This window comes from Streptomyces sp. NBC_00876, from assembly GCF_045207435.1.
Lineage (GTDB): Bacteria > Actinomycetota > Actinomycetes > Streptomycetales > Streptomycetaceae > Streptomyces.
The window spans coordinates 1,659,345-2,120,717 of the sequence record NZ_CP108800.1 but is presented as its reverse complement, the minus strand read 5'-3'; the positions used below and the strand labels follow the sequence as shown (position 1 = coordinate 2,120,717).

Here is a 461,373-nt window from a genome sequence, read left to right as displayed (position 1 = left end):
CCGCCAGGACGCTCGCGAACATGCTGGAGTCGGTGGTCGGTGACGAGGAGGGCACCGGAACGAAGGCCAAGATCCCCGGCTACCGCGTCGCGGGCAAGACCGGTACGGCCAACCGAGTCGATCCGGTACGCGGCGGCTACCACGGCTACACCGCCTCCTTCGCCGGTTTCGCCCCCGCCGACGACCCCCAGATCACCGTCTACTGCGCGATCCAGAACCCGACCAAGGGCAGCTACTTCGGCGGCCAGATCTGCGGACCCATCTACAAGCAGGTCATGGAATTCGCGCTGAAGACGCTGCAGACCGCACCGTCCGGCAGCGAGCCGGCCAGGCTGCCGGTGTCCTTCGAACCCGGCGAGTGAACTCGCGGAGACCACCAGTGACAACCATCACCCCCGATCCCGGGAACCGGAACGGCGACCCCCGCACCCCCGCCCCCTCACTTCGCGACAGGCCGGGTGCGCCCGGTACGCTCACCGCCGTGCCCCACGCCGAACAGTCCCGAACCACCCAGAAGGACGCGTCTGTGAACTACCCGGGAGCGCCCCGCCCGGATCGGCTGCGGCCGACCTCCCTCGGTGAACTGGCAGCCCGGCTGGGAGCCCGGCCACCGGTCAGCGGCGAAGTCACCGGCATCACCCACGACTCCCGGGCCGTTCGCCCCGGAGATCTGTACGCGGCCCTGCCGGGCGCCCGGCTCCACGGCGCCGACTTCACCGCCCAGGCGGCCGGCCTCGGCGCGGCCGCGATCCTCACCGACCCCGCGGGTGCCGAACGTGCCGCCGCCACCGGACTCCCGGTGCTGGTCACCGAGGACCCGCGCGGCCGGATGGGCGAACTCGCCGCCGAGATCTACGGCCACCCCGGTACCGGTCTCCTCCAAGTCGGCATCACCGGAACATCCGGCAAGACCACGACCGCCTACCTCATCGAGGGCGGCTTCCGCGGCGCCGGACGCGACACCGGTCTCATCGGCACCGTCGAGACGCGGATCGGCGACGAACGCATCAAGTCCGAGCGCACCACACCCGAAGCCACCGATCTGCAGGCCCTGTTCGCCGTCATGCGCGAACGCGGCGTGGACGCGGTGACGATGGAGGTCTCCAGCCACGCCCTGATGCTCGGCCGGGTCGACGGCTGCGTCTTCGACGTCGCCGTCTTCAACAACCTCAGCCCGGAACACATGGAGTTCCACTCCGGCATGGAGGACTACTTCCAGGCCAAGGCCCGGCTGTTCACCCCGCAGCGCAGCAGGCAGGCCGTCGTCAACTACGACGACGAGTACGGCCGCAGGCTGGTCACCGAGGCCTCCGTCCCGGTCACCACCTTCTCCGCCGAGGGCCATCCGGACGCCGACTGGCGGGCCGAGGACGTCGAGGTCGGCCAGCTCGGCTCCACCTTCACCGTCGTCGGACCCAAGGACGAGCGGGCCACCGCCAGGGCCCCGCTGCCCGGCCCGTTCAACGTCGCCAACACCCTGGCCGCGATCGTCACCCTCGCCGTCGCGGGCATCGACCCGCAGACCGCGGCCGACGGTGTCGCCGCGGTGCCCGGGGTGCCCGGCCGGCTGGAGCGGGTCGACGCCGGACAGCCGTATCTCGCACTCGTCGACTACGCGCACAAGACGGACGCCGTCGAGTCGGTGCTGCGCTCACTCCAGAAGGTCACCGAGGGCAGGCTGCACATCGTCCTCGGCTGCGGCGGCGACCGCGACACCACCAAACGCGGCCCGATGGGCGCGGCCGCGGCCCGGCTCGCCGACACCGCGGTACTGACCTCCGACAACCCCCGCTCCGAGGACCCGCTCGGCATCCTCGCCGCCATGCTCGCGGGCGCCGCCGAGGTGCCCGTGCACGAACGCGGCGACGTCCTGGTCGACGCCGACCGGGCCGCCGCCATCGCCGCGGCGGTCGGCCGCGCCGGACCCGGCGACACCGTCCTGATCGCCGGCAAGGGCCACGAGCAGGGCCAGGACATCCACGGAGTAGTACGCCCCTTCGATGACCGCGTGGTCCTCCGAGAGGCCATCGAGCGGTCCCTGGGGCACGAGAGCGCCACCCACCGTGCCCCCACCCACGAGAACAACAGTCAGGGATGACCAAGTGATCGCCCTCTCCCTCGCCGAGATCGCCGAAATCGTCGGCGGGCAGTCGTACGACATACCGGATCCGGCAGCAACCGTCAGCGGGCCAGTCGTCATCGACTCCCGGGAAGTGAAGCCGGGCAGCCTCTTCGTCGCCTTCACCGGCGAACGGGCCGACGGCCACGACTTCGCGCAGCGCGCCGCCGAGGCGGGCGCGGCAGTCGTCCTGGCCGCCCGTCCCGTCGGCGTCCCCGCGATCGTCGTCGACGACGTGGTGGCGGCGCTCGGCGCCCTCGCCCGTGCCGTCGTCGAGCGCCTCGGCGCCACCGTGGTCGCCCTCACCGGGTCCGCCGGCAAGACCTCCACCAAGGACCTCATCGCCCAGCTCCTGGAGCGCAAGGGCCCCACCGTCTATCCGGCGGGCAACCTCAACAACGAGATCGGCCTGCCGCTCACCGCACTGCGTGCCACCGGCGAGACCCAGCACCTGGTCCTCGAAATGGGCGCCCGCTACATCGGCGACATCCGCTACCTCACCGGCCTCGTCCCGCCGCGGATCGGCCTCGTCCTCAACGTCGGCACCGCCCACATCGGCGAGTTCGGCGGCCGCGAGCAGATCGCGCAGGCCAAGGGTGAGATGGTCGAGTCCCTCCCCGTGGACGGCGTCGCCGTCCTCAACGCCGACGACCCGCTCGTACGCGCCATGACCTCCCGGACCAAGGCCCGGGTCCTGCTCTTCGGTGAAGCCGCGGATGCGGACGTACGGGGTGAGAACGTCCGGCTCACCGAGGACGGCCGCCCCGCGTTCAGGCTCCACACACCCACCGGGTGCAGCGATGTGACCATGCGCCTGTACGGTGAGCACCACGTGTCGAACGCGCTCGCCGCGGCCGCCGTCGCCCATGAGTTGGGCCTGTCCGCAGACGAGATCGCCGTGGCGCTCTCCGAGGCGGGCACCCTCTCCCGCTGGCGCATGGAGGTCACCGAGCGTCCGGACGGCGTGACGTTCGTCAATGACGCCTACAACGCCAACCCCGAATCCATGAGAGCCGCGCTGCGCGCGCTGGCCGCCATGGGGAGGGGACGGCGTACCTGGGCGGTGCTCGGCCCCATGGCCGAGCTCGGCGACGCCTCGCTCGCCGAGCACGACGCGGTCGGACGGCTCGCCGTCCGGCTCAACGTCAGCAAGCTCGTCGCGGTCGGGGGCAGAGAAGCCTCCTGGCTGCAACTGGGCGCATACAACGAGGGTTCGTGGGGTGAGGAGTCGGTGCATGTGTCCGACGCACAGGCTGCCGTCGACCTGTTGCGCAGTGAACTGCGCCCGGGAGACGTCGTGCTGGTGAAGGCGTCCCGGTCAGCCGGCCTGGAGCAGGTCGCCGTGGCACTGCTGGAGAACGCGACCGAGGGCGAGGTCGCCGGCCGATGAGGCAGATCCTCTTCGCGGGGGCCATCGGGCTCTTCCTGACCCTGGTCGGTACCCCGCTCCTGATCAAGCTGCTGGCCCGCAAGGGATACGGGCAGTTCATCCGGGACGACGGCCCGCGCAGTCATGGATCGAAGAAGGGCACGCCCACCATGGGCGGCATCGCCTTCATCCTGGCGACGATCATCGCGTACGTCCTGGCGAAGGTGATCACCGGCGAGGACATGCGCTTCTCCGGCGTACTGGTCCTCTTCCTGATGGCCGGCATGGGACTCGTCGGCTTCCTCGACGACTACATCAAGATCGTCAAGCAGCGCTCGCTGGGCCTGCGCGCCAAGGCGAAGATGGCCGGCCAGCTGATCGTCGGCGTCGCCTTCGCGGTGCTCTCGCTCCAGTTCGCCGACGCCCGCGGCAACACCCCCGCCTCCACCAGGCTCTCGTTCGTCGAGGACTTCGGCTGGTCGATCGGCCCGGTGCTGTTCGTGCTCTGGGCGCTCTTCATGATTCTGGCCATGTCCAACGGTGTGAACCTGACGGACGGTCTGGACGGCCTCGCCACCGGTGCGTCGGTGATGGTCTTCGGCGCGTACACGTTCATCGGGCTCTGGCAGTTCCAGGAGTCCTGTGCCAACGCGGCCACCCTCACCAACCCGAGCGCCTGCTTCGAAGTGCGAGATCCGCTCGACCTCGCGGTCGTGGCCTCCGCGCTGATGGGCTCCTGCTTCGGCTTCCTGTGGTGGAACACCTCGCCCGCCAAGATCTTCATGGGCGACACCGGTTCGCTCGCCCTCGGCGGCGCCCTCGCCGGTCTGGCGATCTGCTCCCGTACGGAGTTCCTGATGGCGGTGCTCGGCGGCCTCTTCGTGATGATCACGATGTCCGTCGTCATCCAGGTCGGCTCGTTCAAGATGACCGGCAAGCGGGTCTTCCGGATGGCACCGCTCCAGCACCACTTCGAACTCAAGGGGTGGTCCGAAGTCCTTGTCGTGGTCCGCTTCTGGATCATCCAGGGCATGTGCGTGATCGTCGGCCTCGGCCTCTTCTACGCAGGATGGGCAGCCAAGAAGTGAGCAACGTGGACTGGCAGGGCAAGCACGTCACGGTCGCCGGACTCGGAGTCTCCGGGATCCCGGCGGCCCGGGTCCTGCACGGCCTCGGCGCCGTCGTCACCGTGGTCAACGACGGTGACGACGAGCGCTCCCGCGGTCAGGCCGCGGAGCTGGAGGCGCACGGCATCACCGTGCGCCTCGGCGACGGGGCCACCCTGCCCGCGTCCACCGAGCTCATCGTCACCACCCCGGGCTGGAAGCCCGACAAGCCGCTCTTCGCCGCAGCCGCCGAGGCGGGCGTCCCCGTCTGGGGCGACGTCGAACTCGCCTGGCGGCTGCGCGGACCCGGCGCCGCGCCCTGGCTCGCGGTCACCGGCACCAACGGCAAGACCACGACCGTACGGATGCTCGCCTCGATCCTCGAGGCGGCCGGGCTGCGCACCGCCGCCGTCGGCAACATCGGGGTCTCACTGCTGGACGCGGTCCTCGGCGAGGAGACGTACGACGTCCTGGCCGTCGAGCTCTCCAGCTACCAGCTGCACTGGTCGCCCTCGCTGCGCGCCCACTCCGCGGCCGTTCTCAACCTGGCCCCCGACCACCTCGACTGGCACGGCTCCATGGCGGCGTACGCCGCCGACAAGGGCCGGATCTACGAGGGCAACACCGTCGCCTGCGTCTACAACGTGGCGGACCGCGCGACCGAGGACCTGGTGCGTGAGGCGGACGTCGAGGAGGGCTGCCGGGCGATCGGCTTCACCCTCGGTCCCCCCGGCCCCTCCCAGCTCGGAGTCGTCGACGGCATCCTCGTCGACCGCGCCTTCGTGACGAACCGGCAGAAGCAGGCCCAGGAGCTCGCCGAGGTCGCGGACGTCAATCCGCCGGCCCCGCACAACATCGCCAACGCGCTGGCCGCGGCGGCACTGGCCCGCGCCTTCGGCGTGAAGCCGGCCGCGGTGCGCGACGGGCTGCGGGCCTTCCGCCCGGACCCGCACCGCATCGAGCACGTCGCGGACGTCGCCGGGGTCGCCTACATCGACGACTCCAAGGCCACCAACACGCACGCCGCCGAGGCCTCCCTGGCGGCCTACGACCCGATCGTCTGGATCGCCGGCGGCCTGGCCAAGGGCGCCACGTTCGACGAGCTGGTGACCGGGTGTGCGAAGCGCCTGCGGGGCGTCGTACTGATGGGCGCGGACCGGGCCCTGATCCGCGAAGCCCTCGCGCGACACGCGCCCGAGGTCCCGGTGGTCGACCTCGACCGGACCGACACTGGGGCGATGTCCGAGGCGGTCCGCGAGGCGGCACGGCTCGCCCGGCCGGGAGACACCGTACTGATGGCCCCGGCCTGCGCCTCGATGGACATGTTCGTCAATTACAACAAGCGGGGCGAGGCCTTCGCGGACGCCGTCCGCGCACGCGCCGCCGAGAGCGCCTGACGGGCCCGGCCTCCGCGCCGTACCGTCCCGGAGCACCGGGTACGTACGGCTGTGCCGGGGCCCCGGGCCCCGGCACCGGAGCCCCGGGCACGAGCAGTGGAGGGGACAGGGACCATGCCTGCCGAAGAGAGCCCTGCCGCACGCGGCAGGGACCGCTCGTGGGCGACCTCGGCGATCAGCCGGTCGCTCCATCCGCCCCTCCTCGTGGCCGGGGGCGCACCCGTACCGGACGGCGTCGCCCTGCGTGTCCGGCCGGCCGCCGGCTCCCGGCGCCCCCCGGCAGCACGCTCCCGGACCGCCGGCAGCCCCCGCAGCCCGCGCGGCGGAGGTGCCCGGCGGCTCTACGAGCAGGCACGCCGGGCCTGGGACCGCCCGCTGACGGCGTACTACCTGATCCTGGGTGCCGGGCTCCTCATCACCGTGCTCGGCCTGGTGATGGTCTACTCCGCCTCGATGATCAAGGCTCTGGAGCTCGGCAAGCCGGGCACGTACTTCTTCCGCAAGCAGTTCCTCGCCGCCGTCATCGGGGCCGGGCTGATGGCGATCGCGGCCCGGATGCCGGTCAAACTGCACCGGGCGCTGTCCTACCCGCTGCTGATGGGCACCGTCTTCCTGATGGTGCTGGTCCAGGTGCCGGGGATAGGGATGTCGGTCAACGGCAACCGCAACTGGCTCTACCTGGGCGGCCCCTTCCAGCTCCAGCCCAGTGAGTTCGGCAAGCTCGCCCTCGTCCTGTGGGGGGCCGACCTGCTCGCCCGCAAACAGGACAAGCGGCTGCTGGCCCAGTGGAAGCACATGCTCGTGCCGCTCGTCCCGGTCGCCTTCATGCTGCTCGGGCTGATCATGCTCGGCGGTGACATGGGCACTGCGATCATTCTCACGGCGATCCTGTTCGGACTGCTCTGGCTGGCCGGGGCTCCCACCCGGCTGTTCGCCGGAGTCCTCGCATGCGCCGGTCTGATCGCCTTCCTGCTGATCAAGACCAGTCCGAACCGGATGTCCAGGCTCGACTGCATGGGCGCCAGCGAACCCGGACCAGGAGGCTCGTGCTGGCAGGCCGTGCACGGCATCTATGCTCTGGCATCCGGCGGCTGGTTCGGATCCGGGCTGGGTGCAAGTGTGGAAAAATGGGGCCAACTACCCGAACCTCACACCGACTTCATCTTCGCCATCACCGGGGAGGAACTGGGGTTGGCGGGGACGCTGTCGGTACTCGCCCTCTTCGCGGCTCTAGGCTATGCGGGTATCCGCGTGGCCGGACGCACGGAGGACCCCTTCGTGAGGTACGCAGCGGGAGGTGTGACCACCTGGATCACGGCTCAGGCCGTGATCAACATCGGTGCGGTGCTCGGCCTGCTGCCGATCGCCGGTGTCCCGCTCCCGCTGTTCTCCTACGGGGGGTCGGCCCTGCTGCCGACCATGTTCGCTGTCGGGCTGCTGATCGCGTTCGCGCGAGCGGATCCCGCAGCGAAGGCGGCCCTGGCCATGCGGAGGCCCGGGGTGAGATGGAAGACGATGAGACGGCGCGTCAAGAAGCGTCCGTCCGGAGAGCGGTGAATTTCGGTGCATGTCGTACTCGCCGGTGGGGGGACCGCCGGCCACATCGAGCCCGCGCTCGCCCTCGCGGACGCCCTGCGCAGGCAGGACCCGAGCGTGGGAATCACCGCTCTCGGCACGGAGCGCGGACTCGAGACCAGGCTCGTACCCGAGCGGGGGTACGAACTCGCCCTGATCCCTGCCGTACCGCTGCCGCGCAAGCCCACCCCTGAACTCATCACCGTCCCGGGAAGGCTGCGAGGCACCATCAAGGCGGCCGAGCAGATCCTGGAACGCACCAAGGCCGACTGCGTGGTCGGCTTCGGCGGCTATGTGGCGCTGCCCGGTTACCTCGCCGCCAAGCGCGCCGGAGTGCCGATCGTGGTGCACGAGGCCAACGCCCGGCCGGGCCTGGCCAACAAGATCGGTTCGCGGTACGCGCACGGGGTCGCCGTCTCCACCCCCGACAGCAAGCTGCGCGGTGCCCGCTACATCGGCATCCCGCTGCGCCGCACCATCGCCACCCTGGACCGGGCCCGGGTCCGTCCGGAGGCGCGTGCGGCCTTCGGCCTCGACCCCAACCTGCCGACGCTGCTGGTCTCCGGCGGTTCGCAGGGCGCCCGCCACCTCAACGAGGTCGTCCAGCGGGTCGCCCCGCTGCTGCAGCGCTCCGGCATCCAGATCCTGCACGTGGTCGGCCCGAAGAACGAAATGCCGCGCGTCGACAACATGCCCGGGATGCCGCCCTATATCCCGGTACCGTACGTGGACCGGATGGATCTCGCGTACGCCGCGGCCGACATGATGCTCTGCCGCGCGGGTGCGATGACCGTCGCCGAACTCTCCGCCGTGGGGCTGCCCGCCGCCTACGTCCCGTTGCCGATCGGCAACGGCGAACAGCGGCTCAACGCCCAGCCGGTGGTCAACGCCGGCGGCGGCCTGCTGGTGGACGACGCGGCGCTCACCCCCGAGTGGGTGCAGGGCAACGTCCTTCCGGTGCTGTCGGATCCGCACCGGCTGTACGAAATGTCCCGCGCCGCTGCCGAGTTCGGCCGCCGGGACGCCGACGATCTGCTGGTCGGCATGGTGTACGAGGCGATTGCCGCACGCAGAGGCGCGTGAGGCGGACGGGTCCGGGGGCGGCGCCCCCGGACCCGGCGTAAGGAGCGAGCGTGGCCGGACCGACGACCGCCCAGCGCGGGGCAGGGCAGCAGGAGGGCACCGCGGACCGCCCGCCGCGCCCGGGTACCGAAGGGCGCCGGATGTCCCGGCGCACCCTGCTGATCGTGATCGCCGCCGCCGTGCTGCTGCTCGGCTCCGGCGCCGTCTGGGCGCTCTACGGCTCGTCCTGGCTCCGCACCGAACAGGTCCGGATCACCGGTGTCGACGTGCTGACCCCGGCCGAGGTGGAGACCGCGGCGGCGGTGCCGATGGGCGCCCCGCTCGTATCCGTGGACACCGATGCCATCGCGGACAGATTGCGCCAGAAGTTGCCTCGTATCGACTCGGTGGATGTCGTACGGTCATGGCCGCATGGCATCGGACTTAAAGTGACCGAACGAAAGCCGGTCCTGTTGGTGAAGAAGGGCGCGGAGTTCATCGAAGTGGACGCCAAGGGTGTCCGCTTCGCCACGGTGGACAAGGCGCCCGCGCACGTGCCGCTGCTGGAGCTGACCACTGACCGGTCGGCGAGCCTGCGTCGTTTCGGCAGTGACCGGCTGGTGCGTGAGGCGGTCCGGGTCGCGGGTGATCTCCCGGGCGTCATCGCCAGGGACACCCGGGTCGTGCGGGTCACCTCGTACGATTCGGTCTCCCTGGAACTCACCCGGGACCGTGAGGTGATCTGGGGAAGTGGTGAAGAAGGCGCGGTGAAGGCGAAAGTCCTCACCGCTCTCATGAAAGCTGCCCCCAAAGCGGGACACTTCGACGTGAGTGCACCCACCGCTCCTGCGGTGTCGGGTAGTTGACGCACATTTGGCCTGGCCAGCACCCTGGTTGGTCAGCGCTACGGGTGATCACATAGGGTGAAAAGAAAAACGGGAGGTTCGGCGTGTTCGTTGAACGTGCGCCACTTGTCGACTTAGTGTCCTGTTCGGAAGAGTCCATGAAGCAGACACACTGGTAACCCTAAACTTCAACGTTAGGGTTCGGGTCGGCGTCCGGACCGTCCCAATCGGCATCCGTCGTCGCGGCGGGACTACCGCCAAGCGACGACACGTAACTCGAGGCGAGAGGCCTTCGACGTGGCAGCACCGCAGAACTACCTCGCAGTCATCAAGGTCATCGGTGTCGGCGGCGGTGGTGTCAATGCCATCAACCGAATGATCGAGGTCGGTCTCAAGGGCGTCGAGTTCATCGCGATCAACACTGATGCGCAAGCCCTGTTGATGAGCGACGCCGACGTCAAGCTCGACGTCGGCCGTGAACTCACCCGCGGCCTCGGCGCCGGGGCGAACCCGGCCGTCGGTCGCAAGGCGGCAGAGGACCACCGTGAAGAGATCGAGGAGGTCCTCAAGGGGGCCGACATGGTCTTCGTCACCGCAGGCGAAGGTGGTGGCACCGGAACCGGTGGCGCACCCGTCGTCGCCAACATCGCACGCTCGCTGGGCGCCCTGACGATCGGTGTGGTCACCCGCCCGTTCACCTTCGAGGGCAGGCGTCGCGCGAACCAGGCGGAGGACGGCATCGCCGAACTCCGCGAAGAGGTCGACACCCTCATCGTCATTCCCAACGACCGACTGCTGTCCATCTCGGACCGCCAGGTCAGCGTGCTCGACGCGTTCAAGTCGGCGGACCAGGTCCTGCTCTCGGGCGTCCAGGGCATCACCGACCTGATCACCACCCCGGGTCTGATCAACCTCGACTTCGCCGACGTCAAGTCGGTCATGTCCGAGGCCGGATCGGCGCTCATGGGCATCGGCTCGGCCCGCGGCGACGACCGCGCGGTGGCCGCTGCGGAGATGGCGATCTCCTCACCGCTCCTGGAGGCGTCCATCGACGGCGCCCGAGGTGTCCTGCTCTCCATCTCCGGCGGCAGCGACCTCGGTCTCTTCGAGATCAACGAGGCCGCCCAGCTGGTGAGCGAGGCGGCGCACCCCGAGGCCAACATCATCTTCGGCGCGGTCATCGACGACGCCCTGGGTGACGAGGTACGGGTCACCGTGATCGCTGCGGGGTTCGACGGCGGACAGCCGCCGGCCCGCCGGGAGAACGTCCTGGGTGCCAACTCCGCCAAGCGCGAGGAGCCGGCCCCGCCGGTCCGGGCCGCCGAGCCCGTGCGTCAGTCGGGCGGACTGGGCTCCGTGCCGCTGCGCGAGGAGCCCCCGGTCCAGGCCGAGCCGGTTCAGGCGGTCCATGAGAGCCACCTGCCGCCGGTGTCCCCGCCGCACGTCCCGCCGGCCCGTCCCTACCAGGACTCCCAGGCCGAAGAGCTGGATGTCCCGGACTTCTTGAAGTGATAGATCCGCATCACGCAGTGAGCTCAACGGCTTCTGTTTCTTCGCAGGGCGGCGCCCACTTCTCCTTCACCGACAGGTGGGGCGGAGTGAGCGCCGCTCCGTATGCGGAGCTCAACCTCGGCGGCGCGGTCGGTGACGACCCCGCCGCCGTTCTCGCCAACCGGGAACGTGCCGCGCACGACCGCGGACTCGATCCGGCGCAGGTCGTCTGGATGAACCAGGTGCACGGGCGGGACGTCGCCGTGGTCGACGGTCCCTGGGGCGACATCCCTGAGATTCCCGCCGTGGACGCGGTGGTGACCGCGCGGCGCGGGCTCGCGCTCGCCGTACTCACCGCCGACTGCACCCCCGTGCTGCTCGCCGATCCGGTCGCCGGAATCGTCGCCGCGGCGCATGCGGGCCGGCCGGGGCTGGTGGCCGGAGTCGTGCCGGCCGCGGTCGCGGCCATGGTCGAGCTCGGCGCGGACACCTCCCGGATCACCGCCCGCACCGGGCCGGCCGTCTGCGGGCGGTGCTACGAGGTTCCGGCCGCGATGCGGGACGAGGTCGCGAACAGCGTCCCCGGCTCGTGGTCCGAGACCAGCTGGGGAACACCGGCGGTGGACGTCACCGCCGGAGTCCACGCCCAGTTGCAGGCCCTCGGGGTCACGGACCGGCACATGTCGCCCTTCTGCACCCTTGAATCGGGCGACCACTTCTCGTACCGACGCGACCGCACCACCGGGCGGCTCGCCGGATATGTCTGGTTGGACTGATAGGGCATGACGGACCGTAAGGAACAACTCGCCGCAAATCTGGCACAAGTGGAGGAACGCATTGCTTCCGCCTGTGCCGCCGCCGGTCGCAAGCGGGAGGAGGTGACCCTCATCGTGGTCACCAAGACCTACCCCGCGAGCGATGTGCGGATCCTGAGTGAACTCGGTGTCCGCCATGTCGCGGAGAATCGTGACCAGGATGCGGCCCCCAAGGCCACTGCATGTGCGGATCTATCCCTCACCTGGCACTTTGTCGGCCAATTGCAGACGAACAAGGTTCGTTCTGTGGCGAGTTATGCCGATATCGTGCAGTCGGTGGACCGTACGAAGCTGGTGACCGCCCTTTCGGCGGCGGCCGGCCGCGGTGGTCGTGAGCTGGGGTGTCTCATTCAGGTCGCACTCGACGCGGAGAGCGGCGAGCGGGGGGAGCGCGGCGGTGTCGCACCCGACGGGATCGAGGAGTTGGCCGACGCGATCGCGGCCGCGCCCGGACTGCGGCTGAACGGCCTGATGACCGTGGCCCCGCTGGCCGGACCGTTCGCGGGGCGGCAACGGGCGGCGTTCGACCGGCTGATGGAATTCTCATCCCGGCTGCGCGGGAACCATCCGGCTGCGAACATGGTCTCTGCAGGGATGAGTGCGGACCTCGAGGACGCGGTTACGGCCGGAGCGACACATGTGCGCGTCGGTACTGCGGTACTCGGAGTCCGACCCGGGCTCGGGTAACGTCGCCAAGCAAGTCGGACCACAGCAGAAAATATGGTCATTACCGCCCATGGCGGGCAGGCCACAGTGGATCGCGGGCACTTGGCGACAGATGCCGATCCACCACAGAGCGGAGGACTCAGAGCATGGCCGGCGCGATGCGCAAGATGGCGGTCTACCTCGGCCTCGTGGAGGACGATGGGTACGACGGTCCGGGGTTCGACCCCGACGACGAATTCGAACCCGAGCCGGAGCCCGAGCGCGACCGGCGCCGGCATCAGCCCGCGCATCAGGTGGAGCGGGACGAACCGGTGCGAGTGGTACAGCCGCCGGCGCAGCGGGAGCCGGTGCAGATCCCGGCGGAGCGAGAGCGACCCGCCCGGATCGCCCCCGTGGCATCCATCACACCTGAACGCCCGAACATGGAGAAGAACGCACCGGTGATCATGCCCAAGGTCGTGTCCGAGCGGGAGCCCTACCGGATCACCACGTTGCACCCCAGGACCTACAACGAGGCCCGTACCATCGGGGAACACTTCCGTGAGGGCACTCCGGTGATCATGAATCTCACGGAGATGGACGATACGGACGCAAAGCGACTTGTCGACTTTGCCGCGGGACTCGTCTTCGGTCTCCATGGCAGCATTGAGCGAGTGACGCAGAAGGTGTTCCTGTTGTCGCCTGCTAACGTCGATGTCACGGCGGAGGACAAGGCCCGCATCGCAGAGGGCGGATTCTTCAACCAGAGCTGAGAACACGACACCGGGAACAACCCGGCCGCGAGGCCGGAGCTACGAGAGCCAGGGGAGAGGGAAGCGCGAGGATGGGCGTCGCACAAAGTGTTGTCTACATCGCGTTGATGTGTTTCCTCATCGTGCTGATCTTCCGGCTTGTCATGGACTACGTCTTCCAGTTCGCACGTTCATGGCAGCCGGGCAAGCCGATGGTGGTCCTTCTCGAGGCCACTTACACGGTCACCGATCCACCGCTCAAGCTCCTGCGGCGGTTCATTCCGCCGCTGCGTCTCGGGGGCGTGGCACTCGACCTGTCCTTCTTCGTTCTGATGATCATCGTTTCCATCCTGATCAGCATCGTGATCAGGTTGTGAGCGATACGGTCTTGCCGACTGCCGACGACTACGTAGAGGTGAAGAAGAGATGCCGCTGACCCCCGAGGACGTGCGGAACAAGCAGTTCACGACGGTCCGCCTCCGAGAAGGCTATGACGAGGACGAGGTTGATGCCTTCCTCGACGAGGTCGAATCGGAGCTGACCCGCCTGCTCCGTGAGAACGAGGACCTGCGCGCCAAGCTGGCCGCCGCCACGCGTGCCGCCGCGCAGAACCAGCAGCAGCAAGGTATGCGCAAGCCGGAGCCGCAGGACCGGCCCGGCGCACCCGTGCCCGCCGCCATATCTGGTCCGCCGGTCCAGCAGCAGCCCCCGCAGATGGGTCCGCCCCAGCTGCCCGGTGGTGCTCCGCAGCTGCCCGCCGGTCCCAGTGGCCACGGTCCCCAGGGTCCGCACGGCCCCGGTCCGCAGGGCCCGCACGGCCCCGGCCCGATGCAGGGCGGTCCCATGGGTGGCCCCATGGGCGGTGCCATGGGCGGTGCCATGGGTGGCCCCATGGGCGGCCACAACCCGCAGCAGCAGCAGATGCAGCAGATGCAGCAGCCGCCGCAGATGCAGCAGCAGGGCCCCGGTGGCGACAGCGCCGCGCGTGTCCTGTCCCTGGCGCAGCAGACCGCCGACCAGGCGATCGCGGAGGCCCGTTCCGAGGCCAACAAGATCGTCGGCGAGGCGCGCAGCCGCGCCGAGGGCCTGGAGCGCGACGCACGTGCCAAGGCGGACGCCCTGGAGCGGGACGCGCAGGAGAAGCACCGCGTGGCGATGGGCTCCCTGGAGTCGGCCCGCGCGACGCTTGAGCGCAAGGTCGAGGACCTGCGTGGCTTCGAGCGCGAGTACCGGACCCGTCTGAAGTCCTACCTGGAGAGCCAGCTGCGTCAGCTGGAGACCCAGGCCGACGACTCGCTGGCTCCGCCGCGGACGCCGGCTGCCGCTTCGCTGCCGCCGTCGCCCTCGCTGGCTCCGGCCGGTGCCGGTGCCATGGGTCACACCATGGGCGGCAACCACGGCGGTCACGGCAACCAGCAGATGGGCGGCAACCCGTCCATGGGCGGAGGCCCGTCCTACGGCGGCCAGCAGCAGATGTCGCCGGCTATGACGCAGCCGATGGCGCCGGTGCGGCCGCAGGCGCCGCAGCCGATGCAGCAGGCGCCGTCGCCGATGCGTGGGTTCCTGATCGACGAGGACGACAACTGAGCGGTTCGCGCTCGCTGAGCGCGTAGCCGTCGGCAGGCAAAGGGCCGGGCCCCGGGGTTTCCCCGGGGCCCGGCCCTTTGCCGTGGGCGGGTGCGGCCGGGGCTGCTGCGCGGGGCTTGTCCCCTGCCCGCCCCTTCCCGTAACCGGGGCTCCACCCCGCACCCCGCGCCTCAAACGCCGGCGGGGCTGGATTCTCCCGCCCGGCCAGGCATCTTCGAGCTCCTCCGGCGATTGAGCAGCGGGGGTTCGGGGGCAGCGCCCCCGGATACGGGAAGGGCCCGGCCGGAACGTGTCCGGCCGGGCCCTTCATGTGCTGCGGGCTACTGCTCCGTCTTGCGGAGGCGGAACGTCAGGGCCAGGCCCTCGTCCTCGAACGGGGCGCCGTAGGTGTCGTCCGCCTCGCCCTCGGCGTAGTCCAGGGCCAGGACCTCGTCCGCGATCAGGGACGTGTGCTCGGTCAGGGCCTCGGCGGTCGCCGGTGACGTGGACGTCCAGCGGACGGCGATGCGGTCCGCGACGTCCAGGCCGCTGTTCTTGCGGGCCTCCTGGATGAGGCGGATCGCGTCACGGGCCAGGCCCGCACGCCGCAGCTCCGGTGTGATCTCCAGGTCCAGGGCGACCGTGGCGCCTGAGTCGGAGGCGACCGACCAGCCCTCGCGCGGGGTCTCCGTGATGATGACCTCGTCGGGGGCCAGGGTGACCTGCTCCCCGTCGACCTCGACCGAAGCGGTCCCTTCGCGCAGGGCCAGCGAGAGCGCGGCCGCGTCGGCGTTCGCGACGGCCTTCGCCACCGCCTGGACGCCCTTGCCGAACCGCTTGCCCAGGGCCCGGAAGTTCGCCTTCGCCGTCGTGTCGACCAGCGAGCCGCCTCCCGTGGACAGGGAGGCCAGCGAGGAGACGTTCAGCTCCTCCGTGATCTGGGCGTGCAGCTCGGGGGAGAGGCTCTCGAAGCCCGAGGCCGCGACCAGGGCGCGGGACAGCGGCTGACGGGTCTTGACGCCCGACTCGGCACGCGTGGCACGCCCCAGCTCGACCAGACGGCGGACCAGCGCCATCTGCGTGGAGAGGGCGGGGTCGATCGCCGACAGGTCGGCCTGCGGCCAGGTGGAGAGGTGGACCGACTCCGGGGCGCCCGGGGTGACCGGCGCGACGAGGTCCTGCCAGACCCGCTCGGTGATGAACGGCGTCAGCGGGGCCATCAGCCGGGTGACCGTCTCGACGACCTCGTGCAGGGTGCGCAGTGCCGCCTTGTCGCCCTGCCAGAAGCGGCGGCGGGAGCGGCGCACGTACCAGTTGGACAGGTCGTCGACGAACGAGGACAGCAGCTTGCCGGCCCGCTGGGTGTCGTAACCCTCCAGCGCCTGTGTGACCTGGTCCACCAGAGCGTTCAGCTCACTGAGCAGCCAGCGGTCCAGGACCGTGCGGTCGGCCGGTGCCGGGTCCGCGGCCGAGGGCGCCCAGTCCGACGTACGCGCGTACAGGGCCTGGAAGGCGACCGTGTTCCAGTAGGTGAGGAGCGTCTTGCGGACGACCTCCTGGATGGTGCCGTGGCCGACGCGCCGCGCCGCCCACGGGGAGCCGCCCGCCGCCATGAACCAGCGGACCGCGTCGGCGCCGTGCTGGTCCATGAGCGGGATCGGCTCAAGGGTGTTGCCCAGGTGCTTGGACATCTTCCGGCCGTCCTCGGCGAGGATGTGGCCCAGGCAGACCACGTTCTCGTAGGAGGACTTGTCGAAGACCAGCGTGCCGATCGCCATCAGCGTGTAGAACCACCCGCGCGTCTGGTCGATGGCCTCCGAGATGAACTGCGCCGGGTAGCGGCTCTCGAAGATCTCCTTGTTCTTGTGCGGGTAGCCCCACTGCGCGAACGGCATCGAACCCGAGTCGTACCAGGCGTCGATGACCTCGGGGACGCGGTACGCCTCCAACTGGCAGCTCTCGTGCGAGCAGGTGAACGTGATCTCGTCGATGAACGGCCGGTGCGGGTCCAGGGCGGAGAGGTCGGTGCCGGTCAGCTCGCTCAGCTCGGCGCGCGAGCCCACACAGGTGAGGTGGTCGTCCTCGCAGCGCCAGATCGGCAGCGGGGTGCCCCAGTAGCGGTTACGGGACAGCGCCCAGTCGATGTTGTTGTTCAGCCAGTCGCCGTACCGGCCGTTCTTGACCGAGTCCGGGAACCAGTTGGTCTTCTCGTTCTCTTCGAGGAGCCGGTCCTTGACCGCCGTCGTGCGGATGTACCAGGACGGCTGCGCGTAGTACAGCAGCGCGGTGTGGCAGCGCCAGCAGTGCGGGTAGCTGTGCTCGTACGGAACGTGCCGGAAGAGCAGACCGCGGTCGTCGAGGTCCTCGGTGAGCGCCTCGTCGGCCTTCTTGAAGAAGACCCCGCCGACCAGCGGCACCTCCTCCTCGAAGGTGCCGTCGGGGCGGACCGGGTTCACGACCGGAAGGCCGTACGCCTTGCAGACCACGAGGTCGTCGGCGCCGAAGGCGGGGGACTGGTGGACCAGACCCGTGCCGTCCTCGGTCGTCACGTACTCGGCGTTCACGACGTAGTGCGCGGGTGCGGGGAAGTCGACGAGCGCGAAGGGGCGCTCGTAGGTCCAGCGCTCCATCTCGCGGCCGGTGAAGGACTGGCCCGTGAGCTCCCAGCCCTCGCCCAGCGCCTTCTCGACCAGCGGCTGCGCGACGACCAGCTGCTCCGCGCCGTCGGTCGCGACGACGTAGGTGACGTCGGGGTGCGCGGCGACGGCGGTGTTGGAGACCAGGGTCCAGGGGGTCGTCGTCCAGATGAGGAGGGCCGCCTCGCCGGCCAGCGGGCCGGAGGTGAGCGGGAAGCGGACGAAGACCGAGGGGTCGACGACCGTCTCGTAGCCCTGCGCCAGCTCGTGGTCGGAGAGGCCGGTGCCGCAGCGCGGGCACCAGGGGGCCACGCGGTGGTCCTGGACCAGCAGGTCCTTGTTGAAGATCTCCTTCAGCGACCACCACACGGACTCGACGTACTCGGGGTCCATCGTGCGGTACGCGTCGTCGAGGTCGACCCAGTAGCCCATCCGGGTCGTGAGGTCGGTGAAGGCGTCGGTGTGCCGGGTCACGGACTCGCGGCACTTGGCGTTGAACTCGGCGATGCCGTACGCCTCGATGTCCTTCTTGCCGTTGAAGCCCAGCTCCTTCTCGACCGCGAGCTCGACCGGCAGACCGTGGCAGTCCCAGCCGGCCTTCCGGCCGACGTGGTAGCCCTGCATGGTGCGGAAGCGCGGGAACACGTCCTTGAAGACGCGGGCCTCGATGTGGTGGGCGCCGGGCATGCCGTTGGCGGTCGGCGGGCCCTCGTAGAAGACCCACTCGGGGCGGCCCTCGGACTGGTCGAGGCTCTTGGCGAAGACCTTGTTCTCGCGCCAGAAGTCGAGCACGGCGTGCTCCAGCGCGGGCAGGTCGACCTGGGCGGGTACCTGGCGGTACTGCGGCGATGTCATGTGCGGGCTTCCTCCGGCGGACGTGTTCCACTTCCGTCGGAGGGACGAGAACCGATGCCGGCTCCCGCGGTACCACCCTCCTTGGCCCCGGGCGTGCCCGTGGCCCCCTCATTGGGGTGCGATGCCGGTTCTACTCGCCTTGCGCCCGTGGGCGGAGCCCACTGTCCAAAGCTTTCTTCCGACGGCTCAGGGTGATCTTCACGACGCGCTCGCCCCCGGGCTCCCACCGTCCCCGGGTCGCTCCTGGCTGCGTACGACGCTACTCGTCCCATCCACGCCTCTCGCTGAGGCCAGTGTACGGGCCCCCGGGGGCGGCGGCCGACCGGTTTTCCGGCGGGCCCGGCGTGACCCGAATGGCCAGACGGGGCGTACCGGGTCCCGGAGCGGTCCGGCGGGCGGCCGGAAGGCGGATTACCGGGCGGGGAGCTGGGCACAACCGATTCAGGCGTGCGGTGATCCGGACACGGGGAGGGGCGATGCGGCGGCGTGCCCCGTTGCCGCGGGGCTGGGGCCGATTTATCGTCCCAGCACGACTCGCGAGCAAGATCACAATGCGTGAAGGGGCCGCGGCCATGGTGGCGAAGAAGACCGCCGCAGACAAGACGGCGTCAGCGACATCCACGGGCGCGGCGGCCGCCGATACGACGGGAGAGACCGGCCGGGAGACCACTTCGGACGCGGCTGCGCGGAGCGCGCCGGAGTCCGGGCCGGCGCACGCCGCCGCGCGGACCACCGCGGCGAAGAAGGGCACGAAGAAGGCCGTGAGGAAGGCTGCCGAGAACACGGTGAGCGGACCGGCGGCCGAGAAGCCTGCCAGGAAGACGGCCGGGAAGGCGGCGAAGAAGTCCGCCGCGAAGAAGACCACGGCCACGAAGACCACGGCCAAGAAGGCTTCGAAGAAGGCCGCGGACGCGGCCACGGGGGCGGCCGAGGCCGCCGAGCAGACGGGAGCCCACAAGGTGGTAGCCAAGAAGAGCGCGGCCAGGACCCGGACGGCCCGCCGGAGCACAGCGCCCGTGCCGCCGGCCCGGGTCGCGACGGCCCCGGGGGAGCTGGCCGTACGGCAGGGAGAGGACCCCTGGACGCCGGAGGAGGTCGCGGCCGCACGGTCCGAGCTCACCGGCGAGATCGCCCGGCTGCGCAGCGAGCTGGAGGCGTCGGGCGCGGCGCTGGCCGGGCTGATGCGGGACTCCGGGGACGGGGCGGGTGACGACGAGGCGGACACCGGCACCAAGAACATCACCCGCGAGCACGAGATGTCGCTCGCCGCCAACGCCCAGGAGGTGCTGGAACAGGCCGAGCGGGCGCTGGCCCGGCTCGACGCGGGCACGTACGGACTCTGCGAGATCTGCGGCAATCCGATCGGCAAGGCACGTATGCAGGCGTTCCCCCGGGCCACCCTCTGTGTGGAGGACAAACAGAAGCAGGAGCGGCGCGGCTGACCCCGCGGGTGTGTCGTACCCTCGTCCTCAGTCGGAACTAGGTTGAGGGACTCACGTGGCAGAGGCGGAGCGCATCATCGGTACGCCGGACATCCCCGAGGCTGAGGGACGCGAAGGAGCCGAGCCGGAGAAGAGCGGCGGGGCCGGGTCGCCGGACGCCGTCGCACCGGACACCGGCACGACTGCGGACGGGGACGCGGAAGCGTCGGTCGACCGGTCTCCGGCCACGCGCCGGCGCCGGATCATCCTGCTCTTCTGCGTCGCCGTGCTCGCCTATCTGCTCGACCTGGGCAGCAAGATGCTCGTGGTGGCGAAGCTGGAGCACCAGGAGCCGATCGAGATCTTCGGTGACTGGCTCAAGTTCGACGCGATCCGCAACGCGGGAGCCGCCTTCGGCGTCGGCGAGGCCTTCACGATCATCTTCACCATCATCGCGGCGACCGTCATCGTGGTGATCGCACGGCTCGCGCGCAAGCTCTACAGCCTGCCGTGGGCCATCGCGCTCGGCCTGCTGCTCGGCGGTGCGCTCGGCAACCTCACCGACCGCATCTTCCGCGCGCCCGGCGTCTTCCAGGGGGCGGTGGTGGACTTCATCGCCCCCGCCCATTTCGCCGTCTTCAATCTGGCCGACTCCGCGATCGTCTGCGGAGGCATCCTGATCGTGCTCCTCTCCTTCAAGGGCCTGGACCCCGACGGCACCGTGCACAAGGACTAGGCCACGCAAGGCATACTCGACAGGTGAGTACGCAACCCGAGGTCCGCACCCTGCCCGTACCCGATGGCCTGGAAGGCGAGCGTGTCGACGCCGCCATCTCCCGGATGTTCGGCTTCTCCCGCACCAAGGCCGCAGAGCTGGCCGCCGCCGGGAAGGTACAGGTGGACGGTTCGGTGGTCGGGAAGTCCGATCGGGTGCGGGGCGGTGCCTGGCTGGAAGTGGAGATGCCGCAGGCTGCCGCACCGGTACAGATCGTCGCCGAGCCCGTCGAGGGCATGGAGATCGTCCACGACGACGACGACATCGTCGTGATCGTGAAGCCGGTCGGTGTCGCCGCGCATCCCAGCCCCGGCTGGACCGGCACCACCGTCATCGGCGGCCTCGCCGCCGCCGGGTACCGCATCTCGACCTCCGGCGCCGCCGAGCGCCAGGGCATCGTGCACCGGCTCGACGTCGGCACCTCCGGCCTGATGGTCGTCGCCAAGTCCGAGCGCGCCTACACACTGCTGAAGGCCCAGTTCCGCGACCGGGTCGTCGAGAAGAAGTACCACGCGCTGGTCCAGGGCCACCCGGACCCGATGAGCGGCACCATCGACGCCCCCATCGGCCGCCACCCCACCCACGACTACAAGTGGGCGGTCGTCGCCGAGGGCAAGCCGTCCGTGACGCACTACGACCTGATCGAGGCGTACCGCGCCGCCAGCCTCCTGGACATCAAGCTGGAGACGGGCCGCACCCATCAGATCCGGGTGCACATGTCCGCCCACCGCCACCCCTGCGTCGGCGACCTCACCTACGGCGCCGACCCGACGCTGGCCAAGCGGCTGGGCCTGACCCGGCAGTGGCTGCACGCGGTCCGGCTCGGCTTCGAGCACCCCTCGGACGGCAGCTGGGTGGAGTTCGCCAGCACCTACCCGGACGATCTCCAGCAGGCCCTCGACCGGATCGCGGCGGAGAGCGAGTGACCGGCACCCCTGTCTCGTACACCACCCGCACGGTCACCGGCGAGCAGGACCGTGCCGCGTGCTTCCGGGTCCGCAGGGACGTCTTCGTCGGCGAGCAGAACGTGCCCGAGGAGATCGAGTACGACGCCTACGACGCCGACGCCGTGCATGTCGTCGCCGTCGCGGCGGACGGCTCGGCACTGGGCACCGGGCGGCTGCTGCACGGCCCCGCCGCGGCGGGGAAGACCGGCGGCGACCTCGCGGTCGGCTCGCTCGGGCGGCTCGCGGTGACCAGGCAGGCGCGCGGGCTCGGGGTCGGCGCGGCACTGGTCCGGGCCATCGAGGACGCGGCCCGGGACCTGGGTCTGACCGCCGTCGACCTGCACGCCCAGACCCATGCGCTCGGCTTCTACGAGCGGCTCGGCTACGCCGCCTACGGCCCCGAGTTCCCCGACGCGGGGATCCCGCACCGGGCGATGCGCCGGACGATCTGACACCCCGCCGCACTCCCCTGACCTCGGGGCTTGCGGGGCACATGGCAGGCTGAGCGTCTTGGCCGGGCCGGGACCGGGTTCGGCCGGCGCGCTCCGGAAGGCACCTCGTGGATCAAATGGCACTGCTGCTCCTGCTGTTGCTCGGAGCGGTGGTCACCGTGCCGCTCGGGCAGCGGCTCGGGCTTCCGGCGCCGGTGCTGATGACGCTCGCGGGCGCGGGGATGGCCTTCCTCAGCTTCGTACCGAACGTGGACATCCCGCCGGAGATCATCCTCCCCGCGCTGCTGCCGCCGCTGCTCTACGCCTCCGTCCAGCGCACCTCCTGGCGGCAGTTCGCGGCCAACAAGCGGCCGATCTTCCTGCTGGCGGTGGCGCTGGTCTTCCTCACCACGGCGGCCGTCGCCGCGGTGGCCAACGCGATCGTTCCCGGGCTGCCCATCGCCGCCGCCGTCGCGCTCGGCGCGCTCGTCGCCCCGCCCGACCCGGTGGCGGCCACCGCCGTCGCGGGTTCGGTCGGACTGCCGCGCCGGCTCGTCTCCATCCTGGAGGGCGAGGGCCTGTTCAACGATGTGACGGCGATCGTGCTCTACCACGTGGCGATCGCCGCGGCGGTGAGCGGTACCTTCTCGCTGCCCGAGGCATTCGGGCTGCTGTTCCTGTCCGCAGTCGTCGCCGTGGCGGTGGGCGTCGCGCTCGGCTGGCTCACCATCAAGCTCATGGGACTGCTCGGTGACGCCACCCTCCAGGTCGGCCTGACCCTGCTGGTGCCGTTCGTCAGCTACGTGCTCGCCGAGGAGCTGATGGGCTCCGGCGTGCTCGCGGTCCTGACCACCGCGCTCTTCCTCGCCGAGTACACCGCCGACGCCGACGACGTGCTCGGCCGGCTCACCGGCCGTACCTTCTGGGAGATCGTCGACACCCTCGTCACCGGTGTCGCCTTCGGACTGATCGGCCTCGAACTGCACAACGTCTTCGGGACGGCCGACGGCCGCAGACTGGAGATGACCGGCTGGGGTCTGGCGGTCGTCGCCGTCGTCGTCGGCGTCCGGCTGCTCTATCTGCTCCCCGCGACCTGGCTGGCCAAGCGGCTGCACACCCGCCGCGACGTCAGCGAGGAGATCCCCACCGGCTGGCGGGAGACCGTCGTCATGTGGTGGGCGGGGATGCGCGGGGTGGCCTCGGTCGCGCTGGCGCTCGCGATCCCGCTCGAGACGGACGACGGGAAACCGTTCCCCGGCCGCGACGAGATCGTCTTCATCGCCTTCTCCGTGATCATGGTCACGCTGGTCTTCCAGGGCCTGACCCTGCCGTGGCTGGTCCGCAAACTGCGGGTCAGGGCGGACACCGACGCCGAGGAGGCGCTCGAACGGGAGCTCGCGATCCGCGCGGCCAAGGCGGCCAGGCAGCGGTTCAAGGAGATCCAGGAGGTCGAGGAGTTCCCCGAGGAAGTGGTGGAGCGCCTCCAGCGGCTGGCCTACGACGTCGGCGCCCGGATCAGCCCCGACATGGTCGACGACGAACGGCGCGAGGCGTACGCGAAACGCGCCGAGCGGTTCAGAGCGGTCAGCCGCGTCCAGCGCGAGATGATGTCGGCCGCCCGCCACGCCGTGCTCTCCGCACGCAACGAGGCCGGCGCCGACCCCGAGGTGGTCGACCGGGTACTTCGCCAGCTGGACGTCCGCAGCCTGCGCTGACCCGCCCCCGCGCCCCCGCGCCGCCGTTCACCCGCGCGGTGCGCCGACCCGTCCGCGCGCCGCCCGCTGACGGGCAGGTGCGCGGCCCGCGCGCCCGGCGCTCAGCCGCGCCCGGTGCGTGGTGTCCTGTCCCGGCCCGCCGCCTTCTCGTCCAGGCCGCCCACGGCCGGCCACGCGTCACCCGGCGGCAGCGCCGCGGGAGCCGTCGCGATCCGTGGCAGCGCGTACGGATGATGGTCGCGCAGCCAGCCGATCAGCTGCTCCCGCACCGCGCAGCGCACCGTCCAGATGTCGTCCGCGTCCTTCGCCGTGACCACCGCGCGCACCTGGATGGTGGAGGGCGTGGTGTCGGTCACCGCCAGCGACCAGTCCCGGCCGTCCCACGCGGCGCACTCGCCCAGGACGTCCCGCAGCTGTTCACGCATCGCGGCGACCGGCGCCGAGTGGTCGAGGTGGAAGAACACCGCGCCGGTCATCTGTACCCCGCCGCGCGACCAGTTCTCGAAGGGCTTGCTGGTGAAGTACGAGACCGGCATCGTGATCCGCCGCTCGTCCCAGGTCCGGACCGCGAGGAACGTCAGCGTGATCTCCTCGATCGTGCCCCACTCGCCGTCCACCACCACCGTGTCGCCGATCCGCACCATGTCACCGAAGGCGATCTGCAGTCCCGCGAAGAGATTGCCGAGCGTGGACTGGGCGGCGACACCCGCGACGATGCCGAGTACGCCGGCCGAGGCCAGCATCGAGGTGCCGACCGTCTGCATCGCGGGGAAGGTCAGCAGCATCGCGGCGACGGCGACGGTCGTCACGATCGCGATGACCACCCGCTGGATCAGCGTCACCTGCGTCCGCACCCGCCGCACCCGTGCCGGGTCGCGGGTGTTCGCGGCGTAGCGCGCGTACACCGAGTCCACCACCGCGACCGCGATCCGCACCACCAGCCAGGCCGACGCCCCGATCAGCACCAGCGTGAGTATCTGTCCGATGCCCGTCCGGTGGTCCCTGACCAGGTCGAGGCGGGTGTGGGTGTACGTGGCCCGCAGCAGCGCCGTGGCCAGGGTCAGCTGGAACGGGAACCGGCAGCGCCGCAGCAGACCCCACAACGGGGTCTCGTGGTGCCGCCCGTCTGCACGTCTGAGCAGCAGGTCGAGCAGCCATCCCGCCACCAGCGTGATCACGGCGGTACCGCCGAGGACGATCAGCGGTCGCAGTACGTTCTCCATGCTGTCGCTCTCCATGCTCTCGATGGTCAATGGCACCATGGGCCTCATGAACATCATGCTTTTCCACTCGACGTACGGCCTGCGCCCCGCGGTGCACGCGGCCGCCGGCCGGCTGCGCGCCGCCGGGCATGAGGTGCACGTGCCCGATCTCTTCGCGGGGCACACCTTCGAAACCGTCGAGGAAGGACTGGCCTTCAAGGAGGAGACGGGCAAGGACGAGCTGCTCAAGCGGGCCGTGCTGGCCGCAGCGCCCTACTCCGAGCGCGGGCTCGTCTACGCGGGGTTCTCGCTCGGGGCGTCCGTCGCCCAGACCCTGGCGCTGGGGGACGAGAAGGCCCGCGGGCTGCTGCTCTTCCACGGCACCTCGGACATCGCCGAGAACGCGTCGGTGGACGAGCTGCCCGTTCAGCTGCACGTCGCCGACCCGGACCCGTTCGAGACGCACGACTGGCTGAACTCCTGGTACCTGCAGATCCAGCGGACCGGCGCCGATGTCGAGGTCTACCGGTACCCCGGCGCGGGGCACCTGTTCACCGACGCGGAGCTGCCGGACTTCGACCAGGCGGCGGCGGAACTGGCCTGGAAGGTCTCGATCGGCTTCCTCGCCACGCTGTGAGCACCCGAGGGGCCCCGCGCACGGAACGGTGCGCGGGGCCCCTCGGGCAGTACGGAGCGGGATCAGCCTCGGTACGCGGTCCAGCTGTCGCTCATCCGCTGCACCTGGCCGGCGGTGAACTGGTACATGCAGGAGTCGTACGTGTAGTCCATGAAGTTGTGGATCGGGTCCACACCGGTCTTGTTGGTGCAGGTGTCGCGCCCGGTCGGGCACTCGAAGGCGGCGGACTTCTCCGCGGGGGTGTCGGAGACGTAGTCGCCGTTGCCGTTACAGCCGCCCTGGAAGGTGTGGTAGAGCCCCATCCAGTGGCCGACCTCGTGCGTCGCGGTGTCGCCCTCGTTGTAGTTGGTGGCGGAGCCGCCCGGCAGCGAGGTGTCCAGGATCACCACGCCGTCCATGGACGGGCTGGAGCTGTAGGAGCTCGGGAAGGTCGCCCAGCCGAGCAGCCCGCCGCCGAGGTTGGCGGTGTAGACGTTGAGCGCGTTCTTGCCGCCCTTGCGCAGCGCCGACTTCATCGCCGACTCGGCCGATGTGTCCGGGGAGACGTTGTACCAGGTGGAGTTGTCCGTGTAGTCGGTGCCCGCCAGCGAGAACTGGAAGCCGGTGGGGGTGTTGCCGGTGCCCTGCCCGCTGTACGCGGCGTTCAGCACGCTCATCTGGCTGCTGATCTGGGAGGCGGTGAGCTTGCCCGTGGTGCCGGAGTGGATGACGTGGAAGTACACGGGGATGGTCGCGCCGGCGGCGAGCGCGGAGCCGGAGAGCCGGCGCTCCGCGAGTCTCTGCTTCATCTGCTTGTCGATGGACGCGGCCTGGGCGGTGGTGAGCTCGTTGGGGTCTGCGGCGTGCTTGGGGCCGGTGGGGCGGGCCTCGCGGGCGGTGGCGCTGCCGGGGGTGTCCGCGCAGGCCCCGGCGGATGTGGACGCGACGGCCTTGCCGGATGCGGCGGTGGCGCCGGAGGAGACGGAGAGCGGTGCCAGGGCCAGGGTTCCGGCCAGGACGGCAGTGCCGATCGCACGGTGACGCATACGCGGTGATATACGGGCAAGAGTGCGCACGGGGACTCCTCGCGGATGTGTGGGGGAAGGGATTTCCTCACCCGCCGCGGGGAGATTACGTGGGCATGTCAGATCAGCGGGAGGATCGATCCGGCCCAATCGATCCTGGTGCGAATCGGTGCAACGGGAAGAAAATCTTCCGCCCGCCGCGGAGTTTGAGATACGGACGTCATCCCCTGGGCCGTTCACACGGCCGGTGTGTCCCGATTGGATCCGTGCGGAACGCGGCCCGACACGGGACTGTCATCCGCCGACAACACGGCCCGCGATGGCCGGATCTGTACGGTGAGCGCCGGCGGAGCACACGGACGGGCAGGCGAACCCGGGTTCGCCTGCCCGTCCGACCGGGGCGGGGGCGGATCAGCCCTTCAGCGCGGCGGTGATCGCGGTGTTGAAGTCGGCCACCGTCATCGGGGCGTTCTTGTTGTCCGAGCCGGTCAGCGTCTTGCCGTCCATCTTCAGCGTCGGGGTGCCCTCGACGCCGCTGTCGCTGAAGGCCGCGGACATCTTCATCGCCCAGGCGTCGAACTTGCCGTCCTTGACGTTCTTCTGGAACGCGGCGTTGCCCTTCAGCGCGTCCACCGTGTCGGCGACCTTGATCAGGTACGAGTCGTCCTTGAACTTGTCCTCGGTCTCCTGCGGGTGGTACTTCGCGGAGTAGAGCGCGTACTTGTAGTCGAGGAACGCCTCGGGGCTCACGTCGAGCGCGGCGCCCAGTGCGCTCAGCGCGTTCTTCGAGCCCTCGCCGTTGGACGACTTGTCGCCGTCGATGAACGTGGCGCCGATGTACTTGACCTTGTACTTGCCCGCGTCGATGTCCTTGTGGACCGTCTCGCCGACCGTCTGCTCGAACGAGGCGCAGATCGGGCAGCGGGAGTCCTCGTAGAGCTCCAGGGTCTTCTTGGCCGTCGACTTGCCGAAGACGACGGTCGTGCCGTTCGTGCCCGAGGTGTTCTTCGGTGCCGTGACGTTCTTGGCGTCCTTGGCCTGGTCCCAGTGGTCGGGCTCGTTCAGCTTCTTCACGCCGTAGGCGATGCCGCCGACGACCGCGATGGCGGCGACGACCGAGACGCCGACGAGGAGCTGCCGGCGGGCCCTGTCCTTCTTGGCCTGGCGCTCGCGCTCCTCGCGCAGCCGCTCGCGGGCGGCGGACTTGTTGGCCTGGCTGTTGCGCTTGCTCATGGTCGTATCTCCGTGGTGTGCGTGGTCGTACGTCGTCAGGGACTCGGTGCTCAGGCGGTGGCGCGGGCCCGGAGCGGCGGTCCCCTCCGTCCCACGGAGTGCACGAGGAGGCGGGCGGGCGCGAGCGGGTGCGGACGGGGCGCGGGGCGCGCCGGGCGGCGGGTGCGGCGGTGGACCGTGCCGGCCACGGCCACCGCGATCAGCAGCGGCCGGAACGCCAGCAGGGCGAACGCGCCCAGCAGACCGGCGAGCGCCAGCTCCCCGCGGTGCAGCCAGGCGGCGGCGAGCAGCCCGACCGCCACATGGGCGGCGAGCAGCAGCCACGGAACCAGGGGCCCGGGGGAGGCCAGCAGCGCGGCGGCGCCGTGGCCGCCCGCGGTCACCGACGCCAGCGGGGTGCCCACCTCGCCGACACTGCCGAGCTGCGCCGCGCCCGTCCCGACATCGCCGCCGCCGCACAGCACGTCGACGCCGACGGAGCGCAGCGGGCCCGCGATCGGGCCGCCGGCCGCCCCGTAACAGAGGTGCTGGCCGGTGGTGAAGACCGTGTCGGCGGCCAGCTCCAGCGGAACCAGCAGTCCGGCGATGGCCCCGAAGCCGCGCTCCCGGCCGGCCAGCGCGTAGGCCACGGCGAAGACGGCGCCGGCCAGCACGGCGACCAGGGTCAGCGGCAGCGGGACCCGGGAGAGCAGCACATGGGACGCAGCGGAGAGCGTCACGACGAGCGCTGTGAAAAGCGCCGCGCGTACGACCCTGAGCTGCGTCCCGGATATGTCCATCGTCGAGGAGTGTCGCATGCGAACCTGTATGCGAGCCCTAAAGGAGCGCTCCCCTGTGGGAAGGCTTACAGCCCCGGGATCCGGCCGTTGCGGAAGAGGTCCACGAAGATCTGGTGGTCCGCCCGCGCCCGTGCTCCGTAGCTGTGGGCGAAGTCCACCAGAAGGTCTCCGAACCCCTCCTCGTCGGCGGCGATCGCCGCGTCGATCGCCCGCTCGGTGGAGAACGGCACGAGCGAGTGGCCGCTCTCGTCGTCCGCCGCGGAGTGCATCGTCGCCGTCGCCCGGCCGAGGTCGGCGATGACCGCCGCGATCTCCTCGGGCTCGTCGATGTCGGACCAGTCCAGATCGACCGCGTACGGCGACACCTCGGCCACCAGCTGGCCGGAGCCGTCCAGCTCGGTCCAGCCCAGCCACGGATCGGCGTGCGCCTGCAGGGCGCGCTGCGAGATCACCGTGCGGTGGCCCTCGTGCTCGAAGTAGCTCCGCACGGCGGTGTCCGTGATGTGCCGGGAGACGGCGGGGGTCTGCGCCTGCTTGAGGTAGATCACCACATCGTTCTCCAGGGCGTCGCTGTTGCCCTCCAGAAGGATGTTGTACGAGGGCAGCCCGGCCGATCCGATGCCGATGCCGCGGCGGCCGACGACGTCCTTGACCCGGTAGGAGTCCGGGCGGGTCAGGCTCGACTCCGGCAGCGTCTCCAGATAGCCGTCGAACGCCGCGAGCACCTTGTAACGCGTCGCCGCGTCCAGGTCGATCGCACCGCCGCCCTCCGTGAACCGGCGCTCGAAGTCACGGATCTCGGTCATCGAATCGAGCAGCGAGAACCGGGTCAGCGAGCGGGCGTCACGCAGGGCGCCCAGGAGCGGGCCCTCGGCGGTGTCCAGGGTGAAGGGCGGTACCTCGTCGTTCTTCGCGCCCGTCGACAGCGCGTGGATCCGCTCCCGGTAGGCCGCCGCGTAGACCCGGACGAGCTCGGTGATCTGGTCGTCGCCCAGCGCCTTCGCGTAACCGATCAGGGCGACGGAGGCGGCGAAGCGCTTGAGGTCCCAGGTGAACGGGCCGATGTACGCCTCGTCGAAGTCGTTCACATTGAAGATCAGCCGCCCGTTGGCATCCATGTACGTGCCGAAATTCTCCGCGTGCAGATCGCCGTGGATCCACACCCGGCCGGTGCGCTCGTCGAGGTACGGGCCGCCGTGCCGCTCCCGCTCCAGGTCGTTGTAGAACAGGCACGCCGTGCCCCGGTAGAAGGCGAACGCCGAGCCCGCCATCTTGCGGAACTTCACGCGGAAGGCGGCCGGATCGGCGGCCAGCAGCTCACCGAAGGCGGTGTCGAAGACCTCGAGGATCTGCTCCCCGCGCTGCGCTGCGCCGGTCTGCGTTTCCGACATTTCTGGGTGCCTCCTGGTACCTGGCGTGCATGACGACGTACATGACAAAACGGGCGGGCGTCCTCGCTCGTCCAACGCGCGACCGTATCCCGGAGTGCCCGTCGGTTGTCACCACGGAGACGTAGACTTCCACGCTGTCCCCCCTCGGAGCCCCCAGCCCGACATCCCCAGTTTTCCCGGAGGCACAGCGCCGTGACCAAGCCGCCCTTCACGCACCTTCACGTCCACACCCAGTACTCGCTGCTGGACGGTGCCGCGCGGCTCAAGGACATGTTCAACGCGTGCAACGAGATGGGCATGTCCCATATCGCGATGACCGACCACGGCAACCTGCACGGGGCGTACGACTTCTTCCATTCGGCGAAGAAGGCGGACGTGACGCCGATCATCGGCATCGAGGCGTACGTCGCGCCCGAGTCGCGCAAGCACAAGCGGAAGATCCAGTGGGGCCAGCCGCACCAGAAGCGCGACGACGTCTCCGGTTCGGGCGGTTACACCCACAAGACGATCTGGGCGTCGAACGCCAAGGGGCTGCACAACCTCTTCAAGCTGTCCTCGGACGCCTACGCCGAGGGCTGGCTGCAGAAGTGGCCGCGGATGGACAAGGAGACCATCTCCCAGTGGTCCGAGGGCCTCATCGCGTCCACCGGCTGCCCCTCCGGCGAGGTGCAGACCCGGCTGCGGCTCGGACAGTTCGACGAGGCGGTGCAGGCGGCCTCCGACTACAAGGACATCTTCGGCGAGGGCAAGTACTTCCTGGAGCTGATGGACCACGGCATCGAGATCGAGCGCCGGGTCCGTGACGGGCTCCTCGAGATCGGCAAGAAGCTCGGCATCCCGCCGCTCGTGACGAACGACTCGCACTACACCTACGCCAGCGAGGCGACCGCGCACGACGCGCTGCTCTGCATCCAGACCGGCAAGAACCTCTCCGACCCGGACCGCTTCCGCTTCGACGGCACCGGCTACTACCTCAAGACGACGGACGAGATGTACGCCGTCGACTCCTCGGACGCCTGGCAGGAGGGCTGCGCCAACACCCTCCTGGTCGCGCAGCAGATCGACACCACCGGGATGTTCGAGAAGCGCGACCTGATGCCGAAGTTCGAGATTCCGGACGGCTTCACCGAGGTCACCTGGTTCCAGGAAGAGGTCCGGGTCGGCATGGGCCGCCGCTATCCGGGAGGTGTCCCCGAGGACCGGCAGAAGCAGGCCGAGTACGAGATGGACATCATCATCCAGATGGGGTTCCCGGGGTACTTCCTCGTCGTCGCCGACTTCATCATGTGGGCCAAGAACAACGGCATCGCGGTCGGCCCCGGCCGTGGGTCCGCAGCCGGTTCGATCGTGGCGTACGCGATGGGCATCACCGACCTCGACCCCATCACCCACGGACTGATCTTCGAGCGCTTCCTCAACCCCGAGCGCGTCTCCATGCCCGATGTCGACATCGACTTCGACGAGCGCCGGCGCGTGGAGGTCATCCGGTACGTCACCGAGAAGTACGGCGCCGACAAGGTCGCCATGATCGGCACCTACGGCAAGATCAAGGCCAAGAACGCGATCAAGGACTCCGCGCGCGTCCTGGGCTACCCGTACGCGATGGGCGACCGGCTCACCAAGGCCATGCCCGCCGACGTCCTCGGCAAGGGCATCGACCTCAGCGGCATCACCGACCCGAAGCACCCGCGCTACAGCGAGGCGGGCGAGATCCGGGGGATGTACGAGAACGAGCCGGACGTCCAGAAGGTCATCGACACGGCCAAGGGCGTCGAGGGCCTGGTCCGGCAGATGGGCGTGCACGCCGCCGGCGTCATCATGTCCAGCGAGCCGATCGTCGACCACGCCCCGGTCTGGGTGCGGCACTCCGACGGCGTCACCATCACACAGTGGGACTATCCGCAGTGCGAGTCGCTCGGCCTGCTGAAGATGGACTTCCTCGGCCTGCGCAACCTGACGATCATGGACGACGCCATCAAGATGGTGAAGGCCAACAAGGGCATCGACCTGGAGATGCTCGCCCTGCCGCTGGACGACCCCAAGACCTACGAGCTGCTCTGCCGCGGTGACACGCTCGGGGTGTTCCAGTTCGACGGCGGGCCGATGCGTTCGCTGCTGCGCCAGATGCAGCCCGACAACTTCGAGGACATCTCCGCCGTCTCGGCCCTCTACCGGCCGGGCCCGATGGGCATGAACTCGCACACGAACTACGCCGAGCGCAAGAACGCCCGCCAGGAGATCACTCCGATCCACCCGGAGCTGGAGGAGCCGCTCAAGGAGGTCCTCGGCCTCACCTACGGCCTGATCGTCTACCAGGAGCAGGTCCAGAAGGCCGCCCAGATCGTCGCCGGCTACTCGCTCGGCGAGGCCGACATCCTGCGCCGCGTGATGGGCAAGAAGAAGGCCGACGAGCTGGCGAAGAACTTCGTCCTCTTCGAGGCCGGCGCCAAGAAGAACGGCTTCTCCGACGCGGCGATCAAGGCCCTGTGGGACGTCCTGGTGCCCTTCGCCGGATACGCCTTCAACAAGGCCCACTCCTCCGCGTACGGACTGGTCACCTACTGGACCGCGTACCTCAAGGCGAACTACCCCGCCGAGTACATGGCTGCCCTGCTGACGTCCGTCAAGGACGACAAGGACAAGTCCGCGGTCTACCTCAACGAGTGCCGCCGCATGGGCATCAAGGTGCTCCCGCCGAACGTCAACGAGTCCGAGTCGAACTTCGCCGCACAGGGTGACGACGTCATCCTCTTCGGGTTGACGGCCATCCGTAACGTCGGCCAGAACGTCGTGGACTCGATCATCCGGTGCCGCAAGACGAAGGGGAAGTACAGCACCTTCCCCGACTTCCTCGACAAGGTCGAGGCGGTCGTCTGCAACAAGCGGACCGTGGAATCGCTCATCAAGGCCGGTGCCTTCGACGAGATGGGCCACACCCGCAAGGGCCTCGTCGCCCACCACGAGCCCATGATCGACAACGTGGTTCAGGTCAAGCGCAAGGAGGCCGAGGGGCAGTTCGACCTCTTCGGCGGCGGTGAGGAGGACAGCGACGAGCCGGGCTTCGGGCTCGACGTCGAGTTCTCCGACATCGAGTGGGAGAAGTCCTACCTGCTGGCCCAGGAGCGCGAGATGCTCGGGCTCTACGTCTCCGACCACCCGCTCTTCGGTATCGAGCACGTGCTGAGCGACAAGTCCGACGCAGCGATCTCGCAGCTGACCGGCGGCGAGCACAGCGACGGCGCGATCGTCACCATCGGCGGCATCATCTCCGGCCTCCAGCGCAAGATGACCAAGCAGGGCAACGCCTGGGCCATCGCCACCGTCGAGGACCTGGCCGGATCCATCGAGTGCATGTTCTTCCCGGCCACCTACCAGCTGGTCTCCACCCAGCTCGTCGAGGACACCGTCGTCTTCGTCAAGGGACGGCTCGACAAGCGCGAGGACGTGCCCCGGCTGGTCGCCATGGAGATGCAGGTCCCCGACATCTCCAACGCGGGCACCAACGCCCCCGTGGTGCTGACCATCCCCACGGTCAAGATCACCCCGCCCATGGTCAGCCGGCTCGGCGAGGTGCTCAACAGCCACCGGGGTGACACCGAGGTGCGGATCAGGCTCCAGGGCCCCCGCAAGACCACGGTGCTCCGGCTCGACCGGCACCGGGTGAAGGCCGACCCGGCGCTCTTCGGGGACCTGAAGGTGCTGCTCGGCCCGTCCTGCCTGGCCGGCTGAACCACCACCCGCACACGCACGAGAGGGGCGCCCCGCGAAAGCGGGAGCGCCCCTCTCGGCTACCGGCCTGTGGCCGTACCGGAGAAGTCCGGTCAGTTGTGGCCGAAGCGCCGCTGATGCTTACGCGCAACATCGGCAGGGCTGCCCTGGGCCTGCGCCTGGGGCTGGTTCTGCGACTCGAAAGCCGTCGAACGCGCCTCCTGCGCACCGCGCTCCGACTCGGAAGCGCGATCCGGCTGGCTGCTCTGCTTGCGGTTCTTGTTCTTGGCCATGGTGTTCCTCCTAGGGGGACTCTCGGGGCCAGGACCGATGTCAGATTCACATAGCCGGATAAACACCGCATGTTGGATCATTACCGTGCGTAGCGAGGGGGTATCATGCGCCGATTTCCGGATCCGCCACGCCGATGATCGAGTTCCGGCCGTCAACCCTCGCGCGGTCGGGCAGACTCGACGGAAACCCTGAGTAGGCGGGTCCGCTCCTTTCCCCGATGACGGACCCGCTGGACCCGTTCCCGAATTCCTGGAAGAGGGTGGAACGCGTGGACCGTTGCGTCGTCCTGGTGGACGCCGGCTACTTGCTGGGCGCAGCCGCGAGTCTGCTGGCAGGAGAGCCCGCCCGTTCCCGCATCACCGTCGACCACGCGGCCCTGATCCAGGGGCTGCGCGAGCGGGCGGAGGCCGACACCGAACAGCCGTTGCTGCGGATCTACTGGTTCGACGGCGCCCCCGACCGCGTACCCCAGCCCGAACACCGCAGACTGCGGGTCATGCCCCGGGTGACGGTTCGGCTGGGGGCCCTCACCCGTAGTGACGGGCGCTGGGCGCAGAAGGGCGTCGACGCGGCGATGCACGCCGAGCTCACCGAGCTCGCCAGGAACCGGGCCTGCTCCGACGTCGTCCTGGTGACCGGCGACGGGGATCTGCTGCCCGGCCTGATGTCCGCCAAGGAGCACGGCGTCGCCGTCCACCTCTGGGCCGTCCAGGCCGCCGACGGCGACTACAACCAGTCCGAGGACCTGGTCGCCGAGGCCGATGAACGGCGGGTGCTCGACCGGGCCTGGATCACCCAGGCCGTACGGGCCAAGGAGACCAGCGGTTCCTGCGCGCCGCCGCCCGTACCGCGCCCCGAGATCGCCGCGATCCTGTCCGCGCCACTGCCCGAGGCGGCCCTCGCGGCCTCCGCCGAGCGGGGCTCTCAGGCCCAGGCGGCGGCCGCCCGCAACGGTACGTCCGCGCCGCCCGAGGAGAGTGCGGACGACGCCCCGCACAGCCACGGCGGCCGGGGCGTCCCCACCCCCAAGGACCTCGCGGGCACCCTGCGCGGCCCCGGCGCCCAGGCGGAACGGCACCCCGCCCCGCCACCCGCCACCGCGACCCTGCGCTGGTCGTCCGACCGCGGGTGGGTGGAGCGCGGCGGCCCCCTCGGCGAGCCCCCCGAGACCGCGTCCCTGCCGACGCTCGCCCAGCTCACCAGCGCCGAGCAGCGCTGGGCGGACCGGGAGGAGGACATCACGACGGTGGGCGGCGACCCTTTCGAAGTGGGGCAGGTCTTCGCCCGGCGCTGGATGGAACGGCTGCCGGAGACAGTCCACCTGCAGAAGCTGTCCACCATGTACCCCCGTATCCCGCACCGCATCGACGGTGAACTGCTGCGGTACGCCGCCCGGTTCGGGCTGCTCGCGCACAAGGACGACCAGATCGACGAGCACGACCGGTACGCGATCCGGGCCGGGTTCTGGCGCGAGATCGACGTACGGGCCGCGGCCGAGCACGCCCCGGCGGGCGAGAAGCACGCTCCGGCGGCGGACCGGATCGCTCCCGCGGCGGAGCGGCATGCTCCTGGGGCTGAGCGGACGATGGAGAAAGCGGCGGACCGGGCGGCGGAGAAAGCGGCGTCCTCTGGAGACTGAGGCCACATCCCGGCCACAGACGCTCAACCCGGCCGGTGTTTGCCGCGTTGATGTCCGATCGGTGCGGACCCGGGCGTAATGCGGGTGCCCGGACCCCGTACCCTCGTACCTCGTGAGTACGGGGACAGCACAGGCGCGGACGGCGAACGGCACCGTGTGCGCGGTGCGTGATCTGGTCAAGATCTACCCCCCGGCCCGGGGCCGCCGAGGCACGCCCGCCACCCCCGAAGTACGCGCCACCGACGGCATCAGCCTGGACGTCCGGCGCGGCGAGATCTTCGGGCTGCTCGGTCCCAACGGCGCCGGTAAATCCACCCTCGTACGACAGCTCACCGGGCTCATGCGGCCCGACTCCGGCAGCGTCGACATGCTGGGTCACGACCTAGTGCGCCACCCCGAGCGGGCCTCCCGGCTGATCGGCTACCTCGGGCAGGAATCGACCGCGCTCGACGAGCTGACGGTCGCCCTCGCCGCCGAGACCACCGGACGGCTGCGCGGACTGCCGGTACGTGAGGCCCGCGCCGAGCGTGATGCCGTCCTCGGTGAACTCGGCCTCGACGAGATCGCCGGCCGGCCCCTGAAGAAGCTCTCCGGCGGGCAGCGCAGGCTCGCCTGCGTCGCCGCGGCACTGGTCGGGGAGCGCCCGGTACTCATCCTCGACGAGCCGACGACCGGCATGGACCCCGTGGCCCGGCGCGCCGTCTGGGCCGCCGTCGACCGGCGGCGCGCCGAGCGCGGAGCCACGGTGCTTCTGGTCACCCACAACGTCATCGAGGCCGAGACCGTACTCGACCGGGTCGCCGTCATCGACCGCGGCAAGGTCATCGCCTGCGACACCCCCTCCGGGCTCAAGGAGCGCGTGGCGGGCGAGGTCCGGGTGGAGCTGGTCTGGCGTGAACAGGCACCGCTGCACCTGCCCGAGGTCGCCGCGCTGCGGGCCTTCGCCCAGGAGTCGGGGCGCCGCTGGGTGCTGCGGCTCGCGCCCGACGAGGCACGGGCGGCGGTCGCCGCGGTGACCGGTGGCGCGGCCTTCGCCGCACTCGACGACTTCACCCTGGCGACGCCGAGCCTGGAGGATGTCTACCTGGCGCTCGGCGGGGGCGCGACCAAGGGACTGGTGAAGGCATGAGCGCAACCGGTGCGGTGGCCGGAGCGGCCGCGACGCTCGCGCCGCGGGCCCGGCTGTTCCCCTCGCTCGCGGCCGTCTACCGCGCCCAGCTGTCCCGGGCCAGGGTCGCCCGGATCCCGCTGCTCTTCGTGGCGACCTTCCAGTCCGTCGGGATCATGGTCCTGATGCGCGGCGTCGTGGACGGTGGCTCCGAGGCGCGGGCCGTCGTCGCCGGATCCACCGTCCTCGTCGTCGCCTTCGTCGCGCTGAACCTGCTCGCCCAGTACTTCGGGCAGCTCCGGGCCGGCGGCGGGCTCGACCACTACGCGACCCTGCCGGTGCCGCCCGCCGCCGTGGTACTCGGCGCGGCCGGGGCGTACGCATCCTTCACCGTGCCCGGCACGGTCGTCACGGCGGTGACCGGCAGCGTGCTGTTCGGGCTGCCGATGACCCATCTGTGGGTGCTCGTCGCCGTCGTTCCGCTCTCCGGGGCGGCGCTCTCCGGACTCGGCGCCGCCCTCGGGCTGCTGGCTCCGCGGCAGGAGATCGCGACGCTGCTGGGGCAGCTGGGCATGTCCGCGGCGCTGCTGCTGGGCGTGCTGCCGGCCGGCCGGCTGCCGGAGCCGATCGGCTGGGCACGCGATCTGCTGCCTTCCACCTACGGTGTCGAGGCGCTCTCCCGCTCCTTCGACGCCCACCCCGACTGGGCGGTCATCGCCCTCGACCTCGCCGTCTGCGCCGTTGTGGGCGTGGTTTCACTGGCCGTGGCGACCTGGGCGTACCGCAGGGCGGCGGTCCGGTGAGGCGCGCCACAGGCACGCCTGGCACGATGGCACGGTGACCGCACCTCTGACGCCGCCGCACCAGCCCTCGCCCCACGACCCGTGGCAGAAGCCGCCCGGAGGGGCCGGTCCCACCGGCTCCCACAGCGCGGTCCTGCTGGAGTCGCCGCAGGACAAGGAATTCCGTAAGGATCTGCGCCGGGCAGCGGTGATCGCGGCCGCGGTGACGGTCGCCGGGCTCGTGCTCGGGCTGCTTTGGCTGTGGCTGGCGCCCAGGGTGCCGCTGGTCTCCGACAACACGGCCGTCTTCCTCAGCGACAGCGAGGGCGAGGAGGCGATCGGGGCCGACGGCACCTTCGCACTGCTTGCCCTGGCGTTCGGCGCGGTCTCGGCGGGGCTGGTCTTCTGGTTCCACCGGCGCGGCGGAATCCTGCTGGTCGTGGGGCTCGCGGTGGGCGGTGTGCTCGGGTCGGTACTGGCCTGGCAGCTCGGCACCCGGCTGGGCCCGACGGACGACGTGGTCGCCCACGCGCGCGAGGTCGGCAAGGGCGTGATCTTCGACGCGCCGCTGGAGCTCCACGCTAAGGGGGCGCTGCTGGCGTGGTCGCTGGCGGCGATGGCTGTTCATCTGGGGCTTACGGCGTTGTTCGGGCCTCGGGATCCGGAGCCGGAGTGGGGGGTGTACCACGGGGTGGGGGGTGCGCCTTCGCCTGCGCCCGCGCCTTCGCCTGCGCCCGCGCCTTCGTCGCCGCCCGGGCCGGGGGCGGGGTCGCCGCCCGTTCCGCCGACGGGGGAGTAGGGCCTGGGCGGGGCGGGGCCGCTGCGTGGGGCTTGTCCCCTCCCCGCCCCTTCCCGTAACCGGGGCTCCGCCCCGGACCCCGGTCCTCAAACGCCGGACGGGCTGGGATGGCCGGGGCGACCAGCGGGTGACGCCGGGCGGGTTGGGATGGCTGGGGATGGGCGGTCGGCCCCGCCGGTGGGCTGGGGTGGCCGGGGTTTGCTGAGATGGCCGGCGGGCCGGCGTGGGCAGCTGGCGACGCCGGACGGGGATGGGCGGCTGGCGACGCCGGGCGGGTTGGGATGGCTGGGATGGGCGGTCGGCCGCGCCGGGTGGGCTGGGGTGGCCGGTGGGTCAGGGCTTGAGGGCCGGGGGCTAGAGCCGGCCGATGTTCGCGAATACCGCGGCGGTCAGGGATGCCAGGTCCGTGGGGGACAGTTCGACCTCCAGGCCGCGGCGGCCCGCTGATACGCAGATTGTTTCGTGGGACTGCGCCGACGCGTCCAGCACCGTGGGCAGGCGCTTGCGCTGGCCCAGGGGGGAGATGCCGCCCAGGACATAGCCGGTGGTGCGTTCCGCCGCCGCCGGGTCCGCCATGGTGGCCCGCTTGCCGCCGGCCGCCGAGGCCAGGGCCTTCAGATCCAGGGAGCCCGCCACGGGGACGACCGCGACTGTCAGACGGCCGTCGACGTCCGCCACCAGGGTCTTGAACACCCGGTCGGGGGAGACCCCGAGGGCCTCGGCCGCCTCCTCGCCGTAGGAGGCCGACGCGGGATCGTGCTCGTACGCGTGCACCGTGAACGCCGTGCCGGCCGCGGTCAGCGCGACCGTGGCGGGGGTGCCGCCTGACTGGTTCTGCTTCTTCGCCTTCTTCGCCACGGGTGAGTGGCCCTCCGGTCGCTCAGTTGGGGTGGGTCGGGGCGCGGGTCAGTTCCACGGCGGGCAGCGACGGCAGGTGCCGGATGACGGCGGTCTCCGAGCGCAGGATCGTCAGCTCCTCGCGGAGACGGGTCGCGGTGTCCGGGGCCTGGAGCAGGCGCTGCTTGGCGGGAACGTCCAGTACGGCGGCCGCCGCGACCAGGTACGAGACGACGGACGGATCGTCGGGCAGGTCCGCGCCCGTGGTCAGGGAGCGTTCGCTCGCACCCGCCAGGCGCTTCTGGTAGCTGCGGAAGGCCCGCAGGACGCCTTCGGCCAGCGCACCGGCCTCGTCGCCCGGGTCCTCCTCCAGTTCCTCGAACTCGCCCGTGAGATACGGGCCGCTCGCGTCCACGGAGAGGAGCCTGACCCGGATGGTGCCGGTGGCCAGGACCTCGAAGCTGCCGTCCGAGCGCTCCCTGATCTTCGCCGCGTCGGCGATGCAGCCCACCCGGTGGAACGTCTGGACCGGGTCCGGGCCGAAACCGTCAGCCGGGCCGCGCTCCACGGGAGTGCTGACGGCCTCCGGCATTCCGGCGGCCGTGGGCGCGGTCTCACGGCCGTCGCGGATGGCGACCACGGCGAAGCGGCGCGGTTCGTCCTCATCGGTCTTCAGCAGCTCGCGCATCATGGCGCGATAACGCTCCTCGAAGACGTTGAGCGGCAGCACGAGGCCGGGGAACAGCACCGCGTTCAGCGGGAACAGGGGCAGGCGAGCGGTGGTCACAACGGTCAAGCGTAATGGCCGCGGGCCCGCTCCCGGTCGGCCCGGTGGCGCAAGGGCGTCCGGGAGGCCACCCGGAGCCGCGCGCTGTCCCGTGCGTCGAGGAACCGGCCGAGCGGATCGTCGGACACCGAGGCCCAAGGGAACGAGGCCGCATGGGGTCCGATCTGCCGGAACTGTTCCAGCGCATCGGCCCAGCGGCCCCGTACCACCAGCACGTACGCGAGCAGATTGCGCACCTCGGCCGGCCACGGGTCGCCGGGCTCGAAGGTGGCGGACAACGAGATGGCCAGATCGGCCGCGGTGTCTATCCGCTGCTCCTGTACGGAGGTGAACCGGGTGCCGGGCCCCTCGGCCAGCACGGCGAAGGCGGCCCGCAGCGGCAGCGCCTGCACCAGGGAGCTGGGCAGCGAGTCCTCGGCGGCCCGCTCGGCGAAGTCGAAGCACTCGCGGTGCGAGCCGTACCAGGCGGCGGAGAGGTACTGCAGGGCCGCGACATGGCAGCCGTAGTGGTGTGTGGAGCGCTGTATGGCCTGCTCCCACAGCGTCTCGAACGTGGTGTGCGTGGCATGGGTGCCGCGGGCGTGGTCCAGCGCGAGGCGCCAGGGCACCGGATCGCGCGGATCACCCTGGGCCGCCGCCGTGATCATCGGCCCCACCTCGCGCAGCTGCTCCGCGCGGGCGGGCGACTCCCAGGCCCGCTCGACGGCGAGCTGAGCCTTGACGAGCAGGGCGTCGGGGTCGTGCGGGGCGGCGGCCAGCCAGTCGCGGAGCCAGCCGTCCCGGTTGCGGGCGAAGGCGACGAGCCGGTTCAGATAACGGTCCCGGCTCTCCCACTCGGCGGCGTCCCGGGTGGTGGCCAGGAGTTTCGCGGCCGGTTCGTACTCCCCGAGGGCGGCGGCCACCAGCGCGGGCGAGAGCCGGTCGTCCGGGGCGTCGAGCATCACGGCATGGTCGACGGGCAACCCGGTGGACAGCTCCGGGGTGTGCCGGATCATGCGCGCGGTACGGAGCAGAGCGCGGAGGAAAGGCATGGTGCAGACCATTGAAAAGCGCTGGTGGGGGCGGCGCCAGAGGGACGCTGTGAAGCTTTGGTGCCGAGTGGATGGGTTGCCCTGGCCATGGCCAAGAAAGAGTAAAGGAAATCGGGGAAACTGGCTTGTTCCTGTCGTTCCCGGGATAGAAGGCCGGTGGTGTGTCCGGCGCCGGTGTGCGGCTGTCCGGACGAGCCCGGCCCGGCGGGAGAAGGGGCCGCCGTGCTCGGCGGCCCGCTGCCGGACCGGTCGCGGTCAGCCGCGGCGCAGCAGCCGTGAGGCGCCGGCCGCGACGGTGGTGGCCAGTATCCATCCCAGCAGGACCAGCACGGCAGCGGCCCACTGCCAGCCGCCCTCCATGCGCCAGTACCCGTCCTGGCCGAGATTGATCACCGGCACCAGCAGATCCAGGGCGTAGAGCGCCGCGTTCCACTCCGGATGCTCGTCCGCCTTGATCGCGGCCGGTTCGTACCGTGAGAAGGCCAGCGTCCCCGCCGCCCACAGCACCGCCATCCACACCGCGGCCCGCCCCGGCCGGTAGCCGTACGCCACCGTCCAGTCCTGGAGGAAGCCCCAGAGCTTCGCGGCGGGCGGCAGCGTCTCGCGCCGCCGCCGCTGCTTGGCGAGCAGCACCTCGCGGGCGTCCGCGTCCTCCCCGCTGTTGCGGAGCACGGCGGCCAGTCGTTCGTACGGCTCCGGCACGTACTCGGGGGTCGCCGCCGACACCCACTCCAGCCGCCGTGAGAGCGGGAAGTGCCCGTACGGGACGAGGTTCTCGTACACGAACCCGCCCATCGCCAGACCGCCCGGACCAGGCCAGCTCGTCGACACGTCGATCAGCGTGACGACCTTCGCGCCGTTGAGCACGACCCGGCCCCGGGCCGGACGCTCCGGGTTGAACCGCAGCTCGGGGGCGACGATCCGGCGCAGCGACAGCTCCTCGTGGGCGGCCAGCACGAAGACCGCCTTGTGCAGGTCGACCGCGTCACCGAACCGGCCGTCGTCCAGCCGCACCCCGCCCCGGCAGCGGAAGACCTGCGCGCGGGTGCCGTGGGCCGGCGTCGGGGACGTGACGATGCCGTACGGGGGAGTGGTGCCCTGATTCCCCGTGTCCACGCTGACCCACGCCTCGCTCATGTACAGCGTCCGCTCCACGCTCAGCTGCGGGGCGTTCAGCGCACGGCGTCCCTGTGCGCCGCGCAGCCGGCTGCCGCGCAGACTCAGCGAACCGCCCACCTTCGCCCCGCGCAGACTCAGCTCGCCGAGCGCCTCGATCATCTCGGCCTGGAGGTCCTGGGCGACCGTGAGCCCGTCACCGGTCAGCGCACGCCCCTGCCGGTCGGGGCCGATGTCGATCTGGTTGATCAGCAGATCCGTACCGATCTGCGCGTCCGTGAGCCGGATCCCGCGCTCGACCCTGCAGCGCGGCAGATGCAGATCGCCCTCGGTGCGCAGCCGGGCCGCCTCCAGCCGGGGCATCGCGCACCCCACCATCCGCAACGTCGTGAAGTGGCACTCCGGGAGCACCACCTCCTCGTCGAAGCGGCAGCCGGTCAGCTCCACGTACGGGTCGACGCGCCCGCCCGCCAGGTCCAGCTTCCCGGTGATCCGGATGCCCCGGAGCTTCAGCGCCGCCACCCGGCCCGGCCGGGCCCGCGGACCGCTGAGCAGCAGCCGGGCGACGACCCGGGCCTCCACACTGCGCTCGGGGCCCCAGGGGTGCGGGGCGAACGGATCGTCGTGCGCCCCGTCGCGGGCGCGCAGGTCGTAGGTGGTCCCATTTCTGAAGGACTGCCACATGCCCAGCTCGGCTGGGCTGAGGCCGTCCGGAAGATCCCCGTCGTGCGGTTCGGTCACCGAAGCCCCTTCCGCTCGGAGCCGCAATGGTCTGGTGCGCGAGAGCGAGCCGATCGCCGACGCCCTGCGACGTGCTGATCCGCTCTCTGCCGCGCGTCAGGCCGTAATCCCGTTATTCCCTCTGAGTGACCAGGTGAACGCTAATAGTCAGCCGTGACAGTGAGGGCATGTATCAGCCAGTGATACGGGCGTCCGGGCGCCGAAGGCGGTCTGAGAGAATTGCGGTGTGATCTCTCGAATCGATCTGCGCGGCGATGCCCTCCCCGAGGGCGGCGCCCTGCGCGACCTGCTGCCCCGTGCCGAGTTCGACGTGGAAGCCGCCCTGGAGACGGTGCGGCCCATCTGCGAGGACGTACGCCATCGTGGCTCGGCGGCAGTGATCGACTGGGGGGAGAAACTCGACGGGGTGCGGCTCGACTCGATCCGCGTCCCGGCCGACGCCATCACCGGCGCACTGGAAACGCTCGACCCCGCCGTCCGCGCCGCCCTGGAGGAGTCGATCCGCCGCGCCCGGCTCGTCCACCGCGAGCAGCGCCGCACCACGCACACCACCCAGGTCGTCCCCGGCGGCACCGTCACCGAGAAGTGGGTGCCGGTCGAGCGCGTCGGGCTGTACGTGCCGGGCGGGCGTTCGGTCTACCCGTCGTCCGTCGTGATGAACGTGGTCCCCGCCCAGGAGGCGGGCGTCGAGGGCATCGCCGTCGCGTCCCCGCCGCAGCAGGAGTTCGACGGACTGCCGCACCCCACGATCCTGGCCGCCTGCGCCCTGCTGGGGGTGGACGAGGTGTACGCCGCCGGCGGCTCCCAGGCCATCGCGATGTTCGCGTACGGCACCGAGGACTGCCCGCCCGTGAACCTGGTCACCGGCCCCGGCAACATCTACGTCGCCGCCGCCAAGCGCCTCCTCAAGGGCCGCATCGGCATCGACGCCGAGGCCGGCCCCACCGAGATCGCGATCCTCGCCGACGCCACCGCCGACCCGGTGCACGTCGCCGCCGACCTGATCAGCCAGGCCGAGCACGACCCGATGGCCGCCGCGGTCCTGGTGACGGACTCCGAGGAGCTCGCCGCCGCCACCGAGGCCGAGCTGACGCCGCAGGTCGCCGCGACCAAGCACGTCACCGACCGGATCGAACCCGCGCTGGCCGGCCGCCAGTCCGCGATCGTCCTGGTCAACGACCTGGAGGACGGGCTCAAGGTCGTCGACGCGTACGCCGCCGAGCACCTGGAGATCCAGACCGCCGACGCCGCCGCCGTCGCCGGCCGCGTCCGCAACGCCGGAGCGATCTTCGTCGGCCCCTGGTCGCCCGTCTCGCTCGGCGACTACTGCGCCGGCTCCAACCACGTTCTGCCCACCGGCGGCTGCGCCTGCCACTCCTCGGGCCTGTCCGTGCAGTCCTTCCTGCGCGGCATCCACATCGTCGACTACACGCGCGACGCGCTCGCCGAGGTCACCCACCACGTGGTGACCCTCGCCGAGGCGGAGGACCTCCCCGCCCACGGCGCCGCGCTCAAGGCCAGGTTCGGGTGGAAGGTTCCGCAGCAGTGACGAACAGCGACACCCCTCGCGGGACCACCCGCATCGACGACCTCCCCGTCCGTGACGAACTGCGCGGCCAGTCCCCGTACGGCGCCCCCCAGCTCGACGTACCCGTCCGCCTCAACACCAACGAGAACCCGTACCCGCTCCCCGACGCCCTCGTCGACCGGATCGCCGAACGGGTCCGCGAGGCCGCCCGCGACCTCAACCGCTACCCCGACCGCGACGCCGTCGAGCTGCGCACCGAGCTCGCCCGCTACCTCACCCGCACCGCCGGGCACGAGGTCACGCGCGCCCACGTATGGGCGGCCAACGGCTCCAACGAGGTGCTCCAGCAGCTGCTGCAGACCTTCGGCGGCCCCGGCCGTACGGCGATCGGCTTCGAGCCCTCGTACTCGATGCACGCCCTCATCGCCCGCGGCACCGGCACCGGCTGGATCTCCGGACCGCGCAACGAGGACTTCACCATCGACGTCGACGCCGCCCGCGCGGTCATCGCGCAGCAGCGCCCCGATGTCGTCTTCATCACCTCGCCCAACAACCCCACCGGCACCGCCGTCGACGCCGGGACCGTCCTCGCGCTGTACGACGCCGCGCAGGCCGCCAAGCCGTCGATGGTCGTGGTCGACGAGGCGTACGGCGAGTTCAGCCACCACGCCTCACTGCTCCCGCTGATCGAGGGCCGCCCCCACCTGGTGCTGTCGCGCACCATGTCGAAGGCGTTCGGCGCCGCGGGACTGCGGCTCGGCTACCTCGCCGCGGACCCGGCCGTCGTCGACGCGGTCCAGCTGGTGCGCCTGCCGTACCACCTGTCGTCCGTCACCCAGGCCACCGCGCTCGCCGCCCTGGAGCACACCGATACGCTCCTCGGGTATGTCGCGCAGCTCAAGAGCGAGCGCGACCGGATCGTCACCGAGCTGCGCGCTCTCGGCTTCGACGTCACCGACTCGGACGCCAACTTCGTCCAGTTCGGCCGCTTCGCCGACAGCCACACCGCCTGGCAGCACATCCTCGACCGGGGCGTCCTGGTACGGGACAACGGCGTACCGGGATGGCTGCGGGTCTCCGCAGGGACCCCGGCAGAGAACGACGCGTTCCTCGATGCGGTACGCGAACTGAAGAAGGAGCACGACGCATGACTCGCGAGGCCCGCGTAGGAAGAGTGGAGCGGACCACCAAGGAAACCTCCGTGCTCGTCGAGATCAACCTCGACGGCAGCGGCAAGGTCGATGTCGCGACCGGGGTCGGCTTCTACGACCACATGCTCGACCAGCTCGGCCGCCACGGACTGTTCGACCTCACGGTCAAGACCGACGGTGACCTGCACATCGACTCGCACCACACCATCGAGGACACCGCCCTCGCGCTCGGCGCCGCCTTCAAGCAGGCCCTCGGTGACAAGGTCGGCATCTACCGCTTCGGCAACTGCACCGTCCCGCTGGACGAGTCGCTCGCCCAGGTCACCGTCGACCTCTCCGGCCGCCCCTACCTCGTGCACACCGAGCCCGAGAACATGGCGCCGATGATCGGCGAGTACGACACGACGATGACCCGGCACATCCTGGAGTCCTTCGTCGCCCAGGCACAGATCGCCCTGCACGTCCACGTCCCGTACGGGCGCAACGCCCACCACATCGTGGAGTGCCAGTTCAAGGCGCTCGCCCGAGCCCTTCGCTACGCCAGCGAGCACGACCCGCGTGCGGCCGGCATCCTCCCCTCCACGAAGGGCGCCCTGTGACCGGCCTCAACACCGTCCTGATCCTGGTCGGCCTCTTCCTGGCCGGCGGCGTCTACTCCTTCTCGAAGCAGGGGATGCCCAAGGGCGTCATCGTGCTGCTCGGGATCGGATCCGTGATGTGCCTGGTGGCGGGCGTCATGCGGATCCAGGGACTCTGGGACTGAGGGAGCGAGCATGGACACCAAGAAGAAGGTCGTCGTCTTCGACTACGGCTTCGGCAACGTCCGGTCCGCCGAGCGCGCCCTCGCCCATGTCGGAGCCGACGTCGAGATCACCCGTGACTTCGACACGGCGATGAACGCCGACGGGCTGCTGGTGCCCGGCGTCGGCGCGTTCTCCGCCTGCATGGAGGGCCTGAAGAAGGCCCGCGGCGAATGGATCATCGGACGCAGGCTCTCCGGCGGGCGCCCCGTCATGGGCATCTGCGTCGGCATGCAGATCCTCTTCGAGCGCGGCATCGAGCACGGCGTGGAGACCGAGGGTCTCGACGAGTGGCCCGGCACCGTCGGCCCGCTCAAGGCCGACGTCGTCCCGCACATGGGGTGGAACACCGTCGAGTCCCCCGAGGGCTCCCGGCTGTTCGCCGGACTCGACCCCGAGGCCCGGTACTACTTCGTGCACTCCTACGCGGCGCACGACTGGTCCCTCGAAGTCACCAACGCCAAGATCCGTGCCCCCAAGGTCACCTGGGCCACGCACGGCGAACGGTTCGTGGCGGCCGTGGAGAACGGCGCGCTGTGGGCCACCCAGTTCCACCCCGAGAAGTCCGGCGATGCCGGCGCCCAGCTGCTGACCAACTGGATCGAGACGCTGTAATGCCGAAGCTTGAACTGCTCCCCGCCGTAGACGTCCGCGACGGCCAGGCGGTCCGCCTGGTGCACGGCGAGTCCGGCTCCGAGACCTCCTACGGCTCCCCGCTGGAGGCCGCACTGGCCTGGCAGCGCGCCGGCGCCGAGTGGCTGCACCTCGTCGACCTGGACGCCGCCTTCGGCACCGGCGACAACCGGGCGCTCATCGCCGAGGTGGCCGGCGCCATGGACATCAAGGTCGAGCTCTCCGGCGGCATCCGCGACGACGCCTCGCTCGCCGCCGCCCTCGCCACCGGCTGCCGCCGCGTCAACCTCGGCACCGCCGCCCTGGAGACCCCGGAGTGGGTCGCCAAGGTCATCGCCGAGCACGGCGACAAGATCGCGGTCGGCCTCGATGTCCGCGGCACCACGCTGCGCGGCCGCGGCTGGACCCGCGACGGCGGCGACCTCTACGAGACGCTCGCCCGCCTCGACTCCGAGGGCTGCGCCCGCTACGTCGTCACCGACATCGCCAAGGACGGCACCCTCCAGGGCCCCAACCTGGAGCTCCTGAAGAACGTCTGCGCAGCCACCGACAAGCCCGTCGTCGCCTCCGGCGGCGTCTCCTCGCTGGACGACCTGCGGGCCATCTCCTCGCTCGTCCCGGCGGGCGTCGAGGGCGCGATCGTCGGCAAGGCGCTGTACGCGAAGGCCTTCACCCTCGAAGAGGCGCTGGAGGCGGTCTCCGTATGACGGACTCCGTCAACCGCATCTCCTCCGGCGCCCCCTGGGAGGAGAAGTTCGGCTACTCCCGCGCGGTCGAGCTCCCCAACGGGCTGGTGCTCGTGGCCGGCTGTACGTCGGTGGTGGGCGGGGAGATCTCCGCCGGCAGCCCCTACGAGCAGGCCGTCACCTCCTTCGAGGTCGCCTTCGAGGCGCTGAAGCAGGTGGGCCTGAGCCGTGAGGACGTCGTCCGTACCCGGATGTACCTCACGCACGCCCGGGACACGGACGAGGTCGGCCGCGCCCACAAGGAGCTGTTCGACGACGTCCGCCCCGCCGCCACGATGATCATCGTGTCCGGTTTCGTCGACCCGAGCCTGGTCGTCGAGGTCGAGGTCGAGGCCTACCGGGCAGGTGCGCGATGACCCTCGCGGTACGTGTCATCCCCTGCCTCGACGTGGACAACGGCCGGGTCGTCAAGGGCGTCAACTTCCAGAACCTGCGCGACGCCGGTGACCCCGTCGAGATGGCGAAGCTGTACGACGCCGAGGGCGCCGACGAGCTGACCTTCCTCGACATCACCGCCTCCAGCGGCAACCGGGAGACGACCTACGACGTGGTGCGCCGCACCGCCGAGCAGGTCTTCATCCCGCTCACCGTCGGCGGCGGCGTCCGCACCCCCGACGACGTGGACAAGCTGCTGCGGGCCGGCGCCGACAAGGTCGGCGTCAACACCGCGGCCATCGCCCGGCCGGAGCTGATCCGGGAGATCGCCGAGCGCTTCGGCCGCCAGGTCCTGGTGCTCTCCGTGGACGCCCGGCGCACCCCCGCCGGCACCTTCGAGGTCACCACGCACGGCGGCCGCAAGGGCACCGGCATCGACGCCGTCGAATGGGCGCACCGGGCCGCCGAGCTCGGCGCGGGCGAGATCCTGCTCAACTCGATGGACGCCGACGGCACCAAGGACGGCTACGACACCGAGATGATCGCGGCCGTGCGGAAGCACGTGACCGTTCCCGTCATCGCCTCCGGCGGCGCTGGCCGGCTCGCGGACTTCGCGCCGGCCGTCGACGCGGGGGCCGACGCGGTCCTCGCCGCGTCCGTCTTCCACTTCGGCGATCTGCGGATCTCCGAGGTCAAGGGCGCCCTCCGGGAGGCCGGCCACCCGGTCCGCTGAGGACGTGCGGGACAGCACCGGCCGCGAAGGCCGGTGAAGTTGCCGATGTGCGCCACCGGGGTGCACCGCGAAAGTGGCGACCGCCAGAGAACAACGGCGGTTCCACGCGGTGCACCCCGAGCGGCCCCGGCAACCACGGGCCCAGGGCCCCTGCCCGGCGTGGCTCCCGCCACGACCGAGAGGACCCCCCCGTGCAGCACCTCCCCTCCGGCGAGACCTCCCCGCGCCACCGGATGTCCAGGAGCCGCTCCCGCGCCATCAAGGGCCTGCTGGCCGCCGCCGTCGCCACCGCGGGCCTGTGCACCGCACTGATGCCGGGCGCCCACGCCGCCGACAACCCCTACGAGCGCGGCCCGGCCCCGAGCAATGCGAGCATCGAGGCGAGCCGCGGCTCGTACGCGGTCTCGCAGACCAGCGTCTCCGCGCTGAGCGTCAGCGGCTTCGGCGGCGGCACGATCTACTACCCGACGTCCACGGCCGACGGCACGTTCGGCGCGGTCGCCATCTCGCCCGGCTACACCGCCTACCAGTCCAGCATCGCCTGGCTCGGACCGCGGCTGGCCTCGCAGGGCTTCGTCGTCTTCACCATCGACACCAACACCACGCTGGACCAGCCCGACAGCCGCGGCCGGCAACTCCTGGCCGCGCTGGACTATCTGACGCAGTCGAGCTCGGTGCGCACCCGGATCGACACCTCCCGGCTCGGCGTGATGGGCCACTCCATGGGCGGCGGCGGCACCCTGGAGGCCGCCAAGAGCCGCACCTCGCTGAAGGCGGCGATCCCGCTGACCGGCTGGAACCTCGACACCACCTGGCCCGAGGTCCGCACCCCCACCCTGATCTTCGGCGCGGACGGCGACACCATCGCGCCCGTCGCCACGCACTCGGAGCCGTTCTACCAGTCGCTCCCCAGCACGCTGGACAAGGCGTACGTGGAGCTGCGCGGGGCCACGCACTTCACCCCGAACTCCTCCAACACCACGATCGCGAAGTACAGCATCTCGTGGCTGAAGCGCTTCATCGACAATGACAGCCGCTTCGAGCAGTTCCTCTGCCCGCTGCCGGCGGCGAGTCTGACGATCGCCGAGTCCCGGGGCAACTGCCCCCACACCTCGTAGTCCTCCACAGGGGAGGGGCCGGACCGTGAACGGCGGTGCGGCCCCTCGCCGTTGCGGGGGCCGTGCCTCGCGCGGCCGGTCCGGCGTTGTGCGCGTGCACAGGCAACTCCGGCTCGCCCTGGGAGGATGCCCCGCAACCGGCCGGGTGCGGGGCGGTGCCGGACGCACCTCTTCCGACGTTGTTTACGCAGAAGTAACGTGCCGGACGTGACTCCATCGACGACCGTGCACAGTCCGCCCCGGCTGTACGGCCGCAGCGGTGAACTCGCCATCCTGGAAACCCTGTTGGCGCGGCTGCGAGGCGGCGACGGAGGCGCGCTGGTCCTGACCTCGCTGCCCGGCATCGGCCGCACCGCACTCCTGGACAGGGCGGCGGCCGCACACCGCGAACGGCGCACCGGCCCCGTCCTGTCCGCCACCGCCGCCCCCGCCGAGCGGCAACTGCCGTACAGCGGGCTCCACGCCCTGCTCTGTTCCGCGCCCGGCCCGCTCCCGGTGCCGCCGGACCGGGTGCTGCGCGACGGCATCACCCCCACGGAACTGCTCGTCCTGCTGCGGGAACTCGGCGCGGACCGGCCGCTGCTGGTGTGTGTGGACGACGCGCACGCCTGGGACCCCGACTCGCGCGCCGCCCTCGTCTTCGCCGCCCGCAGACTCGGCGCGGGCAGCCGTGTCGCCGTCGTGATCGGCGCCGGGGACGAGACGAGCTTCGCCGGGCTGCCCGCGCTGCGGCTCGGCCCCCTCGACGACGACGCGGCGGCGGCGCTCCTGGACCGGATCACCGACGCCACCGGCGCCGCGGACCCGGCCGACCCGGTGGTCCGCGGCGAACTGCTGCGGGAGGCGGCCGGGAACCCGCGGCTGCTCGCCGGCCTGGCCGCCCGGCTCACCCCCGACCAGCTGACCGGGCGGACCGCACTGCCCCATCCGCTGCCCGGCGGACAGGACGTCCTGGACGCGCACGCCGCACGCCTGGGCCATCTGCCGCCGGACACCCGGACGTTCCTGCTGATCACGGCCGCGGCGCAGGAGCACGAGCCGGAGGGCGCCGGCGCCGATCTCGCCCTCGTGCTCCACGCCGCCGCCGCGGCGGGCCTCGGCCCGGCCGCACCCGACCTCGCCCTGCGCACTCCGGCCGGAACCGCGGGCGCCCTCCAGCAGGCGGGCACCCGCATCCACTTCAGCCACCCGCTGCTGCGCCGCGCGGTCCTGCACCGCGCCCCCGCGCACCGCCGCCGCGCGGTGCACCGGCTGCTCGCCACCTTGCTGGCGACGGGCCCGTCCGCCCTCGGCAGGGCTCCGAGGGGCGGCCCCGCGCGGACGGTGGCGCCCGTACTCCCGGCGCTCGTCCAGCGGGCGTGCGCGGCCCCCGGGCCCGACGCCCCGCTCGCCGATGCGCTGGAGGCGGCCGCCGTGGCGCCGAGGCCGCACGCCGAGCGGGCGGCCGCGCTCGCCCGTGCCGCCGCGCTCACCGCCGACGAGGCGCTGCGCGCCGCCCGGTTCGCCTCGGCCGCCGAGCACACCCGGCTGGCCGGGGACGCCGGCCGGGCCCGTGCGCTGCTGGCCCGGATCGGGGGACGGCCCTCGCACGGCGGTGCGCACCGCGTCCGCGGGCTGCTCGCCCTGCGCGACGGGCCGGCCGCGGACGCCCGCGAGGCCCTCCTCGCCGCCGCCGCACTCCTCGCCCCGCACGACCCCCGCGGCAGTGTCGACGCCCTCCTCGGAGCCGCCGAAGCCGCCTGGGCGATGGGGGACGCCCTCGCGTACCTCGACGCGCTGAGCCGTATCCCGGCCGCCGTGCCCGACCGGGCACTCGCGCAGTACCGCGACGGCATGTGCGCCGTGCTGCGCGGGCGCATCGGCGAGGGGCACGCCCTGCTGCGCCGCTGTCTCGACGCAGCCGGCGAATCACAGGAGCCGGCCGCCCTGCTGCGCGGCGGCGTCTCGGCGCTGGTGCTCGGCGACGTCGACGCCGCCTGCCGGGCGGGGACCCGCGCGCTCGGCGCCGTACACGCGAGCGGCCCCGATGCGCTGCTGCCACAGGCCCTGGAGCACCTTGCCTATGCGGAGCTCCGGGCCGGACGGCACGCACGGGCCCGCGCCCACGCCCTGGCGGGCCTGCGCGCCGCCCGCCGTACCGGGCAGCCCAACACGGCCTCCCACCTGCACGCCGTCCTCGCGCTCACCGCCTCGGTGGAGGGCGGCCCGCAGGACTGCGCGGTCCATGCCGACGCTGCCCTGGCGGGCGCCGGACCGCACGGGCTCGCACAGGCGGCGACCCTGGCCACCTGGGCACTGGCCCGCGCGGACCTCGCGGCCGGGCGTTCGGGCGAGGCGGCGGCCCGGCTCGACCCGCTCGTGCGGCCGGGGCCCCGGCACGGGCACTTCGCCACCCGGATGCTCGCCGTTCCGTGCTTCGTCGAGGCGTCCGTCCTGGCCGGGCGTGCCGACCGGGGCAGGGGCGCGGATCCGGTCGCCGACGCCGTCGCGGAGTTCGCCGTCTGGACCACCCGCACCACCGACCCGCAGGCGCCCGCCCAACTGGCCCGCTGCCGGGCCCTGCTGGCTTCCCCGGCACAGGCGGCCGGACGGTACGAGGAGGCGCTCGCCCACCACGACCGCGCGGGCGGCGACTTCGAACGCGCCCGCACCCAGCTGCTGTACGGGGAGTGGCTGCGCCGCCGCCGCCGTACCCGGGAGGCCAGGGGGCCGCTGCGGGACGCCCTGGTCGCCTTCGAACGGTGCGGGGCCCGCGCCTGGACCCACAGGGCGAGCGGCGAGCTCCGGGCCGCCGGGGAAGCGGCGGGGCCGGCCGCTGCGGGCGGCACCGGTCCACTGGCCGCACTGACCCCGCAGCAGCAGCGGATCGCGCGGTGCGTCGCCGAAGGCGCCACCAACCGTGAGGTGGCGCTGCGGCTCTCGGTGAGCACCCGCACCGTCGACCACCATCTGCGCAATGTGTTCGCCGCGCTCGGGGTGCGTTCCAGGACCGAGCTGGCCGGACTGCTGGACCGCTGAGGGCTGCCGGCGCGGCAGTGTGCGCGGGGCCCTTGTCCGGGGGCCCGAAGCCGTGTCCGAAGCCGGGAGGTTGCAGGACCGTGATGAGAAGGACGCCGCAGACCCCTAGGTACCGACTGGGCGGTATGCCATTCTGCGGGCGTCAGGATGATTCGGTGTGCTCATGCCCAACGCCGGGCTGGGCGAACCGGAGCCGGCCGATTTCCGGAGCCGGCCGAATCCCGGTGGAGGCCGCCATGCCGCAGGTCGTACGTTCACGGGGCAGGTCGTTGCACGGGCCGCCGCCCGTCGCGCCGACGCCGCGCCGGTTCCGTTCGCTGGCCGATCGCGAGGCCGTCGCCGTACTGCACCGGGCCGCCAAGGTGCTGATCGCGGCGCTGCCGGAGCTGACGGACCGGCTCGTCGAGGCGCTGCGGGAGGAGGAACCCGCCTACCGCTCGGCGATCGAGGCCGATGCGGCGGAGATCTGGCAGGAGGTCCACCTCTCGCTGCGCCACAACGTCGGATCGCTGATCCAGCCCCGGGAGTTCCGGGACGCCGCCCACCGCACCTCGCGCCGGATCGGCGAGGTCCGGGCCGAACAGGGCCTGCCGCTCGACGCGGTCCTGCACGCCTTCCGGATGGGCGGGGCGATGGTCTGGCAGGGCCTCGTGGACGAGACCGCTCGCCGCCACCCCGACGACATCCGGCTGCTGGTCCATGTCGCGGCGGACGTCTGGAACTTCGTGGACGAGCACTGCGGCGTCGTCGCCGACGCCTACCGGCAGACGGAACGCCGGCTGGCCTGGCGCCGGGAGAACCGCCAGCGCCTCATGACGGCGGCGCTGCTGGACGGCACGGCCCAGATCGCCGAACTTCCGGACGCCGCGGCCGCGCTGGGGCTGCCGGAGCACGGCCGCTACGTGGTGCTCGCGGTCGCGACCGCCCGCCGCGCCCCGCACGGCGGCGCGCACGCGCCGATGACGCTGCCGGCGGGCACGGACGCACTCTGGCACCCGGGCTCCGACGCGGAGTTCGCCATCCTGCCGCTGACCTTCGGTGCGGGGGCGGCCGAGCCCGCCGCACCGCTCGCCGGGGCCGCGGAACCGGACGCTCCGGCCGATGCGGCCGCCGGGGACGGAAACGGGGACAGGAACAGGAACGGGGACGGGGACAGGAACGGGAACGGGGGCGGGGAATCGGAACTCGCTTCGCTGGCCGCCGGGTTGTCCGCGCCGCCGGGTGCCCGGGTCGGCATCAGCTCCGTCGTCGACGGGCTGGCCGCCGTCGGGGACGCCCGGCGCCTCGCCGAGACCGCGCTGCGGGCCTGCCCGGCCGGCGGCGGGGTAGTCCTGCTCGACGAACAGCTGCCCGCCGCCCTGGTCGTCTCGTCCCCGGGCCTCGGATCGGCGCTCGCCGCCCGGGTGCTGGGACCACTGGACCGGCTGGACCCCGCCGACCGCGACGTGCTCATCGAGACGCTCACGGCGTGGTTCGACTGCGACGGCTCGGCACCCCGGGCGGGGGCCCGGCTCTACTGCCACCGCAACACCGTCCTGAACAGGCTGCGCCGCTTCGAGCAGCTGACCGGCCGCTGTCTCACCCGCCCGTCCGACGCGGTCGAGGTCTCCCTCGCCCTGGCCGCACGCCGCCTGCTCGCCGGCTGACCCGGGCGTATTCAGTGCGACGGTCCGCCTGCTTGCCGGCTGACCCGGGCGTCCTCAGTCCGTCGGGCGTCCTCAGTCCGTCGGGCGTCCTCCGTCCGCCGGGCGGGCGGAGGATGTGCTCCCGCACAGTCCTCGGCGTTGCGGGCTGTACCGGGGCAGCGCCGCAGTCGCGCACGCTGTACGCGGCCCCGGGCGCCTGATGGCGTGACCGGCATGCCCTCAGCACTTCCGGAAACCCGCACACCTCGCGCCCGCGCCCGCGCGCACGTGGTCGCGCCCGCCGCCACCCCCCTCCCGGCCCCCCTCCCGACCCCGACCCCTGCCCCGGGACCGCGACGGTGAGCGGCGGCTTCGACGCCCGGTCGCTCGCCGTGGCCGTCTTCCTCGGGTTCGTCGCGGTGTCGCTGCTGCTGTGCGGCCTGGCGGCGGCGGACCAGGACGACCCGGAGCACTTCTACGCGGGCGGCGGCTCGGCCCTCGGGCCGGCCGGGAGCGGGCTGGCCATCGCCGGTGACTACATCTCGGCCGCCACCCTGCTCTCCACCACCGGCTCCGTCGCGCTCGCCGGCTTCGACGGCATCCTCTTCGCCGTCGCCACGGTCGCCTCGCTGGTCCTGGTCATGCGGATCCTGGCCGAACCGATGCGCCGCAAGGGGGTGTTCACCCTCGGCGACTTCCTCGCGGACCGGCTCGGCGACCCGTCCGTACGCCGCGCCCTGGGGATCACCACCCTGGTCGTCCTGGCCCCCCTGCTGCTGGTGCAACTCGCCACTGCGGGGCGGGTGATGGCCTCCGTGTTCGGGCTGCCGGACGGCGCGCTCACCAGCTGCACCGTCGTCGCCGGCGCCCTGATGGTCTGCTACTCCGCCGTGGGCGGCATGCGCGGCACCGGTCACATCCAGATCGTCAAGGTCGCGGTGGTGCTGGCCGCGGTGACCCTGCTCGCGGGGCTGGTGCTCGCCCGCTACGGCTGGAACCCGTTCGCCCTCTTCGACGCCGCGCGGCGGGGCAGCGGCGCCGGTACGTCCTACGCGCGCCCCGGTCTGCAGTTCGGCCACTCCGTCGCCGGCGCCCTGGATCTGCTCGGCTTCCAGCTCACCCTGGTCCTCGGGGCCGCCTGCATGCCGCACATCATGATGCGGCTGCACCCCCTGCGGGACAGCTGGACCGTGCGCCGCGCCACCGTCTGGGCGGCGGCCCCGGTGGCCCTTCTGTGCGCCGGCGTCGTCGTGGTCGGCCTCGGCGCGTCCGCCCTGCTCGGCCACAGGATCATTCAGGCCGCGGACCCGGCGGGCGGCACGGCACTGCTGCTGGTGACCGGGGCCCTCGATCCGGGCGCCGACGGGCCGCGCGAGTCCCCGCTGTTCGCCTTCGTGGCCTGCGCCGTGTTCGCCACGACGCTGGCCGCGGTGGCCGGGATCACCCTGGCGGCCGCCTCCTCCGTCGCCCGCGACTTCGCGGCGAAGGCCCGCCTGCGCAACGCGGTCCGGTCCGACCGGTCCGCAGGGCGCGAGATCCTCCGCGCCCGGCTGGCCGTCGTCCTGGTCGGCGCGCTCTCCGTCTGGGTGTCGACGTACACGCACAGCCGCAATCCCCAGGTGCTGCTCTCGCTCGCGTTCGCCACGGCAGCCTCCGTACTGCCGCCGGTCCTGCTGTACGCGCTGTTCCGGCCGGGTTTCAACGCGCGCGGGGTGCGCTGGACGGTCTACGGCACGCTGCCGCTGATCGCGGTCCTGATGGTGTTCTCGCCCGCGTTCTCCGGCAGCCGCATCGCGCTGTTCCCGTCCCGTGACTTCCACTGGTTCCCGCTCCAGACGCCGGGGCTGATCACGATCCCGGCCGGATTCCTGCTGGGGTACCTCGGGTCCCGTGCCGGGCAGGGGAAGCGGCCGGCGGCAGAAGGGCCGGCCCGGCGCACAACTTTTATTGCGCAATAGATATTGCGCAAGATTTCTTTCCTATCTACCGTGGAGGGCATGGCAAGCAACGAATCACGCCGGGTGTCCGACCTCGGCACGCTCAAGGCGTTCGGGCACCCCCTGCGGATGAAGCTCTACCGGGCGCTCTACATCGCCCGGCAGGCCACCGCGTCCCAGCTCGCCGAGCAGGTCGACGAGCAGGTCTCGCTCGTCAGCTACCACCTGCGCAAGCTCGCCGACCACGGCCTGATCGAGGAGGCCGGCCGGGAGGGCAAGGACGGCCGCGAGCGCTGGTGGCAGCCCGCGTCGAAGGGGCTGAGCTTCCACGACGAGGACTTCAGCGACGCGCCCGAGAAGGCCGCCACCCACACCGCCGTCAGCCGGCTCTCGTTCGACCAGCACATCGAGCTGTACCGCCGCTTCCTCGACGCGTACCGGAGCTGGTCGCCCCCGTGGCGCAAGTCGTCCTTCACCTCGGAGTACCTGGCCCGGCTGACCCCCGAGGAGCTCTCCGCGCTCGAGCGTGAGCTGCACGCGGTCATCAACCGGTACGAGGAGCAGGGCCGCGCCCGCGACGAGGCCGGCGACACGGAGAACCGCGAGAACGTCGCACTGCACATGTACGGCTTCCCGTTCCGGACCTGACCGTTCCGGACCTGACCGTTCCTGACCCGACCCGGCCTCCCGAGAGGACGAGCCCGTGACCGTCACCCTCAGCGCCACGGAAACCACCGGACGCCCCGCCCACCGTGACGGCAACGTCCTGCGCTGGCTCGGCGCCTACACGGCGTCCATGATCGGCGACAGCGTCTACTACATGGCCCTCGCCTGGGCCGCCACCCGCACCGGGAGCGCCGCGCAGACCGGACTGGTGCTCGCCGTCGGCTCGATACCGCGAGCCGTGCTGCTGCTCGGCGGGGGAGTGCTCGCCGACCGGCTCGGACCGCGCCGCGTCGTGGTCGCCGGCGACACCGCCCGCTGTCTCGTCATCCTGGGCCTGGCCGGCACCCTGCTCCTCACCTCGCCCACCGTGTGGATGCTGGTCGTCGTCGCACTCGTCTTCGGTGCGGCCGACGCCCTCTTCCTGCCCGCCGTCGGAGCCCTCCCGCCCCGGATCACCGCCGCCTCCCAGCTCGCCCGCGTCCAGGGCATGCGCGGCCTCGCCACCCGTACCGCCACGGTCGTCGGCGCCCCGCTCGGCGGCGTCGCCGTGGCCCTCGGCGGCCCGGTCCTCGCCTTCGCCGCGGCGGGCGTGCTCTTCGCCGTCTCGCTGCCGCTGCTCCTTGCCGTACGGATGAGCCCGCTGCCCGTGACCGGCACGGCCGAGGCGAAACCCGCGGGCACCGCCTGGCGCGAACTGGCCGACGGGCTGCGCCACATCCGCCGCCACCCGCTGCTGAGACCGCTCATGCTCGTTATCGCCGTCAGCGAACTCGGCTTCGTCGGACCGCTCAACCTCGGCCTGATCCTGCTCAGCGACGAACGCGGCTGGGGCGCCTCCGGCATGGGCTGGGTCGTCGCCGCCTTCGGCGTCGGCGCGGGCGCCTCGGCCCTGCTGCTCACCGTGCGCGGACGCGTCCCCCGGGCCGGACTTGTCATGTGCCTCACCGTGCTGACCGGCGCCGCGGCCATCGGAGCCCTGGCGTACGCCCCCTCCGTGCCGCTGGCCGCGGGCGTCGCGGTCTTCGTCGGGCTCTTCGTCGGCCTCGGCGGCGCGCTGTGCGGCGCCCTCCTACAGACCGCCGCCGACCCCGCCTACCTGGGCCGGGTCACCTCGGTCTCGACGCTCTTCACCCACGCCCTGTCGCCGCTCAGCTTCCCCGTCACCGGCGCGGCCGTCGCCCTGTGGGGCACCGGCCCGGTCTTCGTAGCCAGCGCCTCCCTGTGCGCGGCGGGCGCGGCGACAGGCCTGTTCCTCGCCCCGCTGCGCCGCGCGGAACTCCCGCGCTGAGCGCGCAGCGCGTCGCCCCGCATACCGTCCTACATGCCGAGCTTCGCCGTCGTCACCCGGGCGATCGCCTCCTTCTCGCCCTCCAGCTCCACCCGCGCCGCAGCCTGCCGCCCGGACGCGTACAGCAGCAGCTCGCCCGGCTCGCCGGTCACCGTCACCACCGGGGTGCCCTTGTGCGCCACCGCGGTCTGGCCGTCCGGGCGGCGCAGCACCAGCCCCACCGGAGCCTTCCGCCCCATCAGCCGCGCGGCCTTCTCCGTACGCGACCACAGGACATCGGCGAAGACCGGGTCCAGCTCACGCGCCGACCAGTCGGGCTGGGCCCGGCGCACATCCTCCGTATGGATGTAGAACTCGACGGTGTTGGCGACCTCGTCCAGCTGCTTCAGCGCGAACGGGGACATCCGCGGCGGCCCCGTACGGATGAGCTGGATCAGTTCCTCGTACGGCTTCGCGGTGAACTCGGCCACGACCCGGTCGAGCCGGTTCTTCAGGGGGCCGATCAGGGTGCCGGCCGCCGCGTCCGGCCGGCGCTCGCGCACCACCGCATGGGCCGCCAGATCGCGGGCCGTCCAGCCGTGGCAGAGCGTCGGGGCCTCCGGGCCCACGGCCTCCAACAGGTCGGCAAGCAGAAGTCGTTCGCGCTTCGCATGGGTCGACATGCCCGCCAGCGTACGACCGGCGCCCACCGTCCGCCCAGTGGACGCGCGCCCAAAGGCCCTCCGCGACCACGGCACAATGGGCACATGACCAGCACGCCCACGCCCGGCACCCCCCGGCCCGCCAGCGACCTCGACCCCGCCATCGCCGCCCGCCTCAAGCGCGACGCAGACGGACTGGTCCCGGCCATCGCCCAGCAGTACGACACCGGCGAGGTGCTGATGCTCGGCTGGATGGACGACGAGGCCCTGCACCGCACCCTCACCACCGGCCGCTGCACCTACTGGTCGCGCAGCCGCCGGGAGTACTGGGTCAAGGGCGACACCTCCGGCCACATCCAGCAGGTCAAGTCCGTCGCCCTGGACTGCGACGGCGACACCGTCCTCGTCAAGGTCGACCAGACGGGCGCCGCCTGCCACACGGGCGACCGCACCTGTTTCGACGCCGACGTCCTCCCGCTCGGACAGTAGGGTCTGCCGCCATGGACCTCGACACCTTCCGCAAGCTGGCCGTCGACCGGCGCGTCATCCCCGTGACTCGCCGGCTCCTCGCGGACGGCGACACCCCGGTCGGCCTCTACCGCAAGCTCGCGGGCGAGCGCACCGGCACCTTCCTCCTGGAATCCGCGGAGAACGGCCGCACCTGGTCGCGCTACTCCTTCATCGGCGTACGCAGCGCCGCCACGCTCACCACCCGCGGCGGCGAGGCCCACTGGCTCGGCACCCCGCCGGTCGGCGTCCCCGTCGACGGGGACCCCCTGGAGGCCCTGCGCGCCACCATCGAGACCCTGCACACCCCGCACGACCAGGAATCGGGCCTCCCGCCCTTCACCGGCGGCATGGTCGGCTACCTCGGATACGACATCGTGCGCCGGCTGGAGAACATCGGCGAGAGCGGGGGCGACGACCTGAAGCTCCCCGAGCTGACGATGCTGCTCACCTCCGACCTCGCCGTCCTGGACCACTGGGACGGCAGCGTCCTGCTGATCGCCAACGCGATCAACCACAACGACCTGGCCACCGGCGTCGACGAGGCCCACGCCGACGCCGTCGCCCGGCTCGACGCCATGGAGCAGGACCTGAGCCGCCCCGTCGAGAACGCCCCGGCCGTCCTGCCGCCCTCCGAACTGCCCCCGTACACCGCACTGTGGGGCGGCAAGGCGTACCAGGACGCGGTCGAGGACGTGAAGGAGCGCATCAGGGCCGGCGAGGCCTTCCAGGTCGTCCCCTCCCAGCGCTTCGAAACCCCGTGCACGGCAAGCGCGTTGGACGTCTACCGGGTCCTGCGCGCCACCAACCCCTCGCCGTACATGTACCTCTTCCGCTTCGAGGGCTTCGACGTCGCGGGCTCCAGCCCCGAAGCCCTCGTCAAGGTCGAGGACGGCCGCGCCATGGTCCACCCGATCGCCGGCACCCGGCACCGCGGCGCCACCCCGCAGGAGGACCAGGCACTCGCCGACGAGCTCCTCGCCGACCCGAAGGAGCGCGCCGAGCACCTGATGCTCGTCGACCTCGGCCGCAACGACCTGGGACGGGTCTGCGAACCCGGCAGCGTCGAGGTCGTCGACTTCATGTCGATCGAGCGCTACTCGCACGTGATGCACATCGTGTCCACCGTCACCGGCCGCGTCGCCGAGGGCCGCACCGCCTTCGACGTCCTGACCGCCTGCTTCCCGGCGGGCACCCTGTCCGGCGCCCCGAAACCGCGCGCCATGCAGATCATCGAGGAACTCGAACCCACCCGCCGCGGGCTGTACGGCGGCTGCGTCGGCTACCTCGACTTCGCCGGGGACTCCGACACCGCCATCGCCATCCGCACCGCACTGCTGCGCGACGGCACGGCGTACGTCCAGGCCGGGGCGGGCGTCGTCGCCGACTCCGACCCGGTCGCCGAGGACACCGAGTGCCGCAACAAGGCCGCCGCGGTGCTGCGCGCCGTGCACACGGCGAACCGGCTCCGCGGCAACTGAGACGGCCGGCACACAGGGGGCGGTCGGCCGCCGCCGGGCCGTAAGGGATAGTGGAGTACGTGAGTGCTGTCCCCGTACCCCAGCCCCGTGCCGAAGCCGCCTCTGCGCCCGACAGCGCGGGAAGCCGCCGAAGCCTGGCCGCCGGCCTGCTCCTCGGGGCAGCCGGCGCCACCGTCGTCCTGCTCGCCACCGGGCAGACCTGGGCCGAGGGCAAGGCCTCGGTGGGCGGCGGATCCCTGCCGCTGAGCGCCGACGGACAGGACGTCACCGGCCTCCCCTCGGCCCTCGCGATCGTCGGCCTGGCCGCACTCGTCGCCGTCTTCGCCGTCCGCAGCGCCGGCCGGCTCGCCGTCGCGGGACTGCTGGCCCTCAGCGGGTTCGGCGCCGCCCTGAGCGCCTACCTCGGCGCGTCCGACAGCGCCGCACTCGACGAGAAGGCCGCGCAGACCACCGGCGACAGCTCCGCCGCCATCGAAGCCCTCAGCCACACCGCCTGGCCCTACGTCACCGCGGCCGGCGGCCTGCTGATCCTGCTCGCCGGGCTGCTCGCCCTGCGCTACGGCAGCCGCTGGCCCACGATGTCCGGACGCTACGAGCGCGACGGCACCCCGCGCCCCCGCAAGGCCCCCCGCACCGCCCCGGACCCGGACCGGCCCGAGGACCTGTGGAAGGCCCTGGACCGCGGCGAGGACCCGACGCGCGAGGCATGACCCCCCAGCTCACGTCCTACCCGCACGTACGGGACAATGTCGGGGAGCTCGCAGCGAAGCGGCACCCACAGCGCCGCCGCCTCTGCGTACAGCGACCCGAGCGATACCAACAGCGCAACACCAACGAGGAGCAACTCATGGCGGGCAGCAGCCACGGACACACCCCGGCCGCCTGGACCGGTGTCATCATCGCCTTCATCGGCTTCTGCATCGCCGGCGTCTTCATGGTCGCGGCCAACCCGCTCGGCTTCTGGGCAGGGATGGCCGTCGTCCTCGTCGGCGGTGTCGTCGGTCTCGCGATGAAGGCGGCCGGCCTCGGCATGCCGAAGGAGTCGGCGGACCAGGCAGCGGCCAGGGCCCGCGCCGGACAGGCGCAGACCTCCTGAACCGGTCCTCACGACCCACCCGCGCAAGGCGCAGCCCGGTCCGGGCTGCGCCTTCGCGCGTCAGCGGCGACAATCACCGAGTGGACGCATCGCCTACTCCAGCCGCCGCTCCGCCGACGCCCGGCCCCCGGCCGGTGGCCGGTCCGCCACCGACGCCCGGCAGCCCGCCCGCGCCGGTCTTCCCGCCCGCTCCCGTCCCCGCCTCGCGGCTGCGCCGGATCGCCACGCCGGCCGCTGTCATGGCCGTCGTCGTCGGCGCCTTCGGCTACGTCGGCTCCGTCGACCCCAATGAGCCCGGCCACTACCCGGTCTGCCCGCTGCTCAGATTCACCGGCATCTACTGCCCCGGCTGCGGCGGACTGCGCAGCGCCCACGCCGTCGCCCACGGCGACATCGCGGCGGCGCTCGGCTCCAACGCCCTCGCCGTCGCCGGCTACGCGGTCTTCGCGGCGCTCTGGGTCCTGTGGACGGTCCGGGCGTTCGCCGGGCGGCCGCTGCGGATCGACCTGAAACCGCTCCACTGGTGGGGGATCGGAGCCGTACTGCTGATCTTCACCGTCGTCCGGAACCTGCCGTTCGGATCGGCGCTGGCGCCGTGAATGCCCAGGTAGTGGGACTTTCGTCCGCCGGATGCAGGCCCAACGGCCTCCTGCGGATACCATCGCCATGGCTGATCCTGTTCCCTTTTCAGTCCCACTGTCACCGTCCCGGAAGGGGGCCTCTCGCGTGAGTGTGCTCGACGAGATCATCGACGGCGTTCGCGCCGACCTCGCGGAGCGGCAGGCGCGCGTCAGCCTCGACGAGCTCAAGGAACGCGCGGCGCGCGCTCCCCAGGCCAAGGACGGAGTCGCCGCCCTGCGCGGCGAGGGCGTGACCGTCATCTGCGAGGTCAAGCGCTCCAGCCCCTCCAAGGGCGCCCTGGCCGCCATCGCCGACCCGGCCGCGCTCGCCGCGGACTACGAGGCCGGCGGCGCGTCCGTCATCTCCGTCCTCACCGAGGAGCGCCGCTTCGGCGGATCGCTGGCCGACCTGGAGGCCGTCCGGGCCAAGGTCGACATCCCGATCCTGCGCAAGGACTTCATCGTCACCTCGTACCAGCTGTGGGAGGCCCGCGCCTACGGCGCCGACCTCGCCCTGCTGATCGTCGCCGCCCTCGACCAGGAGGCCCTGGTCTCCCTGATCGAGCGCGCCGAGTCCATCGGCCTGACGCCGCTGGTCGAGGCGCACGACGAGGAGGAGGCGGAGCGCGCGGTCGACGCCGGCGCCAGGATCATCGGCGTCAACGCGCGCAACCTGAAGGACCTCAAGGTCGACCGCTCCACCTTCGAGCGCGTCGCCCCCGAGATCCCCGCCCACATCGTCAAGGTCGCCGAGTCCGGCGTCCGGGGCCCGCACGACCTCATCGCCTACGCCAACGCCGGCGCGGACGCCGTGCTGGTCGGCGAGTCCCTGGTCACCGGACGCGACCCGCGCTCCGCGGTCGCCGACCTGGTCGCCGCCGGCGCCCACCCGGCGCTCCGGCACGGACGGAGCTGACCCCACCCGTGTCCGCCGACTGTTCCGCGTTCCGCCCCCGGCCGGGCCTGCGCCCCGCCGGGGCGCGGCAGCCGCTGGGACGGGACCCGCACGCGCCGCTGGCGCGCGGCTGCCGCCCGCGCGGCTGCCGCGCCCCCGCACGCCGCGTGCACGGCCGGCGGGTGCGGTACGTGATCGGCGACGAGCCCGGTCAGGTCAACGGCATGCGATGGCGCACGGGGTCCGCGCAGTAGAGCGAGCCCCGGCCGTCGCACCCCGCCTCCCGGCGGATCCGCACGACCGCACCGCCCGGCCACGGCCGCGGCGGAGCTCCGCTCACGGCGCAATACGGTGAACCCACCCATTGCCATGCCGAGGAGCACGTCGAGATGTCGTCCGACTTCTTCATTCCGGACCCCGAGGGTCTGATCCCCAGCGCCGAGGGGTACTTCGGTGCGTACGGCGGAAAGTTCATCCCGGAGGCGCTCGTCGCCGCCGTGGACGAGGTCGCCGTCGAGTACGACAAGGCCAAGGCCGACCCGGCCTTCGCCGCCGAGCTCAACGAGCTCATGGTCGACTACACCGGCCGGCCCAGCGCCCTGACCGAGGTCCCGCGCTTCGCCGAGCACGCCGGCGGCGCCCGGATCTTCCTCAAGCGCGAGGACCTCAACCACACCGGCTCGCACAAGATCAACAATGTGCTGGGCCAGGCGCTGCTCACCAAGCGCATGGGCAAGACCCGGGTGATCGCCGAGACCGGAGCCGGCCAGCACGGCGTCGCCACCGCGACCGCCTGCGCGCTCTTCGGCCTCGAGTGCACCATCTACATGGGCGAGATCGACACCCAGCGCCAGGCACTGAACGTGGCGCGCATGCGCATGCTCGGCGCCGAGGTCATCGCCGTGAAGTCCGGCTCCCGCACGCTCAAGGACGCCATCAACGAGGCGTTCCGCGACTGGGTCGCCAACGTGGACCGCACCCACTACCTCTTCGGCACGGTCGCGGGCCCGCACCCCTTCCCGGCCATGGTCCGCGACTTCCACCGTGTGATCGGCGTCGAGGCCAGGCGGCAGATCCTGGAGCGGGCCGGCCGGCTGCCGGACGCCGCGGTCGCCTGCGTCGGCGGCGGCTCCAACGCCATCGGCCTCTTCCACGCCTTCATCCCGGACGCCGGCGTCCGCCTCATCGGCTGCGAGCCCGCCGGACACGGTGTGGAGACCGGCGAGCACGCGGCGACCCTGACCGAGGGCGAGCCCGGCATCCTGCACGGCTCCCGCAGTTACGTCCTCCAGGACGACGAGGGCCAGATCACCGAGCCGTACTCCATCTCGGCCGGTCTGGACTACCCGGGCATCGGCCCGGAGCACGCGTACCTGAAGGACATCGGCCGGGGCGAGTACCGCGCGGTCACCGACGACGCGGCGATGCAGGCGCTGCGCCTGCTCTCCCGCACCGAAGGGATCATCCCGGCCATCGAGAGCGCGCACGCGCTGGCCGGCGCCCTGGAGGTCGGCAAGGAGCTCGGCAAGGACGGCCTGATCCTGATCAACCTGTCCGGCCGGGGCGACAAGGACATGGACACGGCCGCGCGGTACTTCGGACTGTACGAAGCCGACGCCGCCGTCGAGGCGGATGCCGACAGCATCGGCGCGGAGATCGAGGGGGACGTCAAGTGAGCGGCAACATCGAGCTGTTGAATGCCACCCTCGCCGCGGCCAGGGCCGAGGACCGGGCCGCGCTGATCGCGTACCTGCCCGCCGGGTTCCCGACCGTCGACGGCGGTATCGAGGCCATCAAGGCAGTGGTCGCCGGCGGCGCCGACGTCGTCGAGGTGGGTCTGCCGCACAGCGACCCGGTGCTCGACGGCCCGGTCATCCAGACCGCCGACGACATCGCGCTGCGCGGCGGCGTGCGGATCGCCGACGTGATGCGCACCGTCCGTGAGGCGTCCGAGGCGACCGGCATCCCGATCCTGGTCATGACGTACTGGAACCCGATCGACCGGTACGGCATCGAGCGCTTCACCACCGAGCTCGCCGAGGCGGGCGGGGCCGGGTGCATCCTGCCCGACCTGCCGGTCCAGGAGTCCGCTGTGTGGCGTGAGCACGCGGACAAGCACGGGCTCGCGACCGTGTTCGTCGTCGCGCCCAGCAGTAAGGACGAACGCCTCGCCACCATCACGGCGGCCGGTTCCGGCTTCGTCTACGCCGCTTCGCTGATGGGTGTCACCGGCACCCGCGTCTCGGTCGGCGAGCAGGCCCAGGACCTGGTGCGGCGCACCCGCGCCACCACCGGCCTCCCGGTCTGCGTCGGCCTCGGCGTCTCCAACGCGGAACAGGCCACCGAGGTCGCCGGCTTCGCCGACGGGGTCATCGTCGGCTCCGCCTTCGTCAAGCGGATGCTGGACGCTCCCGACGAAGCGGCCGGCCTGGACGCCGTCCGCTCGCTGGCGGCCGATCTGGCCGAGGGTGTTCGAAAGCGCTGACACCGCGCGTAACCCGAATGGGTGGATCTGTGACCGGGGAGGCACGTGAGTGCCTCCCCGGTTCGTTGCTGCGGGTGTGAGCGAGAAGAACCAAGAGGGAAAAAGGGCCGCGCGTGACCGGCTCATCCAGCAGCGTGAGCAGGAGAAGGCGCGAGAGCGCCGCCGCCGCACGCTGATCGTCTCCGCCGCCGTGGTGGGGGTCCTGGGGCTGGCCGCCGTCGTCGGCGTCATCGCCGCGAACACCGGCGGCAAGAGCAGCAACGACACGGCGTCGGGACCCGCCGTCGCGCCGTCGGGAGCGACCGGCAAGGACAGCCTGGCCATTCAGGTGGGAGCGGACGACGCCCCGTCCACACTCACGGTCTGGGAGGACTTCCGCTGCCCGGTCTGCGCCCAGTTCGAGAACGCGTTCCGGGACACGATCCACCAGCTGGAGCAGAGCGGACAGATCAAGGTCGAGTACCACCTCGCCACGCTGATCGACGGCAACCTCGGCGGCAGCGGATCACTGAAGGCGGCCAATGCGGCGGCCTGCGCCCAGGACGCCGGGAAGTTCCCCGCGTACCACGACGTCCTCTACCGCAACCAGCCGCAGGAGTCCGACGACGCCTTCGGCGACAACGGCAAGCTGATCGAGCTGTCCAAGAAGGTCGGCGGACTCGACACTCCCGCCTTCCGCAGCTGTGTCGAGGACGGCACGCACGACTCCTGGGTCCAGAAGTCCAACACCGCCTTCCAGAACGGCGGATTCCAGGGCACTCCGACGGCCCTGCTCAACGGTGAGTCGATCTTCCCCAAGAAGGGGGACGAGCCCATCACCGTGGCCAACCTGAAGAAGTGGGTCGCCGAGGCCAACAAGGGCAAGAAGCCGGGCACGGTCACGCCCGCCCCGTCGGGCTCCTGAGCGGGGGCAACCGGGGGAATCGATGACCGGCTCGTTACCCAGACGTTGTCGGGCGGGTTGCCGTACGTCCCGCCCGGCAAGGTAGCGTCGGCGATGCCATGAATCTTGCCTACATTCCCAGCCCGTCGACCGGCGTGATCGATCTCGGACCGATCCCGCTCCGCGGCTACGCGTTCTGCATCATCATCGGTGTCTTCGTCGCCGTCTGGTTCGGCAACAAGCGCTGGGTCGCCCGAGGGGGCAGAGCCGGCACTGTCGCCGACATCGCCGTCTGGGCCGTGCCCTTCGGCCTCGTCGGCGGCAGGCTCTACCACGTCATCACCGACTACCAGCTGTACTTCAGCGACGGTGAGAACTGGGTCGACGCCTTCAAGATCTGGCAGGGCGGCCTCGGCATCTGGGGTGCGATCGCGCTCGGCGCGGTCGGTGCCTGGATCGGCTGCCGCCGCCGCGGGATCCCGCTGCCCGCCTGGGCCGACGCGCTCGCCCCCGGTATCGCCCTGGCCCAGGCCTGCGGCCGCTGGGGCAACTGGTTCAACCAGGAGCTCTACGGCAAGGCGACCGACGTCCCGTGGGCGCTGAAGATCAGCGAGGGCCCCAACCGGGTGGCGGGCACCTACCACCCGACCTTCCTGTACGAGTCGCTGTGGTGCGTCGGCGTGGCGCTCCTGGTGATCTGGGCGGACCGCCGCTTCAAGCTCGGGCACGGGCGGGCGTTCGCGCTGTACGTCGCGGCGTACTGCGCGGGCCGCGCCTGGATCGAGTACATGCGCGTCGACGAGGCCCACCACATCCTGGGCCTGCGGCTGAACGTATGGACCGCGCTGATCGTGTTCGTGCTGGCGGTCACCTACATCGTGATCTCGGCGAAGGTCCGCCCGGGCCGTGAGGAGATCGTCGAGCCCGGGGAGCCGGAGGCACCTGAGGCCACGGACTCGGTTGACGCCGGAGACGTCGAGGACGCGGAGTCCGGCAAGGACGCGGAGCCCGGTAAGGACGCGGAGTCCGCCGACGCGAAGCCGGTCGAGCCCGAGTCCGAGTCCGAGTCCGCAGAGGACGCGCCGAAGACGAACGGTCAGGCGGAAGCGGCCAAGGGCTGACGCCGACGCCGACGCACACGAAGACGAGGGGCCGCCCGGCCATGGGGCGGCCCCTCGTCACGTTGCGACGGCGCCCACCGGCGCCGGGTGTCCTCCATCGCCGGACGGGCTTGTTTGTGCAACTCAAGCCCGTCCGGCGATTGAGGACGGAGCGACCACGGGGCGCGCCCCGCTCACCGCTGTCCGGCCACCCCGCCTCCGCTCACCGTCCCCGCCCGGCGAGGGCAAGCGTGCGGTGGGCCTGGGCCACCACCGCCGCGTCGACGAAGCGGCCGTCCGGCAGGGCCAGCGCCCCCGCCTGCGCCTGTGCCGCCTCGACGATCTCCTGCGCCGCCTCGATCTCCTGCGGTGTCGGCCGGAACGCCCGCTCGATCACCGGCAGCTGCCGGGGGTGGATCGCCGCCCGGCCGAGGAAGCCGAGCGCCCTGCCGTGGGCGCAGGACGCCCACAGGCCGTCCAGGTCCCGGACGTCCGGGAACACCGACTGAGCGGGCGGTGCCAGCCCAGCCGCCCGGGCCGCGACCACCACCCGGCTCCGCGACCAGTCGAGCCCCGCGTCCTCCCGTACCCCCAGATCGGCCCCGAGGTCCGCCTCGCCCAGCGCGATGGAGTACACCTGCGGATGGGCGGCGGCCACCGTGTACGCGTGCTCGATGCCGAGCGCCGACTCCAGCAGCGGGCAGAGCGCGACCCCCGGGGCCAGCGCCGCGATGCGGTGGACGGACGAGGCGTGCGTGATCTTCGGCAGCCGCATCCCGGCGACGCCCGGCAGACCGGCCAGGGCCAGGACGTCCGTCTCGCTGCTGACCCGGACGTGGACCGGCACCGCGCCGGCGGCGACGGGTTCGGACAGGAACTCCACGGTCGCCGACCGCGCGTACTCCTTGCGGTCGGGGGCGACCGCGTCCTCCAGGTCGACGATCACCATGTCCGCCCCCGAGCCGCACGCCTTGCGGACCACGTCCGGCCGGTCACCGGGCGCGTACAGCCAGGTGAGGGGCGCCGTCGCGGTCACAGGACCCGCTCCGCCCGCAGCTCCGAGATCTCCGGCCCGCTCAGGCCCAGCTCGGTGAGGATCTCCTCGGTGTCCGCCCCGTGCGGCCGGCCCGCCCAGCGGATCGCCCCCGGGGTCGCCGAGAGCCGGAACAGGACGTTCTGCATCCGCAGCGGGCCCAGCTCCGGGTCGTCGACCTCCGTGATGGAGTCCAGGGCGCGGTACTGCGGGTCCTCCATCACGTCACGGATGTCGTGGATGGGTGCGATGGCCGCCTCCGCCTTCTCGAACACGGAGATCGCGTCGTCCCGGGTGTGCCGCGCGATCCAGTTGCCGACCGCCTCGTCGAGCTCGTCGCTGTGCTCGGCCCGCGTGGTGCCGGAGGCGAACCACGGCTCGTCGATCAGCTCGGACCGGCCCACCAGGTGCATCACGCGCTCCGCGATGGACTGCGCCGAGGTGGAGACGGCCACCCACTGCCCGTCCGAGGTGCGGTAGGTGTTGCGCGGGGCGTTGTTGCGCGACCGGTTGCCGGTGCGCGGCTGGACGTACCCGAGCTGGTCGTACCAGAGCGGCTGCGGGCCGAGCACCGTCAGGATGGGCTCGATGATCGCCATGTCGACGACCTGGCCCGCACCCGTGCGGTCCCGGCCGGCCAGCGCGGCCATCACGGCGTACGACGTGGCGAGCGCCGCGATCGAGTCGGCCAGACCGAACGGCGGCAGCGTCGGCGGCCCGTCCGGCTCTCCGGTGATCGCCGCGAAACCGCTCATCGCCTCCGCCAGCGTGCCGAAGCCGGGCCGGTGCGCGTACGGGCCGAACTGGCCGAAGCCCGTGACCCGGACCAGCACCAGCCGCGGGTTGACGGCGTGCAGCTCCGCCGGGCCCAGTCCCCACCGCTCCAGCGTGCCCGGGCGGAAGTTCTCGATGATCACATCGGTGTCCGCGGCCAGCCGCAGCAGGAGGTCCCGCCCGCCGGGGCAGGACAGGTCGAGCGTCAGATTGCGCTTGTTGCGGCCGAGCAGTTTCCACCACAGGCCGATCCCGTCCTTCGTGGGGCCGTGGCCCCGCGAAGGGTCGGGCTTGCGCGGATGCTCGACCTTGATCACCTCGGCACCGAAGTCGCCGAGCATCGTGGCACAGAGGGGACCCGCGAAGAGCGTGGCGAGATCGACGACCCGCAGCCCGGTCAGCGGTGCCGCTCCCGGGGTACTCACGCGGCGTCGATTTCGCTGCGGTACGGCATGGAGACCGAGGCGCCCGGTTTCTGGACGCAGAGCGCCGCGGCCGCCGAGGCCCAGGCGATGGCCTGCGGCACCGGACGTCCCTCGCCGATCGCCACGGCGAGCGTGCCGACGAAGGTGTCCCCGGCGCCGGTCGTGTCCACGGCGGTGACATCGGGAGCGGGGAAGTGGACCGTCCGGCTGCCCCGGGCCGCGTACAGACAGCCCTTCGAGCCGAGCGTGATGACGACGGCCGGGACCTGGCTGAGCAGGATCTCCGCCGCCGCGTGCGGCTCGGCGTGCCCCGACAGCTCGGCCGCCTCGTGCTCATTGGGGATCAGCAGATCGACGCAGTCCAGGAGTTCGGTGGGCAGTTCCTGAACGGGCGACGGGGTGAGGAGGGTCCGTACGCCCTGGGCGTGACCGGCCCGGGCCCCCTCGATCACGGCGGACAGCGGCAGTTCCAGCTGGAGCAGCAGCAGATCGGCGCCGGCGATGGCGGCGATCTCGCCGGGGCCGAGCGCGGTCACGGTGCCGTTCGCGCCGGGAATGACGACGATCGCGTTGGAGCCCCTGCCGTCGACCACGATGTGCGCGGTGCCGCTGGGCCCCTCGGCGGTGTGCAGCAGATCGGTGTCGACGCCCGAGTGCTCCAGGCTCTCCCGCAGCCGGATGCCGTACTCGTCGTCGCCGACCGCGCCGATCATCATCACGTCACCGCCCGCGCGGGCGGCGGCGACCGCCTGATTGGCCCCCTTGCCGCCGGGAATGGTGCGGAACTCCCGTCCGGTGACGGTCTCCCCGCGCTCCGGAGCCCGGTCGACGTAGGCCACAAGATCCATATTGGTGCTGCCGAGCACCGCGATACCGGTCATGGGCGGAGTGCCTCCTCATGGGTGAGCCGGTGGGTCAGATCGGCGAGGGTGTCGAAGCCGACCGAGTCGAAACCGGGGACGGACGTGGCGAGACGGTTCTTCAGCGGAGCGGTCCAGCGGTCGGGCAGCGCCCCCGGCCGCCCGGCCAGCAGACCGGCGAGCGAGCCGGCGGTCGCACCGTTGGAGTCGGTGTCCCAGCCGCCGGACACCGCACGGCAGACCGAGGTGGTGAAATCACCGTCGGCGTGGGTGAGGGCGGCGGCGAGCAGAGCCGCGTTGGGCAGCACATGCACCCAGTGATACCTGCCGTACCCCTCGTGCAGCCGGTCGACGACCGAATCGAAGCAGTCCTCCCCGCGGGCCGCCGCGATGCCGTCCCGTACGGCCCGCGCGAACCGCGAACGCGGGGGGACGACCCGCAGGCCCGCGGCCAGGCACCCGTGCACATCTGCCTCCCCGCCGGCCGCCTCGGCGAGGGCCGCCGCGGTGAACATCGCGCCGTACACCCCGTTCCCCGTGTGGGTGAGGACCGCGTCGCGGTGGGCCTGCTCCGCTGCCGCCGCCGGGTCGCCCGGATGGGTCCAGCCGTGCACATCGGCACGGATCTGCGCCCCGATCCACTCCCGGAAGGGATTGCGGTGGCGGGCGGTGTCCGGCGGCTCGATGCCGTCGAGCAGATTGCGGTACGCGATCCGCTCGGCGGTGAAGGTCCGGCCTGCCGGAAGTTCGTCGAGCCAGAGGCGGGCCAGGTCGGCGGTGGTGAAGGACCTGCCGTAGCGCTGGAGCAGCAGCACGGTGAGCAACGGGTGGTTGAGGTCGTCGTCCTCGGGCATCCCGTCGATGTTCTCGGCCAGCGAGGTGGACGCGGAACGCCGGTTCCAGGGGTAGGTGGCGGCCAGGGCCGGGGGCAGGCCCCGGGCCGTGAACCAGGTGGTCAGCGGCCAGTTGCCGGTGGCGCGGGCCAGGGCGCGGATGCCCTCCAGCGGCAGCTTCTCGACCGGCTTGCCCAGCAGACAGCCGGCGGCGCGCCCCAGCCAGGCCGCGTGCAGCCGTTCGCGGCCCACGGCTGACGGCCCGGTGCGGGGGTGCGGCCAGTGCGGGCACGCGGCCCGGATCGCGTCGAGTCCGGTGGGCTCGTCGTCCGCCAGCGGCGATTCCAGCAGGGCGAGTTCGTCCAGCAGATGCTCGGCCACCGCCCGCAGACCGGGCGCGGCCGGCGGCGCCGAGGCACCCGCACGGTCCGGGGCGGGTGAGCCGCCGGCCTCGTACCACCGGCGTGCGATGTCCCGCGCGTCCCGCCCGTCCTCGGCCGCCTGCCGCAGTTCGTGGCCGACCAGGTCCTCGGGCTGCACCCAGGTGACGCGCACCGTCGTCGTGGTCACGGCCGGTCCGCCAGCGCGGCGAAGGCGGCCTCGTGGGCGCGACGGCGGGCCGTGTCATGGGCGAACACCTCACGCGTTACGGCCGTCAGGGTCCGGGCCGGGGCGTGCAGATCGAGCCGGCTGGCCCCGGCGACCGCCGTCACCCAGTCGGCGGGGATCGCCCCCTCGCCGCGCAGCGCGCCCGCGATCGCGCCGCTCATGGTGGCGATCGAGTCGCAGTCACGCCCGTAGTTGACCGAGCCGAGGACCGCCCGGCGGTAGTCCCCGTCGGCGACGAGCAGCATCCCGAGCGCGACGGGAAGCTCCTCGATGGAGTGCAGCCGGGACGGGCGGCGGGCGCCGAGCGAGGGGGCGCGGTAGTCGGGGCCGACCGTGTCGAAGGGGGCGACGGCCTCGCGCAGCGGGGCCAGCGCCGACTCGAAGTCCCGGTACCCGACGGCCGTTTCGCACACCGCCTCGATGGCGGCGCGGGTGCCGTCCTTGGCGAGCGACAGACAGGTCTCGACCACGGTGGCGGGCGTCGCCCCGGGTACGCAGGCCGCGGCGACGGCGGCCGCGAAGACGCCCGCCGCCTCCCTGCCGTAACTCGACTGATGGGCGCCCGCCACATCCAGCGCCTCGGCGTACGCGGCCTGCGGATGGGCGGCGTTCACCAGACCGACCGGCGCCATGTACATCGCCGCCCCGCAGTTGACGATGTTCCCCGAACCCGCCTCGCGCGGGTCGACGTGGCCGTAGTGCAGCCGGGCGACGATCCACTTCTCGGCGAGGAAGATCCGCTGGAGCGGCAGCGCCTCGGCCTCCAGTTCCGGAATCCAGCGGGGGCTGGAGATCAGCTCCGGTACGAGGTGGTCGGCGACGGAGTACGCGTCGAGATGCCCGCGGACCCTCTCGTACACCCGGACCAGCGCATGGGTCATCAAGGTGTCGTCGGTGACGTGCCCGTCGCCCTTGTGGTACGGGGCGACGGGGCGGGCGGTGCGCCAGTCGTCGCCGGCCCAGGGACCGACTACGCCGGCGACCCGCCCGCCGTGGCGCGCCACGATCTGCTCCGGGGAGTAGCCCTCGACCGGACCGCCGAGCGCGTCGCCGACGGCCGCGCCGACGAGGGCGCCGGCGATCCGGTCATCGAGGGTGGGCGCCGGGGGCGTCGTGGGGGGTGCGGACCTCGTGGGCGCCAGGGGCGCGGTGGATGCCATGTCCGAATTGTCCACCCGAGGGCGCCGGTTCCGTGTCTGCCAGCAGCCCGGCGAGTTCCATCAGGTCCGTGCCCGCGAAACGGGGCAGCGCGCAGCCCGCGAGGATGCGGCAGGCCTCGCGCCAGCCGTCGGGGACAGCGGTGATGGAGCCCAGCGCCCCGGTCAGCGCCCCGGCCAGCGCGGGCGCCGAGTCGGCGACCCGGGACAGGCAGGCCGCCGATGGCACGGCCTGCGCGATGTCGCCGCGGGCCGCGGTGGCCAGCGCGAGGGCGACCGGGACGGTCTCGGCGGCGGCGATCCCGTAGCTGTAGACGTGGTCGACGATCTGATGCTCCAGCACGGGCACGAGGGCGAAGGCGCCGGCCTTCTCACCGGCGAAGTCGCGGGCGATGCGGACCGCGTGAGCGGCGTTGCGGGCGATCTCGGTGCCGTCGGGCAGCTGGGCGAGCGCGGCGTCGACCGCGGTGTCGACGTCCGCCCCGCCGAGCGCCTCGGCGATCGCGGCCGCCATCGCCCGAGCGCCGTGCACCCCGTCGCCGTCCTGGGTGTACCGCGCGTCGAACTCCGCGAGGTCGGCCGCCGCGGCGGGGTCACCGGGATGCACGACGGCCAGGACGGCGGCGCGCACGCACGCCGCGTCGTCGAAGTAGTGCGGGTTGTCGTGCCCGGTGGCGGGCGGACGGAGCCCGGCGGCCAGATTGCCGAGCCCGGCCCGGACCGAGATCCGGGCCCGCAGCGGCAGGACCGCCGACTCGACCTCGGGCGCCCGGGCGGCCGCCGCCGCGACCTCGGCGGCCAGCGCGTTCCAGGCGAGGTCCACGGCGGCCCGCATCCGGCGTCCGGGGGAGAGGCCCTGCAGCGCACCGCCTGTGGAGGCGAGCACGGTCCCGGCGGCGAACGCCGCCCATTCCGCGTCGTCGGACGGCCCGAGCCGCAGGGGCTCGGGCGGCTGGTTGAGCGCGATGGGGACGGGCAGCGTGGTCGTCGCGTTCTGCTCGGCGAAGGTGTCGAGCTCACGGGTCAGGCGCCGGGTCCACTCCGGCATCCGGGCCGCCCGGTGCCGCGCGGCCGGCCACCCGGCGGCGTCCCCGGAGGCAAGCCCGAGCAGCAGCCCCTCGATCCGGGCCCGGCGCGGTGCGGCCGCGGCCGGGCGGGCGGGGGAGAGGTCGCCGCGGTGCGCGCTCAGGTAGTCCGGGTGCGCGGTGGCGTCGGGGTGTGCGGTGGCGTCGGGGTGCACGGCGACGTCGGGGTGTGCGGTACGGGAGGCATCCCTGGCCGTGGTCATCGCCGCACCGCCGTTCCCGGGGTGTCGCTCACTCGGGGCCCCGGCCCGGGCGGACCGCCGTCCCGCTCCTCCGTCTCGTCCGGGGTGAGCAGTTCCGCGATGTCCAGGACGTGGTAGCCGCGCATCGAGGGGAGGCAGCTGCCGCGGACCGGGCCGATCGCGTCCGCCCAGTGGCGCGGGATCGCGGACGCCCCGTGCAGCGCCCCGGCCAGGGCGCCCGCCACCGCGGCCGTCGTGTCCGCGTCGCGGCCCATGTTGACCGCGGTCAGCACCGCCGTACGGAAGTCGCCGCGCGCCGCCGTGAACGCGCCGAAGGCCAGGCCCACCGCTTCCGGCGCCAGGTCCGTCCACGGGTAGCCGCCGATGACGACGGCCGAGCGCACCGCGCGCTCCATCGTGAGCCGGTCGGGGTACGGGCGCTGGGCGGCCGTCACCGCCCGGCGCAGCGAGCGCGCCGTCCAGGAGTCCATGGGGACGACGGAGAGCGCGGCGGCGATCACGGAGGTGACCCCGGCCCCCGTCATCGCGGCCGCCACCCCGGCGGCGACCGCCTGGCCGCCGTAGATGCCCTCGCCTTCGTGACTGACCCTGCCGTCCACCGCCACCAGCCGGGCCGCTTCGGCGGGGCGGCCCGCGGCGAAGACGCCGAAGGGGGCCGCCCGCATCGCGAGGCCGTCGCTCCAGGCGTGCCGGTGCTGGGCGGAGATCGGGGCGGCCAGACCCCGGCGCAGATTCTCCAGCGTGCCGCGTTCGCTGAACCCGGCGCCGCGGAACGGCCCCTCGTCCAGGTCGGCGATCCACAGGTGCCAGGCCCGCTCCACATGCGTGACGGTCAGCGCCGAACCGTGCCGGGCCAGCAGCAGCCCGGAGAAGATCGCGTACTCCGTGTCGTCGGTGCCCGCCGGGTCGTCGCTGACGAAGCCCTCGATCCGGCCCCAGCGGCGGCGGATCTCGGAGGGCCGCATGTTCTCCGCCGGGGCGCCCAGCGCGTCGCCGACCGCGAGGCCGAGCAGCGCGCCCCTGGACCGGTCGCCCGCTCCGCCCGTGGCGGCGCCGCCCTGGGCGCGGGCGGCACGCGTCGCCCCCTGCCCGCCGTCCGTCCGCGGACCTGCCGGATTTCCTGCGATCAGCTCCATCGCGTCGACCCTTCGCTCGTACCGAGCCAGTTCTCGTTCCTGTGGGATCTGTGCCACGCGGAGCCGCGACAGAGGCAGACAATCGCAACAAAAGGGCCACTCGGATGACGGTCTTCGGACAGCAAGGCAAGCCGTACCTATCCGGTTACACAGGGTGGTAAGTACGGCCTGCCTTGCTGGCGGGGGGCGTTTTTCGTGCGTACTTTCGATGGTGTCGAGCGGGGGCGGAGCGGGTGAATTCCGCCGCCGGAGTAAGGGGAGAGCTGTGTCCATCATCGAGACCGAAGCCGTACTGCACGAGGCGCACCGGGACAACCACACACACCGTGATGTGAACGGCGGCTGGCTGCGTCCCGCGGTGTTCGGTGCCATGGACGGGCTCGTCTCGAACCTCGCCCTGATGACCGGAGTCGCGGGCGGTGAGGTCTCGCACCGCACGATCGTGATCACCGGCCTGGCGGGTCTGGCAGCCGGCGCCTTCTCCATGGCAGCCGGCGAATACACCTCCGTGGCCTCCCAGCGCGAGCTGGTCGAGGCCGAACTCGACGTCGAACGGCGGGAGTTGCGCAAGCACCCCATGGACGAGGAGCGGGAGCTCGCCGCGCTCTACGCCTCCCGCGGAGTCGAGCCCGCACTCGCCCGCGAGGTCGCCCGGCAGCTGTCGCGCGACCCCGAGCAGGCCCTGGAGATCCACGCCCGCGAGGAACTCGGCATCGACCCGGGCGACCTGCCGTCGCCGCTCGTCGCCGCCGTGTCCTCCTTCGGCGCCTTCGCACTCGGCGCGCTGCTGCCCGTACTGCCGTTCCTGCTCGGCGCGGACGCGATGTGGCCCGCCGTGCTGCTCGCCCTGGTCGGACTCTTCGGCTGCGGTGCGGTGGTGGCCAGGGTGACGGCCCGCAGCTGGCTGTTCAGCGGACTGCGCCAGCTGGCGCTCGGCGGCGCGGCAGCCGCGATCACCTACGGCCTGGGCGCACTGTTCGGCGTCGCCGTCGGAGGCTGAGCCCCCGCACCCGGAACGCTCCACGGCCACGTCCACCAGCCGGTGCACGTGGCCCAGCGGCCTTGCCCGCGATTGTCGGCGGCGTCGCGCCGGCGATCGCGGGCAGGGCCGTAACGCGTGCGCCATCTGTGTGACGTACGTCCTGACCGCCGCCACTGGGCGGAACGGGCTCACGCACCGTAAAATGAGACTCTATGCAGGGCTACACATAAGTAGCCATTACTCGGCGGTTTCGTTTCCATTGCCGCCGGGCATGAGCCGTAGACACCGCAGGCAACGACGCCTGCTCTCTGCGGTCCCCCCGGGCGCCGATCCTCCGACTGCGACCCACCCTCACTGTCATCGACGGTGTCCGTATGTTGGAACGAGCTATCCGCTTCTTGAGAAGCGTCCCATCATGTAATCTGCACGAAATTTCGCAGAGGGCCAACGTCGTCCCTCGGCACTGCAAATGCCACGACGACGACGGGAGAGCCGATGCGCACCGACGCCTGGTCGCCCATGGACGGTCGCCCCGCCCAGCAGGGGATGTACGACCCCCGCAACGAGCACGACGCCTGCGGTGTCGGGTTCGTAGCCACTCTGACCGGTGTGGCCGGCCACGAGCTGGTCGAGCAGGCGCTGACTGTACTGCGCAACCTCGAACACCGCGGAGCCACCGGATCCGATCCCGACTCCGGTGACGGTGCCGGAATCCTGCTTCAGGTACCGGACGCCTTCCTCCGCGCAGAGGTCCCCTTCGACCTCCCCGAGGCCGGTGCCTACGCCGTCGGCATCGCGTTCCTGCCCGCGGACGACTCCACCGAGGCCGTCCGCAACCTCGAGAAGATCGCCGCGGAAGAGGGCCTGAAGGTCCTCGGCTGGCGCGAGGTCCCGGTCACCCCCGGCATTCTCGGCAGCGGCGCCCGCGCCACCATGCCCGAGTTCCGCCAGCTCTTCGTCTCGGACGGCGAGAGCACCGATATCGTCCTGGACCGCAAGGCCTTCGTGCTGCGCAAGCGCGCCGAGCGTGAGACCGGGGTCTACTTCCCGTCGCTCTCCGCCCGCACGATCGTCTACAAGGGAATGCTCACCACCGGGCAGCTGGAGCCGTTCTTCCCGGACCTCTCCGACAGCCGTTTCGCCAGCACGGTCGCGCTCGTCCACTCGCGCTTCTCCACCAACACCTTCCCGAGCTGGCCGCTCGCCCACCCGTACCGCTTCGTCGCGCACAACGGCGAGATCAACACGGTCAAGGGCAACCGCAACTGGATGAAGGCCCGCGAGTCCCAGCTCGCCTCCAGCCTCTTCGGTACGGAGAAGCTGGAGCGGATCTTCCCCGTCTGCACCCCGGACGCCTCCGACTCGGCCTCCTTCGACGAGGTCCTGGAACTGCTCCACCTCGGCGGCCGCTCGCTGCCGCACTCGGTGCTGATGATGGTCCCCGAGGCGTGGGAGAACCACGACTCCATGGACCCGGCACGCCGCGCCTTCTACCAGTACCACTCCACACTGATGGAGCCCTGGGACGGCCCGGCCTGCGTCACCTTCACCGACGGCACCCAGGTCGGCGCGGTCCTCGACCGCAACGGTCTGCGCCCCGGCCGCTACTGGGTCACCGACGACGGCCTCGTCGTGCTCTCCTCCGAGGTCGGCGTCCTGGACATCGACCCCGCCAAGGTGGTCCGCAAGGGCCGGCTCCAGCCCGGCAAGATGTTCCTCGTCGACACCGCCGAGCGCCGCATCATCGAGGACGACGAGATCAAGGCGGGCCTCGCCGCCGAGCAGCCCTACCAGGAGTGGCTGGAGACCGGCGAGATCGAACTGGAGGACCTCCCCGAGCGGGAGCACATCGTGCACACGCACGCCTCCGTCACCCGCCGCCAGCAGACCTTCGGCTACACCGAGGAAGAGCTCCGCGTCCTCCTCGCGCCGATGGCCCGCACCGCCGGCGAACCGCTCGGCTCCATGGGCACCGACTCGCCGATCGCCGCGCTCTCCGCCCGCCCCCGGCTGCTCTTCGACTACTTCACCCAGCTGTTCGCGCAGGTCACCAACCCGCCGCTGGACGCCATCCGCGAGGAGCTCGTCACCTCGCTGCGCTCCGTGCTCGGCCCGGCAGGCAACCTCCTCGAGCCGACCGCCGCGGCATGCCGCAGCGTCACGCTGCCCTTCCCGGTGATCGACAACGACGAGCTGGCCAAGCTCATACACATCAACGCCGACGGCGACATGCCGGGCATGAAGGCCGCCACGCTCTCCGGCCTCTACCGGGTCGGCGGCGGCGGCGAGGCGCTCGCCGCCCGGATCGAGGAGATCTGCGCCGAGGTCGACGCCGCCATAGAGGACGGCGCCCGCCTCGTCGTCCTGTCCGACCGGCACTCCGACGCCGAGCACGCACCGATCCCCTCGCTGCTGCTCACCTCGGCCGTCCACCACCACCTCATCCGCACCAAGCAGCGCACCCAGGTGGGCCTGCTGGTCGAGGCCGGAGACGTCCGCGAGGTCCACCACGTCGCGCTGCTGATCGGCTACGGCGCCGCCGCGGTCAACCCGTACCTGGCCATGGAGTCCGTCGAGGACCTGGTCCGCGCCGGCACGTTCATCGAGGGCATCGAGGCCGAACAGGCCATCCGCAACCTCATCTACGCGCTGGGCAAGGGCGTCCTGAAGGTCATGTCCAAGATGGGCATCTCCACCGTCGCCTCCTACCGCGGCGCCCAGGTCTTCGAGGCCGTCGGCCTGGACGAGGACTTCGTCGCCAAGTACTTCAACGGCACCGCCACCAAGATCGGCGGCGCCGGACTCGACGTCGTCGCCAAGGAGGTCGCCGCCCGGCACACCAAGGGCTACCCCGCCTCCGGCATCTCCGCCTCGCACCGCGCGCTGGAGATCGGCGGCGAGTACCAGTGGCGCCGCGAGGGCGAGCCGCACCTGTTCGACCCGGAGACGGTCTTCCGTCTCCAGCACGCCACGCGCAACCGCCGGTACGACATCTTCAAGAAGTACACGGACCGGGTCAACGAGCAGTCCGAGCGCCTCATGACGCTCCGCGGCCTGTTCGGCTTCAACCCGGACCGCGAGGCGATCGACATCGACGAGGTCGAGTCCGTCTCCGACATCGTCAAGCGCTTCTCCACCGGCGCCATGTCGTACGGCTCGATCTCCCGCGAGGCCCACGAGACCCTCGCCATCGCCATGAACCAGCTGGGCGGCAAGTCCAACACCGGCGAGGGCGGCGAGGACGCCGACCGGCTCTACGACCCGGCCCGCCGCTCGTCCATCAAGCAGGTCGCCTCCGGCCGCTTCGGTGTGACCAGCGAGTACCTGGTCAACGCCGACGACATCCAGATCAAGATGGCGCAGGGCGCCAAGCCCGGCGAGGGCGGCCAGCTGCCCGGCCACAAGGTCTACCCGTGGGTCGCCAAGACCCGGCACTCCACCCCGGGCGTCGGCCTGATCTCCCCGCCGCCGCACCACGACATCTACTCCATCGAGGACCTGGCTCAGCTGATCCACGACCTCAAGAACGCCAACCCGGCGGCCCGCATCCACGTGAAGCTGGTCTCCGAGGTCGGTGTCGGCACGGTCGCCGCCGGTGTCTCCAAGGCACACGCGGACGTCGTCCTCATCTCCGGCCACGACGGCGGAACGGGCGCCTCCCCGCTCACCTCCCTGAAGCACGCGGGCGGCCCCTGGGAGCTCGGCCTCGCCGAGACCCAGCAGACGCTGCTGCTCAACGGTCTGCGCGACCGCATCGTCGTGCAGACCGACGGCCAGCTCAAGACCGGCCGCGACGTCGTCATCGCCGCACTGCTGGGCGCCGAGGAGTTCGGTTTCGCGACCGCGCCGCTCGTCGTCTCCGGCTGCGTCATGATGCGCGTCTGCCACCTGGACACCTGCCCGGTCGGCATCGCCACCCAGAACCCCGTCCTGCGCGACCGGTTCTCCGGCAAGGCCGAGTACATCGTCAACTTCTTCGAGTTCATCGCCCAGGAAGTCCGCGAGATCCTCGCCGAGCTCGGCTTCCGTACGATCGAAGAGGCGGTCGGCCACGCCGAACTCCTGGACACCGACCGTGCGATCACGCACTGGAAGGCGCAGGGCCTCGACCTCAAGCCCCTGTTCTACGTCCCCGAGCTCGCCGAAGGCGCCGTCCGCCACCAGATCGCCGAGCAGGACCACGGCCTGGCCAAGGCCCTCGACAACGAGCTCATCAAGCTCGCCTCCGACGCCCTGAACGCCGACAGCGCCGAGTCCGCCCTGCCCGTCCGCGCACAGGTCGCGATCCGCAACATCAACCGGACCGTCGGCACCATGCTCGGCCACGAGGTCACGAAGAAGTTCGGCGGTGCGGGCCTGCCCCAGGACACCATCGACATCACCTTCACCGGCTCCGCGGGCCAGTCCTTCGGCGCCTTCCTGCCCAGCGGCGTGACACTGCGCCTGGAGGGCGACGCCAACGACTACGTCGGCAAGGGCCTCTCCGGCGGCCGTGTCATCGTCCGCCCGGACCGCGGCGCCGACCACCTCGCCGAGTACTCCACCATCGCGGGCAACACCATCGCCTACGGCGCCACCGGCGGCGAACTGTTCCTGCGCGGCCGCACCGGCGAGCGCTTCTGCGTCCGCAACTCCGGCGCGACCGTCGTCTCGGAAGGCGTGGGCGACCACGGCTGCGAGTACATGACCGGCGGACACGCCGTCGTCCTCGGCGAGACCGGACGCAACTTCGCGGCCGGCATGTCGGGCGGAGTCGCGTACGTCATCGACCTGAACCGCGACAACGTCAACGTCGGGAACCTCGGCGCGGTCGAGGAGCTCTCCGACACCGACAAGCAGTGGCTGCACGACGTCGTGCGCCGCCACCAGGAGGAGACCGGATCCACGGTCGCCGAGAAGCTTCTCGCCGAGTGGGACACCGCCGTGACCCGCTTCAGCAAGATCATCCCGTCCACCTACAAGGCAGTGCTCGCCGCCAAGGACGCCGCTGAGCTCGCCGGTCTCTCCGAGCAGGAGACCACCGAGAAGATGATGGAGGCGGCGACCAATGGCTGACCCCAAGGGCTTCCTGACCACCGGCCGCGAGGTCGCCGAGACCCGCCCCGCCGGCGAGCGCGTCAAGGACTGGAACGAGGTCTACGTTCCGGGCTCGCTGCTCCCGATCATCAGCAAGCAGGCCGGCCGCTGCATGGACTGCGGCATCCCGTTCTGCCACCAGGGCTGTCCCCTCGGAAACCTCATCCCCGAGTGGAACGACTACGCCTACCGCGAGGACTGGACCGCCGCGTCCGAGCGCCTGCACGCCACGAACAACTTCCCGGAGTTCACCGGGCGGCTCTGCCCGGCCCCGTGCGAGTCGGCGTGTGTGCTCGGCATCAACCAGCCGGCCGTCACCATCAAGAACGTCGAAGTCTCCATCATCGACCAGGCATGGGACCGCGGCGACGTCACCCCGCAGCCGCCCGAGCGCCTCTCCGGCAAGACCGTGGCCGTCATCGGCTCCGGCCCGGCCGGACTCGCCGCCGCCCAGCAGCTGACCCGGGCCGGCCACACGGTCGCCGTCTACGAGCGCGCGGACCGCATCGGGGGACTCCTGCGCTACGGCATCCCCGAGTTCAAAATGGAGAAGTCGCACATCAACCGCCGCATCGAGCAGATGCGCGCGGAAGGCACCAAGTTCCGCACCGAGGTCGAGGTCGGCAAGGACGTCGACGCCGCGAAGCTGCGCCGCCGCTACGACGCCGTCGTCATCGCCGCCGGCGCCACCGTCTCCCGCGACCTGCCGGTCCCCGGCCGTGAGCTGAACGGCGTGCACTTCGCGATGGAGTACCTGCCGCTCGCCAACAAGGTGCAGGAGGGCGACCTGACGGTCTCCCCGATCACCGCCGAGGGCAAGCACGTCGTCGTCATCGGCGGCGGCGACACCGGCGCCGACTGCGTCGGCACCGCCCACCGCCAGGGCGCGGCCTCCGTCACGCAGCTGGAGATCATGCCCCGGCCGGGCGAGGACCGGAACGCCAACCAGCCCTGGCCGACCTTCCCCATGCTCTACAAGGTCACCTCCGCGCACGAGGAGGGCGGCGAGCGCGTCTACTCCGTCTCGACGACCCACTTCGAGGGCGACGAGGACGGCAATGTGGCAGCCCTCCACCTGGTCGAGGTGGAGTTCAAGGACGGTAAGCTGGAGCAGAAGCCCGGCACCGAGCGGAAGATCCCGGCGCAGCTGGTCACCCTCGCGATGGGCTTCACCGGAACCGACCAGGCCAACGGTCTGGTCCAGCAGTTCGGTCTTGAGCTCGACGCGCGGGGCAACGTGGCCCGTGACGACGACTACGCGACCAACGTCGACGGCGTGTTCGTCGCCGGTGACGCGGGCCGCGGCCAGTCCCTCATCGTGTGGGCCATCGCCGAGGGCCGCTCCGCGGCGCGCGGCGTGGACCGCTTCCTGACCGGGGCCAGCGCACTGCCGGCCCCGATCCGCCCGACGGACCGTTCCCTGACGGTCTGATCACGGCACACCAAGACGTCCCGTACAACGGCGTACGGAACTGAACGCGGCGCCTGCCCGTCCCCGACCGGACGACTCGGCAGGCGCCGTGGCGCATCCCGGGGCGGTTTCCCCCGCCCCCGCAGGACCGGACCGGCGGACCGGCGGATCAGGTGACCAGAGCCAGCGCGCAGGTGGCGGCGAACGTCGCCGTCACCGACAGCACCAGCCCCGTCAGCACGAAACGCGGCACGGCGATCCGCGTCCCCTGCCGCCGGCACCGCTCGAACCACAGCAGCGTCGCCAGCGAACCCCACGGGGTGATGACGGCACCCGCGTTGACCCCGATCAGCAGAGCGAGCAGCTGGTGGTGGTTGGCCGCGGGAATGACGGCCTCGCCCGCCACGTACGCCGGAAGATTGTTCAGCACATTGGACAGTCCCGCACCCACCCCGGCCGACCGCAGCATGCCCACGAAACCGTTGTCCGACCCGAGCGCCCGCACCAGCACCTCGTGCAGCCCGTGCGCGTCGACCGTCTCCACGACCAGGAACATCCCGGGGACCAGCACCAGCAGCCGCCACGGGACCAGGGACAGCCGCAGCTCGCCCCGCCGCCGCACCGCGAACGCCGCCACCACGACCACCATCGCCACCAGCGAGGCGGACCACAGCGGCACATCCACCACCAGGATCGCCAGCAGGAAGCCGACGCACGCCACCGAACAGATCCCCAGCAGCACCCGGTCATCGGGCACCGGCACCGGGGGAGGGGTGTACCGGTCCGCGCCCCGCCGGCCGCGCCGCCAGTAGAACCCCCACAGACACAGTGCCGTCACCCCGACCGCGGCCAGCTGCGGCAGCCACATCACGGCCGCCAGACCGGCCGGCGACAGCGCCACCCGGTCCGCCGCCAGCAGATTGGTCAGGTTCGACACCGGCAGCAGCAGACTCGCCGTGTTCGCCAGCCACACCGTCGTCATCGCCAGCGGCACCCCCGCGATGCCCACCCGGCCGGCCAGCGCCAGCATCACCGGCGTGAGCAGGACCGCGGTCGTATCCAGGTTCAGGGTGATCGTGGTGAGCGAGGCGAACACCACACAGAGCCCGAAGAGCAGCGGATAACGGCCCCGGCCCGCCCGCGCCACCCACGCCGCCACCACATCGAAGACCTGGGCCCGGCCCGCGAGCTCCGCCATCACGATCACGGTCGCCAGGAACGCCACCAGCGGCCCGACGCGCCGCATCTGCTCCGCCGCCTGAGCGGAGGGCAGCAGCCCGCTCGCCACCGCGGCCACTCCCAGCACGAGCAGCCCGCCGGCCAGCCGGTCCAGCGGATGCGACCGCCGCACCAGGGCGCCCGCACGGGCGCCCCGGGCCCGCCCGGCAGAACGATCTTCGCGCATCGGCCCCGGTCAGCCCGTCAGCGCAGAGGTCTTGAGGACCACCAGCAGCATCAGCACGGCCAGCAGCACCACACACCCGGCGGCCTGGACCTGCGTACGACGCTCCGCCGGGGCGTACGCGTAGACGACGGTCACGACACCGCCGGTGAGCAGCCCGCCCAGGTGCCCCTGCCACGAGGTGAACCCGGCGGAGATCACCATCCAGATCAGGAACCCGGCCAGGAACCTGTTCACCGCCTGCATGTCCCGGCCCAGCCGCCGGTTGATGACGTAGAACGACGCCGCAAGACCGAAGATCGCCCCCGAGGCACCCACCGCGTTGTCGAACGGCGCGACCAGGTACACCAGAACCGAACCGCCCAGCGCCGACAGCAGATACAGGGCCAGATACCTGACCCGCCCCAGCTGCTCCTCGACGACCCGGCCCAGGTTCCACAGCGCGTACATGTTGAACGCGATGTGCAGCACCCCGAACGGCAGCGAACCGAACGAGGAGCCGCCCGGCGGCAGGTGCAGGAAGGCGCCGGTCAGCAGCCGGTACCACTCACCGTCCACCACACCGATCACATCGAGGCCGGGGAAGCCCCCGTCCATGTAGACGTACCTGCTGCCGTCCGGACCGGTCAGCCCGGCACCCGTCATCCCGAACCGGTCGACGATCCCCGGACGGACCAGCTCACCCAGGTACACGAGGATGTTCAGGCCCATCAGCACATAGGTGACCAGCGGCACCGCGCCCCTGGACACCGCACCGCCGAACACGGTCCGGGCCTGCCGCACCGAACGCTGCCCCTCCTTCACGCACTCCACGCAGTGATGACCGACGGCGGCCTCACGCATGCAGTCCGGGCAGATGAAGCGCTCGCAGCGGGTGCAGCTCACATACGTCTCGTACGAGGGGTGGCGAAAGCACGTGGTGGCGGCGGCCTCCATGGCCGGCTCCTTCATCAGTGGACGGGTGAGAGCGGCCTGTGGGGCGGCGGCGATCAACATAGCGAACGGCCCGGACCGGGAACCAGCCGGGTTTGGGGTCCTTCGTTTGGATCAGGCCCCGCGAGCCCGGCATGATCCGGACGCGAGACCCCGGGCCCGGGGTCCCGAACCCGTCGAGAGTGGAGAAACCCTATGACCTCCGAGGCGTTCCGGATCCTGCGGGCGGCCGGCCGGACACCGGTGGCCTGGAAGAACGGCGTGGGAACCACCCGCGAGATCGCCGCGTCACCAGGCGCCGGTACGGACGCCTTCGACTGGCGGGTCAGCCTCGCCGAGGTGGCCGGGGACGGGCCGTTCTCCGTCTTCCCCGGCGTCGAGCGCACCCTGACCGTGGTGGAGGGCGCCGGCATGGACCTGATGGTGGGCGGTGAGCATCACATCGTCGACGAGCCGTACTGGCCCCACGACTTCCCCGGCGACCTGGAGACCGACGGCCGGCTGCTGGCCGGCCCGGTCGTCAACCTGAACGTGATGTACCGCAGGGACCGTACGAGGGCCGAGGTGGCGGTGGTACGCGGCACCCTCCGGCTGACGGCGCCGGAGGGCGGTGCGGTGCTGGCCGTGGCACTGGAGGACGGTGCCGTCATCGAGGGGACGGACACCGTGCTCGGCTGCTACGACGCGGTGCTGCTGCGCGGCCGGACGCCCTGTGTCCTGCGGACGCAGGGGTACGCGGCGCTGGTCACGGTGTCGGGTCAGGAGCCGGGCACCCAGTAGCTGTGCACCTGCGAGACCGCCGGGGGCGCGGACGACGCCGGCAGCCCCTGCTTCTCGGCGACGGGCATCATGACCACGCCGAACTTGTCCATGGCCTCCTGGGACTCCCACAGGTCGTAGATCTCCAGGCCCGTTTCGGTCGGTACGCAGACGTGCGACAGGCAGCCCGCGAAGGTGTCGCCGGGCAGGGCCTGGAGCTCCGCGTTGAGTGCCTCGTACTGATCCGTCGTCATGCCCTGCAGTGTGGCCTTCATGAAGATCGCCATCTGAACTCACCTCGGGTGGGGAACCGGTCCTCCCCGCCGCCCGGACGGCGGCCTCGGTACCTTCCAGCACACCACGCCCGCGTCCGGACAGCATCCGAACGGGTGATCCGTGACGGTCCTGAGGGAATCCGGACAGGAGATGTCGGGATTCCGCAGTTCGATGACCTCATGACATCGAGTTCCTGGGCAGATTTCCGGACCGCGGAGCCGGACTTCGCCGACACCGTGCGACAGCGTTTCGAGCAGTACAAGCACCACGTCCTGGCCACCGTCCGCAAGGACGGATCGCCGCGGGTGACCGGCCTCGAAGTGGAGTTCCGGCTGGGCGAGCCGTTCCTCGGCATGATGCCGGGCTCCCGCAAGGCACGTGACCTGTTCCGCGACCCCCGCTTCGCGGTGCAGGCCAACCCGGGCCCCGACGCCGAGATGGCGGACGGGGACGTGCGGATCTCGGGACGCGCCGTGGAGGTGACCGACGCCGCCGTGCTGGCCCGCTTCATCGACGAGGTCGAACCGCCGCAGCCCTTCCACCTCTTCCGGGTGGAGCTGACCGAGGTGGTGCGCACCGGGATCGAGGGCGGCGACACCCTGGTCATCCAGGTGTGGCGCCCCGGCCACCCGCTGCACACGGTCCGCAGGGGCAACGACGACGGCTCGGTGACCACGGCCCCCTGACACCGCACGAGGGGCGGCGCCGGGGGAGCGGCACCCCCGGCGCGGGCCGGCGCCCGAGCGGCGGCGGCCGGGCGGAGAATGGGCGGGTGCCTACCAAGAAGAAGCCCCCGGTGACCCCCTCGCCCGAGCGCCGCAGCGAACTGCTCGCCACCGCCGCCGAGGTCTTCGCCGCCCAGGGATACAACGCCACGACCGTACGCAGGATCGCGGACGCGGCCGGAATGCTCGCGGGCAGCCTCTATTACCACTTCGATTCCAAGGAATCGATGCTCGACGAGATCCTCTCCACCTTCCTGAACGAACTCTGGGAGGGGTACGACGCCGTCCTGGACGCCGGTCTCGGCCCCAGGGAGACCATCGAGGCGCTCGTCACCGAGTCCTTCCGCGAGATCGACCGGCACCGCGCCGCCGTCGCCATCTACCAGAAGGAGGCCCGGCACCTGGCGGCCCAGCCCCGGTTCCAGTACCTCGTCGAATCCCAGCAGAGGTTCGAGAAGGCCTGGCTCGGCACCCTGGAGCGCGGCGTCGCCGACCTGACCTTCCGCGCCGACCTGGACATCCGTCTCACCTACCGGTTCGTCCGCGACACCGTCTGGGTCGCCGCCTCCTGGTACCGGCCGGGCGGCCGGCACAGCCCCGAGGAGATCGCCCGCCAGTACCTGTCGATGGTCCTGGACGGGATCGCCCTGCGCCCCTGACGCGGGGCGAGGGGCGAGCGACGGCGCCGCGGCCGGGTCCCGCGTCACCGAAAGCCGTCTTCGAGCGGCTCCGCGAACCGTACGGGCCAAACGCCCCAAGGGATCGCCCGGATATCCCCCGGCCGGCGGCGTGGCCTGCTCCACCGCAGGTCGGCAGATCGTGCTACGGTGGTCCGGTTGCAGTTTTGGTACCCATGAACTTTATGTGCGCCTGACGGGAATGCTTCCTCAGGCGCTTTATTGTTTTCCGGCTTTCTCCGGGTGGGGCTCAATGCGGCGACTTGGAATTCGTAAAGTGCGGATTTCCGGCACTGCACCTGTTTTAGGAGAATGACATGGCTACTGGAACCGTGAAGTGGTTCAACTCGGAAAAGGGCTTCGGCTTCATCGAGCAGGACGGCGGCGGCGCTGACGTCTTCGCCCACTACTCCAACATCGCCACCCAGGGCTTCCGTGAGCTCCAGGAGGGCCAGAAGGTCTCCTTCGACGTCACGCAGGGCCAGAAGGGCCCGCAGGCGGAGAACATCGTCCCGGCCTAATTGCCGGACGCGTACCTCGCAGCCGGGGCCCGCACCGTGACGGTGCGGGTCCCGGCTTGTGCTGTCCCTGGGAAACAACGCACATTCCCGGGCGCCACCGAGCGCCCCGCACCGGGTGCGACGAAGCACCCCGGGTGCCTTGAGCAGTCCGCGCACCGCGCACCGCGGTTCCCACCGCGTGTCCGCGCGCAGTCCCCGGAACTCCCCAGCAGTTCAGTCCCACGTAGTCCCCAGCAGTCCCACGTAGTCCCCAGGAATCCCCAGGAGGGCAATTCCGTATGACCCGCTCCGAACGTCAGGACCGTCCCGCCCGCAATCGCCCGTCGAGGGGGCGTGGCACGGCCCAGGCAAAGGCAACCGCACAGGGTTCCGGCAAGGGATCCGGCAAGGCGTCGCCCCGTCGCAGGGCCACGCCGCCGCAGGGTGAGTTCGCCCTGCCCGAAACCATGACCCCCGCACTGCCCGCCGTCGAGGCGTTCGCCGAGCTGGACATGCCCGCAGCCCTGCTGAAAACCCTTGCCGCGCAGGGCGTCACCGATCCGTTCCCGATCCAGGGCGCCACCCTGCCGAACTCGCTGGCCGGCCGGGACATCCTCGGCCGCGGCCGCACCGGCTCCGGCAAGACCCTGGCCTTCGGCCTCGCGCTCCTGGCCCGCACCGCGGGCCGCCGCTCCGAGCCGAAGGCGCCGCTGGCGCTCGTCCTCGTCCCGACCCGCGAGCTCGCCCAGCAGGTCACCGACGCGCTGACGCCGTACGCCACCTCCGTCAACCTGCGGATGGCCACGGTCGTCGGCGGGATGTCGATCAGCAAGCAGTCCGGCACCCTGCGCCGCGGCGCCGAGGTGCTCGTCGCCACGCCCGGCCGGCTCAAGGACCTCATCGAGCGCGGCGACTGCCGCCTGGACGACGTCGCGATCACCGTCCTCGACGAGGCCGACCAGATGGCCGACATGGGCTTCATGCCGCAGGTCGTCGCCCTGCTCAAGCAGGTCGAGCCCGACGGACAGCGGATGCTGTTCTCCGCGACCCTGGACAAGAACATCGACCGGCTGGTCAAGATGTTCCTGACCGACCCCGTCGTGCACTCGGTCGACCCGTCCGCCGGCGCCGTCACCACCATGGAGCACCACGTGCTCCACGTGCTCGACGAGACCGACAAGAAGGCCGTCGCCACGAAGATCGCCGCCCGCGACGGCCGCGTGATCATGTTCGTCGACACCAAGCGCGCCGCCGACCGCTTCGCCAAGCGGCTGCTCGCCAGCGGTGTACGGGCTGCCGCCCTGCACGGCGGCCGCTCGCAGCCGCAGCGCAACCGGACCCTGGACCAGTTCAAGAACGGCCAGGTCACCGCCCTCGTCGCGACGAACGTGGCCGCCCGGGGCATCCACGTCGACGACCTCGACCTGGTCGTCAACGTGGACCCGCCCACCGACCACAAGGACTACCTCCACCGCGGCGGACGCACCGCGCGCGCCGGGGAGTCCGGCAGCGTCGTCACCCTGGTACTGCCCGAGGAGAAGCGGGAGATGACCCGGCTGATGCAGGACGCCGGCATCGCGCCCCGCACCACCCGGATCAAGTCCAGCGACGAGGAGCTCACCCGGATCACCGGGGCGCGCGAGCCCTCCGGCGTCGCGATCGTGATCGAGGTACCGGAACCGACCCAGCCGAAGCCGCGCACGCGGTCCGGCGCGGGCACGGGCACCGGGACCGGCGGCGGCTTCCGCTCCGGCAGCCGGGGCCGCGGCCGGCGCGGTGGCGCAGGCGCGGCCGGTGCCGCCGGAGGCGGCAGCGCGCAGGGCACGGGCGGCGGCGCGTCCCGCGGCTCGGGCGCCGGCGGCTCCTCACGGGGTACTGGCTCCGGTGGCGCCTCGCGCGGCAGCGGTGCGGGTGGCGCTTCGCGCGGCAGCGGTGCGGGTGGCGCTTCGCGCGCTTCCGGTGCCGGTGGTACGGGCCGCTCCGGCGGCACCGGCCGCGGCGGAGCACCGTCGCGGGGCCGTCGCGCGGCCTGACGGCCGAGCCGTTCATTCTCAGCCCGTCCGGTGTTCGGGGACGGAGCGGTAATCGGGTGCGCCCGGAGCCCCGCTTCCGTCCTCAAGCGCCGGACGGGCTTGTCCGTGCCCCCGGAAGCGGTGGCACGGGCACCCCCAGCCGGGCCAGGACGTCCGCGCCGAACGCCCGCCGCAACGGATCACCCGACGCGCACCACGCGGCCGCCGCCTGACGGGTCTCCTCGTCGCCGCGTACGCACAGCGCCTCCGCCGGCACCCGCCAGTTGTCCAGCTCCGGATTCCCCGACCGCAGCGCCCGCCGCGCCAGTTCCTCGAACGGGGCCCGCAGCCCCAGCTCCGACTCCAGGACCGTGGCGATCGCACCGTGCCCCGTCTGCTGGTCCCGGCCCGCGGCCGCCCGCCCGTTCCGGACCAGTTCGACGGTCAGCGTCTCCCCGCCGTCGACGAGACTCCGGTACACCACGACCTCGTGCGCCGCCGCGTCCTCGTACAGGTCGAGCAGGCCCGCCCGCAGCTCCTGCTCCAGATCGGTCCCCAGCAGACGCCGCGCCTCGCCGAGCGCCTCCTCGACCGTCCCCTCCACCGCTCCCGCACCATGGCGCAGCAGCGCCCGTACCGTCTCCAGCGAGCCCCGCCGGGCAGCGAGCAGCAGCGGGGACTCGCCCCCGGGACCCGGCAGGCACGGGTCCGCGCCATACGCCAGCAGCACCTCGGCGGTCCGCGCATGACCGAGCCCCACCGCCCACCGCAGCGCCGTGAACCCGAACTGCTCACGCAGATCCGGCCGCGCACCGACGGCCAGCAGCGCCTCGGCCACCTCCGTGTGACCACCGCACGCCGCCCCGCACAACGGCAGATCACCCCCCTCGGGCCCACAGGCCCGGTCCGGGTCGGCGCCCGCCGCGAGAAGCAGCCGCACCACCCCCGGACGGTCCGAGACCGCCGCCAGATAGAGCGCGCTCGCACCCTCCTCGTCCACCGTCTCGGCGGACACACCGGCGCGCAACAGCCGTACGACGGCGTTCTCACCCTCGTACAAGGCGTCGAGCAGGCCCGGCCCGCCCTCCGCGCCCGCCGTCGTCGCCATCGGATCTTCCATCACAATTCGACTGTAATACGCCGCGCGCCACGGCAGGTTGCCGGTCGCGGTGCCTCAGGTGGTGCAGTCCAGCACCGTGCGGCACAACGCGCACCGGGCCCGCACCCGGCCACGGACCGGCACCCGGTTGCGCTGCTGACAGGTCGGGCAAGCGAACGCGACCCGCAGCCCGTCCCGGCCGGCCTCGAAGGTGTACGGGACCTCGGGCCCCGGGCCCGCAGCCGCGCCGGGATGATCCTGCGCGTACCGCCGGTCCCTGGCGTACCGGCGGCGCCCCGCCCAGCCCGCAGCCGTCAGCGGCGGCTGCACACTCTCCCGCAGCGCCTGCGCCCGGCCCAGGGTGTACGCGGTGTACGCCTGCGGACTGGTGAACCACGGCGAAGGATCCTCATCGAACGCGAGCGCCCGCTTGGCCAGCACGTACCCGAACTCCTCCGGAGTGAGGTAACCGAGCTTCTGGCTCGACGTGGCATCCTCCCGGAACGCGTCCAGCAACAGCCAGCCCGCCCCCAGATAGGCCGCCGCCGTATCGGTCAGGATCTCGTTGTCACGCGTCCCCGGGAACTCCAGGCCCAGCCGGTGCAACAGCACATGCGTGACCTCGTGCGACAGCGCGGCACCGATGTCCCTGCGATGCGTACGGAACCGGTCGTTCAGCTCGATGAAGTACTCCGGCCCCGCAGCCAGCTCGACACTTCCCGCATGTTCCATCGACCGGAACGCCACAACCATCCGCGCATCCGGCAGCCGCAGATGCGCCACCATCGCCCGCGCCACCCGCTGCGCACCCAGATGCAGATCATCCGCATCGGCGAACGCGGCATCGGCGGGCAGGAGACTCGGGGCGAAGCGGTGGACACCGTCGTACGACAAGCGGCGGTACAACGCCGTGATCGCCGCCCGGACCGTGGCCAGATGCGGGAAACCGTGCACCACCGGGCTGCCGTGGGGGCTGTCGCTCACGACCGAACCCCCGCTCCACGACGCTCAACTCCTCACCACTGTAACCGCAGCGGCCCCCACCGGACCTGGAGCAGACGAACGCCGCCCGTCAGGCGTGCCCCGGCGCCGGACCGCCCGTCCGCACCGGCACCCCCGGCCCCAGCTCCGCATACGGCGCCCCCGCACCCTCCACCTCCAGCACCCACACCTCGTTCACACCGTCCCGCAGCACCGGACCCGGCACATACAGCGTCCGCTGCGGGCCCGCCGCCCAGTACCGCCCCAGACAGAAACCGTTCACCCAGACGAACCCACGCGTCCAGCCCGGCAGTTCGAGCCCCGCATGCCCGGTGCCCGCAGCGCCCGCGACCTCGAACGAGCCACGGTACAGACCGGTGCCCCCGGACCCGTCGACCGGCACGAACGGCAGGGACCCGACCGCCGCCGGCTCCTCGAACGCGTCGAGCCGCAACGCCCGCGCCCGCACACCGTGCAGGAACTGCCGCTCGTGCAGCACACCCCCGCTGATCCCCTTCGGCTCGCCCAGCCGCGGCCCGTAGTTGACCCGGCCCAGCGACTCCACCCACAGCTCCACCTCGGCAGGCCCGGCCACCGGCTCCGCCAGCGTGCTGTCCTCCTCGCTCAGCACACCCCTGCGGACACCGTCCACATACACCAGTGCCAGGTCCCGCAGACCCGAAACCCCCAAGGCGTACGGGCGGCGCGGACCCGGGACGGAAACCCGGTAGCGCACCAGACCGCGATCGACCCCCAGCTCCTCGAACGTCGGCGGAACACCGGACTCCGGCTGCTCCTCGTCGCCCAGCACCTCCAGCACATCAGCGAGCGGCGCCCACTCCGACAACGCGGCCCGCACCGGCGCCAGCCCCGTGGGCTCCGGCGGCAGCGGGGGCAGCGGCCCCTCCGCGTACTTGGCCAGGACCTCACGGAACAGCCGGAACTTCTCCGTGGGCCGCCCGTACTCGTCGACCGGCGCGTCGTAGTCGTACGACGTCACCGTCGGCTGCAACTCCTGGTCCTGGACCGGACCCGAACGGTTGGCGCCCGCCCAGCCGGCGAAATTCGTCCCCCCGTGCGCCATGTAGATGTTCACCGACGCCCCGCACTCCAGGATCTCCCGCAGCGCACCCGCCGCCTGCGCCGGATCCCGTACGACCGGCGGCGCACCCCAGTGCTCGAACCAGCCGCACCAGAACTCCATACACATCAGCGGACCGTCCGGCTGATGGCGGCGCAGCACCCGGAACGCCTCCCGCGCACCCGAACCGAAATTCGCCGTGGCCAGCAGACCCGGCACGGAACCCCCGGTCAGCATGTGGTCCTCCGGCCCGTCGGAGGTGAACAGCGGAACACTCACACCGAACTCCACGAGCATCTCCGCCACCCGGCGCAGATAGACCGCATCCGTGCCGTAACTGCCGTACTCGTTCTCCGCCTGCACCATGATCACCGGGCCGCCGCGGCCGATCTGCCGCTCCGCCACCTGCGGCAGCAACTCGGCGAACCAGGCACGCACCGCGTCCAGATAGCCGGCGTCCCGCGTCCGCACCCGCCGCCCGAACCGCCCCGTCACCCAGACCGGCAGACCACCGTTCTCCCACTCCGCACAGATATACGGCCCCGGACGCACGATCGCCCACAACCCGGCCCGCTGCGCCGCGTCCAGGAACCGGCCGAGCGCCGCGACATCCCGGAACCGGCCGGGCTGCGGCTCATGGAGGTTCCACGGCACATACGTCTCGACACAGTTCAGGCCCATCGCCCGAAGCATCGCCAACCGGTGGTCCCACTGCCCCTCGTGCACCCGGAAGTAGTGCAGAGCCCCCGACAGCAGCCGTACGGGCTTCCCGTCGAGCCGGAAGTGGTCGTCCCCCACGGTGAAGTCAGCCATCGTGCTCGTTCTCTCCTGTGCGCGCGGTCCGGGGAGCACCACGCTCCGCGACCGGTACGCGAGGTATACGGCACATATGACGGAGCGGGCGAACCCGGGAGGAATGTCACGTCCCAGCCTCACCCCCTGGCGTGCGGCCGGTCCATGGACAAAGATCATGGCTGTTTGGACGCAGCACACATCACCGCTGAGCCCGCCACACCTCACCGCGGGGCGCAGCACGCATCAACACTGGACGCAGCGCACATCAACACTGGACGCAGGCACACATCGCTGTCGGGGCACGACGCGAGGACCGGGGAGCGAAGGCCGATGTACCACACCTGGATGCGCTTCTTCACCCCCAGCCCCCTCCACCACCGCCTCGGCCTGGTCTGCCTCGGAGTGGGCCTCCAGCACGGCACACTGCCGACCGTCGGCCCCCGCACCCTGGACCACCACGTGGCCGTCGTCATCAACTCGGGCAGCGGATGGTTCGCCGGACCGGACGGGCGCCGCATACCCGTCACCGGCCCCAGCCTCATCTGGCTCACCCCCGGCACCCCGCACCACTACGGCGCCGATCCGGTCACCGGCTGGGACGAAAGCTTCGTCGACTTCACCGGACCCGCCACCACCACGTACACCGAACTCGGCTACATCGAACCGGACCGCCCCCTCGTCCCGCTCGCCGACACCGCGGCACCGCGCGCCGCCGTCGGCCGGATGGTCCGCGCGGCCCGGCGCGGCAACCCACTGCTGGAGGTGGAGACCGGCGCGGCCGTCCACGAACTCCTCGTCGCGCTGCGCCGGGCCCGCGCCGACGTCAGCCCCGACGGCGACCCGGTACTTCACGCCCTGGCCCGGGACGCCTTCCAGCCGCTGTCCGTCGCCGAGCACGCCGCCCGGCACGGCATGACATCCGCCGAACTGCGCACAGCGGTGCGGCGGGGGGCGGGATGCAGCCCGAAGGACTACCTCCTCGGCATCCGGCTCGGCCGCGCCAAGGAACTCCTCGCCACCGGCGACCTGCCCGTCGCGGCCGTCGCCCGCCGCGTCGGGTACGACGATCCCGCGTACTTCTCCCGCCTGTTCGCCCGCCGCGTCGGCATGGCCCCGGTCCGCTTCCGCGAGCAGCAGGGCCGCAGCGTGCCGGGCGGCTGGAGCGACCGGGTACCGGACTCCGAGCACCCTCCGACGATCATTCCGTAGCCCGCTCGGTCTAAGCTCGCTGACCATGACCACGAGCGACATCGACGATTCCGTAGGCGCCGAACTGAACCGGCTGCGCGAGAGCATCGACAACATCGACGCGGCTGTTGTGCACATGCTCGCCGAACGCTTCAAGTGCACCCAGCAGGTCGGTCACCTCAAGGCCGCCCACCAGCTCCCCGCAGCCGACCCCGCCCGCGAGGGCCGCCAGATCGCCCGGCTGCGGCAACTGGCGGAGAGCGCCCACCTGGACCCGGCGTTCGCCGAGAAACTGCTGAACTTCATCGTGGCCGAGGTCATCCGGCACCACGAACGCATCGCGGACGAATCGGCGAACGGACCGACGGACAGCGCGTGAACGGATCCGGCCGGTCCCGGACCTTCCGCGGCGACTGAGGGTGAGCGCCCGGTGAGTGCCGGGTGAGCTCCCCGCAGGGCGCGGTCTCCTCGGCTGCGCCCCGCCACCACCGCACCCGGCAGCACGAACACCGCGCCGACGCCGCCGGCCGCCCCGCACCCGGGAATCCCACCTGCACGCCGCCCACCGCATACGGCAGCATGACCCCCATGTCCGTACTGATGCGCGATGAAGCGCAGGCCCGAGCCCAGTTCCTCGACGTACAGCGGTACACGATCGACCTCGATCTCACCGCAGGGGAGAACACCTTCGACTCCCGTACCGTCATCCAGTTCACCGCCCTCGCGGCCGGCGACACGTTCATCGAGATCAAGCCCGCCACCCTGCGCTCGATCAGCCTCGACGGACACCCCCTGGACCCCGCAGACCTCACCGAGAACCGATTCCCCCTCACCGGCCTCACCCCCGGCGCCCACGAACTCCACATCGACGCAGCCATGCGCTACTCCCGCACCGGCGAAGGCATGCACCGCTTCACCGACCCCACCGACAACGAAACCTACGTCTACACCCAGCTCTTCATGGAAGACGTCCAACGCGTCTTCGCAGCCTTCGACCAGCCCGACCTCAAATCCGTCTTCGCCCTCACCGTCACCGCCCCCGAAGGCTGGACCGTCCTCGGCAACGGCATCACCCAGCACACCGGCAACGGCCGCTGGACCCTCGCCCCCACACCCCCCATCTCCACCTACCTCGTCGCCGTCGCCGCAGGCCCCTGGCACTCCGTGACCACCGAACACGCCGGACTGCCCTTCGGCATCCACTGCCGGCGCTCCCTCGCCCCCCACCTCGACACCGACGCCGACGAAATCCTCGACATCACCCGCGCCTGCTTCGACCGGTTCCAGGAGAAGTTCGACGAGCCCTACCCGTTCGACTCCTACGACCAGGCCTTCGTCCCCGAATTCAACGCGGGCGCCATGGAGAACCCCGGCCTCGTCACCTTCCGCGACGAATTCATCTACCGCTCCGCCGTCACCGACACCGAACGCCAGACCCGCGGCATGGTCATCGCCCACGAAATGGCCCACATGTGGTTCGGCGACCTCGTCACCCTCGCCTGGTGGGACGACATCTGGCTCAACGAGTCCTTCGCCGAGTACATGGGCTACCAGACCCTCGCCGAAGCCACGAGCTACACCGACACCTGGGTCGACTTCGGCGTCGCCCGCAAGGGATGGGGATACGACGCCGACCAGCGCCCCTCCACCCACCCCGTCGCCCCCGACCCCGCCGCCGTCCCCGACACCGCGTCCGCGATGCTCAACTTCGACGGCATCTCCTACGCCAAGGGCGCATCCGCCCTGCGCCAACTCGTCGCCTGGCTCGGCGAGAAGGACTTCCTGGCCGGCATCAACACCCACTTCGCCCGCCACAAATTCGCCAACGCCACCCTCGCCGACTTCATCGACAACCTCGCCTCCGCCACCGAACGCGACGTCCACGCCTGGGCCGACCAATGGCTGCGCACCACCGGAGTCGACACCCTCACCCCCCACATCGAGGAAACCGACACCACCTGGTCCCTCACCGTCGACCACCACGGCACCCGCCCCCACCGCATCACCGTCGGCACCTACGACCACACCATCGACACCCAGTCCGGCCCCGACCGGCTCGTCCTGCGCGACCGGTTCGACACCAACATCCCCCAGAACGGCCCCACCACCCGCCCCGGCCCCCGCCCCGCACTCGTCGTCCTCAACGACAACGACCTCACCTACGCCAAGATCCGCCTCGACCCCGAATCCTGGAACACCGTCCTCGCCACCCTCTCCGGCATCCCCGACGCCCTCACCCGCGCCGTCATCTGGAACGCCGCCCGCGACATGGTCCGCGACGGCGAACTCGCCCCCACCACCTACCTCGACGCCGCCCGCACCCACCTCCCGCACGAAACCGACCTCGCCCTCCTCCAAGGCGTCCTCGCCTTCGCCGACACCCAGATCGCCGCACGCTACGTCACCCCCGAAGACCGGCCCGCCGCCCTCGCCACCCTCACCGCCCTCACCCGCGACCTCATCCGCCGCACCGAGGACGGCACCCACCCCGGCCTCCGCCTCACCGCCGTACGCCACCTCATCGACGCCGCCACCCAGCCCGACACCATCCACGGCTGGCTCACCGAAGGCACCGTCCCCGGCGGCCCCGAACTCGACCCCGAACTCCGCTGGCGCATCCTCACCCGCCTCGCCGTCCTCGGCGCCACCGACGAAACCACCATCACCGCCGAACTCGAGGCCGACCCCAGCGCCACCGGCCAGGAAGGCGCCGCCCGCTGCCGCGCCGCCCTGCCCACCCCCGAGGCCAAAGCCGCCGCCTGGCACGCCATGTTCAGCGACGACACCCTCTCCAACTACCTGTTCACCGCCACCGCCCAAGGCTTCTGGCAGCCCGAACAGACCGAACTCCTCACCCCGTACGTGCCCCGCTACTACCCCGACGCCGCCCAACTCGCCGTCCGCCGCGGCCCCGCCATCGCCGAAGCCGCCGGACGCCACGCCTTCCCCGCCTACGCCATCGACGCCGACAGCCTCCACCTCGGCGAACAAGCCCTCACCGACCAGACCCTCATCCCCGCCCTGCGACGCAAACTCACCGACCAGATCGACGACCTGAACCGCGCCCTCACCGTCCGCAACGCCTACTGACCCGCACCACCCCGCACCACCGCACCACCCAGCCCCCACACCACCGAATCACTTAGCCCCCACACCACCGCACCACCCGTGCCCGGCCCACCCTCACCCCGAGGGCAGGCCGGGCACACCCATATCCGCAGCCCCCGCGCCCCGCCCCGCACCGGCAGCCAGAAACCCCGCCTCCGAACGGCCCGCCAGGCACACCCACAACCCCGGCCAGAAACCCCCACACCCATACCACCCGAACCCCCGGCAACCCGCCCCCACCAGCCACCCATCCCCCTTTCGAGTTCAGATCACCGAGCTCACCGGCCCCGCCCCCAGAAACCCGGACAAGCTGGCGTATCCACCCGTGTGCACCCGAAGGGCCACCCACCCATGCCCACACCACCCCTCGCCGGCTCCACCACAGGCCCCACCGCCCTGCGCCCCCTCATCGACACCGTCCTCACCGCACTCCAGGAAGGCGCCCGCCGCCGCGACGGCCCCCTCCCCGCAGGCGGACCCGACACCGTCACCCACCACATGCGCACCACCCTCGACCCCGTCATCCCCGAACACGGAACCGGCGCACACCACGCCCTCGCCACCCTCATCCGCGCCCTCACCGAAGGCGCCGCAGACCCCGCAGACCCCCTCTGCGCTGCCCACCTCCACACCCCACCCCTCGCCCTCGCCACCGCCGCCGACCTCGCCGCCTCCGCCCTCAACCCCTCCATGGACTCCTGGGACCAAGCACCCGCCGCCTCCACCCTCGAAGCCGCCACCACCCAAGCCCTCGCCGCCGAGATCTACCCCCACCACCCCACACCCGACGCCCTCGTCACCACCGGCGGCACCGAAGCCAACCAACTCGCCCTGCTCCTCGCCCGCGAACGCCACGGACCCATCCAGACCATCACCGGCACCAACGCCCACCACAGCATCACCCGCGCCGCCTGGCTCCTCGGCCTCCCCACCCCCCTCACCATCCCCGCCCCCACCGGCACCATCGACCTCACCGCACTCCACGACACCCTCACCCGACACCAAGGCCCCACCCTCGTCACCGCCACCGCAGGCACCACCGACACCGGCCAGATCGACCCCCTCACCGACATCGCCGACCTCTGCACCCACCACGGCGCCGAACTCCACATCGACGCCGCCTACGGCGGACCCCTCCTCCTCAGCCCCACCCACCGCAACAAACTCAACGGCCTCGACCGCGCCCACAGCGTCACCCTCGACCTGCACAAACTCGGCTGGCAACCCGCATCAGCAGGCATCCTCGCCGTCCCCGACCACCACCACCTCCACCCACTCCACCACCACGCCCCCTACCTCAACGCCGACGACGACACCGAAGCCGGCCTCCCCGACCTCCTCGGCCGCTCCCTGCGCACCACCCGCCGCCCCGACGCACTCAAAATCGCCGTCACCCTCCAAGCACTCGGCCGCACCGGACTCGCCGACCTCATCGACCGCACCTGCGCCGCCGCCCACCACCTCGCCGACCTCATCACCCAAAACCCCACCCTCGACCTCTACGACCGCCCCACCATCACCACCGTCCTCTTCCGCCCCACAGCCGCCGACGACCACACCGTCGCCACCATCCGCCGCACCCTCCTCACCCGAGGCCACGCCGTACTCGGCCGCACCCACACCCACGGCCACCTCTGGCTCAAAGCCACCCTCCTCAACCCCCACACCACCCCCCACGACCTCAACCGACTCCTCACCCTCGTCACCCACCTCGCCACAGAACTCAAGGAAGGCAGCACACCCCGATGACCGACCGGCCCACCCCCGAAACCAACCAGCCACACGACCTCGTCGGCATCGGCATCGGCCCCTTCAACCTCTCCCTCGCCGCCCTCACCCACGGCCTCCCCACACCCATCAACGCCACGTTCTACGAACAACGCCCCGCCTTCCACTGGCACCCCGGCCTCCTCATCGACGGCGCCAGCCTCCAAGTCCCCTTCCTCGCCGACCTCGTCACCCTCGCCGACCCCACCAGCCCCTGGACCTTCCTCAACTACCTACGCACCCGCGACCGCCTCTACCCCTTCTACTTCGCCGAGCGCTTCCACATCCAACGCGCCGAATACGACGCCTACTGCCGCTGGGTCAGCGGACAACTCCCCAGCCTCCACTTCGGCCACCAAGTCGACGCCATCCGCTGGAACCCCCAACACGCCCACTTCGAAGTCGACTACACCCAACTCGACACCGACGGAGAAGCCGAAGCCCTCGGCCGCGCCCACACCCGCCACATCGCCCTCGGCATCGGCACCGAACCCCACATCCCCGAACCCCTCAAACCCCTCGCCGACGCCGGAACCGTCCCCGTCATCCACTCCGCCGACTACCTCCACCACCGACAACAACTCCTCGACGCCGAACACATCACCGTCATCGGCTCAGGACAATCAGGCGCCGAAATCTTCCTCGACCTCCTGCGCGCCCGCCCCGCCGGCCACGAAAAACTCCACTGGCTCGCCCGCACCCCCGCCTTCGCCCCCATGGAGTACTCCAAACTCGGCCTCGAACACTTCACCCCCGACTACACCCGCTACTTCCACGCCCTCCCCGAACCCGTACGCGACGCACTCGTCCCCCACCAATGGCAACTCCACAAAGGCATCGACCACGACACCATCACCGCCATCCACGACGAGCTCTACCGCCGCACCCTCCACGGCGGCTGGCCCGACGCCACCCTCACCCCCGGCGTCGCCGTACGCACCGCAGGCCGCGTCGCCACCACCCGCGTCGAACTCCACCTCGAACACACCCAGCAAGGCACCCGCACCCGCCTCACCACCGACGCCGTCATCCTCGCCACCGGCTACCGCGAACGCCCCCTCGACCAGATCCTCGACAGCCTCGGCACCCACCTGCGCCGCGACACCTCAGGCCGCCCCCGCATCGACGACCAGTACCGCCTCGACCTCGACCCCACCATCACCGGCAACATCTACGTACAGAACGCCGAACGCCACACCCACGGCGTCGGCGCCCCCGACCTCGGCCTCGCCGCCTGGCGCAGCGCCACCATCCTCAACAACCTCACCGGCACCACCCCCTACCCCCTCCCACAACGCACCGCCTTCACCACCTTCGGCCTCACCCCCCACCCCGCCATCCCCACCCAGAACCCCACCCTCACCCCCCTCGTCCAAAGCAACTGACACCCGCCCCCGGACACACCAAAGGCGGCCGCCCACCCCCCACAAGGGAAGGAGAACGGCCGCCCCACACAACACATCCACCCGAACACCGGCGAGAAAACCCACACAGCACACCGGCGGACACACCCGGCTAGAACACCGGCACACCGTCACGCGTCAGCCGCCAGTCCACCGAAGCGAACTGCGCACCATCCACCGAACCCTTCGCCTGCACCCACGAAATAATCGTGTTCCGGATCTCCTCCGAATTCGCCCACAACTGCTTCGCACCAGGCACATGCGGGAAGTTACCCCCACCACTCGCCCGGTAATTATTCACCGCCAGCACGAACTGCGCCGCCGGATCAATCGCCTTCCCCCCGAACGACAGACCCACGATCCGCGAACCATTCGGCTTCGCGATGTCGATGTCATACGTCAGACCCGACACCGCGTCATAGTTGTAATCCGGAGTACTGTCAGCGTTCGTCAGCTTCGCCGTATCCACCGGAGCACCCGCAGCCGTCTGCACGTAATACCGTGCCGAGAACTCCAGATAATCCTTGATCTGCGCACCCGTCAGCAACCGCGCCTCAAGCGTGTTCTCGAACGGATACAGACCCGCCGCATCCTTGATCGTCACATTGCCCGCCGGAATCTGCGCCGTACGCGAGAAACACGACGCCTGCGACAACACCGGCAGCGCCGCATACTCGCCACCCGCCAACGCAGCCTTCACCGTCTCCGCCTGAACGACATTGATCAGATCGATGATCGGCTCGTCCTTCCACGCCGCCTCGGCCGTCGTCATCGCCGCAGTCGACGTACCGATCACCTGGTTGACGTACGCCACAACCTTCTTGTGCTCATCCGCCAGCATCCCCGTGATCTTCGGGTCCTCAGCCACCGTGTTCGAGTTCAGCACCTGCGAACCGGCCTTCTCGACCACCCAGCGGCCCTTCTCCCACACCAGATCGAAGTCGAACAACGTCAGCCGCTGCCCCCACTTCAACGGCTCGGACAGCACAACCTTCTTACCGGTCTGCTTGTTCTCCACGAAATACTCGGGAATCTCCAGATGCGCATGACCCACCAGAATCGCATCGATCCCCGGCACCTGCTCCGCCACCAGACCCGCGGCATTCTCCACATACGGAATCTGATCACCGTACGAAGACGTCCCGCTGTTCCCCGAATGCGCCGAAACGATCACCACATCCGCGCCCATCGAACGAAGCCGCGGCACATACTTCGCCGCCTGCTCCTCCAGGCCCGGGAACACCATCTTCCCGCCCACATTCGCCTTGTCCCAGATTGCGATCCCCGGGTTCGTCAGCCCCAGAATCGCCACCTTCACATCCCGCCCGTGCGGCGTACGAAGCCTCTTGATCACATACGGCGCGAACGCCGGCCTCAACGTCTTCGCATCCAGCGCATTCGCGCCCAGCAACGGGAAGTCGCACTGCTCCTCGAACTTCCGCAGCACCGGAATCCCGTAGTTGAACTCATGGTTCCCGAGCGCCGCCGCGTCATAACCGATCGCGTTCATCGCCTGAGCCATCGGATGCACCGGCCCACGCTTCGCCGTGATCGGATCGATCTTCGCGTAGTAATACGACAACTGCGTGCCCTGGATCGTGTCACCCGCATCGATCATCAGCGTGTTGTGACGGCCCTTCTCCCGGCGCACCTGGTCCACCAACGTCGAGATCTTCGCCAGACCGACATCGTTGTGAGCCTTGTCGTCGAACTCCTTGTCCGTGAAGTAGTCCCAGTTGAAGACATTCCCATGCAGGTCCGTCGTCCCCATCACGGTGAACGAATACCGCTTCTGCGGACGCCCGTGCCCGTGCCCGTGGCCATGCGCCTCGGCCGGCACCGCGGCACCCCCCGCCATCGCCACACCCGCACCGGCCGCGGCCGATGTGCCCAGGAACGTCCTTCGGTTCAGCGGCATCTCGTCTCCCACATCTCAGTCACTCCGTGCACACAGTCCTTGTCCGCACACAACGCGCGTAGATCCCACGCACGCGCGGACAACGCGCGTAGATAATCACCCACACACCACCCCCGGCAACACCCCCAACAGGTTTCCATCCGATGACCACTCACTGTCACACCCAAGTGCCACAGTGAACCCATGACCGACACCACACAGCCCTACGGCACCCCCGACCAACCCCGCCTCGCCGTCCGCGGAGAAGCCCGCCTCCAGTTCGACCCCGAAACCGCCCGCCTCTCCATCACCGTCAGCGCCCGCGGAAAAGACCGCCGCGCCGCCCTCGAAGACCTCACCCGACGCAACACCACCGTCCTCGAACTCGCCCGCAGCTACGGAGAAGCCATCGAAGAACTCGAAACCGGCGCCCTCTCCATCACCCCCGAACTCCACCAACGCGGCCGCGACGAGAAAGTCCGCGCCTACCACGGCCGCGTCCACATCACCGCCGTACTCAACGACTTCACCGCACTCGGCGAACTCACCACCCGCATCGGCGACCTCGACATGACCCGCATCGACGGCCCCTGGTGGGCCCTGCGCCCCGACTCACCCGCCCACGGCGAAGCCCGCCGCCAAGCCGTACACGAAGCCGTCCAACGCGCCCGCGAATACGCCGCCGCCCTCGGCGCCCAACTCGCAGCCCTCGTCGAACTCGCCGACCTCGGCGCGGAGAACACCCCACCCCCCGCCTACGCCCGCAGCGCCTACGGCGGCGCACTCCCCGCACCGGCCGGAGCAGCCCCCGACGCCGCCCCCGCCCTCGACCTCGAACCCCAGCAACAGACCGTCCACGCCCAGGTGAACGCCCGATTCATCATGACCCCACCAAAACTCTGAAACCCCCACCCGAATGCTCATCCGAGCGCAACGCCGCACAATTCAACACTTGTCAATAACCCTTCACCCAAAGGTGGTTGAGCAGTCATGCGCAGCCAATTAACTACCCGTAGGTAAGGTCTAGGCTCAAACCATGCGCCGAGCAAAAATCGTTTGCACCCTAGGACCCGCCACCGACACATACGACCAGATCAAAGCCCTGGTCGACGCGGGAATGGACATCGCCCGCCTCAACCTCAGCCACGGCACCTACGCCGAACACGAAGAGCGATACCACCGCGTACGCAAAGCATCCGACGAGGCCGGACGCAGCGTCGGCATCCTCGCCGACCTTCAAGGCCCGAAGATCCGCCTCGGACGCTTCCGCGAAGGACCCGTACTCCTTGAACGCGGCGACGACTTCACCATCACCGTCGAACCCATGGAAGGCGACCGCAACACCTGCGGCACCACCTACACCGGCCTCGCCGCCGACGTCACCACCGGCGAACGCATCCTCATCGACGACGGCCGCGTCACCCTCGAAGTCACCGAAATCGACGGCCCCCGCGTCCACACCACCGTCATCGAAGGCGGCATGGTCTCCGACCACAAGGGACTCAACCTCCCCGGCGTCGCCGTCTCCGTCCCCGCCCTCTCCGAAAAAGACATCGACGACCTCCGCTGGGCCCTGCGCACCGGCGCCGACATCATCGCCCTCTCCTTCGTCCGCAGCGGACGCGACATCGAGGACGTCCACCGCATCATGGACGAGGAAGGCCGCCGCCTCCCCGTCATCGCCAAAGTCGAAAAACCCCAGGCCGTCGAGAACATCGACGACATCGTCGCCGCCTTCGACGGCATCATGGTCGCCCGAGGCGACCTCGGCGTCGAAATGCCCCTGGAACAGGTCCCGATCGTCCAGAAGCGCGCCATCAAACTCGCCAAGCGCAACGCCAAGCCGGTCATCGTCGCCACCCAGATGCTCGACTCGATGATCGACAACTCCCGCCCCACCCGCGCCGAAGCCTCCGACGTCGCCAACGCCGTCATCGACGGCACCGACGCCGTGATGCTCTCCGGCGAGACCAGCGTCGGCAAATACCCCATCGAAACGGTCCGCACGATGTCCCGCATCGTCGAAGCAGCCGAGGAGGACATCCTCGCCAAGGGCCTCCCGCCGCTCACCGAACGCAACAAACCCCGCACCCAGGGCGGCGCGGTCGCCCGCGCGGCAGCGGAGATGGGCGACTTCCTCGGCGCGAAGTTCCTGGTCGCCTTCACCCAGAGCGGCGACACGGTCAAACGCCTCTCCCGCTACCGCTCACCCATCCCGCTGCTCGCCTTCACCCCGGACCCGGCCACCCGCTCGCAGCTGAACCTGACGTGGGGCGTGGAGACGTTCCTGGGTCCGCACGTGGACTCGACGGATGCGATGGTGGCGCAGGTCGACGAGGAGCTGTTGAAGATCGGCCGGTGTCAGAAGGGTGACGTGGTGGTCATCACGGCCGGCTCCCCGCCGGGCGTCGCCGGCTCGACCAACCTGGTGCGCGTGCACCACATCGGCGAGGACGACAGCCCGAAGTAGGGGGCACGCTCAGTATTTCGGCCCGACGTGTGCATCCATGAGCGCTACGGATGCCCGTCGGGCGACGGAGATGTTGTACTCCTTGCCCGCGCGCGTGCAGTGCGTCCACTCGATGCCGAGCTTGTCGAGGGTGTCGGTGTAGAGCCGCCGGATGTCGTCCGAGACGTTGGTGAACCAGTACCGGGGGTACTCGTACCGCTTTCGCACGCCGCCGACCATCCTGGTGGTCCAGTTCATGTTCCGGCATCCGTCGGAGTGGATGAGGCCGCGGATGAAGTCCCAGGGGTGGGCGTCGACGATTTCCTGCTGCCAAGGGGCGAGGGCGATGAGGCGTTCGTGTTTTCTGCCGGGGCCGTGCTGAGGGAAGAGGCACCACAGATGCTTCGAGTACATCTTCACCTCGTGGCACCCCTTGCGGCGCACTCGGCACACGGAGTTCTCGGGGAAGACGGTGCGCATCGCGCTCTCGCACTGGTCCATGAGGCCGGGCCATGAATCGGCGCAGGTGACGGACAGGCTGGGCGTCTTCATGGCTCTGTTCTGGATGATGTGTCCATCGCCGAGGTAGAGGCCGAGAAGGTAAGCGTAGGCGGCTTGGTCCAGCTCGCCGTCGCATCGAGGGCAGAGGGAGAGATGGCGGCCGGGACACTCGCCGCGCTTGGCGCGGTCCATGTGCTTCCAATAGCTGATCGTGCCTGCCGGTACGTTCAGCTTCCGTGCCACGTCCGCGTTCCGTGCCCCACCCCGGAGGAGGGTGAGAGCTTTCTGTCGCATTTCCGTTCCGTGGAAGTTCACGCAACTACGATGGGTGATTGGACCCGACCGCATGCAACGAAAAGCGGATGTTCACGAGAACGTGAACATCCGCTTATCGGAATGGTGCCGGGTATGGGATTCGAACCCACATGTCCTTTCGGACAGAGGTGTTTGAGACCTCCGCGTCAGCCAATTGCGCCAACCCGGCTTGGCAACCGGTCAGAAGTGTACCTGGTAACAGAAGCGCAGAGCAGGTAGGTAGGCTGCTTCGCAGCAGTACCTGCCCTGAACCAAGGAGCCCCGTGACCACCCCCGAGTCGCCCCAGCCCGTCGCCGACGACGACAAGTCGCACGTCCCGCCGCTGACGACTCGCGTCGTCATCGCCGAGGACGAGGCGCTCATCCGCCTCGACCTCAAAGAGATGCTGGAGGAGGAGGGCTACGCGGTCGTCGGCGAGGCCGGGGATGGGCAGCAGGCGGTCGAGCTGGCCCGGGAGCACAAGCCCGACCTCGTCATCCTCGATGTGAAGATGCCGATCCTCGACGGGATCTCCGCAGCCGAGAAGATCGCGGAGGAGTCCATCGCGCCCGTCCTGATGCTCACCGCGTTCTCGCAGCGCGACCTCGTCGAGCGGGCCCGGGACGCCGGGGCGATGGCGTACCTCGTGAAGCCGTTCAGCAAGAGCGACGTGGTGCCGGCCATCGAGATGGCGGTGTCGCGGTTCGCGGAGCTGAAGGCGCTGGAGGGCGAGGTCGCCGACCTGTCGCAGCGGCTGGAGACACGGAAGCTCGTGGACCGGGCGAAGAGCATTCTGCAGACGGACTACGGCCTCTCCGAGCCCGCCGCGTTCCGGTGGATCCAGAAGACGTCGATGGACCGGCGGTTGTCGATGCAGCAGCTGGCGGAGGCGTTGATCGAGGACGCCGAGGAGAAGAAGCGGGCGGCGGAGTAGCCGTACTCGTACTCGTACATGAAGAAGGCCCGCGTCCCGGAGCAGAGCGTCCGGGGCGCGGGCCTTTTTCGTGTGTGCGGGTCAGTCCTCGCCGAGGTAGGCCTTGCGGACGGACTCGTCGTGGAGGAGGTCCGCTCCGGTGCCGGAGAGGACGATCTTGCCGATCTCCATGACGTGGCCCTGGTCCGCGAGGGAGAGGGCTGCCTGGGCGTTCTGCTCGACGAGCAGGATCGTGGTGCCCGAGGCCTTGAGTTCGACGATGGTCTCCATGATCTTCTGCATCATGATCGGGGAGAGGCCCATGGAGGGTTCGTCGAGCATGAGCAGTTTGGGCTGGGACATGAGGGCGCGTCCCATGGCGAGCATCTGCTGTTCGCCGCCCGAGAGGGTTCCGGCGGCCTGCTTCCGGCGTTCCCCGAGGATGGGGAAGAGGTCGTAGGCGCGCTGGATGTCCTTCTCGATGCCTGCCTTGTCGTTGCGGAGGTAGGCGCCGAGGAGGAGGTTCTCGGTGATCGTCAGCCGGGGGAAGATGTGGCGGCCCTCGGGGGAGTGGGCGAGGCCCAGGGAGACGATCTTGTGTGCGGGGATGTTGGTGAGCGGTTTGCCCTCGAAGAGGATGCGGCCGCCGATGGGTTTGAGCAGTCCGGAGAGGGTGCGCAGGGTGGTGGTCTTGCCGGCGCCGTTGGTGCCGATGAGGGTGACCACCTGGCCGGCGTCGACGGTGAAGGAGATGCCTTTGACGGCTTCGATCTTGCCGTAGGCGACGCGGAGGTCCTCGACCTCGAGCAGTGCGGTCATCGGGTGTCCTCCTCCTCGGTGGTGGTGTCCTTCGTGGTGGCGGTGGCCGTGTCGGCTTCCGCTCCGGCGACCGCTTCCGCTGCTTCGACCTCGGCGACTTCTTCGGCGCCGGGGGCGCCTTCGAAGGGGGTGCCGAGGTAGGCGGCGATGACTCGTTCGTCTCCCTGGACGACTTCCGCGGTGCCTTCGACGAGCTTTTCGCCCTGGACGAGGACGGCGACGCGGTCGCAGAGGTTGAAGATGAAGCGCATGTCGTGCTCGATGACGAGTACGGCGATGCCCTGGTCCCGGATGGCGAAGATGAGTTCTTCGGTGACGCGGGTTTCCTGGGGGTTCATGCCTGCGGTGGGCTCGTCCAGGAGGAGGAGGCCGGGGTCGCTGGCGAGGGCGCGGGCGATTTCCAGCTTGCGCTGGTCTCCGTAGGGGAGGTTGCGCGCGAGGTGGTCGGCCTTGTCCTGGAGGCCGATGAACTCCAGGAGTTCCATGGCGCGTTCGCGGCTGCCGTTCTCGGCCCTGGTGTAGCCGGGGAGGCGCAGGAGGGCTGACCAGAGGCCTTCTTTGGTTCTGGTGTGGCGTCCGACGAGGACGTTTTCCAGGACGGTCATGTTGGCGAAGAGCCTGATGTTCTGGAAGGTGCGGGCGATGCCGGCCTTGGTGACGAGGTGGGGCTTGGGGGGCAGGATGGTGCCCTTGTAGCTGACCTTGCCTTCGGTGGGGACGTAGAGGCCGGTGAGGCAGTTGAAGAAGGTGGTTTTGCCGGCGCCGTTGGGGCCGATGAGTCCGACGATTTCGCCTGCGTTGACGGTGAGGTCGACGCCTCGTACGGCGGTGAGTCCGCCGAAGCGCATGGTGACGCCGCTGGCGTCCAGGACGGTGGTCGCGGTTTTCGTGGTGGTGGTCATGGTGGTCACGCCCCCGCCTTCGCGATGCCGGCGTCGCTGTCCTGGGACTGCCGTGGTTCGGGTACGTCGATGGGCTCGTCGTTCTCGTGGAATTCGAGCTGTTTCCTGCGGTCGGCGACCAGGCCTTCGGGGCGGAAGCGCATCAGGAGGATGAGTGCGATGCCGAAGAGGAAGAGCTGGTAGTCCTGCATGAACTGCAGCTTGGCCGGGATGAGGTAGAGCAGTGCGGCGCCGACGAAGGGTCCGCTGAGGGTTCCCATGCCGCCGAGGATGACGGCGGCGAGGAGGAAGGCGGAGTTCGGGGGTACGGAGCCGGCGAACTGGTACTGCTCGGGTGTCACGGTGTAGTTGACGTGGGCCTGGACGGTTCCGGCGAGTCCGGCGAGGGTGGCGCCGAGGGCGAAGGCGAGGAGCTTGAGCCGGAAGGCGTTGATGCCCATGGCGGTGGCTGCGGTTTCGTCTTCGCGGATGGCGACCCAGGCGCGGCCGATGCGGGAGTCCCCGGAGCGGCGGAAGACCAGGACGACTACGGCGGTGACGACGAGCATCAGCAGGTAGTAGTTGGCGGGCCTGCTGAGGGTGAAGGGGCCGATTTCGTGGGTGAGTCCGAAGTCGATCCCGAAGAGGTTGAGGTCGGGGATGCTGGGGATGCCCTGGGAGCCGTTGGTGAGGTCGGGTCCGCTGTTGCCGTTGAGGTTGTTGACGGTGACGCGGAAGATCTCTCCGAAGCCGAGGGTGACGATGGCGAGGTAGTCGCCGCGCAGTCTCAGGGTGGGGGCGCCGATGAGGACGCCGAAGATCAGTGAGACGACTGCTCCGGTGAGTACGGCGGCCCAGAAGGGGAAGTGGACGCCGATGGCGGAGAGGGGTGCGCCGGAGACGAGGGCGGCGGTGTAGGCGCCGACTCCGAGGAAGGCGACGTAGCCGAGGTCGAGGAGGCCTGCGAGGCCGACGACGACGTTGAGGCCGAGTGCGACGGTGGCGAAGATGAGGATGTTCGCGCCGATGAGGGCGTATTCCGCGGTGTCCTGGGTGAAGGGGAAGCAGAAGGCTGCGGCCAGGGCTGCGGTGAGGGTGACGTTGCGGTGCTTCGTGGTCAGCGCGGTGATGCGGGCGATGAGTCCGGCCCGGGTGAGTGCGGTGAAGGTGAAGCCTGCGGTGATGAGGAAGCCGATGAACTGTTCGGATTCTTCGGTGGGGATGTCGATCCCGTAGGTGAAGAAGTACAGCGCGGCGCCGAAGGCGGCGGCGATGATGAGGATTTCGCCCCAGGCGGGGAGGGCCTTGGCGCGGCCGGCGGCGGGGGCGGCGAGGCTGTTGCGGAAGAGCTGCCAGGCGCCGGGCCGGGGTTGGTCGGCGGAGAGGGGTTCGTCGCTGGGGAGTGCGAGGGCGGCGAGGACGGCGATGAGTGCGCCGATGCCGCTGATCCAGGCTCCGGGTTCGAGGTTGACCGCGCCGCCGAGCTTGTAGGAGATCGCGCCCATGGTGTAGCCGGTGGTGCCGAGGGTGGCGAGGGCGAGGAGGCGGACGGGGCTGTTGGTGCCGCCGGGGGTGAGCCAGCGCAGGCCTCGGATGCCGTATCCGCAGAGGGTGAAGAGGAGGGTGAGGATCGCGGCTGTGAGGGTGAGGATCTGGAGGCCGCCGGGGTAGCCGGTGACGGTGAGGTCGCCGGGGAATTCGGAGGTCCAGGTCCAGGGGAGGAAGGTGCCGGTGAGTGCTGCTGCGGCGCCGACGAGGGTGGCGATCCGGGCGAGGGGGGCGGGCAGGGGGATGAGTGCTTTCTGGGTGGTCATCCGTATCACGCCCTGTCCGCGACGCGTTCGCCGAGCAGGCCCTGGGGCCGGAGCAGGAGGACGACGATGAGGAGGACGAAGGCCCATACGTCCTTCCAGGCGCCGCCGCCGAAGAGGTCCATGCCGGGGACGTCGCTCATGTAGCCGGTGGCGAGGGATTCGGCGACGCCGAGTACGACGCCGCCGAGCATGGCGCCGTAGATGTTGCCGATGCCGCCGAGTACGGCTGCGGTGAAGGCTTTGAGGCCCATGAGGAAGCCCATTTTGAAGCCGATCTGGCCGTTCTTGAGCCCGTAGGCGACGGCGGCGACGGCGGCGAACGCGGCACCGATGGCGAAGGCCATGACGATGATGCGGTCGGTGTTGATGCCCATGAGTTTGGCGGTGTCGGGGTCCTGGCTGGTGGCCTGCATGCCGCGGCCGGAGCGGGTCTTGGAGACGAAGAGCCCGAGGGCGATCATGCAGACGGGTGCGGCGATGAGGACGAAGAGGTCACCGCGTTGGATCTGGGCGCCGAAGAGGTCGAAGGCGTCGCCCTTGAACTGGGGGAAGGGGCGGTCCTTCGTGGCGTCGGGGTACCACTTCCAGATGGCCTGCTGGAGTGCGAGGGAGAGTCCGATCGCGGTGATCAGCGGGGCGAGTCTGGGGGCGGTGCGCAGGGGCCGGTAGGCGAAGCGTTCGGCTGCGACGCTGATGGCGACGGAGCATATGACGCCGCCGATGATCATGAGGGGGACGATTGCGAGGAGGTTGGCGCCGGCCGGCATCCAGAGGTACACGGTGAGTGCCCCGAAGCCTCCGATCATGAAGATCTCGCCGTGGGCGAAGTTGATGAGCTGGATGATTCCGTAGACCATCGTGTATCCGATCGCGATGAGTCCGTACATCGCGCCGAGGATGAGTCCATTGGCCAGCTGTTGCGGCAGTTCGTGCACCGCAGGGCCTCCGTGGAGTGGTTCGGATATGGCACCGCGCGGGAGCGCTCGTAGCGCTCCCGCGCGGTCTGGTGTCAGTCAGTGCGTGACCGGGGAGCTTGTTACGGCTTGTAGGCCTCGCTGAGCTTGGACGTCCACTTGCCGCCGTTGACCTGGTAGGCGGTCATCATGGTGTTGGTGGTGTCGCCGAACTCGTCGAAGGCGACGGGGCCGGTGACGCCGTCGAAGCTGACCTTGCTGACGGCTTCGAGGACCTTGGCGCGGGCGTCGTCGGGGAGCTTGCCGTCGTTGGCTGCGACGACGGCCTTGACGGCCTCGATGATGGACCAGGTGGCGTCGTAGGTGCCGCCGCCGTAGGCCTCGTAGGCGTCCTTGTATCCGGCGGTCTTGTAGTCCGCGATGAACTTCTTGGCGGACTCGAGCTCTTCGACGGGCTTGCCGACGGAGGTGGCGATGTCGCCCTGGGCCTTCTTGTTGAGCTTGATGTAGTCGGCGCTGTACATGCCGTCGCCGCCCATGAGGGGGATCTTGACGCTGTCCTTGAGCTGCTGGCTCAGGGGTGCGCCGGCGGGGTACTCGCCGCCGTAGTAGACGGCCTTGGCGCCGGACTTCTTGACCTTGGTGACGACGGCGTTGAAGTCGCGGTCGTCGGGGTTGACGTGGTCGGAGCCGGCGATCTTGCCGCCGAGTGCGGTGAACGTCGCCTTGAAGGAGGCTGCGAGACCGGCGCCGTAGGGCTTCTGGTCGTCGATGAGGTAGACCTGCTTGATCTTCGCGTTGTTGTACAGGTACTTCGCGGCGAAGGCGCCCTGGATCTGGTCCGTGGTGGCGGTGCGGAAGTAGGTCTTGAAGGGGCGCTTCTTGTCGCCGGTCTTCCAGTTGTTGCCCTGGGTCAGCTCGGTGCCCGTGTTGGCGGGGGAGATCTGGGTGAGGCCGGCGTCGTTGAGGGGCTTCTGCATCGACTGGGAGACGCCGGAGTTCAGCGGGCCGACGACGCCGAGGACCTTTTTGTTGTCGATGAACTTGGTGGCGTTCACCTGGCCGACGGAGGGCTGGGCCTGGTCGTCGAGGGCCTGGATCTCGAAGGTGATGCCCGGGACGGTCTTGTCCTTGTTCGCCGTCTTCGCGGCGAGGTCGGCGGAGTTCTTGATGCCGAGGCCGAGGGCGGACAGGTCACCGGTGGTGGGTGCGTCGACGCCGATGACGACGGTCTGGTTCTCGCCGCCGCCGCTGCTGTTGTTCTTGTCGTCGTCGCGCGACCCGCAGGCGGTGAGTGTCAGTGCTCCTGTGGTGAGCACTGTGGTGAGGATGAGCAAAGAACGGTGTCGCACGAAAGGTCCTTTCCCTGGCGCGGCCTCCTCTGCTTGAGGTGCCGTGTCGTTCGCCGGGCCGTACTGGTTGGTACAGGGCCGTGCTGCAGACGCGCCCGGCGGCGCGGTGACTGGCGGTGACTCTATGGGCAGGAAAGGGGGTCGGGGATGGGGGTGGAGCAGGATGTGACTGTCTTGTTATGCCCTTGAGCAAGGCTTGAGGTGGCTGTGTGGACATGTACGGCTTTTTACCGGACGGTGAAGTGACCGCATGCTGAGAACGTGCAGCTCTGTTAAGGGGCTTGAGCCGATCTTGGTGCTGTCGCGCGGTGGGGGGTGCGGGAGGGTGCCGGAGGGCGCGGCGGGGTGCCCGGTGCCTGCGGGGCCGGGTTGTGTGGGGTGCGTCGGGCGGGGTTCACATTGCGCACTTGTTACGCAGTGTTACTTCCGGGGTGGTGGGGTCGACGCGGTGTGGTGGGGGGCGCAGGGGGGCGTGGCTGATGAGTGGGCCACGGAACGGGTTGGGCGGTCAAGGGTGTTGGCTGCCGGTGTTGTGCAAGTTCTGTGTGTGGGGCGGGTGTTGTGCCCGGGTATGGCGCTGCCCGGCCGGATTGGGGATCCGGCCGGGCAGGTGGGTGGTGCGGGTGGTGCGGGGTCAGGGGGCGTCGGCCTTGGGTACGTCGCGGAGCAGGCAGGTGAGGCGGGCGGTGCAGACGCGTTTGCCGGTTTCGTCGGTGATGACGATTTCGTACGTGGCGGTGGTGCGGCCGCGGTGTACGGGGGTGGCGACGCCGGTGACGAGGCCGTTTCGTACCCCTCGGTGATGGGTGCAGTTCAGGTCGACGCCGACGGCGAGTTTGTGGGCGCCGCCGTGGAGCATGGTGCCGACGGAGCCGAGGGTCTCGGCGAGGACGGCGGAGGCGCCGCCGTGCAGGAGTCCGTAGGGCTGGGTGTTGCCTTCGACGGGCATGGTGCCGACGACGCGGTCCGCGGAGGCTTCGGTGATCTGTACGCCCATGCGTTCGCCGAGGTGGCCTGCGGAGAAGAGGGCGGGCAGGTCGACGCCGAGGGCGGCGTACTCGTCGATGATCTCCTGGGGGAAATTGGGTGCGGTGTGCTCGCCCATGGGTCCGGCTCCGATCGTCTGCGGTGGTGTGGCGCTGCTCTGTGTGGTGTGCACTGTTCTTATCAGACGGCTGAGCGGGCGCTTAGTGCGCCTGTCCCGGGGGGTGTCACCCGATGTTCTCGAAGCGGACCACGACGGACTTGCTGGCGGGGGTGTTGCTGGTGTCGGCGGTGGAGCCGAGGGGGACCAGCACATTGGTCTCGGGGTAGTAGGCGGCGGCGCAGCCCCGGGCGGTGGGGTAGTGGACGATGCGGAAGCCGGGGGCGCGTCGTTCCACTCCGTCCTTCCATTCGCTGACGAGGTCGGTGCGGGCGCCGTCGGTGAGGCCGAGTGCGGCGGCGTCGTCGGGGTTGACGAGGACGACGCGGCGGCCGTTCTTGATGCCGCGGTAGCGGTCGTCGAGGCCGTAGATGGTGGTGTTGTACTGGTCGTGGGAGCGCAGGGTCTGCAACAGGAGGCGGCCTTCGGGGAGTTCGGGGTACTCGACGGGGGCGGCGGTGAAGTTGGCCCTGCCGGTGGCGGTGGGGAAGCGGCGGGCGTCGCGGGGGCCGTGGGGGAGGGTGAATCCGTCGGGGTGGGCGACGCGGGCGTTGAAGTTCTCGAAGCCGGGGACGACGCGGGAGATGCGGTCGCGGATGGTCGCGTAGTCGTTCTCGAATGCTTCCCAGGGGGTGGTGGAGGCGGGTCCGAGTACGGCGCGGGCGAGGCGGGCGACGATGGCGGGTTCGGAGAGCAGGTGGGGGCTTGCGGGGGTGAGGTTGCCGCGGGAGGCGTGCACCTTGCTCATGGAGTCCTCGACGGTGACGAACTGTCTGCCGCCGGCCTGGACGTCCTTGTCGGTGCGGCCCAGGGTGGGCAGGATCAGGGCGCGGGTGCCGGTGACGGCGTGGGAGCGGTTGAGTTTGGTGGAGACGTGGACGGTGAGGCGTGCGGTGCGCATCGCGGCCTCGGTGATGTGGGTGTCGGGGGTGGCGGCGACGAAGTTGCCGCCCATGGCGAAGAAGACCTTGGCGTCGCCGTCGCGCAGGGCCTGGATGGAGCGGACCACGTCGTAGCCGTGGTGGCGCGGTGAGGTGATGGAGAATTCCTTGTCGAGGGCGTCGAGGAATGCGGGTGCGGGCCTTTCGAAGATGCCCATGGTGCGGTCGCCCTGGACGTTGGAGTGGCCGCGGACGGGGCAGACGCCGGCGCCGGGGCGGCCGATGTTGCCGCGGAGCAGAAGGAAGTTGACGACTTCGCGGATGGTCGGTACGGAGTGTTTGTGCTGGGTGAGGCCCATGGCCCAGCACACGATGGTGCGCTTCGACGCGAGAACCATGGCGAGGGCTTCTTCGATGGCGGTGCGGTCGAGGCCGGTGGCGGTGAGGGTCTGTTCCCAGTCGGCTTCGGCTGCCGCTGCGGCGAACTCCTCGTAGCCGTGGGTGTGTTCGGCGACGAATTTCTTGTCGACGGCGCCCTCGGTGCCGAGGATCATTTTGTTGAGGAGCCGGAAGAGGGCTTGGTCGCCGCCGATGCGGATCTGGAGGAACAGGTCGTTGAGGGCGGCGCCCCTGACCATGCCGAGGGGGGTCTGCGGGTTCTTGAAGCGTTCGAGTCCGGCCTCGGGCAGCGGGTTCACCGAGATGATCTTCGCGCCTGCGGACTTGGCCTTCTCCAGTGCGGAGAGCATCCGGGGGTGGTTGGTGCCGGGGTTCTGTCCGGCGACGATGATCAGGTCGGCCTGGTGGAGGTCTTCCAGGGAGACGGAGCCCTTGCCGATGCCGATGGTCTCGGTGAGGGCCGAGCCGGAGGATTCGTGGCACATGTTGGAGCAGTCGGGCAGGTTGTTGGTGCCGTATTCGCGGGCGAACAGCTGGAGCAGGAACGCGGCTTCGTTGCTGGTGCGCCCGGAGGTGTAGAAGAGCGCTTCGTCGGGGGAGGCGAGTGCGCGGAGTTCCTCGGCGATGACGGCGAAGGCGCGCTCCCAGGTCACGGCCTCGTAGCGGTCGGCTCCTTCGGGCAGGTACATGGGCTGCGTGATGCGGCCCTGCTGGCCGAGCCAGTAGCCGCTGCGGGTGGCGAGGTCGGATACGGGGTGTGCGGCGAAGAAGTCCGGGGTGACGCGGCGCAGCGTCGCTTCCTCGGCGACGGCCTTGGCGCCGTTCTCGCAGAATTCGGCGGTGTGCCGTTTGCCGCCCTCGGGCCAGGCGCAGCCGGGGCAGTCGAAGCCGTCCTTCTGGTTGACCTTGAGGAGGGTCTGCGCGGTGCGGCGGATGCCCATCTGCTGGTGGGAGATGCGCAGGCTGTGGGCGACGGCGGGCAGTCCGGCGGCGGCGTGCGGGGCCGGTCCGACGTGCGGTGCGTCCTGGACGGGGTCTCCCGTGGGCGGCTTGGTGGCCATCGTGCTCCCCTTTGAGCCGGCTGCGGGCCGGTGTGCGGTCCGCTGTGCGTGATTCGTCGCCTTCGATCCTGGCATGTGGCGGGGGAGGGCGGCCCGGCGGTGGTGGCGGCCCGGGGTTGTCGCCGGTCCGGATTGTCAGTGGTACGTGGCAGGATCGGGGGCGTGGCTGAGACGGCATCGAAGAAGACGGCAGACAACCGACCGCGCCTGCTCCTGATGGACGGGCACTCCCTGGCGTACCGGGCGTTCTTTGCGCTGCCTGCGGAGAATTTCACGACGGGGGCGGGGCAGCCGACGAACGCGGTGTACGGCTTCGCGTCGATGCTCGCGAACACGCTGCGTGATGAGGCGCCGACGCATTTCGCGGTGGCGTTCGATGTGTCGCGCAAGACGTGGCGTTCCGAGGAGTTTCCCGAGTACAAGGCGAACCGGTCGAAGACTCCGGATGAGTTCAAGGGTCAGGTCGAGCTGATCGGTGAGCTGCTGGACGCGATGCACGCGGACCGGTTCGCGGTCGACGGTTTCGAGGCGGACGATGTCATCGCGACGCTGGCGACGCAGGCGGAGGCGGCCGGGTTCGAGGTGCTGATCGTCACGGGCGACCGTGACTCGTTCCAGCTGATCACGGAGAACGTGACGGTGCTGTACCCGACCAAGGGTGTGTCGGAGCTGACGCGGTTCACTCCGGAGAAGGTCGAGGAGAAGTACGGGCTCACTCCGCAGCAGTATCCGGACTTCGCGGCGCTGCGCGGTGACCCGTCGGACAATCTTCCGGGTATTCCGGGGGTCGGTGAGAAGACGGCCGCGAAGTGGATCAACCAGTTCGGTTCGTTCGACGAGCTGGTGGCGCGGGCGGAGGAGGTCAAGGGGAAGGCGGGGCAGAATTTCCGCGATCACCTGGACGCGGTGCGGCTGAACCGTCGGCTGACGGAGATGGTCCGCGATGTGGAGCTGCCGAAGGTCCCGGCCGATCTGGAGCGTGCTCCGTATGACCGCACGGCGGTCACCGGGGTGCTCGATGTGCTGGAGATCCGTAATCCGAGCCTGCGTGAGCGGCTGCTCGCGGTGGATCCGGGCAAGGCGGAGGACGAGGCTCCGGCGCCTGCCGCGGGTGTCGAGCTGGACGGTTCGGTGCTGGGTGCGGGTGAGCTGGCCCCGTGGCTGGCCGAGCACGGCGGGGTGCCGCTCGGTGTCGCCACGGTCGATACGTGGGCGCTGGGCAGTGGCGCGGTCACCGAGATCGCGCTCGCCGCGGCGGGGGGCGCCGCGGCGTGGTTCGATCCGGCGCAGCTCGACGAGGGTGATGAGCAGGCGTTCGCGGCGTGGATCGCTGATGCGCGGCGGCCGAAGGTCATGCACAACGCGAAGAGTGCGATGCGGGTCTTCCCGGAGCACGGCTGGTCGGTCGAGGGTGTGTCGATGGACACGGCGCTGGCGGCCTATCTCGTCAAGCCGGGCCGGCGTTCGTTCGCGCTGGACGCGCTCGCTGTGGAGTATCTGGGCCGGGAGCTGGCCCCGGCGGCGGCGTCCGACGGGCAGCTGGCGTTCGGTGCGGACGACCGGGCGGAGGCCGATGCGCTGATGGCGCAGGCCCGTGCGGTTCTCGATCTCGGTGACGCGTTCACGACGCGGCTGAAGGAGGTCGGTGCGGCGGAGCTGCTGCATGACATGGAGCTGCCGACGTCGATCCTGCTGGCGCGTCTGGAGCGGCACGGCATCGCGGCGGACCGGGCCCATCTGGAGGGCATGGAGCAGCAGTTCGCCGCTGCGGTGCAGCAGGCGGTGGCGGAGGCGCATGCCGCGGTGGGCCGGGAGTTCAATCTCGGTTCGCCCAAGCAGCTCCAGGAGGTTCTGTTCGGGGAGCTGGGGCTGCCGAAGACGAAGAAGACCAAGACCGGTTTCACCACGGACGCGGACGCGCTGGCGTGGCTGGCGGGTCAGACCGAGCACGAGCTGCCGGTGATCATGCTGCGCCACCGTGAGCAGGCGAAGCTGCGGGTGACGGTCGAGGGTCTGGTGAAGACGATCGCGGCGGACGGCCGTATCCACACCACGTTCAACCAGACTGTGGCGGCGACCGGCCGGCTGTCGTCCACCGACCCGAATCTGCAGAACATCCCCGTCCGTACGGACGAGGGCCGGGCGATCCGCCGGGGCTTCGTCGTCGGTGAGGGCTTCGAGTCGCTGATGACGGCGGACTACAGCCAGATCGAGCTGCGGGTGATGGCTCATCTGTCGCAGGACGCGGGCCTGATCGAGGCGTTCACTTCGGGTGAGGATCTGCATACGACGGTTGCCTCGCAGGTCTTCGGCGTCGAGAAGCCGGCGGTCGATCCGGAGATGCGGCGCAAGATCAAGGCCATGAGTTACGGACTGGCGTACGGGCTGTCCGCGTTCGGTCTCTCCCAGCAGCTGAACATCGAGGCCGGTGAGGCGCGCGGTCTGATGGACACCTACTTCGAGCGGTTCGGCGGGGTCCGTGACTATCTGCACCGGGTGGTGGAGGAGGCCAGGGCGACGGGTTACACGGAGACGGTCTTCGGCCGTCGCCGCTATCTGCCGGATCTGAACAGCGACAATCGTCAGCGCCGCGAGACGGCCGAGCGGATGGCGCTGAACGCGCCGATCCAGGGCACGGCCGCCGATATCGTCAAGGTCGCGATGCTTCAGGTCGACCGGGCGCTGACCGAGGCGGAGCTGACGTCTCGGATGCTGCTCCAGGTGCACGACGAAATCGTGCTGGAGATCGCGGCGGGTGAGCGGGACCAGGTGGAGAAGATCCTGCGCCACGAGATGTCGACGGCGGTGCGGTTGCGGGCGCCGCTGGACGTATCGGTCGGTGTGGGCCGGGACTGGGAGTCCGCCGCGCACTGACGCCCGCTCCTGTGGGGCGCCGTCTCCTCAGTCGCCGGCCGGGCTCGTGTCCAGGGCCCGGCCGGTGACGGGCGGCTGCGGTGCGCCGGTGCTGCGCTCCCGCAGCCGCATCCACGCCCCGTACAGCACGAGTCCGGCCGCCAGTCCGGCGCCCGCTCCGAAGCAGGCGGTGGGGATGATGTCGAGCGGGGTGTCGATGTGCCCGAGGTACGCGTACCAGCGGGCGCAGCGGTGCACGATGCCCAGCAGGACGCACAGCCCGATGGCGGCGCCGGCGCACCATCGGGCCCGGCGGTCCAGGGCCGGTACGGCTGCCGGCGCCGGACGCGCACCGGCCCGGCGCAGCGCCGACACGGTGAAGCACGCGAGGACCGTGAGGGCCAGTGCCGAACTGCCGTACTGCACCAGTGTGAACACGGGGAATCCGGCGGCGTCGCCTTCCAGGACGGGTACCAGCCGTACGCCCCACCGGTCGTGGTGGGTGAACGCGTCCCAGACGACGTGCGTGGCGGCTCCGATGACGGCCGATGCGGCGAACCGCGCACCGTCGCGGAGGGGGCGCGGCCCCTGTGCGGGTGTGCGCCGTGTTCCTCGTACGCAGGCGTGCACACGCCCTTGCCAGTGCCGGGGCAGGAGCGCCACCAGCGGTTCGCGCAGCAGGAGCCACAGGGCGACCGTGGCCGCGGTGATCAGGACGTCCACGGTCAGTACGCCCCATACCGAGTGGGTGACCTGTCCGAACTCCATGGCGCCCGGGATGGCCGTATCGGCGAAGTACGTCATGTCGGGGGCGAACGAACCGGCCACGAGGGCCGAGGCGAGGAGCGGTCCGCGTGCTGTTCCGTCGCGGCGGATTCCGGGCAGTACGGCAGCGGCGTGGCTGAGCGTGAACGGCATGGGGGAAGTATGGGTGAGCTGCCGCCGCGGACCTGTGGGCCACTGGACAAGCTGTGATGCGGAACGTGAGAAACCGGTAAGAAGCGGTCCGGCCGCTGTGTTCGGGCGGCACAAGTTGCCGTAGGGTCGCCTGAGTCCAGGCGCAGGGGAGCGCGGACAGCCGACGACGGGGAGGGCCCACACGTTATGGCAGCGCAATTCGGTCGCCGACTGCGCAGAGGGGCGACCACGACCGCGGTCGCCGCTGCCGCTGTGGCGGCACTTTCCGCATCGCAGGCCCCAGGTTCACCTCTGGTCGCGTCCGACGGCGGCGACCAGCCGACCGCCGGTTCGACCCCCTCGGACGACGGCGCGGCGTCCGGCAATTCGCCGTACTTCACGGACCTGCCGCCGCTGGCGACGCCCAACAAGCCGGGTACGTCCGTGAATCTGCCGGTGACGGGCAGTGCGGAATCGGGCATACCGGCGTCGATCCTGGCGGCGTACAAGAAGACCCAGCGCACTGTCGCGGGTACGGACGCGGCGTGCCGGCTGCCGTGGCAGCTGCTGGCCGCGATCGGCAAGGTCGAGTCCGGCCAGGCCCGCGGCGGCCGTGTCGACGCGCAGGGCACCACGCTTTCCCCGATTCTGGGCCCGGCCCTCAACGGCCAGGGTTTCGCGCTGATCAAGGACACCGACAACGGTGCCTACGACGGCGACCGGACGCACGACCGGGCGGTCGGCCCGATGCAGTTCATCCCGTCCACCTGGGAGACCTGGGGTCAGGACGGCAACGGTGACGGCCGCAAGGACCCCAACAACATCTACGACGCGGCGCTCGCCGCCGGCCGGTATCTGTGCGCCGGGTCGCGCGATCTGTCGCTCGCCGCGGACCTGGACCGGGCGGTCCTGAGCTACAACCACTCGGACGAGTATCTGCGTACCGTCCGCTCGTGGTTCGCGTACTACCAGCGCGGCACCCATGAGGTTCCGGACGGCACCGGTGTCCTGCCGGCCGACCTCGGCAACGGTTCGGACCCGGGCTCCGGTCCGGACGGCTCCGGCAGCAGTCCCTCGCCTTCGCCCTCGCCGGACGGTTCGCCGTCACCGAAGCCCCCGTCGAAGCCGAGCCCGAGCCCCAGCCCCACGAAGCCCGGCAAGCCGTCGTCGCCGACGCCGACACCCGCCCCCACGCCGTCCCAGACCCTGGCCGGGGTGCAGAACGCGGGCACCGGGGAGCTGACTGCCACGGCCGGTGAGGCCTTCGCCGAGCGGATCAAGGTGCGGGCGCGGAACGCGTTCGGCGGTCCGCTCGCCAAGGTGCCGGTGACCTTCACCGTGGTCGGTGACACGGATGCCGTGTTCGAGGGCGGGAAGCGCACCGTCACCCTGGCCACCGGGACCGACGGCACGGTCACCGCGCCGGTGCTGAAGGCGGGCGAGAAGACGGGCGGGTTCACCGTGCGTGCGACCGCCACCGGCACGTCGCTGCCCGCGGTCTCCTACACCGCGACCGTCACCGCCCGGCAGGCCGACGCCATCGCCAGGACCGGTACCGGGGAACTGGCCGCCCTGCCCGGCGAGACGTTCGAGGGCATCGCGTTCGCGGCCACGTACAAGGACGCGGCCGCCGGCCGGGTCGCCGTCACCGCCACCATGATCACCGACGACGAGAAGCCGGCCGAGAACGACAAGGGCCCGTACTTCACCAACGACGAAGGGGACCCGGTCCGCACCCTCGTCCTGGCCACGGACGCCGACGGCAAGCTCACCCTGCCGGTCATCTACGCCGACGGCGCCGCGGGCACGTACAAGCTGCGCCTCACCACCGAGGGCGGCGCCACGGCCGTCATCGAGCTGACGGTCAAGGCCGCTGCCTGACCGACGCACACCGGGCGGACACCGCCCCGAACAGCCCCTTGGCCGCTGCCCGGCCAAGGGGCTGTTCTACGTGTTCTCATCTCGCGCCCCGGTTGCTACGGTGCCCCAGCCCTGACGACCCATCAGTTACACGCTCCCGGGAGGCCGAGCATGCGTGCCCTCGTCGCCGCCGCCATCGGACTGGCCGTCGCACTCGCTCTCGTGCTCACCATCAGTGCGGTGGGCGCACCACCCGGCGAGACCTCGCCCAAACCCCTGCTGACCACCGTCCCGGGCCCCAAGAAGTAGCAGTCCGCACCGAGAAGTAACCGTCCGCACCACGGAATGCGGTCGGAATGCAGAGGGAGGACACCCATGCGCCGCCGAGCCAGCCTCGTACTCCTGGCCTTCGCCGTCTTCTTCGCCGCGCTGTCGCCGCTGCTGCGCTGGTACGCGTTCCCGCGGCTCGCGAAGATCCCGCCGAACCAGTACCAGGAGACGGTGCTGGAGGCGAAGCCCGCGACCCTGCTCGACTACAGCTCCCTCAAGTCCAAGAAGGTCGACAAGATCACCATCGTGCAGACCCTCAAGGGCAATGTGGAGGAGTCGGAGAAGATCGAGCGCAGCGCGGGCCGCGATGTCGTCGTCTGGGACGCGCTCTCCTACGTCGCGGGTCCCGACGGCAAGATGGTCTCCAAGATCCCCGAGCGCTACATCTTCGACGCGCACAGCCAGGCCCCCGTCCACGCCACCGGCGAGATGGTCGACGGGGACCCGGTCAGCCGCGAGGGCATCGAGTTCAAGTGGCCCTTCCTCACCGAGAAGCGCGACTACGAGTACTTCGACGCGCAGACCCGCACCAGTTCGCCCATCCACTACAAGGGCATCCGGAACTTCCGCGGCATGGAGGTCTACTACTTCGAGCAGACCATCCCGTGGTCCGAGGTCCCCATGCCGAAGACGATGCCGATCAAGGACATCACCCCGGCGCAGATCAAGAAGATCGGTATCACCCGCTGGTACACCACCAAGCGGATGTTCTGGGTCGACCCGGTGACCGGGGCCCCGGTCAACGGCGAGGAGATCCACAAGGAGGAGCTGCGCAACGCCAAGAAGATGGGCATGGCCACGGACACCATCACCGTGTTCGCAGGACACGTGAAGATGCGCGAGGACTACGTCGAATCGATCGTCGACCTGGTCAAGTCCCAGCGGCTGCTGGTCCTGCTGCTGACCTCGTACCTGCCCTGGGGCTTCCTCGCCCTCGGCGTCGGGCTCCTGGCGCTCTCGCTGTGGCTGGAGGCGCGCTCGCGGCGGCCGGACGGACCGCAGCCGCGACCCGCGACACCCGAACCGGTGCCTACTCCCGCCTGAGCCGCGCCTTCGTGAAACGGGTCGCCTCCACCGTCGTCGGGTCCTCGGGCCACGGATGGCGCGGATAGCGGCCCCGCAGCTCCGCCCGCACCGCCTTGTAGCCCTCCCGCCAGAACGACGCCAGATCCGCCGTCACCGCCGCCGGCCGGCCGGCGGGGGAGAGCAGATGCACCAGCACCGGGACGCCGGCCACCCGGGGCGTCTCCTGGAGCCCGAACAGCTCCTGGAGCTTCACCGCGAGCACGGGCTGCGGCCCGCCGTACTCCACCCTGATCCGTGAACCGCTCGGCACCTCGATCCGCTCCGGAGCCAGCTCGTCCAGCCGGGCCGCCTCACCGGTCGCCCACGGCAGCAGCCTGCGCAGCGCCTGCCCCGCATCGATCCCGGCCAGGTCCGAGCGGCGCCGGGCCCGCGACAGCTCGGGCTCCAGCCACTGCTCGGTACGGTCCAGCAGTGCCTCGTCCGAGACGTCCGGCCAGGGCGCGCCGAGTTCGCGGTGCAGGAAGGCCAGCCGCTCCCGCAGCTGCCCGGTGTCCCGGCTCCAGCGCAGCAGCCCGAGCCCCTCCCGCCGCAGCCCCTCGACCAGGGCCTCGCGGACCAGGGCGGGTTCCGGCTGCTTCAGGGGGCGCGCCGACAGTTCGACCGCGCCGAGGCGTTCCACCCGGCGGGCGACCACGTCCCGGCCGTCCCAGCGGACCTCCTCGCCCGCGAACCGCAGATGCCCGGCGGCCAGCCGCGCCGTGTCCTCGTCGATGACGGCGGCGAGCCGGACCTGCGCGGACGCCGCGTGCGCCGGACGGTCCGCGACCGCGACGGCCAGCCACGGCGCGCTGCGCAGCCGTGAACCGTCCCGCAGCTGGGCACCCGTGCCCGACGCCATCAGGAAAGCCCCCTCGCCCCGGGCCCGCGCCACCCGCTCGGGAAACGCGAGGGCGGCGACCAGACCCACGGCGGCGTCGTCCGGACCGGATCCGCTTTCCGTGCTTTTCAGCGACGACGACAGCCGCCGCACCTCCTGGCGCCAGCGGGCCGCGTAGCCGTCCTTGCCCAGCCGTGCGGTACGCAACGCGGCGGCCAGGTCGTCACCGTAGTCCCGCGGTGGTTCCTCGCTCAGCAGCGCGACCACCTCCGCGGCCCGGCGCCCGCCGACTCCGGCCGCGCCGTCCAGCAGGGCCCTGGCCAGCCGGGGATGCAGGCCGAGACGGGACATCCGTACGCCCCGGTCGGTCACCCGCCCGTCCGGTCCCACCGCGCCGACCGCCGTCAGCACCTCGCGGGCCGCCGCCATCGCACCGGCCGGCGGCGGGTCCAGCAGCGCGAGGCCCGTGGCGTCCGGATCACCCCAGCAGGCCGCCTGGAGAGCGAACGCCGCCAGGTCGGCCACCTTGATCTCGGGGGAGGGGAACCGGGCCAGCCGCCCGTCCTGCGCCTGCTCCCAGCAGCGGTAGACCGCCCCGGGCGCCTCGCGGCCGGCCCGGCCCGCCCGCTGGCGGCCCGCCGCCTGCGAGGCCCGCACCGTCGTCAGCGCGCTCAGGCCGCGGGCATGGTCGGTGCGCGGCTCCCGGGCCAGCCCCGAGTCGACGACGGTCCGCACTCCAGGAACGGTCAGCGACGACTCCGCCACCGAGGTCGCCAGCACCACCCGCCGCCCCTGGGACGATCCCGCCAGCACCGCGTCCTGCACCGCCGCCGGGGCCCGCCCGTGCACCTGGAGCACCTCGGCGGCCACCCCGGACAGCTGACCGGCCACCCGGCCGATCTCGCCGACACCGGGCAGGAAACACAGCACGTCGCCGTCCCGTTCGGCCAGCGCCCGCCGCACCACGGAGGCGACATGGGTGAGCAGCGCCGGATCGACCCGCATCCCGTGCGGCGGCCGCACCGGCCGGACGGGCGGGGCCCACACCACCTCCACCGGGTGCGACACGCCCTGCGCCTCGATGACCGGTGCGTCGCCGAGCAGCCGTGCCCAGCCCTGTGCGTCCGTGGTCGCGGAGGCGGCGACCAGCTGGAGATCGGGGCGGATCGCCTCCCGCACGTCCAGGAGGAACGCCGCCACCGTGTCCGCGTCCAGATGGCGCTCGTGGCACTCGTCGATGATCACCGCGTCGACGCCCGCCAGCTCCTGGTCGCGCTGGAGCCGCTGGAGCAGCACCCCCGTGGTGACGACCTCGACCAGGGTGTCCGGGCCCACCACGCGCTCCCCGCGCACGGTGAACCCGACGCGCTCGCCGGCCCGCTCACCGAGCAGCCACGCCATGCGCCGGGCGGCCGCGCGGGCGGCGATCCGGCGCGGTTCGGCGACCACGACCCGGCGGACCGGACCGCCTCCGGTCAGCCCGGCCAGGACCAGCGGGACGAGGGTCGTCTTGCCGGTGCCGGGCGGTGCGCAGAGCACCGCGACACCGCGGTCCTCGAGCGCCTGCCGCAGCGCGGGCACGGCGGTGCGGACGGGCAGCCGGTCCAGGGCGTCGGTGCGGATCACGCCCCCAGTCTCGTACGGTCCGCCCCCGCCTCCCGCACCGGCCGCTGTCTCAGTCCCGTACGCAGACGAAGATCGCGGTCCCCGGGATCAGATTGCCCCGCAGCGGGGACCAGCCGCCCCACTCCTGGCTGTTCCACGCGGGCCACTCCGGCTCGACCAGGTCGGCCAGGCGGAAGCCGCCCGCCACCACGTCCCGCACCCGGTCGCCGAGCGTGCGGTGGTGCTCGACGTATACGGCCTGGCCCTGTTCGTCCTGCTCGACGTAAGGGGTGCGGTCGAAGTAGGAGGCGGCGACGGACAGGCCCTCCGGGCCGGGCTCGTCCGGGAAGGCCCAGCGGACCGGATGCGTCACGGAGAAGACCCAGCGGCCGCCGGGGCGCAGGACCCGGTGGACCTCGCGGAACACCTGGACCGGGTCGGCGACGAAGGGCACCGCGCCGTAGGCGGAGCAGGCCAGGTCGAAGGAGCCGTCACGGAAGGGCAGCACTCCGGCGTCCGCCTCGACGAGGGGGACGCCGCCGCCGATCCGCAGCGCGTGCTGGAGCTGGCGGTGGGAGAGGTCGAGGGCGACCGGGCGGGCGCCCTGCGCGGCCAGCCAGCGGGAGCACTGCGCCGCGCCGGCGCCGATCTCCAGGACGTCCAGGCCCTTCAGCGACTCGGCGGGGCCCAGCAGAGCGGCCTCGGCCTCGTCGAGCCCCTCGGGGCCCCAGACGAAGCGGTCGTCGCCCAGGAAGGTGCCGTGGTCGCTCTGGTACTCGTCGGCGTTGCGGTCCCACCAGCCCCGGCTGGCCCGGCTGCTCTCGGCCTCGCCGGCGCTCCGGCGTGTCGCCTCGGGTTCGGCCGCGTAGATCTCTTGGCTCATCGTGTCCGTCGTTGTAGTTTGCCTTCACCCCGTCGTACGCGGTACGTACCAGGGGGGATATGTGTGTACGGAACCCGTGTGTCCGGAACATCTCGGAGGCCGATGTGGCCTCGGTGAACCTGAGTTGTGCCGGGTATGGGCCGTTCCGCCCTTGGTGTGCGCCTTCGCGCATTGACCGTGCCCTGCTGCCCCCGTATGCTACAAGTTGCGCTGCGAGCCTGCGCGCCTCAGACCTAGCAGGCCGCGCTCGCATCTGTTGTATGTCCCCTCGGTTCACGAGGCGCCTCCCGTACACGGGATCGGCGCTTCCCGGGCTGTCCGGCTTCTGCAGAGGCGATACGGGCTCACGGCGTAGCAGTAACTTCGACTCACTGTCCGTACCGGAGCCCTTTCCCACATGACGAGCAGCACCGAGACCACCGCCACCACTCCGCAGGTTGCGGTCAACGACATCGGCGACGCGGACGCGTTCCTCGCGGCGATCGACGAGACGATCAAGTACTTCAACGACGGCGACATCGTTGACGGTGTCATCGTCAAGGTTGACCGGGACGAGGTTCTCCTCGACATCGGTTACAAGACCGAAGGTGTCATCCCGAGCCGCGAGCTCTCGATCAAGCACGACGTCGACCCGAACGAGGTCGTCAAGGTCGGCGACGAGATCGAGGCCCTGGTTCTCCAGAAGGAGGACAAGGAAGGCCGCCTGATCCTCTCGAAGAAGCGCGCTCAGTACGAGCGTGCCTGGGGCACCATCGAGAAGATCAAGGAAGAAGACGGCATCGTCACCGGTACCGTCATCGAGGTCGTCAAGGGTGGTCTCATCCTCGACATCGGCCTCCGTGGCTTCCTCCCGGCGTCGCTCGTCGAGATGCGCCGCGTCCGCGACCTCCAGCCGTACGTGGGCAAGGAGCTCGAGGCCAAGATCATCGAGCTGGACAAGAACCGCAACAACGTGGTCCTGTCCCGCCGTGCCTGGCTCGAGCAGACCCAGTCCGAGGTCCGCCAGACGTTCCTCACGACCCTCCAGAAGGGTCAGGTCCGCTCCGGCGTCGTCTCCTCGATCGTCAACTTCGGTGCCTTCGTGGACCTGGGTGGCGTCGACGGTCTCGTGCACGTCTCCGAGCTGTCCTGGAAGCACATCGACCACCCCTCCGAGGTTGTCGAGGTCGGCCAGGAAGTCACCGTCGAGGTTCTCGACGTGGACATGGACCGCGAGCGCGTGTCCCTGTCGCTCAAGGCGACGCAGGAAGACCCGTGGCAGCAGTTCGCCCGTACGCACCAGATCGGGCAGGTCGTTCCCGGTAAGGTCACCAAGCTCGTTCCGTTCGGTGCGTTCGTGCGCGTCGACGAGGGCATCGAGGGCCTGGTCCACATCTCCGAGCTGGCCGAGCGCCACGTGGAGATCCCGGAGCAGGTCGTCCAGGTCAACGACGAGATCTTCGTCAAGGTCATCGACATCGACCTCGAGCGTCGTCGCATCAGCCTCTCGCTGAAGCAGGCCAACGAGTCCTTCGGTGGCGACCCGGCCTCGGTCGAGTTCGACCCGACGCTGTACGGCATGGCCGCGTCGTACGACGACCAGGGCAACTACATCTACCCCGAGGGCTTCGACCCCGAGACCAACGACTGGCTCGAGGGCTTCGAGGCTCAGCGCGAGGTCTGGGAGACGCAGTACGCCGAGGCGCAGACGCGCTTCGAGCAGCACCAGGCCCAGGTCATCAAGTCCCGCGAGGCCGACGAGGCCGCTGCTGCCGAGGGCGCTGCTGCCCCGGCCGGCAGCGCTCCGGCTGCCTCGGGCGGCAGCGGTGGCGGCGGCTCGTACTCCTCGGAGTCCGCGGACAACTCCGGCGCCCTGGCGTCGGACGAGGCCCTGGCTGCCCTGCGCGAGAAGCTGGCGGGCGGCCAGAGCTGACGCTCTGACCCTCCGGCCGGTCATCGGCTGCAGTAGTGGATGAAAGTGAGGCCCGCTCCCTTCGGGGAGCGGGCCTCACTCGTTGCCGCGGCGGGCTGTTACGGGGTGACGGTGATGTTGGTCAGGCCGTTGCCGCCGGTCACCGTGTTGCTCGCATGGACGGTGGTGGGGCAGCTCGCGCCGAGGTTCGTGACGTTGACCGCGATCCGTTTGTCGCCCGTCGAGCCGGACAGGTCCGAGGCATTGCCCCTGAAGACGGTCCCGCAGCCCCAGCCGCTCTGCTGGGTGTGGGTCTCGTAGCCGTTGTTGGTCGTACGGGATCCGTGGTTGCCCTCGACCAGGACGCCGTTGCCCTTCACATCGACCCAGGAGTCGTCGTAGTTGGCGCCGGTGAGCCCGCTGCCGTCGAAGGTGTTGCCGACGATGCGCGCACCGGTGGTGCCCTCCTTGATGTCGACGTTCTCGCCGCCGACGCCCGGTCCGATGGTGTTGTCCAGGATCTGTACCCGGTCGCTCCGGTCGGAGAGGTCGCCCGCCGTGCCGACGTAGACGCCCTCACCCATGCCGCGTCCGTCGTGTCCGGTGTCGTAGATACGGGAGTTGCGGATGATGCCGTCGCTGCTGGACTTGCGGAAGTGGACGCCCTCCATGTCGAGGTCGTGCACGGTCACCGAGTCGATCACCACACCGTTGGCGCCGTCGGCCATGATGCCCTTCTGGCCGCCGGTGACGGTGATGCCCTTCACGGTCCAGTACGAGGCGCCGTTGAGGTGCAGCCCGTAGCCGCCGCCGGCGGTGAGGACCGCCGCGGCGGAGCCGGTCAGGGTGATGCGGGCCGAGGCGGTGCCGGGGACGAGCGCCTTGAAGTTGCCGGTGTACGTGCCGTCCGCGAGGTGGATCGTGTCGCCGGGAGCGGCCGCGGTGAGGGCCGACTTGAGCTGGGCGGCGGTGCTCACCTCGATGACCGTCGCGGCGCCGGCCGTGGTGGCGGAGGCCAGGGCCAGGCCGCCGGTGGCGAGGACGGTGGCCAGCAGGGCGGGGAACAGCGTGCGGGTGCGCATGGGGGTGCCTTCCCGTGAAAGGTTCAGGACGTTCTCGTACATGAATGTGGGGCGAGTGTCTGAACGTGCTGCCCAGTGACGGTAGGGACGGCGCGCGATCGTGTCAAGGTATGGACCAATGTTCCGGGGTGCGGTGGACGGGGTGAACACAGGGAAACGTGCGGGATACACGAGTAACTGATGGCCCGTAACACTCCCTTGTCAGGATCCCGGCAACCTCAAGATCCGAAGGGGAGCCGGGACATGACTCACGCTTCGCACCACTCGCCCGCGACACCGGGCGCGAGCCGCCGCACCTTCCTCCGCAACGTCGGGCTCTCCGGCGGGGCGGGCGCGATGTTCGCCACGATGGGGGCGCTCGGCCTCGCCCCCACCGCCCAGGCCGCCGGCCGCGAACCCGCCTTCCGTGCCCCCAGCAGCGGTGACTTCCACCTGAAGGGCAGAGCCGCCGCCAAGGTGGTCGTCGTGGGCGGCGGCATCGCCGGCCTCGCCACCGCCTACGAGCTCGGCAAGGCGGGCTACGACTGTACGGTCCTGGAGGCCCGCGACCGTACGGGCGGCCGCAACTTCACCGTGCGCGGCGGGGATTCCACCACCGACATCCATGGCGTCGAGCAGACCGCGCGGTTCTCCGACGGGCAGTACATGAATGCCGGACCCGGCCGGATCCCGCAGTGGATGATCACCCTCGACTACTGCCGCGAACTCGGTGTCCCCATCGAGGTGTTCACCAACGTGAACGCCAATGCCTATATCTACAACGAGAAGTCGGGCATGAAGGCCCCGGTGCGCTACCGCACCGCCAAGGCCGATGTGTACGGCTACGTGGCCGAACTCCTCTCCAAGGCCACCGACAAGGGTGCGCTGGACCGGCAGATCACCGCCGACGACCAGGAGCGGCTGCTCGAATTCCTCAAGGACTTCGGCGACATCGGTGACACGCTCGACTACACCGGCAGCCCCCGGCGCGGCTACCGCGTCGACCCCGCGGCCGCCGGGACCCCCGGCGAGGAGCTCGGCTCCGTCCCCTCCGCGTCCGACGTCTTCGCCAGCGGAGTCGGCCGCTACTTCGCCTTCGAATTCGAGTACGACCAGGCGATGCTGATGTTCCAGCCGGTCGGCGGCATGGACCGGATACCCGCCGCGCTCACCCGGGCGATAGGGGAGCGCCGGATCCGCACCGGCGCGGCCGTCACGGAGATCACCGACACCGCCCACGGCGTCACCGTCACCTACACCCAGTCCGGCCGCACCCGCAGCATCGAGGCGGACTACTGCGTGGCCGCCCTGCCGCCCAACATCCTCGCCAGGACCGCCCACAACCTGGGCCCGGCCGTCCAGAGCGCCCTCGAGGCCTGCAAGCCGTCCTCGGCCGGCAAGATCGGACTGGAGTACCGCAGCCGCTGGTGGGAGAGCGACCACCGGATCTACGGCGGCATCACCGAGACGGACATGGACCTGGCCCACATCTGGTACCCGTCCTACGGCCACCAGGGCCGGCGGGGCACCATCATCGGGTACTACAACACCGGCTCCAACGCCGACGCGTACGCCGCACTCACCCCGCGCGAACGCGAGGCGCGGGCCGTCGCGCAGGGCGTGAAGATCCACGGGGAGAAGTACCGTACGGAACTCGCCACGTCCTTCTCCCACCACTGGCGCCAGACCCCGTACCTGGAGGCCTCCTGGCACTCCCTGTCCGGCGGCCCCGACGCCCCGGTCTTCGCACCGCTCAACCAGGCAGCGGGGCGGGTCTACTTCGCCGGTGACTACCTGAGCTACGCGGACGCCTGGCAGCACGGAGCGTTCACCTCGGCCCGGAAGGCGGTCACGGCACTGCACACGCGGGTACTTGGGTAAACACCATGTGAAGGGGCACGGACGGGAATGTCCGTGCCCCCCGGGACGTTCTTCTTCAGGAACACAAGGAGGAGCGGTAACCGTGCCTGATCCGCAGAGTTTGTACGAATGGGAGCCGAAGGGCCTGGCTGTCGTCGACATGGCGCTCGCCCAGGAGTCGGCCGGCCTGGTCATGCTCTACCACTTCGAGGGCTACATCGACGCCGGTGAGACCGGTGAGCAGATCGTCGACGGCCTGCTCGAATCGCTCCCGCACCAGGTCGTGGCGCGTTTCGACCACGACCGCCTCGTCGACTACCGCGCACGGCGACCGCTGCTGACGTTCAAGCGCGACCGCTGGTCGGCGTACGAGACCCCGACCCTGGACGTCCGCGTGGTCCAGGACGCGACCGGTGCGCCGTTCCTCCTGCTGTCCGGACCGGAGCCCGATGTCGAGTGGGAGCGGTTCGCCGCCGCCATCGAGCAGATCGTGGAGCGGCTCGGCGTCCGCCTCGCGGTCAACTTCCACGGCATTCCGATGGGCGTTCCGCACACCCGCCCCGTCGGCATCACCCCGCACGGCAACCGCACCGACCTCATGCCCGGTCACCGCAGCCCGTTCGACGAGGCGCAGGTGCCCGGCTCCGCCGAGGCCCTCGTCGAGTACCGCCTGATGGAGGCCGGACACGACGTGCTCGGTGTGGCCGCCCATGTGCCGCACTACGTCGCCCGCTCCGCCTACCCCGACGCCGCGCTCACCGCGCTGGAGTCGATCACGGCCGCGACCGGACTGGTCCTGCCGACCATCGCCCACGCCCTGCGCACCGAGGCGCACCGCACGCAGACGGAGATCGACCGCCAGATCGACCAGGGTGACGAGGAGCTCGTCTCGCTGGTGGAGGGCCTTGAGCACCAGTACGACGCGGTGGCGGGAGCCGAGACCCGCGGCAATCTGGTCGCCGAGCCGGTGGACCTGCCGTCCGCCGACGAGATCGGCCTCGAGTTCGAGAAGTTCCTGGCCGAGCGCGAGGGCGACGGCTGAGCCCGGCCGGACCCGCTTTCCGTACCGCCGGGCGGCGGGCACCAGGGTCTTCCGTTCGGATCAGGCCGGATCGGGCCCGGCATGAGCCGAACGAGAGGCGCTAGGCTGCCGGCCATGCTGAAAGTGGGTCTGACCGGTGGTATCGGCGCCGGCAAGAGCGAAGTGTCCCGGATGCTCGCCGGCTACGGAGCCGTCCTCATCGATGCCGACCGGATCGCCCGCGAGGTCGTCGAACCCGGCACCCCCGGGCTCGCCGCCGTCGTCGAGGCGTTCGGCACCGGCATCCTCACCCCCGAGGGCACGCTGGACCGGCCGAAACTCGGCTCGATCGTCTTCGCCGACAGCGAGCGCCTCGCCGTCCTCAACGCGATCGTCCACCCGCTGGTCGGCGTCCGCTCCGCCGAGCTGGAACGCGCCGCGGGCCCCGATTCCGTCGTCGTCCACGATGTGCCCCTCCTCGCCGAGAACGGCCTCGCCCCCCTCTACGACCTGGTCGTCGTGATCGACGCGGCCCCGGAGACCCAGCTCGGCCGGCTCGTCACGCTGCGCGGGATGACGGAGCAGGAGGCGCGCGCCAGGATGGCCGCGCAGGCCACCCGGGAGCAGCGGCGCGCCGTCGCCGATCTGATCATCGACAACGACGGGCCGATCACGGCCCTGGAACCGCAGGTCCGCTCGGTGTGGGCGGAGCTGACCCGGCGGGCCGCGGCCGGCTGATCCCGGGCCGGAACACCGGCGGCCGGGCAGACGTTCACCTGACGGTGGACGAAGGAAGGATGCGACCGTGCCCGAGAGGAACCCCGAAACACACGTCATCGACTTCCGCGCGGCCGAGCAGCTGCTGGCCGCACGAGACCCCCGGGGTGCCGTGCAGCTCCTCGACTCGGTGATCGCCTCCCACCCGGAGAACACCGCCGCCCGGCTGCTGCGTGCCAGGGCCTTCTTCGCTGCGGCCCAACTGCGCCCTGCCGAGCTGGAGTTCGAGCTCGTGCTGGAGCGGGAGCCGGACAACGCGTTCGCGCACTTCGCGCTCGCCCGCACCTTCGAGCGCTCCGGCAGTCCGGAGCGGGCCACGCGCCACTTCCGGCTGGCGGCCGCGCTCGACCCGAACCCGGAGTACCTGAAGGCGGCCCGCTTCGATTCGGAGGGCTGAGCGGCTCCCGCGCTCAGTGCCCGTACCGCCCTCGTCCCCCGCGATCCGGCGCGTACGGCGGGACGGAGCGGCCCGGCTGGTAGTGCGCGCCCTGGTGCAGGTGGTGGACGATCACGGTCAGATCCACCAGGACCAGCACGAGGAGCACTCCGCAGGCCGCCGCCCACCCCGGCCGGCCGCTCAGTGTGAAGGCCGTCAGGCCGAAGACGGCCCAGGCCAGGCCCCATAGACTCAGCCAGAGCCGCATCCGCAGCGGACTGCGGGCGGTCGTGGGTTCATTGCCGGTACGCATGGCGATCGCCTCTCCTACCAGCATGGACCCGCGACGGCGCGCGTGCGGCGATCCGACGGGAATCAGTGGGGGGCGGGGCCGTGAACGGCACAGCATCGAGGGACGTCACAGTCCGCAGGGCCCGGGTCCGCGGGTGTCTGCTGGGCGGGGCGATCGGGGACGCCCTGGGCAACCCGGTGGAGTTCCTGTCCCTCGCCGGCATCCGCCGGGCGCACGGGGAACAGGGCGTCCAGGGGCTCACCGCCGACGAGGACGGGGCGGTCGGACGCGTCACCGACGACACCCAGATGACGCTCTTCACGGCCGAGGGGCTGATCAGGGCGCACTCCCGGGCCATGTCCAAGGGGATCGGCGGCGCCGAGACGGCGATCATCAAGCACGCGTACCTGCGCTGGCTGGACACCCAGAACCATCCCGCGCCGCCGGCCCGAGGAGGGGACGACCTCGTCCGGACCGGATGGCTCAGGCAGCAGCCCTGGCTGTACGCGCGGCGGGCCCCCGGAAACGCCTGCCTGACCGGCCTCGCGGCCGGGCACACCCCCGACCCGAGGGGCCCGGTCGGCGAGCCGGGCCCCGTCAACACGGGCTCCAAGGGCTGCGGCACGGTCATGCGCTCCGCACCCTTCGGGCTGACCGGCGGGTCGGCGGCCGGGAGCTTCGCGCTGGCCGCCCGGTGTGCGCGGATCACCCACGGCCACCCCACCGGTGCCTACGCCGCCGGGGCGCTCGCGGCGGTCGTCACCCATCTGCTGGAGGGCGACTCCCTGCCGGGATCGGTCCTGCGCGCCATGGACCTGCTGGCCCGCCACCCCGGGCACCAGGAGACGACCGCCGCCCTGCGCGGCGCCGTCGAGCTGGCCGCGCAGGGCGCGCCGAGCGCCGAGAAGGTGGAGTCGCTCGGCGCGGGCTGGGTGGCCGAGGAGGCCCTGGCCATCGCCGTGTACTGCGCCCTGGTCCTGCCGGAGGCCGGCCAGGTCGGCGAGGCGCTGCTGCTCTCGGTCAACCACTCGGGCGACAGCGACTCCACCGGCTCGGTCTGCGGCAATCTGCTCGGCGCCCACCACGGCGACGTACATCTGCCGCCGTCCTGGCTGGTGCTCACCGAGGGGCGGGCGGTCATCGCCGAGGTGGCCGACGACCTGTCCCTGGAGTTCGAGCACACGGTCGATTGGCCGGAGGGCCGCTACCCCGGGTGCTGACCGGGCGGGCGGGTCAGCCGGTCAGCAGCTTGGCGCGCAGCGTCTGCACGGTCGCCGCGTCGAGCTTCAGCCCCTCGCGTACATACGTGTCGAAGTCGCCGTAGATGTGGTCCACCTCGGCGAACGCCGCGCGCAGCCAGCTCAGTTCGACGGCCTGCGGGTCGCCGGTGTACTGGTTGCTGGCGAGGAAGTCCGCCTCGACGGTGGCCCGCGGCACGCCGAGGAGGGTGAGCAGGACGGCGGTGCCCCAGCCCGTGCGGTCCTTGCCGGCGCTGCAGTGGAAGACCGTGGCGCCAGAGGTGTTCGAGGCGACGGCGGTGACCAGGTCACGGAACGCGTAGTCGGCGCCCACGAAGTTGACCATGAACGGGTAGCCGATGGACTGGCCCAGGTCGGAGGAGCCGGAGAAGAGTCCGGCCGCGACGGCCTCGGCCAGCGTCATCAGGGCCGAGTCGTGGAAGCGGATGCCGTGGCTGAGCGAGACGACGTCGGCGACCCGGTACGTGACGCCCGCGGGCAGCCGGTCGGGGTCGTCCTTGCGTTCCTGGGCGTTGCGCAGGTCCACGTCGAGGGTGAGGCGCTGGGAGGTCAGCCGCTGCTGCTCGGTGTCGGTGAGGCTGCTCAGCTTGTTGGAGCGGTAGACCAGGCCGGAGCGCACCCAGTGGCCGTCCGTGGTGCGGTAGCCGCCGATGTCACGGAAGTTGCGGGCGGAGGCCAGACCGAGGGAGCGGTCGGCGACGACGAGGGGGCTGCCGCCGTCCGGGACCAGCCGGAAGTACCAGCGCCCGGCCTCCGGGAGCGTCCCGGCCGGGACGCTCAGCGAGCCGGTGCCGGGGGCCGTGCCGAGCGCGATCCCGGTGGTTGCGTCGGGCGAGGTGACCGCCGTGACGGTCACCGAGGCGGCCGGTGAGGCCCAGGTGAGGGTGTGGCCGCCGTCGGCCGCGCGCACGGCGCCGGCGGAGGTGAACGGGACCGCGGCCTGCGCGGTGGCCGAGGCGGCGGGCGGTGCGGCGAGCGCGGACGGGGCCAGTGCCGTACCGGCGAGGAGGGCGGCCGCGACGGCTGCTCCGGCGATGCGGTGCGTACGCATGGTGCTCCTTGTCTGTTCCCCGCGGGGAGTCATGCCCTGCGGGGAGGGGGGTGTCAGGAGGTGGGCGTTGCGGTGCAGGGGGTGGTGCCGCAGACATTGATGACACGGCCGGTGGTCAGGAAGGTGGCCTTCTGCTGACGTGCGGCGGACGAGTTGCGGGGATCCTCGTGCGGGTCGTGCCCGTACGCGGGCCCGGCGGGCGGGGTGTTGGTCAGCGGGGGTGTGGGGGTGCCGCTGTCCCAGACGGTCATGGCCGAGCCCCGGTAGGGAAGTCGACCGGGCCCGGTCCGGGGGATGCCCCAGTACGGGACGGTGTCCGGGCTCCGTCCTGCGGCGAGCGCGGGGGACAGCAGCCGGGCGCCGATCGTGCGCGCCTCCACATCGGCGGCCGCGTTGGCGACCTGGTGGTCCCCGTAGGCGATGTGGAGCAGTACCTGGTGGTGGTCGGTGAGGTGGTTCGCGTACGCGTTCGTCTCACCGCGGTCCCACACCATCTGGAACAGCTGGAGGACGAGCTGCTGGCGCAGCTTGTCCGGGTAGGCCACGTCCAGGACCTGCTGGAAGGGCGCGAAGTCGGCGCTCCGGTTGAGGAGCAGCCCGTAGTTCATGGCGGTGACGCCCAGTACCCCGCGCCGGATGTCGGGCGAGGCGGCGACCAGGGCGCCGCCGAGGATGCCGCCCTGGCTGTTCCCGTCGTACGCGAGCGCGTGCCGGGTGTCGACGAGCGGGCGGCCGTCGGCGGTGCGGAACGCGGGGTCGGTGCCCAGGCCCTCGGCGTGGATCAGGGCGCGGCCGAGGAACAGGGCGTTCAGCATGCCCTGTTCGCTGCGTTCGGGGACGGCCGGGAAGAGGTTCGGATCGGCGAGCGCGGTGAGGACGACGGGGATGTCCTCCTTGGCCATGCCGGCCCAGTCCGTCGCGCAGAACGTGAAGTTGTGCTCGGCGGCCATGTCCTTGACGTTGCCCGCGCCGACCTCGGAGCGGGAGCCCAGCAGCCCGTGTCCGTAGAGGGAGGGGTGGGAGGGGGTGCGGAAGGCGGAGCGCGGGATCTCGCAGCGGAAGGCGGCGAGCTGGGTGTTGAGGGGGAGCCGGCGCGGTACGCCCTCGCGGTCGCGGTTCAGGACGGAGCCGGGCGGGCCGCCGGGCAGGTTCAGATAGCTGGGTACGGTGATCTGCCCCGTCACCTCGCGGGCGATCCGGGCGTCCTGGTCCGCGGTGAAGTCCGTGACGCCGGTGACGGCGAAGGCGGGCGAGCGGTCACGGAGGCGGCGCAGCGCGTCGTCGCGGATGGCGAACAGGTCACCGGTGAGGCTGCGGGTGGACGCGACGGTGAAGTCCCAGGCCAGGTTGAGCCCTTCGGTGGTGACCCCGGCCCGGCGCAGGGCCTTGAGGGCGGGGCGGAGCCGGTCCTGGCGGGCGCGCAGCGGATCGTGTGCGGGAAGCCGCTTGCCGGCGACGGCGGCGAACGGGGCGGCTGCCGGGATCGTGCGGCCCGCGGCGTCCTTGAGACGGCGCAGGGCCACGGCGTAGTGGTGGCCGTCGTGGAAGTTGCGGGCGGGGTGGATCAGCAGGGCCCTGCGGGCCGGGTCGGTGGCGTTGGCGTCGGGTTCGGCCCAGTACGGCCACCGCTCACCGGTGGTGGTGTCCAGGAGGACGACCGGGGCGTCCCGGTCGAGGGAGCGGCCGATGCCGGTGAGCGGGGCCGCGCCGGTCGCCGGCAGGTCCAGGCCCGGCACCTGGGCGATCAGGGCGGAGCCGGGGGAGAAGCCGTCGGACCGGTTCCAGGCGGCCGGGTCGATGGGCAGCCCGGTCACGGGGCGGGGCAGCACGGCGGCGGCGAAGTCCACCCGGCGGCCCGTGCCGGTGTCCGGGTCCGGCCGGGTGTACCAGTCGTTGGGGAACGGCAGCAGGCACTCGGCGGGTGCCAGCGGGTCGCAGCCCCGCCCCAGCGGGTGGCCCGTCGCGGCCGCGTGGGCGGGCGGGGCGAGGAGGGCGGCCGCACCGAGCGCCGCCGCGAGCACTCCGTGGAGGAACCGCTGCCGCACGGGTCAGCTCCCCTGGAGGTGCGCGCCGATGATGCGGGCGTAGTTCTCCTCGCCCTGCCGGTTGGGGTGCAGCGGGGCTGCCGCCGCCGTCGGTACGTACCCTTCGAGCCACCTGTCCGACGGCGCCCGGCAGGAGTCGTGGCCCTTGCTCGGGGTGGCGAGGTCGATGTACTCGGCGCCGTGCGCGGCACTCTGCTCGGCGATCACCGCGTTCATCCGGTCGACGCTGCCCTGGAGGAAGTCGGCGTCCACCGGGAGCACGGGCTGCAACGGCCAGCAGCCGCCCGGCTTGATGTAGAGCCCGTAGCCCGTCACGATCACCCGGGCCTGCGGTGAGCGCTGGTGGATTCCGTCCAGTACGGCGGCCATCCGGGGCGCGAACTCCGCGATCCGCTGCCCCACCTGGTCCACCCCGCCCTCGTTGTACCTCTCCTTGCACGGGGTGGCGTTCGGGTCGAGGGTGGTGCAGTTCTGCGCGATGCCGACCAGACCGGTGTCGTTGCCGCCGATCGTCAGGGTCACCAGGTCGGTGTCCGCGCGCAACGCGTCGAACTGCGGCGGCACCGACCCCATCGGGATGTCGAGCAGGGACAGCGACTGCTTCTCCGTCATGTGCTTCGAAGCGGCGCCGCTGCAGGTGACGTCGCGCAGCGAGGCGCCGGTGCTCGCGGCCAGTTCGTGCGCGTAGTTGTGCGTGGAGCGGCCGCACGCCACCGGGCCCGTGATGTCCGGGATGAGGGGTCCCGAGGCCATCGAGTCGCCGAGTGCGACGTACGACAGGGGGGCGCCGTCTGCCGCCCAGGCGCTGGAGGCTCCGGTTCCGACGGCGAGTCCGGCCAGGGCGAGCGCCGCGACCGATCCTCTGACGGTCCGACAGAATGCTTTGCTGCGCGACGAGTTCACGACTGCTACCTCCGATTGTGGGGGAGAGGTGAGGCATGGCGGGTGTCGCCGGTCATCATGCAGACTCGAACGCCGTCGTTTAACTGGTGGGTAACGCAGACTTCCGCGGGGGCTTTTGTGACGCATGACAAGGAGCGGACCGTGGTGAGGGGCGGACACGGGGGCCGCAAGGCCGGCGGGCAGCGGCCGCTGCGCATCGCGGGCCGCCCGGTGGCGGCCCGGCTGCGGGCCCGCGTACCCGCCCTGACCACCCGTGTCGTGGCCAGACTGCTCAGTGATCTGCCGGTCTACGCGGAGCTGCCCCACGAGGAGATCGCGGGCGACATCGCGGATATCGTCCAGCACAATCTGCGGCTCTTCGCCGATGTCGTCGAACACCGCAGATCCGCCACCGACGCCGAACTCGCCCAGCAGCGCGACTCGGCGGCCCAGCGCGCCGAGGAGGGCGTCCCGCTGGACGCGATCCTCACCGCGTACCAGGTGGGCATCGCGATGTGCTGGGAGGAGACCGCCCAGGACGCGGACCCCGGCGACCTCGCCGTCGTCCTGGAGATCATGAACCGCATCATGGTCCTCCAGCAGCAGCTGACCTCCGCGGTGAGCGGGGCGTATCTGGAGGCCCGGAAGATCCTGGACAGCCAGGAGCACGGCGGCCGGCACGCCCTGATGGCCGCCCTGCTGACCGGTGAGGACCTGGACCGCTTCACCCGGCGCACCGGTCTGCGTCCGGCGGGCCGGTATCTGACGATGGCGCTCGCGCTGGCCCCGCACGACGACGAGGTGGGCCAGGGCCCGGGCTCCGGCGCGGGGGTGGCCGCCCGCCGCAAGATCCGCCGTATCCGCACGGCCCTGGACCGGTTCGCCGGGACGCCCGCGCTGACGGCCCTCGACGCGTCAGGCGGCACGGTCCTGCTGCCCGTCGCCGAGCCGCCGCCGTGGAGCGGGCCGGGCGGGCTGTGCGAACTGATCGCCGAGGCGACCCGGGCGGCGGGGGTCCCGGTCACGGCGGCGGCGGAGACCGCGGAACCGGCGGCGGTGCCGGCCGCTGTGGCCCGTAACGCCGAGATCGTCGACCTCGTCGCCCGCACCGGACGGGCCCCAGGCCTGTACCGGCTGGACGACGTCCTGCTGGAGTACCAGCTGAGCAGGCCCAGCGAGGCGCTGCACGGGCTCGCGCGTCTCCTGCACCCCCTGGAGGCCAAACCGGAACTGCTGCACACACTGGAGACCTACCTCGGGCACGGCCTGGACCGCCGGGCCGCGGCGGCGGCGCTGCACGTCCACCCCAACACCGTCGACTACCGCATCCGCCGCATCGACCGGCTGACGGGCCTCTCGCCCGCCCGCCCCGCCGACCTGCAGCACCTCTGCGCGGCACTGGTCGCGCGCCGCTCGGTGTAACGGCCAGGGAACGGCGGGTGCACGCGGTTCGTTCGGCCGTACATGAGCGGACAACTGGTGCGTGAGGGCTATTCAGGGACGGGACCCGGCGCGATCACCCCGGACGGCTGCGCGGTCGAGCTGTACACCCGGCTGGCCGTGGGCGACGAACCGGACGTGATCGCCGGGGCCGTCCCCGCGGGGTCGGGCATCCTGGAACTGGGCTGCGGGGCGGGCCGGGTGACGCATCCGCTGATCCGGCTCGGCTTCGACGTCACCGCGGTGGACGAGTCGGCGCAGATGCTGGAGCGGGTGCGGGGCGCGCGGACGGTGCGCAGCCCCATCGAGTCCCTCGACCTGGGGGATGAGACCTTCGACGTGGTGATGCTGGCGTCGTTCCTGGTGCACGCGGGTGATCACCGGGTGCGGGACGGGCTGCTGCGGACCTGCCGGAGATACGTGCGCGACGGCGGCACGGTCCTCATCCAGCGCGAAGGGGAGGGCTACCACACGGACCTGCCGCGCGAGCGCGTCCACCCGGCCGGGTACACGACACGGATCGTCTCTTCGGATCCGGCCGGCGACGGGGTGCGTTCGGTGCGGGCCGAGTACGACTTCGGGGACGCGCGGTGGACGCAGACCTTCCTCGCGCGGCCGCTGTCGAAGCAGCAGTTCGAGGGGCACCTGGACGCGGCGGGTCTGCGGGTGGAGCGCTACCTCACGGACGACGGCGTCTGGGTGCGGGCCGTGCCCGCGTAGCAGGCCCGCGGCGGCCGGACCGCGGACCCGCTGTCACCGCGCGCGTCTCCACGGTCGCGGAACGCCGGATCAGTGGACGGTGGTGAAGCTGCGCCAGGGCAGTGCGGTGGGCGGGTTGACGTCGGTGAGCGTGGTGGCGAGATACGTCGTTCCCGGGCCGGTGCAGTTGCGTGTGCGGTAGAGGACGATGTCGATCAGGGTGCCGTTGGCCACTGCCTTGGCACCCAGGGGGAGCAGATGGCAGCCCTTCACCGAGGGGCTGTTCACCATGATCACGGCGTCCCGCTCGGTCGTGTACGTGACCGGGCCGACAGCGGTCCGGCCGAGGCCCGAACAGCCTGCGACGGTGAGGGTCAGGAGCGCGGCCTGGGCGGCGATGCCGAGACGGCGGCGTCGGTGGTCGATCACGGGCATGGGCGGGTCCTCGTCTGTCTCGTCCGGCTCATCCGTACGCAGTCCCTCACGTCACCCCGTACGCCACGGAGGTACGTGCTGACGCTGGTCACCCTGCCCGCTCCCGGCAGGCCCGGCATCCGGGAGTCGGCCGGGCGGGGGACAGCGGGCCGGCGCGTGGTTCGACCGGTGTCCAAATCGGGCATAACGTGGTAATAGCGCTCATTGAAGCGTGAGGCAGTAGTTCCGGTGTTTCCGGCTGGCAGGGGGCCGTCATGGTCCAGGAGCTCTTGATCGCAGTGGTTGCCGCGGTGTCGGCGGGTGCCGTGTACACGGCGGCGGCCGCCCGGGTCGTCAAGCAGTACGAGCGGGGTGTGGTGCTCCGGCTCGGCCGGCTCCGCAACGATGTGCGCCCGCCCGGATTCACGATGGTGCTCCCCGGAGTCGAGCGGCTGCGCAAGGTCAACATGCAGATCGTGACCATGCCCGTGCCGGCGCAGGACGGGATCACCCGGGACAACGTCACGGTGCGGGTGGACGCGGTCATCTACTTCAAGGTGGTCGACGCGGCGAGCGCGATCGTCGAGGTGGAGGACTACCGGTTCGCCGTCTCCCAGATGGCGCAGACGTCGCTGCGTTCGATCATCGGCAAGAGCGATCTGGACGACCTGCTCTCCAACAGGGAGAAGCTGAACCAGGGCCTGGAGCTGATGATCGACAGTCCCGCGGTCGGCTGGGGCGTGCAGATCGACCGGGTCGAGATCAAGGACGTCTCCCTGCCGGAGACGATGAAACGTTCGATGGCCCGCCAGGCGGAGGCGGACCGTGAGCGGCGTGCCCGGGTCATCAACGCGGACGCGGAGCTCCAGGCGTCCAAGAAGCTGGCCCAGGCGGCCGCGGAGATGTCCTCCCAGCCTGCCGCGCTGCAGCTGAGGCTCCTGCAGACCGTGGTGGCGGTGGCGGCGGAGAAGAACTCCACGCTGGTGCTGCCGTTCCCGGTGGAGCTGCTCCGCTTCCTGGAACGGGCCCAGCAGCCGACGGCCCCGCAGCAGCCCGCGGAGGCGGTGCGGCCGGCGGAGGCGGTGCAGCAGACCGGGCCGCCCGCACCTCAGTCGCCCGAGTCGTCTCAACCGCCTCAGTCGCCTCAGTCGCCCCCGTCGTCTCAACCGCCTCAGTCGCCTCAGTCGCCCCCGTCGTCTCAGTCGTCGAACGGGACGGCACCCGTGCCGCCCGTGCCACCTGTGCCTTCACCGGTCCAGCCGTCCGCGTCGTCGGCGTCGGTCGCGTCCCGTGCCGGACGCAGGACGCCCGCCGCGCCCGCGGCTTCCCGCAAGCCCCGTCCCGGCGGTTCGAAGCCGCTCGCCCGGCATTGACCCGGCATTCAACCGACCACGCCCCGGCCGCACTGATCCGATCACGCCCCGGCCGCTGCCGGCCCCCGTACGAGTTGCGGGCACGGCGGCGGCCGGCCCGCTGTCAGAGCCCCCGCCTAGACTCACGAGTCAGAGGGTTCCCGTGCTGATCAGCCACGGAGGACCGAAGACGCGGGGGCCCAGGACCAGGGCCCGGACGGGAAGGGGAGGGGCCGGTGAGCATCGCACCGTCGCCGCGGGACACTGCCGTCGGCCGCCTGCTGCGCTGCGCCGCCGTTTTCCTGCCCGCCGCGCTCCCGCGCGAGGGGCGTATCGCGTTCTGGGACCCGGAAGGGCACCCCCTTCCGGACCCCGCCGACCTGTGGGGCCCCGGTCCCGCCGGGGACGGGGAGGTGGACGGATCGGGTGTGCGGGTCTCCGGGATCACGGTCGTGCGGCGCCACGGGGAACAGGGCGGCGTACGCCGCGGCGATGTGCCCGCCCTGCTGCTTCCCCTGACCGAGGCCGTGCCCCTGCTGGCCCGTGCCAGGCACCTGCGGTCCGCCCACCCCGCCACCCGGTGCTGGGGCGCCGCCGCCCTGCACGCGCTCCATCTGGTGGCCCGCGGCCGGATGCTCCCCGGGCTGACGGCCGACGACCACGACGCCTGGCGGGCCGGGCCGCGCGACGCCGAGGACATCGCCCACCTGCGTGCGGTCGCCGCGGCCATGCCCCCCGAGGGGCACGCGGTCCCCGTCCCGGACCGCACCCCCCTCCGCCTCCCCGACCCCGAGGCGCTCATCGGCTCCTTCCTCGACGCGGTGGCCGACACCCTGCCCCGCACCCCCGCCGCGGCGTTCGCGATGGGGGCGCCCTTCGCGGCCGCCGGGGCCCAGCACCTGCCCGGAGCCCGTGAGTGGGCCGTGGAGGTGGCGTCCGGGCTCGACGCGGGCGTACGGGTCTCGCTGCGCCTGGACCTCTCCGCGTACGAGCTGTTCGACACCGCCGGGTCCTCCGGCCCGGCCGAGGACCCCGGCGAGGACGCTTCCGCCGCCCCGCGGCATGCCGCCGCGGCCATCACCCAGGTGCACAGCCTCGCCGACCCCACCTACGTCGTCGACGCCGCCGCCCTGTGGAACGGCGCGGCGGGCGAGCCCTTCGGCCCGCGGGCCAGGATCGACGCCGTGCTCGCCCTGCGCCGCGCCGCCCGCGTATGGCCCCCGCTGGAGCGGCTGCTGGACCAGCCCGTCCCCGACGTACTGGCGCTCACCGAGGACGAGTTGTACGAGCTGCTGAGCGATGCCGGGGCGCGTCTCTCGGCGGCCGGGGTGAGCGTGCACTGGCCCAGGGAGCTCGCCCGTTCCCTCACCGCGGCGGCCGTCGTACGGCCGGCACCGGGATCGGCCACCGACGGCACCTCGTTCTTCGACGCGGAACAGCTCTTCGCCTTCAACTGGCAGCTCTCGCTGGGGGACCAGAAGCTCACCGAGGCCGAGATGGACGTGCTCGCCGAGGCCCACCGGCCCGTGGTGCGCCTGCGCGACCAGTGGGTCGTCGTCGATCCCGCGCTCGTGCGCAAGGCGCGCAAGCGGGAGCTCGGGCTGCTCGACCCGGTGGACGCCCTCGCCGTCGCACTGACCGGCAGCGCCGAGGTGGACGGCGAGCAGGTCGAGGCGGTACCGGTCGGCGCGCTGGCCGAGCTCCGTAACCGCATCGTCGAGGACGACACCCTCATCGCGCCCCCGCCCGGCCTCGACGCCACACTGCGCGACTACCAACTGCGCGGACTGGCCTGGCTGGACCGGATGACGTCGCTGGGACTGGGCGGCTGCCTCGCCGACGACATGGGCCTCGGCAAGACGATCACCCTCATCGCCCTCCATCTGCACCGCGCCCACCCCGCGCCCACCCTGGTCATCTGCCCCGCCTCCCTGCTGGGCAACTGGCACCGGGAGGTCAACCGCTTCGCCCCCGGCGTCCCCGTGCGACGGTTCCACGGCGCCGACCGCACCCTCACCGGAACCGACGGCGGCTTCGTCCTCACCACGTACGGCACGATGCGCTCCAGCGCGGCCGAACTGGCCGCCCACAGCTGGGGACTGGTCGTCGCCGACGAGGCACAGCACGTGAAGAACCCGCACTCCTCCACCGCCAGGGCGCTGCGCACCATCCCGTCCCCGGCCCGGGTCGCGCTGACCGGTACCCCCGTGGAGAACAACCTCTCCGAACTCTGGGCGCTGCTCGACTGGACCACGCCCGGACTCCTCGGCCCCCTCAAGGCGTTCCGGGCCCGCCACGCCCGGATCGTGGAGAACACCGGCACGGCAGCGGGCCTCGCCAACGACGAAGCGGTGGAGCGGCTCTCCCGGCTGGTCCGTCCCTTCCTGCTGCGGCGCAAGAAGTCCGACCCGGGCATCGCCCCCGAACTGCCGCCCAAGACGGAGACCGACCACCCCGTCTTCCTCACCCGCGAACAGGCCACGCTCTACGAGGCCACGGTGCGCGAGACCATGGCGTACATCGAGGCCTCGGAGGGCATCGCCCGGCGCGGCCTGATCATGAAGCTGCTGGCCTCGCTCAAGCAGATCTGCAACCACCCCGCGCAGTATCTGAAGGAGGAGCCGACCCGGCTCACCGGCCGCTCCGGGAAACTCGCCCTGCTCGACGAACTCCTCGACACGATCCTCGCCGAGGACGGCTCGGTGCTCATCTTCACCCAGTACGTGACGATGGCCCGGCTGCTCTCCGCGCATCTCACCGCACGCGCGATTCCCTCCCAGCTCCTGCACGGCGGTACGCCGGTGCCCGAACGGGAACGGATGGTGGACCGCTTCCAGTCCGGCGAGGTCCCCGTCTTCCTGCTCTCCCTCAAGGCGGCCGGCACCGGGCTGAACCTCACCCGGGCCGCCCATGTCATCCACTACGACCGCTGGTGGAATCCGGCCGTCGAGGAACAGGCCACCGACCGCGCCTACCGCATCGGGCAGACCCAGCCCGTCCAGGTGCACCGGCTGATCGCCGAGGGCACCGTCGAGGACCGGATCGGCGAGATGCTGCTCGCCAAGCGGGCGCTCGCCGACGCGGTGCTCGGCACCGGGGAGAGTGCGCTGACCGAGCTCAGCGACCGTGACCTGGCCGACCTCGTCTCCCTCCGGAGGCCGTCATGAGCCCCCGCCCCGGCTCCTCCTTCCCGGGCCCGAGGCCCGTCGCCCGGTCCCGCCCCGGCCCCGACGACCTGCGGCGCACCTTCGAAGCGGTGCCCGCGCGCACCTCCGGCGACGACGAGCCGTTCGCGGACAGCTGGTGGGGCCGGGCCTGGGTGGAGGCGCTGGAATCCCTCTCGATGGACGCGCCCAGGCTCGCCCGCGGCCGCACATACGCGGACAGCGGGAACGTCGCCGCGATCACCGTCACCCCGGGGCGCGTCGTCGCCTACGTACACGGCAGCCGCCCCCGCCCCTACCGCGCCGAGCTCAAGCTGCGCACCCTCACCGACCCCGACTGGGACACCTTCCTCGACGCGGTCGCCGCCCGCCCCGGTCACCTCGCCGCACTCCTGGCCAAGGAGATGCCGCACTCCCTGACCGACACGGCGGCCGCCGCCGGCGTCACCCTGCTCCCCGCCGCCGACGACCTCGACCCCGCCTGTTCCTGCCCCGACCACGGCCGGCCCTGCAAACACGTGGCGGCGCTCAGCTACCAGATGGCACGCCTCCTGGACGCAGACCCGTTCGTCCTGCTCCTGCTGCGCGGCCGGGGCGAGCGCGAACTCGTGGAGGACCTGGGCCGCCGCAACGCCGCACACTCCGCACGGGAGCGGCCCGCGGCGCCCGCCGCCCCTTCCGTACCGGCGCAGGAGGCGTTCGCCGACCGCTTCCTGCCGCCGCTGCCCGCCCCGTTCCCGGCCGAGCCCCACCCGGGTCAGCCGCCCTCGTATCCGGGTCTCCCCGGCGCCCGGGACCCGCTCGCCCTCGACCAGCTCGCCACGGACGCGGCCTCCCGCGCCCACGCGCTGCTCACCACCGGCCTCGACCCGCTGGCCGGGCTCACCGCCTGGCAGGACGCGGTCCGGCTGGCCGCGGCCCGCCCCACCGCCGGACTCACCGCCACCACCCGCGCCCTCTACCGCGAACTGGCCTCCGCCACCGGCCGCAACACCACCGACCTGGCCCGCGCCGTGGCCGCCTGGCGCCAGGGTGGAGCGGAGGGCCTCGCGGTCCTGGAGACGCCGTGGGACCCCCCGGCGGGCCCCTTCGACCGGGCCCGCCCGGCCCTCGCGGCCGCCGGGTTCCCGCGCTTCCAGCCGTGGCGTAACCACCTCACCCACCCCGGTGGCGCACTCCAGCTCCGCTTCGGCCACGACGGCCGGTGGTACGGCTACGAGTCCGACCCCGGCGAGGACGAATGGTGGCCCCGCGCCGAGCCCGACTCCGACCCGGTGGGCGCGTTGCTGGAGCTCAGCGGCGGCTGACCCCGCCGGTGGTCCGGCCGTCCGGTCAGCTGTTCAGAAGCTCAGCAGCCCCATCAGGAGTACGGCGACGACGGGCAGCATGATCAGCCGCGCCTTGCGGAACGACTCGCTGTCCTGCTGCGCCGGCCCCCGGCCGGCGTCGTGGGCGGACGCCAGGTGCTCCCCGGCCATGTCGACGATCCGCCGCGGCACAGTATCGGACGGCTCGGCACCGCACCGGGCGCAAGGGCCGGCAGTGGTGCGGCAAAAACCGCTGGTGCAGGCCGTGTTGCTGTTGCTAGCTTCCTGGACGTGGCGAAACTCAATCAGATCATCGCAGTGGAGAAGGGCGTCAAGTCCAAGGCTCACCAGGACCTGACGGCGGCGCATCACGGCCTCCAGAAGGCCGGTCTGCTGGCCGGGATCTCCAGGACCTACCAGCCGAAGGACGAGGAGGGCGAGCAGCTGCCGCCCGAGTCGACCCTGGTGCAGATCAAGGCCGAGGACGTGCTGCGGGAGACCGCGGCGACCCTCACCCGCCTCTTCGACGTGACCGCCACGAAGGACTGGGCGAACTGTGCGGCCCGCGCCGATGTCTCGGTCGACGGGCGCGTCCTGGTCAGCGGCGTGCCGGTGTCGTATCTGCTCTTCCTGGAGAAGCAGCTCACGGACATCAACACCTTCGTCCGCAAGCTTCCGGTGCTCGACGCCTCCGAGGCGTGGGCCCAGGACCCCTCGACGGACTCCTGGAAGACCGAGCCCGTGCGGACCCTGCGGACCAAGAAGGTGCCCCGCAACCATGTGAAGGCGGAGGCAACCGAGAAGCACCCGGCGCAGGTCGAGGTGTACTACGAGGACATCCCGATCGGCTACTGGACGACGGTGAAGTTCTCCGGTGCGCTGCCCGCGCGACGGATCAACGAACTGCTCGACCGGGTCGAGAAGCTCCAGCAGGCCGTCAAGTTCGCCCGCGAGGAGGCCAACGGCGCGGACGTCACGGACCAGCGGGTGGGTGATGCGGTCTTCGGTTACCTCTTCGGATGAGGTGACCGACCATGGAATCCCCGGCGGCGGATGACGCGGCCGGGGTGCGCGAGGAGCGCAAAGCTGACACTGAAGTTCGTCGTGACGACGCGGTTCAAGTGGAGGTTCGAGTCCTCCCCCCGGCACTTGCGTACCTCCCGTACGGATGCGGGCCGGGGTAGCCCAAATGGCAGAGGCAGACCGCGATCAATCTCAGACTCCTGCTCCAGATTCAGCATGCGCCGCCTATCGCCGGATCAACCGGGCCCGTGCCCGTGCGCGTTGAGATGCCGGTTCGACTCCGGCCCGTGGAGCTTCGGTCCGCGGTCGTCTAAAGGCAGGACGCGGCGACATGAAACTGACACGGGACCTTTAAAAGTGCCGGCGTGCCGTACAGGCGGCAATCACAGGGCTCGGGGGCCGGCTACGCCCCCGGGCCCGCTCCCGTTCGCGGGCGTCATCCCGTGCGGTGCACCGACGCCATGACCGGCCCTCGTCCAGGAGGTCCGGGATCTCGGGTGCGAGGTGACGGTGGACCGTCGAGTCCAGGCCGTGCTCCTGCCGTGGCCCCCGCTTTCCAGTGCTGCCGCCTCGGCGGAGAAGCGTGCCGGTCACTGGCGGTATCCGGTCAGGAAGCGGCCGATGCGGCTGATCGCCGCGTCGAGATCGTCAGCGTACGGGAGGGTCAGGATGCGGAAGTGGTCGGGCCGCGGCCAGTTGAAGCCCGTTCCCTGCACGACCTGGATCTTCTCGCGCAGCAGGAGGTCCAGGACGAACTTCTCGTCGTCGACGATCGGGTGCACCTTCGGGTCGATGCGCGGGAAGGCGTACAGCGCGCCCTTCGGCTTGACGCAGGACACCCCGGGGATCTCGTTCAGCTTCTCCCAGGCGCGGTTGCGCTGCTCGTACAGCCTGCCCCCGGGCACCACCAGCTCCCGGATCGACTGCCGGCCGCCGAGCGCCGCCTGGATCGCGTACTGCGCCGGGGCGTTGGGGCACAGGCGCATGGAGGCGAGCATGGTCAGCCCCTCCAGATAGCTGCGGGCGTGCTGCTTGGGGCCCGACACCACCATCCACCCCGAGCGGAACCCGGCCACCCGGTAGGTCTTCGAGAGGCCGCTGAAGGTGAGGCAGACCAGGTCGGGGGCGAGGACCGCCACGCTGTGGTGCTCGGCGTCGTCGTACAGGATCTGGTCGTAGATCTCGTCGGCGAGCACCATCAGACCGTGCCTGCGGGCGAGGTCGAGGATGGATTCGAGGACCTCGCGCGGGTAGACGGCGCCGGTCGGGTTGTTCGGGTTGATGATCACGACGGCCCTGGTGCGGTCGGTGATCTTCGACGCCATGTCGGCGAGATCGGGGTTCCAGTCCGAGGCCTCGTCACAGGTGTAGTGCACGGCCTTCCCGCCGGCCAGCGTCGTCACCGCGGTCCACAGCGGATAGTCGGGGGACGGGATCAGCACCTCGTCGCCGTCCTCCAGTAGCCCCTGCACGGCCATGGAGATCAGCTCGGACACGCCGTTTCCGAGGAAGATGTCGTCGACGCCGACCTCGGTCAGTCCCATGGCCTGGTAGCGCTGCGCCACGGCCCGGCGGGCGGACAGGATGCCGCGCGAGTCCGTGTAGCCGTGGGCCTGCGGGAGCATCCGGATCATGTCCTGGACGATCTCCTCCGGGGCCTCGAAACCGAACAGCGCCGGGTTGCCGGTGTTGAGCCGGAGCACGCTGTGGCCCGCCTCCTCCAGGGCGTTGGCCTGCTCGATGACCGGGCCCCGGATCTCGTAACAGACCTCGTTGAGCTTGCTGGACTGGCGGAATTCCATGCGGTGCCTCCCCGACCCGATTGCGATACTTGGTTTTACCAAGCTTGGGCTTGGAAAGTCCAACAACATGTCTAGACTGCGTCGTATGCCACGTCAGCAACAGCCCGCAACCCGCCCGGTCCGCCGCCGGAGTTACGACCAGTTCTGCGCCGGCGCGCGGGCGCTGGACGCGGTCGGTGACCGGTGGACCCTGCTGATCGTCCGTGAACTGCTGGCCGGTCCCCGCCGCTACACCGATCTGCACGCCGACCTTCCCGGCGTCAGTACGGATGTCCTCGCCTCCAGGCTCAAGGACATGGAGCAGGGCGCACTGGTCACCCGCCGCAGGCTGCCGCCGCCCGCCGCCGCCGCGGTCTACGAACTCACCGAGCGCGGGCACGGGCTGCTGCCCGTCCTCGCCGCACTCGCCGAGTGGGGGGCGCCCGTGCTCGTGGAACGGCAGCCCACGGACGCGGTCCGGGCGCACTGGTTCGCCCTTCCGCTGCTGCGCGTGCTGGAGGGTGCCGTGGGGCGGGCCGGCGGGGTGGTCGATGTCCACCTCGACGAGGGGGAGTTCCATGTCCGTACGGGGGAGCGGCCGGCCGGTGCGCCGGTGTACGGGGACGGGCCCGCCGATCGCGCCGATGTGCGCATCGCTCTCGACGCCGGGCTCTGCCTCGCGCTGGGGCGCGGCGAGCTGACGTTCACCGAGGCCGTGAAGGACGGGCGGATCACGGTGTCCGGCGACGGGCCGCTGGCGATGGAGCTGCGCGGCGTATGACGGACGCCGTGGCGTGATTCGTACGGTCAACTCCTGGGTAGTGTCGGGGCATTTGGGATGTCCGGGACACTGATGCAGAGGAGTTGCCCGTGAGGTTCGGCAGAAAGCATGAGCAGCAGGGCCAGCAGGGCCAGCAGGAGAAGCAGGGACAGCAGGGGCGGAGCGAGCAGCGCGGGCGGCTGGGTAAGGCCCTCGTCGTCGGGGGCTGCGTGGCCGCGCTCGGCTTCGTACCGGCGGCGGCCGTGGCCACCCCCGGCAGCGGGGTGAGCGGCACCGTGGTCGCGGAAGGCACCTCGGTGGGCAAGCTGAAGGTGAAGGCGCCGAAGGGACGTACCGACGTCACCTTCCGCACGATCACCGTCGAGCCGGGCGGCTCCACCGGCTGGCACACCCACCGCGGCCAGCTGATCGCCGTCGTCAAGTCGGGCACGCTGACCCGCACTCTGGACGACTGCTCGGTCGAGGTGACACCGGCGGGCACGTCCTTCATCGAGCCGTCCGGGGCGAAGCACCGCCACATCGGGCGCAATCTGGGCACCGAGCCCGTTGTCCTCTGGGTGACCTATCTGCTGCCCGAGGGCAGCCCACTCTCCGACGACGCCGACGCGGTGGACTGCGGCAAGAAGAAGTGACGCGCGGCACCCGCCCTCTGGCGCCCCGGCCGGCCGCAGGGCCGCCGGGCGCCGGCCGTCAGCGGGCGAGTGTCTCCCCGTACGCGCCGAGACCGGCGCTCACCAGTCCGTCGCGGAAGGTCAGCACCTCGTACACCCGGCCGCCGATCTGGTTGCGGTAGTCGATCACCAGGGTGTCGACGCTCACCCGCACGTCCATCACCTCGAACCTGAGGTCAGGGATGAGCTCCAGCCCACGCGCCCAGTAGGCACGCAGCCCGTCCTTGCCGCGGACCGTGCCGGAGGCGTCGCCGGTGAACTGCGCGATCATGGGGGAGCTGAACGTCACGTCCTCGTGATAGTGCGTCAGGATGCGCTCCAGGTCGTGGGAGTTCCAGTCGTCCTGCCACTGGGCGGCGAACGTGCGGGCGAATTCGAGATCCATGGGCAGGACCGTAAGGGGTGACCGGCGTGGGACGCGAGTTCTCGGCAACGGGGCAGCCCGGTGGGACGGCCGAGGGCGGCGGCCGGCCGTGAGCGGGACGGAGCGGTACGGGGATCTCGGCCCGGCGCGCCGAGCCGCCCTGGCGGAGCGGATCCTGGCCGCGCTCGCCGGCCGCTGTCCCGGTTCGGAAGCGGAGCTGCGTGGCTCGCTCGCCCGGGGGACGGCCGACGCGTACAGCGACATCGACCTCGCCTGGATCGTCCCCGACGACCGCTTCGAGGACTGTGCGGCCGCCGCCGCGGAGGTGCTGGGGACGGTCCGTGCGGTCCGTTCGGTGCGCGCCGACCCGGATCTCCTCAACTCCCGCAAGCGGCGCCTGCTCTTCGTCGACTTCGACGGCCTCCCGCTCTTCTGGCGGCTCGACCTGGAGATCACCGCACGCTCCGTCGCCGGCCTGCCCGGCTACGACCAGGACAACCCGGCGGCACACGGCGACGACTGGTCGAGACCCGCCAGCGCCCTCGCCAACGCGGTCGCCGCGGTCAAGGCGGTGCTGCGCGGACAGCCGCGGACCGCGAGGGGCCTCCTGGAGCGCGGCTTCGCGCGCATCGGGGCGGCGGATGCCGTCACCGGGGACTGGGCCGGCGACATCACGCGCCTCGCCGAGGCGGCGGCGGTGAGCGAACCGGCCCTGGGCCCGCTCGCCGAACGGGTGCGGGACCTTGCCTCGGACCACCGGACGGACTTCCTCCGGCAGGCCCTGCCCGATGCCGTACGCGACCGGGTCGACGAGCTGGCCGTCCTGAGCCGCGATGTACAGGCGGTGGCACTGATCAGGGGGTGCGGCCTCGACCCCGTGCCCGGACTGCACACCTGTATGGAGCTGGTGTACCGACGACGCGTAGCGCTCGCCGACCGCGTCCCGCCACCGCCGCCGCGCGATGCGGCGGCACTCGCGGCGAAGGCCGCCGCGCTGCCCCGCCGGCCGGTGGCGTTCGAGGCCTACTGGGACGGAGATACCCAGGGCTGGGTCGTGGTGCTGGTGGCCGTCCTGGCGGAGCCCTGGCAGGACGCATGCCTGGCCTGTTTCCGGCGAGGTGAGCAGGGCATCGACGAGGTCGCGCGGACCGGGCGCGAGCTGGGGGAACGGTTCGGGGTGCCGTTCCACTTCGCGAGCCCCGAGGTGCCGGACGACAGCCTGCCCAGATGGTGGGACGGCCGTCGGTGACCGGGTTGCGGATAGCGGCCATCATGGACCTGTGCGATTCGAAGCGATCACCTGGGAACGGCTGGCGGACACGCTCGCCGCACATGCCGACGCCCTGGAGCCGGCCGACGGCGGGCCCTGGCTCAGGATCGCCGTCGACGGCGCACCGGCCGCCCGCACCGGCGAGCTCGCCGAGTCGGTCGCACAGGCACTGCGGCTGCGCGGCCGGGCCGTACTCCTGGTGTCCACCGAGGGGTTCCTGCGGCCTGCCAGCCTGCGCTACGAGTACGGCAAGCGGGACCCCGACTCGTACTTCGGCAGCTGGTTCGACACCGGGGCGCTGTGGCGTGAGGTGTTCGGTCCGCTGGAGCCGGGTGGCAGCGGCCGGGTGCTGCCCGATCTGTGGGATCCGGTGAAGGACCGGGCCACGCGGAGCCCGTACCGGCAACTGCCGGAGGGCGGAGTGCTGGTCCTGCACGGGCCGTTGCTGCTGGGGCACTGGTTCCCGTTCGACCTGAGCGTCCATCTGGGGCTGTCGCCGGGCGCGCTGAGGCGGCGCACGGAGGAGGACGAGCAGTGGACCCTGCCCGCCTTCGCCCGGTACGAGGACGAGGTGGTGCCCGCCGGGAACGCCGACGTGGCCGTGCGGGCCGACGACCCGCACCATCCCGCCTGGGCCGGGCTGCGGAAGGGCGGGTAGGCGGGCTGCCGGCCGCTGTGGGGAGCGCGCGGCGTCACTCGCCCGGCAGGGGCGGGCGCCCGCCCACCGTCATGACCGCCTCCGCTCCCGAACGGCACCCCGCCGCCATGGCCGTCGAGTCGTCGGAGCCCGCCAGCCGCGCCGCGAGGAAACCCCCGGTGAACGCGTCGCCCGCGCCGGTGGAATCCACGGCCGCCCGCACCGGCGCCGCCGGAACGCGCCCGGTCACCGTGCCCGCGGTGGCCAGCAGGGCGCCCTCCTCGCCCAGTGTCACGACGACCTGACGGACCAGCAGGCTCAACTTGGCCGCGGCGTCCGCGGGTTCGGGGAGGCCGGTGAGCAGCCGGGCCTCGTCCGCGTTGGGCAGCAGGAGATCGATGCCCTCGATCAGGGCCAGGAACCGGTCGACGCCCGCTTCGGCGAGGAACCCCGCCGAAGCCGGGTCGATGCTCACCGGGATGTTCCGCCGGCCGGCCTCCCGCAGCGCGAGCAGGGCCGTCGCGCGGCTCGTCGCGGCGAAGAGGAGGTAGCCGGAGAGATGGAGACGGGCGATGCCGTCGAGCATCGACGGGGACCAGTCGTCGGGGGCCAGGCGCAGCACGGCGCCGCTGTCGGTGAGGAACGTGCGCTCGGCGGCGGAGTCGACCAGCGCGACGACGGTGCCCGTCGGGGCCCCGTGGTCCACGGCCAGCAGGCCGCGTACCCCCGCGCGCCGCAGCAGGTCCCGGTGCCAGTCCACGGAGTCGGCGCCGACCCGGGCCACCAGCCGTACGTCCCGGCAGCCCGAACGCACCGCCCAGCAGGCGACATTGGCCCCCGCGCCGCCCGCCCGGGTCCGGATCCGGGCCGCCGTGTCCGTACCGTGGACCAGCGCCGAACCGTGCCGGGCCACCACGTCGGTGACCACGTCCCCGACGACGAGAAGGCCGCCGCTCACCGCGCCGCCCAGACGGTGGCGATCCGTGCGGCGAGCGCCACATTGCCGCGGACGGCCGCCAGATTGGCCTCCAGCGAGGCCCCTTGGGTGCCCCGCATCAGGTGGTCGAGCAGAAACGGCGTGACGGCCTGCCCCTCGATGCCGCGCTCCCGGCACGCGTCCAGCGCCTCGGCCAGGACCCGGTCGTGCAGCGCGGGATCCAGCTGTTCCTCCCGCGGTACGGGGTTGGCCACGACAAGCGCTGCTCCCGGGCCGCCGAGCGCGTCCTGGGCCGCCATGACCTCGGCGACCTCCTCCGGCGACCGCACGGTCCAGTCGACCGGCTCGCCCGAACTGCTCAGGTAGAAGCCGGGAAAGCGGTCGGTGCCGTAGCCGAGCACCCCGATGCCCAGTGTTTCCAGGCGCTGCAGCGTGGCCGGCACGTCCAGGATCGACTTCACGCCCGCGCAGACGACGGTGATGCCCGTCCGTGCCAGCAGCCGCAGGTCAGCGGACTCGTCCTGTGTCTCGGTCCAGCCCCGGTGCACACCGCCGAGCCCGCCGGTGGCGAAGACGCGCAGGCCGGCCCGTGCGGCCAGGAACGCCGTCGCGGACACCGTCGTCGCCCCGCTCGCACCCGACGCCAGCGCCGGCGCGAGGTCCCGGTGCCCCAGCTTGCGCATCTGCGGGTCCTCGGCGACGCGTTCCAGCTGGGCCTTGTCCAGGCCGACCCTGGCCCTGCCGTCCAGTACGGCGACGGTGGCGGGCACGGCGCCGCCGGACCGCACGAGCGCCTCCAGCTCCTCGGCGACCCGCAGATTGCGGGGGCGGGGCAGCCCGTGGGCGATGATCGTCGACTCCAGGGCGACCACGGGCCGGTGCGTGGCGAGGGCGGCCCGCACCTCGGCGGAGAGGACGGGCGCGTGGGCGGCGGCGTCGAGCGGCGCAGTCAGTGACATGTCCACATCCCTGTCGCGGACCGGCCGGGCTCAAACGTACGTCTGCCGGTCCGCGGTGCGTGAGTGCCGTCCTGGCCGGTACGTGTGCGGCCGCCGGAGGCGCAGGGGGCGCGAGCCGGACGAGTCGGACTTCTTTCAGCCGGTCCTGGTGACGAGACGTCCTGGAGCGGTCGCTAAGGTGACCGCCCATGACCACATTTGATCAAGCTTCTGCCTCCTTCGCCGTGCACATCCCGGACGCCGTGCTCGAGCCGGAACCGCTGGATCCCACCCAGATCGTTTCGGGCGAGCCCGAGGTCACCGGCAAGGTGCTGTGGGAGTCCGCCGACGGCAAGCAGCTGCGGGGGATCTGGCAGATCACGCCCGGCGTGGTCACGGACACCGAGGCCAACGAACTGTTCGTGGTCGTCAGCGGGCGGGCGACCGTGGCGGTCGAGGGCGGTGCCACGATGGAGATCGGACCCGGCGACGCGTGTGTGCTGCGCGAGGGCGACCGTACGACGTGGACCGTGCACGAGACGCTGCGCAAGGCCTACCACATCAGCCTGTAATTCCTCCCGGACTCCCGGACTCCAGGACTCCCGGACTCCCGGACTCCAGGACTCCAGGACTCCCGGCCTGTCGGCCTGTCGGCCCTCCTGGTCTCCCCGCCGCCCGTGGCCGGTGCCCCCGCAGCCGTGCCCCGGGCCGGTTCAGGCCGCGGCGGGGCGGGTGAGGGAGCGGCGCAGGGCCAGCGCCGCCAACGGCAGCAGCAGGCACGCGCCGCTGAGGTTCAGCCAGCCGTAGCCCGCCCGGGAGACGATCACCCCGGCGACCACCCCGCCGATGCCCGCCGCCGCGTTCATCGTGAGGTCCGACAGGCCCTGCACGGCGGCGCGGGCGGGCTGCGGCACGGAGTCGGTGAGCAGCGCCGAACCGGCGACCAGCCCCGCCGACCAGCCGAGTCCGAGCACGAACAGACCGGCCGCGGTCCTGCCGTGAGCGGCGCCCGCGGTTCCCGCCAGGAGCGCGGCGCAGGAGATCAGTCCGACCGCCAGTCCGATGACGGTGAGGCGGCCGAAGCGGTCCGAAAGCCATCCCATCACCGGCGAGAACGCGTACATGCCCGCGATGTGGCCGCTGATCACCAGGCCGATCAGCTGGAGGTCCGCGCCGTGATGGCCGAGGTCGACCGGGGTCATCACCATGATCGAGACCATCGCGGTGTGGGAGACGGCCACGGTCACCAGGGCCAGCCGGGCCATCGGCGACGCCCGCACGGCCGCGAGTCCCGCACGCAGTGAATGGTCCCCGGCCGTCCGGCTCTCCTGTGGGGCCAGCGCACGTGCCGTGAGCAGCGGATCGGGCCTCAGCAGCGCGGCGACCACGAGGGCGGCGAGCAGGAAGATGCCGGCTGCCCAGACGAACGGGCCCGCCGTCTCGGACACGGCGGTGCCCCGGAAGACCCGGCCCGCGGGAGCGGCGACATTGGGCCCGAGCACCGAGCCGATCGTGGTGGCCCAGATGACGGTCGAGATGGCCCGGCCGCGCCGGTCGGGTTCGGCCAGATCGGCCGCGGCGAACCGGGCCTGCAGATTGGCGGAGGAACCCGCGCCGAAGGCGGCCATGCCGAGGAGCAGCAGCGGGAAACTCTCCACCACGGTGGACAGCACCACGAGACCCGCGCCCAGCGCGCCGATCAGATACGCCAGCACGAGGCCGGGGCGCCGGCCCCGCGAGGTCATCAGCGCGGCCAGCGGCAGCGACAGCAGAGCCGTCCCGGCCACCGATGCGGTGGGGGCGAGGCCCGACAGCGCCTCGGAGCCGCTGACCTGGGTCGCCAGCACGGGGGCCAGGGCGATGCCGATGGGTACGCCGAGGCCGCCGAGTATCTGGCCTGCGATGAGGACGGCGGACGTCCTGCGGCGGAGTCCGGGCAGGTCGGCCGCGGTGACACGCCCGGCGGGGATCGGCCCGCCCGGGGTGTCGGAGGCGTCGAGGGTGTTGGTCACTGGCGCAGTGTGCCAGCACGTACGCATGTACGAAAATGGGGTGGGGTGATCCCCGGCCCGGGATCAGAACAACGGCTGCGGCAGCACGCCCTCCAGGGCCAGCAGCTGCCGCTTGGTCTCCAGACCCCCGCCGAAACCGCCGAGCCCGCCGCCGCTCTCCACCACGCGGTGGCAGGGCACCACGACCGGCAGCGGATTGGAACCCATGGCCGCTCCCACCGCCTGGGCCGCCCCTGGCTGCCCGACCCGCTCGGCGAGGTCCCCGTAACCGGCGACCGCACCGTACGGCACGCCCGCAGCCAGCTCGCGGAGCACCTGGCGGTTGAAGCCGCCGGTCAGCGACCAGTCCAGCTCGAGCGAGAACTCCCGCAGCGTCCCCGCGAAGTACGCCGCGAACTGGCGTATCGGCTCGGCGAGCCGGGCGGAGCCGGGTGCCTCCACGGGTTCGGCGCCGAGCCGGCCGCGCAGCTGGGCCAGCGCCCTGTCCCGTATCTCCGGGCTGGCGTGGAAGACCACGCTCACCAGCCCGGCATCGGTCGCGGCCAGCAGCAGCGGGCCGATGTCACTCCCGACCACGGCCCACTCGACAACCCCGTCGCTGTTCATGGGAACCACCGTACGACCGGCCACTGACATCGGACCGTGCAACGGTCGTGACGGCGGTCCGCGGGAGAGCCGGAAGGGCTTTCAGCGGTCCGGGTTCCCGACGGGCCCGCGGGGCCGGCCGGCCATGGCCTCGCGCACCACGTCGGGGGTGTTGGTGATGATGCCGTCCACGCCGAAGTCCGCGACCCGGAGCGCGTGCGCCGCGTCGTTGACGATCCAGGTGTTGACCCGGAGCCTCTTGTCGTGCGGCCCCTTCAGAGCGTGCACCGCGGCCACGTAGTCGTCCGAGACCGAGGTGTACGGCGGGTTGATCTGGTCGGTGAACTCGGCGTATGCGGGCAGATCGGCGACGGCCGGGGTACCGAGGAAGCCCGTGGTCACGTCCGGGCGCAGCGCGTGCACCCTGCGCACGCTGTCGGCCCCGAAGCTCTGGATCACCAGGCGGTTCCTGACGTGGCCGGGGTCCAGCCACCCCTCCTCACGCAGCACCCGCAGGGTCGCCGGCTCGATCCCCGGGTAGATCTCGGGACTCTTGATCTCCAGCAGCAGGTTCTGGCCGTTGCGGCCGATCCGGTTCAGGTACTGCCGGAGGGTGGGCACCCGGGTCCCGGCGTACTGGGGACCGAACCAGCTGCCCGCGTCCAGCCGGGCGATCTCCGCGGACGTGAAGTCCTTGACCGCCCAGGGCGCACGGTCCGGGAAGACCTGCTCGACGTCGGTGGTCCGCTTCAGATCGGTGTCGTGGATGACGACCAGCACACCGTCCCTGGTGGACTGGACGTCGTTCTCCACCCAGTCGAAGCCGAGGGCGTCGGCCTTGTCCACGGCGGCCAGGGTGTTCTCGGGCGCGTAGGCCGACGCGCCCCGGTGGGCGAGGACGAGCGGGGTGCGGGTCAGATCCGTGGCCCGGCCCCTCAGCGACCGGGCGCCGGCGGCTGTCGTGTACCGGTTCGTGACGGTGTGAGGGGTCGCCGTCGCGGAACGCCCGGCGGCGGTGGTGTCCGTGACCGGTGCAGCGGTGGTCGACATCATCAACGTGCCGGCGCCCAGCAGGGCGGCGGCAGCGACGGAGGCGGTTGCGGTGCCTGCGTACACGTGGACTCCTTGCGTCGGAGTTGGCGGACGGCCCAAGCGTTCCAGCCGCCGCCGAACGGGGATGAGGTGAAGGATGGCCACGACGTGAACGCACCCCGGGGACCGGGTCATGGGCCGCCGCCCCTGTCGATAAAATGCAGCCCTTCTGTTTGTTTGCCGGGCCTTGCGCCTTAGGGTCGTCCGAACCCGGGCTTCTGCGAAGGGCGTACTGAGGATGCACGGCACAATCGACGGATTCAGCTACGGGGCGGTGACCCCGGCCGCGGCGTTCCTCATGGCCTGCCTCGGCTCGGCACTCGGCCTGCGCTGCACCACTCGGTCGCTGCGCACCGAACGGTCCTTCAAGGCCGGCTGGCTGGCTCTCGGTGCCACCTCCATAGGCTCGGGCATCTGGACCATGCACTTCATCGCGATGGCCGGTTTCTCCGTCGTGGAGGTACCGATCGGCTACGACAAGCCGATCACCTTCGCCAGCCTCGCCGTCGCGATCGGCATGGTCGGAATCGGGATCTTCCTCGTCGGCTACCGGGGCGCCACCCGCATGGCACTGGTGACGGGAGGCACGATCACCGGACTCGGCGTGGCCTCCATGCACTACCTCGGCATGGCCGGTATGCGACTTGATGGGCAGTTCGAGTACGACACGCTCACCGTGTCGCTCTCCGTCGTCGTCGCCGTGGTGGCCTCGACCGCCGCACTGTGGGCCGCAGTCTCCATCCACGGCTTCCTGCCCAGCCTCGGTGCCAGCATCGTGATGGGCGTCGCGGTGAGCGGAATGCACTACACGGGCATGGCCGCACTCCGGGTCCATCTGCACCCCGCCGCCCTCGACGGCCGCCCCGCCGGGGAGAGCGCCACCACACTGCTCGTGCCCATGCTGATCGGCCCGGCCTGCTTCCTGCTGCTCGCCGCGGTCGTCGTGATGTTCGACCCCCTGGTGGTCATGGGCACCCCGGACTGGAACGACCCCGGTGCCCCGCAAGGGGCCGGACGGGCCCCCGGAATCCCCGCCCAGCGCCAGATACCGCGCTTCGGCACGCACGCCGACCCGGCGTCCTTCCACTCGCAGCCCCGCGACGCCGTTCAGCCCCGGGACTGGTGACCGGGACCCGGCACAGCCACTGACCGGGCCCCGTTGTCAGTGGCGGGTCGTACGGTGGTTCCATGCGGCCCGTTTCGAAGATCGAACGTTCGGTGGCGCCTTTCGAGGTCGTCAGTCCCTTCCAGCCCAGCGGCGACCAGCCCGCGGCCATCGCCGAGCTGGAGAAGCGCGTCAGGGCAGGTGAGAAGGATGTCGTGCTCCTCGGCGCGACCGGCACCGGAAAGTCGGCGACCACCGCCTGGATGATCGAGAAGCTGCAGCGCCCCACCCTGGTGATGGCGCCGAACAAGACCCTCGCCGCCCAGCTGGCCAACGAGTTCCGCGAGCTCCTGCCGAACAACGCCGTCGAGTACTTCGTCTCGTACTACGACTACTACCAGCCCGAGGCGTACGTCCCGCAGTCGGACACCTACATCGAGAAGGACTCCTCGATCAACGAGGAGGTCGAGCGGCTGCGCCACTCCGCGACCAACTCGCTGCTCACCCGGCGCGACGTCATCGTGGTCGCCTCCGTCTCCTGCATCTACGGCCTCGGCACCCCGCAGGAGTACGTGGACCGGATGGTCCAGCTCAAGGTGGGCGACGAGATCGACCGCGACCAGCTGCTGCGCCGCTTCGTGGAGATCCAGTACAGCCGCAACGACCTGGCGTTCACCCGGGGCAGCTTCCGGGTGCGCGGCGACACCATCGAGATCTTCCCGGTCTACGAGGAGCTCGCCGTCCGCATCGAGATGTTCGGTGACGAGATCGAGGCGCTCTCCACCCTCCACCCGCTGACCGGCGAGGTCATCAGCGAGGACGAGTCGCTCCACGTGTTCCCCGCCAGCCACTACGTGGCGGGACCGGAGCGCATGGAGAAGGCCGTCAGCGGCATCGAGCAGGAGCTGGAGCAGCGCCTGGCCGAGCTGGAGAAGCAGGGCAAGATGCTGGAGGCCCAGCGGCTGCGGATGCGCACCACGTACGACATCGAGATGCTCCGCCAGATCGGCACCTGCTCCGGCGTCGAGAACTACTCGATGCACTTCGACGACCGTGCCCCCGGCACCGCTCCCAACACCCTTCTCGACTACTTCCCCGACGACTTCCTCCTCGTCCTGGACGAGTCTCACGTCACCGTGCCCCAGATCGGCGCGATGTACGAGGGCGACGCCTCCCGCAAGCGGACCCTCGTCGACCACGGCTTCCGGCTGCCGTCCGCCCTGGACAACCGCCCGCTGAAGTGGGAGGAGTTCCTCGGCCGGATCAACCAGACGGTCTACCTCTCCGCCACCCCCGGCAAGTACGAGCTGTCCCGGGGCGACGGCTTCGTGGAGCAGATCATCCGCCCCACCGGCCTGGTCGACCCGGAGGTCGTCGTCAAGCCCACCGAGGGCCAGATCGACGACCTGGTGCACGAGATCCGCAAGCGCACCGAGAAGGACGAGCGGGTCCTGGTCACCACCCTCACCAAGAAGATGTCGGAGGACCTCACCGACTACTTCCTGGAGCTCGGCATCCAGGTCCGCTATCTGCACAGCGACGTCGACACCCTGCGCCGTATCGAACTGCTGCGGGAGCTGCGCTCCGGCGAGTACGACGTCCTGGTCGGCATCAACCTCCTGCGCGAGGGCCTCGACCTGCCCGAGGTGTCGCTCGTGGCCATTCTCGACGCCGACAAGCAGGGCTTCCTGCGTTCGGGCACCTCACTGATCCAGACCATCGGACGCGCGGCCCGTAACGTGTCGGGGCAGGTCCATATGTACGCGGACAAGATCACCCCGGCGATGGCGCAGGCGATCGACGAGACCAACCGCCGCCGCGAGAAGCAGATCGCGTACAACACCGAGCGAGGCCTCGACCCGCAGCCGCTGCGCAAGAAGATCAACGACATCGTCGCGACGATCGCCCGCGAGGAGGTCGACACCGAGCAGTTGCTCGGCACCGGATACCGGCAGGGGAAGGGCACCAAGGCACCCGTGCCGTCGCTGGGCATCAAGACCGGTGCCGCGAAGGGGAAGGCGGGGAAGGCCGGCGGGAGCGGACCGGTGGTCACCGACCGCCCGGCCACCGAGCTCGCCGGGATCATCGAGGAGATGACCGACCGGATGCGCGCGGCCGCCGCGGACCTGCAGTTCGAGGTGGCCGCCCGACTGCGTGACGAGGTCGGGGAGTTGAAGAAGGAGTTGCGCCAGATGCGGGAGGCGGGTCTGGCCTGACCCCGTCGCACCTGGTGTGTTGCAGGACCGACACAAAACGGCCCGGAACCTCGGCGCCGGTGGCACGACTGCGTAGGGTGCTGGAAACCGCGCAAGGACGGTTGCGGGGACAGCGGAGAGGGGACAGCGCGTGACGGTCAATATGACCAAGGGTCAGGCCATCAGCCTGCAGAAGAGCGACGGGGGGACCCTGACCGCGGTACGGATGGGGCTCGGCTGGCAGGCGGCGCCGCGCCGCGGTCTGTTCGGCTCGCGCACCAGGGAGATCGACCTGGACGCCTCGGCGGTCCTGTTCGCCGACAAGCAGCCGGTCGACGTCGTCTTCTTCCGGCACCTCGTCAGCGATGACGGCTCGGTCAAGCACACCGGGGACAACCTGGTCGGCGGCGCCGGTTCGGGCGGCGACGACGAGGCGATCCTGGTCGACCTCCAGCGGGTGCCGGTCCACATCGACCAGATCGTCTTCACGGTGAACTCCTTCACCGGCCAGACGTTCCAGGAGGTGCAGAACGCCTTCTGCCGCATCGTGGACGAGACCAACGGCCAGGAACTCGCCCGCTACACGCTGGACGGCGGCGGGCAGTACACCGCCCAGATCATGGCGAAGGTGCACCGCTCCGGGAACGGGTGGCAGATGACCGCCATCGGCACCCCGGCCAACGGCCGCACCTTCCAGGACCTCATGCCGTCGATCCTGCCTCACCTGTAGGCCGGCGCCGGACCGGCAAGGTCCGCATCGCGGTATGCGCAGCTCCCGGTGGCATCGGCCGCCGGGAGCTGCACCGCATCACAGCACCCGGCCGCACCCGGTGCCGGGCGGACCCGCACCGCACACGGACACCGCACCACACACGGACGCCGCACCGCACACGGACAACGCACCGCACACGGACACCGCACCACGTACACCACCGCATCGCGCAGCAGCACTCGTCGAGGGGACAGGGCAATGACGGCCGAGCTGGTCCGGGGGCAGAACCACACGTTGCCCCAGACCCGTCTGGAGATCCGGGTTTCGGCCGGCGCACCCGTCGTGGCCGGAGCCACGCTCGGGGACGAGCGCGGCACGGTGCGCGGTGTCGAGTGGATCGCCCACCCCGGATCGCCGCAGCTGCCGGGGCTCGAGGTGTCCAGGCAGGCCGCGGCCGACCACCGGCTCGCCGTCGACCTGGACGCCCTGCCCGATGAGGTCCACCGGGTCACGGTGCTGCTGGCCCTGCCGATGGAGGCGGGGGGTCCGACCCGGTTCGGGGCCGTCGCCTCGCCCTTCGTCGCGGTCACCGGACTCGAGGGCGCCGAGATAGCCACCTTCACCCTGACGGGCCTGGACAGCGAGTCCGCCGTCACCGCCCTGGAGCTGTACCGCAGGCAGGGCGTCTGGAAGGTCCGCGCGGTCGGCCAGGGCTATGCGGGCGGCCTCGCCGCGATGCTCGCCGACCAGGGCCTGGACCGGGCGGCCGAGCTGGCCGGTTCGATCCAGGAAGCGGTCGCCCGCGGCATGGCCCGCTCCGTGGCGCCGCCCCCGCCCCGCACCCCGGAGGGCGACCGGGTCCGGCACGCCCCGGGTCCGGCCGGTGGGCAGCCGCCCGTCCCGCCGGCGGCCGCCCCGCAGCCCCAGCCCCTGGCCGAACCCACCGCGCCCGCCGCTCCGGGGATCCCGGGCGGCCCCATCGACTACGCGCACCCGCGCCGCCAGTCCACCGCGCCCCCGCCGCCCCCGCCCGTCGCGCCGCCGGCCCGGCCCGGACAGCCCGCCCAGCCCGTCGCGGGGGATGCGACCGGCTGGTCCATGGACGAGCGCCTCTACAACCAGGTCTGGGGCATGTTCGAGGACCTGGCCCGGGCCGCCGCCGCGTACCGCAGTGCCGTCGACTTCGCCGAGTCCCGGATGGACCAGGAGCTGGAGCGGACCCTGTCCGATCCGCGCAGCCGGATCGGCGGCGCGGGCGACCGGGCCCGTGAGGAGGCCCGGGCCAAGCGCGACGAACTGACCGGCCGGGCCCGGGAGGCGCTGGACCGCGACCTCGCCCAGCTCGCCGCCGAGGCCGCCGTCGTGGAACCCGCGCTCCCCGCCTCGTACGCGGGCTGGGACAACCCCGTCTGGCACGGCTACCGTGTCCCGATGGAGATCCCCATGGCCCTGCGGATCGGCGATCTCCATCTGCCGGAGAGCGCCGCCCTGCGCATCCCGCTGCTCGTCAGGCTGCCGTTGGAGCGGGGCATCTGGATCGACAGCGGGCGCACCGCGTCCGAGGCCGCCGCCCTGACCGATGCGGACCAGCTGCGGCGCATGGCCATGGAGAGCGCGGTCCTGCACGCCGCCCGGCTGCTGGCCGTGTACCCGGCGAACGAGTTCTCGGTCCATGTCATCGACCCGGCCGGATCGGCCGCCGGGCCGCTCGCCCCGCTGGTCCGCTCCGGGGTGCTCGCGGGTCCGCCCGCGTCCGGGCCCGGGGGAGTGTCCTCGGTGCTCGCCCGGCTCACCCGGCGGGTCGACCTGGTGCAGATGGCGATCCGGGCCGGTGCGGCCGATTCACTGCCGCCCGACCTGGACCCGGCCGAGCAGTTGCTGATCGTCAACGACTTCCCGCACGGCTTCGACGACCGCGCCGTCACCCAGCTGCGCTACCTCGCCGACGAGGGGCCGTCCGTCGGCGTCCATCTCCTGATGGTCGCGGACCGGGAGGACGCCTCCGCCTACGGGCCGGTGCTCGACCCGCTGTGGCGCTCCCTGCTCCGGATCACCCCGGTTGCCGACGACCATCTGGCCGACCCCTGGGTCGGTCACGCCTGGACGTACGAACCGCCGGTCACCCCGCCGGGCAGTGCGGTCCTGGAACAGGTGCTGGCCCGGGTGGCCACCGCGCGCCGCACCGGACACCGCTGAGTAAACGACCTGGACCAACCGCCCTGACCTGCAATTTTGAAGATCCTTTACCCCTTTCTTTACCTTTCCTTGGTGTTCCCTGTACTGTTCATTGAGCGGAGGGGAGTACTCCCATACGCGACGTTCCCGTCAGTACGGACTGTGACCGGTCCCGGGGCGTCGGCCCAGGCGCGCACCCCGTGCGCCCGGGTGGAAGAGACCTCCGGCAGCGACGACGCTGATCAGTAGCCGTAGCGAACTGCCGGAGGCGCAGTGGACGTTTCATGGACCCTCTGGGCGCTGACCATTCTTGGTCTGAGCGCCCTCATCGCCGTCGACTTCTTCATCGGGCGCAAGCCCCATGACGTGTCGACCAAGGAAGCCGGAATCTGGACGATCGTCTGGATCGCGCTGGCGGCACTCTTCGGACTCGGCCTGCTCGTCTTCGGCGAGAGCCAGGCCTCGGGCGAGTTCTTCGCCGGCTTCATCACCGAGAAGTCGCTGAGTGTCGACAACCTCTTCGTCTTCGTGCTGATCATGGCGAAGTTCTCGGTGCCCTCCCACCTCCAGCAGCGGGTGCTGCTCGTCGGCGTGCTGATCGCGCTGGTGCTGCGGGCGATCTTCATCGCCGCCGGCGCCGCGGTCATCGCCAACTTCTCGTGGGTCTTCTACATCTTCGGCGCGTTCCTGATCTACACCGCCTGGAAGCTCATCCAGGAGGCGCGGGCCGACGAGGAGGAAGAGGAGTTCGAGGAGAACCGGCTCCTCAAGAACATCGAGCGCCGCTTCGGTGTCGCCGACCGGTACCACGGCACCAAGCTCTTCATCCGCAACAACGGCAAGCGCGTCCTGACGCCCCTGATGGTCGTGATGCTCGCCATCGGCACCACCGATGTGCTGTTCGCGCTGGACTCGATCCCGGCGATCTTCGGTCTGACTCAGGACCCGTACATCGTCTTCACGGCCAACGCCTTCGCCCTGATGGGCCTGCGCCAGCTGTACTTCCTGATCGGCGGCCTGCTCAAGAAGCTGGTCCACCTCAGCTACGGGCTCTCGGTCATCCTCGGGTTCATCGGCATCAAGCTGGTGCTGCACGCCCTGCACGAGTCCGGGGTGAACGTCCCCGAGATCTCCATCCCGGTCTCGCTCGGCGTCATCTGCGGCGTGCTGGTGATCACCACGATCACGAGCCTCATCGCCAACAAGAAGCAGGCCGAGGCCGATGCGGCGGTGGAGTCGGCGAAGACCGACGACGCCGCGGACAAGGGCGCCGGCATCGACGCCTGAGCCGCCTGAGCGGAGACGGGGGCCGGACGCGCGTCGCGTGTCCGGCCCCCGTCGTCGTCACCAGCCCCGGGCGCGCCACTCCGGCAGGTGCGGACGCTCGTCGCCCAGGGTGGTGTCGTGACCGTGCCCCGGATAGACCCAGGTCTCGTCCGGCAGCGGGGCGAAGAGCTTCGTCTCCACGTCGTGCAGCAGGCTCACGAACGCTTCGGGGTCCTTGAACGTGTTGCCGACCCCGCCCGGGAAGAGGCAGTCCCCGGTGAACACGTGCGGAGCGCCGTGCGGGTCGTCGTAGATGAGCGCGATCGAGCCCGGGGTGTGACCGGTCAGATGGCGGGCGGTCAGCGAGACCTGCCCGACCCGGATCGTGCCGTTGTCGTCGACGAGTACATCGGTCGGGACCGGGATCCCCTCGGCGTCGAACCGCCCGGCGTACGTACGCGCGCCGGTGGCCGCCACCACCTCGCCCAGCGCCTGCCAGTGGTCGCCGTGCCGATGGGTGGTGACGACCGAGGCGATCGAGTCGTCGCCGATCAGCTGCAGCAGCGTTCCGGCGTCGGCGGCCGCGTCGATCAGCAGTTGCTCGCCGGTGGCCCGGCAGCGCAGCAGATAGGCGTTGTTGTTCATCGGACCGACGGCCGCCTTGGAGATCATCAGATCCGTCAGCTCGTGTACGTCCGCCCGCCCGCCGACCTTGACCGCTCCGCTGTACGTCATACCTCTCAGCCTATAGCGGGGGCAGTACGGGCAGCGGCAGTCCGCCCTCGACGGTCAGGGCCGACCCGTCGCGCCGCCCGCTGAGCCAGCCGAGCAGCTCGGGAGCCGTACCGCGGACCGCGACGGGTCCGCCCTCAGCGCCGCCGCCGGTCGTCCAGGTCCGGCCCCGGTCGTCGGCCACACCCGTCGGGACGACCGCGGGGTGCCCGGCGAAGCGTTCGGCCAGGAAGTCGATCTCCCGGGCGGTGAACTCGTCCGGCAGGTCCTCCAGCTCGTATCCGATCCCCAGGTCGACGTGGTGCAGCTCGACCTCGATGCGGCGGCGGAAGGGGATGCGGGAGGCGGAGTCCGTCACGCCGTTGCGCATCGCGACCGTGCGCGACCAGTCGGCCGGGGCCGCGGCGGCGTCCACGAAGCCGGCCGCGCTCGCGGCCAGGTCGGCGAGCTGCTCCGCCTGCGGCCGGGGCGCGTCGCGCTCGATGTCGCGGTCGCGGGTTTCGCTGTCTGCGTACATGGGCCGGCCCTGGAGAACATTTACGAGCGCGTCGGCGTTACGTGAGAGGTGGGCGACGACATGACCCCGGGTCCAGCCCGGCAGGCGCGACGGTTCGGCGAGTGCCGCGTCGTCCAGTTTCTCCGTGGCGCTGAGCAGTCGGTCGGTCGCTTCACGCAGTGCGGCCAGGTCGTGCACATGATCAGTCATGGGGCCGAGCCTAGCCCCGCCACTCATTCGGGTGAAGGAGTCATCAGCCGTCCGTAAATCGAATGCGCGTGCTATACGCTCGGAGTCGAAAGCTTCGTACACCGCTGTGGCGCCCCCCATACCCTGGGACAGGGGCTCAGTTCCCCCGCTTCTCTCTAGAAAGGTGCGGACCGGCGTGGCCGACCGTCTCATCGTCCGTGGCGCTCGCGAGCACAACCTCAAGAACGTCTCGCTCGACCTCCCCCGCGACTCCCTCATCGTCTTCACCGGGCTCTCCGGGTCGGGCAAGTCGTCGCTCGCGTTCGACACGATCTTCGCCGAGGGCCAGCGGCGCTATGTGGAGTCGCTCTCCTCGTACGCCCGGCAGTTCCTCGGCCAGATGGACAAGCCGGACGTCGACTTCATCGAGGGCCTGTCGCCCGCCGTCTCCATCGACCAGAAGTCGACCTCGCGCAACCCGCGCTCGACGGTCGGCACCATCACCGAGGTCTACGACTACCTCCGGCTGCTCTTCGCCAGGATCGGCAAGCCGCACTGTCCCGAGTGCCGCCGCCCGATCTCGCGCCAGTCGCCGCAGGCCATCGTGGACAAGGTCCTCGGCCTGCCCGAGGGCAGCCGCTTCCAGGTGCTCTCGCCGCTGGTGCGCGAGCGCAAGGGCGAGTTCGTCGATCTCTTCGCCGATCTGCAGACCAAGGGGTACAGCAGGGCCAGGGTCGACGGCGAGACCATCCAGCTCTCCGAGCCGCCCACGCTCAAGAAGCAGGAGAAGCACACCATCGAGGTGGTCATCGACCGCCTCACCGTGAAGGACAGTGCCAAGCGCCGGCTGACCGACTCGGTCGAGACCGCGCTGGGCCTCTCCGGCGGCATGGTCGTGCTCGACTTCGTCGACCTCCCCGAGGACGACCCCGAGCGTGAGCGGATGTACTCCGAGCACCTCTACTGCCCGTACGACGACCTCTCCTTCGAAGAGCTGGAGCCGCGCTCCTTCTCCTTCAACTCGCCCTTCGGCGCCTGCCCCGACTGCACGGGCATCGGTACGCGGATGGAGGTCGACCCGGAGCTGATCGTCCCGGACGAGGAGAAGTCGCTCGACGAGGGCGCCATCCACCCCTGGTCCCACGGCCACACCAAGGAGTACTTCGGCCGCCAGATCAACGCGCTGGCCGAAGCCCTCGGATTCCGTACGGACATCCCCTGGGCCGGTCTGCCGCAGCGCGCCAAGAAGGCCCTGCTCTTCGGACACAAGATCCAGACCGAGGTCCGCTACCGCAACCGGTACGGGCGCGAGCGCGCCTACACCACGCCCTCCTTCGAAGGAGCGGTGCAGTTCGTCAAGCGGCGCCACTCGGAGGCCGAGAGCGACTCCAGCCGGGAGCGCTTCGAGGGCTACATGCGCGAGGTGCCCTGCCCGACCTGTGAGGGCACCAGGCTCAAGCCGATCGTCCTGGCGGTCACGGTGATGGAGAAGTCCATCGCCCAGGTCGCCGCGATGTCGATCAGCGAGTGCGCCGAGTTCCTCGGCCGGATGAAGCTGAACGCCCGCGACAAGAAGATCGCCGAGCGGGTGCTCAAGGAGGTCAACGAGCGGCTGAAGTTCCTGGTCGACGTGGGCCTGGACTACCTCTCGCTGAACCGCGCGGCCGGCACCCTGTCCGGCGGCGAGGCCCAGCGCATCCGGCTCGCCACCCAGATCGGCTCCGGCCTGGTCGGCGTGCTCTATGTGCTGGACGAGCCGTCCATCGGCCTGCACCAGCGCGACAACCACCGGCTGATCGAGACCCTGGTCCGGCTGCGCGACATGGGCAACACGCTCATCGTCGTCGAGCACGACGAGGACACCATCAAGGTCGCCGACTGGGTCGTCGACATCGGCCCCGGCGCCGGTGAGCACGGCGGCAAGGTGGTCCACTCCGGCTCGCTCAAGGAGCTGCTGGCCAACGACAAGTCGATCACCGGCCAGTATCTGACCGGCAAGAAGTCGATCGCGATGCCCGACATCAGGCGTCCCGTCGACCCCTCGCGCCTGCTCACGGTGCACGGTGCCCGGGAGAACAACCTCCAGGACATCGACGTCTCCTTCCCGCTCGGCGTGCTGACCGCCGTGACCGGAGTCTCCGGCTCCGGGAAGTCGACGCTGGTCAACGACATCCTCTACACCCACCTGGCCCGCGAGCTGAACGGCGCCAAGTCGGTGCCCGGCCGGCACACCCGGGTCGACGGGGACGACCTGGTCGACAAGGTGGTGCACGTCGACCAGTCGCCCATCGGCCGTACGCCCCGGTCCAACCCGGCCACGTACACCGGTGTCTTCGACCACGTCCGCCGGCTGTTCGCGGAGACGATGGAGGCCAAGGTCCGTGGATACCTCCCGGGCCGGTTCTCCTTCAACGTCAAGGGCGGCCGCTGCGAGAACTGCTCCGGCGACGGCACCATCAAGATCGAGATGAACTTCCTCCCGGACGTGTACGTGCCGTGCGAGGTCTGCCACGGAGCGCGCTACAACCGGGAGACCCTGGAGGTCCACTACAAGGGCAAGTCCATCGCCGAGGTGCTGGACATGCCGATCGAGGAGGGCCTGGCGTTCTTCGAGGCCGTCCCGACCATCGCCCGCCACCTGCGCACGCTCAACGAGGTCGGCCTGGGATACGTCAGGCTCGGGCAGTCCGCCCCGACGCTCTCCGGCGGTGAGGCACAGCGGGTGAAGCTGGCCAGCGAGCTCCAGAAGCGTTCGACCGGGCGCACGGTCTACGTCCTGGACGAGCCGACCACCGGTCTGCACTTCGAGGACATCTCCAAGCTGATCAAGGTGCTCTCCGGCCTGGTCGACAAGGGCAACTCGGTGATCGTCATCGAGCACAACCTCGATGTCATCAAGACCGCGGACTGGGTCATCGACATGGGGCCCGAGGGGGGCAACGGCGGCGGCCTGGTCATCGCCGAGGGCACCCCGGAGTATGTGGCCGGCGTCCCCGCCAGCCACACCGGGAAGTTCCTCCAGGGCATCCTGGACGCGGACCGGGTGAGCGAGGCGGCCGTGCCGACGGCGCGCAAGCCGGCCCGGAAGACGGCCGCGAAGAAGGCGGTCGCCGCCAAGTCGGCCCCCGCCAGGAAGACGGCGACGGCGAAGACCGCCACGGCGAAGACCGCCGGGACGGCCGCGGCGAAGAAGCCCGCGGCCAAGAAGGCGACCCGCGCGCGCAAGGCCTGACGAGACGGCCCGCCGTCCGGGCCGGACAGCGCGTAGCGACGGACGTCCCGACGGACGTCCCGACGGACGTCCCGACGGACGTCCCGACGGACGTCCCGACGGACGTCCCGACGGACGTCCCGACGGACGTCCCGAGGTGGCGGCCCCTTCCGAGGAGGCCGCCACCTTCTTGTGCCTCACCTCGCCCTGCCTCACCTCGCCCTGCCCCGCTCGCGCTGCCTCGCCCTCCGCCCCTGCCCTGACCAGGCACGATCGGGTGTGCCCGGCCCGGGCGCAGGAGCGTCCGTCTCCGCCGGTATCGTCGGTTACGTCACCGATGCCGCTGCTGCGCAGGGCGCCCCGGGCATCCCTGACACCCGCTGCCCCTCTGACCCGTGGAGACCGCATGCCCGGCCAGCCCACCGCCCGCCGCACCGTGCTGAAGGGCGCCGCTCTCGCGGGCGTCGCCGGGCTGGGAGTGGCCGCCTGCTCGACCGACTCGAAGCTCGGGCACGCCGAGACGCCGACCCCCACCGCACCCGTCGAGCTCGGTGCGCCGGACGAGGTTCCCGTCGGTGAGTCCAAGCTCTACCGCGAGCAGCGCGTCATCGTCAGCTGCCCGGCCAAGGGGCAGTACAAGGCGTTCAGCGCCCAGTGCACCCACGCGGGCTGCCTGCTGGACAGGGTCGAGAAGAACGAGGGGCACTGCCCCTGCCACGGCAGCCTCTTCGACACCACGACCGGCAAGGCCCTGCACGGCCCCGCGACCGTGCCGCTGCCCTCCGTCCCGGTCAGAGTCGAGGGCGGGAAGCTGATCGCGGGCCCCGACGCCTGACCCGGCCGCCCCCCGGCCGCCAACCGGCCCAGCCGCTCACCGCCGCGGCCGCCCACCGGCCGGCGTCACTCCCAGTCCCAGTCGATGCCGACCAGGCCGGGCCGCACCCCCTGTTCCACCAGATGCACGGTCCGGTGCCGGCCGGTGAGCGTGAGGTCGGTCCGCGCGCCGCGCGGTGCGCCCGCCGAGACCTGTGCGAAGCGCCGGCACCGGACCGGCAGCGCCTCCTCGTCGAACCGGACCTGCAGTACGTACTGCCCGCCGCCGAAGCTGAAGCCGCGGACGTACTCGACGCAGGGCCCTCCCGTACCGTCCTCGAAGCCGTAGCCGAAGAGGTACGTCTCGCCGGCCCGCAGCCGGGTGTCGAAGAGCAGCTCCGCGACCAGCACACCCGTCTCCGCGTCCCAGCGGACCCGCCCCGTCCGGCAGTTCTCCCGGGCGCCCACTTCGACCCGCGCCGGATCGCAGCCCGGATCGCCGCGGTACACGGCGAGATAGCGGTCGATGCCGTCGCGGTGGGCGCGTACGACGTGCTGTGAGTCCCGGCGCTGCATCTGGCGGCCGGGACCGATCCGTACCCGCTCCTGATGCCCCACCGTGTGCAGCCCGCCGTCCGCGGGTGACTCCATCGCCGCGAGCAGCCGCTCCACCGCACCGGACGCCTCGACCAGGGAACGGTAGGAGCGGGCCGGCGGGCGGTCGGCGTCCGTGCGGGACTCCTCGTCCTCCAGCAGCCCGAGCAGCGAGTTCCCCGGCAGCTCCAGCACCTCCTCCAGCGCCTTCACGGCCCGCAGGGACTCCGGGCGCTGCGGGCGCCGGGCGCCCTGCTGCCAGTAACTCAGGCTGGTCACTCCGACCTTGACCCCCCGGTGCGCCAGATGGTGCTGCACCCGCTGGAGGGGCAGCCCGCGCACCGAGAGCGCGGTACGCAGCGCCAGATGGAACGGGCCGGTGTGCAGCACCTGCGCCAGTTCGGCCTCGGTGTGCTGCATGGGTCCTCCAGGTGAACGTTCACGACGGGCGGGCCGTGGAGCCGCGCCGACGGGTGCCGGACCGCAGGTGGCCGGGGGAGGGCGTTCACGCACCCGCCACCGGCGTTCACACCGCGATGTTCCCCCGCATTGAAGCGTGTTGACCCGTTCCCGACAACGGTTGATGCTCCTCGACAGCGTCCGGACGCGCTCCTTGGAATCCCCGCCCCGCCCCCGCCCCGGGAGGAACGCCATGCGCAACCGAAGAGTCCGGCCGGGACGGCTGTCTGTGACAGCCGTTCTCGCCGCCGTACTGCTCGCCGCACCCACGGCGACCGCCACCGCCGCGAACCAGGACCACGGCGCCACCCGCGACCACACCGCAGTAGCGACGGGCACCTTGGCCGCCGCCCAGCGGCTGAACATCACCATGCAGGCCCAGCAGAAGACGAACTGGTGCTGGGCCGCCGCCGGCAACACCATCGCCACCTGGTTCGGCAGGAACTACACCCAGAACCAGTTCTGCAACGCCGCCTTCGGCCGCGCCCAGGGCTACGAGTGCCCCAACTCGCAGGCCTCGCTCGGCAACGTCCAGGACGGTCTGTCCTGGGCCGGCATCAATCCCGGCTCGTACGTCACCGGCTGGCTGCGCTACCCGACCGTGCAGGCCGAGATAGCCGCCGGACGGCCGGTGGAGACCCGCATCCAGTGGTCCTCGGGCGGCGGTCACATGCACGTCCTCTACGGATACGACGACGCGAACAGCTGGGTCTACTGGGGCGATCCCTGGCCCTCCAGCAACCGCTACAACTGGGCCTCGCACGCCTGGTACGTGAACAACAGCGAGTTCTCCTGGACCCACTCGCTCTACCGGATCGGGGCGTGACGGCATGACCTCCACCAGTTCCCCGGACCGATCCGCCGCGCGTACCGTGCGCGGCGCACGCCCGTTCGCCGCCGCCCTGGCCGCGAGCGGCCTGCTGGCCGGAGCCGCCCTGCTCACCGTCGCCCCGCAGGCCGCCGCGGCCACCGGCCCCTCGGCCACCCCGGCGGCCCTGGCGGCCGCCCACGAGGCGGCCACCGACCCGGCGACCCTGGACACGCTGTCGAGGTTCTTCGCCCGCGAGGGCGCGGTCACCAGGTCGGCGGCCGCGCCGCGGATCCAGGGCGCGGCCGTTCCCGTACGCACCCTGTCCGCGGACTTCGTCGCGGGTGAACCGGGAGCGCCCATCGCCGCGCTGGACTACCTGGCCAGCACGGCGGTCTCCTCGGACGGACAGAAGGCCTCCCTCTGGACGCTTCCCGAGCCGGGGAAGGACGGGAGCTGGCAGGTGGTGAACATCGCCACCGGTGACGACGAGACCCGGTACGCGGCCGAGGGCGCCCGCAAACTGCCCGGCGGCATCGTCTTCCGGGAGCCGCAGATAGACGCCTGGTACGTGCAGAAGGGCAGCCGGGTGCTCCCGCTCGACGCGGACGCCGTCCGTGCGGTCGGTGCGGACGGCACCACCCGGGCCGCCTACGGCACCCGGGTCCGGGCCGCGTACGCGGACAAGCTCCCCGGCTCCGGCTACGCCCGCGCGGGCCGGGCCGGTGGATACGGCCCCTCCGGTGCACAGGCCGGCACCGGCCGGCCCGGGCCCGCCATCGCGGCGGACGCCGCAGCGGACGCCCCCGGTGGCACCACCGCGGACACCGCTCTGACCGCGAGCTCGGCGGCCGCCGCCGTGGGCGCAGCCGCCGTACTCGCCCTCTGCGCGGTCACGGCCCTGCGCCACCGGGCCCGCCGCCGCACGACCCGGTGAGCGCGAGAGCCGTCCGCGACCGCTGACCCCGTGCTCCGGTACACGCGACGCCGCCGCGTGTACCGGAGCACGGCGCCGCCCATGAGCACACCGTGCTGTCACTGCCCGCAAGTAGGGTGGGAGACATGGCAGACCCCTCCAGCTACCGCCCCAAGCCGGGACAGATCCCCGACTCCCCGGGGGTCTACAAGTTCCGCGACGAACACCGCCGGGTGATCTACGTCGGGAAGGCGAAGAGCCTGCGCCAGCGCCTGGCCAACTACTTCCAGGACCTGTCCGGCCTCCATCCGCGCACGCGCACGATGGTGACGACGGCCGCGTCCGTGGAGTGGACCGTCGTGTCCACGGAGGTCGAGGCGCTCCAGCTCGAGTACTCCTGGATCAAGGAGTTCGACCCCCGGTTCAACGTCAAGTACCGCGACGACAAGAGCTATCCGTATCTCGCGGTCACCCTCAACGAGGAGTTCCCGCGCGTCCAGGTCATGCGCGGCGCCAAGAAGAAGGGCGTGCGCTACTTCGGTCCGTACGGGCACGCCTGGGCGATCCGCGAGACGGTCGACCTGATGCTCCGGGTCTTCCCGGTACGCACCTGCTCCGCCGGCGTCTTCAAGAACGCGGCCAGGACCGGCCGCCCCTGCCTCCTCGGCTACATCGGCAAGTGCTCGGCCCCCTGCGTCGGCCGGGTCACCCCCGAGGAGCACCGCGAACTGGCGGACGACTTCTGCGACTTCATGGCCGGCCGCACCGGCACGTACATCCGCCGCCTGGAGAAGGACATGACGGCGGCGGCCGAGGAGATGGAGTACGAGCGCGCGGCGCGCCTGCGCGACGACATCGAGGCGCTCAGGCGCGCCATGGAGAAGAGCGCCGTCGTGCTCGCCGACGCCACCGACGCCGACCTGATCGCGGTCGCCGAGGACGAGCTGGAGGCCGCGGTCCAGATCTTCCACGTCCGCGGCGGCCGGGTGCGCGGCCAGCGCGGCTGGGTCACCGACAAGGTGGAGAACGTCGACACCTCAGGCCTGGTCGAGCACGCGCTCCGGCAGCTGTACGGCGAGGAGACGGGCGACTCCGTCCCCAAGGAGGTCCTCGTCCCGGCCCTTCCCGAGGACCCCGATGCGGTCTCCCAGTGGCTGGCCGGCCGCCGCGGCTCGCAGGTCAGCCTGCGCATTCCGCAGCGCGGCGACAAGAAGGACCTGATGGTCACGGTCCAGCGCAACGCCCAGCAGGCCCTCGGGCTGCACAAGACCAAGCGCGCCTCCGACCTGACCACCCGCTCCCGGGCCCTGGAGGAGATCGCCGAGGCGCTCGGCCTGGACACGGCCCCGCTGCGCATCGAGTGCTTCGACATCTCCCACCTCCAGGGCGACGACGTGGTGGCGTCGATGGTGGTCTTCGAGGACGGGCTGGCCCGCAAGGGGGAGTACCGCCGCTTCCAGATCAAGAGCTTCGAGGGACAGGACGACGTCCGCTCGATGCACGAGGTGATCAGCCGGCGCTTCCGCCGCTACCTCCAGGAGAAGGAACGGACGGGGGAGTGGGAGGAGGGCCCGGCCGCCACCGGAGCCGTACCGGCCGACGCCGCGGCCGGCGCACCCCGGCCGGGAGCCACGGATTCCGCCGGATCCACCGACTCCGCCGAGCCCCGGGAGGACGACGGACGGCCCAAGCGGTTCGCCTACCCGCCGCAGCTCCTCGTGGTCGACGGCGGGCAGCCCCAGGTCGCCGCGGCCAAGCGGGCCCTGGACGAGCTGGGGATCGACGACATCGCCGTCTGCGGCCTCGCCAAGCGCCTCGAAGAGGTCTGGCTGCCCGATGACGACGACCCGGTGGTCCTGCCCCGCTCCAGCGAGGGCCTCTACCTCCTGCAGCGCGTCCGCGACGAGGCGCACCGCTTCGCCATCACCTACCAGCGGGCCAAACGGGCCAAGCGCATCCGCTCCAGCCCCCTGGACGCGGTCGCCGGTCTCGGTGAGACCCGGAAACAGGCGCTCATCAAGCATTTCGGCTCCGTCAAGAAGCTGAAGCAGGCGACAATCGACGAGATCTGCGAGGTTCCGGGGATAGGCCGCAGGACGGCGGAATCAGTGGCCGTAGCCCTCGCCGCGGCCGCCCCGGCCACGCCCGCCGTGAACACGGCGACAGGAGAGATCATTGAAGAGGACGACGGGGGCAGCACGACATGACTGAGCACGAACATGAACACGGGCACGACAGCACAGACCGAGCAGACGGAGCAGAGCAAGTGAGTACGGGCACCTCGATCGAGACGGGCGACAGCGCGGTGGCCATCCCCGAGCTGGTGATCATCTCCGGTATGTCGGGCGCCGGCCGCAGCACCGCGGCCAAGTGTCTGGAGGACCTCGGCTGGTTCGTCGTCGACAACCTGCCGCCCGCGCTGATCCCCACGATGGTGGAGCTCGGCGCCCGCTCGCAGGGCAACGTGGCCCGGATCGCCGTCGTCGTCGACGTACGGGGCCGGCGCTTCTTCGACAATCTGCGGGAGTCCCTCGCCGACCTGGAGTCCAAGGGCGTCACCCGGCGGATCGTCTTCCTGGAGTCGTCCGACGACGCGCTGGTGCGCCGCTTCGAGTCGGTCCGCCGCCCGCACCCCCTCCAGGGCGACGGCCGCATCGTCGACGGGATCGCCGCCGAGCGCGATCTGCTGCGCGAGCTGCGCGGCGACGCCGACCTGGTGATCGACACCTCCAGCCTCAACGTGCACGAACTGCGCGCCAAGATGGACGCCCAGTTCGCGGGCGACGAGGAGCCGGAGCTCCGCGCCACGGTGATGTCCTTCGGCTACAAGTACGGGCTGCCCGTCGACGCCGACCTGGTGGTGGACTGCCGCTTCCTGCCCAACCCGCACTGGGTCCCCGAGCTGCGCCCCTTCACCGGGCTCAACGAGGAGGTGTCCGCGTACGTCTTCGACCAGCCGGGCGCCAAGGAGTTCCTCAACCAGTACACGGAGCTGCTCCAGCTCGTCGCCGCCGGCTACCGCCGCGAGGGCAAGCGCTATGTGACCATCGCCGTCGGCTGCACGGGCGGCAAGCACCGCTCCGTGGCCATGTCGGAGAAGCTGGCGGCGCGGCTCGCCACCGAGGGGATCGAGACCGTGCTCGTGCACCGGGACATGGGGCGCGAGTGACCAGCCGCAACCTGCGTCTGCGCCGGCTGCGCAGGAGCGCCCCCGCGCTCTCCGGCCGCAAACGCGGCGCACAGCCCAAGGTCGTCGCGCTCGGCGGCGGCATGGGGCTGTCCGCCTCCCTCACCGCCCTGCGGCGGATCACCGGCGATCTGACCGCCGTGGTCACCGTCGCCGACGACGGGGGATCCAGCGGCCGGCTCCGCGAGGAGCTGGGCGTCCTGCCCCCCGGCGACCTGCGCAAGGCCCTGGCCGCGCTGTGCGGCGACGACGACTGGGGCCAGACCTGGGCCCAGGTCATCCAGCACCGCTTCCAGTCCAAGGGCGACCTGCACGAGCACGCCGTCGGCAATCTGCTGATCGTCGCCCTGTGGGAGCAGCTCGGCGACCACGTCCAGGCCCTGGACCTGGTCGGCAAGCTCCTCGGCGCGCACGGCCGGGTGCTGCCGATGTCCGCCGTGCCGCTGGAGCTCCAGGCCCTCGTCAAAGGACACGACCCGCAGCGCCCGGACGACGTGGACACGGTGCGCGGCCAGGCCACCGTGGCGCTCACCCCGGGCGAGGTCCAGTCCGTGCACGTCGTCCCGCACGACCCGCCGGCCGTCCCCGAAGCGGTCGCCGCGGTCCTGGACGCGGACTGGGTGGTGCTCGGTCCGGGGTCCTGGTTCTCCTCGGTCATCCCGCATCTGCTCGTCCCCGATCTGCTGGACGCACTGATCGAAACGAAGGCCCGCAAGGTCCTCTCGCTGAACCTCGCACCGCAACCCGGTGAAACAGATGGCTTCTCTCCGCAGCGTCATTTGGAGGTTTTGGGACGACACGCCCCTAAACTCGCCTTGGACGTGGTGCTGGCCGACGAGGCCGCCGTGCCCGACCGCGAGTCCCTCGCCGATGCCGCAAAACGGCTCGGCGCCGCGGTCGAGCTGGCGCCCGTGGCCTCACCCGACGGCGTTCCGATTCATGATCCGGAGCTGTTGGCCGCCGCGTACGACCGTATTTTTCGGATGCATGGAAGGATCGGCCCATGGCGATGACGCCAGCGGTGAAGGACGAAATCTCTCGGCTTCCCGTAACCCGGACCTGCTGCAGGAAGGCAGAAGTCTCGGCGATTCTTCGGTTCGCGGGTGGGCTGCACCTGGTGAGCGGCCGGATTGTGATCGAGGCGGAGCTGGACACCGCGATGGCGGCGCGCCGGCTGAAGCGGGACATCCTCGAGATCTTCGGGCACAGCTCGGAACTGATCGTGATGGCCCCCGGCGGGCTGCGCCGCGGTTCGCGCTATGTCGTGAGGGTGGTGGCGGGCGGCGACCAGCTGGCCCGCCAGACAGGACTGGTGGACGGCCGCGGCCGTCCCATCCGGGGCCTCCCGCCGCAGGTGGTCTCGGGGGCCACCTGCGATGCCGAGGCAGCCTGGCGCGGGGCGTTCCTGGCCCATGGCTCGCTCACCGAGCCGGGCCGCTCCTCCTCGCTGGAGGTGACCTGCCCGGGCCCGGAGGCCGCGCTCGCGCTGGTCGGCGCCGCCCGCAGGCTCTCCATCGCGGCGAAGGCCCGCGAGGTGCGCGGCGTGGACCGGGTCGTCGTCCGCGACGGCGACGCGATCGGCGCGCTGCTCACCCGGCTCGGCGCCCATGAGTCGGTGCTGGCCTGGGAGGAGCGGCGCATGCGGCGCGAGGTCCGCGCCACGGCCAACCGGCTCGCCAACTTCGACGACGCGAACCTGCGCCGGTCCGCCCGGGCCGCGGTCGCCGCGGGCGCCCGGGTGGGACGCGCGCTGGAGATCCTCGGCGAGGAGGTCCCGGAGCACCTCGCGGCGGCCGGACGGCTGCGTATGGAGCACAAGCAGGCCTCCCTGGAGGAGCTGGGCGCGCTCGCGGACCCGCCGCTGACCAAGGACGCCGTCGCCGGACGGATCCGCCGTCTCCTGGCGATGGCCGACAAGCGGGCCCAGGACCTCGGAATCCCCAGCACGGAATCCACGCTCGGCGAAGAGCTGGCCGACCACCTGGTCGGCTGATCCCGGCCCCCGCCGACGAGCCGCGGCGGGAACGAGCCACGCACCCGCGGGCGTTGACGCTGCGTAATCGGCGCAGCGAGCGGGGGAGCGCAACCGGAGGTCCGTACTCCTACTGGGGAGTACGGACCTGCGTCGTTCCCGCGGCCCTGCTCGATGTCACCCCGAGGGCTCGGGAAGGGTAGGGTCGTAGGCGGTCGGGGACATCCCATACAACTCGCCGGCGTCGAAAACCGGCGTCCTAACGAGGAGATCGGTTCGTGACGATCCGCGTAGGCATCAACGGCTTTGGCCGCATCGGTCGTAACTACTTCCGCGCGCTGCTGGAGCAGGGTGCGGACATCGAGATCGTGGCTGTCAACGACCTGGGTGACACTGCGACCACGGCCCACCTGCTGAAGTACGACACCATTCTGGGTCGTCTCAAGGCAGAGGTGAGCCACACCGCCGACACCATCACCGTCGACGGTCACACCATCAAGGTGCTCTCCGAGCGCAACCCGGCGGACATCCCGTGGGGCGAGCTGGGCGTCGACATCGTCATCGAGTCGACCGGCATCTTCACCAAGAAGGCCGACGCCGCCAAGCACATCGCGGGCGGCGCCAAGAAGGTCCTCATCTCGGCTCCGGCCAAGGACGAGGACATCACCATCGTGATGGGCGTCAACCAGGACAAGTACGACGCGGCCAACCACCACGTCATCTCCAACGCCTCCTGCACCACCAACTGTGTGGCGCCGATGGCCAAGGTTCTCGACGAGAACTTCGGCATCGTCAAGGGCCTGATGACGACGGTCCACGCGTACACGAACGACCAGCGGATCCTGGACTTCCCGCACTCCGACCTGCGTCGCGCCCGCGCCGCCGCGGAGAACATCATCCCGACCACGACGGGTGCCGCCAAGGCCACCGCCCTGGTCCTGCCGCAGCTCAAGGGCAAGCTCGACGGCATCGCGATGCGCGTCCCGGTCCCGACCGGCTCCGCCACCGACCTCGTCGTGACCCTGCAGCGCGAGGTCACCAAGGACGAGGTCAACGCCGCGTTCAAGAAGGCGTCCGACGACGGCGACCTCAAGGGCTTCCTGACGTACACCGAGGACCAGATCGTGTCCTCCGACATCGTCGGTGACCCGTCGTCCTGCACCTTCGACTCCTCCCTGACCATGGTCCAGGAGGGCAACACGGTGAAGATCCTCGGCTGGTACGACAACGAGTGGGGCTACTCCAACCGCCTCGTCGACCTGACCGTCTTCGTCGGCGACCAGCTCTGACCGTCGAACCGGCAGGCACCTCGATGTGAGCACGGGGCTCGAACAGCGCAACGCAGCGCCGTTCGAGCCCCGTCGCATGCTCCCTCGTCCTCCAAGGAGTCCAGACAGATGAAGACGATCGACGAACTTCTCGCCGAAGGGGTCGCCGGCAAGCGCGTATTCGTCCGCGCCGACCTCAATGTGCCGCTCAGCGGCACCACCATCACCGACGACGGCCGCATCCGTGCCGTCCAGCCGACCGTGGAGAAGCTGGTCGCGGCCGGCGCCCGGGTCGTCGTCGCCTCGCACCTGGGCCGCCCGAAGGGCGCCCCGGACCCGGCGTTCTCGCTGGCGCCCGCCGCCGCCCGCCTCGGTGAGCTGCTCGGGACCGACGTGGCGTTCGCCACCGACACGGTGGGCGAGTCCGCCCGCGCCACGGTCGCCGCCCTCACCGACGGCCAGGTCGCCGTCATCGAGAACCTCCGCTTCAACCCCGGCGAGACCTCGAAGGACGACGCCGAGCGTGGCGCCTTCGCCGACCAGCTGGCCGAGCTCGCCGACCTGTACGTGGGCGACGGCTTCGGAGCCGTGCACCGCAAGCACGCCTCCGTCTTCGACCTCCCGGCCCGCCTTCCGCACGCCGCGGGCGACCTGATCGCCACCGAGGTCGGCGTCCTGAAGAAGCTCACGGACGACGTGCAGCGGCCGTACGCCGTCGTGCTCGGCGGCGCCAAGGTCTCCGACAAGCTCGGCGTCATCGACCACCTGCTGGAGCGCGCCGACCGCATCCTCATCGGCGGCGGCATGGCGTACACCTTCCTCAAGGCCCAGGGCCACGAGGTCGGCAGCTCGCTGCTTCAGGAGGACCAGATCCCGGTGGTGCAGGAGTACCTCAAGCGCGCCGAGGCCAAGGGCGTGGAGTTCGTGCTCCCCGTCGACGTCGTGGTCGCCCCGGCGTTCCCCGACCTCAAGACCAAGGCCCCGGCCCACCCCACCACCGTCGCCGCCGGCGCCATGCCGGCCGGCCAGATGGGGCTGGACAACGGTCCGGAGACCAACAAGCTCTACGCATCGAAGCTCGCCGACGCGGCCACCGTCTTCTGGAACGGCCCGATGGGCGTCTTCGAGCACCCCGATTTCGCCGAGGGCACCCGGGCCGTGGCCCAGGCTCTCGTCGACTCCTCGGGCTTCAGCGTGGTCGGCGGTGGCGACTCCGCCGCCGCGGTCCGCATCCTGGGCTTCGACGAGAACGCGTTCGGACACATCTCGACCGGTGGCGGTGCCAGCCTCGAATACCTCGAGGGCAAGACGCTTCCCGGCCTCGCCGCACTGGAGGACTGACCTTTCATGACCACCCGCACCCCGCTGATGGCGGGCAACTGGAAGATGAACCTCAACCACCTCGAGGCCATCGCCCACGTCCAGAAGCTCGCCTTCGCCCTGTCCGACAAGGACTACGACGCCGTAGAGGTCGCCGTCCTGCCGCCCTTCACCGATCTGCGCTCCGTGCAGACGCTGGTCGACGGCGACAAGCTGAAGATCAAGTACGGCGCCCAGGACATCTCGGCGCACGACTCCGGCGCGTACACCGGTGAGATCTCCGGCCCGATGCTCGCCAAGCTGAAGTGCACCTTCGTCGCCGTCGGCCACAGCGAGCGCCGTCAGTACCACGCCGAGACCGACGAGGTCTGCAACGCCAAGGTGAAGGCCGCGTACAAGTACGGCCTGACCCCGATCCTCTGCGTCGGCGAGGGCCTGGACGTCCGCAAGGCCGGTGACCAGGTCGCGTACACGCTCGCCCAGCTCGACGGTGCGCTGAAGGACATCCCGGCCGAGCAGGCCGAGACCATCGTGGTCGCCTACGAGCCCGTCTGGGCCATCGGCACCGGCGAGGTCGCCACCCCCGAGGACGCGCAGGAGGTCTGCGGTGCGATCCGCGGCCGCCTCGCCGAGCTGTACTCGCAGGAGCTGGCCGACGCGGTCCGTATCCAGTACGGCGGCTCGGTGAAGTCCGGCAACGTGGCGGCGATCATGGCGCAGCCCGATGTGGACGGCGCACTGATCGGCGGCGCCGCACTGGACGCCGACGAGTTCGTCAAGATCGTCCGCTTCCGCGACCAGTGAGTATGCGGTAGCGCGGATCCGTCGTACCCTTGCGGGGGCCGAGGAGGGCAGCCTCCCGGCCCCCGTTGTTCGCACATGCAGTCAGGAATTCCGGAAAGTAGGGACCAGCCGTGATTTTGGGGTTCGAGATCGCCCTGATCGTCTTCAGCCTGCTGCTGATGCTGCTGGTGCTGATGCACAAGGGGAAGGGCGGCGGTCTTTCCGACATGTTCGGTGGCGGCATGCAGTCGTCCGTCGGCGGTTCCTCGGTCGCCGAGCGCAACCTCGACCGGATCACCGTTGTGGTCGGTCTGGGCTGGTTCGCATGCATTGTGGTGCTTGGTCTGCTCATCAAGCTGGACAACTGACCCGTCGTACGCGATTCCGGTGAGGGTGTAACTCCAATCACTGGACGCGCGTTGGGCCTTACGTAGACTGGGGCATCTTCGAGCACCATCACGCAGGGAGTTACGACCGTGGCAAGTGGCAACGCGATCCGGGGAAGCCGGGTCGGAGCGGGGCCGATGGGGGAGGCCGAGCGCGGCGAGTCCGCGCCACGGGCCCGCATCTCCTTCTGGTGCTCGAACGGGCACGAGACGCAGCCGAGCTTCGCCCATGACGCGCAGGTACCGGAGACGTGGGACTGCCCGCGCTGTGGATTCCCGGCCGGCCAGGACCAGAACAGCCCACCGGACCCGCCGCGCACCGAGCCGTACAAGACGCATCTGGCGTACGTACGCGAGCGGCGCAGCGACGCGGACGGTGAGGCGATCCTCGCCGAGGCCCTCGCGAAACTCCGCGGCGAGATCTAGGGCATCTCGTGCCTCGATAGAAGTTGTTCACCGGCCGGACACCCCCAGGGTGCCCGGCCGGAACGCTTCTGCCCTGCCGCAGCCCGCCGTTGTCCCGTCCGCCGCCCTGATCAATTAAGTTGGTGGGGCAGCGGGGAACTGCGGTTACGAGAAGAAGTGGGCTGATGTCCGGGATGAACACGCAAAGCCGAACCAGGCTCAACCAGCTGCCGGAATGGACCGCGCTGGCCAAGCACCGCGAGGAGCTCGGGGCGACGCAGCTGCGACAGCTGTTCGCGGACGATCCGGAGCGCGGCACCGAATACGCCCTGCGCGTCGGTGACCTGTACATCGACTACTCCAAGCAGCTGGTCAACGGCGAGACGCTCCGGCTGCTCCGTGAGCTCGCCGGGGCCACCGGGGTCGCCGGGCTGCGGGACGCGATGTTCCGCGGCGACAAGATCAACACCACCGAGGACCGTGCCGTCCTGCACACCGCGCTGCGCGCCCCGCGGGCCGCCGCGGTCGAGGTCGACGGCGAGAACGTGGTGCCGGCCGTGCATGCGGTGCTCGACAGGATGGCCGCCTTCTCCGACCGGGTCAGGTCCGGTGAGTGGACCGGCCACACCGGCAGGCCGATCAAGAACATCGTCAACATCGGCATCGGCGGCTCCGACCTCGGCCCGGCCATGGCGTACGAGGCGCTGCGCTCCTTCACGGACCGCTCGCTGACCGTCCGCTTCGTCTCCAACGTCGACGGCGCCGACCTGTACGAGGCCGTGCGCGACCTCGACCCGGCCGAGACGCTCTTCGTCATCGCCTCGAAGACCTTCACCACGATCGAGACGATCACCAACGCCACCTCCGCCCGCGACTGGCTGCTGACCGGTCTGAGGGCCGGTCAGGACGCGGTGGCCAAGCACTTCGTGGCCCTGTCGACGAACGCCGGGAAGGTCTCCGGCTTCGGCATCGACACCGCCAACATGTTCGAGTTCTGGGACTGGGTCGGCGGCCGGTACTCGTTCGACTCCGCCATCGGCCTGTCGCTGATGATCGCGATCGGGCCGGACCGGTTCCGGGAGATGCTCGACGGCTTCCACCTCGTCGACGAGCACTTCCGCACCGCCCCGGCCGAGGAGAACGCACCGCTGCTGCTGGGCCTGCTCGGCGTCTGGTACGGCGCTTTCTTCGACGCCCAGTCGCATGCCGTGCTGCCCTACAGCCACTATCTGTCCAAGTTCACCGCGTACTTGCAGCAGCTCGACATGGAGTCCAACGGCAAGTCCGTGGACCGGGACGGCAATCCGGTCGACTGGCAGACCGGCCCCGTCGTCTGGGGCACCCCCGGCACCAACGGTCAGCACGCCTACTACCAGCTGATCCACCAGGGCACCAAGGTCATCCCGGCCGACTTCATCGGCTTCGCCGAGCCCGTCGACGCGCTGCTGCCCGGGCTGGTGGCCCAGCACGACCTGCTGATGGCCAACTTCTTCGCCCAGACCCAGGCGCTGGCCTTCGGCAAGACGCCCGACGAGGTGCGCGCGGAAGGGGTCTCCGAGGAGCTGGTGCCGCACAAGACGTTCCGCGGCAACCACCCCACGACGACGATCCTCGCCGACCGGCTGACCCCGTCCGTGCTCGGCCAGCTGATCGCGCTGTACGAGCACAAGGTCTTCGTCCAGGGCGCTGTCTGGAACATCGACTCCTTCGACCAGTGGGGCGTCGAGCTCGGCAAGGTCCTCGCCAAGCGGATCGAGCCGGTGCTGACCGAGGGCAAGGGCGCCGAGCAGCTGGACAGTTCGACGCGCTCGCTCGTCGCCGCGTACCGCGAGCTCCGGGGGCGCTGAGCCCATGACCACGGGGGAGGGGGCGGTACGGCTGCGGGCTCCGGCCCACACGCTGGACCCGCGGGCCGTTCGCTGGTGGCGGGCGCGGTGGCTGCTGCTGACGGCGGCGCCGGTGGCGGTCCTGGCCGTGCTGGGCGCGTTCCTCGCGTCCGCCCGGTTCTGGCTGCTGCTGCCCGCCGCCGTGCTCGCGGTGCTCGGTACGGCCTGCGCCTTCCTCGTGCCCCTCTGGTGGTTCCGTACGCATCGCTGGGAGGTCACCGACGAGGCGGTGTACGTCCGCACGGGGGTGCTGTGGCAGGAGTGGCGGATCGCGCCGATGTCCCGGATCCAGACCGTGGACACCGTGCGCGGCCCCCTCGAACAGCTCTACCGGCTCGCCACCGTCACCGTCACCACCGCGTCGGCCAAGGGCGCGGTCCGGATCGAGGGCCTGGACCACGAGCTGGCCGCCGAGCTCGCCGAGCGGCTTACCCGGATCACCCAGGACATCCCCGGGGACGCCACGTGAGCACGGCGGACACCGCCCCGGACGCCACCGCCCCCGACGGCGCGGGCGACAGGGGCGGGCCCGCCCCCGTCGCCGAATGGCGGGGACTCGCCCGGCGTACGGTCCTGATCACCGCCCTCGTCACGGCCGGGGTGGCGGCCGGAGCGGCGGTGCCGACCACGCTCGGGCTCTCCGGACGGTTCGGCTTCGGGCCCGCCGTCGCCTGGGTGCTGGCGGGCGCGGCCCTCTTGATCGCCGGCAGCGCGGGCGCCGACTACGTACGGTGGCGCCGCACCCGCTACCGCGTCGGCGCCGAACGGGTCGAGCTCCACACCGGCCTCCTGCTCGTCAAGAAGCGCTCCCTGGCCCGGGAACGCATCCGCAGCGTCGACCTCACCGCCCACCTGCTCCAGCGCGTCCTAGGCCTGGTCACGGTCCGGATCGGCACCGGTGAGCACCACGGCGACGACTCCACCCTCGAACTCGACCCGGTCCTGCGCGCCGAGGGCGAACGGCTGCGACGCGCACTCCTGGAACGCGGGCTCACCGAAGCGTCCGGCAGCCACCGCGAGGGCGAACTCGTCGCGCTCGACCCGCGCTGGATCCGCTACGCGCCGGTCTCGTTCGCCGCACCCGCACTCGGCGGCGCCGCGGCCGGGGCCGTGCTGCAGGTCAGCGACTGGTTCGGGGCACAGGGCCAGGTGATCGAGTGGGTGAGCGACCGGTTCCGGGACTTCTCCCTCCCCTCCGCGGTCGTGCTCCTCGCCGTCGCCGCGACGCTCGCCGGCGCCGTCGGCGCACTGGGGCTCTGGGTCGAGATGTGGTGGAACTACCGCCTCGAACGCGAACCGGGCGGCACCCTGCGCATCCGCCGCGGACTGCTCACCTCCCGGTCCGTCTCCATCGAGGAGCGCCGGCTGCGCGGGGTCGACCTCGTCGAGCCGCTCGGTGTCCGGCTGCTGGGCGCCGCGCGGGTCGACGCCATCACCACCGGACTGGCCAAGGACGACGAGGAGCAGCACGGCGACCACAGAACCCTGCTGCCCCCCGCGCCCCGGACCGTCGCCGACGAGGTCGCGGCCGCCGTGCTGCGCGAGACGGTGTCCCCGACCGGTGTCCCGCTGATCCCGCATCCGCCCGCCGCGCGCGGCCGGCGACTGCGCAGGGCCTTCTGGGCGGTCCTGGTCCCCGTCCTGGTCCTGGCCCTGCTCGGCGCCCTGCTGACGCCCGTCCTGCTCTGGACCGCGCTCGGCTGCGCGGTCGTGGGACTGCCCGTCGGAGTGCTGCTGGCACGCGATGCGTACCGCAGCCTGGGACACGCGGTCGGCGGCGACTACCTGGTGACCCGCTCGGGCTCCCTGCGCCGCTCCACTGCCGCGCTGGAGCGGGCCGGGGTGATCGGCTGGACGGTGCGGCAGTCGTACTTCCAGCGGCGGGCCGGGGTGCTGAGCATCACCGCCACGACGGCCGCCGGAGCGGGCGAGTACACCGTGTACGACGCGGACGCGTCCGAGGGCCTCGCCTTCGCCTCCGAGGCCGTGCCGGGCCTGCTGGAGCCGTTCCTGGAGCCGGCCGGGGCGGGGGAGCGGCCGGGGGACTGAGGTCCCTCAGCCGTGCGTCGTGTCGATCACGCAGAAACGGTTGCCCTCGGTATCGGCGAGGACCACGAAGTCCGGGTCCTGCGGGTACAGCTTCCAGTCGGTCTCCACGGCGCCGAGCGCGAGCAGCCGGGCCACCTCGGCGTCCTGATCCTCGGTGTACAGGTCGAGGTGGACCCGCGGGACCTCCTGCACGGGTACGTCGCTCCGGCCCAGGGAGAGCCCGGCGCCCGGCCCCTCGGCGGGGACCAGCACCACCCAGTCCTCCGTCAGCGGCTCGCGCTCCACATAGCCGAGCGCTCCCTTCCAGAACGCCGCCGCGCGCCGTACGTCCGACGCGCCCATCACCACGCTTCCGATGTGCACCATGGGCCGAGCCTTTCACGCCGCAGGCCCGGCCCGCTCCGAGGAGCGAACCGGGCCTGTGCGCACTGTCGCTGACGGCCGCTCAGGCGGACGCCGGCGGGTACAGGGCGCGCGGCAGCCGCGAGGCCGCCGCCGCGTCCAGCAGCCACAGGGTGCGGCTGCGGCCGTAGGCGCCCGCCGCGGGGGCCTGGATCTCCCCGGCGCCCGACAGGGCGATGGCCGCGGCCTCCGCCTTGTCCTCGCCCGCCGCGAGCAGCCACACCTCGCGCGCCGCCCGGATCGCGGGCAGCGTGAGCGAGACGCGGACGGGCGGGGGCTTGGGAGCCCCGTGCACACCGACGACGGTGCGCTCGGTCTCCCGTACCGCGGGCAGCTCCGGGAAGAGCGAGGCGACATGGGTGTCGGGCCCGACGCCCAGCATCAGCACGTCGAACACCGGCACCGGGCCGTGGTCCTCCGGACCGGCGGCGGCCGCCAGTTCGGCGGCGTACGCGGCCGCTGCCGCATCGACGTCCGGGCCGTACGGCCCGTCCGACGCCGGCATCGCGTGCACCCGGGACGGGTCCAGCGGCACCGAGTCCAGCAGGGCCTCGCGGGCCTGCGTGACATTGCGCTCCGGATCACCCTCCGGCAGGAACCGCTCGTCGCCCCACCACAGGTCCAGACGCGTCCAGTCGATCGCGTCCCGCGCGGGTGCGCCGGAGAGTGCGGCCAGCAGGCCGTTGCCGTTGCGGCCGCCGGTGAGCACCACCGAGGCGTGACCGCGGGCGGCCTGGGCGTCCACGATCTTCGTGATCAGCCTGGCCGCCGCGGCCTGCGCCATCAGCTCCTTGTCGCGGTGCACGACGAGCTGGGGGACGACGCTCACTTCGACGCCGCCTTCTTCGCCGGCGCCGGCGCCGCCTTCTTGGCGGCGGGAGCGGCCTGCGCCGCGGCTGCGGCCTTGGGCCTCGCCGCTTCCCCGAGCCGTTCCACGCCGAACTTCACCGAGGACTCGTAGGTGTTGTCCGGGTCGAGCCGGCGGAGCTCCTCGGCGAGCAGCTCCGCGGTCTCCCGGCGCTTGAGCGCCACCGCGCGGTCCGGCTGTCCCACCATGGAGAGCGTGGCCAGCGAACCGTCGGCCCGGTCCAGCACGATCGTGCCTTCCGTGGTCTCCATCCGGACGGCCGTCAGACCGGGACCGCCGGACATGGTGCGCTCCACCGGCACCTGGAGCCGGTCCGCGAGCCACATGGCCAGCAGCTCACAGCTCGGGTTCTCGGACTCGCCCTCGACCGTCGCCGAGACGATGTTCACGGCCTGCTGGTCGAGCGCGGCCGCCAGCATCGAGCGCCAGGGCGTGATCCGGGTCCAGGACAGGTCCGTGTCCCCGGGGGTGTACGACTTGGCGCGCACCGCCAGTTCGTCGCTCGGGTGCTCCGCCGAGTAGGCGTCGGTGATCCGGCGCTGGGCGAGCGCGCCCAGCGGGTCCTTCGCCGGAACGGCGGGCGCCGCCTCGGGCCACCAGACCACGACCGGGGCGTCCGGCAGCAGCAGCGGCAGGACCACCGACTGGGCGTGGTTGGCGAGTTCGCCGTGGAGCCGCAGCACCACGGTCTCACCGGTGCCCGCGTCGGAGCCGACCCGGACCTCTGCGTCCAGCCGGGCGTCGCGCCGGCTGCGCGGCGAACGGCTGACCCGCTTGATCACCGCGATGATCCGCGAGGGGTGCTCGCGCGAGGCGTCGCCCGCCGACTTGAGAGCGTCGTAGGCGTTCTCCTCGTCGGTGACGATGACCAGCGTGAGCACCATGCCGATCGCCGGGGTGCCGATGGCACGGCGGGCCGACACCAGCGCCTGGTTGATCTTGCTGGAAGTGGTTTCCGTGAGATCGATCTTCATGGCCGGCGCCAGCTCCGTCCGTCTCGTGCGAGCATCTCGTCGGCCTCGGCCGGACCCCAGGTGCCCGCCGGGTACTGCGCGGGCTTGCCGTGCTTGTCCCAGTACTCCTCGATCGGGTCGAGGATGTCCCAGGAGAGTTCGACCTCCTGGTGGCGGGGGAAGAGGTTGGCGTCGCCGAGCAGCACATCGAGGATGAGCCGCTCGTAGGCCTCCGGGCTGGACTCCGTGAAGGACTCGCCGTAGGCGAAGTCCATCGTGACGTCCCGGACCTCCATCGAGGTGCCGGGCACCTTGGAGCCGAACCGCACGGTCACGCCCTCGTCCGGCTGGACCCGGATCACCAGGGCGTTGCTGCCCAGCTCCTCGGTCGCCCCGGACTCGAAGGGCAGGTACGGGGCGCGCTTGAAGACGATCGCGATCTCGGTGACGCGGCGGCCGAGCCGCTTGCCGGTCCGCAGGTAGAACGGCACACCCGCCCAGCGGCGGTTGTTGACCGTCAGCTTGATCGCGGCGAAGGTGTCGGTCTTCGACTTGGGGTCGATGCCGTCCTCCTCCAGATAGCCGGGGACTTCCTCGCCGCCCTGCCACGCGTGCGCGTACTGACCGCGCACGGTGTACTTGCCGAGGTCCTCCGGCAGCTCGACCGCCGTGAGCACCTTGAGCTTCTCGGCGACCAGGGCCTTCGGGTGGAAGGAGCCGGGCTCCTCCATCGCCGTCAGCGCCAGCAGCTGGAGCAGGTGGTTCTGGATGACGTCACGGGCGGCGCCGATGCCGTCGTAGTAGCCGGCCCGGCCGCCGATGCCGATGTCCTCGGCCATCGTGATCTGGACGTGGTCGACGTAGCTGCGGTTCCAGATCGGCTCGAACATCGTGTTGGCGAACCGCAGCGCCAGGATGTTCTGGACCGTCTCCTTGCCCAGGTAGTGGTCGATCCGGAAGACCTCGTTGGGCGGGAACACGTCGTGCACGAGCTGGTTGAGCTCCTGCGCGCTCTTGAGGTCGTGACCGAAGGGCTTCTCGATGACGGCACGCCGCCAGGAGCCCTCCTTCTGGTCCGCGAGCCCGTGTTTCTTGAGCTGCTGGACGACCTTGGGGAAGAACTTCGGCGGCACGGAGAGGTAGAAGGCGAAGTTGCCGCCCGTCCCCTGCGCCTGGTCGAGCTCCTGGATGGTGGCCTTCAGGGTCTCGAAGGCCTCGTCGTCGTCGAAGTTGCCCTGGACGAAGCGCATCCCCTGGATGAGCTGCTGCCAGACCTCCTCGCGGAACTCCGTGCGGGCGTGCTGCTTGACGGCGTCGTGGACCTCCTGTGCGAAGTCCTCGTCCTGCCATTCGCGGCGCGCGAAACCGATGAGCGAGAAGCCCGGCGGCAGCAGGCCGCGATTGGCCAGGTCATAGACGGCGGGCATCAGCTTTTTACGGGACAAATCGCCCGTGACGCCAAAGATGACCAGGCCCGACGGCCCCGCGATACGCGGGAGCCGTCGGTCCTGGGCGTCACGGAGCGGGTTGGCTCCGGGAACACCAGACAAAGTGGTCAGCCCTCCGAAGGGGCGAGGCGCTTGAGCTCTGCCTCGGTCGAGTTGAGCAGGTCGATCCAGGCGGCCTCGAACTTCTCGACGCCCTCGTCCTCGAGGAGCTGGACGACGTCGTCGTACGAGACACCCAGCTTCTCGACGGCGTCGAGCTCGGCACGGGCCTGCTCGTAGGTGCCGGCGATCGTGTTGCCCGTGATCTGCCCGTGGTCCGCGGTGGCGTCCAGGGTGGCCTCCGGCATGGTGTTCACCGTGCCGGGCGCGACCAGGTCGTCCACGTACAGCGTGTCCTTGTACGCGGGGTCCTTCACACCGGTGGAGGCCCACAGCGGACGCTGCTTGTTGGCGTGCGCCTTGTCGAGCGCGGCCCAGCGGTCCGAGGAGAAGACCTCCTCGTACGCCTGGTAGGCGAGCCGGGCATTGGCGAGAGCCGCCTTGCCCTTCAGCGCCTTGGCCTCGTCGGTGCCGACGGCGTCGAGACGCTTGTCGATCTCGGAGTCCACGCGGGAGACGAAGAACGAGGCGACCGAGTGGATCTTGGACAGGTCCAGGCCCGCGGCCTTCGCCTTCTCCAGGCCCGCCAGGTAGGCGTCCATGACCTCGCGGTAGCGCTCCAGCGAGAAGATCAGCGTGACGTTGACGCTGATGCCCTTGCCGATGACCTCGGTGATGGCCGGCAGGCCGGCCTTCGTCGCCGGGATCTTGATGAGTGTGTTCGGCCGGTCCACCAGCCAGGCCAGCTGCTTGGCCTCGGCGACCGTGGCCGCCGTGTGGTGGGCCAGACGCGGGTCGACCTCGATGGAGACCCGGCCGTCCTGGCCGTCCGTGGTGTCGAAGACGGGACGCAGGATGTCGGCGGCGTCACGGACGTCCGCCGTCGTGATCATGCGGATGGCCTCGTCCACGGTGACCTTGCGGGTGGCGAGGTCCGTGAGCTGCTGGTCGTAACCGTGGCCCTGGGAGATCGCCTTCTGGAAGATCGACGGGTTGGTCGTGACACCCACGACGTGACTCTGGTCGATCAGCTCGGCGAGGTTGCCGGAGGTGATCCGTGTGCGGGACAGGTCATCGAGCCAGATCGCCACGCCCTCGTCGGAGAGGCGCTTGAGTGCGTCTGTCATGAGAATTGCATCTCCTACTAGTCGTATAACGGCGTCAGCGCGTGACGGCCGCGAGAGATTCCCGGGCGGCCGAGGCGACGGCCTCGCCGGTGAAGCCGAACTCGCGGAAGAGGACCTTGGCGTCGGCCGAGGCACCGAAGTGCTCCAGCGAGACGATCCGGCCGGCGTCCCCGACGTAGCGGTACCAGGTGAGACCGATGCCCGCCTCGACGGCGACCCGGGCCCTCACGGACGGCGGCAGAACGCTGTCCTTGTAGGCCTGGTCCTGCTCCTCGAACCACTCGACGCACGGCATCGAGACGACGCGGGTCGGGATGCCGGCGGCCTGGAGCTCCTCGCGCGCCTCGACGGCGAGGTGCACCTCGGAGCCCGTACCGATCAGCAGGACCTGGGGCTCGCCGCCCTCGGCCTCGAACAGCACGTAGCCGCCCTTGGTCACGCCCTCGTTCGCCTCGTACGTCGGCACGCCCTGGCGGGTCAGCGCCAGACCGTGCGGAGCGCCCTTGCCGAACACCTTGGTGTAGCGGCGCAGGATCTCGCGCCAGGCGATGGTCGTCTCGTTGGCGTCGGCCGGGCGCACGACGTTCAGGCCCGGGATGGCGCGCAGCGAGGCCAGGTGCTCCACCGGCTGGTGGGTCGGGCCGTCCTCGCCGAGACCGATCGAGTCGTGCGTCCACACGTACGTCACCGGCAGGTGCATCAGCGCGGACAGCCGTACGGCGTTGCGCATGTAGTCGGAGAACACCAGGAAGGTGCCGCCGTAGATGCGGGTGTTGCCGTGCAGCGCGATGCCGTTCATGGCCGCGGCCATGGCGTGCTCGCGGATGCCGAAGTGGATCGTGCGGCCGTACGGGTCGGCCTCCGGCAGCGGGTTGCCGGCCGGGAGGAACGACGACGTCTTGTCGATCGTGGTGTTGTTCGAGCCGGCCAGGTCGGCGGAGCCGCCCCACAGCTCGGGAACGATGTCGCCGAGCGCCTGGAGCACCTTGCCGGAGGCGGCGCGGGTGGCGACACCCTTGCCGGGCTCGAAGACGGGGAGGGCGTCCTCCCAGCCCTCGGGCAGCTCGCCCGCGGAGATCCGGTCGAACTCGGCGGCGCGCTCCGGGCTGGCGGTGCGCCAGGCGGCGAAGGACTTCTCCCACTCGGCCTTGGCCTCGCGGCCGCGGTCCAGCGCCTCACGGGTGTGCGCGATGACCTCGTCGGCGACCTCGAAGGTCTTCTCCGGGTCGAAGCCCAGCACCCGCTTGGTCGCGGCGACCTCGTCGTCGCCGAGCGCGGAGCCGTGCGAGGCCTCGGTGTTCTGGGCGCTCGGCGCGGGCCAGGCGATGATCGAGCGGGCCGCGATGAACGACGGGCGCCCGGTCTCGGCCTTGGCGGCCAGCAGCGCCTTGTACAGACCCGCCGGGTCCAGGTCGCCGCTGGGCAGCTGCTCGACGCGCTGGACGTGCCAGCCGTACGCCTCGTAGCGCTTGAGGGTGTCCTCGGAGACCGCGGTCTCCGTGTCGCCCTCGATGGAGATGTGGTTGTCGTCCCACAGCAGGACCAGGTTGCCCAGCTTCTGGTGCCCGGCCAGCGAGGACGCCTCCGCGGAGATGCCCTCCTGGAGGCAGCCGTCGCCGGCGATGGCCCACACCATGTGGTCGAAGGGGGAGGTGCCGGGGGCCGCCTCCGGGTCGAACAGGCCGCGCTCGTAGCGGGCCGCCATGGCCATGCCCACGGCGTTGGCGACACCCTGGCCCAGCGGGCCGGTCGTCGTCTCCACGCCCGTGGTGTGGCCGTACTCCGGGTGGCCCGGGGTCTTGGAGCCCCAGGTGCGGAAGGCCTTCAGGTCATCGAGCTCCAGGCCGTACCCGGCCAGGTAGAGCTGGATGTACAGCGTCAGGCTGGTGTGGCCCGCCGAGAGCACGAACCGGTCGCGGCCGGTCCACTCCGCGTCGGCGGGGTCGTGCCGCATCACCTTCTGGAAGATGGTGTACGCGGCGGGAGCCAGGCTCATGGCCGTACCCGGGTGGCCGTTTCCGACCTTCTGTACGGCGTCCGCGGCGAGGACGCGGACGGTGTCCACGGCCCGCTGGTCCAATTCGGTCCACTGGAGGTCTGTGGTGGTCGGCTTGGTGCTCACCCTGAGTCAGGGCTCCTCTCCACTGTTGTAAACCGGTGGCTGTGACCGCACCGGGCGTTGTCGAGCCTACCCCCGTCCGCACCCGCGATTTCCGGCTCCTTCAAGGGTGCGGGCGGCCCGCCGAATTCGCCTCCCGTATGAGCGCCGGGCCTCACTGATGGGCCACTCCGATGAGCGTCGGGACTCACTCCTGAGGTGCTCCGAACAGTGCGCCGGCGTGCTCCTGGGCGACCGGTGGGAACACTCCGCAATACCCCCGTGACGCCCCTTCGGGCGAGCGTGTTCGCGGATGCGCCGCACTACCCCTTCGCGCCACATCAACACGACCCCACCCCCGCGAAGGACGGCCTGTCCCCAACGTCTACAGTGGTCTGGTTCGCGCAAGTCTTTACTGGGCCTTCACGCCCGGAGCTTGCTGGGATTTCTCTGTCAGGGGTGTGCGTGACGGCCGTCGAGTCCCGACCCGCAGGGGTCGCCTTGACTCCGAGCCCAGGGGGCCATCGCCCGTTCGGGGCCCGGGTCAAGGCATTCGTGGCACTGACCAAGCCTCGGATCATCGAGCTGTTGCTGATCACCACTGTTCCGGTGATGTTCCTGGCCGCTCAGGGTGTACCCGACCTGTGGCTCGTGCTCACTACCACCATCGGCGGATTCCTGTCCGCCGGCGGTGCCAATGCGCTGAACATGTACATCGACCGCGACATCGACGCGCTGATGGACCGCACGTCGCAGCGCCCGCTGGTCACCGGGATGGTGAGCCCGCGCGAGTGTCTGGCGTTCGGCATCGGCCTCGCGGTCGTCTCCACGGTCTGGTTCGGTCTGCTGGTCAACTGGCTGTCGGCGGCACTGTCGCTCGGGGCCCTGCTTTTCTACGTCGTCGTGTACACGATGCTGTTGAAGCGCCGTACCTCGCAGAACATCGTCTGGGGCGGTATCGCGGGCTGTATGCCGGTCCTCATCGGCTGGTCGGCCGTGACGAATTCGATGTCATGGGCCGCGGTGATTCTGTTCGCCGTCATCTTCTTCTGGACGCCGCCGCACTACTGGCCGCTTTCCATGAAGGTGAAGGAGGACTACGCGCGGGTCGGCGTTCCGATGCTTCCGGTGATTGCCTCCAATCGAGTGGTGGCGCGCCAGATCGTCATCTACAGCTGGGTGATGGTCGCCGTTTCGCTGCTGCTGACCCCGCTGGGCTACACCGGCTGGTTCTACACGGCGGTGGCGCTGCTGACGGGCGGCTTCTGGCTCTGGGAGGCCCATGGCCTGCAGAGCCGGGCCAAGGCCGGGGTGGCCGGGGCGAAGCTCAAGGAGATGCGGCTGTTCCACTGGTCGATCACCTATGTGTCGCTGCTGTTCGTCGCCGTGGCGGTGGACCCCTTCCTGAGGTAGCACCCCCTGCTGGACCTGCCGACGGGCGGGGAGCGTGGCCCACGCCACGGTCCCCGCCCGTCGCACGTTGATCTACCGCTCGGTAGCATCCTGTGCATGGCAGAGACGGCTGAGACCCAGCAGGTGGACGGCAAGCAGGCGGCGCGCGCGGAGCGCAGGGCGGCCAGGCTGGCCAAGCAGATCGGCGCCTTCGCGAAGAAGCACGGCGGTGCCGAGGGGCAGCTCGCCTACATCGGGCAGACGGGCACCCGCATCGTCCTCGTCGGCGAGGACGGCCGCTGGGGTGATCTGGTCGCTCCCTCGTACGCGGTCGCCGAGAGCGCCACGCAGAAGTCCGGGATCACGATGCACGACTCCTTCGACGGTGAGTTCGCCGCGAAGGTCCACACGGGTCCGTACGAGTGGACCCGGATGGCCGGCATCCAGATCGGCGGCCCGGCCGACCAGGCCTGACAGCGGCCGCGCGGGCCCGGCGCACACACGACGGCGGAGGCCGGTCGGACACCTGTCCGACCGGCCTCCGCCGTGTTGTCCCCGTTCCATGGGCGCGAGTTCTACTTAATTAGTAATTAATCTTGACTGTCTCCTTCCCGCACCGGCACGCTGTATCCAGCCCGGCGGCCGACAGCACGCCCAGAATCCGAGGAGCCGACCCGCCCCATGAACACGTACCCCCGCTTCGCCGGCAAGGTCGCCGTCGTCACCGGAGCCGCCTCGGGCATCGGCGCGGCCACCGCCGTACGGCTCGCCGCCGAAGGCGCCGCGGTGATCCTCGCGGACATCGCGCAGGATCTCGGCGAGAGCGTCGCCGAATCCATTCGCAGCGGGGGCGGCAGGGCCCTCTTCGTCCGTACGGACGTCTCCGACGAGGCCGACTGGCAGCGGGCCGTGACCGCCGCGCACGCCTTCGGACCCGTCGGCGTCCTGGTGAGCAACGCCTACACGGTCGACGTCACCCCCGCCCACGAGATGACCGTCGCCTCCTGGGAGCGCCAGCTCGCGGTCAACCTCACCGGAACCTTCCTCGGCTTCCGCGCGGTCCTGCCCGACCTGCGCGCACAGCGCGGCGCCGCGGTACTGACCTCCTCCGTCCACGCCCACAAGGGCATCCCCGGACACCCCGCCTACGCCGCGTCCAAGGGGGCGCTGCTCTCCCTGTGCGGACAGCTCGCGGTGGAGTACGGGCCCGAGGTGCGGGTCAACGCCGTGCTGCCCGGCCCCATCCTCACCGCGGCCTGGGACCGGGTGGCGGAGGAGGACCGGCGCAAGAGCGTCACCGAGACGGCCGCGGGCCGGTTCGGCACCCCCGAGGAGGCGGCCGCGGCCATCGCCTTCCTCGCCGCCGACGAGGCGTCCTACATCACCGGATCGAGCCTGCTCGTGGACGGCGGCTGGTCCGTCGTCAAGGCCTCGGCCTGACCGCCGCCGTATCCGTCCCCCAGCAGAAAGGCACCCGGACATGACGCCATACGCGCGCCGCGGAGTGCACGGCCAGACCGTGGAGACCCTCGCGCGCCGGGTCCTGAGCGGCGAGATCCCCGAAGGGGCGACACTCGACCTCGTGGCGCTCCAGGGCGAGCTCGACGTCAGCCTGACCGCCCTGCGCGAGTCCCTGAAGGTCCTCGCGGCCAAGGGGATCGTCGACGCGCGCCAGAAGCGCGGCACCTTCGTCAGGCCCCGCTCCGACTGGAACCTGCTCGACGCGGACGTGCTGCGCTGGCAGTTCGCCGGCGGCGCCGACGCCGGCGCGGAGGCGGCACTGCTGCGCAACCTCGGCGAGGTCCGCGGCATCATCGAGCCGGCCGCCGTCCGGCTGGCCGCCGAACGCCGCACCGAGGCGGACCTGGTCACCCTCGAAGCGGCGATCACCGCGATGGGCGAGCAGGAGGGCGGCGCGGCCCACGCGGTCGCGGCGGACCTCGCCTTCCACCGAGCCCTCCTCGCGGCCACCCACAACGAACTGCTGGAACGCATGGAGATGGTCATCGAGTCCGGCCTCGCCCACCGTGACGAGATCGTGCACAGCTCCCGGCACGGCGAGGACCCGGTACCCAGCCACCGGGCCGTCCTGGACGCCGTGCGCGACCGGGACCCGGCCGCCGCCGAACGCGCCATGCGGGCCCTGCTCGACCAGGCGGTCCGCGACCTCGACCGGGTACACGGCGCCGACGCCGGCGACGAAGGGGACACGGACCGATGAGGATCACACGTGATGAGAGGGATGCCGACCGGTGAAGACCACACGTGACGAGGGGAACGCGGACCGGTGAAGATCACACGTATCGAGACCTTCCTCGTCCCGCCGCGCTGGCTGTTCTGCCGGATCGAGACCGACGAGGGCGTCGTCGGCTGGGGCGAACCCGTGGTCGAGGGCCGGGCCGAGGTGGTCCGCGCTGCCGTCGACGTCCTCGCCGAATACCTGATCGGCCAGGACCCGCTGCGCATCCAGGACCACTGGCAGGTGCTCAGCAAGGGCGGCTTCTACCGGGGAGGCCCGGTCCTCTCCAGCGCCGTCGCCGGAATCGACCAGGCCCTGTGGGACATCGCCGGAAAGACGTACGGCGCCCCCGTGCACGCCCTGCTCGGCGGCCCCGTGCGCGACCGGGTCCGCGTCTACGCCTGGGTGGGCGGCGACGAACCCGCCCAGCTCGCCGAGGAGATCACCGCCCAGGTCGAGGCCGGCTTCACCGCCGTCAAGATGAACGCGGCGGGCCGCACCTCACCGCTGCCCGCCCCCGCCGACACCGCCGCCGTCGTCGAACGGGTCGCCGTCGCCCGCGAGGTGCTCGGCCCCGGCCGCGACGTCGCCATCGACATGCACGGCCGGTTCGGACCGGCCGGGGCCCGCCGGGTGCTGCACGCCATCGAGCCGCTGCATCCGCTGTTCGTCGAGGAACCGCTCCTCCCCGAGCAGGGGCATCTGCTGCCCGCGCTCGTCGGCGCCACCTGCGTCCCCATCGCCACGGGCGAACGGCTCTACGGGCGGGCCGATTTCCTGCCCGCGCTGACGGCCGGGATCGCGGTCGCCCAGCCGGACCCCTCGCACGCCGGGGGCATCTCCGAGGTGCACCGCATCGGCTCGCTCGCCGAGACCTTCGGGGTGCAGCTCGCCCCGCACTGCCCGCTCGGCCCGATCGCCCTCGCGGCCAGTCTCCAGATCGCCTTCGCCACCCCGAACTTCCTCATCCAGGAACAGAGCAGGGGCATCCACTACAACAAGGACGCCGACCTGCTCAGCTACGTCGTGGACACCGAACCGTTCCGCTTCGAGGCGGGCCACGCCCGGCGGACCGATCGGCCGGGGCTCGGCGTCACCGTCGACGAGGCCGCCGTACGCGCGGCCGACCGTGCCGGGCACGCCTGGCGCAACCCGGTCTGGCGCCACGACGACGGCGCCTTCGCCGAGTGGTGAGCGCCGTGGCGACCACAGCGCCCGGCCGGCCGACCGGCCGGCAGAAGAGGAAGGAAACCCGCACGTGGAGCTGCTGACCGCGCTGCGCACCCACCGGATCGTCGCCATCGTGCGCGGCGCCGACGCGGACGCCGCACTCAGGACCGTACTCACCCTGGCCGAGGAGGGACTCGCGCTCATCGAGGTCTCCCTCAGCGGCACGGACGCACTCGATGTCATCCGCCGGGCCCGCGCCGCCCTCGGCCCCGCCGCACCGCTCGGCGCGGGCACCGTCCTGACCGCCGAGGACGCGGCCGCGGTCCGCGAGGCGGGAGCGGACTTCGTCGTCACGCCGGCCGTCTGCGAGGGCGTCACCGAGGCGAAGCGTCTCGGGCTGCCCGTGCTGGCCGGAGTGATGACCCCGAGCGACATCGTCGCAGCGCAGCGGCTCGGCGCCGACGCGTACAAGCTCTTCCCCGCCGCACAGGCCGGCGGCCCCGGCTATCTCGAGGCGCTGCGCGGGCCGTTCCCCGACGCGCCGTTCGTCCCGGTCGGGGGAGTGGACGACGAAGCGGCCCGCGCCTATCTCGCCCGGGGCGCGACCGCCGTGGGCGTCGGCTCCCCGCTGATCGGCGACGCCGCCGACGGCGGCAGCGCCGACGCGCTGCGCGAGCGCACCCGCGCCTTCCTCGACGCCGTACGCCTGCCCGCGGCCCAAAGGCAGGGAAGCTCCGCATGACCGCGAGCACGACCCCGACCGAGCGTCCGCAGGTCCGGCCCCCGGTGGTCTGCATCGGGGAGACGATGGTTGCGCTGGTGCCGGAACCGGCCGCGCCGCTGGAGGGCGCGGATCAGCTCGGTGTACGGATCGCGGGCGCCGAATCCAATGTGGCGATGTACCTCGCCGGCCACGGGGTGCCCGCCCGCTGGGTCTCCGCGCTCGGCGACGACCCGTTCGGCCGCCGGATCCGCGGCGAGGTGGCCGCGTCCGGCGTCGACGTCAGCGGGGTGCGCACCGATCCGCACCGCCCGACCGGACTGCTGGTCAAGGACCCCGGCACCGACGGCACTCGGGTCCACTACTACCGCCGCGGCTCCGCGGCCTCGGCCCTGACCCCGGACCTGCTGGACGAGGAGGCGGTGCGAACCGCCGGGCTCATCCACCTCAGCGGCATCACGCCCGCGCTCTCCGAGGGCTGCCGCGACCTGGTGGCCGCTCTGCTGGAGCCCCCGGCCGCCGAACGGACCCGCCCGGTCAGTTTCGACGTCAACCACCGGCCCGCCCTGTGGCCGGACGGCGCGGCGCCCGGTGCACTGCTGGCCCTCGCCCGGCAGGCGGACATCACCTTCGTCGGTCTCGACGAGGCGCAGGCGCTGTGGGGCGAGGAGCTGGCCGACGCGGCCGCCGTACGGGCGCTGCTTCCCCAGCCGCGCGTCCTCGTCGTCAAGGACGGCGGGCGGGCCGCCACCGCCTTCGACGGCGACCGGGTCCACACCGTGCCCGCGCCCGCGGTCGACGTCGTCGAACCGGTCGGCGCCGGTGACGCGTTCGCCGCCGGGTTCCTCGCCGGGCTGCTGCGTGGCGAGGACACCGTACGGGCGCTGCGGCTGGGGCATCTCACCGCGGGCGCCGCGCTGCGGGTCACCGGCGACCACGGGCCGCTGCCGGACCGCGCCCGGATCGCGGAGCTGCTGGACGCGGGTGCGCAGGAGTGGGCCCGGGGCGGGTGACCGGCGGGGTCAGCCCGCGGTGGCCGGCTCCGGACGTTCGGCCGCCGGGCCGGGCACCGGGGCGACGGCCACCGGCCGCTCGCGCAGCGACAGCAGGACGCGCACCACACCGATCCACACCAGGCACGAGCCGAACATGTGCAGCCCGACCAGGATCTCCGGCGTGTCGGTGAAGTACTGCACATACCCCACCAGCCCCTGCGCCATCAGGATCAGGAACAGGTCCCGCGCGCGGTGCAGCGGGCCCACGGGCGCGTCGACGGCCTTCAGGACGAACCAGAGCGCGACGGTCAGCGCCACCACGACCCACGCCAGATCGGCGTGCAGCTGGGCGATCGTCTTCCAGTCGATCGGGATGCGGTGGACGTCGCTGGAGTCACCGGCGTGCCGGCCGGCCCCCGTGACCACCGTGCCGACCGCGACGAGCAGACCCGCCGCGACGACCAGCAGCCAGGTCAGCTGCGCGACCGCCTTGCCGACCAGCGGACGTGGCGCCTCATCGCCCTCGCGGGTCCGCTGCCAGGTGACCAGGGCGACCGTGAGCAGCGCGGTGGAGAGCAGGAAGTGGGCCGCGACGGTGTACGGGTTGAGGCCGACCAGCACGACGATGCCGCCGAGGACGGCGTTGCCCATCACCACCCAGAACTGGATCCAGCCGAGCCGGGTGAGGCTGCGCCGCCACGGTTTGGCGGACCGGGCGGCGATGATCGCCCAGCCGACCGCCGCGCACAGGACGTAGGTGAGCATCCGGTTGCCGAACTCGATGGCGCCGTGGAAGCCCATCTCGCTGGTCGCCGTCAGGCTCTCGTCGGTGCACTTGGGCCAGGTCGGGCAGCCGAGGCCCGAACCGGTCAGCCGCACGGCGCCACCCGTGACGACGATGGCGACGGCCATGACGACGGCCGACATGGCCGCACGGCGGACCGTCCGGGGGGACGGGGTCCAGCGTTCGGCGATGTACTGGAGCGGGTTGCGCAGGGCTTGAGCGACTTCGGCTCGGGTCAGCTTGGGCACGCGCACCATCGTAGGCGGCCGCTTGTGCAAGCTTTCACGAGGGGGACGAGTTGCCTGAAACGTCGACTCAGCGCAGCCGCGGGCTCACTCCCAGCGGAAGAACCTCGCCGCCGCGCCCAGTGCGAGTACCGCCCAGACCGTGAGGATTCCCAGGTCGCCCCAGGGCATCGCGGCGCCGTGCTGCAGGACGTCCCTGAGCCCGTCCGAGAGGGCCGCGATCGGCAGCAGCGCCAGTACCGACTGCACCGCGTCCGGGAACTTGTCCAGCGGCACGATGACCCCGCCGCCGACGAGCAGCAGCAGGAAGACCAGGTTGGCGGCGGCCAGCGTCGCCTCCGCCTTCAGCGTGCCGGCCATCAGCAGTCCGAGCCCGGAGAACGCGGCGGTCCCCAGGATCAGGAGCAGCAGTACGGCGAACGGGTTGCCGTGCGGCGACCAGCCCAGCGCGAAGGCGATCACCGTCAGCAGGACGACCTGGAGGACCTCGGTGACCAGCACGGCGAGGGTCTTGGCGGTCATCAGCGCCCAGCGGGGCAGCGGCGACGCGCCGAGCCGCTTGAGCACCCCGTAGCGCCGCTCGAAACCGGTGGCGATGGCCTGGCCGGTGAAGGCCGTGGACATCACGGCGAGCGCGAGGATGCCGGGGGTCAGGAAGTCGACCGACTCGCCCGAGCCGGTGTCCACGATGTCGACGGCGCTGAACAGCACCAGCAGCAGCGTCGGGATGACCACCGTCAGCAGCAGCTGTTCGCCGTTGCGCAGCAGCATCCGCGTCTCCAGCGCCGTCTGCGCCGCGATCATGCGGGGCAGCGGGGCGGCGCCCGGCCGGGGGGTGTACGTACCGGCGCTCATGCGCGCAGCTCCTTGCCGGTCAGTTCGAGGAAGACGTCCTCCAGGGTGTGGCGCTCGACGGAGATGCCGGAGGGCATCACGCCGTTCTGCGCGCACCAGGAGGTGACGGTGGCCAGCAGCTGCGGGTCGACCTGGCCGGTGATGCGGTACGTGCCGGTGGCGAGCTCGGCCGCCTCAGTACCGTCGGGCAGCGCCTTCAGCAGGGAGTCGAGGTCGAGCCCGGGGCGGCCGGTGAAGCGCAGGGTGTTCTCGGCGCCGCCGCGGCAGAGCGTCTCGGGGCTGCCCTGGGCGATGAGCCGGCCCGCGTCGATGATGGCGACGTCGTCGGCGAGCTCCTCGGCCTCGTCCATGAAGTGGGTGGTGAGGACGACGCTGACGCCGTCGGTGCGCAGTTCCCGTACGAGGTCCCAGGTGGAGCGGCGGGCCTGCGGGTCGAGGCCCGCGGTCGGCTCGTCCAGGAAGACCAGCTCGGGGCGGCCGACGACGGCCATGGCCAGGGCGAGCCGCTGCTGCTGGCCGCCGGAGAGCCTGCGGTAGGCGGTGCGGCCGCAGCCGCCCAGGCCCAGGCGCTCGATCAGGGCGTCCACGTCCAGCGGGTGGGCGTGCAGTTTCGCCATGTGGCGCAGCATCTCGTCGGCGCGGGCGCCGGAGTAGACGCCGCCCGACTGGAGCATCACGCCGATCCGGGGGCGCAGCCGCGCCGCGTCGGCGATGGGGTCGAGGCCCAGGACCCGTACCGTCCCGCCGTCGGGGCGGCGGTAGCCCTCGCAGGTCTCGATCGTGGTGGTCTTCCCGGCACCGTTGGGGCCGAGGACGGCGGTGACCGCACCGGCCGAGACCTCCAGGTCCAGGCCGTCCACTGCGGTCCTGCCGCCGTACCGCTTCACCAGGCCGCGGACCTGGACAGCCGGGCCGGAGGGGGGTGAGGCGGGCTCGCTCTTCATGGGCGGTAAGTCTAGGCAGCCGTCCGCCGCACCCCGGCCCGGGGGCTTGATTAGGTAACCCTAAGTGATCGATTCCACCCTTGATCGTTCCGGACCGTGGTTGTCAGGGCCGAGGGAATTACGCAACAATGGCGTTGTGAAATACGTTGGCGAGGCTCCGCAGGAGGAACTCGCGACCGGTGAGCGCTCGACGCGCAACCGGGTCGCGCGCTCCATCCTGGACCACGGCCCGTCCACCGTCGCCGACCTGGCGAAGCGCCTGGGGCTCACCCAGGCCGCCGTCCGCCGTCATCTCGACGCACTCGTCTCCGACGATGTCGTCGAGGCCCGTGAGCAGCGGGTGTACGGGGCGCGGACCCGTGGCCGTCCGGCCAAGGTGTTCGCCCTGACCGACTGCGGCAGGGACGCCTTCGACCAGTCCTACGACGCGCTCGCCGCGGACGCGCTGCGCTGGATCGCCGAGACCTCGGGCGATGCGGCGGTCATGGCGTTCGCGCGGGCCAGGGTCGCCGACCAGTCGGCGTCCTACCGTGCCGCGATCGAGGCCGCGGAGCCCGAGACCCGTACGGAGGCTCTGGCCAAGGCCTTGTCCGCCGACGGGTACGCTGCTACGGCGCGAAGCGCGCCGGGCCCGCAGCAGGGTGAACAGCTGTGTCAGCACCACTGCCCGGTGGCACACGTCGCCGAGCAGTACCCGCAGCTGTGCGAGGCGGAGACGGAGATCTTCTCCAGCCTCCTGGGGACCCATGTGCAGCGTCTGGCCACCATCGCCCACGGCGACGGGGTGTGTACGACGTACATTCCGCGCAGCGGCCACCCCACCCCACAGACCACCAATTCAGCATCAGCAAGCACGGCCGGGAGGAACCCCGCATGACGCTCCCTACGGAGACTGCCCACCCTGAGCTCGATGGCCTGGGCACGTACGAATTCGGTTGGGCCGACTCCGACGCGGCAGGCGCAGCGGCCAAGCGCGGCCTCTCCGAGGCCGTCGTCCGCGACATCTCGGCGAAGAAGAACGAGCCCGAGTGGATGCTGAAGCTGCGGCTCAAGGGCCTCAAGCTCTTCGGCAAGAAGCCCATGCCCAACTGGGGCTCGGACCTGTCGGGCATCGACTTCGACAACATCAAGTACTTCGTCCGTTCGACGGAGAAGCAGGCGGAGTCCTGGGAGGACCTGCCCGAGGACATCAAGAACACGTACGACAAGCTCGGCATCCCGGAGGCGGAGAAGCAGCGCCTCGTCGCCGGTGTCGCCGCGCAGTACGAGTCCGAGGTCGTCTACCACCAGATCAACGAGGAGCTGGAGGCGCAGGGTGTCATCTTCATGGACACCGACACCGCGCTGAAGGAGCACCCGGAGCTCTTCAAGGAGTACTTCGGCACCGTCATCCCGGTCGGCGACAACAAGTTCGCCTCGCTGAACTCGGCCGTGTGGTCCGGTGGCTCGTTCATCTACGTGCCGAAGGGCGTGCACGTCGAGATCCCGCTCCAGGCCTACTTCCGTATCAACACGGAGAACATGGGCCAGTTCGAGCGGACGCTGATCATCGTCGACGAGGACGCCTACGTCCACTACGTCGAGGGCTGCACCGCGCCGATCTACTCCTCGGACTCCCTGCACTCCGCGGTCGTCGAGATCATCGTGAAGAAGGGCGGCCGCTGCCGCTACACGACGATCCAGAACTGGTCGAACAACGTCTACAACCTGGTCACCAAGCGCGCCGTGGCCTACGAGGGCGCGACCATGGAGTGGGTCGACGGCAACATCGGCTCCAAGGTCACCATGAAGTACCCGGCCGTCTACCTGATGGGCGAGCACGCCAAGGGCGAGACGCTGTCCATCGCCTTCGCGGGCGAGGGCCAGCACCAGGACGCCGGCGCCAAGATGGTCCACATGGCTCCGAACACCTCCTCCAACATCGTCTCCAAGTCGGTGGCGCGAGGCGGCGGCCGTACCTCCTACCGCGGTCTGATCGAGATCGGTGAGGGTGCGCCGGGCTCCAAGTCCAACGTGCTCTGCGACGCGCTGCTGGTCGACACGATCTCGCGCTCGGACACCTACCCGTACGTCGACGTCCGCGAGGACGACGTGTCGATGGGCCACGAGGCGACCGTCTCCAAGGTCTCCGAGGACCAGCTCTTCTACCTGATGAGCCGCGGCATGACCGAGTTCGAGGCGATGGCGATGATCGTGCGCGGCTTCGTCGAGCCGATCGCGAAGGAGCTCCCGATGGAGTACGCCCTCGAGCTCAACCGGCTGATCGAGCTGCAGATGGAGGGTTCGGTCGGCTAGTAACGCCACCGACCGAGTCCCCCTGACATTTGACTGAGAAAGCGAGCACTACGACAGCCATGGCTGAGGCTCAGAACACTCCGGCGGGCTCCACCACCGCCGGCTCGATCGCGGTGGCCGCCGAGTCGACCGTCGCCACGCGCATGAGCGCGCCCCCGTCCTTCGACGTCGCGGACTTCCCGGTCCCGCACGGCCGCGAGGAGGAGTGGCGGTTCACTCCGCTGGAGCGGCTGCGCGGGCTCCACGACGGCACGGCCGTCGCCACCGGCGGCGGCGTGAAGGTCGCCGTCGAGGCACCCGAGGGCGTCACGGTCGAGACCGTCGGCCGCGACGACGCCCGCCTGGGCAAGGCCGGTACGCCGGTGGACCGGGTCGCGGCGCAGGCCTACTCGTCCTTCGAGCAGGCATCCGTCGTCACGGTCGCCAAGGAGGCCGTGCTCACCGAGCCGATCCGGATCGCCGTGCACGGCGAGGGCGGTGTGGCCTACGGCCACCAGGTCATCGAGCTGGGCGCCTTCGCCGAGGCCGTCGTCGTCATCGACCACACCGGTGACACGGTGCTCGCCGCCAACGTCGACTACGTCCTGGGCGACGGTGCCAAGCTGACCGTCGTCTCCGTCCAGGACTGGGACGAGCAGGCCGTCCACGTCGGCCAGCACAACGCGCTGATCGGCCGGGACGCCTCCTTCAAGTCCATCGTCGTCACCTTCGGCGGCGACCTCGTCCGGCTCCACCCGCGGATCGCCTACGCGGGCACCGGCGGCGAGGCCGAGCTCTTCGGCCTGTACTTCACCGACAAGGGCCAGCACCAGGAGCACCGCCTCCTGGTCGACCACAACGCCCCGCACTGCAAGTCCAACGTGGCGTACAAGGGCGCGCTGCAGGGCGAGGGCGCGCACGCCGTCTGGATCGGCGACGTCCTCATCCAGGCCAGTGCCGAGGGCACCGACACCTACGAGATGAACCGCAACCTGGTTCTGACCGACGGTGCACGGGTCGACTCGGTGCCGAACCTGGAGATCGAGACCGGCGAGATCGTCGGCGCCGGCCACGCCTCGGCGACCGGCCGCTTCGACGACGAGCAGCTGTTCTACCTCCAGTCGCGCGGCATCCCGGCCGAGGAGGCCCGCCGCCTGGTCGTGCGCGGCTTCTTCGCCGAGCTGGTCCAGCAGATCGGTCTGCCGGACGTCGAAGCCCGTCTCCTCGACAAGATCGAGACCGAGCTGAAGGCGTCGGTCTGATGGCCTTCGTCAAAGCCTGTGCGCTGAGCGAGCTGGAGGACGACACCCCCAAGCGGGTGGAGCTCGACGGCACGCCGGTGTCCGTCGTCCGCACCGAGGGCGAGGTGTTCGCGATCAACGACATCTGCTCGCACGCGAACGTCTCCCTGTCCGAGGGCGAGGTCGAGGACTGCATGATCGAGTGCTGGCTGCACGGATCGAGCTTCGACCTGCGCACCGGCAAGCCGTCCGGCCTTCCCGCGACGCGCCCCGTCCCCGTATACCCCGTCAAGATCGAAGGGGACGATGTGCTCGTCTCCGTCACCCAGGAGTCCTGAGTCACCCATGGCAACGCTTGAAATCCGCGACCTGCACGTCACCGTCGAGGCCGACAACGCCACGAAGGAGATCCTCAAGGGCGTCGACCTGACCGTGAAGCAGGGCGAGACCCACGCCATCATGGGCCCCAACGGGTCCGGCAAGTCCACCCTCGCCTACTCGCTGGCGGGTCACCCCAAGTACACGATCACCAGCGGCACCGTGACGCTGGACGGCGAGGACGTCCTGGAGATGTCCGTCGACGAGCGCGCCCGTGCCGGCCTGTTCCTCGCCATGCAGTACCCCGTCGAGATCCCCGGTGTCTCGGTCTCCAACTTCCTGCGCACCTCCGCCACCGCGATCCGCGGCGAGGCGCCCAAGCTGCGTACCTGGGTGAAGGAGGTCAAGGAGACGATGGCCGGCCTCCAGATGGACCCGTCCTTCGCCGAGCGCAACGTCAACGAGGGCTTCTCCGGCGGCGAGAAGAAGCGCCACGAGATCCTTCAGCTCGAGCTCCTCAAGCCGAAGGTCGCGATCCTCGACGAGACCGACTCCGGCCTCGACGTCGATGCCCTGCGCATCGTCTCCGAGGGCGTCAACCGGGTCCGCGAGACCGGTGAGGTCGGCACCCTGCTGATCACGCACTACACCCGGATCCTCCGGTACATCAAGCCCGACTTCGTCCACGTGTTCGCCAACGGCCGGATCGCCGAGTCCGGTGGCGCCGAGCTCGCCGACAAGCTGGAGAACGAGGGCTACGAGGCATATGTGAAGGGTGGCGCTTCCGCGTGACACAGCTGCCGGGCCTCCTCGACACCGAGGCGATCCGCAAGGACTTCCCCCTGCTGGATCGTACGGTCCACGACGGGAAGAAGATCGTTTATCTGGACAGCGCTGCGACCTCGCAGAAGCCGCGCCAGGTGCTCGATGCCCTCAACGAGTACTACGAGCGGCACAACGCCAATGTGCACCGCGGCGTGTACACGATCGCGGAGGAGGCCACGGCGCTGTACGAGGGCGCCCGTGACAAGGTCGCCGCGTTCATCAACGCGCCCAGCCGCAACGAGGTGATCTTCACCAAGAACGCCTCGGAGTCGCTCAACCTCGTGGCCAACATGCTCGGCTGGGCCGATGAGCCCTACCGGGTCGACCACGAGACCGAGATCGTCACCACGGAGATGGAGCACCACTCCAACATCGTGCCGTGGCAGCTGCTCTCGCAGCGCACCGGCGCGAAGCTGAAGTGGTTCGGCATCACGGACGACGGCCGGCTCGACCTGTCCGACATCAACGAGATCATCACCGAGAAGACGAAGATCGTCTCCTTCACGCTGGTCTCGAACATCATGGGCACGATCAACCCGGTCGAGCAGATCGTCCGGCGCGCCCAGGAAGTCGGCGCGCTGGTCTGCATCGACGCCTCGCAGGCCGCCCCGCACATGGTGCTCGACGTGCAGGCGCTGCAGGCCGACTTCGTGGCCTTCACCGGCCACAAGATGGTCGGACCGACCGGCATCGGCGTGCTCTGGGGACGGCAGGAGCTCCTGGAAGACCTGCCGCCGTTCCTCGGTGGCGGCGAGATGATCGAGACCGTGTCGATGCACTCGTCGACGTACGCCCCCGCGCCGCACAAGTTCGAGGCCGGTACGCCCCCGATCGCCCAGGCCGTCGGCCTCGGCGCGGCCGTGGACTACCTCTCGGCGATCGGCATGGAGAACATCCACCGCCATGAGCAGGCCATCACCGCGTACGCGGTGAAGCGTCTGCTGGAGGTCCCGGACCTGAAGATCATCGGTCCGGCCACCGCGGAGGACCGTGGCGCCACGATCTCCTTCACGCTCGGCGACATCCACCCGCACGATGTGGGCCAGGTGCTCGACGAGCTGGGCATCGCGGTCCGGGTCGGACACCACTGCGCACGGCCGGTCTGCCTGCGGTACGGAATTCCTGCGACGACGCGAGCGTCGTTCTATCTGTACTCCACGCCCGCCGAGGTCGACGCCCTGGTGGACGGTCTGGAACACGTCCGGAACTTTTTCGGTTAGACAGCGGCTGAGGACTGACTCGTGAAGCTTGATTCCATGTACCAGGAAGTGATCCTGGACCACTACAAGCACCCCCACGGGCGCGGCCTGCGGGACGGCGACGCCGAGGTGCATCACGTCAATCCGACGTGCGGTGACGAGATCACGTTGCGGGTGCGGTACGACGGCGAGACCATCGCCGACGTGAGTTACGAGGGTCAGGGCTGCTCCATCAGCCAGGCCAGCGCCTCCGTGCTGAACGAGCTGCTGGTCGGCAAGGAACTGGGCGAGGCGCAGAAGATCCAGGCCGCGTTCCTGGAACTGATGCAGTCCAAGGGTCAGCTGGAGCCGGACGACGCGATGGAGGAGGTACTGGAGGACGCGGTCGCGTTCGCCGGTGTCTCCAAGTACCCGGCCCGGGTCAAGTGCGCGCTGCTCAGCTGGATGGCGTGGAAGGACGCGACGGCGAAGGCGCTGTCCGAAGGGAAGACGGCATGAGCGAGAACGAGACTCTTACCACCAAGCCGGCCTCCGAGGAGGAGGTCCGCGAGGCGCTGTACGACGTGGTCGACCCCGAGCTGGGCATCGACGTCGTCAATCTGGGCCTCATCTACGGCATCCACATCGATGACGCCAACATCGCCACCCTCGACATGACCCTGACGTCCGCGGCCTGTCCGCTGACCGATGTCATCGAGGACCAGGCGAAGTCCGCCACCGACGGCATCGTCAACGAGCTCCGGATCAACTGGGTCTGGATGCCGCCGTGGGGCCCGGACAAGATCACGGACGACGGCCGCGAGCAGCTGCGCGCGCTGGGCTTCAACGTCTGAGCACCCCCGTACGAGTGTGAACGGCCCCCGGCGCGAGTCGGGGGCCGTTCGGCTTTGTTCGTCCGGCGTACGCGTGGCGTGTGCCGTCCGTTGGCACGGGAGCCGGAACCTACTCCTCGACACCACGCCGACGAGAGGTACGCCGTGCCGCATCACCTTGTCCTCCGCCACCGCCGGACCGTCGCCGCCGCGGGAGGCGCCCTGGCGCTGGCCGCCCTGGGTCTCGGCGCCCCCGCGCACGCCGCGAGCTACGGAACGCCGACGATCACCCTGTCGGCCGGCTATCTCTCCGGCGCCGTCGGCGCCACCGCCGACCCCGTCGTGACGGTCACCGTCGCGCAGAGCGGCGCCGACGTCACCGCGCTCGGTGTGGCCGCGTCCGCCAGCTCCAAGACGTCCGTCGCCGCCACCGGGGACGTCACCGTGACCGGCACCGGCGCCACCCGGCAGCTCCGCGTCGCCGCCCACGCCCGCGGCTACACCGACCTCACCATCAAGGTCACCGGCCTCGGCGGCAAGACCGCCACCAGGACGCTGCACTTCGCGGCCTCCGCCGCCGTGCAGAACGCCTCCGACACCCGCTACCTCACCGGGTCCTCCGACTCCTCGGCCGCCGTCGACGCCGGGGACGGCTACGTGGTGGTCGCCGACGACGAGTCCAACACCCTGCGCCTCTACGACCGTTCGGTCTCCGGCGCCCCCGTGCGGACCTGGGACGTCGCCTCGAAGCTGGGCGTCGACAAGGAGATCGACATCGAGGGCGCGGCCCGGGTCGGGAACACCGTCTACTGGACGGGTTCACTGGGCAACAACAAGGACGGCGAGTACAAGTCCGACCGCAACACCGTCTTCACGACGACGGTGAGCGGCTCCGGCGCGTCCACCCAGCTGACCGTCGGCGGCTCCTACAAGAAGCTCCGGGACGACCTCGTCGCCTGGGACAAGAACAACGGCAACCGCTACGGCTTCGCCGCGGGAACCGCCGACGGTGAAGCGCCCAAGCAGATCGACGGGTTCAACATCGAGGGCCTGGAGTTCGCCCCCGGCTCGACCACCACCGCCTACCTCGGCTTCCGCGCCCCGCTCGTCCCGCCGAAGTCGGGCGGCAAAGCGCTGATCGTGCCCGTCACCAACTTCGACAAGGTGGCCGGCTCCGGAGCGAAGGCGGTCATCGGCACCCCCATCGAGCTGGACCTCGGCGGCCTCAGCATCCGCGACATCCGCAAGAACTCCGCCGACCAGTACCTGATCGTGGCCGGTTCCTGGGCCGCCGACGACAACTCCGACCCGTACGCCCTCTACTCCTGGGACGGCGTCGCCGCCCACGCGCCGGTGAAGCGGCTCGACCTGCCGACCGCCGACCCGGGCGGCTGGGAGGCCATCGTCGACGTGCCGGACCTGACGGTGCCCGGCGCGCGGGCGCAGCTGATCACCGACGCCGGATCGGCGGACCTCTACGGCGACGGCACGGAGGCCAAGGACCTCGACCACGACGAGTGGAAGAAGTCCCGCGCGACCTGGTTCACCGTCAACGGCTGAGCCGGTCCGGCGGCTCTGGCCGGTCCGGAGGCTTTGGGCCGGTCCGTACGCGACCGGCCGTGCCCGCCGGACGGACCGGCGGGCACGGTCGTTGCCTCGGGCGTGCCCTACGCCGTGTACTGCGGGGGCACCGCGGCGGCCTCGGCGAGGACCGGGCCCAGGTTCTCGGTGCGGATCCGGCGGTCGACGTACAGCAGTCCGGTCACCAGCGGCGGGAACGTGGCCACGATCAGCTGGCTGACCAACTGGCCGAGCAGCAGGGCCAGTATGTAACCGCTCATGGCGACGACGACCGAGGCGGGATTGGGGTCGTCCCCCAGATTCATGGAGCCGAGCATGCCGGAGAACATGCCGAGCAGCGAGAACGGCAGCTGGATCAGATAGCTGGTGACACCCGCGATGGCGCCTGCCAGCAGGGTGATCCCGAAGATCCGCCACCAGTCCCCGCGCACCAGCCGGGAGGACCGGCGCAGCGCGGCGATGGGTCCCTGGTTCTCGAAGACGACGGCCGAGGGCGCCAGGCTGAACTTCACCCAGAGCCACGTCACCAGCGGCCCCGTCGCCAGGACGCCGATCAGGCCGATCAGGATCATGACGAGCGGGCTGCTGTCGCCGTCCATGCTGACCATGCCGATGACGAAGGCGATGAACGCCGCCCAGGCGAGCAGCAGCGGGACCATGGCGATCAGCCAGGTCAGCAGGACCGTTCCGGTCACGGCGGGCATCCGTGCCCAGGCGCGTCGCCAGACGGCGGAGAAGGTGGTCGGCCGGCCCAGGACCGCCTCCTGGAGGATCGCGGGTACGGCCGCGTACATCAGTGCCGTGGAGACCGCGAGCGCGAGCAGGCCCACCAGCGCGACCGAGCCGAAGGCGACGGCGGCCGGCACCCAGTCCTCCGAGCGCGGGTTCTCCTCGGAGCCGAGCTCCAGGATCCGGTCCAGATGGTCCGCCACGGCGGAGTAGGCGATCGCGAGCGAGGCCGCGACCACCGCAAGCGCACCGCCGTACACGGCCGCGCCGATGCCGAACAGCTGCTTGCCGTAGCGGCCCACGGTGGAGAACGCGCCACCGAGTATGTCCCCGAGCCTCAACGGCCCCAGGGGTATCACCCCGGGCTTCGGCGGCATCCAGCCCCCGCCCCAGCCGCCCCAACCGGGCTGCCCCGGAGGTCCCCCGTACGGCGCGCCCCCATAGGGACCGCCGCCCCACCCTGCGTCCTGCGCCACTGCTGCTCCGTCGGTCAGTCGATCATGAACTGGCATGTGCTGGACGGACCACGGTAGCGCCCCGCCGCCGCCCCGGTCCCGGGCGGTGCGCACCCGGCGTTGCGTACACTCGTACACATGGGATATGGACTGCTTGCCGCGGCCATCGCGGCAGAGGTGGCCGGGACGACGGCCATGAAGTACAGCGAGGGATTCACCCGGCTGTGGCCCTCGCTGATCACCGTCGCCGGCTATCTGCTGGCCTTCTCGCTGCTCGCCCAGACACTCAAGACGATGTCGATGGGGACGGCGTACGCGATATGGGCCGGGATCGGCACGGCCGCCATCGCCGTCATCGGCATGCTCTTCATGGGAGAGTCCGGCAGTCTGGTCAAGGCGGCGGGCATCGCCCTGATCATCGCCGGTGTGGTGGTCCTCAACCTGGGCGGGGCGCACTGATGGCACGGCGGTACGACCCCGAGCGGCGCGACCGGATCATCGACGCGGCGATCCGGGTGGCCGGCGCCAAGGGGATCGCCGGGCTCAGCCACCGCTCCGTCGCCGCCGAGGCCGATGTGCCGCTCGGCTCGACCACGTACCACTTCGCCTCGCTGGACGAACTGCTGATCGCCGCACTGCGCCGGTCGAACGAGAACTTCGCCACGCTCATGCGGCAGAGCCCGGCCCTCGCCGACCCGGCCGCCGACCTCGCCACCGAACTCGCCCGGCTGCTGGGGGAGTTCTTCGGCGGCGGCCGCGGCAAGGCGGAGCTGGAGTACGAGCTCTACCTCGCCGCCCTGCGCAGGCCCGCGCTGCGCCCGGTCGCGGCCGAGTGGACCGACGCCACGGCCGCGCTCCTGGCGCCGCGCACCGACCCGGCCACCGCGCGGGCCCTCGTCGCGCTGATGGACGGGATCTGTCTGCAGGTGCTGCTCACCGGCGGCGTCTACGACGAGGCGTACGCGCGGGAGATGCTGGGCCGGATCAGCGGCTGACCGCGTGGACCGGGGCCCTGCCGGGCGGGATCCAACGGCCGGAGCCGTCGCCCGGACCCCTCCCGGCCGCGTCCCGGACCGCTGACGGGGTGGCGTGGCGGGTGAGGCCGGGGGCTGTACGCGTACGAGGGGTTCGCGACGCCCGGACGCTGAGACCGGTTCGCCGGGGCGGGCCCCGGCCGGTTAGGTTCTGGTCATGACCGACACGACTTCCCCCCGTACCACCGGCGCCGTCGCCGCCGGCCTCGCCACCATCGCCGGCGACGGATCCGTTCTCGACACCTGGTTCCCCGCGCCCGAGCTCACCGCCGAGCCCGGACCGGCCGGAACCGAGCGGCTCACTCCCGACCGTGCCGTCAACCTGCTCGGCGAGGGCGCCGCCAAGGCCATCGGCGTGGACGCCCGCCGCGGGGTCGAGGTCGTCGCCGTCCGCACGGTCATCGCCTCGCTGGACGACAAGCCGCTCGACGCGCACGACGCGTACCTGCGCCTGCACCTGCTCTCGCACCGTCTGGTCCAGCCGCACGGGCAGAACCTCGACGGCGTCTTCGGCCTGCTCACCAACGTGGCCTGGACCTCGCTCGGCCCGGTCGCCGTCGACGACCTGGAGAAGGTCCGGCTGAACGCCCGCGCGGAGGGCCTGCACCTCCAGGTCACCTCGGTCGACAAGTTCCCGCGCATGACGGACTACGTCGCGCCGAAGGGCGTCCGGATCGCCGACGCCGACCGGGTGCGGCTCGGTGCGCACCTCGCCCCGGGCACCACCGTCATGCACGAGGGCTTCGTCAACTTCAACGCCGGCACCCTCGGCACGTCGATGGTCGAGGGCCGGATCTCCGCGGGCGTCGTCGTCGGCAACGGCTCCGACATCGGCGGCGGCGCCTCCACGATGGGCACGCTCTCCGGCGGCGGCAAGGAGCGCATCGTGATCGGCGAGCGCTGCCTGGTCGGCGCGGAGGCCGGGGTCGGGATCGCGCTCGGCGACGAGTGCGTCGTCGAGGCCGGTCTGTACGTCACCGCCGGTACCCGGGTCACCCTGCCGGACGGTCAGATCGTCAAGGCGCGCGAGCTCTCCGGCGCCTCGAACATCCTCTTCCGCCGCAACTCGGTGACCGGCGCCGTCGAGGCCCGCCCGAACAACGCGGTCTGGGACGGTCTCAACGACGTCCTGCACAGCAACGGCTAACCCGCGGCGAGCAGTTCCTGGTACGCCCTCCGCAGCCCGTCGGACGCCTCGCGCCCGGCGGGCTGCAGCGGTTCCCGGACCGGGCCCGCGCCCAGCAGCGCCTTCGCGGTCACCGTGCCGGGCAGCCCGGACGCCATCATCAGCTCCGTGAGCGGGGCCAGCAGAGCGTTCAGCCGCGCCGCCCCGGCGGTGTCCCCGGCGTCGAAGGCGTCCAGTACGGCGCGCAGCCGGCCGGGCACCACATTGGCCACCGTGCTGACGTAGCCCGCCCCGCCCACCGCGTACAGCGGCAGATTCAGCTCCTCGCACCCCGAGTAGTAGGCGAGCGAGGTGGCGGCGATCACCTTCGTCGCACCCAGCAGGTCGTACGAACAGTCCTTCACCGCCACGATGCGCGGGTGCTCCGCCAGCCGCAGCATCGTCTCCGGCTCGATGCGGGTGCCGGTGCGGCCGGGGATGTCGTACAGCATCAGCGGAAGGCCGGCCGCGTCGGCGACCCGCAGGAAGTGCGCCTCGACGGCGGCCTGCGGCGGCCTGCTGTAGTACGGGGTCACGACCAGCAGGCCGTCGGCGCCCGCCTGTTCCGCCTGCCGGGCCAGTTCCACGGTGTGCCGGGTGTCCGCGACCCCGACGCCCGCGATCACCGCCACGTCCGCGCCGACCGTCTCGCGCACCGCGCGCAGCAGCGCCGCCTTCTCGGCGTCGGAGGTGGTCGGCGACTCCCCGGTGGTGCCGCTGAGCACCAGACCGTCGCAGCCCCCGGCGACCAGCGCGGCGGCGTGCTCGGCGGCGGCGTCCGGGTCGAGGTCTCCGGCGGCGGTGAACGGCGTGACCATGGCACAGAGGGCGCGGCCGAAGGGGTGCGGGCGGGAGGGTGCGGGCGATGTCATGTCCGAAGTGTCGGCCCGCCGGACCGTGAAGGTCCACTTAGTTCTTCTCGGGGGGAAGGTGAAGCAGCGCTCAACTATCGGAGGGGTGGCGAGCCCGGGGCCCCCGGCGGCCGCCGCGGACCGGTCAGAGAGCGAGCTTGAAACCCTCGTGGCTCGCGGTGAAGCCCAGCGAGGTGTAGAAGCGGTGCGCGTCCACCCGGCGCTTGCCACTGGTCAGCTGCACCAGCGCACACCCCCGCCGCCTCGCCCGCTCGACGGTCCGCTCCATCAGCTCCCGCCCGAGCCCGCCGCCGCGCAGATCGGGCCGGATCCGCACGGCCTCGATCAGGGCCCGCTCGGCACCATGCCTGCCGAGCCCGGGGATGTACGTCGCCTGAAGGCACCCCACCACCGTGTCGCCGTCCACCAGCACCAGGATCTCGTTGCGCGGATCCTCCGTGATCTCGGCGAACGCCTTCTCGTAGGCCGCGTCGACGACGACCGAGGCGGGGTCGACGGCCTTCTCCTCGTCGGCGAGGAGAGCGAGCACGGCGGGCAGGTCCTGGCGGGTGGCGGTTCGCAGCATCACGCCCGGATTCTGGCACGGGGCCCGGCGCGCGTCAGTACCCGGCCAGGACTCCGGCCGCATGGCTGACCGGCACGGTATGGGTGACCCACGCATCGCCCGCGAGCAGATGCAGCAGGAACGACGTCGGCTCCGGCAGATAGCCGGGCACGTTGTCGCGCAGCGCCAGGCCGCTCTGCCGAAAGGTGCTGGGCGCCACGGCCAGCACGCTGCCCGCGAAGGCGGCGGTGACCGGACGGTGGAGATGGCCGGCCAGGACCCGGACGACGTTCGGGTGGGCCGCGACCACCTCGGCCAGCGCATCGCCGTCCGCCAGCCGCATCCCGTCCAGGAAAGGGATCCCGACCGGCACCGGCGGATGATGCAGACACACGAGGGCCGGGACTCCGGGCCTGCGGGAGAGCGCGCCGTCCAGCCACTCCAGCTGCTCCGCCCCCAGCTGCCCTCCGGGGGAGCCGGGCACCGCCGAGTCCAGGACGGTCACCGTGAGCGCCGGGCGGTCCACGGCGTAGTACACCTCCTTGCCCCCGGCCCCGCACCCGCCCACGAACGCCGTGCCGCCGAACGCGTCCAGCAGCGCCGCCGAGTCGTCGTGATTGCCCGCCACCAGATAAAGCGGCAACGGAAACCTCCCGATCACCTCACGCAGCAGGGCGTACTCCGCGGGCGTGCCCCGGTCGGCGAGATCGCCGGTGATCACCACACAGTCGGGCAGCGGGTCGAGTGCGAGCACCCGGCGCAGCGCCCGGTCGAGACCGGCCGCCGGTTCGGCGGCCAGGGCGCCGGTGGTGAGGTGGGGATCGCTGAGATGTGCCACGGAGAACGTCATCCCGCCAGCCTGCCCGCAAACGGCCGCCCGCAACATCCAAGTCGGCGGCCCGCACCACCGGCTTCGGCGGGGCGGGCCGCACGGGTGCTCAGCGGCGGGCCATGTACAGGTTGAACGCCTTGTGCAGCACCTTGTTGACCGGGTAGTCCCACTCGCCGATGTACTCGGCGGCCCGCCCCCCGGTGCCCGCCTTGAACCGCAGCAGGCCCAGCAGGTGGTTGCCCTCGTCGAGGGTGTCGGTGATGCCGCGCAGGTCGTACACGGCGGCGCCCCGCTCGTACGCGTCGCTCATCATCCGCCACTGGATCGCGTTGTTGGGCTGCACCTCGCGCCTGCGGCTGGTGGAAGCGCCGTACGAGTACCAGACATGGGTGCCGACACTCAGCATCGTCGCCGCGGAGAGCACCTCCCCGTCGTGGTGGGCGAGATAGAGCCGCATCCGGTCCGGGTCCTCGGCCCGCAGCGCGGTCCACATCCGCTCGAAGTACGCGAGCGGCCGGGGGATGAAGCGATCCCGCTCGGCGGTCTCGCGGTACAGCTCGTAGAAGACCGGAAGGTCGTCGAGGCCGCCCTCGACCACCTTCACGCCCGCCTTCTCCGCCTTCTTGATGTTGCGCCGCCACTGCTGGTTCAGCCCGCCCCGGATCTCCTCCAGCGACCGTCCGGCGAACGGCACCTGGAACACGTACCGGGGCTGCCCGGCACTGAACCCGTCCGCGTCCCCGTCCGCGCCCGGCCGCCAGCCCAGGCGTCGCAGCTGCGCCACGACCTCGGCGGCCCCCGGCTCGCTCACGTCCGGCTCGACGTCGCGCAGCCGGCCCGCGGCCGGATCGGCGATGGCCTCCTTGACCGTCTGCGCCTCCCAGCGGCGCGCGATCACGGGCGGGCCCATCCGCACCGCGAACGCCCCCTGCCCCTTGGCATGGGCCACCAGCGGATCGAGCCACCGTCCCAGATCCCCCTCGTGCCAGGGGATGACCGGGCCCTCCGGCAGATAGGCGAGATACCGCTTCACCCGGGGGATCGGCCGGTACAGCACCAGCCCGGCGCCGACGAGCTCCCCGCCCTCGAACCAGCCGATGCTCTCCGCACGCCAGTCGGGCTTCACCTCACCCCACGAGGGGACCTGCATATGGCTCGCGGAGCCCCGGCCGGCGACGAACGCCAGGTGCTGTTCCGGGGTGATGGGCTGGACCCGCAGCGACATGCGGTACTCCGTTCCTCGTCCGGTGCATCAGGCTAACGAGGACCGGGCCGGCCGAGGGCGACCTTGAGCGCGTCGCACCAACGGAGTGGCCGGAACGGACGCATCGCAGGGGTGCGCCGGGCGGGCTGCCGTCATCTTTCCGTGCGCCGGGCGGCAGGGGGCGAAATGCGTCTACGCTTGGGCCGCCTGACCCCGTACACGCCCGGTGCAGTGATTCCGGCGACCTGTACGCCCCGCACGTTTCGAGGAGAACCCCCTGATGTCCGCAGAGCGCCCCACCCTGCCGCCGGTACGGCTGCACACCGAGGCGGAGCTGGCACGGGACGCGCTCGCCGCGCCGCTGCTCGCCCGCGCCGTACGGCTCGCCCGCTGGGCCGGGCCGGACACGCGGGTCGGCGCGGGCGGCGAGCTCGTCGACGCGCAGTTGCCCGCGGCGGCCGAGCACCTCGGCCTGGCCGCGGACGAGGACGGTGCGGCGGAAGCAAGCGAGGCCTGGCGCCTCGCGGTCGACACCGGGCTCGTCGAGGTCGAGGACCCGTCCCCGGAGCAGACGGAGGGCGGCTTCGGAGCGGACGGTTCGGACGACGGCGGCTCGGATCTGGACGGTTTCGGCGAGGACACCGAGGGAACCGTCACCGTGGGCGAGAACCTCGCGCTGCTGACCGGCGGTTCGCCGCAGGACGTCCTGGCGATCTGGCTCGACGGACTCGAGGCCGCCCACGCCGATGCCACCGCCCCCGTCTTCGACGACTTCGCCGACCTCGTCGGCGAGGACGGTTCGATCGACTTCGACGCCCTGGACTGGGACCCGGAGACCGAGGCGGAATTCCTCGACGGAGTGCTCGGCAACCTCTACCTGCTCACCGTCGGCGACGGGGCGGACGGCGCCCCCGTGCCGCTGCCCGCGCTCGCCGCCTCGATGATCGTGCCCGACGACATGGGCGAGCCCACCGACGACATCCTGGAGCAGGTGTCGGACGCGATGATGCGCCTGGACGACCAGTTCCGGGTCCTCGAACCCATCGGCATCGTCGAGTACCGGCCGGTGGACGAGGCGTTGCTGGTCGAGGAGGGCGAAGAGGGCGACGAGGGCGCGGCGGCCGCCGACGACGAGGACGTCACCCGGTACGGAATGGTGAAGCTGACCCCCCTCGGCCTCTACGGCATCCGGGCCCGGATGCTGGAGGCCGGCGTGGACGCCCCGGCGATCGGCGACCTGGCGGACAAGGGCGCCGACGTCCTCCTCGGCGGCATCGCGTACTACCCCGAGGAGGCGGCCCGCGGCGAGATCGAGCTGTGGCTCGCCCGGCACGGCGCCGACGGGGCCGCCGCCGCACTCCTGGACGCGGCACGCGGCGAGGACCCGCAGGCACCGCTGCGCCGGCTGCACTGCCAGCAGGCGCTCGCCCTGGTCGGCGCGGAGGCCGAAACCGCCGTACGCGCGGTCCTGGGCGATGCGGAGCTCGGCGGACTCGCACGGGTCTGGCTCGCCGAGCGGGGCGCCGCCGACGTGCCCGCACCCTCGGAGACGATGATCTTCTGGCTCGCCATCGACACGATCGCGGCCCAACTGGAGGCGGACGGCGACCTGGACGAGCTCCAGGGCCTGGTCGAGGGACTGTCCGGCCAGCACAGCGGCTTCTTCGACGAGGCATGGCGGGTGGACCACCCGGCGACGGCGGACGTCCTGGAGGCCATGGGACGGCTGCACAGCGACAAGAAGCAGGCGAAGGACGCCCGCAAGGCCGCGTTCAAGGCCCGCTCGCGCGGCGGTTCGGCCAGCTGAGACGGGTCACCGGCGGGCGGCCGGACCAGCGGGACGGCGGCGGGCGGCCGGAAGACGCGGCCGCCCGCCGACGGGGATGTTCACGGAAGGGGTTCCCCCGAAGTCGTCCCCAGTTCAACTGATGTTGGTGCAGGGGCGGGACGGTGATCGGGCCAACAACAACCCGCCCCAGCTGCACCAGGAGTACGTGATGGCCTTCACGCGCAGGGAATTCACCAGACAGTCCGCCCTCACCGGTGCCGGCATCGCCCTCACCGGAACCGTCGCCGCGCTGGCCACCGCACCCGGCGCCCTCGCCGCCGAGGACTCGAAGCACGGCCACGACGACCATGGCCACGGACACGACGGACACGGACACGGGCACAGCCACGAGCCCGGCTACGGGCCGCTGGTCCCCGACCCGAAGGGCATACTCGCGCTGCCCGCCGGATTCTCGTACAAGGTCATCACCCACAGCGGTGTCACCAAGCTGGAGACCGGCGAGTACACGCCGTCCAACCACGACGGCACGGCCGCCTTCGAGGGCGCGCGCGGCGTGACGCTGCTGGTGAACAACCACGAGCTGAGCGGCACCCGCGCCGGCTGGGAGCACCCGGTCCCGCTCACCGACGGCCTCGTCTACGACCCGGTCGCGGCCGGCGGCTGCACCGTCGTGGAGACCCGCCGCGACGGCCGCACCGCCGAATGGGTCGGCATCGCCGGCACCTCCACCAACTGCGCCGGCGGCGCCACCCCGTGGGACACCTGGCTCACCTGCGAGGAGACCGAGGACAAGGCCGGCAAGAACGGTCTGCTCAAGGACCACGGCTACGTCTTCGAGGTCGACCCGTCCGACCGGCGCGCCAACCGTGACCCGCGCCCGATCAAGGCGTTCGGCCGGTACGCCCACGAGGCCGTCGTCATCGACCCCAAGCAGGGCCACGCCTACCTCACCGAGGACGCGTCCGGTCCCAACGGACTGCTCTACCGCTGGGTCCCGCCGCACGGCTTCAAGCACGGCCGCGGGAAGCTGCGCACGCTCGCCGACGACGCCGGTGTCCTCCAGGCCACCAAGTGCTTCGACAAGAGCGGGAAGTTCGTCGACGACCTCTCCCGGGCCACGAAGATCGGCACCGTGTACGGCGTGGACTGGGTCGACGTGCCCGACCGCGACGCCAAGACCGTCTCGGTGCGCAAGCAGTTCGGCGACAAGGACGTCACCCGCGCCCGCAAGCTCGAGGGCATGTGGTGGGGCGACGGCGGCGCCTACATCGTCTCCTCGTTCGCCCGTGCCGAGAGCCCCGTCCAGCACGACGGCCAGGTCTGGTTCTACGACCCCAAGCGCCGCACCCTGACGCTGAAGGTGCTCCTCGGCGTCAACGCCGACCCCTCCAAGGACGGCGCCTTCGACGGCCCGGACAACATCACCGTCTCGCCGTACGGCGGCCTGGTCATCGCCGAGGACGGCGAGGGCGTCCAGCACCTGTTCGGGGCGACCGAGAGCGGCCGCACCTACCCCATCGCGCGCAACGAGCTGAACGCCGGCACCGAGGCGGACCCGGAGTACAGCGAGTTCACCGGAGTCACCTTCTCGCCCGACGGGAAGACGCTCTACGCCAACATCCAGACGCCGGGCATCATGCTGGCCATCACCGGCCCGTGGAAGCGCCACTCGCGCCGGGAGCAGTAGCCCGCAGCCGTGATCCGGCCGGGGCCCGGTCCCCTCTTCGGAGGGCGGGCGGGGGCGGCGGATGACACCGGGAATCCGGCCGGGCACGCTCCGTACGCAAATGCGACAACCGCCACACCTTCGGTGGGCATTTCGGCCGCCGCGTCGCGCGCGGCGGCCCGGCCGGAAGCGGGGCAGGGGGCCGGTCGGGCCCGGAATCGCTGATTACGAATCCGGCATCAGTGGGGCCCCAGGAGCGGTCGGGCATGGCGTCGGGCGTTTCCAGGGCGCATACTCAAGGTAATGAAACAGTCAGCCGGATCCCGGCGTCACCTGCCTTCCAGTCCCTTCAACCGCCCGGCCCAGGCGGCCCCACCGGTCGAATTGTTCGATGTGGGCGACAGGGTGTCGCACGACCAGTTCGGACTCGGTCGAGTCCTTGCTGTCGAGGGCGACAACGACGCAGTGCTCATCGACTTCTCGGGGCGACAGGGGAGGATCCTGAGCCCGTACTCCAAGCTGACCAAGCTCTGAGAGAAGCGACGAGCACGCGCAGCGTCCGCCGTTCTCACCCCGCCGACGGCCTTCAGGGGCACCCGCACCAGCCGGGTGCCCCTGAAGTCGTTCCACGGCCCCGCTACAGCGACTGGGCGGCGGGCTTCACCATGCCGCGCTACAGCGACTGGGCGGCGGGCTTCACCATGCCGCGGACCGTGCGCGACTTCACGAAGTCGCCCATCGCGGTCATTTCCCACTCGCCGGAGAACTGCTTGATCAGCTTGGCCATCATCACGCCGGTCTGCGGCTCGGCGCCGGTCAGATCGAAGCGGACGAGCTCCTCGCCGGTGGCCGCGTCGATCAGCCGGCAGTAGGCCTTGGCCACCTCGGTGAACTTCTGGCCGGTGAACGAGTTCACCGTGAACACCAGACCGGTCGCCTCCGGGGGGATCCGGCCCAGGTCGACCACGATCACCTCGTCGTCGCCCGCGCCCTCGCCGGTGAGGTTGTCGCCCGAGTGCTTGATGGCGCCGTTCAGGATGGAGAGCTTGCCGAAGTAGCAGCTGTCCAGGTGGTTGCGGTTGGGCCCGTAGGCGATCACCGACGCGTCCAGGTCGATGTCCTTGCCGCGGAACGCGGGTTCCCAGCCGAGGCCCATCTTCACCTGGGAGAGCAGCGGGCGGCCGCCCTTGACCAGCGACACCGTCTGGTTCTTCTGAAGACTGACCCGGCCCTTGTCGAGGTTGATCTTGCCGGAGGCCGGGGGCGCGGGGGGCGCGGGGGGCGCCGGAGGCGCCTGGGGTGCGACGGGCGGTGCGGCCGTCACCGGGGGAGCGGCGATCCGCGGGTCCGCCGGCGGGGCGGCGGGGGCCGGGGGTGCGACCGGGGCGGCGGGCTCCTCGACGGACACGCCGAAGTCGGTGGCGATGCCGGCCAGCCCGTTGGCGTACCCCTGCCCGACCGCGCGGGCCTTCCAGGCCCCGCCCCGCCGGTAGACCTCGATGACCACGAGCGCGGTCTCGGAGCCGAGCTGGGGCGGGGTGAAGGTGGCGAGCGCGCTGCCGTCGTCCGCGTTGCGCACGGTGGCGGTGGGCTCGATGCCCTGGAAGGTCTGACCCGCGCCGTCCGGGCTCGCCGTGACGACGATCTTCTCGATGCCGGGCGGCACCGCGGCGGTGTCCACCACGATGGCGTCCGGCGCGGTGCCGCCGCCGGAGCGGTAGGTCACCCCGGAGCCCGTGGGCTGGTTGTAGAAGATGAAGTCGTCGTCGGAGCGCACCTTGCCGTCGGCGGTGAGCAGCAGGCCCGATACGTCGAGCCGCACGGGAGCGGCGACGTCCACCGTCACGCGGGCGGCGGAGAGGGGGATGTTCGAGCCGGGTGTCATAGCGGTCATGCACGGAGTAACGAATGACCCGGCTTTGCCGTTCCCTTACCTTTGGGTGGCTTCGCCCGTACGGCGGCAGCGCCGGCCGTTCAGCGGGGCCAGGTCGGCGCGTCGGTGCAGAACTGGCCGCCGAGGTGGGCGTGGTCGGGGTTGTCCGGGTCGAGTTCGCCCTGCTCGGCGATGAGCCCGGCCGCGTACGGCTCCGAGTCGTCCTGCGGCTCGTAGCCCAGCGAGCGGGCCGACGTCAGGTCCCACCACAGCCGGGTGTTGCCGGAGGAGCCGTGGATGACCGTGTGTCCCACGTTCTCGGCGGTGAGCGCGGCGTCGAAGAGCCGGGCGCCGTCGGCGGGGCTCATCCAGACGGACAGCATCCGTACGGAGGTCGGCTCGGGGAAGCAGGAGCCGATGCGCACCGAGACGGTCTCCAGGCCATGCCGGTCCCAGTACAGCTGGGCGAGATCCTCGCCGAAGGACTTGGACAGACCGTAGAAGGTGTCCGGGCGGCGCGGGGTGGTGACGGGGATCAGCGGGTCGCCGGGGAGCGGCCGGGGTGTGAAGCCGATGGCGTGATTGGAGGAGGCGAAGACGATCCGCCGCACGCCTTCCGCGAGTGCGGCCTCGTAGAGGTTGTAGGTCCCCTCGATGTTCGCCTTGAGGATCTTGTCGAACGAGGCTTCCAGGGAGATGCCCGCGAGGTGGATGATCGCGTCGACGCCCCGCACGGCCTCGCGCAGCGCCTCCCTGTCCCCGAGGTCGGCGGTGATCGCGTCCGGCTCGCCCTCGACCGGAACCATGTCGAACAGGCGGAGCTCGTATCCGTGGGCGGGGAGCAGGCCGCGCATCAGCGTGCCGAGGCCGCCGGCGGCGCCGGTGAGCAGGACGGTGCGGGGGGCGGGCATACGCGGATCTCCTCGGTACGGGGGCGGCTGCGCTCGCCGGGTCCATGGATGGGATTCACATGCGTGGACAAGTTACGGAGCGGGTGTGTGTGCGTCAAGGGGTTGTCGGGTGCCCCGGTCCTTGGTGCGGGGTTCCGTTTGTGCGGGGTTCCGTCCTCAATCGCCGGACGGGCTTTTGTGCGGGTGCCCCGCGGGGCGCCTTGTCCGGTGGGTGGGGGTGGGGCCCCTCCGGGGAGACTCCTCAAAAATGGCGTGTGCACCCGACGACGCGAGGGACCCGGGTCGTACGCCATTTTCTGCGGGGACTCCCCTGCACGTCCCCACCCGGCCGCCATCGCGTCTGCGCGCCGGCGGTAGTACTGCCGCAGACGTGGGGCGGCCGGTCCGGGGGCGTGCAGGGGAGTCCCCGCAGGACGACGAACACCGACCCGGGTCCGCTGCGTACCCGCTGAACGTTCGTCGCCTGAGGAGTCTCCCCGGAGGGGCACCGGACCCCCACCACCCGGGGAACGCGCCTCCGCGTCGCGGAGTACCCGCACCAAGCCCGTCCGGCGATTGAGGACGGAACCCCGCGCCCCGGAAAGGGGTAACGCGCCTTGACCCGTGCCGAGGCGCTGCCTTAGCGTAAAGGCGTTCACGAATATGGACGTCAATCAGAATTGTGCACGCTCAGGGAGCGCCCGTGACCTCAGCCCCACTCGCCGCCCGACTCACCGCTGTCGCCGGGCCGCTCTTCTTCCCCGTCACCGCCTACGGGCCGGACGGTTCCGTCGACCTCGATGTCTTCCGTGCGCATGTGCGCCGGGGCATCGACGCCGGAGCGGCGGCCGTCTTCGCCTGCTGCGGTACGGGCGAGTTCCACGCCCTGACACCTGAGGAGTTCCGCCTCGTCGTCGGCGCGGCCGTCGAGGAGGCCGCCGGGCAGGTGCCCGTCGTGGCGGGCGCCGGATACGGCACCGCGCTGGCGGTCCGGTTCGCGAAGCTCGCCGAGGAGGCGGGTGCGGACGGGCTGCTCGCCATGCCGCCGTATCTGGTCTTCGCCGGCCAGGAGGGGCTGCTGGCCCACTACGCGGTGCTGGCCGCCGCCACCGGGCTCGAGACGATCGTCTACCAGCGCGACAACGCCGTCTTCACCCCCGAGACCGTGGTCGCGCTGGCGCGGACGCCGGGCATCATCGGCCTCAAGGACGGCTACGGCGACCTCGATCTGATGCAGCGCATCGTCAGCGCCGTCCGTACCGGGCTGCCCGGCCAGGACTTCCTGTACTTCAACGGCCTGCCCACCGCCGAGCTCACCGGCCTCGCCTACCGGGGCATCGGCGTCACGCTGTACTCGTCTGCCGTGTTCGCCTTCGCGCCCGATATCGCGCTGGCCTTCTACCGCGCCCTGGAATCGGGTGACGATGATCTTGTCAACGCGCTGCTCGACACCTTCTACCGCCCGCTCGTCGAACTGCGCGCCAAGGGCCGCGGCTACGCCGTCTCGCTGGTCAAGGCGGCCGTCCGGCTCCAGGGGCTGGACGTCGGGGAGGTGCGCAGCCCGCTCACCGAGCCGCCGGCCGCGCACATCGAGGAGCTGGCCGGGATCATCGCGAGCGGCCGTGCGCTGCTGGAGCGCAGCGGCGGCGCCGGGGGGCGCGGGTGAGGACCTCCGCCTTCCTCTACCCCTGGGACATCGTCGGGGACCCGGACGCGGCCGCCCGCGTCGCGGACCTCGGCGTCCAGCAGGTGACGCTCGCCGCCGCCTACCACTCCACCCGGGCACTGACGCCGCGCCACCCCGTGCGCCGCGTCGTCACGGCCGGGCACGCGGCGGTGCTCTACCCGCCGGACGGTGCCAGGTGGGCGGGGCGCGGACTGCGTCCGTACGCACAGTCCTGGGTGGCCTCGGACGATCCGTTCGCCGAGGCCGCCGAGGCGCTGGCCGGTGCCGGGCTCGAGGTGCACAGCTGGGTCGTCCTCGCGCACAACTCCCGGCTGGGCGCGGAGCATCCGGACACCTCCGTGGTCAATGCCTACGGGGACCGCTACCCGTGGGCCCCCTGCATCGCGCAGCCCGTGGTCCGCGCGTATCTGGTGGACCTCGCCGCGGAGGCGGCGGTGCGCGACGGGGCGCACGGCACCGAACTGGAGTCGTGCGGCTGGTACGGCTTCGCCCATCTGCACGCCCACGACAAGGTCGCCGGCGTCGGACTCGGTGACGCGGCGCAGTACCTGATGTCGCTCTGCTTCTGCCCCTCCTGCCGGGCCGGATACGGCGCGCACGGACTGGACGCCGACGAGCTGGGCCGGGCCGTGCGCCGGGCCCTGGAGCCGGTCTGGGCGAGTACGGGCGCCCCGGAGGCGGGCTGGGCCGGTGTCGGGAAGCTGCTCGGCGCGGATCTCGCCGCCGCCACCCTCCGGTGGCGCACCGAGGTGGCCCGCGGGCTCCAGGAGTCGGCGGTCGCGGCGGTGCGCGCGGCCGCCGCCCCCGGCTTCCAGGTGCTGCTGCACGCCGACCCCGCGCCGTACCGCTGCGGTGCCAACGTGGGCGTCGACCCGGAGCACATCCTGTCCGTGGCGGACGGTGTGGTGGTGCCCTGCACCGGCCCCGACGCCGCCCGGGAGGCCGTGCTCGGCCCGTTCGCCGGACGCGGAGGCGTCCTCGCGGCCAACCTGACGGTGGTGCGGGGGATGGGTGGCAGCCCCGCCACCCTGGAGCGCGACGCGGAGCACGCGCTCTCGCTCGGTGCGGACCAACTGCGCCTGTACCACGCCGGGCTGGCTTCCGGCCCGGACCTCGAAACCGTCGCCGGAGCGCTTTCACGCCTCGGTTGACGAGGGGAGCGGACCGGTGGGGGCGAGCGTCAGCCGTCCCCGCCGGCCCGTGACCATCAGCACCGCGGTCAGCAGTGCCACCGCGCCCACCACCGGCAGCAGCACCCGGACATCCACCAGTGCGACCAGCCCCGCGCCGAGCCCCAGCGCCATCGCGTTGGGTGCGAACATCAGTGTGTCGGCGGTCGCCGACGTCCGGCCGAGCAGCGCGTCCGGGGTCTCCCGCTGCACCGCCGTCATCGCGGCGATCAGCACGCAGGGCAGGCCCACGCCGATCAGTGCGCAGGCCGCCAGCGCCACGGCGTCGTACGGCAGCGCCCGCAGCCCCACCCCCACCGCGAACACGGCGATGCCCACCGCCGTGAACACCCGCTCCGGCAGCCGCCGCAGCAGCGGCCCGGCCAGCAGCCCGATGGTGACGGACCCGGCGCCCTGCGCCACGGAGAGCACACCCGCGTACGAGGGGGAGTGGCCGAGCCTCCCGTCCACGACGGCGTACAGCGTCGCGCCGTTGAGCCCGGCGCACAGCATCGTGGCCGATCCGGCGAGCACCAGCGGCCGCAGCACCGGCGACCCCCACAGCTGCCGCAACCCGGCGGCCCATCCGTCCTGCCGGCCGCCGGCCGCCGCGGGGTCCGGCCGGCGTACCCGCAGCAGTCCGTAGAGCCCGGCGGCCAGCGCGAAGGAGAGCGCGTCCAGCAGCGCCACCGCGCCGCCCCCGAAGCGGGCGTAGAGGCCTGCGCCGGTGAGCGGGGCCACCAGCTTCATGCCCTCGTTCGCCATCATCCGCAGGCCGTTGAAGTCGCCCAGCAGCCGGGTGTCCACGGCCCGGGCGACCAGGGCCGACTCGGCCGAGTCCATCAGGACGGAGGCGCTCCCGTACAGCACGAGCACCGTGAACAGGATCCAGATCCGTCCCGCCGAGTCCACCGCGGTCAGGGCGGTCAGCAGCAGGGCCATGACGATGTTCGACCACACCAGCAGCGGCTTCCTGGGCCATCGGTCGGCCAGGGTCCCGAGGGCCGGACCGAAGAGCACCGGCAGCCAGACGGTGAAGAGGGCGAGCGCGGCCAGACTGTCCGAACCCGTCAGCGACTTGACCCAGATACCCGCCGCCAGTGACATCGCGGAGCTGCCGAATCCTGAGACGACGACCGCTGCCAGGAACAGCCCGGCCGTCCGGTCCCGCAGCACCCGCCCGGCCGCCGACCCTTTCCTCGTACCCACCGAACCTCCCTGACCTGCACGTCCGTTACGCAGTCAGGCTGGCCGCTGAGGCCCCCGCGGGGCATCGGGAGGATGCCCTACGGCGGGTGACGCGGCCGTCGGTCCCGGCGGCCGGGGTAGGGCACATGTCCCCGTTCCGCGAAGTTCTTTCGTCGGAAGCGTTGACGAAACATTCGCACCGCCTCTAGCTTCATCGCGTCGTACTTCGTACGTCATATATGAGACGCGATACGCGAGATGCGAGAGCCCTTCACCCATGACCTTTGCGCCCACCCCGATTCCGTCCCGCACCCAGTACGTGCTGGAGGCGATCAAGCACGCGATCCTCACCGCGCAGCTGAGACCAGGGCAGGCGCTCGTCGAAACCGAGCTCGCCGCACAGTTCGGGGTCTCCAAGACACCTGTCCGTGAGGCGCTGAAGACCCTCGCCGGCACCGGACTCGTCGTCATGAGCCAGTACAAGGGCGCCACCGTGCGGCTGGTCGACGCGACCATGGCCAGGGAGGTGTACGACGTGCGGCTGCTGCTCGAACCGGAGGCGCTGCGCCGCTCCGTCACCCGCAAGGCCTCGCTCGACGCGGCCCAGGAGGCCCTGGAGCGCGCCGACTCGGCCGGCGACAAGGCCGACAGGTCGCTGGCCAACCGGGACTTCCACCGGGCGCTCTACCTGCCCTGCGGCAATCCGCTGCTGGCGCGGATGCTCGACGAGGTCCGCGACCAGGCCGCGCTCGTGTCGACCGTCGCCTGGTCGGCCGTCCCGTCCTGGGAGCGGGAGGCGGCCGAGCACCGCGAGATCCTGCGGCTCGCGCTCGCCGACGACGCGGACGCGGCGGCCGGGGCCCTGCACGACCACATCGCCTCGTTCGTCCGCCGCGCGTTCCCCGACGACGAAGACGGGGGTGACACGGCGTGAACCGGCACACCGACGAAAGGCCTGTCCGTATGGACCTCACCCCGCTGAAGGCGGCCCTCGCGGATGTCGTCGCGATCCCGGTGACCCCGTTCGCCCAGGACGGGACCATCGACACGGCGGCGCACCGCGCCCTGCTGCGAAGGCTGCTCGACGGCGGCGTGCGCATCCTCACCCCGAACGGCAACACCGGGGAGTTCTACGCGCTCACCCCCGAGGAGCGGCGCACCGTCACCGAGCTGACCGTGGAGGAGGCCGGCGGCCGCGCGACGATCCTGGTCGGGGTCGGGCACGACGTGCCGACCGCCGTCGCCGCCGCCGAGCACGCCAGGGACGCCGGCGCCGAGATGGTGATGGTGCACCAGCCCGTCCACCCCTACGTCTCGCAGGACGGCTGGATCGACTACCACCGGGCCATCGCCGGGGCCGTCCCCGGACTCGGCGTCGTGCCCTACATCCGCAACCCGCACCTGGACGGGGCCTGCCTGGCCGAGCTCGCCGACGCCTGCCCCAACGTCATCGGCGTCAAGTACGCCGTTCCGGACGCGGCGCGCTTCGCCGCGTTCGCCCGGGACGCGGGCCTGGACCGCTTCGTCTGGATCGCCGGCCTCGCCGAGCTGTACGCCCCCGCCTACTTCTCCGCCGGCGCCACCGGATTCACCTCCGGCCTCGTCAACGTCGCCCCCGGTGTCTCGCTGGCCATGCTGGAGGCGCTGCGGGCCGGCGACCACCCGGCAGCGATGAAGGTCTGGGAGCGCATCCGCCGCTTCGAGGAGCTGCGCGCCGACCGGCAGTCCGCCAACAACGTGACGGTCGTCAAGGAGGCCCTGGCGTCGCTCGGCCTGTGCGGCCGCGAGGTGCGTCCGCCCAGCCGGGTGCTGCCGGAGTCGCAGCGCGCCGAGGTCGCCGACCAGATCGCGGGGTGGTCCATATGACCGGCCGCATCGCCCCTGAGGAGCTGCGCAGCCACCAGTGGTACGGCACCGACGGACTGCGCTCCTTCAGCCACCGCGCCCGCACCCGCCAGCTGGGCTACCTCCCCGAGGAGCACCTCGGCAAGCCGGTCATCGCGATCCTCAACACCTGGTCCGACATCAATCCGTGCCACGTCCATCTCCGCGACCGCGCCCAGGCGGTCAAGCGCGGTGTCTGGCAGGCCGGTGGCTTCCCGCTCGAATTCCCGGTCTCCACCCTCTCGGAGACGTTCCAGAAGCCCACCCCGATGCTCTACCGCAACATGCTGGCGATGGAGACGGAGGAACTGCTGCGCTCCTACCCCGTCGACGGTGCGGTGCTGATGGGCGGCTGCGACAAGTCGACGCCCGCGCTGCTGATGGGCGCCGCCTCCGTCGACCTGCCGGCCGTCTTCGTGCCGGCCGGGCCGATGCTGCCGGGGCACTGGCGCAACGAGGTCCTCGGCTCCGGTACCGACATGTGGAAGTACTGGGACGACAAGCGGGCCGGGCTCATCGGCGACTGCGAGATGGGCGAACTGGAGAACGGGCTCGCCCGTTCGCCCGGCCACTGCATGACGATGGGCACCGCCTCGACCCTCACCGCCGCCGCCGAGGCGCTCGGTGTGACCGTCCCCGGCGCCTCCTCCATCCCGGCCGTCGACTCCGGTCACGACCGGATGGCCGCGCAGTCGGGGTTCCGGATCGTCGAACTGGTCTGGCAGCAGCGGAAGTTGTCGGACATCCTCACGGCGGACGCGTACGAGGACGCCGTCGCCACCGTCCTCGCGCTCGGCGGCTCCACCAACGCCGTCATCCACCTGATCGCCATGGCGGGCCGCTCCGGTGTCAGGCTCACCCTCGACGACTTCGACCGGATCGCCCGCACCGTGCCGGTGCTGGCCGATCTTCGCCCCGGCGGGAAGTACCTCATGGAGGACTTCCACTTCGCCGGCGGGCTGCCCGGGTTCCTGGCCCGGCTGACCGGCGTACTGCATCTGGAGCGGCCCACGGTCGCGCACGACACCCTGCGCGAACAGCTCGACGGCGCCCTCGTGCACAACAATGACGTCATCCGGGAACGCGACAACCCCCTGGCCGACGAGGGCGGTGTGGCGGTGCTGCGTGGCAATCTCTGCCCGGACGGCGCGGTCATCAAGCACATCGCCGCCGAACCGCAGCTGCTGCGCCACACCGGTCCCGCGGTCGTCTTCGACGACTACCGGGAGATGCAGCGCACCATCAACGACCCGGCCCTGGCCCTCACCCCGGACCACGTGCTGGTGCTCCGCAACGCCGGGCCCAAGGGCGGCCCCGGGATGCCCGAGTACGGCATGCTGCCGATCCCCGACTACCTGCTGAAGCAGGGTGTACGGGACATGGTGCGGATCTCCGACGCCCGGATGAGCGGCACCAGTTACGGGGCCTGCGTGCTGCACATCGCCCCCGAGTCCTATGTCGGCGGGCCTCTCGCACTCGTCCGCACCGGTGACGCCATCACCTTGGACGTCGAGGCGCGCCTGCTCCATCTCGACGTGACGGAAGAGGAGCTGGCGCGGCGCAGGGCCGAGTGGACCCCGCCGGCCACCCGGTACGAGCGCGGCTACGGGGCGCTCTACCACGACCAGATCACCCAGGCCGACACCGGCTGCGACTTCGCCTTCCTGGCCCGGCCGGGAGAAGTGCCCGACCCGTACGCCGGCTGAACGGCCCGCCCCGACTCCGGCGCCCCGCGCTGTTCGGTATACCGAACGCCATGCGGCAAGCGCTTGCGCAGTACACGCACCTCGCTCGGCACCACCCCGCACCCCCGTACCTCCAGAGAACGGAGACGTGTCATGGCCCGAGCCGCCGCTGTGGCCACCCCGCCCAAGGTGCCCAGGCGCCGCTCCGCGAGCCCCCGCCGGCTGCCGTATCTGCTGATCGCCCCGGCGGGGCTGCTGATGCTGGGCTTCATCGCCTACCCGGTGATCAGCGTCTTCTACTACAGCCTGCAGAACTACAACGTCACCAAGCCGTGGCGGAACGGCTTCGCGGGCTTCGGCAACTTCACCCGGATCTTCACCGAGGACGACCAGTTCTGGACCACGCTCGGCTTCAGCGCCCAGTGGGTGGTCACCCAGGTCGCGCTCCAGCTCGCCCTCGGCCTCGCGCTCGCCCTGATCGTCAACCAGAGCTTCATCGGCCGCGGCGTCTCCCGCGCCATGGTCTTCTCGCCGTGGGCCGTCTCCGGTGTGCTGACCAGCACCATCTGGATCCTGCTCTACAACTCCTCGACCGGATTCAGCCGTTACCTCGCGGACGCCGGGATCGGCGACTACGGGACCTCCGTGCTCTCCGACACCGGAACCGTCTTCTGGGCCGCGACCGTCGCCGAACTCTGGCGCGGAGTCCCCTTCTTCGCCATCCTCATCCTCGCCGACCTCCAGTCCGTCTCCAAGGAGCTGTACGAGGCGGCATCGGTCGACGGCGCCGGGCGGCTGCGCCAGTTCTTCCACATCACCCTGCCCCACCTGCGGGACGCGATCATCCTGTCCACGCTGCTGCGCGGGGTCTGGGAGTTCAACAACGTCGACCTCCTCTACACCCTCACCGGCGGCGGACCGGCCGGCGAGACCACCACCCTGCCGCTCTACGTCGCCAACACCGGCATCGAGGGCCACGACTTCGGGTACGCCTCCGCGCTCACCACCGTCGCCTTCGTGATCCTCCTCTTCTGCTCGATCGTCTATCTGCGCCTGAGCAAGTTCGGAGGCGACCACAAATGACTGCCGCACTGGCCGAGAAGAACGACACCGACTCCGCGCGTGTGCCCGCCCGGAGCACTCGCCCGCCCGCCGCGCACCGACGCCGCAAGCCCGGCCGTGAACGCGCCTTCGACGACGTACCGCGCTGGCAGATCTACGTCCCGCTGGGCATCTACCTGGTCTTCACCCTCATCCCGTTCTACTGGATGTTCCTGTTCGCCGTGCGCCCCGCGGGCTCCACCTCGCTGGTGCCGTGGCCGATGACCGGCGAGCACTTCGCCAAGGTCTGGAACGAGCGCAGCTTCGCCGTCTTCTTCCAGAACAGCATGATCGTCGGGATCTGCACCCTGGTCAGCACGACGCTCGTCGCACTGGCCGGCGGCTACGCGCTGGCCCGCTTCGACTTCAGGATCAAGAACGCCTTCATGCTGGCGCTGCTCTGCTCGCAGTTCATCCCGGGCGCGCTGATGCTCGTACCGCTCTTCGAGATCTTCAAGAACCTTCAGATGATCAACTCCCTGGGGAGTGTGGTGATCGCCGAGACGGTCTTCCAGCTGCCGCTCTCCATCATCCTGATCAGCGGATTCATCAAGAACGTACCCGCCACCCTGGAGGAGGCGGCCTGGGTGGACGGCTGCTCGCGCTTCCGGGCCTTCTGCGCGGTGGTGCTGCCGCTGCTGCGGCCGGGCCTCATCGCGGTCGGCTCGTTCGCCTTCGTGCACAGCTGGAACCACTTCCTGTTCGCCCTGATGTTCCTCAGCGAGCAGGACAAGCAGACGATCCCGGTCGGCCTGAACACCCTCATCGGCGCGGACAGCGTCGACCTGGGCGCACTCGCCGCGGGCGGTGTGATCGCCGCGGTCCCCGTGGTGATCGTCTTCGCCTTCATCCAGAAGTGGCTGATCACCGGCTTCAGCGCCGGCGCCGTGAAGGGATGACCGGCATGCCGTCCCTGCCCGCCGTCCCACCCGTCCCGGTCGTCCTCGCGGGCGCCCGTGGCCACGGACGATGGCACCTGGCCAATATCCGCCGCCTCCAGCACCAGGGTCTCGTCCGGCTCGCCGGAATCTGCGAGCTGATCCCCCTCGACGACGGTGAACTCGACGCCTTCGCCGGTGAACTCCCCGAGCAGTCGGCCGACTTCGGTGCGCTCCTGGACTCCACCGGGGCCCGCGCCGCCGTCATCTGCACCCCGATCCAGACCCACACCGCACTGGCGCTCACCGCCGCCGGACGCGGCGTCCATCTCCTGCTGGAGAAGCCGCCCGCCGCGACCCGCGCCGACTTCGAACGGATCCTGGCCGGGGTACGGAACGCCGGCATCGCCTGCCAGGTGGGCTTCCAGTCCTTCGGCTCGCACGCCGTACCCGCCATCCGTGAGCTCGTGCGCACCGGAGCCATCGGCACCGTCCGGGGCTACGGCGCCGCCGGCGCCTGGGTCCGGGACGACGCCTACTACCGGCGGGCGCCCTGGGCCGGGCGGCGCCGGATCGGTGACACCGACGTCGTCGACGGGGTGCTGACCAACCCGCTCGCCCACGCCGTCGCCACCGCGCTCGAACTCGCCGGCAGCGGCACCGCGCAGGACATCGCCTCGGTGGAGACCGAACTCTTCCGAGCCCACGACATCGAGGCCGACGACACCTCGTGCGTACGCATCACCACGGCGGCCGGGATCCCGGTCACCGCCGCCGTCACGCTCTGCGCCGAACAGGCCGGGGAACCCTATGTGACCGTCCACGGCGACCGCGGCCGGATCACCTTCTGGTACAAGCAGGACCGCGTCCTCGTCCAGCGCGCCGGACACGGCCCCGAGGAGGCGGTGTACGGGCGCACCGACCTCCTGGAGAACCTCGTCGACCACCTGGTGCGGGATGCGCCGCTCCTCGTACCACCGCACCGCACCGGGGCGTTCATGGAGGTCGTCGAGGCCGTCCGGACCGCACCCGAACCGCTCGCCCTGCCGCCCGGCGCCTGGTACACCGCACCCGTGACCGGCTCCGCCACCACCCGCCGGGTGGTGCGCGGGATCGACGCGCTGGTCGCTGCGGGCGCCGAAACCCTCACGCTCTTCTCCGAACTCGGCGCCCCCTGGGCGCTCCCGACAGAGATGAGTTCACCGTGACGACCACCGCACTGCTGAGCTGCGCCGGCCGCCCGGTCGGCCGCTACACCTACCTTCCGGCCCCCGGGGACCGCCCCTACCTCCACCCGGTCACCACCCTCGGCGGCACCCCCGTCACCGAGGAGCACCCGGCCGACCACCTCCATCACCTGGGCACCTCCGTCGCCGTGCCGGACGTCGCCGGGCACAACTTCTGGGGCGGCCGCACCTTCGTCCGCGACAGGGGCCCCATCGCGCTCGACAACCACGGGGTCCAGCGCCACCTCGGCTGGAAGCTCCGCGACCCGGACGGGTTCGTCGAGGAGCTCAGCTGGGAGGCGGACGGCACCGAACTGCTGCGGGAGCACCGCACCGTCGCCGCCGCCGAACTCTCCGCGACCGCATGGGCGCTGGACTTCTCCTTCTCGCTCACCAACCGGGGCACCTCGGACCTGTCGATCGGCAGCCCCGCCACCAACGGCCGGCCGGGCGCCGGATACGGCGGCTTCTTCTGGCGCGCGCCCAAGGAACCCTCCGCGCCCGCCGTGTTCAGCGGGTACGGGGAGGGGGAGGAGGCCGTTCACGGACACGCCGCCGACTGGGTCGCGATGAGCGGCGACGGCTGGACCCTGGTCTTCGCCGGGGCGACCGAGGAGACCCGCCGGGACCCGTGGTTCGTGCGGACCACCGAGTACCCGGGCGTCGGCTCGTCCCTCGCCGCCGCCGACCGGCTCCCCGTTCCCGCGGGCGCGACGGTCGTGCGCCGGGTCGTCACCGTCATCGCGGACGGCCGGCTCGACCGGGCCACCGCCGCCGCCCACGTCCGCCGGGCGGTGACCGCGTGAGCGTTGAGGGCGAGCGCCCCTGGACCGCCGATCTGGGCGACGGCACCTACCGCAACCCGGTGCTGAACGCGGACTGGTCCGACCCCGACGTGATCCGGGCCGGCGACGACTACTACCTCACCGCCTCCAGCTTCGGCCGGGTCCCCGGACTACCGCTGCTGCACTCGCGCGACCTCGTCAACTGGACCCTCATCGGCCACGCCCTGGACCGCCTCGAACCGGCCGCCGACTTCGCCGTGCCCCGCCACGACCGCGGGGTGTGGGCGCCGTCGCTGCGGCACCACGCCGGACGGTTCTGGATCTTCTGGGGCGACCCCGACCACGGCATCCAGCAGATCAACGCCGAGTCCATCCGCGGCCCGTGGACCGCCCCTCACCTGGTGAAGGCCGGCAAGGGACTGATCGACGCCTGTCCGCTGTGGGACGAGGAGACCGGCGAGGCCTACCTCGTGCACGCCTGGGCCAGGTCCCGCTCCGGCATCAAGAACCGGCTCACCGGCCACCGGATGAGCCCCGACGGACGCGAACTCCTCGACGAGGGCAGGACCCTGATCGACGCCGACACGATCCCCGGCTGGTTCACCCTGGAGGGCCCCAAGCTCTACCGCCACGACGGGGAGTTCTGGATCCTCGCCCCGGCGGGCGGGGTGAGCACCGGGTGGCAGGGCGCCTTCCGCTCCCGGGAGTTCTTCGGACCGTACGAGGAGCGCGTCGTCCTGGCCCAGGGCCGTACCGGGGTCAACGGGCCGCATCAGGGCGGCTGGGTCCGGACGGCGGCGGGCGAGGACTGGTTCCTGCACTTCCAGGAGCGCGGGGCGTACGGGCGGGTGGTCCACCTCCAGCCGATGCGCTGGGACGCCGAGGACGGCGGCTGGCCGGTCATCGGCGACGCGGGCGAACCCGTCTCCGTACACCCCAAACCGGCCGCGCCCCAGCAGCCGGCCGCGGCCCCGGCCAGTGGCGACAGCTTCCCGGGCGGCCGGTACGGCAGGCAGTGGCAGTGGACCGCCAACCCCCGCCCCGGCTGGAGCGTCGAGCACGGCGGGGACGGGCTGCGGCTCAGCTGCGTACGGTCCGCGTACGCGCACGATCTGCGGGCCCTGCCCCACGTGCTGGTCCAGCGGCTGCCCGCCGAGACGTTCACCGCCGAGGCCGGACTCACCCTCGACAGCGAGGTGGCGGGGGCCAGGGCGGGCCTCGCCGTGCTCGGGGACGCCTTCAGCTGGATCGGCCTGGAGCGGTCGGCGGAGGGCGGTGACGGCGGGATTCGGCTCGTGCACCGGTACGCCGAGACGGTCGCCGAGCACGAACGCGACGCCGAACACAGCAGGCCGGCCCCCGAGGGCCGGGCCCGCCTTCGCGTCGAGGTCTCCCCGGGCGCCCGCTGCCGCTTCTTCGCCGACACCGGGGACGGGACCGGATGGCGGCCGTCGGGCCAGGTCTTCGCCGCGACGCCGTGGCGCTGGGTCGGCGCCCTGCTCGGCCTGTTCGCCACCGCACCCACCGGGACGGGGCCGGCCGGGACGGCCTGCTTCACCGCGTTCCGCACCACCGCATGCCCCGGCCCGGCCGGGCGTGCCCCGCAGACCACCGAACCCCCCACTCATGCGCACCGACCGAGACAACCGAGAGAGAAGAGCCGACCATGAACATCTCGAAGACGCAGCGGGGGCGTGCCGCGGCAGCGGTGTCCCTCGCGGCGGTGCTCGCCCTGACCGCGACCGCCTGCGGTGACGACGGCAGCGGGACCGGCACCGAGGGCAGCGGCAAGGGCGAGATCACCTTCTGGGACAACAACGGCGGTCCGCGCACCGCCATCTGGACCGAGATCATCAAGGACTTCGAGAAGAAGTACCCGGACATCAAGGTCAAGTACGTGCCGATCCCGATCGCGGACGTGCAGTCCAAGTACGACACGGCCATCGCGGGCGGCGGACTGCCGGACGTCGGCGGCGTCGGCACCGCCTACCTGGCCAACATGGTCTCGCAGGAGGCCCTCGACCCGCTCAACGACCGGATCAAGGACTCCTCCCTCAACGGCAAGCTCGTCGAGGGCATGGTCGCGAGCGTCAAGGACGCCGGAGGCCGGGGCGAGGACATGTACACCGTGCCGACCTCCGCCAACAACGGCGCGCTCTGGTACCGCACCGACCTGTTCAAGGCCGCCGGCCTCGAAGCACCCACCACCTGGGCCAACTTCTACAAGGCGGCCGACAAGCTCACCGACGGCAAGCACAACAAGTTCGGCTACACCATCCGCGGCGGCGCCGGCTCCATCGCCCAGGCCTTCGACGCGGCGTACGGCCAGTCCGGCATCACGGAGTTCTGGAGCGGCGACAGGACGACGCTGAACGACCCGAAGAACGTCGCCGCGCTGGAGAAGTACGTGGCGCTGTACAAGAGGACGACGCCCGCCGCCGACGTCAACAACGACTTCACCAAGATGGTCGCCCAGTGGGACACCGGCACCATCGGCATGCTGAGCCACAACCTCGGCTCCTACCAGGACCACCTCAAGGCCCTGGGCAAGGAGAAGTTCGCCGGTATTCCGAACCCGGTCGGTGACGGCGGTACCCGGGTCCAGGTCTCCAACCCGGTCGACGGCCTCGGCCTGTTCCGGTCGAGCAAGAACAAGACGGCCGCGTGGAAGTTCATCGAGTTCGCCGCCTCGCACGCCTCGAACAGCAAGTGGAACGAGTCCGCGGGCGCCATCCCGGCCAACACCGAGGCAGCCAGGGACCCGTGGATCAGTGCGGCCGAGCCCACCGAGCTCGCCGCGAAGGCACTCACCGACGGCTCCACCAAGATCGTGCAGCTGCCGTACTACCTGCCCGACTGGAACAACATCAGCAAGGCGGACAACGAGCCGGAGTTCCAGAAGCTGCTGCTCGGCAAGGTCACGGCCAAGGCCTTCCTGGACAAGATCGCGGACGAGCTGAACAAGGCCCAGAAGGAGTGGAAGGAGATCGGCAACGGCTGATCCGGCCTCCTGCCGGGCCGGCACCCCGGTGACCGGGGTGCCGGCGGCGGACCGCGCCCTGCCGAGGGCCACGTCCCGCCGCCGGCCCCCATCCCTCCTGCACTTCTCCTCCTGCACCCCGTACCGCCGTACGTCCGACGTACGGCGCCGTTACGCATCCATGAGAGAGGCAGCTTCACCGTGTCACTCACCCGCAGGCAGACCGCGGCGGTCATCGCCGCGCTGCCCCTGGCGCTCGCCGCCACCCCCGCCGCCGCGCACGGCCCCGGCGCACGCCCCCGCCCGCGCACCGTGCACATCGCGGGCGATTCGACGGCGGCCCGGAAGTATGCCGACGCGGCGCCCGAGACCGGCTGGGGCATGGCCCTGCCGTTCTTCCTCGGCCGCACCCTGGACGTCGCCAACCATGCGATGAACGGCCGCAGTTCGAAGAGCTTCATCGACGAGGGGCTGCTCGCCGCCCTGCTGGAGGACGTCCGTGGGGGCGACCTCCTGCTGATCCAGTTCGGGCACAACGACGAGAAGACCGAGGACCCGGCCCGCGGCACCGACCCGTACACCACCTACCAGGACTGCCTGCGCCAGTACGTGCGCAGCGCGCGGGCCCGCCGGGCGCTGCCGGTCCTGCTCACCCCGGTCGAGCGGCGGCGCTTCGCCGCCGACGGCACGGCGAAGCCCAGTCACGGCGAGTACCCGGCCGCGATGCGCGCGCTGGCCGCCGAGGAGCGCGTGCCCCTGCTCGACCTCCAGGCCCTCACGCTCGCCCGCTGGCAGGAGCTCGGCCCCGACGGCACGCAGGCCTGCTTCAACTGGCTGGAGCCGGGCCAGTCGCCCAACTACCCCGACGGGCAGCAGGACAACACGCACTTCCGGCCCCGCGGCGCCATCGAGGTCGCCCGGCTCGTCGCGCGGGCCCTGGTGGCCGGGCACGTACTCGCCCCGCGCGACGTGCGCCGCACCGATTCAGCGGTCCCCGACGAATGGATCACCTGGCCGCAGGCCTGACGCCGGCCGCCGCCTCCGTTCCCGCCACACCTCACCTCCTCGCCACCGAAGGATCCGCCATGCCCGCACGCATCTGTCATGCCCGCGCCATTGCTTTGGTGATGGGCTGCGCCTCCCTGGCGCTCGCCGTCACCGTCCCCGCCCAGGCCACCGGCCACCACGGCGGCATCGAGCGCGCCGTCCTCGCGAAGGGCGACGGCTGGGCGTCCGCCGAAGGCTCCACCACCGGAGGCGCCGCCGCCACCCCCGACCACGTCTACACCGTGAGCAACCGGGCCGAACTCATCGCCGCCTTCGAGGACGCGGGCGACGCACCGAAGATCGTCAGGATCGACGGCACCGTCCACGGGAACTCCGACGCCTCGGGCACCCCGATCGGCTGCGAGGAGTACGAGACCGGCGGCTACACCCTGGACAACTACCTCGCCGCCTACGACCCGGCCACCTGGGGCCGCGACGAGGTTCCGTCCGGACCCATGGAGGACGCCCGGCTCGCCTCCGCCAAGCTGCAGAAGGCCGCGGTCAACGTCTACGTCCCGTCCAACACCACACTGATCGGCGTCGGCAAGGACGCCACGGTCATCGGTGCGAGCATCCAGATCCAGAACGTCTCCAACGTCATCGTCCGCAACATCAGCTTCGAGGACACCTACGACTGCTTCCCCCAGTGGGACCCCACCGACGGGGACACCGGCCACTGGAACTCCGAGTACGACAACCTTGTCGTCTACGGCTCCGACCACGTCTGGGTCGACCACAACACCTTCGGTGACGGCGACCGCCCCGACGCCGGCCAGCCGCTCTACTTCAACGAGCGGTACCAGCAGCACGACGGGCTCTTCGACATCGTCAAGGGCGCCGACCTGGTCACCGCCTCCTGGAACGTCCTCAAGGACCACGACAAGACGATGCTCATCGGCAACAGCGACGGCGCCGGGGCGAGTGACCGCGGCAAGCTCCGCGTCACGCTGCACCACAACCTCTTCAAGGACGTGAACGAGCGCGCCCCCCGCGTCCGCTTCGGACAGGTCGACTCCTACAACAACCACTTCGTCGCCACCACGGGCAGCGTCTACGGCTACACGTACGGAGTCGGCGCCGAGTCCCGGCTCGTCGCCGAGCACAACGCGTTCACCCTCGGCGCCGGATTCGACCGGGCGAAGATCCTCAAGAAGTGGTCGGAGTCCCCGATCACCGCCGCGGACAACTACGTCAACGGCCGCAGGACCGACCTCATCGCCGTCCACAACGCGGGCGTCCCCGCGGAGCAGCTCACCGCCGGCGCCGGCTGGACACCGGCCCTGCGCAGCCGGATCGACCACCCGCGCGCCGTCCCGGCACTGGTCGACCGGGGCGCGGGAGCGGGCATCCTGCGCTGAGCGAGGACGACGAGAAGCGGTGGGCGGGCCGTCGACGGCCCGCCCACCGCTTCCCCGTACCCGGTTACCTAGTCGTACGAGAGGTCCGACGCGGAGTACTTGCAGTACGTGCCGTCCGGCCCGCTGCCCGTCTCCGTCGGCTCGTCGCCGTCGTCATTGCCCGTGTAGCGGACACACGGCTTGATCTTCCTGCTGCTGTCGCCGTGGATACGGACGGACCTCAGCGTCGCGGTGTCCCCGTAGTTGGTGTTGATCCCGACCAGGGCCTTGCCCGGCGCCGTCACATCGACATCGCTGACCGCGATCGTGCGCTTGTACTGCTTGGAGCAGTTGCCGCAGGACCGTACGAGCTTGCCGAAGTCCGAGACCTGGAACCCGCTGACGGTCAGCGTGCCCGCGCCGTTGAACTGGAAGACCTTGTCATCGGCCTTCCGGGCGCCGCCGCCGGTCACCTTGTACACGGCGCCCGACGAGGTGCCCTTGAAGGACGCGGCGTCCTCGCCGACGTCCTCCCACCACACGTTCTGGATCGTGCAGCTGCCCAGGCAGTGGATGCCGTCGGCGGCCGGCGAGCCCACGACGACGTTCTTCAGGACCGCCCCGTCGGCCAGTTCGAAGACCGGGTCCTGGTCCTCGTCCTGGCCGCCGTCGCCCAGGTCCCCGCTCCCGTAGAAGCGCTTCAGTCCGCCGTCGTACGTCCCCGAGACCTTGATGGTCGCGGTGACGGCCTGCGAACCGGAGGGCGTCGGCCAGGCGGCGGCAGCGGCGGCCGAAGGGGCCGCGCCGGCCGGCTGGACGAGGAGGCCGGTGGTGAGTGCCGCGCCGGTGAGGGCCAGCGCGGTCGTGGAAGCGGCGAACACGCGGCGGCGCCCGGTGCGCCGTGCGTGGCTGCCGTGCGGTGCGGCTCGTTTCGTCATGTCGGTGTCCCGTTCCTCGAAGGTGGGGGAGCGTTGCGCTCTTTGGTCGCCACCGCGGGGAACAAGGGTTGCCGGGTACCGCTGTCTTCTTTTCCCGGCCGGCCGCTCAGCGATCCGGGCCGAAGCGGTCGCCCACCGAGGCCCGTTCGCCGGAGGCGCGTACCGCGTGCGCGGTCACGTAGTCGCCCGTCGCGTCCCGGTCGCCCTCGGCGTGGTCGTACTGCCCGGCGAAGGTGTGCGTACCGGCCGGGACGGTCCGTCCCGCCTTCAGTGCCCACCGGTAGACGAGGTAGCCGCCGTCCTCGGTCGCCGACACCGTGAAGTCCCGCTCGGGCAGCGAGCGCCAGGAACCGGTGGTGTTCACCCCGCCGGTGAGCGCGATCCGCAGCTCCACGGTGAGCGAGGACAGCGGCTCCGTCGTCCTCAGCGTCACATTGCTCTGCGCCCAGTACGCGTTGCTGTGCGGGTCGACGACGCCGTCCGTCCACAGCGGCCCGTCCTCGGCGCGCAGTGCCCCGAGGGGCGCGGGCGGCGTCGCGGCCGCGGTGGGGGAGGACGTCACGGGGGCGGCCACCTGCTCCCCGTGCGACCCGTCCCCGCCGGTGGAGGTGACGGCGAACGCACCGACCGCCAGCACCCCGCAGACCGCCGCCGTCGCCCCCGCGACCCGCAGCCACGGCGTCACGGCGCGCGGCGGGCGTACGACCCGGGCCGGGGTGTTCCCCCCGTTCATCCCGCGCTCGACCCGGGCGAGCATCCGCTCCCGGTCGGGGCGGTGGGCCCCGGCGGCGTCCCGCAGCCGCCGGGGCAGTTCCTCGTCCTTCACTGACTTCCTCCGCTGCGCTGCGCCGCGACGGCCACCTGTACGTGCGCGGCGGGCGTACCGGGACCCAGCAGCCGCTGCAGTTCGGCGACGGCGCGCGAGGTCTGGCTCTTCACCGTACCCACGGAGATCCCGAGCACCAGCGAGGTGTCCCGCTCCGAGAGGTCGAAGGCGTGCCGCAGCACCACACAGGCGCGCTTGCGAAACGGCAGCCTGCGCAGCGCCCCCTGGACGTCGACCACCGCCGGCACATCGGGACCGTCCACCGCGTACCCGTCCCCGCCGCCGCGCGGCGCCCAGAACAGGGCGACCCGGCGGCGCTCGCGCACCGCGCTGCGGATCCGGGTCCTGGCCAGATTGGCGACCACCCCGCGCGCGTACGCCACCGGATGGTCGGCGTTCCTGACCCGGTCCCAGCGGTGCCAGAGCGCCAGCAGGGCATCGGCCGCCAGATCGTCGGCGGCATCGGCCTCACCGGTCAGCAGATGCGCCAGCCGGGCGAGTTCGGCGTAGTGGGCCTCGAAGAACTCATGGAACTCGGCGGCAGCGGCTTCGGCATCGTTGACGGGGTTGCCCACCGCTACCTCATCTCTGCGCTCGAAGTCCAAGTGCACGCGTTCGGGCTGTGTACGTTCCCGGCCGCCGCCCACGGCGAGCGGGCGGGGCGAGAGCGTACCAGCGCACCCCGGAAGCGCTTCGACACGGGTGCACCACCAGTAAGGCGTAACACGGCGAAAACCTGAAGAGCCCGGTACGCGGCGATCGGCCCGGCACCCCGGAACAGCGGGTGCCGGGCCGCATCGGGCTACCTCGCGAGGGCGGCCTTCATCATCTTCTGGGCGATCGGGGCCGCCAGGCCGTTCCCGCTGACCTCCGACGCCGCCGAACCCGAGTCCTCCACGATCACGGCGACCGCGACCTCCCGGTCGCCGGCCTTCGCGTACGAGGTGAACCAGGCGTACGGGGTGTTGCTGTTGCCCACGCCGTTCTCCGCGGTGCCGGTCTTGCCGCCCACCTCGGCGCCGTCGATCCGGGCGTTGGTGCCGGTGCCCTGCTCCACGACGGTCACCATCGCGCTGCGCAGCTGCTTCGCCGTGGACGAGGAAACGACGCGCTTCGTGTCGCCGTCCGCGAAGTCCTCCAGCGTGCCGCCCTCGGCGTCCGTCACCTTGGAGACCATGTGCGGCGCGGCCAGCTCGCCGTCGTTGGCGAGGGTGGCCGAGACCATCGCGATCTGCAGCGGGGTCGCGGTGACCTCGAACTGGCCGATGCCGGTCAGCGCCGTCTGCGCCTTGTCCATCCCGGTCGGGTACACGCTCTTCGAGGCCCGCACCGGCACGTCGAGCTTCTCGGTGTTGAAGCCGAACTTCTCCGCCATCGCCCGTACCTTGTCCTGGCCGAGATCGGCGGCGACCTTGCCGAAGACGTTGTTGCAGGAGTACTGGAGCGCCACCCGCAGCGTGGCGTTCTCGCAGGGGGCGGAGGCGCTCTCGTTCCTCAGGGGGGTGGTGGTGCCGGGCAGGGTGTACGGGACCGGGCTCTTCGTGGGCTCGTCGACCGAGCTGTACAGCCCGTTCTCCAGCGCGGCCGACGCCACCACCAGCTTGAACGTCGAACCGGGTGCGAGCGGCTGCCGCATCGCCCGGTTGATCAGCGGCTTGTCCGGGTCGTTCAGCAGCTTCTTCCAGGTGTCGCCGTCCGTCGTCCCGCTGATGGTGGACGGGTCGTAGGACGGGGAGGAGACCATCCCCAGGATCTGTCCGCTCCTCGGGTCGATCGCGACGGCGGCGCCCTTGTCGTCGCCGAGCGCGTCGTACGCCGCCTTCTGCACGTCCGGATCGATCGTCGTGATCACGCTGCCCGGCGCGTTCTGCTTGCCCGTCAGCGAGTCCAGCGGGTTCTTCAGCCGGTCGTCGGTGCCGTCCAGGACATGACTGTAGATCCCTTCCAGCTGGGTGGAGCCGTAGGCCTGCGAGCTGTAGCCGGTGACGGCCGCGTAGAGGTCGCCCTGCTCATAGGTCCGCTTGTACGCGAGGTCACTGCCCTCCGTCTTCTTCGATCCGGTGACCGGAGAGCCGGCCACGATGATGTCGCCGAGCGGCTGCGCGTACTGCGCGATCGTCTTCCGCCGGTTGTGGTCGTCGTCCGCGAGCGCCTTCGCCTGGTACGCCTGCACCCAGGTCGCCCGCCCCAGCAGGGCGAGGACCAGCAGCAGGGAGAAGACCCCCGCACGCCTGATCGTCTTGTTCATCCCGTACACCTGATCGTCTTTTTCATCCCGTACAAGGGACGTGCGGGGCGCGGCGGGCCGTTCCCGCTTGTGCCGCTTCTCACCCATTCCTCATGAAAGGACCCCGCCAGGTGTGCGCCGGTTCACCCGGGCAGGGTGAACAGCAGCTCGTCCGTCTCCTCGCCGCGCGCGTGCGCGTAGCCGTGGTCCTCGCCCGTCACGGTGAACCCGCACTTCTCCAGCACCCGCCGCGAACCCGTGTTGTCGGCCGCGGCACGCGCGTACAACGGGCGTTCCGGTACGACGTCGAGCAGCGCGCCCAGCGCGGCGGTGGCCAGCCCCCGGCCCCAGCGCGCCCGGTCGATCCAGTACGTGACCTCTCGCTCGCCCGCCGGCCCGTACACCCCGGCGCTTCCGGCCACCGCTCCGTCCGCGAGCACCGTGCGCATCACGACGGACGGGTCCGCGAGGATGCGCTGCCAGTGCGCGTCGAACGCCTGCCGGTCGCTGGGATCCTCACTGGTGAAGGCGGCCGCGCGGACCGACTCCGGGTCGGACATCCAGACGAAGAACAACGGCAGATCGGCGCCCCGTACCGGGCGCAGTGAGACGTTCATGGTCAGAGCCTCCGCGTGGCGAGAGCCAGCCGGTCGCGCGCGTCGAACAGCGCGTCCTTGACCGTCTGTTCGTGGGCCGGCGTGAGCCGGGCGACCGGCACCGAGCAGCTGATGGCGTCCCGGGCCGGGGTGCGGTACGGCACCGCGACACCGAAGCAGCGCAGCCCCAGGGTGTTCTCCTCGCGGTCCACCGCGTAGCCCTGCTCGCGGATCAGGTGCAGCTCCTCGATGAGCTTCTCCCGGTCGGTCAGGGTGTGCTCGGTCAGCGCGGGCAGCGTCTCGGGCAGCATCTTGCGGACCTGCTCGTCGCTGTGGGTGGCCAGCAGCGCCTTGCCGAGCGAGGTGGAGTGCGCGGGCAGCCGGCGGCCGACGCGGGTGAAGGGGCGCAGATAGTGCTGGGACTGGCGGGTGGCGAGGTACACCACGTTCGTCCCGTCGAGGCGGGCGAGGTGGATGGTCTCCGTGGTGTCGTCGGAGAGCCGGTCCAGGGTCGGACGGGCGGCCGCGACCACCTCGTCGCCGTCGATGTACGAGGTGCCGACCAGCAGCGCCCGTACGCCGATCCCGTACCGCGTCCCCGTCGCGTCCGTCTCCACCCAGCCCAGCTCGACCAGGGTGCGGAGCAGCATGTAGAGGCTGGACTTGGGATATCCGACGGCCTCCTGCACCGCGGCGAGCGAGTGCATGCCCGGCCGTCCGGCGAAGTACTCCAGCAGCTCCACCGTCCGAACGGCGGACTTGACCTGTGCCCCACCAGACTCGGCAACCGACATCGCGCTACGCCCCTTCCAGCCCACTTACGAAACCCTGCGACTTCTTGCCAACACCGAACGCCCGGAAATAGAGTCGCTTCATATTCACGATCAGGAACTCTGTTCAGAATACCGAACAACTTCTTCTGATGTGTGGCAGTGGAGCGGAAGGAAAAACGGTGGCAGCAGCACCAGTCTGGAGCGTCGACCCCCGCACCGGGAACCCGCGCGAGCAGGTTGCGGTGGAGGCTACAGCGGAGGAGGTCGACCGTGCGGTCCGGGCCGCCCACGCCGTACGGCACTCGCTCGCCGACCGCACGGTGCGCGCCGCTTTCCTGCGCACCGCGGCCGAACTCCTCGTCGAGGCCGGTGAGCACGTCATCGAGGCCGCGGACGCCGAGACCGCCCTCGGCCCGGCCCGCCTCACCGGTGAACTCGCCCGCACCGCAGCCCAGTTGAGGGCCTTCGCGGAGGTCGTCGACGAAGGTGCGTACCTCGACATCCACATCGACCACGAGGACGCCACCCGCACCCCGCCATGGCCCGACCTGCGCCGTTACAAGATCCCGCTCGGCGTCGTCGCCGTCTACGCGGCCAGCAACTTCCCGCTCGCCTTCTCCGTCCCCGGCGGCGACACCGCCAGCGCCCTCGCGGCCGGCTGCCCGGTCGTCGTCAAGGCGCACCCCGACCACCCCGCCACCTCCGAACTGTGCGCCGCCGTGCTGCGCCGGGCCGCGGTGCGCAGCGGGCTGCCCGAGGACGTCGTCACCGTCGTGCACGGCTTCGGGGCGGGTGTCGAACTGGTCAGGCACCCGCTCATCGGCGCCGCCGGTTTCACCGGATCGGTCCGCGGCGGACGTGCCCTCTTCGACGCGGCGGCCGCACGGCCGGTCCCCATCCCCTTCCACGGCGAGCTCGGCTCCCTCAACCCCGTCGTCGTCACCGAGGCGGCCGCCGCCGAGCGCGGCGAACAGATCGGTGCCGGGCTCGCGGGCTCGATGACCATGGGCGCGGGCCAGTTCTGCACCAAGCCCGGGTTCGTCCTCGCCCCGGCCGGCGAGAGCGGCGACCGGCTGCTGAAGTCCCTGACCGACGCGGTCAGCGACACCGAGGCCGGAATCCTGCTCGACCACCGGATGCGCGACGCCTTCCTCGCCGGAGTGGGCGAGCGGGCCGCACTCCCGCAGGTGGAGGCCCCGGTCACCCCCGGCGCCGGGGGTGAACACACCGTCGCGGCCGGCTTCCTGACCGTACCGGCGCACCTGCTCACCACCGAGGGCCCGCACGACGCGCTCCTGGAGGAGTGCTTCGGCCCGGTCACCGTCGTCGCCCGCTACACCTCCGACGACGAGATCACCGCGGTCCTGTCCCGGCTGCCCGGAAACCTCACCGCCACCCTCCAGATCGCCACCGAGGAAGCCGACGGCAGCGCCGCCGGACTCCTCGCCGCGCTCACCCCGCTGGCCGGACGCGTCCTGGTCAACGGCTGGCCGACCGGCGTCGCCGTCGCCCCCGCCCAGCACCACGGCGGCCCCTACCCGGCCACCACCTCCACCTCCACCTCGGTCGGCGCCACCGCGATCGAACGCTGGCTGCGCCCGGTCAGCTACCAGACGGTCCCCGAGGCGCTGCTCCCGCCGGAGCTGCGCGAGGACAACCCCCTGAACCTGCCCCGACGAGTGGACGGCCGCCGCGCATGACCCTGCGACTCCCCGAACTCCCCTTTGACCTGCGTCCGTTCGGCCCCGAGGGTGAGTGGGCGTACGAGAACGGCGTACTGACCGGCCGGGCGGGCGCCCGCCAGGACCGCTTCGTACCGCCGGGCGGCGAAGCCCTGGACACCGCGAGCGACGCGCCCCGGCTGCTGGGCACCGCCCCGGCGGGCGACTTCCAGCTGCTCGCCCGGGTGAAGGCCGGCTTCGCCGCCGCCTTCGACGCGGGCGTCCTCTACCTCCACGTCGGGGAGCGGGAGTGGGCCAAGATCTGCCTGGAGCTCTCCCCGGACCGCCCCACCGTCTGTACCGTCGTCACCCGCGGCCACTCCGACGACGTCAACTCCTTCGTCGTGGACGGTGACACCTACTGGCTGCGCCTGAGCCGTACCGGCAACGCCTTCGCCTGCCACGCCTCGCCCGACGGTGAGAAGTGGACCTTCGTCCGCGTCTTCGCCCTCGGCGAGCCGGAGCGGGCGGCCGAGGCATCGATCGGCTTCCTGGCCCAGTCACCGACCGGTGAGGGCTGCGGGGTGACGTTCGACCGGATCGCGTTCCGCGCGACCGGGCTCGTCGACCTGCGCGACGGCAGCTGAACGATGAGGCGGCCCCGGAGGTCAGCGATGAGGCGGCCCCGGCGGCCAGCTGGGGCCTCTCGTGCGCAGCACCCCGGCGTTCCGGGAATGGCGCCTATCCGTACCCACCACACGCTATATATGCGTCTGTGCCGGCATGAGGGCATCCAAGGCCCGCCGGCGGCCGTCGGGGGCGTGCGCGGGCCGTGGATGATCGACGATTTTCGGCCTCGGCGGTGCGGTGAGGGAACGGGACGGCCGTCCGGAGCCCGGTGGGGAGCCACGGATTCCGCGGCGCGGTCCGCGCTGATGCCGTGCGGCCCTTGTACCGCCCGCTCAGGGGCCTGTCCGGCGGCCGGCCGGGCGGCGGCGGCGGCCGGGCCGGACGGCTCGAGAACCATGATCCGATACCAGGCATACCCGGCCAACAGCACCGGCGATTTTTGGCGCACGATGTGCCATCGCGCAAAGCGGCGGGCAACTAGATTGTTCGCGGCATCACGAGACCGACCATCACCTGCCCTCTTTCGTTCACCGGCAGGGAATTTGGCAGCCAGTCAACGCGCGTGGACTTTCCTGGTGAACGCCGGGACCAGGCAGGCTGCCGGTCAGCACCACCGCGCTCGGCCGGGCTGACAGTGCTGGGCGGTCGCGGCGTTCGCAGTACTTCCTGACCCGATCCGGCTGCCGGGGATACCCCCCATGGAGCCGGCCGAGAGTATGAGGCACGTTCTGTGAAGGTTCGTAAGAGGTGGTCGAGCACCCTGGTCGCAGGGGGATTAACAGGGGTGCTCCTGACAGGTTGCGGCTCCCAGGGTGGGATCTGGCCATTCGACGAGTACAAGGGGAAAATGGTCGTCGGGATGTCCGACGGCATCCTCGCGACGGATCCGGCCTCGGGGTACGACCCGGGGTCCTGGCTGCTGTTCAACAACGTCTTCCAGTCCTTGATGAGCTTTCCGCCCGGGAGTTCCACCCCGGTGCCGGAGGCCGCCCAGGAGTGTCACTTCTCGGACGGCAGCAGGACCTACACGTGCACCCTTCGTGACGGGCTGAAGTTCAGCAACGGCAACAGCCTCACCTCGGCGGACGTCAAGTACTCCTTCGACCGGGCGATCCGGATCAACGACCCGGCGGGCCCGGCGCCGTTGCTCTCCACGATCTCCTCGATCCGCACCCCGAGCGAGGAGACCGTCGTCTTCAACCTCAAGGTGCCCGACGCGATATTTCCCAGCAAGATCGCATCCGGTGCCGGTTCCATCGTGGACAGTCACGTCTATCCCAAGGACAGGCTGCTCGACGGCGGCGAAACGGTGGGCTCCGGCCCCTACCGGCTGGACTCCATCAGCAAGTCGAAGGCCGACTTCTCGGTCTACTCCGGCTACCACGGAACCGCCGAGGTGAAGAACGCCGGCGTGACGCTGCGACTCTTCCAGGGCGACCAGCAGGCCCTCCAGTCCTCCCTGAAGAAGGGCGAGGTCGACATCGCCTACCGTGGCCTCACCGCCAAGGCGATAGCCGCCCTGGACACCTCGCCCACCGCGGGCAAGGAGGGCATCGAGGTCGTCACGGGCAGCAGCGCAGAGGTCCAGCACATGGTCTTCAACATGGACGACCCGGTGGTCGGCAAGATCGGTGTGCGCAAGGCCATCGCCTACCTCCTCGACCGCAACTCCCTGCTGAGCGAGGTCTACGAGTCCACGGCGACGCCGCTCTACTCGATCGTCCCGGCCGGCATCACCGGCCACAGCACCGCCTTCTTCGACACGTACGGCGACGGCCCACAGCTGCAGAAGGCGAAGGACGCCCTGAAGGATTCGGGTGTCACCGACAAGGTGAAACTCACCCTCTGGTCCACCCCGAGCCGTTACGGACCCTCCACCGATGACGAACTGCGGACCATCGCCAAGCAGTTGAACAAGAGCGGACTGTTCGACGCCCGGATGGAGACCGTCCCGTTCGACCAGTACGAGAAGGACATCGCCGAAGGCGTGTACGGCGTCTACGTCAAGGGCTGGGTGCCGGACTATCCCGACCCCGACAACTTCACCCAGCCGTTCTTCGGCAAGGACAACGTCCTGTCGAACAACTACAAGAACAGCGCGATCATCGACCGGATCATCCCGCAGACCTCGTCCATGACCGACCGCGCGAGCACCCGGCAGAAGTTCATCGAGCTGCAGGACATCGTGGCGCGTGAGGTGCCGCTCCTGCCGCTCTGGCAGGGCAAGCAGTACGCGGTGGCCCACGAGAACGTCCGGGGCCTTCAGAACTGCCTGGACACATCGACCGTCTTCCGGTTCTGGGAACTCACCACCGCGCCATAGAACCGGCCGGCACATGGGGAGCGGGAGAAGGCGCGTGCCCGGCCTCCTCGTTCAGCAGGGTGACGCCCGCGGCAACCGCCGGGTGGGCGCGGGCGTCACCATCACCATGATCCGAACTGCGAAGCCCGCCGATCTCGACGCCATAGTCCGCCTGCACACCGAGGCACGCGCCACCTACTACCGCGGCCACCTGGCCGAGGAGGAGTACGCGGGTGCGGAGGAGGTCGGCCGCAGCCGGGACGGCTGGGCGCGCGCCATCGGCCGGGACGACGCCACCGTGCTCTGCGCCGAACCGGACGGGACCCTCGCGGGCATCGCCGCCTACGCACTGCGCGACGGCATGATGCACCTCACCCAGCTCCATGTGTCACCGGCCCACTGGCGCAAGGGAGTCGGGAGCGCCCTGCACACCGAGTGCGTGGCCGCCTGGCAGCGGGACGGGGTGGCGCAGGCCCGGCTGGAGGTGTTCGTCCACAACACCCGCGCCCAGGCCTTCTACGCCGCCCACGGCTGGACCCCCGATCCCCTGCACCCCCGGGCGGGCACGCACGTGGTGCTGTGTCTCGCGGTGCCGGACGCCGGACTGCCGCCGCGATGAGCAGGTCCCGCTCGTGGCGCCCCTCGTAGGCCCAGTGACGCTGGGGCCCGGGTTGGGTCCTGGGGCCCATGACGGCGGCGCTCCTGTTCCCTAGCCTGAGAAGCCGTCATCCTGCCTCGGGGCAGTGCGGTGGGGGGAGCGAGACATGTCTGTGACTGGTGGCATACCCGCGTACGGGGGCGCCGGACCGGCGCCCGGAGCAGGACGGCGGGAACTGCCGCGCGCCATGGGCGCGGCCCGGATGCTGCTCCATGTCCTCCTAGGCGCCACCCTGCTGGGCGGTGCGGGCCTGTTCGGCTCCGCGCTCTCCGCCGACGCGATGGACGCCGGCACGCTCGGGCTCCTGCTGTACGGTGCCCTTCCCGGCGTCGTGGGCTGGGTGCTCTCGCGCCGCACGTGGACCGGCGGCACGCGCGTGTGGGGCGGACTGGTCGCCGTACAGGTGTGGCTGATCCTGGGCGGCGTCGCCAATGCCGCCGACGGATCGCTCCGCGGCTTCACGCAGGTGTTCCTGCCGGTCGTGACCCTGTGGTTCCTGACCCGGGCGGAGAGCCGTGCGTGGTTCCGGCTGGCGGCCGGGGAGCGTGAGGACAAGCCGGAGTTCTCGTTCGCCCACATGATCACCTGGCGCCGCGACCGGGGGCAGTCGGCCCTGGAGTACGTGGGGCTCGTCATGGTCGTCGCGGCCATCGTCGTGGCCCTGCTGCTGAGCGGCATGGGCGGCCGGATGGCGGACCGGTTCCAGGAGGCGGTCTGCTCCGTCACGGGCACGTCCTGCCCGGCCAAGGGCGGCGGCAGTGACACGGTGAACGCCGGTGACACCGCGGGCGGCACGGACACGGGCGGGGCCGACGAGGGCGCCACGGTCGTCGGCGGTGCGGACGGTGGCGCCGCGGACACCGGTGGCGGGCACGCCGGTACGGGCGGGTCATCCGGCACCGGTGGTGCCGACGGTGGCAGCGGCGGTGCGAACGGTGGCAGCGGCGGTGCGAACGGCGCGGCCGGTGGCACCGCCGACGGCGGGACCACCGCCGGCACCGGCGGCGCGGACTCCACGGGCGGTGCCACCGCCGGCACCGGCGGCGCGGACTCCACGGGCGGTGCCACGGCCGGGACGGGTGGCGCGGACTCCACGGGCGGGACCATCGCCGGGACGGGTGGCGGCGACTCCACGGGAGGTGGCGAGTCCACCGGCGGCGACTCCACCGGCGGGACGGCCGGCCCCGACGGGCCCGGCAGCGACACCTACCCCGAGACCGCAGACGAACCCGAGGCCGAGTACGACGACATCAACGCGTCCGGCGAGGACGAGGACGGCGGCGACGGCGAGGACAAGCAGGAGGACTGCAGCGGCTGGGGCTTCTTCGGCTGCGCCTGGGACCGCACCACCCAGGTCGTCAAGGGCGTCGCCGTGGACGGTGTCTGGGGCGATGTGACCGGGGTCATCGACCTCTTCAAGCCCTCGACGTGGTCCGGCATCGCCGACTACGGCAAGCAGCTCGGCAGCCAGTGGGTCGATGACTCCAAGGACGCCGGCGACAAGTGGAGCAAGGGCGACTACCTCGGCGCGATCGGTGACTGGGGCAAGGCGTCCGTCAACACCGTGGTGAAGGTCGGCGACGACATGTTCGTCGGCGACGACGTGCGCGAGCGGTGGAACAACGGCGAGAAGACCCGGGCCGTCACCGACGTGGCGTGGAACATCGGCTCCCTCTTCATCCCCGGTTACGACGTGGCCAAGGTCGTCGGCAAGACCAGCAGGCTCGGCAAGATCGGGAAGATCGCCTCCGACGTCGCGGAAGCCGCCGAGGACGCGGGCCAGGCGTCACGCAGAGCGCGCAAGGCGGCCGAGGCCGGGGACGTCGACGGCGCCCGCAAGGCGGCGAAGGAGGCCGACGACGCGGCGGACAAGGCCGAGGACACGGCCCGCAAGACCGGCTGCACCATCGCGTCCGGACCCCTGACGCGCTACGGAGGAGCAGGGGTCGCCGGGTCCGGTACCGGAGTGCTCGCGGCCGGTCCGCCCGGCCATGTGATCCTCGCCGACGACGGCTGCGACAAGGCGGCCGAGGCCAAGGCCAAGGAGGCCCGCGACCAGGAGCGCGCCGCCTGGACGGACAAGAAGCGTGCCGAGGAGAAGGACCGCGCCGCCAAGGCGCTCGCGAACAAGAAGCCGTGGCCGGAAGCCAAGCGCAACGACACCTCCGACCCGCGCAACTACAACTCGCCGGACTGGGCCAAGGACCTGAAGGACCCGGAGCTCGGCTCCGCCGACGCCGGCGACGGATTCTGGGGGAGCCGCGACCGCAACCCCAAGCCCAACTGGAAGAACGAGTCCTGGCTCCGCTACCAGGAACAGGTCACGGGCACCAACCGCGGCAAGGAGTACATCGTCGCCAACCCCAAGGAGGGCAAGCCTCCGGTGGAGTACGACGGATGGGACTCCGGCCGGCAGACGTTCCTGGAGGCCAAGAACGGCTACAAGAGCTATCTGTCGAAGGAGACCCCCGGGACGCTCACCAAGTCGGGCCGGGACAAGTTCATCAAGGAGGCGACGGAACAGGTCAGCGCCTCCGGCGGCCGCGCGGTCGAATGGCACTTCTCCGACCCGGACGTGGCCAGGGCGGCCCGTAAGGCGTTCCGTGACGAGGGCCTTCCGATCAAGGTCGTCTACACCAAGCAGAACCCGGCCACGAGCACCAGGAAGCCGGAGGCCTTCGACAGCCCTTAGCCTGGACCGCGTGCCGCTCCGCACGCGCTGCGGGCGGGACCTATGACGGCTCACAAGGTGGAGGCGGGACATGCGACGTGTGGTGCGGGGCTTCTGGGGGCCCAGGCGTGAGTCACCCCCGGAGCTCGCGGGGCGCTGGAAGACGATGCTGGACGCGCTTGCCGTACTGCTCCCGGCGGCGGGCCAGGCCCCGGCGGGCCAGGCGTGGACCTGGAGCCAGGTCCACGCCTCCGGCCGCCCCACGCAACTGCGGCCCGGGGAAGAGGAACTGCGCGCCGCGCTCCAGGCGGACCACGATTCCCCGCAGACCTCGGACGGCGCGGGACTCCACCTGGTCAGCAAGGGTGAGCCCGGCTGGGAGATCGACATCTCCGGACGCGGCGGCGGCGAATCGGAGTACGCGACCCAGGCCGTCGTGCTGACCGTCCGCTCCCCGGACGACGCGGAGGTCCCCGAAGCCGCGCTCCTCGCGCTGATCGCGGACACCTGGCAGCCGGACATCGGCGATGTCACCGACGACGACCTGCTCGACGCCCTGGAGGACGACGCCGGCTACGACTACACGCAGTCCCAGCTGTGCGTCGGCCGGCTCGGCTACCTCTCCCCGGGGCGTGCGCTGCTGGCCCCCGACGGGGTGGGCACGGCCCGCGAGGAGCTGAGCGGGGCGGGCGTACTCCTCGACATCGCACCGCCCGGGGAGACCGGCGCGGTCGTCGACGCCTATGTGAAGCTGCGCGAGGCCGGTGCGCTGGAGCCCCTGCCGCGTCCGATGACCCGGGCCGTCCTTTAGGGCCTCTCGTTCGGATCACGCCAGGGCCTCCCGTTTGGATCATGCCGGGCCCGGGAGCGCTACGGGGCCCGGGAATGCGGCGGGGTGCGGGAATGCGGCGGGGTGCGGGCGCGTTCGACGTGAGGTGCGCGGGGGTCCGCTCGCACGCCACCCGAGAGCCTGGAGAGAAGAAGAGTCATGCGCGTCGAGATCTGGAGCGACATCGCCTGCCCCTGGTGTTACGTGGGCAAGGCCCGCTTCGAGAAGGGCCTGGCAGGCTTCGCCCACCGCGACGAGGTCGAGGTGGTGCACCGCTCCTTCGAGCTCGACCCGGGGCGAGCCAAGGGCGACACCGCTCAGGTCATCGACATGCTGGCGCAGAAGTACGGGCGCACCCGCGAGGAAGCGCAGTCCATGGAGGCGAACGTCGCGGCCAACGCGCAGGCCGAAGGCCTCGGCTACCGCGCCGAGGGCCGCGACCACGGCAGCACCTTCGACATCCACCGGATGCTCCACCTGGCCAAGGCCCGCGGCCGTCAGGACGAGCTGCTGAGCCTGGCCTACCGGGCGAACTTCGCCGAGGAGCGTTCCGTCTTCGACGACGAGGTCCTGGTCGAGCTGGCCGTCGAGGCCGGTCTCGACGCCGACGAGGCGCGCGCGGTGCTCGCCGACCCGCAGGCGTACGCGGCCGACGTGCGGGCCGATGAGCAGGAGGCGTCCGAACTGGGCGCCAACGCGGTGCCGTTCTTCGTGCTCGACCGGCGCTACGGGATCTCCGGCGGCCAGCCCGCCGAGGTCTTCGCCCAGGCGCTGGAGCAGGCGTGGAAGGACCGCCCGCTGACCGCGATCGGCGGGGACGCGGCGGCCTGCGACGCCGACGGGGCGTGCGAGGTTCCGCAGACCGGCAGCAACGGCTGACCCCTCGGCCACCTGCGTTTATAAGCGTTGCTTGGGTAGCCCCCTTAACTCTTGGTAATTGACTATGAGTTAAGGGGGCTACAGGCTGGGCGCATGATGATCTCTTCGCTCAGCCGTGCGGTGGCCGCCGAGTTCGCGCCGGAGACCGCCTACCTCAACACCTCCAGCTGCGGGCTGCTGCCCCGCCGTACCGTCGACGCCGTGAGGGCGCTCGTCGAGTCGAACGCCACGGGCCGCAGGGCTGATGCGGGTGATTTCGGGGCGGTCGGCCGGGCCAGGGACGGTTTCGCGCGGCTCGCCGGTGTCGACGCCGGCCGGGTCGCTGTCGGAAGCTCCGTCACCGTCCATGTGGGCCTGATCGCCGGTTCGCTGCCTGCGGGCGCCGAAGTCCTCGCTCCCGAAGGGGAGTTCAGCTCGGTCACCAGTCCGTTCGCCGTTCGCGGCGACCTCAGGATGCGGTACGTCCCCCTGGCCGAGCTGGCCGGCGCGGTGCGCCCCGGGACCGCGCTCGTCGCTTTCTCCTCCGTGCAGTCCGCCGACGGCCGGATCGCCGATCTGGAGGCGGTGCGGGCCGCGGCCGCCGCCCACGGCGCCCGTACGCTGCTGGACGCCACCCAGTCCGCCGGCTGGCTGCCGCTGGACGCGGGGGCGTACGACTACACGGTCGCCGGCGGATACAAGTTCATGCTCTGCCCCCGGGGTACGTCGTTCCTCACGGTCACCGAGGATGCGCAGCGGTCGCTGCCGCCGGCCTTCGCGGGCTGGGTCGCCGCCGAGGACCCGTGGAACAACCTGTACGAACCGGTCCGGCGTCTCGCCGCCGACGCCCGCCGCTACGACGAGCCGCCCGCGTTCCTCTCGTACCACGGGGCCGAGCACTCCCTCGCGCTGCTGAACGAGATCGGCGTCGACACCCTCCGGGCGCACGCCACCGGTCTCGCGGCCCGCTTCCGGACCGGGCTGGCCGGGCTGGGGCACGAGGCGGTGCCCGGGGACACGGCCGTGGTCGCGGCGCCCGGACTCGGTGACCGGGCGCCGGACCTGGAACGGGCGGGGGTGATGGTCTCCGACCGGGCCGGCAATCTGCGGGCCGCCTTCCACCTCTACAACACCGAGGCCGATGTGGACCGCGCGCTGGACGTGCTCTCCGGCTGAGGGCGGCCGCCCTGCGCAGTCAGCGGTTCTCCGGGCAGTCCGCCGTCTCCCGGCAGAGGTTCTCCTCTACCCGGGCCAGCAGCCTGGCCAGCTCCTTGCGCTCACCCGTGTCGAGCCCGGCCAGGGTGTGCTCCTCCAGGTTCGTCCAGGCCCGCTCCACATCGGAGAGCAGGGCGCAGCTGTTGTCGGTGGCCTCGACCAGGACGGCCCGGCGGTCGGCCGGGTCGGGGCTGCGGCGCACGTGTCCGGACTGCTCCAGACGCTGGAGCATCTTGGTCACGGTGGACGGATCGAGGTCGACGGCCTTGATCACCTCCGACTGGCGCACCGCGCCCGAGTCCCAGAGGTACATCATCAGGAACTCCTGGCCGGGGTAGAGGCCCGCGCCCTTGAGCAGCTTGCCCGCCGCGATCCGGTGGAGCCGCGCGACCCGCGAGACGGCATGGCTGACCGGGCCGCCCCGGGCAGCGCTGGGCAGCTCGTCACAGGCGGGGTCGGACGTCATCGGGACTCCTCGGGGTGTGCGCGGACCGGCTCTGCTGCCGGGGGAAGCGGGTTTCTGCCGACTTTACCTTGGTCGGCCAATTAAATGCGCTACAGTGACGGATGTCGCAGATGCTTGGCCGACCACATATTTATGCTTGGCCGACCACATATCTCTTTGGGGGCACACCATGACCACCGCATTCGACCCGTTCGACCTGGCCGGTACACAGCTCGCCAACCGCATCGCCCTGGCGCCGATGACCCGTAACAGGGCGGGCGGGAACGGCATACCGACGGAGCTGACCGCCGAGTACTACGCCCAGCGCGCCTCGGCCGGGCTCGTCATCACCGAGGGCGTCCAGCCGTCGGCCGTGGGCCAGGGCTACCCCCGCACTCCGGGTCTGCACAGCGAGGAGCAGACCACCGCCTGGCGCAAGGTCACCGATGCCGTGCACGACAAGGGCGGCAGGATCTTCGCCCAGCTCCTGCACAGCGGCCGCATCGGCCACCCGGTCCTGCTGCCCGGCGGGCTCGTCCCCGTCGGCCCCTCCGCGATCGCGGCCACCGGGCAGGTCTTCACCGACGAGGGCGCGAAGGACTTCGTCACCCCGCACGAACTGACGGACGCCGAGGTCCGGGCCACCGTCGCCGACTTCGCGGCCGCCGCGCGCAACGCGGTGGACGCCGGCTTCGACGGAGTGGAGCTGCACGGCGCCAACGGCTACCTGATCCACCAGTTCCTGGCGCCCAACTCCAACCGGCGCACCGACGCGTGGGGCGGATCCGACGAGGACCGGATCCGGTTCGCCGTCGAGACCGTGCGCGCCGTCGCCGCCGAGATCGGAGCCGCGCGCACCGCGATCCGCCTCTCGCCCGGAAACCCGTACAACGACATCGACGAGCCCGCCCCGCAGGCCACGTACAGCGCCCTGGTGCAGGCCGTCGAGCCGCTCGGGCTCGCCTATCTGCACCTCGTCGAGAGCACCGCCGACGACCGTACGCTCACGGAGACGCTGCGCAAGCAGTTCAACGGCACGCTCGTCCTGAACCCGGCGACCGAGGGCCCGACCGGGCCCGAGGCGCTGGCCCTGGTCGAGGAGGGCGTCGCGGACGTCGTCGCGTACGGGGCGCTCTTCCTGGCCAACCCGGATCTCCCGGAGCGGCTCCGGGCGGGCGGCCCCTACAACACCCCGGACCGCGCCACCTTCTACGGGGGCGACCACCGCGGCTACACGGACTACCCGGTGCTGGGGGAGTGACACCCGGCGGCGCGGCCCGCGCGCAGGCCCTACGGCTGCGGGGCCTCCTCCAGCGGCGCCCCGTGCCACTTCCACGACGTCACGCGCTCACGGCCCGGCAGATCCGCGCGGCCGGTGGCCCAGAGCAGGACGGTCCACCGGTCCTCGTCGGCCGGGGCGTCGGGGAAGAGGCGGGCCAGGACCCGGTCGCAGAGGTCGTTCGGCGGGGTCCAGGAGAGCGACAGACCGGCGGCGACGTCGTGGGTGTGCGCGAGGGTCTCCACGATGCCCATCGCGGCGAAGCCCTCCGGGTCCGAGACGCCGTAGGAGTGGAAGGAACGGACATCGGGGGAGGCCGTCCGCACCATCGCGGACAGCAGGGCGCCGCTCGCCTCCAGGGTCTGGAGCAGCCCGGCGGTTCCCGCCTCCGGGTTCGCGAAGACCGCGTTCCAGGGGCCGCCCTCGCGTTCCGGGGCCCAGCGATAGGGAACCTCGGTGTCCAGCGGGGGCCTGCGCGGGCCGAGCTGGACGGCGTACGCGAAGAGGTCGTCGCTCAGATGCTCCACGGTCTCCCAGCAGTCCCAGGTGAGGGTCCCCGCGGGAATGTGCCAGTCCTCGGCCGGTGACCGGCCGAGCGTGTCCACCGCCAGCCGTACCGCCGACGTCACGTCGTCCGCCGTGACCGGCAGCCTCTTTCCGGTCAGCCGTGCCCGCTCGCCCGCGCTGCACTCCACGCAGAACTCGTTGCCCTCCGGGTCGGCCAGGGTCGCCCAGCCCCGCCCGTTCGGCTTGCGGTGGTCGCCGACCAGGGTGGCACCGAGGGCGAGCAGCCGCTCGACCTCCTCGTCCCGGGTGCGGTCGTCCGGCTGGATGTCGACGTGAATGCGGTTCTTGGTGCTCTTGGGTTCGGGCACGGTGACGAACAACAGGGCGGCACGGGGGGTCTCGACGAGCGCCTCGGGGTCACCGGGGAGATCGTCGTCGGCCAGGGAGGCACCCAGCACCTCGGCCCAGAACGTGCCGAGCTTGTAGGCGTCGGCGCAGTCGACGGTGACGTGATGTACGTGTGAAGTCATGGGCCTCACTGTCGCTCGATGCCCATGCCCCGGTCCAGCGGGTTACGACGGCGGCATGGGGGCGGTACTGCGCCTCCGCCCCCACCCCGCCGACGCCGCGTCAGTTTCTACTTCACCGGCGTGAAGTCGCGTGCCCCGATGAACTCCGGGCGGCGCACGGGCGCCGCGAACGGCTCCTGGGCCCTGTTCTCCACGCTGTTGAACACGATGAAGACGTTGCTGCGCGGGTACGGGGTGATGTTGTCCCCCGAACCGTGCATGCAGTTGCAGTCGAACCAGGTCGCCGAACCGGCCGCGCCCGTGAAGAGCCTGATGCCGTGCCGGTCGGCCATCCTCGTCAGCGCCCCGTCGGACGGGGTGCCCGCGTCCTGCATCCGCAGCGACTTCTTGTAGTTGTCCTTCGGCGTCTCGCCCGCGCAGCCGAGGAACGACTTGTGCGAGCCGGGCATGATCATCAGCCCGCCGTTGGTGTCGTGGTTCGCCGTCAGCGCGATCGACACCGACACGGCCCGCATGTTCGGCAGACCGTCCTCTGCGTGCCAGGTCTCGAAGTCCGAGTGCCAGTAGAACCCCGAGGCGCCGAACCCCGGCTTGACGTTGATCCGGGACTGGTGGACGTACACGTCCGAGCCGAGGATCTGGCGGGCCCGGCCCACCACCCGCTCGTCGCTGACGAGCCGGGCGAAGACCTCGCTGATCCGGTGGACCTCGAAGACCGACCGTACGGAGTCCGACTTCGGCTCGATGACCGAGCGCTCGTCGGCGCGTACCGCCGGATCGGCGATCAGCCGCTCCAGCTCGGCGTGGTAGCCGGCCACCTCGTCCGGCGTGATCAGCTGGTCGACGGTGAGGAATCCGTCGCGCTCGAAGCCCTGGAGATCCTTCACGGCGACCGGACCCGGTGCGCCCGGCGCGGACCAGATGACCGGGTCCTGGCGGGGAGTGGTCATCTCGGCGGCGCCGCGCGAGGGGTACAGGTCGGCGCGTACATCAGTGGTCATGGTGGTTCAGCCCTCCTCGGTCAGCAGTGGGTAGACACCGTTCTCGTCGTGGTCCTCCCGTCCGGTGACGGGAGGGTTGAAGACGCAGACGCAGCGGAAGTCCGTCTTCGGGCGCAGGGTGTGGTGCTCGTGCCCGTTCAGCAGGTACATCGTGCCGGGGGAGATCCAGTGCTTCTCGCCGGTCTCGTCGTCGGTGAGTTCGGCCTCGCCCTCGGTGCACAGCACGGCCTCGATGTGGTTGGCGTACCACATCGAGGTCTCCGTGCCCGCGTACAGCACGGTCTCGTGGAGCGAGAAGCCCACCTTCTCCTTGGCGAGCACGATGCGCTTGCTCTCCCAGGTTCCGGAGGCGGCCTTCACATGCCGGTCGGTGTTCTCGATGTCACTGAACGATCGGACGATCACGGTGGGTCGGTGCCTTTCTCTCTGCAACGGTGTTTCTCGGCGGGGCCGTTCGGGACGGCCCCGGGTCAGGCGGTCTCGCGGACGCAGCGGGCCAGGGTGCGCAGGCCCTCGTCCAGTTCCTCGGGGGTGATGGTCAGCGGCGGCAGCAGCTTCACGACCTCGCTCCGCGGGCCGGAGGTCTCCAGCAGCAGCCCCAGCTCGAAGGCGCGGGCGCAGACGGCCGACGCACGCTCCGGGTCGTCGAACTCCAGCCCCCACACCAGTCCGCGGCCGCGGAACCGCGCGGTGTCGTGCTCGCCGCAGATGGCGAGCAGCGCCGACTCGACCTGCTCGCCGCGGGCCAGCGTCTGCTTCTCCATCTGGCCGTCGGCCCAGTAGGCGTCGAGCGCGGCGGCGGCGGTGACGAACGCCGGGTTGTTGCCGCGGAAGGTGCCGTTGTGCTCGCCCGGCTCCCAGATGTCCAGTTCCGGCTTGAACAGGCAGAGCGACATGGGCAGTCCGTAGCCGCTGATGGACTTCGACAGCGTCACGATGTCCGGCGTGATGCCGGCCTCCTCGAAGGAGAAGAAGCCGCCGGTACGGCCGCAGCCCATCTGGATGTCGTCGACGATGAGCAGCATGTCCTGGCGGTGGCACAGGTCCTGGAGCGCGCGCAGCCACTCGGTGCGGGCGACGTTGATGCCGCCCTCGCCCTGGACGGTCTCCACGATCACGGCGGCGGGCTTGTTGAGCCCGGAACCCTGGTCCTCCAGGAGCCGCTCGAACCAGATGAAGTCGGGGACCTGGCCGTCGAAGTAGTTGTCGAACGGCATCGGCGTGCCGTGCACCAGCGGAATGCCGGCGCCGGCCCGCTTGAAGGCGTTGCCGGTCACGGCCAGCGAGCCGAGCGACATGCCGTGGAAGGCGTTGGTGAACGAGACGACGGACTCGCGGCCCTTGACCTTGCGGGCCAGCTTCAGCGCCGACTCGACGGCGTTGGTGCCGGTCGGGCCGGGGAACATCACCTTGTACGGCAGGTCCCGGGGGCGCAGGATCACGTGTCGGAACGTTTCGAGGAACGCCCGTTTGGCGGTGGTCGCCATGTCGAGGCCGTGGGTGATGCCGTCGCGCTCGATGTAGTCGATCAGCGCGCGTTTCAGCACCGGGTTGTTGTGGCCGTAGTTGAGCGAGCCGGCTCCGGCGAAGAAGTCGAGGTAGGAGTGGCCGTCCTCGTCGGTCAGCCGGGCGCCCTGCGCGCGGTCGAAGACGGCGGGCCAGCCGCGGCAGTAGCTGCGGACCTCGGACTCCAGGGTCTCGAAGACGCTGAGGGCGGGCGGGGTGATGGTCACAGCGGGTCTCCTGCGTGAGGGGGGTTGTGACGGGCGACGGCGGTGGACGTGGCTGCGACGGACCTGCTGCCCGTCGGCGCGAGTGCGTGCGACGGACCTGCTGCCCGTCGGCGCGAGTGCGTGCGACGGACCTGCGGCCCGTCGGCGCGAGTGCGTGCGACGGACCTGCTGTCCGTCGGCGCGAGTGCTGCTCAGGCGTGGAACGGGCCGATGCGGTAGAGCACTTCCGGCAGATGGGTGCCCTCGGGGAACAGCCCGCCGTCAAAGAGCACCTCGCGCTCCAGTGCCACGTCGTGGCGCTGCGCATAGGAGGTGAACAGGCGGTCCGACGCGGTGTTGTCCGGCGTGACGGTCGTCTCGACCGAGGCGAGGCCCTGCTCCGCGGCGACACGCGCGGTCAGCTCGTCCAGCAGCTTCGCCGCCAGGCCGCTGCCGCGGTGGCCGTGGTCGACGGCCACCTGCCAGACGACGAGCGTCTCGGGGCGGTCGGGCCTGATGTACCCCGTCACGAAGGCGACCGGGCTGCCGGTCTCGTCGCGGGCGACCACGGAGGTCGCCGCGAAGTCACGGCACCACAGCAGGTAGCTGTACGAGGAGTTGAGGTCCAGGACCTCGGAGTCGCGGGCAATGCGCCAGATCGCGGCTCCGTCCTCCACTCGCGGGGTGTCGATAGTGATGAATTCGCTTCGGGCACGGGCAAAATCTGCTGGTGCGGCGGTCATGCGAATTGAATTTACCCAGCAAATTCCGAAATTGCATCGACGCAGGGGGTTGGGTGGCGCGACGCTTTGTGTTATCACGCGAGCGTGCGCCCAGGCGCGAATCGGTTACGTTATCTGCCGATTTGGTCTGCATTTATCCGGCATAATGCCCCGGGTGTGGAGTCGGTCACAAGGTCGTAACTCTCGTGAGACGCAACCGAATTACCTGGTCCGAACGGCCGGGAAACTGGGGTGTTTAGCCTTCGTGAAACCGGGCAGAAGAATGCGGGGAGCTGCTCTGAATAAAGCAGCTCCCCGCATTCTTTGAATGGGGCGGAATCTATTCGCTGAGCCAGGTTTCCGAAACGGCCTTGCGGGCAGCTTCCAGATCGACCTGCCGGCCCGTATCGGCCAGTGCCGCCCCCAGAGCCGCGAGCGAGGAGAGCACCGCGCCCCGCGTCGCATCCACCCCGTAGTGATTGACCCGGATCATCTCCTTGGACAGCGCCCCGCCCCCCGCGATCAGCGGCAGCGACGGGTCGGCCGCGAGCGCCTGCGCGACCAGGTCCGCCGCGTCCACACCCTCCGGCGCCCGCAGCGTGGTCGCCACCGGCGCCGCGTCCGCCGCCTCGTGCACGTACGGGGCCAGGCCGCCGCCCAGCGCCACCGCACCGGCCCGGGTGGCCGCGGCCGCCGCGGCATGACGGGCGATCAGCGCGTCCAGGCCCTCCGCCTCGATCCGCTCCACGCAGGCCTCCAGCGCCAGCATCTCCAGCTGGGCCGGGGCGTGCAGCAGCGCCTTGCGGCCGCCGTCGATCCAGCGCTCCTTCCAGTCCAGCAAGGAGAGGTAGGAGCGGCGCGGCGCCTGCGGGTTGGCGGCGATCCGCTCCCAGGCGCGCGCACTCACCGACACCGCGGACACCCCGGCCGGACCGCCCATCGCCTTCTGCGCGCCGATCACGCACAGGTCCACGCCCCATACGTCCGGCAGCAGCGGCTCGGCGCCCACCGAGGCGACGGCGTCCAGCATGAACAGCGCCCCGTGCGCACGGACGACCTCACCGATCTCCGCGACCGGGTTGGTGTTGCCGGTCGCGGCCTCCGCGTGGACCAGCGAGACGAAGTCGATCTCCGGGTGCGCGGCCAGCGCCTCGGCTACCTGGCCGGCGGTGACGGCCGTGTGGAAGGGCACCTCGAGATCGATGACCTCGGCGCCGCAGTCGCGCAGCCAGTTGCCGAAGGTCTGCCCGTACGGACCCGTGACGACGTTCAGCGCGGTCGAACCGGGCCGGGCGCCGCCCCTGATGCAGCCTTCGAGGGGCAGGAGTGCCTCGCCCTGCATGATGACGACGTCCTGCTCGGTGGCGAGAAGACCGGCCACCCGCCGCTCGATCGCCGCGAAGTGCGCGGCGGTGAGCGGGGTCAGGTCGAGGAAGGGGTGCGTCACGGTGGTGCTCTCTTCGCGATCGGATCGGTGTGCGGCCCGGCCTGCGGACCGGGCTTGCTCCGAGAGTACCGAGCGCTCCGGGGACGGCCCGGACCCGTCCGCCGGATCGGGCGGGACAGGGCTCGGCGTCCCGTCCGCCGCCTCGTACAGTGCTGTCCATGAGCGATCACGAGGCGCCTCGGGTGCTGCAGGTGAAGGGGCGGGTACTCGTCGGACCCGAGGAGGTCAGGGACGAGCTCTGGGCGGTCGACGGCCGCATCTCGTACGAGCGGCCGGCCGGCGCGGACGACGCGACCGTCATCACCGGCTGGGCCCTGCCGGGACTGGTCGACGCCCACTGCCACGTCGGGCTCGACCACCACGGCGCCGTCGACGCGGCGACCACCGAGAAGCAGGCCCTCGACGACCGGGAGGCCGGTGCGCTGCTCCTGCGGGACGCGGGCTCGCCCGCCGACACCCGCTGGATCGACGGCCGCGAGGACCTGCCGAAGATCATCAGGGCCGGCCGGCACATCGCCAGGACCCGGCGCTACACCCGTAACTACGCCCATGAGATCGAGCCCGACGAGCTCGTGGCCTACGTCGCGCAGGAAGCGCGCCGCGGCGACGGCTGGGTGAAGCTGGTCGGCGACTGGATCGACCGGGAGGTGGGCGACCTGACCGCCTGCTGGCCCCGCGAGGAGGTCGGGGCGGCCATCGCCGAGGCGCACCGCCTGGGCGCCCGGGTCACCGCGCACTGCTTCGCCGAGGACTCGCTGCGCGACCTCGTCGAAGCCGGGATCGACTGCGTCGAACATGCGACGGGGCTGACCGAGGAGACCATCCCGCTCTTCGCGGAGCGCGGCGTCGCGATCGTCCCCACCCTGGTCAACATCGCCACCTTCCCCTCCCTCGCGCAGGGCGGCGACGCCAAGTACCCCCGCTGGTCCGCCCATATGCGCCGGCTGCACGAGCGCCGTTACGACACCGTGCGCGCCGCCTACGACGCCGGGGTTCCGGTGTTCGTCGGCACCGACGCCGGCGGGGTGCTCGCCCACGGTCTGGTGGCCGACGAGGTCGCGGAGCTCGTCAAAGCGGGCATCCCGGCCCTGGAGGCGCTGTCCGCGACGACCTGGGGCGCCCGCGCCTGGCTCGGCAGGCCCGGTCTGGAGGAAGGCGCCCCGGCCGACCTGGTGGTGTACGACCAGGACCCGCGGGCGGACGTCCGCGTGCTGGCGGCCCCGCGCCGGGTCGTGCTGAACGGGCGCGTGATCGGCTGATCCGGGTGACCCGGGCCCGGACGGGGCCGGGGTGCACCGTGTTGACCGGCAGTTACCGGGGGCCGGCCCGCTCGTTGAATCATTTCTGTCCACTCCGGCGCGATCGCCCTCCGGGCCTCCCGCGCTCGGTGAAAAGGGTGAACTCGAGGAACGTACGTGCCGGGATAATCGAATAAAGGCACGGAAACCCCCCTTTGGAGTGAACTCCCTTCAGGTGTCCGCCAGTTCACTCTCTGTGCGTAAAGATTCACGGAGTCGAGGCCACCGGTGCCCGCGATGTCCCCCATTGGACGGCGCCGGTGGCTCCATGTCTCTTGTGGGGGTTCCACCATCTTGAACAGCAACACCTTCCGCCTCGCCGCCCTGGCGGTCGCCGCCGCTCCCGTCGCCCTGCTGGTCGCCGTCCCGGCGCAGGCGACCGCCGCGACCACCACCACGACCGCGCGCGACGGGAAGGCGAGCGCGGTCGTGCTCCGTACCGCACTCGACGTCTCGCTCCTGAACAAGACGATCGATGTGCCGCTCAAGGTCACGCTCAACGAGGTGCAGGCCCCTCGCAGTGCCGAGAAGACCGCGCTGAGCGTGAAGCTCGACGGGGTGGAGGGCGGAAGGCCGGTCAGTGTGCTGAGGGCCGACGTGGCCACGGCGAGCGCGACCGTCGGCAAGCACCGCGCCGAGGGGTACAGCAATGTCGTCAAGGCGCGGCTGCACCTGCCCGGTCTGCCGCTGCTCTCGCTGGTCGAGGTGGAGCAGGTCACCTCCAAGGCGGTCTGCGAGGTGGGCCGCAAGCCGGTCGCGGAGTCGAATGTGCTGGGTCATGTGAAGGTCCTCGGCCAGCGGATCACCCTCTCCGCCGGAGGCACCACGAAGGTCTCCGTGCCGGGTGTCGGCGAGGTGACCCTCGACCTGTCGAAGACGAGCACCACCTCGCGTACCGCCGCTGCGGCAGCCCTCCAGCTGAAGGTCTCGGTCAACCCGTTCGACCTGAACGTCGCCGATGTGAAGGGAGAGGTCACACTCGCCGAGGCCACCTGCGAGACCCCGAAGAGGGGCGGCACGGGCGGCGGGAGCAACGGCGGCTCGACGGACGGGGGTTCGGGCAACGGCGGCTCCGGCAACGGCGGCTCGACGGACGGTGGCTCGGGCAACGGCGGTTCGTCCGGCGGCGGTTCGACCGACGGTGGCTCGGGCAACGGCGGTTCGTCCGGCGGCGGTTCGACCGACGGTGGCTCCGGCAACGGTGGTTCGACCGACGGCGGCAGCTCCGGCGGCTCCGGCAGCGGCGGCACTGGTGGCAGTGGTGGCTCGACCGGTGACACCGGAGGCGACGTCAAGCCCCAGACCGGCACCGGTCATGCGCCCGCCGTCGTCGACGGCGACCTCGCCGAGACGGGCAGCAGCTCCACCACGCCCTACATCGCGGGTGGTGCGGCCTTCCTGCTGGCGCTCGGCGCCGGCGCGATGATCGTCGCCCGGCGACGTGCGCAGGACTGACGCCCGGGGGAGGGAATCGGGGCCCGAGGGGGCGGCCGGGGGGCCGTAGGGGGAGAAGGGGGCGGTGAGCGGTGCTCCGGATGGGAAGCACCGCTCACCGTTCGGTACTCCGTATAGGAAGCACCGCTCACCGTTCGGTGCGGGTCACCGCCTGGTGAGCGGTGACCCGCACCTGAAGCGCCGCTCACCATTCGGTGCAGGTCACCGGACCGTGAGCGGTGACCCGCACATGAAGCACCGCTCACTATTCGGTGCAGGTCACCGGACCGTGAGCAGTGCTCCACACAGGAAGCCCCGCTCACCGCCCGGCCCGCTCACCGCCCGCCCCGTTCGCCGCCCGGCCCCGCTCAGCGCCCGCCCCGTTCGCCGCCCGGTCGGGGGTGTCACCGGCCGACCGTGGTCAGTGCCTGGAGTGCCTGGTCGAGCGCCTGCACCAAACGGTTGGTCGTCGTCCGGTCCCGCACGGCCAGCCGCAGCCACTCGGGGCCGAGCCCCGGAAACGTATCGCCGCGCCGGGCCGCGAAGCCCAGCATCCGCAGCCGCTCGCGTATCTCCGCGCCCCGCTCCAGCCGGATCAGCACGAACGGTCCCTCCGCCGGTTCCACCACGTGTATCTCGGTGAACTCCCGCAGCCCGGCGCCCAGATGGCAGCGGTCCACCACGACACGGTCCGCCGCCGCGGCCGCCTCGGCCAGCGCCCGCGGCTCCACACACGCCTCGGCCGCCGCCAGCGCCGGGGACGACACCGGCCACAGCGGCTGCGCCTCCTCCAGCCTGCGCACGGTCTCCGGCGCGGCCGCCACGTAACCGATCCGCAGCCCGGCCAGCCCCCACGTCTTGGTGAGGCTGCGCAGGACCACGAGACCCGGGATGTCCGTACGGCCGCACAGCGCCTCGCGCTCGCCCGGCACCGCGTCCATGAACGCCTCGTCGACCACCAGCGTCCGCCCCGGACGTGCCAGTCGCTCCAGTACGGCTGCCGGATGGAGCACGGACGTCGGGTTGGTCGGATTGCCGATGACCACCAGGTCCGCGTCGGCCGGTACGGCGGCCGGATCCAGCCGGAAGCCGTCCCCGGCCCGCAGCAGCACCCGCCCCACCTCGTGCCCGGCCGCACGCAGCGCCGCCTCCGGCTCGGTGAACTGCGGATGGACGACGACCGGGCGCCGGGCCGGCAGCGCGCGTGCGATCAGCACGAACGCCTCCGCCGCACCGGCCGTCAACAGGACTCGTTCCGGCGGCAGTCCGTGCCGCGCGGCGACCGCCGCACGCGCCTGACGCCCGTCCGGATAGGCGGCGAGCTCGCCCAGGGACGCGACTATTCGCTCCTTCAGCCAGGCCGGTGGGGTACCGGCCCGTACGTTGACGGCGAGATCGGTCAGATCCCGGCCCCGTCCCCGTACCTCCGCGTCACCGTGGTGCCGCAGATCGTGCGCGCCCGCGCCTGTCGCGTCGGGGCGTTCAGTGGGAGTGTGCATGACCGCCATGGTGGGGGTGGTGGTGATGGCCGTCGTCGTCAGGGTGGAAGTGCGGCTGCTGCGGCAGTCCCACCTTGTCCTCGAAGCCCGGCAGTGCGATCCGGTACACGCAAGAGTCGCAGTTCATCCGCAGATCGCCCTTGACGGCCTCCCGGTAGCGCTCCATGACCAGTTCGAGCAGTTCCTCCGCGGCGCCGATCACCTCGGCCGGCCGGACGTCGAGCTCCGGGTGGGCGGCGGCCCACTCCTCGGTCTGGTGACGCACCCGGTCCGGCAGGATCCCGGTGAAGAGGAAGTACGGCAGGACGACTATGCGCCCCGCACCCAGCTTCACGCAACGGTCCAGACCGGACGGCACATCGGGGGCGGCCAGCGAGACGAACGCCGTCTCCACACCCGCGTAGCCCCGGCCCTCCCAGAACAGCCTCGCCGCCTTGTACACCTCGGCGTTGGCGTCCGGGTCGGTGGAACCGCGCCCCACCAGCAGGACGGTCACCTCGGAACGGTCGGTGTCGCCCAGCACCTCGTCGACCCGCCGCTCCAGCACCTTCAGCAGCGCCGGGTGCGGGCCGAGCGGACGCCCGTAGGTGTACGAGATGCCCGGGTGGCGCTCCTTCTCACGGGTCAGCGCCGCCGGGATGTCGCCCTTGGCGTGGCCGGCCGACACCAGCATCAGCGGAACGGCGGCGAAGCGCTTGACGCCCCGCTCGACGAGCTCGGTCACGGCGTCGCCGAGCGGTGGCGGCGACAGCTCGATGAATCCGCCCGCGACGGGCAGCTGCGGGTTACGGGCGCCGAGTTCGGCCACGAAGTCACGGAACGCGGCGGCCCCGCCCTCGTCCCGGGTGCCGTGACCGGCGATGAGCAGGGCGGGCTGTGCGGACGGGGTGTTCACGTGTTCTCTCTCCTGATGTTCACGGGGGGTGGGACGAGGTTCGACGGGGCGGATCACGGGGCGGATCACGGGGCCGGCTCCCCGGCAGGGCCGGCCGTGGCCGACTGCCAGCGGTAGCCGCGCGGGGTGACCATGCGGCCCGCGATCTCGCGGGTGGCCGTGTTGCCGACGGTGACGACGGTCATCATGTCGACGGTCGCGGGGTCCAGCGCCGCCAGCGACGTCACCCGGCTGGACTCGTCGGGGCGCGAGGCGTTGCGCACGACACCGACCGGCGTGGCCGGCTCCCGGTGCCCGGACAGGATCGACAGCGCCTTGGGCAGCTGCCAGTCGCGGCCCCGGCTGCGCGGGTTGTAGAACGTGACGATGATGTCGGCCTCGGCCGCGGCCCGTACCCGGCGCTCGATGACCTCCCACGGCGTGTGCAGGTCGGAGAGGCTGATCGACACATGGTCGTGGCCCAGCGGGGCGCCCAGGATCGCGGCCGCCGCCAGCGCGGCCGTCACCCCCGGCACACCCACCACATCGATGTCCGCGCCCGCCTCGGCCAGCGCGGGCGACGCCATCGCGTACACACCCGCGTCACCACTGCCGATCAGCGCCACCGCATGCCCCTTGCGCGCTTCGGCGACCGCGGTGCGGGCCCGCTCCTCCTCGGCGCCGAGCCCCGATTCCAGCAGCGTGGTGCCGGGCCGCAGCAGGTCCCTGATCTGGTCGACGTACTGGTCGAGCCCGACCAGCACCGACGCCCGCCGCAGCTCGTCGCGGGCGCGCGGCGTCAGCAGATCGCGGGCCCCGGGGCCGAGCCCCACGACGGCGAGCCGCCCGCGCGGGGTCCGGCGGACCACGGCGCACGTCGCCATCGCCGCCCGCCCCTCAGGCCGCGACTTCCGCTTCGGTACGAGGAGTTCACCGCCTCCGGCGAGCGCCGCGGCCTCCGCCACCGAGGGTGTGCCGACGGCGGCGAGCGGTGCGTCGGAGGGGTGCGGCACCTGGATCCGGGCCAGCTCGTCGGCCGGGTACGTACGCAGCGGCACACCGAGTTCCGCGGCGGCGGTCACGATCCCCGGCTCCCCGGCCTTCGCGTCCACGGTCACCAGCTCCGCGATGCTCGACGGCGAGAGACCGGCCCCCTCCAGAGCGTCCCGGATCAGCCCGAGCACCTCGTCGGCGGGCGCGTCCCTGGACGCGCCGACCCCGACGGCGAGCGAGGCCGGCCGCACCACGGCCTCCCGCGCCCCGAGCTCCACGACCCGGTCGGTGAGGTGCAGCACCGCCGCGCCCTGGTTCGCCGGGCCCACGTTCGGCGGCAGGGCGGGCAACGGCCACACCGCGTCCGCCCGCAGGGCCACCGGGGCACCGTCGAGCATCGCCCGCGACACCCCCGCGACGTCCCCCTCCACGGGCAGCCCCAGCATGTCGAGACCGGGCACGCCCACCGCGTCCGTCGCCGTCGTCACGACCGGCGCCGCGCCCAGCACCTCGCCGACCGCCACCGCCAGGGCGTTCGCCCCGCCGGCGTGCCCGCCGAGCAGGGCCACCGCATGGCGCCCCGCCTCGTCGACGCAGACGACGCCGGGGTCCGCCGACTTGTCCGTGAGCAGCGGGGCGACCAGCCGGACCACGGCCCCCGTCGCCAGGAAGCACACCAGCTGCTCGCACTCGGCGAACGCCCGCCGCACGGCCTCGCGCACCGGGCCGTCGTAGACCACGGCGCGGCCGGGCCAGGCCGCGGCCAGCCGGTCGCGGGCGACGGCGCCCGCCGCCGTGGCGGAGATCAGGCCGATCACTGGATTGCTCCTTCACTTGCACGAACCGCGGGGCGGACGCCCCACAGCAGAAAGACCGGATTGGCCGCGGCGAGCCGGGTCACGTCACCGGGCAGCGGCGCCAGCCGGGACGACTGGAGCAGCACCCCTTCGGGCTCGAACCCGGCGGCGGCCAGCGCCGTACGCACCGGCCCCACCCGGTCCAGGGCCGCCACCGCGACCACCACGGAACGCCGAGCCCGCCGGGCGCACGCCGTCACGATCGCGGGCAGCTCACTGCCGCCGCCCCCGATGAACACCGCGTCGGGGTCCGCCAGATCGGACAGCACTATGGGCGCGGCACCGTGCACCGCCCGCACGTACACGCCGTGCGCCGCGGCGTTCGCCCGGATCCGCTCGACCCCGTCCGCCGTCTTCTCGACGGCCACGGCAGCCGCGCCGAGCCGCGCGCACTCCACCGCCACCGACCCCGAACCGGCACCGATGTCCCACACCAGATCACCGGTACGCGGCCCGAGCCGGGCCAGCGCCAGCGCCCGCACCTCGAACTTCGTGATCATCGAGTCGCGATGGGCGAACTCCGCCTCGTGCAGCGCCCATCCGGGCGGACCCGCGGCCGGACCCGCCACCGTCCGTACCGGAGACAGGGCCCGCGACTCGTCCAGGCACAGCACCACACTCACCGGATCCGGCCACGGGCGGGCGGCCGCCTCCCGGGGCGTGAGCCGCTCGACGCGCTCGCGCTCCGGGTCCCCGAGCGCCGTCGCGACGACCAGGGTGCGTTCCTCGCTGTGGTGCAGCAGCCCGGCCGCCAGCTCCGCGGGCCCGGCGCCCGGCCCCGTCAGCACGGCGACCTTGGGGTGCGCGAGGCACACGTTCACCGCGGTCCGCGGATCACGCCCGTGCGCGCTGACGACCACCGCGTCGTCCCACGGAACGCCCAGCCGGGCGAACGCCACGGCGATCGACGGCGCACCCGGCCGCACATCGAGCGCCGCGGGCCCGAACCGCTCCGCCAGCGCCCGCACGATCCCGAAGAACCCCGGATCCCCGGACGCGAGCACCACCACCCGGGCACCGTTCCCGGCCAGGTGCTCGCCGATCCGGTCGAGCGCCGGGGCCAGCGGACCCAGCACCACCCGCCCGGCATCCGCCGGCAGTGCGGCACCGTCCAGATGACGCCCGGCCCCGACCACCAGCGTGGCCCCGGCCAGCGCCCGGACGGCATCGGGGGAGAGCGGCGCCCCCGTCCCCGTACCGAAGACCCGGATCACGAGCCGGACCGCTGGGCGCGCAACTCGGCCCGCGCCGCCTTGTCGGCCTTGCGGTACCCGTGGAAATGCCCCGGGTGGTACAGGTGCGAACGGGTCCCCGACGCCGACAGGGCCGGGCCGACCAGGAAGAGCGTGTGCTTCCAGAGCTTGTGCTCCTTGACCGTGGCCTCCAGCGTCTCGATCGTGCAGTGCAGGATCAGCTCCTCCGGCCACGTCGCCTGGTACGCGATCACGACCGGCGTGGACGTCGGGTAGCCGCCCTCCAGCAGCTCCTGCGTCAGCTGACCGGACCGGGCGGCCGAGAGGAACAGCGCCATCGTCGTGCCGTGCCGGGCGAACTCCCGCACCTCCTCACCGGGCGGCATCGGCGTCTTGCCGCCGCCGAGCCGGGTCAGGATCACCGACTGCGCCACCTCCGGGATCGTCAGCTCGCGCTGCGCGATGGCCGCGACCGCCGAGAACGACGACACACCGGGCACGATCTCGACCGCGACGCCCAGCTCACCGCACCGGTCGACCTGCTCCTGCGTGCCGCCCCACAGCGCCGGATCGCCGGAGTGGATGCGCGCCACCTTCAGCCCCTCGTCCGCCGCACGCCGGTACACCGCGACGACCTCTTCGAGGGACATCTGCGCGGAGTCGAGGATCTCGGCACCCTCCCGGGCGTGATCGAGGACCTCCGCCTGCACCAGGCTGGCCGCCCAGATGACGATGTCGGCGTCCGCGATGGCCCGCGCCGCCCGGAAGGTCAGCAGATCGGCGGCGCCGGGGCCGGCACCGACGAACGTCACGGTGCCACGGGTGGGCGCGGCGACCGCGGCGGCTGCGTCGACTGCTTCGGACATGGGACGGGTCCTTTCGGGAAGTGACATACGGGAAGAGGGTCGTGGGCACCCGGAGATGCGCACACCGGGGTCAATCGGCTAGCAAGAGCCCATGGCGGTGTTCGTCGCGCTCGGCGCGTTCCTGATGACCCTGGCCGGCGGCTGGGTCGCCCAGCGCGTCACCGACCGCCGCCACCTGGTACTCGGATTCGCCGGCGGACTGATGCTCGGCGTGGTCGGCCTCGACCTGCTGCCGGAGGCGATCGATGCCGCGGGCGGCCTCGTCTTCGGCGTACCAGCCGCCCTGCTGCTGTTCGTGGGCGGCTTCCTCGTCGCCCATCTGGTGGAGCGTCTGCTCGCGGTACGCCAGGCGGCACACGGGGCCGGCGAGGAACGCGTACCCCAGGTCGGGCTCACGGCGGCGGCCGCGATGGTCGGCCACAGCCTGATGGACGGCGTGGCGCTCGGCGCGGCCTTCCAGGTCGGCGGCGGCATGGGAGCGGCCGTCGCGCTCGCCGTCATCACCCACGACTTCGCCGACGGCTTCAACACGTACACGATCACCAGCCTGTACGGGAACGACCGCCGCAAGGCCCTGACGATGCTGTACGCGGACGCGGCGGCGCCCGTCATCGGCGCGGCGACGACACTCCTGTTCACCCTTCCGGAGGAACTCCTCGGCTGCTATCTCGGCTTCTTCGGCGGCGCGCTCCTCTACCTGGCCGCCGCCGAGATCCTGCCCGAGGCACACCACGACCACCCGGCCCGCTCCACCCTGCTGTGCACGGTGGCCGGAGTGGGCTTCATCTGGCTGGTGGTGGGCATCGCGCAGTGACCGGCTCACAACTTGCCGCCCCGCCCGCCGTCGCGCGGCGCGGGCGCGATCAGCGTGGAGAGATACGGCAACGGGCCGTCCGCCAGCTCAGCCGCCGGCCGGATCGACTCCTCCGGCAGCCCGAGTGCCGAACCCCACACCGCGTCCTCGGTCCGCCCCGTCTCGCGCAACGCCGTGGCGACCTCCTCGGCGAGCCGCCCGAACTTGTACGCGACGACGGTCCCCGGACCCTCCAGCGCCTGCTTCAGCACCGCGGCCCCCGCCGTCACCGGCACCAGCGTCAACGGCTCGGTGCCCTCGGTCAGCACCGCACCGCTGCGCGCGGCCAGATCCTGCATCGCCGTGATCCCCGGCACCGTCACCACGGCCGTACCCGGCAACAGCTCACCGATCGTGTGCGCGAGGTACGTGAACGTCGAGTACACATTGGGGTCGCCGATCGTCGCGAACGCCACCGAACCACGCGTACGCAGCAACTCCGCGACCCGCGCCCCCGCCGCGTCCCACGCAGCCTCCCGGCGCGCCCGGTCCGTCCGCTCGTTGAGCGCGAACACGACCCGCACGACCTTCTCGGCCCCGACGTAGTGCAGCACGGTCGCCTCGGCACGCCCCCGCTCACCCGTGTCCATCACGGGCACCACGACAACGGCGGCGTCACGCAGCGCGTTGACACCCTTGACGGTCACCAGCTCCGGATCACCGGGACCGACCCCGACCCCGACCAGTGTGTTCATCCTTTGCACCTCTCCACGAATCGGCGGGCCGTTCCGGGCGCCGAAGCCCAATGCGTATGCAGATAACTCGCGTGCACGCCCTGCTGCACAAAGCCCTCGACGCGCCGCTCCGGCTGATGCATGCCCCAGGCCGGCGCCTCCCCGGCGCCGGGCTCCAGCACGGTGCGGTGGAACTCGTGCCCGCGCATCCGCGTCCCCGTAGCCGCCAGCACGCTGTCGGAGACCGCCACGGCGTCCCGGTAGCCGAGCGTCAGCCGCTCGGACATCCGGGCCCCGGCGTCCAGCACCCCGCACATCGGAAGCCCGTCGAGCGACCGCGCCAGATACAGCAGCCCCGCACACTCGGCGGCCACCGGAGCACCCGAGAGCGCCAGCTCCGCAACGGCCTTGCGCAACGGCTCGTTGGCCGACAGCTCGGACGCGTACACCTCGGGAAACCCGCCCCCTATGACGAGCCCCCGCGTCCCTTCGGGCAACGCCTCGTCCCGCAACGGATCGAACGGCACGACGGTGGCCCCGGCGGCGGTGAGCAACTCACTGTGCTCGGCATAGGAGAAGGTGAACGCGGCCCCGGAGGCGACGGCAACCACCACTTCCGGCCTCGCCGGCGTACCTTCCAGCCCCTCCAGGGCCCGATCCATCCCCTCCGGCGTGCTTTCCAGCCCCTCCGGCGTTTGAGGAGCGGGGGTCCGGGGGCGGAGCCCCCGGTTACGGGAAGGGGCGGGGAGGGGAACAGGCCCGCCGCAGGCGCCCACCGCCTCCGCCGCACTCCACACCGCACCCGGCACGGGAGGCGCGGACCGTGCCAAAGCCAGGACCGCGTCCAGGTCACACCCCGCCACCACCTGCCCCCGCATCGCCGCGACAGCGCCCACCGCATCGCCCCGCCGCTCAGCCACCGGCACCAGCCCCAGATGCCGCGACGGCACCGCCACCTGCTCGGCCCGCCGCAACACCCCCAGCACGGGCACCCCGGACTCGTCCAGGGCCTCCCGCAGCAACGCCTCGTGCCGGTCGGACCCCACCTTGTTCAGGATCACGCCGCCGATCCGCACCTGCGTGTCCCACGAGGCGAAGCCGTGCACGAGGGCCGCCACGGACCGCGACTGCGACGACGCGTCCACGACCAGCACCACCGGCGCCCGCAACAACTTCGCGACCTGCGCGGTCGAAGCGAGCTCACCCTGCCCGGACGCCCCGTCGTACAGCCCCATCACGCCCTCGACGACCGCCAGGTCGCACCGCTGCGCACCGTGCGCGAACAGCGGAGCGATCAGCTCCGGCCCGCACATGTACGCGTCGAGATTGCGGCCCGGCCGCCCCGTGGCAAGGGTGTGGTAGCCCGGATCGATGTAGTCGGGCCCCACCTTGTGCCCGGACACGGCGAGCCCCCGCCCGGCGAAGGCGGCCATCAGACCCGTCGCGACGGTCGTCTTGCCGCTGCCGGACGACGGCGCGGCAATGACCAGGCGCGGAACGTTCACCACTCGATGCCCCTCTGGCCCTTCTGCCCGGCGTCCATCGGGTGCTTGACCTTCGACATGTCGGTGACCAGGTCGGCGGCGTCCACGAGCGCGGCGGGCGCGTTGCGCCCGGTGATCACCACGTGCTGGCTGCCCGGCCGCCGGCGCAGCACCTCGACGACCTCATCGGTGTCGACCCACCCCCAGTGCATCGGGTAGGCGAACTCGTCGAGGACGTACAGCCGGTACGTCTCCGCCGCCAGATCGCGCTTGACCTGCTCCCAGCCCTCCCGCGCGGCCGCCTCGTTGTCCAGCTGCTGATCGCGCTGGACCCAGGACCAGCCCTCGCCCATCTTGTGCCAGGCGACGGTCCCGCCCTCGCCGCTCGCGCCGAGGACCTTCAGCGCGTTCTCCTCGCCGACCTTCCACTTGGCCGACTTCACGAACTGGAAGATCCCGATGGGCCACCCCTGATTCCAGGCGCGCAGCGCGAGCCCGAAGGCAGCCGTCGACTTCCCCTTGCCGATACCGGTGTGCACCACCAGCAGCGGCCGGTTGCGGCGCTGCCGGGTGGTGAGCCCGTCGTCCGGCACGGTGGTCGGCTGTCCCTGCGGCATTACGCGGCCCTCCTGCTGTAGCTCTGAACGTCCTTGACCAGCCCGGCGATCGACTCTGCCCGCAGCTCCTCGAGCGTGACGGCGGTGCCGCCCAGCTCGCCTGCGAGGCTCACCGCGAGCCCGAGCCGCACCGGCCCCGACTCGCAGTCCACGACGACGGAGGCGATGCCATCGGCCTCATGCAGCCGCGCCGCCCGCGCGGCCAGCGCCACCGGCTCCGGCCCCCCGGTGGCCCGCCCGTCGGTCACCACGACCAGCAACGGCCGCCGCGAGGGATCGCGCAGCCGCTCCACCCGCAGCACGTCATGGGCCTTCAGCAGCCCGGCGGCCACCGGGGTGCGCCCGCCGGTCGGCAGCATCTCCAGCCGCGCGGCCGCCGCGTCCACGGACGACGTCGGCGGCAGCACCACCTCGGCGTCCTTGCCCCGGAAGGTGATCAGCCCGACCTTGTCGCGCCGCTGGTAGGCATCCATCAGCAGGGACAGCACCGCACCCTTCACAGCGGTCATCCGCTGCCGGGCGGCCATCGACCCGGACGCGTCCACGACGAACAGCACGAGGTTCCCCTCGCGCCCTTCCCGCACCGCCTGCCGCAGATCGTCCCGCCGCACCACCAGCCCCCGGCCCGACCGGCCCCGCGCCCGTTGATGCGGGGCGGCGGCCTGCACGGTCGCGGCCAGATGCAGCTTGGTCAGCGCACCCTGCGGACGCCGCGCACCGGTCGTCCGCCCGTGCTCGGTACGCGCCCGGGACCGCCGCCCCGCCGCGCCCTCGCCCAGACCGGGCACGCTCAGCATCTTCGTACGGAACGGCTCACCGGCCCGCACGGGCTGCTGCTCGCCGCTTCCGCCCGTCGGCCCCTGTTCCTTCTCCCCGCCCTGCTCGGGGACGGACTGCGCGGGCGTGTCGTCGGCCCCGCCCTCGCCCTGCGGCGGCGTGTCGGGCCCGTCGCCCTCCGGCGGCCGGCCCCCGCCACCGGGCCCGTCCGGGTCCGGATCGTCGTCCTCGGAGCTGTTCTGCTCCAGCGTGTCGTCGAGCTTGTCCTCGTCGAGCCCCGGCGCGTCGAAAGGATTGCGCCGGCGCCGGTGGGGGAGCGCGAGCAGGGCGGCCTGCCGCACGTCCTCGGCGAGCACATCGGTACGCCCCGCCCAGGCGGCGAGCGCCGTGGCGGTCCGGGCCATCACGATGTCGGCCCGCATCCCGTCGACCTCGAAGGCGGCGCAGGTGGCAGCGATCTGCCGCAACGCGCCGTCACCGAGCCGTACTTGCGGCAGCAGTGCCCGCGCCCCGATGATCCTGGCCCGCAACGCGGCTTCCTCGTCGGCCCACTGGGCGGCGAAGGCGGCCGGATCGTCGTCGTACGCGAGCCGCCGCCGCACCACCTCGACCCGCAGATCGGTCTCACGGGAGGCGGCGACCTCGACGGTCAGCCCGAAGCGGTCGAGGAGTTGGGGCCTGAGCTCCCCTTCCTCCGGGTTCATGGTCCCGACCAGCAGGAAGCGCGCGGCATGCCGTACGGAGACGCCTTCGCGCTCCACGTACGAGGCACCCATGGCGGCCGCGTCCAGCAACAGGTCGACCAGGTGGTCATGGAGGAGATTGACCTCGTCGACGTACAGGATCCCGCGATGCGCGTCGGCGAGCAGCCCCGGCTCGAAGGCCTTCACGCCCTCGGCGAGCGCCCGCTCGATGTCGAGCGCCCCGACGAGCCGGTCCTCGGAGGCGCCGACGGGCAGCTCCACGGTCCGCGCGGCCCGCGACACGCCGGACCCGGCCTCGTGGGGCCCGTCGGGACACGCCGGATCGGGCGCGTCCGGGGCGCAGGAGAACCGGCATCCGGGGACGACGGCCACCTCCGGCATGAGGGCGGCCAGGGCGCGCACGGCGGTGGACTTCGCGGTGCCCTTCTCGCCGCGCACGAGGACGCCGCCGACGGCGGGGCTCACCGCGTTGAGCAGCAGCCCGAGCCGGAGATCGTCCTGCCCGACGATGGCGGTGAAGGGATAAGGCGTACTCACGAGACCTCCTTGACGAGGGCGAATCGATGCCCCTCCGGGGCACAACCCAGCCCCTCCGGCGATTGGGGAGCGGGGTCCGGGGCGGAGCCCCGGTTCGGGAAGGGGCGGGTAGGGGACAGACCCGCCACAGGCGCCACGCAACGCCCGCTCACTCGTCCCCCTCCAGGTCGCCCTCGAGCTCCAGATACGTCGCCCGCAGCCGCTCCAGCGTCTCCGCGTCCGGCTCCGCCCACAGCCCCCGCTCGGCCGCCTCCAGCAACCGCTCCGAAATCCCGCGCAACGCCCAGGGGTTGGACTTCTTCATGAAGTCCCGATTGGTCTCGTCGAACACGTACTCCGCGGACAACTTCTCGTACATCCAGTCGTCGACGACCCCCGCCGTCGCGTCGTACCCGAACAGGTAGTCCACGGTCGCCGCCATCTCGAAGGCGCCCTTGTACCCGTGCCGCCGCATGGCCGCCATCCAGCGCGGGTTGACCACCCGCGCCCGGAACACACGGTGGGTCTCCTCGCCGAGCGTCCGCGTCTTCACCTGGTCCGGCGTGGCCGAATCCCCCACGTACGCCTCGGGCGACTCCCCGGTCAGATGCCGCACCATGGCGACCATGCCACCGTGGTACTGGAAGTAGTCGTCGGCATCCACCAAGTCGTGTTCCCGCGTGTCGACGTTCTTCGCCGCCACCGCGATCCGCCGGAACGCCGTCTCCATGTCCCCGCGCGCCGCCCGCCCATCGAGCCCGCGCCCGTACGCGTAACCGCCCCAGACCGCGTACACCTCGGCCAGGTCCGCATCGCTGCGCCAGTTCCGCGCGTCGATCAGCGGCAGCAGCCCCGCCCCGTACGCGCCCGGCTTCGAGCCGAAGATGCGTGCCGTGGCCCGTCGGCGGTCACCGTGCTCCGCGGTGTCCTCGTCGGCGTGCGCCCGTACGTAGTTGGCGTCGGCCGGCTCGTCCAGCTCCGCCACCGCCCGTACCGCGTCGTCGATCAGCCCCACCACGTGCGGGAACGCGTCCCGGAAGAAGCCCGAGATGCGGACCGTCACATCGATGCGCGGCCGGCCCAGCTCGCTCACCGGCACCACCTCGAAGCCGGTCACCCGGCGCGAGGCGTCGTCCCACACCGGGCGGCAGCCGAGCAGCGCCAGGATCTCCGCGATGTCGTCGCCCTGGGTGCGCATGGCGGAGGTGCCCCACACGGTGAGGCCGACCGACTTCGGGTAGTCGCCCGTGTCGGCGAGGTACCGGGCGATCAGCGAGTCCGCGAGCGACTGGCCGACCTCCCACGACAGCCGGGACGGAATCGCCTTCGGGTCCACGGAGTAGAAGTTGCGTCCGGTCGGCAGGACGTTGACGAGTCCGCGCGTCGGCGAACCCGAGGGCCCCGCCGGGACGAAGCCGCCGTCCAGCGCCAGCAGGATGTGATCGATCTCGTCCGTCGTGCGGGCCAGCCGGGGCACGACCTCCTCGCAGGCGAAGCCCAGGACGGCGACGGCGTCAGGGAGTTCGAACCCAAGCACCTCCCGCGCCAGGCCGGCCACCGCCGAGAGCTCCCAGCCGCGTGCCTCCATGCCCTCCGCGAGGCGGCGGCACAGCTGCTCCAGCAGGTCGATCGCGTCCGCGCCCGTCCGTGCCGGGCCGTCCACCAGCTCGCTCAGCTCGGCGGGCACCTTCACGGCCGCGCCCGGCTCGGCCAGCAGCTCCTTCTCGCTGAGCCCGAAGTGTTCGGCGATGGCCGCCCGCAGACCCGGCAGCGCGTTCGCCGTACCGCCCCACACCTGCGAGGCGCGCAGCACCGCGAGGACCAGGTTGACCCGGGCCTCGTCGACCGGGCCGCCGCCCAGGATGTGCAGGCCGTCGCGGATCTGGACGTCCTTGATCTCGCAGAGGTAGCCGTCGATGTGCATGACGAACGAGTCGAAGTCGTCGTCGCCCGGCTGCGCGTCGACATGCAGGTCGTGGTGCAGCTCCGCGGCCTTGACCAGCGTCCAGATCTGCGCCCGTACCGCAGGCGCCTTGGCCGGGTCCAGGTCGCTGACCAGCGCGTACTCGTCGAGCAGTTGTTCCAGTTTGGCCAGGTCGCCGTAGGTGTCGGCGCGGGCCATCGGCGGCACCAGGTGGTCCACCACGGTGGCGTGGCCGCGGCGCTTGGCCTGGGTGCCCTCGCCCGGGTCGTTGACGATGAACGGGTAGATCAGCGGGAGTTCGCCGAGGACCGCGTCGGGGCCGCAGCCGGCGGACAGGCCGAGGCCCTTGCCGGGCAGCCACTCCATCGTGCCGTGCTTGCCCATGTGGACGACGGCGTCCGCGCCGAAGGTGTTCTCCAGCCAGCGGTAGGTGGCCAGGTAGTGGTGCGAGGGCGGCATGTCCGGGTCGTGGTAGATCGCGATCGGGTTCTCGCCGAAGCCGCGCGGCGGCTGGATCAGCACCACCACGTTCCCGAACTGGAGCGAGGCGAGGACGATGTCGTCGCCGTCCAGGTACAACTGGCCCGGCGGCTCGCCCCAGTGCTCCAGCATGGAATCCCGCATCGCCGGGTCCAGCTTCGCGAACCACTCCCGGTAGTCCGCCAGCGGCACCCGCGCGGGGGCTGCCGCGAGCTGCTCCTCGGTCAGCCACTCCACGTCGTGGCCACCGGCGTTGATGAGGCGGTGGATCAGCTCGTCGCCGTTGTCCGGGTGGCCCTCGACCCCGTAACCGGCGTCACGCAGGGCGTCCAGGACACGGACGGCGGAGGCGGGTGTGTCCAGGCCGACCGCGTTGCCGACGCGGGAGTGCTTGGTGGGGTAGGCGGTGAAGACCAGGGCGAGCTTCTTCTCGGCGTTGGTCTTGTGCTTGAGGACGGCGTGGCGCACGGCGATCCCGGCGACGCGGGCCGCGCGCTCGGGGTCGGCGCGGTAGACGGGCACCTCGTCCGGGCCCTGCTCCTTGAAGGAGAACGGCACGGTGATCAGCCGCCCGTCGAACTCCGGGATGGCGACCTGCATCGCCGCGTCCATGGGGGAGAGCGCGGCGTCCGACGCGTCCCATGCGGCCCGCGAGGACGTCAGGCAGAGCCCCTGCAGCACCGGCACGTTCAGATCGGCGAGCGCGCCGATGTCCCAGGCCTCGTCGTCGCCCCCGGCGGAGGCGTCCGACGCCCGGGTGCCGCCGGCCGCGAGCACCGTGGCGACCAGGGCGTCGGCCCGGCCGAGCAGCTCGTACAGTCCGGCGTCGGCGCCGCGCAGCGAACCGCAGTACACGGGCAGGGCGTTGGCGCCGCGCGCCTCGACGGCGTCGCACAGCACATCGACGAACGAGGTGTTGCCGGAGAGGTGGTGCGCCCGGTAGAAGAGCACGCCGACGGTCGGGCGGCCCTCGGTGAACGTACGGCTGCCGTGGAGCCCCCACTCGGGCATCTTCAGCGGTCCGGCGAAGCCGTGCCCGGTCAGCAGGACGGTGTCGGAGAGGAAGAGGGCCAGCTCGGCGAGGTTGTCCGGCCCGCCCTCCACCAGGTAGCGCAGCGCCTCGGCGACGACCCCGGCCGGTACGGACGAGTCCGCCATCAGCTCCGCGTCCGGCACGGACTCACCGCCGAGCAGCACGGTCGGGATGCCCGACGCCTTCAGGACCGCGAGCCCGTCCTCCCAGGCGCGCTTGCCGCCCAGCAGGCGGACCACGGCGACGGAGGATCCCTCGATCAGCGCGGGCAGTTCCTCCCGGGCGTCGATACGGGTCGGGTTGCCGATCCGGAAGGGCGCGCCGGAGGCGCGGGCGGCGAGGAGATCCGTGTCGGCGGTCGACAACAGCAGCACGGTGCTCAGCGGGGCGTTCGACGGGGCGTTCATGCGCGTGCTCCAGGTGCTCCGGGGGCGATGAAGGGAAGTCCTGCCGGTGCGCCCGACTCGATGAGCCGCCACAGCGCGTCGGTGTCCGCGTGTTCTTCGATGAGGTCGCCGAGGCGGTCGAGCTGTTCCTCGCGCAGCTCGGCGAAACAGGTGTCGGGGGCGGGGACGAAACGGCGGCCGGCGGCCCGCGCGATCTCGGTCAGGAAGCGGCGCCGGAACGCGTCGCTCTCCAGCGAGCCGTGCCAGTGGGTGCCCCACACGGCTCCGGAGCGGCAGCCGTCGAGACGCTGCCCGCCGCCGTCGGTGAGGAACGGCTCGCCGCCGCGCACGTCCGCGACGCCGTGATGGATCTCGTACCCCTCGACGGGGGCGCCGAGCGCCTCGCCGGCCGGCCGGGCGAGGGTCTTCTCGCGGTCGAACCGGATGCGCACGGGCAGCAGTCCGAGTCCGTCGACCTTCCCGGCGCGCGACTCCACGTCGTCCTCGATGTGCTCGCCGAGGATCTGGTAGCCGCCGCAGATGCCCAGGACGGGGCGTCCCTCGGCGGCGCGCCGCTGCAGCGCGTCGGCGAGCCCGCGCTCGCGCAGCCAGGCCAGCGCCTTCACGGTGCCGCGGGTGCCGGGCACGATGACGAGGTCCGCGTCGTGCAGTTCCTCGGCGCGGTCCACGAACCGCACCACGACGCCCGGTTCGGCGGCGAGCGCGTCGACATCGGTGAAGTTCGACATCAGCGGCACGGCGCACACGGCGACGCGCAGGATGTCCTCGCCGTGCGGCGGGGCGACGACGGACTCCCGTACGGTGCCGCGCAGCGAGACCCGCAGCCCGTCCTCCTCGTCGATGCCGAGGCCGTGGGCGAACGGCAGCACCCCGTACGTCGGCCGTCCGGTCAGGTCGAGCAGCATGTCCAGGCCGGGCTCCAGCAGGGAGACGTCGCCGCGGAACTTGTTGACCAGATAGCCGGCGATCAGCTCCTGGTCCCCGGCCGCGAGCAGCGCCGTCGTACCGAAGAACGAGGCGAAGACCCCGCCGCGGTCGATGTCGCCGACGACCACCACCGGGAAGCGTGCCGCCCGTGCGATGCCCATGTTCACGATGTCCGTGCGCCGCAGATTGATCTCGGCCGGACTGCCCGCCCCCTCGCAGATCACTGCGTCATACGTGCCCCGAAGCTGCTCCAGGCAGTCCACGACGGTGGACAGAAGCTGCTCCTGCCGGCCGCCGTGGTAGCCGCGGGCGCTCATTTCGCCGACCGCGCGCCCCATCAGGACGACCTGGCTGGAGCGGTCGCTGCCGGGCTTGAGCAGGACCGGGTTCATCAGGGCGGTGGGCTCGACCCGGGCGGCCTGGGCCTGCATGGCCTGGGCGCGGCCGATCTCGGCGCCCTCGCGGGTGACGAAGGAGTTGAGCGACATGTTCTGCGCCTTGAAGGGCGCCACCTTCACGCCCCGGCGCACCAGCCAGCGGCAGATGCCCGCCGTGACGACGCTCTTGCCCGCGTCCGATGTGGTCCCGGCGACCAGTAGTCCACCGCTCATGTCCGTCTCCGTCCAGAGAGTCGAGGTCCTGCGGTACGGGGCGCTGCGGTACGGGGCGCTGCGCCGGTGGCCCCCGGGGTGCGGGAGCCCGCGATGCGCCGTGCCGCGAGGCCGATGCCCAGGCGGGCCGCCACGCTCACGCCGAGGGCCAGCGCGTTCACCCGGCGCGACAGCCGTACGGCGCGTTCGATGTCCGCGCTCTCCACCGCCCGGCCGGTCTCCCCGTTGAGCACGGGCCGGTGCTCGACCCGGCCGCCGTAGGCGAGGGTCCCGCCGAGCCGTACGCCGAGGGCGCCCGCGAACGAGGCCTCCACCGGGCCCGCGTTGGGGCTCGGGTGCTTGGCCGCGTCCGCCCGCCAGGCCCGGACCGCTCCCCGTGGCCGCCCCCCGGCGGCCACGGCGAGCAGGGCCGTCAGCCGGGCGCCCGGCCAGCCCGCGACGTCGTCGAGGCGCGCCGAGGCCCAGCCGTAGCGCCGGTAGCGCGGCGATTTGTGGCCGACCATCGCGTCGAGCGTGTTGGCGGCCCGGAAGCCTACGAGTCCGGGGACCCCGCCCAGCGCGCCCCACACCAGGGCGCCGACCACGGCGTCCGAGGTGTTCTCGGCGACGGACTCCACGACGGCACGGGCGATCTGCGGCCCGTCCAGGGAGTGCGGGTCGCGGCCGCACAGATGCGGCAGCCGCTCACGGGCCAGGTCGATGTCCCCGGCGGCGAGCGCGCCACCGATGGCCCGGGCCTCGCGCCCCAGCGACGTACCGCCGATGACGGACCAGGTGGCGGCGGCGGTCAGGGCGACGGACGCGGCGGGGTGGCGGCGCAGCGCACGGGAGGCCAGCGCTGCGCCCCCGGCGGCGCCTCCGGCGCAGATCAGGGTGTGCAGTGCGCCCCACCCGCGGTGGTCGCGCCACAGACGGCGTTCGACGCCTGCCGCGGCCCGCCCGAAGGCGGCGACCGGGTGCCCCCTGCGGGGATCACCGAGCAGCAGATCGCCGATCAGACCGGCCGTGGCGCCGTACGCGAAAATGCGATCGGCACGCACGGTTCAGCCGGCCGTTACGCCTCGAAGGACCTTCGTACGGGCAACTGCTGGCAGAAGCGGTACAGGAATGGACGCACGGCAGGCGGGCATGACGATATGTCCTCACTCAGGGTCCGCGCCCTGGTTCGACGTGACCGGCGACGAGAGTCTCCTGGCTTCCGGATCCGCAGTTCCCCCGGTCTTCCAGCCCGCTTGCGTGGACCGTGACGTACGGGTGGGGGACTGCTCCCCGGTGACAGTGGCGGGACCGCGCCGGATTCGCACCGGCTTCCTCTGCTGTCGCCGTAATGGCTCCGGCAGTCCACCACGCTCCGCGAACACCCGTCAACTTGCCGTTGACCTGCGGCGGCGCAGTGTGCGCAGACACACATCGGGCCGGACACACACGAGGTGTGTCCGGCCCGATGCGTACGAGCGGAATGGGGCGGGTGTGGCGTCAGGCGACGATCAGATAGATGCCGTAGGCCACCGCCGCGGCGCACAGTCCGAAGCAGACGTACGCGCCGGCACGGGCCAGCATGAGCGATCCGCCCGCCGAACCGCCCTGCGCGGCCGGTTCGGGCTGCTTGGAGAGGCCGACGATGCCGAGGGTGAAGAGGCCCACCAGCGCGACGGTGGCGACGAGAGAGACGCCGAAGACGGTGCCGAGGGCGGCCCAGTCGATGTGCATGATCTGTCCTTACCGGAGGCTCTTAGACCGTGGCGGGTCGGGCCGGGTCGGAGACGGGTCCGGCCGGGGCCGGGATGGTGGCCGTGAGGTCGTGGGTGGTCTGGGCGGCCGCGGTGGGCGGCGGGCTGACGGCCGCGATGGCCGTGGTGACGACCCCCGCGGGCTCGGCGTCCGCACCGGCCGGGGCGACGTCCTCGTGGCTGACGGGCTTGCGGCGCGACAGCATCCAGATCGCTCCGGAGCCGGCGATGAGCAGCGCCGCGACGACCACGACGCCCCAGGTGCCCTGCTTGGTGAGGAGCTCGGCACCCGCACCGACCAGTCCGGCGGCCGGCAGGGTCAGACCCCAGGCGACGAACATCCGGGTGGCGGTGGACCAGCGGACCACGCCCCCCTTGCGGCCGAGGCCCGCGCCCATCACGGCGCCGGAGCAGGACTGGGTGGTGGAGAGGGAGAAGCCGAGGTGCGAGGAGGCCAGGATGACGGTGGCCGCACTGGTCTGGGCGGCGAAGCCCTGCGGCGGCTTCAGCTCGGTCAGGCCGCTGCCCATGGTGCGGATGATGCGCCAGCCGCCCAGGTAGGTGCCGAGCGCGATGGCGAGGCCGGCGCTCACGATGACCCAGACCGGCGGGTTGGAGCCGGGGGCCAGGACGCCGCCGGTGACCAGGGCGAGCGTGATGATGCCCATGGTCTTCTGCGCGTCGTTGGTGCCGTGGGCGAGGGAGACCAGCCCGGCCGAGGCGATCTGGCCGGCGCGGTAGCCCTTGGCGGTGGCCTTCCCCTGGGCGTCGCTGCGGATCTTCCCGCCGATGCGGTACGTGAGCTTGGTGGCCAGCAGCGCGGCGAGACCGGCGACGACCGGCGCGGCGACCGCGGGGAGCAGCACCTTGGTGACCACGGTGCCGCCGTCGACCGACGACCAGCCCGCGGACATCACCGCGGCGCCGATGAGGCCGCCGAACAGTGCGTGGGAGGAGCTGGAGGGCAGTCCGACCAGCCAGGTCAGCAGATTCCACAGGATGGCGCCCACCAGGGCCGCGAAGATGACCTCGGTTCTGAGCCCGTCTTCGTTGATGATCCCGCCGGAGATCGTCTTGGCGACCTCCACCGACAGGAACGCGCCTACGAGGTTGAGAACGGCGGACATGGCCACCGCTGTCTTGGGTTTGAGTGCACCGGTCGAGATGGTGGTGGCCATCGCGTTGGCGGTGTCGTGGAAACCGTTCGTGAAATCGAACACTAGAGCTGTCACGATCACAATCGCGAGCAGCAGCGTGATGTGTTCCATTTACCCAGGCAATCGTTCGACGTCAGTGGCACGTGGACCGTAGGCAATCTGGGTGAACGGAAGATGAACTGGGAAGGGCGTTGTGGTGACCCCAACCGGAGTGCCACTGCCCTGTTCGGGTGTCGGCCGGTGGTGCGATTCCGGCACAGGCCGGTGTGGGCCCGGAATCCGGGGTTCGGGCGGGCCTTCGCGGGAGGGGTGGCAAGGTGTCGCTCATCCGTTGAAAGGATCTTCGTATGAGCGAGCAGCGGCGGGATTCGATCGAACAGGCCTGGGGCGCGGTCGTCGCCACGGCCCGCAGGACAGCATCCGAGGGTCTCGTCGTCGGCACCTCCGGCAACGTGTCGGCGCGGGTCGGCGCGACCGTCCTGGTCACCCCGAGCGGAGTGCCGTACGACAGGCTCCGGCCCGAGGACGCCGTCGGCGTCGATCTGGAAGGCAACCGGGTCCTCGGCGAGCTGGCCCCCACCAGCGAGCTCCCGCTCCATCTCGCGGTCTACCGGAACACCGGCGCCGCCGCCGTCGTGCACACCCACGCGGTGCATGCCACGGCCGTCTCCACCCTGGTCGCCGAGGTCCCGTCGGTGCACTACGCCGCCGCGATGCTGGGCGGCCCCGTCCGGGTCGCCGCCTACGCCCGGTACGGCACCGACGAGCTGGCCGGGAACATGCTCACGGCCCTGCGCGACCGGACGGGCTGTCTGCTGGCCAACCACGGCACGGTCGCCTACGGCGCCACCCTCGACGAGGCGTACGACCGCACCGCCCAGCTCGAATGGCTCTGCCGCGTCTGGCTGGCCGCGAGCTCCGTGCCCGGCCGCTCCCCGGCCCTGCTGACACCGGACCAGCTGGGCGACGTCCAGGAAGCGCTGAAGGGATACGGGCAGCAGCCCGGCTGAATCAGGTCCGGACCCGGCCTCGGCCTGCCGCTGCCCGGCGGGCTCCGGCCGTGTGGGCCTCGGCCGTGTGGGCTCCGGCCGTGTGGGCTCCGGCCGTGTGGGCTCCGCACCGGACGCCCCTTGCCGTACCGCCCGCCGGACGGCCCCCTCCCCGGACGGCCCCCGTCCGCTGGCAGCGTGCGGTGGCGCCCCGGACACTGAAGCCGTGCGCCCGGCTAAAGCGACGGCAGCAGTCGTCACCACCATCCTCGGCGCCGGTGCGGCAGCGGTCGCGGCCGGCCGGTACGCCGGCGACGTCGCCCTCAAGGCGCCGTCCGGACGTCCCCTCCCCGCAGACCGCAGGCTCACCGTGCATGCGACGGCGGCCGGACAGGTCACCCTGACCCGGTCCTTCACGTCGTTGCGCCCCGGTACCTACGGACTGGTGGGCGACGACGTCCACGCCGTCGTGGGACCGGTGATCGACCAGGCCCACCAGGCCCCCGACACCGTCGTGCGCCGGCTGGAACGCGTCAGCCGCGGCACCCTGCTCCCCGGGGCCCAGGTCCGCTTCACCCCGGAGCTGTACAGCGGCGACCCCGCCACGGCCCTCGGCCTCGATTTCCGCGAGGTGGAGATCCCCGGCGAACTCGGCGGCCTGCCCGCCTGGTTCGTTCCCGGGCCCCGTGACACCTGGGTCATCACCGTGCACGGCATCGGCACCACCCGGGAACACCCGCTGAACGTGATGGGCTTCCTGCACGGACAGCAGCTGCCGGTGCTCGACCTCGCCTACCGCGGCGACGCCGGGGCCCCGCGCTCCCCGGACGGACTCTCCCACCTCGGCGAGTCCGAATGGCGCGACCTGGACGCCGCCATCCGCTTCGCCGTGCGCTACGGCGCCGAGAAGGTCATCCTGCACGGCTGGTCCACCGGCGCCTCGATGGCCCTGCACGCCTGCGCCAACTCCGCGCTCAGGGACCGGATCTGCGGCCTCGTCCTCGACTCCCCGGTGCTGGACTGGGCCACCACCCTGCGCGCCCTGGCCGCCGCCCGGGGCGTCCCGTCCGCACTGCTGCCCCTCGCCGTCCGCGCCGCCCAGGGACAGACGGGACTGCGCGGAGCCAGGCTCCTGGACACATCCCTGCCCCGGACACTGCATGTCCCGGTGCTGATCTTCCACGGCCCCGACGACACCCTGGCCCCCTGGCAGCCGTCCCGGCAGCTCGCCGCCCACCGGCCGGACCTGGTCGCCCTGCACTCCGTACCCCAGGCTCCGCATGCGGCGATGTGGAACGCCGACCCGGCCCGCTACGAAGAGACGCTGCGCCGCTTCCTCACGCCCCTGATGTGAGCCGATGTGCCGCTTCGGCCGATTGGTCCCGGCCGGTGCGGGCACCCTCCGGCACCGGCGCTCCGGGTTCCGTTTGGGCTTTCGGGCCGTCAGAGGCAAGACTGCTCCCGTGACGTCCCGTACCCCGCGCGACTCCAGGCTGCGACTTGTCCGCCCGCGACCCCTCGCCACCGCCCGCAAGGCCGTGATCACCCGGCGCACCAGGCCCGCGCCCCGCCCGCCCGAGGGCACTCCGCCCCGCGCGGAACTGGCCCGTCAGGCCAGGACCGCCCTGGCCGACGCCGTACGGATCGCCCGCTGGGCGGCCGACGGTGCGAGCCCCGGCACCCCGCCCCTGGCCGCCCAGGCCCTCGAACGGGCCGCGGCGGCGCTGGAGTTGTCCCCGGCCCAGGTGCGCTCCGGCTGGGACCGGGCCCGCCTCGCCGGACTCGTGGAACTGCACGGCGACACCGCACGGCCCGGCTGGCGGCTGCGCGCCTGGGACCGCGACGACTCCGCCGTGCTCCGCGGCTGGGTGGCGCTCTTCGACGCCTGGTCGCTCGTCCACCCCGCCCCACGGGACATCGAGTCCACCGCGGTCGCCGAGGCCGTCGAGGCCGTGCCCCAGGTGCTCTCCCTCCTCCAGCTCTCGGCCGGCCCGGTCACCGTGCCGGCCCTGCTGGACCTCCTCGGCCAGCGCGTCGCCGAACTGCACGAGGAGCGCTGCGAGGTGCCGTACGGGCCGCAGCCGCTGCCCGCCCCCACCGAGGCGCCGCCCACGGCCCACTCCGCCGACCTGGTCGCCCTCCTGCTGGACTGGGCACTGGAGGGCCTGGCCGCCGTCGGGGCGCTCACTCTCGGCCCCGGCCACGCCACCCTGACCCCCCTCGGCAACTGGGCGGTCTGGGTCAAGCTGGAACAGATCTGTGTCGCCGCCCAGAGCCCGGCCGGGAACATCGAACAGTCCGCCGCCGACATGCTGCTCGGCTGCGCCCGCCTCACCCCCGGACCCGCCCGCGCCGAATACCGCGCCTGGCTGGCCGCCCGTCCCGTCGGCAGCGCCGTCGCCGAACTGCTCGGTGTGGCCCGGGGCGAGGACGCACTGCTGCGCGGGCTCGCCTTCGAGGCACTCCGCGTCGTCGGCGCACCCGCCGAGCCCGAGGTGCGCGCCGTCGTCGCCGACCCGTCGCTGCGCCCCTACGCGCTGCTCTGGCTCGCCGAGTACGACGGAGCCGACCCCGAGGACGCCCAGGACGTCCTCAGCCGCGAGGAGGCCACCTGGCTCTGGGTCGACACCGCGGCGGCCGTCGCCGACCACGGCGAGACGGGGCTGCTGGTCCGCCATCTCGACTCGGCCGTGCAGGGCACCGTCCCGGCCCTGCTCGACGAGGTGCGGGCCGTCGGCCATCCGCGCACCGTCCAGGTCCTGGTGGCCCTGGCCGCCGCCCACCCCGACCCCGCCCTCGCCAAGGCCGTCCGCAAGGCGGCGTTCCAGGTGCACACCGGCGGCGCCTGAGCCGGCCCGCGCACCGCGCGGCGGCCACGGGCCCGGCCCGCGACCGCCGCGCTGCCGGTCCCGTACCGGTTCAGCCCGGTACCGGCTCGGTCCCGAACCGCTCGGTCCGAGACCGGTTCAGTCCGGGACCGGTCCGATGCCGCTCAGTCCGATGCCGCCCGATGCCGTTCAGTCGGATGAGCCCGGGTCGGTCGGATGAGCCCGGGTCAGTCGGATGAGCCCGGGGCGTAGGTCCCGAAGCTCCAGACATTGCCTTCCGCGTCCCGCGCCATGTAGTCACGCGAGCCGTAGTCCTGGTCGGTGGGCGGCATCAGGATCTCCACCCCGTGCTCCACGGCCCGTGCGTGGTGCGCGTCGACCTCGTCCACCACCACATAGACCCCGACCGGACCCGACCCCTGCATCGCCTCGGCGAAGATCCCCCCGCGGCCCTTGGAACCCAGCATCACGCGGCCGTTCCCGCAGGACAGCTCCGCGTGCAGCACCGTGCCGTTCTCGCCCTCGTACACCGCTTCCTCGGTGAATCCGAGGCCCTCCGTCAGCGTTCTGATCGCGGCCTTCGCGTCGTCGTACAGAATCGTCGGATAGACCGACGGAACGCCCGCCGTTGCGCCTGCCATCGCGCTCACCCCTTCTCGCGCCGCCCGTATTCCGCGCGCGCCTCGTGTGTGATCTGCGTCTCAGTCTTCCACCGGGCACTGACAACGACCTGTCCGGCGACGGCGTGCAGACGGTTCCCGCAGGTCAGCGGAAGGTGTCGCAGCCGGCCATGTCGCCGCTGCGGAAGCCGTTCGTGAACCACTCCTGCCGCTGCGCGGCCGAGCCGTGCGTCCAGGACTCCGGGGTGACCCGGCCCTGGAACCTCTCCTGGATCCGGTCGTCCCCGACCGACGCGGCGGCGTCCAGGCCGTCGCGGATGTCCGCCCGGGTGAGCTCGGTGATCAGCGGCCGTCCGGTCGACTCGTCGGGCGTGGTCGTCGCGTGGTGCGCCCAGACCCCGGCGTAGCAGTCCGCCTGGAGCTCCACCTTCACCGCGTTGCTGTTCTCGCCCGTCCGCCCGTCCTGCGAGCGGGCCAGCGTCCCCGTCTGGTTCTGGATGTGGTGTCCGTACTCGTGCGCGACGACATACGCCTGGGCGAACGGCCCGCCGCTCGATCCGAACTTCGTCCGCAGCTCGTCGAAGAAGCCCAGGTCCAGGTAGACCTGCCGGTCGCCGGGGCAGTAGAAGGGCCCCACGGCCGAGGTCGCGGAGCCGCAGGCGGTGTTGATCCGGTCGGTGAACAGGACCGTGCGGGCGTTCCCGTACGTCGCGTCGCGCCGGGCGAACTCCTGCTTCCAGTAGTCCTGCACGCTGTTGACCACCGCGACGATCCGGCAGTCGTCCTTGGTGTTGGCGTCCTGTCCGGTCCGGCAGTTCTGCTCGACCTGGGCCGCCGAGGACGCGGTGGCGGTCGTGTCCGAGCCGCCCGATGAGAGGCCGAGCTGATCGGGTCCGACACCGAAGAGCAGTCCCAGGACCAGTGCGATGACACCCGCGATCCCGCCGCCCACGGTGGCTCTGCCGCCCGGGATCCGGCTGCCGCGCACGTCCTTGACCTCGGACGTGTCCAGATCGGCGTCGTCGTCGAACTGCATGGCACCACCCTCCGCTCCGCTCGCGGCTGCCGCACAGCCCTGCGCCGAGTATCGGATAATTCACACCGCAATGCCCGTTTGTGTTCACGCTGTGGAGTGGGTACGGCGCGCTGGGCGAGCTTTCGGTAACCGCCCGGGGAGCACGCGGAAAAGTGGTTGGACACCGCCAGTAGACTGGTCCTCATGCCCATCCTCCTTGTGCGTGTGCGTGAGTAACGGCGTCGAGTCGTGAATCGCTAGCCGTTCCTCCGCCGTCCATTCCGCCCTGGAGTTTTTCCCGTGATCACCGCTTCCGGCATCGAGCTGCGCGCCGGCGCCCGCCTCCTCATCGAGTCCGCTTCCTTCCGTATCGCCAAGGGTGACCGCATCGGCCTCGTCGGCCGCAACGGTGCGGGCAAGACCACCCTCACCAAGTGCCTCGCGGGCGAGGGAACCCCCGCCGCCGGCACCATCACCCGCTCCGGCGAGGTGGGCTACCTCCCGCAGGACCCGCGCACCGGCGACCTCGACGTGCTCGCCCGGGACCGCATCCTGTCCGCCCGCGGTCTCGACGAGATCCTGCGCAAGATGCGGGAGAACGAGGAGCGGATGGCGAACGGCAAGGGCGCCACCCGCGAGAAGGCCATGAAGAAGTACGAGCGCCTGGAGACGGAGTTCCTCACCAAGGGCGGGTACGCCGCCGAGGCCGAGGCAGCCACCATCGCCGCGGCCCTCAGCCTGCCCGACCGGGTGCTCGGCCAGCCGCTCCACACCCTCTCCGGCGGTCAGCGCCGCCGCATCGAGCTGGCCCGGATCCTTTTCTCCGACGCCGACACCCTGCTCCTCGACGAGCCCACGAACCACCTCGACGCGGACTCGATCGTCTGGCTGCGCGACTACCTCAAGACCTACCGCGGCGGCTTCGTCGTGATCTCCCACGATGCGGACCTCGTCGAGACCGTCGTCAACAAGGTCTTCTACCTCGACGCCAACCGGTCGCAGATCGACGTCTACAACATGGGCTGGAAGCTGTATCAGCAGCAGCGCGAGGACGACGAGAAGCGCCGCAAGCGCGAGCGGCAGAACGCCGAGAAGAAGGCCGCGACCCTCAACGCGCAGGCCGACAAGATGCGCGCCAAGGCCACCAAGACCGTGGCCGCGCAGAACATGGCCAAGCGCGCCGACCGGCTGCTCTCCGGCCTCGAGGCCGTCCGCGTCTCCGACAAGGTCGCCAAGCTGCGCTTCCCCGACCCCTCGCCGTGCGGCAAGACGCCGCTGATGGCGGAGGGCCTCTCCAAGTCCTACGGATCGCTGGAGATCTTCACCGACGTCGACCTCGCGATCGACAAGGGCTCCCGGGTCGTCATCCTCGGCCTCAACGGTGCGGGCAAGACGACCCTGCTCCGGCTGCTCGGCGGCGCCGAGAAGCCCGACACCGGCGAGATCATCGAGGGCCACGGGCTCAAGCTCGGTTACTACGCCCAGGAGCACGAGACCCTCGACCCGGACCGCACCGTCCTGGAGAACATGCGCTCCGCGTCGCCCGACCTCGACCTGGTCGCGGTCCGCAAGACGCTGGGCTCGTTCCTCTTCTCCGGCGACGACGTGGACAAGCCCGCAGGGGTCCTCTCCGGTGGTGAGAAGACCCGGCTCGCCCTGGCGACGCTGGTGGTCTCCTCCGCCAATGTGCTCCTGCTCGACGAGCCCACCAACAACCTCGACCCGGCCAGCCGCGAGGAGATCCTCGGCGCGCTGCGCACGTACAAGGGCGCGGTCGTCCTCGTCACGCACGACGAGGGAGCGGTCGAGGCGCTCCAGCCCGAGCGCATCATCCTGCTCCCCGACGGTGTCGAGGACCTGTGGGGTGCGGACTACCGGGACCTGGTCGCACTGGCCTGACCCGTACCGGCGGGGCCGCCCCTGCCGGCCGCGTCACCCGTACCGGCCGCGTCACCCGGCCCCGGCCGCCTGTCCGGCGGCCGGATCCGGAGCCCCGGGGCCCGCTGATCCACTCGCACTGGATCATTCGGCCTACGCGTGATCCATCATCTGCGTGAGTACGTCTCGTACCTCGGCGCGGCGCCCGGCAGATACCTGCCGGGCGCACTCATTTGGTGGCCCGGCCCTCGTGCGGCCCTGACCTGGCCGTTCCTGTGGCGCGGTTCCCCGGTGCTCCCCACAGCCCCGCGGAATGCAGGATTCCGGTCGTGCCGGAGCGTGCGCGGGGCGCCAATCCGGTTGCACGGACCTTGCCGAATGGGTGGCCAGGACGGCGTCGAGGGGTGATCATGAGAGTCCAGAGCGCACTTCCCACGAGGAGGCACGGGTGGCCGAGACTCTGAAGAAGGGCAGCCGGGTAACCGGCGCCGCGCGCGACAAGCTCGCGGCAGACCTGAAGAAGAAGTACGACTCCGGTGCGAGCATCCGGGCGTTGGCCGAGGAAACCGGCCGCTCCTATGGATTCGTTCACCGGATGCTCAGCGAGTCCGGAGTAACGCTGCGGGGACGCGGCGGAGCGACACGAGGGAAGAAGGCCGCGGCGGCCTGACGGCCGTCCGCGGGCCGGGGCGGGCCGTAGGACCTGCCCCGGGGCTCACCGGTTTCGGCGGTGGCCACCCGGTCGATCGTGCGGTCGCCCGGGTGGTTACTGTTCAGTCACTTAGCTCCATGTGCTGACTGCACCCGATCCGGAGGCGCTTCATGACCTCGCTCGACTCTGTGCTCGACAAGGACGGCGTACGACTCACCGTCGACGACGCGGTTGCCACGGTGACCCTCACCAATCCGGCCAGGCGCAACGCTCAGTCCCCCGCTCTGTGGCGGGCGTTGACAGAAGCCGGACGGGCTCTGCCCGGCAGTGTGCGGGTCGTCGTGCTGCGCGGCGAGGGTGTGTCCTTCTCCGCCGGACTCGACCGCCAGGCATTCACCCCCGAAGGGTTCGACGGTGAGCCGTCGTTCCTCGACCTGGGGCGGGGCCCGGAGGCCGAGCTCGACGCGGTCATCGCCGAGTACCAGGAGGCGTTCACCTGGTGGCGCCGCAACGACATCGTGTCGATCGCGGCCGTCCAGGGGCACGCCATCGGTGCGGGCTTCCAGCTCGCCCTCGCCTGCGATCTGCGGATCGTCGCCGAGGACGTGCAGTTCGCCATGCGCGAGACCAGCCTCGGTCTGGTGCCCGACCTCACCGGCACGCACCCTCTGGTGCACCTGGTGGGGTACGCACGCGCGCTCGAGATCTGCGCCACCGGCCGTTACGTGCACGCGGCCGAGGCCGAGCGCACCGGCCTGGCCAACCTCGTGGTGCCGGCCGCGGAGCTCGAGGGAGCCGCCCGCGATCTGGCCGGCGCCCTGATCGCCGCCCCGCGCGACGCCGTCATCGAGACCAAGGCCCTGCTGAGCGGCGCCGTCTCCCGGACGTACGAGGAGCAGCGCACCGCCGAACGGGCCGCGCAGGGCCGTCGGCTGCGCGACCTGTCGGGCATGCTCGACTGAGGTGACCCCGCGCTGACCCGGCACCGGACCGGAGGCGTACCGCCTCCGGTCATGCCGTCATGCCGTCACGTCCACGGGACCCGGCGGATCCTCCGGACCCGGTTCCCCCGTCACGGCCGTGACCAGCACCGCGACCGGTGGATGCCCCTCCACCGCTTCCGCCACCGCCACCCGCACCGCGCGGGCGACGTCGAGCGCCCGGTGGCCGCCCTCCGTCGCCAGTTCGACCCGTACATGGTCCGCGCCCGTGTGTACCGCCGTGCCCAGTACCCGGGTCAGCGTCGAGACCCCCTTCACTCCGGCGGCCGCACGGCCCGCCACGCCCTCCGGCTGCGCCGGCCGGACCTCGTCCGGCTCCGGGGCGGGCCGTTCCGGAGCCGTGTCCAGCAACTCCGTCACCTGCAGATCCACCTCGGCGACCACCAGGCCCAGGCGCCGCGCGGCAGCCGTCAGGAGCGCCGAGCGCAGCGCCGCGGCGGCTACGGGCAGCGGCTGGTCCGCCGTCGCGGCCATGGTGGCCTCGATCCGCAGCGGGCCCGGCGCCAGCGCGCTCGGGGGCGACGGCACCTGAGGGGCGGGAGCGGCCTCCGTATCGGCGACGGCGATCCTCAGCTCCCCGAGCACCGGCCCGGGCCCCGGAACCGCCACCGCCCGGCGCAGCACCGCGACCGCGGCCCGTTCCGAGATCCAGGCCCCGTCCGCCGGACCGCCCAGAGGGAGCAGTCGGCCCAGCCCGAGCCGTTGGCGAACCGCAGCCGTCCATCCCTGGGCCCTGTGCGGGCCGTCAGCCGTCGTCATTGCCCCAGCCTGCCGCATCCACGGCGCGAGACGGGGCAAGCGACCTTAATCTGGGCGAGGAAGTCCAATCTGCCCCGAAGGGAAGAACGGCGATGACCGACACCCCACAGCGGAACCGGCCCGAGAACCCCGACAAGGACTCGACGGGCGGCGACAGCAGGAACAGCCCCCTGACCAAGCGCGGCGGGGGAGACCCGGCGACCCGTGGCCGTACGACGATCGCCGACGGCGTGGTCGAGAAGATCGCCGGAATGGCCGCACGTGACGTGGTCGGCGTGCACGCGATGGGCAGCGGCCTCTCCCGTACGTTCGGAGCGGTGCGCGACCGGGTCCCCGGCGGCTCCAAGTCCGTCACCCGGGGCGTGAAGGCCGAGGTCGGCGAGTCCCAGACCGCCCTCGACCTGGAGATCGTCGTCGACTACGGCGTGTCGATCGCCGATGTCGCCCGGGATGTACGGGAGAACGTTGTCGCGGCCGTCGAGCGCATGACGGGTCTCGAGGTCGTCGAGGTCAACATCGCGGTCAGCGACGTGAAGCTGCCCGACGAGGACGACGACGAGGACCAGCCCGAGCCACGTCTCCAGTAGTCCTCCCGCACCAGGCAGTTGAGGAGCACACGATGAGCATGGCTGTGGTCGGCATGGTGGCCGGCATGGCGCTCGGATTCGCCGGATACTTCGGCGGATTCGGTGCCTTTCTGCTGGTGGCCGCCCTGGGGGCGATCGGCTTCATCGCCGGTCGCTTCATCGACGGCGACCTTGAACCCGGCGACTTCTTCCGGAGTCGCGAGCGCGGCGACCGACGGCGGTGACGGCGTTGTCGGGGGCGGGCGGCCGGGTCCCGGCCGCGGAGCGGGGAGAGACCCGGATCGCCGACCGGGTGGTCGCGAAGATCGCCGCGCAGGCGGCGAAGGAGGCCGTCGACGCGCCGGCGAAGGACGCCGCCTCGCCGCGCGCCACGGTCACCGTGCACCGTGAGACCGCCCGCGTACGGGTGACTCTGGAGCTCGGATATCCCAGCGACATCGGCCGACAGTGCGGTGCCGTGCGTCGCAGGGTCGCCGAACGGGTAAAGGCGTTGGCGGGGATGGAGGTGCCCGAAGTGGCCGTACAGGTCGAGCGCCTGCACCCCTCAGGAGCGAGCCTCGCGGCCCAGGGGAGGATCCGATGACCGAGCCCCAGAACCCGGAACACACGACGCAGCGTCTGCCCACCGGCGCGACGGAACACGGGGATGTCCTCGCGCTCGACCAGTCCGCCTCGTCGGCGGCCTACGACCCCGTGCCGGCCAAGGAACGCGGTGACGGCGGTGCGGGCAGGTTCTGGTCCGCCCGCCGCATCCCGGCGGGCATCGTCGCCCTGGTGGCACTCGGCGGCTCCGGGCTGCTCCTCTACGACGTGGCGGCGGTCCGCGCCGACCACCCGGCGATGCAGTGGCGGCGCTCGCTGGCCCGCGAACTGGCCGAGCGGCCGCTGAACGACGTCTGGGTGCTGACGGGCGCCGCGGTCGCGGTGGCGGCCGGCCTGTGGCTGATCGTTCTCGCGCTCACGCCCGGACTGCGTGATCTGCTGCCGATGCGCCGCGACCGCCCTGGCGTACGGGCGGCCCTCGACCGGACCGCGGCCGCCATGGTCCTGCGCGACCGGGCCGTCGAGGTGTCCGGGGTGCAGTCCGTCCGGGTCCGGATGGGCCGCGCCAAGGTGGGGGTGCGGGCCGTGTCCCACTTCCGTGAACTCGACGACGTACGGGCCGATCTGGACACCGTGCTCTCCACGGGCATCGGCGAACTCGGCCTGGCCAAGCCGCCCAGCCTGTCCGTCCACGTCCGCCGACCGGCGAAGAAGGGGTGAGCGGAGTGATCGGGACCGTCAACCGGGTACTGCTCGGCCTCGCCGGACTGGTACTGGTCTGTGTGGGCGGCGGGGTGCTGGCCGCGGGGCTCGGCCTCTCCGTGCCGTCCTGGTGGCCGTGGTACGGCAAGAGCGACGTCCTGCTCAGCGAGGCGGACCGGGACCGCTGGCGCTCCGAGGGCTGGTGGTGGCCGGTGGTGATCGCGGTTCTCGCCGTGCTCGTGGTGCTCGCGCTGTGGTGGCTGCTGGCCCAGCTGCGCCGCGCCCGCCTCGCCGAGGTGCTGGTGGACAGCGGCGACGGCGAGGGAGCACTGCTGCGCGGCCGGGCCCTGGAGGGGGTACTCGCCGCGGAGGCGGGCGCCCTGGACGGGGTGGCCCGCGCACAGGTCGTACTGACCGGCAGGCGCTCCACCCCGCAGGCCAGGGTCCGGCTGCTGATGGAGCCGCACGCCGCACCCGACGAGGCGCTGGGCCGGCTGGCCGACGAGGCGCTGGCCCACGCCCGGGACTCCGCGGGGCTGGCACAGCTGCCCGCCGAGGTACGGCTGCGGGCGGTCAAGCACCGGGCCGAGCGGGTGAGCTGACGGGCTGTACGCATCACCGAAGGGGTCGGACGGTCCACACCGTCCGGCCCTCTCGCGTCCCGCGTCCGGGCGCGCGGCTCAGAAGCCGTGCCGGGACCCGCCGTCGACCGGCACCATGATGCCCGTCAGATACGAGGCGGCGGGCGAGAGCAGGAAGGCCGCGGTCCGGCCGAACTCCGCCGGAGTGCCGTAGCGGCGCAGCGGGATCTTCGCCTCGTTGGCCGTGCGCGAGGCCTCGGCGTCACCGGACAGGGCGTCCAGTTCCCGTACCCGGTCCGTGTCGATCCGGGCCGGCAGCACGCCCACCACCCGGATGCCCCGCGGGCCCAGCTCGTCGGCCAGCGACTTGGCGAACCCGGCCAGGCCGGGGCGCAGCCCGTTGGAGATGGTCAGCCCGGCGATCGGTTCGTGGACGGAGCCGGAGAGCACGAAGCCGATGACGCCGCCCTCGCCGAGCGCCGCGGCCGCCGCCCGGGCCAGGCGCACCGCACCCAGGAACACCGATTCGAAGGCCGACTGCCACTGCTCGTCGGTGTTGTCCGCGAGGAAGCCCGGCGCCGGGCCGCCGACGCTGATGAGGATGCCGTCGAGCCGGCCGAACCCCTCCTGCGCGGCCTCCACGAGCCGCTGCGCCACGTTCGGGTCGGCGTTGTCGGCGGCGAGCCCGACCGCGTCGGGGCCCAGCTCGTCGGCGGCCTCCCGGACGCTCTTCTCGTCGCGGCCGGTGATGATCACCTTCGCGCCGTCGCCGACCAGCGCGCGTGCCGTGGCGTTGCCCAGCCCCCGGGTCGCTCCGGTGACGATGTACACACGGTCCTTCAGTCCAAGATCCATGGCCCTATCCTGCCGTGCCCTCCCGTGCCGTGTCCTCGGCGGCCTGCGCCTCGGCCAGCGCCACCGCCGTGCCGACCAGGCCGATATGGCTGAAGGCCTGCGGGAAATTGCCGAGCTGACGCATCGCGGCGGTGTCGTACTCCTCGGCCAGCAGCCCCACGTCGTTGCGGAGGGCGAGCAGACGCTCGAAGAGTTCGGTGGCCTCGTCGGTGCGCCCCGTCATCCGCAACGCGTCCGCCAGCCAGAAGGAGCAGGCGAGGAAGGCGCCCTCGCCGCCCGGCAGTCCGTCGACCGAGGTGCCGTCGGTGCTGTAGCGGCGCACCAGTCCGTCGCTGCCCAGCTCGTCGCGTACCGCGTCCACCGTCCCGATGACGCGCGGGTCGTCCGGCGGCAGGAAACCGGTCCGGGCGATCAGCAGCGTCGCGGCGTCCAGGTCCCGGGAGCCGTAGGACTGGGTGAAGGTGTTGCGCACCGGGTCGTAGCCCTTCTCGCAGACCTCCCGGTGCACGGCGTCGCGCATCGCGCGCCAGCGCTCCGCGTCACCGGTCAGCGACGGGTCCTCCTCGAGACTGCGCACGGCCCGGTCGGCCGCCACCCAGGCCATCACCTTGGAGTGCACGAAGTGGCGGCGCTGCCCGCGGATCTCCCACAGCCCCTCGTCCGGCTCGCGCCAGGTGGACTCCAGGAAGCCGAGCAGGCTGAGCTGCAGGCTCCAGGCGTGCGGTTTGTCGTCCAGACCCGCGTCGCGGGCCAGCCGGAGGGAGTCGATGACCTCTCCGTAGACATCGAGCTGGCGCTGTCTCACCGCGGCGTTGCCGATCCGGACCGGGGCGGAGTTCTCGTAGCCGCGCAGCCACGGCAGTTCCGACTCGGGCAGTCTGCGCTCGCCCGCGAGCCCGTACATGATCTGCAGATCGGCCGGGTCACCGGCGACGGCGCGCAGCAGCCAGTCCCGCCAGGCCGCGGCCTCCTCCAGATAGCCGGCCGAGACCAGCGCGCCGAGGGTGAGCGTGGAGTCCCGCAGCCAGCAGAAGCGGTAGTCCCAGTTCCGTACGCCGCCGATCTCCTCGGGCAGCGAGGTGGTGGGGGCCGCCACGATGCCGCCGGTCGGGCCGAAGGTGAGCGCCTTCAGGGTGATCAGCGAACGGATCACGGCTTCCCGGTAGGGCCCCTGGTACTTGCAGCGGGCGGACCACTCGGCCCAGTCGGACAGGGTGTTCTCCAGCGCCTCGTACGGGTCGACGAGATCGGGCCGGGGTGAGTGCGAGGGGTGCCAGGTCAGGACGAAGGCCACCCGCTCGCCCGCGGAGACGCTGAACGAGGAACACGTGGAGAACTGCTGGCCCCAGGTCTTGACCGGTGGATCGCTGCGCAGCCAGGCGGAGTCCGGACCGGCGACCGCCACCCGGTGCCCCTGCGAGCGGCGCATCCAGGGCACGACGGAACCGAAGTCGAAGCGCAGCCGGATGACGGAGGCCATGTCGACGGTGCCGCTGATGCCCTCGACGATGCGCATCACATCGGGTTCGCGGTCGCGCTGCGGCATGAAGTCGATGACCTTGACGGTGCCGGTACGGGTCTCCCAGAAGGTCTCCAGGACGAGGGAGTCGCCCGCGTAGGCGCGCCGGGTGCAGGTGTCCGCGCCCTTGGGGGCGATGCGCCAGTGGCCGTTGTCCTCGTCGCCGAGCAGCGCGGCGAAGCAGGCGCCCGAGTCGAAGCGGGGAAGGCACAGCCAGTCGACAGAACCGTTCCTGCCGACGAGGGCCGCTGTCTGGAGATCGCCGATGAGGGCGTAGTCCTCGATGCGTGGGGTCACGTTCTGCCGTGTTCCCGAACCTGGGCCCGGCTAAGCAGTCACGGTGCGAGGAGAGGCGGGAGTCACCCCGGCGGACGCCGCCGCGGACGCTCCGTCAGGCCTTCGCGGGCTCGGGCTCCGCCGCATCGGCCTGTTCGGCGGCCGCGGCCGCCGCTGCCACCCGGTCGCGCTTCTCGCGGCGGGCCAGGACCACGTAGCCGACCGGCACACCGGCGGCGAACAGCCACCACTGCACGGCGTACGCCATGTGCGGGCCGATGGAGCCGTCGTCGGGGGACTCGATCAGCTCGGGGGAGTCGCCCTTCGGCACGGGCCCGGTCTGCTCGATGTAGCCGCCGAGCACCGGCCGGGACAGGAGCTTCGCCTGCTGGGCACTGTTGATCAGCATCACCTGGCGGTCCGGCAGGTCCGCGAGGTCCTTGATGCCGCTGGCGCCGGTCGTCTCGTCGGCCTTGAGCCGCCCGGTGAGGGTCACCTCGCCCCGGGGGGCGGCCGGCACGTCGGGGAAGGCGTGCTGGTCGTCCGCGGCGGGGACCCAGCCGCGGTTGATCATGACCGTGCCGCCGCCCTTGAGGTCGAACGGGACCAGCACATGGACGCCGATGCTGCCGTCGATGGCGGTCCGGCGCCGCACGACGACCTCGTGCTTCTCGTCGTACGTCCCGGTGGCCGTCACCGCGCGCCAGTAGTCGGAGCGCGGAACGACATGACCGGGGGAGGTGAGCGTGGACACCGAGACGGGCGCGGCCTTGAGGTTGCGCGAGATCAGGGCGTTCTGCGCGACCTTGTGCTCATGCCGGTGCAGCTGCCAGAAACCCAGCTCGATCATCGTGGGAATCAGCACGAGGGTGATGAGGGCGAGAATCAGCCACTGCCGGGTCAACAGGAAGCGGTACACCCCATGACGGTACAACTGCGTCATGGGGTGCATTGCGGAGGGGGTGGGGGAAGGGGCGCGGGGCCCGGTGCTCAGACCTTGTCGACGATGCCCACCTTTCCCTCCGCGCGGGCGCAGTGACCGCCGCAGAACCAGTGCCCGTCGACCTCTACACCCTGGCCGATGACCTGGACCCGGCAGTGCTCACAGATGGGTGCCATGCGGTGGATGGCGCAGGAGAAGCAGTCGAAGACATGAATCGCGCCCTGCGCGTGCACCTCGAAGGACATCCCGTAGTCGTTTCCGCAAACCTCACAACGTGCCATGCGCCACAGGGTGGGACGCGAGGGCGGCGGCGGGCGAGCGGCGGGCGGGCGAGTCGCCCCCGGTTCACTCCGATGACGGCGTGGGCGCCGGCACCTTCGTCGACCCGGCCACGTCCCGCAGGAGATGGGTGAAGGCGCTCTCGTCCACGATCGGGGTACCGAACGACTTGGCCTTCACCGTCTTGGACGTCGCCGCGTCCGGGTCGTTGGTGACGAGCAGGCTCGTCAGCCGGGAGACGCTCGTCGCCACGTGCAGCCCCGCCTCCACGGCCCGGTCCTCCAGCAGTTCGCGGTCGACCGAGGTGTCCCCGGAGAACGCCACCCGCATGCCCTGCATGAGGGGCTTGTCCTTGTCGTAGCGGCCGGGGTTCGGATACGGGCAGGCCGGGCGCTTGCGCGAGGGGCGCCAGCTGGTCTGCGCGCCGTACGAGGCCTGGTGGCCGATCCTCGGGGTGACCGGCGAGTCCGACCACTCGGTCAGCGGCCGGCACTCCAGCAGCGGCAGCCGCACCCCGCCCCGCGCCGCCGCGTGCAGGCTCGGGCGGAACGCCTCGGCCAGCACCCGGGCGTCGTCCAGCGCGTGGTGCGCGCGCTGCTGCACGACACCGAAGTGCGCGGCCAGCGACTCCAGCTTGTGGTTGGGCAGCGGCAGCCGCAGCTCCTTGGAGAGCGCGATGGTGCACAGCCGCTGCCGGACGGGAGCGGTGACCGAGGCCCGTGCGTACTCCCGGGCGATCATCGACCAGTCGAAGGCGGCGTTGTGCGCGACGAGGACGCGGTCGGCGAGCCGCTCGGAGAGCTGGCCGGCGATCTCGGGGAAGAGCGGGGCGCCCTCCAGGACATCGCTCGTCAGGCCGTGGATCCAGACGGGTCCGGGATCGCGCTCGGGGTTGACGAGGGTGTACCAGTGGTCCTCGACGTCGCCCTGCGCGTCCAGACGGTAGACGGCGGCGGAGATTATCCGGTCGTCCCGTGCGAGTCCGGTGGTCTCCACGTCGACGACCGCGTACCCCTGCGGGTAGGCGGTCGGCCACGGCGGTGCGGTCTGACGGTCGTCGAGCATGGTCACAGAGAATACGGGCCGCGACCGACAGTCCCCTATTCGGCCGTCATCCCCGGGCCCCCACCGGCCGGCCGGGGCCGCACGGGCCGCTACCCGCAGCCGGCCAGCAACCCCTCCACCAGCGCCCGCAGGGAGGTGACGAACAGCCGGTCCGGGTCGGCCGGCCGGGCCAGCGCGCGGGCCAGCGCCGGGTCGTCGCCGGCCGGGGAGAGCGACCACAGTTCGCCCTCGCCGGGGGACTGGACGGGGGACCGCTCCCGGTTGCGTTCGACGAGCAGGAAGCCGACCGTGTGGAACTGCACCGCCCGGACCGCCGCCGCCGCACGTGCGCCGCGCAGCCCGGCGGCGTGCACCTCGTGGACGAGCGCCTGCTGGGCCGGCAGGAACATCCGTTCAGTGAGCCCCCGTTCGTGGACCATCGCGATCAGATGCGGACGGGAGCGCAGTTCGCGGCGCAGACCGCGGGCGACGGAGACGATCCGGGCCGCCGGGGCCCGCCCGGCGGGGCGCAGGGTGCCCATCTCCTGGACGGTGCGCTCGACGAGGGCGTCCAGCAGCGATTCGCGGTTGCCGACGTGCCAGTAGATCGAGGTGACGGCGGTGCCCAGCTCCGCGGCCAGCTTGCGCATGGTCAGGGTCTGCGGGCCGTGCAGGCGCACCAGGGCCGCAGCGGCCGCGAGAACCTCCTCGCGGGTCAGCGCCGATCGCGCCACAGCTCCTCCAAGGTCCAGAACTCCGTTACACGCACGGCTATTTACCCTTCGCGGGCTCCGGTGTAACTGTGTTACAGAACCCGGCACGGACAACCGAGAAGGGTGGCACCGCATGGCACGTGTACGGTACGGCGCGCGCACCGAGGCCGAGATCGCGGCATCCCGTGAGGCCCGCTCCCGGCTCCCCGACATCTGGTCCACCGGCGTCGCCGCCGTCTGGGAGAGCGACCCCGACGCGGTGGCGGCGGTCCTCCCGCCACCCCTGAAACCCTCCGGACGCCCGCTCGTCCGGGCCAATATCAGCAAGGTCGACCTGACCGGCTACCCCCTGGGCGCGGGCTCCGTCGCCGTCGCCGCCGTCCACGACGGGCACGAGGGCTGGTATCCGCTCGTCATGCCGATGACCCACGAACGGGCGCTGACCGGTGGCCGCGAGGTGTTCGGCGAACCGAAGAAGCTGGGCGAGGTGAACGTCGAGCGTGACGGTCTGCTGGTACGGGCCTCGCTCGCCCGCCACGGCATCGCCTTCGTCGAGATCCGCGGCGCGGTCGCCGAACCGCTTCCGCTGCCCGCACCGGCCACCAAGCTCGACTTCTACTTCAAGTTCCTGCCCGCCGTGGACGGTGAGGGCTTCGAAACCGATCCCGTACTGATCCACTGCACCCGCCACGAGAAGGTCCGCAGACTGGAGCGGATCACCGGCGACGTGGTGCTGCGCGAATCGATGTACGACCCGGTCGCCGACCTTCCCGTCCTGCGCGTCGTGGACATCACCATCGGCGAGAAGACCAGCGACCAGCAGGGCCGGGCCGTCGAGCGGGTGAGTGCCGACGCGCTGCTGCCGTACGTCCACCAGCGCTACGACGACCCGCAGCAGATCCACGACGGCCCGCCGCAGGGGAGCGCGCGATGAGGCTCGAGCAGGGGCAGACCGCCGTCGTCACCGGTGCCGCGAGCGGCATCGGCCTCGCGATGGCCCGGCGGTTCGCGGCCGAGGGGCTCAAGGTCGTGCTCGCCGACGTCGAGGAGGGCGCACTCGGCAAGGCGGCCGGTGAACTGCGCCGGGAGGGCGCGCAGGTGCTGGCCGCGGTCGTCGACGTCGCCGAGCGGGACTCCGTCATGGCGCTGGCCGACACCGCGTACGACACCTTCGGCGCCGTGCACGTGCTGTGCAACAACGCCGGTGTCGGCTCCGGCGCCGAGGGCCGGATGTGGGAACACGAACCCAACGACTGGAAGTGGGCCTTCGCCGTCAACGTCTGGGGCGTCTTCCACGGCATCCAGGCCTTCGTGCCGCGCATGCTCGCGGACGGCGGCCCCGGCCACATCGTCAACACCTCGTCCGGTGACGGCGGGATCGCCCCGCTGCCCACCGCCTCCGTCTACGCGGTCACCAAGTCCGCCGTCGTCACGATGACGGAGTCGCTGTACGCCCACCTGAGGGCGGAAGAGGCCGCCGTCGGCGCCTCGGTCCTCTTCCCCGGCCCGCACATGCTGCGCACCGGACTGTGGGAGTCGCACCGCAACCGGCCCGAGCGGTACGCCAAGGAGCGCCCGCGCCGGACCCCGTACCGCAGTCTCGACCAGTGGGAGACCGCGATGAGATCGGCGGGCCAGGAGGTGGAGTTCACCCCGGTGGAGGACGTCGCCGGGACCGTCGTGGACGGGATCCGCGCCGACCGCTTCTGGATGCTGCCGGACAGCGAGCACAGCGACGGGCAGATCCGCGCCAGGTCGCAGTCGATGCTCGACCGTTCCAACCCGTCCTACCTGGAGAAGTTCGTACTCGACTGAGGAGCCGGGACCCAGCGATGACCGACGACGACCCGTACCTGATCATCTCCTCCGACTGCCACGCCGGACTCCCCACCGAGGAGTACCGGCCCTATCTGGACGCGCGCTTCCACCGCGAGTTCGACGACTTCCTGGCCGGCCGCGACCGCCGCCGCGAGGAGATGACCCGCCTGGGCGTGCGCAACGAGGCCTTCGCCGACAAGTGGTTCCACGACAACGAGGAAGGTCTGAAGGGCGGCTGGGACAGCGCCCAGCGGCTCAAGGAGCTCGACGGCGACGGGGTGGCGGCCGAGGTCGTCTTCCCCGACGCGGACGCCGTCGACAGCCGTACCGCGGCCCCCTTCGGCGTCGGTCTCGGCCTCTCCGGCGACCAGGACCCCGAGCTGGGCATGGCCGGCGCGCAGGCCCACAACCGCTGGCTCGCCGAGTTCGTCTCACAGCACCCCGAACGCCACTGCGGCGTCGCCCTGCTGCCCGTCACCGGCGAGGTGGACCGGGTCGTCGCCGAGATCCACCGGGCGAAGGAGTCCGGCCTCGGCGCCCTGATGATCCCCTCCATGTGGGTGGACAAGGCCCCGTACCACGACCGCCGTTATGACCCCGTGTGGGCGGCCGCCGCCGAGACGGGCATGCCGGTCGTCACCCACTCCGGCGCCGCGCCGCGCCACGAGTACGGCGACCACCTCGGCATCTACGTCTCCGAGGTCACCTGGTGGCCGTCCCGCCCCCTCTGGTTCCTCCTCTGGTCGGGCGCCTTCGAACGCCACCCCGGGCTGAAGTTCGGCGTCGCCGAGTCCGGCTGCTGGTGGCTGCCGAACCTGCTGTGGTTCATGGACCGGCTCTACCTCGGCGCCCACGGCGGGAAGAAACTCTCCCCGTTCGCCGAACTGAAGCGCCCGCCGCACGAGTACCTGGACCGCCAGGTGTTCATCTGCGCCACCAACACCAAACGCCGCGAGCTGGCCCAGCGGTACGAGATCGGCGTCGACAACATCCTGTGGGGAAGCGACTTCCCGCACCCCGAGGGCACCTGGCCCGACACCGGGAACTGGCTGCGCAACACCTTCCACGACATCCCCGTCGCCGAGACCCGCCGGATGCTCGGCCTGGCCGCCGCCGAGGTCTTCGGCTTCGACACGGACAAGCTCGCCCCCATCGCCGCGCGCATCGGCCCCACCCCCGCCGACCTGGGCCAGAGCGCCGACCAGGGCGCGGTCGAGGCGTCCTGGGCCCGCTCGCGCGAGGTCGGCCGGCACTGGCTGACCGACCACGACTTCCCGGTCCTGGGGGCGTCATGACCGACCGCTACACCGTCATCTCCGCCGACTGCCACGCCGGCGCCGACCTCCTGGACTACCGGCCGTACCTGGAGTCGAGGCACCACGACGACTTCGACACCTGGGCGGCGGCGTACGTCAACCCGTACGAGGACCTGGTCGCCGACACCGCCGACCGCAACTGGAACTCCGGCCTCCGCCTCGCCGAACTGGAGGCGGACGGCATCGTGGCGGAAGTCGTCTTCCCCAACACCATCCCGCCCTTCTTCCCCTCCGCCTCCCTGATGGCCCCCGCACCCTCCCGGCAGGAGTACGAACAGCGCTGGGCCGGGCTGCGCGCCCACAACCGCTGGCTCGCCGACTTCTGCGCGGCCGCGCCCGGCCGGCGGGCAGGCGTCGCGCAGATCCTCCTCAACGACCCGGCCGAGGCGGTCCGCGAGATCCGCCGCACCAAGGAGGCGGGCCTCACCGGCGGCATCCTGCTGCCCGGCGCCCCGCCGGGCTCCGGCGTCCCCGAACTGCACTCCCCGGTGTACGACCCGATCTGGGCGGTCTGCGCGGAACTCGACGTACCGGTCAACCACCACGGCGGCTCCGCCTCCCCGCCGCTCGGCGACGAACCGGCGGCCCGCGCCGTCTTCATGGTGGAGACCACCTGGTTCTCGCACCGGGCACTGTGGCACCTGATCTTCGGCGGGGTGTTCCGCCGCCACCCCGGCCTGAAACTGGTCCTCACCGAACAGGGTTCGGGCTGGATCCCGGGCGTCGTGGAGATGCTCGACTACTACCACGGCAGGCTGGTCGCGGCGGCCTCCCGGGCGGCGACCGCCGAGTCCAAGTTCGGTGCGGGGCTTGCGGACTCGATGGGTGCGCGCCCCAGTGAGGTGTGGCGCGACAACTGCTTCGTCGGCGCCAGCTTCATGCGCCCGCACGAGGTGCCGCTGCGCGACCGGATCGGCCTCGACAAGATCATGTGGGGCAGCGACTACCCGCACGACGAGGGCACCGCCCCGTACTCACGCGAGGGCCTGCGGATCGCGTACGCCGGACTCCCGCCCGCCGAGATCGCGGCCATGACCGGCGGCAACGCGGCCCGCGTCTACGGATTCGACCTGGCCGCCCTCGACCGCATCGCCGCCGGCGTCGGCCCGACCGTCGACGAGATCGCCGAACCCCTGAAGGAGATCCCGGCGGACGCGACCAGCCCCGCCTTCGCGCCGGGCGGGTCGGTGCGCGTCTGGTGACGGCGAGGAGTGAGACCATCCCCGGGTGACGGATACCCAGGCGCACCACGAACCGCACGGCAACGGGCTGGGCGCGCGGCTGAACTGGCTGCGCGCCGCGGTCCTCGGAGCCAATGACGGTGTGGTCTCCACCGCGGGCCTCGTCGTCGGCGTCGCCGGGGCCACCTCGGACCGCGGCGCCCTGCTGACGGCGGGTCTGGCCGGGCTGCTGGCCGGTTCCATGTCGATGGCGGCGGGCGAGTACGTCTCGGTCTCCACCCAGCGCGATTCGGAGAAGGCCGCGCTGGCGACGGAGAAACGGGAGCTCCAGGAGGCGCCGGAGGCGGAGCTCGCCGAGCTCACCGGCCTGCTGGAGGGCAAGGGGCTCAGCCGCGAGGTGGCCCGCGAGGCCGCCGTGCAGCTCACCGAACGCGACGCGCTGCGCGCCCACGCCGAGGTCGAGCTGGGCATCGATCCCGACGACCTGACGAACCCCTGGCACGCGGCGGGCGCCAGCTTCCTGGCGTTCACGGTGGGCGCGCTGCTGCCGCTGCTGGCCATCGTGCTGCCGCCCTCGTCGGTGCGGCTGCTGGTGACCGTCCTGTCGGTGCTCGCGGCGCTCGCGCTGACGGGCTGGTGGAGCGCCCGGCTGGGCGACGCGGCGGTGGGCCCGGCGGTGCTGCGGAACGTGGGAGGCGGAGCGGTGGCGATGGCCGTGACCTATGCGGCGGGGGAGCTGCTGGGGGCGGCGGGGGTGTGACAGGCGCCGTCTTCCACCGGGGACCCCGCTGCACGGGCCGTACGACGCCCGCACTGTCAGAATGTGCCAAATCCTGCTGACAGCACGTCTCGCATACTTGTTGGTAACAACGTCTAGTCCCCGGCCGACCTGCGGCTCTACGGTGCAGACATGCCGACGAACCTGCCCGACGTAGTGCTCTGGTCCATACCGGCCTTCGTCCTGCTCACCGTCCTGGAAATGGCCCTCCACCACTTCCACCCGGACGAGGAGGCCGCCGGGTACGAGGGGAAGGACGCCGTCACCAGCATCACCATGGGGCTGGGCAGCCTGGCCTTCGACCTGCTGTGGAAGATTCCCATCGTCGCGGTCTACACCGCGGTGTACGAACTGACACCGCTGCGCGTGCCCGTCCTGTGGTGGACCGTGCCGCTGATGCTCCTGGCGCAGGACTTCTTCTACTACTGGTCCCACCGCGGCCACCACGTCATCCGGATCCTGTGGGCCTGCCACGTGGTCCACCACTCGAGCCGGAAGTTCAACCTCTCCACCGCGCTGCGCCAGCCCTGGACCTCGCTGACCGTCTGGCCGTTCTACCTCCCGCTCATCGCCTGCGGCGTCCACCCGGCCGCGCTCGCCTTCTGCTCGTCGGCCAACCTCGTCTACCAGTTCTGGGTGCACACCGAGCGGATCGACAAGCTGCCCCGGCCCTTCGAGTACGTGCTGAACACGCCCTCCCACCACCGTGTGCACCACGCCTCCCAGGGCGGCTACCTGGACCGGAACTTCGGCGGCATCCTGATCGTGTGGGACCGGTGGTTCGGGTCCTTCACCGTGGAGACGGAGCGGCCCGTGTTCGGGCTCACCAAGAACATCGACACCTTCAACCCGCTGCGGGTCGCCACCCACGAGTACGCCGCCATCGCCCGCGACGTGCGCGCCGCGGGCAGCTGGGGCGAGCGGGCCGGGCGGGTCTTCCGGGGGCCGGGCTGGCAGCCGGCCGGGACGGCCCCGCGCGCCGCGGCCGTCCCCACCGCCACCCCCGCGCGGGAGCGCACCGGATGAGCGCCGGCCCGCTCCCGGACCGGCGGGAGCGCTGGGTACGCCCCCTGCTCGCCGCCTTCCTCGTCGCGTGCGCCGTCGACCTCGTCGGCGTCCTCGCCGGCAGCGACACCGTCCACCTCGTCGCCAAGCCGCTGCTGATGCCCCTGCTCGCCGGATACGCCGCCGCCCGGCGCGGGCCCCGGCTGCTGATCGCCGCCCTGCTCTGCGGCTGGACCGGGGACGTGTTCCTGCTGGCCGACGCCGACCTCGCCTTCCTCATCGGCATGGGCGGCTTCGCCGCCGGACACATCTGCTACCTGCGGCTCTTCGGACGGGCCCGCGGCGCACTGCTGCCCGGGATCGGGTACGCGGTCCTCCTGACGGTCTTCGTCGCCCTGATCTGGAACGGGCTGCCGGCCGGGCTGCGGATCCCGATGGCGGGCTACAGCCTGCTGCTGACCGCCATGGCCTACCGGTCCGGGGTCCTCGGCCGGTACGCCGCCACCGGAGGCGCGCTCTTCCTGCTCTCCGACGCACTGATCGCCACCGGCATCGCCGACTGGCCACAGCTTCCCGCACCCGACTTCTGGGTCATGCTCACCTATGCGGCGGCCCAGCTCCTGCTGACCCTGGGAGTGCTCGCCCCGGGGGCGAGAGGGGCCGGTGCGGTCCTCGGGGCGTACCGTGAACGGAGTATCAGCATCTGAGATCAGCAAGGACCCCCACGCATGCGCGCCACCGTCATCCACGCCCCCCACGACATCCGCGTGCAGGAGGTCCCGGACCCGGCGATCCAGCAGCCCACCGACGTGGTGCTGCGGGTCCTGCGGGCCTGCATCTGCGGCAGTGACCTGTGGGCCTACCGCGGCGAGTCCGCCCGGCAGCCCGGCCAGCGCATCGGCCACGAATTCCTGGGGATCGTCGAGGAAGCGGGCTCCGAGGTCAACGGCTTCGCCGTCGGCGACCTCGTCGTGGCCCCCTTCGTCTGGTCCGACGGCACCTGCGCCTACTGCGCCGAGGGCCTGACCACGTCCTGCCCGCAGGGCGGCTTCTGGGGCTCGGTCGGCTCCGACGGCGGGCAGGGAGAGGCCGTACGCGTCCCGTTCGCCGACGGCACCCTGGTCAAGCTCCCCGCCGCCGCGGCCTCGGACGACCACCTGCTCACCGCACTCCTGGCCCTCTCCGACGTCCTCGGCACCGGCCACCACGCCGCCGTCGGCGCCGGGGTGAAGCCCGGCTCCACGGTCGCCGTGGTCGGCGACGGCGCCGTCGGCCTCTGCGGCGTCATGGCCGCCAAGCGGCTCGGCGCCGAGCGGATCATCGCGCTCGGCCGCCACGAGGCGCGCACCGACATCGCCCGCGCCTTCGGCGCCACCGACGTCGTCGCCGAGCGCGGCGAGGCCGCCGTCGCCGCCGTACGGGAACTGCTCGGCGGCGAGGGCGCCCACGCGGTGATCGAGGCCGTCGGCACCGAGCAGTCCATGCGCACCGCCGTGGAGATCACCCGCGACGGCGGTGCGATCGGCTACGTCGGCGTACCGCACGGCAGCGGCACCGGACTGGACCTCGGCGTCATGTTCGACCGGAACATCGCCCTGCGCGGTGGCGTCGCCCCCGTACGCAGCTACATTCCCGAGCTGCTCCCCGACGTCCTGTCCGGCACCCTCGACCCGTCGCCCGTCTTCGACCTGGCCATCGGCCTCGACGAGGTTCCGGCCGGCTACAGGGCGATGGACGAGCGCACGGCGCTGAAGGTCCTCATCAAGCCGTGAGCCGGCCGGCCGCGTCCGCCCCGAGCGGGCCGGGCGGACGCGACCGGAAGTGCGGGGTCACCGCCGAGAGCGGCCCGGGCCTGCTCCGTACCGGAGACGCGGGGTGTGAGTCATTCCCACGCCACGGCACTGCGTGCCCCCTCGCGGAACAGGGTGAAGGCGGCCGGGAGGAGCGGACACGGACCGCCCCTCCCGGCCCGGTGCGGGGGTGCCGGACGGGCCGGCCCCCCGCACCGTCCGGCTACCAGCGCACCGCGTCCAGCGCGTCGACCACTCCGGCTCCGTAGAAACCGTTGCGGTTCTTGCCGCCCTCGCAGACCGCGTCGATCTTGCCGTCCTTGTCGATGTCGTACGGCTCACCGCACGCCGTGGCGTCGGCCTCGAGCGTCAGCAGGGCCTTGACCGCGGCCGCCGACGCGTACGGGTGCGTCGACTTGATCAGGGCCAGGACCCCCGCGACGTGCGGGGAGGCCATCGAGGTACCGGCCTTGTAGCCGTACTTGCCGCCCGGCAGCGTGGAGAGGATGAGACCGCTCGTCGCGGGCGGTGCGGGCGTCTGGTAGACCGTCGAGTCACCGCCCGGCGCGGCGACGTCGATGACGCCGTTGCCGTAGTTCGAGTACGAGGCCTTCAGCCCCTTCGCGCCCGTCGCCGAGACCGTCACGACACCCGGCAGCATCGTCGGGATGTCGAAGCACTGCTTCGGGTCGATCGTCCGGGTGACCGGCTCGGTGTCGTTCGGGCTGGTCGTGTCCTCGAGCGTGTCGGCCGCCAGGTCCTCGGCCGAGTTGCCGGCCGCGGCGACATTGACGGTGCCCTTGTTCTCGGCGTACCGCGTGGCCCGGGTGACCGCCTCGACGAGCGCGGCCTGGTCCGGGTCGTTCTTGCAGTTGTACAGCCACGGGTCGGTGTAGTAGCTGTTGTTGGTGACGTCGACGCCGTGGTCGGCCGCCCAGACGAAGCCGCAGACGACGGACTCGGTGTAGAAGAACCCCGCCGGGTTCGCCACCTTGATCCCGGCCACCTTCACACCCGGCGCGACCCCCGTCACCCCGATGCCGTTCTTCGCGGCGGCGATGGTGCCCGCGACATGCGTGCCGTGATCGCTCTCACCGGCCGCCGGACGCCAGGCGCCCTCCGTGGTGTCCGGCGCACCGGACACACAGCTCGCCGAGGCGCCGCGGTCGAAGTTCGGGGCCAGGTCCGGGTGCGTGTCGTCGACACCCGTGTCGATGACCGCGACCGTGACCTTCGAACTGCCCAGGGTCTTCTCGTGCGCCTTGTCCGCCTTGATGGCGGGCAGGTCCCACTGCAGCGGCTCCAGCGGATCCTGGCCCGCGGTCGCCTGCGCGGCCGCCGTCCGCTCCTGCTGCGCCGTCAGCGGCTGGTCGACCCCGATGTCCTTGGTGGCCTGCGGGACGATCGGGTTGGTACGGGTGGCGCCCGCCGAGTCGACGCCCTTCACCCGGCGGAGCGACTGCGCGAACTCCGGGTTCTGCGAATGGGCGACGATGACCCCGATCCGGTCGTAGGCGATCACCACCGTGCCGCCGGCCCGTTCTATCGCCTTGCTCACCTGCTTGACGGTGCCGTGACCGCCCCTGGTGTTGACCACGTACGACAGCTTCGGACCGTCGGTCGGCACCGCTGCCGAGGACGCGCCGTCCGCCGGTGCGGCGGTGGCGGCGCCCGTCGGCAGGAAGCCGAGCGATGCGGTGAGGGCCAACCCGACGGGCAGCGTCAGCGCGCGCGTCCGTCTGGATCCCAGATGAGCCATGGGGTCTCCACTTCATCCGTGCCGGGCGACCGGACACGGAGTGCGTCCAGTCGCGTACATGACCAGTGAAGCTATCGCTGATCATCCCGGCTCATCAATGAGTTCGGGGGAACGCGTTCGTACCGGAGCGTCCGAAGGAGTGACCGGGAGACAGCGGAAACCGCGGTGAACCGCTTCGCCGCGCGCTGCGTGCCGTTGTCAGGGGAGGCGCACCATCACCCCCCGAATCCGAGGTACCCAGTGAAATCCGTCCCCACCACCACCGCACCCGCGTCGCGAGGAGATTCCGTGGCTACCGATGCACCGCCGCCCGAGGGCAGTAAGCAGAGCGGCCCCGCCCAGCCCACCACCGAGGCGTTCGTCGCGGAGCAGGAGAGCGCGGAATTCGGCGAACTGCGCCGCTCGTACCGCTCGTTCGCCTTCCCGCTGACCATCGCGTTCGTCCTCTGGTACCTGCTGTACGTGCTGCTCTCCAACTACGCCGGCGGCTTCATGGGCACCAAGGTGTACAGCAACTTCAACGTGGCCTTCGTCTTCGGCCTCGCCCAGTTCCTCACCACCTTCCTCATTGCCTGGTTCTACTCGCGGTACGCCAACGCGAAGCTCGACCCGAAGGGCGAGGCCATCAAGTCCCGTATGGAGGCCGACGCATGAGCGCCGCGTACCACTCCCACACCGCCGTGACCCTCGCCGCCTCGTCCACCACCGAGCACCGGCCGCTGATCATCACCCTCTTCGCGGTCTTCGTCGCCGCGACCCTCGGCATCACCGTCTGGGCCGGCCGGCAGACGAAGAGCGCCTCCGACTTCTACGCGGGCGGGCGCCAGTTCACCGCCTTCCAGAACGGTCTCGCGGTCTCCGGGGACTACATGTCCGCCGCCTCGTTCCTCGGCATCGCCGGAGCCATCGCCCTCTTCGGATACGACGGCTTCCTCTACTCGATCGGCTTCCTCGTCGCCTGGCTGGTGGCCCTGCTCCTGGTCGCCGAACCACTGCGCAACTCCGGCCGGTACACCATGGGCGACGTCCTCGCCTACCGGATGCGCCAGCGCCCGGTACGTACCGCCGCGGGTGTCTCCACCATCGTCGTCTCGATCTTCTACCTGCTGGCACAGATGGCAGGAGCGGGAGTTCTGGTCTCGCTGCTGCTCGGCATCACCAGCGACGCGGGAAAGATCCTCATCGTTGCGCTGGTCGGCGTACTGATGATCGTGTACGTCACCATCGGCGGCATGAAGGGCACCACCTGGGTGCAGATGGTCAAGGCCGTGCTGCTCATCGCCGGTGCCATCCTGATGACCTTCATGGTCCTGTGGAAGTTCGACTTCAACGTCTCCGACCTGCTGGGCACCGCCGCCGAGAAGAGCGGTCACGGCGCCTCGTTCCTGGAGCCCGGACTCAAGTACGGGGCCACCGGGACCTCGAAGCTGGACTTCCTCTCCCTCGGTATCGCCCTGGTACTCGGCACCGCCGGACTGCCGCACATCCTGATCCGCTTCTACACGGTGCCGACCGCCAAGGCCGCCCGGAAGTCGGTCAACTGGGCCATCGGCATCATCGGCGCCTTCTACCTGATGACGATCGCCCTCGGATTCGGCGCCGCGGCCCTCATCGGCCCCGACGAGATCAGGGCGAAGAACCCGGCGGGCAACGCGGCCGCCCCGCAGCTTGCCGAATACCTCGGCGGGGTGGGCACCACCGGCGGCGCCGTCATGCTCGCCGTCATCTCCGCCGTCGCCTTCGCCACGATCCTCGCCGTCGTCGCCGGACTGACCCTCGCCTCCTCGTCCTCCTTCGCCCACGACATCTACGCCAACGTCATCCGCAAGGGAAAGGCCACCGAGAAGGAGGAGATGAGGGCCGCCCGCTGGGCCACCGTCTTCATCGGCGCGGCCGCGATCGTCCTGGGCGCCTTCGCCCGCGACATGAACGTCGCCGGTCTGGTGGCACTCGCCTTCGCCGTCGCCGCCTCGGCCAACCTGCCGACGCTCCTCTACAGCCTCTTCTGGAAGCGGTTCACCACCCAGGGCGCGCTGTGGTCGATCTACGGCGGTCTCGCCGCCTCGGTGATCCTGGTGCTGTTCTCGCCGGTCGTCTCCGGCAACGAGAAGACCTCGATGTTCAAGGGCGTCGACTTCGCCTGGTTCCCGCTGGAGAACCCCGGCCTGATCTCCATCCCGCTGGGCTTCCTGCTCGGCTGGATCGGCTCCCTCCTGTCGAAGGAGGAGCCGGACAAGGGCAAGTACGCCGAGCTGGAGGTCAAGTCCCTCACCGGCATCGGAGCCCACTGAGAGCAGGAATTCACGAAGGAGCGCACCTGCCGCACCCCTTCCGTCCCGCGGCCGCGTCGTAGAGTCCTACGACGCGGCCGCGCCGCTCCTCGTGGCAAACGGGCCCCTCCGCTGTCACAGGTCTCGCGTAGTCTCGAAAGAGTCAGATACCGCAACCGGGAAGTCACCGGGGGAGGGGGCCCACCATGCTCATCGACACCTACGACCGGGTCGCCACCGACCTGCGCGTCTCGCTGACCGACCGGTGCAATCTGCGCTGCACCTACTGCATGCCCGAGGAAGGCCTGCAGTGGCTGGCCAAGCCCGATCTGCTCAGCGACGACGAGATCGTCCGGCTCGTCCGCATCGCCGTCACCGACCTCGGCATCACCGAGGTCCGCTTCACGGGCGGAGAGCCGCTGCTGCGCCCCGGTCTCGTCTCCATCGTCCAGCAGTGCGCGGCCCTGGAGCCCCGCCCGAAGATGTCGCTCACGACCAACGGCATCGGGCTCAAGCGGACCGCCGCAGCGCTCCGGGCCGCGGGCCTGGACCGGGTCAACGTCTCGCTGGACACCCTGCGCCCCGAGGTGTTCAAGACCCTCACCCGCCGTGACCGGCACCACGACGTCCTGGCCGGACTCGAGGCCGCTCGCGACGCCGGGCTCACCCCCGTCAAGGTCAACACCGTCCTGATGCCGGGACTCAACGACGACGAGGCCCCCGACCTGCTCGCCTGGGCCGTGGAGAACGAGTACGAGCTCCGCTTCATCGAGCAGATGCCGCTCGACGCCCAGCACGGCTGGAAGCGCGACGGCATGATCACCGCGGGCGACATACTCCAGTCGCTGCGCACCCGCTTCGAGCTCACCGCCGAGGACGACGACGCGCGCGGCTCCGCCCCCGCCGAGCGCTGGCTCGTCGACGGCGGACCCCACCGGGTCGGCGTCATCGCCTCCGTCACCCGGCCGTTCTGCCGGGCCTGCGACCGCACCCGGCTCACCGCCGACGGACAGGTGCGCACCTGCCTGTTCGCCCGCGAGGAGACCGACCTGCGCGGCGCACTGCGCTCCGAGGCGCCGGACGAGGAGATCGCCAGGATCTGGAAGCTCGCCATGTGGGGCAAGAAGGCCGGATCCGGTCTTGACGACCCTGCCTTCCTCCAGCCCGACCGCCCGATGTCGGCGATCGGCGGCTGAGGACCCCGCACCCCGTCACACGGGCGGCGACTCCTGCGACTCCCACTCCGCCAGCGTCACCACATCCTTGAGGAAGCCCCGCACCCCCAGGAACGAGGAGAGATGCTCCCGGTGCTCGTCACAGGCCAGCCAGGTCTTGCGGCGCTCCGGGGTGTGCAGCTTCGGGTTGTTCCAGGCGAGCACCCACACGGCATCGGCACGGCAGCCCTTGGCCGAACAGACGGGGGTGTTCGCAGCGGTATCGGCCGCGGATTCGGGGAAGATCACAGGCTCAAGCCTAGGCCAGCCGCACCGGCGGCCCTCTGACGTATCCCCGCCGGAGAAATGGCGACGCCGAGCAGCCACGGGGGGAGCTGCCCGGCGTCGGTCCGTCGCTCCGACGGGGGATACGGAGCGCGTACGAAGTATGTCACGCAGACCATGGTGCGGGGCACTGGAACTTCATGATTGATCTGAGCTTTTCTTGAGCTTGGGCCCGCCGTGGGCTCAGCTGTGCTCCTGCGGATCCGGATACCGGAAGGCCTGGTCGGTCTCCGGTCCGGACCCCGCCGGACCGGCCGACGGTGCGGCATCGAGCGCAGGCCGCGTGGGGGCCGGCACGAATGTGGAGGGCAGCGAAGGGGTGTTCTCCCGCCCCGCGTTGGCGATGACGACCGCGACATAGGGGAGCAGCACGCCCAGCGCGAGCGCCACCATCGCGACATGGCGCTCCACGTTCCACAGGGCCGCCGCGGCGACCACCGAGACCGTGCGCACGGACATCGAGATGACATAACGCCGCTGCCTGCCGCGCACATCGTCCTCGAGCCCCTGGCGGGCCCCCGTGATCCGGAAGACCTCCGCACCGCTCTGCTTCCGCAACACGTCTCCACCAACCTTCCCCGAGCTCATGACGAACTGGGGGAGACCCATTCCTGCGCCGGACGCTCCCCGGACCGGACCGGATTCCACGGTACGCCCGGCATCCCGCGGGTTCGAGACCGGGGCGCGCCGCATGCGGCAGCCGGCCGCGCCGCCACACGTACGGAGGTGTCCGACATGCGGCGTACAGCGCCAGGATCGAGACTGGGCGGAACATGGGCGACACCGCGTCGCACGAGGAGGCGGCATGAGCTGGTTGTGGGCAATCATCGTGGGCTTCGTGCTCGGTCTGATCGCGAAGGCGATCCTGCCCGGCAAGCAGGAGATCCCACTCTGGCTGACGACCATTTTCGGCATCATCGGCAGCATTCTCGGCAATGCTGTCGCCACCTGGATCGGCGTCAACGACACCAAGGGCATCGACTGGACACGCCATGTGCTCCAGCTGATCGGAGCCGTGGTGGTGGTCGGTGTCGGCGACATGCTGTGGGCCTCGATGCGCGGCAGCAAGCAGAAGACCTGAACCACGGGACCACCGAACGGCCGCGGCCGGACACGCATGACGCGTGTCCGGCCGCAGTGCTGGGGGCGCTGGGGACCGCGTCACGCGGGCCCCGGGCACTGGTCCGCGCCGTCCCCAACAGGTCGGTCCAGGCGGGTCATACGCCCGGGCTCACCGAGCTCATGTTGAAGTCCGGGATGCGCAGGGCGGGCATCGCGGCGCGGGTGAACCAGTCGCCCCACTCGCGCGGCAGCGTCTTCTCGGTGCGGCCCGCCTCGGTGGCCCGCGACAGCAGGTCGACCGGGGACTCGTTGAAGCGGAAGTTGTTCACCTCGCCGACGACCTCGCCGCCCTCCACGAGATACACCCCGTCGCGGGTCAGCCCGGTCAGCAGCAGCGTCGCCGGGTCGACCTCCCGGATGTACCACATGCAGGTCAGCAGCAGGGCGCGGCCGGTCGTCGCGGCGACCATCTCCTCCAGGGACCGCTCACCGCCGCCCTCGAGCACCAGGTTGTCGATCGCCGGAGCGAGCGGCAGACCGGTCAGTCCCGCCGTGTGCCGGGTCGTCGTCAGCTGCTCGAGCCGGCCGTCCCTGATCCAGTCGGTCCGGGCCAGCGGCAGCCCGTTGTCGAAGACCGAACCGCCGTCCCCGGAGGAGTGGGCGATGACGAACGGGGCGGATTCGAGCCCTGGCGCGTTCGGGTCACTGCACAGGGTCAGCGGCAGCGGGGACAGGGTCTCGCCGAGCCGGGTGCCGCCGCCCGGTTTGGAGAACACCGTCCGCCCCTCCGCGGCGTCCCGCGCGGTCGCCGACCAGAGCTGGTAGATCAGCAGGTCGGCGACGGCGGTCGGCGGCAGCAGCGTCTCGTACCGGCCGGCGGGCAGCTCGATACGGCGCTGCGCCCAGCCCAGCCGCTGCGCGAGCTCCGCGTCCAGCTCGGCCGGGTCGACATCCTTGAAGTCGCGCGTCGAGCGGCCCGCCCACGCAGAACGGGAACGGTCGGGCGACTTGGCGTTCAGCTCCAGCGTTCCGTTCGGCTGGTCGTGGCGCAGCCGCAGCCCCGTGGACGTACCGAGGTACGTCGAGGTCATCTGGTGGTGGGCGAAGCCGTACAGCTCCCGGCCGCCGGAACGGGCCCGCGCGAAGGCGTCGCCCAGCGCGGGGGCGAACGCCGCGAACACGTCCGAGTCCGTCTCCGCGGGCGCGTCCGTGAAATCGGGGGAGGCCGGCACCCCGCTGACCAGCGGCTGCGCGTCCTCGGCCGGACCGGCCCCGCGAGCGGCGGCCTCGGCGGCCCGCACCAGCGGCTCCAGGTCCGCGGCGGTGACGGCGGACCGGGACACCACACCGGACGCGGCGCCCTCGGCCCCGTCGACCGTGGCGATGACGGTCAGGGTGCGGCCCCGGGTCACCCCGTTCGTGGTGAGCGCGTTGCCCGCCCAGCGCAGATTGGCCGACGACTCCTCGTCGGCGATGACCACGCAGCCGTCGGCGGTGGACAGCTCGAGCGCGCGCTCGACGATCTCGTACGGCTTGCTGACGCGGCTCATCGCCCGGCCTCCTGCGTCGTGTTGAGACTGCGCCTGACCGGGGGACGCCCCCCGGACCCCCGGCCGGTTCCGTGGTTGCCGCTCATCGTCCGGCCTCCTGCGTCGTGTTGAGGATGTTCACGCCTCGGAAGAGGGCGGAGGGGCAGCCGTGCGAGACGGCCGCGACCTGGCCCGGCTGGGCCTTGCCGCAGTTGAAGGCGCCGCCCAGGACGTACGTCTGCGGACCGCCGACCTTCTCCATCGAGCCCCAGAAGTCCGTCGTCGTCGCCTGGTAGGCGACATCGCGCAGCTGCCCGGCCAGCTTGCCGTTCTCGATCCGGAAGAACCGCTGGCCGGTGAACTGGAAGTTGTGCCGCTGCATGTCGATGGACCAGGACCGGTCGCCGACCACGTAGATCCCGCGCTCCACCCCGCCGATCAGATCGTCGGTGGACAGTCCGCCGGGATCCGGCGCCAGCGACACGTTCGCCATCCGCTGTACGGGGACATGGCCCGGCGAGTCCGCGTACGCGCAGCCGTTGGACCGGCCCAGGCCCGTCAGCTTCGCGATCCGGCGGTCCAGCTGGTAGCCGACCAGCGTGCCGTCCTTGATCAGGTCCCAGGACTGGCCCTCGACACCCTCGTCGTCGTACCCGATCGTGGCGAGCCCGTGCTCGGCGGTGCGGTCGCCCGTCACGTTCATCACCGGGGAGCCGTACGCGAGCTTGCCCAGCTGGTCGAAGGTGGCGAACGAGGTCCCGGCGTAAGCCGCCTCGTACCCCAGCGCCCGGTCCAGTTCGGTGGCGTGGCCGATCGACTCATGGATGGTCAGCCACAGATTGGACGGATCGACCACCAGGTCGTACGTCCCCGCCTCGACGCCCGGCGCCCGCATCTTCTCGGCCAGCAGCCCGGGGATGCTCTCCAGCTCCGCGTCCCAGTCCCAGCCGGTCCCGGTCAGGTACTCCCAGCCACGCCCGGCCGGCGGCGCGATCGTGCGCATCGAGTCGAACTCACCCGTGTTCGCGTCCACGGCGACCGCGGTGAACTGCGGATGCAGCCGCACCCGCTGCTGCGTGGTGACCGTGCCCGCCGTGTCGGCGTAGAACTTGTTCTCGTGGACGGTCATCAGCGAGGCGTCCACATGCGCCACGCCGTCCGCCCCCAGGAGCCTGCTGCTCCACTCGGCGAGCAGTCCCGCCTTCTCCTCGGCCGGTACGTCGAACGGGTCGATGTCGTACGCCGACACCCAGCTCCGCTCCCCGTGCACCGGCTCGTCCGCGAGTTCCACGCGCTCGTCGGATCCCGCCGACGCGATCACCTTCGCCGACAGCTTCGCCATGGCGACGGCCTGCGAGGCCACCCTCGCCGCGGCGTCCATCGTCAGGTCCACCCCGGAGGCGAACCCCCACGCCCCGCCGTGCACCACCCGTACCGCGTACCCCAGATCGGTGGTGTCCGAGGACCCGGCCGGCCGGGCGTCCCGCAGGCGCCATGTGGCGCTGCGCACCCGCTCGAACCGGAAGTCGGCGTGCACGGCTCCCAGCGCCCGCGCACGGGCGAGCGCCGCGTCGGCGAGCGGCCGTAGCGGGAGGGCCAGGAAGGACTGATCTACCTCATGGGGCACGGGCGGCCTCTCCTCTGCGTCACATACCCTCGGATCGTTTACGAGGCAGTGAAGCACGGCCCACGCGGCGTCGCGGTCGATTTCCGGGCGGGACGGGCGGCCGCAGGAAAGGGCCGGCGCTCCCGTCGTGTGCGGCGGGAGCGGGGACATGACTGTAGGAACCCCACAGTGCCCGGGGTAAGGCGCTGTCAGGGGCCGATTCCTCGTGAAGCGGGTGGTACCGATAGGTTTTCGAGGTACCAGACCGCTATCGAAAGGGTGATCCGTTGAGCCGCTCGGTTCTCGTCACCGGAGGAAACCGGGGCATCGGCCTCGCCATCGCCCGCGCTTTCGCCGACAACGGCGACAAGGTCGCGATCACCTACCGCTCCGGCGAGCCGCCCGTGGCGCTCACCGAGGCCGGCGTTCTCGCGGTCCGTTGCGACATCACCGACGCCGAGCAGGTGGAGCAGGCCTACAAGGAGATCGAGGAGAAGCACGGCAATGTGGAGGTACTGGTCGCCAACGCCGGTATCACCAAGGACCAGTTGCTGATGCGGATGTCCGAGGAGGACTTCACGTCCGTACTCGACACCAACCTCACCGGCACCTTCCGGGTCGTCAAGCGCGCCAACCGCGGCATGCTGCGCGCCAAGAAGGGCCGCGTGGTCCTCATCTCCTCCGTCGTCGGCCTCCTCGGCTCGGCGGGACAGGCCAACTACGCCGCGTCCAAGGCCGGTCTGGTCGGCTTCGCCAGGTCGCTGGCGCGCGAGCTCGGTTCGCGGAACATCACTTTCAACGTCGTCGCGCCCGGATTCGTCGACACCGACATGACGCAGGCTCTCACCGAGGAGCAGCGCAAGGGCATCGTCGCCCAGGTGCCGCTCGCGCGTTACGCGCAGCCCGAGGAGATCGCCGCCGCGGTGCGCTTCCTCGCCTCCGACGACGCGTCGTACATCACTGGAGCCGTCATCCCCGTTGACGGCGGATTGGGCATGGGTCACTGATCACCATGAGCGGAATTCTCGACGGCAAGCGCATCCTCATCACCGGGGTGCTGATGGAGTCGTCCATCGCGTTCCACGCCGCCAAGGTGGCCCAGGAGCAGGGCGCGGAAATCATCCTGACCGCCTTTCCGCGGCCCACGCTGACCGAGCGCATCGCCAAGAAGCTGCCCAAGCCGGCCAAGGTCATCGAGCTGGACGTGACCAACGCCGAGCACCTGGACCGGCTCGCCGGGCTGGTGCGGGACGAGCTCGGTTCGCTCGACGGTGTCGTCCACTCCATCGGCTTCGCGCCGCAGGACGCGCTCGGCGGCAACTTCCTCAACACCCCGTTCGAGTCGGTCGCCACGGCGATGCACGTCTCGGCGTTCTCGCTGAAGTCGCTCGCCATGGCGTGCAAGCCGCTGATGAGCGAGGGCGGCTCGATCGTCGGCCTCACCTTCGACGCGCAGTACGCCTGGCCGCAGTACGACTGGATGGGTCCGGCGAAGGCCGCGCTGGAGGCCACCTCCCGCTACCTCGCCCGCGACCTGGGCAAGGACGGCATCCGCTGCAACCTGATCTCGGCCGGACCGATCGGCTCCATGGCCGCCAAGTCCATCCCGGGCTTCGGTGAGCTCGCCGACGTGTGGAACACCCGCGCGCCGCTGGCGTGGGACATGAAGGACCCGGAGCCGGCCGGCCGCGGCATCGTCGCGCTGCTCTCGGACTTCTTCCCGAGGACGACGGGCGAGATCATCCACGTCGACAGTGGCGTGCACATGATGGGTGCCTGACCCTTCTCGCACCCCGGCCGCCCACCGCCTCTCCGGAGGTGGTGGGCGGCCGTTTGCCTTGCCCCGCCCGGCCTCCCGGCGCTCAGGTCGAAAACCTGGTCGATCCACCGCAGAATGTGGAGGAACCGGACTTCTGGTCAGGCTGGGGCCTGTCCGGCGGATCGGGGTCGGGCAGGGTGCGGCGTCCGGTGCGGTGCATCGCAAGGCGCCGGAACGTCCTCATAGCGGAGCTATCAGGGCGTTCCGGTGACGCGGCGAGGTGCCGTGCCGGAGGTCGTGACCCCGGCCTTGATCTGCCGGACAGGCCCTAGGGGAGGAGATCGCTGTGCACGGCACACGTCACCGAACCCGAACCCGATCCCTGCTGGCGGCCTCCGCCGTCGTCGCCGGGCTGCTCGTGCCCGCCGGTCTGTACACGGCGGGACACGTCGGCGCCGTAGGGGCGGCCGCACCTCCCGCGCCCGACCCCGAACCCTCCGGCGCCGAGTGCCGTACGGCGGTGCACGGATCCCGGGTCGTCGCCTACTGCCACAACCCCTACCCGTCCACCGACCGCGTCCAGCTGCACACCGAATGCGCCCGCTGGTGGGACATCGACGCCGACTCCGAGCCGGTCGACGTCCGCCCGGGGCGGACCGTACGGCTGGACGACCGCTGCTGGAAAGAGGTCGGCGCCGCCTGGGTCACCCACTCCGACGAGACCGCCAAGGTGCCCTGAGGTCCTGAGGCCGTCAGACCCGGTCCACCAGGCAGTTCAGCGCGTGGCTCGCGGCCTCGGCCGCGGCCGTCTCCGCGTCGCCGGCGCGGATCGCCTCGACCAGCCGCCCGTGGTCCATGTGGTTCTCCGGCCGCAGCTCATGGCCGACGTCGACCCGCAGATAGTCCCGCAGCAGATCGCCCAGGTCGGCGTAGAGCCCGGTCAGTACGTCGTTGTGCGAGGCGGCGACCACGGCCAGGTGCAGCGTCGCGTCCGCCGCCACGAACGCCTCGGTGTCCCCGGCGGCCCAGGTCTCCTCCCGTCGCCGCAGGAGCGCGTCCAGCTGCTTCAGGTCCCGCTCGGTACGCCGGGCGGCAGCCAGCCGCGCCGCCGACGACTCCAGCGTCGAGCGCAGCTCGGCCACGTGGCGCGGGTCGGCGGACGCGAACCGGCGGTGCATCACCCCGGCCAGCTCGCTGGTGGCGGCCACATAGGTCCCCGAGCCCTGCCGGATGTCGAGCAGGCCGTTGTGCGCGAGCGCGCGCACCGCCTCGCGGACGGTGTTGCGGGCCACCCCGAGCTGCTCGACCAGTTCGGGCTCGGTGGGGATGCGCGAACCCACGGGCCACTCGCCCGAGGTGATCTGGTTCCTCAGCTGGGCAATCACCTGGTCGGCGAGTGCCGAACGCCGCGGAGACGTCAGCGTCATGGTGCTCCTTGCTCGCGGGCCGGAGTGCGGGGGCCGTTCCGCCGCTCCCGGGGGGATCCGAATGATCTCAGGGGATCAGCGGAATGGACAATCAATCATCCCATGATTCTATGATGGCCCCATGCGTGACGACGAAACCTCTCCCCAGACCGTGACCCGGACGATGAGTCCGGCCACCCCGGCGGCCCCCCGCACCGGCGCTCCCGCCCCGCAGGCCGGCCCCGCGCCGTGGCTGATCCGTCTGGTCGTCGTCGGGCTCGTCCTCACCGCACTCAACCTGCGCCCCGCCATCACCAGCCTCGGTGCCCTCCTCGAAGAGGTGCGTGACGGGCTGCACATGAGCGGCAGCGTCGCCGGGGTCCTCACCTCCGTACCGCCGCTCTGCTTCGCGGTCTTCGGCATCATGGCGCCGCGCCTGGCCCGCCGCTTCGGACCCGGCGCGGTCGTCTGCGCGGGCATGGTGGCCATCGCCGCCGGCCTGGCGATCAGGCCCCTCGTCGGCGGCACGGCCGGCTTCCTCGCCGCGAGCGCGCTCGCCCTCATGGGCATCGCCGTCAGCAACGTCCTGATGCCGGTGATCGTCAAGCGCTGGTTCCCGGACCGCGTCGGCTCCATGACCGGCCTCTACTCCATGGCCCTGGCCCTCGGCACCTCGCTCGCCGCCGCCGTGACCGTGCCCATGACCGAGGCGATGGGCGGCAGTTGGAAGGCCGGTCTCGGCATCTGGGCCGCGCTCGCCGCCGCCGCGATCCTGCCCTGGATCCCGCTGGTACGGGACCGCACCGGCGCCCCCGGACAGCCCGCGGAACACCGGCAGGAGGCTCCCGCCCTCAGGATCACCCGCAGCCGCACCGCCTGGGGCCTCGCCTGCTTCTTCGGCCTCCAGGCCACCGCCGCCTACATCACCATGGGGTGGATGCCGCAGATCTTCCGTGACGCCGGGGTGTCGGCCGGCACCGCCGGAGTCCTGCTCGCGGTCACCATGGCCATGGGCGTCCCGCTCGCCTTCGTCATCCCGCGGGTCGCCGCCCGGATTAAGAACCAGGGCCCCATCGTCGTCTTCCTCGGCGCCTGCGGCCTCATCGGCTACGCCGGCCTCTACCTCGCACCGGCCGGCGGCGCCTGGGCCTGGGCGCTGCTCCTGGGCATCTCGAACTGCGCCTTCCCGCTCGCCCTCACCATGATCGGCATGCGCTCGCGCAGCGGTGCCGGAGTGGTCCGGCTGTCCGCGTTCGCCCAGTCCACCGGCTATCTGATCTCGATCCCCGGCCCGCTCCTGGTCGGCGTGCTCTACCAGCACAGCGGCGGCTGGGGGCTGCCGATCGCGCTGATGGCGGCCCTGATGGTGCCGCAGATGGTGGCGGGCATCATCGCAGGCCGGGACCGGACGATCGAGGACGAATGCTGAGATGCGAGACTGGGGCCATGTCTCCTGTGCTCGATCCGAATCCCCAGAACGGTCAGAAGAAGCTGCTCCTCGTCTTCGGAGCGATGCTGCTGATCACGGTCGTCGTCGGCATCATCGCCTCCATCGCCTCTCCGTGACACAGGGCTCCCGGCGCGATGGTGGGGCTGGCCCCACCATCCCCTAGGGGGCCAGGGTCAGGGTGAAGTGGGTGGCTTACCGGATGGGGGCGGCGCCCCCGGATCCGTAGGTTCGAGTATCGAGACCCAGCACCCACGGAGGCGGACATGCCGGCCCCTGCGCACAACCGGTCCACCCGCCCGGATACGGCCGGCGTCGATGTCCGGCTGCCGTGGTGGGCCGTCGCACTGCCCGCCGTCGCCTTCGCCGTGCTCCTCCTGCTGATCGCCGGACCGGGCCAGGCGCACGCCGCCACGGGGGATCCGGCCGTCGGCCGGTTGCTCGAGCGAATCGTGGAGCTGTTCACCCGCTGACGCCCGTCACCCGCAGTGGGGGAGCCCTCCAACACCCTGCGCCAGGTGGCACATTTCATGCGAAGCTGAGACGCATGAGCGTCGATACACCTCGCAGGATCGTCCTTCTCAGGCACGCAAAGGCGGAATGGTCGCAGGACTCCGACCATGAGCGGCCGCTCGCGGAGCGCGGCCGCACGGACGCCCCGGTGGCGGGCCGCAAGCTCGCCGACTCCGGGATCGTCTTCGATCTGGCCCTCTGCTCGACCGCCCTCAGAACGCGTGAGACGTGGAAGCTGGCCGTGCACGAGATGCCCGAGCGCCCCAGGACCGTGTACGAGGAGCGGCTCTACGAGGCCTCGCTCGGCGAGCTGATCGCTCTGCTCAACGAGACCCCGGACGATGTGGCCGACCTGCTCGTGATCGGCCACAATCCCGGCATGCACGCGGTCGCCGACGCGCTCTCGGGCGCGGCCGAGGGCGATGCCCTGGCCCGGATGGCCCGTGGCGGATTCCCGACCGCGGCGTTCGCCGTCGTCGAGTTCACCGGCACCTGGAAGAGCGTGGAGCACGGGGTCGGCAAGCTCCTCGAGTACTGGAACCCCAACGACTGACCCCGCCGGACCGGCGAAGGGCCCCGGTGCACAAGCTCCTGCTTGCGCACCGGGGCCCTTCGTGCTGCCGGGGCCGTCGCGGCCGGGGGCGGCGGATTCTCGCGGCGGCCCGGGGCGGGTATCCCTATTCGACGAGGCCGTCGGCGGCCTCGACCTCCTCGCGGGTGATCCCGAGCAGATAGAGCACGGTGTCCAGGAACGGCACGTTCACCGCCGTGTGCGCGGCCTCGCGGACGACCGGCTTGGCGTTGAAGGCGACCCCGAGCCCCGCGGTGTTCAGCATGTCCAGGTCGTTCGCCCCGTCACCGATCGCCACCGTCTGCGACAGCGGCACCCCGGCCTCCGCGGCGAAGCGGCGCAGCAGCCGGGCCTTGCCCGCCCGGTCGACGATCTCCCCGGTCACCCGGCCGGTGAGCTTCCCGTCGACGATCTCCAGGGTGTTGGCAGAGGCGAAGTCGAGCCCGAGGCGCTCCAGCAGATCGTCCGTCACCTGCGTGAACCCGCCCGAGACGACGCCCACTTGGTAGCCGAGCCGCTTCAGCGTACGGATCAGGGTGCGGGCGCCGGGCGTCAGCCGGACCTCGGAGCGGACCTTGTCCACCACCGACACATCCAGACCTGCGAGCAGCGCCACCCGCGCGTGCAGCGACTGCTCGAAGTCGAGCTCGCCGCGCATGGCCTGCTCGGTCACCGCGGCGACCTCGGCCTCACACCCGGCGTGGGCCGCGAAGAGCTCGATGACCTCGTCCTGGATGAGCGTCGAGTCGACGTCCATCACGACGAGCCGCTGCGCCCGGCGGCTCAGCCCGGCCGAGACGACCGCCACATCGACGCCGATCCCGGCGGCCTCGGTGGCCAGCGCGGTGCGCAGCGTCGCGGTCGCGGTGCCGGACACCGCGAACTCGACCGCGGTGACCGGATACTTCGCCAGCCGGAAGATCCGGTCGATGTTCCCGCCGGTCGAGGTGATCCTGGCCGCTATGGCGGCGGTCGACTCCGCGGTCAGCGGGTGCCCGAGCACCGTCACATGGGAACGTCCGTCGCCGCGGGGCCGGTTGTCGCCCGTACCGGAGATGATCTCGGCCTGCAGCTTCAGCGATTCGGCCCAGCTGTGCACGGTCGCCCGCAGGTCACCCTCGGTGGTCCCGCCCGCGGTCGGAGCGGTGACCAGGGCGCACAGGACGATGCGGCCACGGGTGACGACCTGCTCGATGTCGACGACATCGACGGAGTAGGCGGCGAGGGTGTCGAAGAGCCCGGCGGTGATTCCGGGGCGGTCCTTCCCGAAGATCTTCACGAGAAGAGTCGGTGTGTCCACGCCCTGACGTGACTCAGGGTGCTCAGGAGACGGGGAGGGCTGAGGGGGCTGAGATGCGCTCATGGTGTCCCCACCGTATCGGTCCGCGTCAGGCCCCCGGCGGCCCGTCCCGAGGACCGGACAGCCCGCCCGTTGGCACCCGGTATTCCCCTTGCGAGCGGTCTGCCGTCTCTCGTGGCCTATTACGACGGAACAGGAGCGTTTCGACCGGCCGGAGGCCCGGCCGGCCAGGTCTCGGTGCGGTCACCCTGCGCCGCCCGGCTTTCGTATCGGGGACTGCTCCTGGAATAGTTCGCCACGATGTTCAGCATCCCTAGACTCCCTGCAACGGGGGTGACTCGGGGGACAACTAGTGGGGCGCGGAGTGCCGGAACTCGTACTGGAATTGAATGGAAGGACCTGGACGCTCGATCCGTCCAGGTCGTACACCCTCGGACGCGATCCGCAGGGCGACATGACGATCGACGACGCCAGAGTGTCGTGGCGGCATGCCACGATCAGCTGGGGCGGCCACAGTTGGTTCATCGAGGACCACGGCAGCACCAACGGCACCTATGTACAGGGCCAGCGGATCCATCAGATGGAGATCGGGCCCGGGTCCACGGTGAACCTGGGCAATGCCACCGACGGGCCCCGGGTGAGTCTCAGCGGCGCCGCGGCCGGCGCCGGTATGTACAGCGGGCAGGCCGCCGCGGGCGTCAACGCGCCCGTCCAGCCGCAGCAGGCCCCGCCGTCACAGCCCCAGCAGGGCGGACCCGGCTGGCAGCAGCAGCCCGCCCAGCAGCCGCAGGCCTGGCAGAACAGCCCCCAGGCCCCGCCGCAGCAGCCCCACGTGCCGCACCAGCAGGGCATGCCACCGACGCCGCACAGCGGCGGCGCCGCGGGGGCGCCACCGGTGTACGGGGACCGCAGCCCGACCACGTTCCACCAGCTGGCCCTCGGCCGGGTGATGCGCATCGGCCGAGCGCTGGAGAACGAGCTGGTCGTCTCCGACCTCCAGGTCTCCCGGCACCACGCCGAGTTCCACGCGACGCCCGACGGCCGCTTCGAGATCCGTGACCTCGGATCCCACAACGGCACGTACGTCAACGGCCAGCCGCTCTCCAAGTCCGGTTCGGCGCTCATCGGCCCGAACGACATCGTCGGCGTCGGTCACTCGACCTTCCGGCTGGTCGGCGACCGGCTCGAGGAGTTCGTCGACACCGGTGAGGTCTCCTTCGCGGCCCGCCACCTCACGGTGACGGTCGACGGCGGCAAGCAGATCCTTAAGGACGTGTCGTTCGGCGTCCCGGAGAAGTCGCTGATCGGGGTCATCGGCCCGTCCGGTTCCGGAAAGTCCACCCTGCTCAAGGCGCTCACCGGCTACCGGCCCGCCAACCAGGGCGACGTCCTCTACGACAACCGGAACCTCTACAAGCAGTTCGCCGAGCTGCGCCAGCGCATCGGGCTGGTCCCGCAGGACGACATCCTGCACAAGGAACTCACGGTCACCAAGGCCCTCAAGTACGCGGCCAAGCTCCGCTTCCCCGCGGACACCACCGAGGTCGAGCGCCAGGCCCGGATCCACGAGGTCCTCGCCGAGCTCAAGCTCGACATCCACAAGGACAAGAAGGTCACCTCGCTCTCCGGCGGCCAGCGCAAGCGGGTCTCGGTCGCCCTGGAGCTGCTCACCAAGCCGTCGCTGATCTTCCTGGACGAGCCGACCTCCGGCCTCGACCCGGGCATGGACCGCGACGTCATGCAGCTGCTGCGCGGCCTGGCCGACGACGGCCGTACCGTCCTGGTCGTCACGCACTCGGTCGCCGAGCTGGCCATCTGCGACAAGCTCCTGGTGATGGCGCCGGGCGGCGCCGTGGCCTACTTCGGCCCGCCTGAGGAGGCGCTCAACTTCTTCGGCTACACCACCTGGGCCGATGTCTTCTCCGCCTTCGAGAACTACCGCGACTACGACTGGTCGGGCCGCTGGCGCGGTTCGCAGCACTACCAGATGTACGCCGCGGACATCGACGCCGTCGCCGCGCAGCCCGTACACATGCCGCCGCATCAGCAGATGCGTCCGCCGAAGCCGCAGGGCTGGATGACGCAGCTGTGGACGCTGATGCGCCGCTATGTGTCGGTGATCGCGTCCGACAAGGGCTTCATGGGCCTGATGGTGATCCTGCCCGCGGTGCTCGGCATCGTCAGCGTGGTCATTCCGGCCGACTTCGGCCTGGCCCCGCCCAAGCCGCCGTCCAGGTTCAACGGCGACGCCGGCACGATCATGCTGATCCTCGTGGTCGGCATGACCTTCTCCGGAGCGGCCAACTCCGTACGAGAGCTCATCAAGGAGCGGGTGATCTACGAACGGGAACGGGCCACCGGCCTGTCCCGCTCCGCCTACCTGATGTCCAAGGTGATCGTTCTCGGCGCGATCACGGCCCTCCAGGGCGTCATCATCTGCGGCATCGGCTTCGCCACCCGCGACCTGCCGGCCGAGGGCCTGATCATGCCGCCGGCCGTCGAGCTCTGCGTCACGATCATCGCGCTGGGCTACACCTCGATGATGTTCGGCCTGGTGATCTCCTCGCTGGTGAAGACCTCCGAGAAGACCATGCCGCTGCTGGTCATGTTCGCGATCGTCCAGGTCGTCTTCACCGGCATCCTCTTCCAGGTCTACGGATCGCCCGGCCTGGAGCAGTTCGCCTGGCTGATGCCGTCCCGCTGGGCCATCGCGGCCGCGGGTTCGACACTCGACCTCGCCCACCTCATGCCGCCGTGGGACCAGAAGAACCCCACGGACCTGGACCCGCTGTGGGAGCACACGGCCGGCCAGTGGGGGATCAACATCGCGGTGCTGCTGTTCCTCGGCACCATCTGCGGCTTCGCGGTCGCGCGACTGCTGCGCCGCCACGAGCCCGAGGTCATGCGCAAGTAACCGCTGTCCGGGCACACCGCACGACGCCGAAGGGCGGCACCCCCACACGGGGTGCCGCCCTTCGGCGTGGTCCGGAACGGATCAGTACGCGCTGTTGACGTTGTCGATCGAGCCGTACTTGTCGGCCGCGTAGTTGGCCGCGGCGGTGATGTTGGCGACCGGGTCGTAGATGTTCGACGGGGTGCCGGAGACGTGGTACGCGTTGAACGTGGGCTGGATGACCTGGAGCAGCCCGATGGACGGGGTGCCGTTCTGGGCGTTGACGTCCCAGCCGTTCATGGCGTTCGGGTTGCCGGTCGACTCGCGCATGATGTTGCGGTGCAGACCGTCGTACGAGCCCGGGATGCCGTTGGCGCGCATGATGGACAGCGCCTCGCTGATCCAGCCGTCCAGGTTGTTCGCGTAGACGGGGGTACGGGCCTCGGAACGGCTGGCGGCCTGGGTGGTGCGCGTGGAGACGGCCTTCTTGGCCTTCGCCTTCGAGGCGGCCTTGGCCTTCGCGGCCGCCTTCACCTTCGCCTCGTGGTGGGCCTTGGCCTTGGCCTTCTTGGCCTCGGCCTTCGAGGCGGCCTGGGCCTTCTCCTTCACGGCGGCGGCCTTCTTGGCCTTCGCCGCGTCGGCGGCCTTGACCAGCTGCTCGGCGGTGGAGTGCTGCTCGATGATGCTGGCCTGGATGGTCCTGGCCTGCGGGGCACCGGCGGCGGACGCGAAGACCACCGGGGCGGCGGAGAGTGCCTGAGGCTCGGTCTCGGCCTGGGCGTTACCCGGCACCAGCGACAAGGAGAGGGCAGCGGCGGCGACGGCGGAGATGCCGGCGACGGAGAGCTTCTGGGTCTTGTTCAGGCGACGGAGACGGCCGGGGATGCTGGACGCGGACATACAGGCTTACCTCTTCGAATCGCTGGGGTCCTCACGGAGGACGAGGACGGGAGGCGGCTTCGCATCTCCGTCGGGGACGAGTGCAATTCTTAGCGACAGCAAAATGCTGTGGCAAAGGTGTGACGTACGAAGCCGGGTAGTGGATCGCCACCGCGCTCGTACGTGACGGCCCGCGCTCATGCCCACCCCTATCGCCCTCAGGTCTCCACTAAGGCGCTTCGTAAGTGACGTGGGTCCTATGTGCGGCCTCACATCGACCGCGTAACAAGCTCACCAGTCGTTGCGTCAGCAATGCGGAGTGTGAGAATCCGGTCCATTGAAGGGTGCGAAGAGGCGTTCGGAGGGGCCGGACGGGCCTGCCGGGCCCCGCGGGCCCGGCGCGATCCGAACGAGAGGACCTAGTCCCTGCGCCCTAAGCGGAGGCCGCCGACAGGCCGATACGCCGGCGGGCGGGCCGCCGGTAGGTTGAGGCCATGAGCCATCGCCCACCGTCGGGCCTCGCAGCGGTGAGTGCCGCGCTGCTCGCCATGAGCCGGCACCTCGAGATGCGGGACGTCCTGAAGACGATCGTCGCCTCGGCCCGCGAACTGCTGGACGCCGAGTACGCGGCCCTCGGGGTCCCCGACGACCACGGCGGCTTCGCCCAGTTCGTCGTCGACGGCGTCAGCGACGAGCAGTGGAAGGCCATCGGCCCGCTCCCGCGCCAGCACGGCATCCTCGCCGCCATGCTCCACGAGGCGAAGCCCGAGCGGCTGGCCGACGTCCGCAAGGACCCGCGCTTCGAGGGCTGGCCCGACGCCCACCCCGACATGTCCGACTTCCTCGGGCTGCCCATCAGGGACGGTGACGACATCATCGGCGCCCTCTTCCTCGCCAACAAGCGCTGCCCGAAGCCCGAAGGCAGCTGCGGGTTCACCGCCGAGGACGAGGAACTGCTGTCGATCCTCGCCCAGCACGCGGCGATCGCGCTCACCAACGCCCGGCTGTACGAGCGCAGCCGCGAGCTCACCATCGCCGAGGAACGCTCCCGGCTCGCCCACGAGCTGCACGACGCCGTCAGTCAGAAGCTGTTCTCCCTGCGGCTGACCGCCCAGGCCGCCGCCACCCTGGTCGACCGCGACCCGGTCCGCGCCAAGGGAGAGCTCCAGCAGGTCGCCGCCCTGGCGGCGGAGGCGGTGGACGAGCTGCGTGCCGCCGTCGTCGAGCTGCGCCCGGCCGCGCTCGACGAGGACGGCCTCATCGCCACCCTCCGTACCCAGATCCAGGTCCTGGACCGCGCCCACACGGCCCGCGTCACCTTCGGGAGCGTGGGTGTACGGGCCCTGCCCGCAGCCCACGAGGAGGCCCTGCTGCGGGTCTCCCAGGAGGCGCTGCACAACGCCCTGCGCCACTCCGGAGCCGGGCACGTGGACGTCACCCTCGGCCGCCGCGGCAGCGGCACGGTGCTGCGGATCACCGACGACGGCTGCGGCTTCGAGCCGACGGCCACCCGCCTGGCGGGGCGACATCTGGGCCTGGTCTCGATGCGGGACCGCGCGAGCGGTGTCGGCGGGACGCTCACCGTTGAATCCGAGCCCGGCAAGGGCACGACGATCGAGATGGAGGTACCCGGTGGCTGACAGGATCATCAGGGTGCTGCTGGTCGACGACCACCAGGTGGTCCGCCGCGGTCTGCGTACGTTCCTGGAGATCCAGGACGACATAGAGGTCGTCGGCGAGGCATCCGACGGCGCCGAAGGAGTGGCCAGGACCGAGGAGCTGCGGCCCGACGTGGTGCTGATGGACATCAAGATGCCCGGCACCGACGGCATAGAGGCGCTGCGCAGGCTTCGTGAGCTGGAGAACCCGGCCAAGGTACTGATCGTCACCAGCTTCACCGAACAGCGCACCGTCGTCCCCGCCCTGCGCGCCGGCGCCTCCGGCTATGTGTACAAGGACGTCGATCCCGACGCCCTGGCCGGCGCCATCCGATCGGTGTACGCGGGCCATGTGCTGCTCCAGCCGGAAGTGGCCGGCGCGCTGCTCGCGCAGGACGGCCCGGGCACGGGTACGGGACGGGGGAGCACCCTCACCGAACGGGAGCGGGAGGTACTGGGCCTGATCGCCGACGGCCGGTCCAACCGGGAGATCGCGCGGGCCCTGGTCCTCTCCGAGAAGACCGTCAAGACGCATGTCTCGAACATCCTGATGAAGCTGGACCTGTCGGACCGGACCCAGGCGGCCCTCTGGGCCGTCCGGAACGGGGCGGCGGGCTGAACAGGCGAACGAAACACGGCGTCACCTCCCCGGCCCAGGTTTCACACTCCCGTGTGTACGTCACCCGAACGGCGCATCCTCTTTCGGCCCGGGGCGTTCTTCATGGCGTGCTGCGGCGGCTGGCCGCAGCGACGCTAGGAGGATCCTGAAGTGAAGAACCTGAAGAAGGCTGCTGCCGTCACCATGATCGCCGGTGGCATCATCGCCGCCGGTGCCGGCGCGGCCTCCGCCACCGGGCACAGCGGCGCGGGTGCCCACGGGGTCGCGGCCCACTCCCCGGGCGTGGCCAGCGGCAACCTCGTCCAGGTCCCGGTCCACATCCCGGTGAACGTGGTCGGCAACACGGTCAACGTGATCGGCCTGCTCAACCCGGCGTTCGGCAACTTCGGCCTGAACGGCTGACGCCACGCACACACGGTGATGGCGCCGGCCCGTCCCACCGGGGACGGGCCGGCGCCATCACGCCGCCCCTACCGCGCCCGCTCCTCCACATACGCGTTGTAGGCAGCGACCTGCGCCCGCCGCGCCACCCGCTCCACCGGCCGCAACGCATCCCCGCGCGCAGCCATCTCCGACGCGCTCACCGCACCGCCGTGCCCGTTCTCCTGCGCCACCGAGACCAGCAGCCCGACCCGCTGCGCCAGCTCCAGCACCCGCACCGCCCGCGGCGGATACCCCGGGGCGAGCACCTCGCGCCCCCGCTCCGCCCGCGCCCGGTACGCGTCCACCGCCGCCTCGGCCACCGGCCCGGAACCGGCCACATCGAGCCGCGACAGCACAGCCGTCGCATCCCGCAACGCCTCGGCGAGTTCCCGCTCCGCCTCACCCAGCGACGGCACATCGGCCGGCGGCGCCTCCCGCACCGCCAGGCAGTGCCACATCACGTTCACGTGGAGATCCCCGGCCGGCCCCGCCTCGCGCACCTCGGGCACCAGCCCGTACGGCGCCCCGTAGGTGACCACGGCCTCCTCGGCCTCCAGCGCCCGGGCGTTGAACTCCGCCGGCCCGCTGAGCCCCAGCGGATGCCCGGGAACCGGCAGCGCGACCCGGAAGCCCGTCACCCCCAGACCGCGCAGCCGCCCCAGGGCGAGCGTGAGACCGACCGGCCCCGCCTCGCCCGGCAGCCCCTCGACGCGGTGCACCGCGTCCTCCCCGACAATGGTGAGCGCCGCGTCGTCCGGCGACACGAGCCCGGCCAGCAGCGCGTTGCCCCAAGCGGCCAGCAGCCCTGAGCGTGGTTCCGAAAGCATGGCGACAGCCTAGGGTCTTCCGTTCGGAACCGACCCGGTCCCTGTCCTCACCCTCCCCCGGACCGGGCCCCCGGCCGGACGCGCGCGGTACGGCAACCGCGCGACGACGGGCCCAGCGCCTGAAGCGCTCGCGCAGTGGCGTAGGTTTTCCCTGGGAGCTGTGCCCACAGGCACGCGACGATCTCGAGACTGCATGGGGAGACAACGCGCTCATGAGCGATGTACTGGAGCTGGTGGACGTATCCGTGGTCCGCGACGGACGCGCTCTGGTGGACGACGTCTCCTGGTCGGTCAAGGAGGGTGAGCGCTGGGTCATCCTCGGCCCGAACGGCGCCGGCAAGACCACTCTCCTCAACATCGCGTCCAGCTACCTCTTCCCGACCAGGGGCAGCGCCACGGTCCTCGGCGAGCGGCTCGGCGGCGTCGGCACCGACGTCTTCGACCTGCGCCCCCGCATCGGTATCGCGGGCGTCGCCATGGCGGAGAAGCTGCCCAGGCGCCAGACGGTCCTGCAGACGGTGCTCACCGCCGCCTACGGCATGACCGCCACCTGGAACGAGAACTACGACAAGGTCGACGAGGACCGCGCCCGCGCCTTCCTCGACCGGCTCGGCATGACCGAGTACCTCGACCGGAAGTTCGGCACCCTCTCCGAGGGCGAGCGCAAGCGAACCCTGATCGCCCGCGCCATGATGACCGACCCCGAGCTGCTGCTCCTCGACGAGCCGGCCGCCGGTCTCGACCTCGGCGGCCGCGAGGACCTGGTCCGCCGGCTCGGCCGGCTGGCCCGTGACCCGTACGCCCCCTCCATGATCATGGTCACCCACCACGTCGAGGAGATCGCTCCCGGCTTCACCCATGTCCTGATGATCCGTCAGGGCAAGGTGCTCGCCGCCGGTCCCATGGAGACCGAGCTCAGCTCCCGTAACCTCTCCCTCTGCTTCGGCCTGCCGCTCGTCGTCGAGCACCAGGGCGACCGCTACACCGCCCGCGGACTCCCGCTCGCCTGACGATCCCCGGCCATCGGGGCGGCTCGCGCCCTGTCCGCGGGGGTGCTCACGGTCCTACGATGACCACGTGGACATCGACGCGTGGGTGTGGTGGCTGATCGGCGCGGTGGGACTGGGCATTCCGCTCGTCCTGACCGCGATGCCCGAGTTCGGTATGTTCGCCGTCGGGGCGGTCGCCGCGGCGGTCGTCGCGGCCCTCGGCGGCGGAATCGTGGCCCAGGTACTGGTCTTCGTCATCGTCTCGGTGGCGCTGATCGCCGTCGTCCGCCCGATCGCCAACAGACAGCGCGCGGACCGGCCCCGGCTCGCCACCGGAATCGACGCGCTGAAGGGCCGTCAGGCCGTTGTCCTGGAGCGCGTGGACGGCAGCGGCGGCCGGATCAAGCTGGCCGGGGAGATCTGGTCGGCCCGCGCCCTCGACGCGGAACTGAGCTTCGAACCCGGTCAACAGGTCGATGTCGTCGACATCGACGGGGCGACGGCCGTCGTCATGTGACCGAACAGCCCCCGCACCAGAGCCCGTTCTGCCAGACTCGATGTCGATCATCATGGAAACCGTGCGGCAGGACGACCGACCTGACCCACGGCCCCCCCATACCGATCACGACCTCGATCATCGCGATCCGTCGGCAACCGAAGGGCACGAGAAAACGATGCAACCGATCATCATCGTCCTGATCATTCTGGTGGTGCTCGTCTTCATCGCTCTGATCAAGACGATCCAGGTCATCCCACAGGCCAGCGCCGCCATCGTGGAACGTTTCGGCCGCTACACCCGCACCCTCAACGCAGGCCTGAACATCGTCGTCCCGTTCATCGACTCGATCCGCAACCGGATCGACCTGCGTGAACAGGTCGTCCCCTTCCCGCCGCAGCCGGTGATCACCCAGGACAACCTGGTGGTCAACATCGACACCGTCATCTACTACCAGGTGACCGACGCACGGGCGGCGACGTACGAGGTCGCGAGCTACATCCAGGCCATCGAGCAGCTCACCGTCACCACGCTCCGCAACATCATCGGCGGCATGGACCTGGAACGGACCCTGACCTCCCGCGAGGAGATCAACGCGGCCCTGCGCGGAGTCCTCGACGAGGCCACCGGCAAGTGGGGCATCCGCGTCAACCGCGTCGAGCTCAAGGCGATCGAGCCGCCGACCTCCATCCAGGACTCGATGGAGAAGCAGATGCGCGCCGACCGCGACAAGCGGGCCGCGATCCTCCAGGCCGAAGGTACGCGCCAGTCCGCGATCCTCACCGCGGAGGGCGAGAAGCAGTCCGCGATCCTGCGCGCCGAGGGCGAGGCCAAGGCGGCAGCCCTGCGCGCGGAGGGCGAGGCCCAGGCCATCCGTACGGTCTTCGAGTCCATCCACGCCGGCGACCCGGACCAGAAGCTCCTCTCGTACCAGTACCTCCAGATGCTGCCGAAGCTCGCCGAGGGCGACGCCAACAAGCTCTGGATCGTGCCCAGCGAGATCGGTGACGCCCTCAAGGGCCTCAGCGGCGCCTTCGGGAACCTCGGCACCGGCATGCCCGGCTTCGACACCAGCGGCAAGGAACGCCGCGAGGAGCCCCCGGTCGACTGACGTGTACACCCCCTCGGGCATGATCAGTGCACCAAGCACCGATCAGGCACGGGGGATCCGGCATGAACATCTGGGAGATGCTCGCGGTCTTCGCCGCGGGCATCAGCGCGGGCACGATCAACACGATCGTCGGCTCGGGAACGCTGATCACCTTCCCCGTGCTGCTCGCCACCGGCCTGCCCCCGGTCACAGCCACCGTCTCCAACGCACTCGGACTGATCCCCGGCTCCATCAGCGGCGCGATCGGCTACCGCAAGGAACTCCAGGGCCAGCGCCGACGCGTCCTCAAGCTCGCTGTCGGTGCCATGATCGGCGGCCTCACCGGCGCGACCCTGCTCCTGACGCTGCCCTCCACCGCCTTCGAGACCATCGTCCCGGTCCTGGTCGCCATGGCCCTCGTCCTGGTCATCCTGCAACCGCGCATCAGCAAAGCGGTCCAGCGCCGACGCGAACACAACGGCACCGCGGCCCGCCCCGACGGCGGGCCGCTGCTCTTCATCGGTCTGATGCTCGCCAGTGTCTACGGCGGCTACTTCACCGCCGCCCAGGGGATCATCTACCTCTCCCTGATGGGCATGCTGCTCGACGACACCATGCAGCGTCTCAACGCCGTGAAGAACGTCCTGGCCGCCGTCGTCAACAGCGTCGCCGCGCTCTTCTTCCTCTTCGTCGCGGACTTCGACTGGACGGCCGTCGTACTGATCGCGGTCGGCTCCGCGCTCGGCGGCCAGATCGGTGCCAAGATCGGCCGCCGGCTCAGCCCCACCTTCCTGCGCGTCCTCATCGTCACGGTCGGAACGGCCGCCATCGTCCAGCTGCTGCTCCGCTGACATACGGAGGCCCGCCTCCTCACGGAAGCGGGCTCCCCTACGTCACCAGGCGTACGACACCTACGCCGCGGACTGCGCCAGCCACTCCGGCAGCGCGGACCGGTCACCGGCCCCCAGCGCCAGCAGCATCGCGTCCGCCGGCGACGGCACGAACGGCTGCTTCAGCAGCGGCATCGCCGCCTGCTCCGGTGTACGCGCCGCCTTGCGGTGGTTGTCCTCGGCGCAGGAGGCCACCGTGTTGAGCCAGGTGTCCTGCCCGCCCTGGGCACGCGGCACCACGTGGTCGACGGTGCTCGCCCGCCGCCCGCAGTAGGCGCACCGGTGCTGGTCCCGGATCAGCACACCCCTTCTGGACCACGGGGCCTGTCTTCGGAACGGCACCCGTACGTACCGGCAGAGCCTGATCACCCGGGGCACCGGAATGTCCACGGCGGCACCGCGCATACGGAGATCGGGGTGCGACTGCTCGACGACGGCCTTGTCCTGCAGAATCAGCACCACCGCACGGTTCAGCGTCACCGTCGACAGCGGCTCGAAGCTCGCGTTCAGCACCAGCGTGTCCCGCATCTCGCCCACCTCCCGTGTGCCGGCCGCCCCCTGGCAGGCCCGGATCAACTCTGTCCGGACAGGCCGTGATGGACAACGCAATAAAAAATGCCCTGCCCTGATCTCTCCAAGACCAGGGCAGGGCAAACAGGGGTGGAAGCTTCGGCTTCACGCGCTCGCGGCGGGCTCCGCGTACTCACCGATCAGCTGGGCGCGGCCCAGGGTGTGGAAACGCAGGTTGAAGCCGACCGCCGCGGGAGACGCGTCGCTGTCGGGACCGAGCTTCTCGCTGTCCACCGCGTACACGGTGAACACATAGCGGTGGTTCTCGCCGGCCGGCGGGGCGGCGCCGCCGAACTCCTTCGACCCGTAGTCGTTGCGGACCTGCACGGCCCCCGCGGGCAGTCCCTCGAACTTTCCGCTGCCCGCGCCCACCGGCAGCTCCGTGACCGACGCCGGGATGTCGAAGACCACCCAGTGCCAGAACCCGCTGCCCGTCGGGGCGTCCGGGTCGAAGCACGTCACGGCGAAACTCTTCGTGTCCGCGGGGAAGCCCTCCCACCGCAGCTGCGGCGATGTGTTCCCCGCCGCGAACACCTGAGCGTCCGCGAGCACGGCTCCCGGGGCGAGATCCTCGCTCACCACGGTGAACGAGGGGACCTCGGGATGGAAGTCGTGCGGCAGCGGGGCCCTCTTCGGCTCGGTCACGTCGGCACCTCTCCTGATCGGTTCTGCTGGGGGAAGGTCTCCTTCCCTCCGACCCTAGAGCCAGTTGCGCTGCCCGCCGACCTGCGCCAGCCACTGGTTGAGGTACGCGGCCCAGTCGGTCCCCTGGAAGTCGTTCAGACCCACCTTGAACGCGCGGTACGAGTCGCTGCCCTCGCTGAAGAGACCCGGCTTCTTGTCCATCTCGAGGACGACGTCCATCTCGCGGTCGTCCGCGACGAACGTCAGCTCGACCTGGTTCAGCCCCCGGTACTGCGACGGCGGGAAGAACTCGATCTCCTGGTAGAACGGCAGCCGCTGACGGGTGCCGCGGATGTGGCCGCGCTCCATGTCCGCGCTGCGGAAGCCGAAGCCCAGCTGACCGAAGGCGTCCAGGATGGCCTGCTGCGCCGGCAGCGGGTGCACGTTGATGGGGTCCAGGTCGCCCGAGTCCAGCGCCCGCGCGATCTCCAGCTCCGTGGTCACCCCGATGTTCATGCCGTGCAGGTGCTGCCCCCCGAACATCGTGATCGGCGTCTCCCACGGGATCTCGAGGCCGAACGGCACGACGTGCACCGCTCCCGCCCGCACCTCGAACGCGCCGCCGAGGCGCAGCTTGGTGAACTCGATGTCCTGCTTGGTCTCCTGGTCCTGGCCCTCGACCTCGACCCGGGCCTGCAGACCGACGGAGAGCCCCTCGACCTGCTGGTCCACGGACCCGCCCTGGATCCGCACCTCGCCCTGAACAACCCCGCCCGGTACGACGTTGAGCTCGGTCAGCTCCGTCTCCACCGAGGCGCCACCGGCACCCATGCTCGCGAGCAGCCGCTTGAAGCCCATGTTTACTCCTCCTAGGTCCTGACCTCTACATACGCGCCATGACCGTAGTCGGTTCCCGCTAACCTCGAACGTCATGATCGATGGCAGGGACTGCACGCCGCTGACGCGGGACTTCTTCGACCGCCCCGTACTGGAGGTGGCACCGGATCTGCTGGGCCGCACCCTGGTCCGCACCACGCAGGACGGCCCGATCGCCCTGCGCCTCACCGAGGTGGAGGCGTACGCGGGAGAGGTCGACCCCGGATCCCACGCCTTCCGCGGCCGGACGCCCCGCAACAGCGTCATGTACGGACCACCCGGCCACGCATACGTCTACTTCACCTACGGCATGTGGCACTGCCTGAACCTGGTGTGCGGTCCGGAGGGCATGGCGAGCGGTGTGCTGCTGCGAGCCGGCGGCATCCTCGATGGCGCCGACCTCACCCGTAAACGTCGACTCTCGGCCCGCAATGACCGGGAACTGGCCAAAGGGCCGGCCCGCCTCGCGACGGCCCTCGACATCGACCGGACCCTGAACGGCACCGACGCCATCGCGCACCCCGGGGCCTTCCTCTCCGTACTGCACGGCACCCCACCACCCCGCGACCAGGTACGCAGCGGTCCGCGCACCGGAGTGGGCGGTGACGGAGCCACGCATCCGTGGCGCTTCTGGATCGACGGCGACCCGACGGTGAGCCCGTACAGGGCCCATGCGCCACGCCGACGGTCAACTTGACTCGCCCTTGGGGGACGCCTAATGTAGTCCGAGCCGCTTGACACGGGTACAGCTTTCGGTTCGATCCATCGGATCGCATGCCGGACAGACTCGAAGCGGCCAACCACTACCTACGACTCACCCCAGAGGGTGCGAATTTCGGCGTGCCGAAATTCAGGCCCACTGACTCGATTATGAGTAACCGGGGGAATCGGCTAAAGTAGTGAACACGCCGAAAGGGAAAGCGCGAAAGCGAATTCCTGGGAAGCAAAGCAAAACCCGCTTCGACCGGGAATCGGACACGAAAGAGTCTGATAGAGTCGGAAACGCAAGACCGAAGGGAAGCGCCCGGAGGAAAGCCCCAGAAAATGTTCTGAGGGTGAGTACAAAGGAAGCGTCCGTTCCTTGAGAACTCAACAGCGTGCCAAAAGTCAACGCCAGATACGTTGATACCCCGACCTGCTTCGGCAGGTTCGAGGTTCCTTTGAAAGTCCTACGAGGCCACTGGCCTGGTAGGCAATGCACACAGCGAGGATTCAGTGGACGACCGGTCATATTCCGACATGGTCGTTCCGCTCTCGTGGTGTCTACCCGATTACGGGAAAACATTCACGGAGAGTTTGATCCTGGCTCAGGACGAACGCTGGCGGCGTGCTTAACACATGCAAGTCGAACGATGAAGCCCTTCGGGGTGGATTAGTGGCGAACGGGTGAGTAACACGTGGGCAATCTGCCCTTCACTCTGGGACAAGCCCTGGAAACGGGGTCTAATACCGGATAACACTTTCCCTCTCATGGGGGATGGTTAAAAGCTCCGGCGGTGAAGGATGAGCCCGCGGCCTATCAGCTAGTTGGTGGGGTAATGGCCTACCAAGGCGACGACGGGTAGCCGGCCTGAGAGGGCGACCGGCCACACTGGGACTGAGACACGGCCCAGACTCCTACGGGAGGCAGCAGTGGGGAATATTGCACAATGGGCGAAAGCCTGATGCAGCGACGCCGCGTGAGGGATGACGGCCTTCGGGTTGTAAACCTCTTTCAGCAGGGAAGAAGCGAAAGTGACGGTACCTGCAGAAGAAGCGCCGGCTAACTACGTGCCAGCAGCCGCGGTAATACGTAGGGCGCAAGCGTTGTCCGGAATTATTGGGCGTAAAGAGCTCGTAGGCGGCTTGTTGCGTCGGTTGTGAAAGCCCGGGGCTTAACCCCGGGTCTGCAGTCGATACGGGCAGGCTAGAGTGTGGTAGGGGAGATCGGAATTCCTGGTGTAGCGGTGAAATGCGCAGATATCAGGAGGAACACCGGTGGCGAAGGCGGATCTCTGGGCCATTACTGACGCTGAGGAGCGAAAGCGTGGGGAGCGAACAGGATTAGATACCCTGGTAGTCCACGCCGTAAACGTTGGGAACTAGGTGTTGGCGACATTCCACGTCGTCGGTGCCGCAGCTAACGCATTAAGTTCCCCGCCTGGGGAGTACGGCCGCAAGGCTAAAACTCAAAGGAATTGACGGGGGCCCGCACAAGCAGCGGAGCATGTGGCTTAATTCGACGCAACGCGAAGAACCTTACCAAGGCTTGACATATACCGGAAAGCATCAGAGATGGTGCCCCCCTTGTGGTCGGTATACAGGTGGTGCATGGCTGTCGTCAGCTCGTGTCGTGAGATGTTGGGTTAAGTCCCGCAACGAGCGCAACCCTTGTTCTGTGTTGCCAGCATGCCCTTCGGGGTGATGGGGACTCACAGGAGACTGCCGGGGTCAACTCGGAGGAAGGTGGGGACGACGTCAAGTCATCATGCCCCTTATGTCTTGGGCTGCACACGTGCTACAATGGCCGGTACAATGAGCTGCGATGCCGCGAGGCGGAGCGAATCTCAAAAAGCCGGTCTCAGTTCGGATTGGGGTCTGCAACTCGACCCCATGAAGTCGGAGTTGCTAGTAATCGCAGATCAGCATTGCTGCGGTGAATACGTTCCCGGGCCTTGTACACACCGCCCGTCACGTCACGAAAGTCGGTAACACCCGAAGCCGGTGGCCCAACCCCTTGTGGGAGGGAGCTGTCGAAGGTGGGACTGGCGATTGGGACGAAGTCGTAACAAGGTAGCCGTACCGGAAGGTGCGGCTGGATCACCTCCTTTCTAAGGAGCACTTCTTACTCGGTTCGCCGGGTCAGAGGCCAGTACACCGGCGAGTGTTCGGTGCTGGTTGCTCATGGGTGGAACGTTGACTATTCAGTACCTGGTGGTTCAACCGGGTCGTAAGTACTGCTCTTCGGAGCGTGGAAAACGAACCGATTGGATTGCGAGTACTGGGCACGCTGTTGGGTGTCTGAAGGTATGGCCGTAAGGCTGCCTTCAAACGCCGGCCCCAGTGAACTCGCCTGTAAGGCGGGGTGATGGGTGGCTGGTCGTTGCTTGAGAACTGCACAGTGGACGCGAGCATCTGTGGCCAAGTTTTTAAGGGCGCACGGTGGATGCCTTGGCACTAGGAACCGATGAAGGACGTGGGAGGCCACGATAGTCCCCGGGGAGCTGTCAACCAAGCTTTGATCCGGGGGTTTCCGAATGGGGAAACCCGGCAGTCGTCATGGGCTGTCACCCGCTGCTGAACACATAGGCAGTGTGGAGGGAACGAGGGGAAGTGAAACATCTCAGTACCCTCAGGAAGAGAAAACAACCGTGATTCCGGGAGTAGTGGCGAGCGAAACTGGATCAGGCCAAACCGTATGCGTGTGATACCCGGCAGGGGTTGCGCATGCGGGGTTGTGGGATCTCTTTTTCATGGTCTGCCGGCCATGAGACGAGTCAGAAACCGTTGATGTAGGCGAAGGACATGCGAAAGGTCCGGCGTAGAGGGTAAGACCCCCGTAGCTGAAACATTAACGGCTCGTTTAAGAGACACCCAAGTAGCACGGGGCCCGAGAAATCCCGTGTGAATCTGGCGGGACCACCCGTTAAGCCTAAATATTCCCTAGTGACCGATAGCGGATAGTACCGTGAGGGAATGGTGAAAAGTACCGCGGGAGCGGAGTGAAATAGTACCTGAAACCGTGTGCCTACAAGCCGTGGGAGCGTCGCTGTATGTGCTTGCACATGCAGTCGTGACTGCGTGCCTTTTGAAGAATGAGCCTGCGAGTTTGCGGTGTGTTGCGAGGTTAACCCGTGTGGGGAAGCCGTAGCGAAAGCGAGTCCGAATAGGGCGATTTAGTAGCGCGCTCAAGACCCGAAGCGGAGTGATCTAGCCATGGGCAGGTTGAAGCGGAGGTAAGACTTCGTGGAGGACCGAACCCACCAGGGTTGAAAACCTGGGGGATGACCTGTGGTTAGGGGTGAAAGGCCAATCAAACTCCGTGATAGCTGGTTCTCCCCGAAATGCATTTAGGTGCAGCGTCGTGTGTTTCTTGCCGGAGGTAGAGCACTGGATAGGCGATGGGCCCTACCGGGTTACTGACCTTAGCCAAACTCCGAATGCCGGTAAGTGAGAGCACGGCAGTGAGACTGTGGGGGATAAGCTCCATGGTCGAGAGGGAAACAGCCCAGAGCATCGACTAAGGCCCCTAAGCGTACGCTAAGTGGGAAAGGATGTGGAGTCGCAGAGACAACCAGGAGGTTGGCTTAGAAGCAGCCACCCTTGAAAGAGTGCGTAATAGCTCACTGGTCAAGTGATTCCGCGCCGACAATGTAGCGGGGCTCAAGCGTACCGCCGAAGTCGTGTCATTCCAGCATGTACCCCCAACGGGGGCTGGGATGGGTAGGGGAGCGTCGTGTGCCGGGTGAAGCAGCCGCGGAAGCGAGTTGTGGACGGTTCACGAGTGAGAATGCAGGCATGAGTAGCGATACACACGTGAGAAACGTGTGCGCCGATTGACTAAGGGTTCCTGGGTCAAGCTGATCTGCCCAGGGTAAGTCGGGACCTAAGGCGAGGCCGACAGGCGTAGTCGATGGACAACCGGTTGATATTCCGGTACCCGCTTTGAAACGCCCAGTACTGAATCAGGCGATGCTAAGTCCGTGAAGCCGGCCCGATCTCTTCGGAGTTGAGGGTAGTGGTGGAGCCGATGAACCAGACTTGTAGTAGGTAAGCGATGGGGTGACGCAGGAAGGTAGTCCAGCCCGGGCGGTGGTAGTCCCGGGGTAAGGGTGTAGGCCGTGTGGTAGGTAAATCCGTCACACATTAAGGCTGAGACCTGATGCCGAGCCGATTGTGGTGAAGTGGATGATCCTATGCTGTCGAGAAAAGCCTCTAGCGAGTTTCATGGCGGCCCGTACCCTAAACCGACTCAGGTGGTCAGGTAGAGAATACCGAGGCGTTCGGGTGAACTATGGTTAAGGAACTCGGCAAAATGCCCCCGTAACTTCGGGAGAAGGGGGGCCATCACTGGTGATCCGATTTACTCGGTGAGCTGGGGGTGGCCGCAGAGACCAGCGAGAAGCGACTGTTTACTAAAAACACAGGTCCGTGCGAAGCCGTAAGGCGATGTATACGGACTGACGCCTGCCCGGTGCTGGAACGTTAAGGGGACCGGTTAGCTGACTTTCGGGTCGGCGAAGCTGAGAACTTAAGCGCCAGTAAACGGCGGTGGTAACTATAACCATCCTAAGGTAGCGAAATTCCTTGTCGGGTAAGTTCCGACCTGCACGAATGGCGTAACGACTTCTCGACTGTCTCAACCATAGGCCCGGTGAAATTGCACTACGAGTAAAGATGCTCGTTTCGCGCAGCAGGACGGAAAGACCCCGGGACCTTTACTATAGTTTGATATTGGTGTTCGGTTCGGCTTGTGTAGGATAGGTGGGAGACTTTGAAGCGGCCACGCCAGTGGTTGTGGAGTCGTCGTTGAAATACCACTCTGGTCGTGCTGGATGTCTAACCTGGGTCCGTGATCCGGATCAGGGACAGTGTCTGATGGGTAGTTTAACTGGGGCGGTTGCCTCCTAAAGAGTAACGGAGGCGCCCAAAGGTTCCCTCAGCCTGGTTGGCAATCAGGTGTTGAGTGTAAGTGCACAAGGGAGCTTGACTGTGAGACCGACGGGTCGAGCAGGGACGAAAGTCGGGACTAGTGATCCGGCAGTGGCTTGTGGAAGCGCTGTCGCTCAACGGATAAAAGGTACCCCGGGGATAACAGGCTGATCTTCCCCAAGAGTCCATATCGACGGGATGGTTTGGCACCTCGATGTCGGCTCGTCGCATCCTGGGGCTGGAGTCGGTCCCAAGGGTTGGGCTGTTCGCCCATTAAAGCGGTACGCGAGCTGGGTTTAGAACGTCGTGAGACAGTTCGGTCCCTATCCGCTGTGCGCGTAGGAATATTGAGAAGGGCTGTCCCTAGTACGAGAGGACCGGGACGGACGAACCTCTGGTGTGCCAGTTGTCCTGCCAAGGGCATGGCTGGTTGGCTACGTTCGGAAAGGATAACCGCTGAAAGCATCTAAGCGGGAAGCCTGCTTCGAGATGAGTATTCCCACCCTCTTGAGGGGTTAAGGCTCCCAGTAGACGACTGGGTTGATAGGCCAGATGTGGAAGCCCGGTAACGGGTGGAGCTGACTGGTACTAATAGGCCGAGGGCTTGTCCTCAGTTGCTCGCGTCCACTGTGTTGTTCCCGGGTTGCGAACAGTTATCGCACCGGTTGAACAGCGTCACTACTTAATTGAAAAGTGTGCTTGTTCGCTAGAACCCGATAGGGTTTCGGTGGTCATTGCGTTAGGGAAACGCCCGGTTACATTCCGAACCCGGAAGCTAAGCCTTTCAGCGCCGATGGTACTGCAGGGGGGACCCTGTGGGAGAGTAGGACGCCGCCGAACAATCTTTGAAGGACCCTTGGTCCCAGCGTTCAACGCTGGGACCAAGGGTCCTTTTTGTTTTTCCGAAGCGCGTCGGGTGTCCGGCTGCGCAAGAATGTCTGTAGTACCCGATGACAGGAGCACCACCGATGTCCACCAACTCTCCCGACGATCGTTCGGAGCGCGAGCCGCGTCGCCGGGACGGCGGTGACCGGGGCGGCTTCAGCGGCGGTCGTGACGACCGGTCAGGCGGCCAGCGTCGGGACAACGACCGCGGCGGCAACCGTCGTGACGACAGCCGGCCCACCAGTGGTGGCGGCGGTTTCCGTCGCGATGACAGCCGGCCCACCAGCGGTGGCGGCGGCTTCCGTCGTGATGACCGCGACCGGGATCGTGCGCCGCGTCGTGATGACAGCCGTGGTGGTTCGTCCAGCGGTGGTGGGTTCCGTCGTGATGACCGGGCTCCGCGTCGTGATGATGACCGTGGTGGTTCCGGTGGTGGGTTCCGTCGTGACGACAGCCGTGGTGGTTCGTCCTCCGGTGGTGGGTTCCGTCGTGATGACCGGGCTCCGCGTCGTGATGATGACCGTGGTGGGCGTCCCAGCGGTGGTTTCGAGCGTCGTGACGACCGGCCGCGCGGCCCGCGCCGCGACGACGACCGCGGCGGTTCCGGTGGTGGCTTCCGTCGTGACGACAGCCGTGGTGGTTCGTCCTCCGGTGGTGGGTTCCGTCGTGACGACAGCCGTGGTGGTTCGTCCTCCGGTGGTGGGTTCCGTCGTGACGACAGCCGTGGTGGTTCCTCTTCCGGTGGTGGGTTCCGTCGTGATGACCGGGCTCCGCGTCGTGACGATGACCGTGGTGGTTCGGCCGGTGGCTTCCGCCGCGACGACAATCGTGGTGGTTCGTCCTCCGGTGGTGGGTTCCGTCGTGACGACAGCCGTGGTGGTTCCTCTTCCGGTGGTGGGTTCCGTCGTGATGACTGGGCTCCGCGTCGTGACGATGACCGTGGTGGTTCGGCCGTTGGCTTCCGCCGCGACGACAATCGTGGTGGTTCGTCCTCCGGTGGTGGGTTCCGTCGTGACGACAGCCGTGGTGGTTCCTCTTCCGGTGGTGGGTTCCGTCGTGATGACCGGGCTCCGCGTCGTGACGATGACCGTGGTGGTTCGGCCGGTGGCTTCCGCCGCGACGACAATCGTGGTGGTTCGTCCTCCGGTGGTGGGTTCCGTCGTGACGACAGCCGTGGTGGTTCCTCTTCCGGTGGTGGGTTCCGTCGTGATGACCGGGCTCCGCGTCGTGACGATGACCGTGGTGGGCGTCCGAGCGGTGGTTTCGAGCGTCGTGACGACCGGCCGCGCGGCCCGCGCCGCGACGACGACAACCGCAGCGGCGGCTTCCGCCGTGACGACCGTGACCGGGATCGTGCGCCGCGTCGCGACGACGACCGCGGCGGTTCCGGTGGTGGGTTCCGTCGTGATGACAGCCGTGGTGGTTCCTCCTCCGGCGGTGGCTTCCGTCGTGATGACAGCCGTGGTGGTTCGTCGTCCGGTGGTGGGTTCCGTCGCGATGACAGCCGTGGTGGCTCGTCCTCCGGTGGATACCGCGGTCAGCGGGATGACCGGGACCGGGGTGGCTACCGCGGTCGCGATGACCGTGGTGGGTACGAGCGTCGGGATGACCGGGAGCGCGAGCCCATCAAGCGGCTTCCCATCCCCGAGGACGTCACCGGTCACGAGATCGACAAGGACGTCCGCCAGGAGCTGATGAGCCTGCCGAAGACCCTGGCCGAGGACGTGGCCAGGAACCTGGTCATGGTGGCCCGGCTGATCGACGAGGACCCCGAGCAGGCGTACGCGTATGCGCGCATCGCCCTGCGGCTGGCCTCGCGCGTGGCAGCTGTACGTGAGGCAGCCGGCTTCGCCGCCTACGCGACCCAGAAGTACGCGGAGGCGCTGGCGGAGTTCCGGGCGTCCCGGCGGATGACCGGTTCGGTGGAACTGTGGCCGGTCATGGCCGACTGCGAGCGCGGACTCGGCCGGCCCGAGCGGGCCATGGCCATGGCCGGAGAGCCCGAGGTGCAGAAGCTGGACAAGGCCGGACAGGTCGAGATGCGTCTGGTGGCTGCCGGTGCCCGCAGGGACATGGGGCAGATCGACGCCGCCATCGTGACGCTCCAGAGCTCCGAGCTGGCTTCGAGCGCCGTGCACCCGTGGACGCCGCGACTGCGCTACGCGTACGCGGACGCGCTGCTGGCCGCAGGACGCGAGGACGAGGCGCGTGAGTGGTTCGGAAAGGCGCTGGAGGCCGACAAGGACGGCTCCACGGACGCGTCGGACCGCCTCGCCGAGCTGGACGGGGTCGAGTTCGTCGACGCTCTCGGTGACGAGGACGACGCCGCGGTCACCGCTGCCCCGGCGCCGGTAGTCGTCGATGTGGACGACATCGGTGACATCGACGACTTCGACGATGACGAGGACGACGAGGACGAGACCGGCGAGGACGGTCCGGCCAAGGCATAACGCAGCAGAGAAGGGCGGCACCCCCCAGGGGTGCCGCCCTTTTCCGTGTCCGGGGTCAGCCGAGAGTGAGGCTGCGCAGGACCAGGCCCGTGGCCGGCTTGGGGCCGAAGGAGGTCGACTTGCGCGGCATGGTGACGCCTTGGCGGGCCAGGTCCCGGACGACTTCTTCGCGTACCGGATGCATCAGTACCGCCGTGGAGTTGTGGCGCTCCGCCTGTTCGACGGCGGCTGCGGTGTCGTGGATGTAGGCGATGTGCGCCGGGTCGTCGGGGATGTGCCAGACGTGGTCGAGGAGCGTCGTGTGCAGGACCGTCGCGTCGAGGCGCCGCCAGGCCGCCGGCCGGTCCGTCGGAACGGTTCGGGCCAGCAGGGCGTCGTCGGGGCGGTCGACCAGATGGAAGCGGCCGTCGCCCGCGAGCAGGAAGGCGTTGCCCTCGGCCGCCGCACCGGCCAGGGCGTCCAGGGCCCGGGGGAGCGGACCCTCGACGGCGCGGATCCGGAAGAGGCCGGTCAGCGCGGCGAGCGCGTCGGCGACGGGCAGTCCGTGCAGCAGCCGGTGGATGGAGCGCACCCGGAGCGGGTAGCGGGCCGTGTCGACCAGGAGGACCAGGCCGAAGTCCCAGGGGCCGGGGGCGGTGTGCTCCTGCTGGAGCCGGAGATACGTGGCCCAGCGGTGGTGCCCGTCGGCGATCAGGGCCTGATGCCGGGCCAGATCCGATCCGATCTCCGTACGGTCCGCGGGATCGGTCACTGCCCACAGCCGGTGGCTGTAGCCGTCCTCGGTGGTCGTGGCGAGCAGTGGCGGGCGGTGGATCGTGCGTTCGATGACCTGGGTGGCCCCCGTGGCCTCGTCGTCGCTGCGGTAGGTCAGCAGCAGCGGTTCGAGATGGGCCGCGGTGGTCCGCATCAGATCGGCGCGGTCCTCGACGACATGGGCCATCACGTCCTCGTGCGGGAGCACGATGCCGTCGGCGGGGGCGGAGAGCGCCAGCGCACCGACGATGCCCCGCTGCAGGATGTCGCCGTTGCGCTGCTCGTACACGTACAGGGCGGGCTCGGAGTCGGGGGCGAGTATGCCCTCGGCGAGCCAGTGGTTCAGGGTCGTGGCGGCCTGTTCGTGGCGGGCGGCCGCCGTGTCGGCCTGCGGCAGGATCAGGCGCACGATGTTGTGCGGATCCGCCGATTCGAGGTGGAGCAGCCCGTCGGGCCGTACGACGACGTCGTACGGGGGCGAGGTCACCGCGGCGAGGCTGCCGACCCGCTCGGGGACGTAGCGCAGTCCTCGGAAGGGAATCAGACGCAGTCCCTGCTCCGCCCGGCCTCTTGTGTTCATTTCTGCATCGTATGTGCGGTTCGGGGATGCGCGATGATCGGGGGAGAAGCAGGCAACGAGGAGCGCAGGATATGAGTCAGGCGAGCAGGACCAGGCCGAGCGGGAACAGCACCGCGCTGAGCGAGGCGTACGACACGGCGCTGCTCGATCTGGACGGGGTGGTGTACGCGGGCGGGCAGGCGATCGACCATGCCGTCGAGGCACTCGGCACCGCGCGGGACGGCGGGATGCACCTGGCGTACGTGACCAACAACGCGCTGCGCACGCCGGCCGCGGTGGCGGAGCATCTGACCGAATTGGGAGTGCCGGCCGAGCCCGCAGATGTGATCACTTCGGCGCAGGCCGTGGCGCGGCTGGTCGCCGATCAGCTGCCGGCCGGGGCGCGGGTGCTGGTGATCGGGGGCGAGGGGCTGCGGGTGGCGCTGCGCGAACGCGGGCTGGAGCCCGTGGAGTCGGCGGACGACGACCCGGTCGCGGTGGTGCAGGGATACGGCGGGCCCGACATGGCGTGGGGCCGGTTCGCCGAGGCCTCCTACGCGATCAACCGCGGTCTGCCGTGGTTCGCGTCCAACACGGATCTGACGATTCCGGGCGCCCGGGGCATCGCGCCGGGCAACGGGGCGGCGGTGGAGGTCGTCCGGATCGCGACCGGTGCCGAGCCGCAGGTGGCTGGGAAGCCGTTGCCGCCGATGCACCGCGAGACGGTGCTGCGGACCGGGGCGGAGCGGCCGCTGGTGGTCGGGGACCGGCTCGACACGGATATCGAGGGGGCGTTCAACGGCGGCGTGGACTCCCTGCTGGTGCTCACCGGGGTGACGGACGCGGCGCAGCTGGTGGCCGCGGTTCCCGAGCACCGGCCGACGTACATCGACGCGGACCTGCGAGGTCTGCTGACGGGCCAGCCCGAGGTGGCGCGGACCGGCGAGGCGTACGCCTGCGGTGACTGGAGGGCCTTCGTGCGCGGCGGCGAACTGGTGCTTGAGGGCGACGGGGACGCGCTCGACGGTCTGCGGGCGCTGTGCGGGGCGGCGTGGTCGCAGGCCGGGGAGGGGGCGTGCGCCCTGGACGCGGGGAAGGCGGTGGCCCGGCTCGGGCTGTAGCAGCCGGTTTTCCCGTGCCGTCGGTTCCGGTCGTCCGCCGCTGTCGGGGGTTCCGGCCGGCGGCAGAGACGGCCGGACCGAGGGCATGGGAGGGTAGGCTAACCTAACCTCGTGTTGGTTGAGAGTCCCCCGAACCCGAGCCCGGGCCCGATAGCGGCCCTGGACAGAACCGCGCCTCCCAGGCGGCATGCGGCACGAGCGGCAGGGCTCCTGGTGGCCCTGGCGCTCCTCGTACTGGTGTGCATGGCCAGTATCGCGATCGGTGCCAAGGCGCTGCCGCTCGCCGATGTCTGGCACGGACTGTTCCACTACGCGGGGAGCGGCGACGACGTCCTCGTACGGAAGGTACGGATCCCCAGGACCGTGCTCGGACTGATCGTCGGGTCCGCGCTCGGGCTCGCCGGGGCGGTGATGCAGGCGCTGACCCGTAACCCGCTGGCCGAGCCCGGGCTGCTGGGCGTCAACGCGGGGGCGTCGGCCGCGGTCGTCTCCGCCATCAGCTTCTTCGGTGTCACCTCGCTGACCGGATACGTCTGGTTCGCCTTCGCCGGGGCCGCGATCGTCTCGGTGGCCGTGTATCTGCTCGGCGGCAGCCGGTCCGCCACTCCCGTACGGCTCGCACTCGCCGGGACCGCCGTCACCGCGGCCCTGTACGGCTACGTCAACGCCGTACAGCTGCTGGACTCGGCGGCGCTGGACCGGTTGCGGTTCTGGACCGTCGGCTCGCTGGCGTCCGCGAACATGGAGACCGTCGGCAAGGTGTGGCCGTTCATCGCGCTCGGTGTGCTGCTGACCCTGCTCATCGCGCGTCCGCTCAACGCCCTGGAGATGGGCGACGACACGGCGCGGGCCCTCGGCGCCCATCTGACCGGGACCCGCGTCCTGGCGATGCTCGCCGTCACCCTGCTGTGCGGGGCCGCGACCGCCGCGTGCGGGCCGATCGTCTTCATCGGGCTGATGATCCCGCACCTGGTGCGCACCCTCACCGGGCCCGACATGCGGTGGATCCTGCCGTACGCGGCCGTGCTGTCGCCGGTGCTCCTGCTCGGCGCGGACGTGGTCGGCCGGGTCATCGCACGGCCGTCCGAACTCCAGGTCGGCATCGTCACCGCGCTGATCGGCGGGCCGGTCTTCATCCACCTCGTACGACGCAAGAGGATGTCCCAGCTGTGAACGCCACGAAGGAGACAGCGGGGACGGCCCGGCGGGTGCGGCCCATGCGGGCTGTGCGGACGGGCGGCGGGTACTCGTTCCGGATGAACGTCCGGGCGTCCCTCGTGACCGTGCTGCTCGCCGCGGTGGCGGCGGGCGCCGCCGTCGTCCTCATCGGCAGCGGCGACTTCTCGATGACCCCCGGCGAGGTCGTCACCACGCTCTTCGGACACGGCACCTTCCAGCAGGAGTTCATCGTCACCGACCTGCGGCTGCCGCGGGTACTGGTCGGCCTCCTCGTCGGTGCGGCGCTCGGTGCCGGCGGCGCCGTCTTCCAGACCATCTCGCGCAACCCCCTCGGCAGCCCCGACGTGCTCGGCTTCGGCCAGGGCGCGACCGTCGGCGCGCTGACCGTGATCATCCTCTTCCAGGGCGGTGCGACGGCCGTCGCGGGCGGTGCGGTGGCCGGTGGACTGCTGACCGGTGTCGCGGTCTACCTGCTGGCGTGGAAGCGCGGGGTGCACGGCTTCCGGCTCGTCCTGGTGGGGATCGGCGCGGCCGCCGTGCTCACCGCCGCGACCCAGTACCTCATCACCAAGGCCAACCTGGTCGACGCGACCCGTGCCGTCGTCTGGATGACCGGCTCGCTCGACGGCCGGGACTGGGCGCAGGTCTGGCCGCTGCTCGCGGTGTGCGGGTTGCTGCTGCCGCTGGTGTTCGGGCACGGGCCGGCCCTGCGGGTGATGGAGATGGGCGACGACGCCGCGTACGCGCTCGGCGTACGGGTCGAACGCACCCGGCTCGTCCTGATGGGCTCCGCCGTACTGCTCGTCGCCGTCGCCACGGCGGCCGCCGGGCCGATCGCGTTCGTCTCGCTGAGCGCCCCTCAGCTGGCACGCCGGCTGACCCGCTCCACGGGCCCCAATCTGGTGGCCGCCACCTTCATGGGCGCGGCCCTTCTTCTCGTCGCCGACTGGATCGCGCTGGACGCCTTCGGTGACCGGCAGCTGCCCGTCGGCGTGGTCACCGGGGTGGTGGGCGGCTGCTATCTGCTGTGGCTCCTGGTGTCCGAGCGCAAGGCGGGCCGCATATGAGGACCGGCACAGGTGGTGTGAGGCCGTCGCCCGCCCCTTCTTCCTCCAGTACCCCGACCAGCATCCCGACCGACTCACGGAGTACGACCATGCAGCGCCTCACCGCGGACTCGGTGACCCTCGGATACGACCAGCGGGTCATCGCGGAGAACCTCTCGGTCGAGATCCCCGACCACTCGTTCACCGTGATCGTCGGCCCCAACGCCTGCGGAAAGTCGACATTGCTGCGGGCGCTCTCGCGGATGCTGAAGCCGAGCCGCGGCCGGGTGCTGCTGGACGGTCAGACGATTCACGGCCTGCCCGCGAAGAAGGTCGCCCGGATCCTGGGGCTGCTGCCCCAGTCCTCGATCGCGCCGGAGGGCATCACCGTCGCGGATCTCGTGGCCCGGGGACGCTACCCGCACCAGGGACTGCTGCGGCAGTGGTCACCCGACGACGAACGCATTGTCGAGGAATCGATGGCGTCGACCGGTGTCGGTGAACTCGCCGATCGCTATGTCGATGAATTGTCCGGCGGTCAGCGCCAGCGTGTCTGGATCGCGATGGCGCTGGCGCAGCAGACGCCGCTGCTGTTGCTCGACGAGCCGACGACGTACCTCGACATCCAGCACCAGATCGATGTGCTCGACCTGTGTGCGGAGCTGCATGAGACGCAGGGGCGCACGCTCGTGGCCGTCCTGCACGATCTCAACCACGCCGCGCGTTACGCCACGCACCTCATCGCCATGAGGGAGGGCGAGGTCGTCGCGGAGGGGCCGCCGGGGGAGATCGTCACCGTGGAGCTGGTGGAGCGGGTGTTCGGGCTGCGCTGCCAGGTGATCCCCGACCCGGAGACCGGGACGCCGCTGGTGGTGCCGGCTGCGCGGGTGCGGGGTGTGCGCGGGGTGCGCGGTGCGGGGGTGTAGGGGGTGTAGGGGGCGGGCCCGGAGGTGGTGCGGTGCGGGTGCGTGGTCGGGCGCGTGACCTGCGGCCACGCTTTGTCCTCAAGCGCCGGACGGGCTGGATGGGTTGTCCTCAAGCGCCGGACGGGCTGGATGGGTTGTCCTCAAGCGCCGGACGGGCTTGAGTCGGGCGTCGGGCGGGCTTGAAGGGTGTCCTCAAGCGTCGGGCGGGCTTGATTCGGGTGCTGGACGGGCTTGATCGGGGCTTCGGCGTTGTTTGATTCGGTCGGTGTTGCTACAGGAGGGATCTGAGTTTCAGGAGGTCGCGGAAGCCGGCCTCCAGACGGACCCGGCCCGAGCTCCAGGCCTTGGCGAAGTTCAGTTCGCCGTCCACCATGGCCACCAGATCGTCCCCGGTCATCGCGAGCCGGATCCCGGCCCTCTCCCGGGGCGGCCCCTCGACCGTGTCCAGAACCCGGATCCGGCCGCCGGTCAGGCGCCCGGTGAACGTGATGTCCAGGTCCTTGATGTGGCAGCTGAGCGAGCGGTCCAGGGCGGCCGCGCTGCGCACGTCGCCGTCGGCCCCCGCGAGGCTGTCGGAAAGTCTGTCGAGTGCGCTGCGGCACTCCGCCATGGTCGCCATTGTGATCGACGGTACCGCAGGCCTTCGCGGTAGCGTTTCCCGCATGAGCGACTCGATTCCGGGGCCGGCGACGGCCACCGCGTCCGCGCCCGGCGAGCTGCCCGAGGACGCGCCGCAGCAACCCGCGGCGGCCCCGCCGCAGCCCGCCGGTCCCGCGCCCCTCGGTGTCGTCCGCACACCCACGGGGCACGCCGACGTGGACACGCGGCTGGAGCGTCTGGCCGATGCCGACCACCTCCCGGCGGACGGACACATCGAGGTGTACGAGGATGTACACCGTGGCCTGCGCGAATCGCTGACCGCGCTGGACGCCAGGCCCGCACCCGCACCGGTACCCGCACCGATGCCCTCGTACGACAACAGGAGCTGAACCGAACGTGGCAGGAGTGGCCCGTCGCCGCCTCGACGCCGAGCTGGTACGCCGAAAGCTCGCCCGCTCACGCGAGCACGCGAGCCAGCTGATCGCCGCAGGACGGGTGACCGTCGGCGGCAACACCGCGACCAAACCGGCCACCCAGGTCGAGACGAGCGCCGCCCTCGTCGTCACCAAGGACGACAGCGACCCCGAGTACGTCTCCCGGGGCGGCCACAAGCTGGCGGGCGCCCTCGCCGCCTTCGTCCCCCTCGGGCTGAAGGTCGAGGGGCGGCGGGCGCTCGACGCCGGGGCGTCGACCGGGGGGTTCACCGATGTGCTGCTGCGCGCCGGAGCCGCCCGTGTGCTCGCGGTGGACGTCGGCTACGGGCAGCTCGCCTGGTCGCTCCAGTCCGATGAACGCGTCACCGTCAAGGACCGCACCAATGTGCGGGAACTGACCCTGGAGGCGATCGACGGCGAGGCGGTGGACCTGGTGGTGGGCGATCTGTCGTTCATCCCGCTCGGGCTCGTGCTGCCCGCCCTGGCGCGCTGTGCGGCCCCCGACGCGGACCTGGTCCTCATGGTCAAGCCGCAGTTCGAGGTGGGCAAGGAGCGCCTGGGCGCCGGCGGTGTGGTGCGCAGCCCGGAGCTGCGCGCCGAAGCGGTAAGGGAGGTGGCCCGCCGGGCCTGGGCGCTGGGCCTGGGGGTCCGGGGTGTGACGGCCAGCCCGTTGCCGGGGCCGTCGGGGAATGTCGAGTACTTTCTGTGGCTGCGGGCCGGAGCACCGGAACTGGATCCCGCGGATGTCGACCGTGCAGTGGCGGAGGGGCCTCGTTGACGACGAATGCGGCACGAACAGTCTTTCTCTTGGCGCACACCGGCCGGCCGGCCGCGATCCGCAGCGCCGAGCTCGTCGTCCAGGGGCTGCTCCGCAGCGGCCTGGGCGTAAGGGTCCTGGCCCATGAGGCGGCCGATCTGCCGCTGCCGCCGTCCGTCGAGACCGTCACGGATGCCACGCCCGAGGCGGTGAACGGCTGTGAACTGCTGATCGTGCTCGGCGGCGACGGGACGCTGCTGCGGGGCGCCGAACTCTCGCGCGCCTCCGGCGTGCCGATGCTCGGCGTCAACCTCGGCCGGGTCGGCTTCCTCGCCGAGGCCGAGCGCGACGACCTCGACAAGGTCGTCGACCGGGTCGTCACCCGGGCGTACACCGTCGAGGAACGCATGACGATCGACGTCGTCGTGCACAGCAACGGCACCGTCGTCCACACCGACTGGGCGCTCAACGAGGCGGCCGTGCAGAAGGTGTCGCCCGAGCGGATGCTCGAGGTCGTACTGGAGATCGACGGCCGGCCGGTGACCGGGTTCGGCTGCGACGGCATCGTGTGCGCGACGCCGACCGGCTCGACCGCGTACGCCTTCTCGGCCGGCGGCCCCGTCGTCTGGCCCGAGGTCGAGGCACTCCTCATGGTCCCGATCAGCGCCCACGCGCTGTTCGCCAAGCCGCTGGTGACGTCACCGACCTCGGTGCTCGCCGTCGAGGTCCAGCCGCACACCCCGCACGGGGTGCTGTGGTGCGACGGGCGCAGGACCGTGGAACTGCCCGCCGGCGCCCGCGTCGAGGTGCGGCGCGGCGCGGTGCCCGTACGGCTGGCCCGGCTGCACCAGGCGTCCTTCACGGACCGGCTGGTGGCCAAGTTCGCGCTGCCGGTGTCGGGGTGGCGGGGCGCGCCGCACTGACCTTCGGCAGGGCTCTCGTACCGGCGGATCCGCCGCCGGGACCGCAGCCCGTGTGCGCGCGGGCCACGAAACCTCGTATGGTCATGTCCGTGTTGGAGGAGATGCGGATACGGTCGCTCGGAGTCATCGACGACGCGGTGGTGGAACTGTCACCCGGTTTCACCGCGGTGACCGGTGAGACCGGCGCGGGCAAGACCATGGTCGTCACCAGCCTGGGGCTGCTGCTCGGCGGCCGCGCCGACCCCGCCCTGGTGCGGATCGGTGCCAAGGCCGCGGTCGTCGAGGGCCGGATCACGGTGGCCGAGGGCGACGCGGTGGCGCTGCGGGCCGAGGAGGCCGGGGCCGAGATCGAGGACGGTGCGCTGCTCATCAGCCGTACCGTTTCCGCGGAGGGGCGCTCCCGGGCGCATCTCGGCGGCAGGTCCGTGCCCGTCGGTGTGCTGGCCGAACTCGCCGACGAACTCGTCGCCGTGCACGGTCAGACCGACCAGCAGGGGCTGCTCAAGCCGGCCAGGCAGCGCCAGGCCCTGGACCGGTACGCGGGCGACGGCGTCGCCGGTCCGCACGCGAAGTACGCGGCGGCCTACCGGCGGCTGCGCGACGTCGCGAGTGAACTCGACGAGCTGACGACGCGCGCCCGCGAACGCGCCCAGGAAGCCGATCTGCTGCGTTTCGGGCTGAACGAGATCGCCGCGGTCGAACCGCTGCCCGGTGAGGACACCGAGCTCGCCGCCGAGGCCCAGCGGCTCGGTCACGCAGACGCCCTCGCCTCCGCCGCCGCGCTGGCGCACACCGCGCTGGCCGGCAACCCGGAGGACCAGGAGGCCGTGGACGCGACGACCGTCGTCGCGGCCGCCCGGCAGGCGCTGGACGGGGTGCGCGCACACGACCCGGCGCTCGCCGCGCTCGCCGACCGGGTCGGCGAGATCTCCATCCTGCTCGCCGATGTCGCGGGCGAACTGTCCGGGTACGCCGACCAGCTGGACTCCGATCCGCTGCGGCTCGCGGCGGTCGAGGAGCGGCGGGCGGCGCTCACCGCGCTCACCCGCAAGTACGGCGTGGACATCGCGGCGGTCCTGGCCTGGGCCGAGGACGGCGTCGCCCGGCTGACCGAACTCGAGGGGGACGACGACCGGATCGGCGAACTGACCGCCGAACGCGACGCCCTGCGCGCCGAACTCTCCGGCCTCGGCCAGGCGCTGACCGACGCCCGGACAGCGGCCGCCGCGCTCTTCGCCGAAGCCGTGACCGAGGAACTCGCCTCCCTGGCCATGCCCCACGCCCGGGTCTCCTTCGACATCCGGCAGACCGAGGCGGCGGACGAGGCGTCCGGCATCGAGATCGGCGGACGCAACGTGACCTACGGGCCGTCCGGCGCCGACGAGGTCGAACTGCTGCTGGCACCGCACCCCGGCGCCCAGCCCCGGCCGATCGCCAAGGGCGCTTCGGGCGGTGAGCTGTCCCGGGTGATGCTCGCCGTCGAGGTGGTCTTCGCCGGTTCCGACCCCGTACCCACCTACCTCTTCGACGAGGTGGACGCGGGCGTCGGCGGCAAGGCGGCCGTCGAGGTGGGCCGGCGACTGGCGAAGCTCGCCAGGTCGGCCCAGGTCGTGGTCGTCACCCACCTGCCCCAGGTGGCCGCGTTCGCCGACCGGCAGCTGCTGGTCGAGAAGACCGTGGACGGCTCGGTCACCAGGAGCGGAGTCACCGTCCTGGAGGGCGAGGACCGGGTACGGGAACTGTCCCGGATGCTCGCGGGCCAGGAGGACTCCGAGACGGCCCGGGCCCACGCGGAGGAACTGCTGGCCACGGCTCGGGCGGACGGATAGGGACCGCCGTGCGGACGCCGGCGGGCGCCGCCGTCGCCGCGGCGGTGGCCGGAGGCGTGTACCGGGTGCTGCGGGCGCGGCCGAGGCCGGCCTGGCAGCGCACCAACTACGCTGGCCGCACCGTGGACCTGTGCGCGGGCCCGGCCGTCGCCCTGGGAGCGGCTGCCGGGGCCGCAGTCCTGCCCCTGCCCTCCCGTACCCGGAGCGCGGCTGTGCTCGCCGTGCTGGTGGCGGCCGGCTGCGGCGCGTACGACGACCTCGCAGGCGCGGACGATCCGCGCCGCGGATTCCGCGCCCACCTGAGCGCGCTGCGGTACGGCGAGGTGACCGGCGGGGCGGTGAAGCTCCTCGGGATCGGCGCCGTCGGGATCGCCGCCGGCGCGCTGATACGGGAACGCCCGGTCGACCGGCTCCTCGGCGGCGTCGTGATCGCCGGCACCGCCCACCTCGTCAATCTGACCGACGTACGTCCCGGAGCGGCCGTCGCCACCGTGCTCGCCCTCGGGGCCCCCGGCCTGGTCAGGAGCCCGCTCGTCGCCGCCCCGATGGCGGCTGCCGCGGCGATCGCGGCCGACGACCTGGGGGAGCGCACAATGATCGGGGACACCGGGGCGCACGCCCTGGGCGCCGCGCTCGGCGTCGGGATCGTCGCGGCCGGCGGACGGGCCGGGCTCGTCGCTCATGCGGCGGGGCTCGTCGCGGCGGCGGTGTTCGGGGACCGCGTCACCCGGCTCGCCGGGACGCTCGGCCGGCGCTGACCCGCCGTGCACGGGAGGCGTGGGGACAGCGGCAGTTGCGCGGGCCGCGGTCGCGTCCGCCGAACCCGCGCACGGCGTCATGGAACCGCACCGTTCTTCACCCGTGCGAGTGGTACGCCACGCCCGGTTTGTTGCGATGCGCACCGGCGTAACGGTTCAGCCGGGCCGGAACGTGCGTACGGACTGGCATCCTTGGCCATGTACATAAGGGCTGTCCCGATCATCCCCGGCGGGCGTGCGACGACGACGGCCACGGCACTGCGCCGGGCTGTCGGAACACCCGAATGCATCCAGTGTGCGGGCGTCCCTCCGCCACGCGATGCGCCGCATACGATGCCGCGCGCCGATCCACCAGGGATGACGGGACCGCCCTTACCGCCGACTCGGGAGCTCCGGGAGCCATTCAACGTGTCACAGCTGCGTACGGTCCAAGTGCTCGGCGGCGGCAGTGCGGGCAGCAGCGCCCATGTCGGCTCGCTGGCTGCCGGGCTGGTCGCCAGAGGGGTGCAGGTGACCGTCTGCGCACCGGCCGGGCTGGACCGCGCCTACGACTTCGCCGCCACGGGGGCCCGCTTCGCTCCCGTCCCCAGGCGCAGTGATCCCGCCGCGGTCGCCGCACTGCGCGCCGCCTGCGCCGGTGCGGACGTCGTCCATGCGCACGGGGTGCACGCCGCCGTTCGGGCCGCCCTGGCGCTCGGCTGCCGCCGTGTCCCGCTGGTCGTCACCTGGCACACCCGGTCCCACGTCGAGGGTGCCCGCCGCCGGCTGCTGCATCTGCTGGAGCGAAGGGCCGCCCGTGCGGCGGCAGTTGTGCTCGGCACCTCGTCGGACCTGGTCGACCGGGCCCGGCGCCGAGGGGCGCGCGACGCCAGGCTCGCGCCCCTCGCCACACCCGTGCCATGTGCGCCCGCCACCGTGCCCGACGGCAAGGTGCGGGCCGAACTCGGTGCGGTGGAGCGGCCGTTGATCGTAGCGGTGGGCAGCCTCGTACCGGATCACGGGTACGGCACACTGCTCGACGCGGCCCGCTCGTGGCGCCGGCTCGATCCCGTACCCCTGCTGGTCATCGCGGGCGAGGGACGGGAACGGGCGGCTCTGCAGCGCCGGATCAGGACCGAGGGACGGGAACGGGCGGCTCTGCAGCGCCGGATCAGGACCGAGGACCTGCCCGTCGCGCTGATCGGCAGCAGTACCGATGCCGCCGGACTCCTGGCCGCCGCAGATGTCGCCGTGCTGCCCAGCCGCTGGGAGTCCCGCTCGCTGATGGCCCAGGAGGCGCTGCGCAACGGCGTGCCCCTGGTCGCCACCGCGGTCGGCGGGGTGCCCGAACTCGTGGGCGACGCCGCGGAACTCGTGCCGTACGCGAACGCGGAAGCGCTCGCCCGGGCCGTGGCCCGGCTCCTGGGCGACCCGGCGGAACGCGAACGGCTGTCCGCTGCCGGACCTCGGCAGGCGGCGAGCTGGCCGACGGAGGACGACACGATCGCCCAGGTGCTGAGCGTGTACGACGAGTTGGTCCAGCCGCTCGCGACGCGGCGCAGCCACTGACGCGCCCCGAGGCGGCGGCCGCTACGACGCGTGGCGGCGTGCGCGCAGCGCCAGGCTCAGGGCGAGGACGGCCTGCGGATCGTCCAGGTCGGTACCGAGCAGTTCACCGATGCGGGCCAGCCGGTTGTACAGCGTCTGCCGGTTCAGATGCAGTTCGCGTGCCGTCTCCGCCTTGCGGCCCGCATGGGCCAGATAGGTCTCCAGGGTGGGCAGCAGCGGCGGGCGTGAGGTGCGGTCGTGGTCGCGCAGCGGACCGATCGCCCGCTCCACGAACGCCGCGAGATCCGGATGGTCCCGCAGCCGCCACAGCAGCAGGTCGATATCGAGGCGCCGGGCGTCGTACCAGGGCCGGTCGCTGAGCCCCTGCGCGGCCGTGGCCGTCTCCGCCGCATGCCGGAGCCCCGCCCCGGCCGCCGCCCAGCCGCCCGACACCCCGACCACGACGACCGGGGGATGGGAGCCCGCCCGCTCCAGGCCCGCCCGCTCCACCCCGGCCCGCAGCGCCGCGGCGACCCGGTCGGCCACCGCCGTGCGCTCCGTCTCCGTACGCAGCCCCAGCAGCAGCGGCACCCGGCCCTCCACGGGCCGCACCCCCAGCAGCACCGGTACGCCCACCGAGGAAAGCTCCTCCAGGACCGCGCGCGCCAGCAGTGCCCAGTTGCCGGAGGGGGAGAGCTCGGGGGCCAGTCGCATCACCACGGGCAGCAGCGGCATCTCGCCCGGTTTGAAGCCCAGCACCCGGGCCTGCGCCGGTGCGTCCTCGGGCGCGATCCGGCCCTCCGCGAGGTCGGTGAGGAAGTCGCCGCGGCCGCGCGCCGCGAGCTCCTCCTCCTGGCGGGCCTGCATCAGCACCACGGCGAGGATGCCCGCCGCCCGCTCCGCCGCCATCCGGTGCACCGGCACCAGCGGCCCGTCCACGGCCAGCAGCACCAGCCGCGCCCGTACCGAACCGGTACCCGGGCCGCCGCCCGGCACATCCACCAGCACGGCGCCGACGGGCGGCGACTCGCGGGCCGCCCGGCCGCCGCGCATCCCGTCCCACACCTGGAGCGGATCGGCGGAGACCGGACCGGACTCGGTGCCCGCCGCGTACAGCAACTGGCCGTCGGCCGTCTCCAGGAAGACCGGGTTGGCCGTGAAGTCCGCCAGGATGCCGAGCACCTGGGGTACCCCGCCGCCGCCCAGCAGCGCCTGAGTGCAGCGCCGGTGGACCTCCTCGGCCTGCTGCAGGAGCGCGTAGTGACCGTTGACGATCTCGGTGTGGATCTCCTCCGTCACCGTCACGAACGGCACCTCGCGGTGCAGCTGGACCAGCGGCAGCCCGGCCGCGCGCGCGGCGTCCACGATCGACGCGGGCAGCCTGCTGAAGCGTGGGCCGAGCTCCACCACGAGGGCGGCGATGCCGCGGTCGGCGAGCCTGCGGACGAAGGCACGCTGCTCGGCGGGGCGGGTGCCGAGTCCCAGACCGGTGGTCAGGAGCAGCTCACCGCCCTTGAGCAGCGAAGCGATGTTGGGGACCTCGCCCGCGTGCACCCAGCGCACCGTGCGGCCGAGCCGGTCGGCGCCCGCGACCACCTCCGGGAGCCCGCTGCGCAGCCCCGGCAGCTCAAGGGCGCGCTGCACGGTGATGCCGCCTTGGGATTCCACTGGCTCTGGCCTCGCGCTTCGGGGTTCGGTCGGACCGGGCCGCCGCCCGCTGCGGCCGCCCTGGTCAGGACGGTACCGGCCCGGGACCCCGGAGGCGTCGTCGGGGCGGTACGCCGTTGACAGGGCCGGGCCCCGCTGCGATCTTGAAAAACCTGTGCCGTCGAATGTCGAATGGGGAGGAATTGTGGGCGACGACGTTCTGTCGGAGGGGACGCCGGTCCCGGACGCGCCCGTGGGCGCGTTGCCCGGCCCGCTGGTCGGCGCCGGCTGGCTCGCGGAGCGGCTGGGCGCGCCCGGTCTGCTGGTGCTCGACGCCTCGGTCGGTGCGTACCGGGGCTCGGCACAGCGGATCGCGGGGGCCCGGGACTTCGACATCGACGGATCGCTCAGTGACCACTCGGGCCCGCTGCCGCACACCATGCCCGACGCCGGCCGGTTCACCGAGGAGCTGCGCACCCTCGGCCTCCACGACACGGACACCGTCGTCGTCTACGACGCGGCCGGCATCTACTCCGGCGCCAGGGCCTGGTGGATGTTCCGCGCGATGGGTTTCGACCGTGTCGCGGTCCTCGACGGCGGGCTGCCGGGCTGGACCGCCGCAGGACTGCCGACACAGAGCGCTGCGCCGTCGGCCGCGGTGCGCGGCGACTTCACGGCCCGGCCCCGGCCCGGTCTGATCGTCGGCGCCGGCGAGGTGGCGGCCGCTCTGGCCGACCCGGCGTCCGCCGTTTTCGACGCCAGGGCACGGGAACGGTTTCGCGGTACGGCCCCCGAGCCGCGCGCGGGGCTGCGCGGCGGCCACATGCCGGGGGCGGTCAACCTGCCGTTCGGCGAGATCCAGGACGGGGGCCGGATGCATCCGGCGCCCGAGCTGCGCGCCGCGTTCCGCGCCCTGGCCGGAGACCGGGAGCGGCTGTTGTTCAGCTGCGGATCGGGTGTCACCGCATGTGTCCTGGCGCTGGGCGCGGAGCTGGCCGGATACCGGGATACGGCGGTGTACGACGGGTCCTGGAGCGAATGGGGGCTGCCCTCGGGGGGCCGTCCCGTCGTGACGGAGCCGCAGAGCGGCTGAAGCGGGCCCGCCCGGCGGACCGGAACGTGCCGCGGTGACGGGTCGGCTGCGGGGCCGTCCGGCCCCGCAGCGTCGCCGTCATCCCACGTACGCCCCGCTCGCCGTCAGCCGCAGTGCCGTGTCGATCAGTGGCACATGGCTGAACGCCTGCGGGAAGTTGCCCACCTGGCGCTGGAGCCGCGCGTCCCACTCCTCGGCCAGCAGGCCCAGGTCGTTGCGCAGGGCCAGCAGGCGTTCGAAGAGCCGACGGGCCTCGTCGACCCGGCCGATCATCGCCAGGTCGTCCGCCAGCCAGAAGGAGCAGGCCAGGAACGCGCCCTCGTCGCCCTCCAGACCGTCCACGCCCGCGTCCTCGCCCGAGGTCGGGTAGCGGAGCACGAAGCCGTCCTCGGTGGACAGCTCCCGCTGGATCGCCTCGATCGTGCCGATGACGCGCTTGTCGTCGGGCGGCAGGAACCCCATCTGCGGGATCAGCAGCAGGGAGGCGTCGAGCTCCTTCGACCCGTAGGACTGGGTGAAGGTGTTGCGCTCCTTGTCGTAGCCCCGCTCGCAGACGTCGCGATGGATGTCGTCGCGCAGCTCGCGCCACTTCTCCAGCGGTCCGTCCGTGTCGCCGGACTCGATCAGCTTGATGGTCCGGTCGACCGCGACCCAGGCCATCACCTTGGAGTGCACGAAGTGCCGGCGCGGCCCGCGCACCTCCCAGATGCCCTCGTCCGGCTCGTGCCAGTGCTTCTCCAGGTACTCGATCAGCTTGAGCTGGAGACCGGTCGCGTAGTCGTTGCGGGTCAGGCCCGTCATGTGCGCGAGGTGCAGGGCCTCGGTGACCTCGCCGTACACATCCAGCTGGAGCTGTCCCGCGGCGCCGTTGCCGACCCGGACCGGGCCGGAGTTCTCGTAACCGGGCAGCCACTCCAGCTCGGCCTCGCCCAGCTCCCGCTCGCCCGCGATGCCGTACATGATCTGCAGGTTCTCGGGGTCGCCCGCCACCGCCCGCAGCAGCCACTCGCGCCAGGCACGGGCCTCCTCGCGGTAGCCGGTGCGCAGCAGCGAGGACAGGGTGATCGCGGCGTCGCGCAGCCAGGTGTAGCGGTAGTCCCAGTTCCGCGAGCCGCCGATGTCCTCCGGCAGGGAGGTGGTCGGCGCGGCGACGATGCCGCCGGTCGGCGCGTAGGTCAGGGCCTTCAGCGTGATCAGCGAGCGGACCACGGCCTCGCGGTAGGGCCCGTGGTACGTGCACTGGTCGACCCAGTCGCGCCAGAAGTCCGCGGTCGCCTCCAGCGAACCCTCGGGGTCCGGGAGCGCGGGCGGCTCGCGGTGCGAGGGCTGCCAGCTGATGGTGAACGCGATCCGGTCACCGGGGGCGACGGTGAAGTCGGAGTACGTCGTCAGGTTCTCGCCGAACGTGTCGGCGGAGGTGTCCAGCCAGACGGAGTCCGGGCCCGCGACGGCGACCGTACGGCCGTCCACCTTGTGCACCCACGGAGTGACGCGCCCGTAGCTGAACCGCATCCGCAGTTCCGAGCGCATCGGCACCCGGCCGCTGATTCCCTCCACGATCCGGATCAGCTGCGGGGCACCGTCACGCGGCGGCATGAAATCGGTCACTCTGACCGTGCCGCGCGGCGTGTCCCATTCCGATTCCAGGATCAGTGAGTCACCGCGGTAGCGGCGGCGGTCCGCCGACGGCGGCGCCTCACCCTCGGCGCGGGCCGGGCCCAGGCGCCAGAAGCCGTGCTCCTCGGTGCCCAGCAGCCCCGCGAAGACGGCGTGTGAATCGAAGCGGGGCAGGCACAGCCAGTCTGCTGTGCCGTCCCGGCAGACCAGGGCGGCGGTCTGCATGTCTCCGATGAGTGCGTAATCCTCGATGCGCCCGGCCACGTGCATCTCCAGTCGAACGGCCATGTCGCCCCGTAGGGCGCTTACTGCGGGTCAAGAGGTCGTTGCAAGGGGTTGATGTGGGGGAACCTGCGAGCTCAATACCTCGCCCGGAGCGAGTGTCCGAGCAGGATACGACGCACCCGGGTGATCCGCGCGACCCTCTCGGCAACTGGACTGAGCCGATCGAGTGGGGCGCGAGTTGCATGGGGCGATTGTGTGTGGCGAGTGTGCAGGGTGTGGCCGGAAGCAGGCTCCCTTTGTCGCTGTTACCCTGGTAGCCCGTGGACCGGTGGTCATTCCGCAACAGCAGACGAGGCCCCCGAACCGCAGCGACGGCACCTCCGGAACCTCCGGACGGCAACGCCGGTACGCACTCACGATCGCGACCACGGGAGTCCCCTTTGGCTATGCAGCCCACATCCACGACGACCAAGCACATCTTCGTCACCGGGGGTGTCGCCTCTTCCCTCGGCAAGGGTCTGACTGCCTCCAGCCTCGGTGCCCTGCTCAAGGCGCGCGGCCTTCGGGTCACCATGCAGAAGCTCGACCCGTACCTGAACGTCGACCCGGGCACGATGAACCCGTTCCAGCACGGCGAGGTGTTCGTCACCAACGACGGCGCCGAGACCGACCTGGACATCGGCCACTACGAGCGCTTCCTCGACGTGGACCTCGACGGCTCGGCCAACGTCACCACCGGCCAGGTCTACTCGCAGGTCATCGCCAAGGAGCGGCGCGGCGAGTACCTCGGTGACACCGTGCAGGTCATCCCGCACATCACCAACGAGATCAAGCACCGCATCCGCCGCATGGCCACCGACGACGTCGACGTCGTCATCACCGAGGTCGGCGGCACGGTCGGCGACATCGAGTCGCTGCCCTTCCTGGAGACCGTCCGCCAGGTCCGCCACGAGGTCGGCCGGGACAACGTCTTCGTCGTCCACATCTCGCTGCTGCCCTACATCGGCCCGTCCGGCGAGCTCAAGACCAAGCCCACCCAGCACTCGGTCGCCGCGCTTCGGAACATCGGTATCCAGCCGGACGCCATCGTGCTGCGCGCCGACCGCGACGTACCGACCGCCATCAAGCGCAAGATCTCGCTGATGTGCGACGTCGACGAGGCCGCCGTGGTGGCCTGTGTCGACGCCAAGTCGATCTACGACATCCCCAAGGTGCTGCACACCGAGGGCCTGGACGCCTACGTCGTGCGCAAGCTCGACCTGCCGTTCCGTGACGTCGACTGGACGACCTGGGACGATCTGCTGGACCGCGTCCACAACCCCGACCACGAGGTCACCGTCGCCCTGGTCGGCAAGTACATCGACCTGCCGGACGCCTACCTCTCGGTCACCGAGGCCATCCGGGCCGGCGGCTTCGCCAACAAGGCCCGGGTCAAGGTCGAGTGGGTCGCCTCCGACGACTGCAAGACCCCGGCCGGTGCCCAGAAGGCGCTCGGCGGCGTCGACGCGATCTGCATCCCCGGCGGATTCGGCGAGCGCGGCGTCATCGGCAAGGTCGGCGCCATCCAGTACGCCCGTGAGAACAAGGTGCCGCTGCTCGGCCTCTGCCTCGGCCTGCAGTGCATCGTGATCGAGGCGGCGCGCAACCTCGCCGAGATCCCCGACGCCAACTCCACCGAGTTCGACGCCGCCACCTCCCACCCCGTCATCTCGACGATGGAGGAGCAGCTGGCGTACGTCGAGGGCGCGGGCGACCTGGGCGGCACCATGCGGCTCGGCCTGTACCCGGCGAAGCTCGCCGAGGGCTCGCTGGTCCGCGAGGCCTACGACGACCTGCCGTACGTGGAGGAGCGTCACCGCCACCGCTACGAGGTCAACAACGCCTACCGCGCCGAGCTGGAGAAGAAGGCCGGTCTGGTCTTCTCCGGCACCTCCCCGGACAACAAGCTCGTCGAGTACGTCGAGTACCCGCGCGAGGTCCACCCCTACCTGGTCGCCACGCAGGCGCACCCGGAGCTGCGCTCCCGCCCGACCCGCCCGCACCCGCTCTTCGCGGGCCTGGTGAAGGCGGCCGTCGCGCGCAAGACGGGCGCAGCGGCCGACGCCACGCCGGGCAAGTAACGGCATCCCCGCAGGCGTTACGGTTGGCCGGGGTACGGGTCCTTCGAGGACACGTACCCCGGCCACTGTTATTTGCGGGAGGACGCAGATGGGTTTCCAGGACACGCCCGAGGAATGGCCGGTCACCGCGACCGTGACTCCTTTCCGGGGCAACAAGACCAGCGTCCGCACCGACGACGTGGAGATGCCGGACGGTACGGTCGTACGCCGCGACTACCAGGTCCACCCCGGCTCGGTCGCCGTGCTCGCGCTCGACGACGAGGACCGCGTCCTCGTGCTGCGCCAGTACCGCCACCCGGTGCGCCACAAGCTGTGGGAGATCCCGGCCGGGCTGCTCGATGTCCCCGGTGAGAACCCGCTGCACGCCGCGCAGCGCGAGCTCTACGAGGAGGCGTACGTCAAGGCCGAGGACTGGCGGGTGCTGACCGACGTCTACACCACGCCCGGCGGCTGCGACGAAGCCGTACGGATCTTCCTCGCCCGGAACATCTCCGAGGCGGACGGGGAGCGCTTCGAGGTCTCCGAGGAGGAGGCCGACATGGAGCTGGCCCGGGTGCCGCTCCAGGATCTCGTGCGGGGTGTGCTCGCCGGCGATCTGCACAACAACTGCCTGGTGGTCGGCGTGCTGTCGCTCGCGGCGGTGCTCGCGGGTGACGGCACCGACTCGCTGCGGCCCGCCGAGGCGCCCTGGCCGGCCCGGCCCTTCGAGGTCTGACGGACCGTCGGGGGCCGTGCGGGCCACCGCCCGCGCGGCCTCCCGCGCAGACACGCGCACACCTTCCGATCGTAAAAGATGCTGATCCGATCGGGGGACGTTCCGGTCGCGCTCCACCCGATTCGCCCACCCGTCTGAACTACGCTCTGAATGCCCTGACCGGAGTCCCGGCGGGCGACGCGTGCAGCGAAGTGGAGCGTGGCCCGTGACGGATCAGGCGGTGGACACCAGCGACCCGGCCGAGGCTGCGGGGACCGAGGAGCCGGCCGTCGTCGCACCAGCCCAATTTGTCGGGCGCGAGCGCGAGTTGAAGGAACTGCGGGCCGACATCGAACGGGCCGGACTCGACACGATGGCCGGTCGCAGGAGCGCCCGCGCCCGGGTCCTGCTGATCGCCGGACGGCCCGGTTCCGGACGCACCGCGCTGGCCGCCGAACTCACCCGCCGGCTGCTCGGTACGGGCGACTACCCGGACGGGCTGCTCCGCGTCCGGCTCACCGAAACCGGCGGCGCTCCCGTGCCCGCCGAGCGCGTCGCCCGCGACCTCCTCGAGCAGCTGGACATCGTGGGACCGCCCGGCGCGGACGCGGACGAACTGTCCGAGATGGTGCGCGAGGCGCTCGCGGTACGCCGCGCCCTGCTCCTGCTCGACGAAGCGCCCGACGCCGAGCAGGTCGACCCGCTGCTGCCGGACAACCCGGACTGCCTGGTCGTCGCCACCGCGCAGGGCCCGCTGACCGGCATCCCCGGGGTCCGGCCCTGCACCATCGGCGGCCTGGACGCGGGCTCCGCCGTCCAGTTGCTCGCCCGGACCATCGGCCAGGTCAGGATCACCGTCGACCCGCTGACGGCTCAGGCGCTGGCCGAGGAGTGCGGAGGCCAGCCCGCCGCACTGGTGATGATCGGGGGCTGGCTGGCCGCACACCCGACGGCCTCGGTCGCCGACGTCACCAAACAGCTGCGGGAACTTCCGGAGGACGGCGACCAGCCCACCGGTGCCCGCCCGCTGACCCGGGCCTTCCGGCTGGTCCACGACTCGCTGCCGCCGACCGCCGCCCGGATACTGCGCCTGCTCTCCCTGGCTCCCGCCGGACTGGCCGACGCCCACACCGCGTCGGCGCTGGCCGGCTGTTCCGTATCCGCCGCCCAGACCACCCTCGACGACTTCGTACGGCTGGGACTGCTGCGCAGCGACGAGGCGGGGCAGCCGCAGTACCAGGTGCCCGGCTGCCTCGCGGCGCTGCTGCGGGCACTGCTGGAGGACCGGGACCGCCCGGCCGAGATCCAGCTCGCCCGGGCCCGGATGCTGGAGCGCACCGTGCGCCTGCTCCAGTCCTGCCGGGCGGTCACCGAACCCGAGGGCTCCCCGGCCCGGCGCAAGCTCGCCGGGCTGCCGCGCTCGTTGCGCTTCCCCGGCCCCGAAGCGGCCGCCGCATGGCTGCGGATCCGGCGGCCCGCACTGCTCGCCTCCGCCCGGATCGCCGTCGAGGACGGTGAACTCGACACCCTGGCGCGGCGGTTGGTCGCCGCGCTGGTGCGGGCGCTGGCCGTGCACGAGGGCACCGAGGCGGCCGCGCCCGAGCTGTACGCACTGCACGGACTGGTGCTGGCCGTCGCCGAGCGGCGCGAACTGCCCCGGGAGAAGGCGGCCGCCCTGCTCAACCTCGCCGATCTGGACGCCGGGACCGGCCGTACGCGGGAGGCGCTGGCCCGCTACCGGGCGGCGCTGGACGCCGGACGGGCCGCGAAGGACCCGTACGCCACCGGGCGCGCCATGGAATCCGTAGGCGGCGCCTACGCCGAGCTCGGCGACTTCCACCGGGCCTCCGACTGGTACGGCCGGGCGCTCGCCCAGCGGCTCACCCAGGGGGACCGGGCCGACGAGGCGCGGCTGTACGGGCGGCTCGGCACCGTCCACACCTACGCCGCGCGGTACGGGGAGGCGCTGCGGAACTGGCGGGCCGCGGCGGCCGGCTACCGCAGGCTGGGCGACCTGCCCGCCCAGGCGCGGGCGCTCAGTGAGGCCGCCCGGGTCCAGGAGTACGCGGGGCGCCCGCAGGAGTCGCTGCAGACCTGCCGGGAGGCTGTGGAGTGGGCCCGGCAGGCCAAGGACCTGCGGTTGCAGGCCGCCCTGGAGCTCCGGCTGGCCGACACCCTGGACCGGCTCGGCGACCCCGCAGCTGCGGGGCTGCACCGGGGTACGGCCGACAGATTGCTGGGAGAAGAGAGCGCAGCCTACGAAATCCGTAGTGCGACGACAGAAAATTAATGCTTTGTAAGGCTAGACAGCGGGAAGCCCTTCATTAGACTGGCTCTGCCGCGGGTGTTCGCGGTGTCTCCATTTACGCTGCGTCTGTCCGGGTATGCATAGCCATGTCCGGATAACCCTCTGAATCAAGGACCGTGATCGACGTGAAGGTCGGCATCCCCCGCGAAGTCAAGAACAACGAGTTCCGCGTGGCGATCACGCCTGCCGGTGTGCACGAGCTCGTCCGCCACGGCCACCAGGTCGTCGTCGAGGAGAACGCCGGGGCCGGCTCCTCCATCACGGACGAGGAGTACGTCGCCGCCGGTGCGCAGATCCTGGCCACCGCCGACGAGGTCTGGGCCGCCGCGGACCTGCTCCTGAAGGTCAAGGAGCCGGTCGCCGAGGAGTACCACCGCCTCCGCAAGGACCAGACCCTCTTCACGTACCTGCACCTCGCCGCCTCCCGCGCGTGCACGGACGCGCTGCTGGAGTCGGGCACCACCGCCATCGCGTACGAGACCGTCGAGACCGCGAACCGCGCGCTGCCGCTGCTCGCCCCGATGTCCGAGGTCGCGGGCCGGCTGGCCCCGCAGGTCGGCGCGTACCACCTGATGCGCTCGGTCGGCGGCCGCGGTGTGCTCCCCGGCGGCGTCCCGGGCACGGCGGCCGGCAAGGCCGTCGTCATCGGCGGCGGCGTCTCCGGCTGGAACGCCACACAGATCGCCGTCGGTCTCGGCTTCCACGTCACGCTGCTCGACAAGGACATCAACAAGCTCCGCGAGGCCGACAAGATCTTCGGCACCAAGGTGCAGACCGTCGTCTCCAACGCCTTCGAACTGGAGAAGGCCGTCGTCGAGGCCGACCTGGTCGTCGGTGCCGTGCTGATCCCCGGCGCCAAGGCCCCGAAGCTGGTCACCAACGAGCTCGTCGCCAAGATGAAGCCCGGAAGTGTACTTGTCGACATTGCAATTGATCAGGGTGGCTGCTTCGAGGACTCGCACCCGACGACGCACGCCGAGCCGACCTTCATGGTTCACGACTCGGTCTTCTACTGCGTCGCGAACATGCCGGGAGCGGTGCCGAACACCTCCACGTACGCCCTCACCAACGCGACGCTGCCCTACATCGTGGAGCTCGCGAACCGCGGCTGGGTCGAGGCGCTGCGCCGTGACGCCGCACTCGCCAAGGGGCTCAACACCCATGACGGGCAGGTCGTTTACCGTGAGGTGGCCGAGGCGCACGGCCTCGGGCACGTCGAGCTGAGCACGCTTCTCGGCTGACGGGTCAACATCTCCCGTCAACCTCGTGAGTCCGGCCGGACCTTGCCGAGCAAGGTCCGGCCGGACGCATGTCGGGCCTCCCGAGGGCCCCGCGCAACTCGCCTCGAACGTAACCCTTTAACCGATTCGTGCCCCCGCGAAAAGTGTGCCCGATGGGCTGCGCACCCTTGACAGCGGGGTGTTCGATTGCCGACACATCGTGCCGGGTCCGGCGGATTGTGTTGCTGCGAACCGGTGACACGCCATAGAGTCGCCAATCGTCGGCATGGTGCCACGCTGACCTATCGATAAGTTTCCTGGTCACGTCCAAGGAGGTAAGACGACTTGTGAATGAGTCGACATTTACTCCCGGGGGTGTTCACTCAGGGATGCCTGCACGGGGCCAGAGCCCGAACGGGCTGGAGGCTGTCGGCTCCGTCGCTGTCCGCACCTTCGCCACCCACCAGCACATGACGACAGCCCCCCAGATGATGGACGGCCTACACGTGAACGCCATGGCCGGCAACGAGAGTGGCCGGGACACCGCCCGCCTCGCCGACTTCGACGAAGCGCCCAAGGGGCACTTCTACGACCCCGACGCCGAGTACGAGCCCGATCCGGAGTACGCGGCCACCCTCGCGCCCGACGCCGCCCGGCAGCGCCGCGAGCGGATCGGCCCCACGGGCCGGCCCCTGCCCTACTTCCCGATCCCGGGCCCGCTGACCGATCACGGGCCCGCGAAGATCATCGCGATGTGCAACCAGAAGGGCGGCGTGGGCAAGACCACGTCGACCATCAACCTGGGCGCGGCACTCGCGGAGTACGGACGACGCGTCCTGCTCGTCGACTTCGACCCGCAGGGCGCCCTCTCGGTCGGTCTCGGCGTCAATCCGATGGAGCTCGACCTCACCGTCTACAACCTGCTCATGGAGCGGGGCATGGTGGCCGACGAGGTCCTCCTGAAGACCGCCGTGCCCAACATGGACCTGCTGCCGAGCAACATCGACCTGTCGGCCGCCGAGGTCCAGCTGGTCAGCGAGGTGGCCCGGGAGTCCACGCTGCAGCGCGCCCTGAAGCCGCTGATGGCCGACTACGACTACATCGTGATCGACTGTCAGCCCTCGCTGGGCCTGCTCACCGTGAACGCGCTGACCGCCGCGCACAAGGTGATAGTGCCGCTCGAGTGCGAATTCTTCGCGCTGCGCGGTGTGGCGTTGCTCACCGAGACCATCGAGAAGGTCCAGGAGCGGCTCAACCCGGAACTGGAGCTCGACGGCATCCTCGCCACCATGTACGACTCCCGTACGGTGCACAGCCGCGAGGTCCTGGCGCGGGTCGTCGAGGCCTTCGACGATCACGTCTACCACACGGTCATCGGGCGCACGGTCCGCTTCCCGGAGACCACGGTCGCCGGTGAGCCCATCACCACCTACGCCTCCAACTCCGTCGGTGCCGCCGCCTATCGCCAGCTCGCCAGGGAGGTGCTCGCCCGGTGTCACGCCGAGTGAGTCTGCCCGGGGCCGACGAACTGTTCCGTACCACCGGGGGGATGGGGCTGCAGTCCTCGTCCCCCGCGGAGCGGCGGCGCAAGGCGAACGGCGAGGCCCGGGTGCCGGCTCCGGCCGGCGAGAACGAATCCGGGACCGACACGGCGGGGGAGGGCTCCGACGCCCCCGCCGGCGCGGCCCGGCCCTCGCCCCAGGAGCACTCCGCGGCGGACGCCGACGCGGGCGACTCGCGCAGCCGCGGCGGTGAGAACGACCGGGTGGCGGTGGCCGCACAGGCCGGACGCCGCCCGCAGCCGCCCTCCTCGCAGGAACCCGTTCCCGCCCCCGTCGTGCAGCAGCAGCGCCGGCGCGGTGGGGGACGCGGGGCGAACCGTCGGCCCAGCGGCCGCGAGCGCCACGACGAGAAGATCACGGTCTACGTCTCCGCCGAGGAGCTGATGGACCTCGAACACGCACGCCTCGTGCTGCGCGGTGAGCACGGCCTGGCCGTCGACCGCGGCCGGATCGTCCGCGAGGCGGTCGCCGTGGTCCTCGCGGACCTGGAGTCGCGGGGCGACGCGAGCATCCTCGTACGGCGGCTGCGCGGCCGCTGACCGGCGCGGCGCCGGTAGCCTGCCCGGGAGGGCCGCCGTCCTGCGAGCGGTCCGGCCCCTTCCCGTACGGGCCGCCGCCCGTGTCCCGCCGCACCCTGGATCTCCATGCCGACACCCGACGAGCCCGCCCGCACCTCCCGCCGCCCGCTGGGCCGCGGGCCGGGGGGCGGGCCTGCGCCCGGGGACGGCCGCGGCGCGGAGGCGGAGGGCGATGCGCCGGTCCCTGACCTTGCCGCCGGTACCGGGGCCGAGCCGCCGCGTGCCCCGGATCTGCCGGACGGGCCGGATCTCCCGGACCACCCGGATCTCCCGGACCACCCGGATCTGCCCGACGTCCCGGATCTGCCGGACGACCTTCGCCCCCCGGATGCCCCGGCCCCCGTGGCGGATGTTCCGGCCGCCGGGTCCGACGACGGGCGTTTCACCGTTCGGCTGGCGAACTTCGAGGGGCCGTTCGATCTGCTGCTCCAGCTCATCTCCAAGCACAAGCTGGATGTGACCGAGGTCGCCCTGTCCAAGGTCACCGATGAGTTCATGTCCCATATCCGGGCCATGGGGCCGGACTGGGACCTGGACCAGACCACCGAGTTCCTCGTCGTCGCGGCGACCCTCCTCGACCTCAAGGCCGCCAGGCTGCTGCCCGCCGCCGAGGTGGAGGACGAGGGGGACCTGGCGCTGCTGGAGGCCAGGGACCTGCTCTTCGCGCGGCTGCTCCAGTACCGCGCGTACAAACGCATCGCCGAGATCTTCAGCGCCCGTCTCGAGTCGGAGGGCCGGCGCTTCCCCCGTACCGTCGGGCTGGAGCCGCACCACGCCGAGCTGCTGCCGGACGTGGTCATCAGCATCGGGGCCGAGGGCTTCGCCAAGCTGGCCGTGAAGGCGATGCAGCCGAGGCCCAGGCCGCAGGTCTACATCGATCACATCCATGCCCCGCTGGTCAGCGTGCGCGAGCAGGCCGGGATCGTGGTGGCGCGGGTGCGCGCGGTGGGGGAGCTCAGCTTCCGGGAACTGACCGAGGACGCCCCGGACACCCTGACCGTCGTCGCCCGGTTCCTCGCCCTGCTGGAGCTCTACCGCGAGAAGGCCGTCGCCCTGGACCAGGACGAGGCGCTCGGCGAGCTCATGGTGCGCTGGGCCGGGGAAGAGGGCGCCGTGCCCACCGTGACGGACGAGTTCGACCAGGAGGCGCAGGACGTGCAGCAGGATGTGAAGACATGAGCGAGCAGGACGTCACCGGTTCCGCGGTCGCGGACCTCGATCTCAAGCCCGCTCTCGAGGCCGTCCTCATGGTTGTCGACGAGCCCGCCACCGAGGAACACCTGGCCAAGGTGGTGCAGCGGCCCCGGCGGGCCGTCGCGGACGCGCTCCGGGAGCTGGCCGACGAGTACACCGTGCAGCGTCGCGGTTTCGATCTCCGGCTGGTGGCCGGCGGCTGGCGCTTCTACACCCGTCCGGAGTACGCGGCGGCGGTCGAGGGCTTCGTCCTGGACGGCCAGCACGCCCGTCTGACCCAGGCGGCACTGGAGACCCTCGCGGTCGTCGCGTACCGCCAGCCGGTGAGCCGGTCGAGGGTCTCCGCGGTGCGCGGCGTGAACTGTGACGGGGTCATGAGGACCCTGCTCCAGAGGGGGCTGGTCGGGGAAGCGGGCGCGGAACCCGAAACAGGTGCGATCCTGTACAGGACGACGAACTACTTTCTGGAGCGGATGGGCCTGCGTGGCCTGGATGAGCTCCCGGAGCTCGCGCCCTTCCTCCCCGAGGCGGACGCGATCGAGGCTGAGACGCTAGAGGGTGTGCCGTCGTTCGATCCGGACGCACCGGACACCCCGGATACTCACGCAGACGACAAGACGGATTTTTGATGCGAAGCAGTGGCAGGAACAGCGGAAGCGGCAGCGGCGGCAGCAGCGGCGGCCGGAGCGGCGGCGCGGGCGGCGGCCGGAGCAGTGGCGGCAGGGGCGCAAGCGCCGGCGGCCGTGGCGCCGGCGGCAGCGGCCGGAGCGGCGCCAGGAACAACACCGGCACCGGCAGGAACAGCAACCCGAACCCGCGGGTCTCCAGCTCCGAGCGGGACGACAAGCAGGAGCAGCGTGCCCGCCGGCCCCGGCCCGAGGAGCGCCGCTACGACGTGGGCAACGACAAGCCCGGCGGCGACGGCGGCACCCGCAAGGGCCGCGGCGCGGCGGCCCGCGGCGGTGCCAAGGGCGGCCCGAAGGCGGCGTCGTCCGGTTCCAAGGGCGGCGGCCGGCGTGCCCCGTACGGCGCCCCCGCGCGTCCGAGGGAGCTCGACGCCAAGATCGAGCAGCGCAACCGCGACAGGTACGCGGACAAGCCCGAGATCAAGACGCCCAGGACGCACCCCGGTGCGGAGCAGGAGGGCGAGCGGCTGCAGAAGATCCTCGCCCGTGCCGGCATGGGCTCGCGCCGTGCGTGCGAGGAGCTGATCGAGCAGTCGCGCGTCGAGGTGAACGGCCAGATCGTCGTCGAGCAGGGCATGCGCATCGATGTCCACAAGGACGAGATCAAGGTCGACGGGCTGACCGTCGCCACCCAGTCCTACCTCTTCTTCGCGCTGAACAAGCCGGCCGGTGTCGTCTCCTCCATGGAGGACCCGGACGGCCGCCAGTGCCTCGGTGACTACGTCACCAACCGTGAGACGCGTCTCTTCCACGTCGGCCGGCTCGACACCGAGACCGAGGGCATCATCATGCTCACCAACCACGGTGAGCTGGCCCACCGTCTCACCCACCCCAAGTACGGCGTGAAGAAGACCTACCTGGCCGCCATCCAGGGCCCGCTCCCGCGCGACCTGGGCAAGCGGCTCAAGGACGGCATCCAGCTGGAGGACGGGTACGCCCGCGCCGACCACTTCCGTGTCGTCGAGAACACCGGCAAGAACTACCTCGTCGAGGTGACCCTCCACGAGGGCCGCAAGCACATCGTGCGCCGGATGCTGGCCGAGGCCGGCTTCCCCGTCGACCGGCTCGTACGGACCGGCTTCGGGCCGATCCCGCTGGGCGACCAGAAGTCGGGCTGGCTGCGCCGGCTCACCAACACCGAAGTGGGCATGCTGATGCGCGAGGTCGGTCTGTAGACCGCACGCACCCACCGCTCACGGCCCGCGGCCGGTTCCCCGCTCCCGAATCCGGATCTCCGGATTCCCGGAAGGGAACCGGCCGCGGGCCTTTCGCTGCCCTCACGCACCCTTTATAGTCAGAGTGACTATTAAGGAGGCGGGCGTGAGTCTCGCGGACATCCTCGATCCCCTGCAGCAACCCCTGGTGACGGTGCTCGACACCCCGGTCAGCTGGACCGAGGTGCTGGGCTTCGGCAGCGGGGCGCTGTGCGTCTGGCTCGTGGCCCGCCAGCACCTCGGCAACTGGCCGATCGGCATCGCCAACAACCTCTTCTTCATCCTGCTGTTCACCCAGTCCGGGCTGTACGCCGACGCCGGTCTCCAGATCGTCTTCATCGCCCTTGCCGCGTACGGCTGGTGGACCTGGACCCACGGGGGTGGGCCAGGGACGGACGGCCTGCCGGTGCGGCACACCAGCCGCACCGAGTGGACCGGGCTGCTCGTGGCAGGGGTGGTGGGGACCCTCGCGCTGACCGTGCTGCTCGACCGGGCGACCGATTCGACGGTGCCCTTCCTCGACGCCCTGACGACCGCGCTGTCACTGGCGGCGACGTACGGGCAGTGCAGAAAGCTCGTCGAGTCGTGGTGGCTGTGGATCGCCGCCGACGTGGTGTACATCCCGCTGTACGCGTACAAGGAGCTCTACCTGACCTCGCTGCTGTACGCCGGTTTCCTGACGCTGTGCCTGATCGGCCTGCGCAACTGGAGACGCGGTCTCGCCGCCCCGCACCCCGAAGCCGTGGAGGCCGTGGCGTGAAGCGCTTCGCACACGGGCTGGTCCTCGGCAAGTTCTATCCGCCGCACGCCGGTCACCACCACCTCGTCCGCACCGCCCGCGACCGCTGCGAGCGGCTGACCGTGCTGGTCTGCGCCGCCTCGGTGGAGTCCGTCCCACTGGCTGAGAGGGTCGCCTGGATGCGGGAGGCGCACCCCGACGTGACGGTGGTGGGCGCCATGGACGACACCCGGATGGATCTCCACGACCCGGCGGTCTGGGACGCCCACATGGCCGTCTTCACCGGGGCGGTGCCCGAGCCCGTGGACGCCGTCTTCACCTCGGAGTCGTACGGGGACGAACTCGCCCGCCGCTTCGGCGCCGAGTCCGTCTGCGTCGACCCCGGCCGCACGGCCTTCCCGGTCTCCGGTACGGCTGTCCGCGCGGATCCGGCCGGCTGCTGGGAGTTCCTCGAACCGCCCGTGCGTGCGGCGCTCGCCCGCCGCGTCGTCGTCCTGGGCGCCGAGTCCACCGGCACCACCACCATGGCCCGCGCCCTCGCCGGCCACTACCGGCGCCGCGGCGGAGTCTGGGCGCACACCGGCTACGTCGCCGAGTACGGGCGCGAGTTCAGCGAACAGAAGCTGGCCGGGCTGCGCGCCCGGTGGCCCCGGGCCCAGTGGGAGGACGTCGCCTTCACCACCGACGACTTCCCCGTCATCGCCGAGGTCCAGAACGCCCGGGAGGAGGAGGCGGCCCGTGCCGGGTCCCCGGTGCTCATCTGCGACACCGACTCCTTCGCCACGACCGTGTGGCACGAACGGTACGTCGGCGGCCGCAACCCGCTCGTCGAGCGGACGGCCGACCGGGTCACCCACCACCTGTGGCTGCTCACCGATCACGAGGGCGTCGACTTCGAGGACGACGGGCTGCGCGACGGCGAGGAGCTGCGTCCCTGGATGACCGACCGTTTCCGGGCCGAACTCTCCCGCACCGGACGGACGTTCATCGAGCTGACCGGCAGCCACGAGGACCGGCTGGCCAAGGCCGTCGAGGCGGTCGACGCCCTGCTCGCCGAGGGCTGGGACTTCGCCGCACCCCTTCCGGAACGGCGATGAGCGCCGCGGCCCCCGAGGGCTACGACCCGTCCGCCTTCGAACCCTTCGCGGTCACCGTCGACCTGGCCGTCTTCACGGTCCGCGACACCCGGCTGCACGTCCTGCTCGTCGAACGGGGCGAGGACCCGTACCGGGGTCACTGGGCCCTGCCCGGCGGCTTCGTGCTGCCCCGCGAGTCCGCCGGCGCCGCCGCCCGCCGCGAGCTGGCCGAGGAGACCGGGCTGACCGAGGAGACCGTCCCGGGCCTCCACCTGGAGCAGCTGCGCACCTACAGCGACCCGGACCGCGACCCCCGGATGCGCGTCGTCTCCGTCGCCTACGCCGCGCTCGTCCCCGATCTGCCCGAACCGCGCGGCGGCGGCGACGCGGCCGGTGCCCGGTGGTGGGACACCGGCGGGCTCGGCGCGCTCGCCTTCGACCACGACCGCATCGTGGGCGACGCCCGGGACCGGATCGGCGCCAAGCTCGAGTACACCTGCCTGGCCACCTCGTTCTGCCCGCCCGCATTCACCCTGGGCGAACTCCAGCAGGTCTACGAGACGGTCTGGGGCGTCGAGCTGGACCGGCCCAACTTCCGGCGCAAGGTCCTCGCCACACCCGGCTTCGTCCGGGCCGCGGAGGGGGCGCCGCGCCGAACCGGCGGACGCGGGAAACCGGCCGCCCTCTACACGGCGGGCGACGCCACCGCCCTGCACCCTGCGCTGCTGAGACCCGAAGGACGGAACACATGACCACGACCCGCACCCAGAGGGCGGCCACCGGGGCGCTGACCGGGCTCGCGCTCGGCGACGCGCTGGGTTTCCCGACGGAGTTCAACGACGTGCCGTCGATCCTCGCCAAGTGCGGGCCCTGGCGGCGGATGGAGCTGCCGAAGCCGGCCTTCGTCACCGACGACACCCAGATGACACTGGCCCTGGGCCGGGGCATCCGCACCGCCATGGACCGCGGATTGCTGACCCCCGAGCGGCTGGTGGACCCGGTGCGCGCCGAGTTCGTCGCCTGGTACCACTCGCCCGACAACAACCGCGCCCCCGGCCGGACCTGCCTGGAAGCCTGTGAACTGCTCGACGGCGACCGTCTCTGGCAGGAGGCGAGCCGGACCGGCTCCAAGGGCTGCGGCGCCAATATGCGCGTCGCACCCGTCGGGCTGGTCCCCGGCCTGAGCGAGGAGCAGCGCGCCGGCGCCGCCCAGCTCCAGGCCGCCCTCACCCACGGCCATCCGACGGCCCTGGCTGCCTCCGACCTGATGGCCCACGCGGTGTTCCTGCTCGCCCACGGCGCCGAACCGCTGGGTCTGATAGGCCAGTTGCGCTCCTATGCGTACGAGAACCGCGCTCGCTATCTCACCCGGTGGCTCGGCGACCTGTGGCGTTACACGCACGACGCCTCGCCCGAGGCATTCATCAGCCGGGGCTGGGACGAGTGCCTGGCCGCGCTGACGGCCGTACGGGACGCCCTGCGTGACCCGTCGCCGGAGACCGACCCGTGCGAGCGGACCGGCGACGGCTGGATCGCCGAGGACGCCCTCGCCACGGCCCTGCACTGCTTCCTGCTCTTCCCCGACGAACCCGTCACGGCCCTGCGCCGCGCAGCCTGCACCCGGGGCGACTCGGACTCGATAGCCTGCCTGACCGGCGCACTGGCCGGGGCGCATCTGGGGGCCGCGGCCTGGCCCAAGGAGTGGTCGGAACGGATCGAGTACCGGAGCGACCTGCTGTCGCTGGGCGCGCTCTGGGACGCTTGACCCATGCCCACGGACACCACGCACCTCCAGGACGCCGGTCTGCCGGTCACCGACCTCGGCCCGGCCCTCGCGGCGGAACGCCACCCGCTGCTGTTCGCCACGGTCTCCGGGGCGCATCTGTACGGGTTCCCGTCCCGGGACTCCGACGTGGACCTGCGGGGTGTCCATCTCCTGCCCGCCGAGGACCTCGTAGGGCTCCGCGAGCCGGAGGAGACCTGCTCGCGGATGTGGGACAGCGACGGGGTGGAGATGGACCTGGTCACCCATGACCTCCGCAAGTTCGTCCGGCTGATGCTGAAGCCGAACGGCTATGTGCTGGAACAGCTGTTGTCGCCGCTGGTCGTCCACACGAGCGCCCTGCACGCGGAACTCGTGGCTCTCGCGCCGGACGTCCTCACCCGCAACCACGCCCACCACTACCGGGGCTTCGCCGGCACCCAGTGGCGGCTCTTCGGGCGGACCGGCGAGCTGAAGCCGCTGCTCTACACCTTCCGGGCGCTGCTCACCGGCATCCATCTGATGCGCAGCGGCGAGGTGCTGGCCCATCTGCCGTCGCTGCTCACCCGGGTGCCGGCGCCGTCCTACCTGCCCGGTCTGATCACGGCCAAGGCCGAGGCCGAGCACCGCGGTGCGGACGGCGTGGACGGGGCGGTGGCGGCGGCGGACGTCGAGTCGCTGCACCGGGTGCTCGACGAGGCCCAGGCGCAATCGGGACTCCCGGACCGTGCGGGCGGGTTCGACGCGCTCCACGATCTCGTGGTCCGGGCCCGCCTGGGGCCTCTCGTTTGACCCTGACGGCTGTCCCGGGCTCAGCCGGCTGAACCGCCGCCTGTCGCCGAAGCCCGGCGGGTGCGGATCAGGAAGTCCTCGATCCGCGCCCGGTCCGGCTCCGCCGGGAGCGGGGAGCCGGTGGCCGCCGCGTCGTTCTCCGCGGCCAGCCGGGACATCCACTGCTCCACCTCGGGCCAGCCCACCTCGCCCCGCTTGACCGCCAGCAGCGCCTCGCGGTCCGCTCCCACGTCGATGGTGAGCTCTCCCGTACGCAGCAGATCCCGGCTGCTCGCCAGCAGCCGCAGCAGATGCATCGCGTGCTTCCAGCGCGGTGCCCCGTGCTGCCGCACGTCGGCCTCCAGCTTCCGGCGCTGCCCCAGCGCGTACCGGGCGAAGGTCTCGTGGGCCTGCCGCGACAGGAACGCCCCGCGCAGCGAGAGGAGTTCGCGGCCGGTCGCGTCGATCCGCTCCACCAGGGGCGAGTGCAGGCACTCCAGCACATTGGGGTTGGCCCGCAGCGCCAGCTCGCAGAACCGCTCCAGTTCCCAGGAGAACTGTTCGTCGGCCGGCCCCTCGACATGCGTCGGAGGCTTGTCGAACCGCCAGAACAGGGGGGTCGGGGCGAGGAAGACCCCGCGCCGGTCGGTGTCGCTGCCGTCGGTCGCGAGCCCGAACGCGCGCGAGCCCATCACGCACGAGTAGACCGTGTGATCGCGTACCAGAGCCTTGTCGGCGGGGGTGATCATGCGGGGAGGGTACGCGAGGGCCGGGGCGCCGGCCCGAGTGGCAGGGGCTCCGGTTCCGGCCGACACGGTCGGCGACTTCTTGTACAGTTGTCCAGGAAGTCGATACGGAAAGCCATGAGGTCGTTCACCATGCAGACCGCAGCCCAGGTGCTCGTCGCGCTCGTCGCACTGATCCACGCCTATTTCCTGGTCCTCGAAATGTTCCTCTGGGACACCCCGCGCGGCCGCAAGGTGTTCGCCACCACGCCGGAGTTCTCCCGCGAGAGCGCCCCGCTCGCCGCGAACCAGGGGCTCTACAACGGGTTCATGGCGGCGGGGCTCGTCTGGAGCCTGATCGCCGGTGACCCCGTGGCCCACCAGGCGCAGATCTTCTTCCTCTGCTGCCTCGTCGTGGCGGGCGTGTACGGCGCCGCCACCGTCAACCGCAAGATCCTCTTCGTGCAGGCCGTCCCCTCCGCCGCGGCCCTCGGGCTCGTCCTGGCGGCGGGCTGAGACGGTGGCGCCCCAGGCAGCCGCGGACAGCGGCGACCCGCGTACGGCCAGAACCCGCGGCAAGCTCCGCGCGGCGCTCCTGGCGGCCTGCGGGGAACAGCCGCTCGACCGGGTCAGCGTGTCCGAGATCGTCCGCCGCGCCGGGGTCGGCCGGGCCACGTTCTATGTGCACTACGAAGATCTGCGCGCCCTCGCCGTGGACGCCTGCGCCGAGATCGTCCGGCAGGCCGTCGACGCCCTGCACGCCTGGGACGAGGCGCCCCCGGGGCCGGACGCGCCCCCCGGCGAGCTCGCCGGTCTGCTGGGCGCCGTCCGGGACCGGGCCGAGGTCTACCGGAGCCTGCTGAACACCGGCGGCGGGGGGCCGCTCGGCGAGCTGCTGCATGAGGAGCTCCGGGCGCGCAGCGTCGCCGAGCTCCGGCTCCGGCGCCCGTCGGGCACCGGCCAGGACGTGATCGCAGGCGCCGTCGCAGGGCTGTTCACCGGCGTTCTCGCCGACTGGGTGCACGAGCGGATCGACGCCACCCCCGCGCAGCTCGCCGGCAGCGTCTGGCGGATGCTGATCGCGGTGCACTCCACCGCCGCGTCTCACGGACAGGGCGCCCAGGCAGGGGACCGGGCCACCCCTCTACGCTGAAACAGCTGAAACACAAGCGCACGAAACGGTACGGACAAGCAAGGAGCACGACGTGGCGGTACGAGCGGTCCGCGGAGCTGTCCAGCTGGAGCGGGACGAGGCCGGACACATGGACGAGCAGGTCAGCGCCCTGCTCACCGCCGTCCTGGAACGAAACAGCCTCGTCGCGGACGATTTGATCAGCATCTGGTTCACGGCCACCCCCGATCTGCACAGCGATTTCCCGGCCGCCGCCGCGCGCGGCATCGGGATCGTCGACGTCCCGCTGATCTGCGCCCAGGAACTGGACATCGAAGGGGCCATGCCCCGCGTGGTCCGGATCATGGCCCATGTCGAGACGTATCTCGCCAAGTCCGAGATCGCCCACGTCTACCTCGGCGCCACCGCCGCTCTCCGCAAGGACATCGCCCAGTGAGAACCGCCATGGTCATCGGAACCGGCCTCGTCGGCACCTCCGCCGCCCTCGCCCTCGCCGGTCGCGGCATCAAGGTCCACCTCGTCGACGACGACCCGGATTCGGCCCGTACGGCCGCCGCGCTCGGCGCCGGTACGGACGAGGCGCCCGAGGGCCGCGTCGACCTGGCGATCGTCGCCGTACCGCCGGCCCACACCGCGTCCGTGCTCGCCACCGCCATGCGCGCCGGCGTCGCCCGCGGCTACCTCGACGTCGCGAGCGTCAAGGGCGGCCCGCGCCGCGAGCTGGAGTCGCTCGGCGCCGACCTCACGCCGTACATCGGCACGCACCCCATGGCCGGCAAGGAGCGCTCGGGCCCGCTCGCCGCCACCGAGGACCTCTTCGAGGGCCGCCCCTGGGTCCTCACCCCGACCCGCGACACCGACACCGAGGTGCTCAACCTCGCGCTCGAGCTCGTCGCGCTCTGCCGCGCCGTGCCGGTCGTCATGGACGCCGACGCCCACGACCGGGCGGTCGCCCTCGTCTCCCACACCCCGCAGCTCATCTCGTCGATGGTCGCCGCCCGTCTGGAGGAGGCCGACGAGACGGCGGTACGCCTGTGCGGCCAGGGCATCAGGGACGTCACCAGGATCGCGGCCTCCGACCCGCGGATGTGGGTGGAGATCCTGTCCGCCAACCCCGGACCCGTCGCAGACGTCCTCGCCGGGGTCGCCGCCGATCTGGAGGAGACCGTACGAGCGCTGCGCGGGCTCCAGTCCACCGACGAGGACAAGCGGCGCGAGGGCACCGAAGGCATCCAGGACGTCCTGCGCCGCGGCAACGCGGGCCGGGTCAGGGTGCCGGGGAAGCACGGGGCGGCCCCCGCCTCGTACGAGGTCGTCGCCGTCCTCATCAGCGACCGCCCCGGCGAACTGGCCAGGATCTTCGCGGACGCCGGCCGGGCCGGGGTCAACGTCGAGGACGTACGGATCGAGCACGCCACCGGCCAGCAGGCCGGCCACGTCCAGCTCATGGTCGAACCGAGCGCCGCCCCCGCACTCGGCGCCGCCCTGCGCGAGCGCGGCTGGTCGATCCGGCAGTAGGGACCCGCGCCAGGCCCTTGGGACACCGGGCCGGGAGGCACTTGTCCACAGGGGTGGTCGGACCCGTCCCGGCACTCGGTAACCTTGTGCGGGGCGGGTTCACGCGTCCCGTCCCGCCCGCCCCGTGTACCAGGAAGGTGTCCACCACCGTGGAAACCGTAAGCGCCGCCGCCCGGACCGCCCCGGCCGCAGTGATCGTCGCCATCGACGGACCCTCCGGAACCGGCAAGTCCAGCACCTCCAAGGCCGTCGCCGCCCAGCTCGGCCTGAGCTACCTGGACACCGGCGCCCAGTACCGGGCGATCACCTGGTGGATGCTGAACAACGGCATCGACGTGCACGACGCGGCGGAGGTGGCGACCGCGGCCGCCAAGCCGGTCATCGTCTCCGGCACCGACCCCACCGGCCCGACGATCACCGTCGACGGCGAGGACGCCGCCGGCCCGATCCGTACCCAGGAGGTCACCTCCAAGGTCAGCGCCGTCAGCGCGGTCCCCGAGGTGCGCACCCGGATCACCGAGCTGCAGCGCGCCATCGCCGCGGGCGCGGAGAAGGGCATCGTGGTCGAGGGCCGCGACATCGGCACCACCGTGCTGCCCGACGCCGACATAAAGATCTTCCTGACCGCGTCGCCCGAGGCGCGCGCCGCCCGCCGCAGCGGCGAGGTCAAGGGCTCCGATCTCGCCGCCACCAAGGAGGCGCTGATCAAGCGGGACGCCGCGGACTCCGGCCGCAAGACCTCACCGCTCGCCAAGGCGGACGACGCGGTCGAGGTGGACACCACCGAGCTGACCCTCCAGCAGGTCATCGAGTGCGTCGTCACCCTCGTCGGGGAGAAGCAGGCCGCCAAGTGACACCGGCCACGGGGGCGCCCACGCTGCGCGGAGCAGCGGTCGGACGCGGCATCGGGATCGGGCTGATGTACGGGCTCTTCAGACCCCGGGTACTCGGCGCGTGGCGGGTACCCGCCTCCGGACCCGTCATACTCGCGGTGAACCACTCTCACAACATCGACGGGCCGATGCTGATGGGCACCGCGCCCCGGCCCGTCCACTTCCTGATCAAGAAAGAGGCGTTCGTCGGCCCGCTGGACCCGTTCCTGCGCGGAATCGGTCAGCTGAAGGTGGACCGTACGACCGCCGACCGCACCGCCATCACCCACGCCCTCGGCGTGCTGGGGGACGGCGGGGTGCTCGGGATCTTCCCCGAGGGCACCAGGGGCGAAGGAGACTTCGCCTCGCTGCGCGCCGGGCTCGCGTATTTCGCGGTACGCAGCGGGGCGCCGATCGTGCCCGTGGCCGTACTGGGAAGCACCGAGCGCCGCGGACGGTTGATATCGGCACTGCCTCCGCTGCGCAGCCGCGTCGACGTCGTCTTCGGCGAGGCCTTCGAGGCGGGCGACGGGAGCGGCCGTCGGACGCGTAAGGCGCTCGACGAGGCGACGGTGCGGATCCAGGGGCGGCTGACCGGCCACCTGGAGCAGGCCAGGCGCCTCACCGGGCGCCCTGAGTAAGACTTGAGTAGTGGACCGCGTGCTGCGTGGTCCATCGATGATGATGCAAAGAGGAACGGACTTCATGAACGACCAGATTCACTCCGGCGGCTCGGACCACGAGCACGGAGCGCTTGGCGATGCCGAGTACGCGGAGTTCATGGAGCTCGCCGCGCAGGAGGGGTTCGACCCCGAGGACGTCGAGGGTGCGATCGGCGAGGCCGGTCACGGCCCGCTGCCGATCCTCGCCGTCGTCGGCCGCCCCAACGTCGGCAAGTCGACGCTGGTGAACCGGATCATCGGCCGTCGTGAGGCGGTCGTCCAGGACAAGCCGGGCGTCACCCGTGACCGTGTCAGCTACGAGGCCGAGTGGGCGGGCCGCCGCTTCAAGGTCGTCGACACCGGCGGCTGGGAGCAGGACGTGCTCGGGCTGGACGCCTCCGTCGCGGCCCAGGCCGAGTACGCGATCGAGACGGCCGACGCCGTCGTCTTCGTGGTCGACTCCACCGTCGGCGCCACCGACACCGACGAGGCCGTCGTCAAGCTGCTGCGCCGGGCGGGCAAGCCCGTCGTGCTCTGCGCCAACAAGGTCGACGGTCAGAGCGGCGAGGCGGACGCCACCGCGCTCTGGTCGCTCGGCCTCGGCCAGCCGCACCCGGTCTCCTCGCTGCACGGCCGCGGCACGGGCGACATGCTGGACGCGGTGCTGGAGGCTCTTCCCGAGGCCCCGGCCCAGTTGTTCGGCACCGCGCTCGGCGGCCCGCGCCGCATCGCGCTGATCGGCCGCCCCAACGTCGGCAAGTCCTCGCTGCTGAACAAGGTGGCCAACGAGGACCGCGTCGTCGTCAACGAGCTGGCCGGTACCACCCGTGACCCCGTCGACGAGCTGATCCAGCTCGGCGGCATCACCTGGAAGTTCATCGACACGGCCGGTATCCGCCGCCGCGTCCACCTCCAGGAGGGCGCGGACTACTACGCCTCGCTGCGTACCGCGGCCGCGGTGGAGAAGGCCGAGGTCGCCGTGATCCTGATCGACTCCAGCGAGTCGATCAGCGTCCAGGACCAGCGCATCGTCACCATGGCCGTCGAGGCCGGGCGCGCGATCGTGCTCGCCTTCAACAAGTGGGACACCCTCGACGAGGAGCGCCGCTACTACCTGGAGCGCGAGATCGAGACGGAGCTCGCGCAGATCGCCTGGGCCCCGCGGGTCAATGTCTCGGCCCTCACCGGCCGTCACATGGAGAAGCTGGTCCCGGCGATCGAGACGGCGCTGGAGGGCTGGGAGACCCGTGTTCCGACGGGCCGCCTCAACGCCTTCCTCGGCGAGATCGTCGCGGCCCACCCGCACCCGATCCGTGGCGGCAAGCAGCCCCGCATCCTCTTCGGCACCCAGGCGGGCACCAAGCCGCCCCGCTTCGTCCTCTTCGCCTCCGGCTTCCTGGAGCACGGCTACCGGCGCTTCGTCGAGCGCCGGCTGCGTGAGGAGTTCGGCTTCGAGGGCACGCCGATCCACATCTCGGTGCGCGTCCGCGAGAAGCGCGGCCGCAACAAGTAGCCGGCCGGCAGCACCGCCGTACGACGGAGCCCCGTACCACTCGGTGAACGAGTGGTACGGGGCTCCGTCGTACGGCGGTGCTGCTGCGGTCAGGCTCCCCGGGAGCCGGGGGGCAGCGCGGGCTGGACCCGCCCCGCGTGCCGTCCCACCCGCTGCCAGGTGCCGAGACTCCCGGTGTGCGTGCCCGGGCCGCTGCCGTGCCCGGCTGTGCCGCCTGTGGTCCCCGCCCCGGTCGTGACCGCCCCACCGTGCCCCACGTGGCCCGAGCGGCCGCTCAGCGGGGCCCTGGAGCCGAAGAGCCCGGTACCGAAGCCCTGCAGCCCCAGACTCTCCTCGCCGCTCCGGTCGCCCGGCAACGCCCTGAACGACCGGCGGTACTCGGAGTACAGAGCGTCGTAGATCGGGGTGTGGGACGGGCCGCCCGATGGGTCCTGCGCGGGACGCATGGCAGGGATCGGGCTCGGACGCTGGTGGGAGGGGTCGTATGAGTGCACGTATGTGCCAACGACACCGTCGGCCGTCGGATGCGGGCCCGTCGGAGAATTAGCTGTTCGCCCAGGGTGCACGGGGCGCGCGGCCATGATCAGGTCCCGGCCAGCGGCATGGCCGCGGCGACCAGAAGCCCACCGGCCGAGGCCTTCTCCAGCGCATCGCGCAGCAGGTCCTCGCGGGGCTGCTGGCCGATCGAACCGGCCGGGGCGGCGTAGACCAGTACGGTCTGCGACTTGTTGGCCGCCGTCCGCCAGCCCTCGGTGACCTGGAGGGGCGCGTGCGCCTGCCACCAGGCCACCGGCGAGCCGCCGCCCGTGCCCGGCTGGAGCACGGCGTGCAGCTGGCCCATGGCGAGCAGGATCGACCAGCCGTGCAGCACCTCGGGGACCTGGTCCATCCGGTGGACCGGGTGGAAGCCCTGCTCCAGCAGCAGCTGGAGGAACTCGTCGCCACCGCTGCCGTCCGTGCCCGGACGGGCGATCGCCCCGGTCGGCTCGACGACCAGAGCGGGGTGGAGCTCGTCGTCGATCAGGACGAGGCCGCTGGTGATCCCGAGCACGGCCTGCTCGGACCCCGGCCGGCCCGGGCCCTCCTGCTCACTCCCGGTGATGCTGCGAACGGCTCCCTGCAGCTGTTCCTCGGCGACCTGGACGACCTGCGAGGGGATGCAGGTGGCGTGCGCGAAGGCGAGCACGGCGGTCTCGTCGCCGACGAACAGCACCGTGCTGGTGCGTTCCTGTTCGGAGTCGCCGGGGGTGCGGCAGGAGGTGCAGTCGTAACTGCCGGGGGCGTTGTCGCCGACGAGCAGCCGGTCGGCTTCGGCGTCGCCGATCTCGGCGCGTACGTCCTCGCTGACGTCGAGCATGCGCGGCACGGGTGGCTCCTCGAACTCGGTACGTGCGCCGGGCGGTTCCCGGCTCATGAAGATGACAACGGGCGATCCGCTGCCGGGGTCACGCGGGAAGGCGAACGGAATCGAACCGGGCGAGGCGGCTTCCGGAGCAGCCATCCGAGAAGTGATGAAATGTGTGGATTCCGTACGTGGGTGCATCGGCCGGGCGGCGGGGCGCGCCCCGGGCGGACGGGGGCCGCCCTCGCGCCCGCCGAGGGGGCTGCGCGGGCCCGGGACGGGGAAGGGGTGTCAGGTGCCGGAAAGCGGATGATTCGGGTTGTCCGCTATACGCCCGGACGCCCGGCGGCGGGGCGGTGCGATGGTGTGGATATCGTCACCCCGGGATAAGGGCGCAATAAGGAAGGGTGAATTCCCGATGGTGTGCCTCTTTACGAGAGGTAATTCCGGTGGGATATCGGCATGGTTCGGGAGTGGATATCACGCGCGTTCCCCGACCTTTTCCGCCCTGCTCGAGTGATCGCTTTCGGGCCTGTGTGATTACTGTGCGTCCGGTTGTGAATCGCACGTTCGGGCGAGGGAGTTCGAAGGGAACACGTGTGGTGATCCTGTGACACAAGCGTGACCGGTGAGGTACGCGAGGATGCCGTGCGGCCGGGTGGCGCCCCGGCTTCCGTCGCCGTCCGGGGCCGCCTACGGTGAGGGGTATGGCACCCATACCGTCTTCTCCCGCCCAGCCCGACGACGCCCCCGGTGCGTACGTCGGCCTCGCCGCCGAGACCGCCGAACGGCGGGCCCGCGAGCGTGGCTGGGCCACGGTCAGAGCCCTTCCGCCGGGCACGGTCATCACCATGGAGTTCCAGGGCGGCCGGATCAACTTCGAGGTCGACGGCGGTGTCGTCAGGCGCTGCTGGACCGGCTGAGGACCCGTACCGCCGCTGATGACCCCTGTGTCGCGCGGCGAAGGTCCTGACGCCCTCTCTGCCGCACGAGCGAAGGCCCCGACCGGAGTCGGGGCCTTCGCCCGTGCGGGGAGGCGTGCGTACCGTTCCTGCGGCCGGTGCGGTCAGCCGCCGGCCACCGGCCGGGCCGGAGCCGTACCGCCGCGCGGTGTGCGGTCCGCGTGCGGCGGGCGGCGGCTGCCGGCCGGGGTGACCGGGGTGCGCTCCGAGCGTGCCGGGTGGTTCTGGTGGACGGGGGGCGGGGTGTGGGCGCGCCCGCGGCCGCCCGCGACCACGGCCTGCTGGCGTCCGCCCGCCCCGACCGGCTCGAAGGCCGGGTTCCGGGCCGCCGTCTCGTCCACGGCCGGCTGTCCGACCGGTACGGGCCGAGGGGTGTCCGCCGCGACGGGGACCGGCTGTACGGGCCTGCTGCCCGGAGCCCCCAGCCGCGCCCGGGCGGCGAAGATCCAGTTCTCGGCCCGGGTGATCAGCGGCTCGACCCAGGGCAGGCCGAGCAGGATCAGCAGACCCGCCGCCCAGCCCAGGAGTACGTCGCTGAGCCAGTGCGTACCGAGGTAGACCGTCGTCAGGCCGACCCCGAGCGAGACGATCGCGGACATGGCCGACAGATACCGCCTGGCTCGCGGGGTGGCGGCCAGGTAGGCGAGGATTCCCCAGGTCACGACGGCGTTGGCGGTGTGGCCGGACGGAAATATATCGCCGCCGGCGAAGAGTTCCGCCGAGCCGATCTGGGTCGCGTAGTGCGGGCCGAGCCGGCCGAGGCCGATCTTGACCGCCCCCACCGTCACATTGAGCAGCAGCAGCGAGGCGCCCAGTGTCAGCAGGGGCCGCAGGGTGTGCTGCCGCCAGGAGCGCCAGCCCAGCCAGCAGGCGACCATGACCGCCGTGGGTCCGCGCTGGCCGAGGACGACGTAGTAGTCGAGGAAGGCATGGATCTCGGGCCACTGCTGGTACGGCCGGAAGAGCATGACCTTCCAGTCCAGGGTCACCAGCCAGGACGACATGAGCACGGCAATGACGATGGCCAGATAGAACGCCAACGTCCCGCCGAAGAGAGCGATGCGGTGACGGCTCATCCGCGGTGTCTCTATCTTCGGCGGTTCCGGCTCCCGGTCCAGACGGGCAAAGATGTCGGTACGCACCCAATCGACGTTACAGCGAGTGAGTGGGCGTCCTGGTCGATCCGGCCGCTTTGTGATGACGATGTGATGTGGACTATGTCTCAGTCCGGGCCATTTCTCTGAGTTCCCGAAGAATCCTCGGCCCCTTCAGCTCCATTTCCCGGTGCGCGTTCCGGAAGTGTATTCGGTGAGGGAAGAGGAAATGCGCGGAGTGCCGAAGTGCATTTGCCAAGCGCTCCGGGGGAGCGGAACGGACGGTGCCGGTCCGGTTACTGGACGCCTTCGCCGGGCGCCCCGCAGGAGGCCCGGACAACCCCCGGAGCCCGTTGACCGCGCGGCGTACCGGCCGGTCGTCGCAGGTCGGGGCGGTGCCCCGGAGGGGGTCGGCGCGGTCGGCCGCAGTGGCGTACGCCACACTCGACGTCGCTCCGGGCTATGACATGGGCCACGTGTGGCCCTGCCGAACTCGCGTACGCTGACGCATCACTCGCCCGTCGATGCCGGGCCCGGAGGGACAGCGGACGCTGACTCCCCGGTGGGCCCGCCGAGCGCGAGGGACCTTTTGGGAGGTAGATGCATGTCCGGGACGACCACAGCCCGAATCCGTCTGCGCGCAGCCGCCGACGGGGCCAACCGATGGGTCGTCCTGGTCGTCCTGTGCCTCAGTCTGCTTCTCGTGGCACTCGACGCGACGGTGCTGCATGTCGCCGTCCCCGCCGTCACCGAGGACCTGCGGCCCAGCGCCGTCGGACTGCTGTGGATCGTGGACGCCTATCCGCTGGTCTGCGCCTCGCTGCTGATCCTCTTCGGCACGCTCGGTGACCGGGTGGGGCGGCGGCGCATCCTGCTCCTGGGCTACGCGCTCTTCGGGGTCGCCTCCGCCGTCGCGGCCATGGCGGACAGCGCGGGCGTACTCATAGCGGCCCGGGCCATGCTCGGCGTCGGCGGCGCGATGATCATGCCGGCGACCCTCTCGATCCTCCGCCAGGTCTTCCCCGACCGTCGCGAGCGGGCCATGGCGATCGGCGTATGGAGCGCCGTCGCCGCCGTGGGCGCCGCCACCGGACCCGTCATCGGCGGATTCCTCGTCGAGCACTTCTGGTGGGGCTCGGTCTTCCTGATCAACATCCCGCTGATGGCCCTGATCCTGCCCCTCGGCCGGCTGCTGCTCCCCGAGTCGCGCGGCAGCAACGACGGCCCCTGGGACGTGTTCGGCGCGCTGATGGCCGCCGCCGGGGTGCTCGGTGTGGTCCTCGGTGTGAAGCGTGCGGGGACCGGCGAGGGGCTGCTCGACCTGGCCACGCTCGTGCCGCTGCTGGCCGGAGCCGCGCTGCTGACCGCGTTCGTCCGCCGCCAGAAGCGGCGCACACATCCGCTGGTCGACATCGGGATGTTCGCCAGGCCGGCCTTCTCCACCGCGGTGGGCTGCATCGTCCTCGCCATGCTGGCCCTGGTCGGGCTGGAACTGATCGCCGTCCAGTACCTCCAGCTCGTCCTGGACCTCAGCCCCCTGGAGACCGGCCTGCGGCTGCTGCCGCTCACCTTCGCCGCCATGGCCGCGGGTGCCACCGGCTCGTACACCCTGCGCCGGATCGGACCGCGCCGGATGGTCGGCTGGGGATTCGTGCTGACGGCGGTCGCGGTGCTGATGCTGACCGCGATGGGCCTGCACGACCGGCCGGGGCTGCTGGCGGTGTCCTTCGTGGTGCTCGGCTTCGGCCTCCAGTCCACGCTCTTCGGCGCGTACGAGTCGATGCTCAGCGAGGCGCCCGCGGACCGGGCCGGCGGGGCGGCGGCGATAGGCGAGACCTCGTACCAGCTGGGTGCCGGCATGGGGATCGCGCTGCTCGGCAGCGTGATGAACGCCGCGTACACGCCCGGCCTGGCGAAGCTCCCCGAGGAAGGCGTTCCCGCCTCGGCGGGTGCCGCCGCCGCCCATTCGCTCGGCGAGGCCTACCAGGTGGCCTCACAGCTGGGCGGGCCGCTCGGCGCCGTGCTGCGCTCCACCGCCCGGGACGCCTTCGTCGACGGGCTGCACATCACGCTGCTGGTCAGCGCCGGTCTGCTGCTGCTCGGGGCGTTCGCGGCGCTGAAGCTGCCGCGCGTGATGGAGTGCCCGCCGAAACTCTGCGAGCCCCGGGAGTCCCCGGACGGCCGCGGGGTGCCCGGTGCCCGGGATACGCAGGAGCCCCTCGGCCACCGCGATCTCCAGGGCCCGCGCGAGGTGCCGGTCCAGGAACGGCCCGAGGTGCCGCTCCGGCTGCCCGCCCGGCGCCGCCCGGCCGAGGCGACCGGCTCTGGACGCGCGGCACACTGAGTCGTAACGTCGGCACGACGCCGTAACTAACACTGCTAGTTTTCGGCTTCCCCACCGACATCGGTACCGTGCGAGCCGCCGGAGGCACTCCCTCATGTCCACCGCCCCGTCCTCGAAACTCCCGCCCTTCGACCCCCGCGACCCGATCGGCGTCGACGATCTCCTGAGCGCCGAGGATCTCGCGATCCGCGACACCGTCCGGACCTGGGCCGCGGACCGGGTCCTGCCGCACATCGCCGAGTGGTACGAGAACGGCGAACTGCCCGGCATCCGCGAGCTGGCCCGCGAACTGGGCTCGCTCGGCGCCCTGGGCATGTCCCTGCACGGATACGGCTGCGCGGGCGCCACCGCCGTCCAGTACGGACTGGCCTGCCTGGAGCTCGAGGCTGCCGACTCCGGGATCCGCTCGCTCGTCTCCGTACAGGGCTCACTCGCCATGTACGCCATCCACCGCTTCGGGTCCGAGGAGCAGAAGCGGCAGTGGCTGCCCGGCATGGCGGCCGGTGAGATCATCGGCTGCTTCGGCCTCACCGAGCCGGACCACGGCTCGGACCCGGCGGGCATGCGGACGTACGCCAGGCGCGACGGCGATGACTGGGTCCTCAGCGGCCGCAAGATGTGGATCACCAACGGCTCGGTCGCCGGGGTCGCCGTGGTCTGGGCGCAGACCGACGAGGGCAGTGCGGGCACCGGCATCCGCGGATTCCTGGTGCCGGCCGGTGCCCCCGGGTTCTCCGCGCCCGAGATCAGGCACAAGTGGTCCCTGCGCGCCTCGGTCACCAGCGAGCTGATCCTGGACGAGGTGCGGCTGCCCGCGGACGCCGTGCTGCCGGGCGTCACGGGTCTGCGCGGCCCGCTCAGCTGCCTCAGCCATGCCCGCTACGGCATCGTCTGGGGAGCCATGGGCGCCGCCCGGTCCAGCTTCGAGGCGGCCGTCGACTACGCGAGGACGCGTGAGCAGTTCGGAAAGCCGATCGGCGGCTTCCAGCTCACCCAGGCCAAGCTCGCCGACATGGCCGTCGAGCTGCACAAGGGCATCCTGCTCGCCCACCATCTGGGCCGCCGGATGGACGCGGGCAGGCTCCGGCCGGAGCAGGTCAGTTTCGGAAAGCTGAACAATGTGCGGGAGGCCATCGAGATCTGCCGCACCTCACGCACGATCCTCGGCGCCAACGGGATCTCGCTGGAGTACCCGGTGATGCGGCACGCGACGAATCTGGAATCGGTGCTCACCTACGAGGGAACCGTGGAGATGCACCAGCTGGTACTGGGCAAGGCGCTCACCGGTCTGGACGCGTTCCGGTGAACCCGGGACGGCGCGGCCGGACCGATCGGTGAGCGCCCCGCTCAGCTCTGGTTGAAGAAGCCGTCGGCCGGCCGGCCGGCGGCTTCGCCGTTGACGACCTGGGTGTCGGCGGGGGTCAGCAGGAAGACCCGGGTGGCCACGCGGTCGATCGACCCGCGCAGTCCGAAGATCAGTCCCGCGGCGAAGTCCACCACGCGCTTGGCGTCGGCGGAGTCCATGGACGTGAGGTTCATGATCACCGGGACGCCGTCCCGGAAGAGCTCGCCGATGCTCCGGGCGTCCCGGAAGCTGTCCGGGGTCACGGTCGCGATCCGCCGGCCCGTCTCCTCGGCCGCCTCGGAGACCACCCGCACCCGCGGATCGGTCACCCAGGCCTGACCGGTCCCGGTCCGTGCACCCTCGGCGTACTCGTCGTCGTCGTAGTACCGCTCGTCGTTGTCCTCTACGAGGCCCAGCCAGGCACTCGCCTTGCGCACCGATCCCATGGACGCCTCCTCTCACCGCGGTTCCTTGGCGTTCCGCATGTCTTTCGTATCCCTATGGTCGTCCATGATGCGGATCGTGCGCCAAGGGGATAGGCGGCGCGCTGGGCATTCGTGACGGTACTGGTGCAGAGGATGTGGCGATTCGTCAAGGTTCATCCTGCAAAAGGGCCCTGGGGAAAGAAAATATGATGCTCCGGTCCGTACGGGTGACATGGGGGACGTACGGGTGAACGGGCCACTCGATACGATGCACGTCGCGCACGCGCCCGAGCGCGGCGCACAGGCGAACGACTCCCGGGGGATGGCTGTGTTCGGAATCGTGAGGCCCTGCACTCACCGCTTGTCGGAAGGGCTCAGGACCGAGTGGATGGCCCATCTCTGCGGGCTCTGTCTGGCACTTCGCTCCGACCACGGACAGTTCGCCCGGATCGTCACCAACTATGACGGTCTGATCGTCTCGGTCCTGACGGAGGCTCAGACCGAGCGCACCCCCGCACAGCGGCGCACGGCGGGGCCCTGTCCGCTGCGCTCCATGCGTACCGCGCCCGTCGCACGCGGTGAGGGCGCCAGGCTGGCCGCCGCCGTCTCGCTGGTGCTGGCCTCGGCGAAGATACGGGACCACGTCGCCGACCGCGACGGTCTGTTGAGGCGGCGCCCGGTGGCCGCCGCGGCGCGCCGGGTGGCGGCGGGCTGGGACCGGGCCGGCGCGCGCACCGGCGCGCAGCTCGGCTTCGACACCGCGCTGCTCGTCGACGCCGTCGACCGGCAGACCGGCATCGAGTTGATCGCCGGGCCCGGCACCCCGCTGCTGACGGTCACCGAGCCCACCGAGACCGCCACCGCCGCGGCCTTCGCGCACACCGCCGTACTCGCGGGCAAACCGCAGAACGCCGCGCCGCTCGCCGAGGCCGGACGCCTCTTCGGACGCCTCGCGCATCTGCTGGATGCCGTGGAGGACCAGGAAGCTGACGCGGCGTCGGGTGCCTGGAACCCGCTCACCGCGACCGGCACCTCGCGCACCGAAGCCCGGCGGCTGTGCGACGACGCGCTGCACGGCGTACGGCTGGCACTGCGCGACGCGGAGTTCACCGACGGCAAGCTGGCGCACGTGCTGCTGGCGCACGAACTGCGGCGCTCGGTGGACCGGGCCTTCGCCACGGACGTCTGTTCCCATCAGGCGGGCGGTCTGCTGACCGGACGGCCTGGCGGAGCCGGCCACCCGTCAGGAGAGCCGCACACGGGGTCGTTCGGGCCACCGCCGGGCAATCCCTACGCCCCCTCGGGGCCGGGCGCGCCCTTCGGCCCGCCGCAGCCGCCGCCGGAGCCCCCGCGCGACCGGCGGGGGCTCGTCATGGGGTGCCTGGTGTGGGCGGGGCTCGCCTGCACCTGCCAGATGTGCTGCGGAACCTTCGACGATCCGTGGAGCCGCCAGCGGCGCGAGGGGCTGTGCAGTCAGTGCGACTGCGGCGACTGCTGCGATGCCTGCGACTGCTGCGGCAACTGCGGCGGTTGCTGTTCCAGCTGTGACTGCTGCGACTGCGACTGCGGGTGCGACTGCTGAGTCCCGGTCGCCGAGTCCCCGCCACGTGAGCTCGGGCGGCGAGATCTGCGAGGTCTTGATCGCGGAGTCGCGGATGCCCCACTTCTTCAGGATCCGGTCGTAGGCCGAGGAGGATTCGCCGGCCGGGACCGGACGCGCGAGAGCACGCGGCCGCCCACGGCCGGGGCGGATGGAGACGGGGTACGGCGGCACAGGGGCCGGCGTGAGGGGAGGGGTTCTGCGGTGTGGTGTACGCGAGGGCACGCGGGGAGAGCTCGGACGCCGGTCACGGCGCGAGCGGAAAAGCGGCGGGAGCAGGGAGTCGGCTCAACAGGAAGAGGACCACACGCGACCGAAGTCGATGTGGGAGCGCTTGACCAGCCACTGCTGCGAATGCATGGCCCAAGTGGAACAGGCATCCGGTGGTCCGTCAACTGACCTGATGTGTATGGCTCATAGTGTGGACACGCTTGACAATCCGCCGTGAACAGCGCTTACCTCGGAGGCGGACCGCGCTGAGGGGCCCGGTCCGAGTGGTGTTCCACCCTGTTGTGTTCCGTGCCGAGGGCACGCCCCGTGTTCGATCGCTGCATCCACGGAGCCCTCGCATGTCCGCGCAGACATACACCCTTCCACCGGTTCATCCGGCCCCGCCGGCCAAGGACAACGATGCCGAGCGCCTGCGCATCTGCCTCTGGCGCGTGGCCGTCACCTCGCTGTCCGGCATCGGCCGGCACTCCACTGAGCGGTACCACGCACACGGCAGCGCAGGTGCCCGGTGAGCGGCGGACCGGTGCTGGCCGTCATCGGCGCGGGCCCCCGCGGCACCGGCCTGATCGAACGCATCGCGGCCAACGCACCTGCCCTGTACGGGAACCGGCCGCTGGACATCCACCTCGTCGACCCCTACCCGCCCGGGGGCGGCCGGATCTGGCGCCACGGTCAGTCGCCGCTGCTGTGGATGAACTCCATGGCCGAGGACGTCACCATGTTCACCGACGACACCGTCCGCCAGGAGGGGCCCGTGCGGCCGGGACCCGCACTCGACACCTGGGCCGCGGACGTGCGCGAGGGACGGACCGAGACGGCCGGTGAGGCCGCCGCCGAACCCGCACTCCGCTCGGAGATCGAGGCGCTGGGAGGGCAGGACTTCCCGAGCCGCCGGCTGCAGGGCGCCTATCTGCGCTGGGTGTACGAGCAGTCGGTGTCCGCGCTCCCGCCCGCGGTCACCGTCCACGAACACCGCGACCGGGCCCTGCGCGTCACCGGCCGGCGCGACGGCCGCCAGCTCGTCCACCTGGAGAGCGGCGGCGAACCGCTCGCCGCCGACCTCGTGGTCCTCACCATCGGCCACCTGGACGCCGAACCGGACGACGAGCAGCAGCGGCTGTCCCGCTTCGCGGACCGGCACGGTCTGATCCATCTGCCGCCCGACTTCACCGCCGACAGCGATCTGAGCGCCCTGCCCGCGGGCGAACCCGTCATAGTGCGGGGCTTCGGACTCGCCTTCATCGACCTGATGGTGCTGCTCACCGAGGGCCGCGGCGGACGGTACGAGAACGGTGTCTACGTACCCTCCGGCAGGGAACCCGTCCTGTACGTCGGGTCGCGGCGCGGCGTCCCGTACCGCTCCAAGATCGGATACGGCTGGCAGGGCGAGCGGCCGCCGCTGCCGCGGTTCCTCGGCCCCGACCTGACCGCGGAGCTCCTGAAGCGGCCGCAGCCGCTCGACTTCCGCCGTGACATCTGGCCACATGTCGACAAAGAGCTCGGTCATGCCCACTACCACCGGCTGTTCACCGCCCACCCGGAGCGCACCGCCACCGAGTGGCCCGCCTTCGAGGAGAAGTACGCGGCCGCCGGTCCGGGCAGCGCCGAACTGAGCGCCCTGATCGCCGCCGCCGTCCCCGACCCCGCCGACCGGCTCGACCTGGAGGCGCTCGACCACCCGCTGGACAAAGTGCGCCACACCTCGTCCGAAGCCTTCCAGGCGGCGACGCGCGACTACATCGCCGCCGACCTCGAACGCCGGCACGACCCCGGACACAGCGAGGACCTCGCCGTCTTCCTCGCACTGCTCTCCGCCTACGGCCAGCTGATCAGGCTCGGCGACATCGGGGACCGGTGGCACGGCTTCTTCAGCTACCTCGCCTCCGGCCCGCCGGGCCCCCGGCTGCGACAGCTGCTCGCCCTGTCGCGGGCCGGCGTCGTCCGCTTCCTCGGCGCCGGGACCGCGGTCGAGGCCGACGAACGCAGCGGCCTGTTCCGGGCGTCCAGCGCCACCGTGCCGGGGGAGCGGATCGAGGCCCGCGCCCTCGTCGAGGCCCGGCTGCCGGACCCCTCGCCCGGACGCACCCGCAGCGCCCTGCTCCGCGCGCTGTACGAGGACGGGGCGGCGGCGACCGTCACCGGGCTGCTCGCGGTCGATCCCGACGACGGGCGGATCCTGGACCGTGACGGAGTGCCGCACCCCCGCCGCTTCGCGCTCGGTCCGCACACCGCGGCGCGGACGAGCGGCGCCTTCACCCGGCCGCGCACCGGTGGCCCGGCCTTCGGGCAGAACGACGCCACCGCACGCGCCGCCCTCACCCTCCTGCGCGGCCTCCCCTTCCTGCGGGGCCTCCCCGGCGGCGATGGCTGACCGGCAGGCGCGCCCCCGATCCGAACCGTCCGAGGACATCCCCGTGAAGACGGCCAACGGGCTCGATCGCCGTCGACGGCACCGTCGTCCTCATGGACGAGGGACGGATCGTCGAGCGGGGCCCGGCCGCCGGCGTACTCGACCGGCCGCACCACGAACGCGCCCGCGCCTTCCTCTCCGAGGTCCTGTGACCCGAAGCCGCACCCCCACCGTGCCGAAAGGGCCTTCCATGCCTGCCTTCCGACCGCTCCACCTGGCCGCCGAGATCGGCGGCCCGCCCCGCTACGACCCCGCGCACTACACCGGACTCGCCCGGCTGGCCGAGCGCGGCGCCCTGGACTTCGTCACCCTCGGCGACTCGTTCGCCCGGCCCGGACCCGATGCGCTCGCCGTCCTCTCCCGGGTGGCACCCGCAACCCGCCGGATCGGTCTCGTGCCGACGGTCACCACCACCCACACCGAGCCCTTCCACGTGTCGTCCGCCGTGGCCACCCTGGACTGGATCAGCCGCGGCCGGGCCGGCTGGAGCGTGGACGTGTCGACGACGGCGGCCGAGGCCCGGCTGTTCGGCCGCCGCCCCGCCGCCCCCGCCGCCGAACTGTGGCGCGAGGCCGGTGAGTGCGCCGACGCGGGCGCACGGCTCTGGGACAGCCGGGAGGACGGCGCCGGAGGCCTCACCGGCCGCGACAGGCTGCACCGCGTCGACTTCGAGGGCGCCACGTTCGGCGTGCGCGGCCCGGCCGTGGTGCCCAGACCCCCGCAGGGCCGCCCGGTCGTCGTCGTCGACGGCACGGCGGATCCGGCCAGGGAGACCGCCGCCCGCCACGCCGACGTGGTGCTCGTACGGGCCACCACGCCCGAGCGGACCGCCGCGATCAGCGACGACGTGCGCCGCCGCGCCGCAGCCCACGGGCGTGACCCCGGCGCCGTGCGGGTGCTCGCCGCGCTCACCGTCGATCTGGGCGACGCCGAATCGCCACCGGAACCCGGGCTGGAGAGCGGACCGCCGCTCGCCGCGCACGGCACGTACTACCGCGGCGGCCCGGTCGACCTCGCCGACCTGATCACCCAGTGGCACCGGGCCGGCGCCGTCGACGGCTTCCACCTCACGCCGATCACCCCCGAGCGCGACCTCGAAAGAATCGTCAACGGCACGGCGGCCCTGCTCCAGCACCGCAGCCTGCTGCGCACCTTCTACCCGGGCGGCACCCTCCGCGAGCACCTCGGCCTTGCCCGGCCGGCCAACCGGTACGCCCTCGAGGGGGAACGGGTATGACGGCCGCGGCCCCGAAGCAGATGCACCTCGCCGCGCACTTCCCGGGGGCGGACGGCACCACCGTCCGGACGGACCCCTTCCGCGGCCGGACCGACTTCTCCTCCTTCGAGCACCTCGCCCGCACCGCCGAACGCGGCCTGTTCGACTTCCTCCTCCTCGCCGACGGGCCGTGGCCGGGCGGGCCCGACGGGCCGGTCCCGGGCCAGGACGTGGCCGGCCGGCCCGAGTCCCTCACCATGCTGGCCGCGCTGGCCGGCGTCACGGAACGGCTCGGCCTCGCCGCCACCGCCGACGCCACCTTCAACGAGCCGTACGAACTGGCCCGCAGGCTCGCCACCCTCGACCACCTCAGCGCGGGCCGGGCCGCGTGGAACGTCGTCAGCTCCCGCGACGCCCTCGCCGGTGAGAACTTCCGGCGCGGCGCGGGCCCCGACGGGGCCGGGCTCCTGCGGGGGCCCGGCTTCACCCGGACCGGGGGAACCCCCTTCACGCGCGCCGCCGAGTTCGTCGCCACCGCCCGTGAGCTGTGGGACTCCTGGACACCCGACGGTGTCCCGCGCCCCTTCGCCCATCACGGGCGGCACTTCTCGGTCGGGGGAGAGTTCACCGTCCCGCGCTCCCCGCAGGGCCACCCCGTCGTCATCCAGTCCGCGGACTCCCGCCGGGGCCGCGAGTCCGCCGCGGCCGCCGCCGACATCGTTCTCACCCGGCTCGGCACCCCGGACGCGGCCCGCTCCTTCTACGCGGACGTGAAGGGGCGTCTGGCGAAGTACGGCCGGGAGCCCGACGAGCTGAAGGTCATGCCCGGCGTCCATGTGGTGCTCGGCGACAGCGACGCCGAGGCGCGGGAACGGGCGGACGCGATCCGCCCGGGCGGTATCCCGCCCCAGCACGCGGCCCCGGCCCGGGGCGGCGGGCTCCCCGCCCGGCGGACGCTCATCGGGGCGACCGGGCGGCAGCCGCTCGCCGGCAGCCCGCCGGCCGTCGCGGCGCGGCTGGCCGAGTACGTCGCCGCGGGAGCCGCCGACGGCTTCGTCCTCGTTCCCCATCCCGCCATCGGCGGCCTCGACGAGTTCATCGACCGTGTCGTACCGCTCCTCCAGGAACGCGGGGTGTTCCGTTGCGCGTACACCGGTTCCACCCTGCGGTCGCACCTCGGACTCGCCGAGCCGGTATGGAAAGGTTGACCACATGAGCACGGACGCACAGCAGCAGGCAGCACGGGGCTGGAACCACTGGCACGAGGAGCGGACCGCCACGGTCGCGGCACCCTACGGGCCGCTCTCCCTGAACGGCACCCACTGGCTCTCCGACCACCCGGACGGACGCATTCCGGATGTCCCGGGGCAGTGGCAGGAGGAAGACGGCGAGCTGGTGCTCACCGCCGTTCCCGAGGACGGGCTGACCGTCGACGGGAAGCTCTTCAGCGGCCGGGTCCGGCTCGGCGCCGACCGCGGCCCGATCGACGGGTCCCGGGTCGCGCACGGCGGGCGGCGGCTGGTCGTGCTGAGCCGTGAAGGCCTGTGGGCGGTACGGGACTTCGACCCGGACTCCGCGGCGCGCCGCGCCTTCCGCGCCATCGAGGCGACACCGTACGACGAGCGCTGGGTGCGGCCCGGCACCTTCCGCCCGTACGGCATCTCCCGTACGGTCCGGGTCGAGAACGCCGACGGTGTCGAGCGCGGACTCGGGCTCGGCGGGGAGATCGCCTTCGAGCTGGACGGCGCCGAGCGCACGCTCCAGGTCGCGGTGGAGGGCGACGGCTCGCTCTGGGCGGTCTTCGCCGACGCCACCAGCGGGGACACCAGCTACCGCTTCCGCTTCCTGCGGCCCGCGGCCCCGGCCGCCGACGGCACGGTCACGGTCGACCTCAACCGCGTCCTGCTGCCGCCCTGCGCCTTCGCCGACCACTTCATCTGCCCCTTCCCGCCGCCCGGCAACACCCTCCCGGTCGCCGTCGAGGCGGGGGAGCGCAACCGTATCGACGGCTGAGCCACCGCTCCTTCCCGTCCGCGTCCGGCCCCGGCAGACCGTCACCTGCCGGGGCCGGACGCATGTGCGCGGTGCGGAGCTCAGGCCAAGGGGCGGTCTTGCGCGGGAAGTTGACGCCTTGAATACTCCCGAGCAGCGCTTGTCAGGGGCACGGCACATCCGGAACGCGGACAGGTGACCGTGCGCATGACTGCGCCTCACGGACCCGACCACCCCACAGGCGGGTCCCCGACTTCCCTCGGGAGGAATGACAAGTGAGGATCAAGCGCACCACCCCCCTCAGCACTGCCGCGAGACGCAGCAGGGCCGTCGCCATCGCCGCAGGTCTCGTGGCGGTCGCCGCACTCGCCGTACCCACCGCCCAGGCCAGCTCCACCGGAACGTACAGCGCCACCCAGCTCTCCGCCGCCAGTGACGCCGTGCTCGGCGCCGACGTGGCCGGGACCGCCTGGAACATCGACCCCGTGACCAAGAAGCTCGTGGTCACGGCCGACAGCACGGTCTCCGCGGCGGAGATCCAGCAGATCAAGGACTCGGCGGGCGTCAACTCGGGTGCCCTGCGCATCGAGCGCACGGCCGGAAAGTTCAGCAAGCTGCTCTCCGGCGGTGACGCCATCTACGCACCCGGCTGGCGCTGCTCCCTCGGGTTCAACGTCCGCAGCGGCAGCACGTACTACTTCCTGACCGCCGGTCACTGCACCGACGGCAACCCCCCCTGGTACACCAACTCCTCGAACACCACCTACATCGGCCCGACGGTCGGGTCCAGCTTCCCGACCAACGACTACGGCCTGGTGCGCTACGACAACGCCGCGGTCAGCCACGAGGGCACCGTGGGCAGCGTCGACATCACCAGCGCGGCCAACGCCACGGTCGGGATGTCCGTCACCCGCCGCGGGTCCACCACCGGTATCCACAGCGGCACCGTCTCCGCGCTCAACGCCACGGTCAACTACGGCGGCGGCGACATCGTCTACGGCATGATCAAGACCAATGTGTGCGCGGAACCGGGCGACTCCGGCGGTCCGCTCTACTCCGGCTCCAGGGCGATCGGCCTGACCTCGGGCGGCAGCGGCAACTGCAGCTCCGGCGGCACGACGTTCTTCCAGCCGGTCACCGAGGCGCTCAGCGCGTACGGCGTCAGCGTGTACTGACCGACAGGTGCCAGGCCGGCCCCCGGGACCGATACCTCGGTCCCGGGGGCCGGCGTCGTCGTGCGGGGCGAACGGTCATTCAGGTGCCGGGCTCTCTCCGGCTGTCCCCGGGCGCAACTCCTGTCGCGACTCCGGTACTTGCGGGGTCTGGACGTCGGCGTTCACCTGACCGCCCAGGGTCATCACATTCAGGGTCGCCGAGTTCTCGTTGGCGATCGCGCGCTCGACCCGGGCGACCAGCATGGTGAACGCCTCACCCTTCGGAAGTCCGGAGTACGGCCCCACCTTGGTCTGGAAGTAGATCCGCTCGTGTCCGAGGAGCTGCTCGGTGGACCGGTAGTTCTTCCACTGCTCGCGATAGCGGTACACGCTCTCCAGCGAGACGGAGCCGACCACGATCAGGCTCAGGACCGTGGCGATGAGCTTCGAGGCCGGCAGATCGATATTGACTAAAACGGGTACCAGGGCGCCTCCGACGACGGACAGTGTCCGCATCCGCAGATGCATGGCCTTGGTCTTGACCGCCTTCCGGTCGTACCACGTCTGATACTGCGACAGCCGGCCGTCCAGGTAGTCCTGGACCGTGTTCACGGGGCTGGCCGGGGAAGGGTGCGAATCGGTCGACTCATGGGCATGCGTGCTCGGCATGCAGGGGAGTACATCGGTGAAGCCCCGCCCCGGTCAACCTCGTTGGGGGCCATACTCTTTACTTCTCGGGTGCGGGAGCTCACACAGGACGGGGGGCGTGTGTACGCGACGCGGCAGCGGGCAGCGGACCATCGGCCGTACTTCTTCCTGAGCTATGCCCGCACTCCGGCATACGGCGGTGGCGGCGCGGACCCCGACATGTGGGTCGAGCGGCTGTTCCGGGATCTGTGCGGCCATGTGATGGCGATGACCGACCTCCCGGCGGGCGCTCCCGCAGGGGTCATCGACCGGGAGGTACGGTCCGGCGAGGGCTGGTCGGAGCGGCTGGGCGAGGCGCTCGCCACCTGCCGCGTGTTCGTCCCGCTGTTCTCCCCGCGCTACTTCGCCAGCGAGACGTGCGGCAGGGAGTGGTACGCGTTCGCCCAGCGGGCCATCCATCACCGCGCCCGTTCCGGACAGCAGGGCGAGGCGATCGTCCCGGCGCTCTGGGTGCCGGTCCCGCCCAGTCAACTGCCCGGACCGGCCGAGCGGTTGCAGTTCAACCACCGTGACTTCGGGGACCGCTACGTCAGCGACGGGCTCTACGGGCTGATCAAGCTGAGGCTCTTCGCCGAGGAGTACGAGCGCGCGGTGTACGAGCTCGCCAAACGCATCGTCAGCGTCGCCGACACGGCCGGGATCGGTGCCGGCCGCGCTGTCGACTACCGGCTGGCGCCCAGCGCCTTCGGCACGCCGGGCAGCAGAACGGGCGGCCCCCGCCCGATGCGGGTCACCATCGCGGCCCCCACCCGCCACGACCTGCCTCAGGGACGGGACGCCGGCTACTACGGCGATACGCCGCAGGACTGGAACCCCTACCACCCGGCGGCGGCACGCCCCCTGGCCTACATCGCCGAGGACCTGGTGCGCTCACTCAACTACCAGGCCACGGTCGTCTCCTTCGACGAGGGGTCCGGCGATCCCGGCTTCAGGCAGCCCCCGTCCACACCGGAGATCCTGCTCATCGACCGCTGGGCGCTCCAGGACGAGGACCGGCGCCGCCGGCTCGCCGCCTTCGACGCGGAGAACCGCCCCTGGGTGACCGTGGTCGTCCCGTCGAACCGCGACGACCCCCAGAGCAGGGCCGCGGATGCGGAGCTGACCGCGGAACTCGAACGGACCATGCCCACCAAGATGCGCCAGGGGCGGGCCTACTCCCGCGTCGCGGCCAAGGGCGTACCGACCATGGAGGCCTTCGGCCAGATCCTGCCGCAGGTGGTCGAGGTGGCCGCCCAGCAGTACCTGAGACACGCGGCCGTCTATCCGCCGGCCCCGGGCAGCGCAGGCGCCGCGGAACGGACGCGGCTGACGGGACCGATGGCGCAGACCCAGTACATCCCCGAGACACATGACGTTGCGACGCACGCGGAGGACACGGATGACGGCCAGTCGTGAAGGGCGCATCGTCACCTTCTACTCGTACAAGGGCGGCACCGGGCGCACCATGGCCCTGGCCAACACCGCCTGGATCCTCGCCGCCAACGGCCAACGCGTGCTCGCTGTCGACTGGGACCTGGAGGCACCCGGACTCCACCGGTTCTTCCACCCCTTCCTCGATCCGTCGACCCTCAGCGCCACCACCGGCATCGTCGACCTGATCACCGAGTACGCCTGGGCCGCGACCAGCCCGGTGCAGCGGGCCGAGGACTGGCACCGGGACTACGCGCGGATCCAGCCGCACGCGGTCTCGCTCACCCCCGAGGCGCTCGGCTGGGAGTTCCCCCGGGGAGGCACGCTCGACTTCGTCTCCGCCGGGCGGCAGAACCGCGAGTACTCCGCGACCGTCTCCACCTTCGACTGGGACAACTTCTACGACCGCCTCGGCGGCGGCCACTTCTTCGACGCCCTGCGCGAGGACATGAAGGCCAACTACGACTACGTCCTCATCGACAGCCGCACCGGCCTCAGCGACATCGCCGACATCTGCACCGTCCAGCTGCCGGACATGCTCATCGACTGCTTCACCCTCAGCGACCAGTCCATCGACGGCGCCGCCTCGGTCGCCCGGCAGATCTCCGAGCGGTACACCGGCCGCCCGATCTCCATCTTCCCCGTTCCGATGCGGATCGACGAGGGCGAGAAGGAGAAGGTGGACGCCGGCCGGGCACTGGCCCGGCTGAAGTTCGACCGGCTTCCGCTCGATCTCGACGGTGACGAACTCGCCGCCTACTGGGGCGCGGTGGAGATTCCCTACCGCCCCTACTACGCGTACGAGGAGACGCTGGCCACCTTCGGGGACGAGGCGGGGCTCACCAACTCACTGCTCTCCGCCTTCGAACGGCTCACCTCCGTCATCACCGGGCGGCGGATCACCTCGATGCCCCCGGTCGACGACGAGGTGCGGATGCGCATCCGTCACGCGTTCACCCGGCGCAGGCCGGCTCTGCCCGTCGACCTCCACCTCAGCTATGTGGCGGAGGACCGGATGTGGGCCGACTGGACCGAGTCCGTGCTCACCCGGGCGGGCTTCCGTGTCGTGAAGCATGATGCGTCCGCCGGACAGGAGACGCCGGCACCGGAGACCACCGCCGGGAACGGAGCCCGGACCGTGGTGCTGCTCTCCGCCGCCTACCTCAGGTCGCAGGACGCGGTGGGTCCCGCCGAGGCCCCGGGCAACGGGCGGCACCGGCCGCTGCTGCTCAGGACGGGTGATGTGCGGCTGCCCCCGGCCTGCCCCGACCGCAACACCGTTGATCTCTTCCGGCTCGACGAGGCGCACGCCACCACCGCCCTGATGCGTGCGCTCGACCGGCCCGTACAGCTCACCGACGCGGACGCGTCCGGGCCGCGATTCCCCAGCACCGTCCCGCGGATCTGGAACGCGCCGCCGCGCAACCCCGGCTTCACCGGCCGCTCCCAGCTGCTCGAGCGGATGCGCGACCAACTCGGCGGCGGCATGACCGTGGTGCTGCCGCAGCCGCAGGCCCTGTACGGACTCGGCGGTGTCGGCAAGACCCAGATCGCCCTGGAGTACGCGCACCGGTTCATGGCCGACTACGACCTGGTCTGGTGGATCACCTCCGAGCGGTCCGACGACGTGGTCGCCGGACTCGCCGAGCTCGCCGTCCGGCTCGGCGTCCAGGGCGGCGACGACATGGCCGCGGCCTCCCAGGAGGCCGTGGACCTGCTGCGGCGCGGTGTGCCGTCGGGCCGGTGGCTGCTGGTCTTCGACAACGCCGACGACCCCGAGGAGCTCCGGCGCTACGTTCCGCAGGGCGGCTCCGGACACATCCTGGTCACCTCCCGCAACCAGGCGTGGTCCCAGCACGGTGACGCGCTGCCCGTCGATGTCTTCCGGCGCGAGGAGTCCGTCGAGCATCTCCGGCGCCGGGCGCCGGGGCTGAGCGATGACGAGGCCGCCCGGGTGGCCGCCGCGTTGGGCGACCTGCCGCTGGCCGTCGAACAGGCGGCGGCCTGGATCGCGGAGACCGCCACCCCGATCGGCGTCTATCTGGAACAACTGGCCCGGCAGGCCCCCGAGACGCTGGCCCTCAGCCAGCCGGCCGGCTACCCCGAGCCGGTCGCCGCGACCTGGAACATCTCCATCCGGCGTCTCAAGGAGCGCTCGCCCGCCGCGGTGCGGCTGCTCCAGCTCTGCGCCTTCCTCGACCCGGGGCCGATCTCGGCGAATCTCCTGTACAGCAAGGAGATGATCGACGCGCTGAAGACGTACGACGTCTCGCTCCAGGAGAAGCTGGTGCTGGGCCGGGTCATCCGGGAGATCGGCCGGTTCGCCCTGGCCAAGGTCGATCAGGTCTCCAACTCGATCCAGATGCACCGGCTCGTCCAGTCCGTCATCCGGGCCCAGCTCAACGAGGAGGAGCAGCAGGAGGCCCGGCACGTCGTCCACCGCATTCTGGCGGGCGCCAGGCCCTATGACGACGAGCCGGTCGACAGCCCGGCCAACTGGGCGCAGTTCAGCACGATCTGGCCGCACCTCGATCCGTCCGGCGCGCGGACGTGCAAGGAGCCCGAGACCCGCAGGCTGCTGATCGACCGGGTGCGCTACCTGTGGAAGCGCGGTGATCTGCGGGCGGCCACCACGCTCTGCGAGGAACTGCGCGAACTCTGGCGCGAGACGCTGGGGGAGCGGGACATCCAGTACCTCTACCTCCGCTTCCACCTCGCCGGCATCCACCGCTCGCAGGGCCGTTACGCGGAGGCCAGGGAACTCGACGAGATCACCCTGGCACGGCAGACGGAGGTGCTCGGTCCGGAGCATCCGCACACGTACATGAGCACCAGCAGTCTGGCGACGGACCTCGGCGCGCTGGGCGAGCACATCAAGGCGACCGAGCTGGCCACCGCGGCCACCGAGGGGTTCGGCCAGATCTTCTCGGACTGGCATCCCCAGAGCCTGGCGGCGGCCGACAACCTGGCGTTCACGCTCCGGGTCGCCGGTCAGTACGAGCGGGCCCGCGAGATCGACCAGGACGTCTACGACCGGCGCGCCGAGATGTTCGGCGCCGAGCATCCGCACAGCCTCTCCTCGGCCATGAACCTGGCCCGCGACCTGCGTGACGTCGGACGGTACGAGGACTCGGTCACCCTTCTCAGCCGTACGTACGACAGCTACAAGGCAACGCTCGGCCGGGCCTTCCCCGGCACGCTCGGCGTGGCGACGAGCCTGGCCGTGTCGCTGCGGCGCGCGGGCAGGCTGGAGGACGCGCGCCGGCTCACGGCGGCGACCCGGGCCCGGTACCGGGCCAAGGACGACGCGGCCAACCCCGAATCGCTGGCCTGCGACCTCAGCCTGGCGGCCGATCTGTTCGCGGCCGGCGAGGCGGCGGAGGCCAGGGACGCGGCCCAGTGGGTCGTCGAGCAGTACATGGAGATGCCGGGCGAGAAGCACCCGTACACCCTGGCCGCCCTGAACAACCTGGGCGTCTACCTCGGGGGCAACGGTGCGGTCCAGGAGGCGGAGCAGCTGCTGACCCGGGTGGTCGCCTCGATGGAGGAGGTGTACGGGCAGGAGCACCCCCACACGCTGTTCACCACGATGAACCTGGCCAACGCCATGGCCGGACGGGGCGAACCGGACCTGGTGCTGGAGACCGAGCGACGGGTGGCCGCCCGGCTCCGGGAAGCACTGGGGGACCGTCACCCGGAGACGCTGGCGATGACGGCGAACATGGCCGTCACCCTCGGTGCGATGGGGCGCGGGGAGGAGGCACTCCGGGTCAGGACGGAGACGGCCGACGAGCTGGGGCGCCGGCTCGGCGACGACCATCCGCTGACCCGGACCGCCCGGGGCGAGGACCGGTTCCGGCGCGAACTGGAACCGCTGGCCGTATGAGCGACGGGAGTGTCGGACGAGTGGTCCCCGACGGTGCCGGGGACCACTCGGACCGTGCCGGTCAGGCGGCCTGAGCCGGTCTGCCGGAGTTCGCCTTCGCCGGTGCGACGCCGAAGATGTCGACCGCGTGGTAGTACGTCCAGGCCGTCGCGTTGCACGAGGTCTGCTTCGCGCCGGAGTAGGCGGCGCACACGCGCTTGAGATCCGCGTAGAGCGCGGAGTCGATGCGGGCCTTGTTGGCGGAGAACGTGCCGGCGGCCTTGTAGTTCCGGTAGCCGAAGTCGTGGCGGGCGCAGGCTGTCTGGAAGGGGAAGCCGAAGGGGTTGTCGGGCGAGGTGCTGCAGTAGTCCGTCGACCAGTCGAAGCCGTAGGACGCCCATGCGCCCTGGTTGTTGCGGGCGGCGTTCCAGGCGTTGTAGCTGGAGGCGCTGGTCTGGGTCCAGGAGCTGAGGACCTGGGGCTTGTCCGCGGGGGCGGCCGAGGCGGATGCGGTGGGGAGCAGGGCGAGCGGGAGCGACAGGGCTACGGTGCCGAGTAACGCGGCGGCATGGCGGCGCATGAGCAACCTCCGTGGGGTGAGGGAGAGTTGTGCTGTCCCGCTCATCTCGTGGGATGTGCGGGGCCACCCCAGAATGCCGCCATGCGCCTGCCGTGCCTAGCTGTTGGGTCAACTGGACACCGAAGGTGGACAACTGTTGGAGCGCTGTTCTCCGCTACGCCTGTGTCGAGCCCCCGCCCGCCGCCCCCGCGAGCGGGACATCCGCCGCCTCCGGCTTCCTCCGCATCGCCATCAGCAGGGTGATGACCGTGCCCACCACCGCCCACGCGGACAGCACCAGCAGCGGTCCGGTCACCGCGTTGCCCTTGAAGTACGCGATCGAGCGCGCCACCCAGGTGCCGGCCCCCGGCGGCAGTGCGGGGCCGATCGCCCGCCAGAAGTCCGGCAGCATCGGGAGCGGGAAGGCGCCGCCCGCGCTCGGGTTGCCCGCGATCACCACGATCAGTACGGCCAGGCCGATGCCGACGATGCCGGTGAGTGCCTGCAGGGCGAGCGTGATCATGCCGACCGCGAAGACGGTCAGCGCGCCCAGGCCCGACAGTCCCCAGAAGGATCCGGGCAGGGCTCCGAGGATCGGGCCGATGATGATCGCGCCGCCGATTCCCCCCGCGATCGAGTACAGCGCCATGACCCCGGTCCTGATCAGCGCGCGCTGACGGTTGGCGGGGCGGGAGCCGGCGCTGATCGCCAGGATCGAGGCGCAGAGGTAGCCGCCGACGCACCAGCCCACGACCAGGTAGAAGGAAGAGAGCCCGTCGAAGTCCTCGCTCGATGCCGGGGCCACGTCCACGGTGCGCACGGTGCGCTGCTGGGTGAGCTCGACCTTCGTCATGATCTTCGCCAGGGAGTCGGCCAGGACGGTGCCCCCGCCGGAGGCGACCAGCACGGTGTCGGTGGTGCCCCGGGGGTCGACGATCAGTGCGCCGTCGATGTCGCGGTTCAGGATCTGCTCGCGGGCGGTGGCCGCGTCGGTGACCGCGCGGGGGTCCAGGGGGCCGCCGGGGAGGTTCTTCAGATCGGTGACGAGCTGGGTGGACACCTGCTGGGGGGCCACGACACCGAAGGGGACATCGGTCGGCTTCGGCTTGTGGAGCGCTCCGACGTAGGAGGCGATGAACAGCAGCTGCAGCGCCAGCACGCCGATGACGAGCAGTGCGGCCCGGGGAGTGACGGCGTTCTTCACCTCGTCAGCGAAAGTCATGTCCTCACGGTCCGGGGTGCCCGCCGTTCACGCAGTCGGGGCCGGGCCGAATGGCTGAGGAGGTGGCCCGCGCTCCGGGTATCGCACGAATGTTCGAAACTTGGTCTATGGTGGAGAACGAGGGGGTGGTGAGTACGGATCGGTTCAGGAGGTGCGGGTGCCCGGGTTCACGCATCTGCATACCGTTTCCGGGTTCTCCCTGCGGTACGGGGCCTCGCACCCGGAGCGGCTGGCGGAGCGCGCCGCCGAGCGCGGGATGGACGCTCTCGCGCTGACCGACCGCGACACCCTGGCGGGTACGGTCCGGTTCGCCAAGGCCTGCGAGAGGGCAGGGGTGCGGCCGCTCTTCGGAGTGGAGCTCGCGGTGGCCCCCGCCGGGCGCGCGGAGGGTGACGGACGTACGCACCGGCTGCGGACCCCGGTACGCGGCGGCGCCTTTGTCGATGAATCCGCACCCCGGGTCACCTTCCTCGCCCGCGACGGCGCCCAGGGCTGGGCCGAGCTGTGCCGCCTGGTCACCGCCGCCCATGCCGTGGTGCCCGACGGCGGGCGGCCCCTGCTCGACCGCTCCGTACTGCCCGCCGAAGGGCTCACCGTGCTGCTCGGCCCCGCCTCCGAGGTGGGCGGGGCGCTGGCCGCCGGCCGCCCCGACCGGGCCGCCGCCCTGCTCGCCCCCTGGCGGGAGGTGTACGGCGACGGCCTGCGGCTCGAGGCCGTCCACCACGGCCGGGACGGCACCGGACCCGGTTCGCTGCGGCTCGCCGCCCGTACCGTCGGCTTCGCCGCCGAACAGGGGATACGGGCCGTGCTGACCAACGCCGTCCGGTACGCCGACGCGGGACAGGGGCCGGTCGCCGATGTGCTCGACTCCGCCCGCAGGCTCGTCCCCGTCGACCCGCGCCGCGCCCCGCTCGACAGCGGTGAGCGCTGGCTCAAGGACGCCCGTGCGATGGCGGAGACCGCCGAGCGGATCACCGCCGCCGCTGGACTCGGCCCCGGAGCCGGGGCGCGGCTGCTCGCCGAGACCCGGCACACCGCCGACGCCTGCGTGGTCGACCCCCAGGGCGACATCGGCCTCGGCTCCGTGCACTTCCCCGAACCGCACCTCGTCGGCGCGGACCGCCGGACCGCCCAGCGGGTGCTGGCCTCCCGGGCCGCCGCGGGCATGGTGCTGCGCGGCTACGACGGCAGACGCGCGTACTGGGACCGGATGCACCGTGAACTGGACATCATCGCCCACCACGGCTTCGCCTCGTACTTCCTGACGGTCGCCCAAGTAGTGGACGACGTACGGGAGATGAAGGTCCGGGTGGCCGCGCGGGGCTCCGGCGCCGGTTCCCTGGTCAACCACCTCCTCGGCATCGCGCACGCCGACCCGGTCGAGCACGGGCTGCTGATGGAACGCTTCCTGTCCAAGCGCCGCTTCGTGCTGCCCGACATCGACATCGACGTCGAGTCGGCCCGCCGTCTCGACGTCTACCGCGCGATCATCGGCCGCTTCGGCACCGAACGGGTCGCCACCGTCGCCATGCCCGAGACCTACCGGGTGCGCCACGCCATCCGCGACGTCGGCGCCGCGCTCTCCATGAACCCGGCCGAGACCGACCGGCTCGCCAAGGCCTTCCCGCACATCCGGGCCCGCGACGCCCTCGCGGCCATGGAGGAACTGCCCGAACTGCGCGAGGTCGCGCGGGAGAAGGAGAAGTACGGCCGGCTCTGGGAGCTGGTCGAGGCGCTGGACGCACTGCCGCGCGGCATCGCCATGCATCCGTGCGGGGTCCTTCTCTCGGACGCCTCACTGCTGCGCCGCACCCCCGTCATGCCCACCAGCGGCGAGGGCTTCCCGATGGCACAGTTCGACAAGGAGGACGTGGAGGACCTCGGGCTGCTCAAGCTCGACGTGCTCGGTGTGCGGATGCAGTCGGCGATGGCGCACGCGGTCGCGGAGGTCGAGCGGGCCTCGGGCCAGGAGGTCGACCTGGACGCCGTGGAGCCGGGCGACCCGGAGACGTACCGGCTGATCAGGAGTGCCGAGACGCTGGGCTGTTTCCAGATCGAGTCGCCCGGCCAGCGCGATCTGGTCGGCAGGCTCCAGCCGGCCACTTTCCACGACCTGGTGGTCGACATCTCGCTGTTCCGGCCCGGCCCGGTCGCCGCCGACATGGTGCGCCCGTTCATCGAGGCCCGGCACGGCCGGGCGCCGGTCCGCTATCCGCATCCCGATCTGGAGGGGCCGCTGCGCGAGACGTACGGAGTGGTGGTCTTCCACGAGCAGATCATCGAGATGGTCGACATCATGACCGGCTGCGGCCGGGACGAGGCCGACCGGGTCCGGCGCGGGCTCTCCGACCCCGAGTCGCAGGGCCGGATCAGGCTCTGGTTCGCCCAGCACGCGGCGGCCCGGAAGTACGACGTGGAAGTGATCGCCCGCGCCTGGGAGATCATCGAGGCGTTCGGCAGCTACGGCTTCTGCAAGGCGCACGCGGTGGCCTTCGCCGTACCGACGTACCAGTCGGCCTGGCTGAAGGTGCACCACCCGGCGGCCTTCTACGCCGGGCTGCTCACCCATGACCCGGGGATGTACCCGAAACGGCTGCTGCTCGCGGACGCGCGGCGGCGCGGGGTGCCGGTGCTGCCGCTGGACGTGAACCGGTCGGCGGCCGCCCATCGAATCGAACTGGTGTCTGGTGCGGAGGGGGAGGGCGGGACCTGGGGACTGCGGCTGGCGCTTTCGGACGTCCACGGGATCAGCGAGGCCGAGGTCGCCCGGATCGAGGCCGGACAGCCCTACACCTCGCTGCTGGACTTCTGGCAGCGGGCCAGGCCGGGCAAACCGGCCGCCGAACGGCTGGCCCAGGTCGGCGCGTTGGACGCGTTCGGCGCCAACCGCCGCGATCTGCTGCTGCATCTGTCCGAACTCCACCGCGCCCAGCGGGGCGCGGGCTCCGGCGCGCAGCTCCCGCTCGGCGGCGGGCACCGCACCGGCTCCATCGGCCTGCCCGACCTCAACGAGGCGGAACGGCTCAGCGCCGAGCTGGGCGTGCTGAGCATGGACGTCTCACGCCATCTGATGAGCGATCACCACGCCTTCCTGAAGGAGCTCGGCGCGGTCTCGGCCAAGCGGCTGCGCGAGGCGCGGCACGGGGACACCGTGCTGGTCGCGGGCGCCAAGGCGGCCACCCAGACCCCGCCGGTCCGCTCCGGCCGCAGGGTCGTCTTCACCACCCTGGACGACGGTACGGGCCTGGTGGACCTGGCCTTCTTCGACGACAGTCACGCCGCCTGCGCGTACACCGTCTTCCACTCCTGGCTGCTGCTGGTGCGCGGGGTGGTGCAGCGGCGCGGGCCGCGGAGCCTGAGCGTGGTCGGTGCGGCCGCCTGGAACCTGGCGGAGCTGGCCGAACTGCGGCGCACCGGCGGACTCGACGCGGTCGCGGCCCGGCTGGCGCAGGCGCCTGTTTTGGAGGAGGACGCCGCGCCGCACGAGCCCCCGGCGGATGACGGCCGCCGGATCCGGATGCCCACCGGGTACGAGATGAACCCCTGGTCCGACCTCCAGCCACCCGGCGAAGGCGTACCCACCGGAAGGAAACTGTGGCACCAGAGCCCGGGGAGCGCGGGATGAACGAGCAGCCCGGAATTCTCTGCCTGCGGTTCCGCCGGGTCGGCGGCGGCCTCCCGGACGGCGCCGGCTACGCGGGGCTGCTCGCCCTGCTCGGTTCGTTCACCCCCCTCGTCGAGGCGGCCCCGCCCGACGGGGCGCTCGCCGATGTACGGGGCGCGCTGCGCTACTTCGGGCGGGACGTGAAGGGGCTGACCTCGGTGATCCGGGTCCGCGCACTGGCCCTGCACGGGGCGGACTGCGCGATCGGGGCCGCGCAGAACCCGATGCTGGCCCGGATGGCGCTGCGGCAGGCCGCGCCCGGGACGACCTTCGTGGTGCCGGCCGGCGGGGCCGCCGCCTTCCTCGCGGACCGGCCGGCCGCCGCACTGGACGGCGTCGGGGCGGCGACGGCCCGCACCCTGTGCGGATACGGGCTCGACTCCGTCGGCCGGATCGCGGCCGCCCCGCTCTCCACCCTGCAACGGATCACCGGGGTGCGGACCGGGCGCGAACTGTGGGAGCGGGCGCACGGCATCGACCGCACGGCGGTCGTGCCGAACGCCGCCGCCCGGTCGGTCGCCGCCGAACGGACCTTCCCGCGCGACGAGCTGGACCGCGAGCGGCAGCGGCGTGCGCTCATGTCGCTCACCGAGGAACTGGGGGCGAGGATGCGCGGCGAGGGGCAGGTGTGCCGCTCGCTCGCGGTCTCCGTGCGCTACGCCGACCGGACCGGTTACTCGACGCTGACCCGCAGCCGTACGCTCCGCGAGCCCACCGCCCACTCCGCGGAGCTCACCGCGCTCGCGTACCGGATCCATGACTCGTTCGCCCTGCAACGGGCCCGGGTGCGGGGGATCGCGCTGCGTGCCGAGGGGCTCGGCGACGCCGGGCGGGCCGCCCGCCAGCTGACCTTCGATCCGGTGGACGAACGGGTGCGGCGGATCGAGGCGGTCGCGGACCGGCTGAGGGAGAAGTACGGGCCGCAGGCCGTGATGCCGGGGCGGCTCGCGGCCTGACCTGCCCGTCGGGGGCTGTCCTGAAGTCGCGAGTGCTGCCGCGTCAGTTTTTACCGACGCGTAACTTCCCAGGTAACCTTACTCGTGCGTAATTTGGCATGAGCACATAGAACGTTGTCGGAACTTGTGGTCCGGGCCGCAGGGTGCACAGACATCGCAACTCCCTTGAGCCGCAAGGAGACCACACGATGCTGCCCTGGAACCGTGCGCCGCGCACCCCACGTGCGCGGACTGCCCTCGCCGCACTGCTCCTCGCCGTTGCCGCAGTCGCCACCCCCACGGCCACTGCCGCTGCAGCCACCCCCACCGCCGCGACAGCCACCTCACGTGGCTGGAACGACTACTCCTGCAAGCCCTCCGCCGCCCACCCGCGTCCTGTCGTCCTGGTCCACGGAACCTTCGGGAACTCGGTCGACAACTGGCTCGTCCTCGCCCCCTACCTGGTCAACCGGGGCTACTGCGTCTACTCGCTCGACTACGGGCAGCTTCCCGGGGTGCCGTTGTTCAACGGCCTCGGCCCGATCGACAAGTCGGCCGGACAGCTCGCCGCCTTCGTCGACAAGGTGCTCGCCTCCACCGGGGCCCCCAAGGCCGACCTCGTCGGCCACTCCCAGGGCGGCATGATGCCGAACTACTACCTGAAGTTCCTCGGCGGAGCGGCCAAGGTGAACGCGCTGGTCGGGATCGCACCCGACAACCACGGCACCACGCTCCTCGGCCTGACCGAGCTGCTGCCGTACTTCCCCGGCGCCGAGTACCTGCTCAACGCCGGTACGCCGGGACTCGCCGACCAGGTGGCCGGATCGCCCTTCGTCACCAAGCTCAACTCGGTCCCCGACACCGTGCCCGGCGTGCACTACACCGTCATCGCGACCAGGTACGACGAGGTCGTGACCCCGTACCGGACACAGTTCCTGGACGGGCCGGACGTGCACAACGTCCTGCTCCAGGACCTGTGCCCGGTCGACCTGTCCGAACACGTGGCGATCGGGACCATCGACAAGGTCGCCTACCACGAGGTGGCCAACGCCCTGGACCCGGCGCACGCCACCCCGACGACCTGCGCCTCGGCCATCGGCTAGGAGGACAGCTCCCGGACAGTGACCGTCCGCCGTCCGCCGTCCGCCGTCCGCCGTCCGCCGTCCGCCGCCCGCCGTCCGCCGCCCGGCATCCGTGCCGGGCGGCGGACGGATGCCGGTCCCGTTGTCAGTGGCGGCTGGCACGATCGGTTCATGACGACGACCGACTGGGACTCCGCCGCCGGCTCCTTCGACGAGGAGCCGGACCACGGCCTGCTCGACCCGGTGGTCCGCCGCGCCTGGGCGCAGCGGATGGAGAGCTGGCTGCCCCGGGGGCGTAGCGAGGTCCTCGACCTGGGCTGCGGCACGGGAAGCCTGGCGCTGCTCGTGGCGCAGCAGGGGCACCACGTCACCGCGGTCGACAGCTCGCCGCAGATGCTGGAGCAGGCACGCGCCAAGCTGGCCGGCACGGGGACCGAGGTGCTGACAGGGGACGCCGCCGCGCCGCCCGTCGGCGAGCAGCGCTTCGACGTGATCCTGGCCCGGCACGTGGTGTGGCTGCTGCCCGACCCGGCAGCGGTCCTGCGCCACTGGGCCGGCCTGCTGCGGCCCGGCGGAAGACTGGTGCTGGTCGAGGGCGTGTGGAACGGGGTGGGTCTGTCCGCCGGCCGGCTCACCGCGCTGCTGGCCCCGTTCACCGAGCGCATCCACCATGAGCGGCTCTCCGGCGACCGTGACCTCTGGGGCAAGGAGGTCGACGACGAGCGCTATGTTCTGGTCGCGCACGCCGCACCGCCGCGCCGTCACACCGAGGTCGTCGATGTGCACCTGATCCTGCGCCGCGGCCCCGATGTCCTGCTCGCCCGCCGGGCCGGCACCGGGTACGCGGACGGTCTGCTGCACGCCCCGTCCGGCCATGTGGAGGACGGCGAGGACGTCCGCGAGGCGGTGATCCGCGAAACCGCCGAGGAGATCGGCGTCGAACTCGCCCCCGGGGAACTGCGCATGGCCCTCGTCATGCAGCACCGGGGCCCGGGCGGCAGTCCCAGGACCGGCTGGTTCTTCGAGGCCGCGTACGATCCGGCCCGGCCGCCGTACAACCGCGAGCCGGACAAGTGCTCCGAGCTGGAGTGGTACCCGCTGGACGGGCTCCCGCACGACATGGTCGCGTACTGCCGCGCCGGACTGGACGGCTACCGGGCGGGGGAGCGCTTCCTGATCCACTGGCACGAGGACGGCGACACCGTCGCGTTCGAACCCGACGGGACGCGCCGGGCCGTCCCGCTGCCGGTCGGCGGGTTCCATGCCGGTGGGGCGCGCCCCGTCGAGTGGTGAGGCCCGGCCGTGCGGACATCAGCCCAGCAGCCCGGCGAACCCCTCCTCCGTACGCGCGAGCCGCTCCAGCTCGTCCAGGGCCGCCATGGCGGCCCTCGCCGCCTCCGGATCCCGTCCGGCCAGGCCGCTCTCCTCGAACTCGTCCTCGTCCAGGCGCAGTACGCCGGAGCGGTCCGCCGACACCCACAGGTCCAGATCCAGGTCCTCGACGAGCAGCTCGCCGTCCCGCAGCACGGCCGGGCGGGTCACATCGCAGTACCAGCCCTTGAGTTCACCCGCACCCGTGCGGACCTCCTTCACCGCGAACCAGGCATCGCGCCAGTAGTGCTCGGTGAACACGTCGCCCGGCTCGAACCGGACGAAGCCGAAGTCACGGACCCCGGGGGCGGCCCAGGGGGCCCGGACCGTCACCCGGGTGCCGTTGTCGGCCACCAGGGCGGCGGGATACCGGATCTTGGTCCTGCCGGCCTTGACCAGGACGACGGTCAGTCCGGCATCAGCCGGTCCTGCGGACATGGCGCACCTCCGTGGCACAGAGTTCGTAGCCGAACCAGCGGTTGATCGCCAGCATCGGACCGTTGTCGGCGTCATTGCCGGTGTACGCGTCGGTGTACCCGGCGGCGCGCGCCCGGTGCAGCGAGTCGTTCTTCGCGAGCTTCGCCAGCCCGCGGTTGCGATGGGCCCGCCGGGTGCCGGTCATCCCCGACCAGTAGCGGCTCACACCGTCGGTCTCCGCAGCGCTGAACGCCGCCACCTCGCCGTCGGCGACGACGACCGAGGTGAGGTGGTGGTCGAGGCAGGGGTTGCGCCAGGTCCCGGAGAGCCAGTCCTCGTAGTCCGCCAGTTGGGCCGGTGTGTCGCTGGGCTCGTCCTCGGTGGTCTCGGCGTCCGCCTCGAAGAGCGGGCGCGGGTCGTCGGCGAAGTCGGCGCCGGTGCGCAGCTCGACAGCGGCAGGGAGCTCCTGACGGAGCGGCAGCGTGCAGTGCGCCAGATCGAGATGGAAGAAGTGGGCCGGCCGGCTCGGCGCATAGCCGTGCTTCCCGGCGAACGCCAGGTCGCCGGGGGTGTCCAGCACCCAGGCGTAGACCGAGGTCGCCCCGGCCAGCGCCAGATACTCCTCCGCCGTGCGCAGCAGCAGCGTGCCCGCGCCCCGGCCGGTCCGTTCCGGATGGATGTACGGATTGCAGAACGCCTGCCCCGGCTCGGGGCTTTCATGGGCCAGGCCCATCTGGGCCGTCCCGATGACCTCGCCGTCCTCCTCCGCGACCAGCATCCGGTACCGCTTGTCCGGATGGGCCGTGGCCAGGTCGAAGACCACCCGCTCGGGGGTCGTGACCATGAACGGGAGGGCGGCGCGTCGTACCCGCACCCAGTCCTCGGCGTCGGCGGGCCGGAAGTCGCGCACGATGACAGTCATGCGCCGGACCGTACCCGCAGGGTCTGTCCGGGCGCCCCCGAATTTTCGCGGTGAGTGGGGGAGAATGCGGCCGTGACTCTGAAGATCGCTGTTGACCCGGATTCCGGCACCGCCCCGTACGAGCAACTGCGCACGCAGATCTCCGAACTGGCTCGCTCGGGGGCGCTGCCGGTCGGCTACCGGCTCCCGACCGTACGCGGCTTCGCCGAGGAACTGGGCCTCGCCGCCAACACCGTCGCCAAGGCGTACCGGGCGCTGGAGGCGGACGGGGTGATCGAGACGCGGGGGCGCAACGGCACGTTCGTCGCCGCCGCGGGCGACGCGGCCGAACGCAACGCGGCGTCCGCGGCGCGGGAGTACGCGGAGCAGGCCCGGCGGCTGGGCATGTCCCGGGCGCGGGCGCTGGAGCTGGCACAGGACGCGGTGCGGGCGGTGTACGCGGGGTGAGACCCGGGCCCGCGTAGGCGGGCGGGCCGCCCGGCGGGCCGTTTCTCCTCGATCGCCGGGCGCCCGGCGGGCCGTTCTGTCCTCAATCGCCGGACGGGCTTGAAGGCATGCCCGGACGGGCTTGAAGGCATGTCCGGACGGGCTTGAAGGCATGTCCGGACGGGCTTGAAGGCATGTCCGGACGGGGTTGAAGGAATTTCCGGGCGGGGTTGAAGAAATACCCGGACGGGCTTGAAGGCATGTACCGGACCGGCTTGAAGGGCGTGCACCAGGCAGCCCTCAGAGGTACAGCCCCGCGTCCGCCCCCGAGTCCTGCTTGGGCACCGATGCGGGGCCCGTGCCGCGGCGCAGCGCGTACAGCTCCGCCAGGGTCGTCCCCTCGCGGGTCACATCCCGGCCCAGCCCCTCCTCCGTACCCAGCCAGGCCACCGACTCCTTGCGGGTCAGCGGGCCCACCTCGATCCGGGCCAGGCAGCGGCCGGGCCTGACGACCGCCGGGTGCAGGCGCTCCAGGTCCTCGTTGGTCGTCACCCCGACCAGTACGTTGCGGCCCTGGCCCAGCAGTCCGTCCGTGAGGTTCAGCAGCCGGGACAGTGCCTGGCCGGCCGTGTGCTTGGCCTCGCCGCGGATCAGCTCGTCGCAGTCCTCCAGGAGCAGCAGCCGCCAGCGGCCCTTCGCGCTGCCGTCGTCCTCGCCGATCGCGATGTCCATCAGATAGCCGACGTCGTTGAAGAGCCGCTCGGGGTCGAGTACGCAGTCGACCTGGCACCAGTCCCGCCAGGACCGGGCCAGCGTCCGCAGGGCGGAGGTCTTGCCGGTGCCGGGCGGTCCGTGCAGCAGGAGCAGCCGGCCCGCGATGTCGTCCGGGGTGACCTTCATCAGCCGGTCCATGGCATCGGCCACCGGTGCGGTGTAGTTGGCGCGCACCTCGTCCCACGTACCGGCCGCGATCTGACGGGTCGTGCGGTACGGGCCGCGGCGCGGTGAGACGTACCAGAAGCCCATCGTCACGTTCTCGGGCTGGGGCTCCGGTTCGTCCTGGGCGCCGTCCGTGGCCTCCTTGAGCACCGCCCGGGCCAGTTCGGGGCTGGTCGCGGTGACGGTGACGTCGGCGCCCCGGTTCCACCGCGAGATGAGCAGGGTCCAGCCCTCGCCCTCGGCGAGCGTGGCGCTGCGGTCGTCGTCCCGGGCGGCGCGCAGCACCTTCGCGGTGGGCGGAAGCAGCGTGGCTCCCGTCCTGACCCGGTCGAGGGAGGAGCTGTGCGAGTACGGCTGCTCGCCCGTCGCGAAGCGGCCGAGGAACAGCGCGTCGACGACGTCGGACGGGGAGTCGCTGTCGTCGACGGTGAGCCGGATCGGCAGCGCGGACTCGGGGTTGGCGGACATGGCGCACATGATCCGGCACGGGGACCCCCCGCGCACCCAGGTTTCGACACCTTCCCGCCGCGCCATTCCCTGAGGCTCCGGGGAAAAGCTCATCCGATGGACTTGGCATGGACACTTCCGAAAAGGCCTTCGCTGCTGCTACCACGGACGTGGCAGAGATCCTGCCGGTCGGTCCCAGGGAGGTTCCATGAAATTGTCCAGACTCGTGGCGTTCTCGTCCTCGCTCCTGCTCGGCGCTGTCATCGCCCTTACCGGGGCGGCCACCGCGAACGCCGCCTCGTCCGTTCAGGCCGTCGACTATGTCGCCCTCGGTGACTCGTACTCCTCGGGTGTCGGCTCCGGCAGCTACATCGGCTCCAGTGGTGACTGCAAGCGCAGTACCCTGGCCTACCCCTCGCTCTGGGCGTCCGCCCATGCGCCCGCCTCGTTCGCCTTCACCGCCTGCTCGGGGGCGCGTACCGGCGATGTGACCGCCAATCAGCTCGGACCGCTCACCGCCTCGACCGACCTCGTCTCGATCTCCATCGGCGGCAATGACGCGGGATTCGCCGATGTCATGACGACCTGTGTCCTCCAGTCGGAGGCCACCTGCCTCAACCGGATCGCCACCGCCCGGAGCTATGTGGACACCACACTGCCCGGCAACCTGAACTCGGTGTACTCGGCGATCAGGGCCAAGGCGCCGTCCGCCCATGTCGTCGTGCTCGGCTACCCGCGCTTCTACAAGATCGGCGGCAGCTGTGTCGTCGGCCTGAGCGACAAGGTGCGCACCGCCATCAACAGCGCCTCCGACTACCTCAACGCGGCCACCGCCAAGCGCGCGGCCGACTACGGTTTCACCTTCGGTGACGTGGCCGGACAGTTCACCGGGCACGAGATCTGCTCGGGAAGTGCCTGGCTGCACAGTCTCAACTGGCTCAACATCGGTGAGTCGTACCACCCCTTCGCCGCCGGGCAGTCCGGTGGATATCTGCCCGTCCTCAACTCGCTCGCCTGACCGGGCGCACACCGTCCGTCACCCCGGCGGGCTCTTCACCGAGGGGGAGGTCCCGCAGGCCGGGGCCTCTTTCCGGTGGACCGTTCCCGGATTCCCGGGGCGTGCCCGTCCTCCGGTGGTCTGTCCAACTCGCCCTGGAATCGGGCGGATTCGCAGACCGGTCGTCAACCTCCGTATATGTGTGCTCAATCCTGCGCCCGGGATACACGAGTGTCGTCGCGGGGGGATAGGGTTAACCTGCCCGGGCCGGGTGCCCTCGTACGGGTGGGGAGTGACATGGAACAGATATCGGTGCGCAGCAGGCCGCGAGTGCCTGCCATTACATGCGGGAGCAGTGCGACGAGTTCGCGCCTCGACCGTCATCTCGCGGTGCTGGGCGGCCCCGCCGTCCCGCAGCGGGAGTCCGCCGAGGCGACGCTGCTGATGCGTGAGCTCACCTCGCGTGACGCCGCACATACCCGCCGCAGCAAGAGTGCGCGGGTCTCGCTCTTCGCGCCGCTGCGGCGGCTGCGACGCTCGCTCTTCGGCAGCCGCCGCTGACTCGACGGCCCCGGTCCCGGCATCGCGCCGCTGCTCGCTCTTCCGTCATCCCCGGAGCGGGCAGGGGCGCGTCGCCATGTCCGCACGAGGTCCGGGGTGCGGCGGTGGCGGCAGGAGGATTCGCGCTGAAATGGGTGCCCAAGTAATTCGGCTTCGAACTACTTCTACACTGTCCGCATGCCCGAGAAGCGAGCCGCACGCCTGAGCCCCGACGAACGAAGGGCGCAGTTGGTCGCTATTGGCGTGGACATGCTCGTCGATCGCTCGCTGGACGAGCTCTCCACCGATGATGTGGCGCGCCGCGCCGGCATCTCCCGGGGGCTGCTCTTCCACTACTTCGATTCCAAGCGCGACTTCTACCGTTCCGTGGTGCAGCAGGAGTGCGACGACTTCGCCGCAGCCACGGAACCGGATTTCACTCTGGAACCCGTTCCCTGGCTGCGGTCGTTCATCGCCGGATTCGCGGCGTACGTCACCGAGCACCGCAAGGTCTACCTCGCCCTGGTCCGCGGCGCCGCCGGCAGTCACCCCGCCGTCGAGGACATCGTCGAGTCGACCCGCAGCACACTGGCCCGCCGGGTCGAGGAGGGGCAGCGGCGGCTCGGGATGCCGGACTCGCCGCGGCTGCCCGTCGCCGCGCGGGCCTGGATGGCCTTCGCCGAGGAGGCCGTCACCGGCTGGCCCCTCGATGAGCCGGACGCGCTCGATGAGCTCGGGGCCTTCCTGGAGTCGAGTTTCATCTCCCTGCTGGGCTCCCTGGACCGGCCGGCCACCCTGCGCGGCTGAGCGGCCCCCATCCGTGCGCCCCTATGCGTCGCCGCGCGAGTAGCGGCGCACGGACAGCGGTACGGCGACCGCGAGCAGCACGGCTGACCAGAGCAGGGTTCCGGCCACGGGGTGGGCGACCGGCCAGGCGGCGTCGGCAGCCGGTGCGGCATTGCCGAAGAGGTCGCGGGTGGCCGCGGCGGCGGCGCTGATCGGGTTCCACTCCGCGAGCGTGCGCAGCCGGCCCGGCAGATTGTCCGTCGGGATGTACGCGCTGGAGAGCAGCGGCAGGATGAACGTGGCGCTGCCCAGCTGTCCGGCCGCCTCCTCGTTCCGGATCAGCAGTCCCAGCCAGCAGCCCACCCACGCGGTGGCGAACCGGAACAGCAGCAGCAGTCCGAACGCGCCCAGGGCGGCGCCCGGGCCGCCCTCGATCCGCCAGCCCACGGCGAGCCCGGCCAGGATCAGCGGGACCATGCCGACGGCCGTCGTCAGCAGATCGGCCGCGGTCTGCCCGAACGGTACGGCGGACCGGCTCATCGGCAGGGTGCGCAGCCGGTCCGTCACGCCCCGGTGGCAGTCCTGCGCGGACTGGAACATCCCGGTCATGATGCCGTTCGCCGCGGTCGCCGCCAGCAGCCCCGGCACCAGGAAGGCGCGGTACTCCTGGCCGGGTACGGCCAGGGCGCTGCCGAAGACGTATCCGAAGAACAGCAGCATGGTGATCGGCATGGTCTGGGTCAGGATCAGTACGCCCGGGGCCGCCTTGATCCGCTGCAGATGGCGGCCGAGCACGGCCAGGCCGTCCGCGACCGGGGTGCTCGCGCTCCTTGCCGCGTACGCCGTCCGTGGTTCTGTCACGAGTGCGTCGGTGCTCATGCCGTCGTCTCCTTGAGGGGTGTGCCGCGGCCGGTCAGGCGGAGGAAGACCTCGTCGAGCGTGGGCGGACGCAGGCTCGCGTCGATCACCGCCGCACCCGCCGCGTCGAGCTCGCGGACGATCCGCGGCAGGGTCAGTGAGGGGTCGGTGGCGACGGCTCCCACCGTGCGGAGCTCGTGGTCCAGCACCGGCTCGACGCCCGTCAGCCGGTCCAGTACCGCGGCGGCGGGGGCGAGCGCCGAGGCGTGCGCGACGACGACCTCCGCGTAACTGCCGATCCGGGCCTTGAGTTCGGCGGGGCTGCCGCTGTGGGCGGCCCGGCCGCTGTCGACGAGCACGATGTCGTCGGCCAGCTGATCGGCCTCCTCCAGATACTGCGTGGTGAGCAGGACGGTGGTGCCGCGGCCCGCCAGCTCCCGTACCGCCGCCCAGATCTGGTTGCGGCTGTGCGGGTCGAGCCCGGTGGTCGGCTCGTCCAGGAACAGCACCTGCGGGCGGGCCAGCAGGCTTGCGGCGAGATCCAGGCGCCGGCGCATCCCGCCCGAGTAGGTGCGGGCCGGCCGGTCCGCCGCGCCGGTCAGCTCGAAGCGTTCGAGGAGGTCCTCGGCCCGGGTGCGTGCGGCCTCGCGCCGGTACTTGAGCAGCCGGGCGAACAGCCGCAGGTTCTGCCGGCCGGACAGCTCGCCGTCGACGGAGGCGCTCTGCCCCGTGACGCCGATCGCCGCCCGTACGGCGCCGGCCTCCCGCACCAGGTCGTGCCCCGCGATGCGGGCGCTGCCGCCGTCGGGTGCGGTCAGTGTGGTGAGAACGCGGACGGCGGTGGTCTTGCCGGCGCCGTTGGGCCCCAGCACTCCGCAGACGGTGCCTTCGGCGACGGCCAGATCGAGACCGCGCAGCGCATGGACGTCGCCATAGCGCTTCTCCAGACCTTCACTAAGTACAGCGTACGTAGTTGGCATGCCGTAACCGTACCGCACTACGTACGGTGTACGTAACTACCATGGTGGTCGAGGTGATGATCAATGGTGGGGCGACCCGCTGTACCCGAAGTGATCTGGGCGCGCCCCGAGCGTGCGGGGCGTGGTCCCAAGCCCGCGTTCAGCCGTGCGGACATCGCGGCGGCCGCCGTGCGCATCGCGGACGCGGAGGGGCTCGACGCGGTGTCGATGCGCAAGGTGGCCGCGGAGCTCGGCTGCGGCACGATGTCGCTGTACAACTACGTGCCCCGCAAGGAGGACCTGTACGAGCTGATGCTCGACGCGGTCAGCGCCGGGTACGACTACCCGGACCCGTCCGGTGACTGGCGCGCCGATCTCCTCGCCCTCGCCCACCAGGCCCGGGCGATGATGCACCGCCACACCTGGGTGCCCCGGCTGATGTCACCGGTGTACGGGTTCAGCCCGAACGTCCTGCGCTACCTGGAGTACGCGCTGAGCTGTCTGGACGGGGCCGACGTGCGGTTCGGCGAGAAGATGGAACTCATCGCCATGCTCAACGGCGTGGTCACCACCTACACCGCCAACGAGATCGCCACGGCGGAGCGCAGCCGGTCGCTGCCCTGGTCCGAGGAGCAGGAGCAGGCCGCCCGCACCGGGTATCTGATCAGCCAGATCATGACCGGGAAGTATCCGCGGATGGCGGCCGGATTCGCCGAGGACCCCGGGCCGATCGATCTGGACGCGGTGTTCGAACGGGCGCTCGCCCGGGTGCTGGACTCGTTCGGCCGGCCGTAGGGCGGGACCGGCCCCTCCCGGTCACAGCAGCGCGAACTGGCCGTCCGGCCCCTCCTCCTGGTGATCGAGCACGGAGGCGGGCCGCCGGGCGGCCGCCGCCACCGGCAGCACGCCCGCCGCCCGCAGCTCCCGCTCGCCGATCCCCGGGCCGTCCGCCAGCTCGTCCTGCCGGGGCCGCAGTTCGGCGAGCAGGGCGAGCAGCGCGATCAGCTCCAGCAGCTCCGACGTCCACTCCTGCGGCCAGGCGCGGGGGCGTACGGCCTCCAGGCCGCCGGCCCCGGACACCGCCGTGCGGCGCCCGAACCAGAGCTCCAGCATCCGTACGCCGCTCACCCGGAACTCCCACGCCCCCGCGGGCACCGGCGAGATGCGGCCCGAGCCGAGGCACAGCACCTGCTCCCCGGCGTCGTACGACAGCTCCGACGGGGCGGGCGGCACTGCGGCCCGCACATACGGGCGGCGCCCGCCCGGCAGCCGGGGGCGCTCCCGGCCGCGGGCCCCGCGCAGCTGGAGCCGCAGCAGCTCCCGGCCCAGCTCCACGCCCGCCGACCAGCGCGCGCTGTCCGTGGGCAGCGGCACCACGCACCCGGCCGGGGAGGGGCGGGCCGCCGCGAGGATCCAGGCCAGCACGGACGTCTCGGTGACCGTGTCCCCGTGGCGGGCGCGCACCAGGCTGAGCAGCCCCGGGGCGAGATTGGGTTCGGCGCCGCCGGGGCGCCGGTACAGCGGACGGATCCGGCCGGGCCGGCCCGCGGGGGAGTGGCCGTCGGGAAGGAGAGCCGTCACGGAGAGGGCCGGGCCGGTGTCCTGGGGCACCCGGCCGTGCTCGACGACGAAGAGCTGATGGCCGTCGGCGACCCGCCACAGTTCGGGCCGGGCCACGTCGATCAGCCGGTGGTCGGGGAGCAGCCACTGCTCGTCGAACGGCCCGTGCAGGATCCGTACCGGCTCCGGGCACGGGCCCGGCTCTCGGGCGAACCGGCCGGTTCCGGCGGACTGACCGGGCAGGGCCGCCACCGCGGTCCACGGGGTGCGGGCACGGGTGGCTTCGAACAGCTGCTCCCGCTCGTCGCCCGGGGCCCGTACCAGCCGCTCCCAGCGGGCCCGGAGCGACGCCGCGTCCGGGGCGGTCACCCAGGGGCGTCCGGTCCTGAGCGGCCGTACGGACCAGGGCATGAGGTCGTCGAGGAGCGGGCCGCGCGGGCCCTCGCCGGAGCCGGCCGCTGCCGGAGCTGCCACCGTGTCGTCCTCCCCGTCGCCACGTCTGCCGCCTTCCCCGGCATCGTAACGGCGTGGCCCCGGGGCCCGGCAGGGTGCCTGCGCGGACGGTGTCTCAGTGCGCCTCCACCGTGACCGAGAACGAGAACCGGTCGCCCCGGTAGCGGATCTGCGCGACATCGGCCACCCGGCCGCTCTCGTCGTACGTGACGCCCGTGTAGTACAGGATCGGGCTGAGCAGCGGGACCAGGAGGAGTTCGGCGGTGACGGGGTCGGCGAGCCGGGCCTCGACCGTGTCGGTGATCCGGGCGATGGGGACACCGACGCGGTCGCGCAGCACCTTGGTCATCGGCCAGCGGTCCAGATCCGCGGGGTCGAGATCGGCCGCGATCTCCGGACGGAGCCAGTTCTGTGCCCAGTTGGTCGGCTCGCCGGTCTCCTCGTCGCACCGCAGCCGCCGGTAGCCGACGACCCCCGGGCAGTCGGGGAAGTACTCCGCGACATCGCCCGGCACGGGGGACGGCCCGTGGTCGAGCAGGGTGGTCCGCTCGCCCGACTGCTGGGCGACGATCGCGTCGATCGAACCGAGCAGCCGGACCGGCGACACCCGGCGGGCGCGCGGCTCGATGAAGGTGCCGCGCCGCCGGTGACGGCTGATCAGCCCCTCCGTCTCCAGCTCCTTGAGCGCCTGGCGCATGGTGAGGACGCTGACGCCGTAGTGCGCGGCGAGCTGTTCCTCCGTCGGCAGGCGCAGGGTGGCGTCCGCCGTGCGGCCCAGTATCGAGGCCCGCAGCGACTGCGAGACCTGGTACCACAGCGGCAGCTTGCGGTTCAGGACCAGTGAGTCGGGCGCGAAGGCGGCCCCCTGGGGCGCGGGGGGCTTCAGAGGGGGCTGCGGCACCTGGGTCACCTGCACATTCGTCGTTGCTGCGGCTCGGGTCCGTTACGGCCGGAAGTTGCGGGTCAGACCCTGCCACACGTCGTCGTAACCGTGCTGAAGATGGCCGGCCGTCGACGCCTGCGCGGTCGCCGTGACGGGCCAGCGGGTCTCGAACATGAAGGCAAGGCCGTCGTCGATCTTCTGCGGCCTGAGCTCCGCGGCGCTCGCCCGCTCGAAGGTCTCCCGGTCCGGGCCGTGCGCCGACATCATGTTGTGCAGCGAGCCGCCGCCGGGTACGAATCCCCCCTTGCCGGCCGTCTTCGCGTCGTACGCGCCCTCGATCAGGCCCATGTACTCACTCATCACATTGCGGTGGAAGTACGGCGGACGGAAGGTGTCCTCGCCCACCAGCCAGCGCGGCGCGAACACCACGAAGTCGACCCCGGCCAGACCGGGGGTGTCCGAGGGCGAGGTCAGCACCGTGAAGATCGACGGGTCCGGGTGGTCGTAGCTGATCGAGCCGATGACATTGAAACGGTGCAGGTCGTAGACGTACGGGGTGTGGTTGCCGTGCCAGGCGACCACATCGAGCGGCGAGTGGCCGTACGTCGCCGACCAGAGGTTGCCGCAGTACTTGTTGATCACCTCGACCGGGCGTTCCACGTCCTCGTAGGCGGCGACCGGGGCGAGGAAGTCGCGTGCGTTGGCCAGGCCGTTGGCACCGATCGGGCCGAGGTCGGGGAGGGTGAAGGGGCGGCCGTAGTTCTCGCAGACGTAACCGCGCGCCGTGGCGTCGAGCAGTTCGACCCGGAAGCGGACGCCGCGCGGGATCAGCGCGACATGGCCCGGTTCGGCGCGCATCAGGCCCAGTTCGGTGCGCAGCAGCAGTCCGCCGTGCTCGGGGACGATCAGGAGTTCGCCGTCGCTGTCGCTGAACACCCGGTCCTTCATGGCGGCATTGGCGGCGTAGAGGTGCACGGCCATCCCGGTCCGCTGCCCGGCGTCGCCGTTGCCGCCCAGCGTCCACAGGCCGGACAGGAAGTCCGTACCGGGGGCGGGCTCCGGGAGCGGGTCCCAGCGCAGCCGGTTGGGATCGGGGACGGACTCGGTGAAGGGGGCGGTCCTGACGCTGCCGTTGTCGATGCGGACGAACGGCGGATGGGCCGCCGAGGGGCGGATCCGGTAGAGCCAGGAGCGGTGGTTGTGGACGCGCGGTTCGGTGAAGGCCGAGCCGCTCAGCTGTTCCGCGTAGAGACCCAGGGGGGCCCGCTGCGGTGAGTTGCGGCCGTGCGGCAGCGCCCCCGCCACCGCCTCCGAGCTGTGTTGATTTCCGAAACCGGCGGAATACGCAAGCCCTTCCGCCGTCTTCCTCGCCTGCTCGATGCCGCTCATGTGCGCTCCCGGTGCCGAAGAAATCCTATGGACAACCGTAGGAATCAGATCGGGGGGAGTCAACGGCATTCGTGATGCACAGGGGGGTTCCAAAAGTTGAACAATGCTCTACTCTCCGGCACATGTCGTGGACACGAAGACTTCTGGTGGTCCTGGCGGCGCTCGCGGCCGCCTTTCTCGCGGTCCCGGCCGCCCAGGCGCACGAGGAGCGGCCGGTCACCCTGCCCGACGGGACCGGCAGCGTCCCCACGTACCGCACGGGCGAGCCCGACCTCCTGGTCTGCAAGAGCGACCGGGCCGACTTCGAGCGCCGGATATCCGGCTTCCCGGACGCCCTGCGGACCCGGAACCTGGCGCTCTTCGAACAGTGCCGTAAATCCGGCTACCGCCACCTCCAGCAGGCCGTCGACGCGGTCACCCGGCCGGGGCAGAACATCGCGATCCTGCCCGGCCTCTACGAGGAGGAGCCCTCGCTGCCGAAGCCGAAGGGGGAGTGTGCCCGGCTGAAGGCCTCCAACTCGCAGCTCGGCTACCAGATCCTGAGCTACGAGCAGCAGGCGAAGTGCCCGCACAACCAGAACCTGGTGGCGATCCTCGGCAAGAAGGACCTCCAGATCGAGGGCACCGGTGCCGAGCGCACGGACGTCGTCATCGACGCCAAGTACCAGAAGCTCAACGCGATCCGGGCGGACGGCTCCGACGGCGTCTACTTCAAGAACTTCACCGCCCAGCGCACCACCTTCAACTCGCTGTACATCCTGGCCCAGGACGGATTCGTCATCGACGACGTCCTGACCCGCTGGAACGACGAGTACGGCTTCCTGACCTTCGCCAGCGACCACGGCCTGTACAAGAACTGCGAGTCGTACGGCAACGGCGACTCCGGCATCTATCCGGGCAGCGCCTCCGACATCAACGACGGATACGGCTACAAGGTCCCGCGCTACTCGATCGAGATCACCGGCTGCCGCAGCCACCACAACATGGTCGGCTACTCCGGCACCGCGGGCGACTCCGTCTACGTCCACGACAACGAGTTCGACCACAACATGGGCGGCGCCTCGATGGACAGCGCCTTCCCCGGCCACCCGGGGCTGCCGCAGAACCACGCCCGCTTCGAGCGCAACCTGATCCACGACAACAACGCCGACTACTACCGGTACGTCGCCGACGGCACCTGCGCCAAGCCGCCCGTCGAGCGCGGTTACGAGGACGGGGTGGTCTGCCCGCAGATCTCCATGCCGCCGGGCACCGGCATCATCACCGCGGGCGGCAACTGGAACCTCTACGAGAACAACTGGGTCTACGGGCAGAAGCGGGCCGGCTTCTTCCTGAGTGCCGTCCCCGCCTTCATCCGCGGCGAGGACGCGCTCGGCAAGCAGACCGACACCTCGCACCACAACCGGTACGCGAACAACCACCTCGGCACGGACAAGGCGGGCAGGTCACGCCCGAACGGCGCCGACGTGTGGTGGGACGGCCAGGGCAACGGCAACTGCTGGCAGTCGGACACGGGCGCGTCCACGCCTCGCTCCCTGCCCGCGTGCGGAACCGAACGCGGCTCCGTCACCGGGAACACCGACCGGCTGGCGGGCGAACCCGTCAAGCTGGCCCAGCTGCTGGTCTGCGCCGACTACAACGTGCAGGCGCGCCTGCTGCCGGCCGGCTGCGACTGGTACGGGGCGCGCGGCATCGAGCGCATCGAGTTCCAGGCGGCCCTGGGCACCGCGGCGGTGCTCGTGCTGGTCGGCGGGGTGCTGTGGTGGCGCAGGCTGCGCACCAGCCGGCTCGCCACGGCGGCCACGCTCCTCGGCCTCATCGGCCTCGGACTGGACGTGGCCGGGTCGACCATGGGACTCGCCTCCACCTATGTGCCCGCCCTCGCGCTGCTGCTCACCGGGCTCTGGTGGACGGGGATCGGGCTCGTGCTGCGGCGCGAGCGGCCCGTGCTGGGCTGGACCACGGTGGTGCTGGGCGGGCTGACCCTGCTCGACGCGCTGGACAAGGGCGTGTTCATGATCCCGTGGATCCCGCTCAGCCCCGCCTGGGTGCGGGGGCTGCTCGGCGTGGTCTGGGTGGTGTGGGCCGTGGTGGCCGCCGCCCGGCACGGGGAACGCGCGACGGACGCGCCGGACCCGGACGGGGAAGCGGCCACGGACGAGGACGGTGATGACCCCGCACCGGACCGCATGAAGGTCTCCGCTCCGGCTTCCGCTCCGGCTTCCGCGCCGGACGCCGCCCCGGCCGCGGACTCCGCCCCGGATCCGGACGGCGCACCGGGTCCGTCCCCGTCACCCGCCCCCGCCCCGGACGGAGAAGCCTCGTGACACGACACCCGAACCCGGCCGGGCCCGCTCCCCGGACCCAGGCCGCCCCGGCCCTGCGGGCCGGCCGCCGCGCCGCACTCTCCCTGCTCGCCGCGGCCGCCCTCGTGCTCGGCGCTGGCGCCTGCGGCGGGCGGGCCACCACCCACCACAAACCCGGCACCAGTCATGAGCAGGCCACCGGCAGCACCGGGCGGCTCCTCACCGCGACCGACGGGTCCGGCCACCGGCTGCGCCAGGTCGACGCCGAGGGCGCCCCGGGGGTGACCCTCGCCGTGCGGCCGGACTCGGAGGACGGCTGGAACGTCCACCTCTCGGTAAGGAACTTCCGGTTCACCCCGGACAGCGTGGGCGGCGCCGCACTCCTGGGCCGGGGCCACGCCCGGCTGTTCCTCGACGGCCACTCCCTCGCCCGCGTCTACGGCACCTGGTTCCACCTCCCGGAGTCGCTCCTGCGTGCCGCCGGGGGCGGCACCCGGCTCACCGCCCGCCTCTACGCCGACGACCACACCGCCTGGGCCGTGGACGCGGCCCCGGTCCAGGCCACCGCCACACTCACCGAGGGCGCCCCGGCGACCAGCCCCACGCCCACCCCCGGCACCACCGTGGAGATCTCCGTCCGCGACGGCAAGGTCAGCCCGGCGCCCGGGCGCACCGAGATCAAGAAGGGCCGGACCGTACGCCTGAGGATCACCAGCGACCGCGCCGACACCCTGCACGTCCACGGCTACGACAAGGAGGCGCGGCTGCCCGCGGGACGGACCGTCACCCTCACCTTCACCGCCGACCGCACCGGGCTCTTCGAGGTCGAGACACATGAGTCCGAACTGCTCCTGACCCAACTCGTCGTCCGGTGACGGGCGTTCCCGCCGGACGCGCCGGAGCCGATGCCGTGAGCGTCCTCGCCCACGGCATCGGCGCCCGGCACGACCTTCCGCTCTCGCCCTTCTACGCCTTCGCCGGAGCCTTCGCCGCGCTCTTCGTCTCCTTCCTCGCACTCGGCCTGCTCTGGTCCGCCTCACGGTTCCGCGGCGACCGGGCGGGCACCCCGCTGCCGACCGCCGTCCAGCGAGCGGCCGATGCCCGCTCCACCCGTACCGCGGCCCGCGTGCTCGGCCTGGCGGCCGCGCTCCTCGTCGTACTCAACCTCCTGTCCGGCCCGGCCGACCCGGACCGCAACCCGGCCCCCGGCGCCGTCTACGTACTCCTGTGGGTCGGGCTCGTTCCGGCCTCCCTGCTGTTCGGGCCCGTCTGGCGGCTGCTCAACCCCCTTCGCACCCTCCACCTCCTGGGCTGCCGCGCCCTGGGCCGCGACCCGGCCGCAGGCCGCCCCCTGCCCGTACGCCTGGGGATGTGGCCGGCGGCGGCCGGACTCCTCGCCTTCACCTGGCTCGAACTCGTCGCACCCGACCCCGCGTCACCCACCGCCCTGCTGCTCTTCCTCGGCCTGTACGCCGCCGTCAACCTCGCCGGCGCCGCCCGCCACGGAGCCGGCTGGTTCGAGCAGGGCGACGCCTTCGAGGTCTACTCGGGCCTCCTCGCCCGGCTCTCCCCGCTCGGCCGCCGCCCCGCCGACCGGCGCCTCGTCCTGCGCTCCCCGTTCAACGGACTCGACGCCACCCCGCAGCTCCCCGGACTCGTCGCCACCGTCTGCGTGATGCTCGGCTCCACCGCCTACGACGGCTTCTCCGACGCGCCCTCCTGGATCACCACCGTCCAGACCTCGTCCCTGGGCCGCACCGCCACCGCCTCCCTCGGGCTCCTGGCCGCGGTCGCCCTCGTCGCCGCCCTCTACGCGCTCTGCGCCGGCGCCACCCGGCTGATCTCCGGCCGGCTGCCGCACCCCCTCACCGCCTTCGCGCACTCGCTCGTCCCGATCGCACTCGGCTATCTCGTCGCCCACTACTTCACGCTGTTCGTCACCGAAGGCCCGCGCACCGTCATGCTCGCGCTCGGTGCCGTGGATCCCGAACCGCCCGAACCGCCGCTGGGACCGGGCGGCATCGCCGTACTCCAGGTCGTCGCGATCGTCCTGGGACACGTCCTCGGCGTCATCGCCGCCCACGACCGCTCCGTCCGGCTCTTCCCGCCGGGCCGCGCCGTCGCCGGCCAGCTCCCGCTGCTGATCCTGATGATCGCGTACACCGTCGGCGGACTGACCCTGCTCATCGCCTGAGCCCGGAGCGGCACCCCCGTCCTGCGCAGAGGAGGCCCACGGCATCATGGAACCCGTGCCCCATGCGAACACGAATCTCCGCCGCACCCCGGTGCAGCAGCGCAGCGCCGAGCGCCTCGCCCGGATACTCGACGCCTGCGCCGAACTCCTCGACGAGACCGGCTACGAGCAGCTCTCCACCCGGGCCGTGGCCGTACGCGCCGGGGTGCCCATCGGCTCCGTCTACCGGTTCTTCTCCAACAAGCGCGCACTGGCCGACGCCCTCGCCCGCCGCAATCTGGACAGCTACGCCGAGCGGATCACCGCCCGGCTGGAAACCATCCCGGCCGGCGACTGGCGACACGCCATCGACGCCGTGCTCGACGAGTACCTGGCGATGAAGACGGCCGTCCCGGGCTTCGCGCTCATCGACTTCGGCGCGCCCGCACCCGACGAGGACCCGGCCGACGACGCCAACCAGCGCGTCGCGGGCCGGCTCATGGAACTGCTCGCCGGCCATCTGGGCCGCGACCCCGACGAGGACCTGCTGCGCGCCGTCCTGGTCTGCGTGGAGGCCACCGACGCCCTCCTCCAACTCGCCTTCCGTACCGATCCGTCCGGCGACGACGCGATCGTCGCCGAGACCCGCGTGCTGCTCCAGGCCTACCTCGCGCGGGTGCTGGACTGAGCGGGTCCGGCCATCCGGAGAACCTTCCCGGCCATCCGGCGAGCCTCCCCGGGCCCATCCCGGAGAACCTCCCTCTCCCCGCACCTCCCCACCATGCGTACCGGTCGGTATGCTCGGCCGTGCTTGACCGTGCCTGGCCGTGTCCGCACCACCGCAGCCGCCGCCCCGGGGAGGGCCCATGTCGCACGACCCCAGCAGCTCCCGTACCGCCCTGCGCATCTGCCCCCTCTGCGAGGCCACCTGCGGACTCACCCTCACGATCGAGGGGACCAGGGTCACCGGTGCGCGCGGCGACCGGGACGACGTGTTCAGCCGGGGCTTCATCTGCCCCAAGGGCGCGTCCTTCGGCGGGCTCGACGAGGACCCCGACCGGCTGCGCGCGCCCCTCGTCCGCAAGGACGGCGTACTGGCGGAGGCCAGTTGGAGCGAGGCGTTCGACGCGATCGCCCGCGCCCTGCCGGTCATCGCACAGGAACACGGACCGCGGGCCGTCGGCGTCGTCCTCGGCAACCCCAATGTGCACACCATGGCCGGTGCCCTCTATCCGTCCGCCCTGATCGGGGCACTGCGGACCCGGTCCCTGTTCACCGCGAGCACCCTGGACCAGATGCCCAAGCACGTCTCCAGCGGGCTGCTCTTCGGCGACCCGAACACCATCCCGGTGCCGGACCTCGACCGCACCGGCCACCTGCTGATGCTGGGCGCCAACCCGCTCGAGTCCAACGGCAGCCTCTGCACCGCCCCCGACTTCCCCGGAAAGCTCAAGGCACTGCGCCGCCGCGGCGGCAGCCTCACCGTCGTCGACCCGCGCCGCACCCGCACCGCCCGCCTCGCCGACCGGCACGTGGCCATCCGCCCCGGCACCGACGCACTCCTGCTCGCCGCGATGGCGCACGTCCTCTTCGAGGAGAAGCTCACCGACCCCGGCGTGCTCGCCGATCACGTCGAGGGGATCGAGGAAGTCGCCGAAGCGGTACGGGACTTCTCGCCCGAGGCCGTGGCCGCCGCGTGCGACGTGGACGCCACGACGATCCGCACCCTCGCCCGGGAGCTCGCGGCCGCCCCCACCGCCGCCGTGTACGGCCGCATCGGCAGCTGCACCGTCGAGCACGGCACCCTCGCCAGCTGGCTCGTCGACGTGCTCAACATCCTCACCGGCAACCTCGACCGCCCCGGCGGCGCCCTCTTCCCGCTCTCCGCGACCGCCCGCGCCCCGCGCCCGGCCGCTCCCGGCAAGGGGTTCGCTCTCGGACGCTGGGCGAGCCGGGTCTCCGGACATCCCGAGGCCAAGGGCGAACTGCCCATCTCCGCACTGGCCGAGGAGATCGAGGCGCCGGGGGAGGGCAGGATCCGCGCCCTGGTCGTCCTGGCCGCCAACCCCGTGCTCTCCGCACCCGACGGCGACCGGCTCGACCGTGCGCTGGCCGGCGGGCTCGACTTCATGGTGAGCGTCGACCCGTATCTCAACGAGACCTCGCGCCACGCCGATGTGGTGCTGCCCCCGCCGCCGCCCTCGCAGAGCGCCCACTTCGACTTCGCGTTCAACACCCTCGCCGTGCGCAACCAGGTCCGCTTCACGCGCCCCGCCGTCCCGCTGGACGACGACCGGATGGACGAGGGTGAGATTCTCGCCCGGCTCGTCCTCGCCGTCTCCGGGATGCACGGCGCCGACCCGGCGGCCGTGGACGCGATGATCATCGACCGGGCCCTCGGCAAGGCCGTCGCCGACCCGCACTCGCCCGTGCACGGCCGCGTGCCCGCCGAACTCGCCGCCGCGCTCACCGGCGACTGCGGTCCGGAGCGCCGCCTCGACCTGATGCTGCGCCTCGGCCCGTACGGCGAGGGCTTCGGCGCCGACCCCGACGGCCTCGGCCTGGAGCGGCTCCTCGCCCACCCGCACGGCATCGACCTGGGCCCCCTCGCTCCCCGCGTTCCGGAGGTCCTCACCACCCGCAGCGGACGCATCGAACTGTTCCCCGCGCCGATCGCCGCCGATCTGCCCAGGCTGCGCCGCGCCCTCGACGGGCGGGCCGGCCCCGACGCGCTCGTCCTCATCGGCCGCCGCCATCTGCGGTCCAACAACAGCTGGCTGCACAACGTCGCCGCGCTCGCCGGCGGCTCCAACGTCTGCACCCTCCAGGTGCACCCCGACGACGCGGCCCGCCTCGGGCTGACCGACGGCGCCCCCGCCACGGTCACGGCGGACGGCGGCGAGCTGACCGCCCCCGTCGAGATCACCGACACCGTACGGACCGGTGTGGTGAGCCTTCCGCACGGCTGGGGGCACAACCGGCCCGGAACCAGGCTGTCCGTCGCCGCCACGCAGCCCGGCGTCAACGTCAACCAGCTGCTCGACGGCACCCGGCTCGACCCGCTCTCCGGCACGGCCGTGCTCAACGCCATCCCCGTCGTGGTGGCACCCTCGCGTTGACCTGGGGTTTTGCTCGTATTGCTCGCATGTCAACGTCTTGTTAACGCCATATGGCGCGCCCTAACGTCATCCGCACCGCCGGCTCCGGCGGGAGTTCAAGGGTGAACGATAGGTATCCATATGCTGACAATCCTCGGCTTTGCCATGATTGCGACCTTCCTGGTCCTGATCATGATGAAGAAGATGTCGCCGATCGCGGCGCTGGTCCTGATCCCCGCACTGTTCTGCGTAGCCGTGGGGCAGGGCGCGAAGCTCGGTGACTACGTCATCGACGGCGTCGGCAACCTCGCCCCGACCGCCGCCATGCTGATGTTCGCGATCGTCTACTTCGGCGTGATGATCGACGTCGGGCTCTTCGATCCGATCGTCCGGGGCATCCTGCGCTTCTGCAAGGCGGACCCGATGCGGATCGTCGTGGGTACGGCCGTGCTCGCCGCGATCGTCTCGCTGGACGGCGACGGCTCCACCACCTTCATGATCACCGTCTCGGCGATGTATCCGCTCTACAAGCGCCTGAAGATGAGCCTGGTCGTGATGACCGGCATCGCCGCCACGGCGAACGGCGTCATGAACACCCTGCCCTGGGGCGGCCCCACGGCCCGCGCCGCCACCGCCCTGAAGCTGGACGCCGGCGACATCTTCGTCCCCATGATCCCGGCGCTCGGCGTCGGGCTGCTCGCCGTGATCCTGCTGGCCGTCGTCCTCGGCCGGCGCGAGCGCAAGCGGCTCGGCACCCTCACCCTGGACGACGCGCCGGTGACCGGCACGGTCACGGAGACCGAGAGCGTCCTGGTCGCCGCGGGCGGCGGCGGTGACCGGCTGCGCAAGAGCGGCGGCGGAGCCGGTACGGGCGGCGCGGCACCCGACGACGAGGCGGCGGACGACGCGGCCGAGGACGCGGGCTTCAAGGGTCTCGACCCCCACCGCGCCACCCTGCGGCCGAAGCTCTACTGGTTCAATGCCGGGCTCACCGTCGCCCTGCTCACCGCGATGATCATGGAACTGATGCCGATCCCGGTCCTCTTCCTCCTCGGCGCGGCCCTCGCCCTCACCGTCAACTTCCCCCACATGCCCGACCAGCGCGCCCGGCTCGCCGCCCACGCGGACAACGTCCTCAACGTCTCCGGCATGGTCTTCGCCGCCGCCGTCTTCACCGGAGTCCTGACCGGCACCGGCATGGTCGACCACATGGCCGACTGGCTGGTCGGCGCGATCCCGGACGGCATGGGACCGCACATGGCCCTCGTCACCGGTGTGCTGAGCATCCCGCTCACGTACTTCATGTCCAACGACGGCTTCTACTTCGGCGTCGTGCCCGTGCTCGCCGAGGCCGGTGCCGCGCACGGCGTCTCCCCGCTCGAGATCGCCCGCGCCTCGCTGATCGGCCAGCCCCTGCACATGTCGTCGCCGCTGGTCCCCGCCGTCTACGTGCTGGTCGGCATGGCCAAGGTCGAGTTCGGCGACCACACCCGCTTCACCGTCAAGTGGGCCGCACTGACCTCCCTGGTCGTGCTCGGCGCCGGCCTCCTCTTCGGGATCATCTGAGAGCGTGACCACGACCCGCACCACCGGGCCCGGCCGGAGCTGGCTGCTGCGCCTCGTCATCGCCTTCGCCTTCGCGCAGGGGGCGGTGTCGATGGCGCGGCCCGCCGTCTCCTACCGGGCCCTGGCCCTTGGCGCCGATGCGCGGGCGATCGGTGTCATCACCGGTGTGTACGCGCTCCTCCCACTCTTCGCCGCCGTACCGCTCGGGCGCCGGACGGACCACGGCCGGTGCGCACCCCTGCTGCCGCTCGGCGTCGTACTGATCGCAGGCGGCTGCGCCCTCAGCGGCCGGGCGGGCTCACTGACCGCGATGGCCGCCTGGAGCGGAGTGATGGGGCTCGGTCACCTCTGCTTCGTGATCGGCGCCCAGTCGATCGTGGCCCGGCAGTCCGCGCCCGCCGAACAGGACCGCAATTTCGGCCACTTCACCATCGGCGCCTCCCTCGGCCAGCTCATCGGACCGATCGCCGCCGGGTACCTGATCTCCGAACGCGACGGCGCCATGGGCCGCACCAGCGCCCTCGCCCTCGTCGTCTCGGCGGCCGTCGCCGCCGTCTCCTTCACCGCGCTCTGGCGCATAGAGCACCGGTCCGCACCGGTGCTCCGCCGTGCGGACCCGGCGGCCAAGGTCCCCGTCGGCCGCATCCTGCGCGCCCGGGGTGTCCCGGCCGGAATCTTCATCAGCCTCGCCGTGCTCTGCGCGACCGACATCCTCACCGCCTACCTGCCCGTCGTCGGCGAACACCGCGGCATCGCCCCCGCCACGGTCGGGCTGCTGCTGAGCCTGCGTGCCGCCGCCACCATCGCCTGCCGGCTGGTGATGACCCCGATGCTCCGGATCCTGGGCCGGGCGGCCCTGCTCGCCACCACCTGTCTGCTGGCCGGAGTGCTCTGCGCCGGCATCGCCCTGCCCGTCCCCGTGGGAGTGCTGGCCGTGATGCTCGCCGTACTCGGTTTCTGTCTCGGGGCCGGCCAGCCGCTGTCGATGACCACCGTCGTCCGGGCCGCCCCCGCCGGCGCCCGCTCCACCGCGCTCGCCCTGCGCCTGACCGGCAACCGGCTCGGCCAGGTGGCGGCCCCCGCCTCCGCCGGACTCGTCGCGGGAGTGGCGGGCAGCGCGGCGCCCTTCGTGATGCTGGGCGCACTGCTGCTCGCGGCGGCAGGTCTGGGCGCCCGAGCCGGGCAGGGCCGTACGAAGCGGCCGGATCAGGGCGTTCCCGCACAGCCCCGGCCGGATCGAGCCGTCCCCGGGCAGTCCCGGCCGAACCGGAATCGCCTCTGACACTTCCGGACCGGAAGCCCGCTCCCGCGCAACCTTTGCGCGAGTCATTCCCTCACCCCGCGCAGTGGGTTAATTTCAGGCCACTGCTGCCGCTCCCCACCGCTCCACCATCATCCTTCCGGGCGGAACCACATGACTCGCGCCATCACTCTGCACAATGTCAGCAAGGCGTACGGACGGTCCTCGCGTGCCGTCGACCGTCTCTCGCTCTCCATCGACCCGGGCGAGTTCCTCGTCCTGCTGGGCCCCTCGGGATGCGGCAAGTCGACCGTGCTCCGCATGATCGCCGGCCTCGAGGACGTCACCGAGGGCGAGATCCTGCTCGACGGTGAACCGGCCAACCACCTCACACCCCGCGAACGCGGGATGGCCATGGTCTTCCAGAACTTCGCGCTCTACCCGACCATGACCAACCGGGCCAACATCGGCTTCCCGCTGAAGCTGGAGAACCCGCGCCAGGACCACAACGAGCGCATCGAGAGCACGGCCAGGATGCTCGGGATCGAGAGCGTCCTGGACCGCTTCCCCGGACAGCTCTCCGGCGGCGAGCGCCAGCGGGTCGCCATGGGCCGGGCCATTTCGCGCCAGCCGTCCGCCTTCCTCATGGACGAGCCGCTCTCCAACCTCGACGCCAAGCTCCGCAACCATCTGCGGGCCGAGATATCCCTGCTCACCAAGGAACTCGGTGTCACCACGGTGTACGTGACCCATGACCAGGCCGAGGCCATGTCGCTGGGCCACCGGGTCGCCGTGATGCGCGGCGGGGTACTCCAGCAGGTCAGCCCGCCGCGTGAGGTGTACGCCCTGCCGGAGAACGTGTTCGTCGCCGCGTTCATCGGCACGCCGCGCATCAACCTGCTTCAGGCCGTCGTCCACGCGCCCCTGGAGGGGCGGATGTCGATCGACCTCGGCCGTCAGCGCCTGCCGCTGTCCGAACCCCTCAGCCCCGACCACCAGTTGCTCCGCATCCAGCAGGGCCGCCGGATCATCGTCGGACTGCGCTCCGAAGCGGTCAGGATCGCCCCGCCCAGCCAGGCCCGCCCCGGAGAGGTCGCCCTCAGCGGCATCGTCGAGCATGTCGAGTACCAGGGCCACGAGGCGCTGGTCCATCTCAGCACCGGCTCCCAGCCCGCCGTGGTGCCCGATCTGGAGTCCGCCCGTACGGAACGCGGCACCGTACGCAGGCGCCGCGGCGCACCGGGCGGTGCCGGGGTGCTCGAGAGGATCAGGGGGCGCGCCACCGGGCACGCCGGCGCTCCCGTCGCCGTCCTGGACGAACCGGGCCCCGAGGCGCCGGGGGTGCGCAGCCCCGACCGCCCCGCCGTCACGGCCGGCGACCTCGTCGTCCGTACCGGCCCCGACATGCGGCTGCGCACCGGAGGGCAGGTTCCGCTCCTGGTCGATCTGGCGCATCTGTATGTCTTCGACCATCAGGGGCGGCGCATCTGCCCGCTGCCGAGGGATGTTCCGGGACTCGACGTGTAGCGACCCGACGTGCAGGACCTTCGCACCCGGTCCGTCCGCAGGCTGCCGCACTCAGCCGTGTCAGCCGGCGGGCGGGCCCGCCGGATCCTGCGGGCGCTCAGCCGTGTCAGCCTGTGGCCGGGCCGGCGGGATCCTGCGCCGGGTGCGTGGGGGAGTCCCCGGCCGGACCGCCCGCCCGGCCGGGCGGGAAGACCCCGCCCTGCTTCCGTGCCCGGTCGACCCGGAATGCCCCCGCCGGATAGGGGAGTCCGGCCGCCAGGGCCGCTGCCCGGCCGAACTCCTCACGGGCCGCGTCCTGCTGCCCGCACGCGGCGAGCGCGGCCCCGAGCACCGTACGCGCGTCGGTCTCCGCGAGCCGTTCGCCGACCTGCTCCGCGCGCGCGGTCTCCTCGGCGGCGCGGCGTACCGCCGCCTGCGGCCTGCCCGTGTACAGCTCCGCCCATGCCACCAGATGGGCGGTGCCGGGTCCGCTGTCTCCGGCCAGCAGGGTGAGGGCCTCGGCCGGAGCGCCCTGGTGGACCAGGAGTTCGGCCTGTGCCGTCCGTACCTCGTGCAGCGCCTGCCGGTCGGCCTGTGCCTCGGCGGCCTGTCCGGCCCGCTCCAGCAGTTCGCCGGCCCCCGCCCCGCCGGTCCGGATCCGGACGCGGGCCAGGGCGGCGAGTGCGTAGGCGGTGCACCAGCTCCGGTGCGATTCGCCTTCCTCCGCGGCCGCCTGCGCATGTTCCTCGGCCTCGGTGAACTCCCGCAGCAGCAGATGCAGTTCGGCGAGATTGGCGCGCTCGAAGGCGACCGCCGTGGGATCGCCGGTGTGCTCGGCGAGCTTCATCGCCCGCCGGCCGATGGAGACGGCCTCGCCCAGCCGGCCGGACCTGCGGGCGTGCTCGCGCAGCACCGAGAGCGTGGTGACCAGGAGTTCCTGGTCCCCGTACGCCTCCGCGTGCGGCAGGGCCCGTTCCGCCGCGGGCCGGGCCAGGTCGAACCGGCCGGCGAGGGCCAGTGAGGTCGCCTGCATCCCCAGGGACCGGGCGAGCAGCCCCCTGCGCTCGCCGCCCGCGACGCTGTCGGCCGCCTCCTGCGCGATGCGGGCCGAGGTGTGCGCCTCGTCGTACCGTCCGGTCACGAACCGCAGGCCCCCGGCCGCCAGATGGTGGGTCGCCACGGCCAGCGCCGGGGTGTGCGGGCCGGGCCGGTGCGTACGCAGCAGCTCCTCGCCCTCCTCGATGCCGCGGTACTTCATCAGGACCTCGCTCAGCCGGGCCGCCGCCAGCACCTGCCCGTCCCCGTCGCCCCGCCGCACCATGTCGTCCAGCGCCTCGCGCAGCACGGTGGCCGCGTCCCGGTAGCGGGCCATCCGGCGCAGCACGGCCCCCCGGTCGATGCGGGCGCGGGCCGCGTCGGCGGCGGACGCGTCCAGCCGGGCCGTCAGCTCGGCGTAGTAGCGGTCCGCGGTGTCGTTGGCGCAGAGGGCGGCAGCGCGTTCGGCGGCCTGGCGCAGATATCCGGTCGCCCGCGGGTCGTCGGCCCGGGTCAGCTGCGTGGCCAGGGTGTCGACCGCGTCGGGGCGGTGGCGCAGCACCGCCTCCGCGTAGGCCGAGTGCAGCTGGCGGCGTCTGGCGGTGGACATGCCGTCGTAGCAGGTCAACCGCACCAGCGGATGGCGGAAGGCGAGACCGGGCAGCGATCTGCCGCCGGCCACCACCGGCCGTTCGGTGACGACCGAGGCCGCCACCGCCGCGTCCACGGCGTCGGCCGCCTCGGCGGGGGAGAGCGGCGGGTGCAGACCCTGCCCGGCCATGTCGAGTATCTCGGTGAGGGCGGCGCCGCCACCGGTCACGGAGATCGCCTCGACCACCCGCCGGGCCGCCGGACCCAGCCGGGCCAGCCGTGCGGCCACCAGCTGACGCACGCCCTCCGGGGCGCCCGGGGCGCCGGGATCCGCGCCCTCGTGGACCGTACGGGCCAGCTCCAGGGCGAACAGGGGATTGCCCAGGGAAAGCTCCCAGACCCGGTCGAGGCCGGTCAGGGCCCCCGCGTCCCGGGCGACCGCCAGGCACTGGTCCCGGTCCAGCCGCTCGAGCTCGACGGCCTCGGCGAGCTGCCCGCGTACCAGCGTCTCCAGGGCGGCGCGGCGCGGGTCGCCCGTGTCGAACTCCTCCGCGCGGTAGGTGACCACGAAGCGCCACGCCGTACGCGTGGCCGCGGCCCGCCGGGCCAGATGGCTGAGCAGCTGGTACGAACCGGCGTCGGCGGCATGCAGGTCGTCCAGGACCAGCAGCACCGGCGCGCCCGCCGCGAGATCGCCGAGCAGTCCCGCGGTGGCCCGGAAGAACCGGTCGCGTTCCTCCTCGGGGCTGCGCTCCCGGCCGGCCCCGATCTGCCCCAGGGAGGGCAGCAGGGCGGCGAGTTCGGGGTACTCGCCACCGATCCGGGCCCGCTCCACCGATGGCCGGTCGGCCAGCCAGGCGTCCAGTGCCTCCACGAAGACGCCGTACGGGGTGTGGCCCTCCGCGTCGTGGCCCGCGCCCCACAGGATCGTGGTGCCGGCCGCGGCGGCCGCCCGGGCCACCTCGGTCGTCAGCCGGGTCTTGCCCACTCCGGCCTCGCCGCCGACCAGCCGCACGGGTGGGCCGCCGTCGGCGAGCAGGGTCCGCAGCGCGTCGTCCCGGCCGCGCAGCGGGGGACCCGCCGGGGTGCGGATCGCGGCGGGCAGAACCGGGGAGGCCGAGGCGGGCAGCACCGTCGTGGTGGCGTCCAGCGCCAGCAGATGCAGCCGCTCGGTCTCGGGTCCCGGCCGTACCCCGAGTTCGGCGTCGAGCGCCTCCCGGCACAGGTGGTACTGGCGCACCGCCTGCCGGCGCAGCCCCTGGCGCAGAAAGGCCTCGATGACGACGCGGTGGGCCCGTTCCTCCGCCGGGGCGACGGCCAGGGCGTGCAGCGCCACCTCGGCCGCCGGTTCGTTCTCGTCGTCCGCGAGATGGGCCTCGGCCAGCGCCAGCCGCACCCGGTCGTGCAGCGCGGCGATCCGGGTGCGCCGGGCCTCCGCCCAGGCGGCGTAGCGGTCCTCGGGGAGCAGTTCCCCGGTGAACGCGGCGAGCGCCTCGGCGAGGGCCGCGGTGCCGCCATCGGCCAGCGCGCGCTCGGCCAGGGCCTCGGCCTCGTCCGCGTCGATCACGACGGTCTGCGGATCGAGCCGCAGCAGGGAGCCCTCGCCGGTGAGGTAGGACGAGGAGGAGCGGGGGGCGAGTTCGGGCTCGAGGGCGCGGCGGGCGGCGTGCAGCGCGACCCGGAGGCTGCCGAGCGCGGCCTGCGGATCGGCGTCCGGCCAGCAGATCTCCATCGCCTGCTCGCGGTGGAGGCTGTGGCCGGGGTGGACGGCGAGGAGCTTGACCAGGGCACGGGCGCTCGGGCGGGGCCACCGCTCGGAGAGGGCGGGGCCACCGTCACGAGTCACCCGGAATCCGCCGAAAAGGTGCAGGCGCAGCACAGGGGGCGTGGTGTGTGTGCCGTGGTTCGCCGCGTCTGTGCCCATCAGGGCGCCACTGTAACGCGCGGATTCGGACATCCCGCAGGCCCCCCGGGCGGTCTGCCCGGGGGCCTGCGACCCCCCGCCCGATGCCCTTGCTCTGCCTCGGGGCCGATGGGCATGTCGGCGGTGGCCGCGAGTACGGAGAGGGCGTTGTGCTGCCGGGGCAGGGTGAGCGGCCCCGCCCCGGTCCGCGGCCTCGGGTATCGCGGACGGGGGCGAGCCTGTCCGGAACGTTAGGACGGTGCCGTTACTGGGGAGTTACCGGACCGGCCGGCGAACCCAGCGGACCGTGACCGGCTCCGGCGGCCCCGGTGGTCCCCGGCGACCGCCGGGGACTCCGGTGGATCGCCGCGACCCCCGGCGGATCGCCGGGTCCGGCGTGACGGGCGTCTCTGGCGCCCGAAAACTAACAGCGCTAGTTTGGGGCGCGGACGACCTCGTCCGTCACCACGCCCGGGAGGAACAGCCATGAAGGCCCACAACGGTATGTACATCGGCGGCGCGTGGCGGCCCGCCGCCGGAGCGGACACCATCGCGGTGCTGAATCCGGCGGACGAGCAGGTCATCGCCCATGTGCCGGCCGGCACGGCCGAGGACGTCGACGCCGCGGTGCGCGCCGCCCGCGCCGCCCTTCCCGGCTGGGCCGCGACCCCGCCCGCCGAGCGCGCCGCCCGGATCGGCGCCCTGCGCGATGTGCTGGCCGCCCGCAAGGACGAGATCGCCGAGACGGTCACCGCCGAACTGGGCTCGCCGCTGCCGATGTCGCAGATGGTGCACGCGGGCGTGCCGGTGCTGGTCGCCGGCTCCTACGCCGAACTGGCCGCGACGTACGCCTTCGAGGAGCGCCGCGGCAACTCCACCGTGTTCCTGGAGCCGGTCGGCGTGGTCGGCGCGATCACCCCGTGGAACTACCCGCTGCACCAGATCGTCGCCAAGGTCGCCCCCGCACTCGCCGCCGGCTGCACCGTCGTCCTCAAGCCCGCCGAGGACACCCCGCTCACCGCTCAGCTCTTCGCCGAGGCCACCGAGGAGGCCGGTCTGCCCGCCGGTGTCTTCAACCTGGTCACCGGCCTCGGCCCGGTCGCCGGTCAGGCCCTCGCCGGGCACGAGGACGTCGACCTCGTCTCCTTCACCGGCTCCACCGCCGTCGGCCGGCGGATCGGCGCCACGGCGGGCGGCGCCGTCAAGCGCGTCGCGCTGGAGCTCGGCGGCAAGTCGGCCAACGTCATCCTGCCCTCCGCCGATCTGGCCAAGGCGGTCAACGTCGGCATCGCCAACGTGATGTCCAACTCCGGCCAGACGTGCAGCGCCTGGACCCGGATGCTGGTGGACGCCGAACGGTACGAGGAGGCCGTCGCGCTCGCCGCCGCGGCCGTCGCCAAGTACGTACCCGGTGAGCGGGTCGGCCCGCTCGTCAACGCCAGGCAGCAGGCCCGGGTGCGCGGCTACATCGAGAAGGGCGTCGAGGAGGGTGCCCGCCTCGTCGCCGGCGGCCCCGAGGCGCCCCTGCCCACGGGGTACTACGTCAGCCCCACGGTGTTCGCCGACGTCACCCCGGAGATGACCATCGCCCAGGAGGAGATCTTCGGCCCGGTCGTCTCGATCCTGAAGTACGAGGACGAGGCGGACGCGCTGCGTATCGCCAACGGCACCGTGTACGGGCTGGCGGGCGCCGTCTGGGCCGCCGACGAGGCCGAGGCCGTCGCCTTCGCCCGCCGGATGGACACCGGGCAGGTCGACATCAACGGCGGCCGCTTCAACCCGCTGGCCCCCTTCGGCGGTTACAAGCAGTCCGGGGTCGGCCGCGAACTCGGTGAGCACGGCCTCGCCGAGTACCTCCAGACCAAGTCCCTCCAGTTCTGAGCCACCCCTCGAGTCCGCAGAGTCCGCGCCCCCTATCAGCAAGGAGCCAGTCCGTGGTCCGCGCCGCCGTACTGCCCGCCGTCGGAGCTCCGTTGGAGATCACCGACATCGTCCTGCCGGAGCCCGGCCCCGGCCAGATGCGCATCCGCCTGGCCGCCGCCGGCGTGTGCCACTCCGACCTCTCGCTGTCCAACGGCACCATGCGGGTGCCCGTCCCCGCCGTCCTCGGCCACGAGGGCGCGGGCACCGTCGTCTCGGTGGGCGAGGGCGTCGGCCATGTCGCCCCGGGCGACGGAGTCGTGCTCAACTGGGCGCCGTCCTGCGGAAGCTGCCACCACTGCGGGATCGGCGAGGTCTGGCTCTGCGCCAACGCCCTGGCCGGGTCGGCGGACATCCACGCCCGCACCACCGACGGCACCGAGCTCCACCCCGGGCTGAACGTCGCCGCGTTCGCACAGGAGACCGTCGTCGCCGCCAACTGCGTGCTGCCCGCCCCGGACGGCATCCCGCTCACCGAAGCGGCCCTGCTCGGGTGCGCGGTGCTGACCGGGTACGGCGCGGTCCACCACAGTGCCCAGGTCCGCGCCGGCGAGTCCGTCGTCGTGTTCGGCATCGGCGGCGTCGGTCTCGCCGTTCTCCAGGCCGCCCGGATCGCGGGCGCCTCGAAGATCATCGCGGTGGACGTCTCCCCGGAGAAGGAGGAGCTGGCACGCCTGGCCGGTGCCACCGACTACGTGATCGCCTCCGCCACCACGCCCCGCGAGATCCGGGGGCTCACCGGTGGCCAGGGAGCGGATGTGGCCGTCGAGTGCGTCGGCCGGGCCGCCACCATCCGCACCGCCTGGGAGTCCACCCGCCGCGGCGGCCGCACGACGGTCGTCGGCATCGGCGGCAAGGACCAGCAGGTGACGTTCAACGCCCTGGAGCTCTTCCACTGGGGCAGGTCCCTGACCGGCTGTGTGTACGGCAACAGCGACCCGGCCCGCGATCTGCCGGTGCTGGCCGGCCACATCCGGGCGGGCCGCTTCGACCTCTCCATGATGGTCACCGAACGGATCGCGCTCGACGGCATCCCGGCGGCCTTCGACAACATGATCGCCGGCAAGGGCGGCCGGGCCCTGGTGGTCTTCTAACTTCCGGGGGAGGCTTCCGACCGGCTCGTGGTGAGCAGCCGGGCCTCCATCTCGCCCCGCTCGAAGAGCCGGGAGGCCGGGCCCACGATCAGCGGGTCCGCCTCCCCGGCCACCGTCGCGTCCTTGTCCGGGTAGTCGAAGCGGTGCAGGACGTGCCGCATCGCCTCCAGCCGGGCCCGCTTCTTGTCGTTGCTCTTCACCACGGTCCACGGTGCGTCCGCCGTGTCCGTGTGGAAGAGCATCAGCTCCTTCGCCTCCGTGTACGCGTCCCACTTGTCGAGCGAGGCCAGGTCGACCGGGCTGAGCTTCCACTGCCGCACCGGATCGATCTGCCGGGTCATGAACCGGTTGCGCTGCTCGTTGCGCGAGACGGAGAACCAGAACTTCACCAGATGGATGCCGTCACGGGCGAGCATCCGCTCGAACCCCGGCGCCTGGTGCATGAACTCGAGGTACTCGCGGGTCGAGCAGAACCCCATCACCCGCTCCACACCGGCCCGGTTGTACCAGGACCGGTCGAACAGCACGATCTCCCCGGCGGCCGGCAGATGGGCCACGTACCGCTGGAAGTACCACTTGGGAGCGTTCGCGTTCGGTGGGCTTCTCCAGCGCCACCACTCGCGCACCACGGGGGTTCAGGTGCTCGGTGAACCGCTTGATGGTGCCGCCCTTGCCGGCGGCGTCGCGCCCCTCGAAGAGGATGACGAGCCGCTCGTCGTGCTCCTTGACCCAGTGCTGGAGCTTGAGCAGCTCGATCTGCAGGGCCCGCTTGGACTTCTCGTACGCCTTGCGGCCCAGCTTCTCGGCGTACGGGTAGTCCTCGCGCCAGGCGTCGCGCGGACGGCCCTCGGGCGTCACCAGCACCGGGTCGTCGTCGTCCCTCATCGCCTTCCTACGGCCGGTCCGCTGCTTGGCGCTCCGCGTCATGAGGGGGTCCTTCCACCGGCCGGGCCGCAATCCTGCGGGTCGCACCAGTCTGCGGACGCATCCGGGAGACCGCCACCCCGGCCAGGCAGAGCAGCCCGCCGCCGACAGTGAGCAGCGCGGGAACCTCGTCCAGCAGCAGCCACGACATCAGCACCACGAGTGCGGGGACCGCGTAGGTGGTGGCGCCCATCCGTCCGGCGGTGGTGCGGGCGAGCGCGTAGGCCCAGGTGGTGAACGCCAGTGCGGTCGGGAAGAGGCCCAGATAGATCATGTTCAGGGTGGCCGGCAGGGGTGCGTCGGCGGCGTCGGAGATCAGCGCGCCGGCGAAGGGCAGGCACGCCACCGTGCCGACCAGGCAGCCGAACGTGGTGATCTGGAGCGCCGAGCCGTGCCGCAGCGCGGGCTTCTGGCCGACCACCCCGCCCGCGTACGCCACCGCCGCCAGCAGACAGAGCAGCACGCCCAGCACCGAGGAACTCCCGTGCCCCGACATGGAGAGCCCCACCACCGCGGCGCCCGCGAAGGACACCGCCATGCCCAGCAGCAGCCGGCGCGGCAGCCCCTCGCCGAGCAGCCGGGCGCCGAGCAGGGCGATCAGCAGGGGCCCGATGTTCACCACCATCGCGGCGGTGCCCGCGTCCACCTGCTGCTCACCCCAGTTCAGCACCACCATGTACAGGCCGAACCAGAGCAGCCCGGACCAGAGGATCCCCGGCCAGGCGGCGCGCGACGGCAGCCCCTCGCGCCGGACGAGCAGCAGGGTGCCGAGCGCCAGGGAGCCCGCCAGCAGCCGGCCGAGGGCCAGTGCGCCGGGGGAGTAGGCCTCGCCGGCGCTCCGGATGGAGACAAAGGCGGAGGCCCACAGCACCACGGTGGTGCACGCGGCGGCCGTGGCCCGCCGGTCACGGGGTGCGGCGGGGGAGGGTGTCGTCGTCATGGCGCCGACGGTAGGCGGCGAACGCCACGGCACCCAATTATTTGTTGCCGGTACGGGACAGCCCTTGGGCGCCCGCGGTCAGGAGGGGCCGGGGGCCGGCCGGGTGGTCCGGGCGGGCGCGAGCTGCTCGTACTGCAGGGCGAGCCCGTCGACCAGGGCCCGCAGCCCGGTCTCGAACGCCCCCTCGTCGACCTGCTGGCGCCGGTCGGCCAGCAGGTGGGCCTGGCCCAGATGCGGGTAGTCGGCGGGGTCGTACGCCGTCTCGTCGTCCACGAAGCCCCGGGCGAACGAGCCGAGCGCCGAGCCGGTGATGAAGTAGCGCATCAGGGCGCCGATGTAGGTGGCCTGGGCGGGCGGCCAGCCCGCGCGGACCATGCCGCCGAAGACGGCGTCGGCGACCCGCAGACCGGCCGGGCGGCGCCCGGGGCCCTGGGCGAGCACGGGAACGATGTGCGGATGCTCGGTGAGTGCCGCACGGTAGGAGACCGCCCAGTCGTGCAGGGCGGCGCGCCAGTCGCGGGTGTCGGACTCGTCGAACATCGACAGATCGACCTGTGCGGAGACGGCGTCGGCGACCGCGTCCAGGATCTCGTCCTTGTTGCGGAAGTGGTTGTAGAGCGACGGTCCGCTGACCCCCAGCTCGGCCGCCAGACGGCGGGTCGAGACGGCGCCGAGCCCCTCGGCGTCCACGAGGGCGCTCGCCGTCTCGACGATGCGGTCTCTGCTGAGGAGGGGCTTGCGCGGGCGGGCCATGCGGCACATAGTAGGGCCTGTCCCGGTAAAACTAGCAGTGCTAATTAAAGTGGAGAGTCGAAGGATGAACCTGGAGCTCAGCGAGGAGCAGGAAGCCGTCCGGCAGCTCGCCAAGGACTTCGTCGCCCGCGATGTCGCCCCGTACGCCGTCGAGTGGGACCGGGCCGAGAACGTCGACAAGTCGATCGTGAAGAAGCTGGGCTCCCTCGGCTTCCTCGGGCTCACCGTCCCCGAGGAGTACGGCGGCTCGGGCGGCGACCACCTGGCGTACTGCCTGGTGACCGAGGAGCTGGGCCGCGGTGACTCCTCGGTCCGCGGCATCGTCTCGGTCTCCCTGGGCCTGGTCGCCAAGACCATCGCCGCCTGGGGCGACGAGGAGCAGAAGCGGCAGTGGCTGCCGCGGCTGACCTCCGGGGACGCGGTCGGCTGCTTCGGCCTCACCGAACCGGGCACCGGGTCGGACGCCGGGAACCTGACGACCAGGGCCGTGCGGGACGGCGGCGACTACGTCATCAACGGCAGCAAGATGTTCATCACCAACGGCACCTGGGCCGATGTGGTGCTGCTCTTCGCCCGCACCGGCGACGCCCCCGGCCACAAGGGCGTATCCGCCTTCCTGGTCCCCGCCGACACCCCCGGTCTGACCCGGCGCACCATCCACGGCAAGCTCGGCCTGCGCGGCCAGGCGACGGCCGAACTGGTGCTGGAGGACGTCCGTGTCCCCGCCGCCACCCTCATGGGCCCGGAGGGCAAGGGTTTCTCCATCGCCATGTCGGCGCTGGCCAAGGGGCGGATGTCGGTCGCCGCCGGCTGTGTCGGCATCGCGCAGGCGGCCCTGGACGCGGCCGTGGGATACGCGGCCGAGCGTGAGCAGTTCGGCAAGTCCATCGCGAGCTACCAGCTCGTCCAGGAACTCATCAGCGACATCGCCGTGGACGTCGACGCCGCCCGCCTGCTGACCTGGCGGGTGGCCGATCTGATCGACCGCGGCGAAAGCTTCGCCACCGCCGCCTCCCAGGCCAAGCTCTTCGCCTCCGAGGCCGCGGTCCGCGCCGCGAACAACGCCCTCCAGGTCTTCGGCGGCTACGGCTACATCGACGAGTACCCGGTCGGCAAGCTGCTGCGCGACGCCCGGGTGATGACGCTCTACGAGGGCACCAGCCAGATCCAGAAGCTGATCATCGGCCGGGCGCTGACGGGGGTCTCCGCGTTCTGAGGAGTCCTGTGCCGCGCACTCGAACGGGCGTCTGAGTACCGGGCTGAGTACGCGGACGGATGTGGCGCGCGCCACGCCGCCCGATGCTGAGCGGCATGAGTGAGACGACATCGGTCAAGCAGCAGAGCACCGCCGCCTTCTACGGCCAGGCCGTCGCGTCCTTCGGGGTCGCGATGGGGGCGGTGGCCATCGGGATCTACTTCCTCGACGCCGACGCCTGGGTGCGCGGCTTCTTCGCCATCGGAGTGCTCTACCTCGTCACTTCCGCCTTCACGCTCGCCAAGGTGATCAGGGACCGGCAGGAGGCGGGCCAGATCATCAGCCGGGTCGACCAGGCCCGGCTGGAGAAGATCCTCGCGGAGCACGACCCCTTCCGGAATCAGTGACGGTCCCACCCGCCGGACCCCCTGGGGTCTTTCGTCCGGATCGGGCCGGAACACCACGAGCCCGGCATCATCCGAACGAGAGGCCCTAAGCGCTTGCTCAGGATCGGGGTATGGTGTGCGTCCTGCTGACTGAGAGGGGCAACCGACGATGAGCACGGCGCAGGAGACCGGCGGCGAGAGCGCGCCGTGGGAGGAAGTGACGCCCGAGGCCGCCCGCCGGCTTCTCGTCGCGGCCGTCGACGCCTTCGCCGAGCGCGGGTACCACGCCACCACCACCCGGGACATCGCGGGCCGTGCCGGAATGAGCCCTGCCGCGCTCTACATCCACTACAAGACGAAGGAAGAGCTGCTCCACCGGATCAGCAGGATCGGCCACGACCGCGCCCTGGCTCTTCTGGAGGCGGCGGCCGACGGGGAAGGAACGGCCGCCGAGCGGCTCGCCGACGCCGTACGGTCCTTCGTCCGCTGGCACGCCGAGCGGCACACCACCGCGCGCGTGGTCCAGTACGAGCTCGACGCCCTCGCCGAGGAGCACCGCACCGAGATCGTCGAACTGCGCCGCAGGAGCGACGCGGTGGTGCGCCGGATCATCGGTGAAGGTGTGGCCGCGGGGGAGTTCGACGTCCCGGACGTGCCGGGCACCACGCTCGCCGTGCTCTCGCTCTGCATCGATGTGGCGCGGTGGTTCAACGCCCAGGGCAGCCGGACCCCGGACGAGGTGGGCGAGCTGTACGCAGGTCTCGTGCTGCGCATGGTCGCGGCCGAACGCTGACGCGGCCGCCCCCGGCCCCGCGGCCGAACGCTGACGCGGCCGCCCCCCGGCCTCACGGCCGGGGGGTGGTGGCACGTCACCGGTGGACTCAGAAGTAGTACCGCGACACCGACTCGGCGACACACGCCGGCTTGTCGCCGCCCTCGCGCTCGATGGTGACGACCGCGGTGACCTGTACGCCACCGCCCGCCTCCTCGACGCTCTTCAGTACGGCCGTCGCCCGCAGTCGCGAGCCCACGGGTACCGGGGAGGGGAAGCGGACCTTGTTGGTCCCGTAGTTGATGCCCATCTTCGCGCCCTCGACCTGCATGACCTGCGGTACGAGCGAGGGCAGCAGCGAGAGCGTCAGGTAGCCGTGCGCGATGGTCGTGCCGAACGGACCGGCCTTGGCCCGCTCGGGGTCCACGTGGATCCACTGGTGGTCACCGGTCGCGTCGGCGAAGAGGTCGACCCGCTTCTGCTCGATCTCCAGCCAGTCGCTGTGCCCCAGCTGCTCACCCACGCCGTCGCTCAGCTCCTGCGCGGACGTGAAGATCCTCGGCTCTGCCATGTCGCTGGCCCTGCCTTCCCGCTCTGTCGGCCATCCGTAGTGCACGCTGTCTAAGCGCTTGCTCAGCATGGTTGGCGGGTGCGTTCCTGTCAACGACGGACCGGCCGGGAACGGGGCACGTAGGGTTCGATGAGTGCCCCAGATCCCACAGACACTCCATGAACTCACGGTCGGCCAGCTCTCCGCGCGCAGCGGCGCCGCCGTGTCGGCCCTGCACTTCTACGAGGCC

Annotated in this window: 404 protein-coding genes, 2 tRNA genes, 3 rRNA genes, 3 pseudogenes and 1 riboswitch (2 of these 413 running past the window's edge); of the genes and pseudogenes, 267 read left to right on the top strand and 145 right to left on the bottom strand. The window is 71.3% G+C overall.

The genetic code is table 11. The features are described 5' to 3' along the window. From OG782_RS09305 to OG782_RS09240, 14 genes are all read left to right on the top strand, one after another. Positions 1 to 362, top strand: partial view of a penicillin-binding transpeptidase domain-containing protein gene (locus OG782_RS09305; protein WP_406449186.1) — the end only. It extends 1,636 nt beyond the left edge of the window; 362 of the gene's 1,998 nt are visible here — the last part of the coding sequence; its start codon lies beyond the left edge, outside the window; it ends in the stop codon at positions 360 to 362. A 17-nt stretch (positions 363 to 379) separates the two neighbouring features. After that, on the top strand, positions 380 to 2,098 hold the full coding sequence (locus OG782_RS09300; protein WP_406449184.1) for a UDP-N-acetylmuramoyl-L-alanyl-D-glutamate--2,6-diaminopimelate ligase: 1,719 nt from the start codon (positions 380 to 382) through the stop codon (positions 2,096 to 2,098). Positions 2,099 to 2,102: 4 nt separating this feature from the next. Then, on the top strand, positions 2,103 to 3,509 hold the full coding sequence (gene murF / locus OG782_RS09295) for a UDP-N-acetylmuramoyl-tripeptide--D-alanyl-D-alanine ligase (protein ID WP_406449182.1): 1,407 nt from the start codon (positions 2,103 to 2,105) through the stop codon (positions 3,507 to 3,509). After that, positions 3,506 to 4,576, top strand: a complete 1,071-nt coding sequence (gene mraY / locus OG782_RS09290) for a phospho-N-acetylmuramoyl-pentapeptide-transferase (protein ID WP_350988506.1) — start codon at positions 3,506 to 3,508, stop codon at positions 4,574 to 4,576. Before murF ends, mraY begins: the two co-directional genes overlap by 4 nt. Continuing rightward, positions 4,558 to 5,991, top strand: a complete 1,434-nt coding sequence (gene murD, locus OG782_RS09285; protein WP_406449179.1) for a UDP-N-acetylmuramoyl-L-alanine--D-glutamate ligase — start codon at positions 4,558 to 4,560, stop codon at positions 5,989 to 5,991. The genes mraY and murD overlap by 19 nt, the downstream gene beginning before the upstream one ends. Before the next feature lie 114 nt (positions 5,992 to 6,105). Then, the gene (gene ftsW, locus OG782_RS09280) at positions 6,106 to 7,548 is read left to right on the top strand and encodes a putative lipid II flippase FtsW (protein ID WP_406449177.1); all 1,443 of its coding nucleotides are present in this window, start codon (positions 6,106 to 6,108) and stop codon (positions 7,546 to 7,548) included. 6 nt (positions 7,549 to 7,554) lie between these two features. Beyond that, positions 7,555 to 8,649 (top strand): undecaprenyldiphospho-muramoylpentapeptide beta-N-acetylglucosaminyltransferase, encoded by a 1,095-nt coding sequence (gene murG, locus OG782_RS09275; RefSeq protein ID WP_148017738.1) that lies wholly within the window; start codon positions 7,555 to 7,557, stop codon positions 8,647 to 8,649. A 50-nt stretch (positions 8,650 to 8,699) separates the two neighbouring features. After that, a complete protein-coding gene (locus OG782_RS09270; protein WP_406449175.1) occupies positions 8,700 to 9,494 on the top strand; it encodes a cell division protein FtsQ/DivIB in 795 nt (264 codons plus the stop codon). Positions 9,495 to 9,770: 276 nt separating this feature from the next. Continuing rightward, the gene (gene ftsZ, locus OG782_RS09265; protein ID WP_406449173.1) at positions 9,771 to 10,985 is read left to right on the top strand and encodes a cell division protein FtsZ; all 1,215 of its coding nucleotides are present in this window, start codon (positions 9,771 to 9,773) and stop codon (positions 10,983 to 10,985) included. Further along, complete coding sequence (gene pgeF, locus OG782_RS09260) at positions 10,982 to 11,740, top strand: peptidoglycan editing factor PgeF (RefSeq protein ID WP_406449170.1); 759 nt, start codon at positions 10,982 to 10,984, stop codon at positions 11,738 to 11,740. Before ftsZ ends, pgeF begins: the two co-directional genes overlap by 4 nt. A gap of 6 nt (positions 11,741 to 11,746) precedes the next feature. After that, entirely contained in the window at positions 11,747 to 12,466 is a 720-nt protein-coding gene (locus OG782_RS09255) for a YggS family pyridoxal phosphate-dependent enzyme (RefSeq protein WP_406449168.1), read from the top strand. Positions 12,467 to 12,591: 125 nt separating this feature from the next. Beyond that, entirely contained in the window at positions 12,592 to 13,197 is a 606-nt protein-coding gene (locus OG782_RS09250; RefSeq protein WP_356080123.1) for a cell division protein SepF, read from the top strand. A gap of 71 nt (positions 13,198 to 13,268) precedes the next feature. Then, positions 13,269 to 13,553, top strand: coding sequence for a YggT family protein (locus tag OG782_RS09245; RefSeq protein WP_406449166.1), 285 nt, complete (start codon positions 13,269 to 13,271; stop codon positions 13,551 to 13,553). A 49-nt stretch (positions 13,554 to 13,602) separates the two neighbouring features. Continuing rightward, positions 13,603 to 14,763, top strand: coding sequence for a DivIVA domain-containing protein (locus OG782_RS09240; RefSeq protein WP_406449164.1), 1,161 nt, complete (start codon positions 13,603 to 13,605; stop codon positions 14,761 to 14,763). A gap of 320 nt (positions 14,764 to 15,083) precedes the next feature. On the opposite strand, the gene ileS is transcribed toward OG782_RS09240, so the two are convergent. Continuing rightward, positions 15,084 to 18,233 (bottom strand): isoleucine--tRNA ligase, encoded by a 3,150-nt coding sequence (gene ileS, locus OG782_RS09235; RefSeq protein WP_406449162.1) that lies wholly within the window; start codon positions 18,231 to 18,233, stop codon positions 15,084 to 15,086. A gap of 572 nt (positions 18,234 to 18,805) precedes the next feature. Here ileS and OG782_RS09230 point away from each other — a divergent pair. The 5 genes from OG782_RS09230 to OG782_RS09210 all read left to right on the top strand — a co-directional run bounded on the left by OG782_RS09230 (position 18,806) and on the right by OG782_RS09210 (position 23,522). Continuing rightward, the gene (locus tag OG782_RS09230) at positions 18,806 to 19,675 is read left to right on the top strand and encodes a TraR/DksA family transcriptional regulator (protein WP_406449160.1); all 870 of its coding nucleotides are present in this window, start codon (positions 18,806 to 18,808) and stop codon (positions 19,673 to 19,675) included. 55 nt (positions 19,676 to 19,730) lie between these two features. Next, a complete protein-coding gene (lspA, locus tag OG782_RS09225; RefSeq protein WP_406449158.1) occupies positions 19,731 to 20,390 on the top strand; it encodes a signal peptidase II in 660 nt (219 codons plus the stop codon). A 23-nt stretch (positions 20,391 to 20,413) separates the two neighbouring features. After that, positions 20,414 to 21,355 carry an RluA family pseudouridine synthase gene (locus OG782_RS09220; protein WP_406449156.1) on the top strand — a complete coding sequence of 314 codons (942 nt, stop codon included), beginning with the start codon at positions 20,414 to 20,416 and terminating at the stop codon, positions 21,353 to 21,355. Further along, positions 21,352 to 21,828: a GNAT family N-acetyltransferase gene (locus OG782_RS09215; protein WP_406449154.1), complete on the top strand. Its 477-nt coding sequence runs from the start codon at positions 21,352 to 21,354 to the stop codon at positions 21,826 to 21,828. Before OG782_RS09220 ends, OG782_RS09215 begins: the two co-directional genes overlap by 4 nt. Positions 21,829 to 21,935: 107 nt before the next feature. After that, positions 21,936 to 23,522 (top strand): Na+/H+ antiporter, encoded by a 1,587-nt coding sequence (locus OG782_RS09210; RefSeq protein WP_406449152.1) that lies wholly within the window; start codon positions 21,936 to 21,938, stop codon positions 23,520 to 23,522. A gap of 101 nt (positions 23,523 to 23,623) precedes the next feature. On the opposite strand, the gene OG782_RS09205 is transcribed toward OG782_RS09210, so the two are convergent. Continuing rightward, positions 23,624 to 24,745 carry a mechanosensitive ion channel family protein gene (locus OG782_RS09205; protein WP_406458955.1) on the bottom strand — a complete coding sequence of 374 codons (1,122 nt, stop codon included), beginning with the start codon at positions 24,743 to 24,745 and terminating at the stop codon, positions 23,624 to 23,626. A 37-nt stretch (positions 24,746 to 24,782) separates the two neighbouring features. Here OG782_RS09205 and OG782_RS09200 point away from each other — a divergent pair, with 37 nt between their 5' ends. Continuing rightward, the gene (locus tag OG782_RS09200; RefSeq protein ID WP_406458953.1) at positions 24,783 to 25,361 is read left to right on the top strand and encodes a dienelactone hydrolase family protein; all 579 of its coding nucleotides are present in this window, start codon (positions 24,783 to 24,785) and stop codon (positions 25,359 to 25,361) included. A gap of 62 nt (positions 25,362 to 25,423) precedes the next feature. Here OG782_RS09200 and OG782_RS09195 read toward each other — a convergent pair whose 3' ends face one another. The 4 genes from OG782_RS09195 to OG782_RS09180 form a co-directional block, all read right to left on the bottom strand. Beyond that, entirely contained in the window at positions 25,424 to 26,386 is a 963-nt protein-coding gene (locus tag OG782_RS09195; RefSeq protein WP_406449150.1) for a zinc metalloprotease, read from the bottom strand. Between the two features lie 390 nt (positions 26,387 to 26,776). Continuing rightward, entirely contained in the window at positions 26,777 to 27,598 is an 822-nt protein-coding gene (locus tag OG782_RS09190) for a thioredoxin domain-containing protein (protein WP_406449148.1), read from the bottom strand. 50 nt (positions 27,599 to 27,648) lie between these two features. Next, on the bottom strand, positions 27,649 to 28,377 hold the full coding sequence (locus tag OG782_RS09185; protein ID WP_406458951.1) for a hypothetical protein: 729 nt from the start codon (positions 28,375 to 28,377) through the stop codon (positions 27,649 to 27,651). Positions 28,378 to 28,442: 65 nt separating this feature from the next. After that, positions 28,443 to 29,768: a DUF2252 domain-containing protein gene (locus OG782_RS09180; protein WP_406449146.1), complete on the bottom strand. Its 1,326-nt coding sequence runs from the start codon at positions 29,766 to 29,768 to the stop codon at positions 28,443 to 28,445. Between the two features lie 192 nt (positions 29,769 to 29,960). Between OG782_RS09180 and dnaE the strand changes: the two genes are divergently transcribed. Then, the gene (dnaE, locus tag OG782_RS09175; RefSeq protein WP_406449144.1) at positions 29,961 to 33,497 is read left to right on the top strand and encodes a DNA polymerase III subunit alpha; all 3,537 of its coding nucleotides are present in this window, start codon (positions 29,961 to 29,963) and stop codon (positions 33,495 to 33,497) included. A gap of 92 nt (positions 33,498 to 33,589) precedes the next feature. Here the strand turns inward: dnaE and OG782_RS09170 are convergent, their stop codons facing one another. After that, positions 33,590 to 33,769 carry a hypothetical protein gene (locus OG782_RS09170; protein WP_406449142.1) on the bottom strand — a complete coding sequence of 60 codons (180 nt, stop codon included), beginning with the start codon at positions 33,767 to 33,769 and terminating at the stop codon, positions 33,590 to 33,592. A 260-nt stretch (positions 33,770 to 34,029) separates the two neighbouring features. Here OG782_RS09170 and OG782_RS09165 point away from each other — a divergent pair, with 260 nt between their 5' ends. The 4 genes from OG782_RS09165 (at position 34,030) to OG782_RS09150 (ending at position 38,098) form a co-directional block, all read left to right on the top strand. Beyond that, on the top strand, positions 34,030 to 35,409 hold the full coding sequence (locus tag OG782_RS09165) for an NYN domain-containing protein (RefSeq protein ID WP_406458949.1): 1,380 nt from the start codon (positions 34,030 to 34,032) through the stop codon (positions 35,407 to 35,409). 154 nt (positions 35,410 to 35,563) lie between these two features. Next, the gene (locus OG782_RS09160) at positions 35,564 to 36,538 is read left to right on the top strand and encodes an ABC transporter ATP-binding protein (RefSeq protein WP_406458947.1); all 975 of its coding nucleotides are present in this window, start codon (positions 35,564 to 35,566) and stop codon (positions 36,536 to 36,538) included. Further along, on the top strand, positions 36,535 to 37,320 hold the full coding sequence (locus tag OG782_RS09155; protein ID WP_406449140.1) for an ABC transporter permease: 786 nt from the start codon (positions 36,535 to 36,537) through the stop codon (positions 37,318 to 37,320). Before OG782_RS09160 ends, OG782_RS09155 begins: the two co-directional genes overlap by 4 nt. Before the next feature lie 34 nt (positions 37,321 to 37,354). Next, the gene (locus OG782_RS09150) at positions 37,355 to 38,098 is read left to right on the top strand and encodes an ABC transporter permease (protein ID WP_406449138.1); all 744 of its coding nucleotides are present in this window, start codon (positions 37,355 to 37,357) and stop codon (positions 38,096 to 38,098) included. 354 nt (positions 38,099 to 38,452) lie between these two features. Here the strand turns inward: OG782_RS09150 and ybaK are convergent, their stop codons facing one another. The 4 genes from ybaK to OG782_RS09130 all read right to left on the bottom strand — a co-directional run bounded on the left by ybaK (position 38,453) and on the right by OG782_RS09130 (position 42,610). Beyond that, positions 38,453 to 38,956 carry a Cys-tRNA(Pro) deacylase gene (gene ybaK / locus OG782_RS09145; RefSeq protein ID WP_406449136.1) on the bottom strand — a complete coding sequence of 168 codons (504 nt, stop codon included), beginning with the start codon at positions 38,954 to 38,956 and terminating at the stop codon, positions 38,453 to 38,455. 22 nt (positions 38,957 to 38,978) lie between these two features. Beyond that, positions 38,979 to 39,722, bottom strand: a complete 744-nt coding sequence (locus OG782_RS09140) for an LON peptidase substrate-binding domain-containing protein (RefSeq protein ID WP_406449134.1) — start codon at positions 39,720 to 39,722, stop codon at positions 38,979 to 38,981. 5 nt (positions 39,723 to 39,727) lie between these two features. Continuing rightward, positions 39,728 to 40,765: a hypothetical protein gene (locus OG782_RS09135; RefSeq protein WP_406449132.1), complete on the bottom strand. Its 1,038-nt coding sequence runs from the start codon at positions 40,763 to 40,765 to the stop codon at positions 39,728 to 39,730. A gap of 243 nt (positions 40,766 to 41,008) precedes the next feature. Next, a complete protein-coding gene (locus tag OG782_RS09130) occupies positions 41,009 to 42,610 on the bottom strand; it encodes an oxidoreductase (protein WP_406449130.1) in 1,602 nt (533 codons plus the stop codon). A gap of 226 nt (positions 42,611 to 42,836) precedes the next feature. Here OG782_RS09130 and hisD point away from each other — a divergent pair, with 226 nt between their 5' ends. The 14 genes from hisD to OG782_RS09060 all read left to right on the top strand — a co-directional run bounded on the left by hisD (position 42,837) and on the right by OG782_RS09060 (position 58,228). Beyond that, the gene (gene hisD, locus OG782_RS09125) at positions 42,837 to 44,159 is read left to right on the top strand and encodes a histidinol dehydrogenase (protein ID WP_406449128.1); all 1,323 of its coding nucleotides are present in this window, start codon (positions 42,837 to 42,839) and stop codon (positions 44,157 to 44,159) included. Continuing rightward, positions 44,156 to 45,289 (top strand): histidinol-phosphate transaminase, encoded by a 1,134-nt coding sequence (locus OG782_RS09120; RefSeq protein WP_406449126.1) that lies wholly within the window; start codon positions 44,156 to 44,158, stop codon positions 45,287 to 45,289. The genes hisD and OG782_RS09120 overlap by 4 nt, the downstream gene beginning before the upstream one ends. Further along, positions 45,286 to 45,888 carry an imidazoleglycerol-phosphate dehydratase HisB gene (gene hisB, locus OG782_RS09115; protein ID WP_219570702.1) on the top strand — a complete coding sequence of 201 codons (603 nt, stop codon included), beginning with the start codon at positions 45,286 to 45,288 and terminating at the stop codon, positions 45,886 to 45,888. Before OG782_RS09120 ends, hisB begins: the two co-directional genes overlap by 4 nt. Then, positions 45,885 to 46,052, top strand: a complete 168-nt coding sequence (locus OG782_RS09110; protein ID WP_167523357.1) for a hypothetical protein — start codon at positions 45,885 to 45,887, stop codon at positions 46,050 to 46,052. The genes hisB and OG782_RS09110 overlap by 4 nt, the downstream gene beginning before the upstream one ends. A gap of 10 nt (positions 46,053 to 46,062) precedes the next feature. Beyond that, positions 46,063 to 46,704 carry an imidazole glycerol phosphate synthase subunit HisH gene (gene hisH / locus OG782_RS09105; protein ID WP_406449123.1) on the top strand — a complete coding sequence of 214 codons (642 nt, stop codon included), beginning with the start codon at positions 46,063 to 46,065 and terminating at the stop codon, positions 46,702 to 46,704. After that, entirely contained in the window at positions 46,704 to 47,429 is a 726-nt protein-coding gene (gene priA / locus OG782_RS09100) for a bifunctional 1-(5-phosphoribosyl)-5-((5-phosphoribosylamino)methylideneamino)imidazole-4-carboxamide isomerase/phosphoribosylanthranilate isomerase PriA (protein WP_406449121.1), read from the top strand. The genes hisH and priA overlap by 1 nt, the downstream gene beginning before the upstream one ends. Next, positions 47,426 to 47,824 (top strand): RidA family protein, encoded by a 399-nt coding sequence (locus tag OG782_RS09095; protein ID WP_406449119.1) that lies wholly within the window; start codon positions 47,426 to 47,428, stop codon positions 47,822 to 47,824. Before priA ends, OG782_RS09095 begins: the two co-directional genes overlap by 4 nt. Then, positions 47,821 to 48,576, top strand: a complete 756-nt coding sequence (gene hisF, locus OG782_RS09090) for an imidazole glycerol phosphate synthase subunit HisF (protein WP_406449117.1) — start codon at positions 47,821 to 47,823, stop codon at positions 48,574 to 48,576. The genes OG782_RS09095 and hisF overlap by 4 nt, the downstream gene beginning before the upstream one ends. Positions 48,577 to 48,809: 233 nt before the next feature. Continuing rightward, positions 48,810 to 49,694 carry an alpha/beta hydrolase family protein gene (locus OG782_RS09085; RefSeq protein WP_406458945.1) on the top strand — a complete coding sequence of 295 codons (885 nt, stop codon included), beginning with the start codon at positions 48,810 to 48,812 and terminating at the stop codon, positions 49,692 to 49,694. 207 nt (positions 49,695 to 49,901) lie between these two features. Next, on the top strand, positions 49,902 to 52,712 hold the full coding sequence (locus OG782_RS09080) for an AAA family ATPase (RefSeq protein ID WP_406449115.1): 2,811 nt from the start codon (positions 49,902 to 49,904) through the stop codon (positions 52,710 to 52,712). A gap of 236 nt (positions 52,713 to 52,948) precedes the next feature. Then, the gene (locus OG782_RS09075) at positions 52,949 to 54,358 is read left to right on the top strand and encodes a helix-turn-helix domain-containing protein (protein WP_406449113.1); all 1,410 of its coding nucleotides are present in this window, start codon (positions 52,949 to 52,951) and stop codon (positions 54,356 to 54,358) included. A gap of 338 nt (positions 54,359 to 54,696) precedes the next feature. Then, positions 54,697 to 56,295 (top strand): cation acetate symporter, encoded by a 1,599-nt coding sequence (locus OG782_RS09070; RefSeq protein WP_406449111.1) that lies wholly within the window; start codon positions 54,697 to 54,699, stop codon positions 56,293 to 56,295. A gap of 39 nt (positions 56,296 to 56,334) precedes the next feature. Then, positions 56,335 to 56,922, top strand: coding sequence for a winged helix-turn-helix domain-containing protein (locus OG782_RS09065; RefSeq protein ID WP_406449109.1), 588 nt, complete (start codon positions 56,335 to 56,337; stop codon positions 56,920 to 56,922). A 55-nt stretch (positions 56,923 to 56,977) separates the two neighbouring features. After that, entirely contained in the window at positions 56,978 to 58,228 is a 1,251-nt protein-coding gene (locus OG782_RS09060; protein ID WP_406449107.1) for an MFS transporter, read from the top strand. Positions 58,229 to 58,257: 29 nt separating this feature from the next. Here OG782_RS09060 and OG782_RS09055 read toward each other — a convergent pair whose 3' ends face one another. Beyond that, positions 58,258 to 58,890, bottom strand: coding sequence for a TIGR03085 family metal-binding protein (locus OG782_RS09055; RefSeq protein ID WP_406449105.1), 633 nt, complete (start codon positions 58,888 to 58,890; stop codon positions 58,258 to 58,260). Between the two features lie 84 nt (positions 58,891 to 58,974). On the opposite strand from OG782_RS09055, the gene hisI reads away from it, so the two are divergent. From hisI to lgt, 11 genes are all read left to right on the top strand, one after another. Beyond that, positions 58,975 to 59,358, top strand: a complete 384-nt coding sequence (hisI, locus tag OG782_RS09050; RefSeq protein WP_406449103.1) for a phosphoribosyl-AMP cyclohydrolase — start codon at positions 58,975 to 58,977, stop codon at positions 59,356 to 59,358. An 11-nt stretch (positions 59,359 to 59,369) separates the two neighbouring features. Further along, positions 59,370 to 60,857 (top strand): anthranilate synthase component I, encoded by a 1,488-nt coding sequence (locus tag OG782_RS09045; RefSeq protein ID WP_406449101.1) that lies wholly within the window; start codon positions 59,370 to 59,372, stop codon positions 60,855 to 60,857. Positions 60,858 to 60,907: 50 nt separating this feature from the next. Further along, entirely contained in the window at positions 60,908 to 61,567 is a 660-nt protein-coding gene (locus tag OG782_RS09040; RefSeq protein WP_406449099.1) for a TIGR02234 family membrane protein, read from the top strand. Between the two features lie 137 nt (positions 61,568 to 61,704). After that, positions 61,705 to 61,953, top strand: coding sequence for an HGxxPAAW family protein (locus OG782_RS09035; RefSeq protein WP_406458943.1), 249 nt, complete (start codon positions 61,705 to 61,707; stop codon positions 61,951 to 61,953). A gap of 80 nt (positions 61,954 to 62,033) precedes the next feature. Beyond that, the gene (locus tag OG782_RS09030) at positions 62,034 to 62,552 is read left to right on the top strand and encodes a DUF2752 domain-containing protein (RefSeq protein WP_406449097.1); all 519 of its coding nucleotides are present in this window, start codon (positions 62,034 to 62,036) and stop codon (positions 62,550 to 62,552) included. 127 nt (positions 62,553 to 62,679) lie between these two features. Then, positions 62,680 to 63,489: an indole-3-glycerol phosphate synthase TrpC gene (trpC, locus tag OG782_RS09025; protein WP_406449095.1), complete on the top strand. Its 810-nt coding sequence runs from the start codon at positions 62,680 to 62,682 to the stop codon at positions 63,487 to 63,489. Between the two features lie 47 nt (positions 63,490 to 63,536). Beyond that, on the top strand, positions 63,537 to 63,722 hold the full coding sequence (trpM, locus tag OG782_RS09020; protein ID WP_406458941.1) for a tryptophan biosynthesis modulator TrpM: 186 nt from the start codon (positions 63,537 to 63,539) through the stop codon (positions 63,720 to 63,722). Between the two features lie 135 nt (positions 63,723 to 63,857). Then, entirely contained in the window at positions 63,858 to 65,144 is a 1,287-nt protein-coding gene (trpB, locus tag OG782_RS09015; protein ID WP_406449093.1) for a tryptophan synthase subunit beta, read from the top strand. Next, entirely contained in the window at positions 65,141 to 65,953 is an 813-nt protein-coding gene (gene trpA / locus OG782_RS09010) for a tryptophan synthase subunit alpha (protein ID WP_406449091.1), read from the top strand. Before trpB ends, trpA begins: the two co-directional genes overlap by 4 nt. Positions 65,954 to 66,029: 76 nt before the next feature. After that, positions 66,030 to 66,857, top strand: a complete 828-nt coding sequence (locus OG782_RS09005) for a thioredoxin domain-containing protein (protein WP_406449089.1) — start codon at positions 66,030 to 66,032, stop codon at positions 66,855 to 66,857. 98 nt (positions 66,858 to 66,955) lie between these two features. Next, positions 66,956 to 67,957, top strand: a complete 1,002-nt coding sequence (gene lgt / locus OG782_RS09000; RefSeq protein ID WP_406449087.1) for a prolipoprotein diacylglyceryl transferase — start codon at positions 66,956 to 66,958, stop codon at positions 67,955 to 67,957. A 202-nt stretch (positions 67,958 to 68,159) separates the two neighbouring features. On the opposite strand, the gene OG782_RS08995 is transcribed toward lgt, so the two are convergent. From OG782_RS08995 to OG782_RS08965, 7 genes are read right to left on the bottom strand one after another with little or no spacing between them, the layout of a single operon-like run. After that, a complete protein-coding gene (locus OG782_RS08995) occupies positions 68,160 to 68,972 on the bottom strand; it encodes an HpcH/HpaI aldolase/citrate lyase family protein (RefSeq protein ID WP_406449085.1) in 813 nt (270 codons plus the stop codon). Further along, positions 68,969 to 70,168: a CaiB/BaiF CoA transferase family protein gene (locus OG782_RS08990; RefSeq protein ID WP_406449083.1), complete on the bottom strand. Its 1,200-nt coding sequence runs from the start codon at positions 70,166 to 70,168 to the stop codon at positions 68,969 to 68,971. The genes OG782_RS08995 and OG782_RS08990 overlap by 4 nt, the downstream gene beginning before the upstream one ends. Next, the gene (rbsK, locus tag OG782_RS08985) at positions 70,165 to 71,049 is read right to left on the bottom strand and encodes a ribokinase (RefSeq protein ID WP_406449081.1); all 885 of its coding nucleotides are present in this window, start codon (positions 71,047 to 71,049) and stop codon (positions 70,165 to 70,167) included. Before rbsK ends, OG782_RS08990 begins: the two co-directional genes overlap by 4 nt. Next, a complete protein-coding gene (locus OG782_RS08980; protein WP_406449079.1) occupies positions 71,046 to 72,431 on the bottom strand; it encodes an ADP-ribosylglycohydrolase family protein in 1,386 nt (461 codons plus the stop codon). The genes rbsK and OG782_RS08980 overlap by 4 nt, the downstream gene beginning before the upstream one ends. Further along, a complete protein-coding gene (locus OG782_RS08975) occupies positions 72,428 to 73,630 on the bottom strand; it encodes an ADP-ribosylglycohydrolase family protein (protein WP_406449077.1) in 1,203 nt (400 codons plus the stop codon). The genes OG782_RS08980 and OG782_RS08975 overlap by 4 nt, the downstream gene beginning before the upstream one ends. Then, entirely contained in the window at positions 73,557 to 74,915 is a 1,359-nt protein-coding gene (locus tag OG782_RS08970) for an ADP-ribosylglycohydrolase family protein (protein ID WP_406449075.1), read from the bottom strand. The genes OG782_RS08975 and OG782_RS08970 overlap by 74 nt, the downstream gene beginning before the upstream one ends. Beyond that, complete coding sequence (locus OG782_RS08965; protein ID WP_406449073.1) at positions 74,912 to 76,051, bottom strand: ADP-ribosylglycohydrolase family protein; 1,140 nt, start codon at positions 76,049 to 76,051, stop codon at positions 74,912 to 74,914. Before OG782_RS08965 ends, OG782_RS08970 begins: the two co-directional genes overlap by 4 nt. 265 nt (positions 76,052 to 76,316) lie before the next feature. On the opposite strand from OG782_RS08965, the gene OG782_RS08960 reads away from it, so the two are divergent. From OG782_RS08960 to OG782_RS08950, 3 genes are all read left to right on the top strand, one after another. Next, the gene (locus OG782_RS08960) at positions 76,317 to 77,051 is read left to right on the top strand and encodes a VIT1/CCC1 transporter family protein (RefSeq protein ID WP_406449071.1); all 735 of its coding nucleotides are present in this window, start codon (positions 76,317 to 76,319) and stop codon (positions 77,049 to 77,051) included. Positions 77,052 to 77,528: 477 nt separating this feature from the next. Beyond that, positions 77,529 to 82,088, top strand: coding sequence for a glutamate synthase large subunit (gltB, locus tag OG782_RS08955; protein ID WP_406449069.1), 4,560 nt, complete (start codon positions 77,529 to 77,531; stop codon positions 82,086 to 82,088). Continuing rightward, entirely contained in the window at positions 82,081 to 83,541 is a 1,461-nt protein-coding gene (locus OG782_RS08950) for a glutamate synthase subunit beta (protein WP_406449067.1), read from the top strand. Before gltB ends, OG782_RS08950 begins: the two co-directional genes overlap by 8 nt. A 148-nt stretch (positions 83,542 to 83,689) precedes the next feature. Here the strand turns inward: OG782_RS08950 and OG782_RS08945 are convergent, their stop codons facing one another. Next, positions 83,690 to 84,925 carry an SLC13 family permease gene (locus OG782_RS08945; RefSeq protein ID WP_406449065.1) on the bottom strand — a complete coding sequence of 412 codons (1,236 nt, stop codon included), beginning with the start codon at positions 84,923 to 84,925 and terminating at the stop codon, positions 83,690 to 83,692. 9 nt (positions 84,926 to 84,934) lie between these two features. Further along, positions 84,935 to 85,858 carry a rhomboid family intramembrane serine protease gene (locus OG782_RS08940; protein WP_406449063.1) on the bottom strand — a complete coding sequence of 308 codons (924 nt, stop codon included), beginning with the start codon at positions 85,856 to 85,858 and terminating at the stop codon, positions 84,935 to 84,937. A gap of 192 nt (positions 85,859 to 86,050) precedes the next feature. Between OG782_RS08940 and OG782_RS08935 the strand changes: the two genes are divergently transcribed. Continuing rightward, positions 86,051 to 86,635 carry a HutD family protein gene (locus tag OG782_RS08935; RefSeq protein ID WP_406449061.1) on the top strand — a complete coding sequence of 195 codons (585 nt, stop codon included), beginning with the start codon at positions 86,051 to 86,053 and terminating at the stop codon, positions 86,633 to 86,635. Here the strand turns inward: OG782_RS08935 and OG782_RS08930 are convergent. After that, complete coding sequence (locus OG782_RS08930) at positions 86,614 to 86,868, bottom strand: hypothetical protein (protein ID WP_406449059.1); 255 nt, start codon at positions 86,866 to 86,868, stop codon at positions 86,614 to 86,616. The genes OG782_RS08935 and OG782_RS08930 overlap by 22 nt on opposite strands. Before the next feature lie 201 nt (positions 86,869 to 87,069). On the opposite strand from OG782_RS08930, the gene OG782_RS08925 reads away from it, so the two are divergent. The 4 genes from OG782_RS08925 to OG782_RS08910 all read left to right on the top strand — a co-directional run bounded on the left by OG782_RS08925 (position 87,070) and on the right by OG782_RS08910 (position 90,825). Further along, positions 87,070 to 87,576, top strand: coding sequence for a pyridoxamine 5'-phosphate oxidase family protein (locus OG782_RS08925; protein WP_406449057.1), 507 nt, complete (start codon positions 87,070 to 87,072; stop codon positions 87,574 to 87,576). Between the two features lie 86 nt (positions 87,577 to 87,662). Beyond that, positions 87,663 to 88,274 carry a TetR/AcrR family transcriptional regulator gene (locus tag OG782_RS08920; RefSeq protein ID WP_406449055.1) on the top strand — a complete coding sequence of 204 codons (612 nt, stop codon included), beginning with the start codon at positions 87,663 to 87,665 and terminating at the stop codon, positions 88,272 to 88,274. 335 nt (positions 88,275 to 88,609) lie between these two features. Continuing rightward, positions 88,610 to 88,813, top strand: coding sequence for a cold-shock protein (locus tag OG782_RS08915; protein WP_015607926.1), 204 nt, complete (start codon positions 88,610 to 88,612; stop codon positions 88,811 to 88,813). A gap of 278 nt (positions 88,814 to 89,091) precedes the next feature. After that, the gene (locus tag OG782_RS08910; RefSeq protein ID WP_406449053.1) at positions 89,092 to 90,825 is read left to right on the top strand and encodes a DEAD/DEAH box helicase; all 1,734 of its coding nucleotides are present in this window, start codon (positions 89,092 to 89,094) and stop codon (positions 90,823 to 90,825) included. Positions 90,826 to 90,907: 82 nt separating this feature from the next. On the opposite strand, the gene OG782_RS08905 is transcribed toward OG782_RS08910, so the two are convergent. The 3 genes from OG782_RS08905 to OG782_RS08895 all read right to left on the bottom strand — a co-directional run bounded on the left by OG782_RS08905 (position 90,908) and on the right by OG782_RS08895 (position 94,778). After that, entirely contained in the window at positions 90,908 to 91,924 is a 1,017-nt protein-coding gene (locus OG782_RS08905) for an ankyrin repeat domain-containing protein (RefSeq protein WP_406449051.1), read from the bottom strand. 54 nt (positions 91,925 to 91,978) lie between these two features. Further along, complete coding sequence (locus tag OG782_RS08900) at positions 91,979 to 92,887, bottom strand: hypothetical protein (RefSeq protein WP_406449049.1); 909 nt, start codon at positions 92,885 to 92,887, stop codon at positions 91,979 to 91,981. A gap of 88 nt (positions 92,888 to 92,975) precedes the next feature. Beyond that, positions 92,976 to 94,778, bottom strand: a complete 1,803-nt coding sequence (locus tag OG782_RS08895; RefSeq protein ID WP_406449047.1) for a glycoside hydrolase family 35 protein — start codon at positions 94,776 to 94,778, stop codon at positions 92,976 to 92,978. Positions 94,779 to 95,090: 312 nt separating this feature from the next. On the opposite strand from OG782_RS08895, the gene OG782_RS08890 reads away from it, so the two are divergent. From OG782_RS08890 to OG782_RS08870, 5 genes are all read left to right on the top strand, one after another. Beyond that, a complete protein-coding gene (locus tag OG782_RS08890) occupies positions 95,091 to 95,969 on the top strand; it encodes a helix-turn-helix domain-containing protein (RefSeq protein WP_406449045.1) in 879 nt (292 codons plus the stop codon). A gap of 25 nt (positions 95,970 to 95,994) precedes the next feature. Beyond that, complete coding sequence (locus tag OG782_RS08885; RefSeq protein ID WP_406449043.1) at positions 95,995 to 96,327, top strand: chorismate mutase; 333 nt, start codon at positions 95,995 to 95,997, stop codon at positions 96,325 to 96,327. Between the two features lie 209 nt (positions 96,328 to 96,536). Next, a complete protein-coding gene (pepN, locus tag OG782_RS08880; protein WP_406458939.1) occupies positions 96,537 to 99,038 on the top strand; it encodes an aminopeptidase N in 2,502 nt (833 codons plus the stop codon). 369 nt (positions 99,039 to 99,407) lie between these two features. Continuing rightward, positions 99,408 to 100,805, top strand: a complete 1,398-nt coding sequence (locus OG782_RS08875; RefSeq protein WP_406449041.1) for a pyridoxal phosphate-dependent decarboxylase family protein — start codon at positions 99,408 to 99,410, stop codon at positions 100,803 to 100,805. Next, a complete protein-coding gene (locus OG782_RS08870; protein WP_406449039.1) occupies positions 100,802 to 102,208 on the top strand; it encodes a lysine N(6)-hydroxylase/L-ornithine N(5)-oxygenase family protein in 1,407 nt (468 codons plus the stop codon). Before OG782_RS08875 ends, OG782_RS08870 begins: the two co-directional genes overlap by 4 nt. A gap of 130 nt (positions 102,209 to 102,338) precedes the next feature. Here the strand turns inward: OG782_RS08870 and OG782_RS08865 are convergent, their stop codons facing one another. Continuing rightward, positions 102,339 to 104,144, bottom strand: a complete 1,806-nt coding sequence (locus OG782_RS08865; RefSeq protein ID WP_406458937.1) for a bifunctional metallophosphatase/5'-nucleotidase — start codon at positions 104,142 to 104,144, stop codon at positions 102,339 to 102,341. A 183-nt stretch (positions 104,145 to 104,327) separates the two neighbouring features. Between OG782_RS08865 and OG782_RS08860 the strand changes: the two genes are divergently transcribed. Together OG782_RS08860 and pyk are read left to right on the top strand one after the other, a co-directional pair. Further along, positions 104,328 to 105,026 carry an SIMPL domain-containing protein gene (locus OG782_RS08860; protein WP_406449037.1) on the top strand — a complete coding sequence of 233 codons (699 nt, stop codon included), beginning with the start codon at positions 104,328 to 104,330 and terminating at the stop codon, positions 105,024 to 105,026. Between the two features lie 133 nt (positions 105,027 to 105,159). Further along, the gene (gene pyk, locus OG782_RS08855; protein WP_406449035.1) at positions 105,160 to 106,593 is read left to right on the top strand and encodes a pyruvate kinase; all 1,434 of its coding nucleotides are present in this window, start codon (positions 105,160 to 105,162) and stop codon (positions 106,591 to 106,593) included. Between the two features lie 9 nt (positions 106,594 to 106,602). Here pyk and OG782_RS08850 read toward each other — a convergent pair whose 3' ends face one another. Together OG782_RS08850 and OG782_RS08845 are read right to left on the bottom strand one after the other, a co-directional pair. Then, positions 106,603 to 107,388: a helix-turn-helix domain-containing protein gene (locus OG782_RS08850; protein ID WP_406449033.1), complete on the bottom strand. Its 786-nt coding sequence runs from the start codon at positions 107,386 to 107,388 to the stop codon at positions 106,603 to 106,605. Positions 107,389 to 107,470: 82 nt separating this feature from the next. Continuing rightward, positions 107,471 to 107,557 (bottom strand) — tRNA-Leu (locus OG782_RS08845). Positions 107,558 to 107,651: 94 nt separating this feature from the next. Between OG782_RS08845 and OG782_RS08840 the strand changes: the two genes are divergently transcribed. After that, the gene (locus OG782_RS08840) at positions 107,652 to 108,302 is read left to right on the top strand and encodes an ANTAR domain-containing response regulator (RefSeq protein WP_406449031.1); all 651 of its coding nucleotides are present in this window, start codon (positions 107,652 to 107,654) and stop codon (positions 108,300 to 108,302) included. Positions 108,303 to 108,383: 81 nt separating this feature from the next. On the opposite strand, the gene OG782_RS08835 is transcribed toward OG782_RS08840, so the two are convergent. The 7 genes from OG782_RS08835 to OG782_RS08805 form a co-directional block, all read right to left on the bottom strand. After that, complete coding sequence (locus OG782_RS08835; protein WP_406449029.1) at positions 108,384 to 109,100, bottom strand: ABC transporter ATP-binding protein; 717 nt, start codon at positions 109,098 to 109,100, stop codon at positions 108,384 to 108,386. Further along, positions 109,097 to 110,002 (bottom strand): ABC transporter ATP-binding protein, encoded by a 906-nt coding sequence (locus OG782_RS08830; protein ID WP_406458935.1) that lies wholly within the window; start codon positions 110,000 to 110,002, stop codon positions 109,097 to 109,099. The genes OG782_RS08835 and OG782_RS08830 overlap by 4 nt, the downstream gene beginning before the upstream one ends. Before the next feature lie 5 nt (positions 110,003 to 110,007). Continuing rightward, a complete protein-coding gene (locus OG782_RS08825; protein WP_406449027.1) occupies positions 110,008 to 111,795 on the bottom strand; it encodes a branched-chain amino acid ABC transporter permease in 1,788 nt (595 codons plus the stop codon). Positions 111,796 to 111,800: 5 nt separating this feature from the next. Beyond that, a complete protein-coding gene (locus OG782_RS08820) occupies positions 111,801 to 112,730 on the bottom strand; it encodes a branched-chain amino acid ABC transporter permease (protein ID WP_406449025.1) in 930 nt (309 codons plus the stop codon). A 101-nt stretch (positions 112,731 to 112,831) separates the two neighbouring features. Continuing rightward, on the bottom strand, positions 112,832 to 114,046 hold the full coding sequence (locus tag OG782_RS08815) for a branched-chain amino acid ABC transporter substrate-binding protein (protein WP_406458933.1): 1,215 nt from the start codon (positions 114,044 to 114,046) through the stop codon (positions 112,832 to 112,834). A 649-nt stretch (positions 114,047 to 114,695) separates the two neighbouring features. Beyond that, positions 114,696 to 115,166, bottom strand: coding sequence for a PaaI family thioesterase (locus OG782_RS08810; protein ID WP_406458931.1), 471 nt, complete (start codon positions 115,164 to 115,166; stop codon positions 114,696 to 114,698). 106 nt (positions 115,167 to 115,272) lie between these two features. Continuing rightward, positions 115,273 to 117,546: an FdhF/YdeP family oxidoreductase gene (locus OG782_RS08805; RefSeq protein ID WP_406449023.1), complete on the bottom strand. Its 2,274-nt coding sequence runs from the start codon at positions 117,544 to 117,546 to the stop codon at positions 115,273 to 115,275. Positions 117,547 to 117,708: 162 nt separating this feature from the next. On the opposite strand from OG782_RS08805, the gene polA reads away from it, so the two are divergent. Next, complete coding sequence (polA, locus tag OG782_RS08800; RefSeq protein WP_406449021.1) at positions 117,709 to 120,420, top strand: DNA polymerase I; 2,712 nt, start codon at positions 117,709 to 117,711, stop codon at positions 120,418 to 120,420. A gap of 27 nt (positions 120,421 to 120,447) precedes the next feature. On the opposite strand, the gene OG782_RS08795 is transcribed toward polA, so the two are convergent. After that, entirely contained in the window at positions 120,448 to 121,317 is an 870-nt protein-coding gene (locus tag OG782_RS08795) for a DUF4184 family protein (RefSeq protein WP_406449019.1), read from the bottom strand. Positions 121,318 to 121,503: 186 nt separating this feature from the next. Here OG782_RS08795 and OG782_RS08790 point away from each other — a divergent pair, with 186 nt between their 5' ends. From OG782_RS08790 to OG782_RS08780, 3 genes are all read left to right on the top strand, one after another. Next, positions 121,504 to 123,177 (top strand): lytic murein transglycosylase, encoded by a 1,674-nt coding sequence (locus tag OG782_RS08790; protein ID WP_406449017.1) that lies wholly within the window; start codon positions 121,504 to 121,506, stop codon positions 123,175 to 123,177. A 150-nt stretch (positions 123,178 to 123,327) separates the two neighbouring features. Next, positions 123,328 to 123,465 (top strand): SPW_0924 family protein, encoded by a 138-nt coding sequence (locus OG782_RS08785; protein WP_406449015.1) that lies wholly within the window; start codon positions 123,328 to 123,330, stop codon positions 123,463 to 123,465. A 66-nt stretch (positions 123,466 to 123,531) separates the two neighbouring features. Continuing rightward, the gene (locus tag OG782_RS08780) at positions 123,532 to 124,530 is read left to right on the top strand and encodes a DUF3068 domain-containing protein (protein ID WP_406449013.1); all 999 of its coding nucleotides are present in this window, start codon (positions 123,532 to 123,534) and stop codon (positions 124,528 to 124,530) included. Here the strand turns inward: OG782_RS08780 and hrpB are convergent. Together hrpB and OG782_RS08770 are read right to left on the bottom strand one after the other, a co-directional pair. Beyond that, positions 124,517 to 127,015, bottom strand: a complete 2,499-nt coding sequence (hrpB, locus tag OG782_RS08775) for an ATP-dependent helicase HrpB (protein WP_406449011.1) — start codon at positions 127,013 to 127,015, stop codon at positions 124,517 to 124,519. The two genes, OG782_RS08780 and hrpB, sit on opposite strands and share 14 nt — an antisense overlap. Before the next feature lie 49 nt (positions 127,016 to 127,064). Further along, a complete protein-coding gene (locus OG782_RS08770; RefSeq protein ID WP_406449009.1) occupies positions 127,065 to 127,877 on the bottom strand; it encodes a class I SAM-dependent methyltransferase in 813 nt (270 codons plus the stop codon). 397 nt (positions 127,878 to 128,274) lie between these two features. Here OG782_RS08770 and rpsA point away from each other — a divergent pair, with 397 nt between their 5' ends. Continuing rightward, on the top strand, positions 128,275 to 129,789 hold the full coding sequence (gene rpsA / locus OG782_RS08765) for a 30S ribosomal protein S1 (protein ID WP_266777527.1): 1,515 nt from the start codon (positions 128,275 to 128,277) through the stop codon (positions 129,787 to 129,789). A 98-nt stretch (positions 129,790 to 129,887) separates the two neighbouring features. On the opposite strand, the gene OG782_RS08760 is transcribed toward rpsA, so the two are convergent. Continuing rightward, positions 129,888 to 130,850, bottom strand: coding sequence for a right-handed parallel beta-helix repeat-containing protein (locus tag OG782_RS08760; RefSeq protein WP_406449006.1), 963 nt, complete (start codon positions 130,848 to 130,850; stop codon positions 129,888 to 129,890). Positions 130,851 to 131,186: 336 nt separating this feature from the next. Between OG782_RS08760 and OG782_RS08755 the strand changes: the two genes are divergently transcribed. From OG782_RS08755 to OG782_RS08740, 4 genes are all read left to right on the top strand, one after another. Further along, positions 131,187 to 132,710 carry a flavin monoamine oxidase family protein gene (locus OG782_RS08755; RefSeq protein WP_406458929.1) on the top strand — a complete coding sequence of 508 codons (1,524 nt, stop codon included), beginning with the start codon at positions 131,187 to 131,189 and terminating at the stop codon, positions 132,708 to 132,710. Between the two features lie 82 nt (positions 132,711 to 132,792). Further along, a complete protein-coding gene (locus tag OG782_RS08750) occupies positions 132,793 to 133,731 on the top strand; it encodes a PAC2 family protein (protein WP_406449004.1) in 939 nt (312 codons plus the stop codon). Between the two features lie 114 nt (positions 133,732 to 133,845). Further along, positions 133,846 to 134,448, top strand: a complete 603-nt coding sequence (gene coaE, locus OG782_RS08745) for a dephospho-CoA kinase (RefSeq protein ID WP_406449002.1) — start codon at positions 133,846 to 133,848, stop codon at positions 134,446 to 134,448. A 67-nt stretch (positions 134,449 to 134,515) separates the two neighbouring features. Continuing rightward, positions 134,516 to 134,884, top strand: coding sequence for a tetratricopeptide repeat protein (locus OG782_RS08740; RefSeq protein ID WP_406449000.1), 369 nt, complete (start codon positions 134,516 to 134,518; stop codon positions 134,882 to 134,884). Positions 134,885 to 134,897: 13 nt separating this feature from the next. Here OG782_RS08740 and OG782_RS08735 read toward each other — a convergent pair whose 3' ends face one another. After that, positions 134,898 to 135,176, bottom strand: a complete 279-nt coding sequence (locus tag OG782_RS08735; RefSeq protein ID WP_406448998.1) for a DUF6343 family protein — start codon at positions 135,174 to 135,176, stop codon at positions 134,898 to 134,900. 80 nt (positions 135,177 to 135,256) lie between these two features. On the opposite strand from OG782_RS08735, the gene OG782_RS08730 reads away from it, so the two are divergent. Further along, entirely contained in the window at positions 135,257 to 136,375 is a 1,119-nt protein-coding gene (locus OG782_RS08730) for an ADP-ribosylglycohydrolase family protein (RefSeq protein ID WP_406448996.1), read from the top strand. Between the two features lie 13 nt (positions 136,376 to 136,388). On the opposite strand, the gene OG782_RS08725 is transcribed toward OG782_RS08730, so the two are convergent. From OG782_RS08725 to OG782_RS08715, 3 genes are read right to left on the bottom strand one after another with little or no spacing between them, the layout of a single operon-like run. Beyond that, positions 136,389 to 137,465, bottom strand: a complete 1,077-nt coding sequence (locus tag OG782_RS08725; protein ID WP_406448994.1) for a tyrosine-protein phosphatase — start codon at positions 137,463 to 137,465, stop codon at positions 136,389 to 136,391. A gap of 53 nt (positions 137,466 to 137,518) precedes the next feature. Beyond that, positions 137,519 to 139,510, bottom strand: coding sequence for a hypothetical protein (locus OG782_RS08720; RefSeq protein ID WP_406448992.1), 1,992 nt, complete (start codon positions 139,508 to 139,510; stop codon positions 137,519 to 137,521). Between the two features lie 3 nt (positions 139,511 to 139,513). Further along, complete coding sequence (locus OG782_RS08715) at positions 139,514 to 140,413, bottom strand: SGNH/GDSL hydrolase family protein (RefSeq protein ID WP_406448990.1); 900 nt, start codon at positions 140,411 to 140,413, stop codon at positions 139,514 to 139,516. Positions 140,414 to 140,602: 189 nt separating this feature from the next. Between OG782_RS08715 and OG782_RS08710 the strand changes: the two genes are divergently transcribed. Together OG782_RS08710 and OG782_RS08705 are read left to right on the top strand one after the other, a co-directional pair. Continuing rightward, complete coding sequence (locus tag OG782_RS08710) at positions 140,603 to 141,814, top strand: PucR family transcriptional regulator (RefSeq protein ID WP_406458927.1); 1,212 nt, start codon at positions 140,603 to 140,605, stop codon at positions 141,812 to 141,814. A gap of 42 nt (positions 141,815 to 141,856) precedes the next feature. After that, the gene (locus tag OG782_RS08705; protein WP_406448988.1) at positions 141,857 to 142,552 is read left to right on the top strand and encodes a class I SAM-dependent methyltransferase; all 696 of its coding nucleotides are present in this window, start codon (positions 141,857 to 141,859) and stop codon (positions 142,550 to 142,552) included. A 69-nt stretch (positions 142,553 to 142,621) separates the two neighbouring features. On the opposite strand, the gene OG782_RS08700 is transcribed toward OG782_RS08705, so the two are convergent. Next, positions 142,622 to 142,966 (bottom strand): hypothetical protein, encoded by a 345-nt coding sequence (locus OG782_RS08700; RefSeq protein ID WP_406448986.1) that lies wholly within the window; start codon positions 142,964 to 142,966, stop codon positions 142,622 to 142,624. A gap of 254 nt (positions 142,967 to 143,220) precedes the next feature. Between OG782_RS08700 and OG782_RS08695 the strand changes: the two genes are divergently transcribed. The 3 genes from OG782_RS08695 (at position 143,221) to OG782_RS08685 (ending at position 148,768) form a co-directional block, all read left to right on the top strand. Continuing rightward, positions 143,221 to 144,318, top strand: coding sequence for a slipin family protein (locus tag OG782_RS08695; protein WP_406448984.1), 1,098 nt, complete (start codon positions 143,221 to 143,223; stop codon positions 144,316 to 144,318). Between the two features lie 215 nt (positions 144,319 to 144,533). After that, entirely contained in the window at positions 144,534 to 147,464 is a 2,931-nt protein-coding gene (locus OG782_RS08690) for a DEAD/DEAH box helicase (protein ID WP_406448982.1), read from the top strand. Then, positions 147,461 to 148,768: an SWIM zinc finger family protein gene (locus tag OG782_RS08685; protein ID WP_406448980.1), complete on the top strand. Its 1,308-nt coding sequence runs from the start codon at positions 147,461 to 147,463 to the stop codon at positions 148,766 to 148,768. The genes OG782_RS08690 and OG782_RS08685 overlap by 4 nt, the downstream gene beginning before the upstream one ends. A gap of 33 nt (positions 148,769 to 148,801) precedes the next feature. On the opposite strand, the gene OG782_RS08680 is transcribed toward OG782_RS08685, so the two are convergent. After that, positions 148,802 to 148,939 (bottom strand): hypothetical protein, encoded by a 138-nt coding sequence (locus OG782_RS08680; protein WP_406448978.1) that lies wholly within the window; start codon positions 148,937 to 148,939, stop codon positions 148,802 to 148,804. Between the two features lie 120 nt (positions 148,940 to 149,059). Here OG782_RS08680 and OG782_RS08675 point away from each other — a divergent pair, with 120 nt between their 5' ends. Continuing rightward, the gene (locus tag OG782_RS08675; RefSeq protein WP_406448976.1) at positions 149,060 to 149,791 is read left to right on the top strand and encodes a hypothetical protein; all 732 of its coding nucleotides are present in this window, start codon (positions 149,060 to 149,062) and stop codon (positions 149,789 to 149,791) included. Positions 149,792 to 149,829: 38 nt separating this feature from the next. After that, positions 149,830 to 149,916, top strand: a tRNA-OTHER gene (locus OG782_RS08670). Between the two features lie 465 nt (positions 149,917 to 150,381). On the opposite strand, the gene OG782_RS08665 is transcribed toward OG782_RS08670, so the two are convergent. After that, positions 150,382 to 151,593 (bottom strand): pyridoxal phosphate-dependent aminotransferase, encoded by a 1,212-nt coding sequence (locus tag OG782_RS08665; protein ID WP_406448974.1) that lies wholly within the window; start codon positions 151,591 to 151,593, stop codon positions 150,382 to 150,384. Positions 151,594 to 151,678: 85 nt separating this feature from the next. On the opposite strand from OG782_RS08665, the gene OG782_RS08660 reads away from it, so the two are divergent. Both OG782_RS08660 and OG782_RS08655 read left to right on the top strand, forming a co-directional pair. After that, complete coding sequence (locus tag OG782_RS08660; protein ID WP_406448972.1) at positions 151,679 to 152,353, top strand: winged helix-turn-helix transcriptional regulator; 675 nt, start codon at positions 151,679 to 151,681, stop codon at positions 152,351 to 152,353. 179 nt (positions 152,354 to 152,532) lie between these two features. After that, on the top strand, positions 152,533 to 152,985 hold the full coding sequence (locus OG782_RS08655; RefSeq protein ID WP_406458925.1) for a cupin domain-containing protein: 453 nt from the start codon (positions 152,533 to 152,535) through the stop codon (positions 152,983 to 152,985). A 58-nt stretch (positions 152,986 to 153,043) separates the two neighbouring features. Here OG782_RS08655 and OG782_RS08650 read toward each other — a convergent pair whose 3' ends face one another. Beyond that, entirely contained in the window at positions 153,044 to 153,409 is a 366-nt protein-coding gene (locus tag OG782_RS08650) for a nuclear transport factor 2 family protein (RefSeq protein WP_406448970.1), read from the bottom strand. An 88-nt stretch (positions 153,410 to 153,497) separates the two neighbouring features. Here OG782_RS08650 and OG782_RS08645 point away from each other — a divergent pair, with 88 nt between their 5' ends. Together OG782_RS08645 and OG782_RS08640 are read left to right on the top strand one after the other, a co-directional pair. Next, complete coding sequence (locus OG782_RS08645; RefSeq protein WP_406448968.1) at positions 153,498 to 154,637, top strand: nucleotidyltransferase domain-containing protein; 1,140 nt, start codon at positions 153,498 to 153,500, stop codon at positions 154,635 to 154,637. Positions 154,638 to 154,668: 31 nt separating this feature from the next. Continuing rightward, positions 154,669 to 155,316: a uridine kinase gene (locus OG782_RS08640; RefSeq protein WP_406448966.1), complete on the top strand. Its 648-nt coding sequence runs from the start codon at positions 154,669 to 154,671 to the stop codon at positions 155,314 to 155,316. A 34-nt stretch (positions 155,317 to 155,350) separates the two neighbouring features. On the opposite strand, the gene OG782_RS08635 is transcribed toward OG782_RS08640, so the two are convergent. Continuing rightward, positions 155,351 to 156,253: a carbohydrate kinase family protein gene (locus OG782_RS08635; protein WP_406448964.1), complete on the bottom strand. Its 903-nt coding sequence runs from the start codon at positions 156,251 to 156,253 to the stop codon at positions 155,351 to 155,353. Beyond that, positions 156,250 to 157,191 carry a pseudouridine-5'-phosphate glycosidase gene (locus tag OG782_RS08630; protein ID WP_406448962.1) on the bottom strand — a complete coding sequence of 314 codons (942 nt, stop codon included), beginning with the start codon at positions 157,189 to 157,191 and terminating at the stop codon, positions 156,250 to 156,252. Before OG782_RS08630 ends, OG782_RS08635 begins: the two co-directional genes overlap by 4 nt. A gap of 188 nt (positions 157,192 to 157,379) precedes the next feature. On the opposite strand from OG782_RS08630, the gene OG782_RS08625 reads away from it, so the two are divergent. Continuing rightward, positions 157,380 to 157,742 (top strand): cupin domain-containing protein, encoded by a 363-nt coding sequence (locus tag OG782_RS08625; RefSeq protein WP_406448960.1) that lies wholly within the window; start codon positions 157,380 to 157,382, stop codon positions 157,740 to 157,742. Between the two features lie 141 nt (positions 157,743 to 157,883). Here the strand turns inward: OG782_RS08625 and OG782_RS08620 are convergent, their stop codons facing one another. The 3 genes from OG782_RS08620 to OG782_RS08610 all read right to left on the bottom strand — a co-directional run bounded on the left by OG782_RS08620 (position 157,884) and on the right by OG782_RS08610 (position 160,883). Continuing rightward, positions 157,884 to 159,182, bottom strand: coding sequence for an MFS transporter (locus OG782_RS08620; protein WP_406448958.1), 1,299 nt, complete (start codon positions 159,180 to 159,182; stop codon positions 157,884 to 157,886). Positions 159,183 to 159,245: 63 nt separating this feature from the next. Then, a complete protein-coding gene (locus OG782_RS08615; protein ID WP_406448956.1) occupies positions 159,246 to 159,788 on the bottom strand; it encodes a methylated-DNA--[protein]-cysteine S-methyltransferase in 543 nt (180 codons plus the stop codon). An 81-nt stretch (positions 159,789 to 159,869) separates the two neighbouring features. Further along, on the bottom strand, positions 159,870 to 160,883 hold the full coding sequence (locus OG782_RS08610) for a glycerophosphodiester phosphodiesterase (protein WP_406448954.1): 1,014 nt from the start codon (positions 160,881 to 160,883) through the stop codon (positions 159,870 to 159,872). Positions 160,884 to 161,097: 214 nt separating this feature from the next. Between OG782_RS08610 and OG782_RS08605 the strand changes: the two genes are divergently transcribed. From OG782_RS08605 to OG782_RS08585, 5 genes are all read left to right on the top strand, one after another. Further along, a complete protein-coding gene (locus tag OG782_RS08605) occupies positions 161,098 to 161,985 on the top strand; it encodes an MHYT domain-containing protein (protein ID WP_406448952.1) in 888 nt (295 codons plus the stop codon). A gap of 62 nt (positions 161,986 to 162,047) precedes the next feature. Continuing rightward, on the top strand, positions 162,048 to 164,180 hold the full coding sequence (gene uvrB / locus OG782_RS08600; protein WP_406448950.1) for an excinuclease ABC subunit UvrB: 2,133 nt from the start codon (positions 162,048 to 162,050) through the stop codon (positions 164,178 to 164,180). 130 nt (positions 164,181 to 164,310) lie between these two features. Then, positions 164,311 to 164,889 carry a TerD family protein gene (locus tag OG782_RS08595; protein WP_406448948.1) on the top strand — a complete coding sequence of 193 codons (579 nt, stop codon included), beginning with the start codon at positions 164,311 to 164,313 and terminating at the stop codon, positions 164,887 to 164,889. Positions 164,890 to 165,129: 240 nt separating this feature from the next. Further along, a complete protein-coding gene (locus OG782_RS08590; protein ID WP_406448946.1) occupies positions 165,130 to 167,067 on the top strand; it encodes a TerD family protein in 1,938 nt (645 codons plus the stop codon). 252 nt (positions 167,068 to 167,319) lie between these two features. Then, positions 167,320 to 168,333, top strand: coding sequence for a TerC family protein (locus tag OG782_RS08585; RefSeq protein ID WP_406448944.1), 1,014 nt, complete (start codon positions 167,320 to 167,322; stop codon positions 168,331 to 168,333). A 57-nt stretch (positions 168,334 to 168,390) separates the two neighbouring features. Here OG782_RS08585 and OG782_RS08580 read toward each other — a convergent pair whose 3' ends face one another. Beyond that, positions 168,391 to 169,047 (bottom strand): MBL fold metallo-hydrolase, encoded by a 657-nt coding sequence (locus OG782_RS08580; protein WP_406448942.1) that lies wholly within the window; start codon positions 169,045 to 169,047, stop codon positions 168,391 to 168,393. Between the two features lie 10 nt (positions 169,048 to 169,057). Beyond that, positions 169,058 to 169,750: a maleylpyruvate isomerase family mycothiol-dependent enzyme gene (locus tag OG782_RS08575; RefSeq protein WP_406448940.1), complete on the bottom strand. Its 693-nt coding sequence runs from the start codon at positions 169,748 to 169,750 to the stop codon at positions 169,058 to 169,060. Positions 169,751 to 169,925: 175 nt separating this feature from the next. Here OG782_RS08575 and uvrA point away from each other — a divergent pair, with 175 nt between their 5' ends. Both uvrA and OG782_RS08565 read left to right on the top strand, forming a co-directional pair. Further along, entirely contained in the window at positions 169,926 to 172,961 is a 3,036-nt protein-coding gene (gene uvrA, locus OG782_RS08570; protein WP_406448938.1) for an excinuclease ABC subunit UvrA, read from the top strand. A 385-nt stretch (positions 172,962 to 173,346) separates the two neighbouring features. Beyond that, entirely contained in the window at positions 173,347 to 173,775 is a 429-nt protein-coding gene (locus OG782_RS08565) for a Rieske 2Fe-2S domain-containing protein (protein ID WP_406448936.1), read from the top strand. A gap of 65 nt (positions 173,776 to 173,840) precedes the next feature. Here OG782_RS08565 and OG782_RS08560 read toward each other — a convergent pair whose 3' ends face one another. Then, the gene (locus OG782_RS08560) at positions 173,841 to 174,767 is read right to left on the bottom strand and encodes a hypothetical protein (protein ID WP_406448934.1); all 927 of its coding nucleotides are present in this window, start codon (positions 174,765 to 174,767) and stop codon (positions 173,841 to 173,843) included. A gap of 232 nt (positions 174,768 to 174,999) precedes the next feature. Between OG782_RS08560 and OG782_RS08555 the strand changes: the two genes are divergently transcribed. The 14 genes from OG782_RS08555 (at position 175,000) to OG782_RS08490 (ending at position 189,786) form a co-directional block, all read left to right on the top strand. Continuing rightward, positions 175,000 to 175,632, top strand: coding sequence for a papain-like cysteine protease family protein (locus tag OG782_RS08555; protein ID WP_406448932.1), 633 nt, complete (start codon positions 175,000 to 175,002; stop codon positions 175,630 to 175,632). Positions 175,633 to 175,636: 4 nt separating this feature from the next. Then, positions 175,637 to 176,551, top strand: a complete 915-nt coding sequence (locus OG782_RS08550; RefSeq protein ID WP_406448930.1) for a hypothetical protein — start codon at positions 175,637 to 175,639, stop codon at positions 176,549 to 176,551. 125 nt (positions 176,552 to 176,676) lie between these two features. Beyond that, positions 176,677 to 178,737 (top strand): excinuclease ABC subunit UvrC, encoded by a 2,061-nt coding sequence (gene uvrC, locus OG782_RS08545; protein WP_406448928.1) that lies wholly within the window; start codon positions 176,677 to 176,679, stop codon positions 178,735 to 178,737. Then, positions 178,734 to 179,699: an RNase adapter RapZ gene (rapZ, locus tag OG782_RS08540; RefSeq protein WP_406448926.1), complete on the top strand. Its 966-nt coding sequence runs from the start codon at positions 178,734 to 178,736 to the stop codon at positions 179,697 to 179,699. The genes uvrC and rapZ overlap by 4 nt, the downstream gene beginning before the upstream one ends. Next, positions 179,696 to 180,730 carry a uridine diphosphate-N-acetylglucosamine-binding protein YvcK gene (yvcK, locus tag OG782_RS08535; RefSeq protein WP_406448924.1) on the top strand — a complete coding sequence of 345 codons (1,035 nt, stop codon included), beginning with the start codon at positions 179,696 to 179,698 and terminating at the stop codon, positions 180,728 to 180,730. The genes rapZ and yvcK overlap by 4 nt, the downstream gene beginning before the upstream one ends. Then, positions 180,721 to 181,710: a DNA-binding protein WhiA gene (gene whiA, locus OG782_RS08530; RefSeq protein ID WP_406448922.1), complete on the top strand. Its 990-nt coding sequence runs from the start codon at positions 180,721 to 180,723 to the stop codon at positions 181,708 to 181,710. The genes yvcK and whiA overlap by 10 nt, the downstream gene beginning before the upstream one ends. 257 nt (positions 181,711 to 181,967) lie before the next feature. Further along, a complete protein-coding gene (gene gap, locus OG782_RS08525; protein WP_406448920.1) occupies positions 181,968 to 182,978 on the top strand; it encodes a type I glyceraldehyde-3-phosphate dehydrogenase in 1,011 nt (336 codons plus the stop codon). Positions 182,979 to 183,086: 108 nt separating this feature from the next. Then, complete coding sequence (locus OG782_RS08520; protein ID WP_406448918.1) at positions 183,087 to 184,298, top strand: phosphoglycerate kinase; 1,212 nt, start codon at positions 183,087 to 183,089, stop codon at positions 184,296 to 184,298. Positions 184,299 to 184,304: 6 nt separating this feature from the next. Next, positions 184,305 to 185,081: a triose-phosphate isomerase gene (gene tpiA / locus OG782_RS08515; RefSeq protein WP_406448916.1), complete on the top strand. Its 777-nt coding sequence runs from the start codon at positions 184,305 to 184,307 to the stop codon at positions 185,079 to 185,081. A 110-nt stretch (positions 185,082 to 185,191) separates the two neighbouring features. After that, positions 185,192 to 185,428, top strand: a complete 237-nt coding sequence (gene secG / locus OG782_RS08510) for a preprotein translocase subunit SecG (protein WP_018104607.1) — start codon at positions 185,192 to 185,194, stop codon at positions 185,426 to 185,428. A gap of 108 nt (positions 185,429 to 185,536) precedes the next feature. Next, a complete protein-coding gene (locus OG782_RS08505) occupies positions 185,537 to 185,872 on the top strand; it encodes an RNA polymerase-binding protein RbpA (RefSeq protein WP_406448914.1) in 336 nt (111 codons plus the stop codon). 173 nt (positions 185,873 to 186,045) lie between these two features. Further along, positions 186,046 to 187,698 carry a glucose-6-phosphate isomerase gene (gene pgi, locus OG782_RS08500; protein ID WP_406458923.1) on the top strand — a complete coding sequence of 551 codons (1,653 nt, stop codon included), beginning with the start codon at positions 186,046 to 186,048 and terminating at the stop codon, positions 187,696 to 187,698. A gap of 4 nt (positions 187,699 to 187,702) precedes the next feature. Continuing rightward, a complete protein-coding gene (locus tag OG782_RS08495; protein WP_406448912.1) occupies positions 187,703 to 188,206 on the top strand; it encodes a PH domain-containing protein in 504 nt (167 codons plus the stop codon). A 104-nt stretch (positions 188,207 to 188,310) separates the two neighbouring features. Continuing rightward, on the top strand, positions 188,311 to 189,786 hold the full coding sequence (locus OG782_RS08490; RefSeq protein WP_406458922.1) for a PH domain-containing protein: 1,476 nt from the start codon (positions 188,311 to 188,313) through the stop codon (positions 189,784 to 189,786). A gap of 6 nt (positions 189,787 to 189,792) precedes the next feature. Here the strand turns inward: OG782_RS08490 and OG782_RS08485 are convergent, their stop codons facing one another. The 6 genes from OG782_RS08485 to tkt form a co-directional block, all read right to left on the bottom strand. Continuing rightward, positions 189,793 to 190,152 (bottom strand): VOC family protein, encoded by a 360-nt coding sequence (locus OG782_RS08485; RefSeq protein WP_406448910.1) that lies wholly within the window; start codon positions 190,150 to 190,152, stop codon positions 189,793 to 189,795. A gap of 79 nt (positions 190,153 to 190,231) precedes the next feature. Further along, positions 190,232 to 190,972 (bottom strand): 6-phosphogluconolactonase, encoded by a 741-nt coding sequence (gene pgl, locus OG782_RS08480; protein ID WP_406458920.1) that lies wholly within the window; start codon positions 190,970 to 190,972, stop codon positions 190,232 to 190,234. 41 nt (positions 190,973 to 191,013) lie between these two features. Beyond that, on the bottom strand, positions 191,014 to 192,030 hold the full coding sequence (gene opcA / locus OG782_RS08475; protein WP_406448908.1) for a glucose-6-phosphate dehydrogenase assembly protein OpcA: 1,017 nt from the start codon (positions 192,028 to 192,030) through the stop codon (positions 191,014 to 191,016). After that, a complete protein-coding gene (zwf, locus tag OG782_RS08470; protein ID WP_406448906.1) occupies positions 192,027 to 193,559 on the bottom strand; it encodes a glucose-6-phosphate dehydrogenase in 1,533 nt (510 codons plus the stop codon). The genes opcA and zwf overlap by 4 nt, the downstream gene beginning before the upstream one ends. A 5-nt stretch (positions 193,560 to 193,564) precedes the next feature. Further along, complete coding sequence (gene tal, locus OG782_RS08465; protein ID WP_406448904.1) at positions 193,565 to 194,683, bottom strand: transaldolase; 1,119 nt, start codon at positions 194,681 to 194,683, stop codon at positions 193,565 to 193,567. A gap of 34 nt (positions 194,684 to 194,717) precedes the next feature. Then, positions 194,718 to 196,805, bottom strand: a complete 2,088-nt coding sequence (gene tkt, locus OG782_RS08460) for a transketolase (protein WP_406448902.1) — start codon at positions 196,803 to 196,805, stop codon at positions 194,718 to 194,720. A 435-nt stretch (positions 196,806 to 197,240) separates the two neighbouring features. On the opposite strand from tkt, the gene OG782_RS08455 reads away from it, so the two are divergent. The 7 genes from OG782_RS08455 (at position 197,241) to OG782_RS08425 (ending at position 203,316) form a co-directional block, all read left to right on the top strand. Continuing rightward, the gene (locus OG782_RS08455) at positions 197,241 to 198,194 is read left to right on the top strand and encodes a heme o synthase (protein WP_406458918.1); all 954 of its coding nucleotides are present in this window, start codon (positions 197,241 to 197,243) and stop codon (positions 198,192 to 198,194) included. Between the two features lie 96 nt (positions 198,195 to 198,290). Then, on the top strand, positions 198,291 to 198,647 hold the full coding sequence (locus OG782_RS08450) for a hypothetical protein (RefSeq protein ID WP_406448900.1): 357 nt from the start codon (positions 198,291 to 198,293) through the stop codon (positions 198,645 to 198,647). 207 nt (positions 198,648 to 198,854) lie between these two features. Beyond that, positions 198,855 to 199,613 carry an SDR family NAD(P)-dependent oxidoreductase gene (locus OG782_RS08445; RefSeq protein ID WP_406448898.1) on the top strand — a complete coding sequence of 253 codons (759 nt, stop codon included), beginning with the start codon at positions 198,855 to 198,857 and terminating at the stop codon, positions 199,611 to 199,613. A gap of 40 nt (positions 199,614 to 199,653) precedes the next feature. Then, complete coding sequence (locus tag OG782_RS08440; RefSeq protein WP_406448896.1) at positions 199,654 to 200,394, top strand: FadR/GntR family transcriptional regulator; 741 nt, start codon at positions 199,654 to 199,656, stop codon at positions 200,392 to 200,394. A 66-nt stretch (positions 200,395 to 200,460) separates the two neighbouring features. Next, complete coding sequence (gene dgoD, locus OG782_RS08435) at positions 200,461 to 201,606, top strand: galactonate dehydratase (RefSeq protein WP_406448894.1); 1,146 nt, start codon at positions 200,461 to 200,463, stop codon at positions 201,604 to 201,606. Between the two features lie 64 nt (positions 201,607 to 201,670). Beyond that, complete coding sequence (locus OG782_RS08430) at positions 201,671 to 202,324, top strand: bifunctional 4-hydroxy-2-oxoglutarate aldolase/2-dehydro-3-deoxy-phosphogluconate aldolase (RefSeq protein ID WP_406448892.1); 654 nt, start codon at positions 201,671 to 201,673, stop codon at positions 202,322 to 202,324. After that, complete coding sequence (locus OG782_RS08425; protein ID WP_406448890.1) at positions 202,321 to 203,316, top strand: sugar kinase; 996 nt, start codon at positions 202,321 to 202,323, stop codon at positions 203,314 to 203,316. Before OG782_RS08430 ends, OG782_RS08425 begins: the two co-directional genes overlap by 4 nt. A gap of 9 nt (positions 203,317 to 203,325) precedes the next feature. Here OG782_RS08425 and OG782_RS08420 read toward each other — a convergent pair whose 3' ends face one another. The 3 genes from OG782_RS08420 to OG782_RS08410 all read right to left on the bottom strand — a co-directional run bounded on the left by OG782_RS08420 (position 203,326) and on the right by OG782_RS08410 (position 206,126). Further along, positions 203,326 to 204,339: a COX15/CtaA family protein gene (locus OG782_RS08420; RefSeq protein ID WP_406448888.1), complete on the bottom strand. Its 1,014-nt coding sequence runs from the start codon at positions 204,337 to 204,339 to the stop codon at positions 203,326 to 203,328. 75 nt (positions 204,340 to 204,414) lie between these two features. Further along, positions 204,415 to 205,182, bottom strand: coding sequence for an ABC transporter permease (locus OG782_RS08415; protein WP_406448886.1), 768 nt, complete (start codon positions 205,180 to 205,182; stop codon positions 204,415 to 204,417). Beyond that, a complete protein-coding gene (locus tag OG782_RS08410; RefSeq protein ID WP_406448884.1) occupies positions 205,179 to 206,126 on the bottom strand; it encodes an ABC transporter ATP-binding protein in 948 nt (315 codons plus the stop codon). The genes OG782_RS08415 and OG782_RS08410 overlap by 4 nt, the downstream gene beginning before the upstream one ends. Positions 206,127 to 206,262: 136 nt before the next feature. On the opposite strand from OG782_RS08410, the gene OG782_RS08405 reads away from it, so the two are divergent. From OG782_RS08405 to OG782_RS08365, 9 genes are all read left to right on the top strand, one after another. Further along, complete coding sequence (locus tag OG782_RS08405) at positions 206,263 to 207,003, top strand: helix-turn-helix transcriptional regulator (protein WP_406448882.1); 741 nt, start codon at positions 206,263 to 206,265, stop codon at positions 207,001 to 207,003. Further along, entirely contained in the window at positions 207,000 to 208,421 is a 1,422-nt protein-coding gene (gene sufB / locus OG782_RS08400) for a Fe-S cluster assembly protein SufB (RefSeq protein WP_406448881.1), read from the top strand. The genes OG782_RS08405 and sufB overlap by 4 nt, the downstream gene beginning before the upstream one ends. 59 nt (positions 208,422 to 208,480) lie before the next feature. Beyond that, positions 208,481 to 209,662 carry a Fe-S cluster assembly protein SufD gene (gene sufD, locus OG782_RS08395; RefSeq protein WP_406448879.1) on the top strand — a complete coding sequence of 394 codons (1,182 nt, stop codon included), beginning with the start codon at positions 208,481 to 208,483 and terminating at the stop codon, positions 209,660 to 209,662. Further along, positions 209,662 to 209,979 carry a bifunctional 3-phenylpropionate/cinnamic acid dioxygenase ferredoxin subunit gene (locus tag OG782_RS08390; protein ID WP_073720274.1) on the top strand — a complete coding sequence of 106 codons (318 nt, stop codon included), beginning with the start codon at positions 209,662 to 209,664 and terminating at the stop codon, positions 209,977 to 209,979. The genes sufD and OG782_RS08390 overlap by 1 nt, the downstream gene beginning before the upstream one ends. 7 nt (positions 209,980 to 209,986) lie before the next feature. After that, on the top strand, positions 209,987 to 210,751 hold the full coding sequence (gene sufC, locus OG782_RS08385; protein WP_406448877.1) for a Fe-S cluster assembly ATPase SufC: 765 nt from the start codon (positions 209,987 to 209,989) through the stop codon (positions 210,749 to 210,751). Then, positions 210,748 to 212,004, top strand: coding sequence for a cysteine desulfurase (locus OG782_RS08380; RefSeq protein ID WP_406448875.1), 1,257 nt, complete (start codon positions 210,748 to 210,750; stop codon positions 212,002 to 212,004). The genes sufC and OG782_RS08380 overlap by 4 nt, the downstream gene beginning before the upstream one ends. A 21-nt stretch (positions 212,005 to 212,025) precedes the next feature. Beyond that, on the top strand, positions 212,026 to 212,481 hold the full coding sequence (gene sufU / locus OG782_RS08375) for a Fe-S cluster assembly sulfur transfer protein SufU (RefSeq protein ID WP_024492621.1): 456 nt from the start codon (positions 212,026 to 212,028) through the stop codon (positions 212,479 to 212,481). Beyond that, complete coding sequence (locus tag OG782_RS08370) at positions 212,478 to 212,816, top strand: metal-sulfur cluster assembly factor (RefSeq protein ID WP_014156915.1); 339 nt, start codon at positions 212,478 to 212,480, stop codon at positions 212,814 to 212,816. The genes sufU and OG782_RS08370 overlap by 4 nt, the downstream gene beginning before the upstream one ends. Before the next feature lie 144 nt (positions 212,817 to 212,960). Beyond that, the gene (locus OG782_RS08365) at positions 212,961 to 214,355 is read left to right on the top strand and encodes a hypothetical protein (RefSeq protein WP_406448872.1); all 1,395 of its coding nucleotides are present in this window, start codon (positions 212,961 to 212,963) and stop codon (positions 214,353 to 214,355) included. A gap of 107 nt (positions 214,356 to 214,462) precedes the next feature. On the opposite strand, the gene OG782_RS08360 is transcribed toward OG782_RS08365, so the two are convergent. Then, positions 214,463 to 215,482 (bottom strand): hypothetical protein, encoded by a 1,020-nt coding sequence (locus OG782_RS08360; RefSeq protein WP_406448870.1) that lies wholly within the window; start codon positions 215,480 to 215,482, stop codon positions 214,463 to 214,465. A 216-nt stretch (positions 215,483 to 215,698) separates the two neighbouring features. Here OG782_RS08360 and OG782_RS08355 point away from each other — a divergent pair, with 216 nt between their 5' ends. The 3 genes from OG782_RS08355 to dapD all read left to right on the top strand — a co-directional run bounded on the left by OG782_RS08355 (position 215,699) and on the right by dapD (position 217,741). Next, complete coding sequence (locus OG782_RS08355) at positions 215,699 to 216,019, top strand: DMT family transporter (protein ID WP_406448868.1); 321 nt, start codon at positions 215,699 to 215,701, stop codon at positions 216,017 to 216,019. Then, positions 216,019 to 216,555 (top strand): TetR/AcrR family transcriptional regulator, encoded by a 537-nt coding sequence (locus OG782_RS08350; protein ID WP_406448866.1) that lies wholly within the window; start codon positions 216,019 to 216,021, stop codon positions 216,553 to 216,555. The genes OG782_RS08355 and OG782_RS08350 overlap by 1 nt, the downstream gene beginning before the upstream one ends. Positions 216,556 to 216,751: 196 nt before the next feature. Beyond that, entirely contained in the window at positions 216,752 to 217,741 is a 990-nt protein-coding gene (dapD, locus tag OG782_RS08345) for a 2,3,4,5-tetrahydropyridine-2,6-dicarboxylate N-succinyltransferase (RefSeq protein WP_406448864.1), read from the top strand. Here the strand turns inward: dapD and dapA are convergent. From dapA to OG782_RS08325, 4 genes are all read right to left on the bottom strand, one after another. Next, entirely contained in the window at positions 217,738 to 218,631 is an 894-nt protein-coding gene (dapA, locus tag OG782_RS08340) for a 4-hydroxy-tetrahydrodipicolinate synthase (RefSeq protein WP_406448862.1), read from the bottom strand. The genes dapD and dapA overlap by 4 nt on opposite strands. Before the next feature lie 124 nt (positions 218,632 to 218,755). Continuing rightward, positions 218,756 to 219,196 (bottom strand): GNAT family N-acetyltransferase, encoded by a 441-nt coding sequence (locus OG782_RS08335; protein WP_406458916.1) that lies wholly within the window; start codon positions 219,194 to 219,196, stop codon positions 218,756 to 218,758. A gap of 34 nt (positions 219,197 to 219,230) precedes the next feature. After that, entirely contained in the window at positions 219,231 to 220,025 is a 795-nt protein-coding gene (locus OG782_RS08330; RefSeq protein ID WP_406448860.1) for a phosphodiesterase, read from the bottom strand. A gap of 88 nt (positions 220,026 to 220,113) precedes the next feature. Next, complete coding sequence (locus OG782_RS08325; protein ID WP_406448858.1) at positions 220,114 to 221,232, bottom strand: lipid II:glycine glycyltransferase FemX; 1,119 nt, start codon at positions 221,230 to 221,232, stop codon at positions 220,114 to 220,116. Positions 221,233 to 221,491: 259 nt separating this feature from the next. On the opposite strand from OG782_RS08325, the gene OG782_RS08320 reads away from it, so the two are divergent. The 3 genes from OG782_RS08320 to OG782_RS08310 all read left to right on the top strand — a co-directional run bounded on the left by OG782_RS08320 (position 221,492) and on the right by OG782_RS08310 (position 225,200). Further along, positions 221,492 to 223,018 (top strand): hypothetical protein, encoded by a 1,527-nt coding sequence (locus tag OG782_RS08320; RefSeq protein WP_406448856.1) that lies wholly within the window; start codon positions 221,492 to 221,494, stop codon positions 223,016 to 223,018. 190 nt (positions 223,019 to 223,208) lie between these two features. Continuing rightward, positions 223,209 to 224,687, top strand: coding sequence for an alkaline phosphatase PhoX (locus tag OG782_RS08315; RefSeq protein WP_406458915.1), 1,479 nt, complete (start codon positions 223,209 to 223,211; stop codon positions 224,685 to 224,687). Between the two features lie 282 nt (positions 224,688 to 224,969). Further along, complete coding sequence (locus tag OG782_RS08310) at positions 224,970 to 225,200, top strand: hypothetical protein (protein WP_037711258.1); 231 nt, start codon at positions 224,970 to 224,972, stop codon at positions 225,198 to 225,200. Between the two features lie 139 nt (positions 225,201 to 225,339). Here the strand turns inward: OG782_RS08310 and OG782_RS08305 are convergent, their stop codons facing one another. Both OG782_RS08305 and OG782_RS08300 read right to left on the bottom strand, forming a co-directional pair. Beyond that, positions 225,340 to 226,560 (bottom strand): TerD family protein, encoded by a 1,221-nt coding sequence (locus OG782_RS08305; RefSeq protein WP_406448854.1) that lies wholly within the window; start codon positions 226,558 to 226,560, stop codon positions 225,340 to 225,342. 80 nt (positions 226,561 to 226,640) lie between these two features. After that, entirely contained in the window at positions 226,641 to 227,450 is an 810-nt protein-coding gene (locus OG782_RS08300) for an NAD-dependent epimerase/dehydratase family protein (RefSeq protein ID WP_406448852.1), read from the bottom strand. A gap of 682 nt (positions 227,451 to 228,132) precedes the next feature. On the opposite strand from OG782_RS08300, the gene OG782_RS08295 reads away from it, so the two are divergent. Continuing rightward, positions 228,133 to 229,095, top strand: a complete 963-nt coding sequence (locus OG782_RS08295) for a 5-dehydro-4-deoxyglucarate dehydratase (RefSeq protein WP_406448850.1) — start codon at positions 228,133 to 228,135, stop codon at positions 229,093 to 229,095. After that, entirely contained in the window at positions 229,092 to 230,267 is a 1,176-nt protein-coding gene (locus tag OG782_RS08290) for a hypothetical protein (protein ID WP_406448848.1), read from the top strand. Before OG782_RS08295 ends, OG782_RS08290 begins: the two co-directional genes overlap by 4 nt. Here the strand turns inward: OG782_RS08290 and OG782_RS08285 are convergent. Next, entirely contained in the window at positions 230,253 to 231,494 is a 1,242-nt protein-coding gene (locus OG782_RS08285) for an MFS transporter (RefSeq protein WP_406448846.1), read from the bottom strand. The two genes, OG782_RS08290 and OG782_RS08285, sit on opposite strands and share 15 nt — an antisense overlap. A gap of 256 nt (positions 231,495 to 231,750) precedes the next feature. Between OG782_RS08285 and OG782_RS08280 the strand changes: the two genes are divergently transcribed. From OG782_RS08280 to OG782_RS08230, 11 genes are all read left to right on the top strand, one after another. Next, positions 231,751 to 232,407, top strand: coding sequence for a GntR family transcriptional regulator (locus OG782_RS08280; protein WP_406448844.1), 657 nt, complete (start codon positions 231,751 to 231,753; stop codon positions 232,405 to 232,407). Between the two features lie 29 nt (positions 232,408 to 232,436). Beyond that, positions 232,437 to 233,339, top strand: a complete 903-nt coding sequence (locus OG782_RS08275; protein ID WP_406448842.1) for a dihydrodipicolinate synthase family protein — start codon at positions 232,437 to 232,439, stop codon at positions 233,337 to 233,339. After that, a complete protein-coding gene (araD, locus tag OG782_RS08270; protein WP_406448840.1) occupies positions 233,336 to 235,063 on the top strand; it encodes an L-arabinonate dehydratase in 1,728 nt (575 codons plus the stop codon). Before OG782_RS08275 ends, araD begins: the two co-directional genes overlap by 4 nt. A gap of 132 nt (positions 235,064 to 235,195) precedes the next feature. Next, entirely contained in the window at positions 235,196 to 236,125 is a 930-nt protein-coding gene (locus OG782_RS08265; RefSeq protein ID WP_406448838.1) for a carbohydrate ABC transporter permease, read from the top strand. Then, entirely contained in the window at positions 236,122 to 237,042 is a 921-nt protein-coding gene (locus OG782_RS08260) for a carbohydrate ABC transporter permease (RefSeq protein WP_406448836.1), read from the top strand. The genes OG782_RS08265 and OG782_RS08260 overlap by 4 nt, the downstream gene beginning before the upstream one ends. After that, entirely contained in the window at positions 237,039 to 238,229 is a 1,191-nt protein-coding gene (locus tag OG782_RS08255; protein ID WP_406448834.1) for a Gfo/Idh/MocA family protein, read from the top strand. The genes OG782_RS08260 and OG782_RS08255 overlap by 4 nt, the downstream gene beginning before the upstream one ends. Beyond that, entirely contained in the window at positions 238,226 to 239,053 is an 828-nt protein-coding gene (locus OG782_RS08250) for a PmoA family protein (RefSeq protein WP_406448832.1), read from the top strand. Before OG782_RS08255 ends, OG782_RS08250 begins: the two co-directional genes overlap by 4 nt. After that, complete coding sequence (locus tag OG782_RS08245) at positions 239,050 to 240,702, top strand: glycoside hydrolase 43 family protein (protein ID WP_406448830.1); 1,653 nt, start codon at positions 239,050 to 239,052, stop codon at positions 240,700 to 240,702. The genes OG782_RS08250 and OG782_RS08245 overlap by 4 nt, the downstream gene beginning before the upstream one ends. Next, on the top strand, positions 240,699 to 242,033 hold the full coding sequence (locus OG782_RS08240; RefSeq protein WP_406448828.1) for an ABC transporter substrate-binding protein: 1,335 nt from the start codon (positions 240,699 to 240,701) through the stop codon (positions 242,031 to 242,033). Before OG782_RS08245 ends, OG782_RS08240 begins: the two co-directional genes overlap by 4 nt. A 180-nt stretch (positions 242,034 to 242,213) precedes the next feature. After that, the gene (locus tag OG782_RS08235; protein WP_406448826.1) at positions 242,214 to 243,038 is read left to right on the top strand and encodes a rhamnogalacturonan acetylesterase; all 825 of its coding nucleotides are present in this window, start codon (positions 242,214 to 242,216) and stop codon (positions 243,036 to 243,038) included. Positions 243,039 to 243,097: 59 nt separating this feature from the next. After that, positions 243,098 to 244,417: a polysaccharide lyase family 1 protein gene (locus tag OG782_RS08230; protein ID WP_406448824.1), complete on the top strand. Its 1,320-nt coding sequence runs from the start codon at positions 243,098 to 243,100 to the stop codon at positions 244,415 to 244,417. Between the two features lie 68 nt (positions 244,418 to 244,485). Here the strand turns inward: OG782_RS08230 and OG782_RS08225 are convergent, their stop codons facing one another. The 6 genes from OG782_RS08225 to OG782_RS08200 form a co-directional block, all read right to left on the bottom strand. Continuing rightward, a complete protein-coding gene (locus OG782_RS08225) occupies positions 244,486 to 245,334 on the bottom strand; it encodes a pectate lyase (RefSeq protein ID WP_406448822.1) in 849 nt (282 codons plus the stop codon). A gap of 106 nt (positions 245,335 to 245,440) precedes the next feature. Then, the gene (locus tag OG782_RS08220; RefSeq protein WP_406448820.1) at positions 245,441 to 246,160 is read right to left on the bottom strand and encodes a hypothetical protein; all 720 of its coding nucleotides are present in this window, start codon (positions 246,158 to 246,160) and stop codon (positions 245,441 to 245,443) included. After that, complete coding sequence (locus OG782_RS08215) at positions 246,157 to 246,735, bottom strand: SigE family RNA polymerase sigma factor (protein WP_406448818.1); 579 nt, start codon at positions 246,733 to 246,735, stop codon at positions 246,157 to 246,159. Before OG782_RS08215 ends, OG782_RS08220 begins: the two co-directional genes overlap by 4 nt. A 227-nt stretch (positions 246,736 to 246,962) precedes the next feature. Continuing rightward, on the bottom strand, positions 246,963 to 248,408 hold the full coding sequence (locus OG782_RS08210; RefSeq protein WP_406448816.1) for a peptidoglycan D,D-transpeptidase FtsI family protein: 1,446 nt from the start codon (positions 248,406 to 248,408) through the stop codon (positions 246,963 to 246,965). 122 nt (positions 248,409 to 248,530) lie between these two features. Further along, a complete protein-coding gene (locus OG782_RS08205) occupies positions 248,531 to 249,004 on the bottom strand; it encodes a GNAT family N-acetyltransferase (RefSeq protein WP_406448814.1) in 474 nt (157 codons plus the stop codon). A gap of 2 nt (positions 249,005 to 249,006) precedes the next feature. Beyond that, on the bottom strand, positions 249,007 to 249,777 hold the full coding sequence (locus OG782_RS08200) for an IclR family transcriptional regulator (RefSeq protein ID WP_406448812.1): 771 nt from the start codon (positions 249,775 to 249,777) through the stop codon (positions 249,007 to 249,009). Positions 249,778 to 249,935: 158 nt separating this feature from the next. Here OG782_RS08200 and OG782_RS08195 point away from each other — a divergent pair, with 158 nt between their 5' ends. From OG782_RS08195 to OG782_RS08160, 8 genes are all read left to right on the top strand, one after another. Then, positions 249,936 to 251,456: an aldehyde dehydrogenase (NADP(+)) gene (locus OG782_RS08195; protein ID WP_406448809.1), complete on the top strand. Its 1,521-nt coding sequence runs from the start codon at positions 249,936 to 249,938 to the stop codon at positions 251,454 to 251,456. Then, positions 251,453 to 252,064 (top strand): DUF1349 domain-containing protein, encoded by a 612-nt coding sequence (locus OG782_RS08190; RefSeq protein WP_406448807.1) that lies wholly within the window; start codon positions 251,453 to 251,455, stop codon positions 252,062 to 252,064. The genes OG782_RS08195 and OG782_RS08190 overlap by 4 nt, the downstream gene beginning before the upstream one ends. A gap of 713 nt (positions 252,065 to 252,777) precedes the next feature. Next, positions 252,778 to 254,370 carry an ABC transporter substrate-binding protein gene (locus OG782_RS08185; protein WP_406448805.1) on the top strand — a complete coding sequence of 531 codons (1,593 nt, stop codon included), beginning with the start codon at positions 252,778 to 252,780 and terminating at the stop codon, positions 254,368 to 254,370. 34 nt (positions 254,371 to 254,404) lie between these two features. Continuing rightward, positions 254,405 to 254,968, top strand: coding sequence for a GNAT family N-acetyltransferase (locus OG782_RS08180; RefSeq protein ID WP_406448803.1), 564 nt, complete (start codon positions 254,405 to 254,407; stop codon positions 254,966 to 254,968). Positions 254,969 to 255,113: 145 nt separating this feature from the next. Further along, positions 255,114 to 257,699 carry a Tox-REase-5 domain-containing protein gene (locus tag OG782_RS08175; protein ID WP_406448801.1) on the top strand — a complete coding sequence of 862 codons (2,586 nt, stop codon included), beginning with the start codon at positions 255,114 to 255,116 and terminating at the stop codon, positions 257,697 to 257,699. A gap of 70 nt (positions 257,700 to 257,769) precedes the next feature. Further along, positions 257,770 to 258,489 (top strand): hypothetical protein, encoded by a 720-nt coding sequence (locus OG782_RS08170; protein WP_406448799.1) that lies wholly within the window; start codon positions 257,770 to 257,772, stop codon positions 258,487 to 258,489. A 177-nt stretch (positions 258,490 to 258,666) separates the two neighbouring features. Then, entirely contained in the window at positions 258,667 to 259,386 is a 720-nt protein-coding gene (locus OG782_RS08165; protein WP_406448797.1) for a DsbA family oxidoreductase, read from the top strand. Positions 259,387 to 259,479: 93 nt separating this feature from the next. Beyond that, positions 259,480 to 260,541 (top strand): aminotransferase class V-fold PLP-dependent enzyme, encoded by a 1,062-nt coding sequence (locus OG782_RS08160; protein WP_406448795.1) that lies wholly within the window; start codon positions 259,480 to 259,482, stop codon positions 260,539 to 260,541. Positions 260,542 to 260,560: 19 nt separating this feature from the next. Here OG782_RS08160 and OG782_RS08155 read toward each other — a convergent pair whose 3' ends face one another. Continuing rightward, complete coding sequence (locus OG782_RS08155) at positions 260,561 to 261,046, bottom strand: MarR family winged helix-turn-helix transcriptional regulator (protein WP_406448793.1); 486 nt, start codon at positions 261,044 to 261,046, stop codon at positions 260,561 to 260,563. Positions 261,047 to 261,215: 169 nt separating this feature from the next. Between OG782_RS08155 and OG782_RS08150 the strand changes: the two genes are divergently transcribed. Further along, complete coding sequence (locus tag OG782_RS08150) at positions 261,216 to 262,286, top strand: alkene reductase (protein ID WP_406448791.1); 1,071 nt, start codon at positions 261,216 to 261,218, stop codon at positions 262,284 to 262,286. Between the two features lie 29 nt (positions 262,287 to 262,315). On the opposite strand, the gene OG782_RS08145 is transcribed toward OG782_RS08150, so the two are convergent. The 6 genes from OG782_RS08145 to OG782_RS08120 form a co-directional block, all read right to left on the bottom strand. Further along, positions 262,316 to 263,341: a VOC family protein gene (locus OG782_RS08145; RefSeq protein WP_406448789.1), complete on the bottom strand. Its 1,026-nt coding sequence runs from the start codon at positions 263,339 to 263,341 to the stop codon at positions 262,316 to 262,318. A 107-nt stretch (positions 263,342 to 263,448) separates the two neighbouring features. Then, positions 263,449 to 264,342, bottom strand: coding sequence for an ectoine hydroxylase (gene thpD, locus OG782_RS08140; RefSeq protein ID WP_406448787.1), 894 nt, complete (start codon positions 264,340 to 264,342; stop codon positions 263,449 to 263,451). Between the two features lie 6 nt (positions 264,343 to 264,348). Beyond that, entirely contained in the window at positions 264,349 to 264,747 is a 399-nt protein-coding gene (locus tag OG782_RS08135; RefSeq protein WP_356419625.1) for an ectoine synthase, read from the bottom strand. Between the two features lie 65 nt (positions 264,748 to 264,812). Further along, entirely contained in the window at positions 264,813 to 266,075 is a 1,263-nt protein-coding gene (ectB, locus tag OG782_RS08130) for a diaminobutyrate--2-oxoglutarate transaminase (RefSeq protein WP_406448784.1), read from the bottom strand. A 191-nt stretch (positions 266,076 to 266,266) separates the two neighbouring features. Further along, positions 266,267 to 266,797 (bottom strand): diaminobutyrate acetyltransferase, encoded by a 531-nt coding sequence (gene ectA, locus OG782_RS08125; RefSeq protein ID WP_406448782.1) that lies wholly within the window; start codon positions 266,795 to 266,797, stop codon positions 266,267 to 266,269. 319 nt (positions 266,798 to 267,116) lie between these two features. Further along, positions 267,117 to 268,223, bottom strand: coding sequence for a pyridoxal-phosphate-dependent aminotransferase family protein (locus OG782_RS08120; RefSeq protein WP_406448780.1), 1,107 nt, complete (start codon positions 268,221 to 268,223; stop codon positions 267,117 to 267,119). Between the two features lie 158 nt (positions 268,224 to 268,381). On the opposite strand from OG782_RS08120, the gene OG782_RS08115 reads away from it, so the two are divergent. Next, positions 268,382 to 269,482, top strand: coding sequence for an amidohydrolase family protein (locus OG782_RS08115; RefSeq protein ID WP_406448778.1), 1,101 nt, complete (start codon positions 268,382 to 268,384; stop codon positions 269,480 to 269,482). A 333-nt stretch (positions 269,483 to 269,815) separates the two neighbouring features. Further along, positions 269,816 to 270,976, top strand: coding sequence for an SCO1860 family LAETG-anchored protein (locus tag OG782_RS08110; protein ID WP_406448776.1), 1,161 nt, complete (start codon positions 269,816 to 269,818; stop codon positions 270,974 to 270,976). Positions 270,977 to 271,359: 383 nt separating this feature from the next. Here the strand turns inward: OG782_RS08110 and cobC are convergent. The 5 genes and pseudogenes from cobC to cobM all read right to left on the bottom strand — a co-directional run. After that, positions 271,360 to 272,469: pseudogene (gene cobC / locus OG782_RS08105) on the bottom strand (Rv2231c family pyridoxal phosphate-dependent protein CobC); the annotation flags it as partial. Beyond that, entirely contained in the window at positions 272,438 to 273,349 is a 912-nt protein-coding gene (locus OG782_RS08100; protein ID WP_406448774.1) for a sirohydrochlorin chelatase, read from the bottom strand. The pseudogene cobC and the gene OG782_RS08100, both read right to left, overlap by 32 nt. 65 nt (positions 273,350 to 273,414) lie before the next feature. After that, positions 273,415 to 275,139, bottom strand: a complete 1,725-nt coding sequence (gene cobJ, locus OG782_RS08095; protein WP_406448772.1) for a precorrin-3B C(17)-methyltransferase — start codon at positions 275,137 to 275,139, stop codon at positions 273,415 to 273,417. After that, positions 275,136 to 276,392: a precorrin-6y C5,15-methyltransferase (decarboxylating) subunit CbiE gene (gene cbiE, locus OG782_RS08090; RefSeq protein WP_406448770.1), complete on the bottom strand. Its 1,257-nt coding sequence runs from the start codon at positions 276,390 to 276,392 to the stop codon at positions 275,136 to 275,138. The genes cobJ and cbiE overlap by 4 nt, the downstream gene beginning before the upstream one ends. Then, complete coding sequence (cobM, locus tag OG782_RS08085) at positions 276,389 to 277,237, bottom strand: precorrin-4 C(11)-methyltransferase (protein WP_406448768.1); 849 nt, start codon at positions 277,235 to 277,237, stop codon at positions 276,389 to 276,391. Before cobM ends, cbiE begins: the two co-directional genes overlap by 4 nt. A gap of 91 nt (positions 277,238 to 277,328) precedes the next feature. On the opposite strand from cobM, the gene OG782_RS08080 reads away from it, so the two are divergent. Continuing rightward, positions 277,329 to 278,051 carry a ZIP family metal transporter gene (locus OG782_RS08080; protein ID WP_406448766.1) on the top strand — a complete coding sequence of 241 codons (723 nt, stop codon included), beginning with the start codon at positions 277,329 to 277,331 and terminating at the stop codon, positions 278,049 to 278,051. Positions 278,052 to 278,056: 5 nt separating this feature from the next. Here the strand turns inward: OG782_RS08080 and cobI are convergent, their stop codons facing one another. The 9 genes from cobI to OG782_RS08035 form a co-directional block, all read right to left on the bottom strand. Then, positions 278,057 to 278,785: a precorrin-2 C(20)-methyltransferase gene (cobI, locus tag OG782_RS08075; protein ID WP_406448764.1), complete on the bottom strand. Its 729-nt coding sequence runs from the start codon at positions 278,783 to 278,785 to the stop codon at positions 278,057 to 278,059. After that, complete coding sequence (locus OG782_RS08070) at positions 278,782 to 280,272, bottom strand: cobyrinate a,c-diamide synthase (protein WP_406448762.1); 1,491 nt, start codon at positions 280,270 to 280,272, stop codon at positions 278,782 to 278,784. The genes cobI and OG782_RS08070 overlap by 4 nt, the downstream gene beginning before the upstream one ends. Then, positions 280,266 to 280,865 carry a cob(I)yrinic acid a,c-diamide adenosyltransferase gene (gene cobO / locus OG782_RS08065; protein ID WP_406448760.1) on the bottom strand — a complete coding sequence of 200 codons (600 nt, stop codon included), beginning with the start codon at positions 280,863 to 280,865 and terminating at the stop codon, positions 280,266 to 280,268. The genes OG782_RS08070 and cobO overlap by 7 nt, the downstream gene beginning before the upstream one ends. Continuing rightward, the gene (locus OG782_RS08060) at positions 280,865 to 282,883 is read right to left on the bottom strand and encodes a putative cobaltochelatase (RefSeq protein WP_406448758.1); all 2,019 of its coding nucleotides are present in this window, start codon (positions 282,881 to 282,883) and stop codon (positions 280,865 to 280,867) included. Before OG782_RS08060 ends, cobO begins: the two co-directional genes overlap by 1 nt. A gap of 148 nt (positions 282,884 to 283,031) precedes the next feature. Then, entirely contained in the window at positions 283,032 to 286,682 is a 3,651-nt protein-coding gene (cobN, locus tag OG782_RS08055; RefSeq protein WP_406458913.1) for a cobaltochelatase subunit CobN, read from the bottom strand. Between the two features lie 20 nt (positions 286,683 to 286,702). Then, entirely contained in the window at positions 286,703 to 288,244 is a 1,542-nt protein-coding gene (locus OG782_RS08050; protein ID WP_406448756.1) for a cobyric acid synthase, read from the bottom strand. Then, a complete protein-coding gene (locus OG782_RS08045; RefSeq protein ID WP_406448754.1) occupies positions 288,241 to 289,284 on the bottom strand; it encodes a cobalamin biosynthesis protein in 1,044 nt (347 codons plus the stop codon). The genes OG782_RS08050 and OG782_RS08045 overlap by 4 nt, the downstream gene beginning before the upstream one ends. Before the next feature lie 144 nt (positions 289,285 to 289,428). Further along, positions 289,429 to 289,559, bottom strand: a riboswitch (cobalamin riboswitch). 161 nt (positions 289,560 to 289,720) lie between these two features. Next, positions 289,721 to 289,954 (bottom strand): hypothetical protein, encoded by a 234-nt coding sequence (locus tag OG782_RS08040; RefSeq protein WP_406448752.1) that lies wholly within the window; start codon positions 289,952 to 289,954, stop codon positions 289,721 to 289,723. A 22-nt stretch (positions 289,955 to 289,976) separates the two neighbouring features. Further along, the gene (locus tag OG782_RS08035; RefSeq protein WP_406448750.1) at positions 289,977 to 291,242 is read right to left on the bottom strand and encodes an anion permease; all 1,266 of its coding nucleotides are present in this window, start codon (positions 291,240 to 291,242) and stop codon (positions 289,977 to 289,979) included. Positions 291,243 to 291,478: 236 nt separating this feature from the next. Here OG782_RS08035 and OG782_RS08030 point away from each other — a divergent pair, with 236 nt between their 5' ends. From OG782_RS08030 to OG782_RS08020, 3 genes are all read left to right on the top strand, one after another. Further along, positions 291,479 to 292,141 (top strand): class II aldolase/adducin family protein, encoded by a 663-nt coding sequence (locus OG782_RS08030; protein WP_406448748.1) that lies wholly within the window; start codon positions 291,479 to 291,481, stop codon positions 292,139 to 292,141. A gap of 205 nt (positions 292,142 to 292,346) precedes the next feature. Then, complete coding sequence (locus OG782_RS08025) at positions 292,347 to 293,474, top strand: alpha/beta hydrolase (protein WP_406448746.1); 1,128 nt, start codon at positions 292,347 to 292,349, stop codon at positions 293,472 to 293,474. 184 nt (positions 293,475 to 293,658) lie between these two features. Next, entirely contained in the window at positions 293,659 to 294,969 is a 1,311-nt protein-coding gene (locus OG782_RS08020; protein ID WP_406458911.1) for a hypothetical protein, read from the top strand. 206 nt (positions 294,970 to 295,175) lie between these two features. Here OG782_RS08020 and OG782_RS08015 read toward each other — a convergent pair whose 3' ends face one another. Continuing rightward, on the bottom strand, positions 295,176 to 295,589 hold the full coding sequence (locus OG782_RS08015; protein WP_406448744.1) for a VOC family protein: 414 nt from the start codon (positions 295,587 to 295,589) through the stop codon (positions 295,176 to 295,178). A 124-nt stretch (positions 295,590 to 295,713) separates the two neighbouring features. Beyond that, complete coding sequence (locus tag OG782_RS08010; RefSeq protein WP_406448742.1) at positions 295,714 to 296,604, bottom strand: neutral zinc metallopeptidase; 891 nt, start codon at positions 296,602 to 296,604, stop codon at positions 295,714 to 295,716. A gap of 279 nt (positions 296,605 to 296,883) precedes the next feature. Here OG782_RS08010 and OG782_RS08005 point away from each other — a divergent pair, with 279 nt between their 5' ends. The 3 genes from OG782_RS08005 to OG782_RS07995 all read left to right on the top strand — a co-directional run bounded on the left by OG782_RS08005 (position 296,884) and on the right by OG782_RS07995 (position 300,075). Then, a complete protein-coding gene (locus tag OG782_RS08005; protein WP_406448740.1) occupies positions 296,884 to 298,482 on the top strand; it encodes an ABC-F family ATP-binding cassette domain-containing protein in 1,599 nt (532 codons plus the stop codon). A gap of 427 nt (positions 298,483 to 298,909) precedes the next feature. After that, positions 298,910 to 299,131: a helix-turn-helix domain-containing protein gene (locus OG782_RS08000; protein ID WP_007263382.1), complete on the top strand. Its 222-nt coding sequence runs from the start codon at positions 298,910 to 298,912 to the stop codon at positions 299,129 to 299,131. A 152-nt stretch (positions 299,132 to 299,283) separates the two neighbouring features. Beyond that, on the top strand, positions 299,284 to 300,075 hold the full coding sequence (locus tag OG782_RS07995; protein ID WP_406448738.1) for an enoyl-CoA hydratase/isomerase family protein: 792 nt from the start codon (positions 299,284 to 299,286) through the stop codon (positions 300,073 to 300,075). A 57-nt stretch (positions 300,076 to 300,132) separates the two neighbouring features. On the opposite strand, the gene OG782_RS07990 is transcribed toward OG782_RS07995, so the two are convergent. Then, entirely contained in the window at positions 300,133 to 300,873 is a 741-nt protein-coding gene (locus OG782_RS07990) for a hypothetical protein (protein ID WP_406448736.1), read from the bottom strand. Between the two features lie 92 nt (positions 300,874 to 300,965). Between OG782_RS07990 and OG782_RS07985 the strand changes: the two genes are divergently transcribed. The 5 genes from OG782_RS07985 to amaP are packed head-to-tail and all read left to right on the top strand — an operon-like array spanning position 300,966 to position 303,307. Beyond that, the gene (locus OG782_RS07985) at positions 300,966 to 301,460 is read left to right on the top strand and encodes an Asp23/Gls24 family envelope stress response protein (RefSeq protein ID WP_406448734.1); all 495 of its coding nucleotides are present in this window, start codon (positions 300,966 to 300,968) and stop codon (positions 301,458 to 301,460) included. A 32-nt stretch (positions 301,461 to 301,492) separates the two neighbouring features. Beyond that, entirely contained in the window at positions 301,493 to 301,684 is a 192-nt protein-coding gene (locus tag OG782_RS07980) for a hypothetical protein (RefSeq protein WP_406448732.1), read from the top strand. Beyond that, on the top strand, positions 301,681 to 302,043 hold the full coding sequence (locus OG782_RS07975; protein WP_406448730.1) for an Asp23/Gls24 family envelope stress response protein: 363 nt from the start codon (positions 301,681 to 301,683) through the stop codon (positions 302,041 to 302,043). The genes OG782_RS07980 and OG782_RS07975 overlap by 4 nt, the downstream gene beginning before the upstream one ends. Continuing rightward, complete coding sequence (locus OG782_RS07970) at positions 302,040 to 302,723, top strand: DUF6286 domain-containing protein (protein WP_406448728.1); 684 nt, start codon at positions 302,040 to 302,042, stop codon at positions 302,721 to 302,723. Before OG782_RS07975 ends, OG782_RS07970 begins: the two co-directional genes overlap by 4 nt. Beyond that, positions 302,720 to 303,307, top strand: coding sequence for an alkaline shock response membrane anchor protein AmaP (gene amaP, locus OG782_RS07965; RefSeq protein WP_406448726.1), 588 nt, complete (start codon positions 302,720 to 302,722; stop codon positions 303,305 to 303,307). Before OG782_RS07970 ends, amaP begins: the two co-directional genes overlap by 4 nt. A 78-nt stretch (positions 303,308 to 303,385) precedes the next feature. Here amaP and OG782_RS07960 read toward each other — a convergent pair whose 3' ends face one another. From OG782_RS07960 to OG782_RS07935, 6 genes are all read right to left on the bottom strand, one after another. Beyond that, on the bottom strand, positions 303,386 to 304,141 hold the full coding sequence (locus tag OG782_RS07960) for an SDR family oxidoreductase (protein ID WP_406448724.1): 756 nt from the start codon (positions 304,139 to 304,141) through the stop codon (positions 303,386 to 303,388). A 4-nt stretch (positions 304,142 to 304,145) separates the two neighbouring features. Beyond that, a complete protein-coding gene (locus OG782_RS07955) occupies positions 304,146 to 305,957 on the bottom strand; it encodes a glycoside hydrolase family 15 protein (RefSeq protein ID WP_406448722.1) in 1,812 nt (603 codons plus the stop codon). 94 nt (positions 305,958 to 306,051) lie between these two features. Continuing rightward, on the bottom strand, positions 306,052 to 306,855 hold the full coding sequence (locus OG782_RS07950; protein ID WP_406458909.1) for an SURF1 family protein: 804 nt from the start codon (positions 306,853 to 306,855) through the stop codon (positions 306,052 to 306,054). 71 nt (positions 306,856 to 306,926) lie between these two features. After that, on the bottom strand, positions 306,927 to 307,160 hold the full coding sequence (locus tag OG782_RS07945; RefSeq protein ID WP_311313163.1) for a hypothetical protein: 234 nt from the start codon (positions 307,158 to 307,160) through the stop codon (positions 306,927 to 306,929). 64 nt (positions 307,161 to 307,224) lie between these two features. Continuing rightward, positions 307,225 to 308,229, bottom strand: coding sequence for a DEDDh family exonuclease (locus OG782_RS07940; RefSeq protein WP_406448720.1), 1,005 nt, complete (start codon positions 308,227 to 308,229; stop codon positions 307,225 to 307,227). Positions 308,230 to 308,312: 83 nt separating this feature from the next. After that, the gene (locus tag OG782_RS07935; protein ID WP_406448718.1) at positions 308,313 to 308,936 is read right to left on the bottom strand and encodes a TetR/AcrR family transcriptional regulator; all 624 of its coding nucleotides are present in this window, start codon (positions 308,934 to 308,936) and stop codon (positions 308,313 to 308,315) included. Between the two features lie 112 nt (positions 308,937 to 309,048). Between OG782_RS07935 and OG782_RS07930 the strand changes: the two genes are divergently transcribed. The 8 genes from OG782_RS07930 (at position 309,049) to OG782_RS07895 (ending at position 316,785) form a co-directional block, all read left to right on the top strand. Further along, on the top strand, positions 309,049 to 309,849 hold the full coding sequence (locus OG782_RS07930) for an acetoacetate decarboxylase family protein (RefSeq protein ID WP_406448716.1): 801 nt from the start codon (positions 309,049 to 309,051) through the stop codon (positions 309,847 to 309,849). Continuing rightward, on the top strand, positions 309,846 to 310,730 hold the full coding sequence (locus OG782_RS07925; RefSeq protein ID WP_406448714.1) for an SDR family NAD(P)-dependent oxidoreductase: 885 nt from the start codon (positions 309,846 to 309,848) through the stop codon (positions 310,728 to 310,730). The genes OG782_RS07930 and OG782_RS07925 overlap by 4 nt, the downstream gene beginning before the upstream one ends. Before the next feature lie 17 nt (positions 310,731 to 310,747). Further along, positions 310,748 to 312,028 (top strand): amidohydrolase family protein, encoded by a 1,281-nt coding sequence (locus OG782_RS07920; RefSeq protein ID WP_406448712.1) that lies wholly within the window; start codon positions 310,748 to 310,750, stop codon positions 312,026 to 312,028. After that, complete coding sequence (locus OG782_RS07915) at positions 312,025 to 313,251, top strand: amidohydrolase family protein (RefSeq protein ID WP_406448710.1); 1,227 nt, start codon at positions 312,025 to 312,027, stop codon at positions 313,249 to 313,251. Before OG782_RS07920 ends, OG782_RS07915 begins: the two co-directional genes overlap by 4 nt. A 25-nt stretch (positions 313,252 to 313,276) precedes the next feature. After that, positions 313,277 to 313,990 (top strand): VIT family protein, encoded by a 714-nt coding sequence (locus OG782_RS07910; protein ID WP_406448708.1) that lies wholly within the window; start codon positions 313,277 to 313,279, stop codon positions 313,988 to 313,990. A 150-nt stretch (positions 313,991 to 314,140) separates the two neighbouring features. Further along, positions 314,141 to 315,034: a sterol desaturase family protein gene (locus OG782_RS07905; RefSeq protein WP_406448706.1), complete on the top strand. Its 894-nt coding sequence runs from the start codon at positions 314,141 to 314,143 to the stop codon at positions 315,032 to 315,034. Next, the gene (locus OG782_RS07900) at positions 315,031 to 315,720 is read left to right on the top strand and encodes a lysoplasmalogenase (RefSeq protein ID WP_406448704.1); all 690 of its coding nucleotides are present in this window, start codon (positions 315,031 to 315,033) and stop codon (positions 315,718 to 315,720) included. Before OG782_RS07905 ends, OG782_RS07900 begins: the two co-directional genes overlap by 4 nt. Positions 315,721 to 315,741: 21 nt before the next feature. Beyond that, entirely contained in the window at positions 315,742 to 316,785 is a 1,044-nt protein-coding gene (locus OG782_RS07895) for a zinc-dependent alcohol dehydrogenase family protein (protein WP_406448702.1), read from the top strand. Between the two features lie 241 nt (positions 316,786 to 317,026). Here the strand turns inward: OG782_RS07895 and OG782_RS07890 are convergent, their stop codons facing one another. Next, positions 317,027 to 318,562 (bottom strand): S8 family peptidase, encoded by a 1,536-nt coding sequence (locus OG782_RS07890; protein WP_406448700.1) that lies wholly within the window; start codon positions 318,560 to 318,562, stop codon positions 317,027 to 317,029. A 288-nt stretch (positions 318,563 to 318,850) separates the two neighbouring features. On the opposite strand from OG782_RS07890, the gene OG782_RS07885 reads away from it, so the two are divergent. The 3 genes from OG782_RS07885 (at position 318,851) to moaA (ending at position 322,028) form a co-directional block, all read left to right on the top strand. Then, complete coding sequence (locus OG782_RS07885) at positions 318,851 to 319,216, top strand: DUF485 domain-containing protein (RefSeq protein WP_406448698.1); 366 nt, start codon at positions 318,851 to 318,853, stop codon at positions 319,214 to 319,216. After that, positions 319,213 to 320,853, top strand: coding sequence for a cation acetate symporter (locus OG782_RS07880; protein WP_406448696.1), 1,641 nt, complete (start codon positions 319,213 to 319,215; stop codon positions 320,851 to 320,853). Before OG782_RS07885 ends, OG782_RS07880 begins: the two co-directional genes overlap by 4 nt. Before the next feature lie 185 nt (positions 320,854 to 321,038). Then, entirely contained in the window at positions 321,039 to 322,028 is a 990-nt protein-coding gene (gene moaA / locus OG782_RS07875) for a GTP 3',8-cyclase MoaA (RefSeq protein ID WP_406448694.1), read from the top strand. A gap of 15 nt (positions 322,029 to 322,043) precedes the next feature. Here moaA and OG782_RS07870 read toward each other — a convergent pair whose 3' ends face one another. Further along, on the bottom strand, positions 322,044 to 322,295 hold the full coding sequence (locus tag OG782_RS07870) for a hypothetical protein (protein WP_406448692.1): 252 nt from the start codon (positions 322,293 to 322,295) through the stop codon (positions 322,044 to 322,046). Positions 322,296 to 322,514: 219 nt separating this feature from the next. After that, entirely contained in the window at positions 322,515 to 322,892 is a 378-nt protein-coding gene (locus tag OG782_RS07865; protein WP_406448690.1) for a DUF3099 domain-containing protein, read from the bottom strand. A 244-nt stretch (positions 322,893 to 323,136) separates the two neighbouring features. Between OG782_RS07865 and OG782_RS07860 the strand changes: the two genes are divergently transcribed. Continuing rightward, entirely contained in the window at positions 323,137 to 323,412 is a 276-nt protein-coding gene (locus OG782_RS07860; protein ID WP_406448688.1) for a GlsB/YeaQ/YmgE family stress response membrane protein, read from the top strand. A gap of 136 nt (positions 323,413 to 323,548) precedes the next feature. On the opposite strand, the gene OG782_RS07855 is transcribed toward OG782_RS07860, so the two are convergent. Together OG782_RS07855 and OG782_RS07850 are read right to left on the bottom strand one after the other, a co-directional pair. Continuing rightward, positions 323,549 to 324,943, bottom strand: a complete 1,395-nt coding sequence (locus tag OG782_RS07855; protein ID WP_406448686.1) for a metallopeptidase TldD-related protein — start codon at positions 324,941 to 324,943, stop codon at positions 323,549 to 323,551. Between the two features lie 82 nt (positions 324,944 to 325,025). Then, complete coding sequence (locus tag OG782_RS07850; protein WP_406448684.1) at positions 325,026 to 326,549, bottom strand: TldD/PmbA family protein; 1,524 nt, start codon at positions 326,547 to 326,549, stop codon at positions 325,026 to 325,028. 266 nt (positions 326,550 to 326,815) lie between these two features. On the opposite strand from OG782_RS07850, the gene fabG reads away from it, so the two are divergent. The 3 genes from fabG to OG782_RS07835 all read left to right on the top strand — a co-directional run bounded on the left by fabG (position 326,816) and on the right by OG782_RS07835 (position 329,026). After that, positions 326,816 to 327,535, top strand: a complete 720-nt coding sequence (fabG, locus tag OG782_RS07845; protein WP_406448682.1) for a 3-oxoacyl-[acyl-carrier-protein] reductase — start codon at positions 326,816 to 326,818, stop codon at positions 327,533 to 327,535. A 5-nt stretch (positions 327,536 to 327,540) separates the two neighbouring features. Beyond that, the gene (fabI, locus tag OG782_RS07840) at positions 327,541 to 328,308 is read left to right on the top strand and encodes an enoyl-ACP reductase FabI (protein ID WP_406448680.1); all 768 of its coding nucleotides are present in this window, start codon (positions 327,541 to 327,543) and stop codon (positions 328,306 to 328,308) included. Positions 328,309 to 328,633: 325 nt separating this feature from the next. Beyond that, positions 328,634 to 329,026 (top strand): hypothetical protein, encoded by a 393-nt coding sequence (locus OG782_RS07835; protein WP_406448678.1) that lies wholly within the window; start codon positions 328,634 to 328,636, stop codon positions 329,024 to 329,026. Between the two features lie 13 nt (positions 329,027 to 329,039). On the opposite strand, the gene OG782_RS07830 is transcribed toward OG782_RS07835, so the two are convergent. Then, positions 329,040 to 329,714, bottom strand: coding sequence for a FadR/GntR family transcriptional regulator (locus tag OG782_RS07830; RefSeq protein WP_406448676.1), 675 nt, complete (start codon positions 329,712 to 329,714; stop codon positions 329,040 to 329,042). 121 nt (positions 329,715 to 329,835) lie between these two features. Between OG782_RS07830 and OG782_RS07825 the strand changes: the two genes are divergently transcribed. The 4 genes from OG782_RS07825 to OG782_RS07810 all read left to right on the top strand — a co-directional run bounded on the left by OG782_RS07825 (position 329,836) and on the right by OG782_RS07810 (position 332,206). Then, the gene (locus tag OG782_RS07825; RefSeq protein ID WP_406448674.1) at positions 329,836 to 331,122 is read left to right on the top strand and encodes a CynX/NimT family MFS transporter; all 1,287 of its coding nucleotides are present in this window, start codon (positions 329,836 to 329,838) and stop codon (positions 331,120 to 331,122) included. A 26-nt stretch (positions 331,123 to 331,148) separates the two neighbouring features. After that, entirely contained in the window at positions 331,149 to 331,259 is a 111-nt protein-coding gene (locus OG782_RS07820; protein ID WP_276607279.1) for an SGM_5486 family transporter-associated protein, read from the top strand. A 147-nt stretch (positions 331,260 to 331,406) separates the two neighbouring features. Beyond that, on the top strand, positions 331,407 to 331,613 hold the full coding sequence (locus tag OG782_RS07815) for a hypothetical protein (protein ID WP_406448672.1): 207 nt from the start codon (positions 331,407 to 331,409) through the stop codon (positions 331,611 to 331,613). Between the two features lie 74 nt (positions 331,614 to 331,687). After that, positions 331,688 to 332,206 carry a SixA phosphatase family protein gene (locus tag OG782_RS07810; protein WP_406448670.1) on the top strand — a complete coding sequence of 173 codons (519 nt, stop codon included), beginning with the start codon at positions 331,688 to 331,690 and terminating at the stop codon, positions 332,204 to 332,206. Positions 332,207 to 332,330: 124 nt separating this feature from the next. Here the strand turns inward: OG782_RS07810 and serB are convergent, their stop codons facing one another. Then, complete coding sequence (gene serB, locus OG782_RS07805) at positions 332,331 to 333,587, bottom strand: phosphoserine phosphatase SerB (RefSeq protein WP_406448668.1); 1,257 nt, start codon at positions 333,585 to 333,587, stop codon at positions 332,331 to 332,333. A gap of 289 nt (positions 333,588 to 333,876) precedes the next feature. On the opposite strand from serB, the gene OG782_RS07800 reads away from it, so the two are divergent. Further along, positions 333,877 to 336,438 (top strand): FHA domain-containing protein, encoded by a 2,562-nt coding sequence (locus tag OG782_RS07800; protein WP_406448667.1) that lies wholly within the window; start codon positions 333,877 to 333,879, stop codon positions 336,436 to 336,438. Positions 336,439 to 336,519: 81 nt separating this feature from the next. Here OG782_RS07800 and OG782_RS07795 read toward each other — a convergent pair whose 3' ends face one another. Further along, a complete protein-coding gene (locus OG782_RS07795) occupies positions 336,520 to 337,317 on the bottom strand; it encodes a transglycosylase SLT domain-containing protein (protein ID WP_406448666.1) in 798 nt (265 codons plus the stop codon). A 473-nt stretch (positions 337,318 to 337,790) separates the two neighbouring features. Here OG782_RS07795 and OG782_RS07790 point away from each other — a divergent pair, with 473 nt between their 5' ends. The 3 genes from OG782_RS07790 (at position 337,791) to OG782_RS07780 (ending at position 339,975) form a co-directional block, all read left to right on the top strand. Beyond that, on the top strand, positions 337,791 to 338,936 hold the full coding sequence (locus tag OG782_RS07790) for a GAF domain-containing sensor histidine kinase (RefSeq protein ID WP_406448665.1): 1,146 nt from the start codon (positions 337,791 to 337,793) through the stop codon (positions 338,934 to 338,936). Further along, the gene (locus tag OG782_RS07785; RefSeq protein ID WP_406448664.1) at positions 338,929 to 339,573 is read left to right on the top strand and encodes a response regulator; all 645 of its coding nucleotides are present in this window, start codon (positions 338,929 to 338,931) and stop codon (positions 339,571 to 339,573) included. Before OG782_RS07790 ends, OG782_RS07785 begins: the two co-directional genes overlap by 8 nt. A gap of 150 nt (positions 339,574 to 339,723) precedes the next feature. Beyond that, positions 339,724 to 339,975: a chaplin gene (locus tag OG782_RS07780; protein WP_406448663.1), complete on the top strand. Its 252-nt coding sequence runs from the start codon at positions 339,724 to 339,726 to the stop codon at positions 339,973 to 339,975. 68 nt (positions 339,976 to 340,043) lie between these two features. Here the strand turns inward: OG782_RS07780 and OG782_RS07775 are convergent, their stop codons facing one another. After that, on the bottom strand, positions 340,044 to 340,823 hold the full coding sequence (locus tag OG782_RS07775) for a hypothetical protein (RefSeq protein ID WP_406448662.1): 780 nt from the start codon (positions 340,821 to 340,823) through the stop codon (positions 340,044 to 340,046). A 212-nt stretch (positions 340,824 to 341,035) separates the two neighbouring features. On the opposite strand from OG782_RS07775, the gene OG782_RS07770 reads away from it, so the two are divergent. From OG782_RS07770 to OG782_RS07755, 4 genes are all read left to right on the top strand, one after another. Next, a complete protein-coding gene (locus tag OG782_RS07770; RefSeq protein ID WP_406448661.1) occupies positions 341,036 to 341,833 on the top strand; it encodes an ABC transporter ATP-binding protein in 798 nt (265 codons plus the stop codon). Between the two features lie 67 nt (positions 341,834 to 341,900). Continuing rightward, on the top strand, positions 341,901 to 342,329 hold the full coding sequence (locus OG782_RS07765) for an NfeD family protein (RefSeq protein WP_406448660.1): 429 nt from the start codon (positions 341,901 to 341,903) through the stop codon (positions 342,327 to 342,329). Positions 342,330 to 342,486: 157 nt separating this feature from the next. Then, on the top strand, positions 342,487 to 343,419 hold the full coding sequence (locus OG782_RS07760; RefSeq protein ID WP_406448659.1) for an SPFH domain-containing protein: 933 nt from the start codon (positions 342,487 to 342,489) through the stop codon (positions 343,417 to 343,419). A 62-nt stretch (positions 343,420 to 343,481) separates the two neighbouring features. Beyond that, entirely contained in the window at positions 343,482 to 344,249 is a 768-nt protein-coding gene (locus OG782_RS07755) for a sulfite exporter TauE/SafE family protein (RefSeq protein ID WP_406448658.1), read from the top strand. 60 nt (positions 344,250 to 344,309) lie between these two features. Here the strand turns inward: OG782_RS07755 and OG782_RS07750 are convergent, their stop codons facing one another. The 3 genes from OG782_RS07750 to OG782_RS07740 form a co-directional block, all read right to left on the bottom strand. Next, complete coding sequence (locus OG782_RS07750) at positions 344,310 to 344,816, bottom strand: HNH endonuclease (RefSeq protein WP_406448657.1); 507 nt, start codon at positions 344,814 to 344,816, stop codon at positions 344,310 to 344,312. Positions 344,817 to 344,963: 147 nt separating this feature from the next. Continuing rightward, on the bottom strand, positions 344,964 to 345,503 hold the full coding sequence (locus tag OG782_RS07745; protein WP_406448656.1) for a YbhB/YbcL family Raf kinase inhibitor-like protein: 540 nt from the start codon (positions 345,501 to 345,503) through the stop codon (positions 344,964 to 344,966). Positions 345,504 to 345,557: 54 nt separating this feature from the next. Beyond that, positions 345,558 to 346,340 carry a sporulation protein gene (locus OG782_RS07740; RefSeq protein ID WP_406448655.1) on the bottom strand — a complete coding sequence of 261 codons (783 nt, stop codon included), beginning with the start codon at positions 346,338 to 346,340 and terminating at the stop codon, positions 345,558 to 345,560. 73 nt (positions 346,341 to 346,413) lie between these two features. Here OG782_RS07740 and OG782_RS07735 point away from each other — a divergent pair, with 73 nt between their 5' ends. From OG782_RS07735 to OG782_RS07710, 6 genes are all read left to right on the top strand, one after another. Further along, positions 346,414 to 347,055 carry a DNA-3-methyladenine glycosylase gene (locus OG782_RS07735; RefSeq protein ID WP_406448654.1) on the top strand — a complete coding sequence of 214 codons (642 nt, stop codon included), beginning with the start codon at positions 346,414 to 346,416 and terminating at the stop codon, positions 347,053 to 347,055. A 587-nt stretch (positions 347,056 to 347,642) separates the two neighbouring features. After that, positions 347,643 to 349,168 (top strand): 16S ribosomal RNA (locus tag OG782_RS07730). A gap of 308 nt (positions 349,169 to 349,476) precedes the next feature. Continuing rightward, positions 349,477 to 352,601: ribosomal RNA gene (locus OG782_RS07725) — 23S ribosomal RNA — on the top strand. Between the two features lie 111 nt (positions 352,602 to 352,712). After that, positions 352,713 to 352,829: ribosomal RNA gene (gene rrf / locus OG782_RS07720) — 5S ribosomal RNA — on the top strand. Together the 16S, 23S and 5S rRNA genes form the textbook arrangement of a ribosomal RNA operon. A gap of 213 nt (positions 352,830 to 353,042) precedes the next feature. Next, the gene (locus OG782_RS07715) at positions 353,043 to 354,569 is read left to right on the top strand and encodes a hypothetical protein (protein WP_406448653.1); all 1,527 of its coding nucleotides are present in this window, start codon (positions 353,043 to 353,045) and stop codon (positions 354,567 to 354,569) included. Beyond that, positions 354,569 to 355,324 (top strand): tetratricopeptide repeat protein, encoded by a 756-nt coding sequence (locus tag OG782_RS07710; RefSeq protein WP_406448652.1) that lies wholly within the window; start codon positions 354,569 to 354,571, stop codon positions 355,322 to 355,324. Before OG782_RS07715 ends, OG782_RS07710 begins: the two co-directional genes overlap by 1 nt. A 55-nt stretch (positions 355,325 to 355,379) precedes the next feature. On the opposite strand, the gene OG782_RS07705 is transcribed toward OG782_RS07710, so the two are convergent. Further along, positions 355,380 to 356,657 (bottom strand): DUF1015 domain-containing protein, encoded by a 1,278-nt coding sequence (locus OG782_RS07705; RefSeq protein ID WP_406448651.1) that lies wholly within the window; start codon positions 356,655 to 356,657, stop codon positions 355,380 to 355,382. Between the two features lie 71 nt (positions 356,658 to 356,728). On the opposite strand from OG782_RS07705, the gene OG782_RS07700 reads away from it, so the two are divergent. From OG782_RS07700 to OG782_RS07685, 4 genes are all read left to right on the top strand, one after another. After that, positions 356,729 to 357,757: an HAD-IIA family hydrolase gene (locus OG782_RS07700; protein WP_406448650.1), complete on the top strand. Its 1,029-nt coding sequence runs from the start codon at positions 356,729 to 356,731 to the stop codon at positions 357,755 to 357,757. 213 nt (positions 357,758 to 357,970) lie between these two features. After that, complete coding sequence (locus tag OG782_RS07695; RefSeq protein WP_406448649.1) at positions 357,971 to 358,930, top strand: FecCD family ABC transporter permease; 960 nt, start codon at positions 357,971 to 357,973, stop codon at positions 358,928 to 358,930. Continuing rightward, positions 358,927 to 360,003: a FecCD family ABC transporter permease gene (locus tag OG782_RS07690; protein ID WP_406448648.1), complete on the top strand. Its 1,077-nt coding sequence runs from the start codon at positions 358,927 to 358,929 to the stop codon at positions 360,001 to 360,003. Before OG782_RS07695 ends, OG782_RS07690 begins: the two co-directional genes overlap by 4 nt. A gap of 89 nt (positions 360,004 to 360,092) precedes the next feature. Continuing rightward, a complete protein-coding gene (locus tag OG782_RS07685; protein ID WP_406448647.1) occupies positions 360,093 to 360,908 on the top strand; it encodes an ABC transporter ATP-binding protein in 816 nt (271 codons plus the stop codon). Between the two features lie 271 nt (positions 360,909 to 361,179). Here OG782_RS07685 and OG782_RS07680 read toward each other — a convergent pair whose 3' ends face one another. Further along, positions 361,180 to 361,527 carry an SCP2 sterol-binding domain-containing protein gene (locus OG782_RS07680; protein ID WP_406448646.1) on the bottom strand — a complete coding sequence of 116 codons (348 nt, stop codon included), beginning with the start codon at positions 361,525 to 361,527 and terminating at the stop codon, positions 361,180 to 361,182. Positions 361,528 to 361,570: 43 nt separating this feature from the next. Here OG782_RS07680 and OG782_RS07675 point away from each other — a divergent pair, with 43 nt between their 5' ends. The 6 genes from OG782_RS07675 to OG782_RS07650 all read left to right on the top strand — a co-directional run bounded on the left by OG782_RS07675 (position 361,571) and on the right by OG782_RS07650 (position 367,757). Continuing rightward, positions 361,571 to 361,897 carry a hypothetical protein gene (locus OG782_RS07675; RefSeq protein ID WP_406448645.1) on the top strand — a complete coding sequence of 109 codons (327 nt, stop codon included), beginning with the start codon at positions 361,571 to 361,573 and terminating at the stop codon, positions 361,895 to 361,897. A gap of 7 nt (positions 361,898 to 361,904) precedes the next feature. Continuing rightward, on the top strand, positions 361,905 to 362,720 hold the full coding sequence (locus tag OG782_RS07670; protein WP_406448644.1) for a TlyA family RNA methyltransferase: 816 nt from the start codon (positions 361,905 to 361,907) through the stop codon (positions 362,718 to 362,720). Next, a complete protein-coding gene (locus tag OG782_RS07665; protein ID WP_406448643.1) occupies positions 362,717 to 363,622 on the top strand; it encodes an NAD kinase in 906 nt (301 codons plus the stop codon). Before OG782_RS07670 ends, OG782_RS07665 begins: the two co-directional genes overlap by 4 nt. An 83-nt stretch (positions 363,623 to 363,705) precedes the next feature. Further along, positions 363,706 to 365,451: a DNA repair protein RecN gene (gene recN / locus OG782_RS07660; RefSeq protein ID WP_406448642.1), complete on the top strand. Its 1,746-nt coding sequence runs from the start codon at positions 363,706 to 363,708 to the stop codon at positions 365,449 to 365,451. 8 nt (positions 365,452 to 365,459) lie between these two features. After that, positions 365,460 to 366,209, top strand: coding sequence for a hypothetical protein (locus OG782_RS07655; protein WP_406448641.1), 750 nt, complete (start codon positions 365,460 to 365,462; stop codon positions 366,207 to 366,209). Between the two features lie 408 nt (positions 366,210 to 366,617). Next, a complete protein-coding gene (locus OG782_RS07650) occupies positions 366,618 to 367,757 on the top strand; it encodes a glycosyltransferase family 4 protein (RefSeq protein WP_406448640.1) in 1,140 nt (379 codons plus the stop codon). Between the two features lie 21 nt (positions 367,758 to 367,778). On the opposite strand, the gene OG782_RS07645 is transcribed toward OG782_RS07650, so the two are convergent. Next, complete coding sequence (locus OG782_RS07645; protein ID WP_406448639.1) at positions 367,779 to 369,404, bottom strand: PucR family transcriptional regulator; 1,626 nt, start codon at positions 369,402 to 369,404, stop codon at positions 367,779 to 367,781. Positions 369,405 to 369,588: 184 nt separating this feature from the next. Between OG782_RS07645 and OG782_RS07640 the strand changes: the two genes are divergently transcribed. Continuing rightward, entirely contained in the window at positions 369,589 to 370,476 is an 888-nt protein-coding gene (locus tag OG782_RS07640) for a sulfurtransferase (RefSeq protein ID WP_406448638.1), read from the top strand. Positions 370,477 to 370,554: 78 nt separating this feature from the next. On the opposite strand, the gene OG782_RS07635 is transcribed toward OG782_RS07640, so the two are convergent. Beyond that, positions 370,555 to 372,357 (bottom strand): glycoside hydrolase family 15 protein, encoded by a 1,803-nt coding sequence (locus OG782_RS07635; RefSeq protein WP_406458907.1) that lies wholly within the window; start codon positions 372,355 to 372,357, stop codon positions 370,555 to 370,557. A 407-nt stretch (positions 372,358 to 372,764) separates the two neighbouring features. Between OG782_RS07635 and OG782_RS07630 the strand changes: the two genes are divergently transcribed. From OG782_RS07630 to OG782_RS07565, 14 genes are all read left to right on the top strand, one after another. Further along, positions 372,765 to 374,438: a CTP synthase gene (locus tag OG782_RS07630; protein ID WP_406448637.1), complete on the top strand. Its 1,674-nt coding sequence runs from the start codon at positions 372,765 to 372,767 to the stop codon at positions 374,436 to 374,438. Between the two features lie 88 nt (positions 374,439 to 374,526). Beyond that, a complete protein-coding gene (locus OG782_RS07625) occupies positions 374,527 to 375,153 on the top strand; it encodes an NUDIX domain-containing protein (protein ID WP_406448636.1) in 627 nt (208 codons plus the stop codon). A 205-nt stretch (positions 375,154 to 375,358) separates the two neighbouring features. Next, positions 375,359 to 377,422 (top strand): tetratricopeptide repeat protein, encoded by a 2,064-nt coding sequence (locus OG782_RS07620; protein WP_406448635.1) that lies wholly within the window; start codon positions 375,359 to 375,361, stop codon positions 377,420 to 377,422. A 143-nt stretch (positions 377,423 to 377,565) separates the two neighbouring features. Next, positions 377,566 to 378,681 (top strand): alanine dehydrogenase, encoded by a 1,116-nt coding sequence (gene ald / locus OG782_RS07615; RefSeq protein ID WP_406458905.1) that lies wholly within the window; start codon positions 377,566 to 377,568, stop codon positions 378,679 to 378,681. A 368-nt stretch (positions 378,682 to 379,049) separates the two neighbouring features. Then, positions 379,050 to 380,168, top strand: coding sequence for a ParA family protein (locus tag OG782_RS07610; protein WP_406448634.1), 1,119 nt, complete (start codon positions 379,050 to 379,052; stop codon positions 380,166 to 380,168). Next, a complete protein-coding gene (locus OG782_RS07605; RefSeq protein ID WP_406458903.1) occupies positions 380,165 to 380,761 on the top strand; it encodes a hypothetical protein in 597 nt (198 codons plus the stop codon). Before OG782_RS07610 ends, OG782_RS07605 begins: the two co-directional genes overlap by 4 nt. A 105-nt stretch (positions 380,762 to 380,866) precedes the next feature. Next, a complete protein-coding gene (locus tag OG782_RS07600; protein ID WP_406448633.1) occupies positions 380,867 to 381,979 on the top strand; it encodes a segregation/condensation protein A in 1,113 nt (370 codons plus the stop codon). Further along, positions 381,976 to 382,623, top strand: coding sequence for an SMC-Scp complex subunit ScpB (gene scpB / locus OG782_RS07595; RefSeq protein WP_406448632.1), 648 nt, complete (start codon positions 381,976 to 381,978; stop codon positions 382,621 to 382,623). The genes OG782_RS07600 and scpB overlap by 4 nt, the downstream gene beginning before the upstream one ends. Beyond that, positions 382,623 to 383,855 carry a pseudouridine synthase gene (locus OG782_RS07590; RefSeq protein ID WP_406448631.1) on the top strand — a complete coding sequence of 411 codons (1,233 nt, stop codon included), beginning with the start codon at positions 382,623 to 382,625 and terminating at the stop codon, positions 383,853 to 383,855. The genes scpB and OG782_RS07590 overlap by 1 nt, the downstream gene beginning before the upstream one ends. 145 nt (positions 383,856 to 384,000) lie before the next feature. Further along, a complete protein-coding gene (gene pnuC, locus OG782_RS07585) occupies positions 384,001 to 384,654 on the top strand; it encodes a nicotinamide riboside transporter PnuC (protein WP_406448630.1) in 654 nt (217 codons plus the stop codon). Next, complete coding sequence (locus OG782_RS07580) at positions 384,651 to 385,730, top strand: AAA family ATPase (protein WP_406448629.1); 1,080 nt, start codon at positions 384,651 to 384,653, stop codon at positions 385,728 to 385,730. Before pnuC ends, OG782_RS07580 begins: the two co-directional genes overlap by 4 nt. Beyond that, positions 385,727 to 386,461 (top strand): NUDIX hydrolase, encoded by a 735-nt coding sequence (locus OG782_RS07575; RefSeq protein WP_406448628.1) that lies wholly within the window; start codon positions 385,727 to 385,729, stop codon positions 386,459 to 386,461. The genes OG782_RS07580 and OG782_RS07575 overlap by 4 nt, the downstream gene beginning before the upstream one ends. Next, the gene (locus tag OG782_RS07570; protein ID WP_406448627.1) at positions 386,458 to 387,474 is read left to right on the top strand and encodes an ADP-ribosylglycohydrolase family protein; all 1,017 of its coding nucleotides are present in this window, start codon (positions 386,458 to 386,460) and stop codon (positions 387,472 to 387,474) included. The genes OG782_RS07575 and OG782_RS07570 overlap by 4 nt, the downstream gene beginning before the upstream one ends. Before the next feature lie 3 nt (positions 387,475 to 387,477). Next, positions 387,478 to 388,263, top strand: a complete 786-nt coding sequence (locus OG782_RS07565) for a DNA polymerase beta superfamily protein (protein ID WP_406448626.1) — start codon at positions 387,478 to 387,480, stop codon at positions 388,261 to 388,263. A 20-nt stretch (positions 388,264 to 388,283) separates the two neighbouring features. Here the strand turns inward: OG782_RS07565 and OG782_RS07560 are convergent, their stop codons facing one another. Next, positions 388,284 to 388,991 carry a DNA polymerase beta superfamily protein gene (locus tag OG782_RS07560; RefSeq protein ID WP_406448625.1) on the bottom strand — a complete coding sequence of 236 codons (708 nt, stop codon included), beginning with the start codon at positions 388,989 to 388,991 and terminating at the stop codon, positions 388,284 to 388,286. 129 nt (positions 388,992 to 389,120) lie between these two features. On the opposite strand from OG782_RS07560, the gene OG782_RS07555 reads away from it, so the two are divergent. The 7 genes from OG782_RS07555 to der all read left to right on the top strand — a co-directional run bounded on the left by OG782_RS07555 (position 389,121) and on the right by der (position 394,664). Then, positions 389,121 to 389,483: a DUF1304 domain-containing protein gene (locus OG782_RS07555; RefSeq protein ID WP_406448624.1), complete on the top strand. Its 363-nt coding sequence runs from the start codon at positions 389,121 to 389,123 to the stop codon at positions 389,481 to 389,483. 4 nt (positions 389,484 to 389,487) lie between these two features. Further along, on the top strand, positions 389,488 to 390,120 hold the full coding sequence (locus tag OG782_RS07550; RefSeq protein ID WP_406448623.1) for a TetR/AcrR family transcriptional regulator: 633 nt from the start codon (positions 389,488 to 389,490) through the stop codon (positions 390,118 to 390,120). A gap of 52 nt (positions 390,121 to 390,172) precedes the next feature. Further along, positions 390,173 to 390,535, top strand: coding sequence for a chorismate mutase (gene aroH / locus OG782_RS07545; protein WP_406448622.1), 363 nt, complete (start codon positions 390,173 to 390,175; stop codon positions 390,533 to 390,535). Then, a complete protein-coding gene (locus tag OG782_RS07540; protein WP_406448621.1) occupies positions 390,532 to 391,617 on the top strand; it encodes a prephenate dehydrogenase in 1,086 nt (361 codons plus the stop codon). Before aroH ends, OG782_RS07540 begins: the two co-directional genes overlap by 4 nt. Before the next feature lie 137 nt (positions 391,618 to 391,754). Continuing rightward, on the top strand, positions 391,755 to 392,471 hold the full coding sequence (gene cmk, locus OG782_RS07535) for a (d)CMP kinase (RefSeq protein ID WP_406448620.1): 717 nt from the start codon (positions 391,755 to 391,757) through the stop codon (positions 392,469 to 392,471). Then, the gene (locus OG782_RS07530) at positions 392,468 to 393,130 is read left to right on the top strand and encodes a lysophospholipid acyltransferase family protein (protein WP_406448619.1); all 663 of its coding nucleotides are present in this window, start codon (positions 392,468 to 392,470) and stop codon (positions 393,128 to 393,130) included. Before cmk ends, OG782_RS07530 begins: the two co-directional genes overlap by 4 nt. Before the next feature lie 64 nt (positions 393,131 to 393,194). Then, positions 393,195 to 394,664 carry a ribosome biogenesis GTPase Der gene (gene der, locus OG782_RS07525; protein ID WP_406448618.1) on the top strand — a complete coding sequence of 490 codons (1,470 nt, stop codon included), beginning with the start codon at positions 393,195 to 393,197 and terminating at the stop codon, positions 394,662 to 394,664. Positions 394,665 to 394,753: 89 nt separating this feature from the next. Here the strand turns inward: der and OG782_RS07520 are convergent, their stop codons facing one another. Further along, positions 394,754 to 395,110: a hypothetical protein gene (locus OG782_RS07520; RefSeq protein ID WP_406448617.1), complete on the bottom strand. Its 357-nt coding sequence runs from the start codon at positions 395,108 to 395,110 to the stop codon at positions 394,754 to 394,756. 137 nt (positions 395,111 to 395,247) lie between these two features. Next, positions 395,248 to 396,030 carry a hypothetical protein gene (locus tag OG782_RS07515; RefSeq protein ID WP_406458901.1) on the bottom strand — a complete coding sequence of 261 codons (783 nt, stop codon included), beginning with the start codon at positions 396,028 to 396,030 and terminating at the stop codon, positions 395,248 to 395,250. A 683-nt stretch (positions 396,031 to 396,713) separates the two neighbouring features. On the opposite strand from OG782_RS07515, the gene OG782_RS07510 reads away from it, so the two are divergent. Further along, a complete protein-coding gene (locus tag OG782_RS07510) occupies positions 396,714 to 396,929 on the top strand; it encodes an I78 family peptidase inhibitor (protein ID WP_406448616.1) in 216 nt (71 codons plus the stop codon). A 143-nt stretch (positions 396,930 to 397,072) separates the two neighbouring features. Here OG782_RS07510 and OG782_RS07505 read toward each other — a convergent pair whose 3' ends face one another. Beyond that, a complete protein-coding gene (locus tag OG782_RS07505) occupies positions 397,073 to 398,110 on the bottom strand; it encodes a phosphatase PAP2 family protein (protein ID WP_406448615.1) in 1,038 nt (345 codons plus the stop codon). 556 nt (positions 398,111 to 398,666) lie between these two features. Between OG782_RS07505 and OG782_RS07500 the strand changes: the two genes are divergently transcribed. After that, positions 398,667 to 400,406, top strand: coding sequence for an MFS transporter (locus OG782_RS07500; protein ID WP_406448614.1), 1,740 nt, complete (start codon positions 398,667 to 398,669; stop codon positions 400,404 to 400,406). Positions 400,407 to 400,500: 94 nt separating this feature from the next. Then, positions 400,501 to 401,712, top strand: coding sequence for an acyl-CoA dehydrogenase family protein (locus tag OG782_RS07495; protein WP_406448613.1), 1,212 nt, complete (start codon positions 400,501 to 400,503; stop codon positions 401,710 to 401,712). 41 nt (positions 401,713 to 401,753) lie between these two features. Here the strand turns inward: OG782_RS07495 and OG782_RS07490 are convergent, their stop codons facing one another. Continuing rightward, positions 401,754 to 402,197, bottom strand: a complete 444-nt coding sequence (locus OG782_RS07490; RefSeq protein WP_359135871.1) for a cell division protein SepF — start codon at positions 402,195 to 402,197, stop codon at positions 401,754 to 401,756. A 367-nt stretch (positions 402,198 to 402,564) separates the two neighbouring features. Here OG782_RS07490 and OG782_RS07485 point away from each other — a divergent pair, with 367 nt between their 5' ends. The 7 genes from OG782_RS07485 to OG782_RS07455 all read left to right on the top strand — a co-directional run bounded on the left by OG782_RS07485 (position 402,565) and on the right by OG782_RS07455 (position 410,800). Next, complete coding sequence (locus OG782_RS07485) at positions 402,565 to 403,758, top strand: DUF5685 family protein (RefSeq protein ID WP_406448612.1); 1,194 nt, start codon at positions 402,565 to 402,567, stop codon at positions 403,756 to 403,758. 587 nt (positions 403,759 to 404,345) lie between these two features. After that, positions 404,346 to 404,519 carry a hypothetical protein gene (locus OG782_RS07480; RefSeq protein ID WP_406448611.1) on the top strand — a complete coding sequence of 58 codons (174 nt, stop codon included), beginning with the start codon at positions 404,346 to 404,348 and terminating at the stop codon, positions 404,517 to 404,519. Next, entirely contained in the window at positions 404,516 to 406,378 is a 1,863-nt protein-coding gene (locus OG782_RS07475) for an FAD/NAD(P)-binding protein (RefSeq protein WP_406448610.1), read from the top strand. Before OG782_RS07480 ends, OG782_RS07475 begins: the two co-directional genes overlap by 4 nt. A 229-nt stretch (positions 406,379 to 406,607) precedes the next feature. After that, a complete protein-coding gene (locus OG782_RS07470) occupies positions 406,608 to 407,654 on the top strand; it encodes an LLM class flavin-dependent oxidoreductase (RefSeq protein ID WP_406448609.1) in 1,047 nt (348 codons plus the stop codon). Further along, on the top strand, positions 407,651 to 408,841 hold the full coding sequence (locus tag OG782_RS07465) for an LLM class flavin-dependent oxidoreductase (protein ID WP_406448608.1): 1,191 nt from the start codon (positions 407,651 to 407,653) through the stop codon (positions 408,839 to 408,841). The genes OG782_RS07470 and OG782_RS07465 overlap by 4 nt, the downstream gene beginning before the upstream one ends. 4 nt (positions 408,842 to 408,845) lie before the next feature. Next, on the top strand, positions 408,846 to 409,646 hold the full coding sequence (locus tag OG782_RS07460) for a DUF1684 domain-containing protein (protein ID WP_406448607.1): 801 nt from the start codon (positions 408,846 to 408,848) through the stop codon (positions 409,644 to 409,646). 254 nt (positions 409,647 to 409,900) lie between these two features. Continuing rightward, complete coding sequence (locus OG782_RS07455; RefSeq protein ID WP_406448606.1) at positions 409,901 to 410,800, top strand: S1 family peptidase; 900 nt, start codon at positions 409,901 to 409,903, stop codon at positions 410,798 to 410,800. Positions 410,801 to 410,875: 75 nt separating this feature from the next. On the opposite strand, the gene OG782_RS07450 is transcribed toward OG782_RS07455, so the two are convergent. Then, on the bottom strand, positions 410,876 to 411,448 hold the full coding sequence (locus tag OG782_RS07450) for a DUF4231 domain-containing protein (protein WP_406448605.1): 573 nt from the start codon (positions 411,446 to 411,448) through the stop codon (positions 410,876 to 410,878). 69 nt (positions 411,449 to 411,517) lie between these two features. Between OG782_RS07450 and fsxC the strand changes: the two genes are divergently transcribed. Together fsxC and fxsT are read left to right on the top strand one after the other, a co-directional pair. After that, the gene (gene fsxC / locus OG782_RS07445; RefSeq protein ID WP_406448604.1) at positions 411,518 to 412,882 is read left to right on the top strand and encodes an FxsC protein; all 1,365 of its coding nucleotides are present in this window, start codon (positions 411,518 to 411,520) and stop codon (positions 412,880 to 412,882) included. Continuing rightward, positions 412,866 to 416,783: an FxSxx-COOH system tetratricopeptide repeat protein gene (gene fxsT / locus OG782_RS07440; RefSeq protein WP_406448603.1), complete on the top strand. Its 3,918-nt coding sequence runs from the start codon at positions 412,866 to 412,868 to the stop codon at positions 416,781 to 416,783. The genes fsxC and fxsT overlap by 17 nt, the downstream gene beginning before the upstream one ends. A 61-nt stretch (positions 416,784 to 416,844) precedes the next feature. Here fxsT and OG782_RS07435 read toward each other — a convergent pair whose 3' ends face one another. Both OG782_RS07435 and OG782_RS07430 read right to left on the bottom strand, forming a co-directional pair. Further along, entirely contained in the window at positions 416,845 to 417,342 is a 498-nt protein-coding gene (locus tag OG782_RS07435) for a phospholipase (protein WP_406448602.1), read from the bottom strand. A 154-nt stretch (positions 417,343 to 417,496) separates the two neighbouring features. Continuing rightward, positions 417,497 to 418,543, bottom strand: coding sequence for a DUF3533 domain-containing protein (locus tag OG782_RS07430; RefSeq protein WP_406448601.1), 1,047 nt, complete (start codon positions 418,541 to 418,543; stop codon positions 417,497 to 417,499). 157 nt (positions 418,544 to 418,700) lie between these two features. Here OG782_RS07430 and OG782_RS07425 point away from each other — a divergent pair, with 157 nt between their 5' ends. From OG782_RS07425 to OG782_RS07410, 4 genes and pseudogenes are all read left to right on the top strand, one after another. Beyond that, positions 418,701 to 422,168 (top strand): DNA polymerase III subunit alpha, encoded by a 3,468-nt coding sequence (locus OG782_RS07425; protein WP_406448600.1) that lies wholly within the window; start codon positions 418,701 to 418,703, stop codon positions 422,166 to 422,168. Next, positions 422,165 to 423,163 (top strand): hypothetical protein, encoded by a 999-nt coding sequence (locus tag OG782_RS07420; RefSeq protein WP_406448599.1) that lies wholly within the window; start codon positions 422,165 to 422,167, stop codon positions 423,161 to 423,163. The genes OG782_RS07425 and OG782_RS07420 overlap by 4 nt, the downstream gene beginning before the upstream one ends. A gap of 188 nt (positions 423,164 to 423,351) precedes the next feature. Beyond that, entirely contained in the window at positions 423,352 to 424,245 is an 894-nt protein-coding gene (locus OG782_RS07415) for an esterase/lipase family protein (protein ID WP_406448598.1), read from the top strand. A gap of 150 nt (positions 424,246 to 424,395) precedes the next feature. Further along, positions 424,396 to 425,511: pseudogene (locus tag OG782_RS07410) on the top strand (methyltransferase domain-containing protein); the annotation flags it as partial. A 24-nt stretch (positions 425,512 to 425,535) separates the two neighbouring features. On the opposite strand, the gene OG782_RS07405 reads toward OG782_RS07410, so the two are convergent. Next, the gene (locus OG782_RS07405) at positions 425,536 to 426,033 is read right to left on the bottom strand and encodes a DUF402 domain-containing protein (protein WP_406448597.1); all 498 of its coding nucleotides are present in this window, start codon (positions 426,031 to 426,033) and stop codon (positions 425,536 to 425,538) included. Then, positions 426,014 to 426,934 carry a GNAT family N-acetyltransferase gene (locus OG782_RS07400; protein ID WP_406448596.1) on the bottom strand — a complete coding sequence of 307 codons (921 nt, stop codon included), beginning with the start codon at positions 426,932 to 426,934 and terminating at the stop codon, positions 426,014 to 426,016. The genes OG782_RS07405 and OG782_RS07400 overlap by 20 nt, the downstream gene beginning before the upstream one ends. A gap of 72 nt (positions 426,935 to 427,006) precedes the next feature. Between OG782_RS07400 and OG782_RS07395 the strand changes: the two genes are divergently transcribed. Continuing rightward, positions 427,007 to 427,381, top strand: a complete 375-nt coding sequence (locus tag OG782_RS07395; RefSeq protein WP_266777055.1) for a GntR family transcriptional regulator — start codon at positions 427,007 to 427,009, stop codon at positions 427,379 to 427,381. 279 nt (positions 427,382 to 427,660) lie between these two features. Here OG782_RS07395 and OG782_RS07390 read toward each other — a convergent pair whose 3' ends face one another. Continuing rightward, positions 427,661 to 428,833, bottom strand: coding sequence for a DUF5925 domain-containing protein (locus tag OG782_RS07390; protein WP_406448595.1), 1,173 nt, complete (start codon positions 428,831 to 428,833; stop codon positions 427,661 to 427,663). Positions 428,834 to 428,954: 121 nt separating this feature from the next. On the opposite strand from OG782_RS07390, the gene OG782_RS07385 reads away from it, so the two are divergent. From OG782_RS07385 to OG782_RS07375, 3 genes are all read left to right on the top strand, one after another. Next, positions 428,955 to 429,764 (top strand): SGNH/GDSL hydrolase family protein, encoded by an 810-nt coding sequence (locus OG782_RS07385; RefSeq protein ID WP_406448594.1) that lies wholly within the window; start codon positions 428,955 to 428,957, stop codon positions 429,762 to 429,764. A gap of 276 nt (positions 429,765 to 430,040) precedes the next feature. Continuing rightward, complete coding sequence (locus tag OG782_RS07380; protein ID WP_406448593.1) at positions 430,041 to 430,304, top strand: hypothetical protein; 264 nt, start codon at positions 430,041 to 430,043, stop codon at positions 430,302 to 430,304. A gap of 177 nt (positions 430,305 to 430,481) precedes the next feature. Next, positions 430,482 to 431,090: a TetR/AcrR family transcriptional regulator gene (locus tag OG782_RS07375; RefSeq protein ID WP_406448592.1), complete on the top strand. Its 609-nt coding sequence runs from the start codon at positions 430,482 to 430,484 to the stop codon at positions 431,088 to 431,090. A 21-nt stretch (positions 431,091 to 431,111) separates the two neighbouring features. On the opposite strand, the gene OG782_RS07370 is transcribed toward OG782_RS07375, so the two are convergent. Continuing rightward, the gene (locus tag OG782_RS07370) at positions 431,112 to 431,948 is read right to left on the bottom strand and encodes an ABC transporter permease (protein WP_406448591.1); all 837 of its coding nucleotides are present in this window, start codon (positions 431,946 to 431,948) and stop codon (positions 431,112 to 431,114) included. Then, complete coding sequence (locus OG782_RS07365; RefSeq protein WP_406448590.1) at positions 431,945 to 432,907, bottom strand: ATP-binding cassette domain-containing protein; 963 nt, start codon at positions 432,905 to 432,907, stop codon at positions 431,945 to 431,947. The genes OG782_RS07370 and OG782_RS07365 overlap by 4 nt, the downstream gene beginning before the upstream one ends. Before the next feature lie 63 nt (positions 432,908 to 432,970). Here OG782_RS07365 and OG782_RS07360 point away from each other — a divergent pair, with 63 nt between their 5' ends. Continuing rightward, positions 432,971 to 433,681 (top strand): TetR/AcrR family transcriptional regulator C-terminal domain-containing protein, encoded by a 711-nt coding sequence (locus OG782_RS07360; protein ID WP_406448589.1) that lies wholly within the window; start codon positions 432,971 to 432,973, stop codon positions 433,679 to 433,681. 21 nt (positions 433,682 to 433,702) lie between these two features. On the opposite strand, the gene OG782_RS07355 is transcribed toward OG782_RS07360, so the two are convergent. The 3 genes from OG782_RS07355 to hmgA form a co-directional block, all read right to left on the bottom strand. After that, positions 433,703 to 434,920, bottom strand: a complete 1,218-nt coding sequence (locus OG782_RS07355) for a type ISP restriction/modification enzyme (RefSeq protein WP_406448588.1) — start codon at positions 434,918 to 434,920, stop codon at positions 433,703 to 433,705. A 94-nt stretch (positions 434,921 to 435,014) separates the two neighbouring features. After that, the gene (locus tag OG782_RS07350) at positions 435,015 to 435,800 is read right to left on the bottom strand and encodes a GntR family transcriptional regulator (protein WP_406448587.1); all 786 of its coding nucleotides are present in this window, start codon (positions 435,798 to 435,800) and stop codon (positions 435,015 to 435,017) included. 42 nt (positions 435,801 to 435,842) lie between these two features. Continuing rightward, the gene (hmgA, locus tag OG782_RS07345) at positions 435,843 to 437,171 is read right to left on the bottom strand and encodes a homogentisate 1,2-dioxygenase (RefSeq protein ID WP_406448586.1); all 1,329 of its coding nucleotides are present in this window, start codon (positions 437,169 to 437,171) and stop codon (positions 435,843 to 435,845) included. Positions 437,172 to 437,293: 122 nt separating this feature from the next. Here hmgA and OG782_RS07340 point away from each other — a divergent pair, with 122 nt between their 5' ends. The 8 genes from OG782_RS07340 (at position 437,294) to OG782_RS07305 (ending at position 449,081) form a co-directional block, all read left to right on the top strand. Then, the gene (locus OG782_RS07340) at positions 437,294 to 439,498 is read left to right on the top strand and encodes a right-handed parallel beta-helix repeat-containing protein (protein WP_406448585.1); all 2,205 of its coding nucleotides are present in this window, start codon (positions 437,294 to 437,296) and stop codon (positions 439,496 to 439,498) included. A 53-nt stretch (positions 439,499 to 439,551) separates the two neighbouring features. Next, positions 439,552 to 440,352, top strand: a complete 801-nt coding sequence (locus OG782_RS07335; protein WP_406458899.1) for a hypothetical protein — start codon at positions 439,552 to 439,554, stop codon at positions 440,350 to 440,352. Then, positions 440,349 to 441,671, top strand: coding sequence for a hypothetical protein (locus OG782_RS07330; RefSeq protein WP_406448584.1), 1,323 nt, complete (start codon positions 440,349 to 440,351; stop codon positions 441,669 to 441,671). The genes OG782_RS07335 and OG782_RS07330 overlap by 4 nt, the downstream gene beginning before the upstream one ends. A 46-nt stretch (positions 441,672 to 441,717) precedes the next feature. After that, complete coding sequence (locus tag OG782_RS07325; RefSeq protein WP_406448583.1) at positions 441,718 to 442,338, top strand: TetR family transcriptional regulator; 621 nt, start codon at positions 441,718 to 441,720, stop codon at positions 442,336 to 442,338. Between the two features lie 178 nt (positions 442,339 to 442,516). Continuing rightward, positions 442,517 to 444,769 (top strand): molybdopterin-dependent oxidoreductase, encoded by a 2,253-nt coding sequence (locus tag OG782_RS07320; protein ID WP_406448582.1) that lies wholly within the window; start codon positions 442,517 to 442,519, stop codon positions 444,767 to 444,769. Between the two features lie 120 nt (positions 444,770 to 444,889). Further along, positions 444,890 to 446,314: a CitMHS family transporter gene (locus tag OG782_RS07315; RefSeq protein ID WP_406448581.1), complete on the top strand. Its 1,425-nt coding sequence runs from the start codon at positions 444,890 to 444,892 to the stop codon at positions 446,312 to 446,314. A gap of 4 nt (positions 446,315 to 446,318) precedes the next feature. Then, complete coding sequence (locus OG782_RS07310) at positions 446,319 to 447,596, top strand: MFS transporter (RefSeq protein ID WP_406448580.1); 1,278 nt, start codon at positions 446,319 to 446,321, stop codon at positions 447,594 to 447,596. Positions 447,597 to 447,728: 132 nt separating this feature from the next. Then, positions 447,729 to 449,081, top strand: coding sequence for an ABC transporter ATP-binding protein (locus tag OG782_RS07305; RefSeq protein ID WP_406448579.1), 1,353 nt, complete (start codon positions 447,729 to 447,731; stop codon positions 449,079 to 449,081). 106 nt (positions 449,082 to 449,187) lie between these two features. Here the strand turns inward: OG782_RS07305 and OG782_RS07300 are convergent, their stop codons facing one another. Next, positions 449,188 to 452,610 (bottom strand): ATP-binding protein, encoded by a 3,423-nt coding sequence (locus tag OG782_RS07300; protein ID WP_406448578.1) that lies wholly within the window; start codon positions 452,608 to 452,610, stop codon positions 449,188 to 449,190. Positions 452,611 to 453,075: 465 nt separating this feature from the next. On the opposite strand from OG782_RS07300, the gene OG782_RS07295 reads away from it, so the two are divergent. Together OG782_RS07295 and OG782_RS07290 are read left to right on the top strand one after the other, a co-directional pair. Then, positions 453,076 to 454,470, top strand: coding sequence for an aldehyde dehydrogenase family protein (locus OG782_RS07295; RefSeq protein ID WP_406448577.1), 1,395 nt, complete (start codon positions 453,076 to 453,078; stop codon positions 454,468 to 454,470). A gap of 53 nt (positions 454,471 to 454,523) precedes the next feature. Continuing rightward, the gene (locus OG782_RS07290) at positions 454,524 to 455,603 is read left to right on the top strand and encodes a Zn-dependent alcohol dehydrogenase (RefSeq protein WP_406448576.1); all 1,080 of its coding nucleotides are present in this window, start codon (positions 454,524 to 454,526) and stop codon (positions 455,601 to 455,603) included. On the opposite strand, the pseudogene ppk2 reads toward OG782_RS07290, so the two are convergent. From ppk2 to OG782_RS07275, 3 genes and pseudogenes are all read right to left on the bottom strand, one after another. Beyond that, positions 455,600 to 456,530 (bottom strand): annotated as a pseudogene (gene ppk2 / locus OG782_RS07285) (polyphosphate kinase 2). The gene OG782_RS07290 and the pseudogene ppk2 sit on opposite strands and share 4 nt — an antisense overlap. After that, positions 456,496 to 457,467, bottom strand: a complete 972-nt coding sequence (locus tag OG782_RS07280; protein ID WP_406448575.1) for a DMT family transporter — start codon at positions 457,465 to 457,467, stop codon at positions 456,496 to 456,498. Before OG782_RS07280 ends, ppk2 begins: the two are co-directional and overlap by 35 nt. Positions 457,468 to 457,545: 78 nt before the next feature. Further along, complete coding sequence (locus tag OG782_RS07275; protein WP_406448574.1) at positions 457,546 to 458,220, bottom strand: TetR/AcrR family transcriptional regulator; 675 nt, start codon at positions 458,218 to 458,220, stop codon at positions 457,546 to 457,548. Between the two features lie 64 nt (positions 458,221 to 458,284). Here OG782_RS07275 and OG782_RS07270 point away from each other — a divergent pair, with 64 nt between their 5' ends. The 3 genes from OG782_RS07270 to OG782_RS07260 all read left to right on the top strand — a co-directional run bounded on the left by OG782_RS07270 (position 458,285) and on the right by OG782_RS07260 (position 460,594). Continuing rightward, positions 458,285 to 459,436 (top strand): acyl-CoA dehydrogenase family protein, encoded by a 1,152-nt coding sequence (locus tag OG782_RS07270; RefSeq protein WP_406448573.1) that lies wholly within the window; start codon positions 458,285 to 458,287, stop codon positions 459,434 to 459,436. A 95-nt stretch (positions 459,437 to 459,531) separates the two neighbouring features. Then, on the top strand, positions 459,532 to 459,822 hold the full coding sequence (locus OG782_RS07265) for a YiaA/YiaB family inner membrane protein (protein ID WP_406448572.1): 291 nt from the start codon (positions 459,532 to 459,534) through the stop codon (positions 459,820 to 459,822). A gap of 148 nt (positions 459,823 to 459,970) precedes the next feature. Beyond that, the gene (locus OG782_RS07260) at positions 459,971 to 460,594 is read left to right on the top strand and encodes a TetR/AcrR family transcriptional regulator (RefSeq protein ID WP_406448571.1); all 624 of its coding nucleotides are present in this window, start codon (positions 459,971 to 459,973) and stop codon (positions 460,592 to 460,594) included. A gap of 88 nt (positions 460,595 to 460,682) precedes the next feature. Here OG782_RS07260 and OG782_RS07255 read toward each other — a convergent pair whose 3' ends face one another. Beyond that, the gene (locus tag OG782_RS07255; RefSeq protein ID WP_406448570.1) at positions 460,683 to 461,144 is read right to left on the bottom strand and encodes a MaoC family dehydratase; all 462 of its coding nucleotides are present in this window, start codon (positions 461,142 to 461,144) and stop codon (positions 460,683 to 460,685) included. A gap of 133 nt (positions 461,145 to 461,277) precedes the next feature. On the opposite strand from OG782_RS07255, the gene soxR reads away from it, so the two are divergent. Further along, a protein-coding gene (gene soxR, locus OG782_RS07250) for a redox-sensitive transcriptional activator SoxR (RefSeq protein ID WP_406448569.1) crosses the window boundary here: on the top strand, positions 461,278 to 461,373 show its 5' portion. The gene runs 390 nt beyond the window's last position; 96 of the gene's 486 nt are visible here — the first part of the coding sequence; its start codon is at positions 461,278 to 461,280; the stop codon falls past the right edge of the window.

Coding starts and splice junctions, on each gene's coding strand:
- mraY (WP_350988506.1), top strand. CDS start 3,506: ATGAGGCAGATCCTCTTCGCGGGGGCCATCGGGCTCTTCCTGACCCTG.
- murD (WP_406449179.1), top strand. CDS start 4,558: ATGGGCAGCCAAGAAGTGAGCAACGTGGACTGGCAGGGCAAGCACGTC.
- ftsW (WP_406449177.1), top strand. CDS start 6,106: ATGCCTGCCGAAGAGAGCCCTGCCGCACGCGGCAGGGACCGCTCGTGG.
- OG782_RS09255 (WP_406449168.1), top strand. CDS start 11,747: ATGACGGACCGTAAGGAACAACTCGCCGCAAATCTGGCACAAGTGGAG.
- OG782_RS09250 (WP_356080123.1), top strand. CDS start 12,592: ATGGCCGGCGCGATGCGCAAGATGGCGGTCTACCTCGGCCTCGTGGAG.
- OG782_RS09245 (WP_406449166.1), top strand. CDS start 13,269: ATGGGCGTCGCACAAAGTGTTGTCTACATCGCGTTGATGTGTTTCCTC.
- OG782_RS09240 (WP_406449164.1), top strand. CDS start 13,603: ATGCCGCTGACCCCCGAGGACGTGCGGAACAAGCAGTTCACGACGGTC.
- ileS (WP_406449162.1), bottom strand. CDS start 18,233: ATGACATCGCCGCAGTACCGCCAGGTACCCGCCCAGGTCGACCTGCCC.
- OG782_RS09230 (WP_406449160.1), top strand. CDS start 18,806: ATGGTGGCGAAGAAGACCGCCGCAGACAAGACGGCGTCAGCGACATCC.
- OG782_RS09205 (WP_406458955.1), bottom strand. CDS start 24,745: ATGGAGAACGTACTGCGACCGCTGATCGTCCTCGGCGGTACCGCCGTG.
- OG782_RS09200 (WP_406458953.1), top strand. CDS start 24,783: ATGGGCCTCATGAACATCATGCTTTTCCACTCGACGTACGGCCTGCGC.
- OG782_RS09195 (WP_406449150.1), bottom strand. CDS start 26,386: ATGCGTCACCGTGCGATCGGCACTGCCGTCCTGGCCGGAACCCTGGCC.
- OG782_RS09190 (WP_406449148.1), bottom strand. CDS start 27,598: ATGAGCAAGCGCAACAGCCAGGCCAACAAGTCCGCCGCCCGCGAGCGG.
- OG782_RS09185 (WP_406458951.1), bottom strand. CDS start 28,377: ATGGACATATCCGGGACGCAGCTCAGGGTCGTACGCGCGGCGCTTTTC.
- OG782_RS09180 (WP_406449146.1), bottom strand. CDS start 29,768: ATGTCGGAAACGCAGACCGGCGCAGCGCAGCGCGGGGAGCAGATCCTC.
- OG782_RS09170 (WP_406449142.1), bottom strand. CDS start 33,769: ATGGCCAAGAACAAGAACCGCAAGCAGAGCAGCCAGCCGGATCGCGCT.
- OG782_RS09155 (WP_406449140.1), top strand. CDS start 36,535: ATGAGCGCAACCGGTGCGGTGGCCGGAGCGGCCGCGACGCTCGCGCCG.
- OG782_RS09135 (WP_406449132.1), bottom strand. CDS start 40,765: ATGGTCTGCACCATGCCTTTCCTCCGCGCTCTGCTCCGTACCGCGCGC.
- hisB (WP_219570702.1), top strand. CDS start 45,286: ATGACTCGCGAGGCCCGCGTAGGAAGAGTGGAGCGGACCACCAAGGAA.
- hisH (WP_406449123.1), top strand. CDS start 46,063: ATGGACACCAAGAAGAAGGTCGTCGTCTTCGACTACGGCTTCGGCAAC.
- priA (WP_406449121.1), top strand. CDS start 46,704: ATGCCGAAGCTTGAACTGCTCCCCGCCGTAGACGTCCGCGACGGCCAG.
- OG782_RS09095 (WP_406449119.1), top strand. CDS start 47,426: ATGACGGACTCCGTCAACCGCATCTCCTCCGGCGCCCCCTGGGAGGAG.
- hisF (WP_406449117.1), top strand. CDS start 47,821: ATGACCCTCGCGGTACGTGTCATCCCCTGCCTCGACGTGGACAACGGC.
- OG782_RS09085 (WP_406458945.1), top strand. CDS start 48,810: ATGTCCAGGAGCCGCTCCCGCGCCATCAAGGGCCTGCTGGCCGCCGCC.
- OG782_RS09075 (WP_406449113.1), top strand. CDS start 52,949: ATGCCGCAGGTCGTACGTTCACGGGGCAGGTCGTTGCACGGGCCGCCG.
- OG782_RS09065 (WP_406449109.1), top strand. CDS start 56,335: ATGGCAAGCAACGAATCACGCCGGGTGTCCGACCTCGGCACGCTCAAG.
- OG782_RS09055 (WP_406449105.1), bottom strand. CDS start 58,890: ATGTCGACCCATGCGAAGCGCGAACGACTTCTGCTTGCCGACCTGTTG.
- hisI (WP_406449103.1), top strand. CDS start 58,975: ATGACCAGCACGCCCACGCCCGGCACCCCCCGGCCCGCCAGCGACCTC.
- OG782_RS09045 (WP_406449101.1), top strand. CDS start 59,370: ATGGACCTCGACACCTTCCGCAAGCTGGCCGTCGACCGGCGCGTCATC.
- OG782_RS09035 (WP_406458943.1), top strand. CDS start 61,705: ATGGCGGGCAGCAGCCACGGACACACCCCGGCCGCCTGGACCGGTGTC.
- trpB (WP_406449093.1), top strand. CDS start 63,858: ATGTCGTCCGACTTCTTCATTCCGGACCCCGAGGGTCTGATCCCCAGC.
- lgt (WP_406449087.1), top strand. CDS start 66,956: ATGAATCTTGCCTACATTCCCAGCCCGTCGACCGGCGTGATCGATCTC.
- rbsK (WP_406449081.1), bottom strand. CDS start 71,049: ATGACCGGTATCGCGGTGCTCGGCAGCACCAATATGGATCTTGTGGCC.
- OG782_RS08975 (WP_406449077.1), bottom strand. CDS start 73,630: ATGGCATCCACCGCGCCCCTGGCGCCCACGAGGTCCGCACCCCCCACG.
- OG782_RS08970 (WP_406449075.1), bottom strand. CDS start 74,915: ATGACCACGGCCAGGGATGCCTCCCGTACCGCACACCCCGACGTCGCC.
- OG782_RS08965 (WP_406449073.1), bottom strand. CDS start 76,051: ATGGAGCTGATCGCAGGAAATCCGGCAGGTCCGCGGACGGACGGCGGG.
- gltB (WP_406449069.1), top strand. CDS start 77,529: ATGCGCACCGACGCCTGGTCGCCCATGGACGGTCGCCCCGCCCAGCAG.
- OG782_RS08950 (WP_406449067.1), top strand. CDS start 82,081: ATGGCTGACCCCAAGGGCTTCCTGACCACCGGCCGCGAGGTCGCCGAG.
- OG782_RS08945 (WP_406449065.1), bottom strand. CDS start 84,925: ATGCGCGAAGATCGTTCTGCCGGGCGGGCCCGGGGCGCCCGTGCGGGC.
- OG782_RS08940 (WP_406449063.1), bottom strand. CDS start 85,858: ATGGAGGCCGCCGCCACCACGTGCTTTCGCCACCCCTCGTACGAGACG.
- OG782_RS08935 (WP_406449061.1), top strand. CDS start 86,051: ATGACCTCCGAGGCGTTCCGGATCCTGCGGGCGGCCGGCCGGACACCG.
- OG782_RS08930 (WP_406449059.1), bottom strand. CDS start 86,868: ATGACGACGGATCAGTACGAGGCACTCAACGCGGAGCTCCAGGCCCTG.
- OG782_RS08925 (WP_406449057.1), top strand. CDS start 87,070: ATGACATCGAGTTCCTGGGCAGATTTCCGGACCGCGGAGCCGGACTTC.
- OG782_RS08915 (WP_015607926.1), top strand. CDS start 88,610: ATGGCTACTGGAACCGTGAAGTGGTTCAACTCGGAAAAGGGCTTCGGC.
- OG782_RS08910 (WP_406449053.1), top strand. CDS start 89,092: ATGACCCGCTCCGAACGTCAGGACCGTCCCGCCCGCAATCGCCCGTCG.
- OG782_RS08905 (WP_406449051.1), bottom strand. CDS start 91,924: ATGGAAGATCCGATGGCGACGACGGCGGGCGCGGAGGGCGGGCCGGGC.
- OG782_RS08895 (WP_406449047.1), bottom strand. CDS start 94,778: ATGGCTGACTTCACCGTGGGGGACGACCACTTCCGGCTCGACGGGAAG.
- OG782_RS08890 (WP_406449045.1), top strand. CDS start 95,091: ATGTACCACACCTGGATGCGCTTCTTCACCCCCAGCCCCCTCCACCAC.
- OG782_RS08885 (WP_406449043.1), top strand. CDS start 95,995: ATGACCACGAGCGACATCGACGATTCCGTAGGCGCCGAACTGAACCGG.
- pepN (WP_406458939.1), top strand. CDS start 96,537: ATGTCCGTACTGATGCGCGATGAAGCGCAGGCCCGAGCCCAGTTCCTC.
- OG782_RS08875 (WP_406449041.1), top strand. CDS start 99,408: ATGCCCACACCACCCCTCGCCGGCTCCACCACAGGCCCCACCGCCCTG.
- OG782_RS08870 (WP_406449039.1), top strand. CDS start 100,802: ATGACCGACCGGCCCACCCCCGAAACCAACCAGCCACACGACCTCGTC.
- OG782_RS08865 (WP_406458937.1), bottom strand. CDS start 104,144: ATGCCGCTGAACCGAAGGACGTTCCTGGGCACATCGGCCGCGGCCGGT.
- OG782_RS08860 (WP_406449037.1), top strand. CDS start 104,328: ATGACCGACACCACACAGCCCTACGGCACCCCCGACCAACCCCGCCTC.
- pyk (WP_406449035.1), top strand. CDS start 105,160: ATGCGCCGAGCAAAAATCGTTTGCACCCTAGGACCCGCCACCGACACA.
- OG782_RS08835 (WP_406449029.1), bottom strand. CDS start 109,100: ATGACCGCACTGCTCGAGGTCGAGGACCTCCGCGTCGCCTACGGCAAG.
- OG782_RS08830 (WP_406458935.1), bottom strand. CDS start 110,002: ATGACCACCACCACGAAAACCGCGACCACCGTCCTGGACGCCAGCGGC.
- OG782_RS08825 (WP_406449027.1), bottom strand. CDS start 111,795: ATGACCACCCAGAAAGCACTCATCCCCCTGCCCGCCCCCCTCGCCCGG.
- OG782_RS08810 (WP_406458931.1), bottom strand. CDS start 115,166: ATGGGCGAGCACACCGCACCCAATTTCCCCCAGGAGATCATCGACGAG.
- OG782_RS08805 (WP_406449023.1), bottom strand. CDS start 117,546: ATGGCCACCAAGCCGCCCACGGGAGACCCCGTCCAGGACGCACCGCAC.
- OG782_RS08795 (WP_406449019.1), bottom strand. CDS start 121,317: ATGCCGTTCACGCTCAGCCACGCCGCTGCCGTACTGCCCGGAATCCGC.
- OG782_RS08790 (WP_406449017.1), top strand. CDS start 121,504: ATGGCAGCGCAATTCGGTCGCCGACTGCGCAGAGGGGCGACCACGACC.
- OG782_RS08785 (WP_406449015.1), top strand. CDS start 123,328: ATGCGTGCCCTCGTCGCCGCCGCCATCGGACTGGCCGTCGCACTCGCT.
- OG782_RS08780 (WP_406449013.1), top strand. CDS start 123,532: ATGCGCCGCCGAGCCAGCCTCGTACTCCTGGCCTTCGCCGTCTTCTTC.
- OG782_RS08770 (WP_406449009.1), bottom strand. CDS start 127,877: ATGAGCCAAGAGATCTACGCGGCCGAACCCGAGGCGACACGCCGGAGC.
- rpsA (WP_266777527.1), top strand. CDS start 128,275: ATGACGAGCAGCACCGAGACCACCGCCACCACTCCGCAGGTTGCGGTC.
- OG782_RS08760 (WP_406449006.1), bottom strand. CDS start 130,850: ATGCGCACCCGCACGCTGTTCCCCGCCCTGCTGGCCACCGTCCTCGCC.
- OG782_RS08755 (WP_406458929.1), top strand. CDS start 131,187: ATGTTCGCCACGATGGGGGCGCTCGGCCTCGCCCCCACCGCCCAGGCC.
- coaE (WP_406449002.1), top strand. CDS start 133,846: ATGCTGAAAGTGGGTCTGACCGGTGGTATCGGCGCCGGCAAGAGCGAA.
- OG782_RS08735 (WP_406448998.1), bottom strand. CDS start 135,176: ATGCGTACCGGCAATGAACCCACGACCGCCCGCAGTCCGCTGCGGATG.
- OG782_RS08725 (WP_406448994.1), bottom strand. CDS start 137,465: ATGCGTACGCACCGCATCGCCGGAGCAGCCGTCGCGGCCGCCCTCCTC.
- OG782_RS08705 (WP_406448988.1), top strand. CDS start 141,857: ATGAGCGGACAACTGGTGCGTGAGGGCTATTCAGGGACGGGACCCGGC.
- OG782_RS08700 (WP_406448986.1), bottom strand. CDS start 142,966: ATGCCCGTGATCGACCACCGACGCCGCCGTCTCGGCATCGCCGCCCAG.
- OG782_RS08695 (WP_406448984.1), top strand. CDS start 143,221: ATGGTCCAGGAGCTCTTGATCGCAGTGGTTGCCGCGGTGTCGGCGGGT.
- OG782_RS08685 (WP_406448980.1), top strand. CDS start 147,461: ATGAGCCCCCGCCCCGGCTCCTCCTTCCCGGGCCCGAGGCCCGTCGCC.
- OG782_RS08680 (WP_406448978.1), bottom strand. CDS start 148,939: ATGGCCGGGGAGCACCTGGCGTCCGCCCACGACGCCGGCCGGGGGCCG.
- OG782_RS08665 (WP_406448974.1), bottom strand. CDS start 151,593: ATGGAATTCCGCCAGTCCAGCAAGCTCAACGAGGTCTGTTACGAGATC.
- OG782_RS08660 (WP_406448972.1), top strand. CDS start 151,679: ATGCCACGTCAGCAACAGCCCGCAACCCGCCCGGTCCGCCGCCGGAGT.
- OG782_RS08650 (WP_406448970.1), bottom strand. CDS start 153,409: ATGGATCTCGAATTCGCCCGCACGTTCGCCGCCCAGTGGCAGGACGAC.
- OG782_RS08630 (WP_406448962.1), bottom strand. CDS start 157,191: ATGTCACTGACTGCGCCGCTCGACGCCGCCGCCCACGCGCCCGTCCTC.
- OG782_RS08625 (WP_406448960.1), top strand. CDS start 157,380: ATGACCACATTTGATCAAGCTTCTGCCTCCTTCGCCGTGCACATCCCG.
- OG782_RS08615 (WP_406448956.1), bottom strand. CDS start 159,788: ATGAACAGCGACGGGGTTGTCGAGTGGGCCGTGGTCGGGAGTGACATC.
- OG782_RS08605 (WP_406448952.1), top strand. CDS start 161,098: ATGCACGGCACAATCGACGGATTCAGCTACGGGGCGGTGACCCCGGCC.
- uvrB (WP_406448950.1), top strand. CDS start 162,048: ATGCGGCCCGTTTCGAAGATCGAACGTTCGGTGGCGCCTTTCGAGGTC.
- OG782_RS08590 (WP_406448946.1), top strand. CDS start 165,130: ATGACGGCCGAGCTGGTCCGGGGGCAGAACCACACGTTGCCCCAGACC.
- OG782_RS08580 (WP_406448942.1), bottom strand. CDS start 169,047: ATGACGTACAGCGGAGCGGTCAAGGTCGGCGGGCGGGCGGACGTACAC.
- OG782_RS08575 (WP_406448940.1), bottom strand. CDS start 169,750: ATGACTGATCATGTGCACGACCTGGCCGCACTGCGTGAAGCGACCGAC.
- OG782_RS08565 (WP_406448936.1), top strand. CDS start 173,347: ATGCCCGGCCAGCCCACCGCCCGCCGCACCGTGCTGAAGGGCGCCGCT.
- OG782_RS08560 (WP_406448934.1), bottom strand. CDS start 174,767: ATGCAGCACACCGAGGCCGAACTGGCGCAGGTGCTGCACACCGGCCCG.
- OG782_RS08555 (WP_406448932.1), top strand. CDS start 175,000: ATGCGCAACCGAAGAGTCCGGCCGGGACGGCTGTCTGTGACAGCCGTT.
- OG782_RS08550 (WP_406448930.1), top strand. CDS start 175,637: ATGACCTCCACCAGTTCCCCGGACCGATCCGCCGCGCGTACCGTGCGC.
- uvrC (WP_406448928.1), top strand. CDS start 176,677: ATGGCAGACCCCTCCAGCTACCGCCCCAAGCCGGGACAGATCCCCGAC.
- rapZ (WP_406448926.1), top strand. CDS start 178,734: ATGACTGAGCACGAACATGAACACGGGCACGACAGCACAGACCGAGCA.
- whiA (WP_406448922.1), top strand. CDS start 180,721: ATGGCGATGACGCCAGCGGTGAAGGACGAAATCTCTCGGCTTCCCGTA.
- OG782_RS08520 (WP_406448918.1), top strand. CDS start 183,087: ATGAAGACGATCGACGAACTTCTCGCCGAAGGGGTCGCCGGCAAGCGC.
- tpiA (WP_406448916.1), top strand. CDS start 184,305: ATGACCACCCGCACCCCGCTGATGGCGGGCAACTGGAAGATGAACCTC.
- pgi (WP_406458923.1), top strand. CDS start 186,046: ATGAACACGCAAAGCCGAACCAGGCTCAACCAGCTGCCGGAATGGACC.
- OG782_RS08495 (WP_406448912.1), top strand. CDS start 187,703: ATGACCACGGGGGAGGGGGCGGTACGGCTGCGGGCTCCGGCCCACACG.
- OG782_RS08485 (WP_406448910.1), bottom strand. CDS start 190,152: ATGGTGCACATCGGAAGCGTGGTGATGGGCGCGTCGGACGTACGGCGC.
- pgl (WP_406458920.1), bottom strand. CDS start 190,972: ATGGCGCAGGCCGCGGCGGCCAGGCTGATCACGAAGATCGTGGACGCC.
- opcA (WP_406448908.1), bottom strand. CDS start 192,030: ATGAAGATCGATCTCACGGAAACCACTTCCAGCAAGATCAACCAGGCG.
- tal (WP_406448904.1), bottom strand. CDS start 194,683: ATGACAGACGCACTCAAGCGCCTCTCCGACGAGGGCGTGGCGATCTGG.
- OG782_RS08450 (WP_406448900.1), top strand. CDS start 198,291: ATGGCAGAGACGGCTGAGACCCAGCAGGTGGACGGCAAGCAGGCGGCG.
- OG782_RS08445 (WP_406448898.1), top strand. CDS start 198,855: ATGAACACGTACCCCCGCTTCGCCGGCAAGGTCGCCGTCGTCACCGGA.
- OG782_RS08440 (WP_406448896.1), top strand. CDS start 199,654: ATGACGCCATACGCGCGCCGCGGAGTGCACGGCCAGACCGTGGAGACC.
- OG782_RS08425 (WP_406448890.1), top strand. CDS start 202,321: ATGACCGCGAGCACGACCCCGACCGAGCGTCCGCAGGTCCGGCCCCCG.
- OG782_RS08420 (WP_406448888.1), bottom strand. CDS start 204,339: ATGGTGCGCGTGCCCAAGCTGACCCGAGCCGAAGTCGCTCAAGCCCTG.
- OG782_RS08415 (WP_406448886.1), bottom strand. CDS start 205,182: ATGAGCGCCGGTACGTACACCCCCCGGCCGGGCGCCGCCCCGCTGCCC.
- OG782_RS08410 (WP_406448884.1), bottom strand. CDS start 206,126: ATGAAGAGCGAGCCCGCCTCACCCCCCTCCGGCCCGGCTGTCCAGGTC.
- sufB (WP_406448881.1), top strand. CDS start 207,000: ATGACGCTCCCTACGGAGACTGCCCACCCTGAGCTCGATGGCCTGGGC.
- sufD (WP_406448879.1), top strand. CDS start 208,481: ATGGCTGAGGCTCAGAACACTCCGGCGGGCTCCACCACCGCCGGCTCG.
- OG782_RS08390 (WP_073720274.1), top strand. CDS start 209,662: ATGGCCTTCGTCAAAGCCTGTGCGCTGAGCGAGCTGGAGGACGACACC.
- sufC (WP_406448877.1), top strand. CDS start 209,987: ATGGCAACGCTTGAAATCCGCGACCTGCACGTCACCGTCGAGGCCGAC.
- OG782_RS08370 (WP_014156915.1), top strand. CDS start 212,478: ATGAGCGAGAACGAGACTCTTACCACCAAGCCGGCCTCCGAGGAGGAG.
- OG782_RS08360 (WP_406448870.1), bottom strand. CDS start 215,482: ATGCCGCCGAAGCCCGGGGTGATACCCCTGGGGCCGTTGAGGCTCGGG.
- OG782_RS08355 (WP_406448868.1), top strand. CDS start 215,699: ATGGGATATGGACTGCTTGCCGCGGCCATCGCGGCAGAGGTGGCCGGG.
- OG782_RS08350 (WP_406448866.1), top strand. CDS start 216,019: ATGGCACGGCGGTACGACCCCGAGCGGCGCGACCGGATCATCGACGCG.
- dapD (WP_406448864.1), top strand. CDS start 216,752: ATGACCGACACGACTTCCCCCCGTACCACCGGCGCCGTCGCCGCCGGC.
- dapA (WP_406448862.1), bottom strand. CDS start 218,631: ATGACATCGCCCGCACCCTCCCGCCCGCACCCCTTCGGCCGCGCCCTC.
- OG782_RS08335 (WP_406458916.1), bottom strand. CDS start 219,196: ATGCTGCGAACCGCCACCCGCCAGGACCTGCCCGCCGTGCTCGCTCTC.
- OG782_RS08330 (WP_406448860.1), bottom strand. CDS start 220,025: ATGACGTTCTCCGTGGCACATCTCAGCGATCCCCACCTCACCACCGGC.
- OG782_RS08325 (WP_406448858.1), bottom strand. CDS start 221,232: ATGTCGCTGCGGGTCCAGCCCATCACCCCGGAACAGCACCTGGCGTTC.
- OG782_RS08320 (WP_406448856.1), top strand. CDS start 221,492: ATGTCCGCAGAGCGCCCCACCCTGCCGCCGGTACGGCTGCACACCGAG.
- OG782_RS08315 (WP_406458915.1), top strand. CDS start 223,209: ATGGCCTTCACGCGCAGGGAATTCACCAGACAGTCCGCCCTCACCGGT.
- OG782_RS08310 (WP_037711258.1), top strand. CDS start 224,970: ATGAAACAGTCAGCCGGATCCCGGCGTCACCTGCCTTCCAGTCCCTTC.
- OG782_RS08305 (WP_406448854.1), bottom strand. CDS start 226,560: ATGACCGCTATGACACCCGGCTCGAACATCCCCCTCTCCGCCGCCCGC.
- OG782_RS08300 (WP_406448852.1), bottom strand. CDS start 227,450: ATGCCCGCCCCCCGCACCGTCCTGCTCACCGGCGCCGCCGGCGGCCTC.
- OG782_RS08280 (WP_406448844.1), top strand. CDS start 231,751: ATGACCTTTGCGCCCACCCCGATTCCGTCCCGCACCCAGTACGTGCTG.
- OG782_RS08275 (WP_406448842.1), top strand. CDS start 232,437: ATGGACCTCACCCCGCTGAAGGCGGCCCTCGCGGATGTCGTCGCGATC.
- araD (WP_406448840.1), top strand. CDS start 233,336: ATGACCGGCCGCATCGCCCCTGAGGAGCTGCGCAGCCACCAGTGGTAC.
- OG782_RS08265 (WP_406448838.1), top strand. CDS start 235,196: ATGGCCCGAGCCGCCGCTGTGGCCACCCCGCCCAAGGTGCCCAGGCGC.
- OG782_RS08260 (WP_406448836.1), top strand. CDS start 236,122: ATGACTGCCGCACTGGCCGAGAAGAACGACACCGACTCCGCGCGTGTG.
- OG782_RS08255 (WP_406448834.1), top strand. CDS start 237,039: ATGACCGGCATGCCGTCCCTGCCCGCCGTCCCACCCGTCCCGGTCGTC.
- OG782_RS08240 (WP_406448828.1), top strand. CDS start 240,699: ATGAACATCTCGAAGACGCAGCGGGGGCGTGCCGCGGCAGCGGTGTCC.
- OG782_RS08230 (WP_406448824.1), top strand. CDS start 243,098: ATGCCCGCACGCATCTGTCATGCCCGCGCCATTGCTTTGGTGATGGGC.
- OG782_RS08225 (WP_406448822.1), bottom strand. CDS start 245,334: ATGACGAAACGAGCCGCACCGCACGGCAGCCACGCACGGCGCACCGGG.
- OG782_RS08210 (WP_406448816.1), bottom strand. CDS start 248,408: ATGAACAAGACGATCAGGCGTGCGGGGGTCTTCTCCCTGCTGCTGGTC.
- OG782_RS08205 (WP_406448814.1), bottom strand. CDS start 249,004: ATGAACGTCTCACTGCGCCCGGTACGGGGCGCCGATCTGCCGTTGTTC.
- OG782_RS08200 (WP_406448812.1), bottom strand. CDS start 249,777: ATGTCGGTTGCCGAGTCTGGTGGGGCACAGGTCAAGTCCGCCGTTCGG.
- OG782_RS08190 (WP_406448807.1), top strand. CDS start 251,453: ATGACCCTGCGACTCCCCGAACTCCCCTTTGACCTGCGTCCGTTCGGC.
- OG782_RS08175 (WP_406448801.1), top strand. CDS start 255,114: ATGTCTGTGACTGGTGGCATACCCGCGTACGGGGGCGCCGGACCGGCG.
- OG782_RS08170 (WP_406448799.1), top strand. CDS start 257,770: ATGCGACGTGTGGTGCGGGGCTTCTGGGGGCCCAGGCGTGAGTCACCC.
- OG782_RS08165 (WP_406448797.1), top strand. CDS start 258,667: ATGCGCGTCGAGATCTGGAGCGACATCGCCTGCCCCTGGTGTTACGTG.
- OG782_RS08160 (WP_406448795.1), top strand. CDS start 259,480: ATGATGATCTCTTCGCTCAGCCGTGCGGTGGCCGCCGAGTTCGCGCCG.
- OG782_RS08155 (WP_406448793.1), bottom strand. CDS start 261,046: ATGACGTCCGACCCCGCCTGTGACGAGCTGCCCAGCGCTGCCCGGGGC.
- OG782_RS08150 (WP_406448791.1), top strand. CDS start 261,216: ATGACCACCGCATTCGACCCGTTCGACCTGGCCGGTACACAGCTCGCC.
- OG782_RS08145 (WP_406448789.1), bottom strand. CDS start 263,341: ATGACTTCACACGTACATCACGTCACCGTCGACTGCGCCGACGCCTAC.
- thpD (WP_406448787.1), bottom strand. CDS start 264,342: ATGACCACTGATGTACGCGCCGACCTGTACCCCTCGCGCGGCGCCGCC.
- ectA (WP_406448782.1), bottom strand. CDS start 266,797: ATGACCGCCGCACCAGCAGATTTTGCCCGTGCCCGAAGCGAATTCATC.
- OG782_RS08115 (WP_406448778.1), top strand. CDS start 268,382: ATGAGCGATCACGAGGCGCCTCGGGTGCTGCAGGTGAAGGGGCGGGTA.
- cobM (WP_406448768.1), bottom strand. CDS start 277,237: ATGTCCGAAGCAGTCGACGCAGCCGCCGCGGTCGCCGCGCCCACCCGT.
- OG782_RS08080 (WP_406448766.1), top strand. CDS start 277,329: ATGGCGGTGTTCGTCGCGCTCGGCGCGTTCCTGATGACCCTGGCCGGC.
- cobI (WP_406448764.1), bottom strand. CDS start 278,785: ATGAACACACTGGTCGGGGTCGGGGTCGGTCCCGGTGATCCGGAGCTG.
- cobO (WP_406448760.1), bottom strand. CDS start 280,865: ATGCCGCAGGGACAGCCGACCACCGTGCCGGACGACGGGCTCACCACC.
- OG782_RS08050 (WP_406448756.1), bottom strand. CDS start 288,244: ATGAGCGGTGGACTACTGGTCGCCGGGACCACATCGGACGCGGGCAAG.
- OG782_RS08040 (WP_406448752.1), bottom strand. CDS start 289,954: ATGCACATCGACTGGGCCGCCCTCGGCACCGTCTTCGGCGTCTCTCTC.
- OG782_RS08035 (WP_406448750.1), bottom strand. CDS start 291,242: ATGGAACACATCACGCTGCTGCTCGCGATTGTGATCGTGACAGCTCTA.
- OG782_RS08030 (WP_406448748.1), top strand. CDS start 291,479: ATGAGCGAGCAGCGGCGGGATTCGATCGAACAGGCCTGGGGCGCGGTC.
- OG782_RS08015 (WP_406448744.1), bottom strand. CDS start 295,589: ATGGCAGGCGCAACGGCGGGCGTTCCGTCGGTCTATCCGACGATTCTG.
- OG782_RS08010 (WP_406448742.1), bottom strand. CDS start 296,604: ATGCAGTTCGACGACGACGCCGATCTGGACACGTCCGAGGTCAAGGAC.
- OG782_RS07995 (WP_406448738.1), top strand. CDS start 299,284: ATGACCTCGCTCGACTCTGTGCTCGACAAGGACGGCGTACGACTCACC.
- OG782_RS07990 (WP_406448736.1), bottom strand. CDS start 300,873: ATGACGACGGCTGACGGCCCGCACAGGGCCCAGGGATGGACGGCTGCG.
- OG782_RS07985 (WP_406448734.1), top strand. CDS start 300,966: ATGACCGACACCCCACAGCGGAACCGGCCCGAGAACCCCGACAAGGAC.
- OG782_RS07980 (WP_406448732.1), top strand. CDS start 301,493: ATGAGCATGGCTGTGGTCGGCATGGTGGCCGGCATGGCGCTCGGATTC.
- OG782_RS07970 (WP_406448728.1), top strand. CDS start 302,040: ATGACCGAGCCCCAGAACCCGGAACACACGACGCAGCGTCTGCCCACC.
- OG782_RS07960 (WP_406448724.1), bottom strand. CDS start 304,141: ATGGATCTTGGACTGAAGGACCGTGTGTACATCGTCACCGGAGCGACC.
- OG782_RS07945 (WP_311313163.1), bottom strand. CDS start 307,160: ATGGCACGTTGTGAGGTTTGCGGAAACGACTACGGGATGTCCTTCGAG.
- OG782_RS07930 (WP_406448716.1), top strand. CDS start 309,049: ATGGCACGTGTACGGTACGGCGCGCGCACCGAGGCCGAGATCGCGGCA.
- OG782_RS07925 (WP_406448714.1), top strand. CDS start 309,846: ATGAGGCTCGAGCAGGGGCAGACCGCCGTCGTCACCGGTGCCGCGAGC.
- OG782_RS07920 (WP_406448712.1), top strand. CDS start 310,748: ATGACCGACGACGACCCGTACCTGATCATCTCCTCCGACTGCCACGCC.
- OG782_RS07915 (WP_406448710.1), top strand. CDS start 312,025: ATGACCGACCGCTACACCGTCATCTCCGCCGACTGCCACGCCGGCGCC.
- OG782_RS07905 (WP_406448706.1), top strand. CDS start 314,141: ATGCCGACGAACCTGCCCGACGTAGTGCTCTGGTCCATACCGGCCTTC.
- OG782_RS07900 (WP_406448704.1), top strand. CDS start 315,031: ATGAGCGCCGGCCCGCTCCCGGACCGGCGGGAGCGCTGGGTACGCCCC.
- OG782_RS07895 (WP_406448702.1), top strand. CDS start 315,742: ATGCGCGCCACCGTCATCCACGCCCCCCACGACATCCGCGTGCAGGAG.
- OG782_RS07890 (WP_406448700.1), bottom strand. CDS start 318,562: ATGGCTCATCTGGGATCCAGACGGACGCGCGCGCTGACGCTGCCCGTC.
- OG782_RS07880 (WP_406448696.1), top strand. CDS start 319,213: ATGAGCGCCGCGTACCACTCCCACACCGCCGTGACCCTCGCCGCCTCG.
- moaA (WP_406448694.1), top strand. CDS start 321,039: ATGCTCATCGACACCTACGACCGGGTCGCCACCGACCTGCGCGTCTCG.
- OG782_RS07860 (WP_406448688.1), top strand. CDS start 323,137: ATGAGCTGGTTGTGGGCAATCATCGTGGGCTTCGTGCTCGGTCTGATC.
- OG782_RS07855 (WP_406448686.1), bottom strand. CDS start 324,943: ATGAGCCGCGTCAGCAAGCCGTACGAGATCGTCGAGCGCGCGCTCGAG.
- fabI (WP_406448680.1), top strand. CDS start 327,541: ATGAGCGGAATTCTCGACGGCAAGCGCATCCTCATCACCGGGGTGCTG.
- OG782_RS07830 (WP_406448676.1), bottom strand. CDS start 329,714: ATGACGCTGACGTCTCCGCGGCGTTCGGCACTCGCCGACCAGGTGATT.
- OG782_RS07825 (WP_406448674.1), top strand. CDS start 329,836: ATGCGTGACGACGAAACCTCTCCCCAGACCGTGACCCGGACGATGAGT.
- OG782_RS07815 (WP_406448672.1), top strand. CDS start 331,407: ATGCCGGCCCCTGCGCACAACCGGTCCACCCGCCCGGATACGGCCGGC.
- OG782_RS07810 (WP_406448670.1), top strand. CDS start 331,688: ATGAGCGTCGATACACCTCGCAGGATCGTCCTTCTCAGGCACGCAAAG.
- serB (WP_406448668.1), bottom strand. CDS start 333,587: ATGAGCGCATCTCAGCCCCCTCAGCCCTCCCCGTCTCCTGAGCACCCT.
- OG782_RS07795 (WP_406448666.1), bottom strand. CDS start 337,317: ATGTCCGCGTCCAGCATCCCCGGCCGTCTCCGTCGCCTGAACAAGACC.
- OG782_RS07790 (WP_406448665.1), top strand. CDS start 337,791: ATGAGCCATCGCCCACCGTCGGGCCTCGCAGCGGTGAGTGCCGCGCTG.
- OG782_RS07775 (WP_406448662.1), bottom strand. CDS start 340,823: ATGCTTTCGGAACCACGCTCAGGGCTGCTGGCCGCTTGGGGCAACGCG.
- OG782_RS07770 (WP_406448661.1), top strand. CDS start 341,036: ATGAGCGATGTACTGGAGCTGGTGGACGTATCCGTGGTCCGCGACGGA.
- OG782_RS07760 (WP_406448659.1), top strand. CDS start 342,487: ATGCAACCGATCATCATCGTCCTGATCATTCTGGTGGTGCTCGTCTTC.
- OG782_RS07755 (WP_406448658.1), top strand. CDS start 343,482: ATGAACATCTGGGAGATGCTCGCGGTCTTCGCCGCGGGCATCAGCGCG.
- OG782_RS07750 (WP_406448657.1), bottom strand. CDS start 344,816: ATGCGGGACACGCTGGTGCTGAACGCGAGCTTCGAGCCGCTGTCGACG.
- OG782_RS07740 (WP_406448655.1), bottom strand. CDS start 346,340: ATGGGCTTCAAGCGGCTGCTCGCGAGCATGGGTGCCGGTGGCGCCTCG.
- OG782_RS07735 (WP_406448654.1), top strand. CDS start 346,414: ATGATCGATGGCAGGGACTGCACGCCGCTGACGCGGGACTTCTTCGAC.
- OG782_RS07710 (WP_406448652.1), top strand. CDS start 354,569: ATGAGCCTGCCGAAGACCCTGGCCGAGGACGTGGCCAGGAACCTGGTC.
- OG782_RS07705 (WP_406448651.1), bottom strand. CDS start 356,657: ATGAACACAAGAGGCCGGGCGGAGCAGGGACTGCGTCTGATTCCCTTC.
- OG782_RS07700 (WP_406448650.1), top strand. CDS start 356,729: ATGAGTCAGGCGAGCAGGACCAGGCCGAGCGGGAACAGCACCGCGCTG.
- OG782_RS07685 (WP_406448647.1), top strand. CDS start 360,093: ATGCAGCGCCTCACCGCGGACTCGGTGACCCTCGGATACGACCAGCGG.
- OG782_RS07680 (WP_406448646.1), bottom strand. CDS start 361,527: ATGGCGACCATGGCGGAGTGCCGCAGCGCACTCGACAGACTTTCCGAC.
- OG782_RS07675 (WP_406448645.1), top strand. CDS start 361,571: ATGAGCGACTCGATTCCGGGGCCGGCGACGGCCACCGCGTCCGCGCCC.
- recN (WP_406448642.1), top strand. CDS start 363,706: ATGTCCGTGTTGGAGGAGATGCGGATACGGTCGCTCGGAGTCATCGAC.
- OG782_RS07630 (WP_406448637.1), top strand. CDS start 372,765: ATGCAGCCCACATCCACGACGACCAAGCACATCTTCGTCACCGGGGGT.
- OG782_RS07625 (WP_406448636.1), top strand. CDS start 374,527: ATGGGTTTCCAGGACACGCCCGAGGAATGGCCGGTCACCGCGACCGTG.
- OG782_RS07610 (WP_406448634.1), top strand. CDS start 379,050: ATGCCTGCACGGGGCCAGAGCCCGAACGGGCTGGAGGCTGTCGGCTCC.
- OG782_RS07600 (WP_406448633.1), top strand. CDS start 380,867: ATGCCGACACCCGACGAGCCCGCCCGCACCTCCCGCCGCCCGCTGGGC.
- scpB (WP_406448632.1), top strand. CDS start 381,976: ATGAGCGAGCAGGACGTCACCGGTTCCGCGGTCGCGGACCTCGATCTC.
- OG782_RS07590 (WP_406448631.1), top strand. CDS start 382,623: ATGCGAAGCAGTGGCAGGAACAGCGGAAGCGGCAGCGGCGGCAGCAGC.
- OG782_RS07575 (WP_406448628.1), top strand. CDS start 385,727: ATGAGCGCCGCGGCCCCCGAGGGCTACGACCCGTCCGCCTTCGAACCC.
- OG782_RS07570 (WP_406448627.1), top strand. CDS start 386,458: ATGACCACGACCCGCACCCAGAGGGCGGCCACCGGGGCGCTGACCGGG.
- OG782_RS07565 (WP_406448626.1), top strand. CDS start 387,478: ATGCCCACGGACACCACGCACCTCCAGGACGCCGGTCTGCCGGTCACC.
- OG782_RS07560 (WP_406448625.1), bottom strand. CDS start 388,991: ATGATCACCCCCGCCGACAAGGCTCTGGTACGCGATCACACGGTCTAC.
- OG782_RS07555 (WP_406448624.1), top strand. CDS start 389,121: ATGCAGACCGCAGCCCAGGTGCTCGTCGCGCTCGTCGCACTGATCCAC.
- der (WP_406448618.1), top strand. CDS start 393,195: ATGAACGACCAGATTCACTCCGGCGGCTCGGACCACGAGCACGGAGCG.
- OG782_RS07520 (WP_406448617.1), bottom strand. CDS start 395,110: ATGCGTCCCGCGCAGGACCCATCGGGCGGCCCGTCCCACACCCCGATC.
- OG782_RS07510 (WP_406448616.1), top strand. CDS start 396,714: ATGGCACCCATACCGTCTTCTCCCGCCCAGCCCGACGACGCCCCCGGT.
- OG782_RS07500 (WP_406448614.1), top strand. CDS start 398,667: ATGTCCGGGACGACCACAGCCCGAATCCGTCTGCGCGCAGCCGCCGAC.
- OG782_RS07495 (WP_406448613.1), top strand. CDS start 400,501: ATGTCCACCGCCCCGTCCTCGAAACTCCCGCCCTTCGACCCCCGCGAC.
- OG782_RS07490 (WP_359135871.1), bottom strand. CDS start 402,197: ATGGGATCGGTGCGCAAGGCGAGTGCCTGGCTGGGCCTCGTAGAGGAC.
- OG782_RS07485 (WP_406448612.1), top strand. CDS start 402,565: ATGGCCCATCTCTGCGGGCTCTGTCTGGCACTTCGCTCCGACCACGGA.
- OG782_RS07480 (WP_406448611.1), top strand. CDS start 404,346: ATGTCCGCGCAGACATACACCCTTCCACCGGTTCATCCGGCCCCGCCG.
- OG782_RS07470 (WP_406448609.1), top strand. CDS start 406,608: ATGCCTGCCTTCCGACCGCTCCACCTGGCCGCCGAGATCGGCGGCCCG.
- OG782_RS07465 (WP_406448608.1), top strand. CDS start 407,651: ATGACGGCCGCGGCCCCGAAGCAGATGCACCTCGCCGCGCACTTCCCG.
- OG782_RS07460 (WP_406448607.1), top strand. CDS start 408,846: ATGAGCACGGACGCACAGCAGCAGGCAGCACGGGGCTGGAACCACTGG.
- OG782_RS07450 (WP_406448605.1), bottom strand. CDS start 411,448: ATGCCGAGCACGCATGCCCATGAGTCGACCGATTCGCACCCTTCCCCG.
- fxsT (WP_406448603.1), top strand. CDS start 412,866: ATGACGGCCAGTCGTGAAGGGCGCATCGTCACCTTCTACTCGTACAAG.
- OG782_RS07435 (WP_406448602.1), bottom strand. CDS start 417,342: ATGCGCCGCCATGCCGCCGCGTTACTCGGCACCGTAGCCCTGTCGCTC.
- OG782_RS07430 (WP_406448601.1), bottom strand. CDS start 418,543: ATGACTTTCGCTGACGAGGTGAAGAACGCCGTCACTCCCCGGGCCGCA.
- OG782_RS07420 (WP_406448599.1), top strand. CDS start 422,165: ATGAACGAGCAGCCCGGAATTCTCTGCCTGCGGTTCCGCCGGGTCGGC.
- OG782_RS07415 (WP_406448598.1), top strand. CDS start 423,352: ATGCTGCCCTGGAACCGTGCGCCGCGCACCCCACGTGCGCGGACTGCC.
- OG782_RS07405 (WP_406448597.1), bottom strand. CDS start 426,033: ATGTCCGCAGGACCGGCTGATGCCGGACTGACCGTCGTCCTGGTCAAG.
- OG782_RS07400 (WP_406448596.1), bottom strand. CDS start 426,934: ATGACTGTCATCGTGCGCGACTTCCGGCCCGCCGACGCCGAGGACTGG.
- OG782_RS07390 (WP_406448595.1), bottom strand. CDS start 428,833: ATGGCGCGGCGGGAAGGTGTCGAAACCTGGGTGCGCGGGGGGTCCCCG.
- OG782_RS07385 (WP_406448594.1), top strand. CDS start 428,955: ATGAAATTGTCCAGACTCGTGGCGTTCTCGTCCTCGCTCCTGCTCGGC.
- OG782_RS07380 (WP_406448593.1), top strand. CDS start 430,041: ATGGAACAGATATCGGTGCGCAGCAGGCCGCGAGTGCCTGCCATTACA.
- OG782_RS07375 (WP_406448592.1), top strand. CDS start 430,482: ATGCCCGAGAAGCGAGCCGCACGCCTGAGCCCCGACGAACGAAGGGCG.
- OG782_RS07370 (WP_406448591.1), bottom strand. CDS start 431,948: ATGAGCACCGACGCACTCGTGACAGAACCACGGACGGCGTACGCGGCA.
- OG782_RS07365 (WP_406448590.1), bottom strand. CDS start 432,907: ATGCCAACTACGTACGCTGTACTTAGTGAAGGTCTGGAGAAGCGCTAT.
- OG782_RS07360 (WP_406448589.1), top strand. CDS start 432,971: ATGGTGGGGCGACCCGCTGTACCCGAAGTGATCTGGGCGCGCCCCGAG.
- hmgA (WP_406448586.1), bottom strand. CDS start 437,171: ATGAGCGGCATCGAGCAGGCGAGGAAGACGGCGGAAGGGCTTGCGTAT.
- OG782_RS07340 (WP_406448585.1), top strand. CDS start 437,294: ATGTCGTGGACACGAAGACTTCTGGTGGTCCTGGCGGCGCTCGCGGCC.
- OG782_RS07325 (WP_406448583.1), top strand. CDS start 441,718: ATGGAACCCGTGCCCCATGCGAACACGAATCTCCGCCGCACCCCGGTG.
- OG782_RS07320 (WP_406448582.1), top strand. CDS start 442,517: ATGTCGCACGACCCCAGCAGCTCCCGTACCGCCCTGCGCATCTGCCCC.
- OG782_RS07315 (WP_406448581.1), top strand. CDS start 444,890: ATGCTGACAATCCTCGGCTTTGCCATGATTGCGACCTTCCTGGTCCTG.
- OG782_RS07305 (WP_406448579.1), top strand. CDS start 447,729: ATGACTCGCGCCATCACTCTGCACAATGTCAGCAAGGCGTACGGACGG.
- OG782_RS07300 (WP_406448578.1), bottom strand. CDS start 452,610: ATGGGCACAGACGCGGCGAACCACGGCACACACACCACGCCCCCTGTG.
- OG782_RS07295 (WP_406448577.1), top strand. CDS start 453,076: ATGAAGGCCCACAACGGTATGTACATCGGCGGCGCGTGGCGGCCCGCC.
- OG782_RS07280 (WP_406448575.1), bottom strand. CDS start 457,467: ATGACGACGACACCCTCCCCCGCCGCACCCCGTGACCGGCGGGCCACG.
- OG782_RS07275 (WP_406448574.1), bottom strand. CDS start 458,220: ATGGCCCGCCCGCGCAAGCCCCTCCTCAGCAGAGACCGCATCGTCGAG.
- OG782_RS07270 (WP_406448573.1), top strand. CDS start 458,285: ATGAACCTGGAGCTCAGCGAGGAGCAGGAAGCCGTCCGGCAGCTCGCC.
- OG782_RS07265 (WP_406448572.1), top strand. CDS start 459,532: ATGAGTGAGACGACATCGGTCAAGCAGCAGAGCACCGCCGCCTTCTAC.
- OG782_RS07260 (WP_406448571.1), top strand. CDS start 459,971: ATGAGCACGGCGCAGGAGACCGGCGGCGAGAGCGCGCCGTGGGAGGAA.
- OG782_RS07255 (WP_406448570.1), bottom strand. CDS start 461,144: ATGGCAGAGCCGAGGATCTTCACGTCCGCGCAGGAGCTGAGCGACGGC.